This window comes from Pantoea sp. ICBG 828, from assembly GCF_002928355.1.
GTDB lineage: Bacteria > Pseudomonadota > Gammaproteobacteria > Enterobacterales > Enterobacteriaceae > Pantoea > Pantoea dispersa.
The window spans coordinates 114,544-575,916 of record NZ_POWN01000003.1 but is presented as its reverse complement, the minus strand read 5'-3'; the positions used below and the strand labels follow the sequence as shown (position 1 = coordinate 575,916).

Annotated in this window: 413 protein-coding genes, 4 tRNA genes, 5 pseudogenes and 1 riboswitch (2 of these 423 cut by a window edge); of the genes and pseudogenes, 165 read left to right on the top strand and 257 right to left on the bottom strand. The window is 57.4% G+C overall.

The features are described from left to right. Window positions 1–354, top strand: partial view of a DUF3461 family protein gene (locus C1Y43_RS10330; RefSeq protein ID WP_010616197.1) — the 3' portion only. The gene continues 39 nt to the left of window position 1, outside the view; 354 of the gene's 393 nt are visible here — the last part of the coding sequence; its start codon lies off the left edge, out of view; it ends in the stop codon at window positions 352–354. A 38-nt stretch (window positions 355–392) separates the two neighbouring features. On the opposite strand, the gene C1Y43_RS10325 is transcribed toward C1Y43_RS10330, so the two are convergent. From C1Y43_RS10325 to dgt, 3 genes are all read right to left on the bottom strand, one after another. Continuing rightward, window positions 393–1,550, bottom strand: a complete 1,158-nt coding sequence (locus C1Y43_RS10325; protein ID WP_021507495.1) for a CdaR family transcriptional regulator — start codon at window positions 1,548–1,550, stop codon at window positions 393–395. 201 nt (window positions 1,551–1,751) lie between these two features. After that, window positions 1,752–3,191, bottom strand: a complete 1,440-nt coding sequence (degP, locus tag C1Y43_RS10320) for a serine endoprotease DegP (RefSeq protein WP_058759526.1) — start codon at window positions 3,189–3,191, stop codon at window positions 1,752–1,754. Window positions 3,192–3,327: 136 nt separating this feature from the next. Beyond that, entirely contained in the window at window positions 3,328–4,821 is a 1,494-nt protein-coding gene (dgt, locus tag C1Y43_RS10315; protein ID WP_058770587.1) for a dGTPase, read from the bottom strand. Between the two features lie 98 nt (window positions 4,822–4,919). Between dgt and mtnN the strand changes: the two genes are divergently transcribed. The 3 genes from mtnN to C1Y43_RS10300 all read left to right on the top strand — a co-directional run bounded on the left by mtnN (window position 4,920) and on the right by C1Y43_RS10300 (window position 6,775). Beyond that, a complete protein-coding gene (gene mtnN, locus C1Y43_RS10310; protein WP_021507498.1) occupies window positions 4,920–5,618 on the top strand; it encodes a 5'-methylthioadenosine/S-adenosylhomocysteine nucleosidase in 699 nt (232 codons plus the stop codon). Beyond that, entirely contained in the window at window positions 5,611–6,417 is an 807-nt protein-coding gene (btuF, locus tag C1Y43_RS10305; RefSeq protein WP_104188142.1) for a vitamin B12 ABC transporter substrate-binding protein BtuF, read from the top strand. The genes mtnN and btuF overlap by 8 nt, the downstream gene beginning before the upstream one ends. Before the next feature lie 106 nt (window positions 6,418–6,523). Then, window positions 6,524–6,775, top strand: coding sequence for a hypothetical protein (locus tag C1Y43_RS10300; RefSeq protein ID WP_021507500.1), 252 nt, complete (start codon window positions 6,524–6,526; stop codon window positions 6,773–6,775). A gap of 33 nt (window positions 6,776–6,808) precedes the next feature. On the opposite strand, the gene erpA is transcribed toward C1Y43_RS10300, so the two are convergent. Next, window positions 6,809–7,156 (bottom strand): iron-sulfur cluster insertion protein ErpA, encoded by a 348-nt coding sequence (gene erpA / locus C1Y43_RS10295; RefSeq protein ID WP_021507501.1) that lies wholly within the window; start codon window positions 7,154–7,156, stop codon window positions 6,809–6,811. 221 nt (window positions 7,157–7,377) lie between these two features. Between erpA and hemL the strand changes: the two genes are divergently transcribed. Continuing rightward, on the top strand, window positions 7,378–8,658 hold the full coding sequence (gene hemL / locus C1Y43_RS10290; RefSeq protein ID WP_021507502.1) for a glutamate-1-semialdehyde 2,1-aminomutase: 1,281 nt from the start codon (window positions 7,378–7,380) through the stop codon (window positions 8,656–8,658). A 35-nt stretch (window positions 8,659–8,693) separates the two neighbouring features. On the opposite strand, the gene fhuB is transcribed toward hemL, so the two are convergent. The 6 genes from fhuB to hrpB all read right to left on the bottom strand — a co-directional run bounded on the left by fhuB (window position 8,694) and on the right by hrpB (window position 20,037). Next, on the bottom strand, window positions 8,694–10,670 hold the full coding sequence (gene fhuB, locus C1Y43_RS10285) for a Fe(3+)-hydroxamate ABC transporter permease FhuB (RefSeq protein ID WP_104188140.1): 1,977 nt from the start codon (window positions 10,668–10,670) through the stop codon (window positions 8,694–8,696). Then, window positions 10,670–11,548 (bottom strand): Fe(3+)-hydroxamate ABC transporter substrate-binding protein FhuD, encoded by an 879-nt coding sequence (fhuD, locus tag C1Y43_RS10280; RefSeq protein WP_104188139.1) that lies wholly within the window; start codon window positions 11,546–11,548, stop codon window positions 10,670–10,672. The genes fhuB and fhuD overlap by 1 nt, the downstream gene beginning before the upstream one ends. Window positions 11,549–11,557: 9 nt before the next feature. Continuing rightward, on the bottom strand, window positions 11,558–12,352 hold the full coding sequence (gene fhuC, locus C1Y43_RS10275; protein WP_088516628.1) for a Fe3+-hydroxamate ABC transporter ATP-binding protein FhuC: 795 nt from the start codon (window positions 12,350–12,352) through the stop codon (window positions 11,558–11,560). Between the two features lie 44 nt (window positions 12,353–12,396). Next, window positions 12,397–14,604: a ferrichrome porin FhuA gene (gene fhuA, locus C1Y43_RS10270; RefSeq protein WP_104188137.1), complete on the bottom strand. Its 2,208-nt coding sequence runs from the start codon at window positions 14,602–14,604 to the stop codon at window positions 12,397–12,399. A 328-nt stretch (window positions 14,605–14,932) separates the two neighbouring features. Next, window positions 14,933–17,461 carry a bifunctional glycosyl transferase/transpeptidase gene (gene mrcB, locus C1Y43_RS10265; RefSeq protein WP_104188135.1) on the bottom strand — a complete coding sequence of 843 codons (2,529 nt, stop codon included), beginning with the start codon at window positions 17,459–17,461 and terminating at the stop codon, window positions 14,933–14,935. A 98-nt stretch (window positions 17,462–17,559) separates the two neighbouring features. Further along, on the bottom strand, window positions 17,560–20,037 hold the full coding sequence (gene hrpB / locus C1Y43_RS10260; protein ID WP_104188133.1) for an ATP-dependent helicase HrpB: 2,478 nt from the start codon (window positions 20,035–20,037) through the stop codon (window positions 17,560–17,562). Window positions 20,038–20,072: 35 nt separating this feature from the next. Here hrpB and thpR point away from each other — a divergent pair, with 35 nt between their 5' ends. From thpR to panD, 9 genes are all read left to right on the top strand, one after another. Beyond that, complete coding sequence (thpR, locus tag C1Y43_RS10255; RefSeq protein ID WP_058780461.1) at window positions 20,073–20,612, top strand: RNA 2',3'-cyclic phosphodiesterase; 540 nt, start codon at window positions 20,073–20,075, stop codon at window positions 20,610–20,612. Beyond that, entirely contained in the window at window positions 20,613–21,329 is a 717-nt protein-coding gene (gene sfsA / locus C1Y43_RS10250; protein ID WP_104188131.1) for a DNA/RNA nuclease SfsA, read from the top strand. Between the two features lie 239 nt (window positions 21,330–21,568). Beyond that, window positions 21,569–22,024, top strand: a complete 456-nt coding sequence (dksA, locus tag C1Y43_RS10245; protein WP_021507512.1) for an RNA polymerase-binding protein DksA — start codon at window positions 21,569–21,571, stop codon at window positions 22,022–22,024. Window positions 22,025–22,094: 70 nt separating this feature from the next. Continuing rightward, a complete protein-coding gene (gene gluQRS / locus C1Y43_RS10240; protein WP_369974307.1) occupies window positions 22,095–23,030 on the top strand; it encodes a tRNA glutamyl-Q(34) synthetase GluQRS in 936 nt (311 codons plus the stop codon). Window positions 23,031–23,068: 38 nt separating this feature from the next. Next, window positions 23,069–24,484 (top strand): polynucleotide adenylyltransferase PcnB, encoded by a 1,416-nt coding sequence (pcnB, locus tag C1Y43_RS10235; RefSeq protein WP_206543568.1) that lies wholly within the window; start codon window positions 23,069–23,071, stop codon window positions 24,482–24,484. Next, window positions 24,481–24,966 (top strand): 2-amino-4-hydroxy-6-hydroxymethyldihydropteridine diphosphokinase, encoded by a 486-nt coding sequence (gene folK, locus C1Y43_RS10230; protein WP_104188129.1) that lies wholly within the window; start codon window positions 24,481–24,483, stop codon window positions 24,964–24,966. The genes pcnB and folK overlap by 4 nt, the downstream gene beginning before the upstream one ends. An 82-nt stretch (window positions 24,967–25,048) precedes the next feature. Next, on the top strand, window positions 25,049–25,843 hold the full coding sequence (gene panB / locus C1Y43_RS10225; protein ID WP_088516660.1) for a 3-methyl-2-oxobutanoate hydroxymethyltransferase: 795 nt from the start codon (window positions 25,049–25,051) through the stop codon (window positions 25,841–25,843). Window positions 25,844–25,858: 15 nt separating this feature from the next. Further along, window positions 25,859–26,713, top strand: coding sequence for a pantoate--beta-alanine ligase (panC, locus tag C1Y43_RS10220; RefSeq protein WP_021507517.1), 855 nt, complete (start codon window positions 25,859–25,861; stop codon window positions 26,711–26,713). Window positions 26,714–26,798: 85 nt separating this feature from the next. Next, on the top strand, window positions 26,799–27,179 hold the full coding sequence (panD, locus tag C1Y43_RS10215; RefSeq protein ID WP_021507518.1) for an aspartate 1-decarboxylase: 381 nt from the start codon (window positions 26,799–26,801) through the stop codon (window positions 27,177–27,179). A gap of 36 nt (window positions 27,180–27,215) precedes the next feature. On the opposite strand, the gene C1Y43_RS10210 is transcribed toward panD, so the two are convergent. From C1Y43_RS10210 to hpt, 4 genes are all read right to left on the bottom strand, one after another. Beyond that, window positions 27,216–28,223, bottom strand: a complete 1,008-nt coding sequence (locus C1Y43_RS10210) for an acyltransferase (protein WP_104188128.1) — start codon at window positions 28,221–28,223, stop codon at window positions 27,216–27,218. Window positions 28,224–28,374: 151 nt separating this feature from the next. Next, window positions 28,375–29,145, bottom strand: a complete 771-nt coding sequence (locus tag C1Y43_RS10205) for an ABC transporter permease (protein WP_021507520.1) — start codon at window positions 29,143–29,145, stop codon at window positions 28,375–28,377. Beyond that, a complete protein-coding gene (locus tag C1Y43_RS10200; RefSeq protein ID WP_021507521.1) occupies window positions 29,142–30,068 on the bottom strand; it encodes an ABC transporter ATP-binding protein in 927 nt (308 codons plus the stop codon). The genes C1Y43_RS10205 and C1Y43_RS10200 overlap by 4 nt, the downstream gene beginning before the upstream one ends. Window positions 30,069–30,313: 245 nt before the next feature. Next, window positions 30,314–30,850 (bottom strand): hypoxanthine phosphoribosyltransferase, encoded by a 537-nt coding sequence (hpt, locus tag C1Y43_RS10195; protein ID WP_021507522.1) that lies wholly within the window; start codon window positions 30,848–30,850, stop codon window positions 30,314–30,316. A gap of 154 nt (window positions 30,851–31,004) precedes the next feature. On the opposite strand from hpt, the gene C1Y43_RS10190 reads away from it, so the two are divergent. Further along, a complete protein-coding gene (locus C1Y43_RS10190) occupies window positions 31,005–32,300 on the top strand; it encodes a cystathionine gamma-synthase family protein (RefSeq protein WP_104188126.1) in 1,296 nt (431 codons plus the stop codon). Here the strand turns inward: C1Y43_RS10190 and cueO are convergent. Continuing rightward, on the bottom strand, window positions 32,287–33,900 hold the full coding sequence (gene cueO / locus C1Y43_RS10185; protein ID WP_104188124.1) for a multicopper oxidase CueO: 1,614 nt from the start codon (window positions 33,898–33,900) through the stop codon (window positions 32,287–32,289). The genes C1Y43_RS10190 and cueO overlap by 14 nt on opposite strands. Before the next feature lie 177 nt (window positions 33,901–34,077). Here cueO and C1Y43_RS10180 point away from each other — a divergent pair, with 177 nt between their 5' ends. The 3 genes from C1Y43_RS10180 (at window position 34,078) to speD (ending at window position 36,218) form a co-directional block, all read left to right on the top strand. After that, window positions 34,078–34,425 (top strand): YacC family pilotin-like protein, encoded by a 348-nt coding sequence (locus C1Y43_RS10180; protein WP_021507525.1) that lies wholly within the window; start codon window positions 34,078–34,080, stop codon window positions 34,423–34,425. Window positions 34,426–34,534: 109 nt separating this feature from the next. After that, the gene (gene speE, locus C1Y43_RS10175; protein ID WP_104188122.1) at window positions 34,535–35,389 is read left to right on the top strand and encodes a polyamine aminopropyltransferase; all 855 of its coding nucleotides are present in this window, start codon (window positions 34,535–34,537) and stop codon (window positions 35,387–35,389) included. Between the two features lie 19 nt (window positions 35,390–35,408). Then, complete coding sequence (gene speD / locus C1Y43_RS10170; RefSeq protein WP_058770602.1) at window positions 35,409–36,218, top strand: adenosylmethionine decarboxylase; 810 nt, start codon at window positions 35,409–35,411, stop codon at window positions 36,216–36,218. Window positions 36,219–36,296: 78 nt separating this feature from the next. On the opposite strand, the gene C1Y43_RS10165 is transcribed toward speD, so the two are convergent. Genes C1Y43_RS10165 through C1Y43_RS10155 form a run of 3 tightly spaced genes read right to left on the bottom strand, consistent with a single transcriptional unit; the run spans window position 36,297 to window position 39,309 of the window. Next, on the bottom strand, window positions 36,297–37,058 hold the full coding sequence (locus tag C1Y43_RS10165) for a DeoR/GlpR family DNA-binding transcription regulator (RefSeq protein ID WP_022547144.1): 762 nt from the start codon (window positions 37,056–37,058) through the stop codon (window positions 36,297–36,299). Window positions 37,059–37,064: 6 nt separating this feature from the next. Beyond that, window positions 37,065–38,093, bottom strand: coding sequence for a D-threonate 4-phosphate dehydrogenase (locus tag C1Y43_RS10160; RefSeq protein ID WP_168715021.1), 1,029 nt, complete (start codon window positions 38,091–38,093; stop codon window positions 37,065–37,067). Next, window positions 38,038–39,309, bottom strand: coding sequence for a four-carbon acid sugar kinase family protein (locus C1Y43_RS10155; protein WP_104188118.1), 1,272 nt, complete (start codon window positions 39,307–39,309; stop codon window positions 38,038–38,040). The genes C1Y43_RS10160 and C1Y43_RS10155 overlap by 56 nt, the downstream gene beginning before the upstream one ends. Window positions 39,310–39,497: 188 nt before the next feature. On the opposite strand from C1Y43_RS10155, the gene C1Y43_RS10150 reads away from it, so the two are divergent. The 4 genes from C1Y43_RS10150 to C1Y43_RS10135 all read left to right on the top strand — a co-directional run bounded on the left by C1Y43_RS10150 (window position 39,498) and on the right by C1Y43_RS10135 (window position 44,034). Continuing rightward, complete coding sequence (locus tag C1Y43_RS10150; protein WP_058774814.1) at window positions 39,498–40,652, top strand: iron-containing alcohol dehydrogenase; 1,155 nt, start codon at window positions 39,498–39,500, stop codon at window positions 40,650–40,652. An 11-nt stretch (window positions 40,653–40,663) separates the two neighbouring features. Beyond that, on the top strand, window positions 40,664–41,548 hold the full coding sequence (locus C1Y43_RS10145; RefSeq protein ID WP_104188117.1) for a dihydrodipicolinate synthase family protein: 885 nt from the start codon (window positions 40,664–40,666) through the stop codon (window positions 41,546–41,548). 171 nt (window positions 41,549–41,719) lie between these two features. Further along, window positions 41,720–42,673 (top strand): phosphoglycerate dehydrogenase, encoded by a 954-nt coding sequence (locus C1Y43_RS10140; RefSeq protein WP_104188115.1) that lies wholly within the window; start codon window positions 41,720–41,722, stop codon window positions 42,671–42,673. 41 nt (window positions 42,674–42,714) lie between these two features. Then, window positions 42,715–44,034, top strand: a complete 1,320-nt coding sequence (locus C1Y43_RS10135) for an MFS transporter (RefSeq protein ID WP_058780450.1) — start codon at window positions 42,715–42,717, stop codon at window positions 44,032–44,034. A gap of 39 nt (window positions 44,035–44,073) precedes the next feature. On the opposite strand, the gene yacL is transcribed toward C1Y43_RS10135, so the two are convergent. Together yacL and acnB are read right to left on the bottom strand one after the other, a co-directional pair. After that, on the bottom strand, window positions 44,074–44,436 hold the full coding sequence (gene yacL / locus C1Y43_RS10130) for a protein YacL (protein WP_031279698.1): 363 nt from the start codon (window positions 44,434–44,436) through the stop codon (window positions 44,074–44,076). 168 nt (window positions 44,437–44,604) lie between these two features. After that, window positions 44,605–47,202, bottom strand: coding sequence for a bifunctional aconitate hydratase 2/2-methylisocitrate dehydratase (gene acnB, locus C1Y43_RS10125; protein WP_088516643.1), 2,598 nt, complete (start codon window positions 47,200–47,202; stop codon window positions 44,605–44,607). A gap of 765 nt (window positions 47,203–47,967) precedes the next feature. Between acnB and C1Y43_RS24320 the strand changes: the two genes are divergently transcribed. Then, window positions 47,968–48,114 (top strand): Hok/Gef family protein, encoded by a 147-nt coding sequence (locus tag C1Y43_RS24320; protein WP_021314460.1) that lies wholly within the window; start codon window positions 47,968–47,970, stop codon window positions 48,112–48,114. 148 nt (window positions 48,115–48,262) lie between these two features. Here C1Y43_RS24320 and lpdA read toward each other — a convergent pair whose 3' ends face one another. From lpdA to pdhR, 4 genes are all read right to left on the bottom strand, one after another. Then, window positions 48,263–49,687: a dihydrolipoyl dehydrogenase gene (lpdA, locus tag C1Y43_RS10115; protein ID WP_021507536.1), complete on the bottom strand. Its 1,425-nt coding sequence runs from the start codon at window positions 49,685–49,687 to the stop codon at window positions 48,263–48,265. A gap of 174 nt (window positions 49,688–49,861) precedes the next feature. After that, complete coding sequence (aceF, locus tag C1Y43_RS10110; protein ID WP_058770609.1) at window positions 49,862–51,754, bottom strand: pyruvate dehydrogenase complex dihydrolipoyllysine-residue acetyltransferase; 1,893 nt, start codon at window positions 51,752–51,754, stop codon at window positions 49,862–49,864. A 14-nt stretch (window positions 51,755–51,768) separates the two neighbouring features. Next, window positions 51,769–54,435: a pyruvate dehydrogenase (acetyl-transferring), homodimeric type gene (aceE, locus tag C1Y43_RS10105; RefSeq protein ID WP_021507538.1), complete on the bottom strand. Its 2,667-nt coding sequence runs from the start codon at window positions 54,433–54,435 to the stop codon at window positions 51,769–51,771. A 126-nt stretch (window positions 54,436–54,561) separates the two neighbouring features. Further along, window positions 54,562–55,326, bottom strand: a complete 765-nt coding sequence (pdhR, locus tag C1Y43_RS10100) for a pyruvate dehydrogenase complex transcriptional repressor PdhR (protein WP_021507539.1) — start codon at window positions 55,324–55,326, stop codon at window positions 54,562–54,564. A 512-nt stretch (window positions 55,327–55,838) separates the two neighbouring features. Here pdhR and aroP point away from each other — a divergent pair. The 3 genes from aroP (at window position 55,839) to C1Y43_RS10085 (ending at window position 59,705) form a co-directional block, all read left to right on the top strand. Continuing rightward, window positions 55,839–57,194 (top strand): aromatic amino acid transporter AroP, encoded by a 1,356-nt coding sequence (gene aroP, locus C1Y43_RS10095; RefSeq protein ID WP_021507540.1) that lies wholly within the window; start codon window positions 55,839–55,841, stop codon window positions 57,192–57,194. Window positions 57,195–57,348: 154 nt separating this feature from the next. After that, window positions 57,349–58,755 (top strand): glycoside-pentoside-hexuronide (GPH):cation symporter, encoded by a 1,407-nt coding sequence (locus C1Y43_RS10090; RefSeq protein ID WP_031279699.1) that lies wholly within the window; start codon window positions 57,349–57,351, stop codon window positions 58,753–58,755. After that, window positions 58,752–59,705 (top strand): family 43 glycosylhydrolase, encoded by a 954-nt coding sequence (locus tag C1Y43_RS10085; RefSeq protein ID WP_059010281.1) that lies wholly within the window; start codon window positions 58,752–58,754, stop codon window positions 59,703–59,705. Before C1Y43_RS10090 ends, C1Y43_RS10085 begins: the two co-directional genes overlap by 4 nt. On the opposite strand, the gene ampE is transcribed toward C1Y43_RS10085, so the two are convergent. Both ampE and ampD read right to left on the bottom strand, forming a co-directional pair. Continuing rightward, the gene (gene ampE, locus C1Y43_RS10080; protein WP_031279700.1) at window positions 59,687–60,541 is read right to left on the bottom strand and encodes a beta-lactamase regulator AmpE; all 855 of its coding nucleotides are present in this window, start codon (window positions 60,539–60,541) and stop codon (window positions 59,687–59,689) included. The genes C1Y43_RS10085 and ampE overlap by 19 nt on opposite strands. Window positions 60,542–60,557: 16 nt before the next feature. Next, window positions 60,558–61,109: a 1,6-anhydro-N-acetylmuramyl-L-alanine amidase AmpD gene (gene ampD / locus C1Y43_RS10075; protein WP_104094010.1), complete on the bottom strand. Its 552-nt coding sequence runs from the start codon at window positions 61,107–61,109 to the stop codon at window positions 60,558–60,560. A 182-nt stretch (window positions 61,110–61,291) separates the two neighbouring features. On the opposite strand from ampD, the gene nadC reads away from it, so the two are divergent. The 4 genes from nadC (at window position 61,292) to hofC (ending at window position 65,387) form a co-directional block, all read left to right on the top strand. Then, complete coding sequence (gene nadC / locus C1Y43_RS10070; protein ID WP_104094009.1) at window positions 61,292–62,188, top strand: carboxylating nicotinate-nucleotide diphosphorylase; 897 nt, start codon at window positions 61,292–61,294, stop codon at window positions 62,186–62,188. A 176-nt stretch (window positions 62,189–62,364) separates the two neighbouring features. Further along, window positions 62,365–62,814, top strand: coding sequence for a prepilin peptidase-dependent pilin (gene ppdD, locus C1Y43_RS10065; RefSeq protein ID WP_104094008.1), 450 nt, complete (start codon window positions 62,365–62,367; stop codon window positions 62,812–62,814). Next, a complete protein-coding gene (gene gspE / locus C1Y43_RS10060) occupies window positions 62,807–64,195 on the top strand; it encodes a type II secretion system protein GspE (protein WP_104094007.1) in 1,389 nt (462 codons plus the stop codon). The genes ppdD and gspE overlap by 8 nt, the downstream gene beginning before the upstream one ends. After that, the gene (hofC, locus tag C1Y43_RS10055) at window positions 64,188–65,387 is read left to right on the top strand and encodes a protein transport protein HofC (protein ID WP_104094006.1); all 1,200 of its coding nucleotides are present in this window, start codon (window positions 64,188–64,190) and stop codon (window positions 65,385–65,387) included. Before gspE ends, hofC begins: the two co-directional genes overlap by 8 nt. A gap of 30 nt (window positions 65,388–65,417) precedes the next feature. Here hofC and C1Y43_RS10050 read toward each other — a convergent pair whose 3' ends face one another. After that, window positions 65,418–66,458 (bottom strand): GMP reductase, encoded by a 1,041-nt coding sequence (locus C1Y43_RS10050; RefSeq protein ID WP_021507548.1) that lies wholly within the window; start codon window positions 66,456–66,458, stop codon window positions 65,418–65,420. A gap of 208 nt (window positions 66,459–66,666) precedes the next feature. Between C1Y43_RS10050 and coaE the strand changes: the two genes are divergently transcribed. From coaE to yacG, 3 genes are read left to right on the top strand one after another with little or no spacing between them, the layout of a single operon-like run. Further along, window positions 66,667–67,275, top strand: coding sequence for a dephospho-CoA kinase (coaE, locus tag C1Y43_RS10045; protein WP_088516649.1), 609 nt, complete (start codon window positions 66,667–66,669; stop codon window positions 67,273–67,275). A gap of 4 nt (window positions 67,276–67,279) precedes the next feature. Then, entirely contained in the window at window positions 67,280–68,023 is a 744-nt protein-coding gene (zapD, locus tag C1Y43_RS10040; protein WP_104094040.1) for a cell division protein ZapD, read from the top strand. An 8-nt stretch (window positions 68,024–68,031) separates the two neighbouring features. Next, window positions 68,032–68,229, top strand: coding sequence for a DNA gyrase inhibitor YacG (gene yacG, locus C1Y43_RS10035; RefSeq protein ID WP_021507551.1), 198 nt, complete (start codon window positions 68,032–68,034; stop codon window positions 68,227–68,229). Window positions 68,230–68,255: 26 nt separating this feature from the next. Here yacG and mutT read toward each other — a convergent pair whose 3' ends face one another. Next, window positions 68,256–68,651, bottom strand: a complete 396-nt coding sequence (gene mutT, locus C1Y43_RS10030) for an 8-oxo-dGTP diphosphatase MutT (RefSeq protein ID WP_058774821.1) — start codon at window positions 68,649–68,651, stop codon at window positions 68,256–68,258. 185 nt (window positions 68,652–68,836) lie between these two features. On the opposite strand from mutT, the gene C1Y43_RS10025 reads away from it, so the two are divergent. Then, a complete protein-coding gene (locus C1Y43_RS10025) occupies window positions 68,837–69,223 on the top strand; it encodes a transcriptional regulator (RefSeq protein ID WP_021507552.1) in 387 nt (128 codons plus the stop codon). A 40-nt stretch (window positions 69,224–69,263) separates the two neighbouring features. On the opposite strand, the gene secA is transcribed toward C1Y43_RS10025, so the two are convergent. The 21 genes from secA to ilvI all read right to left on the bottom strand — a co-directional run bounded on the left by secA (window position 69,264) and on the right by ilvI (window position 94,537). Beyond that, the gene (secA, locus tag C1Y43_RS10020) at window positions 69,264–71,969 is read right to left on the bottom strand and encodes a preprotein translocase subunit SecA (RefSeq protein WP_058780441.1); all 2,706 of its coding nucleotides are present in this window, start codon (window positions 71,967–71,969) and stop codon (window positions 69,264–69,266) included. A gap of 77 nt (window positions 71,970–72,046) precedes the next feature. Next, the gene (gene secM / locus C1Y43_RS10015) at window positions 72,047–72,547 is read right to left on the bottom strand and encodes a secA translation cis-regulator SecM (protein WP_031279702.1); all 501 of its coding nucleotides are present in this window, start codon (window positions 72,545–72,547) and stop codon (window positions 72,047–72,049) included. Window positions 72,548–72,818: 271 nt separating this feature from the next. Further along, a complete protein-coding gene (gene lpxC, locus C1Y43_RS10010) occupies window positions 72,819–73,736 on the bottom strand; it encodes a UDP-3-O-acyl-N-acetylglucosamine deacetylase (RefSeq protein WP_031279703.1) in 918 nt (305 codons plus the stop codon). A gap of 101 nt (window positions 73,737–73,837) precedes the next feature. Further along, entirely contained in the window at window positions 73,838–74,992 is a 1,155-nt protein-coding gene (ftsZ, locus tag C1Y43_RS10005; protein ID WP_021507556.1) for a cell division protein FtsZ, read from the bottom strand. 71 nt (window positions 74,993–75,063) lie between these two features. Beyond that, window positions 75,064–76,320, bottom strand: a complete 1,257-nt coding sequence (gene ftsA, locus C1Y43_RS10000; RefSeq protein WP_013507861.1) for a cell division protein FtsA — start codon at window positions 76,318–76,320, stop codon at window positions 75,064–75,066. Beyond that, window positions 76,317–77,156 (bottom strand): cell division protein FtsQ, encoded by an 840-nt coding sequence (ftsQ, locus tag C1Y43_RS09995; protein ID WP_021507557.1) that lies wholly within the window; start codon window positions 77,154–77,156, stop codon window positions 76,317–76,319. The genes ftsA and ftsQ overlap by 4 nt, the downstream gene beginning before the upstream one ends. Window position 77,157: 1 nt before the next feature. After that, window positions 77,158–78,078, bottom strand: a complete 921-nt coding sequence (locus C1Y43_RS09990; protein ID WP_104188113.1) for a D-alanine--D-alanine ligase — start codon at window positions 78,076–78,078, stop codon at window positions 77,158–77,160. Further along, entirely contained in the window at window positions 78,071–79,546 is a 1,476-nt protein-coding gene (murC, locus tag C1Y43_RS09985) for a UDP-N-acetylmuramate--L-alanine ligase (protein WP_031279704.1), read from the bottom strand. Before murC ends, C1Y43_RS09990 begins: the two co-directional genes overlap by 8 nt. A 70-nt stretch (window positions 79,547–79,616) precedes the next feature. Further along, the gene (gene murG / locus C1Y43_RS09980; protein WP_104188112.1) at window positions 79,617–80,675 is read right to left on the bottom strand and encodes an undecaprenyldiphospho-muramoylpentapeptide beta-N-acetylglucosaminyltransferase; all 1,059 of its coding nucleotides are present in this window, start codon (window positions 80,673–80,675) and stop codon (window positions 79,617–79,619) included. Continuing rightward, window positions 80,672–81,886 carry a cell division protein FtsW gene (gene ftsW / locus C1Y43_RS09975; RefSeq protein WP_021507561.1) on the bottom strand — a complete coding sequence of 405 codons (1,215 nt, stop codon included), beginning with the start codon at window positions 81,884–81,886 and terminating at the stop codon, window positions 80,672–80,674. The genes murG and ftsW overlap by 4 nt, the downstream gene beginning before the upstream one ends. Continuing rightward, window positions 81,886–83,202 (bottom strand): UDP-N-acetylmuramoyl-L-alanine--D-glutamate ligase, encoded by a 1,317-nt coding sequence (gene murD / locus C1Y43_RS09970; protein WP_058770622.1) that lies wholly within the window; start codon window positions 83,200–83,202, stop codon window positions 81,886–81,888. Before murD ends, ftsW begins: the two co-directional genes overlap by 1 nt. Window positions 83,203–83,204: 2 nt before the next feature. Then, window positions 83,205–84,287 (bottom strand): phospho-N-acetylmuramoyl-pentapeptide-transferase, encoded by a 1,083-nt coding sequence (mraY, locus tag C1Y43_RS09965; RefSeq protein ID WP_021507563.1) that lies wholly within the window; start codon window positions 84,285–84,287, stop codon window positions 83,205–83,207. Continuing rightward, complete coding sequence (gene murF / locus C1Y43_RS09960) at window positions 84,281–85,642, bottom strand: UDP-N-acetylmuramoyl-tripeptide--D-alanyl-D-alanine ligase (RefSeq protein ID WP_104188111.1); 1,362 nt, start codon at window positions 85,640–85,642, stop codon at window positions 84,281–84,283. Before murF ends, mraY begins: the two co-directional genes overlap by 7 nt. Then, window positions 85,639–87,126 carry a UDP-N-acetylmuramoyl-L-alanyl-D-glutamate--2,6-diaminopimelate ligase gene (gene murE / locus C1Y43_RS09955; protein ID WP_104188109.1) on the bottom strand — a complete coding sequence of 496 codons (1,488 nt, stop codon included), beginning with the start codon at window positions 87,124–87,126 and terminating at the stop codon, window positions 85,639–85,641. Before murE ends, murF begins: the two co-directional genes overlap by 4 nt. After that, window positions 87,113–88,882, bottom strand: coding sequence for a peptidoglycan glycosyltransferase FtsI (locus C1Y43_RS09950; RefSeq protein WP_021507566.1), 1,770 nt, complete (start codon window positions 88,880–88,882; stop codon window positions 87,113–87,115). The genes murE and C1Y43_RS09950 overlap by 14 nt, the downstream gene beginning before the upstream one ends. Before the next feature lie 16 nt (window positions 88,883–88,898). Beyond that, window positions 88,899–89,219, bottom strand: a complete 321-nt coding sequence (gene ftsL / locus C1Y43_RS09945; protein ID WP_021507567.1) for a cell division protein FtsL — start codon at window positions 89,217–89,219, stop codon at window positions 88,899–88,901. Further along, window positions 89,216–90,157 carry a 16S rRNA (cytosine(1402)-N(4))-methyltransferase RsmH gene (rsmH, locus tag C1Y43_RS09940; protein WP_021507568.1) on the bottom strand — a complete coding sequence of 314 codons (942 nt, stop codon included), beginning with the start codon at window positions 90,155–90,157 and terminating at the stop codon, window positions 89,216–89,218. Before rsmH ends, ftsL begins: the two co-directional genes overlap by 4 nt. A 2-nt stretch (window positions 90,158–90,159) precedes the next feature. Further along, window positions 90,160–90,618 (bottom strand): division/cell wall cluster transcriptional repressor MraZ, encoded by a 459-nt coding sequence (gene mraZ / locus C1Y43_RS09935; protein WP_021507569.1) that lies wholly within the window; start codon window positions 90,616–90,618, stop codon window positions 90,160–90,162. Between the two features lie 492 nt (window positions 90,619–91,110). After that, a complete protein-coding gene (cra, locus tag C1Y43_RS09930) occupies window positions 91,111–92,121 on the bottom strand; it encodes a catabolite repressor/activator (RefSeq protein ID WP_010615604.1) in 1,011 nt (336 codons plus the stop codon). A 197-nt stretch (window positions 92,122–92,318) separates the two neighbouring features. Beyond that, entirely contained in the window at window positions 92,319–92,810 is a 492-nt protein-coding gene (gene ilvN, locus C1Y43_RS09925; protein WP_010615603.1) for an acetolactate synthase small subunit, read from the bottom strand. A 2-nt stretch (window positions 92,811–92,812) separates the two neighbouring features. Beyond that, on the bottom strand, window positions 92,813–94,537 hold the full coding sequence (ilvI, locus tag C1Y43_RS09920) for an acetolactate synthase 3 large subunit (RefSeq protein ID WP_104188108.1): 1,725 nt from the start codon (window positions 94,535–94,537) through the stop codon (window positions 92,813–92,815). 730 nt (window positions 94,538–95,267) lie between these two features. Between ilvI and leuL the strand changes: the two genes are divergently transcribed. The 5 genes from leuL to leuD all read left to right on the top strand — a co-directional run bounded on the left by leuL (window position 95,268) and on the right by leuD (window position 100,121). After that, on the top strand, window positions 95,268–95,351 hold the full coding sequence (gene leuL, locus C1Y43_RS24315; RefSeq protein ID WP_125308910.1) for a leu operon leader peptide: 84 nt from the start codon (window positions 95,268–95,270) through the stop codon (window positions 95,349–95,351). Window positions 95,352–95,444: 93 nt separating this feature from the next. Beyond that, on the top strand, window positions 95,445–97,007 hold the full coding sequence (gene leuA, locus C1Y43_RS09915) for a 2-isopropylmalate synthase (protein WP_021507571.1): 1,563 nt from the start codon (window positions 95,445–95,447) through the stop codon (window positions 97,005–97,007). Window positions 97,008–97,009: 2 nt separating this feature from the next. Beyond that, on the top strand, window positions 97,010–98,101 hold the full coding sequence (gene leuB / locus C1Y43_RS09910) for a 3-isopropylmalate dehydrogenase (protein WP_058759633.1): 1,092 nt from the start codon (window positions 97,010–97,012) through the stop codon (window positions 98,099–98,101). A gap of 4 nt (window positions 98,102–98,105) precedes the next feature. Next, the gene (leuC, locus tag C1Y43_RS09905; protein WP_058759634.1) at window positions 98,106–99,512 is read left to right on the top strand and encodes a 3-isopropylmalate dehydratase large subunit; all 1,407 of its coding nucleotides are present in this window, start codon (window positions 98,106–98,108) and stop codon (window positions 99,510–99,512) included. Window positions 99,513–99,515: 3 nt separating this feature from the next. Beyond that, entirely contained in the window at window positions 99,516–100,121 is a 606-nt protein-coding gene (gene leuD, locus C1Y43_RS09900; protein ID WP_058759635.1) for a 3-isopropylmalate dehydratase small subunit, read from the top strand. Window positions 100,122–100,325: 204 nt separating this feature from the next. On the opposite strand, the gene C1Y43_RS09895 is transcribed toward leuD, so the two are convergent. Then, window positions 100,326–101,507, bottom strand: coding sequence for an MFS transporter (locus tag C1Y43_RS09895; RefSeq protein ID WP_104188106.1), 1,182 nt, complete (start codon window positions 101,505–101,507; stop codon window positions 100,326–100,328). 253 nt (window positions 101,508–101,760) lie between these two features. Here C1Y43_RS09895 and sgrR point away from each other — a divergent pair, with 253 nt between their 5' ends. The 4 genes from sgrR to thiQ all read left to right on the top strand — a co-directional run bounded on the left by sgrR (window position 101,761) and on the right by thiQ (window position 106,890). Then, window positions 101,761–103,422, top strand: a complete 1,662-nt coding sequence (gene sgrR, locus C1Y43_RS09885) for an HTH-type transcriptional regulator SgrR (protein ID WP_058770626.1) — start codon at window positions 101,761–101,763, stop codon at window positions 103,420–103,422. A gap of 70 nt (window positions 103,423–103,492) precedes the next feature. Then, a riboswitch (TPP riboswitch) is annotated at window positions 103,493–103,586 on the top strand. A 46-nt stretch (window positions 103,587–103,632) separates the two neighbouring features. Beyond that, window positions 103,633–104,619, top strand: coding sequence for a thiamine ABC transporter substrate binding subunit (gene thiB / locus C1Y43_RS09880; RefSeq protein WP_104188104.1), 987 nt, complete (start codon window positions 103,633–103,635; stop codon window positions 104,617–104,619). After that, window positions 104,595–106,205: a thiamine/thiamine pyrophosphate ABC transporter permease ThiP gene (gene thiP / locus C1Y43_RS09875; RefSeq protein WP_104188103.1), complete on the top strand. Its 1,611-nt coding sequence runs from the start codon at window positions 104,595–104,597 to the stop codon at window positions 106,203–106,205. Before thiB ends, thiP begins: the two co-directional genes overlap by 25 nt. Continuing rightward, window positions 106,189–106,890, top strand: coding sequence for a thiamine ABC transporter ATP-binding protein ThiQ (gene thiQ, locus C1Y43_RS09870; protein ID WP_104188101.1), 702 nt, complete (start codon window positions 106,189–106,191; stop codon window positions 106,888–106,890). The genes thiP and thiQ overlap by 17 nt, the downstream gene beginning before the upstream one ends. On the opposite strand, the gene C1Y43_RS09865 is transcribed toward thiQ, so the two are convergent. Next, window positions 106,887–107,651, bottom strand: a complete 765-nt coding sequence (locus tag C1Y43_RS09865) for a DedA family protein (protein WP_104188099.1) — start codon at window positions 107,649–107,651, stop codon at window positions 106,887–106,889. The genes thiQ and C1Y43_RS09865 overlap by 4 nt on opposite strands. 168 nt (window positions 107,652–107,819) lie before the next feature. Between C1Y43_RS09865 and polB the strand changes: the two genes are divergently transcribed. The 3 genes from polB (at window position 107,820) to rluA (ending at window position 113,919) form a co-directional block, all read left to right on the top strand. After that, window positions 107,820–110,180, top strand: coding sequence for a DNA polymerase II (gene polB / locus C1Y43_RS09860; protein WP_104188097.1), 2,361 nt, complete (start codon window positions 107,820–107,822; stop codon window positions 110,178–110,180). A gap of 151 nt (window positions 110,181–110,331) precedes the next feature. Further along, the gene (rapA, locus tag C1Y43_RS09855; RefSeq protein ID WP_058770630.1) at window positions 110,332–113,238 is read left to right on the top strand and encodes an RNA polymerase-associated protein RapA; all 2,907 of its coding nucleotides are present in this window, start codon (window positions 110,332–110,334) and stop codon (window positions 113,236–113,238) included. A 21-nt stretch (window positions 113,239–113,259) separates the two neighbouring features. Next, window positions 113,260–113,919: a bifunctional tRNA pseudouridine(32) synthase/23S rRNA pseudouridine(746) synthase RluA gene (rluA, locus tag C1Y43_RS09850; protein WP_021507583.1), complete on the top strand. Its 660-nt coding sequence runs from the start codon at window positions 113,260–113,262 to the stop codon at window positions 113,917–113,919. A 14-nt stretch (window positions 113,920–113,933) separates the two neighbouring features. Here rluA and djlA read toward each other — a convergent pair whose 3' ends face one another. Next, window positions 113,934–114,746, bottom strand: coding sequence for a co-chaperone DjlA (gene djlA / locus C1Y43_RS09845; RefSeq protein ID WP_021312869.1), 813 nt, complete (start codon window positions 114,744–114,746; stop codon window positions 113,934–113,936). Between the two features lie 182 nt (window positions 114,747–114,928). Between djlA and lptD the strand changes: the two genes are divergently transcribed. The 6 genes from lptD to apaH are packed head-to-tail and all read left to right on the top strand — an operon-like array spanning window position 114,929 to window position 121,754. Then, complete coding sequence (gene lptD / locus C1Y43_RS09840; protein WP_230857095.1) at window positions 114,929–117,301, top strand: LPS assembly protein LptD; 2,373 nt, start codon at window positions 114,929–114,931, stop codon at window positions 117,299–117,301. A 54-nt stretch (window positions 117,302–117,355) separates the two neighbouring features. Then, a complete protein-coding gene (surA, locus tag C1Y43_RS09835; protein ID WP_104188095.1) occupies window positions 117,356–118,651 on the top strand; it encodes a peptidylprolyl isomerase SurA in 1,296 nt (431 codons plus the stop codon). Further along, window positions 118,641–119,633: a 4-hydroxythreonine-4-phosphate dehydrogenase PdxA gene (pdxA, locus tag C1Y43_RS09830; RefSeq protein ID WP_104188174.1), complete on the top strand. Its 993-nt coding sequence runs from the start codon at window positions 118,641–118,643 to the stop codon at window positions 119,631–119,633. Before surA ends, pdxA begins: the two co-directional genes overlap by 11 nt. Continuing rightward, window positions 119,626–120,450, top strand: coding sequence for a 16S rRNA (adenine(1518)-N(6)/adenine(1519)-N(6))-dimethyltransferase RsmA (gene rsmA / locus C1Y43_RS09825; protein WP_021507587.1), 825 nt, complete (start codon window positions 119,626–119,628; stop codon window positions 120,448–120,450). The genes pdxA and rsmA overlap by 8 nt, the downstream gene beginning before the upstream one ends. 4 nt (window positions 120,451–120,454) lie before the next feature. Beyond that, a complete protein-coding gene (gene apaG / locus C1Y43_RS09820) occupies window positions 120,455–120,832 on the top strand; it encodes a Co2+/Mg2+ efflux protein ApaG (RefSeq protein ID WP_104188093.1) in 378 nt (125 codons plus the stop codon). 52 nt (window positions 120,833–120,884) lie between these two features. Then, window positions 120,885–121,754 (top strand): bis(5'-nucleosyl)-tetraphosphatase (symmetrical) ApaH, encoded by an 870-nt coding sequence (apaH, locus tag C1Y43_RS09815; RefSeq protein ID WP_058759644.1) that lies wholly within the window; start codon window positions 120,885–120,887, stop codon window positions 121,752–121,754. Window positions 121,755–121,978: 224 nt separating this feature from the next. Here the strand turns inward: apaH and folA are convergent, their stop codons facing one another. The 10 genes from folA to ribF all read right to left on the bottom strand — a co-directional run bounded on the left by folA (window position 121,979) and on the right by ribF (window position 135,721). Beyond that, window positions 121,979–122,461 carry a type 3 dihydrofolate reductase gene (gene folA, locus C1Y43_RS09810; protein ID WP_031279709.1) on the bottom strand — a complete coding sequence of 161 codons (483 nt, stop codon included), beginning with the start codon at window positions 122,459–122,461 and terminating at the stop codon, window positions 121,979–121,981. Between the two features lie 287 nt (window positions 122,462–122,748). After that, entirely contained in the window at window positions 122,749–123,891 is a 1,143-nt protein-coding gene (locus tag C1Y43_RS09805; protein ID WP_104093994.1) for a porin, read from the bottom strand. A 234-nt stretch (window positions 123,892–124,125) separates the two neighbouring features. Next, window positions 124,126–127,350: a carbamoyl-phosphate synthase large subunit gene (gene carB, locus C1Y43_RS09800; RefSeq protein WP_104188091.1), complete on the bottom strand. Its 3,225-nt coding sequence runs from the start codon at window positions 127,348–127,350 to the stop codon at window positions 124,126–124,128. Between the two features lie 13 nt (window positions 127,351–127,363). Further along, complete coding sequence (carA, locus tag C1Y43_RS09795; RefSeq protein WP_031279710.1) at window positions 127,364–128,512, bottom strand: glutamine-hydrolyzing carbamoyl-phosphate synthase small subunit; 1,149 nt, start codon at window positions 128,510–128,512, stop codon at window positions 127,364–127,366. Between the two features lie 470 nt (window positions 128,513–128,982). After that, entirely contained in the window at window positions 128,983–129,798 is an 816-nt protein-coding gene (gene dapB / locus C1Y43_RS09785; protein WP_104188087.1) for a 4-hydroxy-tetrahydrodipicolinate reductase, read from the bottom strand. Between the two features lie 223 nt (window positions 129,799–130,021). Further along, window positions 130,022–130,975: a 4-hydroxy-3-methylbut-2-enyl diphosphate reductase gene (ispH, locus tag C1Y43_RS09780; protein ID WP_021507596.1), complete on the bottom strand. Its 954-nt coding sequence runs from the start codon at window positions 130,973–130,975 to the stop codon at window positions 130,022–130,024. Next, complete coding sequence (gene fkpB, locus C1Y43_RS09775; RefSeq protein ID WP_021507597.1) at window positions 130,956–131,426, bottom strand: FKBP-type peptidyl-prolyl cis-trans isomerase; 471 nt, start codon at window positions 131,424–131,426, stop codon at window positions 130,956–130,958. Before fkpB ends, ispH begins: the two co-directional genes overlap by 20 nt. Window positions 131,427–131,435: 9 nt before the next feature. Next, window positions 131,436–131,936 (bottom strand): signal peptidase II, encoded by a 501-nt coding sequence (gene lspA, locus C1Y43_RS09770; protein WP_021507598.1) that lies wholly within the window; start codon window positions 131,934–131,936, stop codon window positions 131,436–131,438. Continuing rightward, complete coding sequence (ileS, locus tag C1Y43_RS09765) at window positions 131,936–134,755, bottom strand: isoleucine--tRNA ligase (RefSeq protein ID WP_104188085.1); 2,820 nt, start codon at window positions 134,753–134,755, stop codon at window positions 131,936–131,938. The genes lspA and ileS overlap by 1 nt, the downstream gene beginning before the upstream one ends. A gap of 27 nt (window positions 134,756–134,782) precedes the next feature. Continuing rightward, on the bottom strand, window positions 134,783–135,721 hold the full coding sequence (ribF, locus tag C1Y43_RS09760; protein WP_058774845.1) for a bifunctional riboflavin kinase/FAD synthetase: 939 nt from the start codon (window positions 135,719–135,721) through the stop codon (window positions 134,783–134,785). 319 nt (window positions 135,722–136,040) lie between these two features. On the opposite strand from ribF, the gene rpsT reads away from it, so the two are divergent. Next, window positions 136,041–136,304 (top strand): 30S ribosomal protein S20, encoded by a 264-nt coding sequence (rpsT, locus tag C1Y43_RS09750; RefSeq protein WP_013507813.1) that lies wholly within the window; start codon window positions 136,041–136,043, stop codon window positions 136,302–136,304. Between the two features lie 51 nt (window positions 136,305–136,355). Here rpsT and nhaR read toward each other — a convergent pair whose 3' ends face one another. The 7 genes from nhaR to C1Y43_RS09720 form a co-directional block, all read right to left on the bottom strand. After that, on the bottom strand, window positions 136,356–137,258 hold the full coding sequence (gene nhaR, locus C1Y43_RS09745) for a transcriptional activator NhaR (RefSeq protein WP_104188083.1): 903 nt from the start codon (window positions 137,256–137,258) through the stop codon (window positions 136,356–136,358). A 29-nt stretch (window positions 137,259–137,287) separates the two neighbouring features. Then, window positions 137,288–138,466 (bottom strand): Na+/H+ antiporter NhaA, encoded by a 1,179-nt coding sequence (nhaA, locus tag C1Y43_RS09740; protein WP_104188081.1) that lies wholly within the window; start codon window positions 138,464–138,466, stop codon window positions 137,288–137,290. A gap of 190 nt (window positions 138,467–138,656) precedes the next feature. Next, entirely contained in the window at window positions 138,657–138,800 is a 144-nt protein-coding gene (locus C1Y43_RS23810) for a hypothetical protein (RefSeq protein ID WP_164861030.1), read from the bottom strand. Window positions 138,801–139,051: 251 nt separating this feature from the next. Continuing rightward, window positions 139,052–139,918, bottom strand: coding sequence for a helix-turn-helix domain-containing protein (locus C1Y43_RS09735; protein WP_058780419.1), 867 nt, complete (start codon window positions 139,916–139,918; stop codon window positions 139,052–139,054). A 296-nt stretch (window positions 139,919–140,214) separates the two neighbouring features. Beyond that, entirely contained in the window at window positions 140,215–140,382 is a 168-nt protein-coding gene (locus C1Y43_RS09730) for a DUF2474 domain-containing protein (protein ID WP_064511421.1), read from the bottom strand. A 1-nt stretch (window position 140,383) separates the two neighbouring features. Next, window positions 140,384–141,388, bottom strand: coding sequence for a cytochrome d ubiquinol oxidase subunit II (gene cydB / locus C1Y43_RS09725; RefSeq protein ID WP_021507607.1), 1,005 nt, complete (start codon window positions 141,386–141,388; stop codon window positions 140,384–140,386). After that, entirely contained in the window at window positions 141,389–142,813 is a 1,425-nt protein-coding gene (locus C1Y43_RS09720; protein ID WP_021507608.1) for a cytochrome ubiquinol oxidase subunit I, read from the bottom strand. A 568-nt stretch (window positions 142,814–143,381) separates the two neighbouring features. Between C1Y43_RS09720 and yghX the strand changes: the two genes are divergently transcribed. Next, on the top strand, window positions 143,382–144,272 hold the full coding sequence (gene yghX, locus C1Y43_RS09715) for a YghX family hydrolase (RefSeq protein WP_104188080.1): 891 nt from the start codon (window positions 143,382–143,384) through the stop codon (window positions 144,270–144,272). 22 nt (window positions 144,273–144,294) lie between these two features. Here the strand turns inward: yghX and C1Y43_RS09710 are convergent, their stop codons facing one another. Continuing rightward, window positions 144,295–144,666, bottom strand: coding sequence for a helix-turn-helix domain-containing protein (locus C1Y43_RS09710; RefSeq protein WP_021507610.1), 372 nt, complete (start codon window positions 144,664–144,666; stop codon window positions 144,295–144,297). A 101-nt stretch (window positions 144,667–144,767) separates the two neighbouring features. On the opposite strand from C1Y43_RS09710, the gene C1Y43_RS09705 reads away from it, so the two are divergent. Both C1Y43_RS09705 and treF read left to right on the top strand, forming a co-directional pair. Continuing rightward, a complete protein-coding gene (locus tag C1Y43_RS09705; protein WP_058770640.1) occupies window positions 144,768–145,622 on the top strand; it encodes an SDR family oxidoreductase in 855 nt (284 codons plus the stop codon). A 348-nt stretch (window positions 145,623–145,970) separates the two neighbouring features. Beyond that, entirely contained in the window at window positions 145,971–147,629 is a 1,659-nt protein-coding gene (treF, locus tag C1Y43_RS09700) for an alpha,alpha-trehalase TreF (protein ID WP_058759659.1), read from the top strand. 199 nt (window positions 147,630–147,828) lie between these two features. Here treF and C1Y43_RS09695 read toward each other — a convergent pair whose 3' ends face one another. Further along, window positions 147,829–148,650 (bottom strand): alpha/beta fold hydrolase, encoded by an 822-nt coding sequence (locus tag C1Y43_RS09695; RefSeq protein WP_104188078.1) that lies wholly within the window; start codon window positions 148,648–148,650, stop codon window positions 147,829–147,831. 215 nt (window positions 148,651–148,865) lie between these two features. Here C1Y43_RS09695 and C1Y43_RS09690 point away from each other — a divergent pair, with 215 nt between their 5' ends. Beyond that, window positions 148,866–150,455, top strand: coding sequence for an MFS transporter (locus tag C1Y43_RS09690; protein ID WP_104188077.1), 1,590 nt, complete (start codon window positions 148,866–148,868; stop codon window positions 150,453–150,455). Here C1Y43_RS09690 and C1Y43_RS09685 read toward each other — a convergent pair whose 3' ends face one another. Beyond that, window positions 150,456–151,364, bottom strand: a complete 909-nt coding sequence (locus tag C1Y43_RS09685) for a LysR family transcriptional regulator (RefSeq protein ID WP_021507614.1) — start codon at window positions 151,362–151,364, stop codon at window positions 150,456–150,458. A 162-nt stretch (window positions 151,365–151,526) separates the two neighbouring features. Between C1Y43_RS09685 and C1Y43_RS09680 the strand changes: the two genes are divergently transcribed. Further along, window positions 151,527–153,395: an amidohydrolase gene (locus C1Y43_RS09680; RefSeq protein WP_021507615.1), complete on the top strand. Its 1,869-nt coding sequence runs from the start codon at window positions 151,527–151,529 to the stop codon at window positions 153,393–153,395. A 27-nt stretch (window positions 153,396–153,422) separates the two neighbouring features. Here C1Y43_RS09680 and C1Y43_RS09675 read toward each other — a convergent pair whose 3' ends face one another. Further along, window positions 153,423–154,385 carry a sensor domain-containing diguanylate cyclase gene (locus tag C1Y43_RS09675; RefSeq protein ID WP_104188075.1) on the bottom strand — a complete coding sequence of 321 codons (963 nt, stop codon included), beginning with the start codon at window positions 154,383–154,385 and terminating at the stop codon, window positions 153,423–153,425. Window positions 154,386–154,755: 370 nt separating this feature from the next. Between C1Y43_RS09675 and C1Y43_RS09670 the strand changes: the two genes are divergently transcribed. The 3 genes from C1Y43_RS09670 (at window position 154,756) to uxuA (ending at window position 159,908) form a co-directional block, all read left to right on the top strand. Beyond that, the gene (locus C1Y43_RS09670) at window positions 154,756–158,007 is read left to right on the top strand and encodes a transporter substrate-binding domain-containing protein (RefSeq protein WP_104188074.1); all 3,252 of its coding nucleotides are present in this window, start codon (window positions 154,756–154,758) and stop codon (window positions 158,005–158,007) included. After that, window positions 158,007–158,708, top strand: a complete 702-nt coding sequence (locus C1Y43_RS09665; protein WP_104188072.1) for a response regulator transcription factor — start codon at window positions 158,007–158,009, stop codon at window positions 158,706–158,708. The genes C1Y43_RS09670 and C1Y43_RS09665 overlap by 1 nt, the downstream gene beginning before the upstream one ends. A 135-nt stretch (window positions 158,709–158,843) precedes the next feature. Continuing rightward, complete coding sequence (uxuA, locus tag C1Y43_RS09660) at window positions 158,844–159,908, top strand: mannonate dehydratase (protein ID WP_104188070.1); 1,065 nt, start codon at window positions 158,844–158,846, stop codon at window positions 159,906–159,908. A gap of 18 nt (window positions 159,909–159,926) precedes the next feature. Here uxuA and C1Y43_RS09655 read toward each other — a convergent pair whose 3' ends face one another. The 4 genes from C1Y43_RS09655 to C1Y43_RS09640 all read right to left on the bottom strand — a co-directional run bounded on the left by C1Y43_RS09655 (window position 159,927) and on the right by C1Y43_RS09640 (window position 164,089). Further along, on the bottom strand, window positions 159,927–161,483 hold the full coding sequence (locus tag C1Y43_RS09655; RefSeq protein ID WP_233209827.1) for a DHA2 family efflux MFS transporter permease subunit: 1,557 nt from the start codon (window positions 161,481–161,483) through the stop codon (window positions 159,927–159,929). After that, entirely contained in the window at window positions 161,480–162,520 is a 1,041-nt protein-coding gene (locus C1Y43_RS09650) for an HlyD family secretion protein (RefSeq protein WP_104188068.1), read from the bottom strand. Before C1Y43_RS09650 ends, C1Y43_RS09655 begins: the two co-directional genes overlap by 4 nt. Beyond that, the gene (locus C1Y43_RS09645; RefSeq protein WP_104188066.1) at window positions 162,517–163,062 is read right to left on the bottom strand and encodes a helix-turn-helix domain-containing protein; all 546 of its coding nucleotides are present in this window, start codon (window positions 163,060–163,062) and stop codon (window positions 162,517–162,519) included. Before C1Y43_RS09645 ends, C1Y43_RS09650 begins: the two co-directional genes overlap by 4 nt. A 118-nt stretch (window positions 163,063–163,180) precedes the next feature. Continuing rightward, a complete protein-coding gene (locus C1Y43_RS09640) occupies window positions 163,181–164,089 on the bottom strand; it encodes a LysR family transcriptional regulator (RefSeq protein ID WP_031279716.1) in 909 nt (302 codons plus the stop codon). A gap of 130 nt (window positions 164,090–164,219) precedes the next feature. Between C1Y43_RS09640 and C1Y43_RS09635 the strand changes: the two genes are divergently transcribed. Then, entirely contained in the window at window positions 164,220–165,530 is a 1,311-nt protein-coding gene (locus C1Y43_RS09635; protein WP_104188064.1) for an MFS transporter, read from the top strand. Window positions 165,531–165,546: 16 nt separating this feature from the next. Beyond that, window positions 165,547–166,635: a tartrate dehydrogenase gene (locus tag C1Y43_RS09630; RefSeq protein WP_058774858.1), complete on the top strand. Its 1,089-nt coding sequence runs from the start codon at window positions 165,547–165,549 to the stop codon at window positions 166,633–166,635. A gap of 16 nt (window positions 166,636–166,651) precedes the next feature. Here C1Y43_RS09630 and C1Y43_RS09625 read toward each other — a convergent pair whose 3' ends face one another. Further along, a complete protein-coding gene (locus C1Y43_RS09625) occupies window positions 166,652–167,596 on the bottom strand; it encodes a MurR/RpiR family transcriptional regulator (protein ID WP_058774859.1) in 945 nt (314 codons plus the stop codon). Window positions 167,597–167,887: 291 nt separating this feature from the next. Here C1Y43_RS09625 and C1Y43_RS09620 point away from each other — a divergent pair, with 291 nt between their 5' ends. The 6 genes from C1Y43_RS09620 (at window position 167,888) to C1Y43_RS09595 (ending at window position 174,252) form a co-directional block, all read left to right on the top strand. Beyond that, window positions 167,888–168,193 (top strand): PTS sugar transporter subunit IIB, encoded by a 306-nt coding sequence (locus C1Y43_RS09620; protein ID WP_168715018.1) that lies wholly within the window; start codon window positions 167,888–167,890, stop codon window positions 168,191–168,193. Between the two features lie 59 nt (window positions 168,194–168,252). Beyond that, window positions 168,253–168,597 carry a PTS lactose/cellobiose transporter subunit IIA gene (locus C1Y43_RS09615; RefSeq protein ID WP_223815702.1) on the top strand — a complete coding sequence of 115 codons (345 nt, stop codon included), beginning with the start codon at window positions 168,253–168,255 and terminating at the stop codon, window positions 168,595–168,597. Next, window positions 168,590–169,897, top strand: coding sequence for a 6-phospho-beta-glucosidase (locus tag C1Y43_RS09610; RefSeq protein ID WP_104188061.1), 1,308 nt, complete (start codon window positions 168,590–168,592; stop codon window positions 169,895–169,897). The genes C1Y43_RS09615 and C1Y43_RS09610 overlap by 8 nt, the downstream gene beginning before the upstream one ends. A gap of 153 nt (window positions 169,898–170,050) precedes the next feature. Beyond that, window positions 170,051–171,406 carry a PTS cellobiose transporter subunit IIC gene (gene celB / locus C1Y43_RS09605; RefSeq protein ID WP_021507630.1) on the top strand — a complete coding sequence of 452 codons (1,356 nt, stop codon included), beginning with the start codon at window positions 170,051–170,053 and terminating at the stop codon, window positions 171,404–171,406. A 162-nt stretch (window positions 171,407–171,568) separates the two neighbouring features. Next, window positions 171,569–172,180 (top strand): glutathione S-transferase family protein, encoded by a 612-nt coding sequence (locus tag C1Y43_RS09600; RefSeq protein ID WP_058780404.1) that lies wholly within the window; start codon window positions 171,569–171,571, stop codon window positions 172,178–172,180. Between the two features lie 14 nt (window positions 172,181–172,194). Next, entirely contained in the window at window positions 172,195–174,252 is a 2,058-nt protein-coding gene (locus C1Y43_RS09595) for a pyridoxamine 5'-phosphate oxidase family protein (protein WP_104188060.1), read from the top strand. Between the two features lie 87 nt (window positions 174,253–174,339). Here the strand turns inward: C1Y43_RS09595 and C1Y43_RS09590 are convergent, their stop codons facing one another. Continuing rightward, window positions 174,340–175,053: a hypothetical protein gene (locus C1Y43_RS09590; protein WP_104188058.1), complete on the bottom strand. Its 714-nt coding sequence runs from the start codon at window positions 175,051–175,053 to the stop codon at window positions 174,340–174,342. A 427-nt stretch (window positions 175,054–175,480) separates the two neighbouring features. Here C1Y43_RS09590 and C1Y43_RS09585 point away from each other — a divergent pair, with 427 nt between their 5' ends. Next, the gene (locus C1Y43_RS09585) at window positions 175,481–175,927 is read left to right on the top strand and encodes an STY4534 family ICE replication protein (protein WP_021507634.1); all 447 of its coding nucleotides are present in this window, start codon (window positions 175,481–175,483) and stop codon (window positions 175,925–175,927) included. A 72-nt stretch (window positions 175,928–175,999) separates the two neighbouring features. On the opposite strand, the gene C1Y43_RS24105 is transcribed toward C1Y43_RS09585, so the two are convergent. After that, window positions 176,000–178,111 carry a P-loop ATPase, Sll1717 family gene (locus tag C1Y43_RS24105; protein WP_031279719.1) on the bottom strand — a complete coding sequence of 704 codons (2,112 nt, stop codon included), beginning with the start codon at window positions 178,109–178,111 and terminating at the stop codon, window positions 176,000–176,002. Window positions 178,112–178,449: 338 nt separating this feature from the next. Between C1Y43_RS24105 and C1Y43_RS09575 the strand changes: the two genes are divergently transcribed. The 6 genes and pseudogenes from C1Y43_RS09575 (at window position 178,450) to C1Y43_RS09550 (ending at window position 182,214) form a co-directional block, all read left to right on the top strand. After that, complete coding sequence (locus C1Y43_RS09575) at window positions 178,450–179,031, top strand: TIGR03759 family integrating conjugative element protein (protein WP_233209828.1); 582 nt, start codon at window positions 178,450–178,452, stop codon at window positions 179,029–179,031. Next, window positions 179,010–179,620: pseudogene (locus C1Y43_RS09570) on the top strand (lytic transglycosylase domain-containing protein). The gene C1Y43_RS09575 and the pseudogene C1Y43_RS09570 overlap by 22 nt, the downstream one beginning before the upstream one ends. Window positions 179,621–179,640: 20 nt before the next feature. Next, on the top strand, window positions 179,641–179,859 hold the full coding sequence (locus tag C1Y43_RS09565; protein ID WP_233209826.1) for an integrating conjugative element protein: 219 nt from the start codon (window positions 179,641–179,643) through the stop codon (window positions 179,857–179,859). Window positions 179,860–180,268: 409 nt separating this feature from the next. After that, window positions 180,269–181,666: a hypothetical protein gene (locus C1Y43_RS09560; RefSeq protein ID WP_104188055.1), complete on the top strand. Its 1,398-nt coding sequence runs from the start codon at window positions 180,269–180,271 to the stop codon at window positions 181,664–181,666. A 102-nt stretch (window positions 181,667–181,768) separates the two neighbouring features. Beyond that, complete coding sequence (locus C1Y43_RS09555) at window positions 181,769–182,062, top strand: RAQPRD family integrative conjugative element protein (protein ID WP_104188053.1); 294 nt, start codon at window positions 181,769–181,771, stop codon at window positions 182,060–182,062. Further along, window positions 182,053–182,214 (top strand): TIGR03758 family integrating conjugative element protein, encoded by a 162-nt coding sequence (locus C1Y43_RS09550; RefSeq protein ID WP_199189150.1) that lies wholly within the window; start codon window positions 182,053–182,055, stop codon window positions 182,212–182,214. The genes C1Y43_RS09555 and C1Y43_RS09550 overlap by 10 nt, the downstream gene beginning before the upstream one ends. A 243-nt stretch (window positions 182,215–182,457) precedes the next feature. Here C1Y43_RS09550 and C1Y43_RS09545 read toward each other — a convergent pair. Then, a tRNA-Phe gene (locus tag C1Y43_RS09545) sits at window positions 182,458–182,533 on the bottom strand. Window positions 182,534–182,726: 193 nt separating this feature from the next. On the opposite strand from C1Y43_RS09545, the gene C1Y43_RS09535 reads away from it, so the two are divergent. From C1Y43_RS09535 to C1Y43_RS09515, 5 genes are all read left to right on the top strand, one after another. Continuing rightward, window positions 182,727–184,052 (top strand): PAS domain-containing methyl-accepting chemotaxis protein, encoded by a 1,326-nt coding sequence (locus C1Y43_RS09535; protein ID WP_104093973.1) that lies wholly within the window; start codon window positions 182,727–182,729, stop codon window positions 184,050–184,052. Window positions 184,053–184,145: 93 nt separating this feature from the next. After that, a complete protein-coding gene (locus C1Y43_RS09530) occupies window positions 184,146–185,369 on the top strand; it encodes a SpoIIE family protein phosphatase (protein ID WP_104188052.1) in 1,224 nt (407 codons plus the stop codon). A gap of 10 nt (window positions 185,370–185,379) precedes the next feature. Beyond that, window positions 185,380–185,931, top strand: a complete 552-nt coding sequence (locus C1Y43_RS09525; protein ID WP_088516049.1) for a SiaB family protein kinase — start codon at window positions 185,380–185,382, stop codon at window positions 185,929–185,931. Window positions 185,932–185,937: 6 nt separating this feature from the next. Next, complete coding sequence (locus C1Y43_RS09520; RefSeq protein ID WP_104188050.1) at window positions 185,938–186,324, top strand: DUF1987 domain-containing protein; 387 nt, start codon at window positions 185,938–185,940, stop codon at window positions 186,322–186,324. After that, entirely contained in the window at window positions 186,321–187,031 is a 711-nt protein-coding gene (locus C1Y43_RS09515) for a GGDEF domain-containing protein (RefSeq protein ID WP_021507652.1), read from the top strand. Before C1Y43_RS09520 ends, C1Y43_RS09515 begins: the two co-directional genes overlap by 4 nt. On the opposite strand, the gene mrdA is transcribed toward C1Y43_RS09515, so the two are convergent. From mrdA to prfC, 10 genes are all read right to left on the bottom strand, one after another. Then, the gene (mrdA, locus tag C1Y43_RS09510; RefSeq protein WP_104188049.1) at window positions 187,032–188,921 is read right to left on the bottom strand and encodes a penicillin-binding protein 2; all 1,890 of its coding nucleotides are present in this window, start codon (window positions 188,919–188,921) and stop codon (window positions 187,032–187,034) included. It lies immediately after the preceding gene. Between the two features lie 268 nt (window positions 188,922–189,189). Next, window positions 189,190–189,903 (bottom strand): purine-nucleoside phosphorylase, encoded by a 714-nt coding sequence (gene deoD / locus C1Y43_RS09505; RefSeq protein ID WP_021507654.1) that lies wholly within the window; start codon window positions 189,901–189,903, stop codon window positions 189,190–189,192. A gap of 34 nt (window positions 189,904–189,937) precedes the next feature. Beyond that, on the bottom strand, window positions 189,938–191,161 hold the full coding sequence (deoB, locus tag C1Y43_RS09500) for a phosphopentomutase (protein ID WP_021507655.1): 1,224 nt from the start codon (window positions 191,159–191,161) through the stop codon (window positions 189,938–189,940). Between the two features lie 94 nt (window positions 191,162–191,255). Continuing rightward, window positions 191,256–192,578 (bottom strand): thymidine phosphorylase, encoded by a 1,323-nt coding sequence (gene deoA, locus C1Y43_RS09495; RefSeq protein ID WP_104188047.1) that lies wholly within the window; start codon window positions 192,576–192,578, stop codon window positions 191,256–191,258. Between the two features lie 111 nt (window positions 192,579–192,689). After that, the gene (gene deoC, locus C1Y43_RS09490) at window positions 192,690–193,469 is read right to left on the bottom strand and encodes a deoxyribose-phosphate aldolase (RefSeq protein ID WP_058770662.1); all 780 of its coding nucleotides are present in this window, start codon (window positions 193,467–193,469) and stop codon (window positions 192,690–192,692) included. A 413-nt stretch (window positions 193,470–193,882) separates the two neighbouring features. Then, window positions 193,883–194,659 (bottom strand): TatD family hydrolase, encoded by a 777-nt coding sequence (locus tag C1Y43_RS09485; protein ID WP_104188046.1) that lies wholly within the window; start codon window positions 194,657–194,659, stop codon window positions 193,883–193,885. Further along, window positions 194,656–195,708 carry a patatin family protein gene (locus C1Y43_RS09480; protein ID WP_031279725.1) on the bottom strand — a complete coding sequence of 351 codons (1,053 nt, stop codon included), beginning with the start codon at window positions 195,706–195,708 and terminating at the stop codon, window positions 194,656–194,658. The genes C1Y43_RS09485 and C1Y43_RS09480 overlap by 4 nt, the downstream gene beginning before the upstream one ends. 178 nt (window positions 195,709–195,886) lie before the next feature. Beyond that, window positions 195,887–196,048 (bottom strand): DUF1328 domain-containing protein, encoded by a 162-nt coding sequence (locus tag C1Y43_RS09475; RefSeq protein WP_007893192.1) that lies wholly within the window; start codon window positions 196,046–196,048, stop codon window positions 195,887–195,889. A gap of 98 nt (window positions 196,049–196,146) precedes the next feature. Beyond that, window positions 196,147–196,737 (bottom strand): molecular chaperone OsmY, encoded by a 591-nt coding sequence (osmY, locus tag C1Y43_RS09470; RefSeq protein ID WP_021507660.1) that lies wholly within the window; start codon window positions 196,735–196,737, stop codon window positions 196,147–196,149. A gap of 259 nt (window positions 196,738–196,996) precedes the next feature. Continuing rightward, complete coding sequence (prfC, locus tag C1Y43_RS09465; protein WP_021507661.1) at window positions 196,997–198,586, bottom strand: peptide chain release factor 3; 1,590 nt, start codon at window positions 198,584–198,586, stop codon at window positions 196,997–196,999. Between the two features lie 315 nt (window positions 198,587–198,901). Here prfC and C1Y43_RS09460 point away from each other — a divergent pair, with 315 nt between their 5' ends. Continuing rightward, window positions 198,902–199,516: a hypothetical protein gene (locus C1Y43_RS09460; RefSeq protein ID WP_146068655.1), complete on the top strand. Its 615-nt coding sequence runs from the start codon at window positions 198,902–198,904 to the stop codon at window positions 199,514–199,516. Between the two features lie 6 nt (window positions 199,517–199,522). Here C1Y43_RS09460 and C1Y43_RS09455 read toward each other — a convergent pair whose 3' ends face one another. Genes C1Y43_RS09455 through C1Y43_RS09445 form a run of 3 tightly spaced genes read right to left on the bottom strand, consistent with a single transcriptional unit; the run spans window position 199,523 to window position 201,768 of the window. After that, the gene (locus tag C1Y43_RS09455; protein ID WP_104188043.1) at window positions 199,523–200,626 is read right to left on the bottom strand and encodes a M20 peptidase aminoacylase family protein; all 1,104 of its coding nucleotides are present in this window, start codon (window positions 200,624–200,626) and stop codon (window positions 199,523–199,525) included. Window positions 200,627–200,636: 10 nt separating this feature from the next. Then, window positions 200,637–201,110: a YjiG family protein gene (locus C1Y43_RS09450; protein WP_021507664.1), complete on the bottom strand. Its 474-nt coding sequence runs from the start codon at window positions 201,108–201,110 to the stop codon at window positions 200,637–200,639. Continuing rightward, window positions 201,100–201,768 carry a nucleoside recognition domain-containing protein gene (locus C1Y43_RS09445; RefSeq protein ID WP_104188041.1) on the bottom strand — a complete coding sequence of 223 codons (669 nt, stop codon included), beginning with the start codon at window positions 201,766–201,768 and terminating at the stop codon, window positions 201,100–201,102. The genes C1Y43_RS09450 and C1Y43_RS09445 overlap by 11 nt, the downstream gene beginning before the upstream one ends. Before the next feature lie 457 nt (window positions 201,769–202,225). Between C1Y43_RS09445 and ftnA the strand changes: the two genes are divergently transcribed. Further along, on the top strand, window positions 202,226–202,732 hold the full coding sequence (gene ftnA / locus C1Y43_RS09440; RefSeq protein WP_058759556.1) for a non-heme ferritin: 507 nt from the start codon (window positions 202,226–202,228) through the stop codon (window positions 202,730–202,732). A 64-nt stretch (window positions 202,733–202,796) separates the two neighbouring features. Here ftnA and C1Y43_RS09435 read toward each other — a convergent pair whose 3' ends face one another. Further along, window positions 202,797–205,640, bottom strand: coding sequence for a bifunctional diguanylate cyclase/phosphodiesterase (locus tag C1Y43_RS09435; RefSeq protein WP_104188040.1), 2,844 nt, complete (start codon window positions 205,638–205,640; stop codon window positions 202,797–202,799). A gap of 256 nt (window positions 205,641–205,896) precedes the next feature. Continuing rightward, the gene (locus tag C1Y43_RS09430) at window positions 205,897–207,600 is read right to left on the bottom strand and encodes a lysophospholipid acyltransferase family protein (protein ID WP_104188038.1); all 1,704 of its coding nucleotides are present in this window, start codon (window positions 207,598–207,600) and stop codon (window positions 205,897–205,899) included. Between the two features lie 238 nt (window positions 207,601–207,838). Here C1Y43_RS09430 and C1Y43_RS09425 point away from each other — a divergent pair, with 238 nt between their 5' ends. Next, window positions 207,839–208,495 (top strand): response regulator transcription factor, encoded by a 657-nt coding sequence (locus tag C1Y43_RS09425; RefSeq protein ID WP_233209825.1) that lies wholly within the window; start codon window positions 207,839–207,841, stop codon window positions 208,493–208,495. Between the two features lie 44 nt (window positions 208,496–208,539). Here C1Y43_RS09425 and C1Y43_RS09420 read toward each other — a convergent pair whose 3' ends face one another. The 6 genes from C1Y43_RS09420 to C1Y43_RS09395 all read right to left on the bottom strand — a co-directional run bounded on the left by C1Y43_RS09420 (window position 208,540) and on the right by C1Y43_RS09395 (window position 214,186). Next, window positions 208,540–209,244 (bottom strand): proteasome-type protease, encoded by a 705-nt coding sequence (locus C1Y43_RS09420; protein ID WP_031279727.1) that lies wholly within the window; start codon window positions 209,242–209,244, stop codon window positions 208,540–208,542. Window positions 209,245–209,261: 17 nt separating this feature from the next. Next, entirely contained in the window at window positions 209,262–210,062 is an 801-nt protein-coding gene (locus C1Y43_RS09415) for a transglutaminase family protein (protein WP_058759558.1), read from the bottom strand. Next, on the bottom strand, window positions 210,059–210,988 hold the full coding sequence (locus C1Y43_RS09410) for an alpha-E domain-containing protein (RefSeq protein WP_104188037.1): 930 nt from the start codon (window positions 210,986–210,988) through the stop codon (window positions 210,059–210,061). Before C1Y43_RS09410 ends, C1Y43_RS09415 begins: the two co-directional genes overlap by 4 nt. Continuing rightward, window positions 210,982–212,421, bottom strand: a complete 1,440-nt coding sequence (locus C1Y43_RS09405) for a circularly permuted type 2 ATP-grasp protein (protein WP_058770669.1) — start codon at window positions 212,419–212,421, stop codon at window positions 210,982–210,984. The genes C1Y43_RS09410 and C1Y43_RS09405 overlap by 7 nt, the downstream gene beginning before the upstream one ends. A 125-nt stretch (window positions 212,422–212,546) precedes the next feature. After that, window positions 212,547–213,149, bottom strand: coding sequence for a hypothetical protein (locus tag C1Y43_RS09400; protein ID WP_021507674.1), 603 nt, complete (start codon window positions 213,147–213,149; stop codon window positions 212,547–212,549). A 257-nt stretch (window positions 213,150–213,406) separates the two neighbouring features. After that, on the bottom strand, window positions 213,407–214,186 hold the full coding sequence (locus C1Y43_RS09395) for an OmpA family protein (protein WP_058770671.1): 780 nt from the start codon (window positions 214,184–214,186) through the stop codon (window positions 213,407–213,409). On the opposite strand from C1Y43_RS09395, the pseudogene C1Y43_RS09390 reads away from it, so the two are divergent. Together C1Y43_RS09390 and C1Y43_RS09385 are read left to right on the top strand one after the other, a co-directional pair. Beyond that, window positions 214,185–215,897, top strand: a pseudogene (locus C1Y43_RS09390) (flagellar biosynthesis protein FlhA); the annotation flags it as partial. The gene C1Y43_RS09395 and the pseudogene C1Y43_RS09390 sit on opposite strands and share 2 nt — an antisense overlap. A gap of 102 nt (window positions 215,898–215,999) precedes the next feature. Further along, window positions 216,000–216,482 carry a YlaC family protein gene (locus C1Y43_RS09385; RefSeq protein WP_021507677.1) on the top strand — a complete coding sequence of 161 codons (483 nt, stop codon included), beginning with the start codon at window positions 216,000–216,002 and terminating at the stop codon, window positions 216,480–216,482. A 162-nt stretch (window positions 216,483–216,644) separates the two neighbouring features. Here C1Y43_RS09385 and C1Y43_RS09380 read toward each other — a convergent pair whose 3' ends face one another. Then, window positions 216,645–217,406, bottom strand: a complete 762-nt coding sequence (locus C1Y43_RS09380) for a tRNA-(ms[2]io[6]A)-hydroxylase (protein WP_088516037.1) — start codon at window positions 217,404–217,406, stop codon at window positions 216,645–216,647. A 56-nt stretch (window positions 217,407–217,462) separates the two neighbouring features. Further along, window positions 217,463–217,882, bottom strand: coding sequence for a ribonuclease E inhibitor RraB (gene rraB, locus C1Y43_RS09375; protein WP_010615961.1), 420 nt, complete (start codon window positions 217,880–217,882; stop codon window positions 217,463–217,465). Window positions 217,883–218,044: 162 nt separating this feature from the next. Between rraB and argF the strand changes: the two genes are divergently transcribed. The 4 genes from argF to ridA all read left to right on the top strand — a co-directional run bounded on the left by argF (window position 218,045) and on the right by ridA (window position 221,170). Further along, window positions 218,045–219,052 (top strand): ornithine carbamoyltransferase, encoded by a 1,008-nt coding sequence (gene argF / locus C1Y43_RS09370; protein ID WP_104188033.1) that lies wholly within the window; start codon window positions 218,045–218,047, stop codon window positions 219,050–219,052. A 241-nt stretch (window positions 219,053–219,293) separates the two neighbouring features. Next, on the top strand, window positions 219,294–220,229 hold the full coding sequence (gene pyrB / locus C1Y43_RS09365) for an aspartate carbamoyltransferase (protein ID WP_058770675.1): 936 nt from the start codon (window positions 219,294–219,296) through the stop codon (window positions 220,227–220,229). An 11-nt stretch (window positions 220,230–220,240) separates the two neighbouring features. Continuing rightward, window positions 220,241–220,705, top strand: a complete 465-nt coding sequence (gene pyrI / locus C1Y43_RS09360) for an aspartate carbamoyltransferase regulatory subunit (RefSeq protein ID WP_104188032.1) — start codon at window positions 220,241–220,243, stop codon at window positions 220,703–220,705. Window positions 220,706–220,783: 78 nt separating this feature from the next. After that, a complete protein-coding gene (gene ridA, locus C1Y43_RS09355; RefSeq protein WP_010615965.1) occupies window positions 220,784–221,170 on the top strand; it encodes a 2-iminobutanoate/2-iminopropanoate deaminase in 387 nt (128 codons plus the stop codon). 112 nt (window positions 221,171–221,282) lie between these two features. Here the strand turns inward: ridA and C1Y43_RS09350 are convergent, their stop codons facing one another. Then, a complete protein-coding gene (locus C1Y43_RS09350; protein ID WP_104188030.1) occupies window positions 221,283–223,667 on the bottom strand; it encodes a beta-N-acetylhexosaminidase in 2,385 nt (794 codons plus the stop codon). A gap of 278 nt (window positions 223,668–223,945) precedes the next feature. Between C1Y43_RS09350 and nrdD the strand changes: the two genes are divergently transcribed. Then, window positions 223,946–226,084: an anaerobic ribonucleoside-triphosphate reductase gene (gene nrdD / locus C1Y43_RS09345; protein WP_104188029.1), complete on the top strand. Its 2,139-nt coding sequence runs from the start codon at window positions 223,946–223,948 to the stop codon at window positions 226,082–226,084. Further along, window positions 226,081–226,545: pseudogene (gene nrdG, locus C1Y43_RS09340) on the top strand (anaerobic ribonucleoside-triphosphate reductase-activating protein); the annotation flags it as partial. The gene nrdD and the pseudogene nrdG, both read left to right, overlap by 4 nt. Here the strand turns inward: nrdG and C1Y43_RS09335 are convergent. Further along, window positions 226,540–227,574: a permease gene (locus C1Y43_RS09335; protein WP_104188025.1), complete on the bottom strand. Its 1,035-nt coding sequence runs from the start codon at window positions 227,572–227,574 to the stop codon at window positions 226,540–226,542. The pseudogene nrdG and the gene C1Y43_RS09335 overlap by 6 nt on opposite strands. A gap of 237 nt (window positions 227,575–227,811) precedes the next feature. Between C1Y43_RS09335 and C1Y43_RS09330 the strand changes: the two genes are divergently transcribed. Further along, window positions 227,812–228,333 (top strand): type 1 glutamine amidotransferase domain-containing protein, encoded by a 522-nt coding sequence (locus C1Y43_RS09330; RefSeq protein ID WP_021507686.1) that lies wholly within the window; start codon window positions 227,812–227,814, stop codon window positions 228,331–228,333. Between the two features lie 34 nt (window positions 228,334–228,367). Here the strand turns inward: C1Y43_RS09330 and C1Y43_RS09325 are convergent, their stop codons facing one another. Next, window positions 228,368–228,781 (bottom strand): YhbP family protein, encoded by a 414-nt coding sequence (locus tag C1Y43_RS09325; protein WP_058759569.1) that lies wholly within the window; start codon window positions 228,779–228,781, stop codon window positions 228,368–228,370. Window positions 228,782–228,858: 77 nt separating this feature from the next. On the opposite strand from C1Y43_RS09325, the gene C1Y43_RS09320 reads away from it, so the two are divergent. After that, a complete protein-coding gene (locus C1Y43_RS09320) occupies window positions 228,859–229,146 on the top strand; it encodes a GIY-YIG nuclease family protein (RefSeq protein ID WP_021507688.1) in 288 nt (95 codons plus the stop codon). Here C1Y43_RS09320 and C1Y43_RS09315 read toward each other — a convergent pair. Beyond that, window positions 229,130–229,636 carry a GNAT family N-acetyltransferase gene (locus C1Y43_RS09315; RefSeq protein WP_021507689.1) on the bottom strand — a complete coding sequence of 169 codons (507 nt, stop codon included), beginning with the start codon at window positions 229,634–229,636 and terminating at the stop codon, window positions 229,130–229,132. The two genes, C1Y43_RS09320 and C1Y43_RS09315, sit on opposite strands and share 17 nt — an antisense overlap. Then, window positions 229,630–230,154: an SCP2 domain-containing protein gene (locus tag C1Y43_RS09310; RefSeq protein WP_058759570.1), complete on the bottom strand. Its 525-nt coding sequence runs from the start codon at window positions 230,152–230,154 to the stop codon at window positions 229,630–229,632. Before C1Y43_RS09310 ends, C1Y43_RS09315 begins: the two co-directional genes overlap by 7 nt. Before the next feature lie 205 nt (window positions 230,155–230,359). Between C1Y43_RS09310 and C1Y43_RS09305 the strand changes: the two genes are divergently transcribed. From C1Y43_RS09305 to C1Y43_RS09295, 3 genes are all read left to right on the top strand, one after another. Further along, a complete protein-coding gene (locus C1Y43_RS09305) occupies window positions 230,360–231,355 on the top strand; it encodes a peptidase U32 family protein (protein ID WP_021507691.1) in 996 nt (331 codons plus the stop codon). A gap of 9 nt (window positions 231,356–231,364) precedes the next feature. Then, window positions 231,365–232,249: a U32 family peptidase gene (locus C1Y43_RS09300; protein ID WP_058759572.1), complete on the top strand. Its 885-nt coding sequence runs from the start codon at window positions 231,365–231,367 to the stop codon at window positions 232,247–232,249. A gap of 116 nt (window positions 232,250–232,365) precedes the next feature. After that, window positions 232,366–233,376 carry an LLM class flavin-dependent oxidoreductase gene (locus C1Y43_RS09295; RefSeq protein WP_021507693.1) on the top strand — a complete coding sequence of 337 codons (1,011 nt, stop codon included), beginning with the start codon at window positions 232,366–232,368 and terminating at the stop codon, window positions 233,374–233,376. A 3-nt stretch (window positions 233,377–233,379) separates the two neighbouring features. Here the strand turns inward: C1Y43_RS09295 and C1Y43_RS09290 are convergent, their stop codons facing one another. Next, on the bottom strand, window positions 233,380–234,294 hold the full coding sequence (locus C1Y43_RS09290) for an AraC family transcriptional regulator (protein WP_059009545.1): 915 nt from the start codon (window positions 234,292–234,294) through the stop codon (window positions 233,380–233,382). 182 nt (window positions 234,295–234,476) lie between these two features. On the opposite strand from C1Y43_RS09290, the gene C1Y43_RS09285 reads away from it, so the two are divergent. Continuing rightward, the gene (locus C1Y43_RS09285; RefSeq protein WP_104188023.1) at window positions 234,477–235,223 is read left to right on the top strand and encodes an SDR family NAD(P)-dependent oxidoreductase; all 747 of its coding nucleotides are present in this window, start codon (window positions 234,477–234,479) and stop codon (window positions 235,221–235,223) included. Window positions 235,224–235,288: 65 nt separating this feature from the next. Here the strand turns inward: C1Y43_RS09285 and C1Y43_RS09280 are convergent, their stop codons facing one another. The 17 genes from C1Y43_RS09280 to rlmE form a co-directional block, all read right to left on the bottom strand. Beyond that, window positions 235,289–237,184: a DEAD/DEAH family ATP-dependent RNA helicase gene (locus tag C1Y43_RS09280; protein ID WP_104188022.1), complete on the bottom strand. Its 1,896-nt coding sequence runs from the start codon at window positions 237,182–237,184 to the stop codon at window positions 235,289–235,291. Window positions 237,185–237,200: 16 nt separating this feature from the next. Continuing rightward, window positions 237,201–237,257, bottom strand: a complete 57-nt coding sequence (gene yrbN / locus C1Y43_RS24310; RefSeq protein WP_098053093.1) for a protein YrbN — start codon at window positions 237,255–237,257, stop codon at window positions 237,201–237,203. A gap of 105 nt (window positions 237,258–237,362) precedes the next feature. After that, window positions 237,363–238,247, bottom strand: a complete 885-nt coding sequence (nlpI, locus tag C1Y43_RS09270; protein ID WP_021507697.1) for a lipoprotein NlpI — start codon at window positions 238,245–238,247, stop codon at window positions 237,363–237,365. A gap of 192 nt (window positions 238,248–238,439) precedes the next feature. Continuing rightward, window positions 238,440–240,572, bottom strand: coding sequence for a polyribonucleotide nucleotidyltransferase (gene pnp / locus C1Y43_RS09265; RefSeq protein WP_104188020.1), 2,133 nt, complete (start codon window positions 240,570–240,572; stop codon window positions 238,440–238,442). A gap of 308 nt (window positions 240,573–240,880) precedes the next feature. Beyond that, window positions 240,881–241,150, bottom strand: coding sequence for a 30S ribosomal protein S15 (gene rpsO, locus C1Y43_RS09260; RefSeq protein ID WP_010615981.1), 270 nt, complete (start codon window positions 241,148–241,150; stop codon window positions 240,881–240,883). Between the two features lie 132 nt (window positions 241,151–241,282). Further along, window positions 241,283–242,227, bottom strand: coding sequence for a tRNA pseudouridine(55) synthase TruB (truB, locus tag C1Y43_RS09255; RefSeq protein WP_104188019.1), 945 nt, complete (start codon window positions 242,225–242,227; stop codon window positions 241,283–241,285). Next, window positions 242,227–242,634 (bottom strand): 30S ribosome-binding factor RbfA, encoded by a 408-nt coding sequence (gene rbfA, locus C1Y43_RS09250; RefSeq protein ID WP_021507701.1) that lies wholly within the window; start codon window positions 242,632–242,634, stop codon window positions 242,227–242,229. The genes truB and rbfA overlap by 1 nt, the downstream gene beginning before the upstream one ends. A 64-nt stretch (window positions 242,635–242,698) precedes the next feature. Then, on the bottom strand, window positions 242,699–245,389 hold the full coding sequence (infB, locus tag C1Y43_RS09245; protein ID WP_021507702.1) for a translation initiation factor IF-2: 2,691 nt from the start codon (window positions 245,387–245,389) through the stop codon (window positions 242,699–242,701). A gap of 17 nt (window positions 245,390–245,406) precedes the next feature. Further along, window positions 245,407–246,894, bottom strand: coding sequence for a transcription termination factor NusA (gene nusA, locus C1Y43_RS09240; protein WP_021507703.1), 1,488 nt, complete (start codon window positions 246,892–246,894; stop codon window positions 245,407–245,409). Between the two features lie 24 nt (window positions 246,895–246,918). Next, window positions 246,919–247,371: a ribosome maturation factor RimP gene (rimP, locus tag C1Y43_RS09235; RefSeq protein WP_031279732.1), complete on the bottom strand. Its 453-nt coding sequence runs from the start codon at window positions 247,369–247,371 to the stop codon at window positions 246,919–246,921. Window positions 247,372–247,583: 212 nt separating this feature from the next. Further along, window positions 247,584–247,660 (bottom strand) — tRNA-Met (locus C1Y43_RS09230). 59 nt (window positions 247,661–247,719) lie between these two features. Continuing rightward, window positions 247,720–247,806: transfer RNA gene (locus C1Y43_RS09225), tRNA-Leu, on the bottom strand. A 46-nt stretch (window positions 247,807–247,852) separates the two neighbouring features. Beyond that, entirely contained in the window at window positions 247,853–248,188 is a 336-nt protein-coding gene (gene secG / locus C1Y43_RS09220) for a preprotein translocase subunit SecG (protein ID WP_010617340.1), read from the bottom strand. A gap of 217 nt (window positions 248,189–248,405) precedes the next feature. After that, the gene (gene glmM, locus C1Y43_RS09215) at window positions 248,406–249,740 is read right to left on the bottom strand and encodes a phosphoglucosamine mutase (RefSeq protein WP_021507705.1); all 1,335 of its coding nucleotides are present in this window, start codon (window positions 249,738–249,740) and stop codon (window positions 248,406–248,408) included. A 4-nt stretch (window positions 249,741–249,744) separates the two neighbouring features. Continuing rightward, complete coding sequence (gene folP / locus C1Y43_RS09210; RefSeq protein WP_104188017.1) at window positions 249,745–250,578, bottom strand: dihydropteroate synthase; 834 nt, start codon at window positions 250,576–250,578, stop codon at window positions 249,745–249,747. 85 nt (window positions 250,579–250,663) lie between these two features. Next, window positions 250,664–252,592, bottom strand: coding sequence for an ATP-dependent zinc metalloprotease FtsH (ftsH, locus tag C1Y43_RS09205; protein ID WP_021507707.1), 1,929 nt, complete (start codon window positions 252,590–252,592; stop codon window positions 250,664–250,666). Between the two features lie 174 nt (window positions 252,593–252,766). Next, window positions 252,767–253,396 carry a 23S rRNA (uridine(2552)-2'-O)-methyltransferase RlmE gene (rlmE, locus tag C1Y43_RS09200; RefSeq protein ID WP_021507708.1) on the bottom strand — a complete coding sequence of 210 codons (630 nt, stop codon included), beginning with the start codon at window positions 253,394–253,396 and terminating at the stop codon, window positions 252,767–252,769. A gap of 126 nt (window positions 253,397–253,522) precedes the next feature. Here rlmE and yhbY point away from each other — a divergent pair, with 126 nt between their 5' ends. Beyond that, on the top strand, window positions 253,523–253,816 hold the full coding sequence (yhbY, locus tag C1Y43_RS09195) for a ribosome assembly RNA-binding protein YhbY (protein WP_010617345.1): 294 nt from the start codon (window positions 253,523–253,525) through the stop codon (window positions 253,814–253,816). Between the two features lie 128 nt (window positions 253,817–253,944). Here yhbY and greA read toward each other — a convergent pair whose 3' ends face one another. Continuing rightward, window positions 253,945–254,421, bottom strand: coding sequence for a transcription elongation factor GreA (gene greA, locus C1Y43_RS09190; protein WP_021507709.1), 477 nt, complete (start codon window positions 254,419–254,421; stop codon window positions 253,945–253,947). 248 nt (window positions 254,422–254,669) lie between these two features. On the opposite strand from greA, the gene dacB reads away from it, so the two are divergent. The 3 genes from dacB to pmrB are packed head-to-tail and all read left to right on the top strand — an operon-like array spanning window position 254,670 to window position 257,823. Continuing rightward, window positions 254,670–256,103, top strand: a complete 1,434-nt coding sequence (gene dacB, locus C1Y43_RS09185; RefSeq protein ID WP_031279733.1) for a serine-type D-Ala-D-Ala carboxypeptidase — start codon at window positions 254,670–254,672, stop codon at window positions 256,101–256,103. Beyond that, entirely contained in the window at window positions 256,103–256,765 is a 663-nt protein-coding gene (pmrA, locus tag C1Y43_RS09180; RefSeq protein WP_021507711.1) for a two-component system response regulator PmrA, read from the top strand. Before dacB ends, pmrA begins: the two co-directional genes overlap by 1 nt. Beyond that, the gene (gene pmrB / locus C1Y43_RS09175; RefSeq protein ID WP_104188015.1) at window positions 256,762–257,823 is read left to right on the top strand and encodes a two-component system sensor histidine kinase PmrB; all 1,062 of its coding nucleotides are present in this window, start codon (window positions 256,762–256,764) and stop codon (window positions 257,821–257,823) included. Before pmrA ends, pmrB begins: the two co-directional genes overlap by 4 nt. A 6-nt stretch (window positions 257,824–257,829) precedes the next feature. Here pmrB and C1Y43_RS09170 read toward each other — a convergent pair whose 3' ends face one another. Further along, window positions 257,830–260,106, bottom strand: coding sequence for a TonB-dependent siderophore receptor (locus C1Y43_RS09170; protein WP_058770686.1), 2,277 nt, complete (start codon window positions 260,104–260,106; stop codon window positions 257,830–257,832). A gap of 262 nt (window positions 260,107–260,368) precedes the next feature. Between C1Y43_RS09170 and fes the strand changes: the two genes are divergently transcribed. Continuing rightward, the gene (gene fes, locus C1Y43_RS09165) at window positions 260,369–261,643 is read left to right on the top strand and encodes an enterochelin esterase (RefSeq protein ID WP_104188014.1); all 1,275 of its coding nucleotides are present in this window, start codon (window positions 260,369–260,371) and stop codon (window positions 261,641–261,643) included. Beyond that, window positions 261,636–265,520 carry an enterobactin synthase subunit F gene (locus tag C1Y43_RS09160; RefSeq protein ID WP_233209824.1) on the top strand — a complete coding sequence of 1,295 codons (3,885 nt, stop codon included), beginning with the start codon at window positions 261,636–261,638 and terminating at the stop codon, window positions 265,518–265,520. The genes fes and C1Y43_RS09160 overlap by 8 nt, the downstream gene beginning before the upstream one ends. 86 nt (window positions 265,521–265,606) lie before the next feature. On the opposite strand, the gene C1Y43_RS09155 is transcribed toward C1Y43_RS09160, so the two are convergent. Genes C1Y43_RS09155 through fepD form a run of 3 tightly spaced genes read right to left on the bottom strand, consistent with a single transcriptional unit; the run spans window position 265,607 to window position 268,370 of the window. After that, window positions 265,607–266,404 (bottom strand): ATP-binding cassette domain-containing protein, encoded by a 798-nt coding sequence (locus C1Y43_RS09155; RefSeq protein WP_058780378.1) that lies wholly within the window; start codon window positions 266,402–266,404, stop codon window positions 265,607–265,609. Further along, window positions 266,401–267,384 (bottom strand): iron-enterobactin ABC transporter permease, encoded by a 984-nt coding sequence (gene fepG, locus C1Y43_RS09150; RefSeq protein WP_104188010.1) that lies wholly within the window; start codon window positions 267,382–267,384, stop codon window positions 266,401–266,403. The genes C1Y43_RS09155 and fepG overlap by 4 nt, the downstream gene beginning before the upstream one ends. After that, window positions 267,381–268,370, bottom strand: coding sequence for a Fe(3+)-siderophore ABC transporter permease (fepD, locus tag C1Y43_RS09145; protein WP_058759585.1), 990 nt, complete (start codon window positions 268,368–268,370; stop codon window positions 267,381–267,383). Before fepD ends, fepG begins: the two co-directional genes overlap by 4 nt. Before the next feature lie 146 nt (window positions 268,371–268,516). Between fepD and entS the strand changes: the two genes are divergently transcribed. Further along, window positions 268,517–269,767: an enterobactin transporter EntS gene (entS, locus tag C1Y43_RS09140; RefSeq protein WP_104188008.1), complete on the top strand. Its 1,251-nt coding sequence runs from the start codon at window positions 268,517–268,519 to the stop codon at window positions 269,765–269,767. On the opposite strand, the gene fepB is transcribed toward entS, so the two are convergent. Then, window positions 269,762–270,727, bottom strand: a complete 966-nt coding sequence (gene fepB, locus C1Y43_RS09135) for a Fe2+-enterobactin ABC transporter substrate-binding protein (protein ID WP_058774890.1) — start codon at window positions 270,725–270,727, stop codon at window positions 269,762–269,764. The genes entS and fepB overlap by 6 nt on opposite strands. A 179-nt stretch (window positions 270,728–270,906) precedes the next feature. Between fepB and C1Y43_RS09130 the strand changes: the two genes are divergently transcribed. The 5 genes from C1Y43_RS09130 to C1Y43_RS09110 are packed head-to-tail and all read left to right on the top strand — an operon-like array spanning window position 270,907 to window position 275,757. Next, on the top strand, window positions 270,907–272,085 hold the full coding sequence (locus C1Y43_RS09130) for an isochorismate synthase (protein ID WP_369974309.1): 1,179 nt from the start codon (window positions 270,907–270,909) through the stop codon (window positions 272,083–272,085). Between the two features lie 10 nt (window positions 272,086–272,095). Beyond that, window positions 272,096–273,709, top strand: a complete 1,614-nt coding sequence (locus C1Y43_RS09125; protein ID WP_104188006.1) for a (2,3-dihydroxybenzoyl)adenylate synthase — start codon at window positions 272,096–272,098, stop codon at window positions 273,707–273,709. Between the two features lie 18 nt (window positions 273,710–273,727). Then, on the top strand, window positions 273,728–274,579 hold the full coding sequence (locus C1Y43_RS09120) for an isochorismatase family protein (protein WP_088516019.1): 852 nt from the start codon (window positions 273,728–273,730) through the stop codon (window positions 274,577–274,579). Continuing rightward, the gene (dhbA, locus tag C1Y43_RS09115) at window positions 274,579–275,337 is read left to right on the top strand and encodes a 2,3-dihydro-2,3-dihydroxybenzoate dehydrogenase (protein WP_104188004.1); all 759 of its coding nucleotides are present in this window, start codon (window positions 274,579–274,581) and stop codon (window positions 275,335–275,337) included. Before C1Y43_RS09120 ends, dhbA begins: the two co-directional genes overlap by 1 nt. Before the next feature lie 3 nt (window positions 275,338–275,340). Then, on the top strand, window positions 275,341–275,757 hold the full coding sequence (locus tag C1Y43_RS09110; RefSeq protein ID WP_058774892.1) for a hotdog fold thioesterase: 417 nt from the start codon (window positions 275,341–275,343) through the stop codon (window positions 275,755–275,757). A 171-nt stretch (window positions 275,758–275,928) separates the two neighbouring features. Here the strand turns inward: C1Y43_RS09110 and cgtA are convergent, their stop codons facing one another. The 3 genes from cgtA to rplU all read right to left on the bottom strand — a co-directional run bounded on the left by cgtA (window position 275,929) and on the right by rplU (window position 277,938). Next, window positions 275,929–277,104: an Obg family GTPase CgtA gene (gene cgtA / locus C1Y43_RS09105; RefSeq protein WP_058759590.1), complete on the bottom strand. Its 1,176-nt coding sequence runs from the start codon at window positions 277,102–277,104 to the stop codon at window positions 275,929–275,931. Window positions 277,105–277,353: 249 nt separating this feature from the next. After that, window positions 277,354–277,611 (bottom strand): 50S ribosomal protein L27, encoded by a 258-nt coding sequence (rpmA, locus tag C1Y43_RS09100; protein ID WP_006121751.1) that lies wholly within the window; start codon window positions 277,609–277,611, stop codon window positions 277,354–277,356. A 15-nt stretch (window positions 277,612–277,626) separates the two neighbouring features. Next, on the bottom strand, window positions 277,627–277,938 hold the full coding sequence (rplU, locus tag C1Y43_RS09095) for a 50S ribosomal protein L21 (protein WP_021507728.1): 312 nt from the start codon (window positions 277,936–277,938) through the stop codon (window positions 277,627–277,629). A gap of 254 nt (window positions 277,939–278,192) precedes the next feature. Between rplU and ispB the strand changes: the two genes are divergently transcribed. Together ispB and C1Y43_RS09085 are read left to right on the top strand one after the other, a co-directional pair. Then, window positions 278,193–279,164, top strand: a complete 972-nt coding sequence (gene ispB, locus C1Y43_RS09090; RefSeq protein WP_021507729.1) for an octaprenyl diphosphate synthase — start codon at window positions 278,193–278,195, stop codon at window positions 279,162–279,164. A gap of 237 nt (window positions 279,165–279,401) precedes the next feature. Then, window positions 279,402–279,695, top strand: a complete 294-nt coding sequence (locus tag C1Y43_RS09085) for a helix-turn-helix transcriptional regulator (protein WP_021507730.1) — start codon at window positions 279,402–279,404, stop codon at window positions 279,693–279,695. Window positions 279,696–279,758: 63 nt separating this feature from the next. Here the strand turns inward: C1Y43_RS09085 and murA are convergent, their stop codons facing one another. The 7 genes from murA to mlaF form a co-directional block, all read right to left on the bottom strand. After that, the gene (gene murA / locus C1Y43_RS09080) at window positions 279,759–281,018 is read right to left on the bottom strand and encodes a UDP-N-acetylglucosamine 1-carboxyvinyltransferase (protein ID WP_021507731.1); all 1,260 of its coding nucleotides are present in this window, start codon (window positions 281,016–281,018) and stop codon (window positions 279,759–279,761) included. A 46-nt stretch (window positions 281,019–281,064) separates the two neighbouring features. Further along, window positions 281,065–281,322 carry a BolA family iron metabolism protein IbaG gene (gene ibaG / locus C1Y43_RS09075; RefSeq protein ID WP_007886637.1) on the bottom strand — a complete coding sequence of 86 codons (258 nt, stop codon included), beginning with the start codon at window positions 281,320–281,322 and terminating at the stop codon, window positions 281,065–281,067. Between the two features lie 114 nt (window positions 281,323–281,436). Then, window positions 281,437–281,742: a lipid asymmetry maintenance protein MlaB gene (gene mlaB / locus C1Y43_RS09070; RefSeq protein ID WP_021507732.1), complete on the bottom strand. Its 306-nt coding sequence runs from the start codon at window positions 281,740–281,742 to the stop codon at window positions 281,437–281,439. Further along, the gene (mlaC, locus tag C1Y43_RS09065; RefSeq protein ID WP_021507733.1) at window positions 281,742–282,380 is read right to left on the bottom strand and encodes a phospholipid-binding protein MlaC; all 639 of its coding nucleotides are present in this window, start codon (window positions 282,378–282,380) and stop codon (window positions 281,742–281,744) included. Before mlaC ends, mlaB begins: the two co-directional genes overlap by 1 nt. A 19-nt stretch (window positions 282,381–282,399) precedes the next feature. After that, window positions 282,400–282,942, bottom strand: a complete 543-nt coding sequence (gene mlaD / locus C1Y43_RS09060) for an outer membrane lipid asymmetry maintenance protein MlaD (RefSeq protein ID WP_021507734.1) — start codon at window positions 282,940–282,942, stop codon at window positions 282,400–282,402. Window positions 282,943–282,946: 4 nt separating this feature from the next. Further along, window positions 282,947–283,729, bottom strand: a complete 783-nt coding sequence (gene mlaE, locus C1Y43_RS09055; RefSeq protein WP_021507735.1) for a lipid asymmetry maintenance ABC transporter permease subunit MlaE — start codon at window positions 283,727–283,729, stop codon at window positions 282,947–282,949. 4 nt (window positions 283,730–283,733) lie between these two features. Next, the gene (gene mlaF, locus C1Y43_RS09050; protein WP_021507736.1) at window positions 283,734–284,549 is read right to left on the bottom strand and encodes a phospholipid ABC transporter ATP-binding protein MlaF; all 816 of its coding nucleotides are present in this window, start codon (window positions 284,547–284,549) and stop codon (window positions 283,734–283,736) included. Window positions 284,550–284,776: 227 nt separating this feature from the next. On the opposite strand from mlaF, the gene C1Y43_RS09045 reads away from it, so the two are divergent. The 11 genes from C1Y43_RS09045 to npr all read left to right on the top strand — a co-directional run bounded on the left by C1Y43_RS09045 (window position 284,777) and on the right by npr (window position 292,778). Next, window positions 284,777–285,760: a calcium/sodium antiporter gene (locus tag C1Y43_RS09045; protein ID WP_058774893.1), complete on the top strand. Its 984-nt coding sequence runs from the start codon at window positions 284,777–284,779 to the stop codon at window positions 285,758–285,760. A 12-nt stretch (window positions 285,761–285,772) separates the two neighbouring features. Continuing rightward, window positions 285,773–286,753 carry an arabinose-5-phosphate isomerase KdsD gene (kdsD, locus tag C1Y43_RS09040; protein WP_021507738.1) on the top strand — a complete coding sequence of 327 codons (981 nt, stop codon included), beginning with the start codon at window positions 285,773–285,775 and terminating at the stop codon, window positions 286,751–286,753. Window positions 286,754–286,766: 13 nt separating this feature from the next. Next, entirely contained in the window at window positions 286,767–287,333 is a 567-nt protein-coding gene (kdsC, locus tag C1Y43_RS09035) for a 3-deoxy-manno-octulosonate-8-phosphatase KdsC (protein ID WP_021507739.1), read from the top strand. Then, window positions 287,330–287,902 (top strand): LPS export ABC transporter periplasmic protein LptC, encoded by a 573-nt coding sequence (gene lptC / locus C1Y43_RS09030; protein WP_021507740.1) that lies wholly within the window; start codon window positions 287,330–287,332, stop codon window positions 287,900–287,902. Before kdsC ends, lptC begins: the two co-directional genes overlap by 4 nt. Further along, window positions 287,877–288,431, top strand: coding sequence for a lipopolysaccharide ABC transporter substrate-binding protein LptA (gene lptA, locus C1Y43_RS09025; RefSeq protein WP_031279739.1), 555 nt, complete (start codon window positions 287,877–287,879; stop codon window positions 288,429–288,431). Before lptC ends, lptA begins: the two co-directional genes overlap by 26 nt. A gap of 5 nt (window positions 288,432–288,436) precedes the next feature. Further along, on the top strand, window positions 288,437–289,162 hold the full coding sequence (gene lptB / locus C1Y43_RS09020; protein ID WP_010618248.1) for an LPS export ABC transporter ATP-binding protein: 726 nt from the start codon (window positions 288,437–288,439) through the stop codon (window positions 289,160–289,162). Window positions 289,163–289,210: 48 nt separating this feature from the next. Next, entirely contained in the window at window positions 289,211–290,644 is a 1,434-nt protein-coding gene (rpoN, locus tag C1Y43_RS09015; RefSeq protein WP_031279740.1) for an RNA polymerase factor sigma-54, read from the top strand. A 21-nt stretch (window positions 290,645–290,665) separates the two neighbouring features. Next, on the top strand, window positions 290,666–290,953 hold the full coding sequence (gene hpf / locus C1Y43_RS09010) for a ribosome hibernation promoting factor (RefSeq protein ID WP_010618250.1): 288 nt from the start codon (window positions 290,666–290,668) through the stop codon (window positions 290,951–290,953). Between the two features lie 166 nt (window positions 290,954–291,119). Beyond that, window positions 291,120–291,602 (top strand): PTS IIA-like nitrogen regulatory protein PtsN, encoded by a 483-nt coding sequence (gene ptsN / locus C1Y43_RS09005; protein ID WP_031279741.1) that lies wholly within the window; start codon window positions 291,120–291,122, stop codon window positions 291,600–291,602. Between the two features lie 52 nt (window positions 291,603–291,654). Then, a complete protein-coding gene (gene rapZ / locus C1Y43_RS09000) occupies window positions 291,655–292,509 on the top strand; it encodes an RNase adapter RapZ (RefSeq protein ID WP_021507744.1) in 855 nt (284 codons plus the stop codon). Then, window positions 292,506–292,778, top strand: a complete 273-nt coding sequence (npr, locus tag C1Y43_RS08995) for a PTS phosphocarrier protein NPr (RefSeq protein WP_058759594.1) — start codon at window positions 292,506–292,508, stop codon at window positions 292,776–292,778. The genes rapZ and npr overlap by 4 nt, the downstream gene beginning before the upstream one ends. 5 nt (window positions 292,779–292,783) lie before the next feature. Here npr and mtgA read toward each other — a convergent pair whose 3' ends face one another. Continuing rightward, window positions 292,784–293,506 carry a monofunctional biosynthetic peptidoglycan transglycosylase gene (gene mtgA / locus C1Y43_RS08990; protein ID WP_031279742.1) on the bottom strand — a complete coding sequence of 241 codons (723 nt, stop codon included), beginning with the start codon at window positions 293,504–293,506 and terminating at the stop codon, window positions 292,784–292,786. Window positions 293,507–293,812: 306 nt separating this feature from the next. On the opposite strand from mtgA, the gene C1Y43_RS08985 reads away from it, so the two are divergent. Then, on the top strand, window positions 293,813–294,148 hold the full coding sequence (locus tag C1Y43_RS08985) for a hypothetical protein (protein ID WP_104188002.1): 336 nt from the start codon (window positions 293,813–293,815) through the stop codon (window positions 294,146–294,148). Between the two features lie 257 nt (window positions 294,149–294,405). Here the strand turns inward: C1Y43_RS08985 and arcB are convergent, their stop codons facing one another. Continuing rightward, the gene (gene arcB, locus C1Y43_RS08980) at window positions 294,406–296,739 is read right to left on the bottom strand and encodes an aerobic respiration two-component sensor histidine kinase ArcB (protein WP_104188000.1); all 2,334 of its coding nucleotides are present in this window, start codon (window positions 296,737–296,739) and stop codon (window positions 294,406–294,408) included. Window positions 296,740–297,623: 884 nt separating this feature from the next. On the opposite strand from arcB, the gene C1Y43_RS08970 reads away from it, so the two are divergent. Both C1Y43_RS08970 and C1Y43_RS08965 read left to right on the top strand, forming a co-directional pair. After that, window positions 297,624–303,155: a glutamate synthase-related protein gene (locus C1Y43_RS08970; RefSeq protein WP_104187998.1), complete on the top strand. Its 5,532-nt coding sequence runs from the start codon at window positions 297,624–297,626 to the stop codon at window positions 303,153–303,155. 53 nt (window positions 303,156–303,208) lie between these two features. Further along, complete coding sequence (locus tag C1Y43_RS08965) at window positions 303,209–304,963, top strand: sulfite reductase subunit alpha (protein WP_021507751.1); 1,755 nt, start codon at window positions 303,209–303,211, stop codon at window positions 304,961–304,963. A gap of 111 nt (window positions 304,964–305,074) precedes the next feature. Here C1Y43_RS08965 and sspB read toward each other — a convergent pair whose 3' ends face one another. The 5 genes from sspB to zapE form a co-directional block, all read right to left on the bottom strand. Further along, a complete protein-coding gene (gene sspB / locus C1Y43_RS08960; RefSeq protein WP_021507752.1) occupies window positions 305,075–305,560 on the bottom strand; it encodes a ClpXP protease specificity-enhancing factor in 486 nt (161 codons plus the stop codon). Between the two features lie 3 nt (window positions 305,561–305,563). Next, the gene (gene sspA, locus C1Y43_RS08955) at window positions 305,564–306,205 is read right to left on the bottom strand and encodes a stringent starvation protein SspA (protein ID WP_021507753.1); all 642 of its coding nucleotides are present in this window, start codon (window positions 306,203–306,205) and stop codon (window positions 305,564–305,566) included. A gap of 329 nt (window positions 306,206–306,534) precedes the next feature. Continuing rightward, window positions 306,535–306,927 (bottom strand): 30S ribosomal protein S9, encoded by a 393-nt coding sequence (rpsI, locus tag C1Y43_RS08950; protein WP_021507754.1) that lies wholly within the window; start codon window positions 306,925–306,927, stop codon window positions 306,535–306,537. A gap of 15 nt (window positions 306,928–306,942) precedes the next feature. Further along, window positions 306,943–307,371 (bottom strand): 50S ribosomal protein L13, encoded by a 429-nt coding sequence (gene rplM, locus C1Y43_RS08945; protein ID WP_021507755.1) that lies wholly within the window; start codon window positions 307,369–307,371, stop codon window positions 306,943–306,945. A gap of 238 nt (window positions 307,372–307,609) precedes the next feature. Then, complete coding sequence (gene zapE, locus C1Y43_RS08940) at window positions 307,610–308,737, bottom strand: cell division protein ZapE (protein WP_058759600.1); 1,128 nt, start codon at window positions 308,735–308,737, stop codon at window positions 307,610–307,612. 184 nt (window positions 308,738–308,921) lie between these two features. On the opposite strand from zapE, the gene zapG reads away from it, so the two are divergent. The 3 genes from zapG to degS all read left to right on the top strand — a co-directional run bounded on the left by zapG (window position 308,922) and on the right by degS (window position 311,965). Continuing rightward, window positions 308,922–309,326: a Z-ring associated protein ZapG gene (zapG, locus tag C1Y43_RS08935; protein WP_021507757.1), complete on the top strand. Its 405-nt coding sequence runs from the start codon at window positions 308,922–308,924 to the stop codon at window positions 309,324–309,326. A 108-nt stretch (window positions 309,327–309,434) separates the two neighbouring features. Next, window positions 309,435–310,805 carry a serine endoprotease DegQ gene (gene degQ / locus C1Y43_RS08930; RefSeq protein ID WP_031279744.1) on the top strand — a complete coding sequence of 457 codons (1,371 nt, stop codon included), beginning with the start codon at window positions 309,435–309,437 and terminating at the stop codon, window positions 310,803–310,805. A gap of 86 nt (window positions 310,806–310,891) precedes the next feature. Then, window positions 310,892–311,965, top strand: a complete 1,074-nt coding sequence (gene degS, locus C1Y43_RS08925) for an outer membrane-stress sensor serine endopeptidase DegS (RefSeq protein ID WP_021507759.1) — start codon at window positions 310,892–310,894, stop codon at window positions 311,963–311,965. Window positions 311,966–312,029: 64 nt separating this feature from the next. On the opposite strand, the gene epmA is transcribed toward degS, so the two are convergent. The 3 genes from epmA to efp form a co-directional block, all read right to left on the bottom strand. Then, window positions 312,030–313,007, bottom strand: coding sequence for an elongation factor P--(R)-beta-lysine ligase (epmA, locus tag C1Y43_RS08920; protein WP_021507760.1), 978 nt, complete (start codon window positions 313,005–313,007; stop codon window positions 312,030–312,032). 164 nt (window positions 313,008–313,171) lie between these two features. Next, window positions 313,172–313,306 (bottom strand): entericidin A/B family lipoprotein, encoded by a 135-nt coding sequence (locus C1Y43_RS08915; RefSeq protein WP_031279745.1) that lies wholly within the window; start codon window positions 313,304–313,306, stop codon window positions 313,172–313,174. Between the two features lie 151 nt (window positions 313,307–313,457). Next, window positions 313,458–314,024, bottom strand: coding sequence for an elongation factor P (gene efp / locus C1Y43_RS08910; protein ID WP_021507762.1), 567 nt, complete (start codon window positions 314,022–314,024; stop codon window positions 313,458–313,460). A 40-nt stretch (window positions 314,025–314,064) separates the two neighbouring features. Between efp and epmB the strand changes: the two genes are divergently transcribed. Beyond that, a complete protein-coding gene (gene epmB, locus C1Y43_RS08905; protein WP_058759602.1) occupies window positions 314,065–315,093 on the top strand; it encodes an EF-P beta-lysylation protein EpmB in 1,029 nt (342 codons plus the stop codon). A 155-nt stretch (window positions 315,094–315,248) separates the two neighbouring features. Here the strand turns inward: epmB and C1Y43_RS08900 are convergent, their stop codons facing one another. The 4 genes from C1Y43_RS08900 to C1Y43_RS08885 form a co-directional block, all read right to left on the bottom strand. After that, window positions 315,249–315,596: a DUF4156 domain-containing protein gene (locus C1Y43_RS08900; protein WP_021507764.1), complete on the bottom strand. Its 348-nt coding sequence runs from the start codon at window positions 315,594–315,596 to the stop codon at window positions 315,249–315,251. Window positions 315,597–315,791: 195 nt separating this feature from the next. Continuing rightward, complete coding sequence (groL, locus tag C1Y43_RS08895; protein ID WP_021507765.1) at window positions 315,792–317,447, bottom strand: chaperonin GroEL; 1,656 nt, start codon at window positions 317,445–317,447, stop codon at window positions 315,792–315,794. A gap of 46 nt (window positions 317,448–317,493) precedes the next feature. Beyond that, entirely contained in the window at window positions 317,494–317,787 is a 294-nt protein-coding gene (locus C1Y43_RS08890; RefSeq protein ID WP_021507766.1) for a co-chaperone GroES, read from the bottom strand. A 194-nt stretch (window positions 317,788–317,981) separates the two neighbouring features. Continuing rightward, on the bottom strand, window positions 317,982–318,434 hold the full coding sequence (locus C1Y43_RS08885; RefSeq protein WP_021507767.1) for an FxsA family protein: 453 nt from the start codon (window positions 318,432–318,434) through the stop codon (window positions 317,982–317,984). A gap of 375 nt (window positions 318,435–318,809) precedes the next feature. Between C1Y43_RS08885 and aspA the strand changes: the two genes are divergently transcribed. The 5 genes from aspA to C1Y43_RS08860 all read left to right on the top strand — a co-directional run bounded on the left by aspA (window position 318,810) and on the right by C1Y43_RS08860 (window position 324,275). Further along, entirely contained in the window at window positions 318,810–320,246 is a 1,437-nt protein-coding gene (aspA, locus tag C1Y43_RS08880) for an aspartate ammonia-lyase (protein ID WP_021507768.1), read from the top strand. 114 nt (window positions 320,247–320,360) lie between these two features. Then, complete coding sequence (locus C1Y43_RS08875; protein WP_104187997.1) at window positions 320,361–321,662, top strand: anaerobic C4-dicarboxylate transporter; 1,302 nt, start codon at window positions 320,361–320,363, stop codon at window positions 321,660–321,662. A gap of 86 nt (window positions 321,663–321,748) precedes the next feature. After that, window positions 321,749–323,446 (top strand): protein-disulfide reductase DsbD, encoded by a 1,698-nt coding sequence (locus tag C1Y43_RS08870; protein WP_104187995.1) that lies wholly within the window; start codon window positions 321,749–321,751, stop codon window positions 323,444–323,446. Between the two features lie 66 nt (window positions 323,447–323,512). Further along, a complete protein-coding gene (locus tag C1Y43_RS08865; RefSeq protein ID WP_021507771.1) occupies window positions 323,513–324,091 on the top strand; it encodes a transcriptional regulator in 579 nt (192 codons plus the stop codon). 108 nt (window positions 324,092–324,199) lie between these two features. Further along, window positions 324,200–324,275 (top strand) — tRNA-Phe (locus tag C1Y43_RS08860). A 276-nt stretch (window positions 324,276–324,551) separates the two neighbouring features. Here the strand turns inward: C1Y43_RS08860 and C1Y43_RS08855 are convergent. Then, window positions 324,552–325,511, bottom strand: a complete 960-nt coding sequence (locus C1Y43_RS08855; protein WP_058770701.1) for a site-specific integrase — start codon at window positions 325,509–325,511, stop codon at window positions 324,552–324,554. Window positions 325,512–325,545: 34 nt separating this feature from the next. After that, entirely contained in the window at window positions 325,546–327,120 is a 1,575-nt protein-coding gene (locus C1Y43_RS08850) for a TraI domain-containing protein (RefSeq protein ID WP_255412137.1), read from the bottom strand. A 206-nt stretch (window positions 327,121–327,326) separates the two neighbouring features. On the opposite strand from C1Y43_RS08850, the gene C1Y43_RS08845 reads away from it, so the two are divergent. Together C1Y43_RS08845 and C1Y43_RS08840 are read left to right on the top strand one after the other, a co-directional pair. Then, window positions 327,327–327,875 (top strand): hypothetical protein, encoded by a 549-nt coding sequence (locus C1Y43_RS08845; RefSeq protein WP_104187994.1) that lies wholly within the window; start codon window positions 327,327–327,329, stop codon window positions 327,873–327,875. A 267-nt stretch (window positions 327,876–328,142) separates the two neighbouring features. Further along, entirely contained in the window at window positions 328,143–328,526 is a 384-nt protein-coding gene (locus C1Y43_RS08840) for a hypothetical protein (protein ID WP_104187992.1), read from the top strand. Window positions 328,527–328,792: 266 nt separating this feature from the next. On the opposite strand, the gene C1Y43_RS08835 is transcribed toward C1Y43_RS08840, so the two are convergent. Then, window positions 328,793–330,475, bottom strand: coding sequence for a DUF262 domain-containing protein (locus C1Y43_RS08835; protein ID WP_104187991.1), 1,683 nt, complete (start codon window positions 330,473–330,475; stop codon window positions 328,793–328,795). Window positions 330,476–330,719: 244 nt separating this feature from the next. Here C1Y43_RS08835 and C1Y43_RS23805 point away from each other — a divergent pair, with 244 nt between their 5' ends. Next, window positions 330,720–330,917, top strand: coding sequence for a replication protein P (locus C1Y43_RS23805; RefSeq protein ID WP_158252663.1), 198 nt, complete (start codon window positions 330,720–330,722; stop codon window positions 330,915–330,917). Between the two features lie 116 nt (window positions 330,918–331,033). On the opposite strand, the gene C1Y43_RS23800 is transcribed toward C1Y43_RS23805, so the two are convergent. The 15 genes and pseudogenes from C1Y43_RS23800 to C1Y43_RS08770 form a co-directional block, all read right to left on the bottom strand. Next, entirely contained in the window at window positions 331,034–331,174 is a 141-nt protein-coding gene (locus tag C1Y43_RS23800) for a hypothetical protein (RefSeq protein ID WP_158252662.1), read from the bottom strand. Beyond that, window positions 331,171–331,497 (bottom strand): four-helix bundle copper-binding protein, encoded by a 327-nt coding sequence (locus C1Y43_RS24100; protein WP_104187989.1) that lies wholly within the window; start codon window positions 331,495–331,497, stop codon window positions 331,171–331,173. Before C1Y43_RS24100 ends, C1Y43_RS23800 begins: the two co-directional genes overlap by 4 nt. Window positions 331,498–331,597: 100 nt before the next feature. Further along, window positions 331,598–331,785: pseudogene (locus C1Y43_RS23935) on the bottom strand (general stress protein). 592 nt (window positions 331,786–332,377) lie between these two features. Beyond that, window positions 332,378–332,830, bottom strand: a complete 453-nt coding sequence (locus tag C1Y43_RS08820) for an acyltransferase (protein ID WP_104187988.1) — start codon at window positions 332,828–332,830, stop codon at window positions 332,378–332,380. 188 nt (window positions 332,831–333,018) lie between these two features. Continuing rightward, window positions 333,019–333,720 carry an N-6 DNA methylase gene (locus C1Y43_RS08815; RefSeq protein ID WP_104187986.1) on the bottom strand — a complete coding sequence of 234 codons (702 nt, stop codon included), beginning with the start codon at window positions 333,718–333,720 and terminating at the stop codon, window positions 333,019–333,021. A gap of 126 nt (window positions 333,721–333,846) precedes the next feature. Beyond that, on the bottom strand, window positions 333,847–334,797 hold the full coding sequence (locus tag C1Y43_RS08810; protein WP_104187985.1) for a DUF1281 domain-containing protein: 951 nt from the start codon (window positions 334,795–334,797) through the stop codon (window positions 333,847–333,849). Between the two features lie 96 nt (window positions 334,798–334,893). After that, window positions 334,894–335,877: an ArdC family protein gene (locus C1Y43_RS08805; protein ID WP_104187984.1), complete on the bottom strand. Its 984-nt coding sequence runs from the start codon at window positions 335,875–335,877 to the stop codon at window positions 334,894–334,896. 71 nt (window positions 335,878–335,948) lie between these two features. Beyond that, on the bottom strand, window positions 335,949–336,560 hold the full coding sequence (locus C1Y43_RS08800; RefSeq protein WP_104187982.1) for a hypothetical protein: 612 nt from the start codon (window positions 336,558–336,560) through the stop codon (window positions 335,949–335,951). 80 nt (window positions 336,561–336,640) lie between these two features. Beyond that, entirely contained in the window at window positions 336,641–336,949 is a 309-nt protein-coding gene (locus tag C1Y43_RS08795) for a hypothetical protein (protein ID WP_059009494.1), read from the bottom strand. A gap of 109 nt (window positions 336,950–337,058) precedes the next feature. Beyond that, a complete protein-coding gene (locus tag C1Y43_RS08790; RefSeq protein ID WP_104187980.1) occupies window positions 337,059–337,376 on the bottom strand; it encodes a hypothetical protein in 318 nt (105 codons plus the stop codon). Between the two features lie 78 nt (window positions 337,377–337,454). Continuing rightward, entirely contained in the window at window positions 337,455–337,820 is a 366-nt protein-coding gene (locus C1Y43_RS08785) for a hypothetical protein (RefSeq protein WP_104187978.1), read from the bottom strand. An 88-nt stretch (window positions 337,821–337,908) separates the two neighbouring features. Next, window positions 337,909–338,325: a hypothetical protein gene (locus tag C1Y43_RS08780; protein WP_104187977.1), complete on the bottom strand. Its 417-nt coding sequence runs from the start codon at window positions 338,323–338,325 to the stop codon at window positions 337,909–337,911. A 345-nt stretch (window positions 338,326–338,670) separates the two neighbouring features. After that, window positions 338,671–338,898 (bottom strand): hypothetical protein, encoded by a 228-nt coding sequence (locus tag C1Y43_RS23620; protein WP_146068654.1) that lies wholly within the window; start codon window positions 338,896–338,898, stop codon window positions 338,671–338,673. Continuing rightward, entirely contained in the window at window positions 338,891–339,781 is an 891-nt protein-coding gene (locus C1Y43_RS08775) for an integrase domain-containing protein (RefSeq protein ID WP_104187975.1), read from the bottom strand. Before C1Y43_RS08775 ends, C1Y43_RS23620 begins: the two co-directional genes overlap by 8 nt. Window positions 339,782–340,764: 983 nt before the next feature. Beyond that, on the bottom strand, window positions 340,765–341,616 hold the full coding sequence (locus C1Y43_RS08770; protein ID WP_146068653.1) for a hypothetical protein: 852 nt from the start codon (window positions 341,614–341,616) through the stop codon (window positions 340,765–340,767). Window positions 341,617–341,857: 241 nt separating this feature from the next. Here C1Y43_RS08770 and C1Y43_RS23615 point away from each other — a divergent pair, with 241 nt between their 5' ends. Further along, window positions 341,858–342,079, top strand: a complete 222-nt coding sequence (locus tag C1Y43_RS23615; protein WP_146068652.1) for a hypothetical protein — start codon at window positions 341,858–341,860, stop codon at window positions 342,077–342,079. 49 nt (window positions 342,080–342,128) lie between these two features. On the opposite strand, the gene C1Y43_RS08765 is transcribed toward C1Y43_RS23615, so the two are convergent. The 6 genes from C1Y43_RS08765 to C1Y43_RS08740 form a co-directional block, all read right to left on the bottom strand. Beyond that, the gene (locus tag C1Y43_RS08765) at window positions 342,129–343,649 is read right to left on the bottom strand and encodes a conjugal transfer protein TraG N-terminal domain-containing protein (RefSeq protein ID WP_104187972.1); all 1,521 of its coding nucleotides are present in this window, start codon (window positions 343,647–343,649) and stop codon (window positions 342,129–342,131) included. Window positions 343,650–343,659: 10 nt separating this feature from the next. After that, window positions 343,660–343,998 carry a hypothetical protein gene (locus tag C1Y43_RS08760; protein WP_104187970.1) on the bottom strand — a complete coding sequence of 113 codons (339 nt, stop codon included), beginning with the start codon at window positions 343,996–343,998 and terminating at the stop codon, window positions 343,660–343,662. A gap of 1 nt (window position 343,999) precedes the next feature. After that, complete coding sequence (locus C1Y43_RS08755) at window positions 344,000–345,424, bottom strand: integrating conjugative element protein (RefSeq protein WP_233209822.1); 1,425 nt, start codon at window positions 345,422–345,424, stop codon at window positions 344,000–344,002. Between the two features lie 11 nt (window positions 345,425–345,435). Then, the gene (locus C1Y43_RS08750) at window positions 345,436–346,401 is read right to left on the bottom strand and encodes a TIGR03756 family integrating conjugative element protein (RefSeq protein WP_168715032.1); all 966 of its coding nucleotides are present in this window, start codon (window positions 346,399–346,401) and stop codon (window positions 345,436–345,438) included. A 2-nt stretch (window positions 346,402–346,403) separates the two neighbouring features. Continuing rightward, window positions 346,404–346,811 carry a TIGR03757 family integrating conjugative element protein gene (locus C1Y43_RS08745; protein ID WP_104187967.1) on the bottom strand — a complete coding sequence of 136 codons (408 nt, stop codon included), beginning with the start codon at window positions 346,809–346,811 and terminating at the stop codon, window positions 346,404–346,406. 133 nt (window positions 346,812–346,944) lie between these two features. Next, a complete protein-coding gene (locus C1Y43_RS08740) occupies window positions 346,945–349,371 on the bottom strand; it encodes an ATP-binding protein (RefSeq protein WP_104187965.1) in 2,427 nt (808 codons plus the stop codon). 130 nt (window positions 349,372–349,501) lie between these two features. On the opposite strand from C1Y43_RS08740, the gene C1Y43_RS08735 reads away from it, so the two are divergent. Beyond that, on the top strand, window positions 349,502–349,735 hold the full coding sequence (locus tag C1Y43_RS08735) for a PerC family transcriptional regulator (RefSeq protein WP_104187964.1): 234 nt from the start codon (window positions 349,502–349,504) through the stop codon (window positions 349,733–349,735). Window positions 349,736–350,187: 452 nt separating this feature from the next. On the opposite strand, the gene C1Y43_RS08730 is transcribed toward C1Y43_RS08735, so the two are convergent. The 12 genes from C1Y43_RS08730 to C1Y43_RS08670 all read right to left on the bottom strand — a co-directional run bounded on the left by C1Y43_RS08730 (window position 350,188) and on the right by C1Y43_RS08670 (window position 360,440). Continuing rightward, entirely contained in the window at window positions 350,188–351,540 is a 1,353-nt protein-coding gene (locus tag C1Y43_RS08730) for an SIR2 family protein (protein ID WP_104187962.1), read from the bottom strand. 632 nt (window positions 351,541–352,172) lie between these two features. After that, window positions 352,173–352,577, bottom strand: a complete 405-nt coding sequence (locus tag C1Y43_RS08720; RefSeq protein ID WP_058770103.1) for a hypothetical protein — start codon at window positions 352,575–352,577, stop codon at window positions 352,173–352,175. A gap of 11 nt (window positions 352,578–352,588) precedes the next feature. Continuing rightward, the gene (locus C1Y43_RS08715; protein ID WP_104187958.1) at window positions 352,589–355,387 is read right to left on the bottom strand and encodes a conjugative transfer ATPase; all 2,799 of its coding nucleotides are present in this window, start codon (window positions 355,385–355,387) and stop codon (window positions 352,589–352,591) included. Beyond that, the gene (locus C1Y43_RS08710) at window positions 355,387–355,803 is read right to left on the bottom strand and encodes a TIGR03751 family conjugal transfer lipoprotein (protein ID WP_104187956.1); all 417 of its coding nucleotides are present in this window, start codon (window positions 355,801–355,803) and stop codon (window positions 355,387–355,389) included. Before C1Y43_RS08710 ends, C1Y43_RS08715 begins: the two co-directional genes overlap by 1 nt. After that, the gene (locus tag C1Y43_RS08705; protein WP_104187954.1) at window positions 355,790–356,050 is read right to left on the bottom strand and encodes a hypothetical protein; all 261 of its coding nucleotides are present in this window, start codon (window positions 356,048–356,050) and stop codon (window positions 355,790–355,792) included. Before C1Y43_RS08705 ends, C1Y43_RS08710 begins: the two co-directional genes overlap by 14 nt. Window positions 356,051–356,061: 11 nt before the next feature. Next, a complete protein-coding gene (locus tag C1Y43_RS08700; RefSeq protein WP_104187952.1) occupies window positions 356,062–357,582 on the bottom strand; it encodes a TIGR03752 family integrating conjugative element protein in 1,521 nt (506 codons plus the stop codon). Next, window positions 357,582–358,475 carry a TIGR03749 family integrating conjugative element protein gene (locus C1Y43_RS08695; protein WP_233209821.1) on the bottom strand — a complete coding sequence of 298 codons (894 nt, stop codon included), beginning with the start codon at window positions 358,473–358,475 and terminating at the stop codon, window positions 357,582–357,584. The genes C1Y43_RS08700 and C1Y43_RS08695 overlap by 1 nt, the downstream gene beginning before the upstream one ends. 11 nt (window positions 358,476–358,486) lie before the next feature. Then, entirely contained in the window at window positions 358,487–359,131 is a 645-nt protein-coding gene (locus C1Y43_RS08690) for a PFL_4703 family integrating conjugative element protein (RefSeq protein WP_058770099.1), read from the bottom strand. Further along, window positions 359,128–359,502, bottom strand: a complete 375-nt coding sequence (locus C1Y43_RS08685) for a TIGR03750 family conjugal transfer protein (protein WP_104187948.1) — start codon at window positions 359,500–359,502, stop codon at window positions 359,128–359,130. Before C1Y43_RS08685 ends, C1Y43_RS08690 begins: the two co-directional genes overlap by 4 nt. 9 nt (window positions 359,503–359,511) lie before the next feature. After that, window positions 359,512–359,874 (bottom strand): TIGR03745 family integrating conjugative element membrane protein, encoded by a 363-nt coding sequence (locus C1Y43_RS08680; RefSeq protein WP_104187946.1) that lies wholly within the window; start codon window positions 359,872–359,874, stop codon window positions 359,512–359,514. A 12-nt stretch (window positions 359,875–359,886) separates the two neighbouring features. Next, entirely contained in the window at window positions 359,887–360,132 is a 246-nt protein-coding gene (locus tag C1Y43_RS08675; RefSeq protein WP_058770096.1) for a TIGR03758 family integrating conjugative element protein, read from the bottom strand. Next, window positions 360,123–360,440, bottom strand: coding sequence for an RAQPRD family integrative conjugative element protein (locus tag C1Y43_RS08670; RefSeq protein ID WP_104187944.1), 318 nt, complete (start codon window positions 360,438–360,440; stop codon window positions 360,123–360,125). The genes C1Y43_RS08675 and C1Y43_RS08670 overlap by 10 nt, the downstream gene beginning before the upstream one ends. A gap of 475 nt (window positions 360,441–360,915) precedes the next feature. Here C1Y43_RS08670 and C1Y43_RS08665 point away from each other — a divergent pair, with 475 nt between their 5' ends. The 4 genes from C1Y43_RS08665 (at window position 360,916) to C1Y43_RS08655 (ending at window position 364,604) form a co-directional block, all read left to right on the top strand. Next, window positions 360,916–361,173: a DUF1883 domain-containing protein gene (locus tag C1Y43_RS08665; RefSeq protein WP_104187943.1), complete on the top strand. Its 258-nt coding sequence runs from the start codon at window positions 360,916–360,918 to the stop codon at window positions 361,171–361,173. An 8-nt stretch (window positions 361,174–361,181) separates the two neighbouring features. Continuing rightward, complete coding sequence (locus C1Y43_RS23610; protein ID WP_146068651.1) at window positions 361,182–361,553, top strand: hypothetical protein; 372 nt, start codon at window positions 361,182–361,184, stop codon at window positions 361,551–361,553. A gap of 451 nt (window positions 361,554–362,004) precedes the next feature. Continuing rightward, a complete protein-coding gene (locus C1Y43_RS08660) occupies window positions 362,005–363,759 on the top strand; it encodes an AAA family ATPase (RefSeq protein WP_104187941.1) in 1,755 nt (584 codons plus the stop codon). Continuing rightward, a complete protein-coding gene (locus C1Y43_RS08655) occupies window positions 363,753–364,604 on the top strand; it encodes a hypothetical protein (RefSeq protein WP_199189149.1) in 852 nt (283 codons plus the stop codon). The genes C1Y43_RS08660 and C1Y43_RS08655 overlap by 7 nt, the downstream gene beginning before the upstream one ends. A 372-nt stretch (window positions 364,605–364,976) precedes the next feature. Here C1Y43_RS08655 and C1Y43_RS08650 read toward each other — a convergent pair whose 3' ends face one another. The 20 genes from C1Y43_RS08650 to C1Y43_RS08560 form a co-directional block, all read right to left on the bottom strand. Continuing rightward, entirely contained in the window at window positions 364,977–365,738 is a 762-nt protein-coding gene (locus C1Y43_RS08650) for a TIGR03747 family integrating conjugative element membrane protein (RefSeq protein ID WP_104187939.1), read from the bottom strand. Next, window positions 365,725–367,836 carry a type IV conjugative transfer system coupling protein TraD gene (gene traD, locus C1Y43_RS08645; RefSeq protein ID WP_104187937.1) on the bottom strand — a complete coding sequence of 704 codons (2,112 nt, stop codon included), beginning with the start codon at window positions 367,834–367,836 and terminating at the stop codon, window positions 365,725–365,727. Before traD ends, C1Y43_RS08650 begins: the two co-directional genes overlap by 14 nt. Beyond that, on the bottom strand, window positions 367,833–367,961 hold the full coding sequence (locus C1Y43_RS24245; RefSeq protein WP_255412135.1) for a hypothetical protein: 129 nt from the start codon (window positions 367,959–367,961) through the stop codon (window positions 367,833–367,835). Before C1Y43_RS24245 ends, traD begins: the two co-directional genes overlap by 4 nt. A 13-nt stretch (window positions 367,962–367,974) precedes the next feature. Beyond that, window positions 367,975–368,619 carry a restriction endonuclease gene (locus tag C1Y43_RS08640; protein ID WP_104187935.1) on the bottom strand — a complete coding sequence of 215 codons (645 nt, stop codon included), beginning with the start codon at window positions 368,617–368,619 and terminating at the stop codon, window positions 367,975–367,977. Continuing rightward, window positions 368,619–369,146 carry an integrating conjugative element protein gene (locus tag C1Y43_RS08635; RefSeq protein WP_104187933.1) on the bottom strand — a complete coding sequence of 176 codons (528 nt, stop codon included), beginning with the start codon at window positions 369,144–369,146 and terminating at the stop codon, window positions 368,619–368,621. The genes C1Y43_RS08640 and C1Y43_RS08635 overlap by 1 nt, the downstream gene beginning before the upstream one ends. Next, window positions 369,143–369,754, bottom strand: coding sequence for a transglycosylase SLT domain-containing protein (locus C1Y43_RS08630; protein WP_104187931.1), 612 nt, complete (start codon window positions 369,752–369,754; stop codon window positions 369,143–369,145). Before C1Y43_RS08630 ends, C1Y43_RS08635 begins: the two co-directional genes overlap by 4 nt. Beyond that, entirely contained in the window at window positions 369,733–370,446 is a 714-nt protein-coding gene (locus C1Y43_RS08625; RefSeq protein WP_104188165.1) for a TIGR03759 family integrating conjugative element protein, read from the bottom strand. The genes C1Y43_RS08630 and C1Y43_RS08625 overlap by 22 nt, the downstream gene beginning before the upstream one ends. A gap of 17 nt (window positions 370,447–370,463) precedes the next feature. Next, entirely contained in the window at window positions 370,464–371,162 is a 699-nt protein-coding gene (locus C1Y43_RS08620) for a plasmid transfer protein (RefSeq protein WP_346345189.1), read from the bottom strand. Between the two features lie 308 nt (window positions 371,163–371,470). Beyond that, entirely contained in the window at window positions 371,471–372,076 is a 606-nt protein-coding gene (locus tag C1Y43_RS08615; RefSeq protein WP_104187927.1) for a serine acetyltransferase, read from the bottom strand. Between the two features lie 149 nt (window positions 372,077–372,225). Further along, complete coding sequence (gene pilV / locus C1Y43_RS08610; RefSeq protein ID WP_369974306.1) at window positions 372,226–373,539, bottom strand: shufflon system plasmid conjugative transfer pilus tip adhesin PilV; 1,314 nt, start codon at window positions 373,537–373,539, stop codon at window positions 372,226–372,228. Between the two features lie 5 nt (window positions 373,540–373,544). Beyond that, the gene (locus tag C1Y43_RS08605; RefSeq protein ID WP_104187926.1) at window positions 373,545–374,213 is read right to left on the bottom strand and encodes a prepilin peptidase; all 669 of its coding nucleotides are present in this window, start codon (window positions 374,211–374,213) and stop codon (window positions 373,545–373,547) included. After that, window positions 374,210–374,689, bottom strand: coding sequence for a lytic transglycosylase domain-containing protein (locus tag C1Y43_RS08600; protein WP_104187924.1), 480 nt, complete (start codon window positions 374,687–374,689; stop codon window positions 374,210–374,212). Before C1Y43_RS08600 ends, C1Y43_RS08605 begins: the two co-directional genes overlap by 4 nt. 4 nt (window positions 374,690–374,693) lie before the next feature. Then, on the bottom strand, window positions 374,694–375,290 hold the full coding sequence (locus tag C1Y43_RS08595; RefSeq protein ID WP_088515942.1) for a type 4 pilus major pilin: 597 nt from the start codon (window positions 375,288–375,290) through the stop codon (window positions 374,694–374,696). Window positions 375,291–375,299: 9 nt separating this feature from the next. Further along, window positions 375,300–376,415, bottom strand: coding sequence for a type II secretion system F family protein (locus C1Y43_RS08590; protein WP_104187923.1), 1,116 nt, complete (start codon window positions 376,413–376,415; stop codon window positions 375,300–375,302). Further along, the gene (locus C1Y43_RS08585; protein WP_104187921.1) at window positions 376,402–377,979 is read right to left on the bottom strand and encodes a GspE/PulE family protein; all 1,578 of its coding nucleotides are present in this window, start codon (window positions 377,977–377,979) and stop codon (window positions 376,402–376,404) included. Before C1Y43_RS08585 ends, C1Y43_RS08590 begins: the two co-directional genes overlap by 14 nt. 7 nt (window positions 377,980–377,986) lie before the next feature. After that, window positions 377,987–378,484 (bottom strand): type IV pilus biogenesis protein PilP, encoded by a 498-nt coding sequence (pilP, locus tag C1Y43_RS08580; protein ID WP_104187919.1) that lies wholly within the window; start codon window positions 378,482–378,484, stop codon window positions 377,987–377,989. Further along, window positions 378,471–379,751, bottom strand: coding sequence for a type 4b pilus protein PilO2 (gene pilO2, locus C1Y43_RS08575; protein ID WP_104187917.1), 1,281 nt, complete (start codon window positions 379,749–379,751; stop codon window positions 378,471–378,473). Before pilO2 ends, pilP begins: the two co-directional genes overlap by 14 nt. A 3-nt stretch (window positions 379,752–379,754) precedes the next feature. Further along, complete coding sequence (locus tag C1Y43_RS08570) at window positions 379,755–381,428, bottom strand: PilN family type IVB pilus formation outer membrane protein (RefSeq protein WP_104187916.1); 1,674 nt, start codon at window positions 381,426–381,428, stop codon at window positions 379,755–379,757. 19 nt (window positions 381,429–381,447) lie between these two features. Further along, window positions 381,448–381,891 (bottom strand): type IV pilus biogenesis protein PilM, encoded by a 444-nt coding sequence (gene pilM, locus C1Y43_RS08565; RefSeq protein WP_104187914.1) that lies wholly within the window; start codon window positions 381,889–381,891, stop codon window positions 381,448–381,450. A gap of 1 nt (window position 381,892) precedes the next feature. Further along, complete coding sequence (locus tag C1Y43_RS08560; protein ID WP_104187912.1) at window positions 381,893–383,191, bottom strand: TcpQ domain-containing protein; 1,299 nt, start codon at window positions 383,189–383,191, stop codon at window positions 381,893–381,895. A gap of 166 nt (window positions 383,192–383,357) precedes the next feature. On the opposite strand from C1Y43_RS08560, the gene C1Y43_RS23930 reads away from it, so the two are divergent. Then, window positions 383,358–383,699 (top strand): FxLYD domain-containing protein, encoded by a 342-nt coding sequence (locus C1Y43_RS23930; protein WP_166718424.1) that lies wholly within the window; start codon window positions 383,358–383,360, stop codon window positions 383,697–383,699. 137 nt (window positions 383,700–383,836) lie between these two features. Here C1Y43_RS23930 and C1Y43_RS08550 read toward each other — a convergent pair whose 3' ends face one another. The 14 genes from C1Y43_RS08550 to C1Y43_RS08490 form a co-directional block, all read right to left on the bottom strand. After that, the gene (locus C1Y43_RS08550; RefSeq protein ID WP_104187910.1) at window positions 383,837–384,268 is read right to left on the bottom strand and encodes a DUF29 domain-containing protein; all 432 of its coding nucleotides are present in this window, start codon (window positions 384,266–384,268) and stop codon (window positions 383,837–383,839) included. 100 nt (window positions 384,269–384,368) lie between these two features. Then, window positions 384,369–384,917, bottom strand: a complete 549-nt coding sequence (locus C1Y43_RS08545; protein ID WP_104187908.1) for a single-stranded DNA-binding protein — start codon at window positions 384,915–384,917, stop codon at window positions 384,369–384,371. A 72-nt stretch (window positions 384,918–384,989) separates the two neighbouring features. Further along, the gene (locus C1Y43_RS08540; RefSeq protein WP_058770118.1) at window positions 384,990–385,481 is read right to left on the bottom strand and encodes an STY4534 family ICE replication protein; all 492 of its coding nucleotides are present in this window, start codon (window positions 385,479–385,481) and stop codon (window positions 384,990–384,992) included. Window positions 385,482–386,117: 636 nt separating this feature from the next. Next, complete coding sequence (locus C1Y43_RS08535) at window positions 386,118–388,130, bottom strand: DNA topoisomerase III (protein WP_104187906.1); 2,013 nt, start codon at window positions 388,128–388,130, stop codon at window positions 386,118–386,120. A 17-nt stretch (window positions 388,131–388,147) separates the two neighbouring features. Then, complete coding sequence (locus tag C1Y43_RS08530; RefSeq protein WP_104187904.1) at window positions 388,148–388,870, bottom strand: PFL_4669 family integrating conjugative element protein; 723 nt, start codon at window positions 388,868–388,870, stop codon at window positions 388,148–388,150. A gap of 87 nt (window positions 388,871–388,957) precedes the next feature. Beyond that, on the bottom strand, window positions 388,958–389,206 hold the full coding sequence (locus tag C1Y43_RS23605; RefSeq protein WP_146068650.1) for a hypothetical protein: 249 nt from the start codon (window positions 389,204–389,206) through the stop codon (window positions 388,958–388,960). Between the two features lie 101 nt (window positions 389,207–389,307). Next, the gene (locus C1Y43_RS08525; RefSeq protein ID WP_104187902.1) at window positions 389,308–390,540 is read right to left on the bottom strand and encodes an STY4528 family pathogenicity island replication protein; all 1,233 of its coding nucleotides are present in this window, start codon (window positions 390,538–390,540) and stop codon (window positions 389,308–389,310) included. Between the two features lie 78 nt (window positions 390,541–390,618). Beyond that, entirely contained in the window at window positions 390,619–390,849 is a 231-nt protein-coding gene (locus tag C1Y43_RS08520) for a hypothetical protein (protein ID WP_059012802.1), read from the bottom strand. Continuing rightward, a complete protein-coding gene (locus C1Y43_RS08515) occupies window positions 390,849–391,457 on the bottom strand; it encodes a DUF2857 domain-containing protein (protein WP_104187900.1) in 609 nt (202 codons plus the stop codon). The genes C1Y43_RS08520 and C1Y43_RS08515 overlap by 1 nt, the downstream gene beginning before the upstream one ends. A gap of 84 nt (window positions 391,458–391,541) precedes the next feature. Then, window positions 391,542–392,285, bottom strand: a complete 744-nt coding sequence (locus C1Y43_RS08510) for a DUF2786 domain-containing protein (RefSeq protein ID WP_104187898.1) — start codon at window positions 392,283–392,285, stop codon at window positions 391,542–391,544. Then, window positions 392,275–392,532, bottom strand: a complete 258-nt coding sequence (locus C1Y43_RS08505; RefSeq protein ID WP_104187897.1) for a TraR/DksA C4-type zinc finger protein — start codon at window positions 392,530–392,532, stop codon at window positions 392,275–392,277. The genes C1Y43_RS08510 and C1Y43_RS08505 overlap by 11 nt, the downstream gene beginning before the upstream one ends. Beyond that, a complete protein-coding gene (locus C1Y43_RS08500) occupies window positions 392,525–394,231 on the bottom strand; it encodes a ParB family protein (RefSeq protein WP_104187895.1) in 1,707 nt (568 codons plus the stop codon). Before C1Y43_RS08500 ends, C1Y43_RS08505 begins: the two co-directional genes overlap by 8 nt. Further along, window positions 394,228–395,595 carry an SPI-7-type island replicative DNA helicase gene (dnaB-PI, locus tag C1Y43_RS08495; RefSeq protein WP_104187894.1) on the bottom strand — a complete coding sequence of 456 codons (1,368 nt, stop codon included), beginning with the start codon at window positions 395,593–395,595 and terminating at the stop codon, window positions 394,228–394,230. Before dnaB-PI ends, C1Y43_RS08500 begins: the two co-directional genes overlap by 4 nt. Further along, window positions 395,585–396,508 (bottom strand): ParA family protein, encoded by a 924-nt coding sequence (locus C1Y43_RS08490; RefSeq protein WP_104187892.1) that lies wholly within the window; start codon window positions 396,506–396,508, stop codon window positions 395,585–395,587. Before C1Y43_RS08490 ends, dnaB-PI begins: the two co-directional genes overlap by 11 nt. Window positions 396,509–396,983: 475 nt before the next feature. Here C1Y43_RS08490 and C1Y43_RS08485 point away from each other — a divergent pair. After that, window positions 396,984–397,238, top strand: a pseudogene (locus C1Y43_RS08485) (LysR family transcriptional regulator); the annotation flags it as partial. Between the two features lie 94 nt (window positions 397,239–397,332). Here C1Y43_RS08485 and C1Y43_RS08480 read toward each other — a convergent pair. Both C1Y43_RS08480 and C1Y43_RS08475 read right to left on the bottom strand, forming a co-directional pair. Continuing rightward, window positions 397,333–398,502, bottom strand: a complete 1,170-nt coding sequence (locus tag C1Y43_RS08480) for a Gfo/Idh/MocA family protein (protein WP_104187890.1) — start codon at window positions 398,500–398,502, stop codon at window positions 397,333–397,335. A gap of 10 nt (window positions 398,503–398,512) precedes the next feature. Then, complete coding sequence (locus C1Y43_RS08475) at window positions 398,513–399,436, bottom strand: TIM barrel protein (RefSeq protein WP_058759607.1); 924 nt, start codon at window positions 399,434–399,436, stop codon at window positions 398,513–398,515. Here C1Y43_RS08475 and C1Y43_RS23795 point away from each other — a divergent pair. Next, the gene (locus tag C1Y43_RS23795; RefSeq protein ID WP_158252661.1) at window positions 399,435–399,605 is read left to right on the top strand and encodes a hypothetical protein; all 171 of its coding nucleotides are present in this window, start codon (window positions 399,435–399,437) and stop codon (window positions 399,603–399,605) included. The two genes, C1Y43_RS08475 and C1Y43_RS23795, sit on opposite strands and share 2 nt — an antisense overlap. A gap of 29 nt (window positions 399,606–399,634) precedes the next feature. Here the strand turns inward: C1Y43_RS23795 and C1Y43_RS08470 are convergent, their stop codons facing one another. Next, window positions 399,635–400,654 carry a LacI family DNA-binding transcriptional regulator gene (locus C1Y43_RS08470; protein ID WP_104187888.1) on the bottom strand — a complete coding sequence of 340 codons (1,020 nt, stop codon included), beginning with the start codon at window positions 400,652–400,654 and terminating at the stop codon, window positions 399,635–399,637. Window positions 400,655–400,974: 320 nt separating this feature from the next. Here C1Y43_RS08470 and C1Y43_RS08465 point away from each other — a divergent pair, with 320 nt between their 5' ends. Further along, window positions 400,975–401,859 carry a sugar phosphate isomerase/epimerase family protein gene (locus C1Y43_RS08465; RefSeq protein WP_021507777.1) on the top strand — a complete coding sequence of 295 codons (885 nt, stop codon included), beginning with the start codon at window positions 400,975–400,977 and terminating at the stop codon, window positions 401,857–401,859. A gap of 152 nt (window positions 401,860–402,011) precedes the next feature. Here C1Y43_RS08465 and C1Y43_RS08460 read toward each other — a convergent pair whose 3' ends face one another. Beyond that, on the bottom strand, window positions 402,012–403,022 hold the full coding sequence (locus C1Y43_RS08460) for a Gfo/Idh/MocA family oxidoreductase (protein WP_104187887.1): 1,011 nt from the start codon (window positions 403,020–403,022) through the stop codon (window positions 402,012–402,014). 100 nt (window positions 403,023–403,122) lie between these two features. On the opposite strand from C1Y43_RS08460, the gene C1Y43_RS08455 reads away from it, so the two are divergent. From C1Y43_RS08455 to C1Y43_RS08445, 3 genes are all read left to right on the top strand, one after another. Then, a complete protein-coding gene (locus C1Y43_RS08455; RefSeq protein ID WP_021507779.1) occupies window positions 403,123–404,142 on the top strand; it encodes a LacI family DNA-binding transcriptional regulator in 1,020 nt (339 codons plus the stop codon). A gap of 101 nt (window positions 404,143–404,243) precedes the next feature. Further along, window positions 404,244–405,125, top strand: coding sequence for a glutathione-dependent disulfide-bond oxidoreductase (gene yghU / locus C1Y43_RS08450; RefSeq protein ID WP_021507780.1), 882 nt, complete (start codon window positions 404,244–404,246; stop codon window positions 405,123–405,125). Next, window positions 405,125–405,415, top strand: coding sequence for a DUF1330 domain-containing protein (locus tag C1Y43_RS08445; RefSeq protein WP_021507781.1), 291 nt, complete (start codon window positions 405,125–405,127; stop codon window positions 405,413–405,415). Before yghU ends, C1Y43_RS08445 begins: the two co-directional genes overlap by 1 nt. Before the next feature lie 75 nt (window positions 405,416–405,490). On the opposite strand, the gene C1Y43_RS08440 is transcribed toward C1Y43_RS08445, so the two are convergent. Further along, entirely contained in the window at window positions 405,491–406,585 is a 1,095-nt protein-coding gene (locus C1Y43_RS08440; RefSeq protein ID WP_104187885.1) for a YncE family protein, read from the bottom strand. A 205-nt stretch (window positions 406,586–406,790) separates the two neighbouring features. On the opposite strand from C1Y43_RS08440, the gene C1Y43_RS08435 reads away from it, so the two are divergent. Beyond that, the gene (locus C1Y43_RS08435) at window positions 406,791–407,720 is read left to right on the top strand and encodes a glycosyltransferase family 2 protein (RefSeq protein WP_104187884.1); all 930 of its coding nucleotides are present in this window, start codon (window positions 406,791–406,793) and stop codon (window positions 407,718–407,720) included. A gap of 29 nt (window positions 407,721–407,749) precedes the next feature. On the opposite strand, the gene C1Y43_RS08430 is transcribed toward C1Y43_RS08435, so the two are convergent. From C1Y43_RS08430 to C1Y43_RS08405, 6 genes are all read right to left on the bottom strand, one after another. Beyond that, complete coding sequence (locus C1Y43_RS08430) at window positions 407,750–408,997, bottom strand: O-antigen ligase (protein ID WP_233209818.1); 1,248 nt, start codon at window positions 408,995–408,997, stop codon at window positions 407,750–407,752. After that, entirely contained in the window at window positions 408,998–409,966 is a 969-nt protein-coding gene (locus C1Y43_RS08425; RefSeq protein WP_104187882.1) for a glycosyltransferase family 8 protein, read from the bottom strand. A gap of 210 nt (window positions 409,967–410,176) precedes the next feature. Next, the gene (locus C1Y43_RS08420; RefSeq protein WP_021507786.1) at window positions 410,177–410,854 is read right to left on the bottom strand and encodes an SDR family NAD(P)-dependent oxidoreductase; all 678 of its coding nucleotides are present in this window, start codon (window positions 410,852–410,854) and stop codon (window positions 410,177–410,179) included. After that, window positions 410,851–412,041: an exo-alpha-sialidase gene (locus tag C1Y43_RS08415; protein ID WP_104187880.1), complete on the bottom strand. Its 1,191-nt coding sequence runs from the start codon at window positions 412,039–412,041 to the stop codon at window positions 410,851–410,853. The genes C1Y43_RS08420 and C1Y43_RS08415 overlap by 4 nt, the downstream gene beginning before the upstream one ends. Window position 412,042: 1 nt before the next feature. Continuing rightward, on the bottom strand, window positions 412,043–413,464 hold the full coding sequence (locus C1Y43_RS08410; protein WP_058759283.1) for a sodium:solute symporter family protein: 1,422 nt from the start codon (window positions 413,462–413,464) through the stop codon (window positions 412,043–412,045). A gap of 310 nt (window positions 413,465–413,774) precedes the next feature. Next, entirely contained in the window at window positions 413,775–415,013 is a 1,239-nt protein-coding gene (locus tag C1Y43_RS08405; RefSeq protein ID WP_104188159.1) for an MFS transporter, read from the bottom strand. A gap of 418 nt (window positions 415,014–415,431) precedes the next feature. Here C1Y43_RS08405 and C1Y43_RS08400 point away from each other — a divergent pair, with 418 nt between their 5' ends. Both C1Y43_RS08400 and C1Y43_RS08395 read left to right on the top strand, forming a co-directional pair. Beyond that, a complete protein-coding gene (locus C1Y43_RS08400) occupies window positions 415,432–416,031 on the top strand; it encodes a hypothetical protein (protein WP_104093934.1) in 600 nt (199 codons plus the stop codon). A gap of 282 nt (window positions 416,032–416,313) precedes the next feature. Continuing rightward, window positions 416,314–418,701: a glucose/quinate/shikimate family membrane-bound PQQ-dependent dehydrogenase gene (locus tag C1Y43_RS08395; protein ID WP_104187879.1), complete on the top strand. Its 2,388-nt coding sequence runs from the start codon at window positions 416,314–416,316 to the stop codon at window positions 418,699–418,701. Window positions 418,702–418,772: 71 nt separating this feature from the next. Here the strand turns inward: C1Y43_RS08395 and C1Y43_RS08390 are convergent, their stop codons facing one another. The 3 genes from C1Y43_RS08390 to C1Y43_RS08380 form a co-directional block, all read right to left on the bottom strand. Then, window positions 418,773–419,984, bottom strand: coding sequence for an MFS transporter (locus tag C1Y43_RS08390; RefSeq protein ID WP_104187877.1), 1,212 nt, complete (start codon window positions 419,982–419,984; stop codon window positions 418,773–418,775). Window positions 419,985–420,096: 112 nt separating this feature from the next. Then, entirely contained in the window at window positions 420,097–420,987 is an 891-nt protein-coding gene (locus C1Y43_RS08385; RefSeq protein ID WP_104187875.1) for a LysR family transcriptional regulator, read from the bottom strand. Between the two features lie 108 nt (window positions 420,988–421,095). Continuing rightward, complete coding sequence (locus tag C1Y43_RS08380; RefSeq protein WP_021507794.1) at window positions 421,096–421,464, bottom strand: helix-turn-helix domain-containing protein; 369 nt, start codon at window positions 421,462–421,464, stop codon at window positions 421,096–421,098. Window positions 421,465–421,653: 189 nt separating this feature from the next. On the opposite strand from C1Y43_RS08380, the gene C1Y43_RS08375 reads away from it, so the two are divergent. The 3 genes from C1Y43_RS08375 (at window position 421,654) to C1Y43_RS08365 (ending at window position 424,865) form a co-directional block, all read left to right on the top strand. Next, window positions 421,654–422,313: a response regulator gene (locus C1Y43_RS08375; protein WP_021507795.1), complete on the top strand. Its 660-nt coding sequence runs from the start codon at window positions 421,654–421,656 to the stop codon at window positions 422,311–422,313. Next, window positions 422,310–423,668, top strand: coding sequence for a HAMP domain-containing sensor histidine kinase (locus C1Y43_RS08370; protein ID WP_058759279.1), 1,359 nt, complete (start codon window positions 422,310–422,312; stop codon window positions 423,666–423,668). Before C1Y43_RS08375 ends, C1Y43_RS08370 begins: the two co-directional genes overlap by 4 nt. 330 nt (window positions 423,669–423,998) lie before the next feature. Beyond that, entirely contained in the window at window positions 423,999–424,865 is an 867-nt protein-coding gene (locus C1Y43_RS08365) for a nucleoside-specific channel-forming protein Tsx (RefSeq protein WP_021507798.1), read from the top strand. A 45-nt stretch (window positions 424,866–424,910) separates the two neighbouring features. Here the strand turns inward: C1Y43_RS08365 and yjdN are convergent, their stop codons facing one another. Both yjdN and C1Y43_RS08355 read right to left on the bottom strand, forming a co-directional pair. Continuing rightward, entirely contained in the window at window positions 424,911–425,348 is a 438-nt protein-coding gene (yjdN, locus tag C1Y43_RS08360; protein ID WP_058770044.1) for a VOC family metalloprotein YjdN, read from the bottom strand. Window positions 425,349–425,419: 71 nt separating this feature from the next. After that, window positions 425,420–426,319 (bottom strand): LysR family transcriptional regulator, encoded by a 900-nt coding sequence (locus C1Y43_RS08355; RefSeq protein ID WP_021507800.1) that lies wholly within the window; start codon window positions 426,317–426,319, stop codon window positions 425,420–425,422. A gap of 113 nt (window positions 426,320–426,432) precedes the next feature. Between C1Y43_RS08355 and C1Y43_RS08350 the strand changes: the two genes are divergently transcribed. From C1Y43_RS08350 to C1Y43_RS08335, 4 genes are all read left to right on the top strand, one after another. Further along, window positions 426,433–427,746, top strand: coding sequence for an amidohydrolase (locus C1Y43_RS08350; RefSeq protein ID WP_104187873.1), 1,314 nt, complete (start codon window positions 426,433–426,435; stop codon window positions 427,744–427,746). Then, complete coding sequence (locus tag C1Y43_RS08345) at window positions 427,743–429,182, top strand: M20 family metallopeptidase (protein ID WP_104187872.1); 1,440 nt, start codon at window positions 427,743–427,745, stop codon at window positions 429,180–429,182. The genes C1Y43_RS08350 and C1Y43_RS08345 overlap by 4 nt, the downstream gene beginning before the upstream one ends. A gap of 184 nt (window positions 429,183–429,366) precedes the next feature. Further along, complete coding sequence (abgT, locus tag C1Y43_RS08340; protein WP_021507803.1) at window positions 429,367–430,887, top strand: p-aminobenzoyl-glutamate transporter; 1,521 nt, start codon at window positions 429,367–429,369, stop codon at window positions 430,885–430,887. Window positions 430,888–431,073: 186 nt separating this feature from the next. Next, window positions 431,074–432,483 carry an MFS transporter gene (locus C1Y43_RS08335; protein WP_104187870.1) on the top strand — a complete coding sequence of 470 codons (1,410 nt, stop codon included), beginning with the start codon at window positions 431,074–431,076 and terminating at the stop codon, window positions 432,481–432,483. Window positions 432,484–432,623: 140 nt separating this feature from the next. Here the strand turns inward: C1Y43_RS08335 and C1Y43_RS08330 are convergent, their stop codons facing one another. From C1Y43_RS08330 to C1Y43_RS08315, 4 genes are all read right to left on the bottom strand, one after another. After that, the gene (locus tag C1Y43_RS08330) at window positions 432,624–436,127 is read right to left on the bottom strand and encodes an Ig-like domain-containing protein (RefSeq protein WP_058770038.1); all 3,504 of its coding nucleotides are present in this window, start codon (window positions 436,125–436,127) and stop codon (window positions 432,624–432,626) included. Window positions 436,128–436,323: 196 nt separating this feature from the next. Further along, window positions 436,324–437,643, bottom strand: coding sequence for a cytochrome c (locus tag C1Y43_RS08325; RefSeq protein ID WP_104187868.1), 1,320 nt, complete (start codon window positions 437,641–437,643; stop codon window positions 436,324–436,326). Window positions 437,644–437,654: 11 nt separating this feature from the next. Further along, a complete protein-coding gene (locus C1Y43_RS08320; RefSeq protein WP_104187867.1) occupies window positions 437,655–439,439 on the bottom strand; it encodes a GMC family oxidoreductase in 1,785 nt (594 codons plus the stop codon). A 2-nt stretch (window positions 439,440–439,441) separates the two neighbouring features. After that, complete coding sequence (locus C1Y43_RS08315; protein WP_104187866.1) at window positions 439,442–440,179, bottom strand: gluconate 2-dehydrogenase subunit 3 family protein; 738 nt, start codon at window positions 440,177–440,179, stop codon at window positions 439,442–439,444. 294 nt (window positions 440,180–440,473) lie between these two features. Between C1Y43_RS08315 and sbmA the strand changes: the two genes are divergently transcribed. Then, on the top strand, window positions 440,474–441,709 hold the full coding sequence (sbmA, locus tag C1Y43_RS08310) for a peptide antibiotic transporter SbmA (RefSeq protein WP_104187864.1): 1,236 nt from the start codon (window positions 440,474–440,476) through the stop codon (window positions 441,707–441,709). A 119-nt stretch (window positions 441,710–441,828) separates the two neighbouring features. On the opposite strand, the gene C1Y43_RS08305 is transcribed toward sbmA, so the two are convergent. The 4 genes from C1Y43_RS08305 to C1Y43_RS08290 all read right to left on the bottom strand — a co-directional run bounded on the left by C1Y43_RS08305 (window position 441,829) and on the right by C1Y43_RS08290 (window position 446,546). Beyond that, window positions 441,829–443,469: a dihydroxyacetone kinase subunit DhaK gene (locus tag C1Y43_RS08305; protein WP_104187863.1), complete on the bottom strand. Its 1,641-nt coding sequence runs from the start codon at window positions 443,467–443,469 to the stop codon at window positions 441,829–441,831. A 121-nt stretch (window positions 443,470–443,590) separates the two neighbouring features. Then, complete coding sequence (locus tag C1Y43_RS08300; protein WP_104187861.1) at window positions 443,591–444,646, bottom strand: YncE family protein; 1,056 nt, start codon at window positions 444,644–444,646, stop codon at window positions 443,591–443,593. Window positions 444,647–444,857: 211 nt separating this feature from the next. Then, window positions 444,858–445,067: a DUF1471 domain-containing protein gene (locus tag C1Y43_RS08295; protein WP_058757538.1), complete on the bottom strand. Its 210-nt coding sequence runs from the start codon at window positions 445,065–445,067 to the stop codon at window positions 444,858–444,860. A 291-nt stretch (window positions 445,068–445,358) separates the two neighbouring features. Then, window positions 445,359–446,546, bottom strand: coding sequence for an MFS transporter (locus C1Y43_RS08290; RefSeq protein WP_058757539.1), 1,188 nt, complete (start codon window positions 446,544–446,546; stop codon window positions 445,359–445,361). 102 nt (window positions 446,547–446,648) lie between these two features. Between C1Y43_RS08290 and C1Y43_RS08285 the strand changes: the two genes are divergently transcribed. Beyond that, complete coding sequence (locus C1Y43_RS08285; RefSeq protein ID WP_021507815.1) at window positions 446,649–447,605, top strand: AraC family transcriptional regulator; 957 nt, start codon at window positions 446,649–446,651, stop codon at window positions 447,603–447,605. Window positions 447,606–447,608: 3 nt separating this feature from the next. Here C1Y43_RS08285 and C1Y43_RS08280 read toward each other — a convergent pair whose 3' ends face one another. Then, window positions 447,609–449,153 carry a PAS domain-containing methyl-accepting chemotaxis protein gene (locus C1Y43_RS08280; protein WP_058757540.1) on the bottom strand — a complete coding sequence of 515 codons (1,545 nt, stop codon included), beginning with the start codon at window positions 449,151–449,153 and terminating at the stop codon, window positions 447,609–447,611. 629 nt (window positions 449,154–449,782) lie between these two features. Next, window positions 449,783–455,842, bottom strand: coding sequence for an autotransporter outer membrane beta-barrel domain-containing protein (locus C1Y43_RS08275; RefSeq protein ID WP_104187859.1), 6,060 nt, complete (start codon window positions 455,840–455,842; stop codon window positions 449,783–449,785). A gap of 132 nt (window positions 455,843–455,974) precedes the next feature. On the opposite strand from C1Y43_RS08275, the gene C1Y43_RS23600 reads away from it, so the two are divergent. Further along, window positions 455,975–456,214, top strand: a complete 240-nt coding sequence (locus tag C1Y43_RS23600) for a hypothetical protein (RefSeq protein ID WP_146068649.1) — start codon at window positions 455,975–455,977, stop codon at window positions 456,212–456,214. A 94-nt stretch (window positions 456,215–456,308) separates the two neighbouring features. On the opposite strand, the gene murP is transcribed toward C1Y43_RS23600, so the two are convergent. The 4 genes from murP to gltP form a co-directional block, all read right to left on the bottom strand. After that, window positions 456,309–457,748 carry a PTS N-acetylmuramic acid transporter subunit IIBC gene (murP, locus tag C1Y43_RS08270; RefSeq protein ID WP_104187858.1) on the bottom strand — a complete coding sequence of 480 codons (1,440 nt, stop codon included), beginning with the start codon at window positions 457,746–457,748 and terminating at the stop codon, window positions 456,309–456,311. Beyond that, window positions 457,748–458,659 carry an N-acetylmuramic acid 6-phosphate etherase gene (gene murQ / locus C1Y43_RS08265; protein ID WP_058780882.1) on the bottom strand — a complete coding sequence of 304 codons (912 nt, stop codon included), beginning with the start codon at window positions 458,657–458,659 and terminating at the stop codon, window positions 457,748–457,750. Before murQ ends, murP begins: the two co-directional genes overlap by 1 nt. Window positions 458,660–458,805: 146 nt before the next feature. Beyond that, window positions 458,806–459,210, bottom strand: a complete 405-nt coding sequence (locus tag C1Y43_RS08260; RefSeq protein WP_166718422.1) for a type II toxin-antitoxin system HicB family antitoxin — start codon at window positions 459,208–459,210, stop codon at window positions 458,806–458,808. Window positions 459,211–459,373: 163 nt separating this feature from the next. After that, window positions 459,374–460,675: a glutamate/aspartate:proton symporter GltP gene (gltP, locus tag C1Y43_RS08255; protein WP_058757544.1), complete on the bottom strand. Its 1,302-nt coding sequence runs from the start codon at window positions 460,673–460,675 to the stop codon at window positions 459,374–459,376. 580 nt (window positions 460,676–461,255) lie between these two features. Between gltP and acs the strand changes: the two genes are divergently transcribed. Next, on the top strand, window positions 461,256–461,373 hold the beginning of the coding sequence (acs, locus tag C1Y43_RS08250) for an acetate--CoA ligase (protein WP_104187854.1). The gene runs 1,838 nt beyond the window's last position; only the first 118 of its 1,956 coding nucleotides appear in the window; its start codon is at window positions 461,256–461,258; the stop codon falls past the right edge of the window.

Genomic DNA, 461,373 nt, shown 5'->3' with positions numbered 1-461,373 from the left:
GAAGACATTGACCGCTACAGCCTGCGTCAGGAAGCCAACAACGACATCCTGAAAATCTACTTCCGTAAAGACAAGGGCGAGTTCTTCGCCAAAAGCGTGAAGTTTAAATACCCGCGTCAGCGCAAAACCGTGGTGGCCGATCACACCACCCAGGGTTATAAAGAGATTCAGGAAATCAGCCCTAACCTGCGTTACGTGATCGACGAGCTGGATCAGATCTGCCAGCGCGATCAGGTAGAAGTGGATCTGAAGCGCAAAATCCTCGCCGATCTGCGCCATCTGGAGAACGTGGTGTCGAACAAAATCGCCGAAATCGAATCCGATCTCGATCAGCTGACCCGCAACGGTCGCTAATTCCCGCAGCTTCTCAGGCCAGCTGCTGCTGGCCTTTTTTATGCCTGCTCATCAAGCTGCAGCGCCACATACAGCAGCAGCCGATCGTCAAAGTTCGCCAGATTAAGGCCGGTCAGTTCCGAGATGCGGTTCAGGCGGTACTCCAGCGTATTGCGATGAATAAACAGCGCGCGCGCTGTGGCGCTCGGCTGCACGTTATGGCTGAACCACGCAACCAGCGTGCGCCGCAGCAAACCGTTATTGTCCATGCTCTTCAGCTTTGCCAGCGGACGTGCCAGCTCGCTGGCCTGCCAGCCGCCGCGCAGGCTATCCAGCAGCACTGGCAGCACCAGATCCTGATAGAAGAAGCTCCGCTGCTGCGGCATGCGCTGTTTGCCCACCATCATGGTAGTGCGGGCGGTGCGGTAAGAGCGCGCAATGCTGCCGGGCCCGGTAAAGAAATTGCCGAGCGCGATGCGCATCCGCACCTGACCGCTCTCTTTCATGCGCTGCAGCAGTTGATCGACGCGGCGGCGATGATCGTCCTGATCGTAACGGCCATGGGCATTCAGCGCTGGCTTCAGCACCACCATTTCGGTGAGCGAAACAATGGCGATCAGGTTGTCGCGATCGGGCGTGGTCAGCAGCGTCTGTAATTGCTGCAGCTCCGACATCGCGCTATCGACTCCCAGCTGTCCGCTATCCACTTCAACCACCGCCACCACGCGCGGCTGATTGAGATCGATGCCCAGTCGCTGCGCCCATTCGTTCAGCGCTGGCGACAGCGTATCGCTGCGGATCAGGTTCAGCACCAGCTCCTCACGCAGGCGGCTGTCCTGCGCCAGCATATGCAGCAGGCGCGCCTGTTCCAGCATCATCTCTGCCGTCATGCACACCAGCTCGCCGTAATGGCGTAACGTGCTGGGCTGGCCGGTCAGGCCAATCACGCCGACGATGTCGCCGTCAATGCGCAACGGCAAATTGATGCCCGGCCGCACGCCGTGCAGGTGTTTAGCCACCGCTTCGTCAATATCAACCACCCTGCCCTGTGACAGCACCAGCAGCGCGCCCTCGTGCAATTCGCCAATACGCTCGCGATCGCCACTGCCAATAATGCGGCCGCGCGCATCCATCACATTGACATTACTGTCGATAATTTTCATGGTGCGGGCAACGATATCCTGAGCCAGTCGCGCATCAAGATGATAGGTGGCCATCAAACACTCCAGAATTCGGGACGAACCGACAGAATACGCATCCCGATTGCCCCTGGCATTGTGCAACTGCACATAGCCGCAGGGTGATTACCGGAATTGCGGCAGCGGTCACACTGGGAAGGCACAGATGACTGGGGGCGCAGCAGCATACAGGCAATAAAAAAGGCGAGCCGCAGCTCGCCTGAGAGACCAATAAAAGGATTACTGCATCAGCAGATAGAGGCTGCTGTCGCCGCGCTTGACGTTGAGCGCCAGCACCGACGGTTTGGTGTCGAGGATTTTACGCAGCTCGCCAAGGTTGCTTACCGCCTGCTGGTTCACACCGAGGATCACATCGCCTTTCTTCAGGCCGATACGTGCCGCTGCGCTGCCGGCTTTCACGCTGTCAACGCGCACGCCCTTCTGGCCGTTGCTGTCGACGTTGCTGAGATCGGCGCCTTCAATGCCGGTGTAAATCGTCGCGGACTGCACTTTATCCTGTGAGCTCTGCTGCAGCTCAACCGTCACGTTCAGCGGTTTGCCGTCGCGCAGCAGGCCCAGCTGCAGTTTGGTGCCGACCGGCAGCGAGCCGACTTCCGCACGCAGCGCAGCAAAGCTGGTCAGCGCTTTACCGTTCATAGAGACCACCACATCGCCCGCTTTCACGCCGGCTTTCGCCGCCGCGGAGTTTGGCAGCACCTGGCTGACAAAGGCGCCGCGCTGCGCATCCACTTTCATCGCTTTAGCCAGCTCGGAGTTGAGCTCGGTGCCCATAATGCCCAGCTCGCCGCGTTTCACCTGGCCATACTCCACCATCTGCGCGGTCAGGTTTTTCACCATGGAACTCGGGATGGCAAAGCCAATGCCGATGTTGCCGCCGTCCGGTGCGAGGATCGCGGTGTTAATACCGATCAGCTCACCGTTGAGGTTAACCAGCGCACCGCCGGAGTTACCGCGGTTGATCGCCGCATCGGTCTGAATAAAGTTTTCGTAGTTTTCAACGTTAAGGCCGCTGCGCCCCAGCGCCGAGACAATACCGGAGGTGACCGTTTCACCCAGGCCGTACGGGTTACCGATGGCCACGGTGTAATCACCGACGCGCAGATTGTCGGAGTCTGCGATCTTAATTGCCGTCAGGTTTTTCGCATCCTGCAGCTGGATCAGCGCGATGTCAGACTGCGGATCTTTGCCGATGACCTTAGCATCGTAGCGACGGCCATCACTCAGCTGTACCTGAATTTTGGTGGCGTTATCCACTACGTGGTTGTTGGTAACCACATAGCCTTTGTCGGCGTTGATGATTACGCCGGAACCGAGCGCGCGGAACTGCTGCTTCTGCGCGTTGGCGCCATCGTCGCTACCGTCACCGCCGCCGCCCTGGCACATGGGTGAACCCTGGAACGGCGATCCGTCCTGACAGAACGGGGAATTATCGCCAAAGAATTGCTGGAACTGCTGCGGCATGCGCGGGGTTTTTACCGTGGTGCTGCCTTCCACGCTGATACTGACCACGGAAGGCATCACTTTTTCCAGCATCGGTGCCAGGCTGGGCAGTTGCTGACTGGAGGAAGACGCTGTCTCCGCCGCGAAAACACTGACAGGGCTTAACGCCATGCCCAGACTAAGCGCCAGCGCACTTAACATTAATGTGCTTTTTTTCATTCGTCTGTGTCTCTCTGAAATTAACGTGCAGACCATTGCTGTGGTCGTGATGATGAGATTAAGTTTTTAGCGCGAAGTTCCTGATAAAGTATTGGGCAAAGGTAAAAATTTATTCTTCGTCTTTACAAAACTGCGCTTATTCCACCGCCATCAACCGACGATACTCATCCCAGGCGTAATTGTCCGTCATCCCGCTGATATAGTCCTGAATCAGCCGCGAGCGATAATAACGTTCCCATAACAATCGCTGATATTTATGCTGCACCACCAGGTTACGCATCTGTTGCTGATAAGCTTTACGATGTTTACCGGAAAGTTTATGAAACAGTCGGGTTTCGATCGGATGTTTCGCGAGAAAATCCTCATTCATTAACGTGGTAAACTGTTCATAATCGAGCTGCATCAGCGACTGATAAATTTCCAGTAATCCTTTAATGACCCGATAACCCTGTAATTCCAGCTGCTCAACTTCAGGGTGATTAAACACCTGCTGGCGCGCCACGGTTTTAAATAATTTTAACAGGCGCCCTTCATCACCATCGTCTTCCAGCAGCGCATGGTTAAAGCTGCCGGCAAAAATGGCAGGTAAATTATCAACAAAGCGGCGCACCGCATGGCTGACCAGCACGCTCTGGACGTTGACCCGCAGCGACATGAAAAATTGATCGCTAATACTGCGGCGCTTTTTCTGATTGGCCTCTTTCCACGCTTCATTAATGGTGCGGCTGAACGCGTCGCCGGGTTTCACCGGACCCCAGGCGTTGAGCAAAGAATGATAGAGCGTATCGACGGTGAAGATGTCTTTTTCTACGGCGTCATCAAGGTCGGCAATACAATAGGAGATATCGTCAGCCGCTTCCATTATCCAGGTCAGCGGATAACGATGGTGCTCAGGTATATCCGTTGCCGCGCGAAGATCGGCCACATATTCACGTTCGGATAAATAGAAACCCGGCTTTTTCATTAATACGCTGAACTCCGCCGGCTTATCGCCCTGCCACCACGCCGGCGCGGTGTATTTTAAAATACACGCTACCTGCGCATAGCTAAGATTTAGCTGCAGCAGGGTATGCACCAGCCGAATGGCCTGCGCATTCCCTTCGAAATGGCACAAATCCTGACGAATCATTGCATTTAACCGGTCGAAATCGGCACGCTGCGCGTCATCCGCCACGCCCGCCACCAGCGGATCCACCAGTTCGGCCGGCAGGTTGTCATCAAACCAGTCATTGATCGCCGCTTCACCAAAATGGCCAAACGGCGGGTTGCCGACGTCGTGCAGCAGGCAGGCCATCTCCACCAGGCTCTCGACCGCGCCCTCAAAGCCATCGAGGCCGTAAGCCGCCAGCCCGCCGCCCTGAGTTTTCAGCGTATGCAGAATCTCTTTGGTGATGTAACGTCCGGTTTGCTGCACCTCAAGCGAATGGGTCAGGCGCGAGCGCACGGCCGCATTCCGCTCCAGCGGAAACACCTGGGTTTTTTGTTGCAAACGGCGAATCGCGGCAGAATTAATAATGCGTCCACGATCGCTTTCAAAGTGGCGGGTAATAAAGTATTCGCCTTCGGGATCTTTGCGGCTGGTATAAGGGCGGGTGAAACTGATCTTCTTCCTGAAATTGATCGTCGCCATTGTTACCCCTTATTTTTTCCTGAATTGATCCCCATTGAGCCATGTTAGACTATGCCTCACTTTAGCCTTATACATCCATAACTACAGCGAGATTCTTTATGAAAGCAGGCATTATTGGCGCGATGGAGCAGGAAGTCACACTGCTGCGTGACAAAATTGAAAACCGTCAGACGCTGACGCTGGCCGGCTGCGAAATTTACACCGGTACGCTCAACGGCGTTGAGGTGGCTCTGCTGAAATCGGGCATCGGCAAAACCGCGGCGGCGCTGGGTACCACGCTGCTGCTGGAGCTGTGCAAACCAGATCTGGTGATCAACACCGGTTCCGCAGGCGGTCTGGCACCAACCCTGCAGGTGGGCGATATCGTGGTGTCCGATGAAGTGCGTTATCACGATGCCGATGTCACCGCTTTTGGCTATGAGCCTGGTCAGATGGCGGGCTGCCCGGCGGCGTTTGTCGCGGACAGCGCGCTGATTGCCGCCGCAGAGCAGGTGATCAAACAGCTGGATCTCAACGCGGTGCGCGGTCTGGTGGTCAGCGGAGACGCCTTCATTAATGGCGCCGCGCCGCTGGAGCGTATCCGCAGCACCTTCCCGCAGGCGATTGCGGTAGAGATGGAAGCCACGGCGATTGGTCACGTTTGCCATCAGTTTAAGGTGCCGTTCGTGGTGGTACGCGCTATTTCTGACGTGGCCGATAAAGCGTCGCATCTGAGTTTCGAAGAGTTCCTCAGCGTGGCGGCTAAACAGTCGTCGCTGATGGTGGAAAACCTGCTGGCTCAGCTGGCGCGTGGCTAAATATCTGCTGCTCGGGCTGTGGCTGCTGTGCCACAGCCTGCTGGCTGCACCGCGCGTCATTACCCTGTCGCCGCATCTCACTGAACTGGCGTTTGCCGCCGGCATCACGCCGGTGGCGGTGAGCGCCTGGTCAGACTATCCCGCCGCTGCTCGCCAGCTGGAGCAGGTGGCGAACTGGCAGGGCATTCGCGTTGAACGCATTGTGCAGCTCAGGCCGGATGTGGTGCTGGCCTGGCGCGGCGGCAATCCGCTACGCCAGGTGGAGCAGCTACAGCGTCTGGGCATCCATGTGGAATGGATCGATCCGCAATCACTCGATCAGATGATTGACGCGCTGGCAGCGCTGCAGCGCTGGAGCCCACAGCCCCAGCGGGCCACCGCGGCCGCACAGGCGTTACACCAGCAGCTGCAGACGCTGCGTCAGCGCTATCAGCAGCAAACGCCGGTGCCGCTGTTTCTGCAGTTTGGCCAGCAGCCGCTGTTTACCGCCGCGCGCAGCACGCTGCAGAATGAGGTTATCACCCTGTGCGGCGGTCGCAATATCTTTGCTGACAGCAGTGTGAGCTGGCCTCAGGTGAGCCGGGAGCAGGTGCTGATGCGGCATCCGCAGGCGATTGTCACTGGCGGTGATGCCAGCCGCGCCGCCAGCGTCGCGCGCTTCTGGCAGCCGCAGCTTAACGTGCCGATGATTGCGCTTAACGATGACTGGCTGAGCCGGCCGGGTCCGCGCCTGCTGCTGGCGGCAAAACAATTGTGCGAAGCTTTACATCCGACGAAAAATAAAGCATTACCAGACTAAAGATTCGACGATTCATGTCGAAAATCAAATAACAAGGCACAGCGGCCACGTATGCTCTGTGCCCTTTTAGCGCATAGCGCACTTTTGACATCACCAGGATTTCACCATGACCAGAGCGCTGCTGCTGGCCATAGGGCTGATCGTGGCTGCACCGATCGGTGCGGCAACCACCACGGGCTCTATCGCCGTCTCGCTAACGATTTTCTCCCGCTGCGATATCTCACGCCCGAGTGAGCAGACGCTGCCGTCTGTTGACTGTGGCCGGCATTTCAGCGCGCAGCCGCGCGTGACACAAAGCGTATTGAACCGCGATGCGTTGCGCCGTGAAACGGCACGCCTGGTGACGATTGAGTGGTAAATCATGGCTGCCAGAACGGCAGCCAGCACAGCATCAGATGCTGAAAGAGGAGCCGCAGCCGCAGGTGGTTTTGGCGTTGGGATTGGTCACGATAAAGCGGGAACCTTCCAGACCTTCGGTGTAGTCAACCGATCCACCCACCAGATACTGCAGGCTCATCGGGTCAACCACCAGCGCCACACCCTGCTTCTCGATGGTCATGTCGCCGTCATTCATCTGATCGTCAAAAGTAAAACCATACTGGAAGCCACTGCAGCCCCCGCCGGTGATATATACGCGCAATTTCAGCGCCGGATTCTCTTCATCCGCAATCAGGTTTTTTACTTTTTTCGCTGCTGCATCGGTGAACTGCAGAGGCAGCGCGGCTACGTCGTCACTCATCTTTTACTCCGGGTAAACGTCCAGGTCAGAAAACGACCTCAATTTCGCTATTATCTGCCAGCCGTCCAGTGCAATCAAGTAGCGCCCTTGACACTGTGTGCCGCCAGTTATGGCATAAAGTATAGCAATGTCGCAGGCGCAAGCGGCCGCGCGCCTTTCTTCACCGGCCGCTCTTCCGTAGAATGGCGCCAGATTTTTTCCAGAACAGCAGGAGCCGAACCATGAGTAAGTCAGAAAACCTGTATGCCGAAGCACAACGCCTGATCCCGGGCGGCGTGAACTCCCCGGTGCGTGCCTTTACCGGCGTGGGCGGCGTGCCGCTGTTCATCGAACGCGCCGACGGTGCCTATCTGTATGATGCCGATGGCAAAGCCTATATCGATTACGTCGGCTCCTGGGGACCGATGGTGCTGGGCCACAATAACGCCACCATTCGCAATGCGGTGATCGAAGCCGCCGCTCGCGGCCTGAGTTTTGGCGCGCCGACGGAGATGGAAGTGAAGATGGCCGAGCTGGTGTGCGAGCTGGTGCCGAGCATGGACATGGTGCGTATGGTTAACTCCGGCACCGAAGCTACCATGAGCGCCATCCGCCTGGCGCGCGGTTTCACCCAGCGTGACAAGATCATCAAATTTGAGGGCTGCTACCACGGCCACGCTGACTGCCTGCTGGTGAAAGCCGGTTCCGGTGCGCTGACCCTCGGCCAGCCCAACTCGCCGGGCGTGCCGGCGGATTTCGCCCGTCACACCCTGACCTGCACCTATAACGATCTCGACTCGGTGCGCGCGGCGTTTGAGCAGTATCCACAAGAGATCGCCTGTATTATCGTCGAACCGGTGGCAGGCAACATGAACTGCATCCCGCCGCAGCCGGAATTCCTGCCGGGCCTGCGTGCGCTGTGCGATGAGTTTGGCGCGCTGCTGATTATCGATGAAGTGATGACCGGCTTCCGCGTGGCGCTGGGCGGTGCCCAAGCTTATTACGACGTTACGCCAGATCTGACCTGCCTCGGCAAGATCATCGGCGGCGGTATGCCGGTTGGTGCCTTTGGCGGCCGCCGCGAAGTGATGGCCGCGCTGGCTCCCACCGGCCCGGTGTATCAGGCGGGCACGCTGTCCGGTAACCCGATTGCCATGGCCGCCGGTTTTGCCTGCCTGTCGCAGATTGCGCAGCCTGGCACCCATGCGACCTTAACCGCACTCACCGACCAGCTGTGTGCTGGCCTGCTGGCGGCGGCGGAGGCGGAAAATATCCCGCTGGTGGTGAACCACGTCGGTGGCATGTTCGGTATTTTCTTCACCGACGCCGACAGCGTGACCTGCTACGCCGACGTGACGAAGTGCGATGTGGAGCGCTTTAAGCGTTTCTTCCATCTGATGCTGCAGGAAGGTGTTTACCTCGCACCATCGGCTTATGAGGCCGGCTTTATGTCCCTGGCGCACAGCCAGGAAGATATTCAGCGCACCGTCGATGCCGCCCGCCGCTGCTTCGCGCAGCTGTAAACCTGCCGGGGCGCCATTCATAGCGCCCCGCTTCACTAAGCGCGCCTTAGCAGCCAGATAAAATACGGCGCGCCGAAGAAGGTCGCCATCAGACCCGCCGGGATTTGATCCGGGAAGGCCAGCATGCGGCCGCACCAGTCGGCGAACACCAGCAGGCCCCCGCCGAGCAGGCCAGCCATCAGCAATTGCGGCAGCGCGCGACGGAAGCCGAGCATGCGCACAATATGTGGCGCCATCAGGCCAATAAAACTCAGCGGACCGATAGTGAGCGTCGCGGTAGCGGTCAGCGCGGCCGCCAGCAACAGCAGGCCGAAGCGCGATCGGTTCAGCGCCATGCCGGCTGAGCGCGCCGTGGCACTGCCGAGCGGCAGCAGCGTCAGCCAGCGGCTGGCCAGCGGTGCCAGCGCCACCAGTATCATGCCCACGCCAGCACTCTGCAGCGCCTGCGTCATTGAGATGTTGTACGTCGAACCGGAAATCCAGCTCAGCAGCCCGGCCATGCGCGGATCGCCGCTCGCCAGCAACACCATCAGTAACGTGACAAACGCACTGTTCAGCGCCATTCCGGCCAGCAGCATGCGTTCCGGTGCAAAACCGCCGCGGCTGGCCACCAGCATAATCACCAGCAGCGTCAGCGCGGCACCCAGCACGCCGGCCGGCAGCAGCCAGGCGACCGCGTTGCCGGGCACAAAGAACAGCATCACCACCACCCCGCAGGCCGCTCCGGAGCTGATGCCCAGCACTTCCGGACTGGCCATCGGATTACCGGTCAGGCGCTGAATCAGCACCCCGGCCACGCCCAGCATCGTGCCGACCACCAGCGCCGCCAGCACGCGCGGCACGCGCCACGGCAGCAGCTGTTGCAGCATATCGCCGCTGACCCACGTCCAGCCGTGTGCGTCGCGCCCAAACGCGATGCCCGCCAGACTGCACAGCGCCAGAATCATCACGCCCGCCAGGCACCAGCGCAGCACGGCCTGTCGCTCCTGCGGCACTGTGTCGCCGGCATTCATCGCCGGCGGCAGCGAGCCCGTGCGCAGACGCGGCAGCAGCCACAGCAGAATCGGCACGCCAATCAGCGCGGTAGCCGTCCCGGTTGACACTTCACGCCAGTGCGCAGTCAGCCACAGCACGCACTGATCGGCCAGCCACAGCAGCAGTGCGCCAATCAGCGGCGCCAGCAGCAAGCGGCTCAGCAGACGACGCGCCCCCAGCATCTTCGCCAGCAGCGGCGCGAACAGCCCGATAAAGCCGATGATACCGGCGACGTTAACCAGCTGCGCACTGAGCAGGATCGCCAGCGCCAGCGCGGCAATGCGCGCCGCCGACAGCGCCAGACCGAGGTTTTTTGCCACGCCATCATCCAGCCCCATCAACGTCAGCGGACGCAACAGCGCCAGCGCCAGTGCGAACGCCAGCAGCAGGCGCGGCCACAGCAGCGCCACGTTGTGGCCGTCGAGCTGGTTCAGCGCGCCGGTGCTCCACAGAAACATGTTTTGCAGCTGATCGTGATTGAAGATGGCAAAGATTTGATTAACCGCGCCGGCATACAGGCTCAGTACCAGACCGGCCAGGATCAGCGTCACCGGCGACAGACGCTTGCCCCAGGCGATACCAAACACCAGCACGCCGACCAGCACCGCCCCGCCCATCGCAGCAAACTGCTGCGTCAGCTCCCCGCCCGGCAGCTGCCACAGAGTGGCGACGGTCAGGCCAAGCTGCGCGCCGGAAGAGACGCCCAGCGTGGTCGGCTCCGCCAGCGGATTGCGCAGCACCTGCTGAAACAGCAGGCCCGCGAGGCCAAGTCCGGCTCCGACCAGCAGCGCCAGCGCCAGCCGCGACAGCTGGCTGTAGTGGAACACCACCTGACGGATGTTATCGATATCCGGCGCGAACATCGCCTGCTGCCACTGCGCCAATGGCAGCGCCTGGCGCAGGTTGATAAACGTGAGCGCCAGCGCCAGTAAACTGAGCACGCTGAGCAGCGCGACGGGAAACAGACGGTTGCGCATCAGTGCGACTCCAGCGCGCGTTCCAGCACGCGAATAAATTTTATGGCTGAGTAAGTGGCGCCGTAGTACCACACCGCCGGCACCCGCCGGAAACGGCCGGAACGGACAAACGGCAGCGCCTGCCACAGTGCGCTTTGCGTCACCTGCTGCATATCGCGTTCGTTATCGTGATCGAAGCAGATCACCTCAACGTCACCGACCTCCGCCAGCCGCTCCAGCCCGACCACCGCACTGCCCCAGAAGTTGGTTTCGCCCTGCCAGGCATTGCGCAGGCCAAGCTGCTCCATCACCTCGAGGAACAGGCTGCCTTTACCGAAGGTAATGGTGTGACGCGGATCCATCAGCGACATCAGCAGCAGCGGACGCTGCGCCCACGGACGTAACCGCTCACGCGCGGCCGCCACTTCACCATCCACCCAGTGCAAATGGGCCTGTGCCTGCGCTTCAAGGCCAAGCCGGGCAGCCAGCGCATGCAGCGATGTGCGCGCGGTGGTGAACGGTTTGCCATCGCCGCTGTTGAGGTCAAAGCCCATCGTCGGCGCAATGCGCTCCAGCTTGTCGACCGCCGGGCCGTAACCGTTGGAGTGCAGGATCAGTGACGGTGCCAGTTGGGTCATCAGTTCCAGATTGGGTTCGGTGCGTAAGCCGAGATCGAGGGTGCCGGCCGGCAAGACCGGGTCACCCACCCAGATGGCGTAGTTGTGCAGATCGGCCACGCCGAGCGGGGCGACGCCGAGCGCCATCAGCAACTCCACCGGCAGCCACTCCAGCGCCAGGATGCGCTGGCTGTCCGGCGGCGCGGCGTGCAGCGGTGCAAGGTTCATCAGCGGTGAGAGCGCCAGCGCGGTCAGCAGACGGCGACGGGAAAGGTCGAACATCACGAGGCCTCAGTAGACAAAGCTGACGGGCGCGCCGCCCTGCGGATGCGGCAGAATGCCCATCGGAATGCCATAAATATCACCCAGCACCCCGGCCTGCATAATCGCTTCCGGTCCGCCTTGCGCGATCACTTCGCCCGCGCGCAGCGCCACCAGCCGGTCACAGTAGCGAGCCGCCATGTTGAGATCGTGCAGTACCGCTATCACCGTCAGGCCGCGTTCGTGGCTGAGACGCTGAATCAGCGCCAGCACATCAACCTGATGGGCGATATCCAGCGCCGACGTGGGTTCGTCCAGCAGCAGGCAGCGGCTGTTCTGTGCCACCAGCATTGCCAGCCACGCACGCTGCCGCTCGCCGCCGGACAGGCTGTCCACCAGCCGCCCGGCGAAGGGTTTCAGTCCAACCAGCGCAATCGCCTCGTCTACCCGATCGCGATCTTCCTGGCCGTAGCGCCCCAGCGCACCGTGCCACGGATAGCGCCCAATCGCCACCAGCTCGCGCACCGTCATGCCCTCCGCCGCAGGCAGCTGCTGCGGCAGATAGGCTACCTGACGTGCAAAAGCTTTACTGCTCCAGGTATCAACCGCCTCACCGTTCAACATCACGCGCCCTTCGCTGGCGGCATGGTGACGGCCGAGCATCTTCAACAGCGTGGATTTACCGGAACCGTTATGCCCGATCAGCGCGGTGACTTTGCCCGGGGCGAAAGTCAGCGACAGCGGATGCAGCAGCGTGCGGCCGGGTACACGGAAGCTGACGTTTTCCAGTGAAAAGGTGGTTTCTGCGTGGTGCGGATGCTGCATGATAATCCCTGGTTAACGGGCGCCGCAGCGCCCTGTGTTCAGTATCAGAAGCGGAAGGTGGCGGTACCGACGATCTGGCGCTCTGCGCCCCAGTAGCAGGCGTAGTCGCGGTAGCAGCTGGCAACGTATTCGCGATCGAACAGGTTGTTGATGTTGACGCCGACGGTTGAACCCGGCAAGCCGAAGCGGCCCAGATCGTACTTCAGTGCGGCATCTACAGTGGTGTACGCGGCGACGTCAAAGTTCTGGTTGGCATTTGCGCCGCTGGCGTACAGACCTTTGCTTTCACCCACGTAGCGCACCCCGGCACCCACGGTGAAGCCCGACAGTGCGGTTTCGTGGAAGGTGTAATCACCCCACAGCGAGGCCATATGCTTAGGCACCTGCACCGGCGTACGGCCTTTCAGCAAGGTGTCTTCGGTGTATTCCGCATCGGTATAAGAGTAAGCCGCCGTCAGGTTGATGTTGGCGTTAAGCGCCGCCTTGGCTTCCAGCTCGACGCCACGTGAGCGGATTTCACCGCTTTGCACGCTGGCAAATTGATGACTTGCATCAGGATCGGCCGTCAGGTTCTTCGTTTTGGTCAGCTGATAGACCGCCGCCGTCATGACAATCGGACGATCTTTGGGAACGTATTTTACGCCCGCTTCATATTGTTTAGCGCGTGACGGATCAAACGCTTCGCCGCCCCATGTTGCGCCAGCATTAGGAATAAACGCTTCGCTGTAACTGAAATAAGGTGCAATGCCATTATCGAACACATAGTTAACACCACCACGCCAGGTAAAGGCCTGATCGTTCTGGCGATCAACGCTCTGCGCTACGCGGTCGGTAACGGAGTTCATCGCGTAGTCGTAGCGGCCACCGAGCGTCAGCACCCAGCGGTTCCACTCCATTTGATCCTGCGCGTACAGACCGGTCTGGCGTTGCTGGTTCAAACGCTGATAAGGATCGTCATAAGGGGTGTAGCTGTCGTTGCCATATTGCGGATTGAATGGACTCAGGCCGGTGGCGGTGCCGAACTGACCATCAATATCGTTACGGGTGCGCTGAAAATCGACGCCCAGCAGTAACGTATGGGCTAAATCACCGGTTGCGAATTTAGCCTGCGCTTGCGTATCCACGGCAAACTGGTTGAGTTTTTCTTTTGAGAATGCGGCATTGCGGGTAATCAGTTGATTCTCAGGGTTATAACCGAAGCCATAAATACTGCGATAATCGGTCTGCATTTCGGCATAGCGCAGATTCTGGCGCACCGTCCAGGTATCGTTAAAGCTGTGCTCAAAGTTATAGCCAACCATTTTGGTGTTGCGCGAGATCTTATTGCTGTCTTCGCCTTCATCGAAATTGGTGGGCAGCTTATAGCTGCTGCCGTCCGGCCGGGTGATGCCCACCACGGTGCCTTCACGCGGCAGCCAGCCGTAATAGCCGGTTTCCGGTTCGTTCTGGAAGTAGGTCAGCAGGTCAAAGCGGGTATTGGCATCGGGACGCCAGCTGAACGAAGGCGCAATCGTATAGCGCTTCTCTTTGTTCATCTCCTGTTGCGCATCGGCGCTGCGCGCCAGGCCGGTCAGGCGATAGCTGTAAACGCCGTCATCATCCAGTGAGCCGCCAAAATCGAAGCCGGTGGAGAACAGGTTGTCGGTGCCCATCTGGAACTGGACTTCACGCAGCGTCTCCTGGGTCGGCCGCTTGCTCACCAGTGACACCACACCGCCCGGGTTGCTCTTACCGTACAGCACCGACACCGGACCGCGCAGCAGCTCCGCGCGCTCGAGGAAGTAAGGATCGATAGCGAATTCGGAGTAGTTGTCACCCTGCAGCTTCAGGCCATCCAGATACTGGTTGGTGTTGGTTTCGCTGAAGCCGCGAATCGACAGCGCGTCGATAACGTCCGAGCTGCCGCGGTTACCGGTCAGCACGCCTGGCGTGTAATTGAACGCACCTTTGACGCTGGTCACCGCATGCATTGACATCTCTTCCTGCGTCACCACCGACACCGACTGCGGATTCTTCTCGATTGGCGTATCGGTTTTGGTGCCGGTCGCGCTGTGTTTGGCGGCGATGGTCGGCGACGGTCCCCATGCGCTCTCCTGCACTACGCCGCTGCCGCCATCAGCCGTCACCACCACGGTATCTTCGGCCAGCGCCTGCATGCTGAGTGTGCCCAGAGTCAGGGAAATCAATAACGCGAGCGGTCGACGGGTGGTCACCGCGCGCAGAGAACAAGGAAAAGTGTTTCGCGCATTCATAGTGGGATCTCATGAAAATAGAACAATGCAGGCGAATGGAAACGAGAATGATTATTAGACGCACGGATTTTAGGCGAAACCCGGCAAGCACCGCAAGATGTAATGCCTGCTGGCGGTGAGTTTGCCAGCGGATCGCACATATCCATGATCGCGGCTAAAAAAATGGCGGGCAAAGAAAAAGGCGCCGCAGCGCCAGAGGGAGTTAAATTCAGCTTTTATGCAAGACTCAGGCTGGAGCGCCGCCATGTATCTGGCACCGCCACGTGGTGGTAAAACGCCGGCACTGCACAGGCTCTGAAGGTATAAAGCCGGTGCAGTGCCGGATGGCTTATTTACTGCCAAACATATCTTTAATCCAGCCCGCGACGCCGTCAGAGTCTTTCTGCTCGCCCTGCGGCTGCTGCTGTTGCTGCTGTTGCTGTTGCTGCTCTTGCTGTTGCTGCTGCTGAATCTGCTGCTGTTGCTGCTGGCACAGCGCGTTCGGATCCAGCGCCCACACCGGCAGCGAACGCCAGGTGCTGCTGCCGCTGCCGCAGACAAAGTTACCGGCCGAATCGATATTCATCTGAGTGATATCTTCCGGTGGCGTCAGGACCAGTGGCATCGGCGCCTGGTTGTCGAGGTAGCGACGATAGATCTGCATCGCACCACTGGCACCGTACAGCTTCGAGGTCTGGTTGTTGTCGCGGCCAACCCAGGTGATCGCCACTTCTTTGCCATCAATACCGGCAAACCAGCTGTCGATCAGGTCATTGGTGGTACCGGTTTTCGCCGCCAGATGCGCACCCGGGAAGCGTGCGCCCAGCGCCCGCGCCGTACCGTGATCGGCCACCTGCTGCATGGTATACAGCGTCAGATACGCCGCCTGCGCCGGCTCAACGCGCTGCGCCTGCGGGAAGCTCTGATACAGCACCGTGCCATCTTCCGCGATCACCGAGCGCACCGCCGACAGCGCAGCGCGGTTACCGCCGCTGGCAATTGACTGGAACGCCTGCGCCACTTCAATCGGCGTCAGGTTAAGCGCCCCCAGCAGCATGGCCGGTACCGGATGCAGCTGATCTTTTGGCACGCCCAGTTTGGTCCAGGTATCCACTACCGCGTCGAGTCCCAGCGTCATACCGAGGTTAACGGTTGGCACGTTCATCGAGTTAGTCAGCGCATCCACCAGCATCACTTTACCGCTGAAGCGACGATCGTCGTTCATCGGCTTCCACACCGAACCGTTTGGCTGTTTCAGCGCGATCGGCTCGTCGGCGATCCAGCTGTTCAGGCGATAGCTGTTTGGCTGGCTGAGGGCGGTCAGATAGGTCGCCGGTTTTGCCAGTGAACCAATCGAGCGACGCGCCTGCAGCGCGCGGTTATAGCCGGCAAACTGTGGATCGGCACCGCCGACCATGGCGCGCACTTCACCACTGAAGCGGTCGACCACCACCATCGCGGTTTCCAGATCTTTCAGCCCGCGCTGTTTCTTCAGCGTGGGAATGCCGTCTTCAACCGCTTTTTCCGCCGCATCCTGCGAAATCGGATCGAGCGTGGTGAAGATCTTCACGCCGGAGAGGTCTTTGACCTTATCGCCCAGCTTCGCCTGCAGCTCATTACGCACCATCTGCATAAACGCCGGCTGCGGCGTGATCACCCCACCTTTCGGCTGGACACCAAGCGGCCGCGCCGACAGCATGTCGTACAGCTCCTGGTCGATCACCTTCTGCTGTTGCAGCAGACGCAGCACCAGGTTACGACGCTCCAGCGCCAGCTGCGGATTACGCCACGGATTGTACAGCGACGCACCTTTGACCATGCCGACCAGCATCGCCTGCTGATCAAGGCTCAGTTCGTCCACCGGGCGGCCAAAGTAGTACAGGCTGGCCAGCGGGAAACCGCGGATTTGGTCGTTGCCCGCCTGGCCGAGATACACCTCGTTCAGGTAGAGCTCAAGAATGCGATCTTTGCTGTAGCGCGCATCCATGATCACCGCCATATAGGCTTCACGCGCTTTACGCCACAGCGAGCGTTCGTTGGTGAGGAACAGGTTTTTCACCAGCTGCTGCGTCAGCGTACTGCCGCCCTGCACCGCTTTACCGGCGGTGATATTGGCGAGGAAGGCGCGACCAATCGAGTACGGGCTGATGCCGTCATGCTCGTAGAAGTGGCGGTCTTCGGTGGCGATCAGCGTATCGACCAGCAGATCCGGGAACCCGGCGCGCGGCACAAACAGACGCTGCTCGCCGTTTGGCGACTGCAACATGGTGATCAGCCGCGGATCGAGGCGGAAGAAGCCAAAGTCGCGTCCGGTATCAAGGTTTTTAATCTCGCTCAGCTCGTTGTTGCTGAAGGTGAGACGCGCGTTAATCTGGCCCTCTTTGCTGTCCGGAAAATCAAACGGACGGCGCAGCAGGTCGATGGTGTTGCCTTTCACGCTGAACTCACCCGGACGGGTAATGCGCGACACTTCGCGATACTGCGTGCCTTCCAGCAGCGCAATCATCTCTTTCTTGTCGTAAGCCATGCCCGGTTCGAGGCTGACCATGCGCCCGTACACGGCCGCTGGCAGCTGCCACACTTTACCGTCAATGCGGCTGCGGATTTCCGAATCGAGATAGACGCCCCAGGCGGCCATCACCACGACAAACACCAGGAAGAGTTTAATCAACCAGCCTAACCAGCGGCGTTTGCCACGCGCGGGTCGTTTTCCTTTACCTTTGGGTGGCACCGGCGCACTCTCCTCATCATCTTCGTCAAAATCGTCCTGATCGATATCATCTTCAGGCTCCCTGCGGCGACCCCGGCGCGTAACGTTACGCGGCGGCTTTGGCGCTTTTCCTTTGCGCCCAATAGGTTCGCGATCGTTCCCAGACATGCTTTGTTTTCTCCAGGCATAGCTACGGCAGCGCCGCTACTCTAACTGCTTTCTCGTGCCGCGCATGGCAGAACCCTCTGAATTCGATCCACTGCGGGCTACGAGGAATATTTTTTGGTGCGCCTCGTCGGCAAGGCGCTGGCCGGATCGTCCGGCCACGGATGTTTGGGATAGCGCCCTTTCATCTCTTTCTGCACTTCAGGATACGCACCGCGCCAGAACGCCGCGAGGTCGCGGGTGATCTGCAGCGGACGGTGCGCCGGCGAAAGCAGCTCCAGCACCAGCGGAACGCGCCCATCGGCAACCGCCGGGTTCTGCGCCTCGCCAAACATCTCCTGCATACGCACCGCCAGCGCGGGGGGTTTTTCCGCGTCGTAGCGAATCGGCAGGCGACTTCCGGTCGGCACAGTGTAATGAGTTGGCAGCACAGTATCCAGCCGCTGCCGCTGTGACCATGTCAGCAAATGTAATAAAGCGCTGACAAGATTAACGCTCTGCAGCCCTTTTAAATCGCGTACTGCGCCCATCTCCGGCAGCAGCCAGTGCTCCAGCGAGGCCAGCAGCGTGTCATCATCCAGCGTCGGCCACGCCTCTTCCGGCAGCCACTGCGCGGCGCACTGCAGGCGCACACGCAGCTGCTCTGCCTCTGGCGTCCAGCCGAGCACCGCCAGCCCTTTTTCGCGGATCCAGCGCAGCATCGCCGGATGCAGGATCTCCGGCTCGGGCCGCGCCTGCGGCTGGGCCCGCAGGATCAGCGCGCCAATCGCTTCCCGCTTCCACGCGCGCAGCGTGCCTTTGTCGTCATCCCAGTCCACATCGGTGCGCTGCTCAACCAGCTGCGGGCACTGCTGGCGCAGCGCATCCATCTCTACCGGCAGCGCCAGCAGCATGCGTGCATCGGCGCTGCTGGCCCCCTGCAGCAGGCTCGGTGCAATCAGCCACTCATAGCGGCTCAGGCCGTCGTGCTCATCCAGCATTGCGCCGATACCATTGGCGAGCTGATAGCGCGCGCTGTGACCGCGACGCTGCGCCAGCCGGTCAGCAAATCCGGCGGCCAGCAGCGCCGGGAAGCGATCGGCGTCAACGCGCCCCTGACCTGCATTCAGGCGCTGCTGCCAGTGGCGCGCGCGCCGCAGCCACTGCGGCTGTGGCTGGTTGAGCGCATCACGCAGATCGACACTGCCGCTGCGCGGCGGATCCTCCAGAATCGCCACCAGCAGCGCCGCGCTGGCGATGGCGTGCACATCGTCGCCGGCGGCGCACAGCATCGCCGTGAGACGCGGATCGCTGCCGAGCTGCGCCATTTTACGGCCGCGCGCGCTGAGCCGCCCTTCGCTATCCAGCGCGCCGAGCCGCTGCAGCTGTTGACGTGCCGCCTGCAGGCTGCGCGCCGGTGGACTATCCAGCCATTGCAGCTGAGCCGCGTCCTGACAGCCCCACTGCAGTAAATCCAGCTGCAGCGAGGCCAGATCGCTGGTGAGTATCTCCGGCTCACTCTGCGCCGCCGCACGCAGCGCCTGCTCCTGCGGCAGCAGATGCAGACAGATCCCCGGCGCCAGGCGACCGGCGCGGCCAGCGCGCTGCGTCATTGATGCCTGGCTGATGCGCTGGGTCAGCAAACGCGTCACGCCGCTGCGCACGTCAAACTGCGCCGCGCGCTCCAGCGCGCTGTCCACCACCAGGCGAATGCCTTCAATCGTCAGGCTGGTCTCGGCGATATTGGTGGCGAGCACCACTTTACGCCGGCCCGGCGCGGCCGGCAGGATGGCTCGCCGCTGTGCCTCCAGCGACAGCGCACCATATAAAGGAGATAAATCCACCTCATCACTGACGCGCGACGCCAGTTCACACTTCACCCGTTCAATCTCCGCCACGCCGGGCAGAAACAGCAGCAGCGAACCGGGCTCATCCCGCAGCAACTGTGCCACCTCGCGCGCCACTGCCTCTTCAAACCGCTGCTGCGGATTGAGCGAGGCGTAACGTCGAATCACCGGAAAGCTGCGCCCCTGTGACGCAATAAACGGCGCGTCGGGCAGCAGCGTGCTTAGCTGCTGATTATCCAGCGTTGCCGACATCAGCAGAATTTTCAGGTCGTCGCGCAATCCCTGCTGCACATCAAGCAGCAGCGCCAGCGCCAGGTCAGCCTGCAAGCTGCGCTCATGGAATTCGTCGAGGATCACCAGCGATACGCCCTCCAGCAGCGGATCGCGCTGCAGCATACGCGTCAGAATGCCTTCGGTGACCACCAGCAGACGCGTCGCTGCGCTGCTGCAGTTTTCCCCGCGCAGCCGATAGCCTACCGTCCCGCCCGGCTGTTCACCCAGCTGTTCCGCCAGCCGCTGTGCCACGTTGCGTGCCGCCAGCCGGCGCGGCTCCAGCATGATGATTTGCCCTGACAGCTGCGCCTGTTGCAGCAGCTGTAGCGGCAGCCAGGTGGATTTCCCGGCGCCGGTCGGGGCCGCCAGCAGCACCTGTGGCGACTGCGCCAGCGCGGCCAGCAATGCAGGCAGTACCTCGCTTACCGGTAACTCACTCACACTCAACTCCCACTCTGCCTGTGCTAAGATGGCGCGCATTGTACACCACCCGGCGCCAATTACCGGAGTTCAGCATGGCCACGCAACGACTGTTTTTTGCCCTCGAATTGCCTGATGCCCTCCAGCAACAGCTGGTGCAATGGCGGGCCGATTGCTTCGCCGCAGACGCGGGTAAACCGGTGGCGGCGGCGAATCTGCACCTGACGCTGGCGTTTCTTGGTGAGGTCAGCACGGAAACGGCGGGCCAGCTGCAGCAGCTGGCGGCACGCATCCGCCAGCCGGGCTTTACGCTGGATCTCGATGACGCCGGTCACTGGCCGCGTCCCGGCGTGGTGTGGCTTGGCTGCCAGCGCGCGCCGCGCGGTTTACTGCAGCTGGCCAACCTGCTGCGCGCCCAGGCCGCGCGCCATGGTTGTGCGCAGAGTACGCAGCCGTTCCATCCCCACATTACCCTGCTGCGCCACGCTGCGCAGGCCGTGGCGCTGCCGCCGCGCGGTTTTCACTGGCGCGTTGAGGTGAGCCATTTTGCGCTGTTTGCGTCCAGCTTCACGCAGGGACGCACGCGCTATCGCCGGCTGGCGCGCTGGCCACTGTTATCTGCCGCAGGAGCATAAATGCAGTTCGATCCGCCGTTACAATCAGCCCGCTTAATCACCCGCTATAAACGTTTTTTAGCCGATGTCATGACGCCGGAAGGTGACACCTTTACTCTGCACTGCGCTAATACCGGCGCGATGACCGGCTGCGCCACGCCAGGCGACACGGTGTGGTACTCCACCCCGGCCAGCGCGACGCGCAAATATCCGCACAGCTGGGAAATAACGCAAACCGCGCAGGGCCACTGGATTTGCGTCAACACCCTGCGCGCAAACCAACTGGTGCGCGAGGCGCTGCTGCGCGATGCAATTCCGGAATTATCCGCTTATAGCCACTGCCAGGCTGAGGTGAAATACGGCACGGAAAAAAGCCGAATTGACTTCCTGTTGCAAGCGGAGGGCAAAGCCAACTGCTATATTGAAGTCAAGTCCGTCACCCTTTTACAAAATGGTAAAGGCTATTTTCCGGATGCGGTGACGGCTCGTGGACAGAAACATCTGCGCGAATTAAGCACTATCGCGGCAGAAGGCCACCGGGCCGTTTTGTTGTTTGCTGTTCTGCACACGGGGATTGAGGACGTTTCCCCGGCGCACCATATCGATGCGCAATACGCAGAACTACTGGTACAGGCGCAGCGCTGCGGTGTGGAAGTGTTGGCGTATCAGGCTCAGATTTCACCGGCAGAAATGTTACTTACCCGGCCGTTAACGGTAACGATTAACGCACAGTTGTAATATTTAACGTTATTTGCTGTGATAAGAATGTTCTGAGCGGTGCGCTAAATACGCTGTTCCTCACAGGCTTGTCAAGGTGCGTTCATGAATAATTGCCAACCTTGATTGCTTCTGCTATTTATAGCGGCCTGTTTTTTTCCCTGATGGGAATCGATATGCCCCGCATGCGTCGGGTTGCAGGCAAAGGCTTTCGCAATCTGAAACAGAACGGGTAGTGCGTGTTATCCAGGAGAAACAACATGCAAGAAGGGCAAAACCGTAAAACATCGTCCCTGAGTATCCTCGCCATCGCTGGGGTGGAGCCGTATCAGGAGAAACCGGGCGAAGAGTATATGAATGACGCCCAGCTGAGCCATTTCCGCAAGATTCTGGAAGCCTGGCGCAACCAACTCAGGGATGAAGTAGACCGTACTGTGTCGCATATGCAGGACGAAGCTGCCAACTTCCCGGATCCGGTTGACCGTGCCGCCCAGGAAGAGGAGTTCAGCCTGGAGCTGCGTAACCGCGATCGTGAGCGCAAACTCATTAAAAAGATTGAGAAAACGCTCAAGAAAGTGGAAGACGACGACTTTGGCTACTGCGAATCCTGTGGGGTCGAAATTGGTATCCGCCGTCTCGAAGCGCGTCCGACCGCCGATCTCTGCATTGACTGCAAAACGCTGGCAGAAATCCGCGAGAAGCAGATGGCAGGCTAATGGCCGTTAACAGACTGTCGCCGCACAGCCGGGAAAACCACTGTTTTCCCGCCGTGCGGTGTACCACAGCATGATGTCCGCCACGCTTCCCTGCATCGGGCGTTTCGCCCCCTCTCCTTCCGGTGATCTTCATTTCGGTTCGCTGATAGCCGCATTAGGCAGCTACCTGAGCGCGCGCGCACAGCAGGGCCGCTGGCTGGTGCGCATTGAAGATATTGATCCGCCGCGTGAAGTCGCCGGTGCCGCAACGCGCATCCTGCGTCAGCTGACGCATTATGGGCTGCACTGGGACGGCGACGTGCTGTGGCAGTCGCAGCGCCACGAGGCCTATCGCGCGGCGCTGAGCTGGCTGCGCGAACACCGTCAAAGCTACTTTTGTACCTGCCCGCGCAGCCGCATTCAGCAGCTGGGCGGCTTTTACGACGGTCACTGCCGCGATTTACATTTGCCGCCGGACGGCGCCGCGCTGCGGCTGCGTCAGCATGCGCCGGTGTACGGTTTTGACGATCGCCTGCGCGGCCATCTGCAGGCGGAGCCGCGTCTGGCGCAGGAAGACTTTATTATTCACCGTCGTGACGGCCTGTTCGCCTATAACCTTGCGGTGGTGGTCGATGACCATTTTCAGGGCGTGACGGAGATAGTGCGCGGTGCGGATTTGATTGAGCCAACGGTGCGCCAGATTGCGCTGTATCAGCAGTTTGGCTGGCCGGAGCCGGCTTATCTGCATCTGCCGCTGGCAATTAACCCGGACGGTAATAAATTGTCGAAGCAAAACCACGCGCCAGCCTTACCGGACGGCGATCCGCGACCGGTGCTGGTGCAGGCGCTGAGCTTCCTGGGGCAGTCGGTTTTGCCTGGCTGGCAGGACCATGGGCTGGGGGCGCTGCTGGACCATGCCGTTACACACTGGGATAGCGCATTGATTCCGCGGCATGATGCGCAACAACCGGATGAGGCGACAACGCCATTCCTAAATGGTTCGCAACAGGCTATGATTAGCCGCTGATTTTATTCACACCCATTTTCTCACTGTCGAGGTGTCCCATTTTTACCCGAGTCGCTAATTTTTGCCGGAGAGTCCTCAAGCGTGATGAGGAGGCCCCTGAAGAGGTGGAAACCGTAAGTCTGATGACCGTTATCCCCCGGGAAAGCCACAATATCTCACGCAAAGATATCAGCGAAAACGCTCTCAAAGTGCTGTATCGCCTGAACAAAGCCGGATACGAAGCCTATCTGGTTGGCGGCGGCGTGCGCGATTTGCTGCTGGGTAAAAAGCCGAAGGACTTTGACGTGACCACCAACGCCACGCCGGAGCAGATGCGTAAGCTATTCCGCAACTGTCGCCTGGTCGGGCGTCGCTTCCGTCTGGCGCATGTGATGTTCGGTCCGGAAGTGATCGAAGTCGCTACGTTCCGCGGCCACCATCAGGAAGAGAGCATCGACGATCGCAACGGTTCGCAGCGCGGTCAGAACGGCATGCTGCTGCGCGACAACATTTTTGGCAACATCGAAGATGATGCGCAGCGCCGCGATTTAACCATCAACAGCCTCTATTACAGCGTGGCTGATTTCACCGTGCGCGATTACGTCGGTGGCCTGCAGGATCTGCAGGAAGGCATCATCCGCATGATTGGCGATCCGGAAACGCGCTACCGCGAAGATCCGGTGCGTATGCTGCGCGTGGTGCGCTTCGCCGCCAAGCTGGACATGAGCATTGCGGCGGAAACCGCCGAGCCGATTCCCCGCCTCGCCACGCTGCTGAATGACATTCCGCCGGCGCGCCTGTTTGAAGAGTCGCTGAAGCTGCTGCAGGCCGGTTACGGTTATCGCACCTATCTGATGATGCGTGAATACCAGCTGTTCCAGCCGCTGTTCCCGACGCTGGCGCGCAACTTCACCGAACAGGGCGACAGCCCGATGGAGCGCATGCTGGCCCAGGTGCTGAAAAACACCGATACCCGCCTGCACAACGATATGCGCGTGAATCCGGCGTTCCTGTTTGCGGCGATGTTCTGGTATCCGCAGCTGGAGTCAGCCGAGCAGATTGCGCAGGAGAGCGGCCTGACCTATTTCGACGCCTTTGCGCTGTCCATGAACGAAACGCTGGATGAAGCCTGCCGTGCGCTGGCGATTCCGAAACGTATCACCACGCTGATTCGCGATATCTGGCAGCTGCAGCTGCGCATGTCGCGCCGTCACGGTAAGCGCGCATGGAAGCTGATGGAGCATCCTAAATTCCGTGCCGCCTACGACCTGCTGGCGCTGCGCGCAGAAGTCGAGAACAACGCCGAGCTGCTGCGCCTCAGCCAGTGGTGGGGCGAGTTCCAGTCGGCGGTGCCGACACAGCAGAAGACCATGCTCAACACCCTGGGTGACGATCCGGCTCCGCGCCGTAAACCACGCCGTCCGCGCCGTCGTCCAGCTGGCCCGCGCCGCGACAGCAACCACAGCGCGTCATGACGCGGGTCTATCTCGCCTTAGGCAGTAATCTCGCCGATCCGCTGCATCAGGTTGATGCAGCGCTGGCCGCGCTGGATGCCATTCCCGATACCCACCGCGTAGCCACCTCCGCGTTTTATCGCACGCCACCGTACGGCCCGCCGGATCAGCCGGATTACCTCAACGCCGTGGTGGCACTGGAGACCACACTGGCCGCGGAAACGCTGCTCGATCACACCCAGCGCGTTGAGCTGGAGCATGGCCGGGTGCGCAAAGCTGAACGCTGGGGACCGCGCACGCTGGACCTCGATATCATGCTGTTCGGCAATGCAGTGATCCACACGCCGCGCCTGACGGTGCCGCACTACGATATGCACAACCGCGCCTTCATGCTGGTGCCACTGCTGGAAATCGCGCCGACGCTGCGCCTGCCGAACGGCCAGCCGCTGGCCGGCATTCTGGCGACGCTGGACCGCAGCAGCATCCGCTTGTGGTCCGCCTGACGCGGCAGAATCGCACGCCCGTCGTATCGCCTTTGCAATCAATCCAGTACACTGCGCGCATCAGAAAATGCTGGAGATTGCGATGAAACCCACCACCCTCTCTCACTTACGCCAGCTGAAAGCCAGCGGCCGCAAGTTCGCCACGCTGACCGCCTACGATTTCAGCTTCGCGCGCCTGTTTGCCGACCAGGGCATTCCGCTGCTGCTGATTGGCGATTCGCTCGGCATGACCGTGCAGGGCCATGATTCCACGCTGCCGGTGACGGTCGACGATATTGCTTATCACACCGCCGCCGTGCGGCGCGGTGCGCCTAACGCGCTGGTGATGGCCGACCTGCCATTTATGAGTTACGCCACGCCGCAGCAAACCTTTGACAGTGCCGCGCAGCTGATGCGCGCCGGTGCCAACCTGGTAAAACTGGAAGGCGGCGCCTGGCTGGCAGAGACCGTGCGCATGCTGACCGAGCGCGCCGTGCCGGTGTGTGGTCATCTGGGATTGACGCCGCAGTCGGTTAATATCTTCGGTGGCTACAAGGTGCAGGGGCGCGATGAAGCGGCAGCCGAGCGCCTGCTGGCGGATGCGCTGGCGCTGGAAGCGGCCGGTATGCAGCTGCTGGTGCTGGAGTGCGTGCCGGTCGCGCTGGCTGAGCGCGTCACCAAAGCGTTGTCGGTACCGGTGATCGGCATCGGTGCCGGTAACGTCACCGACGGCCAGATTCTGGTGATGCACGACGCGTTTGGTATTACCGGCGGCCACATTCCAAAATTTGCCAAAAATTTCCTTGCGGAAACCGGCGACATTCGTGCGGCAATTCGCCAGTATATGGCCGACGTTGAAGCAGGCACCTACCCTGCTGCCGAACACAGTTTCCAGTAAATCAGGAGATTTGCAGTGCTGATCATTGAAACGCTGCCGCTGCTGCGCCGTGAGATTCGACGCTGGCGCCAGGCAGGTAAACGCATCGCGCTGGTGCCCACTATGGGCAACCTGCATGAGGGGCATCTGACGCTGGTGGATGAAGCACGCCAGCGCGCAGATATCGTGGTGGTATCGATCTTCGTTAACCCGATGCAGTTTGATCGCGCCGACGACCTGGCGCGCTATCCGCGCACGCTGCAGGACGATTGTGAAAAACTCAATCGCCACAGCGTCGACCTGGTCTTTGCCCCGGCGCCGGCCGATGTCTATCCGCAGGGTCTCGACAGCCAGACGTTTGTTGAAGTCCCGGGCCTCTCCTCGCTGCTGGAGGGCGCCAGCCGTCCCGGTCATTTCCGCGGCGTGGCCACCATCGTTAGCAAGCTGTTTAATCTGGTGCAGCCGGATATCGCCTGTTTTGGCGAGAAGGATTTTCAGCAGCTGGCGATCATCCGCAAGATGGTGGCGGACATGGGCTTTGACATTGACATCGTTGGCGTGCCGACGGTGCGCGCCAAAGACGGTCTCGCGCTCAGCTCACGTAACGGCTATCTTACTGCCGATGAACGCAAGCTGGCGCCGGTGCTCAGCCAGGTGATGAACAGCATGGCGCAGCGCCTCAGCAACGGCGAGCGGCACGTGGATGAGATTATTGAGCACGCCGAACAGACGCTGCGCGATCAGGGCCTGCGCCCGGACGGCCTGGCCATCTGCGATGCCGATACGCTGCAGCCGCTGACGGTCGACAGCCAGCGCGCAGTGATTCTGATGGCCGCCTGGCTCGGCAATGCGCGTTTGATTGATAATCAGCAAGTGGATCTGACGGTTTAACGCCGTCGTTTATGGGCAGCATGTACCCGCTACACACTGCACGGTAGAAACCGGCCGCGCACGGGTATAACAAAGGTATCACGCTATGATTCGTACCGTATTACAAGGCAAACTGCACCGCGTAAAAGTGACGCAGGCGGATTTGCATTATGAAGGCTCCTGCGCCATCGATCAGGATTTTCTTGATGCCTCCGGCATTCTGCAATACGAAGCCATCGACATCTATAACGTCACCAACGGCCAGCGCTTCTCTACCTATGCCATTGCCGCCGAGCGTGGCTCGAAAATCATTTCGGTCAACGGTGCGGCCGCGCGCTGCGCCTGTCAGGGCGATCTGCTGATCATCTGTTCTTATGTGCAGGTGGAAGATGAAGTGGCGCGCAGCTGGCAGCCGAAAGTGGCCTACTTCGACGGCGATAACGAGATGAAACGTATCGCTAAAGCGCTGCCGGTGCAGGTGGCCTGATCATCCCGCGCGCTGTACTGACAGCGCGCCTTTCCCTTATACGCCCGCCAGCTGCGGCTGCCCTTTGCGCTTCAGCGTAAACAACCAGTCAAACCACCCTTTTGCCCGCAGTACGCACAGCGCCGTTGGCAACGCCAGCGCGACGCTGAACGCCAGCACAAAATGCAGGTCAGCCAGCCACGCAGAGTGGCCGTCATGGCGCAGCAATTTACTGCACACCTGAATCGCCAGATAGTGCGACAGATAAAACACAATCGAATGGCGGCCAACGTAGTTAACCGCCCGCAGATTGATACGGCAGGCCAGCGCAACGAACAGCGGGATTGAGGGCAGCGCCAGCGGCAGCAGCCATGGCGAATGCTGACGCAGCCCGCCCCACAGGCTGAACGCCGCAAGCAACATAAAGGCGATCAGCGACAGCAGCAGCGGCGTACGACGCTGCGCAAACGCGGCAATATCAACATCCTGGCGCACCAGCCAGTCGGCACTGTAGAAGAAGGCAAACAGCACCAGCGACTTGTTCAGATGCAGGTTGTCGAAACTGGCAAACAGCGAGTCAGGCGGCACCGGCGGCAGCAGCACCGCACCGGCAACGCACAGTGTCAGCACCAGCGCCGCAGGCAGGCGGCGCGCCGGGATAATCAGCACAAAAAACAGAAACAGCGAGTGCAGAAACCAGGTGATATCGCCGCCGCTCAGATGGCCGAGCGCGATGGCCAGCGGCGACTGTGGGTGATTGGCCATCGCGCTGAAGGTCCACTTCAGCCCGCCGTAGATCAGCGCCCAGACGGCAAACGGATAGAGAATGCTGCTGACTTTGTTTCGCAGATAGCGCGCCTGCCCGTGGCGTAAACCGCTGGCGACGAACAGTCCGGAGACGAAGCACATCAGCCCCATACGCACCGGCGCCAGCAGCTGATTTACCAGCTCGTTAAAGGCAGTGAAGTGCCCGGCCTGCTGGTTCACTGCAATCATGCAGTGCAAAAAAATCACCGCCAGAATGCTCATGCCGCGTAAATTATCAATCCATGATACCCGATTCACTCTTCGCTTCCCCGCTGCTTTTTTGGTCAGCGGCCACTATGGGGAAAGCCACAGACTGAAAGCACAAGACGCGTCTGGAATTGCGAAGAGTGGGTAAAAAAAAGCCGCCGCCGGACGACGCCGGCAGCGGCTTCTTATTCGGAGCTGCGCCTCAGGTGCGCAAGCCGCGTCCGCGCTGAATCAGCGCATACACCAGCACGTAAAACACCACAATAAACGCCACCAGCACTGACAGCGTCAACACCAGCGGAACATCGTTGATGCCAAGGAAGCCATAGCGGAACCCGCTGATCATGTACACCACCGGATTGAGCTTCGACACCGCCTGCCAGAACGGCGGCAGCAGCGCCAGCGAGTAGAATACGCCACCGAGGTAAGTTAACGGCGTCAGCACGAAGGTCGGGATCAGGCTGATATCGTCAAAGGTGCGCGCAAACACCGCATTCAGCAGGCCCGCCAGCGAGAACAGAATCGCCGTCAGCAGCAGCGTGATTGCCACCATCGGCCACGAGAATACGTGGAACGGCACAAAAAACAGCGACACCGCCGTCACCAGCACGCCCACGCACACGCCGCGCGCTACGCCGCCGCCGACATAACCGGCGATAATAATGTGCGTCGGCACCGGCGCCACCAGCAGCTCTTCAATGTTGCGCTGGAACTTGGCGCTGAAGAATGACGAGGCGACGTTGGCGTAAGCGTTGGTGATTACCGCCATCATAATCAGGCCCGGCACGATAAACTGCATATAGCTGAAGCCGTGCATATCGCCGATGCGTGAGCCGATCAGATTGCCAAAGATAATGAAGTACAGCGTCATGGTGATCACCGGCGGCACCAGCGTCTGAATCCAGATGCGGGCAAAACGGTTGATCTCTTTGCTCCAGATACTCTTGAGCGCCACCCAGTACAGATGCGTCATGCGGTTACTCCTGTTTTTCCCTGCGTCAGGCTGACGAACAGCTCTTCCAGACGATTCGCTTTATTGCGCATGCTGAGCACCTGCACGCCCTGCGCGCTCAGCTGGCTGAATACGCTATTCAGCCCCTGTTCACGCATCACTTCCACTTCCAGCGTTGAGGTATCAACCAGACGATACTGGAAGCCCTCCAGCTGCGGCAGCGGGCTGCGCGGCGCCAGGTCGAGGATAAAGGTTTCCGACTGCAGCTTGGACAGCAGCCCTTTCATTGAGGTGTTCTCCACCAGCTCGCCGCTCTGGATGATGCCGATGTTACGGCACAGCATTTCCGCCTCTTCCAGATAGTGGGTGGTCAGGATGATGGTGGTGCCTTTGGCGTTCAGCTCTTTCAGGAACACCCACATTGAGCGGCGCAGTTCGATATCCACGCCAGCCGTCGGCTCATCAAGAATCAGCAGTTTCGGTTCATGCATCAGCGCCCGGGCTATCATCAGCCGGCGCTTCATGCCGCCGGACAACATGCGCGCCCGTTCGTTACGCTTGCCCCACAGGTCGAGCTGATTGAGGTATTTTTCCGCGCGCTTGTTCGCTTCGGCGCGTTCCACGCCGTAATAACCGGCCTGGTTAACCACAATCTGCATTACGGTTTCAAACGGGTTAAAGTTGAATTCCTGTGGCACCAGCCCAAGCTGCCGCTTGGCGTTGACCACATCTTTCTGCAGGTCGTAGCCAAACACGCGCACGCTGCCGCTGGATTTGTTCACCAGCGAGCTGATAATGCCAATGGTGGTGGACTTACCGGCACCGTTAGGGCCCAGTAAGGCATAAAAGTCGCCTGCTTCCACGTTGAGATCGAGGCCTTTCAGCGCCTGTACGCCGCCGGGATAGGTCTTGGTCAGCCCGGAAAGTTCCAGTGCATAAGTCATTGCGAGTCCGTACCCTGTTGTAGTGACATCATAGCCATATGAAATGATAGTGCGCTCGCGTCGAGCGTGCGGGGTTATTCAGCGATAACGGTTGTGAAATCAAAGGAATTGCGCAGAGTGATAACCCACCACACTCTACCACTCTGCGTGCCGCAGGAAAACGCGTGCCGAGCCCGTAAGTCATTGAGTTACGGGCTGCGCATCTTATCGCAGGCGGAGGGAATCAGCCTTGGAAGATTGTGCGGTTATTCGTCCAGCAGCGTAACTTTGCCGATATACGGCAAATGGCGGTAGCGCTGTGCGTAGTCGATACCGAAGCCGACCACGAACTCATCCGGAATGGTAAAGCCGACAAACTCGACCGGCACCTCAACTTCGCGACGCTCCGGCTTATCCAGCAGCGTGCAGATCGCCAGCGATTTTGGCTCACGCAGCTGCAGAATTTCACGCACTTTGCTCAGGGTGTTACCGGAATCGATGATGTCCTCGACGATCAGCACATCTTTGCCGCGAATGTCTTCGTCGAGATCTTTGAGGATTTTCACGTCGCGCGTGGAGGACATGCCGCTGCCGTAGCTGGAGGCGGTCATGAAGTCGACTTCGTGCGCGACATCAATGGCGCGGCACAGGTCAGCCATAAACATGAAGGAGCCGCGCAGCAGGCCGACCAGCACCATTTCGCTGCCGCTGTTGCGGTAGTGCTCGCTGATCTGCTTGCCCAGTTCGGCAATACGGGTTGCGATCTCCTGCTCAGAGATCATCACGTCGACGGTGTGTTTCATTGCATTCGCCTAAGAAGGTTTTCAGAAAGCCGCGCATTCTATCATAGTCGACGCACAGGCTAACGCCGCGCACAGAACGCAAACGTTATCGTGGCGAAATTTATTGCGCTGGCGTTAACTGTAAGCATCCTGCCCGCTCTCTCTGGAGATCCCTATGGCCGCTTCATCAGGTAAAAAAACGCAGATCGGCACGCGTGAACTGCATCCGGAAACGCAGATGCTCAACTACGGTTACGATCCGCGCCTGTCAGAAGGTGCGGTGAAGCCGCCGGTGTTTCTGACGTCAACCTTTGTGTTTAACAGCGCCGAAGAGGGCAAAGAATTTTTCGATTTCGTTGCCGGCCGCCAGCAACCACCGGCGGGCAAAAGCGGCGGGCTGGTCTATTCCCGCTTCAACCACCCTAACAGCGAGATCGTTGAAGATCGGCTGGCCATTTATGAAGTTGCCGAAAGCGCCGCGCTGTTCTCTTCCGGCATGTCGGCGATTGCCACCACGCTGCTGACCTTTGCCCGTCCCGGCGAAGTGATCCTGCACTCGCAGCCGCTGTACGGCGGCACCGAAACGCTGCTGAGCAAAACGCTGCACGATCTGGAGATCAAAGCGGTGGGATTCAGCGACGGCACCGACGAAGATAAAGTGTATGAAGCCGCGAAGCTGGCGTGGCAGCGCGGGCGCGTCGCGATGATTCTGATTGAAACGCCGGCCAACCCCACCAACAGTCTGGTAGATATCCAACTGATGCGTCAGGTGGCAGAGGTGATCACCCAGCAGCAGGGCTCCCGGCCGATTCTCGCCTGCGACAACACCCTGCTCGGCCCGCTGTTTCAGCGTCCGCTGCAGCACGGCGCGGATATCTCGCTCTACTCGCTGACCAAATATGTCGGCGGTCATTCCGATTTGATTGCCGGCGCCGCGCTGGGCAGCCGGGCGTTAATTAACAAGGTGCGTTCGCTGCGCAGCGCGATTGGCACCCAGCTCGATCCGCACTCCAGCTGGATGATTGGCCGCTCGCTGGAAACGCTGTCGCTGCGCATGGAGAAAGCCGCCAGCAATGCGGAACAGGTCGCGGCATTTTTACGCGATCACGCGCAGGTGGCGAAACTGCACTGGTTGCCCTATCTCGACGCCAGCAGTCCGGCAGGCGAAACCTGGCAGCGCCAGTGCAGCGGTGCCGGTTCCACCTTCTCCTTTGATATCGAGGGCGGCCAGGCTGCGGCATTCCGCTTTCTCAACGCGCTGGCGCTGTTCAAACTGGCGGTGAGCCTCGGCGGCACCGAGTCGCTCGCCAGCCATCCCGCCAGCACCACCCATTCCGGCGTGCCGCAGGAGGTGCGGGAGCGCATCGGCATCACCGACGCGACGGTGCGCCTGTCGATCGGCATCGAACATGCCAATGATTTGATTGAGGATATCCGCCTGGCGCTGGAAGCGGCCGTCAGCTCACCGTAAAGCCCAGCATCATGCCGGTATCTTCATGCTCCAGCAGATGGCAGTGCGCCATATAGGCATTTTCAGTATCGGCGACGTAGTTGAAGCGCACCAGCACTTCACTGCGCCAGCCGTTGACGCTGACCATGTCTTTCCAGCCGGCGCGATGCGCCGCAGGCGGCTTGCCGTTTTCGGACAGAATGCGGAACTGCGTGCCGTGAATGTGGAACGGGTGCAGCATGGCGTCGCCTTCGCCGGAGATGGTCCATTTTTCGTATTTGCCCAGCGGCACGGCAAACATGGGCTTTTCCATGTTAAAGGCCTGGCCGTTGATTTTGTTGCCGTTGTGGAAATCATATGCGGCGCTGCTGGCAGGGTTACCCTGATCCATCGCCATATCGCCGTGATCCATGTTGCCATGCTCCATCGCGCCATGGTCCATGTTCATGCTGCCGTGATCCATCGCTTTGCCCGCGCCGTGCTGGCTGCCCATCGCTTTGGCACCGTAGCGCTGCTGCAGCGCCTGCATGCCCTGCTGATCCAGCTGCGGATCCATCATCAGCTGCAGCCAGCGGCTTTGCAGCCCTTCCGTTGACGGCAGCGGCGGCACATCCACCAGCTGGTCCGGCAGCGTACCGCTGGCCATCACGCGCAGCGGAAGAATCTGCACCAGCGGCAGCGGCTGATCGAACGGCGCCAGCGTCATGCCCATCTGCGTGACCGGCAGCGTTACGATATCGAAGGGTTTGCCGTCTGAAGTATCCACCAGCACTTCAAAGCGCTCGCCCGGCAGCAGCGGCAGGCTCTCCACCTTCACCGGTTCAGCCAGCAGGCCACCGTCGCTCGCCACCACGTACAGCGGACGTCTATCGCTGGCGGCGATGTGCAGCGAGCGCGCATTGCAGCCGTTGAGCAGGCGTAGCCGCAGCCAGCCGCGCGGCACCGCGTGCTGCGGATACGGCACGCCATTGGTCAGCATCAAATCGCCAAACCAGCCCACGGCGGCGCGCATGATATCCAGCTGATAATCGATACGCGTGCCGTCCTGAGTGAGCTGCTTATCCTGGAAAATCAGCGGCACATCATCTTCGCCCCACTGCATCGGCAGCCGCAGCTTGCCGGACGCCTCATCTTCCAGCAGTACCAGCCCCGCCAGCCCCTGCGCCACCTGATAGCCGGTTTTGCCGTGCTGATGCGGATGGAACCAGCAGGTCGCCGCCGGTTGATCGGGGGTAAAACTCACCTGACGCGTGGCGCCGGGCGCAATCAGCGCCTGCGGACCGCCATCCACCGCGCCGGGAATTTCCAGCCCGTGCCAGTGCAGCGTGGTGGCTTCCGGCAGGCGATTATGAATATTGACGGTGACGCTTTTCTCACGCTGCAGGCGCAGCGCCGGGCCGAGCAGGCTACCGTTGTAACCCCAGGTTGGGACGGATTTGCCGTTCCACTGGCTGCTGCCGGTCATGGCGGTCAGCGTGTACTGGCCGTGTGCATCGGGCTCCAGCAGCGACGGGATGGGCAACAGCGGGCGCGTAGCGGCCATCAGCGAGCGGCTCCAGAAGGGCAGCGCGCCGGCTGCACTGAGGGCGGCAGTCAGCTTGAGAAAATGACGACGTTGCATATTCATATCCTTATCGTGAATAGGGGCACAGCGTAAACCTTTCCCCTGCGGGAGGGTCAAGCGATGAAAGCGCCCGCCGGGATAAAAAACGCGCCAGTGGCCCATTTAGCCAAATTTAGCGGAATCCCGGCAATAACTGTGCTAACGTCATTAAATTGTCCCTTGTTGAGAACGATTATGACGAAAAGCATCAAGATCCTGCTGCTGGCGGGACTCCTTGGCTTCTCCTCCACCAGTTTTGCCCTGAGCGAATCCGAAGCAGAAGATCTGGCTGACCTCACCGCCGTGTTTGTCTACCTGAAAAATGATTGCGGCTATCAGGATCTGCCCGACGCGCAGATTCGTAAAGCACTGGTGTTTTTTGCCCAGCAAAACCGCTGGGATCTGAGCAACTACAGCGCTTACAACATGAAATCCCTCGGTGAAGAGAGCTACAAAGATTTGAGCGGTATCGCCATCACCAACGACAAAAAGTGTAAGTCGCTGGCGCGCGATTCCCTCAGCCTGCTTGCCTACGTGAAATAATCCTCCGCCCTGCGCTGCTGTTAACGCCCTGACCGTGCAAGCACGGTCATAATTCGTTATGCTTTTTTCTGGCATTATTGCGCGTTAACAGCATAAGGAGCGCTCCGGCATGGCCGACAAAGAGACCTGGCATGAGACGCTGCATAGCGGCTTTGGCCAATATTTCAGCGTAGATAATCTGCTATACCGCGATAAAACCGCGCATCAGGATCTGGTGATCTTTGAGAACGCCGCGTTTGGCCGCGTGATGGCGCTGGACGGCGTGGTGCAAACCACCGAGCGCGATGAGTTTATCTATCACGAAATGATGACGCACGTGCCGATTCTGGCGCACGGCAACGCCCGGCGCGTATTGATTATCGGCGGCGGTGACGGCGCGATGCTGCGCGAGGTCGCCCGGCATCAGCACGTTGAGCACATCACCATGGTGGAAATTGATGCCGGCGTGGTGAATTTCTGTCAAACCTATCTGCCTAACCACAGCGCCGGCGCTTACGACGATCCGCGTCTGCAGCTGGTGATCGACGATGGCGTTAACTTCGTCAGCCAGACGCAGGAACGGTTTGATGTGATCATCTCCGACTGTACCGATCCAATCGGTCCCGGCGAGAGTCTGTTCACCTCGGCGTTTTATGCCGGCTGCAAACAGGCACTCAATCCCGGTGGCGTGTTTGTCGCGCAGAACGGCGTCTGCTTCCTGCAGCAGGATGAAGCGGTCAACAGCCACCGTAAACTCAGCCACTATTTCGCTGACGTCAGCTTTTATCAGGCGGCGATTCCGACTTACTACGGCGGCATCATGACCTTCGCCTGGGCGAGCGATAATCCGGCGCTGCGCCAGCCGGACCTTGCGACGCTGCAGTCACGTTTTGCCGCAGCCGGACTGCCCTGCCGTTACTACACGCCACAGCTGCACATCGGCAGCTTTGCCCTGCCGCAATATCTTTTAAACGCGCTCAGCTGATCTCAGGAGGTGAACCCAATTGCAAAAGCTAAAACTACATGGCTTCAATAATCTGACCAAAAGCCTGAGTTTTTGTATCTACGACATTTGCTATGCCAATAGCGAAGCCGAACGTGATGGCTATATCGCCTATATTGATGAGCAATATAACGCCAACCGCCTGACGGAAATCCTCACCGAGACCTGCTCGATTATCGGTGCTAACGTGCTGAATATCGCGCGCCAGGATTATGAGCCGCAGGGTGCCAGCGTGACGATTCTGGTCAGCGAAGAGCCGATCAATCCGCAGGATATCGATAATTCCGAGCATCCCGGCCCGCTGCCCAATTCGGTGGTCGCGCACCTCGACAAGAGTCACATCTGCGTGCACACCTATCCGGAGAGTCACCCGGAAGGCGGTTTATGTACCTTCCGCGCCGACATTGAAGTCTCGACCTGTGGCGTGATTTCGCCCCTGAAGGCGCTAAATTATCTCATCCACCAGCTGGAGTCGGATATCGTGACCGTGGATTACCGCGTGCGCGGCTTCACCCGCGACGTCAATGGCGTGAAGCATTTCATCGACCATGAGATCAATTCCATTCAGAACTTCATGTCCGAGGATATGAAAGCGATGTACGACATGGTGGACGTTAACGTTTATCAGGAAAACATCTTTCATACCAAGATGTTGCTGAAGGAATTTGATCTGAAGTATTACCTGTTCAACACCAAACCTGAAGAGCTGAGCCCGCAGGAGCACAAGCGCATTACCAATCTGCTGTGGAAGGAGATGCGTGAGATTTATTACGGGCGCAATATCCCGGCGACGGGATTGAAGTTGTTATAACTCAGTGCCAGCAGTGGGTGAAGGCTGCGCCGCGGTAGCGCAGCGCACGTCATTCACCCGCTGATGCGGGCGGCACATTTACGCGGTCAGCTGCAGGCCAATGCCGCGCTCGCGCAAATCACGGCATACCGCTTCATCAAGGCGGGAATCGGTCACCACATCGGTCAGGCTATCAATCGGTGCCGCGCAGTACAGCGACCATGAGCCATATTTACTGCTGTCGGCCAGCAGAATGCGCCGGCGCGCGTTGGCCAGCAGATCCATCTTCAGCCCGGCTTTGTCTTCCGTCGGCGTGGTAATACCGCGCTCAATACTCCATGAGTTACAGCTGACAAACGCAATGTCCGGATTGATGCTGCGCAGCAGGCGCCGGCCGTGCTCACCAATGCACGACTGGCTGGAGTCGTCGATGCGGCCGCCGATGATGGTGGTCTCAATCTGTTTAAACTCCGACAAAAACAGCGCAATGTGCAGATCGGCGGTGATCACCCGCAGCTGCAAATGGGTCAGCTGTCGTGCCAGTTCCAGCATGGTGGTGCCGGCATCCAGCACCACCGCATCGCCGGACTGCACATAGCTGGCGGCGAACTGGGCGATGGCCTGCTTCTCCGCCAGGTTACGCTGCATTTTCTCCAGCGTGGTCGGCTGCGTCGGGATAAAGCGGTTCAGCGTGACGCCGCCGTGGCTGCGGCTAATCACCCCTTCCTTGTCCAGCTTAATCAGATCGCGGCGAATGGTGGCTGGCGAAGCAGAAATGGCGCTCACCAGCTGTTCAACAGTGACCAGATTATGACTTTTGAGATAGTCCATAATCTGGTCGAGACGGCTTTGTCCCTTCATATTTCCCTATGCAAGCTGCATCGCGAGTTTAATCGAGATCGCCATGCTCGCAGAGTTCGCTTTACCTGTCCAGGCGATATCAAATGCCGTGCCGTGGTCGGCGGAAGTGCGGATAAACGGCAGTCCCGCCGTGATGTTGACGCCATCGTAAAAACCAAGCAGTTTCAACGGGATATGCCCCTGATCGTGGTACATCGCCACTACCATATCGTACTGCCCCTGCTGGCACTGTAAAAACACCGTATCCGGCGGGCACGGCCCATAGACATCAATGCCCTGCTGCTGCATCGCCTTGATCGCTGGCGTCACCGTGGTGATCTCTTCGTCGCCAAACAGGCCATTCTCGCCCGCGTGTGGATTGACCCCGGCGACCGCGATGCGCGGTTGGTCATAGCCCACGCGGCGCAGGAAGCTGTCAGCCATGCCGATCACCGTCTGAATACGTTCGCCGTTCAGCGTGTCGAGGAACTTACGCAGCGCGATGTGCGTGGTCACGTGGATCACTTTCAGATGGTCGGTATACAGCACCATGGCGTAATTTTTGGTCTGGGTCAGCTGTGCCAGCAGTTCAGTGTGACCGGGATAAAGGTGGCCCGCCGCGTGCAGCGCCTCTTTGTTCAGCGGAGCGGTGGCAATCGCCTGCACGTCGCCCGCCAGCGCCAGTTCGGTGGCGCGCTTCACGCAGCGCCAGGCCAGATCGCCGGCCTGCTTCTGCACCTTGCCCGGCTGCAGCGCGTCAGGATCGGCCAGCGGCTCATCGATGACGTTAATGATGCCCGGTGCGAAATGCGCATCCTGCACGCTGTCCAGCACGCGCAGCTCGGCGTGCGGCGTAATATTCAACGCCAGCACCCGACGCAGCGTCGCGGCACAGCCGACCACCACCGCCGGAATGCCCGCCAGCTCCCCTTCTGCCAGCGCTTTAATGATGATTTCCGGGCTGATGCCCGCCGGATCGCCCATGGTCACCGCAATAGTGTTATTCACTCGACTTCTCCTCAATAAAACGAATGGCTTCTGCCAGGGTGTTTTCATCACCAAAGCCACCCGCTTTGGTCATCACCGGCAGGTGTAATTCACTGTTAAGCAGAACCCCGTGCGGCACACAGCCCGCTACCTGGCCCTGAATCTGAAAGCCGCTGGCCCCGAGTGCCTGCGCTACCGCGATGGCCACGTCACCGCCGGAGAGAAACAGGCCGGCAGGCTGAATGTGCGCGCAGACGGCGCGCGTCAGCTGCGCCAGAAACTGGCAGATGCGCTCGCCGAGCTGCTGGCGCGTAATCTGCTGCTGCTGACACAGCTGCGCAATCGCGTAGCGCTGGTCAGCCTGTTGCGTAGTGCGCACCACACAGTGCACACCCTCGCGCAGCGCCTGGACCATCGCCTGCTGCCAGGCCGCCGCCTGCGGCCATGCCGGTGTGGCAAACAGCTGGCAAATATCAATATCAATCAAGCGGATGTCACGCTGGCTGGCGAGCCGGGCGATTTGCTGCTGCGCCATGGCGCTCATCGAACCGACTATCGCCAGCACCGGGCGAGAGGGCCGCGCAGCAAGATGCGCACCCAGCGCATCGCTTAACCCGGACGCGCCGACCAGCAGCGGACGTTCCGGCAGCGTCGCGGCAGCCGCGATAATGGCGTCGATATCCGCCTGCTGTTCCGCGTCCAGTACCAGCAGGCCCTGACTGGTCGCCAGCCGTGCGGCCAGCGTGCCGCTGCGTACCGTGGCAAGATCGATCTGCTCGCCCGGCAGCTCGCATTGCATCTGCAGGCGCATCAGCACGTTACTGCTGGTCACCGGGGTTTTAGGATCGCTGGCAAATTCGGTGTCAGTCAGGCGCTGCTGATGGATCCACACTTCCCCGCCGCGCGTGATGCGGCCCAGCTTTGGCACCGCCGGCACCACCAGCGCCAGCCGTTTCGCGCTGACCTGCAGTGCGGCGGCTACCTCAGCGCCTGGATTGCCGCGCAGCGTTGAGTCAATCTTCTTAAACAGCCAGCCGTGTTGCGCTATCTGCTGATGCGGCTGCATGGCGGCATGTGTACGGCTGGCGGCTTCCGCTGCGCTGACCGCACGGCTATCGGTGCTGATCACCAGCACATCCGCTGCGCCGGCATCCGAGGGTGTCAGGTTATTGAACAGCACGTGGACGCGCGCGCCGGCCAGCGCAAAGCCGCTGCCTGCGTCATTGGCGCCGGTAAAATCGTCGGCAATCACCAGAACGGGCGTTTTCCATGGCGATGAAGTCATTCTCTCTCCTGTCACGGCCCTTTGCCGCGCTGCATTTGATTATATTCAATCATGATTGATTATATGTGAGCAAGATCAAATTAATTGAAATCGATATCGCCTATAAATTTAGCCTCAGAAAGGGATACACCCCGCACAGCATTGAGCAAACCTAATCATAATGTGCAAAACCGTTATAAGGGCATGACATGAATATCAACAGCACCGTGATCAGTGGCTATCAGGCTCTGAACGATCTCAGCTATTTACTGCAGGATAAGCAGAAGGCGTTGCTGGTCACGGATAAAAACATTCTGGGTATTCCGGCGGTGCAGGCGCTTATCGCCCGGCTGCAGCAGCAGATCGCCAGCCTGAGCCTGATTGATACGGTGCCGCCCGAGCCGAGCCAGCATGATGTGGCGGCGATTGTTGCGGCGCTGCCGCACGGCGACGTCGATCTGGTGATCGGCATTGGCGGCGGCAGCGTGCTGGATGTGGCGAAGCTGCTGTCCGTGCTGTGCGTGGCCGATGCGCCAACCCTGACGGCCCTGCTGGCCGGTGAGAAGCCGCACACGCGTACCGCTTCTTTACTGATCCCGACCACGGCCGGCACCGGCTCGGAAGCCACGCCCAATGCCATCCTTGCCATTCCGGAGAAAGAGACCAAAGTCGGTATTATTTCGCCGGTGATGCTGCCGGACTACGTGGCGCTGATTCCGGAACTGACCACCAGCATGCCGGCGCACATCGCCTCGTCGACCGGGATTGATGCGCTGTGTCACCTGATTGAGTGCTTCACCGCCACCGTGGCCAATCCGGTGAGTGATAACTATGCGCTGATCGGCATGAAAAAGCTGTTCGCCAGCCTCGAAAAGACCCTTGCCGAACCGGACAACCTGGAAGCACGGCTGAATATGTTGTGGGCGTCCTACTACGGTGGAGCAGCGATCGCCCATGCCGGGACGCACCTGGTGCACGCCATGTCCTATCCGCTGGGCGGCAAGTATCATCTGCCGCACGGCGTGGCCAACGCCATTCTGCTGGCGCCGTGCATGCAGTTTGTGCGTCCGGCGGCGGTGAGCAAGTTCGCGCAGGCCTACGATCTGCTGCCGGATGCCGATAGCGCACTGGATGAAGAGGCCAAATCGCATGCGCTGGTGGCCTATTTCGCTGCGCTGGTGCAGCGCCTTAAACTGCCGGCCAGCCTGGAAGCGCTGGGTATCGGGCCGGATCATCTGCCGTATCTGGTCGAAGCCGCGCTGGACGTGCAGCGCCTGATGAAGAATGTACCGATGAAAGTCAGCGCCGACGATGTGCGCAACGTCTACCTGACGCTATTTCCGGCGTTAAATCACTCAGCATGAGCGGGGAAATCATGAGCAACACCATTCAGGGCGTACTGACCGCCATCGTCACCACTTTTGATCGCGACGGAGCCTACAATCCTGCCGCGCAGCGTGAACAGATTCGGCGTCAGCTGAGCGCCGGTAACGGTATTTTCTGCGGCGGCACCAACGGGGAATTTTTCGTGCTGAACGAGCAGGAGAAGCTGGCGGTGACCGAGACCTGCGTCGACGAAGTAAACGGCAGCGCACCGGTGGTGGCGCACATTGGCGAGATCTCGACGCGTGACACTATCCGGCTGGGCAGGCAGGTGGCAAAGCTGGGCGTGGATGCCGTCTCGGTGATCACTCCTTACTTTGTGCCGCTCAAACAGGAAGAGCTGATTGATCACTACCGCGCCGTGGCCGACGCCCTCGACGTCCCGCTGTTTCTCTACAACATCCCGGCGCGCACCGGTAATACGCTACAGCCGGAAACCGTGCGTACGCTGGCAGCGCATCCCAACATCATTGGCATCAAAGACAGCGCCGGCAGCTACGAAAGCCTGAGCGGCTTTCTGCAGGCAGCGGCAGGTATTGCGCATTTCAACGTGCTGAACGGGCCGGATTCACTGATTCATCAGGGCTTCGTCGATGGCTGTTCCGCCTGTATTTCCGGGCTGGCTAACGTGGCGCCGAAAGAGATTAACGCCATCTGGGCGCGCTTCCATGCCGGCGACATCGCCGGATCGCGCGCCGCTCAGGAGAACGTCACCGGCCTGCGTACCGATCTCTACAGCATTGGTTTTTCCCCGGCGGCGGTGAAAAAAGCTGTGGCGCTGCTCGGCTATGAGGTTGGCGACAGCCGCTATGCGGTGCGCTTCTCTGCGGAGGAAGAGCAGAAGATCCGCCAGATCGTGAATCAGTATTTGCAGTAAAGCCAGGGAATTCAAAGCACTTACCGCACGCAGCTGTGGTAGCGGCGCGATTCATCGCGCAATACAGGCGCCGCTCCCCCCTGCCGCCATCAGGGTTAGGGTTAATCTGACGGTGGCGGGGCGGATTCAGGCAGCGATGGCTGCTGTAATTAACACCGGGACGCATTTGCTATGAAAGTCATCTGTACTTCACCTTCGTTCGCCCGCTACGACGCCGCGCCGATCGACACACTGCGCCAGCAGGGCTTTGAGCTGATTACGCTGCCCGCCGACGCACCGCTCAGCGCGCTGGCGCCGCATCTCGCCGACACCCTCGCCCTGATCGTGGCCTTCACCGAGGTCAACGATGCGCTGCTGTCGCTGGCACCGCAGCTGAAAATTGTCTGCAAGCACGGCGTGGGCGTCGATAACATCGACCTCGACGCGACGCGTGCGCGCGGTATTTACGTGACAAACGTGCCGGACGCGAACAAACACGCGGTTGCCGATTTCGCCTTTGCGCTGATTCTTAATAGCGCGCGCCAGATCACCACCGCCGCAATAGAGACCCGCGCCGGCCACTGGCCGCGCATTTTTGCCACCGACGTCTACGGCAAAACGCTCGGCATCATCGGCCTGGGCAATATCGGTAAGCAGGTGGCACTGCGCGCTAAAGGCTTCAATATGCGCATCCTCGCCTTCGATTTTTACCCCGATGACGCCTTCGCCGCCGAACACGACGTGACGTTTGTCAGCCTCGATCAGCTGACGGAGCACAGCGACTTCATCACCTTACATATGCCGCTCACCGACCAGACACAAAACCTGTTCGACGCCGCGCGCCTGAAGCGCATGAAGAAGAGCGCGTTTCTCATCAACGCGTCACGCGGTGGCGTAGTGAATGAGCAGGATCTCTACCAGGCATTGCAGGATAACGTGATTGCCGGTGCGGCGGCGGATGTCTTTGTGCAGGAGCCGCTGGCGCAGCATCCGCTGTTCACCCTGAGCAACTTTATCCCCACGGCGCACCTTGCCGGATATACCGACGGCGCCATCAGCGCCATCGGTGAACGCTGCGTGACGCAGATTGTGCAGTGTATAAAACAGGGCGAACGCCCGATGAATGTCATGAACGGGCTGGCCTGACGCCGCCCTCCTCTGTCACCCTTTTCGCGTGGATAATGATTATGACCAACACCGCACGCTCAACACGCATCAGATGGTGGATCGCCGGCCTGATGTGGCTGGCCATTGCCATTAACTATATTGATCGTACCGTACTCTCTGCCGCCGCACCGCACCTGATCACCGAGCTCGACATCAATCCGGAGATGATGGGCTTTATCATGGCAGCATTTTTCTGGTCCTACGCGCTGTTGCAGATCCCGGCAGGCTGGTTTGCCGACCGCTTCGGCCAGAAAAAAGGCCTCGGCATCGCTGTCGGCTGGTGGTCGATCGCCACCATGGCGATGGGGCTCGCCACCGGCTTTAAATCGCTGCTGGCGCTGCGTCTGGCGCTCGGCGTGGGTGAAGCAGCGGCTTATCCCAGCAACGCCGGTATTACCGCGCGCTGGTTCCCGGATCGCGAGCGCGCCACCGTCTCAGGCCTGTTCGACAGCGCATCAAAATTTGGCGGGGCCGTCGCCATGCCGCTGATCGTCTTTATGATCGCGCTGTTCGACTGGCGTCTGACCTTTCTGGCGATTGGTGCCGTCGGGCTGATCTGGGTCATCGCCTGGTACTTCATTTATGCCGAGAACCCGGAAGACCACAAAGCGATTAGCACCGATGAAGTGCGCCTGATCCGCGATGGCCAGGCGCAGAAGCACGGCGATAAGAACGTGCGGCCGATGAAGTGGTACAAGTTGCTGCGCTACCGCAACATCTGGGCAATGTGTATTGGCTTCTTCACCATCAATTACACCTCCTACTTCTTTATCACCTGGCTGCCAACTTACCTGGTGAAAGACAAAGGGATGGATTTCCTGAAAATGGGCATGGTGGCGGCGCTGCCGCTGATCTGCGGCATGGTGATTGAGGTGCTGGCGGGCTGGGCGTCGGACCGTATGGTGCACAAAAAAGTGCTGTCGCTGACCGCCACACGCAAGCTGTTCCTGACGATTGGCCTGCTGATGGCGCTGTGCATCGGGTTCGCGCCGTTCACCGATTCCGTGTTCATGACGGTACTGCTGCTGTGTATTGCTAAGTCCGGCACCACCGTCGCGGCCTCTCAGGTGTGGGCGCTGCCGGGCGATGTTGCGCCCACCAACAGCGTGTCAATTGTTGCCGGGCTGCAGAATACCGTCTCCAATATGGGCGGCGCGGTCGGGCCAATCATTACCGGCGCTATCGTCGGTGCCACCGGCCACTTTACCTGGGCGCTGGTGTTCTCGGCGGTGCTGGTGGTGATCGGAATCCTTAACTACCTGTTCCTGCTCGGCAAGGTCGAACCGATTGTGGATGAGGAACCTTTATCCCACGCCCGTTCCGCCATTAACGGCGTGTAACCTGCGCAACGACAGTGGCGCCCCGGCTGCGGGCGCCCGTTAACGGCCGGCCATAAACCGGCGATAAGCAGCAATTACCGCGAGGAAATCCTCCACGCCGCAGAACGACAGGCTCTCCTCATCGTAATAAGTCATGCCCTCTTCCAGGCCGTCATCCTCTAACGCCAGCTGATTGGCGCGGATCATCACCTCTTCCTCATCCAGCCACAGCGTATATTCGTGCCCGACGCGCTGCCACTGCTGCTGCGTGCCTTTGACTGCACGCACCGCGGCTTCGACTTCATCCAGCAGCGCAAAGTTCTCTTTCACCTCTTCATTGAACCAGTGCCCCACCGCTTCGTGGTCCATCGACATGCGCACCCGGACCTGACCGGTCACGTCACGCAGAAATTCATATTCCATGTTGGCCTCATACCAGTGGCGCGCCAGACGGCACGCTTTCGTGCATTTTGTGCGCAGCGCGCGCAAGAAAGTGGGATCGCGCTCGCATTATGCCTGGAGACGGCGAGGGAAAAAAGCGCATAAAAAAAGGGACGATGCGCTCGTCCCTTTTTCACTGGCAGGCGTATTTTACACCGCGGTCTGGAAAATCACTCCGTCCGCTTTTTCGGTGTACTGGCCCAGCTGATCAAAGTTCAGGTAGCGGTAGGTGTCGGCAGCGGTTTTATCCACCTGCACCATAAACTGCTGATACTCGTCCGGCGTAGGCAGTTTACCCAGCAGGGAAGCGACCGCGGCCAGCTCGGCTGATGCCAGGAACACGTTGGCACCGGTACCCAGACGGTTCGGGAAGTTACGGGTCGAGGTGGAAACCACCGTCGCGCCGTCTTTCACGCGCGCCTGGTTACCCATGCACAGTGAACAGCCCGGGATCTCAATACGCGCACCGCTCTTACCGAAGACGCTGTAGTAGCCCTCTTCTGTCAGCTGCGCGGCATCCATCTTGGTTGGCGGCGCTACCCACAGGCGGGTCGGCAGCTGGCCTTTGTGCGCGTCCAGCAGTTTACCTGCCGCACGGAAGTGACCGATGTTGGTCATGCACGAACCGATGAACACTTCGTCGATCTTCTCGCCCTGCACGTCAGACAGCCAGCGCGCGTCGTCCGGATCGTTCGGCGCACACAGGATGGGCTCTTTGATTTCCGCCAGATCGATTTCGATCACCGCTGCGTATTCCGCATCGGCATCGGCTTCCAGCAGTTGCGGATCGGCCAGCCATTTTTCCATGCCCTGAATACGGCGCTCCAGCGTACGACGGTCGCCGTAACCTTCGGAGATCATCCACTTCAGCAGCACGATGTTGGAGTTCAGATACTCGATGATCGGCTCTTTATCCAGCTTGATGGTACAACCCGCAGCAGAACGCTCGGCCGAGGCATCGGTCAGCTCAAACGCCTGCTCAACTTTCAGCTTCGGCAGACCTTCGATTTCCAGCACGCGACCGGAGAAGATGTTTTTCTTGCCTTTCTTCTCAACGGTCAGCAGGCCCTGCTTGATGGCGTACAGCGGAATCGCATGCACCAGATCGCGCAGCGTGATGCCCGGCTGCATTTCGCCTTTAAAGCGAACCAGCACTGACTCCGGCATATCCAGAGGCATTACGCCCGTCGCCGCGGCAAACGCCACCAGACCAGAACCGGCCGGGAACGAGATGCCAATCGGGAAGCGGGTGTGTGAGTCACCGCCGGTGCCGACGGTATCCGGCAGCAGCATACGGTTCAGCCAGCTGTGAATCACGCCATCGCCTGGACGCAGCGAAACACCGCCACGGTTCATGATGAAGTCCGGCAGCGTGTGGTGTGTAGTGACATCGACCGGCTTCGGATAAGCGGCGGTGTGACAGAAGGACTGCATCACCAGATCGGAGGAGAAGCCCAGACACGCCAGATCTTTCAGTTCATCACGGGTCATTGGACCGGTGGTGTCCTGAGAGCCGACCGAGGTCATTTTCGGTTCACAGTAGGCGCCAGGACGAATCCCTGCCACGCCGCAGGCGCGGCCCACCATTTTCTGCGCCAGCGAGTAACCACGGTTGCTTTCGGCCACATCTTTGGCTTTGGTGAACACATCGCTGTGCGGCAGACCCAGCGACTCACGCGCTTTGGTGGTCAGGCCGCGACCGATAATCAGCGGAATACGGCCACCGGCGCGCACTTCATCCAGCAGCACGTCAGTTTTCAGCGCAAAGGTCGCCAGCAGTTCATTGGTCTCGTGATTGCGTACTTCACCCTTGTAAGGGTAAACGTCAATCACATCGCCCATGTTCAGGCGCTCAACGTCGAGTTCGATCGGCAGCGCGCCGGCATCTTCCATGGTGTTGAAGAAGATCGGCGCGATTTTACCGCCGAGGCACAGACCGCCGCCTTTTTTGTTCGGCACATACGGAATGTCGTCACCCATGAACCACAGCACTGAGTTGGTCGCGGACTTACGTGAAGAACCGGTACCAACCACGTCACCGACGTAGGTCAGCGGGAAGCCTTTCTGCTGCAGAGCTTCAATCTGTTTGATCGGGCCAACGTTGCCAACATCGTCGGGTTCGATGCCGTCACGTGGGTTTTTCAGCATAGCCAGCGCGTGCAGTGGAATATCCGGACGTGACCATGCATCCGGCGCCGGAGAGAGGTCGTCGGTGTTGGTTTCGCCGGTCACTTTGAACACGGTGGTGGTGATTTTTTCTGCCAGCTTAGGACGCTTGAGGAACCATTCTGCATCAGCCCAGGACTGGAGGATTTTCTTCGCGTGGGGATTACCCGCTTTGGCTTTCTCTTCGACGTCGTAGAAGTTATCGAACATCAGCAGCGTGTGGGACAGTGCTTCAGCGGCAATCGGTGCCAGAGCCTCATCGTCAAGCGCCTCGATCAGCGCATGGATGTTGTAGCCGCCCTGCATGGTGCCCAGCAGTTCGACTGCTTTTTCACGAGTGACCAGAGGAGAGTGGGCTTCGCCCTTTGCGATAGCTGCCAGGAATCCGGCTTTTACATACGCCGCTTCATCAACACCCGGCGGGACACGGTTGACCAGCAGGTCAGTCAGGAATTCTTCTTCACCCGCTGGCGGGTTTTTCAGCAGTTCAACCAGCGCGGCCATCTGGGAAGCATCTAACGGCTTAGGTACGATTCCCTGGGCAGCACGCTCGGCAACGTGCTTACGGTATTCTTCTAGCACGACGTTCTCCTCGCTCTCATTGTATAGCTTTCCGGTGCACCTGTTGATGCTGTCAAACAGTAGGGTGAGGTGCCCGGTTCTGCGTCGGCCAGCATAGCAGGATTTCGGCTGATTGTTAATCCGTTTACAAAAAAGCAACATCCGCGCGTTATTTAGCAGATTTGTCTGCGCTTTGCGCCAGAAGAGAAGCCAGAGCGGCTCTGGTAGTGCCTGTTCGCGCCTGTGTCGGTAGCCAGTGGAGCCAGGTTTTAGCGCGTAATTTGTTGCATCCGGCCCTCACACAGCGAATCCATAACCTGCAATCCCCTTTCAGGCCGGTTCATTCACTTTTGGTTATGTGCTAATGCGCTTGCACTAAACGGCTACCCTTCAGCTTCCCGCACACGTTTTCCTGAGGAAAAATTAATACCACATCACCTGATAAATATTGAACGTGATGCCTTGCGCGTATTTAATTAATTATCAACGCAGTGCCGGTTTAAATTAACCTTTAAACTTAGTCACTCAATTAAAATACACCCTTAAAAAATAACTGCGATTTAAAAAAGAGATAAAAAATAAAAGAGGAAATGATAAATAAATAGCGTAGACTGCCTGCGGGCGCTTGAGGCTATCTGCCTTAAGATCTGCAAAAGAAATTGAGGTGGATGGTGGAAGGTGAACCGTGCGATTAATTTTCATTAACCGCACGGGTGAGCCACTACCCTACACCCAGACAGTGTCAGGGTAATGGCTTGCTCGTGCTAATGCAAGGAGTAAGTGATTATGAAGGTGAAATTCAGCACGCTGATTATCAGCGGGCTCATCCTGTTAGGTTTATGCCTGGCAAATCGCAGTTCACTGTGTGAATTACGATTGCGGATATTCGCGGCTGAATTATCGGCTGTCATGGCTTACGAAGCACAACAGTAAACTTCAATAGCGGAGGGTCTCCTCCGCTATTCCGGCATCGTTAACGTGTTGCTCCTGCGCCCGCTTTTATCTATTCAACTTACGTTTTCGATTAATAAAAAAACGGCTCCTTACAGGAGCCGTTAATTAACCTAAGCCTCAGGCGAAATTATTTCTTTTTCGCTTTCGGATTTGGCAGGTCAGTAATGCTACCTTCAAACACTTCCGCCGCCAGGCCAACCGATTCGTGCAGGGTTGGGTGCGCGTGGATGGTCAGCGCGATATCTTCGGCATCACAACCCATCTCGATAGCCAGACCGATTTCACCCAGCAGCTCGCCGCCGTTGGTACCGACAATCGCGCCACCAATAACACGGTGCGTCTCTTTGTCGAAGATCAGTTTGGTCATACCGTCTGCACAGTCAGACGCGATAGCACGGCCCGATGCCGCCCACGGGAAGGTGGACACTTCGTAGCTGATGCCTTTCTCTTTGGCTTCTTTCTCGGTCAGACCCACCCAGGCCACTTCTGGCTCGGTATAAGCGATAGAAGGGATCACTTTCGGGTCGAAGTAGTGCTTCAGACCGGAAATCACTTCTGCCGCCACGTGACCTTCGTGCACGCCTTTGTGCGCCAGCATTGGCTGACCGACGATGTCACCGATAGCATAGATGTGTGGCACGTTGGTGCGCATCTGTTTGTCGACGCGGATAAAGCCGCGATCGTCCACTTCCACGCCTGCTTTACCAGCATCCAGACCTTTACCGTTCGGTACACGGCCAATCGCCACCAGCACTGCGTCGTAACGCTGTGGTTCAGCCGGCGCTTTTTTACCTTCCATTGATACGTAGATACCGTCGTCTTTCGCTTCTACCGCGGTGACTTTGGTTTCCAGCATCAGGTTGAATTTCTTGCTGATACGCTTGGTGAACACTTTCACCACGTCTTTATCGGCGGCCGGGATCACCTGGTCAAACATCTCGACCACGTCGATCTCTGAACCCAGCGCATGGTAGACGGTACCCATCTCCAGACCGATGATGCCACCGCCCATAACCAGCAGACGCTTCGGAACTTCTTTCAGCTCCAGCGCATCGGTAGAGTCCCACACGCGCGGATCGTTATGTGGAATGAAAGGCAGTTCGATTGGACGCGAGCCTGCAGCGATGATGGCGTTGTCGAAGTTGATGGTGGTTGCGCCACCTTCCCCTTCTACCACCAGCGTATTGGCGCCGGTGAATTTACCCAGACCGTTGACCACTTTCACTTTGCGGCCTTTCGCCATGCCAGCCAGACCACCGGTCAGCTGAGTGATGACTTTCTCTTTCCAGGTACGGATTTTGTTGATGTCAGTCTGCGGCTGGCCAAACACGATACCGTGCTCTTCCAGAGCCTTAGCTTCTTCGATGACTTTCGCCACGTGCAGCAGCGCTTTTGACGGGATACAGCCGACGTTCAGACAGACACCGCCGAGGGTGCTGTAGCGCTCTACCAGTACGGTTTCCAGACCTAAATCAGCGCAACGGAAGGCTGCAGAGTAACCTGCAGGACCTGCCCCAAGTACCACGACTTGAGTTTTAATCTCTGTACTCATCATGACCTCTTGTTAGATTGCCGGCGGTCAAAAGCGACCCTTTCCCAGGCTCTTGATGCCCTATCTCCACCGGGACATTTCACCGCGAGAGTTTACAGAATTGTTAACAAACTGCCAACCGCGGCAACTCCGAATGCTTACAACAAGGCCGGCATTTGCCGGCCTTGATTAACGTCACATCACCAGACGGCGAATATCAGACAGCATATTGTTAATGATGGTGATGAAGCGCGCACCATCCGCACCGTCGATGACGCGGTGGTCGAACGACAGCGAAATCGGCATCATCAGGCGCGGAGCGAACTCTTTGCCGTTCCACACCGGCTCCATCGCCGATTTAGACACCCCGAGGATAGCCACTTCCGGCGCGTTAACAATTGGCGCGAAGTGCGTGGTGCCGAGGCCGCCAAGGCTGGAGATGGTGAAGCAGCCGCCCTGCATATCGCTGGCGGTCAGTTTGCCATCACGCGCTTTCTTCGACGTCGCCATCAGCTCACGCGACAGCTCAGTGATGCCTTTCTTGTTCACGTCTTTGAACACCGGAACCACCAGACCGTTTGGCGTATCCACCGCCACACCGATGTTGATGTACTTTTTCAGCGTCAGCTTCTGGCCATCTTCCGACAGCGAGCTGTTGAAGCGTGGCATCTGCTCCAGTGCCGCCGCGACCGCTTTCATGATGAACACTACCGGGGTGAACTTCACATCCAGCTTGCGCTTCTCGGCTTCCGCATTCTGCTGCTTACGGAACGCTTCCAGATCGGTGATATCGGTTTTGTCGAAGTGGGTCACATGCGGAATCATTACCCAGTTACGGCTCAGGTTAGCGCCCGAGATTTTCTGGATACGACCCAGTTCCACTTCTTCGATTTCACCGAACTTGCTGAAGTCCACTTTCGGCCATGGCAGCATGCCCGGAATACCGCCGCCTGCGGCCGCAGCCGGTGCCGCTTCAGCGCGTTTCACCGCATCTTTCACGTAAGCCTGCACGTCCTCTTTGAGGATGCGACCTTTACGGCCGGTGCCTTTGACTTTCGCCAGGTTAACACCGAACTCGCGCGCCAGGCGACGAATCACCGGCGTGGCGTGCACGTAAGCATCGTTTTCAGCAAATTCGCTCTTCGCATCGGCTTTCGCCGCTGCTGGCGCAGGTGCAGCAGCCGGTTTGGCTTCTGCAGCTGGTGCGGCTTCCTGTTTCGCTGCCGGTGCCGCAGCAGCCGGCGCAGCGCCTTCTACTTCGAACACCATGATAAGCGAACCAGTGCTGACTTTATCGCCGGTAGCCACTTTCAGCGCTTTAACCGTACCGGCAAACGGCGCCGGAACTTCCATTGACGCTTTATCGCCTTCCACCACGATCAGTGACTGCTCAGCCTCAACTTTATCGCCTACTTTGACCAGCACTTCGGTGACTTCCACTTCGTCGCCGCCGATATCCGGGACGTTAACGTCTTTGGCACCCGCAGCCGCGGCTGGCGCGGAGGCCGCCGCTTCTTTCACGGCAGGTTTGGCAGCCGCTGCTGGCGCCGCGCCTTCGGCTTCAAAGATCATGATCAGTGAACCGGTGTTCACCTTGTCGCCTGTGGCGATTTTGATCTCTTTCACCACACCGGCAAACGGTGCAGGCACTTCCATGGACGCTTTGTCGCCTTCGACGGTGATCAGCGATTGCTCTGCCGCCACTTTGTCGCCCACTTTAACCAGAATTTCGGTGACTTCTACTTCGTCGCCGCCGATATCCGGTACGTTAACGTCTTTCGCTTCGCTGGCGGCGGCCGCAGCAGGTGCGGCTTCCGCTGGTTTCTCTTCGGCGGCCGGTGCCGCAGCAGCTGCACCTTCGGCGTCGAAAATCATGATCAGTGAACCGGTATTCACTTTGTCACCGGTCGCGATTTTGATCTCTTTGACCACGCCAGCCTGCGGCGAAGGTACTTCCATCGAGGCTTTATCGCCTTCCACGGTGATCAGCGACTGTTCGGCTTCAACCTTGTCGCCCACCTTGACCAGAATCTCGGTGACTTCAACTTCGTCTGACCCGATATCCGGTACGTTAATTTCGATAGCCATTACTCTCTTACCTCTTAAGCCAGACGCGGGTTAACTTTATCGGCATCGATGTTGAATTTCGCGATCGCATCCGCCACCACTTTCTTCTCGATTTCGCCGCGTTTAGCCAGTTCACCCAGGGCTGCAACCACTACGTATGACGCATCCACTTCGAAGTGGTGACGCAGGTTTTCGCGGCTGTCTGAACGGCCGAAACCATCGGTACCCAGCACGCGATAATCGCTGGCTGGCACGTAGCTGCGAACCTGCTCTGCGAACAGCTTCATGTAGTCGGTCGATGCCACCGCCGGCGCGTCGTTCATCACCTGAGCGATGTACGGTACGCGTGGCGTTTCCGTTGGGTGCAGCATGTTCCAGCGCTCACAATCCTGACCGTCGCGTGCCAGCTCGGTGAACGAGGTTACGCTGTAGACGTCAGAACCGATGCCGTAATCCTTCGCCAGGATCTGTGCCGCTTCGCGCACGTGACGCAGGATAGAACCTGAGCCCAGCAGCTGCACTTTGCCTTTGCTGCCTTCTACCGTCTCCAGCTTGTAGATACCCTTACGGATACCCTCTTCCGCACCCTGCGGCATCGCAGGCATGTGGTAGTTTTCGTTCAGCGTGGTGATGTAGTAGTAAATATTTTCCTGCGCTTCGCCGTACATACGTACCAGACCGTCATGCATGATGACTGCCACTTCGTACGCGTAAGACGGATCGTAAGAGATACAGTTCGGGATAGTCAGCGACTGAATGTGGCTGTGACCATCTTCGTGCTGCAGACCTTCACCGTTCAGCGTGGTACGACCGGACGTGCCGCCCACCAGGAAGCCGCGCGCCTGCTGGTCGCCTGCCAGCCACATCAGATCGCCGATGCGCTGGAAACCAAACATCGAATAGTAGATGTAGAACGGAATCATCGGCAGGTTGTTGGTGCTGTAAGAGGTCGCCGCCGCCAGCCAGGAAGACCCTGCGCCGAGCTCGTTGATCCCTTCCTGCAGAATCTGGCCTTTCTCGTCTTCTTTATAGTACGCAACCTGCTCACGGTCCTGCGGCGTATACTGCTGGCCGTTCGGGCTGTAAATACCAATCTGACGGAACAGACCTTCCATACCAAAGGTACGCGCTTCGTCTGCGAGGATCGGCACCAGACGATCTTTGATCGACTTGTTCTTCAGCATCACGTTGAGCGCACGCACGAAGGCGATGGTGGTAGAGATCTCTTTGCTCTGCTCTTCCAGCAGCGCACTGAACTCTTCCAGCGCCGGCATTTCCAGCTTTTCGCTGAACTCAGCCTGACGGGTTGGCAGATAGCCACCCAGCTTCTCGCGCTGGCCGTGCAGGTAGTTGTACTCTTCTGAGCCTTTTTCGAAGGTCACATACGGCAGCTGTTCGATCTTGTCGTCAGCCACTGGCACGTTGAAGCGATCGCGGATGTAGCGAACGCCATCCATGTTCATCTTCTTAACCTGGTGCGCGATGTTTTTACCTTCCGCAGTGTCACCCATACCATAGCCTTTAATGGTATGCGCCAGGATCAGCGTTGGCTGACCTTTGGTCTCCTGCGCTTTCTTCAGTGCCGCGTAGATTTTCTTCGGATCGTGACCACCACGGTTCAGGGCGAAGATCTCTTCGTCTGACCAGTCTTTCACCAGCGCTGCGGTCTCCGGGTATTTACCGAAGAAGTGCTCGCGCACGTACGCACCGTCGCGTGATTTGAAGGTCTGATAGTCGCCGTCAACGGTTTCGTTCATCAGCTGAATCAGCTTGCCGCTGGTATCTTTCTTCAGCAGCTCGTCCCAGCGTCCGCCCCAGATCACTTTGATCACGTTCCAGCCAGCACCGGCAAAGATGCCTTCCAGCTCGTTGATGATCTTACCGTTACCGGTGACCGGACCGTCGAGGCGCTGCAGGTTACAGTTGATGATGAACACCAGGTTATCCAGCTTCTCACGGGTAGCGATGGTGATCGCCCCTTTGGATTCTGGTTCGTCCATCTCGCCATCGCCAAGGAAGGCGTAAACGGTCTGCTTAGAGGTATCTTTCAGGCCGCGGTGTTCCAGATATTTCAGGAACTTCGCCTGATAGATGGCGTTCAGTGGGCCGAGACCCATCGACACGGTCGGGAACTGCCAGAAGTCCGGCATCAGTTTTGGATGCGGATAGGAAGAGAGACCGTTGCCGTGGACTTCCTGACGGAAGTTGTTCATCTGCTCTTCAGTCAGGCGTCCTTCAAGGAACGCACGCGAGTAGATGCCCGGAGAAATGTGGCCCTGGAAATAGACCAGATCGCCGCCATCCTGCTCGCTACGCGCGCGGAAGAAGTGGTTGAAGCACACTTCATAAATGGTGGCAGAAGACTGGAAAGACGACAGGTGACCACCCAGCTCCAGATCTTTCTTCGACGCACGCAGAACCGACATAATGGCGTTCCAGCGGATTGCGGAACGGATACGACGTTCAAGAGAGGTGTTCCCCGGATATTCCGGCTCATCTTCGACCGCAATGGAGTTGATGTAGTTGCTGACGGCGTTGCCGCCCGCTGCCACTTTCACACCGCCTTTGCGTGCAGCACTCAATACCTGATCAATCAGATACTGCGCGCGCTCAACACCTTCTTCACGGATGACCGATTCGATCGCCTGTAGCCAGTCACGAGTTTCGATCGGATCCACGTCATTCTGTAAACGTTCTGACATGGGGTGTATTCCTTATCTGTGTCTAATACGTTGAATTATCAGGAGCCTGCCTGCTTGTGCTTTGCTTCTGATTCACAGCACAAGAAGACAGGCCCGTCGTTTATGTCGCACGTTCATTGCCGTGCGTTATTCCTTACGTTGCTGTAAACGACGCAGGGAGCGTTCACGACGGCTCTGCTCCCGACTTCTGTCCAGCAAGATTTCCTCAATGAACGCCAGGTGACGATGGGATGCCTCGCGTGCTTGTTCTGGCTCACGAGCCACAATCGCCTCAAAGATACTGGCGCGGTGACCGCTCACTTTCGCCAGCATTTCGCGGCGAGCGTAGAGCAATTCGAAATTCTGACGGACGTTCTGTTCCAGCATAGGGCCCATCGAACGCAGCAAATGCAGCAGCACCACATTATGGGCGGCTTCTGTGACAGCGATCTGATACTTCATGACCGCATCGGCCTCAGCATCTAAATCGCCGCTGTCCTGCGCCTGCTGGATGTTGACGTGACAGTCGCGAATACGCTGCAGGTCTTCATCGGTGCCGCGCAGCGCAGCGTAGTAGGCCGCAACGCCTTCCAGCGCATGGCGGGTTTCCAGCAGGTCAAACTGGGATTCAGGATGTTCAGCAAGCAGGCCGACCAGCGGGTCGCTCAGGCTTTGCCAGAGATTCTGCTGTACGAAGGTGCCACCACCCTGACGGCGCAGCAGCAGGCCTTTAGCTTCCAGACTCTGGATTGCTTCGCGCAGCGATGGACGTGAGACATCAAACTGTTTGGCCAGTTCACGCTCGGGAAGCAGTTTTTCACCCGGCTGGAGCGTCCCTTCCATAATCAGGGATTCCAGCTGCTGCTCGATTGCATCGGAGAGCTTGGGTTGGCGAATTTTACTGTAGGCCATCATCCCTTCTTATGAGCCAAACGTCCGGAGTAAATTGGTAATACCAATTGAAAAATGGTGCCCGTAAAGTAACAAAGTATTCACCTTGTGTCTATATGGCCCCCCGCACACTTTCACCGCAGACACCGGTTACCGTGCGCTAACTTACCGGGATCTGGCAGAAAAGCGTCTCAGCGCGGCAAATGTTAACAGATTTCACTTTTACCAAACCTTACACTGCATTAGCGCGCACCAGGCTGCGTAGCCATAAGCGAATGCTATTCGTGTTTAAGCCTTATTCATGGCAGAAATAGCGCAAGGGAAGCGCAGAGGATGCTGCTGCTTTTTCAGCCATCTCTCAGCACAAAAAGCAAAAGCAGGTGCAAAGCGGCGCGCTTATCACTATTCTGGTCGCCAGGGTAGCTCAGGCTAGCACACAGCCCGCCGGATACCGTAAAGAAAAACGTACACAGATAGAACAGCCTTACAGTGCGCGCACTGCAGGTGCACAATAACAACATCATGAGGTTTGTATGGAACAACAGCATGGCGAAACGCTGCATCGCGGCCTGAAAAATCGCCATATTCAGCTGATTGCGCTGGGCGGTGCCGTCGGTACCGGTCTGTTTCTGGGCAGCGCATCAGTGATTAAATCGGCCGGTCCGGCCGTGATTCTCGGCTATGCCATCGCCGGTTTTATTGCCTTCCTGATCATGCGCCAGCTCGGCGAAATGGTGGTGGAAGAGCCGGTGGCCGGCAGCTTTAGCCACTTCGCCTATAAATACTGGGGCAACTTTGCCGGCTTTGCCTCCGGCTGGAACTACTGGGTGCTGTATGTGCTGGTGGCGATGGCTGAACTCACCGCCGTCGGCAAATATATTCAGTTCTGGTGGCCGGAATTCCCCACCTGGGCCACTGCGGCTATCTTCTTTGTGGTGATCAACGCCATCAACCTGACCAACGTCAAAGTGTTCGGAGAGATGGAGTTCTGGTTCGCGATTATCAAAGTGGTGGCGGTCATCGGCATGATCCTGTTTGGCGGCTGGCTGCTGTTTAGCGGCAACGGCGGCCCACAGGCCAGCGTCAGCAACCTGTGGAACCAGGGCGGTTTCCTGCCGCACGGCGTCAGCGGGCTGGTGATGATGATGGCGATCATCATGTTCTCCTTCGGCGGCCTTGAACTGGTGGGGATCACCGCCGCAGAAGCCGACAATCCACAAGAGAGCATCCCTAAAGCCACCAACCAGGTGCTGTGGCGTATCCTGATTTTCTACATCGGCTCACTGGCGGTGCTGCTGTCCCTGCTGCCATGGACGCGCGTCACCGAAGAGACCAGCCCGTTTGTACTGATCTTCCACGAACTGGGTGATGCGCTGGTGGCAAATGCGCTCAACGTGGTGATCCTGACCGCCGCGCTGTCGGTGTATAACAGCTGTGTTTACTGTAACAGCCGCATGCTGTTCGGCCTCGCGCAGCAGGGCAACGCGCCAAAAGCGCTGCTGAAAGTGGACCGTCGTGGTGTGCCGGTGGCGACCATTCTGGTCTCGGCGGTCGCCACTGCGCTGTGCGTGCTGATCAACTACCTGATGCCAGGTGAAGCCTTCGGCCTGCTGATGTCGCTGGTGGTCTCCGCGCTGGTCATCAACTGGGCGATGATCAGTCTCGCGCACCTGAAATTCCGTAAGAAGAAAGATCAGCAGGGCGTGACCACCCGTTTCAAAGCGGTGCTGTATCCGCTGGGTAACTGGATCTGCCTGCTGTTCCTGGCGGCCATTCTGGTGATCATGCTAATGACGCCGGGCATGGCGATTTCAGTGTGGCTGATTCCGGTGTGGCTGCTGGTGCTGGCCGTGGGTTATACCGTTAAAAATCGGGTACAGAAAGCCTGATGCTTCACCGGGCCCGGCACGCTGCTGCCGGGCCGATCCGCTTCACACTTTTCCCCGCCCGCGTATTTTGTCCATCATCCTGACCGATTGTTCCCCACCAGGTTACTGATTTAACGCTGATAATTTTTGCTCCACTTGTCGCAGGAGACGACTGATGAAAGGAGCAGCCCTCTCGTTCAGAGAAAAACTGGGATACGGCATGGGTGACGCCGGATGCAACATGATCGGCGGTGCCATCATGCTGTTCCTCAACTACTTCTACACCGACGTATTTGGCCTCGCCCCGGCGCTGGTCGGCACGCTGTTACTGTCAGTACGGGTGCTGGATGCGGTGACCGACCCGATAATGGGCGCAATTGCCGACCGCACACAGAGCCGCTGGGGACGCTTTCGCCCATGGCTGCTGTGGATATCGCTGCCCTACGTGCTGTTCAGCGTGCTGATGTTTACCACCCCGGACTGGAGCTACGACAACAAGGTGATCTGGGCATTTGTCACCTATTTCCTGATGTCGCTGACCTACACCGCCATCAATATTCCTTACTGCTCGCTGGGCGGCGTCATCACTAACGATCCCGGTGAACGCGTCTCCTGCCAGTCATACCGCTTTGTCATGGTGGGCATCGCCACGCTGATCCTCTCGCTGTCGCTGCTGCCGATGGCCGAGTGGTTTGGCGGCGACAACAAAGCGCGCGGCTATCAGCTGGCAATGAGCGTGCTGGCGCTGATTGGCCTGGTGATGTTTCTGTTCTGTTTTGCCACGGTGCGCGAGCGTATTCGCCCGGCGGTACCGAGCAACGATGATCTGAAGAAAGATTTGCGCGATGTATGGAAGAACGATCAGTGGGTGCGCATTCTGCTGCTGACGTTCTGTAATGTCTGTCCCGGTTTTATTCGCATGGCCGCCACCATGTATTACGTCACCTGGGTGATGGGCCAGTCGACGCACTTTGCGACGCTGTTTATCAGCCTGGGCGTCATCGGCATGATGCTGGGCAGCACACTGGCGAAAGTCCTCACCGATCGCTGGTGCAAGCTCAAGGTGTTTTTCTGGACCAACATTGCGCTGGCGCTGTTCTCCAGCGGCTTTTACTGGATCGATCCGCACGCCACCGTCACCGTGGTGATCGCTTATTTCCTGCTGAACATCCTGCACCAAATCCCGTCGCCGCTGCACTGGTCACTGATGGCTGATGTCGATGACTACGGCGAATGGAAAACCGGTAAACGCATCACCGGGATCAGCTTCTCCGGCAACCTGTTTTTCCTCAAGGTCGGACTGGCGGTAGCGGGTGCCATGGTCGGGTTTTTATTGTCGATGTATGGCTATGACGCAGCGGCGAAACAGCAGTCTGCCAGCGCGCTTAACGGCATTGTGCTGCTGTTTACCCTGATCCCCGGCGTCGGCTATCTGATCACCGCCGGCGTAGTGCGCCTGCTGAAAGTGGACCGCGCGCTGATGCGCACCATCCAGCAGGATCTCGCGCTGCGTCGCGCCAACTTCCATGACCTGTCCGCCCCTGTTCGCCGCGCAACCTCACAACCAGGAGAAATTAAATGAGCTGGCCTAACCCGTTTATTACGCAACGTGCCGATCCGTTTATATTGCGCCACGGCGATGGCTACTATTTTATCGCTTCGGTGCCCGAGTACGATCGGCTGGAGCTGCGCTATGCCAGCACGCTTAACGGCCTGATTACCGCCCCGGCCACAACCGTGTGGCATAAACCGGACAGTGGTCCCTGCAGCGCCCTGATCTGGGCACCGGAACTGCACCTGATTAATGGCCAGTGGGTGATTTACTTTGCCGCCGCGCCGTCCCGCGAAATCAAAGAGGGGCTGTTTCAGCACCGTATGTACGCGCTGGTATGTGACGATGCCGATCCGCTCAGCGGTCACTGGCAGCCGTGCCGCCGCGTGCAAACCCACCTCGATACCTTCGCCCTTGACGCCACCCACTTCGTGCATCAGGGTAAAAACTGGTATCTGTGGGCGCAAAAAGACCCGGCGATTCCCGGTAACTCCAACCTGTATCTGGCGGAGTTACTGAATCCGTGGACGCTGAAAACCCAGCCGCTGATGCTCAGCCGGCCGGAGTATGAGTGGGAGTGTGCCGGCTTTAGCGTTAATGAGGGACCGGCGGTAATTCGCCATGGCGAGCGGCTGTTTGTCACCTACTCAGCCAGCGCCACGGATGAAAATTACTGCCTCGGCATACTGAGTATTGACGCGCAGGCCGATCCGCTCGACATCAGCGCATGGCACAAATCGGCGCGGCCGGTATTTGCCACCAGCTGGGATAATCACCAGTACGGTCCGGGGCATAACAGTTTTACCGTGGATGAAGCAGGACGGGATGTGCTGGTGTATCACGCACGGAATTACACCGAAATTGAGGGCGATCCGCTGTGGGATCCCAACCGCCATACGCGGCTTAAATATTTTGTCTGGCGCGAAGACGGCACACCGGATTTCGGCGTGCCGCCTGCCGATCACACTAACGTGCCGTAGATAGTCAGCAGCGCCACTACCACGACCAGCACCAGCGAAACGCGTTTGGCCAGCGCCACGGCAACCCGTGGCGTTTCCACTTTATCCAGATGCGGATCGCGCGCCAGCGAGAACTGCGCCAGGCTGGTCAGCACCTGATACTGTGGACGATGCACATCGCTGAGCGCGGCAAACCATGCCGGCAGCGCACGCTCGCCATGGCCGAGCAGCGCATAAGCCACACCGGCCAGCCGCACCGGAATCCAGTCCAGCACGTGCAGAATGCGATCGATGCCGGACTGTGCGCGTTCCAGCGGGGAACGGTGTTTTGCCAGCCAGCTCTGCCAGGCGCGCAGAAACGCATACCCCACCAGCAACACCGGCCCGTAAGGGCCACCCACCACAAACCAGAACAGCGGCGCAAGATAGAAGCGGAAATTAATCCAGATCAGCGCGTTTTGCAGCGCCTGCAGAAATTCGCGCTCGCTACAGTCAACCGGCACGCCGTGAATCAGCGTCAGCTCTGCCGCCATCGCCTGATGGGCCGCTTCATCATCGTGGCTCGCCGCTTTAAGGTACTGATGGTAATGCAGCCGCACCGAGCCGGCACCAATACACAGCAAACCGACCACAATCCAGAACAGCAGTTGCGCCACGCCAAACAGAATGCCCTTCAGGCTCCACACCACCAGCCAGACCAGCAGCATGGCGATCACGGTCATCAGCAGCGTACGCAGCAACGAGAAGCGCTGGCGACCGCGAAACAGCGGCTCAAGCCGATGATCCAGCTGCCAGTGTTCACCTAATTTAAAAAGGCGTTCCCAACCCAAAACTAACAACAAACTAAACAACGTCATACCTGCTCCTGCGGTGTCAGGGGTGCTCCTGCCCGATAGCCTGTTTATAGCGTATCCAGTCAAATGCCGGACCGGGATCGGTCTTGCGTTCCGGCGCAACATCGCTGTGACCGGTGATACGCTGCGGCGTCAGCGGATAATGCTGCATCAGCAGGCGGGTAACCTGCTGCAGCGTAGCGTACTGGTCATCGGTGTAGGGCAGCGTGTCAGTGCCTTCCAGCTCAATGCCCATGGAAAAATCGTTGCAGTTTTCCCGTCCGGCAAACTGCGAAATGCCGGCATGCCAGGCGCGCTGGTCAAAGGAAACATACTGTACCAGCTCACCGTCACGGCGAATCAGACAGTGCGCCGCCACGCGTAACTGGGCGATATCCGCAAAATAGGGATGCGCATCAGCCGGTAGCGTACCGGTGAACAGCTGGTCGATCCACGGACCGCCAAATTCGCCCGGCGGCAGACTGATGTTATGAATGATCAGCAGCGACGGCGCTTCGTTATCCGGCCGCGCATTGAAGTGCGGCGACGGCACCTTGCGTGCGCTCGTGATCCAGCCGTGTTCCAGTTTCATGCCTGTTATCCTGAACAAAATCTGGCTGAGAATACCATGATTCCACCTCGCTGCTTGTGACTTAATGCGTTATGGCATGAGCAAGTTAAGGATACTAAACATTTCACCTGGCGTGTCTGGCAATAGCTGCAAAATCAGGCTAAGGTGAGCGCACGTAATCTGCAGGGTGGAGCCGCAAAATCATGGTGTCGCGTCGTTATAATCCCGAACATCGTCGTCAGGAACTGCTTAAACGTATTCAGCTGGATATCCCGGAAACCGTGGCGCGCGCGCTTCAGGAGGATTTAGGCGGTGACGTTGACGCTGACCGCGACATCACCGCCCAGCTGTTGCCGCAGGCGGCGCAGGCTGTAGCGCGCGTTATCACCCGCGAAGCCGGTGTTTTCTGTGGTAAACGCTGGGTGGAAGAGGTGTTTATCCAGCTGGGCAATAACGTTTCCATTACCTGGCACGTCGAAGACGGCCAACCGCTGGTGGCCGATCAGCTGCTGTTTGAATTACAGGGACCGGCGCGGTTGCTGCTGACCGCAGAACGCACCGCGTTAAACTTTGTGCAGACGCTCTCCGGCGTGGCGACAGCCGTGAACCGCTATGTGGCGCTCTTGTCTGGCAGCAATACCCAGCTGCTGGATACGCGCAAAACCCTGCCCGGGCTGCGCACCGCGCTCAAGTATGCGGTGCTGTGCGGCGGCGGGCAGAATCATCGCCTGGGCCTGTCCGACGCTTTCCTGATCAAAGAAAACCACATCATTGCCAGCGGTTCGGTCAGTAAAGCGGTGGAGAAAGCCCTGTGGCTGCATCCGGATGTGCCGGTCGAGGTGGAAGTGGAAAATCTCAGCGAACTGCAGCTGGCGCTGGCGGCCGGTGCCGACATCATCATGCTGGATAACTTCACGCTGGCGATGATGCAGCAGGCGGTTACGCTGACGGCGAAGCGCGCACTGCTGGAGGTGTCCGGCAACGTGACGGAGACGACGCTGCCGCAGATCGCCGCCACCGGAGTGGATTATGTCTCGGTGGGCGCGCTGACTAAGCACGTGCAGGCGCTCGATCTGTCGATGCGTTTTCGCGAAGTCTGACGTCTGCCCGTGCCGCCGGTGCTGGCGGCAAATTGCGAGCGGGCTTCCATCATCATGTGGCTTCGCCTGTAATGCGCCAGATTGTCTGCGCGCCCCTTTCCGGGATTGAAACGCGCCCCCTTCCGCTTTTCCCCGCCCTTTCTTACCGTTGCGGCTCCACAACAAGGAGCCTCATTATGGATAAACAACGCGGTTTTACCCTGATCGAGCTGATGATTGTCATCGGTATCGTCGCCATCCTCAGCGCCATTGGCCTGCCCGCTTACCAAAATTATCTGCAACGTGCCGCGCTGACCGACATGCTGCAAACCATGGTGCCCTATAAAACTGCCGTGGAGCTGTGCGCCATTGAGCGCGGCGGACCGGCGCAGTGTCAGGCCGGCGAGCGCGGTATTCCCGCCGCCAAAGGCTCACGCTATGTGGCGAGCCTGAGCGTGGTGAATGGTGCCATTACGCTGACCGGCCAGGAGAGCCTGACGGGGTTAACCGTTGCAATGTTGCCGATATGGAATGCGGCGGAAGGCGCACTCAGCTGGCAACGCAGCTGCACCAGCGACAACGCCAGCCTGCGCGACAGCTGCCTTGAGCAGTTCCGCTTTGCCGACAAGGAAGAAAACAATGGATAAGCCGGATAGCACCCTGCAGGCGCTGTGTGCCCGCTATCAGGCCGTAATACTGCACCATGACGCCACGCACTTGCGCGTGGCGGTCGCGGACGCGCCAGACCCGCTGTTGTTAGAGGCGCTGCAGTTTGCCAGCCAGTGCGCAGTCGAGGTTGAGTGCTGGCCCGCCGCACGGCTGGAGCAGCTGCTGCACCAGCCAGAAAGCAGTGCGGCACCGCGCGAACAGGCCAGCGCCGAGTCCGCCATTCACGCGGTGGATCAGATTCTGCGCCAGGCCATACAGCGACGCGCCTCCGATGTGCACTTTGAACCGCAGCGTCACGGGCTGCGCGTACGGCTGCGGATTGACGGCGTGCTGCATCCGCTGCCGCAGTTACCGGATGCCCCACCCGCCGCCGTGCTGGCACGGTTGAAAATTCTCGGCGGTCTGGATATCGCGGAGCGTCGGCTGCCGCAGGATGGCCAGTTCAGTCTGGAGATGGATGACAAACCGGCGGCGTTCCGCCTGTCGACCCTGCCGGTCAGCCAGGGGGAAAAAGCGGTGGTGCGCCTGCTGCAAAGCGAAAACAGCGCCATTGCGCTCGATAAGCTGGGCATGCCGGCGCCACAGCTGCGCCTGCTGAAAAACGCGCTGGCCAAACCGCAGGGGCTGATTCTGGTCACCGGCCCAACCGGCAGCGGCAAAACCTTTACGCTGTACAGCAGCCTTAGCGCCCTCAACGTGCCGGAGAAAAACGTCTGCAGCGTGGAGGACCCGCTGGAAATTCCGCTACAGGGGATTAACCAGACACAGGTACAGCCACGGAGCGGTCTCGATTTTAACCGCGTATTGCGCGCGCTGCTGCGGCAGGATCCGGACGTCATAATGATCGGTGAAATCCGTGATGCTGAAACCGCCAGCATCGCCGTAAAAGCGGCGCAGACTGGACATCTGGTGCTCTCGACTTTGCACACCAACTCGACGGCCGAAACCCTGACCCGCCTACGGCAGATGGACATTCCCGGCTATCTGCTTGGCCCGGCGCTACAGCTGGTGGTGGCGCAGCGGCTGGTGCGCCGTTTGTGCGTGCACTGCCGTCAGCCCGGCCAGGCGATTGCCCATCTGCCCGGCGACATGTGGCCCGGCACGCTGCAAACCTGGCGTGCCCCCGGCTGCGATCACTGCTTCTCGGGTTATTACGGCCGCCTGGCGCTGTTTGAAATCCTGCCGATGAGCAGCAGGTTGCAGAACGCTATCTCGGCTGATATGCCGCTGGAGCACCTGCTGACGCTGGCCGCGGAGCAGGGAATGAAAACGCTGCTGACCGCCGGGCTGGAGGCGGTGAGCCGCGGCGATACCTCTTTCGAGGAGATGCAGCGCGTGGTGGGCCTTGGCAATGGCTAATCGCTACCAGTTTCACTGGCAGGCACTGGACAGCATGGGCCTGCTGCAGGAGGGCGAGTCGCTGCAGCCCACGCAGGATGCCCTGCTCGGCCAGCTGGGCGATCGCGGCATGCTGGTGGTGAGCTGGCAGCGCGGGAAATGCTGGCGCGCGCGTGACTGGAAGTGGCAGCAGAAAATTGACCTGATGCGCCAGCTGGCGACGTTGCTGAAAGCCGGGCTGCCGCTGGCGGAGAGTCTGACATTACTGGCCAGCGGCCATCCCCATGCAGGCTGGCGCGTGCTGCTGAGCCTTCTGCAACAGCGGGTCATGGCCGGAGAGCCGTTTTCTCAGGCGCTGCGCGCCTGGCCGGATATCTTCCCGCCGCTGTTTCCGGCGCTGATGCAGGTGGGTGAGCTGACCGGACAACTGGACGAGTGCTGCCGCCAGCTGGCACTACAGCAGAGCAGGCAACAGTTTCTGCGCCAGAAAGTGGTGAAAGCGTTGCGCTATCCGCTGTTCATCCTGCTGGTGGCGCTGGCGGTCAGCGCCGGGATGCTGCTGTTTGTACTGCCGGAATTTGTTGCGGTGTACGCCAGCTTTGACGCACCGCTGCCGGCCTTTACCGCCGGCGTGATGGCGCTGTCAGCACTGTTGCAGCAGGCGGCGCTGCCGCTGCTGTTGTGCGGTGTGGCGTCCGGGTGGCTGGCGCGTCTGGCCTATCGGCGATCCGTTGCGTGGCAAAAGCGCAGCCAGCAGTGGCTGCTGCGGCTTCCGCTGCTGGCCCCGTTGTGGCGCGGCGGTCAGCTCAGCCAGATATACGCGATTCTGCAACTGACGCAGCAGGCCGGGCTGACGCTGCTGCAAAGCCTGCAGGCGGTGGAAGTGACGCTGGCCGCGCGACTGTGGCGCGATGCCATCGTGGCATTACAGCAGCATATTGCCGCTGGCGCACCGCTGCATCAGGCGCTACAGGGACATCCGCTGTTTACGCCGCTGTGCGCTCAGCTGATCCGCGTCGGTGAAGAGGCCGGTGCGCTGGATGTGATGCTGGCGCGGCTGGCGGAGTGGCACGAAGCGCAAACGCTGGCGCGCGCAGACAGCCTCGCCGCTTCGCTGGAGCCGCTGATGATGGTGGTGATTGGCGGCATTGTCGGCACGCTGGTGATTGCCATGTATCTGCCGGTATTTGGTCTGGGAGACGCCATACGTTAAACGGGCGCACGCGGCGCCCGTTGCGGCACATCAGCGGTTAAAGACGCGGTTTTCCTGCTCTGCCACACGAATAAATGTCGTGCGCTTAGTCAGCTCTTTCAGGCGCTCTGCACCGACGTAAGTACAGGCCGAGCGCAGCCCGCCGAGGATATCTTTCACCGTCTCCGCGACCGGTCCACGCAGCGGCAGACGAACGGTTTTACCTTCTGCGGCGCGGTAGCCCGCCACACCGCCCACATGACGTTTCATCGCGGATTCGGAGCTCATGCCGTAGAACAGCATAAACTGCTCGCCCTGCTCTTCAACAAGAGTGCCTTCGCACTCATCGTGTGCCGCCAGCATGCCGCCGAGCATCACGAAGTCAGCGCCGCCGCCGAACGCCTTGGCGATATCGCCCGGCACGGCGCAACCGCCATCGCTGACAATCTGCCCACCGAGGCCGTGCGCCGCATCAGCACACTCAATCACCGCGGAGAGTTGCGGGTAGCCAACGCCGGTTTTGACGCGCGTGGTGCAGACCGATCCCGGGCCGATTCCCACCTTCACAATGTCGGCACCGGACAGAATCAGCTCTTCGACCATTTCACCGGTCACCACATTCCCGGCACAAATGGTTTTCCCCGGGAAGCTTTCCCGCGCACGCTGCAGGAAGGCAACAAAGTGCTCGGAGTAGCCGTTTGCCACATCAATACAGATAAAATTGAGTTGGGGCGACAGCGCGAGGATCGCGCTTAACTTTGTGAAATCTGCTTCTGAGGTGCCGGTAGAGACCATTACGTGGCTGAGCACCGTGGCCGGTACGCGCTGGATAAAAGTCTGCCACGCTTCAACACTGTAGTGCTTGTGAACGGCGGTCAGCACGTTAAAGCCAGCCAGCGCTTCGGCCATGGTAAAGGTGCCGACGGTATCCATGTTGGCGGCAATCACCGGAACGCCGGACCAGGCGAGGCCTGAATGTTTGAAGGTGAACGTACGTTCCAGCTCAACCTCGGAACGGCTTTTCAGCGTGGAGCGTTTCGGGCGGATCAATACATCTTTAAAGCCCAGTTTTACATCTTCTTCGATACGCATAGCAGAGTGTCCTGGTTAGTGACGACGAACCGCAGTTCGGGTAGCGCTCACGGCTCCAGTGTCGTTATCATACGCGCCATTCGTTCCGCGACAAGACTGCGAATTTCACTTTATTTAAGCTACAATCCGTTAAATTTAGCTGAGAAAACCGATTGTGATCGGGCTCTCATCACGCTGCGGCAGATGAGAAAAATGTTGAGAGAACGCTATGCCTTTTACCGTTGCACTGACCGGCGGCATTGGTAGTGGTAAAAGCACCATTGCTAACGCTTTTGCCGCGCTGAACGTCGACATCATTGATGCCGATGTGATTGCCCGCGAGGTGGTTGAACCGGGCACACCTGCGCTCAATGCGATTGTGAAACGCCACGGAGAATCGATTCTGACCGCAGAAGGCACGCTTTATCGCGCGCGTTTGCGGGAAATTATTTTCCAGCAGCCGCAAGAGAAAAACTGGCTCAATCAACTGCTGCACCCGCTGATTAACGCCCGTACCCAGCAGCTGAAGGCGCAGGCGGCTTCGCCTTACGTCATGTGGGTAGTGCCGCTGCTGGTAGAAAATGGTCTGCAGCATCAGGCTGATCGGGTATTAGTTGTGGATGTCGATGAGGCCACGCAGCTGCAGCGCACCCGCCAGCGTGATGGTATCTCTCTCAGCCAGGCGCAACGGATTCTTGCCGCGCAGGCCAGCCGTCAGCAGCGTTTAGCCTGCGCGGATGACATCATTGATAACAGCGGCACGCCGGAACAGGCTTTGCCGCGCGTTGCTGAACTTCACCAGCGCTATTTACGCCTGGCAGCAACCGGACGGGATTAATATCATGAGCACAGTGGTTCTGTTTGAACACCCATTGAATGAGAAAATGCGCACCTGGCTGCGCGTGGAGTTTTTGATTAACCAGCTGCACGAAACGCTGCCGGTCAACAGCTCGGTTGCCGCACTCGGTGTATTTCGTATTATTGGCGACCTGCTGGATATCTTCGAACGCGGCGATATGCGCACCGAGCTGTTAAAAGAGCTGGAGCGTCAACAGCAAAAACTGCGTGCCTGGCTGGATGTGCCGGGTGTCGATGAACACACCGTCAGCCAGTTGCGCGATCAGCTGAAGCAGCAATCCAGCGAGCTGATGGCCGCGCCGCGCATGGGTCAGCAGCTGCGCGAAGACCGGCTGATTGCCTCCGTACGTCAGCGCCTGAGCATTCCCGGCGGCTGCTGCAGTTTTGATCTGCCGGGTTTACACATCTGGCTGCACCAGCCACAGGCGCTGCGCGATACCCTGGTGAATAGCTGGCTGGCCTCGCTCGATCCGCTGCGCAACAGCCTGACGATGATCCTCAACCTGATTCGTCAGTCGGGCGTGTTTCGCCATCAGACCAGCCTCAACGGCTTTTATCAGGATAACGCCGAGGGGTCCGACCTGCTGCGCCTGCAGCTGACGCTGGAAGATGCGCTCTATCCGCAGGTCTCCGGTCATAAAAGCCGCTATGCCATCCGCTTTTTACCGCTCGATAGCGAACGCGGCGAAGTGCCGGCGCGACTGAATTTTGAATTAGCCTGTTGTTAGAGGATGTTATGCAGGAAGAGATGATTACCGTACCTTGCCCTAACTGCGGTAAAGCCGTGATGTGGGATGAACTTAGCCCGTGGCGCCCGTTTTGCAGCAAACGCTGTCAGTTGATCGATCTGGGTGAGTGGGCCGCTGAGGAGAAACGCATTCCCAGCAGCGGTGACATGACGGAGAGTGACGACTGGAGTGAAGAGCAGTCGTGATCGGCAGGGGCACGCGGCCCCTGAGTTTAAATCTCGCCCGCCACTAAGCGGGCAATCAGGGCGTGGTTGGCCGGTGGAAATTCATCGGCCAGCAAATCACGCTGCTCGACCCAACGCTGCGGCTGACCTTCGCGTCCCCATGGCTCACCCTGCCAGCCCTCCACCAGGAAGAAATGCAGCGTAACACGCAGGTCATCGTAACTGTGGTCGGCCTGACCAATCGCTTTCGCCGCCGTCACTTCAATACCGGTTTCTTCCATCAGCTCACGTTTTAACGCCTGTTCTGCACTTTCGTGCTGTTCAATTTTTCCGCCCGGGAACTCCCATTTGTTGGCCATGTGGGAGCTTGCTGCGCGCTGGGCAAGAAAGATCTGACGACTGGCATTGCGAATGATGCCCACCGCCACCTGCAGGTGTTTCATAAGCTGGATTCCGCTTGTAGTGAGTGAGCGCTGATTTTAAAGCAGACGCCGAACGATGTTAACTGCTGTCGGCTTCACCGCGATCCTGTCGCACAGATTCCAGTTATTAAGACAGGTCGTAATGATCGCACGGCGCCATGTTGGGAATACTCGCAGCCACTTTACTCTAGCCAGGCCGACTACACATGGAACGCAAACTAACAACGTTTCTGGCGCAAGACGCACAGAAACAGATGAATACCTTACGCCATTTGGTTTTTCACGACATCCTGACGCTCGACAGCGCGCAAAACACTTTAACCTGGTGGCCAGAACAGAAGACCATCCCGCTTAATGAAGCGCAGAAGCGCTTCTTCTCTTGCCTGCTGCTGCGCATCACCTCGAAACGGCAGATTATCGCCACAGTATGGAATGAGAGCTATCCGGGGATCAGCGATAACAACTATCACCAGCTGCTGTTTCAGAGCCGGGCGTTGCTGAAACGCTATGGTTTGCCGGATGGGCTGCTGGTTACGCTGCCCTACCATGGCGTGCGGCTGAATGAGGAGAAGCTGATGGCGATTACCCGCTAATCAGCCAAAGAAAAAGGAGCCCGCGGGCTCCTTTTTGTTATCAGGCCAGACGACCGTGACACTGTTTGTATTTTTTACCTGAGCCGCATGGGCACGGATCGTTACGTCCCACTTTTCGCTCACCGCCCTGTGCCGCCAGTGCAGCGGCCGCTGCGGTGTCGTCATCGACGTGACTGAGCTGCTGCTGCTGTGCCAGGCGCTCTGCTTCTTCACGACGCTGCTGCTCCATCGCTTCCACTTCTTCCGGCATCCGCACCTGCACTTTGCTCAGGGTGCTGATCACTTCGTACTTCAGCGACTCCAGCATCGCGGCAAACATGGCGAAAGATTCACGTTTGTACTCCTGCTTCGGATCCTTCTGCGCATAGCCACGCAGATGGATACCCTGACGCAGATAGTCCATCGCCGCCAGATGCTCTTTCCACAGCGAGTCGAGCGTTTGCAGCATCACGCCTTTTTCGAAGTTGCGCATCATTTCTGCGCCGACCACTTCTTCTTTCGCCGCATAGTTTTCGCTGGCGCGGCTCATAATGCGCTCACGCAGCGTCTCTTCATGCAGATCCGGCTCTTTATCCAGCCACTCGGCAATGGGCAGATCCAGATCGAAATCATTGCGCAGACGCTCTTCCAGCCCCGGGACGTCCCACATCTCTTCCAGCGACTGCGGCGGAATGTAAGTGTCGATAGTGGCTTTGAACACATCTTCGCGGATGCTGTTGATGGTGTCCGAAACGTCAGAGACATCCAGCAGTTCGTTACGCTGGCTGTAAATGGCGCGGCGCTGATCGTTAGCGACGTCATCGTATTCCAGCAGCTGTTTACGGATATCGAAGTTGCGGCTTTCCACTTTGCGCTGCGCATTAGCAATTGCTTTGGTTACCCACGGATGCTCAATCGCTTCACCCGGCTTCATACCCAGCTTACGCATCATGTTGGACACACGATCGGAGGCAAAAATACGCATCAGCGCATCTTCCATCGACAGATAGAAGCGCGAAGAACCGGCGTCACCCTGACGGCCCGCACGGCCGCGCAGCTGGTTATCGATACGGCGTGATTCGTGGCGTTCGGTACCGATAATGTGCAGACCGCCTGCCGCCAGCACCGCATCATGGCGCAGTTTCCACGCCGCCTTGATGACTTCAATCTGCTCTTCCGTCGGGTTTTCCAGCGCGGCCACTTCCGCCTGCCAGCTACCGCCGAGCATGATGTCCGTACCACGACCGGCCATGTTGGTCGCGATGGTTACCGCGGCTGGCTGACCTGCCTGCGCCACGATATCCGCTTCGCTGGCGTGGAATTTGGCGTTCAGTACGCTGTGCTTAATACCCGCGCGCGTCAGCTCCTGAGATACCACTTCCGATTTTTCAATCGAGATGGTGCCCACCAGTACCGGCTGACCGTTAGCCGTACAGGTACGAATATCTTCGATAATGGCGTCAATCTTCTCTTTCTCGGTCATGTAGACCAGATCGGCCATATCTTTACGCACCATCGGACGGTTGGTCGGCACCACGATGGTATCGAGCTTGTAGATGGAGCTGAATTCAAACGCTTCAGTATCAGCGGTACCGGTCATACCGGCCAGTTTCTCGTAGATACGGAAGTAGTTCTGGAAGGTGATGGAAGCCAGCGTCTGGTTTTCATTCTGGATCTCCACACCCTCTTTGGCTTCGACCGCCTGGTGCAGGCCATCAGACCAGCGACGTCCCTGCATGGTACGACCGGTGTGTTCATCAACGATGATCACCTCGCCATCCTTCACGATGTAGTCAACGTCGCGGGTGAACAGTGCATGGGCGCGCAGTGCTGCCGTCACGTGGTGCATCAGCATGATGTTGGTCGGCGAGTATAGTGATTCGCCCTCATCCATGATGCCCTGACTGACCAGCAGCTCTTCCACTTTCACCAGACCGCGTTCGGTCATGTGCGCCTGACGGGCTTTTTCATCCACCCAGAAGTCACCTTCGCCCTGGAAGTTATCCGAGTCTTCTTTTTCCTGGCGCACCAGGTGCGGGATGATTTTGTTGACCTTGATGTAGAGATCGGAGCTGTCTTCGGCCGGACCCGAGATAATCAGCGGCGTACGCGCTTCATCGATCAGGATCGAGTCCACCTCATCCACCAGCGCATAGTGCAGTTTACGCTGTACGCGCTCTTCCGGACTGAAGGCCATGTTATCGCGCAGATAATCGAAGCCGTATTCGTTGTTGGTGCCGTAGGTGATATCGGCTGCATAGGCAGCGCGCTTAGCCACCGCCGGCATGCCCGGCAGGTTAATACCGACTGTCAGACCGAGGAACTCAAACAGCGGACGGTTGTTTTCGGCGTCACGCTGCGCCAGATAGTCGTTGACGGTCACAACGTGCACGCCCTTGCCGCTCAGCGCGTTCAGGTAGGCTGGCAGCGTCGCAGTCAGGGTTTTACCCTCACCGGTGCGCATCTCCGCGATGCAGCGTTCGTTGAGCACCATGCCGCCGATCAGCTGCACATCAAAGTGGCGCATGCCAAACACGCGCTTACTGGCTTCACGCACGGTGGCGAAGGCTTCGGGAATCAGGCTCTCCAGCGTTTCACCTTTTTTCAGGCGCTCGCGGAATTGATCGGTTTTCGCTTTCAGTTCGTCGTCAGACAGTTTGACGAACTCCGGCTCCATCTTGTTGATGACATCGACCACTTTACGCATGCGGCGCAGAGTACGATCATTGCTGCTACCAAAAACTTTCGTTAACAATTTGATTAACATAATAAATTTATCTCAATTCAGCCGTGACAATACGGGCTGCAAAAGCAAAAAACAGAAAAAGGAAAATAACGTTAGCGTTAAGCAATGAAAGGTCCGGCGCGGATGCCATGAATAGCAGCCTGCCAGTCAGCAGAAGAGTGAACGTTGGGCGAAACATGATGCGCTCGCGACGGCGGTGCCATCGCGGCTAAAGGTTGCGCGGGTGAAGTCAGCAGCGCCTGCAGCGAGTCAATCAGCGCCAGCTTTTGCGCCGCCAGCGGCAATGCATGCTCCGCTTCCGCGGTCGCGGGCGGCGTCATGCTGAATGAGAGATGGCGAATAACGGTGCGGATGGCGTGCTGATGCCAGTAGTCAACGTTGAAACTGGGACGGCGCGCGCTTTCCTGCAGGCGAATCAGGTGATCAAACCGCACCACCTTGCCGGTAAACAGGCTGCTGACCGGCGAATCGCTGCTGGTGGGTTCTGCGCTTTGTGCACAGGCAGGCAGGCCGAGACTGGCCGCCACCATTCCCAACAGGAGATGAGGCCAGAAATAGCGTCTGCCGAGTTGTCGCCAGCGTGAGAAAATCCCGATCACCTTTCGTCCATCATGCCAGTCATTAAGCGCTAAGCCAGAGTTGCGTTACGCACCCTGCTTACATGAGCGCCAGATAATAGCACTTATGTGGGGCTTCGACATCAGGGATTAAAGGGCTTACGGCGGATTTCACGTTTTTTTGCGCAGGGTTTGGTCGCTGGCAACAGGGTTTTGCGAGCGGGATTACAGCTTAGCGGCGGGCAATAAAAAACGGCGGGTTCCACTGACCGGAGAGGGTGTCAGGGAAGCCCGCCGTTTGATGGCTGACTAATTAAGCCAGCACTAAATTTGGCGCTTTGAAGGCCAGTGGCAGTTCAGCTTCGTCTTCGAAGGTCGCCCATTCCCAGGCTTCCTGCTTCGCCAGTACCGCCTGCAACAGTTTGTTGTTCAGCGCATGGCCGGACTTGAACGCAGAGAATGCGCCAATCACGTTATGACCACACATGAACAGGTCGCCGATGGCGTCCAGCATTTTGTGACGCACGAACTCATCTTCAAAGCGCAGGCCATCTTCATTCAATACGCGGAAGTCATCGAGGCCAATCGCACAATCTAAACTACCGCCCAGGCACAGGCCTTTAGACTGCAGATATTCGATTTCACGCATAAAGCCGAAGGTGCGCGCACGGCTAATCTGACGCACAAAGGATTCAGCCGAGAAATTGAGCTGGTAACGCTGCGAGCTTGAGTCGATCGCCGGATGTTTGAAGTCGATGGTGAAGTCGAGTGAAAAACCGTTGTACGGTTTAATCTCGGCCCACTTATCGCCATCTTCAACCCGTACCGTTTGCTTCACGCGCACGAATTTCTTCGCGCTGTTCAGCTCTTCGACACCGGCATCCATCAGCAAATAAACAAAAGGCGCGGCACTGCCATCCATGATCGGAATTTCTGGCGCATCGACTTCAACAATAATGTTGTCGATACCCAGACCTGCCAATGCAGCATTCAGGTGTTCAACCGTCGAAATACGCACGCCTTCATCATTCACCAGGCAGGTACTCAGCATGGTGTCGCGCACGTATTTTGCATCAGCCGGGAAATCAACCGGTGGATTCAAGTCAGTGCGACGATAGATGACCCCGGTATTAGCCGACGCAGGGCGTAAAGTCAGCGTGACTTTTTTGCCGGTATGCAAACCGACACCAGTCGCCTGAACAATACGTTTTAATGTCCTTTGTTTGATCATCGCATTATCTCGCAATATTACCCATCCGACCGCCAGTATAAATTACCGGCGGGCGAATACTTTAGCACAAAGAGCGGAGAATCCCAATTCTCAGGATATTCTTAGTCTGCCTGTTTACGCAGGAAGGCTGGAATATCAAGATAGTCAGGCTCTTTGCTGGATGACGCTGGCTGGTCATTCACCACTTTCGCGGCCGGTTTCTGCTCCTGCGGCAGCGGCGCCATGCCGTGCTGCTGGTAGCGATGATCCATGACCGGCTGAGTCGCAGGCTTGTTAGTCACCAGAGTGATTTCCGGACGCTTGTCCATGCCGATACCGGTCGCCACCACGGTGACGCGCAGCTCGTCGTTCATCTCTGGATCCAGCGAGGTACCGATAACCACGGTCGCGTTGTCCGAGGCGAAGGCGCGGATGGTGTTACCCACGGTTTCGAACTCATCCAGGCGCAGGTCGAAGCCCGCCGTGATGTTGACCAGCACGCCACGCGCACCCGACAGATCGATATCTTCCAGCAGCGGGCTGGAGATCGCCATTTCGGCCGCTTCTTCAGCACGGTCTTCACCACAGGCAACGCCTGAACCCATCATCGCGTAACCCATTTCTGACATCACGGTACGCACGTCGGCGAAGTCGACGTTCATCAGACCCGGACGGGTAATCAGTTCTGCGATACCCTGCACCGCACCTTTCAGCACGTCGTTAGCCGCACCGAAGGCATCCAGCAGAGAGATACCACGGCCCAGCACTTTCAGCAGCTTGTCGTTAGGAATGGTGATCAGTGAATCAACATGCTTGGACAGCTCAGCGATACCCTGCTCAGCAAACGCCATGCGTTTTTTCCCTTCGAAGTTGAAGGGCTTCGTCACCACCGCAACCGTCAGGATACCTAAATCTTTGGCTACTTCAGCCACCACAGGAGCTGCACCGGTACCGGTACCGCCACCCATGCCCGCGGCGATAAACACCATGTCTGCCCCTTCCAGCGCAGAACGCAGTGCTTCGCGATCCTCTTCCGCCGAGGTACGACCGACTTCCGGGTTAGCACCCGCACCGAGACCTTTGGTGATATTGGTCCCGATCTGAATCGTCTGGCCGACCGCCGTTTTACGCAACGCCTGTGCGTCGGTATTCACAGCGAAGAATTCCACACCTTCGATACGCTCGCGTACCATGTGCTCTACGGCGTTGCCACCGCCACCGCCGACGCCGATGACTTTAATCACCGCGTCATTGGTTAATTCCATAGGTTCAAACATGATTTCTCTCCGTTATGTGCCTGTCGCCTGGAGATCATAAACATTGCCTGATGATCTCCTTTTTCAAAAAATTAAAACTCTTTCTTCAGCCAGCTGTTGATGCGTTTAAACCAATTGCCCACTGAAGCACGTTTTTCCGTTTCTGCATCACCGTTCATGTGTGACTCTTTGCCGTAATGCAGCAGGCCAACCGCCGTCGAGTAGTACGGCTCCTGCGCATAATCCGTCAGGCCGGTGATGTTAAGCGGCTGACCGATGCGCACCTGGGTGTGGAACACCCGCTGTGCACAGGCCGCCAGACCTTCAATCTGCGCCGCACCGCCGGTCAGCACAATACCGGCTGCCAGATGATGCTTCACGCCCTGCTGGCGCAGTTGCTCCTGCAGTTGCAGAATCTCGTCGTTCACCAGATTCAGCAGTTCGGTGTAACGCGGCTCAATCACTTCTGCCAGCGTCTGGCGCTGCAGGCTGCGCGGCGGACGTCCACCCACGCTCGGCACCTCGACGTTTTCGTCTTTGCCGACAATCGAACCCAGCGCACAACCATGACGCACTTTAATCGCTTCGGCGTCGGTTGGCGGTGTGCCAAAGGCATAGGCGATGTCGCTGGTCACCACGTTCCCGGCATAGGGAATCACTTTGGTATGACGCAGCGCGCCGCCGGTGTACACCGCGATATCCATTGTACCGCCACCGATGTCAACAACACAGACTCCCAGCTCACGTTCATCTTCGGTCAGCACCGAAAAACTGGATGCCAGTCCGGCAAAAATCAGTTGGTCAACTTTCAGGCCACAACGTTCAACGGCTTTCACGATATTTTTTGCCATATCGTTGTGGCAGGTGATGAGATGCACCTTGGCCTGCATGCGCACGCCGGAAAGGCCAACCGGATTTTTGATGCCTTCCTGATAATCGATGGCGTATTCCTGTGGAATCACATGCAGAATACGATGTTCGTCGCGCACGCGAACGGATTTCGCCGTATGCACCACGTTTTCCACATCATCCTGAGTGACTTCCTCTTCGGAAATCGGAACCATCCCGATTTCGTTCTGACAACTAATATGTTTGCCCGATAAAGCAAGGTATACCGACGAAATCTGGCAGTCTGCCATCAATTCCGCCTGGTCGATGGCGCGCTGAACGCACTTCACCACCGACTCCAGATCGTTCACGCCGCCTTTGTCCATACCGCGGGACGGGCAGCTGCCGACGCCAATAATGTTGACCATACCATCGGGCAGAATTTCCCCAACCAGGGCGGCGACCTTCGCAGTGCCGATTTCAAGTCCTACTACCAGTTTTCTGTCCGTTGCCTTGATCATTGTGGTTTAGCCTGTGCCTGGTTTTGTTGCTGATTACTGTCCTGTGGCTCAATCGGTGCCGGTGCCCAGCCTACTGCGGCGCCGGAGTCATAGCGTAGATCAACATAGCTGATGCGCTGGTTCTGACTCTGGCCCTGCTGCTGCAACTCCGGATAGAGCTCAATAAAACGGTTCAGACGCTTCATGGTGTCGCTGCGCCCCAGTTCGATGCGCACATCGTCGCTGGTCACCAGCTGCCACGAGCGCCGCGCCGTCATCGACGCGACCTTCAGGGTAAACTTACTGGCCCGCAGCACATCACTCATGGTGTGATAGCCGGCCAATACCTCTTTCTCACTGCCTTCCGGACCATACAGCATCGGCAACGTCTCTTTGCCGATGTGGCTGGCCGGGACGCTGAAGGAGACGCCATCGGCGTCCACCATGTGCGAGTCATTCCAGCGTGCCACCGGGACATACTCCACCAGGTTTATCTTCAGCTCATCAGGCCACTGCTTGCGCACGCTAACCTGTTTAATCCACGGTAAACGCTCGATCTGCTGCTGGATAATATCCACGTTCTGCGACATGAACGTTCCCGGCGCGCCGAGCGATAAAATCGCCTGACGAATATCATCGTGCGTGGTGTAGTGGGTTTCGCCCGTCACCACCAGCTTCGACAGCGGCAGACGCGACGCATCATTCATCCACTTCAGCACCACGAGGCCGCCAGCCACCATGATGCCCATCACCAGCAGCAGGAACACGATGCCAAACAGCCGTGCTCCGTTGCTCCGTCCGGAGCGCGCACGCTCCTGAGGTTCGCGATTTCTAACGCGCAGTGCCGCCTGAGACATATCAGTCAGCCAGCTCCAGAATGCGCGCCACCAGTTGCGGGAAGCTGTATCCCGCCTGCTTCGCCGCCATCGGCACCAGGCTGTGGCTGGTCATGCCAGGCGAGGTGTTAACTTCCAGCAGCTGGAAATTGCCGTCACCGTCGACCATCACATCAACCCGTCCCCAGCCGCTGCAGCCTAACGCGCGCCATGCGGCGAGCACTAATGTCTGCAGTTCCGCCTCTTTCTCCGCACTCAGGCCGCTCGGGCAGAAGTATTGAGTATCGTCAGAAATGTATTTTGCTTCATAGTCATAGAACTCGCTGGCGGTCTGAATTCTGATTGACGGCAGAATTTCGTCGCCGACGATGCCCACGGTGTATTCGGCACCGCTGAGAAAAGCTTCCACCAGCACGTCATCATCATGGCGAAACGCCTCCTGCAGCGCGGCTGGCAGCGCCTCCGCCTGGTTCACGCGGCTGATGCCAACGCTGGAACCTTCACAGCTTGGCTTCACAAACAGCGGCAGTCCGAGCGCGGCAATCGACGCCTGCGCTGCAGCATCCAGCCCCTGCTCATACTGCTGGCGCGTCAGCCAGACAAATTTGCCCGCCGGCAATCCCCTGCCCTGCCACAGCAGTTTGCTGCGCAGTTTATCCATGGTGATGGCCGACGCCATGACGCCGCTGCCGGTGTAGGGCAGTTGCAGAAACTCCAGCAGCGCCTGCAGCGTGCCATCTTCGCCACCGCGACCGTGCAGCGCGATAAACGCTTTGGCAAAGCCCTGCTGCCGGAGGTCCAGCACTGAGACGTCACGGGTGTCGACACCGTGCGCATCAATGCCCATCTCACGCAGTCCTGCCAGCACCGCGCTGCCGGACATCAGTGACACCTCACGCTCGGCGGAGGTACCGCCCATCAATACCGCGACTTTCTCAGCCATGGCGCGCCTCCGTGTTCAGAGCCGGCTGCAGCTGAATCTCAGCCAGCTTGCGGGCAATTTTGCCGATGTTGCCGGCGCCCTGCACAATCACCAGATCGTCGCCGGACAGCAGCGGTGCCAGCGCATCCGGCAGCGCTTCGTGCTCGGAGACCAGAATCGGATCGACCTTGCCGCGATTGCGGATGGCACGGCACAGTGAACGGCTGTCCGCGCCCGGAATAGCGGCTTCGCCCGCCGGGTAGACATCCAGCATCAGTAACACATCCACCTGTGACAGCACATTGGCGAAATCATCGAACAGGTCGCGGGTGCGCGTATAGCGATGCGGCTGAAATACCATCACCAGCTTTTTCTCTGGCCAGCCGGCGCGCGCCGCTTTGATGGTGACATCCACTTCGGTCGGATGATGGCCATAATCGTCGACCAGCATCGCGCTGCCTGGCTTACCGTTAACGGCTGCAGTGTCAAACTCGCCCAGCACGTCGAAACGTCGACCGGTGCCCTGGAAACTCTCCAGCGCCGCCAGAATAGCGTTGTCGTCAATGCCCTCTTCGCTGGCAACCGCTACGGCTGCCGCGGCATTCAGCGCGTTATGGCGACCCGGCGCATTCAGCGTCACGTGCAGCACCGGCTTGTCCTGACGAATCAGGGTGAAGTGGCCCTGCGCGCCGCGCTGTTCGTAGTTTTCGACCCGCACATCCGCATCGTCGCTGAAACCATAGGTGGTGACCTGACGGCCCACGCGCGGAATCAGGTCGCGAATCACCACATCGTCCACGCACATCACCGCGCGCCCGTAGAACGGCAGGTTGTGCAGGAAGTTAATAAACGTCTGCTTCAGGTTCTCAAAATCGCCCTGATAAGTATCCATGTGATCCGCTTCGATGTTGGTGACAATCGCCACCATCGGTTGCAGATGCAGGAAAGAGGCGTCGCTTTCGTCCGCTTCTGCAATCAGATAACGGCTGCTGCCGAGGCGCGCGTGCGTACCCGCCGCTTTAACCAGACCGCCATTGACGAACGTCGGATCGAGGCCGCCTTCCGCATAAATACTGGTCACCATCGCGGTGGTGGTGGTTTTGCCGTGCGTGCCGGCAATCGCGATGCCGTGACGGAAACGCATCAGCTCAGCCAGCATCTCCGCCCGGCGGATCACCGGGATACGCTGCTCACGCGCCGCCACCAGTTCCGGGTTGTCCTGCGCCACGGCGGTGGAAACCACGACGACGCTGGCGTCGGTAACATTTTCCGGGCGATGGTTGAAGTAAATGGTCGCGCCCAGCGAGGCCAGATGCTGCGTAACCGGATTGGGCGCCAGATCGGAGCCGCTAATGTGATAGCCTTCGTTCGCCAACACCTCGGCAATACCGCCCATGCCGGCACCGCCGATGCCGACAAAGTGGATGTGCCGGACGCGACGCATCTCGGGCACAATAGAACGCAGTTTTGCCAATTGTTGTGTATTCATCTGTCTCTGTTACCTGTTTTCCCGTTTGCACCTGCATTCAGATGCGGGCCAGTCAAACTGACCGGTTAACTTACTTCGCGACGCGCGCAACCTCTTGTGCCACCCGTTCGGTCGCATCAGGAATCGCCACCTGGCGGGCTTTTTCCGCCATCGCCAGCAGCGTGGCGCGATCCCAGTGGCGCAGCGTGTCTGCGACGGCCGCAGCAGTAAACTGCGGCTGCTCGAAAATTTTGGCCGCGCCGGCTTTTTCCAGCGGCAGCGCATTCCAGTACTGCTGACGATCTTTGTGCTGGAACGGCACGAAAATCGCCGGTAAACCCGCCGCCGCCACTTCACTGACGGTCAGCGCGCCGGAGCGGCACACCACCACATCGGCCCACGCATAGGCTTGCGCCATGTCATCGATGAACTCGGTGACCTTGTGCTGCGACTGGCCAGCGGCCTGATACGCCTGCTGCACGGTCTCCCGTGCGCCTTTGCCGGTCTGATGCCACAACGTGATGGCGTCACCCAGTTCAGCGGCGACCTGCGGCACGATCTGATTGAGGATGCGCGCGCCCTGACTACCGCCAATCACCAGCACGCGAATCGGCCCGCTGCGGTGTGCCAGACGCTGCGCCGGAAGCGGCAGCGCCAGCACATCATTACGCACCGGGTTGCCCACCACCTCGGCAGTGGGGAACGCGCCCGGAAAGGCCTGCATCACTGTGGTGGCGATTTTCGCCAGCCACTTATTGGTCAGCCCGGCAATGCCGTTCTGCTCGTGCAGCACCACCGGGATGCCGCAACTCCACGCCGCAAGGCCGCCCGGACCGGAAACATAACCGCCCATGCCCAGCACCACATCCGGCTGCCAGTTTTTCATGATGCGGCGCGCCTGGCGCCACGCATTGAAGATGCGCACCGGTGCCAGCAGCAGGGCCTTTACGCCTTTACCGCGCAATCCGCTGATGCGGATGAAGTCGATGTCGATGCCATGCTTTGGCACCAGATCGGCTTCCATCCGGTCTGCCGTTCCCAGCCAGCGCACCTGCCAGCCTTGTTCGATCAGATGATGCGCCACGGCCAGTCCGGGGAACACATGTCCGCCGGTACCCCCTGCCATGACCATCAGCCGTTTACCACTCATCGGGCACCTCGGGTAAACGCCTGGGCTTTTGCCAGACGTGTTTCATAATCTATGCGCAATAAAAACACGATGGCGGTCGACATAATGATCAGACTCGATCCACCGTAACTGATCAGCGGCAGCGTCAGGCCCTTGGTCGGCAGCATACCCGCCGCCGCACCAACATTAACCAGCGCCTGGAAGCTAAACCACACGCCAATGGAACAGGCGAGGAAGCCGGAAAAACGCTGGTCGATCTCCAGCGCGCGACGGCCAATCGACATTGCGCGAAAAGCGACGAAGAATACCATCAACAGCGCCAAAACCACACCGACATAACCCAACTCTTCACCGATAATTGAGAAGATAAAGTCGGTGTGCGCTTCCGGCAGATACTCCAGTTTCTGCACCGAGTTGCCCAGGCCCTGCCCCCAGAACTCACCGCGGCCAAACGCCATCAGCGACTGAGTCAGCTGGTAGCCGCTGCCGAACGGATCTTCCCACGGGTTCCAGAAGGAGGTTACGCGGCGCATACGGTAAGGTTCCGCGATAATCAGCAGCACCACGGCGAAAATGCCGGAGCCGATAATCGCCAGGAACTGCCACAGTTTGGCGCCCGCCAGGAACAGCATCGCCAGCGTGGTAACAAACAGCACTACCACGGTGCCGAGGTCTGGCTGGGCCAGCAGCAGCACCGCCAGCACCACCATCACGCCCATCGGCTTACAGAAGCCCCAGAAGTTGTTACGCACCTCTTCCACTTTGCGCACCAGATAACTGGCGAGATAGCAGAACAGCGACAGCTTGGATAACTCCGCTGGCTGAATACGCAGCGGCCCGAGCGCGATCCAGCGCGATGCGCCGTTAACCGAGCTACCGACCACCAGTACGATCAGCAGCATCGCCACCGAGGCCATCAGCATCGCGTTGCTGTAGCGCTGCCAGAAATCCATCGGTACGCGCAGCGTCACTAACGCCATCCCCAGCGCCAGTGCGATATAAAAGGCATCTCGCTTGGCAAAGTAGAACGGATCGTCGTTAAGACGCTGTCCAACCGGCATCGACGCCGAGGTGACCATGACAAAACCGATAATCGCCAGGCCAAATGTCAGCCACAGCAGCGTGCGGTCATACAGCACCACCGGCGCGTCGTCGTTGTCGCGCGCGCCCATCACCCAATCACGCAGGCGCAGCGAAATAAAACTGGCGATACTGGCTCCGGGAATACGCATCAGCTCAGCTCCTTCGCCAGTTGCGCGAAGCGATCGCCGCGCTGTTCAAAATTACGGAACTGGTCGAGGCTGGCGCACGCCGGTGACAGCAGCACCAGGTCGCCCGCCTGCACCTGCGCGGCAATCTGCGTCATCGCCTGTTCGAGCGTGTCGGTGCGCGTCGCCACTGCCGGACGCAGCGCGGCCAGCGCATCGCCGTCGCGGCCAAAGCAGAACAGCCGCACGTTGTCGCCCTGCAGATAGCGCGCCAGCGGCGTAAAGTCCGCCCCTTTGCCATCGCCACCCAGCAGCAGCCACAGCGTACCTTTCACCTGCAGGCCGTTAAGCGCGGCTTCGGTGCTGCCCACGTTGGTGGCTTTCGAATCATTAATCCAGCGCACGCCATGCGCTTCGTGCACCAGCTGGAAGCGATGCGGCAGGCCGCTGTAGGTGGTTAACGCTTTCAGGCTGGAGGCGCGCGGGATATTCACCGCATCGGCCAGCGCCAGCGCGGCAAGCGCATTGGTGTAATTGTGCTGCCCGACCAGCTTCATCTCGTCGGTATTAAGGACTTTCTCGCCCTTCACCCGCAGCCAGGTACTGCCCTGCTGCTGGTTGAGGTGATAATCGCCAACGTCGATGCCAAAGCTGACGCAGCGGCGATCGGCACCGCGCACCGGCATGGTCATGCCATCGTCGGCATTCACCACGCAGATATCCGCGTTTTCATAGATGCGTAATTTAGCGGCGCGGTACTGCTGCATGCCGAGCGGATAGCGATCCATATGATCCTCAGTGACGTTGAGGATGGTTGCCGCCGCCGCTTTCAGGCTGTGGGTGGTTTCCAGCTGGAAGCTGGAAAGCTCCAGCACATACAGCTGCGCCGGCGATTTGAGCAGCGTCAGCGCTGGCAGCCCAATGTTGCCGCCTACGCCCACCTGCCAGCCCGCGGCGCGCGCCATTTCGCCCACCAGCGTGGTGACGGTACTTTTGCCATTGGAACCGGTGATCGCCACAATCGGCGCCTGCGCTTCACGGCAGAACAGTTCGATATCGCCGACAATTTCAATGCCGGCGTCGGCCGCTTCGCTCAGCGCCGGGTGCGCCAGCGCGATGCCCGGGCTGGCGATGATCAGATCGCATGCCAGCAGCCAGTCGCTGTTGATACCGCCAACGTGGCGCTCCACCTGCTCTGGCAGTTTGTCCAGCCCCGGCGGTGACACACGGGTATCCATCACGCGGGGCGTTACGCCCTGCGCGAGGAAGAAATCAACACAGGACAGGCCGGTGATGCCTAATCCAATGATGACGACTTTTCTGCCCCGATAGTCAGCCATGATTAACGTACCTTGAGCGTTGCCAGGCCAATCAGCACCAGCATCAGCGAAATAATCCAGAAGCGCACGATCACGCGCGGCTCCGGCCAGCCTTTCAGTTCATAGTGGTGGTGAATCGGTGCCATGCGGAAAATACGCTGACCGCGCAGCTTGAACGAACCCACCTGCAGAATCACCGACAGCGTCTCGACCACAAATACGCCGCCCATGATCACCAGCAAAAATTCCTGACGCAGCAGCACTGCCAGCGTACCCAGTGCGCCACCCAGCGCCAGCGAACCCACGTCGCCCATAAAGACCTGCGCCGGATAGGTGTTGAACCACAGGAAGCCGAGACCGGCCCCGACAATCGCGGTACAGACAATCACCAGCTCACCGGCGTGACGCAGATACGGAATGTGCAGATACTCGGCAAATTTCACGTTACCGGTCGCCCAGGCCACCAGTGCAAATCCCGCCGCGACAAACACCGTTGGCATGATGGCCAGACCATCCAGACCGTCTGTCAGGTTTACCGCATTACCGGTTCCGACAATCACAAAGTAGGCCAGCACCACGTAGAACAGGCCGAGCTGCGGCATAACATCTTTGAAGAACGGCACCACCAGCTGTGTGGCAGGCGTATCTTTACCGGCGATGAACAGCGCGAACGCCACGCCGAGCGAAATCACCGACATCCAGAAATATTTCCAGCGCGCGATCAGGCCCTTAGTGTCTTTACGCACCACTTTGCGATAGTCATCAACAAAGCCAATTACGCCAAAACCGACCAGCACCACCAGCACGCACCAGACGTAAGGATTGGACGGATAAGCCCACATCAGCACCGAAACCGTGATGGAGGTCAGAATCATTATGCCGCCCATGGTCGGCGTGCCGCGCTTGCTGAAGTGCGACTCCGGACCATCGTTACGTACCACCTGGCCAATCTGCAGTTTCTGCAGCCAGGCGATCAGGCGCGGGCCCATCCATAAAGAGATGAACAGAGCGGTCAGCAGGCTGACAATGGCGCGAAACGTCAGATAGGAAAAGACGTTAAAGCCGGAATAAAATGCGACCAGATGTTCGGCCAGCCAGACTAGCATGTTCCTTTCTCCTGTAAGCTCTGTACTACCTGCTCCATGGCGGCACTACGTGAACCTTTAACCAAAATAGTGATGTCCGCATGTTGGGACAGCAGCGTGCGTAAACGTTCAGTCAGTTCAGCTTTACTGGCGAAATGTTCGCCCCGGCCGCTGCTTTCACTAATCAAATGGCTGAAGCTGCCGGTGCTCAGCACACAATCAATACCGGCGGCTTTCGCCGCTTCGCCCACCTGACGATGACAGGCTTCGGCTTCTTCGCCCAGCTCACCCATGTCACCCACCACCATGACGCGGAAGCCCGGCATATCGCCCAGCACCTGCGCAGCGGCGGTCATCGAACCGACGTTGGCGTTGTAGCTGTCATCCAGCAGCAGCTGATTACCGGCGAGGCGAATCGGGAACAGGCGCCCAGGAACGGGCTGTAAGGTTTTAAGGCCAGACTGGATAGCGGTTAACGGCGCGTCAACCGACAGCGCCAGCGCGGCAGCAGCCAGCGCATTAGCGATATTGTGCCGGCCCGGCAGCGGCAGCTCGACGGCGATGTCGCCGCGCGGCGTGTGCAGGGTAAACAGCGTGGCGTCAGCGCGCAGTACGATATCGCTGGCGCGGAACTCCGCGTCTGCCATCGGCTGCGGCGAAAAGCGCCACAGGGTTTTGTCTGCGAACTGCGGCTGCCAGTTGGGCAGATCGTTGCTGTCAGCGTTGATGATTGCGGTGCCGTGTACCGGTAAGCCGCCAAAGATTTCGCCTTTGGCTTTTGCCACGCCCGCCAGTGAACCGAAGCCTTCCAGATGCGCCGCCGCCAGATTGTTGACCAGCGCGGTTTCCGGACGCACCAGATTGGTGGTGTAAGCGATTTCACCCTGATGGTTCGCGCCCATTTCAATCACGGCATACGCGTGTTGCGGGGTAAGACGCAATAGCGTCATCGGCACGCCGTAATCGTTGTTGAGATTGCCGGCGGTATACAGCGTTTCACCGCACTGGCGCAGAATCGCCGCAGTCATCTCTTTCACGGAGGTTTTACCGGAGGAGCCGGTCAGCCCTACCACGCGCGCTTTCGCCTGCTGACGCACCCAGGCGCCGAGCTGACCAAAAGCGATACGCGTGTCAGCGACCACCACCTGCGGCACGTCAACCGCTAAACGACGGTTCACCAGCAGCGCCTGAGCGCCACTGGCGATAGCGTCGGCGGCAAAATCGTGTGCATCGAAACGTTCGCCCACCAGCGCGACAAACAGGCTGCCTGGGGTGACTTTACGGGTATCCGTGGTGACATCCGCAATAGTGAGATCGCTGCCGTGCAGTTGCCCACCGCTAATCTCTGCCAGGGTTTTCAGCGTAACCGGAATCATGCCATTACCCCCAGCAAACGGGCGACGGTGTCGCGGTCAGAGTAGTCAAGGCGGCGATTGCCGATGATTTGATAATCTTCATGGCCTTTACCGGCCACCAGCACGATATCGTCGGCGCTGGCCTGCATCACCGCATGGGTGACCGCCTGCGCTCGTCCTGCAATGACGCGGGCCCGGCCCGGATCGAGCAGGCCGGTGAGAATGTCGTTAACAATCGCCGTCGGCTCTTCGCTCCGCGGGTTGTCATCGGTGATCACCACGATATCGGCAAACTGTTCGGCAATCGCGCCCATCAGGGGACGTTTGCCTTTGTCACGGTCGCCACCGCAGCCAAATACGCACCACAGCTGACCCTTGCAGTGCAGCCGGGCCGCTTCCAGCGCTTTTTCCAGCGCGTCTGGCGTATGTGCGTAATCCACCACCACCGTCGGCTTGTGCGCGGCGGTGAACACTTCCATACGACCGCACACCGGCTGCAGCTGGCTGGCACTGGCCACCAGCGTGTCGAGCGGATAATCCAGCGTCAGCAGTGTCGCCAGCGCCAGCAGCAGATTGCTGACGTTAAAGGCGCCCATCAGGCGGCTGTCAAACTCGCCTTTGCCCCAGCTCGAACTGAACTGCACGTGTGCGCCGCCGTCGTGATAATCGATCGCCGTCGCCTGCAGCCAGCGGCCACGACAGCCGGGCTGCAGATTGTTGCCCAGCGTAACGGCCACGGCATCCGGTAATTTTTCCAGCCAGCGGCGGCCCACTTCATCATCAGCGTTGATGATGGCCTCGCCCACCTGATGCTCAGAGAACAGCAGCCACTTGGCCGATTCGTAGCCCTGCATGTCACCGTGATAATCAAGGTGATCGCGGCTCAGATTGGTAAATACCGCGGCGGCAAACGGCAGCGCGGCCACGCGATGCTGCACCAGACCATGCGAGGAGACTTCCATGGCGGCCACGGTGGCGCCCTGCCCGACCAGGTCGTGCAGAATATGCTGTACATCCACCGCCGAACCGGTGGTGTTTTCACTCGGCACCAGCTGACCGTACAGGCCATTGCCCACCGTGCCCATCACCGCACCGGTTTCGCCCAGCAGGTTGGCCCACTGCGCAATCAGCTGCGTGGTGGTGGTTTTGCCGTTAGTGCCGGTCACACCAATCAGCTTTAATTTGTCAGCTGGCTGCTGGTAGAAACGCCCGGCCAGCGCGGAAAGGCGCTGCGGCAGCTGAGCCAGATAGATAACCGGGACGCCGTGCATCTCGCGGATATCACCATCGCTGGCTTCGCCTTCAGCCTCGGCAATGACCGCCGCCACACCCTGGGCGATGGCCTGTGGAATAAATCGACGTCCATCAGCATGATGGCCCGCCACGGCGATAAACAGATCGCCAGCAGCCGCAGCGCGGCTGTCCAGTGTCATGTCACGGAGTGGACGCGCCGGCGCGCCAGGCACCCACGGGGCCAGCAAGTCGCGCAGGTTACGATCTGTCACTTGATTCCTCACTTCTCTTATTCTTCACCAACTCGTTTTTATCCACCGTTGGCAGCGCATCCGGTTCAATGTTCATGGTGCGCAGGACACCGCCCATGATGGCGCCAAACACCGGTGCAGAAACCGCACCACCATAATATTTACCGGCCTGGGGATCGTTGATCACCACCACCAGCGCAAAACGCGGGCGACTGGCAGGCGCAACGCCCGCGGTGTAAGCAATGTATTTATTGACGTAGCGTCCGTCCGGCCCGACTTTTTTCGCGGTACCGGTTTTGATCGCGATGCGATAGCCCTTGATGGCGGCTTTAACGCCACCGCCACCCGGCAGCGCCACGCTTTCCATCATGTGCATCACGGTTTTCACCAGGTCTTCCGGGAAAACGCGCTCGCCCGCCACCGGCGGGTCAACTTTGGTAATCGACAGCGGGCGGTTGATGCCGTAGCTGCCAATGGTTGCGTAGACTCGCGCTAACTGTAACGGCGTTACCATTAGCCCATAGCCGAAAGAGAAGGTGGCCCTCTCTATGTCAGACCACCGTTGTTTTTGAGGGTATAAGCCACTACTTTCCCCGACCAGCCCCAAATTGGTCGGTTTACCCAGGCCAAAGCGCGCGTAAGTTTCTACCAGCGCTGAGGAGGGCATCGCTAACGCGAGGCGCGAAACCCCGACGTTACTCGACTTCTGCAGAACCCCGGTAAGGGTCAATTCGTTGTAGCGCGCCACGTCTTTGATCTCATGACCATTGACGCGATACGGCACGGTGTTCAGGACGCTATTCTCTTTCACCACGCCGCGCTGCAGTGCGGTCATCACCACCATTGGCTTCACGGTGGAACCTGGCTCGAAGATGTCGGTAATAGCGCGGTTACGCATCACGTCTTTCGGCGTGTTGCTGAGATTATTGGGGTTGTAAGCCGGGCTGTTGGCCATCGCCAGCACTTCGCCGGTGTTCACGTCCACCAGCACCGCAGTGCCCGATTCGGCTTTGTTAAAGGCAACAGCATTGTTCAGTTCGCGATACACCAGCGCCTGCAGGCGCTCGTCGATGCTCAGCGTCAGGTTGTGCGCGGCGCGACTGTCAACCGAGGAGATGTCCTCAATCACCCGCCCGTAGCGGTCTTTACGCACGGTACGTTCGCCCGGCTCGCCGGTCAGCCATTTATCAAAGCTCTTCTCGATGCCTTCAATGCCCTGGCCGTCAATGTTGGTGAAGCCAATCAGGTGGGCAGTTACCTGACCGGCCGGATAGTAGCGGCGCGACTCCTGACGCAGGTAAATACCGGGCAGCTTGAGCTTTTTCACGTATTCGCCAATCGCCGGGTTAACCTGACGGGCGAGGTAAATAAAGCGCCCTTTTGGATTGGCGTTGACGCGCGCCGCCAGCTGATCGAGCGGGATCGACAGCGCATCCGACAGCGCTTTCCAGCGGCTATCAACGGTGACGCCGCCGTGCTCGGTCAGCTCTTTGGGATCGGCCCAGATGGCGTTAACCGGCACGCTTACCGCCAGCGGGCGTCCGGCGCGATCGCTGATCATGCCGCGTGCGGTAGGCACTTCCTGCACGCGCAGCGAACGTAAATCGCCTTCCTTCACCAGCTTATCCGGGCTGATGACCTGCAGCCACGCCACGCGCGACAGCAATCCGCCCAGCGCCAGAAGAATACAGCCGCACAGCAACGCAAAACGCCAGCTTACAAAGCTGGCCTTATCTTCCTGTTTTCTTAACTTCAGCGTTTTGCCTGCGCCGCTCATTGAGGTCTGCGATTCCTTATTTCTGCACCACAATATTTTCCTGTGAAGGATCAACATGCTGCAACTGCAGCTTATCAGTTGCTATCCGTTCTACCCGGCTGTGATCGCCCAGCGCATTCTCTTCGAGGATCAGGTTGCGCCATTCGATATCCAGCGCATCACGCTCCAGTACCAGCTGCTCACGCTGCGCCGTCAGCAGACGGGTCTTATGCGTAGTGGTCACCACCAGCACCGAAGAAACCAGCACGGCGATCAGCAGCAGCAGCGGGATCTTGCCAAAACGCAGCAGATCGCCACCAATGACGCCGGGCAGGCTGTGACGCTCATTGCCAATCACGATGCGGTTCTCTCAGCGATACGCAGGACCGAACTGCGCGCGCGCGGGTTGTCTTTGACTTCGGCTTCGCCAGGAATCAGCTTGCCGAGGGTTTTCAGTTCACGTCCGCCCAGCGCTTTCAGCTGGCTCTCGGTCATCGGAATCCCGGCCGGCACCTGCGGTCCGCGGCTCTGGTCACGCATAAAGCGCTTCACCAGCCGATCCTCCAGCGAGTGGAAGCTGATGATGGATAAACGCCCGCCCGGTGCCAGCACCGTTAATGCCCCTTTCAGCGCGATATCGATCTCTTCCAGCTCACTGTTGATCCAGATGCGTATCGCCTGGAAGCTGCGCGTCGCCGGATGCTTAAACTTGTCTTTTACCGGCGTTGCCGCCGCAATCAGATCGGCCAGCTCTTTGGTGCGCGTCATCGGCTGTTCCCGGTTGCGCTCGACGATGGCACGGGCGATGCGTTTCGCGAAGCGCTCTTCGCCGTAGGTTTTCAGCACAAACGCAATGTCTGCCTCTTCCGCGCTCTGCAACCACTCGGCTGCCGACTGACCGCGCGTCGGATCCATACGCATATCCAGCGGCCCGTCGCGCATAAAGGAGAAACCGCGCTCGGCGTCATCCAGCTGAGGCGAAGAGACGCCCAAATCCAGCAGTACGCCGTCGATTTTTCCGGTCAGCCCGCGCTCTTCGACATACTCAGCCAGCGCTGAAAACGGCCCGTGCACAATCGAGAAACGTGGATCTTTTATCTCAGCGGCTGCGGCTATGGCTTGCGGATCGCGGTCGATCGCCAGTAACTGTCCGTGCGCGCCAAGCTGCGACAGGATCAGGCGTGAGTGACCGCCGCGACCAAAGGTGCCGTCAATATAAATGCCGTCTTCCCTGATATTAAGGCCGTTAACCGCCTCATCCAGCAGCACCGTGGTGTGTTTAAAATTTTCCTGCATAGCTATAGCGACAAGTCCTGCAACCGCTCAGATAAAGGCTCCTGAGCTGACTGTTCTGCGTCAATATCGTCCTTAACTTGTTGATACCAGGTCTGTTCATCCCACAGCTCAAACTTGTTGAACTGTCCAACCAGCATCACTTCTTTGGTCAGGCTCGCATGCTGGCGCAACGTATTCGCCAGCAGTAAACGGCCTGCGTTATCCATCTGGCACTCGCTGGCATGTCCTAACAGCAGACGCTGCACGCGACGCTCGTTCGGATTCATACTGGATAACCGGGCCAGTTTTTTTTCAATAATTTCCCATTCGGGCAGGGTATAAAGCAGCAGGCAGGGCTGATGGAGGTCAATGGTGCAAACCATTTGACCCTGAGACTCTGCGAGCAGCAATTCGCGATAACGCGTCGGCACCGCCAGGCGCCCTTTGCTGTCGAGATTGACTAACGTTGCTCCACGGAACATGCCAGCCCTACCCCTCAGTTACCCGTTTTCACCACTTTATCCCACTTTTTACCACGAAACGAGTTTACGGAGCCGATGAAATCCTTGTCAAGCCGCAACGGCAAGTGAATATCACTCTTTACACCGAATGAAATTAACCGGAGAGAAGAATAAGAGGAGAATGAATGGTCAATTTAAAATTAACCTGATGAATAACAGTATAAAAAAAATTTGCGTCAGATTTATCGGTGAAAATTAGCGCAATTTTACCGCTGCGATTATTCTGCCCCAATCTGCGACGGCGGCGGCATTTTAGGGGATTTCTGAAAGGAAGCCCAGCACCATCGCGTCAGCTCTGCTATGCGCGATTGCTGAAGATGTAAACAAATAAGAAAATCCAGCGCCGATAATTCGTTAGCCGGGGCGATGATAATTTACGCTTTTTTACGCCCGTGTGCGTCTGGTTAAATATGGATGAGAGAAATTAGCGCGGGCGACATCTCGCCCGACGCTTCATTTAGCGCGACGACTTAATTGTCCGCGGCGGAATAAATTACGGCGGATACGGGTTAAACCCGGCTTCGGTTTGCGTGGCTCATCCAGCGAAGCCAGCACCAGCTCGAGCACACGCTCAGCAACATCGCGATGGCGCTGCCCTACCGCCAGCACCGGGCACTCCAGAAAGTCTAATAATTCGTGGTCGCCGAAAGTTGCAATAGCCAGGTCTGTCGGCAAGCGGCCGTCACGCTTCAGCGTTACGTCCATCACCCCCTGCAGCAGGCCAAACGAGGTGGTAAACAGCGCTTCGGGCATCGCGTGGTCTTCAAGGTATTTTTCAAACAGCGTCGCCGCAGCGGCGCGGTCAAAGCTGTTGCAATAGATGAAATCGATCGGGCGCTCATCGCCCTGCCACGCCTCGCGGAACCCCATTTCACGCAGGAAGCTGACCGACAGCTCCGGCAGCGCGCCGAGAAACAGCACGTTTTTCACCGGCAGCTGACGCAATTCAGCCGCCAGCGCCTGCGCGTCATCCTGATCGGCACCAACCACGCTGGTGAAGTGTTCACGATCCAGCGCGCGGTCCAGCGCGATAATCGGCAGCGGGTCGTTGACCCAGCGCTGATAGAACGGATGTTCCGGCGGCAGCGACGTGGAGACGATGATCGCATCCACCTGACGCTGCAGCAGGTGCTCAATGCAGCGCATTTCGTTATCCGGCTGATCTTCGGAACAGGCAATCAGCAGCTGATAGCCGCGCTGACGCGCCTGGCGTTCGAGATAGTTGGCGATGCGGGTATAACTGGTGTTTTCCAGATCGGGGATCACCAGACCAATCGAACGGGTGCGTCCGGCGCGCAGGCCCGCAGCCACCGCGTTGGGGTGATAGTTGTACTCACGCACCACCGCCATGACTTTCTCAACGGTTTTGTCGCTGACACGATACTGCCGCGCTTTGCCATTGATGACATAGCTCGCCGTGGTGCGCGACACGCCCGCCAGGCGCGCAATTTCATCCAGTTTCACGATGACACCTTAATTCTGATAAGCCAGGGCTGGCGAAAATGTCCGCAGAGTAGCTAAGGGTAAAACATTTGTAACATCTAACCGCAGAACAGTACGCTGAGCAACCGCTTTTCATGCACAAGCGGCCGAAGCGCATAAAATAAAAAAACCCGGCATTCCGCCGGGTTAGCTTGAAAACCGATGATAACTTTGCGGTATTAACGCATTACGCGATCGCCACGTGATACCCCGACGATGCCGGAACGCGCCACTTCAACGATTTCCGCCACTTCGCGCACGGTGTTGAGGAACGCATCGAGTTTATCGCTGGTGCCGGCCAGCTGAACCGTGTACAGCGTCGGCGTCACATCGATGATCTGCCCACGGAAAATTTCCGCGCTGCGTTTTACCTCTTCGCGACCGTACCCGCTGGCCTGAATCTTCACCAGCATGATTTCACGCTCGACGTAAGCGCCCTGCCCCAGTTCGCTGACGCGTAACACGTCCACCAGCTTGTGCAGCTGCTTTTCGATCTGCTCCAGTACTTTCTGGTCGCCCACGGTCTGAATGGTCATGCGCGACAGGGTAGGATCGTCGGTCGGCGCGACGGTCAGGCTCTCAATGTTATAGCCGCGCTGGGAAAACAGCCCCACCACGCGCGACAATGCGCCGGATTCGTTCTCCAGCAGAACTGATAAAATACGACGCATAATTAAGTCCTCTCCGTTTTGCTCAACCACATCTCATCCATCGCGCCACCGCGAATCTGCATCGGGTAGACGTGCTCGCTGCCGTCCACCGTGACATCCACAAACACCAGACGCCCTTTCGCCAGCGTATCAAGCGCCAGCTGCAGCTTCTCTTCCAGCTCAGCCGGATGCTGAATCGCGATGCCCACGTGGCCATAGGCTTCCGCCAGGCGCACGAAGTCCGGCAGCGACTCCATATAAGATTGTGAATGGCGGCCGGAGTAAATCATGTCCTGCCACTGTTTCACCATGCCGAGGAAGCGGTTGTTCAGGTTCAGCACCAGCACCGGCAGGTCGTACTGCAGCGCGGTCGACAGCTCCTGAATGTTCATCTGGATACTGCCGTCGCCGGTCACGCAAATTACGGTCTCCTGCGGCAGCGCCATCTTCACGCCGAGTGCCGCCGGCAGGCCAAAGCCCATGGTGCCGAGGCCGCCGGAGTTGATCCAGCGACGCGGTTTATCGAACTGATAGTAAAGCGCGGCGAACATCTGGTGCTGGCCGACGTCCGAGGTCACATACGCCTCACCGTGCGTCAGACGACAAATGGTTTCGATCACCGCCTGCGGTTTGATTTTGTCGCTGCTGCGGTCAAATTCCAGGCACTTGCGGCTGCGCCAGCCTTCAATGCTCTGCCACCAGTCACGCAGGCTGTCGAGCTCCTGCTTCGCCTCGCTCTGCGCCAGCAGCTCCAGCATCTGCGTCAGCGTCTGTCTGGCATCGCCGACAATCGGAATATCGGCGCTGACGGTTTTGGAGATCGAGGTCGGATCGACGTCAATGTGCATCACGGTGGCATTCGGGCAATACTTCGCCAGATTGTTGGTGGTGCGGTCATCAAAGCGTACGCCGATACCAAAGATCAGATCGGCATTGTGCATGGTCATGTTGGCTTCATAGGTGCCGTGCATACCGAGCATGCCCACACACTGGCGATGCGTGCCCGGGAACGCGCCCAGCCCCATCAGCGAGGTGGTGACCGGAATATTCAGCTGCTCTGCCAGCTGCAGCAGTTCCGCCTCGCAGCCTGAAGTAATGGCCCCGCCGCCGACGTAAATTACCGGCTTGTGCGCCGCCAGCAGCGTCTGCAGCGCGCGCTTGATCTGGCCTTTGTGGCCCTGCAGCGTCGGATTGTAAGAGCGCATGCTGACGGTTTCCGGCCACACGTAAGGCAGCTTATTGGCCGGATTCAGAATATCTTTTGGCAGATCGATCACCACCGGCCCCGGACGACCGCTGGCCGCCAGCCAGAAGGCTTTTTTCAGCACCGTTGGGATCTCTTCGGTGCTTTTCACCAGGAAGCTGTGCTTCACCACCGGACGCGAAATCCCCACCATGTCGCACTCCTGGAAGGCATCATAGCCAATCAGCGAGGACGGCACCTGACCAGAGAGGATTACCAGCGGAATGGAATCCATATAAGCGGTCGCAATACCGGTGATAGCGTTTGTGGCGCCAGGACCTGAGGTGACCAGCACCACGCCGACTTCGCCGGTCGCGCGCGCCAGGCCATCCGCCATATGTACGGCGCCCTGCTCGTGGCGCACCAGCACGTGGTCAATACCACCGACCGTTTGCAGCGCATCATAAATATCGAGCACCGCACCGCCCGGATAACCGAATACCTGCTTAACGCCCTGATCGATTAACGAACGGACGACCATTTCGGCTCCTGACAACATCTCCATTTTCTGCCTCCAGGCTTGAGAGCCAGCTGCGCCAGCAAACGCTATTCTGCGTGCCGCTCGCATCTGTCCCTTTATTGCCAATTAAGATCAAAACCTTATGTTTATGCTCAGAAGACGCCATTCATTTCGTCTTCCAGGTACAGGGAATCTACCTGCGTGGATTCTTTTGAGAGTAGGTCGATTACCATAACCGCAGAAAACCCGGCCTGCAAACGTCATAAGGCGGCACGGCGCTGTCAGTGACAAAAAAGGCACTGACGCGTGATTATCGCCCGGGAGGAATAAACTAATGCGATGGCATAAGGACAGAGGAAAATGCTGGTTTGCAGATTATTTACAGCGTGTTGTAAGAAATATGATTTTCATATTGCCAGCGTGTTTAGCCCACAATTTTTTCCGCTACCGCGTTTCTGGCGTGATTAACTCTTAAATCCCTCTTCCACATCACAATCTGCTAAGCAACAAGCTTTATCTTGTTTTTCCACCTGACGAATAAGCCTTACTAAAAACATATAATTCAGCAACTTAAAATTATCCGCTTTTTTAAAAGATTTTTTAAAGTGGCATAACGCGCTAAGCCACCGTTAATTAATGGCAATGCTCTGCGATGACCGATAATCCCAGCAAATCGCCCTTTTCCGGCCAGAGAAATACCCTTTCACTTAGGGTTGACATCGCCAGGCGAATCCAGTACCAATATGTGCAGCACTCATTTTACGAGGTTTGATTCATGTCACGTTCTTTTCGTCTACTCGGTCTACTACTTAACGCATCCAGTTTGCGCGGTAGACTCGTGGGCGAAATCAACAACTGATTCGAACCTGCTGAAAGTTAAAAAACCCGCGCCACTGCGCGGGTTTTTTTATGCTCGTAGCACCGGCGAAGTCAATGCAAAAGGAAGATGACCATGAGCCAGCAAGTAATAATTTTCGATACCACTCTGCGCGACGGCGAACAGGCATTACAGGCCAGCCTGAGTGTTAAAGAAAAACTGCAGATCGCCCTGGCGCTGGAAAGGATGGGCGTGGATGTAATGGAAGTCGGTTTTCCGGTCTCTTCGCCGGGTGATTTCGAATCCGTGCAGACCATTGCCCGGACCATCAAAAACAGTCGCGTGTGTGGTCTGGCGCGCTGTGTCGAGAAAGATATCGACGCGGCTTACGAATCGCTGCGCGTGGCCGACGCCTTCCGTATTCACACCTTTATCGCCACTTCGCCGATGCACATCGCCACTAAACTGCGCAGCACGCTGCCGGAAGTGATTGAACGCGCGGTGCACATGATTAAGCGGGCGCGCAACTATACCGATGACGTTGAGTTCTCCTGCGAGGACGGTGGCCGTACGCCGATTGACGACCTGTGCCGCATGGTAGAAGCCGCAATCAACGCCGGCGCCACCACCATCAATATTCCGGACACCGTGGGCTACACCCTGCCGGGCGAGTACGCCAACATCATTGGTCAGCTGGTACAGCGCGTGCCGAACATCGACAAAGCGATTCTGTCGGTACATACCCATGACGATCTGGGTATGGCGACCGGTAACGCCATTGCGGCAGTGCTGGCCGGTGCGCGTCAGGTCGAAGGCACGCTGAACGGCCTGGGCGAGCGCGCCGGTAACTGTGCGCTGGAAGAGGTGATCATGGCGATCAAAACCCGCCAGCAGATCATGAACGTGCACACCAATATCAATCATCAGGAAATCTACCGCACCAGCCAGATTGTCAGCCAGATCTGCAACATGCCGATCCCGGCCAACAAAGCGGTGGTCGGTTCCAACGCCTTCGCCCACTCCTCCGGCATTCATCAGGATGGCGTGCTGAAGAACCGCGAAAACTACGAAATCCTGACGCCAGAATCGATTGGCCTGCACAAAATTCAGCTGAACCTGACCTCCCGCTCCGGCCGTGCCGCCGTGAAGCACCGTATGGAAGAGATGGGTTACAAAGAGTCCGATTACAACCTGGATACGCTGTACGACGCCTTCCTGAAGCTGGCGGACAAAAAAGGCCAGGTGTTCGATTACGACCTGGAAGCGCTGGCCTTCATTAATAAGCAGAATGAAGAGCCGGAGTACTTCCAGCTGAACGAATTCAACGTGCAGACCGGCTCCAGCGTCACCGCGACGGCGTCGGTGCAGCTGGGCTGCGGCGAAGAGGCCAAAGCCGACGCCGCCACCGGTAACGGTCCGGTTGATGCCGTCTACCAGGCTATTAACCGTATCACCGGCTTCGATGCTGAGCTGGTGAACTACAAGCTGACCGCGAAAGGCCACGGCGAAAACGCGCTGGGTCAGGTCGATATCGTGGTCAACTACAACGGGCGTAAATTCCACGGCGTGGGCCTGGCGACCGATATCGTCGAATCCTCGGCGAAAGCGATGGTGAATGCCCTGAACAACATCTGGCGGGCAAAGCAGGTCGAAAAAGAATTGCAGCGTAAATTTAAAGATCAGAAGGAAACGGTGTAACTATGACTCAGTCTTATCATATTGCGGTAATGCCAGGCGACGGAATCGGTCCGGAAGTGATGGCGCAGGCCATGAAAGTTCTCGATGCGATTCGCGCGCGCTTCGATATGCGCATCACCACCAGCGAATATGATGTCGGCGGTATCGCCATCGATCGTCACGGTGAACCTTTACCCGCCGCCACCGTGGCCGGTGCTGAGCAGGCTGATGCCATTCTGTTCGGCTCGGTCGGCGGTCCAAAATGGGAACACCTGCCGCCAGCCGGCCAGCCTGAGCGCGGTGCGCTGCTACCGCTGCGTAAACACTTCAAACTGTTCAGCAACCTGCGCCCGGCGGCGCTGTATAAAGGTCTGGAAGCATTTTGCCCGCTGCGCAGCGACATCGCCGCCCGCGGCTTCGATATCCTGTGCGTGCGTGAGCTGACCGGCGGCATCTATTTCGGCCAGCCGAAAGGCCGCGAAGGCAGCGGCGCGCATGAACGCGCTTTTGATACCGAGGTCTATCACCGTTTCGAAATCGAGCGTATTGCCCGCAACGCCTTTGAGGCTGCGCGCAAGCGCCGTAATAAAGTGACTTCCGTTGATAAAGCTAACGTGCTGGCGACCTCGGTGATGTGGCGTGAAATCGTCAACGAAGTGGCAAAAGATTATCCGGATGTGCAGCTGAGCCATATGTACATCGACAACGCCACCATGCAGCTGATTAAGGATCCGTCGCAGTTTGACGTTTTACTCTGCTCGAATCTGTTTGGTGACATTCTGTCGGACGAGTGCGCGATGATCACCGGCTCGATGGGTATGCTGCCTTCGGCCAGCCTGAATGAAGAGGGATTCGGCCTGTTCGAACCGGCGGGCGGTTCCGCACCGGATATCGCTGGCCAGAACATCGCCAACCCAATTGCGCAGATTCTGTCGCTGGCGATGCTGCTGCGTTTCAGCCTGAACGCTGACGCCGCTGCGGATAGCATTGAGCGCGCGGTAAGCCGTGCGCTGGAAGCGGGCCATCGCACCCGTGATTTGGCCGGTGACGGCCCTGCCGTGAGCACCGATGAAATGGGCAGCATCATTGCCGGTTACATCAGCGAGGAAAAATAACAAAATGAAAAGCTTATACCAGAAGTTATTTGATGCACATGTCGTTCACGAAGCGCCAGACGAAACGCCGTTGCTGTATATCGATCGTCACCTGATTCACGAAGTCACCTCGCCGCAGGCGTTTGACGGTCTGCGTGCGCACGGCCGCAAAGTACGCCAGCCGTCGAAGACCTTTGCCACCATGGATCACAACGTTTCCACCCAGACCAAAGACATCAACGCCTCGGGTGAAATGGCGCGTATCCAGATGCAGGAGCTGATGAAGAACTGTGCTGAGTTCGGCATTCAGCTGTATGACCTGAACCACCCGTTCCAGGGCATTGTGCACGTGATCGGTCCCGAGCAGGGCATGACGCTGCCGGGCATGACCATCGTTTGCGGCGACTCGCACACCGCAACGCACGGCGCCTTCGGTTCCCTGGCGTTCGGTATCGGCACCTCCGAAGTGGAGCACGTGTTCGCCACCCAGACCCTGAAACAGGGCCGGGCGAAAACCATGAAGATTGAAGTGCTGGGCGAAGCTGCGCCGGGCATCACCGCCAAAGACATCGTACTGGCGATCATCGGTAAAACCGGCAGCGCCGGCGGCACCGGTCACGTGGTTGAATTCTGTGGCCCGGCGATTGAAGCGCTGAGCATGGAAGGCCGCATGACGCTGTGCAACATGGCGATTGAGATGGGCGCCAAAGCGGGCCTGGTGGCACCGGATGACACCACGTTTGCCTATCTGAAAGACAAGCAGTTTGCGCCGAAGGGCGAGCAGTGGGAGCAGGCAGTGGCTTACTGGCGCACCCTGAAGTCCGACAGCGACGCGCAGTTTGACGCCGTTGTGACCCTGAATGCCGCCGATATCGCGCCGCAGGTCACCTGGGGCACCAATCCGGGCCAGGTGATGGCTGTGGATCAGGCCATCCCGAATCCGGCCTCGTTTGCCGATCCGGTTGAACGCGCTTCCGCCGAGAAAGCGCTGGCCTATATGGATCTGCAGCCGGGCATCAAACTGACTGAGGTAGCGATCGATAAAGTGTTTATCGGTTCCTGCACCAACTCACGTATCGAAGATCTGCGCGCGGCTGCCGCGATTGCCAAAGGCCGCAAAGTCGCGCCGGGCGTGGTTGCGATGGTGGTGCCAGGTTCCGGTCCTGTGAAAGCGCAGGCTGAAGCCGAAGGCCTGGACAAAATATTCCTCGAAGCCGGTTTTGAATGGCGTCTGCCGGGCTGTTCGATGTGCCTGGCGATGAACAACGACCGTCTGAATCCGGGCGAGCGCTGTGCCTCAACCAGTAACCGTAACTTTGAAGGTCGCCAGGGTCGCGGCGGTCGCACCCATCTGGTGAGCCCGGCGATGGCTGCTGCGGCGGCGGTAACCGGTCGTTTTGCCGACATTCGTGAATTGACTCAGGGAGCTTAAGCCATGGCGAACAAATTTACCCAACACACCGGGATTGTGGCCCCGCTGGATGCCGCAAACGTCGACACCGATGCCATCATCCCGAAGCAGTTTTTGCAGAAAGTGACGCGCACCGGCTTTGGCGCGCACCTGTTCCACGACTGGCGTTTTGATGATGACGCCGGCACCCAGCCGACCGCCAGCTTCGTGCTGAATAAGCCGGAGTTCAAAGGCACCAGCATCCTGCTGGCGCGCGAGAACTTTGGCTGCGGCTCCTCGCGTGAACACGCGCCGTGGGCGCTGACCGACTTCGGTTTTCACGTGGTGATTGCGCCGAGTTTCGCCGACATCTTCTACGGTAACAGCTTCAACAACCAGCTGCTGCCGGTGAAGCTGAGCGAAGAGCAGGTCGATGAGATGTTCAAACTGGTGGCCGCGCAGCCGGGCATCCGCTTCACCGTCGATCTCGAAGCGCAGACCGTCACCGCCGGCGACAAGGTTTATAGCTTTGAAATCGACAGTTTCCGTCGTCACTGCATGATCAACGGCCTCGACAGCATTGGCCTGACGCTGCAGCATGAAGCGTCCATCGCCAGTTACGAATCCAGCCAGCCAGCGTTTCTGCGTTAAGGTTTACCCGGTGCGCATCAAGGCGCACCCTACAGCAAAAGCGTCAGTAATTTGGTCGCCATTGATGGCGACCAAAGATGCTTAAATGCACAATGCCCTGTAGGGTCGCCATTTATGGCGACCAAAAATGTGCAAAACATGCCCGAAACGCGCAATGCCCTGCAGGGTCGCCATTGATGGCGACCTTCAATCTCCAAATCGCCCTCACCGCGCATCGCGTACCCGCGCCGCCAGCACCAGCGCCACCACCGCCATCACCAGCGCCAGCCAATACACCGACTCATGACCAAAGCGCTCACTCAGTATCCCCTGAATCAGGCCGGCGATAATCAACCCGGTTGAAATCGAGGTGGTGAACATGGTGGTCGCCGCACCGGCACGGCCCGGCATCAAATCCTGAAACCACAGCATACCAATGCCGGCGATGATGCCGATAAACGCGGCGTTAAACAGCTGCAGCACCATCAGCGCGGTTTGAGAACGGAACAGCACCAGCCCGAGATAAAACACAATCGCTGCTACCAGCGCCAGCAGCATCAGCTTGCGCTTGCCGTAGCGCTTCGCGTAATGGCCGGCCAGCAGCATGATCGGGATCTCTAGCCCGGCGGCGGTGCCCATCAGCAGACCCGCCAGCTTCTCCGGCAGGCCAAGGGTTGCGCTGATGTACAGCGGCATATCAATGATATACATGGTATTACACGCCCACATCACCACCGAGGCGATAAACAGCAGCCGCACCTGGCTGTCTTTCCACGGGCTGAGCTGCATCAGCACCTGCTCCGGCGTGGCGGCGATGCGCGGCACCGAGGGCAGCGTGCGCCAGATCAGCAGCATACTCAGCAGAAAAATCACCGCCGCCACGCAGAATAGCGTGACGAAGCCGTAGTTGAGCGCCAGCGCGAACGACAGCGGCGGCCCAATCACCCACGCCAGCGACAGCTGGGCGCGCATCACCGAACTGAACATCACTACTTCACGCGCCGACTGATCGGCATATTCACGCGCCAGCGCGAAGATCTGCGGAATCGCCACGCTGGCCAGCGCCGACAGCAGCACGCCGACAGTGATGAGCGTCAGATAGTGACGGTTAAAGGCAAACAGTAGCGCGTTGGCCACCGCCATCAGGCAGCAAAACAGGATCAGATGACGGCGATCGCCACGGTTATCCGAACGCTTCGCCATCAGCAGGCTGATCACGATCCCGGCGACGGCGTTGATGGTAAAGAACAGGCCGACCCAGAACGGCCGCACCTGCACCTCGCGCGTCAAAAACAGGCTGAGCGTTGGCGCCTGTAACGCCCCCGCCACGCCGACCATAAATGACACCGCCATAAAGGAGAGGTAAACCGGATTCAGGCGGCGCGGCCGCGGTAACAGCGATTTCATGCAGAAATCCCTTTGAGGAAAAAGACCGGGAAAAAACAGCGTAGAAGATTCCACAGCAAAACGAAAAAAGCCAGCAGAGAAAAACTCCGCTGGCGGTGAAATTGCACCCTACTCAGAAAAGGTTCCACGTCGGCGGAACCGCTGGCAGAGCGCCATTCATTGCTGAATGCCTCCCGCTCTTCCATTGCCCGCCAGTATGCCTCTAATATGGGGCAGGAAAAACTGAGCGAAGTCGAGAAGGAGTTCCCCTTTTATGTCCTCTGCGCGTCTGCAACAGCAATTCATTCGCCTGTGGCAACACTGTCAGGGCCAGGATCAGGAAACCACGCTGAGCGAGCTGGCTGAACTGCTGCACTGCTCACGCCGCCACATGCGTAACCTGCTGAACGCCATGCAGGCGGCGGGCTGGCTGATCTGGCAGGCTGAAGCCGGTCGCGGTAAACGCTCGCTGCTGAGCTTCTGCTACACCGGACTGGCGCTACAGCAGCAGCGCGCCGAAGACCTGCTGGAGCAGGATCGCATCGACCAGCTGGTGCAACTGGTGGGCGATAAAAACCAGGTGCGGCAGATGATTGCCGCGCACCTTGGCCGCAGCTTTCGCCAGGGTAAGCATATTCTGCGCGTGCTCTACTACCGGCCCCTGCCTAACCTGCTGCCCGGCTCGCCGCTGCGCCGTTCAGAAACCCATCTGGCGCGACAGATATTCAGCGGCCTGACGCGTATAAATGAGGAAAAGGGGGAAATCGCCGCCGACATTGCCCATCACTGGCAGCAAACCTCTCCGCTGCACTGGCGCTTCTTCCTGCGGCCGGCAATCCGCTTTCATCATGGTCGCGAGCTGGAGATGGAGGATGTCATCGCCTCGCTGGAACGGGTGCGCAGCCAGCCGCTGTTTTCGCATATCGACCAACTGCACTCGCCGGCGCCGTGGACGCTGGATATCCATCTCAGCCAGCCGGACTGCTGGCTGCCGTGGCTGCTGGCCAGCGTCAGCGCCATGATTCTGCCGCGTGAATGGCCGACGCTGCGCCACTTCGCCCGTCAGCCTATTGGCACCGGTCCGTACAGCGTGGTGCGCAATCAGCAAACCCAGCTGAAAATCGCCGCGTTTGATGACTACTTCGGCTACCGCGCGCTGATTGATGATGTCTCGATCTGGGTGCTGCCGGAGATCAGCGATGAGCTGGTCTACGCCGGTGTAAAACTGGAAGGTGAAAACGACGACGAAAAATCGGAAGAGAGTCGACTCGAAGAGGGCTGCTATTTTCTGCTGTTCGATCAGCGCTCTGAACGCGGGCGCGATGCCGGTTTCCGCCGCTGGGTGAGCGATCTGCTTAACCCTATCGCGCTGCTCAATCATGCCGGCGTCGGCTATCAGCGCTACTGGTTCCCGGCTTATGGCCTGCTGCCGCGCTGGCACCATCGGCGCGATATCACCCCAGCCCACAAGCCCGACGGCGTGACCCAGCTGACGCTCAGCTGGTACAGCCACCACGTCGAACACGAGGGCATCGCCAATGCGCTGCGGCCGCTGCTGGCGCAGCAGGGCGTCGAGCTGATTACCCGCGAAGTGAGCTACGAAAGCTGGTTCGACGGCGCGGGCGAGAGTGACATCTGGCTGGGCAGCGTCAACTTTACCCTGCCGCTCGACTACGCCCTGTTCGCTCAGCTCTACGAGCTACCGCTGATGCATCACTGTATCCCGCTGGACTGGCAGGCCGACGCCGCGCGCTGGCGTGAGAAAGCGCTGCCGCTGGCGGAGTGGAGCAAACAGCTGGTAAACAGCGACTATCTGCATCCGCTGTTTCATCACTGGCTGCTGCTGGAGGGCCAGCGCAGCATGCGTGGCGTGCGACTGAACACGCTCGGCTGGTTTGACTTCAAGTCCGCCTGGTTCGCCCCGCCGGAGCTGTAAAAAGGGCAGCATCAGACAACACGACCGGCAGGTGAACCTTTCGCGTTGTCCTGTAAATGTCTAGAATAAGTCGTTCTCAACGGGGTGCCGGTTAACTGGCTGAGAGAGACCCGTCGAACCTGATCCGGCTCGTACCGGCGTAGGGATTTGAGATGCTCCGCCCTCAGATCCTTTGCGACGCAACCTTACCTTCTCCTTAAGGAACGCAAAGTGTTAAATAAAGTTCTGCCCCTGTTGCTGCTGATCGCTGCGCCGGCTCTGGCGGCCAAACCCGTCCTCACCGTGTATACCTACGACTCGTTCGCCGCCGACTGGGGCCCCGGTCCGGCAGTGAAAAAAGCCTTTGAGGCCCGCTGCGGCTGTGAGCTGAACTATGTGGCGCTGGAGGATGGCGTATCGCTGCTTAATCGCCTGCGTATGGAAGGAAAGAACAGCAAGGCCGACGTGGTACTGGGGCTGGACAATAACCTGATTCAGGCGGCGGAAAAAACCGGCCTGTTCAGCAAAAGCACGGTGGATACCCGTGCACTGCAGCTGCCGGACGGCTGGCACAATGACACTTTTATCCCGTTTGATTACGGCTACTTCGCGTTCGTTTACGACAAAAACAAGCTAAAGAATCCGCCGCACAGCCTGAAGGAGCTGGTCGAAAGCCCGGAAAAATGGCGGGTGATTTATGAAGACCCGCGCACCAGCACGCCGGGGCTCGGTCTGCTGCTGTGGATGCAGAAAGTGTACGGCGATGACGCGCCGGCGGCCTGGCAGAAGCTGGCCAGCAAAACCGTGACCGTCACCAAAGGCTGGAGCGAAGCTTATGGTCTGTTCCTCAAAGGCGAAAGCGATCTGGTGCTGAGCTATACCACCTCGCCGGCTTATCACATTATTGAAGAGAAAAAGGATAACTACGCCGCCGCGCCGTTCAGCGAAGGCCACTATCTGCAGGTAGAAGTGGGCGCGCAGCTCGCCAGCAGCAAACAGCCGCAGCTGGCGCAGCAGTTCATGCAGTTTATGGTGTCGCCAGCGTTTCAGAGCACCATTCCCACCGGCAACTGGATGTATCCGGTGATCAAAAGCGATTTACCCGCCGGTTATCAGGCGTTGCCAGTGCCTGCGAATGCGCTGCAATACACCCCGACAGAGGTGGCCGACCATCGCGCGGCGTGGATTAGCGCGTGGCAGCGCGCCGTCAGCCGCTGATGCCCGGCTGGCTGCTGCCCGGAGCGCTTAGCGCACTGCTCTTGTGTGCGGTCGCGCTGCTGGCGCTCGGTGCCCTGCTGCTTGCCGCGCCGGCCACTGACTGGCGCGCGCTGCTCAGCGATAGCTATCTGCACCATGTGCTGGCGTTCTCCTTTGAGCAGGCGCTGCTGTCAGCGCTGCTCTCGGTGCTGCCGGCCATTCTGCTGGCCCGCGCGCTCTATCGCCGCCGCTTTACCGGTCGCACGCTGCTGTTGCGCCTGTGCGCTATGACGCTGGTGCTGCCGGTGCTGGTCGCCGTATTCGGTCTGCTGAGCGTCTATGGGCGCAGCGGCTGGCTGGCGCAGCTGTGCGCTGCCATCGGTATCGACTATCACTTCTCGCCTTACGGCCTGCGGGGCATTTTGCTGGCGCACGTGTTCTTTAATCTGCCGCTGGCGACGCGCATGCTGCTGCAGGCGCTGGAGAGCATTCCCGGCGAGCAGCGCCAGCTGGCGGCGCAGCTCGGTTTGCGCGGCTGGTCGCTGTTTCGCCTGCTGGAGTGGCCGTGGCTGCGCCGTCCGCTGCTGCCAACGGCGGCGCTTATCTTTATGCTGTGCTTCGCCAGTTTTGCCACCGTGCTGGCACTGGGTGGCGGTCCGCAGGCCACCACGCTGGAGCTGGCCATTTATCAGGCGCTTAGCTTTGATTACGATCCCGGCCGCGCCGCGCTGCTGGCATTGTTGCAGCTCGGCTGCTGTCTGCTGCTGGTGCTGCTCAGCCAGCGCTTCAGTAAAGCGATTCCGGCCGGTAGCCAGACGGTGCGCGGCTGGCGCGATCCGCAGGATTCCTGGCACGCACGCGTCGCGGATACGCTGCTGATTACGCTGGCACTACTGTTACTGCTGCCACCGCTGGCGGCGGTGCTGGTCGACGGCTTACGCGGCGGCATTGCCGGCGCGCTGCAACAGCCCGCGCTGTGGCAGGCCACGTGGACGTCGCTGCGCATCGCACTCGGTGCCGGTGTGCTGTGCGTGCTGCTGACCATGATGCTGCTGTGGAGCAGTCGCGAACTGCGCCAGCGTCAGCAGCGCTTCGCCGCGCAGGCCATGGAACTCAGCGGAATGCTGATTCTGGCAATGCCGGGCATCGTGCTGGCGAGCGGGTTCTTTCTGCTGTTCAACGCCACCGTTGGCCTGCCGCAGCGTGCCGATGCGCTGGTGATCTTTACCAACGCGCTGATCGCCATCCCCTACGCCATGAAAGTGCTGGAAAATCCGATGCGCGATCTCAGCGCGCGCTACGCTCAGCTGTGCGCCTCGCTGGGCATCAGTGGGTTTACTCGCCTGCGGCTGATTGAACTGCGGGCGCTGAAACGTCCGCTGGCACAGGCGCTGGCCTTTGCCTGCGTGCTGTCGATCGGGGATTTCGGCGTGGTGGCGCTGTTCGGCAGCGCCGATTTCCGCACCCTGCCGTTTTATCTGTTCCAGCAGATTGGCGCCTATCGCGGTGCCGATGGCGCGGTGACCGCGCTGCTACTGCTGCTGTTATGCCTGCTGCTGTTTACGCTGATGGAAAAATTACCGGGTCGCCATGCTGACACTGAATAACCTTACTTATCTCTACCAGCATCTGCCGATGCGCTTCAGCTTTAGCGCACAGGCCGGTGAACGTCTCGCCATTCTCGGCCCGAGCGGCGCGGGCAAAAGTACCCTGCTGAGCCTGCTCGGCGGCTTTCTGCCGGTGAGTCAGGGCAGCCTGCTGATCGATGGCGTCGACCACACCCGTAGCGTGCCTTCCGCGCGACCGGTATCGATGCTGTTTCAGGAGAACAATCTGTTTCCGCACCTGACGGTGCAGCAAAATCTGGGGCTGGGCCTGCATCCCGGCCTGAAGCTGACGCGCGAACAGCAGCAGCAGGTACAGCAGATTTCGGAGCAAACCGGGCTGGAATCGATGCTGACGCGTCTGCCCGGCCAGCTCTCCGGCGGCCAGCGCCAGCGCGTGGCACTGGCGCGCTGCCTGCTGCGCAATCAGCCGGTCCTGCTGCTGGATGAACCGTTTTCGGCACTCGATCCGGCGCTGCGCAGCGAGATGCTGCAGCTGGTGCGCGCAGTGTGTGAGGCGCGCACTATCACACTGCTGATGGTGTCGCACAGTCTTGAGGATGCGCAGCAGATTGCGTCACGCAGCCTGGTGATTGTTGACGGTCGGGTGTACTGGGATGGCAGCACCGCCAGCCTGCTGCGCGGTGAGAGCCCGGCGGCCGCCATCCTTGGCGTATCACCGCGTTAAGCGAAGAACACTTTCCACAGCAGCTGCAGGAAAATCGGCATCATCGGGTGGAACAATAGCGCAATAAAGGCACTCACGCCGATGAGCGCCATCAGCGGTGCCAGCCAGCGCAGCCGCGCCAGTGGCAGATAAGGCGTGGCCCAGTCGACGCTTTTGCCGCTGCGCCACCAGCGCCACAGCAGCCAGCCGCCGATCCACAGCAGCAGTGCCACCGCCAGCAGCAGCCATTTGAAGCTGTCGCCCTGCGCCGCCTGCGGCACGTCGATCGCCACGCCCGCCAGAATGCCCGGCATCAGGTAGGCCGGCGGCCACAGGATGCAGCCGATAATGTTCGGCGGCAGGAATTTACGCACCGGCAGCTCCAGCATGCCGGCCGCCAGCGGAATCAGCGGACGCGTCGGTCCGACAAAGCGCCCCACGAGGATGGTAAACATGCTGTGCTGATGCAGCGCGTGCTCGGTTTTATCCAGCAGCCCTTTGTATTTTTGCAGGTATTTCCAGCGGTGCAGCGGTCCCTGGAATTTCCAGCCAATGCCGTACGACACCCAGTCGCCAATCAGACAGCCGGCCAGCCCGGCGGCCCACGCCGGATAGAGCCCGATTTGTCCGCTGCCCACCAGCGCGCCGAGGCTGGCCATCAAGACCGTTCCCGGCAGCAGCAGGCCGACAAACGCCAGCGACTCAAGAAAGGTCACCAGCGCCACGGCAATCAGCGCGTACTCCAGCGATTGCGTAAACAGGTGTTGGATCCAGGCTTCCATAACTATCCTCTGCGGAATATAGAGGCTGGATTGTCCTGAGACAGCCCCACAGCGTCAAGCAATTCCCCGCGCTGCCGCACGCCCGCGCCGCGCAGACGACGGCACCACCGCAGTACACTGTATAAACATCCATGATATACTGAAATGAATTCATTCTCCGGAGTTAACGTGACCGAACCGCGCGCAGGATTTTTGCTGACTCGCCACTGGCGGGATACCCCGACCGGCAGCGAAGTGGTGCTGTGGCTGGCCACCGACCAGGGCCCGCAGCGCCTGGTACTGCCTGCGCAGGAGTCAGTGGCGTTTATTCCCCGGGAGTTCCAGGCGCAAACCGAAGCGCTGATTCGCGACGAGCGCCATACGCGCCTGCAACCGCTGGATCTGAAAGATTTCCGGCGCCGACCGGTGCTGGGACTCTATTGCCGCAGCCACCGACAGCTGCAAAGCATCGAAAAACGCCTGCGTGAAAACGGCATTGCGGTGTATGAAGCAGATATCCGCCCGCCGGAACGCTACCTGATGGAGCGCTTTATCACGGCACCGGTGTGGTTCAGCGGCGAGCCGCGCGGCGACAGCCTCGTCAACGCGCGCCTCAAGCCGCATCCCGATTACCGTCCGCAACTGAAATGGGTGTCGCTCGACATCGAAACCACCGAGCACGGCGAGCTGTACTGCATCGGGCTGGAGGGCTGCGGCCAGCGCCAGGTCTATATGCTCGGCCCGCCTAACGGTGATGCCAGCCTGCTGGATTTTGAACTGATTTACCTCGACAGCCGGCCACAGCTGCTGGAGCAGCTTAACACCTGGTTCGCCCGTCACGATCCCGATGTCATCATCGGCTGGAACGTGGTGCAGTTCGACCTGCGCGTGCTGCAAAAACATGCCGACCGCTACGGTATTCCGCTGCGTCTTGGCCGTCAGCAGCAGCCGCTGGAGTGGCGCGAGCACGGCTTTAAGCCCGGCGTGTTCTTCGCTCAGGCCAGCGGCCGGCTGGTGATTGACGGTATCGAGGCGCTGAAATCGGCGTTCTGGGACTTCGCCTCATTCAGCCTGGAAGCGGTATCACGCGAGCTGCTGGGCGAAGGCAAAGCCATCAACAATCCGTGGCAGCGCATGGAGGAGATCAACTGGCGCTTTGCCCACGACAAACCGGCGCTGGCCACCTACAACCTGAAGGATTGCGAGCTGGTTACGCGTATTTTCCAGCACACCGCCATCATGCCGTTTTTGCTGGAGCGCGCCACCGTCAATGGCCTGGCGGTGGATCGCCACGGCGGATCGGTGGCGGCGTTCAGCCACCTGTATATTCCACGAATGCACCGCGCCGGCTTTGTCGCGCCCAATCTCGGCGAAGTGGCACCGGAAGCCAGCCCTGGCGGCTACGTGATGGATTCGCGCCCCGGACTGTATGATTCGGTGCTGGTGCTGGATTATAAAAGCCTCTATCCGTCGATCATCCGCACCTTTCTGATCGATCCGGTCGGGCTGGTCGAAGGCCTGGCGCATCCGGACGACGCCGATTCGGTTCCCGGTTTTCGCCACGCGCGCTTTTCGCGCCGCACCCACTGTTTACCGGCGATTGTCGGGCAGATCTGGCAGGGGCGCGAGGCCGCCAAACGTGACGGCAACCAGCCGCTGTCGCAGGCGCTGAAGATCATCATGAATGCTTTTTATGGCGTACTTGGCACCAGCGCCTGTCGCTTTTTCGATCCGCGCCTCGCTTCGTCGATTACCCTGCGCGGCCACGCCATCATGCAGCAAACGCGTGAGCTTATTGAAGCCGAAGGTTTTGACGTGATTTACGGTGACACCGATTCTACTTTTGTCTGGCTGAAAAGCGCCCACAGCGAAGCCGATGCCGCCGCGATCGGCCAGCGGCTGGCCGGGCACGTGAATCGCTGGTGGCAACAGCATCTGCAGCAGACTTACGGTCTCGACAGCGCGCTGGAGCTGGAGTACGAAACCCACTTCAGCCGCTTCCTGATGCCAACCATTCGCGGCGCCGAACAGGGCAGTAAAAAGCGCTACGCCGGACTGATTCGCCGCGACGGCGACGAACGGCTGGTGTTTAAAGGGCTGGAGTCGGTGCGCACCGACTGGACGCCGCTGGCGCAGCAGTTCCAGCAGACGCTGTATGGCCGCATCTTCCGCGGTGAACCCTGGCAGGACTACATTCGCGACACGGTGGCACAGTTGCTGGCCGGCGAACTGGACGATCTGCTGGTGTATAAAAAGCGCCTGCGCCGGCCGCTGAAAGATTACGAACGCAACGTGCCGCCCCACGTGCGTGCCGCGCGCCTCGCCGATGAACATAACCGTAAACTGCAGCGTCCGCTGCAGTATCAGAACGGCGGCTCGATCCGCTACGTCATGGCCACCGCCGGGCCGGAGCCGCTGGAAGCGCGCAGCACGCCGCTGGATTACGATCACTACGTCAGCAAGCAGCTGCAGCCGATCGCCGAAGGGATTTTACCGTTTGTCGGTGATGACTTTGCTACACTGATCACCGGGCAACTGGGGCTTTTTTGACAGGTGACGAATGCCCTGCCATCCAGTACCATAGCGCCCTTCCTGATTCTCACCGCGTGCACCAGCTGACCAGATAACTGTCTGGCGGTGGGGTATTGTCTGAGAGCAGGCGAACGTCTTTCTATCTTTTAGAGAATCGAGCAAAAAATATATGGTTTTTACACTGGGTCAACGCTGGATTAGTGATACAGAAAGTGAGCTGGGACTGGGGACAGTCGTGGCGCTGGATACGCGCATGGTCACACTGATGTTTCCCGCCACCGGCGAAAACCGCCTCTATGCCCGTAATGATTCTCCGGTCACCCGCGTGATTTTTAATCCGGGTGATACCGTCACCAGCCACGAAGGCTGGCAGATGCAGGTTGATGAAGTCCGCAACGAAAACGATTTAGTGACTTACATCGGCACGCGTCTTGATACCGACGAAAGCAACGTGGTGCTGCGCGAAGTGATGCTCGACAGCAAACTGGTGTTCAGCAAGCCACAGGATCGCCTGTTTGCCGGCCAGCTGGACCGCATGGATCGCTTTGCCCTGCGCTTCCGCGCACGCAAATACCAGAGCGAACAGTATCGCCTGCCGATTAGCGGCCTGCGCGGCATGCGCACCAACCTGATTCCGCACCAGCTGCACATCGCACATGACGTCGGTCGCCGTCACGCACCGCGCGTGCTGCTGGCCGATGAAGTCGGCCTCGGTAAAACCATTGAAGCCGGGATGATTATCCAGCAGCAGCTGCTGGCCGGACGCGCCGAGCGCGTGCTGATCGTGGTGCCGGAAACCCTGCAGCACCAGTGGCTGGTGGAAATGCTGCGCCGCTTCAACCTGCGCTTTGCCCTGTTTGACGACGATCGCTACACCGAAGCGCAGCACGACAGCGACAACCCGTTTGATACCGAGCAGCTGATTATCTGCTCGCTGGATTTTGTCCGCCGCAACAAACAGCGGCTGGAGCTGCTGGCCGAAGCTGACTGGGATCTGCTGGTGGTCGACGAAGCGCACCATCTGGCGTGGAGCGAAGCCGCGCCGAGCCGCGAATATCAGGTTATCGAACAGCTGGCGGAAAAGACCGCCGGCGTGCTGCTGCTGACCGCGACGCCGGAACAGCTCGGCATGGAGAGCCACTTTGCCCGTCTGCGTCTGCTGGACCCGAATCGTTTCCACGATTTCGCGCAGTTCGTGGCCGAACAGCAGCACTACCGCCCGGTGGCTGACGCCGTCAGTACGCTGCTGGCCGATCACGCCATCAGCAAAGAGGAGATGAACCTGATCAACGACCTGGTCGGCGAGCAGGACATCGAGCCGCTGCTGCAGGTGGCGAACAGCGATCGCGACGGCAAAGACGACGCGCGTAAAGAGCTGATTTCGATGCTGATGGATCGCCACGGCACCAGCCGCGTGCTGTTCCGTAACACGCGTAACGGCGTGAAGGGTTTCCCGAAACGCGAGCTGCATCAGATTCGCCTGCCGCTGCCGGCGCAGTATCAGACGGCAATTAAAGTCTCCGGCATTATGGCGGCGCGCAAAACGGCGGAAGAGCGCGCGCGCGACATGCTGTATCCGGAGCAGATTTATCAGGAATTTGAAGGCGACAGCGGCACCTGGTGGAACTTCGACCCGCGCGTTGAGTGGCTGATGGGCTACCTCACCAGCAACCGTAAAGAGAAAGTGCTGGTGATTTGCGCCAAAGCGGCCACTGCGCTGCAGCTGGAGCAGGTGCTGCGCGAGCGTGAAGGCATCCGCGCCGCGGTGTTCCATGAAGGGCTATCAATTATCGAACGCGACCGCGCGGCCGCCTTCTTCGCTTCGCAGGAAGATGGCGCCCAGGTGCTGCTGTGTTCGGAGATCGGCTCGGAAGGGCGTAACTTCCAGTTCGCCAGCCGGCTGGTGATGTTCGATTTACCGTTTAACCCGGATCTGCTCGAGCAGCGTATCGGCCGTCTCGATCGTATCGGCCAGCTGCATGACATCCAGATTCTGGTGCCGTGGCTGGAGAAAACCGCCCAGGCAGTGCTGCTGCGCTGGTACCACGAAGGGCTGGACGCGTTTGAGCACACCTGCCCGACCGGCCGCACCATCTACGACAGCGCCTACCCGCAGCTGATTGAGTATCTGGCCGCGCCGGACAACCCGCAGGGGCTGGACGACTTTATCGCCCAGAGCCGCAAACAGCATGACACCCTGAAGGCGCAGCTGGAGCAGGGGCGCGACCGTCTGCTGGAGCTGAACTCGAACGGCGGCGAAGCCGCGCAGGCGCTGGCCGATGCCATCGGCGAGCAGGATAACGACACCGAGCTGGTGAACTTTGCGCTCAACCTGTTTGATATCGTCGGTATCAACCAGGAAGATCGCAGCGATAACCTGATCGTCCTGACGCCGTCTGACCACATGCTGGTGCCGGATTTCCCCGGCCTGCCGGAAGATGGCTGCACCGTAACCTTTAACCGTAACCAGGCGCTGTCACGCGAAGATACCCAGTTCATTACCTGGGAACATCCGCTGATTCGCAACGGCCTCGACCTGATTCTCTCCGGCGATACCGGCAGCTGTGCGCTGTCGCTGCTGAAGAACAAGGCGCTGCCGGTGGGCACGCTGCTGGTAGAGATGATCTATGTGGTCGAAGCACAGGCGCCGAAGCACCTGCAGCTTACCCGCTTCCTGCCGCCCACGCCGGTCCGCCTGCTGATGGATCGCGCCGGAAATAACCTCGCCGGCAAGGTGGAGTTCGAAAGCTTTAACCGTCAGCTCAACGCAGTCAACCGCCATACCGGCAGCAAGCTGGTGAACGCGGTGCAACAGGATGTGCATCACATTCTGACGCAGGCGGAAAAAGTCATCGTACCGGAAGCGCAGGCGCTGATTGCGGCGGCCAAAGTTGAGGCCGATGAGAAGCTGAGCGCCGAGCTGTCGCGCCTTGAAGCGCTGAAAGCGGTCAACCCCAACATCCGTGATGATGAGGTTGATGCGCTGGAGAGCAACCGCGAGCAGGTGCTGGCCAGCCTCGGTGAAGCCGGCTGGCGGCTGGATGCGCTGCGTCTGATCGTTGTTACGCACCAATAATCGCTGAGGCCGCGCCCAATCATGCTGATGGAACCCTACAATCCGCCGCTCGACCCCTGGCTGCATATTCTGTATCAGGACGAGCACATCATGGTGGTTAACAAGCCAAGCGGTTTGCTGTCGGTGCCCGGCCGCCTTGAGGAGCACAAGGATAGCGTGATGACGCGCATCCAGCGTGACTTTCCGCAGGCGGAGTCGGTGCACCGACTCGATATGGCCACCAGCGGTGTGATTGTGGTGGCGCTGACCAAGGCGGCCGAGCGCGAGCTGAAGCGGCAGTTTCGCGAGCGCGAGCCCGCGAAGCAGTACGTGGCGCGCGTCTGGGGACATCCGGCGGCGGAACAGGGCATGATCGATCTGCCGCTGATTTGCGACTGGCCTAACCGGCCGAAGCAGATGGTGAGTGTGGAGCTGGGTAAGCCGGCGCAGACGGAGTATCAGGTGCTGGCGTATGACGCCGATAACAGCGCGCGGGTGCAGTTGAAGCCGATCACCGGCCGCTCACACCAGCTGCGCGTGCATCTGCTGGCGCTGGGGCATCCGATTCTCGGCGATCGCTTCTATGCCCATCCCGAGGCGTTAGCCATGGCGCCACGCCTGCAGCTGCACGCCGAATCGCTGACCATTACCCATCCGGCGTTTGGCAACAGCATGACGTTTCGCCAGCCGGCCGATTTTTAAGGGGCCGCCGCCCCTTATTTAAAGCCCTTCTCTTTGCGAATCAGGTCATACGCGGCCTGAATTTCCTGCGCTTTCTGCTTCGCCATCTCCATCATCTCCGGCGGCAGACCTTTCGCCACCAGCTTATCCGGATGGTGCTCGGCCATCAGCTTACGGTAGGCGCGCTTGATGGTGGTGCTGTCGTCGCTGCTTTTCACCCCCAGCACGCTGCAGGCATCTTCCAGCGTCGGGCCACGTTTCGCCTGCTGATAAGCGCCGCCGCCGTACGACGAACCGCCACCAAACTGCTGACCGCCCTCCATCATGCGCAGGAACTGGTCGAACTGCGCGCGGGAAATCCCCAGCTCTTCCGCGATGACGTACAGCACCTGACGCTCGTTGGGATGCAGCGAACCATCAGCAAACGCCGCCTGGATTTGAATTTCCAGAAACATCCGAATCAGGTCGAAACGGCCAAAGCAGGCGCTGCGCAGCTCGCGTAGCTTGTTACGTAACGGATATTCGCTCTGCTTACCTTCACGAAACGCACGCTGTGCCGCGGTACGCGCCTCGCCATGCAGCTGCATGCGGTCCATAAATAAAGAGGCAATCTGGATATCCGCTTCGGTGACGCGCCCTTTCGACTTGGTCAGATGGCCCATCACCTGGAACGTGGTGCTGAAGAACAGCGTCTGACGCGCCTGATTGTTGGCGAAGTAGCCCTGTCCTTTTACGCTGCGCACTTTGTCAAACAGATGACCAATGATCAGACCCAGTACGATGCCCCAAAAGCCTGCTCCGGAAAGTAAGCCGAGAGCCAGACCAATAACTTTTCCCCAGTAGCGCATAAACTCCTCAATTCGCCATGCTTGCGGCTGAAAATTGCATTATCATACCTGTCATTTATCTCCGCGCCTAACGGCAACGCAGGCAGAGCAGGATTAACACTGGCGCAACGCCGGGCGGTACGTTAGTCTCTGTCCGGATTGTCGGCATGATGCCAGTTTTCATGGAATTATCGAAACCGCGTATGAAAAAACGTATACCTACCCTGCTGGCTACCATGATTGGTGCAGCGCTTTATAGTCAGCATGCACTGGCCGACGATCTGATGTCGCAGTGTATGCTGGGCGTGCCGAGCTACAACCGTCCGCTGGTCAGTGGCGACGCGAATTCGCTGCCGGTAACCATCAACTCTGACTCAGCAAAAGGGAACTATCCGAACGACGCGGTGTTCACCGGCAATGTTGATGTGCAGCAGGGGAACAGCCGTCTGGTTGCCGACGAGATGCAGCTGCATCAGCGTCAGCAGGACGGACAAACGACGCCGGTGCGTACCGTCGATGCGCTGGGTAATGTGCACTATGACGACAACCAGGTCATCCTGAAAGGTCCGAAAGCCTGGTCCAATCTGAACACCAAAGACACCAACGTGTGGAACGGTAATTATCAGATGGTCGGCCGTCAGGGTCGCGGTGATGCTGACCAGATGAAACTGCGCGGTAATAACCGCTATACCATTCTGGAAAACGGCAGCTTTACCTCCTGTCTGCCAGGTTCCAACAGCTGGAGCGTGGTCGGTTCGGAAGTGATTCAGGACCGTGAAGAAGAAGTGGCGGAGATCTGGAATGCGCGCTTCAAGCTCGGCAACGTGCCGGTATTCTACAGCCCGTATCTGCAGCTGCCGATTGGCGACCGCCGCCGCTCCGGCTTCCTGATCCCCAACGCGAAATACGGCAGCAACAACGGCTTCGAATTCATGCTGCCGTACTACTGGAACATCGCGCCTCAGGCCGATGCCACTATTACGCCGCACTACATGAGCAAGCGCGGTCTGCAGCTGCAGAACGAGTTCCGCTACCTGACGCAGTTTGGTGCCGGCCTGTTAGAGCTGGACTATCTGCCGTCTGACAATCAGTACAACAAAGATAAAGCCGCGCGACCGTCGGTGCAGAACGACAGCAACGACGACCGCTGGCTGTTCTACTGGCGTCACTCCGGCGTCTACGATCAGCACTGGCGCTTCAACGCCGACTACACCAAAGTCAGCGATCCTTATTACTTCAACGATCTTGATTCGAAGTACTACAGCTCGACTGACGGCTACGCCACGCAGAAATTCAGCGTAGGCTACGCTGACACCAACTGGGATGCGACGCTGTCCAGCAAAGACTTCCAGGTGTTTGGTAATACCAGCAGCCAGAACGTGTACCGGGCGATGCCGCAGCTGGATGTCAATCTGTACCAGAACGATATCGGGCCGTTTGACGGTCGCATCTATGCGCAGGCGGTGAAGTTCACTAACGTCAGTAACCGAATGCCGGAAGCGACGCGTTTGCACATCGAGCCAACGCTCAACCTGCCGCTGTCCAACGGCTGGGCCAGCCTGGATACCGAGGCAAAGCTGCTGGCGACGCATTACCAGCAGGATAACGTTAACTACTACAACGAAAATATCGATACCACCCGCACCAATCAGCTGAAAGAGTCGGTCAACCGTACCCTGCCGCAGTTCAAGGTAGATGGTCGCCTGGTATTTGACCGCAATATGGACTGGGCCGAAGGCTACACCCAGACGCTGGAACCGCGCGTGCAGTACCTGTATATCCCGTACCGCAACCAGAGCAACATCTATCCGTACGACTCCACGCTGCTGCAGACCGACTACACCGGCCTGTTCCGCGATCGCACCTACAGCGGCCTCGATCGTATCGCTTCGTCTAACGAAGTGGCGACCGGCGTGACCACGCGTATTTATGATAACGATCTGGTTGAACGTTTTAACGTTTCCGTGGGTCAAATCTACTCGTTTACCCCGTCTCGTACCGGCGTAAACCAGACGAATAAAGAAGATGATACCGGTAGCCTGGTGTGGGCGGGTGATACTTACTGGAAAGTCAGCGATCGCTGGGGCGTACGCGGTGGCCTGCAATACGATACGCGGCTGGACAACGTTTCTCAGGGCAATGCCATTGTGGAATACCGTCGTGATGCCGACCGTATGGTGCAGCTGAGCTATCGCTACAGCAGCCCGGAGTATGTGGCGCAGGCGTTGAATAACCCCAGCTATGTCACTAACCCGATCTACAAAAACGGTATCTCGCAGGTGGGCGCCACGGCCAGCTGGCCGATTGCCGATGCCTGGTCGCTGGTGGGGGGTTACTACTATGACACCCGCAACAGCCGTCCGGCCGAGCAGCTAGTCGGTCTGCAGTACAGCTCCTGCTGCTACGCCATTCGTCTGGGTTACGAACGCAAGATCAACGGTTGGGAAAACAACGACAGCAAGTATGACAACCAAATCTCATTCAACATTGAGCTGCGTGGTCTGAGTTCTAACTATGGCTTAGGCACCAATGAAATGCTGCGTCAGGGCATCATCCCTTATCAGCGCGCTTTCTGATGTTGTGATATTTGACAGGCTATCCCGCAGTGCGGAAACAACAATGGATAAAGTATGAAGAACTGGAGAATGCTGATTCTTGGTGTGGCGATTACCGCTAACACTGCGTTCGCAGCCCCACAGATGGTCGATAAAGTTGCCGCAGTCGTGAACAACGGCGTGGTGCTGGAAAGTGACGTAGACAACATGCTGCGCACGGTGAAGTCACAGGCGCAGCAGGCTGGTCAGCAGCTGCCGGATGACAAAACCCTGCGTCATCAGATCCTTGAACGCCAGGTCATGGATGCCATCATTCTGCAGATGGGCGAAAAAGCCGGTCTGCAGGTGAGCGATCAGCAACTGGATCAGGCGATCCAGAACATCGCCGCGCAGAACCGCATGAGCGTTGATCAGCTGCGCAGCCGTCTGGCCTATGACGGGATGAACTACAACGATTATCGCGCGCAGATCCGCAAAGAGATGCTGATCTCTGAAGTGCGTAACAATGAAGTGCGCCGTCGCGTCACCATTCTGCCGCAGGAAGTGGATACGCTGGCTAAGCAGATCGGCTCGCAGAATACCCAGGGCACCGAACTTAACATCAGCCAGATTCTGCTGCCGCTGCCGGAAAATCCAACCCAGCAGCAGGTTGACGACCAGGAAGCGCTGGCGCGTCAGCTGGTGGGTGAACTGAAAGGCGGTGCCGATTTCGGTAAACTGGCCGTGACCTACTCTGCCGATCCGCAGGCGCTGAAAGGCGGCAACATGGGCTGGGGCAAAATTGAAGAGCTGCCAACGCTGTTCTCGCAGGCGCTGAGCAGCGCGAAGAAAGGCGACATCGTCGGCCCAATCCGCTCCGGCGTTGGCTTCCATATCCTGAAAGTGAACGACCTGCGCGGTGAGAGCAAAAACATTTCGGTCACCGAAGTGCATGCCCGCCACATTCTGCTGAAGCCGTCACCGATCCTTACCGACGATCAGGCACGTCAGAAGATTGAACAGATCGCCGCAGACATCAAGAGTGGCAAAACCACCTTCGCCGCTGCCGCGAAACAGTTCTCCGACGATCCGGGTTCAGCGAACCAGGGCGGCGACCTCGGCTGGGCGTCACCGGAAGTCTACGATCCGGCGTTCCGTGATGCGCTGCTGAAGCTGCAGAAAGGCCAGGTCAGCGCGCCGGTGCACTCCTCCTTCGGCTGGCACCTGATTCAGCTGCTGGATACCCGTCAGGTGGATAAAACCGATGCCGCGCAGAAAGAGCGCGCTTACCGTCTGCTGTTCAACCGTAAGTTTGCCGAAGAAGCGCAAACCTGGATGCAGGAACAGCGCGCCAGTGCTTACGTGAAGATTCTGGATGGCAATGGTCAGTAATTATCGTGTGGCGATCACGCCCGGCGAACCCGCCGGGATTGGTCCCGATCTCGCCGTTGCGCTGGCTCAGCGTGACTGGCCGGTTGAGCTGGTGGTGTGCGCAGACGGCGACGTGCTGCGCCAGCGCGCGGCTCAACTGGGTTTGCCGCTGACGCTGCGTGACTATCAGCCCGGCGTGGCACCACAGCCGCAGCAGGCCGGTACGCTGACGCTGCTGCCCATCGCGACGGCGCAGCCGGTGACCGCCGGCGAACTGACGGTCGCCAACGGTCATTACGTACTGGAGACGCTGGCCCGCGCCTGCGACGGCTGCCTCAGCGGCGAGTTTGCCGCGCTGGTAACCGGTCCGGTGCACAAAGGTGTGATCAATGACGCCGGCATCCCCTTCACCGGTCACACCGAGTTCTTCGCTGAGCGCGCCGGTGGCGATCGCGTGGTGATGATGCTGGCGACCGAAGCGTTGCGCGTGGCGCTGGCCACCACGCATCTGCCGCTGAAAGATGTCGCAGACGCCATCACCCGTGACAGCCTGCATGAAGTGATCACCATTCTGCATCAGGATTTGCAGCGTAAGTTTGGCATTCCGCAGCCGCATATTTTTGTCTGCGGGCTCAACCCGCATGCTGGCGAAAGCGGTCATATGGGCCGGGAAGAGATCGATACCATCATCCCGGCGCTCGACGAACTGCGCCAGCAGGGTATCCAGCTCACCGGTCCGTTACCGGCGGATACGCTGTTTCAGCCGAAATATCTGCAGCACGCTGATGCGGTACTGGCGATGTATCACGACCAGGGCCTGCCGGTGCTAAAATTTCAGGGATTTGGTCGCGCGGTGAATATCACCCTCGGCCTGCCATTTATCCGTACCTCTGTTGACCACGGCACCGCGCTGGAACTCGCCGGTCTGGGCAGCGCAGAGCCGGGCAGCTTTATTACGGCGCTTAACCTCGCCATCACTATGATCAAGAGCAGTAATGAATAATCGCGTCCATCAGGGGCACTACGCCCGTAAACGTTTCGGGCAGAACTTCCTGAACGATCAGTACATTATCGACAGCATCGTCTCCGCTATTCATCCGCAAAAGGGTGAAGCCATGGTGGAGATTGGCCCAGGGCTGGGTGCGTTAACCGAGCCGGTGGGCGAGCGTCTTGATGCGCTGACTGTCGTCGAGCTGGACCGCGACCTTGCCGCGCGTTTGCAGACGCACCCGTTCCTCGGTCCTAAGCTGACGATTTATCAGCAGGATGCGATGACCTTCGACTTCTCTGCGTTGTCAAAGGAGCAGGGTCAGCCGCTGCGCGTGTTTGGCAACCTGCCGTACAACATCTCGACACCGCTGATGTTCCACCTTTTCAGCTATACTGGTTCGATTAAAGATATGCACTTCATGCTGCAGAAAGAGGTGGTTAACCGTCTGGTAGCCGGCCCGGGCAGCAAAGCTTACGGGCGTCTCAGCGTGATGGCGCAATATTATTGTCAGGTGATTCCGGTGCTGGAAGTGCCACCACAATCGTTCACCCCGCCACCGAAAGTGGATTCGGCGGTGGTGCGTCTGGTGCCCTTTACCCAGCCACCGTATCCGGTCAGCGATGTGCGTTTACTGAGCCGTATCACCACCGAAGCGTTTGGTCAGCGACGCAAAACCCTGCGTAACAGCCTGGGACACCTGTTCACGGCCGGTGCGCTGGATGAACTCAACATCGACGCCTCGCTGCGGGCAGAAAATGTCACCGTGGCGCAGTATTGCCAGCTGGCAAACTGGCTGGGCAATCATCAGGCTGAATCTGCGGAGAACTGAGTGCATGAGTGAACTGGCCCGCGTTTGTGTTCAGGTACTGAGTCAGTATGTGGAATCGCAATCCTCTTCCGATGAGGATCGCTACGTGTTTGCCTACACCATCACCATCCGTAACCTCGGGCGCAACAGCGTGCAGCTGCGCAGCCGCTACTGGCTAATCACCAATGGCAACGGGCGCGAGACCGAAGTGCAGGGTGAAGGCGTGGTCGGTGAGCAGCCGCATATCGCGCCCGGCAATGAGTTTCAGTACACCAGCGGTGCGGTTCTGGAAACGCCGATGGGCACCATGCAGGGACACTATGTGATGATCGACGAAGAGGGCGAGACCTTCCACGTGGAGATTCCGGTGTTCCGCCTCGCGGTGCAAACCCACATTCACTAATTCCTCCTCCGCCCGGCCAGTCCGGGCGGCGCGTTTTCATCGGACTGACTTAATGAGTACATACCTGATTGGCGATATTCACGGCTGTTATGACGAATTACGTGCGCTGCTGGCGCAGGTCAATTTCGATGCGCAGCAGGACGAGCTATGGCTGACCGGCGACCTGGTGGCGCGCGGTCCGGGTTCGCTTGAGGTACTGCGCTACGTCAGGTCGCTCGGAGACTGTGTGCGCATGGTGCTGGGCAACCATGACCTGCATTTGCTGGCAGTGTATGCCGGTATCAGCCGTAACAAGCCCAAGGATCGCCTGACGCCCCTGCTGGAAGCGGACGATGCCGACGAGCTGATTAACTGGCTGCGTCGCCAGCCGCTGCTTCAGGTGGATGAAGAGAAAAAGCTGCTGATGGCGCATGCTGGCATTACGCCGCAGTGGGATCTGGAGACGGCACAGCAGTGCGCGCGCGAAGTTGAGGCGGTCTTGTCCAGCGACAGCTATCCGCTGTTTCTCGATGCCATGTATGGCGACATGCCGAACAACTGGACACCGGAACTGAGCGGACTGGCGCGCCTGCGTTTCAGCACCAATGCGCTGACGCGCATGCGCTTCTGTTTCCCTAATGGTCAGCTCGATATGATCTGCAAAGAGGCGCCCGCCTCAGCGCCGCCGCCGCTGAAACCGTGGTTCCAGGTGCCCGGCAAAATCAGCAGCGATTATACGCAAATCTTTGGTCACTGGGCTTCGCTGGAAGGAAAAGGCACGCCAGAGCATGTGATCGGGCTCGACACCGGCTGCTGCTGGGGCGGAACGCTGACCCTGCTGCACTGGGAGAGCGGCCAGTATTACACCCAGGTCTCGAACCGTGATCAGGCCATGGCGGAAAGCGCGGTGAATGCACCCTCCCCCCTGAGCGATATGCAGTAAACAAAAAGCCCCGCGATGTTAGCGGGGCTTTTTTTCGGTCGCCATAAATGGCGACCCTACAAAGACAATCTGTACCGTGACAGCCATCAACCTGATATCGCACAGGTTTATCGCGTCATAAACAGCGATTAATCCCTGTCGTTGTAGGGTGCGCATTTATGCGCACCTGGCAGTCATATTGCACCGTTTTTACAGGCTGCGCATTCATGCGCACCTGGCCACAATCAACGGCGGCGATCCAGAATCTCAAAGCAGTAACTGTGCGAATTCTGCGCATCGGCATCGTGGAACTCACTGAACGTCGACTGCCACTCGTCCGGCTCGTAATCCGGGAACTGGGTGTCGCCTTCCACTTCCGCATCGATATGCGTCAGATAGAGACGATCGGCGCGCGCCAGCATCTGCGCATAAATCCGGCCACCGCCAATCACCATGATCTCTTCTGCCTCACCCGCTGCGGCAATCGCTTCTTCCGGCGACGTCACCCAGGTCACGCCGTCATGGTTGCCGGGCTGGCTGCTGACCACAATATTCAGACGTCCCGGTAACGGACGACCAATCGATTCAAAGGTCAGACGGCCCATAATCACCGGTTTGTTCAGCGTGTTGCGCTTGAACCACGCGAGGTCGGCAGGCAGGTGCCATGGCATGGCGTTTTCCATGCCAATAATACGATCTGCTGCCAGTGCCGCGATCAAACTAATCATGTTAAAAGACCTACAGGAAAAAAATTGGCGCAATGATACGTAAAGGTGAAACTTTCGTCGATAGGACGACCGTGCTATTTACGTAAAGCCCGCTTGGCTCGGCGTTTTGTCTGAGCGACAGAGTTTTACTCCGGCTTTGCGGCCGTTAGCGGAAAGAGCCGCCAGAATTCGCGGTGAAGGCGCTACAACTCAGGGTGATGCTCCACGCTGCCCGCGCGCTGTGTAAAGAAAAGCGCACTGTGCCCGCCCAAAAAAAACGGCTCCCGCAGGAGCCGTTGATTTACGCATCAGAAATCGTAGCGCAGGCGCACCAGATTAACGTTACCCAGTGATTTATCGGTACTGGAGGTGATCACGTACTCGTAGTCGACGCGGAAACCGTAGTCGAGCTGCGCGCTGACGCCCACGCCGTTATCGATACGCTTGTAGTTACGTCCATTGACGAACTCCAGGCGATCGCCCATGAAGTACGGCTGGATGCTCTTCACAGCATACTGGCCGATCGGGAATTTATAACCGGCGAAGTATTCAACGCCCCACGCATCATCCGCGAAGTAGTTGTTAACGGTGTTGAGTTTGGTTGGCGAGAAGTTCTGATACCAGCCTGCACCGGCGGACAGCGTCCAGTTGTCCGGCGTCCAGCTCAGCGCGGTGCCGTAGATATTCTGGTCGTAACGCTTGCTGTCACCATTGCCCGGATTGCGGATATCCGCGCGGGTGTAGTTCCACGCGGTGCCCCACGCCAGATCTTTGGTGATGTGATAGTTCACACCCAGCGAACCGCCGCCCTTACGCTTGTAGCGCAGGCCGTTGCCCGGCAGATAGTCGTCATCTTCAAACAGATAAGCGGCATAGACATCCGCATCGCCAAAGGTGTTTTTATACTTCAGCATCTTGCGCGAGCGGTAAGATCCGTCGTAGTCACCATTAATGCCGTTACCCGGTGCCTGGGCCAGCATATCGTAGTCCCAGATATCGGTTTTAGCGCCGACGACATCGTAATAAACGCTGTTCTGCTGGCCAAAATAGAGCTCGCCCAGCGATGCGCTTTTGAAACCGGTATACAGCTGGCGACGCGTGGTGTTATGGGCGCCGTCCGCATAGTGGTTATCCCAGCCCCACCAGGCCGGGAAGTTAACGCCCAGCTCGTAGTAACCCACCCAGCTGACATCGTCAAACAGGTAGTAGTTGGCGCTGAAGCGGAAACGTGAACCGCCGTCGTAGCCGTTACGCTTATACGATTTATCGTTAACCCCGTTCTGATGCAGATACTGCGGACGAATACTGCCGCCCACTTTGAAATCAAGACGGCTAAGCGGATCGCCGGCCTGCGGATCCTGCTTCAGCAGGGTGATTTCCGCCTGACTGGCGAGAGGTGCAGCAACAAGTAACGCAGCCACTACGCTGAGAGTGAAAGCACGCATTTTCATTTTTATATCCCGTAAAGGTGAGCGCTCTATGATTGAGCAGCGGAATAGTACGGTGCGCTTAGCGGGGAGGTATTTATATTTTTGTGCGGATACGCCTGAATGTAACTGGTTTCGCATCAACTGATAAAAATTATGTCAAATCAATAGATTTGTAACGTATAACCTTATGCAGCACAGGCAAAACAGCAAAAAAAAACGGCCCGCGCGGGGCCGTTTAGTCACTGAACAGGCGGTTTAGCCTTTGATCTGCGCGTGCATTTCCTGCACCGAAATCACTTTTTCGGTCGGATCCGCATTCAGCGCCATCGCGGTAGCAAAACCACCGTTCAGCGTGGTGTCGTAATGCACTTTGTACTGCAGTGCGCTGCGGCGAATCAGTTTCGAATCCTCAATCGCCTGACGTCCTGCGGTGGTGTTGACGATGTAAGTGTACTCACCGTTCTTCAGGCGATCCTGAATGTGCGGACGCCCTTCGTGCACCTTGTTCACCAGGCGCGGATTGATGCCGGCTTCACCCAGCACCACGGCGGTACCGTGCGTCGCATCCAGCTCGAAGCCAAACTTCTGCAGCTTCGCGGCCAGGTCAACAATACGTTTCTTGTCGCCTTCACGCACCGACAGCAGCGCACGCCCCTGCTTCTTCATATTACTTTGCGCGCCCAGCATAGCTTTGCTGAATGCTTCCGCGAAGGTGCGGCCTACGCCCATCACTTCACCGGTCGAACGCATTTCCGGACCAAGAATCGGGTCCACGCCCGGGAATTTGTTGAACGGCAGCACCACTTCTTTTACCGAGTAGTACGGCGGAATCACCTCTTCGGTCACGCCCTGTTCAGCCAGGGTTTTGCCAGCCATCACGCGCGCAGCCACTTTCGCCAGCGGCACGCCGGTGGCTTTGGAGACAAACGGCACGGTACGCGCGGCACGTGGGTTCACCTCAATCAGGTAAACTTCGTTGTCCTTGACCGCAAACTGCACATTCATCAGGCCACGTACGTTGAGTTCGAACGCCAGCTTTTCCACCTGCTGGCGCATCACGTTCTGAATCTCGCTGCTCAGGGTGTACGCCGGCAGCGAACAGGCCGAGTCACCGGAGTGCACGCCCGCCTGCTCGATGTGTTCCATGATGCCGCCAATCAGCACGCGTTCGCCGTCGCAAATCGCATCGACGTCCACTTCCACCGCATCATCGAGGAAGCGATCCAGCAGCACTGGCGCATCGTTGGACACGGACACCGCAGTCTGGAAGTAGCGCTTAAGATCCACTTCGTCATAGACGATTTCCATCGCCCGGCCGCCCAGCACGTATGAAGGACGCACCACCAGCGGATAGCCAATCCCTGCGGCTTTTTCTACCGCCTGTTCCAGCGTCGCCACCGTGGCGTTAGCCGGCTGTTTCAGCTTCAGGCGATCCACCGCCTGCTGGAAACGCTCACGGTCTTCCGCGCGGTCAATGGCATCCGGACTGGTACCAATTACCGGCACGCCAGCCGCTTCCAGCGCGCGCGCCAGCTTCAGCGGCGTCTGGCCACCGTACTGCACGATAACGCCTTTTGGCTGCTCGATACGCACGATCTCCAGCACGTCTTCCAGCGTTACCGGCTCGAAGTAGAGACGGTCTGAGGTGTCGTAATCGGTTGACACGGTTTCCGGGTTACAGTTGACCATAATGGTTTCGTAACCGTCTTCACGCAGCGCCAGCGCTGCATGCACGCAGCAGTAATCGAACTCAATGCCCTGACCGATACGGTTTGGCCCGCCGCCCAGAATCATGATTTTGTCGCGATCCTGATTAGGATTGGCTTCGCACTCTTCTTCATAGGTGGAGTACATGTAGGCGGTGTCCGTGGCGAACTCTGCCGCACAGGTATCCACGCGCTTGTAAACCGGATGCAGGTTGAACTGATGACGCAGCTTGCGGATTTCACTTTCCGCCACACCGGCCAGCGTTGCCAGACGCACATCGGCAAAGCCTTTACGCTTCAGCGCACGCAGGAAATCCGCGCTCAGCGAGTTGACACCTTCGCGCGCCACCTGCTCTTCCAGGCGCACCAGTTCTTCAATCTGCACCAGGAACCAGCGGTCAACATTGGTCAGGTTGAACACGCCATCGACTGACATGCCGGCACGGAACGCATCAGCGATATACCAGATGCGGTCAGAACCGGCATCTTTCAGCTCGCGGCGGATACGGGTCAGGGCTTCGCCATCATCCAGATCCACTTTCGGGTCGAAACCGCTGGCGCCCACTTCCAGACCGCGCAGCGCTTTCTGCATCGACTCCTGGAACGTGCGGCCAATCGCCATCACTTCACCGACCGATTTCATCTGCGTGGTCAGACGGTCATTAGCACCGGCAAACTTCTCGAAGTTGAAGCGGGGAATCTTGGTGACGACGTAATCGATGGACGGTTCGAACGAGGCCGGCGTACGGCCACCGGTGATGTCGTTCATCAGTTCATCGAGGGTAAAGCCCACCGCCAGCTTGGCCGCGACTTTGGCAATCGGGAAGCCGGTCGCTTTCGAGGCCAGCGCGGAGGAGCGCGACACGCGCGGGTTCATCTCAATGACGATCAGGCGGCCATCTTTCGGGTTCACCGAGAACTGCACGTTGGAACCGCCGGTTTCGACACCGATTTCACGCAGTACCGCCAGCGAGGCGTTACGCATGATTTGATACTCTTTATCCGTCAGCGTTTGGGCTGGCGCCACGGTGATGGAGTCACCGGTGTGAATCCCCATCGCGTCAAAGTTTTCGATCGAGCAGACGATGATGCAGTTGTCGTTTTTATCACGCACCACTTCCATCTCGTACTCTTTCCAGCCAATCAGCGACTCATCAATTAGCAGCTCATTGGTTGGCGACAGATCGAGGCCGCGCTCGCAAATCTCTTCAAACTCTTCGCGGTTGTAAGCGATACCACCACCGGTGCCACCCATGGTAAATGACGGACGAATGATGCACGGGAAACCGACCTCTTCCGCTACCGCCAGCGCTTCTTCCATGGTATGCGCGATACCGGAACGCGCGGTATCCAGGCCGATGCTCTTCATCGCCACGTCGAAGCGGCGACGGTCTTCGGCTTTATCAATCGCATCGGCGGTGGCACCAATCATGGTCACGCCAAACTCGGCCAACACGCCCTGGCGCTCCAGCTCCAGCGCACAGTTCAGCGCGGTCTGGCCACCCATGGTCGGCAGCACCGCATCCGGGCGCTCTTTTTCAATGATTTTACGCACCACTTCCCAGTGGATAGGCTCGATGTAGGTCGCATCCGCCATTTCCGGGTCAGTCATGATGGTGGCCGGGTTAGAGTTCACCAGAATGACGCGGTAACCCTCTTCACGCAGCGCTTTACACGCCTGCGCACCTGAATAGTCGAATTCACATGCCTGGCCAATCACAATCGGGCCAGCGCCAAGGATCAGGATAGATTTTATGTCAGTACGTTTTGGCATCGTGGGCTCCTGATTACTTCGCGTTAGAACGGTAAGCTTCGATCAGTTCGATAAAGTGATCGAACAGCGGCGCCGCATCGTGCGGGCCTGGGCTGGCTTCCGGATGTCCCTGGAAGCTGAACGCCGGTTTGTCGGTGCGGTGAATGCCCTGTACGGTCTGGTCAAACAGGGAAACATGGGTCACGCGCAGGTTAGCCGGCAGGTTGGTTTCATCGACGGCAAAACCGTGGTTCTGTGCGGTGATCATCACGGTGTTGTTATCGAGATCTTTCACCGGATGGTTGCCACCGTGATGGCCAAGCTTCATCTTCACGGTTTTTGCACCGCTGGCCAGCGCCAGCAGCTGATGGCCAAGACAGATACCAAACACCGGAATGTCGGTTTTCAGGAAAGCCTGAATCGCGCTGATGGCGTAGTCGCACGGCTCCGGGTCGCCAGGGCCATTCGACAGGAAAATCCCGTCCGGATTCAGCGCCAGCACCTCATCAGCCGGCGTTTGCGCCGGGACAACCGTCAGACGACAGCCGCGATCCACCAGCATGCGCAGGATGTTGCGCTTGGCGCCGTAGTCATAAGCCACCACGTGGAACGGCAGCGCGTCAGCGCTTTGCTGCTCGGGCAGGCCGCCTTTCAGCGCCCAGCTCCCCTGCTGCCACGCGTAGGTTTCCGCCGTAGTCACTTCTTTCGCCAGGTCCATGCCTTTCAGGCCCGGGAACGCCTGGGCTTTCTGTAGCGCCAGCGCCGCATCCGGACTGTCGCCGGCGATGATGCAGCCGTTCAGCGCCCCTTTCTCACGCAGCAGGCGCGTTAGTTTGCGCGTATCGATATCGGCGATACCGACAATATTGTTGCGCTGCAGATAGGCTGACAGGCTCTCTTCGCTGCGGAAGTTGCTGGTAATCAGCGGCAGATCGCGGATGACGAGGCCCTGAGCATGGATTTGACTGGATTCTTCATCGGCGGCATTGGCACCAACGTTGCCGATATGAGGATAAGTGAGGGTGACGATCTGGCGGGAATAGGAAGGATCAGTGAGGATTTCTTGATAACCGGTCATTGACGTATTGAAAACGACCTCCCCCACTGCCGATCCCGTTGCCCCGATGGCCCGACCGTGGAATTGGGTTCCGTCTTCCAGAACCAAGAGCGCTGACTTAATCAAAACATCCTCCAGGGAATAAACAGTCACAATATCTGCATATTAATTCAAAATGATGCGCTGAATCAATGCAAAAACCGCCTGACCGCTCGATTTTTGGCAAATTGCGCGCATTCTAATGATCGACCTGGTGATTGTCTACCCTGAGCGGTTATTTTTTTGTATATTTCGGGCTACTGAATGTTAAAAGTGAAGCAAGGCGACAAAATAGTGAGAGATCTCCGATAAATAATCGGTTGCCTGACGTAATTAATGGCAAAAACCCGGCTGACTGCGTAAATTTTTGACCAAATGGTCAAAAAAAGCCATTCGACACGAAAAAAAGCGCAGATAAATCATAAAAACAAGAATCACAAACAAAAATAACAATAAGATCGCCATTTTACAGGCAAAATAAAGGGCAATGAAAACATTGCCCTGCTCAATCAATATCTTACCGATTGAAATAACCACATCACGATGGTTCACAACACTCACAATATCGATAAATCCAGCACATCACGCATATCATAAAGGCCGGATTTCTTGTCTTTCAACCATGCGGCGGCTTTAACGGCTCCATTGGCGAAGGTCATACGGCTGGAAGCCTTGTGCGTGATCTCTACGCGCTCGCCGATATCCGCAAACATCGCGGTGTGCTCACCGACAATATCGCCCGCGCGCACGGTGGCAAAGCCGATGGTTTGCGCCTTGCGCTCGCCGGTATGGCCTTCGCGCGCGTAAACCGCGTGCTCATCCAGCTTCCAGTGCATGGCGTCGGCAATCGCCTCTCCCATCGCCAGCGCTGTGCCTGATGGCGCATCCACTTTGTGGCGGTGATGCGCTTCCACAATCTCGATATCCGCATAGTCGCCCATCACTTTTGCCGCCTGCTGTAACAGGTTAAGCACCAGATTGACGCCTACGCTGAAGTTCGCGGCAAACACGATGCCAATCTCTTCAGCTGCTTCACGGATGGCTGTCTTACCGGCTTCATCAAAACCGGTGGTGCCAATCACCATCGCTTTTTGATGCTGACGGCAGAACGCCAGATATTCCAGCGTGCCTTCCGGACGGGTGAAATCGATCAGCACATCGAAATCATTCACCACCTGCCGCAGATCGTCGGTCACCCGTACGCCGGTTTTGCCGATTCCCGCCAGTTCACCTGCATCCGCCCCCAGCAGCGAGGAACCGCTGCGCGCCAGCGCCGCGCCTAACACCACGCCTTCCGCCTGCTGTGCGGCCTGAATCAGATTGCGTCCCATGCGACCCGGCGCACCAACAATAGCAATGCGGATTTCACTCATATTTATTCATTCCTGATACAAAACTATGCATGCAAAGCGTAAACAGGTTAACGGTCAGATAACAGTCACGCCACAATAATAACGGGATAATAAGAATTTTAGGCCAGCCGCGATAGATTATCAGTAAAAGCAATCCCGCCCGCTGGAAGTCACGGCTGAGGTGACAAAGGATAAAGAAAAGGCCGAACATTGTCGGCCTGTTTCTGTCAGCAAATTGAAGTGCTTACTGCACGTTGCGTACGTCGACGCGCAGCTCTTTCGGCACTTCAAACACGATATTCTCTTCACGGCCAATCAGCTCAATCGCCGCTTCGCCGCCCAGCTCACGCAGGCGCTGAATCACCTGCTGCACCAGAATATCCGGAGCCGAAGCGCCGGCGGTAACGCCGATACACTGCACGCCTTTGACCCACTCTTCCTGAATATCATCCGCAGAATCAATCAGCTTCGCCAGCTTGCCGGCACGCTGCGCCAGCTCCGCCAGACGATTCGAGTTGGAGGAGTTTTTCGAGCCCACCACCAGAACCACCTCCGCATCCTGCGCCAGCACGCGCACGGCTTCCTGGCGGTTGGTGGTGGCGTAGCAGATATCATCCTTACGCGGTCCGATGATTGCCGGGAAGCGCTGACGCAGCGCATCAATCACGTCTGAGGTATCATCCACCGACAGCGTGGTCTGCGTCATAAAGCACAGGTTATTTTCATCTTTTACCTGCAGCTTAAACACATCCTCAGGCGACTCCACCAGATACATACCGCCGTTCGGGTTGCTGTACTGGCCCATGGTGCCTTCCACTTCCGGATGACCGGCGTGGCCGATGAGAATCGCTTCCACGCCTTTACGGCTGGCACGCGCCACTTCCATATGCACCTTGGTCACCAGCGGACAGGTGGCGTCAAACAGCATAGTGAGGCTGCGCGCTTTCGCTTCGGCGCGTACCGCCTGGGAAACGCCGTGTGCCGAGAAAATCAGGATGGCGTTGTCCGGTACTTCACTGATCTCTTCAATGAAGATCGCACCGCGCTCGCGCAGGCTGCTGACCACGTAGCGGTTATGCACCACTTCATGGCGCACGTAGATCGGCGCGCCATACATCTCCAGCGCCCGCTCGACAATGCTGATGGCGCGGTCGACGCCTGCACAGAAACCGCGTGGGTTAGCTAACAGGATTTGCATCGCTGGCCTCCAGCACCGGATCGATCTCCAGCACTTCAATCTCGAATTTAATGCGCTGACCCGCCAGCGGATGGTTGAAATCGACGGTAATCGAGTCACCGGAAATTTCACGAATCACGCCCGGCATCTCGCTGCCGCCCATGCCGCTGAACAGCATGATGGCACCGACTTCCGGCTCGCCCGCGTCGATGAAATCACGGCGCGAGAAGTACTGGATCAGGTCCGGGCTGGCAGCGCCAAAGGCGTCTTCCGGCTCCAGCGTAAAGGCGTGCTGATCGCCCACTTTACGCCCGACCAGCTCCTGCTCCAGCGCCGCCGACAGGCTGCCATCTCCCAGACGGAACAGCGCAGGCTTGCCGTTGGCGCGCGTGGATTCAGCCGTCGAGCCATCCTCCAGCTTCAGTGTAAAATGCACCAGCAGCGCGCTGTCGCGCTGAACGATGTCTGTCATCTGTTACCCTTATTTATTCGTGACCTGTTTGCCTTTCGGGCTCAGAAAGCCCTCCAGCACCACCAGCGCCGCACCGATGCAGATTCCGCAGTCGGCAATGTTAAAGGTGGCGAAGTGCCAGTCACCGACATAGAAGTCGATAAAGTCGACCACAAAGCCGTGCCAGGCACGATCAAACAGGTTACCCAGCGCCCCGCCGATAATCAGCGCGTAGGCAATGTTGGTTAATTTATTGCTGGCGCGATTGCGATACATCATTACCAGCAGCGACACCACAATGGCGATGGCGATACCAGCAAAGAACCAGCGCTGCCAGCCGCCTTTGTCTGCCAGGAAGCTGAACGCCGCGCCATAGTTGTGCGCGTAGAACAGGTTCAGGAACGGCATCAGCGGCTGGGTTTCATGCAGCATCATGTTGTTCATGACCCACTGCTTGCTGGCAAAATCGACCACGATCACCACCAGCACCAGCCATACCCAGCGCAGTCCGGTTGAGCACAGTTTACTCATCAGGCAAATTTCCGCACTTCACCGTTTCCGGCTACGTTGGTGTAGCAACGTCCACACACCGCAGCATGCTCCGGATTCTTGCCGACGTCAGTAGTGTAATGCCAGCAGCGCGGGCATTTCTCGCCTTCTGCTTTGTGCAGCGCGATTTTCAGACCTTTTAACAGCTCGCTCTGCTGCGCTTCGTCGCTGGCCGTTACGTAATCCGCCACGGTCGCGCCCGAGGTCAGCAGCACGAAACGCAGCTCATCGCCCAGCGCCTGCAGCTTCGCCGCCAGTTCCGGATCGGCGTACAGCGTGACGGTGGCTTCGAGTGCGCCGCCGATGCGTTTGTCGCTGCGCGCCTGCTCGATCACCTTGTTCACTTCACCGCGCACTTTCAGCAGTTCTGCCCAGTAAGCATCATTCAGCGCTTCATCCTGCGCCAGACCAAACAGGCCCTGATACCACTCTTCGGTGAACACGTACTGTGGACGCTCGCCAGGCAGATAGCCCCAGATCTCATCCGCGGTGAACGACATGATCGGCGCCATCCAGCGCACCAGCGCTTCAGCGATATGCCACAGCGCGGTCTGGCAGCTGCGACGCGCCAGGCTGTCGCCCTTCGCGGTGTACTGACGATCTTTGATCACGTCGAGATAGAACGAGCCCATCTCGATGGAGCAGAAGTGCATCAGACGCTGCACCACTTCGTGGAAATCGTAGTTCTCGTACGACTGCACAATGTCCTGCTGTGCCGCCAGCGCACGGCCTACGGCCCAGCGATCCACTACCACCATCTCTTCCGGGCTGACGCAGTCGGTCGCCGGGTTGAAGCCTGCAAGGTTCGCCAGCAGGAAGCGCGCAGTGTTACGGATACGGCGATAGCTGTCGGCGGCCCGCTTCAGGATTTCGTCGGATACTGCCATCTCACCGGAGTAGTCGGTTGAGGCCACCCACAGACGCAGAATATCCGCACCCAGCTTATCCATCACGTCCTGCGGTGCCACGGTGTTGCCGATGGATTTCGACATTTTGCGGCCCTGACCGTCGACGGTGAAGCCGTGAGTCAGTACCTGACGGTAAGGCGCTTTGCCTTTCATCGCCGTGGAGATCATCAGCGACGACATGAACCAGCCGCGATGCTGATCCGAGCCTTCCAGATACATATCCGGTGCGTGCCCGTCAAATTCCGGACGCGCATCCACCACCGAGAAGCTGGTCGATCCGGAGTCAAACCAGACGTCGAGGGTATCCGGCACTTTGACGTAGTGATCGGCGTCATCGCCCATCAGATCGCGCGGATCGAGATCCCACCACGCCTGAATACCGTCCTGCTCGACACGCTGCGCCACTTTCTCCATCAGCTCCAGCGTATCCGGGTGCAGCTGCTCGCTCTCTTTATGGACGAACAGCGCCATCGGCACGCCCCAGGTGCGCTGACGCGAGATGCACCAGTCCGGACGGTTAGCGACCATCGCTTCGATACGCGCCTGGCCCCAGTCCGGGATCCACTGCACACCTTTGATCTCTTTCAGCGACTGCGCACGCAGGCCTTTCTGATCCATGCTGATAAACCACTGCGGCGTAGCACGGAAGATGATTGGCGTTTTATGACGCCAGCAGTGCGGATAGCTGTGCAGCAGCTTTTCCACGTGCAGCAGCGCGCCTTTCTCCTGCAGCAGCGCAACGATCATGTCGTTGGCTTTAAATACGTTAACGCCATCCAGGGTTGGATAGGTGCCCGGCAGATACGCGCCGTCCGGTCCGACCGGGTTAGCGGTTTCGATGCCGTACTTCTGGCCGATCACATAGTCATCCGGACCGTGGCCTGGCGCGGTGTGCACCGCACCGGTACCGGCGTCCAGCGTGACGTGCTCGCCCAGCACCACTTTCGACTGGATCTGCTCAAGGAACGGATGCTGGAACAGCTCCAGCTCCAGCGCGGCGCCTTTGCACTCGCCCAGCACCTGCCACTCGCTGATGCCCGCGCGTTTCAGCACCGATTCCACCAGATCTTTCGCGAGGATCAGGCTGCGGCCGGCAATCTGCACCAGCTGGTAGTCGAATTCCGGGTGCAGCGAGATGGCGCGGTTTGCCGGCATAGTCCACGGCGTGGTGGTCCAGATAACCAGTGAAACCGGGCCTTCCGACGCCGCAACGCCAAACTTCGCGCGTACCGCATCGGCGTCCAGCGCGTTAAACATCACGTCGATAGAAGGTGAGGTTTTGTCGTAATACTCCACTTCCGCTTCCGCCAGCGCGGAACGGCAGTCCATGCACCAGTGCACCGGCTTGGCGCCTTTGTGCAGATGGCCATTACCGATGATCTTGCCCAGCGCGCGAATGATGTTGGCTTCGGTCTGGAAATTCATGGTCAGATAAGGACGATCCCAGTCGCCGAGCACGCCAAGGCGGATGAAGTCCTTCTTCTGGCCTTCAACCTGCTCCGCCGCGTAGTTGCGGCAGGCTGCGCGGAATTCAGCTGCGCTGACTTTCTCGCCCGGCTTGCCGATCATCTGCTCAACTTTGTGCTCAATCGGTAAGCCGTGGCAGTCCCAGCCAGGAACATACGGCGAGTCAAAGCCCGCCATGCCTTTCGACTTAACGATAATATCTTTCAGAATCTTGTTAACTGAGTGACCAATATGAATGCTGCCGTTCGCATACGGAGGGCCATCATGCAGGATAAAGGTTTTTTTCCCTTTTTTGGCTGCGCGGATGATGCCGTACAGGTTGTCATCATACCAACGTTGCAGCATTCCCGGTTCGCGTTTGGCCAGATCGCCACGCATCGGGAACCCCGTTTCCGGCAAATTCAGGGTAGATTTATAGTCACTCATCAGATTCTCGGTTCCGTATTTCGGTCATTAAACCGGTGTTTTTAGCCCAAAAAATTGGCGGGCCGTCACCACATCTTTCGCAATTTGTTCTTTCAGCGCGTCCAGCGAAGCGAAACGCTGTTCGTCGCGAATCTTCTGCTTCAGCACCACCTCAATGTGGCGCCCATAAAGATTCATATGTGTGTCGAGCAGGTGAACTTCAAGCTGCTGACGCAGACCTTTTACCGTCGGGCGCGTACCAATGTTTGCCACGCCGGGAATCGGCTGCTCGCCCAGCCCCAGCACTTCAACCGCAAAGACACCTTTTACCGGCGTCACGGTGCGACGAAGCGGGAGATTGGCGGTCGGGAAACCAATGGTGCGTCCCAGTGCATCACCGTGCACTACGCGGCCAGAAATACTGAACGGATGACCGAGCAGCTGCTGCGCCTGAGCAAAATCGTCCTGCGCCAGCGCCTGACGTACCGCCGTACTGCTGATACGTTTGCCGCCATCACAATAGGTCTGGGTGCTGATGACCTCAAAGCCATACTCCGCACCGGCTTTCTGTAATAACAGGAAATCCCCCTGGCGACCAGCGCCAAAGCGGAAATCATCCCCCACTGCGAGGAATTTCACATTGAGCTTGTCGACCAGCAGTTCGCTGATAAAGCTTTGTGCTGAGTGTGCCGCAAAACGGCGATCGAAGCGCACGCACACCACAGCATCAACGCCCGCCAGTGCGAGGTATTTGAGCTTTTCACGCAGACGCGTCAGGCGCGCCGGCGCTTTGTCGCCGGCAAACAGCTCCAGCGGCTGTGGCTCAAACAGCATCACCACCACCGGCAGGTTGCGTTTACGTCCTTCGGCAATTAACTCCGCCATCAGCGCCTGGTGGCCGCGATGCACGCCGTCAAAATTACCAATGGTCAGGACGCAGCCGCGATGCTGCTCTTTCAGATTGTAAATACCGCGGATAAACTTCATGGCTGACTCAAACCGGTGGAAATCGGCGGATTATACCCTTGAATAGCGTTCAGGTTAACCCGTCTGCGTGCCTTTCCTGCGCCTGATTCAGCGTCAGGCGCCCGCTGGCTGGCGGCTCCGGCCCCATCACAACAATTTTGTTGCGAAATACTGTATTCAGCGCGGTGTTGCTGGTAGAATCTTGCGCCATCAATTACGTAAGCGGGTGTCGTGGTTAAAACGACGCTTTATTGCACAAATCCATTGACAAAAGAAGGCGCAAAAGGCATAGTCCTCGGCCTTTGATTTGTCCATATAGAACACATTTGGGAGTTGGACCTTGGCTAATATCAAATCAGCTAAGAAACGCGCCGTAACATCTGAGAAACGTCGCAAGCATAACGCGAGCAATCGTTCTATGATGCGTACTTTCATCAAGAAAGTATACGCGGCTATCGCAACCGGCGACAAAGCTGCTGCGCAGAACGCATTCAACGAAATGCAACCAATCGTGGACCGTCAGGCTGCTAAAGGTCTGATCCACAAAAACAAAGCTGCACGTCATAAAGCAAACCTGACTGCTCAGATCAACAAACTGGCTTAATCGCCGTCTGTTTATCGCTTTGTTAAAAGAACCGGCGCTTCGCCGGTTTTTTTATGCCTGCGATCCGTGGCTGAACAGCGCGCTGAAGTCGCGATGGCAAATGCGCTGCACCGCCGGATGCTGAATCATGCGCCCGGCAAAAATAACGTGATACTCCTCCATCACCGTCTCCAGCCTGCCGATCTCGCGCACGCTATCGTCACGATAGACATCATCCCCGTACAGCGTCGGTGCGACAAAGATCGCATTATTCTGCGCGCCAAACGCCTTCATCAGCGCCGCATCATCAAATTCACCGAGAATCTCAACCTGTAACCCCTGGCTGTGGATCCAGTTCAGCAGCTTGCGCCCCAGCATCGAACGCCGGCCGGGCAACAGCAGGCGCCGCTGCTCCAGACAGGCCGGAAACGGCAGCTCAGGCAGTGGCGCATTACACCAGAAGCTAACCGGACATTCGCCGAGCTTGACCGAAAACAGCCCGGCCTGCTGGGTTGAATCTATCGGGCAGTCGGAGAGGATCATATCCAGCTTATGCTGGCTGAGCTGCTCCAGCAGCATTTCATGCGTTGATTCAAAGCAGCGCAGCTGAATTTTCTCGCCGGCCATCACCACCGTTTCCAGCACCTTGCTCACCAGCTGTTTTGACAGCGCATCCGCCACGCCAACATCAAACAGCAGATGTGACTCCTTGCGGTAGTTAACGATATCAAGCATTTCCTGGCTGAGCATAAACATGCGATCGGCATAGCGGAACACCAGTTGCCCCAGCTCGGTGGGCACCAGACCACGCCCCTGACGGCGAAACAGCACGCCATCCAGCTGCTCTTCCAGCGCTTTGATCTGGCCGGTTACGGTCTGCGGCGTGAGGCACAGCACTTCAGCGGCGCGCACCACCGAACCGGTTTTGCACACCTGCCAGAAGTAGTAGAGATGATTAAAATTGAGCTGATTCATACCATAAAGGAGGCTTGCGCCTCTCCTTATTAGCGCAGTTTGATGCGCAGCAGCGTATAACCTATCACCGCCGACAGCAGTGAACCGCTAAGAATGCCCAGCTTCGAGAACGTCACCAGCTGTTCATGCGCGGCGTCAAACGCCAGCGAGCTGATGAAGATCGACATGGTAAAGCCGATACCGCACAGCACGCCGATGGCCATAATGTCGCGAATGGTGGTGCTGCCAGGCAACGCCGCCAGCCGCAGCTTCACCGCCAGCCAGCAGAACAGCGTGATACCTAACGGTTTACCAATCAGCAGACCGAGGATAATGCCAAGCGGCTCCGGCGACAGCACATCGCCAAAGGTGATGCCGCTGAGCGAGATGCCGGCGTTGGCGAACGCGAACAGCGGCAGGATCAGCCAGTTCACCCACGGCATCAGTCCGTGCGCCAGGTGCTCAGCCGGTGAGTGTCCCTCTTTCTCCTCCAGCGGCACGAAGAAGCCCACCACGACGCCCGCCAGCGTGGCATGCACGCCGGACTTCAGTACCGCAGTCCACAGCACCACGCCCACCAGCATATACACCGCGATGTTGCGCACCCCGCAGCGATTGAGGATCGCCAGCAGCACGATGGCGCCGGCCGCCACGCTCAGCGACAGCACTGACAGATCGCTGGTATAGAACAGAGCAATAATCACGATGGCACCGAGGTCATCAATGATCGCCAGCGCCATCAGGAACACTTTCAGCGCCGCCGGTACCCGGCTGCCGAGCAGCGCCAGCACGCCGAGCGCAAAGGCGATGTCGGTGGCCGTTGGAATTGCCCAGCCGTTGCGGGCGACCTCGTTATCATGATTGAACAGCAGGAAAATGAGCGCCGGCGCAACCATGCCGCCCAGCGCAGCAATCACCGGGAAGATCGCACGATCGCGACTGGCCAGCTCGCCGCTAATCAGTTCGCGCTTCACTTCGAGGCCAATCAGCAGAAAGAACAGCGCCATCAGCGCATCGTTAATCCACAGCAGCAGGTTTTTGCTGATATCCAGCGCGCCGAAGCGAATCTGTACCGGCTCCGCCAGTAGATTTTGATAGCCCTGCGCGGTGGCGGCATTATTGGCCAGCACCATCGCCGCCACCGCCGCCAGAATCAGCACCATGCCGTTGCTGGCGTCACTTTCGATAAAGCTTTTCAGCAAGCTTCGAATACTACGGGGTTTGTTCACAACTCCTCCTGAGCAGAGACATTTGGTGGAGAAGTTTAGCCGCTGAAACACCTCGTTAAAAGCAGCTTATGTCTCGTTTATTGCTCGGGATTTTCGAGTTATTCGCCAGGCCGGGCGTATTGCAGCGGAGGGAGGGGCTGAAAGCGGACGAACGCAATACGGCGCTGGTCGCTAAGCAGGTAGCGCGCCGTCAGGCCTGGTGGTTAGTGCAGGTCAGCAGCGTCACGTCATCCGTACGCTGCTGTGGCAGCGCATTATCGCCGGCAATCTCATGCTGGGCGCAGTGAGGCTGATGCGGATGCAGACCGCCTGGCGGTGAGAAAGGCTCAGCCATCTGGGCACTTGCCAGCGCGGAAAACGCCATAAGCGCTGTTGAAAGTAACAACGGTAATAGTCGCATAATTTTTTGTCTTTTCACTATAACGGTCCGGAATGGACCAGGCATGCAGGTGATGATCCAGCCTGAGAAGTGGCAAACAGTGTTTTCCACGGTCAGTCAGGTTTCAGTGAAGGATTTTACGCCACTCAGGCACAGGAATTTATAAAATCGTGCGGTTTATCACAGTTTACCGCACGATTTATGCATTATCCGACTTTAACCGGAATGTAAAAGGTGCCCTGCAGCAGATCCGGCGTGCTGTAGCGCAGATCGAGCTTAATCAGGTCCTTGCCCGGCCGCCGCGCCACGCCGAGCGCAGGCAGATGGTTGTAGTACACCTCTGCGGTGAACGCATTGATCTCTTCCGGCGCGCCGTGCCAGTCAATCTCCGCATACAGTCCGCTTTCACCGGTCCAGTTCTGTACATTGCCGGTCAGCACGTCGGCATACTGGCTCTCCAGCGCCTGGAACAGGCTGATATGCTGCTGATCGCTGGAGTTAACCCCCGGGCTGAACTGGAAACCGAGCCAGCCACGCTGCACGTGCTGGCCGGCGAAGGCGATGAAATCACGCGTATGCTGCGCCACCACATGATTGTGATGATCAATGTATTCGCCGAAGCGGCACTCCCACTCGATCACTTCTCCGCACAGCTTCAGCTCCGGCTTCTCTGCCAGGCGCGCACTCACCCACTGCCGCTGGGTGGAGATGCGGCTGTGAAAGTCTTTCATCTGCATCTCAGGAATGCGGCGGTAAGCGCCTGGCGTCATAGCGAAGTGGCTTTTAAACACCCGGGTAAAGTTTTGCTGATTATCAAAGCCAAACCGCACGGCGATATCAATTAGCGGCATGCTGGTCAGGCGCAGCGCCATGGCAGAGAGCGTCAGACGACGCTTGCGCGTGTACGAGGCCAGCGTCTGGCCGGTCATCTCTTTGAACATGCGCTGCATGTGCCACTTGGAGTAACCGGATTTCAGGGTAATCAGATCGATGTTGAGCTCGTCGGTCAGATTGGCCTCGATCCAGTCCACCAGATCGTTGATGTACTGTTTTTTCAGATTCAGGCTGAGCATTTTTTTAATTGAATGGGTTGGGAAAGGCGGTGCTTTTGCGTAATCCGTCACATAAATATAACAAAATCGTATGGATAACGTAAGGAAGAGTAAAGACAGCGAGACGCGAAAAGCATTAATTGCTTAGGTAACTAACCTTTTATCGTCTTAACGGCATCGCATCATTGAGCAGTGATTTGCCTGCGCATAGAGGTGCGCATTAATGCGCACCCTGTGAAAATCGTGCATCACCTTGCAGGGTCGCCATTTATGGCGACCGATAATGCCGGGCAGGCGTGCCTGCCCTCATCGACCACTCAGTGCGAACGCATGCCTGCTGCCGTCATCATCATACGAAACAGTGATGCCACCACGCCCAGTGCCAGCACGCTTGCGCCGTAGATGATTACTAACCACAGCACGCGCTTCCACCAGGGGGCTTTCGTTTCAGTGGGGTTGCTCATATTGCTGACCTCGGTTTGCATCTCAGTGGTATCCTTCGTCGGCTTTGATTTTTCCGCGGAACACGTAGTAACTCCAGAAGGTATAACCCAGAATCACCGGAATAATCAGTAAGCTACCGACCAGCATAAAGGCCTGACTCTGCGGCGGTGACGCGGCGTCCCAGATGGTGATCGACGGTGGAATAATATGCGGCCACACGCTAATACCCAGGCCGGAGAAGCCGAGAAACACCAGCGCCAGCGTCAGCAGGAACGGCGAGTAGTGCGCCTCACGCTTGATGGCGCGCACGATGCCCCACGAACACAGCAGCACCAGTACCGGCACCGGCAGGAACCAGAACAGGTTAGGACGGCTGAACCAGCGGTGCGCAATCGCATCGTGGGTGAACGGCGTCCACAGGCTGATAATGCCGACAATCAGCAGCAGCGCGATCACCAGCGGCGTCGCCAGCGCGGACATCTTACGGTGCAGCTCATGCTCGGTTTTCATGATCAGCCAGGTACAGCCCAGCAGCGCATACGCCACCACCAGACCGACGCCGCAGAACAGCGGGAACGGCGCCAGCCAGTCCAGCGCCGAGCCGGCAAATTCGCGCCCTTTCACCGGGAAGCCGTCGATAATCGCACCGACCGCAACGCCCTGACTGAAGGTCGCCAGCAGTGAACCGGCGATAAATGATTTATCCCAGAAAGCGCGGTGTTCTTCCGTGGCCTTAAAGCGGAACTCAAACGCCACGCCACGGAAAATCAGGCCAATCAGCATCGCGGTGAGTGGAATGGCCAGCGCATCGGCAATCACCGAATAGGCCAGCGGGAACGCACCGTACAGACCGGCACCGCCCAGCACCAGCCAGGTTTCGTTGCCATCCCAGACCGGCGCAACGGTATTCACCATCATGTCGCGCTCAACTGCATCTTTATTGAACGGGAACAGGATACCGATGCCAAGATCGAAGCCATCCATCACGATATACATCAGGGTGGCGAACACGATAATGGCGAACCAGATAATGGAGAAATCGATCATTTATTTACCCTCCTGCGGTTCGTTCAGACTCTCATGGGCCGCAGAAAGCGGACGCGCAGGTGTTTTATCCTGCCCCGGACCACCGTGGCGCACATCTTTACCCTCGCCGGTCAGCGGACCTTTCTTGATCAGGCGCATCATGTAAACGTAGCCGACACCAAACACTGACGAATAGACGAGGATGAAGGCCAGCAGGCTGATGCTCATATGCAAATCACCATGCGCCGACACCGCATCAATGGTGCGCTGCACGCCGTACACCACCCATGGCTGACGACCAATTTCCGTGGTAAACCAGCCGGCAAGAATGGCGATCAGGCCGGACGGGCCCATCAGCAGGGCGAACCACAGGAACGGCCGGGAGTTATACAGCCGCTTTTTGTAACGCAGCCACAGGCTCAGCACGCCGAGGGTGATCATCAGCAGGCCCATCGCCACCATTACGCGGAACGACCAGAAGATCACCAGCGAATTCGGACGGTCCTCTTTCGGGAAGCTCTTCAGCGCCGGGACCTGTTTGTCCAGGCTGTGGGTCAAAATCAGGCTGCCGAGGTACGGCACTTCCAGCGCATATTTGGTGCGCTCTTCATCCATATCCGGAATACCGAACAGAATCAGCGGCGTCGCTTCTCCCGGCGGGTTTTCCCAGTGGCCTTCAATCGCCGCAATTTTTGCCGGCTGATGCTCAAGGGTATTCAGGCCGTGCGCATCGCCGATCATCGCCTGAATCGGCGCCACGATCAGTGCCATCCACAGTGCCATGGAGAACATTTTGCGGATTGCCGGGTTATCGTTACCGCGCAGCAGATGCCACGCGCCAGATGCGCCAACAAAGAAGGCGCTGGCGAGGAAGGCCGCCACCGACATATGGAACAGGCGGTACGGGAACGACGGGTTGAAGACAATCTTAAACCAGTCCTGCGGCACCACGATGCCATTCTCAATGATGTAGCCCTGCGGGGTATGCATCCAGCTGTTGGACGCGAGGATCCAGAAGGTCGAGATGATGGTACCGAGCGCAACCATGCAGGTGGCAAAGAAGTGCAGGCCCGGCCCAACGCGGTTCCAGCCAAACAGCATCACGCCGAGGAAGCCTGCTTCAAGGAAGAAGGCGGTGAGCACTTCATAGGTCAGCAGCGGACCGGTAATACTGCCGGCAAACTGCGAGAAGCCACTCCAGTTGGTACCAAACTGATACGCCATCACCAGTCCGGACACCACGCCCATACCGAAGTTAACGGCAAAGACTTTGGACCAGAAGTGGTAGAGATCGCGATAGGTCTCGTTACGGGTTTTCAGCCACATGCCTTCGAGCACCGCCAGGAAACTGGCGAGACCGATGGTGATGGCCGGGAAAATAATATGGAAGGAAACAGTAAAGGCGAACTGAATCCTGGCCAGGTGGAAGGCATCTAATCCAAACATTGCTTACCTCTTTGCCACAAGATTACACCGAATTTTTACTTATAATTAACAAGTTTGACGCACAAAATTATTATTTCGTGACGTCGGAAGAGATTCACGCCAATTGTAAGGCAAGCGGCGAGAACAAAAAGAAACAGTGGGAATGGCTAAAACTATAACAGTATTTTTTGATTTCGATCATTGTTTTCACCAGAAACTACTTGTTTAAAATCACTAAGTTAAGGTTAAAGCCCGTGATTTATTGTGACAATCTTGTTATTAAGCAGAGCGAGAGGAAAAGGCGTTAATCTGGTAACTGGCTAATTTAGCTGTTAATTACTGCGCAAGACAAAACGGCACAGGACCGCACCGTCACGTTACGTTGTAAAATTTCCTGCACAGTCGCCAGAAAGAAACTTTGTTAATTAAAAGATAATTTTTATAGACCAAAAAGAAATTAATTTGCTGCCTTTCGGTGACATTCTGTGAGCCATCGCGCATTAACCCGCTGGGGCATGGCATTTGCCAGCGGCGTCAGGCTGTGCTTTGTTAAAGCAGCACAGTCCGGTTAATCAGCGAAGGAGAGGTTATGACCCGTCTTACCGCCCAGGATTTTCCCCAGGAACTGCTTGAGCTTTATGACTACTATGCGCACGGTCGCATCAGCAAGCGCGAGTTTCTCTCGCTGGCCGCGAAGTTCACCATCGCCGGCATGACCGGAGCCACCCTGCTCAGCGCCATGAGCCCCAATTATGCGCTGGCAGAGCAGGTGTCATTTACCGATCCTGATATCAACGCCGAATACATTCACTACCCGTCGCCCCAGGGACATGGCGAGGTACGCGCTTATCGGGTGCGCCCGACTCACGCCAGCGGCAAGCTGGGTGCCGTGGTGGTGGTACACGAGAATCGCGGCCTGAATCCTTACATTGAAGACGTGGCGAGACGGGTCGCCAAAGCGGGCTATGTTGCGCTGGCGCCGGATGGCTTAAGCTCGCTGGGCGGCTATCCGGGCAATGATGAAGAGGGCCGTGCGATGCAGGCCAAAGTCGACCCGACCAAACTGATGAACGATTTCTTCGCGGCGGTCGATTTCCTGATGCAGCATCCCGAGGGGAACGGCAAGGTCGGCATCACCGGCTTCTGTTATGGCGGCGGCGTAGCAAATGCGGCGGCAGTGGCGTTTCCTGAGCTGGCCTGCGCCGTGCCGTTCTACGGCCGCCAGCCAAAAGCGGAAGATGTGGCGCGCATTCAGGCGCCGCTGCTGCTGCACTATGCCGCGCTGGATAAAGGCATCAACGAAGGCTGGCCAGCCTATGAAGCCGCCCTGCAAGCCAGCCACAAAACCTATGAGGCGTATATTTATCCCGGCGTGAATCACGGCTTTCATAACGACTCAACGCCACGCTATGACAAAGCTGCCGCCGACCTGGCATGGCGTCGCACACTCGGCTGGTTTGAGAAATATTTGCACGCCTGAGCCTGGCGCGCCGCGACGGCACTCACGCCGTCTGCGGCGCTTTAATGATGCGGTGGACATTGCTTTCCAGCCAGTCGGCGAGGCCGATGACCTGCCCTTCCACCTCATGGCCCAGCGCCGTCAGCCGGTACTCCACGTGCGGCGGCACCACTTCATAGGCGATACGCTCAATGAAGCCATCCTCTTCCATGTAGCGCAGCGTCTGCGCCAGCATGCGTTCACTGATGCCACCAATCCGGCGGCGCAGTTCGCTGAAGCGCAGCGTCTCAGCGCGCAGCGCCAGTAACACCAGTACACTCCAGCGGCTGGTAATCCGTTTTAACACTTCACGTGACGGGCAGTTCACATTGAGCAATTCACCACGGGAAAATTTATCACTCAGGTTTTCAGCCATTTACATCACTCCGCTCAAACTAACAAATCTGTAAGTACTTACTAAAAGTTAGTTTATCTCGTAGGCTGTTTCCATACCAGTTCAACCTGAGGAAAAACACCATGATTGCGATTACCGGAGCCACTGGCCAACTGGGCCGTTTAGTGATTAATGCCTTGCTGAAGAAAGTACCGGCCAGCGAGATCATCGCGGTGGTACGTTCACCGGAAAAGGCGCAGGACCTGCAGGCGCTCGGCGTCGCGCTGCGTACCGCGGATTACAACCAGCCACAGACGCTGCAGGGCGCCTTTGCCGGCGTGCAGAAAGTGCTGCTGATCTCCTCCAGCGAAGTGGGCCAGCGCGAAGCCCAGCACCGGGCGGTGATTGATGCCGCCAAAGCGGCAGGCGTGTCATTTATCGCGTATACCAGTCTGCTGCATGCCGATACCTCGCCGCTGGGTCTGGGCGTCGAACACCGCGCCACCGAAGCGCTGCTGCAGGCTTCAGGCATCCCTTATGCCCTGCTGCGTAACGGCTGGTACAGCGAAAACTATGCGGCCAGCATCGCACCGGCGTTAGCGCATCATGCCTTTATCGGCGCGGCGGGCAATGGGCGCATCGCGTCGGCGGCGCGCGAGGATTATGCTGCCGCGGCGGCAGAGGTGATCAGCCGTGACGATCAGGCCGGCAAAGTGTACGAACTGGCCGGCGATGACAGCTATACGCTGGCAGAATTCAGTGCGGAGATTGCCCGCCAGTCCGGCGAACAGGTGGAGTACGTTAACCTGCCGCCTGCGGAGTTCAGCGCGGCGCTGATCGGAGCCGGTTTACCTGCGCCGCTGGCCGAACTGCTGGCGGATTCCGACGCCGGTGCCGCCCAGGGCGCCCTGTTCGACGACAGCCACACGCTCAGCAAACTCATTGGCCGCCCGACCACACCGTTCGCCGCGGTAATTAAGGCCACGCTGGCAAAGTAAGGCGCTGATGGCGCCCTCACCTGCGGTGAAATCCGGGGTGAGGGCGACGAAAAACCTTCTTTTCCCCGTCTCGTTTGCCATCAAATGATCAACCTCTTCCCGCTTTTTTGCCGTCATCACTGACGATTTTCTTATTTACAGATAAATCTGTTCATTTATTTAAAGCTTCATCTGAAACACTGCTTTCAATTCCTGAAATATAGGACGTTGTATTCGCTGAAAAAAGCCTTAAATAGCCGATCAATCGACAAGATTTATTACGTTCATAGATATTTCGCATTGTTGTCTCATCGGGTCAGAGATCTATAATTTGTCCTTTGAGCAACCAGGCAATTTCAGGAGGCCGCTATTAATACTAACCACCAGCAACGTCAAGCTTTCGGAGAACACGAAGCCCATGCTGATCTGGGGTATCAATACGATCCTCACGAGTTTATCCGCGAAGGTATGCAGGATTCGGAGCCGGAACCCGAGCTGATTGAAGGCCTGCCTGCGCCTGATGCGCTGACGCCTGCCGATCGCTATCTGGAGCTGTTTGAGCACGTACAGACGTCACGTATTTTTGCCGACAGCAAAACGTTCCCGGACTGCGCGCCTAAATTCGATCCGCTGGATATTTTAATCCGCTATCGCCGCCGCAAACGCTCGGCGGAGTTCGACCTGGAAAAATTTGTCCACGAGCATTTTTATTTACCGCAGGTCAATGAGAGTTTTTATGTTTCCAATCCGGATAAAACCCTGACGGAACATATTGACGATCTGTGGCCAGTGTTAACCAAAATGCCGCAGCAGCATTTACCGCATTCGTCGCTGCTGCCGCTGCCGAAGCCTTACGTGGTGCCCGGCGGGCGTTTTGGTGAAACGTATTACTGGGACTCCTACTTCAGCATGCTGGGACTGGCCGAAGCGGGCCGCGACGATCTGCTGCGTCATATGGCGGACAACTTCGCCTGGCTGATTGATAACTACGGTCACGTGCCGAATGGTAACCGTACCTATTACCTCAGCCGCTCGCAGCCGCCTGTGTTCGCGCTGATGGTCGAGCTGTTTGAAGAGGACGGCATTCGCGGCGCGAAGCGCTATCTTGACCAGCTGATGAAAGAGTATCAGTTCTGGATGGACGGGGCTGGCGAGCTGATGCCGCATCAGGCCTATCGCCACGTGGTGCGCATGCCGGATGGTTCGCTGCTCAACCGCTACTGGGACGATCGCGACACGCCGCGCGATGAGTCGTGGATGGAAGATGTGGAAACCGCCAGCAAATCGCGTCGGCCGGCCAGCGAGGTCTATCGCGATCTGCGCGCCGGTGCCGCTTCCGGCTGGGATTACTCCTCGCGCTGGTTGCGCGATCCACAGCGTCTGGCCAGCATTCGCACCACCCAGTTTATTCCGGTGGATCTGAATGCGTTTCTCTACAAGCTGGAGCTGATGATCTCGACGCTGGCGCACGCGAAGGGCGAAGAACTCACCGGCCTGGCGTGGCAGAAGAAAGCGGATGCGCGCAAGCAGGCGATTCATCGCTATCTGTGGGACAACACCGCAGGCGTGTACCGCGACTACGACTGGCGACGTGAACGCTTTGGTGCCTTTACCGCAGCGGCGGTGGTACCGCTGTTCCTGGGGCTGGCATCACCCGAGCAGGCACATCTGCAGGCGGTGGCGCTGCGCCAGCTGCTGCTGACGCAGGGCGGGCTGGTGACCTCCATGGTGGAGAGCGGGGAGCAGTGGGATAAACCCAACGGCTGGGCACCGCTGCAGTGGATGGCGGTGGTCGGACTGAATAACTACGGTGAAGAGACGCTAGCAACCGAGATTGCGGTCAACTGGCTGACCACGGTGAAGAATTTCTATTCGCTGCACCATAAGCTGGTAGAGAAGTACGATATCAGCGGCGATCGCGCCCGCCCGGGTGGCGGCGGTGAGTATCCACTGCAGGATGGCTTCGGCTGGACCAACGGCGTCACCCGTCGCCTGCTGGCGATGTACGGGCATTTGCTGGCGGACTGACGGCTTAGTTGGGTGGAGTGGCAGGCAGGATGCGGCGGTCTGGTGCGGGATACTGCGGCCTGATGCCCTCACCCTGGCCCTCTCCCACCGGGAGAGGGAAACGCTGCCACATGTAACGAAAGAATCCACTGCTCGCTCGATCGGTCCCCTCTCCCGCGTGCGGGAGAGGGTTAGGGTGAGGGAAAAAACGCACTCCCCCTTAATTCCCCTGCAAAAACGCCAGCAGATCCGCATTCAGCTGGTCCTGATGCGTCACCGCAAAACCGTGCGGGCCGTTCTCATACACTTTCAGCTGCGAACCCGCAATCATCTCGTGCACCAGCTTGCCGGTGGCTTCAAACGGCACTACCTGGTCGTTACTGCCGTGGATCACCAGCGTCGGCACATCCACTTTGGCAATATCCGCACGGAAATCCGTCTCAGAGAACGCGGTCACACAATCCAGTGTACCTTTCAGCGACGCCAGCAGCGCAATGTTCAGTGTCTGCGTCAGCACGCCATCGGAAACCGTCTGGCCCGCGTTGGTGCCGTAAAACGGCGTGGCGAACTCTTTGATAAACTGCGCACGATCCTTCAGCAAACCCGCTTTGATCCCGTCAAACACCGCTGATTCCACCCCTTCCGGGTGATCGTCGGTTTTACCAAAAATCGGGGTAACGGCGCCCAGCAGCACCAGTCCTTTCACTTTCGCGGTACCATAACGACCGATGTAGCGTGACACATCCCCGCCGCCCATCGAGAAGCCCACCAGCGTCACCTCATCCAGCTGCAGGTGCTCGATCAGGCCGTGAATATCGTCGGCAAAAGTGTCGTAATCGTAGCCTTCCCACGGCTGATCGGAGCGACCAAAGCCGCGGCGGTCAAACGCGATGACGCGATAGCCGCGCTCGGCGAGGAAGTTGAGCTGGCTGTCCCACATATCGGCATCCAGCGGCCAGCCGTGGCTGAACAGCACCGACTGCCCCTTGCCCCAGTCTTTGAAGTACAGGTTTACGCCGTCTTTAGTCTTGAATGTGCTCATGTTTTTTCTCCGTTAGTCAGTGATGTTGTGTCTGGCAATCAAACTAGCGTGGGATGCTGGAAAAACCTAAAGCAGAGATTTTGACAACTTGTGCAAAGATTTTTGCTAAGCCCTGCCGTCAAAAATCCTTGTACAAGTTGGCCGATTTTTTCCGCTATCTCCTGACGGGCGAGCTTCGTATCGTGCTCTCATCGCACACTGACAGGAACAGCCTGATGAACCAGCCAAATCCACAAACAGCGCGCAGCGGCGCGTTTTCCCCTTTCGCCTACGGGCTTTTCGCCGTGATCTGGACCGCTTCGGTGCTCGGCAATACCGGTAGCTTTATCCGTGACGTCGCCAGCGCCTGGCTGATTACCGGACTGTCGGATAACCCAACCGCCGTCGCGCTGATGCAAACCGCCGCCACCCTGCCAGTGTTCCTGCTGGCGCTGCCGGCCGGCGTGCTATCGGATATTGTTGACCGCCGCCGCCTGCTAATTGTGGTGCAGCTGCTGATGGCCAGCGTCAGTGGCACGCTACTGCTGCTGTCGCACAACCACTGGCTCACCGTTGAATGGCTGATCGGCCTGACCTTTGTCGGCGGCGTCGGCGCGGCGCTGTTCGGTCCGGCATGGCAGGCCATCGTGCCGGAACTGGTACCCCGCCATGAGCTGAAAAATGCCGTAGCGCTCAACTCGCTGGGCATCAATATCGCCCGGGCGATTGGACCGGCTACCGGCGGCCTGCTGCTGGCAAGTTTAGGTGCTATGGCCGCTTACGGTGCCGATGTCGCCAGTTATTTTTTCGTCATCGCCGCGCTGCTGTGGTGGAAACGCCCGGCGAAAGCCGCTACCGCGCTGAATGAGCACTTCTTTGGCGCTTTCCGCGCCGGGCTGCGCTATGTGAAAGCCAGCCGCGAACTGCACCGCGTACTGTTGCGCGCCGCGCTGTATTTTGCCTTCGCCAGTGCCATCTGGGCACTGCTGCCGCTGGTGGCGCGTACCATGCTGCACGGCAGCGCGGGCTTTTATGGCTTGCTGCTTGGGGCCGTCGGTGCCGGTGCCATTGCCGGCGCGCTGCTGCTGCCGCGCCTGCGTGCCCGGCTGAGCCATGATGGACTGATGCTGCTCTCCGCCGTGCTCAGCGCGCTGGTCATGGTAGCGCTGGCGCTCAGTCCGCCGCAGTGGCTGGCGCTGTTGCTGATGCTGGTACTGGGCACCGGCTGGATCATCGCGCTGACGACCCTCAACGGCGTGGCGCAGGCGGTGCTGCCCGACTGGGTGCGCGGTCGCGGGCTGGCGGTCTATCTGATGGTGTTCAACGGCACGCTGGCGGGTGGCAGTCTGGCCTGGGGGCTGATCGCCCAGCACATGGGCCTGGCGCCAACGCTGATGCTGGCGGGCGCGGCGCTGCTCATCACGGCGCTGCTGGCAAAACGGCTGGCGCTGCCGGCGGGCGAAGCGGATCTGCAGCCGGCGCAGCACTGGGCTGAACCGGTGGTGAGCGATGCGGTGGATATCCGCCGTGGCGCCGTACTGATCCAGATTCGCTACCGTGTTCCCCAGGCCGATCGCGCCGCTTTCCAGCACGCCATGCACAAACTGGCGCAGGCGCGACGCCGTGACGGTGCCTATGCGTGGGGATTAATGGAGCAGACCGACGATGCCGGAGCGCTGCTGGAGTGGTTTATGGTGGAGTCATGGCAGGAGCATTTGCGTCAGCACCAGCGCGTCTCGCGCGCCGATGCTGAGTTACAGCAGGCGGTACTGCAGTTCCATCAGGGTGATGAACCCCCGCAGGTCAGCCATCATATTGCGCTGTGATCAGGCTGGCGCGTAGATGTCACTCAGGCCGGGCAGCGTCGGCAGGCGCTCGCGCCACCAGATAGCCGCGTTGCCGCAGGCGCTCTCATTCCACGCCAGATAGGCGATATCGCGCCGGCACTCGCTGTCCAGCTGGCGCGCCACCAGCGCACCGCTCGCCAGGTGCGGGCGCGCCAGGTAAAGCGGCAGATAACCACAGCCGAGCCCGGCGAGATGCGCCTGCAGTTTGGCCGGGAAATCATGCACGCTCAGCGTCTTCTGCTCATCCAGCACGCGTAAATCCATCCCGGCACCGTGGCGGGATGAATCATGCACCGTGACCGCGCGATACTGGCGAATCTGTTCACGCAGCAGCGGTTCGGGCTCCGCCGCCAGCGGATGGTCAGGAGCGACAGCGAACACATACTCCAGCCAGCCCAGCGGCTGGCAGACAATCTCTTTGCGCGTGGCGGGTTCCTGAACCGCGCCAAAGACAATGTCCGCTTCGCCGTAGTGCAGCGCTTCCCAGCAGCCAGCCAGTACGTCCTGACGGAACTGCAGCTGGGTGTGCGGGTGCTGCTGATAAAATTCGTCAATCAGCGGCGTGAGGATGCTGAACGGCAGCGAAGCATCCACGCTGATGGTCAGCAGACTCTCCCAGCCGCTCTCCACGTAGCGCGCCTGCTGCTCCAGCTCGTTCACCGCACGCAGCAGCGTCCGCCCTTTTTCCAGCATCAGGCGGCCGGTCGGCGTGAATGTGGCGCGATGGCCGGAGCGATCGAGCAGCGTGATTTTTAAATCGCTCTCCATCTTCTGCACGGTATAGCTCAACGCCGACGCGGTTTTGAACAGTCGCGCGGCCGCAGCGGCAAAGGTGCCATGACGATCGAGCGCATCCAGAATCAGCAGCGCCTCCAGATTTAAACGCATTCCCTACCCTCCGTAAAAAAAGTTGAACGACAACGTAAAAACAATCCGTTATCAATAACTGCTGTCATTTCGTATTTTTTTCCTCATCGGCGCAAGCATTTTTAACCGCGCATTAACACGGTGGCTGAGGGCCGCTACGCTTAATTTAACGGAGAGAACAGAATGACGACCGCATCCCTGATTTTTACCAACGGTAAGTTTCACACCGTCGACCGCGCAAACCCGCTGGCTACCGCCGTAGCCATCAAAGACGGCAAGTTCCTCGCCGTAGGTAGCGAAGCGGACGTCATGCGCTTTGCCGGCAGCGACACGCAAATCATCGACGCCAAAGGGCACACCGGCATCCCCGGCCTGAACGACTCCCACCTGCATCTGATTCGCGGTGGCCTCAACTACAACCTTGAGCTGCGCTGGGAAGGCGTGCCGTCGCTGGCCGATGCGCTGCGTATGCTGCGCGAACAGGCACTGCGTACGCCGTCACCGCAGTGGGTGCGCGTGGTCGGGGGCTGGAGCGAGTTCCAGTTTGCGGAGCGCCGCATGCCGACGCTGGACGAAATCAATGCCGCCGCGCCCGATACGCCGGTCTTCATTCTGCATCTGTATGACCGCGCGCTGCTCAATCGCGCCGCGCTGAAAGTGGTGGGCTACACCAAAGAGACCCCCAACCCGCCGGGCGGCGAAATCCAGCGCGACAGTAATGGCAATCCGACCGGCATGCTGATCGCCCGTCCTAACGCCATGCTGCTGTACGCCACGCTGGCGAAAGGGCCCAAACTGCCGCTGGAACAGCAGGTTAACTCGACGCGTCAGTTTATGCGCGAGCTGAACCGCCTCGGTCTGACCAGCGCCATTGACGCCGGCGGCGGCTTCCAGAATTACCCGGACGATTACGACGTGATCGCCGAACTGCACGCGAAAAAGCAGCTGACGGTACGCATCGCCTATAACCTGTTCACCCAGCGTCCCGGCCACGAGCTGGAAGACTTTGAGAAGTGGACCGATATGCTGAAGCCGGGCCAGGGCACCAACTTCCTGCGCCACAACGGTGCCGGTGAAATGCTGGTGTTCTCGGCGGCGGACTTCGAAGATTTCCTCGAACCGCGCCCGGATCTGGCACCCGGCATGGAAGATGAGCTGGAGCGTGTGGTGCGCCACCTGGTGGAGCATCGCTGGCCGTTCCGCCTGCACGCCACCTATAACGAATCAATCAGCCGCATGCTGGATGTGTTTGAGAAGGTGAATCGCGACATTCCGTTCAATGGCCTGCACTGGTTCTTTGACCATGCGGAAACCATCACTGAAGCCAATATTGAGCGGGTAAAAGCTCTCGGCGGCGGGCTGGCGGTGCAGCATCGCATGGCTTTCCAGGGTGAATACTTTGTCGATCGCTACGGTAAAGAGGCCGCGAAGCAGACGCCGCCGGTGGCGCGCATGCTGGAGGCCGGCGTGCCGGTGGGCCTCGGTACCGATGCCACCCGCGTCGCCAGCTATAACCCGTGGACCGCACTGTACTGGCTGGTTTCAGGCCGTACCGTCGGCGGGATGCAGCTGTACGATGACAACGCACGCATCGACCGTGAAACCGCACTGATGCTGTGGACCAAAGGCAGTGCCTGGTTCTCCAGCGAGCAGAGCGCCAAAGGTGAGATCAAAGTCGGCCAGCTGGCGGATCTGGTGCTGTTATCGAAAGATTTCTTTAGCGTGCCGGAAGAGGAGATCAAAGGCATTGAATCGGTGCTGACGCTGGTGGATGGCAATGTGGTGTATGCCGCCGGCAGCTTCACGCCACTGGCACCGCCGCCGGTACCGGTGTTGCCGGAGTGGTCGCCGGTGGTTACCGTGCCTGGTCACTACCGCAGCGCCCCGCCGCAGACCAGCGGTCGCGCCGCGCGGATGCCGCAGGTACATCAGTGCAGCGGCCCCTGCGGCGTGCACAGCCACGCCCATGATGTCGCGCGCCAGTCATCGGTGCCGGTGTCAGACAATAACGCGTTCTGGGGTGCGCTGGGCTGTTCCTGTTTTGCGTTTTAAGTGATCAAGGGGTGCGGGCGCTGGCCCTCACCCCATCGATGTATTGCCTGCCAGGCCAAAGCCCTGCTTACCGTTCTTTTTAATCTGGTACATGGCGCCATCCGCCCGGGTCAGCGCGTCGTCGAAGCTGTCGCGCCGGTGTACCGGGGCGATACCGATCGAAGCACCAATCCGCGCATGACCATTGTCGACGTCAAACGGCGTCAGCGCCGCATCCAGCACCGCCTGCGCCAGAATGCGCACCTTCGGGTAGTCAATCAAAAACGGCAGCAGCAGCACGAACTCATCGCCGCCAAGCCGCCCGACGATGGCCTCTGACGGCAGCAAATCGCGGATGCGCTGGCTGAGCTGAATCAGCACCTCGTCACCGCTGCGATGGCCGAGCGTGTCATTGACGTGCTTGAAGTTGTCGAGGTCGATAAACGCCACGCACAGCGGCCCGGCGCGTTGCAGCTGACTAAAATGCGCCTGCAGCGCGTGGCGGTTGGGTAACGCGGTTAACGGGTCGTGATGCGCCAGCAGGGAGAGCTGGGCTTCGTAATTCTTCTCTTTGGTCATATCGATATGGGTGCCGGTCACTTTGAGCGGATTACCCTGCTCGTCCCACTCGCTGACGCGTCCGCGATCTAACACCCAGGTGATTTTGCCGTTCTTGCCGATCATACGGTGCAGCGCCTCGTAATAGGGCGCGCGCCCTTCAATATGATCGTAAAAGGCGCGCAGCACCTCATCGGCATCTTCCGGATGCAGGCACTCGCGCCAGGCATCAAAGCGCGCTTTGGTCTCTTTCGCCTGAAAGCCGAGCATCGCGCCCCAGCGCCGGTTAAAAATCACCAGCTTGCCGCTGGGAATATCCAGCTGCCACAGGCACAAGCCGGTGCCGTCCAGCGCCGCGTTCAGCTTATTACGCGCGTCGTGCGCCAGGCGCTTGAGGCGCGCATTGTGCTTTTTCAGGTTCTGAATCTGCTGGCGCAGCGCTTCTTCGGACATGGTTGATCGCTGGAGAGAAAATAAGGGCTATTTTGCCTGCACGATAGATTCTGTAAATAAAACAAATGAAAAGGCGATTAGCGTCGGAAAATTGCGCCGGGTTCAGCAGGAATGGCGAAGCAACGCGGTAATTTCAGCAAACAAAACTTACACTTACTAAAAATAGCAGCGCGCTTCGCTTCGGCGCGCCGGCGAAACCTGCTTTTCACCAGGAATTTTCTCTCCTGTTTTTAAGAAATTTCTTAAGCACGATTTAAGTCCACTTGTATTAAGTCGCTGTTGAAGGATGCCTGACGCGCAACGTGCCGTCAGAGAAGAAGTGCCGTCATGGTGGCGGCGCGCGCAACCGGTCCAGCGAGTGAAATCATCCGTGAGTAAACGCATCCTCAGCCTCCTTCTGTTACTGGGCTTTTGCCTGTCTGCCTGGGGTGCAACCACGTTAAATTTCTCGCCGCGCTATGGTCTGGTAGCACCGGAAGTCACGCTGTCGCCGCAGAGCCAGCAGTGGCTGAAACAGCACTCTGTACTGCGCGTCGGCGTGTGGAACAACCCGCTGCCGCCCTATTCCGTGTCGTTTGAAGCCAATACCTACGAAGGACTCTCGGCCGATTATCTGGCCATTGTGGCGAAGGCGTTAAATCTGCCGGTGAAAATTAAGGTGTATAAAACCCGGCTGGAGCTGGTGGATGCGCTTAACGACGGTGAAGTCGATCTGATTCCTTACTACACGCTGGCCGCCAATCAGGATACGCAGCTGGCGCTGAGCCTGCCGTATTCCCTGGCGCGCAGCGTATTAATCAGCAAACGTAACGCGACCTTCGACAGTGAGCTGAAAAATAGCCGCTATCGTCTGCTCTATTACGGTGATGCAGAACTCAAAGCACTGCTGCACAAGCGCTATCCGCGCGCCACGCTGGCGCCAGCCGCGCCGCCGCTGTGGGCCTACACCGACACCGCGTTTAGCGAAAACACCCTGTTCTGGAGCAACAGCGCCACTCAGCGCTTTCTTTCGCATCGCGGCCTGCAGAATGTGATTGAAGCGCACAGCACGCCGTACACTAACGATGTCGACGCGCGCTTTGCCAGCAACCACGCCAATCTGCCGCTGATCGCAGCCATCGATGAAATCCTGAAAAACATTCCGCTGCGCAACGCGGTACAGATCGCGGAAGCCTGGAGCCTGGATTATCAGTCGGTGGTTAAAAACCATCCGCTGGATCTCAGCGACAAAGAGGCCGCGTGGCTGGCAGAGCACCGCGAGATCACCGTTAATTACGATCCTTCGCATACGCCGTTTACCTTTATTGATAACCGCCAGCGCGTGGTCGGCCTGAGCGTGGACCTGCTGAAAATGATTTCCCAGCGCACCGGCATTCGCTTTCGCTACAACCCGATTCAGGGGTTGAGCAACATGCGCGATACGCTCAACCGCCAGCGCGATGCGATTATCGCCGTCAGCGACGCCACCGCGCAGCAGGACGACAAAATCCGCTACACCCGCTCCTACATCTACTCGTCATGGGTAGTGGTGACGCGCAAAGACAGCCAGTGGAAAAGCTTTGATGAGATGGCGGGCAAGCGCGTCGGAATCTATGAGCGCGCCTACTATCGTTACGATTTACGTGAGCGCTGGCCGGGCATCAACTTCGTCGAAAACGGCGTATCGATTGATTCACTCGGTCAGCTACTCGATAAGCAGCTGGATGGCTTTATCGTGCCGTACGAGTCGTCGCTGTTTCTGCTCAACAATCACTTCAATGACAGCTTCAAAGTGGCGTTTGTCGCGCCGCTGCCGATGTTCCGCATGGCGATGGCGGTCAATGGGCAGGATCAGGTGCTGCTGTCGATCCTTAACAAAGCGCTGTCCGATATTCCGCAGCCGACCATGCAGTCGCTGATGGAGCGCTGGATCAAATACACGCCGCCCGCCACCAGCACCTCGTGGCAAAGCTATCGCAGCTATATATTGCGCATCGTCGCCGTGGCCGGGCTGGGCCTGCTGTTTTTCCTGTGGCGTAACCATCTGCTGAAAGCCTCGCTGGCCAAACAGCGCGAGCACGAGCGTGAAATCAGCGAGCAGCTGGCGCATATCGAAGCGCTGATGGCCGACCTGCGCAAAGCCAACGAAGTCGCGGTGCGCGCCAGCGAAGCGAAAAGCACTTTCCTGTCGCACATGAGTCATGAAATCCGCACGCCGCTGGCGGCGCTGATTGGCCTGCTGGAAATCGAGCATCTCGGCCAGAGTAATGAACAGCAGCGGCAGAAAAACATTGATGTCGCCTGGGAGTCGTCACGTTCGCTGCTGTCGCTGGTGGGCGATATTCTCGACCTGGCAAAAATCGAATCCGGGCATTTCAGCGTGCAGCTGCAGCCGATGTCGCTCAGTGAAGTGGTGCGGGATTGCGAAGCGCTGTTCCGCCAGGTGGCGCTGAACAAGGGGCTGGCGCTGAATATCGTGCTGGAGCTGGAGCAGGACCAGGTGCTGTTTGACCCGGTGGCGCTGAAGCAAATTCTCTCCAATCTGGTGAGCAACGCCATCAAGTTTACTTCGTACGGCGAAGTGGAAGTGGCGCTGTATCAGGCAGAGAGCACGCGGCCGGAGTATGTGCTGGAGGTGAGCGACAGCGGGGTTGGCCTGACGGCAGAGCAGCAGCAGGCGATCTTCGAGCCGTTCATTCAGGTCGATCAGGGCAGCAACCGCGCCAGCGGCACTGGGTTAGGCCTGAATATCTGCCGCCGGCTGGCGGTGATGCTCGGCACCGAGCTGCACGTCGAGAGTGAACCGGGTGACGGCAGCGTGTTTATGCTGCGCTTCCGCGCGGAAGCGGCGAGCATTGAACATGAGCAGCCCGCCCTGCCACAGCCGGTGGAGCCAGCAAAACAGGCTGCACTGCGCATTCTGATTGTCGATGACAACGCCACCAACCGCCTGCTGCTGGCCCAGCAGCTGCGCTACGCCGGGCACCATGTACTGGTGGCGGATGGCGGTGCAGCGGCACTGGCGCTGTGGCGCGAAAATCAGCCGGACCGCGTAATTACCGACTGCAACATGCCGGAGATGGACGGCTTCGAATTCACCCGCCAGCTGCGCGCCGAAGAGAAGCGCCTGGTGCGACGCGCGGTACCGGTTTACGGCCTGACGGCGATGGCGGAGGAGCGCGTGGCTCAGCTGGCGCAGGACGCCGGCATGAACGGTTGTCTGTTTAAACCGCTGGAGCGCGCGCAGCTGCTGCAGGTGATCACCGGCGCACCGATGAACCCGACGCGCGACGATACCCTGCTGACGCTGGAGAATCTGGCGGCAAACAACCCGCAGGCGTGGCGCGACCTGGTGACCACCGCGCGCCAGCAGAACAGTTACGATCTCGCCCAGCTGACGCAGGCGGTGGCTGCGAACAATTTTGCTTCGGCGCGTCACGCCGCGCATCAGCTACTCGGCAGTGCCCGAATGCTGCGCGCCGACGCGCTGCAACATCGCTGCCGCGCCGCCGAACAGGCGGCGGAGCATGAAGATGGTGCGCTATTACAGCAGCTGCTGCCGGAGGTCGCCGGGGCGGTGGCCGAGCTGGACGCACTGTTCCTGCGTGCCCTGGAAACACCTATTCCTGAAGAGGTGATGTAATGAAAGAGAGCGCAATCTGGCAGATTGCCGTGCTGGACGATCATCCGCTGATTGGTAAAGCCATGCAGTACCGTTTAGCGCAGGAGCCGCAGCTCGATCTGGCCGGGGCCTTTGCCCAGCGCCAGCAGCTGATGAATTTCCTGCAGCGCCACCCGCTCGATATCCTGGTGCTGGATTACATGCTGGGTGAAGACCAGCTCGACGGGCTGCAAATGGTGAAACAGCTGCGCCTGCACTACCCGCAGCTGAAGATTCTGGTGTCGTCCGCGGTGGAAAAACCGGCAATTGTCCAGCTGTTACTGAAAGCCGGCGTGCAGGGATTTGTCGGCAAAAGCCACGATCAGGAGGTGCTGATCGATGCCATCCATCAAATCTGTCGCGGCAAGCGCTTCCTGACGCCGGACATGATGCTGGAGCTGGATAAATTTCAGGAGAGCGATCGCGAGATGCACGACTACCTGACGCCGCGCCAGGCGGGCGACGACATCACGCTGCTGCTGCGCGAGCTGAGCCCGCGCGAAATCGAAGTGATTCGCTGTTATCTCGACGGGTTGAGCATTACGCAGATCGCCGGTAAATACGCGCGCAGCCGCAAAACCATCAGCGGTCAGAAGCAGACCGCGCTGCGCAAACTGGGGCTGCGCTCGGATCTCGAACTGTTTAAGTACAAGCAATATTTCACCGAGCTGGTGACCGCCTAGTAAGCGACTGCGCTGCGGATAAAACCGGTTCTGTGACGCGGATCAAGGCTTAATCGCCGCGCAATGCTGCCCTCATGAATTCTAGTATGGTAGTTTAGCCGTTATCATACAGACACGATGACGGTGGATGACATAATGCAGCTGACAATGCGGTGGTTTGGGCCGAAGGAAGACAAGGTTTCGCTGGAATATATTCGCCAGGTGCCGGGCGTACGCGGCGTGGTGGGCGCACTTTACGATGTGCCGGTGGGCGAAACCTGGCCGCAGGAGAAGATCCAGGCGCTGGTCGATCAGGTGCACGCAGCCGGACTGACAGTTGAAGTGATTGAGAGTGTTAATATTCACGACGACATCAAGATCGGCCTGCCGAGCCGCGATCGCTACATCGCTAATTATCAGCAAAGCATCCGCAACCTGGCGGCCGCTGGGGTAAAAGTGATCTGCTACAACTTCATGCCGGTGTTTGACTGGATGAAGACGGATATGAATTATGTGCTGCCGGATGGCTCCATCACCATGGCCTTCGAGAAGCAGGGCATTGATAAAAGCCTCGACGAAGTGGTGAAAGAGGTGCTGGGCAGTGCTAACGGCTTCGCGCTGCCGGGCTGGGAGCCGGAACGGCTGGCAAAAGTTCAGGAGCTGTTTGCCAAATATCAGGACGTAGATGACGCGAAGCTGCGCGAAAACCTCGCCTATTTCCTCAAAGCGGTGATCCCGGTGTGTGAAGAGGTGGGCGTGAAGATGGCGATCCACCCGGACGATCCGCCGTATTCGATCTTCGGTCTGCCGCGCGTGGTGAAGAACCGCGACGATCTCGACTGGATCTGTAACGTCGTCGATTCTGAAGCCAACGGCATCACGCTGTGCACCGGATCGATTGCCGAGGATCCGCAGAACGATGTCTATGCCATTCTGGCCGAATTCTCGCGCCGCAGGCGCATCCCGTTTGCCCACGTGCGCAACATCAAGATCATCCGCGATAAAGATTTCTACGAGTGCGCGCATCCGACGGAATATGGCTCGCTGGATATGTATAAAGTGCTGCAGTCGATGTATGACAACGGCTTTGACGGCTATATCCGTTCGGATCACGGCCGCTTTATCTGGGGTGAAACCGGGCGCCCAGGCTACGGTTTGTACGACCGCGCGTTGGGCACCACCTATCTGCTGGGCCTGTGGGAAGCGCTGAGTAAGCGTTAATGGGCTACGATCTGGCGCTCACCCTTGCGGCTTTTTCAGTAACGGCACCAGCAGCGCCGCGACGAAAAAGCCTGTCATGATCAGCCAGAACGCGTCGGAAAAGGCCTGGGTGCGCGCTTCACGCAGCGTCAGCGCCGCCAGCGATTGCAGCGCGGCCGTATGCGCGGCATCCGGGCTCAGGCCGCTGGTCATCAGCGCCTGAGCGCGCCCCTGCAGAAAATCACCCAGCGTCAGGCTGGCGCTGTTGAGATGATCCGCCAGCCGGCTAAAGTGCAGGTTGGTGCGGTCGTTGAGCACCGTACCGCACAGGGCAATGCCAATCGCGCCGCCAAGGTTGCGCATCAGATTAAACAGGCCAGACGCGAGCTTCAGGCGGGCCGGTGGCAAACTGCCCAGCGTCAGCGTTACCGTCGGTGCCACGGCAAACTGCTGCGCCATACCGCGAAACGCCTGCGGAAACAGCAGCTCCTTCGCCCCCCAGTCATGGGTAATCGGCACGAAGAAATGCATCGACAGCGCAAAACAGATCAGCCCCGCCGCCAGCAAAATACGCAGATCGACGCGGTTCGCCAGCCAGGCATACAGCGGGATCGACAGAATCTGAAACATCCCGGTAGAGAAGATCGCCAGTCCAGTCTCCAGTGCGCTGAAGCCGCGCACCTGGCTGAGAAACAGTGGCGTAAGGTAAATGGTGGCGAAGATCCCCACGCCCGCCATAAACGAGAAGTAGCAGCCGAGGCTAAAGTCGCGGTCCTTGAGCGCGCGTAAATCGACGATCGGTTTGGCATGCCGCAGCGTGCGGATCACAAACAACACGCCCGCCGCCAGCGCAATCCAGCCGGTGGTGGCAATGGTGTCATCATCAAACCAGCCCCAGCGCGGCCCCTCTTCCAGCGTATATTCCAGACAGCCGAGCGCCAGCGCCAGCAGCACGATGCTGAGATAGTCCGCACCGCGCAGCAGTTCGCGGTTGGGCGCGTCGATGTTCACCAGCAGCGGAACCGCAATGGTGATGTAAATACCGGGAATGATGTTGATAAAAAACAGCCAGTGCCAGCTGAAGTTATCGGTGATCCAGCCGCCAACGGTCGGGCCGAGCGTCGGTGCCAGCGACGCCAGCGCGCCGACGGTCGCGGCAGCAATCACCCGCTGCCGGCCCTGGAAAAAGGCGAAGGCGGTGGTGAAAACCAGCGGGATCATTGAGCCACCCGTCAGCCCCTGCAGCGCACGGAACGCGATCATGCTCTGAATGTTCCACGCCCAGCCGCACAGCAGGCTCATCAGCGTAAAGCCGCAGGCCGAGGCGGCGAACAGCCAGCGCGTAGACAGCACGCTGGCCAGCCAGCCGGAGAGCGGAATAATGATGATTTCGGCGATCAGGTAGCTGGTCTGCACCCACACGGTTTCATCATCGCCCGCCGACAGGCCACCGCCAATGTCGCGCAGCGAAGCTGAGACGATCTGGATATCCAGCAGCGCGATAAACATGCCGATGCACAGGGTGGCAAAGGCGAAGACTTTCCGGCTGACCGGCATCTGCGCGGGCGCGATCGGCGCGGCGACCACGCGGCTCATTGCGCGCTGCGCTCATCGACGGTAACAGTCACCGACAGTCCCGGACGCAACAGCCCGAGCGTGGCCGCCTCGCCGTCCAGCGCAATACGCACCGGAACGCGCTGGACGATTTTAGTGAAGTTACCGGTGGCGTTTTCCGCCGGCAGAATGCTGAAGCGCGAGCCGGTCGCGGGCGACAGGCTGGCGACATGCCCGCTGAAGGTGCGGCCCGGCAGCACGTCCGCGACAATCGTTGCCGTCTGGCCTGGCCGCATGTGCGCCAGCTGGCTCTCTTTAAAGTTGGCGTCAATCCACAGCCCCTGCGCCGGCACCAGCGACAGCAGCTGCGTGCCGCTGCTGACATATGAACCAGCCCAGGCGCGGCGATTGCCGATTACGCCATCAAACGGCGCGCGGATAGCGGTGTATTCCAGATTGAGCTGTGCCAGCGCCAGGCCGGCCTGTGCCTGCGCCAGCGCGGCGTGCGTCTGCTGCTCGCGCGCATCCAGCACCTGCAGCTGACGTTCGGCGACCGCGCGATCGGCACGGGTTTTGCCCTCCTGCGCCAGCGCCTGATGGTAATCGGCCTGCGCATGATCGCGAATCTGCTGCGACACCGCAGCGCTGCTTACCAGCGCGTCATAGCGGCGCTGGTCGGCGGTGGTTTTCTGCGTTACCGCCTGCGCCGCCAGCAGCGCAGCACGCGCACCGTCGATGGTGGCCAGCTGGAGCTGCCGCGTGGCGGCGATATCCTGCAGCGCCGCCTGCTGCGCGGCGACTTCGCCCGCCGCACGGTCAACCGCCGCCCGATAGTCGCGGTTATCCAGCTGTACCAGCAGGTCGCCCTTTTTAACCGCCGCATTATCCTGCACCGCAAGGGCCTGGACATAGCCGGACACTTTGGCCGAAATCGCACTGATATCCGCGCCGACGTAAGCATCATCGGTCGAAGGCATAAAGCGCGCGCTGTGCCACCAGTAATAGCCATAGCCGGCCAGCGCCACGCCGCCGCAGGCCAGCATCAGCAGCAGTGCCGCTTTTTTCCGCGTCAGGCTCATGGTTCGTTCCCGGCCACCGTCTGCGGGGCGAATTTTTGCGCCGTATCGCCTGCGCGCTTTCTCGCCAGATATTGCTGGCGGTAGTGCATCATCGGGCTGGCCGCCGGGCCAGGCACCATCTGGTATTTGTCACTGGAGAGCGGCTGGCCGGTGGCGCTGTCGACCATTTGCGGCGTCACCGGGCGCTGGGTGGCGCTTTCAACCAGCTGCATCTGCCGCCCTTCCGGTGAAAAGTGGGTGCTGCCCCACTCGGCCAGCGCCAGTATTACCGTGCGAAAATCGCGGCCCGCCGCAGTGAGGTGGTACTCGTAGCGTGCCGGAGCGTCGCTGTAACACACCTTTTCCAGCAATCCATCCTCCACCAGCTCTTTTAGCCGGCGCGACAGAATATTGGGCGCCACGCCGCTGCTTTTCTGAAACTCATCAAAGCGGGTAAAGCCGGCCAGCGCATCGCGCATGATCAGCATGCTCCAGCCATCGCCGACGCGTCCAAGGCTGCGTGCGATAGGGCACGGCATATTACACAGAGGTTGGTTTTTCATGGGCCAGTTCCCGATGTGAAGTCGATGCGGGATACTGTGGCAGGGTAACTTTCATTTTGCAAGTCACTTGCAGAATGAAAGTAACAAACAGATCGTCAGCGCGCGTTCCGGCGCAGCCTCACAGCCTGTCGATCAATTCCTGCCGGTGGTCATGCAGCAGACGCAGCATTTCACGCAACAGCGGATCTTCGTTGCCCTTCTGCCACGCAATACTCAGCGGCAAGCCTTTGATCTGCTCAGGTAACGTCAGCGCGATATAGCGCACGCTGTCGCTGTTCATGGTGCGATAAGAGGCTGGTACCACCGCCAGACCGAGGCCGGCGGACACCAGGCTGAGAATGGTTTGCTTCTCTTCGGCATATTGCGCGATATGTGGCGTCAGGCCGGCCTGCTTAAACAGGCTGATGGTGAGATCGTGGCTGTGCGGCCGGGTGCGGCGGTCCGGAATGATCATGGCTTCATGCTGAAAATCTGCCACCGTCACCTGCGCTTTATCCGCCAGCGGATGCGTCAGCGGCACTGCCAGCACGCAACTTTCGCGGGTAATAAAACGCAGCGCCAGTGACGCATCCATGCGCTGCGGCGCGCGGATAATAATCATATCCAGCCAGCCGGATTTTAATTTGGGAATCAGGTTAAGGGTTTTATCTTCGATAATATGGATATCGCTCAGCGGATGACGCGGCACAAATAAATTCAGCAGTGCCGGAACTAAACCGCGCGCGGCGCTATCGATAGCGCCAATGCGTAATGTCCGGCGTTCATCTTTTAATCCGCCTTTAAAACGCAGCGCCAGCGCATCAAACTGATCGATCAGTTTTCCCGCTTCGTCAAAAAACAGGGCTCCCTCGGCGGTTAATGAAACATTGCGCGTTGAGCGGTTTAACAGGCGCACTCCAAGATCTTCTTCCAGCAGGCGAATAAAGCGGGAAAGTGATGCAGGCATCATTTCCATACTTTGTGCCGCCCGGCCGAAATGCAGTTCTTTACCCACCGCGACAAAACAACGCAATTGATTTATATCCACATTTCCCTCACCGCACGATTATTCAAATAGTTTATATAATCCACGCCTGATGATCGCGCAATACAAACCTGCATACTGCATTCGACAACCAGAAAATAATACTACCCTACACAATCTGGAGCACTTTAATATGAACTCTCACCTCGAAAAAAGGGTGATGCGTAAAGTGACGTTGCGCATTGTGCCCTTCATCATGCTGCTCTATTTCATCGCGTTTCTCGATCGCGTCAATATTGGTTTTGCCGCGTTAACCATGAATCAGGATTTAGGTTTCTCGCCCACGGTATTTGGTTTTGGCGCCGGGATCTTTTTCCTCGGCTATTTTCTGTTTGAAGTCCCGTCGAATTTAATTTTGCACAAAGTGGGCGCACGCATCTGGATCGCCCGCGTGATGATCAGCTGGGGATTGGTCTCCGGCTGCATGGCGCTGGTGCAGGGCACCACCAGCTTCTACATCCTGCGCTTTTTGCTCGGCGTGGCGGAAGCCGGTTTCTTCCCTGGCATCATTCTCTACCTCAGCTACTGGTTCCCGGCGGCGAAGCGCGCGCAGGTTACCGCCATCTTCATGGCCGCCGCCCCGCTCTCTACCGCGCTCGGCTCGCCGGTCTCTGCGGCGTTGCTGGAGATGCACGGTCTGCTGGGCTACGCCGGCTGGCAGTGGATGTTCGTGTTAGAAGCGATTCCGGCGTTACTGCTGGGCATCGTGGTGCTGTTTTTCCTCACCGACCGTCCGGCGCAGGCTAAATGGCTGAACGCAGAGGAGCGGCGCTGGCTGCAGGAGACCATGCAGGCCGAAGAGCAGGCGCGGTCGACGCAGCACGGCCACAGCAGCGCCTGGCGCGGGCTGGCGGACAAGCGCGTACTGGCCCTGGCGCTGGTGTACTTCGGCACCTCGGCCGGGCTGTACACGCTGGGAATCTGGTCACCGCAAATCATCCGCAGCTTCGGCGCCTCCTCGCTGGAAATTGGTTTCCTCAACGCTTTCCCGGCGGTGATTGGCGTGATCGGCATGATCCTGTGGGCGCGTCACTCCGATCGCCGTGGCGAGCGCAGCTGGCACGTCATTGGCGCCTGTTTACTGGCTGCCGCCGGGCTGGTTTATGCCGGTAACGTCAGCACGCTGCTGGCGGTGATTATTGCGCTGACGCTGGTCACGGTCGGCATCAGCGCCTCCAAACCGCCGCTGTGGAGCATGCCGACGCTGTTTCTCAGCGGGCCGGCCGCGGCCGCCGGCATCGCCACCATTAATTCCATCGGCAATCTCGGCGGTTTTGTCGGCCCGATGATGATTGGCGTGATCCGCCAGCAAACCGGCAGCTACTCCTGGGGACTCTATTTCGTCGCCGCGCTGCTGGCGTTGTCCGCGCTCATCGTGCTGATTCTCGCCGCGCACACGCCAAAACCGCAAAGCGCCGATCTGCCTCATCCTCATACCCATTAATTGACTGGAGAAAACTATGCGTAACTACAAAATTGCCGCGATTCCGGCAGACGGTATTGGCCCGGAAGTGATTTCGGCTGGCGTTGAGGTGCTGCAGGCGCTGACGCGGCACGATGAACAGCTGACGTTTGACGTGCAGACCTTTGACTGGGGCTCGGATTACTACAAACAGCACGGCGTGATGATGCCGGAAGATGGCCTGCAGACGCTGAAGCAGTTTGATGCCATCTACTTTGGTGCGGTGGGCGCGCCGGACGTGCCGGATCACATCACGCTGTGGGGGCTGCGCCTGCCGATTTGTCAGGGCTTCGATCAGTACGCCAACGTGCGGCCTACCAAAATTCTGCCGGGCGTGACCTCGCCGCTGCGCAACCGTGGACCGGGCGATCTTGACTGGGTCATCGTGCGCGAGAACTCGGAAGGGGAATACTCCGGCAACGGTGGCCGTGCGCACCGCGGCCTGCCAGAAGAGGTGGGCACTGAAGTGGCGATTTTTACCCGCGTCGGCGTGACGCGCATCATGCGCTACGCCTTTAAACTGGCGCAGTCGCGGCCGCGCAAACTGCTGACGGTGGTGACCAAATCCAATGCCCAGCGGCACGGCATGGTGATGTGGGATGAAATTGCGGCGGAAGTGGCGCAGGAGTTTCCGGATGTGCAGTGGGACAAGATGCTGGTGGATGCCATGACGCACCGCATGACGCTGCACCCGCAATCGCTGGATACCATTGTCGCCACGAACCTGCATGCGGATATTCTCTCCGACCTTGCCGGCGCGCTGGCCGGCAGTCTCGGCGTCGCGCCGACCGCCAATATCGATCCGGAGCGGCGTTTTCCGTCGATGTTCGAACCGATTCACGGCTCGGCGTTTGATATCACCGGCAAAGGCATCGCTAACCCGATCGCCACCTTCTGGACCGCGGTACAGATGCTGGAGCATCTGGGCGAACGCAACGCGGCCGCGCTGATTATGCAGGGCATTGAGCACGTGTGCGCGGCGGGCATTCTGACGCCGGACGTCGGCGGCAGCGCCACCACCGCTGACGTGACGCGCGCGCTGGTGCAATTTATTGAAGCCAAATCTCAGGTGGCGGCAACCGCCTGAGTCGAAAGGCGGGGTGTTACAGCGCCGCCGCCAGCCGGTCCAGCGCCAGCAGGATGCCGTAGCGCCGCGCCGGTGCTGCATCCGGCAGCGGCAGCCAGTAGTTGGCCTGGCTGGCGAGATCCAGCGCCGCCGGGCACAGCGCCATCACAGGGGTCTGCTGGATGTGAGCGTGATGCACCGCGCTGAGCACGCTGCTGTTGATGGTATCCGGCGCGAGGATCAGCAGCAGATCGTCCGGCTGCAAACGGCTGAGCGTCAGGCGCAGCAGGTTGTCGTCCTGGATCCACGCCAGCGCCAGCCCGGCTTCACTCAACCGCTGCTGCACTTCCGTCACCAGCGGCGTGTGCTGGCCGGCGGCACCGATCAGCAACACGCTGCGTGCCTGACGCAGCGCCTGCGCCGCCTGCTGCCAGCGGCTGTCATCCAGCTGCTGCCACTGCTGGGTCAGCGCCTGATGCAGACTCACCAGCTGCGGCACCGCACCGTGGCTGGCGCTGGCTGGCTCGGCGCTGGCGCGTGCCAGCCGCATACGCAGATCGCGAATATCGTCGCAGCCGACCGAACGGGCAAAGCGGGTAATGGTCGCCGCACTGACTTCCGCCCGGCTGGCCAGTTGTTCAATGGTGGCCGAGGCCGCAAACGCGGCGTCACGCAGGATGGCGCGCGCCACCCGCTGCTCCTGCTGGCTGAGCGAAGCCTGCCGCTGACGAATCACCGTCATAAACGCACTTTCCTGCTGGCCGGCCTGGCGCACCTGGTGCAGAAAATCATCCAGATCGCGGTAGCCCGCCGAGGCAGCAAAGCGCTGGAGTACAGCCGGGCTGACACCCGCCTGCGCCGCCAGACTCTCCATGGTGGCCTGCGCGCTGGCGTGCAGGTTATCCAGAATAAATCGCGCCAGCTTTGATTCCTGCGCATCAAAACGCGCCGACTGCTGCTGCAGTTGCCAGACAATATCCATTAGCTCATCACATCCTCAGTAACGAACCCTCATGATGCATGAAAATATTTTTCATGTTGAGATTTTTTTCACTTTTTCGCAGTGAAATCTCCTGGACTGATACTGCAGCAAGCGAAAAATCATCGTCCCGATCACATCAGTGAAAATTATTTTCATGGCGGTTTAATGATTAAACTATTGATAAATAATATTTTAAATTATTTTCATCACAAAATCATCTGGCTGCAGGGTATTTACAGTGCGACTGCGACAGGTCTTAAATGCCGGAGTCAATTCACAGGAGGATAAATTATGCGCATTGTTCTTTGCTGTGCCGCCGGCATGTCTACCAGCATGCTGGTGAATAAAATGCAGCACGCCGCACAAGCGCGCGGGCTGGCGATCAACATTCAGGCCGTCCCGGTGGCCGATTTCGAACGTATCCTGTCGGATGCGGATGTCGTGCTGCTCGGCCCGCAGGTGCAGTTTGAAGCTGCCCGCCTTACCGCCATCGCGGCCCCGCAGGGCAAGGCGGTCGCCGTGATCGACATGATGGATTACGGCATGATGCGCGGCGAACAGGTGCTGGATAAAGCGCTGGCGCTGCGCGCTTCCTGATTCTTCGTTTCCCCCAATCTGACTGATAACACACGGCGTTGCGCTGTGGGAGATTCTGCATGCCTGAAGATGACGTAATGGTGGTTCCGGAAGAGGAGATCATGCTGCTGCTGGTGCAGGCCGGTGCTGCGCGCAGCGCCGCTCTCAGCGCCCTGCGGCTGGCGCGCGCCGGCCAGTTTGAGGCGGCACAGCAGCAGCTGGCGGCGGCGCGGGAAAACGTGAGCAGCGCGCATCAGCAGCAGACGGCGCTGATTAGCCTGGACGAAGGCAGCGGCCGGTTGCCGGTTACCCTGATTCTGGTTCATGCCCAGGATCACCTGATGAACGCCATGCTGATTCAGGATTTAGCGGGCGAAATCATTGAACTCTATCGCCGTACCACGGCAGGAGAAAACGATGCTTAAGATAGCAATCATTGGCGGCGGCAGCAGCTATTCGCCGGAGCTGGTGGAGGGAATCATCAACCGTTATGCGCAGCTGCCGGTAACCGAACTGGCGCTGGTGGATGTGGCGGCAGGACGCGAAAAGGTGCAGATCATCGCCGATCTCACGCGCCGCATGCTGCAAAAAAACGGGCTGGAGCAGGTTAAGGTCAGCGTGCACTTTGCGCTGGATGAGGCGATTCGCGGTGCGCGCTTTGTGCTGACACAGCTGCGCGTCGGCCAGCTGGCGGCACGCGCCGCCGATGAACGGCTGGGCCTGAAGTATGGCCGTCTCGGCCAGGAAACCACCGGTGTCGGCGGCTTCGCCAAAGCGCTGCGCACCATTCCGGTGATGCTGGAGATTGCGCGCAAAGTAGAACAGCTGGCACCCGACGCCTTCATCATCAACTTCACCAATCCGGCGGGCATCGTTACCGAAGCCGTGGCGCGCTACAGCAACGCGAAGATCATCGGCCTGTGTAACGTGCCGGTGAATATGCACCATATGATCGCCGGCATGTTACAGGCGCCGTTTGACGAGGTGGCGCTGCGCTTTGCCGGGCTGAATCATCTGGTGTGGGTGCATCAGGTGCTGTGCCGCGGCGAGGACGTGACCGCCGGGGTGATCGAACAGCTGTGCGAAGGCCAGGCGCTGACCATGAATAACATCAAAGAGATGCCGTGGTCGCCGGCGTTTCTGCGCGCGCTGCAGGCGATTCCCTGCCCGTATCACCGCTACTACTGGCAAACACCGCAGATGCTGGCCGAAGAGCAGGAGAAAGCGCAGCACGGCCAGGCCGGAACGCGCGCCGAACAGGTGATGAAAGTGGAAGCCGAGCTGTTCACGCTGTATGCCGATCCGCAGCTGACGCACAAGCCGGAGCAGCTGAGTTTTCGCGGCGGCGCATATTACTCCGAAGTGGCCGTTGAGCTCATCAGCGCCATCCATAACAATAGCGGGCAAAATCTGGTGGTGAACTGCCAGAACCGTGGGGCGATTCACGGTCTGCCGGACGACGCAGTGGTGGAAGTGAACTGTGTGGTCGATGCGCAGGGCGCGCACCCGCTGGTGTTTGGCGCGCTGCCACCGCTGATGCACGGGCTGACGCAGCAGATCAAAGCCTTCGAGCGATTGACCATCGACGCGGCGGTGCACGGCGATCGCGGTGCCGCGCTGCTGGCGCTGGTCGGCAACCCGCTGGTCGGCGACGTCGCCAGCGCCGAAGCGCTGCTGGACGAAGTGCTGACGCTGAATCAACCGTGGCTGCCGCAGTTTGCGTGATATCCCTGTCGCAAACCGCATTCTGGCCATCGCGGCGCGCTTCATCGCGCAATAAATTGCGCCGCGACGGCCGGGTGCAGGTATCCGCTGCCGCGCCGAAATGACACGCATTGACCTGTTAATTTGTTGCGCCATTGTGCCCGAGGAGGCCCTATGTCCAACCGTAATATCATCGAACGTTATGTGCTGCCCGCCGCGCTCAAGGTGGCCGGGCAGAAGCATGTGCTGTCCGTGCGGGACGGCATCATTCTCAACATGCCGTTCATGCTGATCGGCAGCTTTTTTCTAATCTTCGCCTACCTGCCGATCCCGGCGTGGGGGCATCTGATGGCCGACCTGTTCGGCGACAGCTGGCGCAATAAACTGCTCTATCCGGTGCGTGCCACCTACGACATCATGGCGCTGATCTCCAGCTTCGGCATCGCCTACCGGCTGGCAGAGAAATACCGCACGCTCGACCCGCTAACCAGCGGCGCGATGGCGCTGGTGGCGTTTGTGATGACCATTCCGCAGCAGACGCTGTTCGCCCCGGTTGAAGGCGCACCCGCGCAGTTGGTCACTGGCGTGCTGCCGATTTCGCTGATCGGCAGTCAGGGCCTGTTCGTGGCGATTGTGATTGCGCTGCTCTCCACCGAAATCTACCGCTTTGTGCACAGCCGCAACCTGGTGATCAAGATGCCGGAAGGCGTACCGCCGGCGGTGGCGAAATCATTCCTCGCGCTGGTTCCCGGCTTCTGCGTGCTGGCAGTGGTGCTGCTGCTGCGCCTGGCAGTTGAAGCCTCACCGTTCCACGACATCAACAACCTGATCGCCACGGTGATTGGTTTGCCGATGCACCACGTCGGCGGCACGCTGCCGGGGATGATTTTCTCAGTGCTGCTGATTGGCATTCTGTGGACGCTCGGCCTGCACGGCGATGCCATCGTGCTGGTGTTCATTCAGCCGGTATGGCTGTCGAACATGAGTGAAAACCTCGAAGCCTTTCAGCATAACCAGCCGATTCCGCACATCTTTACCCAGCAGTTTTACGATTTATGGATTGCGCCCGGCGGCACCGGCGCGCTGCTTGGGCTGGTGATCTTTATGCTGATCCGCGCGCGCAGCCGCCAGATGAAACAGCTGGGGAAAATCGCCGCGCCGGCGGCGCTATTCAACATCAGCGAGCCGCTGGTGTTCGGTATTCCGCTGGTGATGAACCCCTACCTGTTCCTGCCGTTTATCCTGACGCCTGTGTTACTGGTGATTGTTTCGTGGGCGGCAATGAGCAGCGGTCTGGTGGCGCCGCCAGCCGGCATCGCCCTGCCCTTTACCACGCCGATCTTCGTCAGCGGCTATCTCGCCACCGGCGGCCATATCTCCGGCACGGTGTTGCAGGTGGTCAACCTGACGATTTCGCTGGTGGTCTACTATCCGTTTTTCCGCGTGTGGGATCGCCTGAAACTGCGCGAAGAGCAGCAAAACGAACAGCAGGCGCAGGCCGCCAGCGGCAGCGCCGTCGTGCCTTCCTGAACCACTTCCTCTGCCGGGTGCGCCCTACTGCGCCCCCGGCCGCATCCTTCCACTTTTTGCAATAATGACTTCGCAGATCTGGCTATTCTGCCAGCAATACGGCTGTGCGAACCTTAGGCCACGGCTCGGGATCACCCCGGCCACAACCTGAGGAACCGCATGATGAAACTATACAACTTAGCGCTCTCCGGCCACGCTCACCGCGCACTGCTGGCACTGTCACTGCTCGGCATAGCGCATGAAACGGTCGAAGTCGACCTGCCTGGCGGCGAACATAAAACCCCGGCGTTTCTCGCCATCAACCCGTTCGGTCAGGTGCCGGTACTGGAAGACGAAGGCGTTTACATCGCGGATTCCAACGCCATTCTGGTGTACCTGGCGAAGAAATTTAACCGCAGCGACTGGCTGCCGGAAGATGCGCTGGGCGCCGCCCAGGTGCAGCGCTGGCTGTCGGTGGCGGCCGGTGAACTGGCTTACGGTCCGGCGGCGGCGCGCCTGATTACCGTGTTTGGTGCCAAATTCAACGCGGAAGAAGTGCTGGCGCGCGCGCATCTGATTCTTTCGCGGCTGGAAAGCCATCTCAGCCAGCGTGAGTGGTTGGTGGGCGAGCATCCCACCATTGCTGACATCGCTTTATATAGCTACCTGGCCGGTGCCCCGGAAGGCAATGTCGAGATGTCCGGTTACCCTGCGGTGAATCAGCTGCTGCGTCGGATTGAAGCGCTACCCGGCTTTGTGCCTTTTCCGCAGACCGCCGCCGGCCTGCGCGCCTGACAGGAGCCAGCATCATGGGCGAGAAACTGATTACGCTGCCGGTATGGCATGACGGCGAAATTGCGCTGCAGCAGCAGGCGGGCGTAGCGGAACGTATGGCCGATGTCGGGCAGCGCGTGATCCGCGATTACATGCCCGATCAGCATCGTGACTTTTACGCGCAGCTGCCGTTTATCGTTGCCGGCAGCGTTGATGCACAGAGTGATGCCTGGGCCACGCTGCTGGAAGGCCAGCCCGGTTTTATCTTCTCGCCCAACGCCACCACGCTGGATATCGCGGCCCGTCCTGACGCCAGCGATCCGGCGGCCGCCGGGATGACCGATGGCGCACCGGTGGGCCTGCTCGGCATCGAGCTGCACACGCGGCGGCGCAACCGCATGAATGGCGTGCTGACGGCAATTGGCGGCGGCCTGCGCGTGCAGGTTGACCAGAGCTTCGGCAACTGCCCGCGCTATATTCAGCTGCGCGATTTCCGCTTCGACCATGCGCCCGGCAGGGCTTATCAGGGCGAAGTTGAAACGCTCAGCGCGCTGGATGACGCCGCGCGCGCCGCCATCCGGCAAGCCGACACGTTTTATGTCACCACTTATGCCGACCAGGCGCGCCGTCAGGTGGACGTTTCGCATCGCGGCGGCAAAGCCGGTTTTGTGCGCATCGCTGCCGATGATGTGCTGACCATTCCGGACTTCAACGGCAACCTGTTCTTCTCCACCCTCGGCAATATCGTGCTCAACGGCAAGGCCGGGCTGCTGTTTATCGACTACGCCAGCGGCGATGTATTGCAGATGAGCGGCGATGCCACGGTGATAACCGATTCCGCCGAAATCGCGGCCTTTCAGGGAGCCGAGCGGCTGTGGCGCTTTAGCGCGCGCCGCATCGTGCGCCGGCGCGCTGCCCTCGCCCTGCGCTGGACCGTTCAGCCAGACGGCATATCGCCCGCCTCGCTGATGACCGGCGACTGGCCGTCCGCCAGCGAACGCCTGCAGGCGCAGCAGCTGGCGGCGCAGTGGCGACCCTTCCGCATCACGCGGATCGTCGATGAGAGCGCGCAGATTCGCTCGTTTCATCTTATGCCGGATGATGGCGCTGGCGTGCTGCCGCATCTGGCAGGCCAGCATCTGCCGATCCGCCTGACGCTGCCGGGCAGCACTAAACCACTGATTCGGCAATATACGCTGTCAGTTGCGCCGTCGGATGGTTATTACCGCATCAGCGTGAAGCGTGAAGGCGTCGTATCACAGTATCTGCACGATGCCCTGCGCGTCGGCGATCGGCTGGAGGTGCGCGCACCGGCCGGCGACTTCACTATTGATGCACACGAAACGCGGCCAGCGGTGCTGCTGGCGGCGGGCGTCGGCATCACGCCCCTGCTGGCGATGCTGCGTCACCTGATTTATGAAGGCCGACGCAAACGCCGGATGCGTCCGGTGTATTTGCTGCAGTCGGCGCGTAACCTGGCCGAACGCCCGTTTGCGCGTGAGCTTGATGCGCTGCTGGCAGCCAGCGAAGGTGCGTTGAAACTGGTGCGGGTGCTCAGCCAGCCGGGCGAAGCCGAAGCGGGCGTGGATTATGACGTTGCCGGACGCATCGATATGGCACTGCTGTCGCAGGTGCTGCCCTTCAACGATTACGATTTCTATCTATGCGGCCCGCCGTCATTTACCCAGGCGATGTATGACGGACTGCGCGGCCTGAATATTGCCGACGCGCGTATTCACGCCGAAGCGTTTGGTCCGTCGTCGCTGCAGCGTCAGCAGGAGGATGCGCCAGAGCCCGCCGTGCTGCCGCCGGTGGCGACCGAAGCGGTGCCGGTGGTGTTTACTGAATCGCTGAAAGAAGCGCGCTGGACACCGCAGTCCGGCACGCTGCTGGAGCTGGCCGAAGCGCGCGGCCTGAGCCCGGCCTACAGCTGTCGCGCCGGACATTGCGGCAGCTGTAAGACAAAACTAGTGAGAGGCGCGGTGACTTACACTACCCGGCCAGGCATCACGCTGGCGCAGGATGAGGTGCTGATCTGCTGTGCAGTGCCGGCGCAGCAGGATGAAACCACGGATATTCAGCTGGCGTTGTGAAGTGAGTGCCCGGCAAATCGTTTTGCCTTCGGTCAGATCACCATTCTGGCCGTAAGATCGTCATTTACCGCTGGCGTTTTTATTTTCTCATCCATGTACCGGTCCCTCTTTTGCCCGCGCGACCGCTTCCAGCACCCGTTCAGGCGCAGAGGCGAGAAGATCTTTCGGTTTTTGATTTCCCAGCCAGCTATTCGGTGAGCCAAACCAGAGCGCCAGTGACCAGGGGGTTTTTGTTTCACCAAACAGCTGAATAATTTTCTTCATCTGCGGCAGCGGTTGCCCGCCTACGTACAGCGCGTAAGCAGGATAAAGATCTTTGCCTTCAGAAGTAATGGCAAAAATTTTATCGGCCCGCGTCCAGCGGTTCGGTAGACCGCTGGGATTTTTGATATCCACGGCAGAGCCGCTGCGACGTGAGACTTCCTGAGCAGGCAACCATTCAGCATCATCAAGAATGGTTTGCTTCAGCTTCTCAAGTCGTGCCGTGTTAGAACTGCTTGCCGGCTTGCTTCTGCCTGTGCTTTTTATCTTTGCAGCAGGAGGGATTTCGTCCCGTTTTTTACCGGTGAGCTTTTCCAGCCCCGCTACCGCATGGAAAGCGGCCTCCAGCGCGACCTGAAATGCGACCTCGTCGATGTAAGCTGGAAGCTTCAGGACATAATAGAGCTCTTCCTGCGCGCCACTTAAATCCGGAACCGAGATGGTGATGTCGGCATGTCCGTCGCTGCTCGTTGAGTAAGAAACATTGCCAGAAGACACCGCAATCACTTCAAATTCAGTCGGTTTAACCGCACTGACCATAGCTGACTCCTGATTTCGACATATATCTCATATCTACAATATAAACAAAATATTGGCTTCAGGTTATCGATTGTTGATTGGGATTTCTGGCAGTGAGGGAGGGGTTGTGAGTGCCGTTGAAATTTATATTATTCTGTATATTACAGTAGATTTACTCTATATCTGATGTATGAGGTCGCGGTAAACGTTTGCCAAATACTCATCTAACTCCTGAGCAGGTTATGTCGTGCTGAGCCTTATAAACTGATAAAAGTACCTAAGATTTAGTGGGCGACTTGCTACCTGCTGTGTGATCACTTTGCTGGTGGGGTACTTTGCACTTACCAGTCAGCGCGGCAAAGCTATCCAGGTTTTATGACGGAATGCTTTTATCCGGCAGGGATGAATGTTTCTGTGTGACTAGTTACCCACTCCTGAAGTAAACATCATGACTGTTACCACTACCAACAACGCTGCAAACAACACCACTTCTACCAAAGCTGAATACTGCAATCTCAACATTAAGGGCCTAGGTTATTTGAGCAACATTCGCAGAATTGAAACCCTGAATGATGGCATCCTCAGCGTGGTGATTAATGCGCTGAGCGGCCCTACTGACAACCCTACCTATGTGCGCTTTGATGCCACTGTCGCCGGTAAGGAAGCAACGGACCTTATAAGCCGCTGCCAGATAGCCGTAGACGAGGATCAGAAATTGCTGCCTGGGTTTACCTTCAGCAACCTGACGTCTAAAATTTTCACGCTCAACAAAGGTGATCATGCGGGCGAGCAGCGGGTTAGACTGAAAGCTAGGCTGATGAAGGTCGATTGGATTAAAATTGGTCAGGTGATGGTTTATAAGGCTGAACGTGTGGAAGCAACGTCACCGTCTTAAGCTAAATCAAACCAAATTTATGTTAAAAACTCATTTTAAAAATGCCCTGCGTTATCTCAGGGCATTTTCTTATTAGCTTTTACGGGATGATTTGGACGCTCTTGATGACTTAATACTTAGATAGCTTGTTTCATAAAGCGTCAGCAGTTTACTCATTTGCTCATCAATCACATCATGTCTTTCTGGGCTTCTTAATTTTTGCAATAGCTTAGCGATATACTTCGCAGGGAATTTCATGATGATCACATTATGTGACTGGAACATTTCTTTAGTCCAATCAAGCTCTTTTCCTGCATGCAATTGCTCGGTCTCGTCTCTATTAATTATGAAACCTAACTTTCCATACACCCCAGTCAAATAAGATTGTAACTGCCTGTATTCTGTGGGACCGATGTCAACGTAATTTTTAGCATCAAACACAATATGTCGTGATTTGTAATCATTTAATACACGGCCCCAAAAATCAGATTTCCCTCTATTCGTCCCTATAATATCACGACGCTGAACTGATGCGCCGTTTGGATGGTGTTTTATATCCATCAAGTGCGCTGCAAAAATAATTCTTAGCGCATCCAAACACCAAAGCTCAAATTCTGAATCACCCTCTTTACCCGTGGGGATTTGGTTCAAATGAGTAACTATCTGTCCTATTTTTGCGTTGCGAACGTCTGAGTTTTCAGAAACCACCTTGATTTCATATTCATCATTTATTTCTTGAGCCTCGTCGGGAGATAAGGCATCCTTATTCAAATTCAACCCTAGCCAGTAACAAGGATGGATCAATATCTTATCAGTGTCATTAAATCCTTTGTCAGGCGTTCTCCCATCATGACAAAAGGAATATGCTCCTGAGTTCTTATCCTTAATACCAAAGAAACCCACGCTATAGAGACTTTGCAATATTCCTGAAGACTTTAACAAGCTAAACTCTGATTCTAACTTCGGGTCTTCAGACTCACTAATTGCTTCAAATGCAGCGTCTATTTTTCTTCTAGCTATAGCAACTGTCTGCTCAGGCTCAGCAGACTTAAAGGCATTGGTACAAATATGAATTGAAGGAAATATCTTTTGATATTCTTTCCAAAGATCTTCTAAGCGCGCTATTGATATTGATTTGGCGGCGTATTCAAGGTCATCTTGTACAGCGGTATGCCTTTGGTGGCGAAAAGCACAGAAAAAAGCTTCATTCAAAAGAGATAGCAAATCTCTAGGTCTATACAAAGTGAACTGCAAACAACGTTTGAAACCTTCTCGACCAACTAACTCACCAGCCACACATCGATCCCACACGCGCTGGTCCTTTTCAATATCGAGCGAGAAATGAATTTTCAGCCGCTTTGCCGCAAGACCTAACAGTTGAGCCCAATCCCAATGTAATCTAATTACTTGACCTTCAACATTCCTTGAATAATCAGGATCTAGTTTAGCGAGCGCACGAAATATATTATCCCTTAGGAATATAATGGGTCTAATATATTTGGTTTTCTTGTTCAGCTCAATTGAAGCATAAGTCAATCCAGCAATAATACCAATACCTATTGAATCTGGCTCATATCCTTCATCTAGCCTATCCATCAGTATAACAATATTTTTTTCGTTCTTATCTAATGCCTTAACCACCTTGTCCTCAATCATTGATAATTCCAGTTCATACTGAAGATCACCAATTGAGGATTCGGGGTCAGAGTTAGAAAGAAACTCAGCCGCTATTGTACGACATTTTTTAAGAACATCTCCGCGCACTGAAATCCATCTATCAATGTGCGCTCGCAACTCAGGGTCAGACTTTATATTTGTGGATAATTTATAGTGTGAATGAAAATATGAAACTATTTCCATCAATAGAGAGTACTTCCATAAAATCCTTGTAGCTGCTCTCGATAAATTAAAAGAATCAGAAAAGGGTCTTAAAAGTGATCTAAATCCTATAATTTGAGTATCTTCAGGAGAGAATGTAAAAACTTTCGTTGTTTTATCTCTTTCCCAATGCTTATTCAACTGATAGAAAAGAGCACTTTTACCAGTTCCCCTTCGGCCAACCACAACAGTTCTATCATCGGATTCAATGAGAGTTCTAAAATCAGCAGTTTCGATAAATGCCTCAGACAGCATGCGGTTGTCATTCTCAGCAGTGGTATCGCCTAACGGATTGGATTTTAATAATTTATCACTAAAATCAACCATTTGATTCTCCATATCAAATCATCAATTAGAATTATGTCTAACGACCTAAGATAAGTCCCAGTGGCATAAGAGTGCAAACAAACATTTCACAAAAATGCACTAATTTTTTACAGCTCTTTAGGCAAGTTGGGCAAAGCTGACTTATCAATGAAAATGTTCGTATGGGAAGTTAATTAACTCTTTGTTCTTCTTACATGCGATGTTCATATCACCTCAATTAACAATAAGTGCCGAACAATGAAATATCTCTCTATATCAAACACTTGTGCGTTATCGTGCTTACTATTTTCTGAGTAAAAAGCTTTAGAGATCAATCAAACAGAAACAGATTCTGTATCATAAGTACAGAAAGCTCAACAAATTCAAGCGACTCCCTCAGATACGATGAATTAATAAGAGGATTGAGAGGAAAGTTATCCCCTAACATAGATAAACTCACCGCTTTTGGCATCGAAGCTCGCAACGATGCCGAGCCCCGCCACTACGCCGAACTTTGGGTAAAACATGAATACGAGCGTACCGAAAAAGAACTCAAATTTCAGCGCGAAGTTGATGCTGCCTGGAAGCGCTTGATGCCCAACATGCTGCCGGTTAATATGGGCAACGCAGATGGTATCGCGCATGACTCCGGTGGCCGCCTGGTGCTGTTCGTGCGTGAAGGAGATTGCCAGCGCTGCAATATCCGACTCTCCGCCGTTCTCGCTGATAAACGCCCCGTAGATATCTATCTTGTCGATAGTGAAGGCAGCGATCAGAAACTCCGCAACTGGGCGCAACAGCACCGCATCCCCGCCGAACAAGTTCGCGAGCGTCGCATAACTCTGAATCACGACGCAGGCCGCTGGATGCGTTACGGCAACGGCATCATGCCGGTCCTTCTCCAACAGGGAGAAAGCGGATGGCATATCGCAGCGTTCTAACCGCCGCTTTGTTGTTGAGTGCCGCCAACTCACTGGCGTCAACCAACATGCAAAGCGTGCCGTCAGGTTATCAGAAAGTAGCGCTGCAACATGGCGTGTCTGCTGAATCACTCTACTCACTGGCGCTGGCTGAATCATCGCGCCAGCTGCCACACGGCACACGCCCGTGGCCCTGGACAATCAACGCCGCGGGTAAAGGTTATCGTTATGAAAGCCGACAAGCTGCCTGGCAGGCGCTGCAGCAGTTTATGAAAATCCATCCGCTTAAGAGAATCGATGTCGGTATCGCGCAAGTCAATCTCGGCTGGAATTGCCATCGCTTCAGCTCAACGTGGGATGCGTTTGATCCTTATATCAACCTGACGCAGCGGCGCGCATTCTTCGCGAGTGCTGGGAGCGAAGCCCCGGCAGCTGGTTGAAAGCGGCTGGTTGCTATCACCATCCGGCTGGAGGTAAACCGGCTGCGCGCTATAGGCAGATTGTTAGCCAAAAGCTGGCTTCACTAACGCCTGCTCAACCTCGTCCAATCGCAACGCAGGCTCCTGCCAATCTCGCGAGTAATCAATCTGCTTCAACCGAAATCATCTGAACAGAACCCCGGAGGCAGCAATGAAAAAATTGATGCTGGCTGGCGCGATCGTCGCGTTGCCATTTTTCTCGCATGCAGAACTCAACGTTATCGCGGATCTTGGCGGTAAATCGGTAGCGCAATTCTATGAAGGAATTAACGCTGAGCCTCAGTCGCAACAGCAGTCAATCCAACCTGATTACAGTGAAGGTTTAGTGTTGCCAGTGGCAACACCTGAACTCACTCCCGGCATCATTTAAGAAGTACCTTTAAGCTGGACGACAGCGTGCAAAGCTCGACTTTGTGCGCTGTCGTCAGCAGGCAAGCCGTAGGTGCGGCAGGATATATATTAATTTTATCATTTAGTAATATCTATTTGTATTGCCAAGATATTAATATCGCTTTATTTAAAAATTAAGAATTGTGCCACTACCAAAATTTAAAACCAGATCATCTAAACCTGTGTAGCGATTGCATCTGGATCGTTTATTAAATGTAGTATTTAAACCTACAGTTCCAATGCTAATAGATAGTAAGCTTTGAAGTTACAAATTTCCATTTTAAGTCATAGAAAACAAAATATTTAAAGCTAGATTATAAGTGAAGCCAACTACTCATCCCTTAACTTAGTTATCTAACTATCTATTTCTCTGGTAAGGATTTAATAAAATGAAAAGAAAGCTTATGCTTATAATTTTTTCATTATCAATTTCTTTGCATCAAGCTAATGCTGCTTTAGAAATTGCAGCAGGAATGACTGTTGGCCAAATTATCAATGGAGTTAAAGATGTTGTGAGGCAAGTTGAACAATCTGCTTCTTCTTTGCTTGAGCAAGGCAACAATGGATTGGCACAACAACAAATGATACTTGCTGGAATATTAAAAGGTACAGTTGAGCAAATGGAAAAAGCATATCAAGGTTCGATGGAAAAAACCTTCGATCAGTTAAATACAACTCAAGCCAATACATTCAAGGAGTTAGAAAAGCTGAGTAACGGTGTCATAAAAGACATGGGAGATAATGTCCAGAGCGCTATTTATAAAGCTCAAGGTTCCGCTAATCAGCTTCTCAATAAGCTTCCTTTTACAGATCACTATCCAGTTTTTTATGGTGCATTGAGCCAAGACTTACTATCGGAGCTAATAAGTAAACCATACGATATCGAGGTCTTGGGATTTATGTTCAGAGACCCTCATATAAAATTTAAGGACCCCATCATTAGAATCGATGGTAATGAACTACAAAGTGAAGACTTATCTATTCAGGAAGATAGATTACAAATAACATTACCAGAGGAGATAAAGAAAAAGTTATCTTTTTCATCAACGCCTTGTAGCCCTCGAAAACCTTATGTTGTGAGCATGGATGTTTTTTATGGCGAAAAATCTGGATTTTGGCCATTCAACAAATACATTGAAAGGAAAGTTACATTTAACTCGCGGTCTTTAGTTGCTGCTGAGCAATTGGAGTTCTATGTAAGTAGAGATGTTATTACCAATGTGGAAAATAATAAAAACATACATTTGGTTGTTCCAGGGAACTACTATGAAGTCGGATGTGAAGAGTCAAAATCCGGGCAGATTTTTTACAATCTTCCCGATAATGCACGAAATGTGAATTGCTCAGGCAGATGGATGAGTGTAAGTAATCTCAACTCCCAAGGGGTTGATGGCTGTAAGATTAGTGGGCAAACAGCTATGGTTGGTGGAATAATTAGAGGCAAAGACAAAGAATGGGGAAATTGCCCTGGAGGTGGGCATGCTACTCTTCAAATGGAGGTGGATTATATTTTACCCGATGACAGGCAGGAAATGCTAATGGCTGTTCCTGTCGGTAATTACGTGATGAAAAATAAAAGCCTACATACTATTATTACCAATCCAGCAAACTCTAAGACGAAAACTATCCGAGTATCTGTAAAACGGAAAGGGTGCTCTACAGAAATAGATTCATTCATAATTGATATTCCTGACGATGAGCAACAGATTATCACCCAGACATCTCAAAATGGAATGTTTCAAGCTGAATTTAGAAAAGGTCAACTTGTTGTAAAGAATAATAACTGATCCGGATTTTTATTTGTTTATTTGTTAATTCTTGCTAGCTAAATATGGTTCAAACTCATTTTTGTGAGGATGAACCATGCTTAGCTTACTGAAGCTATCACCATGTATTTTGTATTAGTATGTTTGTCTGCCTCAGCTTCAGAATTCGACGAACTCGCCACCACCCAACGCCTACTAGACCAAGTCCAGCTCTCCCTCGACCGCGCCCGCGCCGTCGCCGCGCAGTCCGATCCTAACAACCGTCGTCGTTATCTGTTCGATTACAAAAAAGCCAACGAAGACCTCAACACCATGCGTGCTGGCATCGGCCGCTACACGCAGCCTTCGCGTGCGCAGCCGCTGGATTACGGCAAGGTCAGCGGTGATTACACGCGAGACCGTCCGCTATGGCGATGATTACCGCGCAGATTAACGCGTTTAAAAAGGCATCCGGCAACATCGATATTAGCGTTCTGTATCTGGTGTCCGTTGGGCTACTACTGTGCGTGCTGTTTCTCTGGGCAGCCTGGGCTGCAGTGGATGTCTGGCATGGACGGGAAAATACCTAAGCCAGGGATGCCGCGCTAGTCCGATTTGTTATCCGTTCTATGACTTAACCGATCGTCTGCATCTGGATGTTCACCAGTTAACGCAGACATTTTCGAAGTGCTTTTACCCGTCAGATTGCTTAAGAGGAAGACTCATACTGGATAGCTGAAGCAGTACTATGACCTCAGCAGTCAAAGTGACCAGAAATCATTGGTGCTTCAAAAAGCAAAAACCCAGCCATAAAGGCTGGGTTTTCAGAATGTTGGTGCCCGGACGCGGAATCGAACCACGGACACGGGGATTTTCAATCCCCTGCTCTACCGACTGAGCTATCCGGGCAACGGGGCGCATTAAACCTTACTCGCGCCGTACCGTCAAACGCTTTTCGGTAAAAATCAGCTGACTGCTGCCTTTTGCAGCAACCGCCGGACCCGATGGTAAAAACCTGCGCAACCGGGCTATTTAGTGGTGGATTTTTAGCCACCCACGCCGATAACCGTGCTGACATCCCATAACCATAATAAGGTCCACTATGTTCAGCACTATTACATCGGGAATCCTGTCGCGCCTCGCGTGGCAGAAACGCAGTCACAGCAGCGCAACGCTCAGTTCGCTGCAGGAGGCCATCGCCATGGTCGAGTTTACGCCTGATGGTCACATCCTCACCGCCAACGCGCTGTTTCTGGAGCGCATGGGCTACACGCTGGCAGAAATTGTCGGCCAGCATCACAGCCTGTTCTGCACGCCAGATATGGTGCAGTCACCGCAGTATCGCGAGTTCTGGCAGCGTCTGAATCGCGGCGAAGGCTTCAGCGATAAGTTTTTGCGCGTGGCGAAGCACAGCCGTCCAATCTGGCTGGAAGCCAACTACGTACCGGTGCAGGATCGCCACGGCCGGGTGATCAAAATCGTCAAGCTGGCGAGTGATATCACCGCGCGCATCATGGATGCGCAGGAGCAGCGCGCCATGACCACCGCCATTGAGCGCTCGATGGCGGTGATTGCCTTCAACCTCAAAGGTGAAGTGCTGATGGCCAACGATAATTTCTTCAATACCATGGGCTATCGCGCTGATGAGATCATCGGTCGCCATCACAGCCTGTTCTGTCCGCCCGAAATGCGCACCAGCGAGGCCTATCGCCGCTTCTGGCACAAGCTCAATCAGGGTGAATATATCTCCGGCCAGTTCGAGCGCGTCAATAAGCAGGGCAATACCGTCTGGCTGCGCGCCACCTATAATCCGGTGTTTAACAGCGCCGGCGAACTGTACAAAGTGGTGAAGTTCGCCACCGACGTTACCGCGCAGGTGGAAAAAAACCAGCTGGAGCGCGAAGCAGCGCAGCAGGCATGGCAAACCGCGCTGCATACCAGTGAAAGCACGCAACAGGGAGCGGCGGTCATTGAGAACAGCGTGCAGAATATCAATGCGCTGGCCAGCGAACTGCACGGTATTTCTGGTGATATTAATGACCTAAGCGACTCTTCCGATCGCATCGGCGCCATCGTGGAGAGTATCCGCCGCATTGCCGACCAAACCAATCTGCTGGCGCTCAATGCGGCAGTGGAAGCCGCGCGCGCCGGTCAGCATGGCCGCAGCTTCGCCGTAGTCGCCAGTGAAGTGCGCACCCTCGCAGCGAACATCAATCGCGCCACCAGCGAAATCGAAAATCGGGTAAGGCATAACCACCTGCTGGCGGATAAGGCGCAGAAAGGCATCGCGTCGAACCTGAAACGTGCCGATCAGGGCGTAGTGCTCGCGCAGCAGGCGGGCGGTGTGATTGCCGAAATTCGCGGCAGCTCCAGTGAGGTGGTGCGCGCCATCAGCCACGTCGCCGATGCGCTAAAAGCCCCGCAGTAAGCGCAGCAGCGTGCGCTGGCCGGCGGTGACATAAAAGTGTCATCGCCGTGCCGTAACCTAAGATTATTCCTAATCAACGCCAGACTCTTTCTCATGCAGCAGCCTGATTTCCGCACCGGGCTTAGCGCCCTGACGGGTCGTGTCCGCGCGCGTTCGCTGTGTATTGCGGTGCCGTTCGTCACGCCAGCGATGGACAACACGGCGGTAATGGCGCTGTTTAGCGAACATAAAGATTTGATTGGCCTGCCGGTGGTGGAAAACGGCACGCCGTTCGGCATGATTAACCGCCACATCTTTCTGTCGCAAATGACGCGCCCGTTCTTCCGCGAGCTGTACGATCGTAAAAGCTGTATCGCCTTTATGGACAAACAACCGCTGGTGATCGATGCCGAAACCGAACTCGATCGGGTCGCGCAGCAGGTGGTCGCCAGCGGGGATAAATCAGTGACCGATGGTTTTATCGTGACTGAACAGGGCCGCTATATTGGCATCGGCCTCGGCATCGACCTGATTCGTACCGTCTCCGATTTGCAGGCGCAGCAGCATCAGCAAATTTTACAGAGCATCGATTACGCGCGGGTGATTCAGGACGCGATGCTGGACCGCTCGCGGCAGCAGATGGCGCAGCAGCTGAGCGACTGGTGCCTGCACTGGCAGCCGCGCGATGGCGTGGGCGGCGACTATTACGCCTTTCACCGCGACGAGCACGGCTGGCTGGCGCTGATTGCCGACTGCACCGGTCACGGCATTCCCGGCGCGTTTATGACGGTGATTTTGCATGCGGCGCTGGAGCGTGCGCTGCAGCACAACCATCGTACGCCGTCTGCCCTGCTGCAGGCGCTTAACCGCCACATCAAACAAACCCTGGGCCAGCTTAACGCCTCGCAACAGACTTCGCTGTCCAACGACGGCTGCGATGCGATTGCGCTGCGGCTGGAGACGGCCAGCCATCAACTGAGCTGGGCCAGCGCGCGCATGCACGCCGTGCTGCAGCCGGTACAGGGTGAAGCCGCCGCGCTGCAGGCCGATCGCGTCGGCGTTGGCTACACCGATACGCCGCACGACTATTGCTGGCCGCAGCAGCAGCGCACACTGCAGCCCGGCGATGTGCTGCTGGTGATGAGCGACGGCGTGACCGATCAACCCGGCGGCGCGCGGCAGATTATGTTCGGTAAAAAGCGGATTCAGACGGTCATTGCACAACATAAAACCCTGCCGATGGCCGAGCTCTCCACGGCGTTTGCGCAGGCATTTCTTCACTGGCAGGGCAACCAGCCGCGACGCGATGACGTCACCTGGTTTGGCCTGCGTTATTAACGAGCCTCTTATGCATCCAGCTTCCACCGGCACGCACCTGCCGCCCGACAGCGTTGCGCTGCACTATACCGGCTTCTTTTCGCCGCAGAACATCACCGCGATGGGTGAAGTGATCAAAGTGTTTCTGGAAAACCAGCAGGCCCCGCTGAAAGTGCGCCGCCGGCTGTTCTCCAGCTTTGTCGAGATTGTGCAGAACATCCTGCGCTATTCGCAGGACAGCCGTACCCTGAGCCATGCCGAACAGCACTATCGCTTTGGCACCGTAACGCTGCACGTAGATGGCGATAGCTATGTGCTGGAGAGCAGTAATCAGGTCGAACAGGCCGCCTGCGAGCAGCTGCGCGACTGGCTCGATCTGCTGCGTACCATGAGTAACGACGAAATTAAGCAGGCCTACCGTGTCGGTCTGCGCACCGAGAGCCCCGCCACCAGCAAAGGGGCCAATATCGGTTTGCTGACGCTTGCCCGTGATGTCAGTGAACCGCTGGAGTATGAACTGCGTCCGCTGCCCGCCAGCGGCTACGCCACGTTTTGGCTTAAAGCCACCATTCACCAGGATTGAGGTTGTATGCAAAACCTGATTATAACTGCCACTGAGAGCACGCCCGAAGTGAGTTTTGATTTTGCCACTCGCCAGTTTGCGTTGCGCGGCGAGTCGTGGCCGGAGAACGCGGCGGCGTTTTATCGCCCGCTGCTGGATGCCCTTGAGCAGTGGCAACCCACCGACAACGACGCGGTGGTCGTCACTATCGCGCTGCGCTACTTCAACAGCTCCAGCACCAAAATGCTGTTCAGCCTGTTCGATCAGTTCAACCAGCTGGCGCAGCGCGGTCAGCGCGTCACGCTGAACTGGCTGTTTGATGCGGAAGATGACATCGCGGAAGAGTTTGGTCAGGAACTGGCGCTGGATTTTACCGATCTGCAGGTTAATCTGCAGGCGGAACTGGCGTCATGATGGACCTCAATGAGCTGTTCCGTGAAGAGAGCGAGGTGCTGAATCGCTCACAGCATGTGGCGGCGCAAAACACGCTGAGCGCGCAGGATTACCGCGAGGCGCTGCTGCACCTGAATCGCCACTATCAGCGTCTGATGCGCGAAACCTGGCGACTGATCTCCCGCAGCGATCGCGCGGAGCGCGAGCTGAACCGCGTGAATGAGCAGTTAAACCAGCTGGCGCAGGAGCTGGAGTACAAAGCCAGCCACGATCCGCTGACGGCGGTGTGGAATCGCGGCGCGATTATTCAGCGCATCAGCCAGACGCTGGAGAGCGGCCCGGCGGCGTTGATCATTCTGGATATCGACCACTTCAAAAAAATCAATGACGAATACGGCCATCCGATGGGCGATAAGGTGATTTGCGGACTGGTGACGCGCATTCAGGCGCACTGCCCGGCCGGTGCCAGCATTGGCCGCATCGGCGGCGAAGAGTTTACCGTGCTGCTGCCGCACTATCGCCTGTCCGACGCGGTGATTGTCGCCGGTGCGATCCACGCCTCGCTTAACGCCTCGCCGCTGGCGGTGCTGCCGCAGCAGCTGGTGACCGCCAGCCTCGGCGTGAGCTACGGCAAGCCGGGCTCCGATTTCGACACGCTGTACAGCAATGCCGATGCCGCGCTCTACGATGCCAAACACCACGGTCGCAACCGGGTATTTTTCCGCTGATCAGTGCACCTGCGCGGTGCTGGCCGTCTGCATCGGCACGCTGCTATCCGGCGTCTGCAGGAAGATATGGTCGAGGATATTGCGCATCACCGGCGCGGCCGTAATGCCTTCGTTACCGCCGTTTTCCAGAATCAGCGCCACCGCCACCTGCGGGTTGTTAAACGGCGCAAAGGCGGTATAGAAAATGTGGTCGCGCAGGCGCACCGGAATCATCTTCGCGTTGTAAGTCTGGTTCTGCTTCAGGCTAAACACCTGCGACGTACCGGACTTGGCGGCGATGCCGTACGGCGCGGTATGGAAATATTTATAACCGGTGCCGTTAGGCGCGTTAGCCATACCAAACATGGCGTGGCGCACCAGCGACCAGTACGGTGATTTCGCATCGCCAATCTGCGGCTGCGGCGCGGTCGGCTGGTAAACCTGCTGCCAGGTGCCGCGCTGTGCTTTAGCCAGCAGGTGCGGATTAATCACCCGGCCGTTATTGATCAGCGCCACCATGGCTTTCACCATCTGAATCGGCGTGGCGATCCAGTAGCCCTGACCGATGCCCACCGATACGGTATCGCCCTGATACCACGTATGTTTATGCACTTTCAGCTTCCATTCGCGGCTCGGCAGCAGCCCGGCGTACTCTTCATTCAAATCGATACCGGTAGGTTTGCCGTAGCCGAACTGGCTGAGCATGCTGTGGATGCGGTCGATGCCCATCATGAACGCCACCTGATAGAAGAAGGTGTCGGCGGACTCTTCAATCGCTTTGGTGACGTCGAGCATGCCGTGGCCGGACTTTTTCCAGTCGCGGTATTTGCGATCGGTGCCCGGCAGCGTCCAGGTGGGCGCGCCAAAGAAGGTGGTGCCAGGCGTAATCACTTTGCTCAGCAGCGCCGACATCGCCATGTAGGGTTTTACCGTCGATGCCGGTGGATACAGCCCCTGGGTAACGCGATTGATCAGCGGCAGGTTTTTATCCTGCAGCAGCGTTTTATAGGCTTTGTAGCTGATGCCCTTCACGAACGGGTTGGGATCGTAGCTTGGGCTGGAGACCATCGCCAGCACGCCGCCATCGTGCGGATCCTCAATCAGCACCGCCGCACGCTGCCCGGCCAGCTGGCTCTCCACATACTGCTGCAGATGCAGATCCAGCGTCAGCCAGATGTTTTTGCCTGCTACCGGCGGCACCTCTTTCAGCACGCGCACGATGCGGCCGTGGTTATCCACTTCCACTTCCTGATAGCCGGTTTTGCCGTGCAGCAGAGATTCGTAGTAGCCCTCAATGCCCTGCTTACCGATGTTGTGGTCGGCGGCGTAATTCTCCCCGACGCCCTCGGCATTGAGCCGCTTGTAATCGTTATCGTTAATCTTCGACACGTAGCCGACCACGTGCGCCAGATCGGCGCCGTACGGGTATTCCCGATCCTGATAGGTATCAATGGTGACCCCGGTGAAGCGGAACTGATTGACCGAGAAGCGCGCCACCTCTTCGTCGGTGAGCTCGGCCTTCAGCTCCACCGGTTTATAACGGCTGCTCTGCTTCAGTTCATGCTCAAAGGTTTCGATATCATCCGGTGTCAGATCGACGATGCGCGTCAGCGCCTTCAGCGTCGCCTGCATGTTGTCGATTTTGTACGGCGTGACGAGGATGTCGTACCAGGTGACGTTGCGCACCAGCGGGATGCCGTTGCGATCGAAAATCAGCCCGCGCGTTGGCGCAATGGGGATCATTTTGATGTCGTTCTCGTTGGAACGCGTCTGGTAATAGCTGTGCTGATCCACCTGTAAGCGATACAGGTTGATGCCAAGAATGGTGAAGCAGATAACAACCAGGGCAAACGCCACCAGCGCGCGGCGCACAAACAGTTTCTCTTCGGCTTCGAAATTGCGGAAATTCATCAGGGGCTTAGTCTCTTCATTATCACGCTAATGATAGGGAGAGATCGCCGCAGAGCCAGCAGGAAGATGCACAAGCCTGGGTAAAAGTGTGTCAGATGTTTACGGTGGGGCTGCTGTGTCAGGAATGCGGGACAGGGCGTTGACCGGGCATTAACCGTTGCCCGATCGGTCCCCTCTCCCGCGCGCGGGCATTAACCGTTGCTCGATCGGTCCCCTCTCCCGCGCGCGGGAGAGGGTTAGGGTGAGGGCGAAGGAAAACCCAGGAAAATCAATCCCCCAGCAGCACCGACTCCAGCGCGATCTTAATCATATCGTTGAACGTCGTCTGACGCTCTGCCGCGGTGGTTTGCTCGTGCGTACGGATATGATCCGACACGGTACAGATGGTCAGCGCTTTGGCACCAAACTCTGCCGCCACACCGTAGATGCCGGCCGCTTCCATCTCCACACCGAGGATGCCGTACTTCTCCATCACGTCGAACATCTGCGGGTCCGGCGTATAGAACAAATCAGCGGAGAAGATGTTACCGACGCGCGCGTCCACGCCCAGCGCTTTAGCCGCGTCAACCGCGTTACGCACCATGTCGAAATCCGCGATGGCGGCAAAATCGTGATCCTTGAAACGCATGCGGTTAACTTTTGAGTCGGTGCAGGCACCCATACCAATCACCACATCACGCAGTTTCACGTCTGCACGCACGGCACCGCAGGAACCCACACGAATGATCTTCTTCACGCCGAAATCGGTGATCAGCTCTTTGGTGTAGATCGAGCAGGATGGAATACCCATACCGTGGCCCATCACGGAGATTTTGCGGCCTTTGTAAGTCCCGGTGAAGCCCAGCATGCCGCGTACGTTATTCACTTCGACCACATCGTCGAGGAAGGTCTCGGCAATGTGTTTTGCACGCAGCGGATCGCCTGGCATCAGCACCACGTCCGCGAAATCGCCCATTTCGGCATTAATATGAGGAGTTGCCATTGTTGTTCTTCCTTATCAAAAAGTGGTGGCTGTTTTACAGCAAGCTTTTGCCGTAGTCCATGCTGGACAGGCCAAAATAGCTGGCGATGGTCTGGCCGATATCGGCGAAGGTATCGCGGTAACCCAGCGAGCCCGGTTTTACTTCTGGACCATAGATCAGAATCGGGATGTGCTCGCGCGTGTGCTCTGTACCGTGCCAGCTCGGATCGCAGCCGTGGTCAGCGGTGAGGATCAGGATATCGCCCTCTTTCACCAGCGCCATCAGCTCCGGCAGACGACGGTCAAACAGCTCCAGCCCACCGGCATAACCGGCGATATCGCGGCGATGGCCCCAGGTCGAGTCAAAATCGACGAAGTTGGTGAACACTATCGAGTTGTCCGGCGCCTTCTTCATCTGCTCAATGGTGGCATCAAACAGCGCATCCAGACCGGTGGCTTTGACCTTTTGCGTGATGCCCTGCTCCGCGTAGATATCAGCGATTTTACCCACTGAAATCACTTCGCCGCCCTTCTCATCCACCAGCTTTTTCAGCATGGTTGGTGCCGGGGGTTCGACCGCCAGATCGTGACGGTTACCGGTGCGCTGGAAGTTACCGGCTTTATCGCCGACAAACGGACGCGCGATCACGCGTCCAATGTTATAGCCGCCGTTGGTCAGCTCTTCACGGGCAATTTCACACAGCGCGTACAGGCGATCGAGGCCAAAGGTCTCTTCATGACAGGCAATCTGGAACACTGAATCTGCCGAGGTGTAGAAAATCGGCTTGCCGCTTTTCATGTGTTCCTCGCCCAGCTGGTCAAGAATTACCGTGCCGGAGGAGTGGCAGTTGCCGAGGTAGCCCGGCAGATCGGCGCGTTTTACCAGCGTATCCAGCAGCTCCTGCGGGAAGCTGTTCTCTTTGTCGCTGAAGTAGCCCCAGTCAAACAGCACCGGCACCCCGGCGATTTCCCAGTGGCCGGACGGCGTATCTTTGCCCGAAGAGAGTTCGCTGGCGTAGGCGTACGCGCCGATAATTTCCGCCTGCGGATCCAGTCCCGGCGGGAAGCGGCCGGTAGAGAGTTCCGCCGCTTTGCCAAGGCCGAGCGCGGTCATGTTGGGCAGATGCAGCGGACCTTCGCGGCCTTCATTGGCGCGGCCTTCAAAGCACGCTTCGGCGATATGGCCGAGCGTATCCGATCCTTCATCACCGAATTTATCGGCGTCTTTGCTGGAACCAATCCCGAAGGAGTCGAGAACCATAATAAAAGCACGTTTCATGCAAGTCTCCTGCGCCATAGCGCGATGACAAGTCAAAAAAAAGCGATCAGATCAGTATACCCGAACGGCCGCTGCCTGGCACGCAGTTACGCCACTATTCGCTGATGCGGCGATACACCACCGGCGTGGCCTCCGGAGCGTGGTCGCTGAGCGTTATCGCCGCTTTCACTGCCGCAGCGGCCTGCTGCCACTGTGCTTCCGATGCGGCATGAATCACCGCCAGCGGCTGCTGCGCATTGACCTCTCTGCCCAGCGTGATCATGTCGCTGAGGCCCACGCTGTAATCAATGCTGTCGCTGGCGCGCTGACGGCCACCGCCCAGCGCCACCACCGCCATGCCCAGCGCCCGCGTGTCCATGGCGCTGACGATGCCGGGACGATCGGCGTACACCGCTTTGCTCAGCATCGGTGCCGGCAGGTAGCGGTCCATCTGCTCGATGAAATCCGTCGGGCCGTTCTGCGCCGCCACCATGCGGGCAAACACCTCAGCCGCTTTACCGTTATCCAGCACCTGCTGCAGTTTTTGCCGCGCTTCGGCTTCGTTCGCCGCCAGTTTGCCGGAGATCAGCATCTCAGCGCACAGCGCCAGCGTGACTTCCAGCAGCCGCGGATTGCGCGCCTCACCGGTGAGGAAATGCACTGCTTCGCGCACTTCCAGCGCATTACCGGCGCTCGATGCCAGCACCTGATTCATGTCGGTGAGCAGCGCGGTGGTTTTGCATCCCGCACCGTTGGCGACGCCGACAATCGCCTGCGCCAGCTGCTGCGAGGCCTCAAAGGTTGGCATAAACGCCCCGGATCCGACTTTGACATCCATCACCAGCGCGTCTAATCCTTCGGCTAATTTTTTGGCGAGGATCGAGGCGGTGATCAGCGGAATAGAATCCACAGTGGCGGTGATATCGCGCGTGGCGTAGAACCGCTTATCCGCCGGCGCCAGCGAATTGGTCTGACCGATAATGGCAACGCCGACCTGTTTGATGATCTGACGGAAGCGATCGTCGCTGGGGAAGATATCGAAGCCGGGAATGGCTTCCAGCTTATCCAGCGTGCCGCCGGTGTGACCGAGGCCGCGCCCGGAAATCATAGGCACGTAGCCGCCGCAGGCCGCCACCATCGGACCCAGCATCAGCGAAGTGACATCGCCCACGCCGCCGGTCGAGTGTTTATCAACAATCGGTCCGTTGAGATTCAGCGCCTGCCAGTTGAGTACCGTGCCGGAATCGCGCATCGCCATGGTCAGCGCCACGCGTTCTTCCAGGTTCATGTCGTGAAAATAAATCGTCATCGCCAGCGCGGCGATTTGCCCTTCAGATACGCTGTTATCACGCACGCCGTTGATGAAAAAGCGGATTTCCGCTTCGCTCAGCGGCTGGCCGTCGCGTTTTTTACGAATAATTTCTTGTGGCAGGAACAAGGTTGCCTCCCCGGAAAAGCGATCTATCGCTGAATGACAGCCGCCAGATGCGCAGCAATACGCACCTGACGGCAGTGACACCGTGGGCCGCCATTTTAGCGACCGCGTGGATCAATAACCGGCTTTGCTGGTCGCCGTAGCGTGACCCAGGGTATTCAGCAGGCTGGCTAACAGGCTGGAAGCGCCAAAGCGGAAATGACGCGCATCCGCCCAGCCGCTGCCGAGGATATCGTCGGCCAGCTGCAGGTAGATAGCGGCATCTTCCGCCGTGCGCACGCCGCCAGCCGGTTTGAAGCCCACCTGCTGCTGCACGCCTTTGTCACGGATTACCTGCATCATGATCGCCGCCACCTCTGGCGTGGCGTTGACCGGCACTTTACCGGTAGAGGTTTTGATGAAATCCGCGCCGGCATCGATCGCGATTTCGGACGCCGCACGAATCAGCGCTTCCTCTTTCAGCTCGCCGGTTTCGATGATCACTTTCAGCAGCACGTTCGCCGCCGCACAGGCCTCTTTACAGGCTTTTACCAGCGCAAAGCCGACGTCACGGTTACCGGCAATCAGCGCGCGGTACGGGAACACCACGTCAACTTCATCCGCGCCATAGGCGATTGCCGCACGGGTTTCCGCCAGCGCGATGTCGATGTCGTCGTTACCGTGCGGGAAGTTAGTGACGGTCGCGATACGAATTTCCGGAGTGCCCTGCTCGCGCAGCGTCTTACGTGCAATCGGGATAAAGCGCGGATAGATACAGATCGCCGCCGTGTTACCGGCCGGTGATTTCGCCTGATGGCACAGCGCGATCACTTTTTCATCGGTGTCGTCTTCGTTCAGGGTGGTCAGGTCCATCAGTTGCAGCGCGCGCTGCGCGGCCGCGTTCAGATCGGTCATGGTGCTCTCCAAAGTCAGGCCGGTGAAATCTGCTCACCGGAGAATGTGATAATTATAACAACCCACGCCGCGTGGAATTGCGAGGTTTGTCACAAGGAAAAGGAAACCGCGCTCTGATATACATGCATTTAGCGATTTTTATCACATTAAATCGCTATTTTGCCGAACAGCGCGGCATGATGCGATTGTGATTATTATCACAAATGTTGCCGCAAAAAGGTATCGGATATCGTTAAAGCGTAGTTAATTTGCGACAGAGCGGGAGTTGTCAGCACATCATCAGAAGTGGCAGAGGCGTTGCAGCGACGCGATTCATCGCGCAAGAAATTGCGCCGCTGGCACAATTGCAACGGCCATTAACCGTGACGGCGCTATTAGATGAAGTGAGGTGACGGCAGGCGCAGGATCAATACTCAATCCGGCAGGGCGAACAAACGCAGGCTGTTGTGCCACAGCGCATCGGCGATCTCATCGGGCGGTTCCGGGCGCAGCTGGCACAATACTTCGAACACATTACGCGCGCGCTCCGGGCGATTTGGCTGGCCCTGAAAACCGTGCAGCGGCATATCCGGCGCATCGGTTTCCAGCAGCAGCGCCTGCAATGGCAGGCTGGCGATGGTGTGGCGGGTTTTGCTGGCGCGCGTATAGGTAATGGTGCCGCCGACACCAATCGCGTAGCCAAGCGCGATGAAACGCTCCGCCTGCTGCTGGCTACCGGCAAAGCCGTGCACCACGCCACGCCGCGGCACATCGTGACGGCGCAAATACTGCGCCAGCTGATCGTGCGTACGTCGCGAATGCAGGATCACCGGCAAATCATAGCGCTTTGCCAGCTTCAGCTGGGCCTCCAGCAGCCGGGTTTGCCGCGCAAAATCCGGCGCTTCCATATACAGATCCAGCCCGATTTCCCCGATCGCCACGCGTTTTACATCCGGCGTTTGCAGGTACTGCTCAAGGCGATCGAGATCGTCATCCTGATGTTGCGCAATATTGATCGGGTGCAGCCCGAGCGCGCTATACAGCGCCGGATGCTGCTGCGCCAGCTGGCTCACCACGGCAAAACGGCTGGCATCCACGCACGGCACGATGATGCGTTCCACGCCCGCCTGCGCCGCCTGCGCGATACTGTATTCGGCAGCGGTGACGAATGGCGGAAAATCAAAGTGGCAGTGGGTGTCGATAAATCTCATGCCAGCGATCCTGCATCGTAGTCGGCGTCATTGCCCGCCAGCGGCGGCGTGCTGACCGGCCGGTTATCCGGCGCGTTGGCGACGGCGGCTGGCGGCGTCACGGCAATCGGTCGCGCCAGCGGTTCAGCATCGCTCAGCCACTGGCCCAGCGTCGCCAGGAAATAGCGCCCGCTGCGGCGGCCCAGATGATAATCCTGATTCAGTGACGCCAGACGACTGCCCAGCGCCATGCTGGCCAGCGGCTTTGGCGGAAAGATTTCAATGATGCGCAGATTATCCGGCGGCTGTTCAATAAACTGCTGAATCTGGCGGTAGCTCTCTTCGTGCTGATGCAGGATATTGATCATCGGCTGCAGGGCGCTGTCGCTCAGCCAGCGCTCCATGCGTTTAAACCACTTCGGCGTATACGCCATCTGTGACGGCACGGTACGGATCACCACAATAGTATCGGCGCCACGCCGCGCCGCTTCGCGCACCGGAATGGCATCACTGATGCCGCCGTCGAGATAGCTCACACCATCCATCAACACGCCGCTGCGGTAGAAACCGGGGATCGCGCTGGAAGCCTTAATGATGTCATGCCAGGTCAGATTGGTGGGATTGAAATACTGCGCGCTGTAATCATCGCTACGGCAGGCGCACATGTAAAATTCGCTGCCTTTGGCAAACAGGCTTTCGGCGCTGCTCAGCGCCAGCGGGAACTCCTGTTTAGTGATATCCACCAGCCAGTCGAGATCGATCAGGTGGCCACCGCGCACAAAACGCAGCGGATCGAAAAACAGTTTACTGGTGGTGTAACGGGTGATCACGCGCCGCGCATAACCGGGCTGAGCACAGACAAAGGCTGAGAGGTTTTGTGCACCGGCTGAGGTGCCGAGCATTAACTGAAAGGGGTTGAAACCTGCGCGCTGAAATTCATCCAGTACGCCCGCCGTGAAGATGCCGCGTTGCCCGCCGCCTTCGCAGACCAGCGCGATTTTTTTGGATTTGAATGGCGTGAGTGCCAGTGGCTCAAAGGTGTCCAGCGACACCGGGATGCGTATTCCCAATGGATGTCCCTCAGTGTTTGCTGCTCTGAGGGAGGCGCTCAATCAGCATCCCGGAGAACCAGTCATTGTCGTTCCCTGACCAACCGCATCCTGCAATCGTCGCGGCGCACCTTCAATGGTGGCAATGACTGGCCTCCGCTTTATGTGACTAGCGGGTTAACATGGTTAACGCAGTGGGTCAGGGTCGTTTGCGCCCGGTAAACAGGCTCACGAGGAACAGAATAATACCGACAATAAAGACAATTTTAGCTGCCCATGCTGCCGTACCCGCCAGACCGCCAAAACCTAATGCTGCAGCAATCAGAGCGATGACCAGAAAGATAATACCCCAACGAAACATAAGCCTCTCCTTTACCATAGTGAAAATCGAACTGCTTATTCTTCACATCACTGTTTTTAATACGGAACGGCACCGTTGGTGATGCCGTTCCGGTTGCGTTAAGATTTCACCTTGAGGTCATTCTTCACGCTTTTCACGCCTTCAATGGCTTTGGCGATCTTCTCAGCCCGATCGGACTGGGCCTGATTCGCCACTTCCCCGGACAGCTGTACCACGCCATCGGTGGTTTCCACCTTCACGTTGCGCGATGGCACAATGTCATCTGCTAAAAGTTTAGCTTTTATTTCACTGGTGGTTGCTGCATCACCTGCATAACCTTTCAATGAACTCTGTTTGCTGTCTCTGACGTGTAGTTTGTCGCTGACGGATTTAACCCCTTCCACCTTCTGCACCAGCGCCACAGCCTTCTCGGCCTGGTCCTGCGAGGTGACAAAACCGCTCAGCGTCACGACGCCTTGCTGCGTTTTTACCGAGATATCCGTACTTTTAATCGCTTCATCGTCCACCAGCGCGGCTTTGGCTTTGGCGGTGATGCCGCTGTCATCCATAAAGCCATCGACTTTTTTCATAGAACTATCGATTTTGGAACCCGCGCTGCTGCTGGTATCAGCCGCCATTGCCGCGCCGCTTAACAGCGCAGTACCGGCCAGTGCAGCAATCAGGGTTTTAGCAATCTTAGTCTTATTCATCGATATCATCCTTCTATCAGTTAACCCACTCGCAACCGCGAATGCGCCAGCAACACACCACGTTGCTGCGTGATGGACGTAATCAGACCCACAGGTCCGTTTTCTCGTCCGACAGAATAATCATAGTAGGGATTATAGCTTTTGCTGGCTTTTGTGGTTGATATCTCGCCAAAAAGCGATAACCGCAGCGTAATTAAGAGGAGTCTGTATCGGAGAAAACCGGGCGGCAGAAAGCAGCAGCCCGGTGAAGACGGCGAACTTAGTGTTCGCGCGTTTTACGGAAGGTCACGTCAGGATAGCGCTCCTGCGTGATGTTGAGGTTGACCATGGTCGGGGCGATATAGGTGAGGTTGTCACCGCCATCGAGCGCCAGGTTGATCTCGTTTTTGCGCTGGAAATCGTCAAACTTCTTCGCGTCGCTGCATTCAACCCAGCGGGCGGTCGACACGTTGATGGCCTCGTAAATCGCCTCAACGTTGTACTCGCTCTTGAGACGCGCCACGACCACATCAAACTGCAGCACGCCCACCGCACCCACGATCAGATCGTTGTTGTGCACCGGACGGAACACCTGCACGGCGCCCTCTTCCGACAGCTGGACCAGCCCTTTCAGCAGCTGTTTCTGCTTCAGCGGATCGCGCAGGCGAATGCGACGGAACAGTTCCGGGGCGAAGTTCGGAATACCGGTGAACTTCATGGTTTCGCCCTGGGTGAAGGTGTCGCCAATCTGGATAGTGCCGTGGTTATGCAGGCCGATGATATCGCCCGGATAAGCTTCTTCAACGTGCGAACGGTCGCCCGCCATGAAGGTCAGCGCGTCGGAGATCACCACATCTTTACCGGTACGCACCTGACGCAGCTTCATGCCCTTCTCATATTTGCCGGACACCACGCGCATAAAGGCCACGCGGTCACGGTGTTTCGGGTCCATGTTGGCCTGAATCTTAAACACGAAGCCGCTGAACTTCTCCTCTTTGGCTTCGACTTTGCGGGTATCGGTCTGGCGCGGCATTGGCGCCGGCGCCCAGGCAACCAGACCATCCAGCATGTGATCGACACCAAAGTTGCCCAGCGCGGTACCAAAGAACACCGGCGTAATTTCGCCGCTCAGGAACAGCTCTTTGTCGAACTCGTGCGATGCGCCCTGCACCAGCTCCAGCTCGTCGCGCAGCTGCTGCGCCAGCTCTTCGCCGACGGCCGCGTCCAGTTCCGGGTTCGCCAGCCCTTTTACCACGCGCACTTCCTGAATCGTGTGGCCTTTGCCGCTCTGATACAGGTAAGTTTCATCGTTGTAGAGGTGATACACGCCTTTGAACAGCTTGCCGCAGCCAATCGGCCAGGTGATCGGCGCACAGGCGATTTTCAGCTCGCTCTCGACCTCATCCAGCAGTTCCATCGGATCGCGAATGTCGCGGTCCAGTTTGTTCATAAAGGTGATGATCGGCGTGTCGCGCAGACGGGTCACTTCCATCAGCTTGCGGGTACGATCCTCAACCCCTTTCGCGGCGTCGATCACCATCAGGCAGCAGTCCACCGCCGTCAGCGTACGGTAGGTGTCTTCCGAGAAGTCTTCGTGCCCGGGGGTATCCAGCAGGTTAACCAGGCTGTCGCGATACGGGAACTGCATCACCGAGGTGGTGATGGAGATACCGCGCTGCTTCTCCATCTCCATCCAGTCTGATTTGGCATGCTGGCTGGAGCCGCGACCTTTAACGGTACCGGCGGTCTGGATCGCCTGTCCGAACAGCAGGACTTTTTCGGTGATTGTGGTTTTACCGGCGTCCGGGTGCGAGATGATCGCAAAGGTCCGGCGGCGCGCCACTTCTTCTAAAAAGGGAGCAATAGACATGAGTGAATTCTTCTTCAGGGCAACGCGCGAGCGGCGCGCTGCGAATAAATCATTCCGGAGCCAGTCCGGCGGATAACGGTGCCAATGGCGACGCATGCGCGTCGGGTCACAGCAGGGTGTGTGCGATCTACATTGGCGGCAGTCCGGTTATCCCATCAGCATTGAGGCGGCATAGCATACAATATTTCAGCAGGCGGGGGAATCTGCGGCAGGATGAGACGATGCTCGCGCAGTTCAGGACATGTCTTGTAAACACTAAGCGATGTCTGGCTGAGAATGCCTGTCCGGAACCGTCACCCCGGCAAGGACAGCAAAATGACTCTACAACTTAACCCACATACCTACAGCCCGTCGCACCGAAACGTCGCCCTGTCGTCGCCCGCGCAGATGTACCGCAAACCCGGCGAGATGATGCTGATCAACGCGCCGGATAACGCCGCCGTGCCAGCCACCGGCCGCGCTGATTTTTCCCGCAGCAGCCTGCCGGCGCACCTGCATTATCTGCTCACGCCGCGCCCCGGTTTTTCTGCCGGTCAGCATTTTGTCCCGGAGTATCCGTACATGCTGGACGCCGCGCTGTCGGTCACCGCCCGCCGGGGCGCGGTGTCGTTAGCACCGTATCACGCCGACAGTGACAAGTGCGCGCTGGTGATTGAGCGGCAGACACTGGTGAAGTTTGATTTGCCGCCACTGCACGATTTGGTGCTGAGCTACATCGGTCTCAACACCTACTTTAGCGAAGTGCGCTTCTACAACTGTGCCGGACGCATCGTGGCGTTTCGTCGCCTGAACGCCAGCAAAAAGCGCCACGAAGTGTTCTGCTTCGCTGGCATGAAGCCGGTCTCACTGGTGATTGAGACCAGCCAGCACAGCTCGATTTTGCTTGATGAGATGGTGTGGAACCAGACCGTAGGCGCGGGCGCGCGCTGAGGCGCGTTATCCCAGCATGCGCACCACCGCCGCCTTGAAGATCTTCACGCCGATCTCTAGCGAACTCAGCTCAAAGCGCATCTGCGGATGGTGCAGTCCCGGCACCAGATTGGTTCCCAGCCCCCAGAAACCGGCTTTCACCTGCGGATTTTTCACCGGATAGTAGAAGAAATCCTCGCTGCCCGGCGTGGTTTTCGCCGCCAGTAATCCCTGCTCGCCGAGCACATCGACAATCGCGGCGCTCAGCAGCGCGGTGGCATCGGCATCAATTTCCGCCGCCGGCATCTCTTTCAGCACCACCACTTCAGCGGTTGCGCCCAGCGCGGCCACGCTGTGCTGAATCGCCTGGCTGACTTTCTCTTTGAGCAGTTCCATCGGCGCGTTCTCCTGCGAACGCAGATCCCACACCACGCGCGCCTCGTCCGGCACCGAGTTGGTCACGCCGGCGTCGCACAGGAAGCGCGTCGCTTTTACGCTCCAGGTGAGGCCCGGTGCCAGATGAATGCTATTCACCGCCTGCACCGCCTGGACTGCCGCATCAAGCGCATTGACGCCGAGATGCGGTCGCGCGGCATGGGCCGGAACACCTTTAATGGTGGCCTCCAGCGTGCTGCACGCTGAATAGATCACCGCAGGCGTCGCCTGACCGACCTGACACTCCTCCAGCGGGCGCAAATGGAAGCCGAGGATCATCTCCACGTCATCCAGCGCGCCGCCCTCAATCATCGCCAGCGCGCCGGCCCCCAGCTCTTCAGCCGGCTGGAACAGCAGCTTCAGCCGTCCTTTTTTGATGGCCCCTTCCTGCAGCAGCTCCTGCGCGGCGGTCAGCACCACCGACGAGTGGCCGTCATGGCCGCAGGTATGGCGGGCGCAGGCAACGCCGTCGATCACGTGCCCGAGCGCATCCATGTCGGCGCGCAATGCCAGCACCGGGCCCGGCACGCCGCTGTCGATTTCTGCCACGATGCCAGTGGTCTGGTTGATGCCGCGCGTGATCTTAATGCCAGCCTGTTCCAGCTGGCCGGCGATGTAGGCCGAGGTTTTAACTTCCTGAAACCCCAGCTCGGGGATTTCATGCAGAAAATGGTAGTGATCGAGAACTCTGGACACCGTTTCGCTCCTAAACAAAAAAACGCATCACGAACATAGCGATAACCGCATTGATAATGCTGGTGAGCATCAGTAGCGGCCAGTATTTTTTCGGCACATCGGCGACGCCCAGCAGGCGGCCCATGTACTGCAACTGCGAACCCATAAGAAAAATCGCCGGTGCGAGGATAGTGATGTCGGTACCGCTCAGCAGGCCTTTCGCCATCAGGCTTACCGCCACCCCGACGCTGGCCGAGGATGACAGCCATGCGGTCAGCAGCACGGTGATCGCCTCGCCGGGCAAACCGAAAATCCCCATCAGCGGTGCAAACGCGTGGCCAAGAAACTGCATGATGCCGAGCAGATTCAGCACTTCCGCCAGCACATAGGCCATCACCACATTGGGCATCAGATTGTGAATAGCAATATGGAAGCCTTTACGCGCGCCGACAATAAAAATATCAAACGGATTATTATTGACCCGCGTCTGTACGTTATTTGACATCAGCAAAATCCTTCTTATAAATACTGTTTAACACAAAACGGACAAATGCCGCACCGACGAATTTCAGCACAAACATTAGCAGCAGCGGAATAATGATTGGTGCACTCATGGACGCAAATAGCGCCGAGCCAATGGCAAAATAATTATTGATCAGTCCGGCACCGGAATATTGCCAGGCGCTCATCACCACCAGCTCTTTTTTACCGATTTGCTGCTGATCCGCCATCTCTTTGGTGAGCGCCGCGCCGGCATCGGTACTTTGCAGATCGGTAATCAGCGCCAGGCCGCAGCGTCCCGGCAACCCCATCAGCGGTTTCAGCAGTGGCGTCAGCAGCGTGTGGGCGGCACGAATCGCGCCGTAGTGGGTGAAAATCTCCAGCACGCCCAGCGCCAGCATCACAGTGGGTGCCAGCGACAGCGCGAACAGGAAGCCGGCTTTGGCGCTGATGCCACCGGCACCAAGAAAGGTGGAACCTGACTCTTTGATGGTGCCAAAGCTGCCGCCCAGCGTGGTGAAATCAAACGCGCCCAGCCAGCTAAAGCCTTCGACCTTATAAAGCAAACCGGAAAAAAACAGTATTGCCAGTATCAGCGCGAGATAATTTCCGGCGCTCGCCGTGACCGATTGTGGCGCGGCCATGATTTTTTCTTCAGACATCTTTTCTCCTGCTGGCCCTATTTCTGCCAGACGTGGTTGCAATATACGGAACTATTAACCAAGCAGGATTTATGCCAATGCGCACTTTCTTTAATTTCGCTATGGCTAATTTTGTTCAGTAACAAGCAGCAGCCGGAATAAGCGTTTATATCGCCGTGCCAGGTTTATTGCTGGTCGCGCCAGTGGTTATTTTATCGGCGGGTTGACTGGCGAAGAAGTGATCGGTGCGGTTGTACGCTGCACCGCCAGCAGGCAACGCAGCTGCACTAAAACAGTGCTGCGGACTGTGAATGAAAATTAGTCAAAGTTGAGAATTCTTCGCATTCAACTAGCGGAATAATTCCATTTATAATCAATAAGATAAATTCAAATTTTTTACGAAAAAACCTTCACAAAAAAGTATAGATTGATGCATAATTCGCCGTACTTCACCTGACAAATTAAAAAGGACTCAGCCATGTTAACCGCTGAAATGACCTCACGCCTGAACGACCAGCTTAACCTCGAATTCTTCTCCGCCAACCTCTATCTGCAGATGAGCGCCTGGTGCAGCGATAAAGGCTTCGAAGGTGCCGCCTCCTTCCTGAAAATGCACTCGCGCGAAGAGATGCAGCATATGCAGAAGCTGTTTGATTACGTCAGCGATGCCGGCTCACTGCCGGTGCTGGGCAGCATCGCCGCGCCAGCGGTGAGCTGGACCTCGCTGAATGACGTACTGGAAGAAGCGCTGAAGCACGAGCAGCTGATCACCAGCAAAATCAACGAGCTGGTGCACGCCGCGCTGACTTCGCAGGATTATTCCACCTTTAACTTCCTGCAGTGGTACGTTGCCGAGCAGCACGAAGAAGAGAAGCTGTTCAAAACCGTGCTGGACAAGCTGGCGCTGGTGGGCAACAAAGGCGAAGGTCTGTTCCTGGTGGACAAAGATCTGGGCCGCATGAACGTCGAAGGCCACGGCCAGTAAAGATAATAAAGATTATGCACAGCAGCATGCACAACGCCCGACTCTGTCGGGCGTTTTTTTGTGCTTACTCCAGCGCCTTCAGTCTGAGCTCCGACGGCTGTGGCCGGCCAAACAGGTAGCCCTGAAACAGCGTACAGCCCTCTTCGCGCAGGCGGACAAACTGCTCATTACTCTCCACGCCCTCTGCGGTGATCTGAATATCCAGGCTGCGGCTCATGCCGGTAATCGCGCGGATGATCGCCAGCGCCTCGCGGCTGTCGCCCATATCATTGATAAATGACTTGTCGATTTTGATCTTATCGAACGGGAACGAACGCAGATAGCTGAGCGACGAGTAGCCGGTGCCGAAGTCGTCGAGCGCAATCTGCACGCCCAGCGTTTTCAGGCTCTGCAGCGTACGGATATTGCCGAGCGTATCATCCAGCAGCACCGATTCGGTGATCTCCACCTCCAGCCGATGCGGCGCCAGGCCGGATTCGCGCAGCGCGCCCTCCACCACCGACACCAGCGAGCTGTTCTTAAACTGCAGCGGCGACAGGTTGACCGAGACCGACTGTTCGGTTTCCCAGCTCTGCGCTTCGCGGCAGGCTTCGTACAGCGCATAGGCGCCGAGCATATGGATCAGCCCGGTCTCTTCGGCAATTGGAATGAAGTCATTCGGCATGATCAATCCTTTGATCGGATGATGCCAGCGCATCAGCGCCTCATAGCCAATGATGCCAGTTTCGTTGGTGATCGGCTGATAGTAGAGCTTGAGCTGCCGTCCGGTGATCGCCTCGCGCAGATCGTTTTCGATCACCCGGCGGCTGCGCGCCACATTATCCATCTCCAGCGTAAAGTGCTCATAGCGGTTACGGCCGTTACGCTTGGCTTCATACAGCGCCATGTCGGCGCAGCGCAGCATGTGTTCCGGCGTATTGGTGGCCTGCGAGGTCAGCGCGATGCCGACGCTCAGCCCGACCGACAGGTTGTGGCCTTCAACATTCACCGGCGGGCGGATCGCCTCGATCAGGCGCTGCGCCACAATCGCAGCCTCATCGGCATTCCGCACGTTAGGCAGCACGATGGCAAACTCATCGCCGCCGATGCGCGCCAGCGTGTCCTGATCGCGCAGTACGCTGCGCAGCCGCTTCGCCACCACCCGCAGCAGATCGTCACCGATTTGATGCCCCAGCGCATCGTTCACGTTCTTGAAGTTATCCAGATCGAGGCACAGCGTGGCGCTGGTCTGGCCCTGCTGCTGATCGACGCGCAGCGCCTCGCTCAGCTTCTGGCGAAACAGGATGCGGTTCGGCAGGCTGGTAAGATTATCGTGATGCGCCATGTGACGAATGCGCGCATCGGCTTCGCGCTGATCGGTGACATCTTCCACAATCAGCATCACGTAATTCTGCCGCATGTCTTTGCCGCTGATGGTGGTGGCGCGGGTGTGCAGCACCCGCTCACCGCCAGCGGTCAGTAACAGCTGCTCGCGCGCGTGGATGCCTTCGCTGCGCAGCGCGATATCCGCCAGGCTGTTGAAGTAATCACTCAGTTCCGCCGACATACATTCGTGTGGCCGCTTATGCATAATCAGCGACTTACTGAAGCCAAACAGCTGCTCGGCTTTGTCATTGACCATCAGGATTTCGCGGCTGATGGCGTCTTCGACGATCACGCAGGAGGGAATGTTGCTGATGATGGTGTCGAGGAAGCCGGAAAGCTCCGACATTTTGGCGCTCTGCGCCTGCGCCAGATCGCGCGCGCGCAGCAGCTGCTGCTCGTGCTCACGCCGCTCGGTGACGTCGCGGGTGATCTTGGCAAAGCCGATCATTTTGCCCTCTTCATCATGAATCGCGTCAATCACCACATGCGCCCAGAAGGCGGAGCCGTCTTTGCGGTAGCGCCAGCCCTCGTCCTCAAAGCGACCGGTTTTCAGCGCGATGCCCAGATTGGCATCCGGCGTACGCGCCTGACGTTCCGGTGAGCCGTAGAACACGGAGAAGTGCTGGCCCACGATCTCGTCAGCCATGTAGCCTTTGGCGCGCTGCGCGCCGACGTTCCAGTTCACCACCCGGCCCTGTAAATCCAGCATGTAGATGGCGTAATCCGTCACGCCTTCCACTAACAGGCGGAAGGTTTTCTCGTATTCGCGCTGCTTGCGCAGCAGCGCCTGCTGTTCGGTGCAGTCGCGGGTGATTTTGGCATAGCCGATCAGTTTGCCGGCGTCATCGCGAATCGCGTCGATGATCACGTGCGCCCAGAAGGCGCTGCCGTCTTTGCGGTAGCGCCAGCCCTCATCTTCAAAGCGACCGGTTTTAAACGCGGTGGTGAGGTTGCGTTCCGGGATATGGTTCAGGCGATCCTGGGCGCTGTAGAAGCGCGAGAAGTGCTGGCCGACAATCTCTTCGGCCACGTAGCCTTTGGCGCGCTGCGCGCCGGCGTTCCAGTTTTCGACATTGCCGTCGAGGTCGAGCATGTAGATGGCGTAGTCCGTTACGCCTTCAACTAATAAACGGAAACGCTGCTCCTGTTCCTGTTGTTTACGCTGCTGCGCCTGCTGTTCGGTGCAGTCGCGGGTGATTTTGGCAAAGCCCAGCAGTTCGCCGTACTCATCGCGGATGGCGTCGATCACCACGTGCGCCCAGAAGGCGCTGCCGTCCTTGCGATAGCGCCAGCCTTCGGTTTCATAGCGCCCGGTGGCGGTGGCGATGGCCAGACCGCGCTGCGGCGCGCCGTTGCGCCGATCCTCTTCGCTGTAAAACAGCGCAAAATTCTTCCCGACGATCTCTTCGGGGATATAGCCTTTGGCGCGTTGCGCCCCGGTGTTCCAGTTAGCCACCGTGCCATCCGGCTTAATCATGTAGATGGCGTAATCCACCACGCTCTGCACCAGTAGCCGGTACATTACGTCAGAGTTATTGTTCATTGTTGTTCGCCTATGCTGGCCTGGTCTCGATGCGCAGTTAAGATAATTCTTAATCTTCAGGCAGACTTAAACGCAAAAGCGCATCGCTTACAAGCGCAAATCATCCGCAGACAAAAGTTGGTAGTGTGGTTATCGGCAGTGGCGAGAAAATGTTCAGTGGGATAGTGGATTTATTGCGCAAAGTTGACAGCACGCCACACGGAGATTCTCCGGCGGCGTGCTGTCAGGTGGCATTAACTGACGTCATCTGGCGCGTTCAGGTTAAATGCATGCCGATATAGCGTTCATAACGCGCGGGTTTTACGCGTGACAGATCGACCAGCACCAGGCCATCAATACAGTGATTGAAATCCGGATCGCTGCCGAAATCGATAAACTGCACGCCGCCCGGCTCGCACACTTCCGAATACTGTTTGTACAGCGTCGGAATCGCGGTACCGAGATTAGCCAGCAAATGCTTGAGACGCCGCAAATCGTCGGCATAGTTATCGCCGGTGAACTGCGCCAGCACCTCCGGCAGCGACGCCGGATAAGGGCGGCGTGATTTCGCCAGCGGCAGATCGGTCGGAAAGTAGAGGCGGTAAAACGCCACCAGCAGATCGCGCGCCGCCAGCGGCATGGTGCCGGAGATTGATACCGGGCCAAACAGGTAGCGCGTCTGCGGATAGCGCGCAATGTAAGCGCCAATGCCCATCCATAAATAATCCAGCCCGCGTTTCCCCCAGTAGGCCGGCTGAATAAAGCTGCGCCCCAGCTCCAGCCCCTGATTGATAATTGGCAGCATGCGCTCGTCATAGTGGAACAGGCTGTCGCTGTAGATGCCCGACAGCCCGCGCTGCGCCAGCTGCTCGGCGCCGGGAATAAAGCGGTAGGCCCCGACAATCTCCAGCGCCTCGTCATCCCACAAAATCAGGTGATAGTAATCATCGTCATACTTGTCGAGATCGCGCCGCCGGCCGCTGCCCTCGCCCACCGCACGGAAGGCGATTTCGCGCAGCCGGCCCAGTTCACGCAGCAGCGGCACCCAGCTGGCCCCGTTGCGCCGCCACAGGTAAATCTGTTTGCCGTCCGGCAGCGTCCCGAGCCGTTCACTCTCCAGCAACGCTTTTTTCAGCTCAGCGCGATCTTCCGGGCGGGCGATGGCGGCTTCAGTAAGAAACAGACCGCGCCGTCCCTGACCGATGCGGTACAGATGCTTGCGCAGCCGCTTCGCCAGCTCTTTGCCCGGCGTATGGCCATCGTGCCAGTTGGCGAAAGGAATCTGCTCGCCGATATGCAGTTTGATGCGCGTGCCGCGCTGGCGGAACATTTCGCGTACCAGCATCAGCAGTGCCAGCGGTGCCGCCACCTTCGCCGCGGCGTAAAACGCCAGGCTGTTACGTCCTACCACGTGCACCGGAACCACCGGCGCGCGGGCGCGGGCGGCGAGGCGCAGAAAACTGTGGTGCCAGTGACGGTCACGCACGCCGCGGCTGGACAGGCGCGAGACTTCACCGGCCGGGAAGATGATCAGCGCGCCCTGGTTGTCGAGATGCTGCTGCATGCGCGTCAGCTGCTCGCGGCTGGTGCGGTTGCCCATGTTATCCACCGGCAGCATCAGGTTGTTGATGGGCTCCAGCATCATCAGCATGCGGTTGGCAACGATTTTCACGTCGCGCCGCACCTGCGATACCGCCGCCAGCAGCGCCAGGCCGTCCAGCGCGCCAAGCGGATGGTTGGCGACGATCACTACCGGCCCGTGCGTCGGGATCTGTTCAAGGTCGCGTTCGCTGAGCTCACAGCGCACATCCAGGTGTTCCAGCACCTGCTCCACCATATCCACCCCTTTCAGATGCGGATAGCGCTGGGCAAAGTCCTGAAACTCCTGTTCACGCACCGCCCACTTCAGCAGGCTTTTCTGCCAGTGCGCCGGCTGCTGGCCTGGCCAGTAAGTATTGAGAAGCTGATCAACGGAAAACATGGTGCACCTTTTTATACGCAGCGGTTTATTCCCCTGACGTTAAAACGGCTTGTTTTCAGATTTATGACCACGGCAGATGCGGACAGGAAAAAGTATCAGCGCGCTTTGTGCTGGCGCATAAAAAAGTCAAATTTACCTTAAATGAGAATTTTCCAGACAGGACTTAAATCTTATTCTTAAGACCCGTGAATTAATCTGGTCACACCTCTGCTAATGAATTTTCATCGGTGTTTATTCCTTGCGTTCTTTTTTTGTTTATTTTTGGACTACACATATGATTCATTCGGTATTTATAGTTGATGACCACCCATTAATCTGTGCGGGTATTCAGGCACTGCTGCACGCTTATGACTATTCGGTTGCAGGCATTGCCAACAAAGGCGATTTATTGATTAGCGAATTACATCATGCTCAGCCAGACGTGGTGCTGCTGGACCTGACCATGCCCGGCCGCGCGGGCATTCCGCTGATTGCCGACATTAAACGTATTTTGCCGCAGCAAAAAATCATTGTTTTTACCGCCTCAGAAAGCCTGTTTTATCAACGCTGTTGCCTGCAGTTAGGGGTAGAAGGCTATGTGTGTAAACGCGGCGATTTGGAAACTTTATTGACAGCAATAAAAGAAGTCGAGCGCGGAAAACGTTTTTATCCGGTCACGCACAGTGCGGCGGATGCCGCCGAGCTGATTGAAAGCGAGAAATTGATGAGTTTAACGCGCCGCGAATTGATTGTGCTGGTGAAACTGGCCTCCGGGATGAGTAATAAAGAGATCGCCTCACAATTACAGCTGAGCAGTAAAACCATCAGCACTTATAAAATTAAAATTCTGCGTAAGCTCGGCCTGAAAGGGATTAGCGGAATTAATACGGCGGCGCGCGCCAATGAGCTGGTGTGAGTCAAACCCGGCCCGGTCCGCCAGCGTGACGACCGGGCAGCAGGTCAGAGCTTGAGCGGCGGCAGCTGAGAGAATACGCTCAGCAACCCTTTGCTCCACAGCTGGCGGATCTGGGAAAAGTAGGGATGCTGTTCGGTGATGTGGTACTGCTCGCTGTCGCTGAAGCTGTCGCTGTGGTAAACCATCGCGTCGAGCGGCAGGCCGACGGAGATGTTACTCGCCAGCGTCGAATCCATGGAGATCAGCGCACACTGCATCGCCTGGCTGAGCGAGGTCTCATAGCGCAGCACGCGATCAATTATTGGCTTACCGTATTTGCTCTCACCAATCTGGAAGTACGGCGTGTCGACGCTGGCTTCAATAAAGTTGCCCTGCGGATAGATCTGGAACAGCCGCGGCTCTTCGCCGCGAATCTGCCCGCCCAGCAGCAGCGTGCCGCCAAACTCCTCGCCGTCGCGCGCAATCACTTCACGCAGCGTGGCGCCTACCAGCAGCGCAATGTCGTACAGTGAACGCCCGTTGAGCAGATTGGGTTGTTCGCTGTCGTTGCAGTTGCGCCGCAGCAGGCTCATCACGCTCTGCGTCGTCGCCAGATTGCCGGCGCTTTGCAGCACCAGCGTGCGCTCATCATCCACCTGAAACACATGCAGTTTGCGAAACGAGGAGATATGATCCACGCCCGCATTGGTGCGTGAATCCGAGACAAAAATCATCCCGGCCGATAAACGCATTGCCACACAATAAGTCATAGTTACGCCTGTTCCGATTACTGCTGCCCGTGCACCTGTTGCACCGCAGCCACCGCCAGCATATCTTCACCGCCGCCGCCCAGACGAATGCCGCGCACCGGACAGGCATCGAGATAGTCGACGCCCACCGCCAGCCGCAAATGCTGCCGCGTACTGCGCGTGTTATTGGTGATATCAAAGCTGTGCCAACTGCCATCCAGCCAGGCTTCAACCCAGGCGTGGGTAGCAACGTGTTCAACGTTGTCAGTATACAGATAGCCACTGACGTAGCGCGCCGGGATCCCCAGGCTGCGACAGCAGGCGAGAAACACGTGGCTGTGATCCTGGCAAACGCCGCTGCCGGCAGCAAACACTTTCGCCGCGCTGTCGCTCACCTGCGTGCTGCCGGGCTGGTACGGCATTTTCAGCAGCAGCTCGTCCATCAGTTTTTCCAGGCTGGCGAGCGGTTTCTCCGCCTGCCAGTAGCGCCGGGCGAAGTCGCGGATTGCCCCGTCCGGCTGGGTCAGCGGCGTGGCGCGCAGAAACACCAGCGGCGACAGCGTCGATTGCGGATCCGGCGCCAGCTCGCTGGCATCCAGAATCTCGACCACGCCGCGCGCGGCTATCTCCAGCAGCTGATGCGGCCTGTCCAGCGTCAGCACGTGCAGCACGTTGCCATAAGCATCCAGCGTGCGCGTCGCCTCACACGGCAGATCGAGCTGCCACGACAGCACCTGCTGGTGCACCGAATTCTGCGGCGTCAGGCGCAGATACTGGGTGCTGAGTTTTACCTGCTGCTCATAGGCGTACCAGGTTTTATGCTCAATATTCAGTCTCATTTCGCCTCCAGATAGGTGTGATTGATGCTCTCCGCCAGCGCGTTGATGCGGCTGAGAAAATGGTCCAGCCACGGCTGCAGGCCGTCGCGCGTCAGGCTTTCCCAGGTGCTGAAGCGCATCTCCGCCAGCAGGACCGTACTGAGATAGCGCGGGCGATCCTCGCCGCTGCTGCCAATCTGCTCCAGCTGGCTGGCGATCTCTTCAATGCAGGAGTGCAGCGAGCGCGGACTTTCGCTGCGCAGGATCAGCATTTCGTTGACCAGCGGCGGCATCAGCTGCTGCTTAAAGATGGCGTTGTAGGCCTCGCGCGCTGACACCGCGCGCAGCAGGCTATCGAGGCAGTAATATTCCCGTACCGTGTCGGGATGCTGCTCCAGCAGCTGCTGGTTAACGCTCAGCAGCCGCGCGGTGCCGTCGCTGCGCTCCATCAGCGTGCCAAGCCGGATAAAACGCAGCGCATCGCCGCGCAGCAGCGTGCCGGACATCGCGCCGCGAAACAGATGCGAACGCTCTTTCACCCAGTCGAAGAAGCTGTCGGCACCGGCCGGCGAGATGCCGCGGCGGCGCGTGCTGCGCATCTCGATCCACGTCGAGTTAATACTTTCCCACACTTCGGATGACAGGCTGCCGCGCACCGCGTGCGCATTGTTCCACGCCGCCTGCCAGCAGCTGAAAATACTGCAGGGATTGCGCTCATCCAGCGCGAAAAAGTTAAACAGCTGCGGCATGGTGCAGCGCCCGTTGAGGGTTTCAAACAGCTGACGCGTGCCGGTCAGGTTGAGCGGCAACAGGAGTTCGTCGCCCTGGCGATTGCGCACCGGCATCAGCGACAGGCGATGGGTCACATCCAATACCCGGGCAAGTTGTTCTGCGCGCTCCAGATAGCGCGCCATCCAGTAAAGGCCACTGGCCGTCCGGCTTAGCATGATGTGTCATCCTCCAGCACCCAGGTGTCCTTGGTGCCGCCGCCCTGCGACGAGTTCACCACCAGCGAGCCTTCGGTCAGCGCCACGCGCGTCAGGCCGCCCGGCACCAGCCGGATATCCGCGCCGTACAGCGCAAAAGGCCGCAGATCGATATGGCGCGGCGCCAGACCGTTGTCGATAAAGGTCGGGCAGGTGGAGAGCGACAGCGTATCCTGCGCGATGTAATTATCCGGCCGCGCCAGCAGCCGCTCGCGGAACTCGCTCAGCTGCTGCTGGCTGGCGACCGGACCAATCAACATGCCGTAACCGCCTGCACCGTGCACCTCTTTCACCACCATCTGCGCCAGATTGGCCAGCACGTAGCTTAGATCCTGCGGCTTGCGGCACTGCCAGGTGGGCACATTGTTGAGGATCGGATCTTCATCAAGGTAGTAGCGGATCATTTCCGGCACGTAGGGGTAGATCGACTTGTCATCGGCGACGCCGGTGCCGATCGCATTCGCCAGCACCACATTGCCGGATCGGTATACCGACAGTAATCCCGGCACGCCGAGCATGGAATCCGGCCGGAAGGCGAGCGGATCGAGAAAGGCGTCGTCCACGCGGCGATAGATCACATCCACTTTGCACGGCCCGGCGGTGGTGCGCATCAGCACCGCGCCGTCTTTGACGAACAGATCGGCGCTCTCCACCAGCTCCACGCCCATCTGCTGAGCGAGAAAGCTGTGTTCGAAGTAGGCGCTGTTGAAACGTCCCGGCGTCAGCACCACCACCACCGGATCGTTAACCGGCGAGCTTTCGCGCAGCGTCTGCAGCAGGTGCGAGGGATAGCGCTCCACCGGCGCGATATGCTGCGCGGCAAACAGCTCCGGATAGAGGCGCATCATCATTTTGCGGTTTTCCAGCATGTAGGAGACGCCGGACGGCGTGCGCAGATTATCCTCCAGCACGTAATAGTCGCCGTCGCTGTTGCGTACCATATCGACACCGGTAATGTGCGCGTAGATCTGGCGATGCAGATCGACATCCTGCATACAGGGCTGATACTGATCGTTAACCAGCACCTGCTCGGCCGGCACGATGCCGGCTTTGAGAATATATTGCTGATGGTAGATATCGTGCAGGAAGGCGTTGAGCGCCTGAACGCGCTGGCGAATGCCGCGTTCCAGCATCGCCCACTCGCTGGCAGGAATGATGCGCGGCACGCTGTCGAACGGGATCAGCCGCTCGGCACCGCCATCGTCACCGTAGACGTTGAAGGTGATGCCAACGCGATGAAACAGCAGTTCTGCCTCTTCACGTTTACGCGCCACCGCCTCTTTGTCCGCCTGTTGTAACCATTCCCAGTAATGCTGATAGTGAGCGCGGTGCTGACCGTCGCTCTGCAACATCTCATCGTAGAAGGTTGATGCTATCTGGTCGCGTGCTTTCATGATTTACCCGGCGCTTGTCAGAGGACCTGACTTCTCTCCTGCACAAAGTGTGCCAGAGGCCCGCCGCCGCAACGGCACGCGCGCCCCAAAAGCGGAGCCGCGCCGGATAATCGTTGCCTTGCACCTTACTGGTGCATCAGCTGCTGCGCCACTGGCAGCCAGATTTCGGTCATTGCTCCTTCGCCGCCGGTAAACGGGTCGCGATCCGGCAGCGGCACGCGCTGGATCTGCTCTTTCGACGCGCGCAGCCGGGAGGGTTCGTCGCGCACGGTTTCCGGTGACATCCCTTCAGGATAGGCGCCAACGGTGAAAAAGTCGTCGGAGGCAAACACCTGTTTATGGCCCACGCCGGCCGGGATCAGCACCGCATCCCCTTCACGCAGCGTCACCATGCGGCCGCTGTCGCCGCCAAACAGCACTTCCGCCCAGCCCGCGCCGACGCCCAGTACCTCATGGGTATTGGGATGATAGTGGGTGTAAGGAAAAATCGGCGCGCGCCACGCCGCAGGCCAGCCGCTGGCGCTAAAGGTTTTTTCAAACCAGGCCGCGCTGTCCTCCTCCTCTTCCGGTACCACGCATGGCCAGATGATCAGCGGCAGCGGATTATTGGGTACACCGCCGGACGGCAGCGATAACATTAAATGCTGCGGGTTACCTGACGATCCCGCGGAAAAGGTACCGGCGGCGAAAGACATCAGTAACAGCAGACTGGAAGATTGGGCAGACATACTCTTTCTCCGGATAGCCACATTGCCTAATTGTGGCAAAGCCACCGGGCATTGCAATGTGCGCACACCGGCAAAATTCACATAAAAGAATGATTTAGCTTACTAAAGCCAAATTACTTATTAACATATTTAACATTTCGTGGCATACCGTGGCGCGCCTCGTTTACCCGGCGTCTGCCGCAGCAAAAAACAGGCAAAAAAAACCGGTGGATTTCGCCACCGGTAGAATCAACAGTTGATTCAAAGGCACTGACAGGTTATCGCAGGCGGTCAGCGATGGGTTTCACCACGTTCTCCCCTTCGCGACCATAAAACTGAAACAGCGTCTCGGCTGCCGCCTCGGTGAGCACCATGATTTCAATGCGGCGGTTACGTGCGCTGAGCGGATCGGCTTTGTCCAGCGGCATACGGGATGACATGGCATTCACCTGCAGCACGCGCGTGCTTTCCAGCCCGCCGCGCTCCAGCGCGCGCCGCGCCGCCAGCGCACGGTCACCGGAGAGATTCCAGTTGTTGTACGCCGCGTTGCCGCTGTACTGCGCGGCGTCGGTGTGGCCGCTGATCATGATTTTGTTGTCGATACGGTTAAACACCGGACCGAGTTCGGTCAGCAGGCGCTGATAAAACGGCGTCAGCACCGCACTGCCGCGCGGAAACATCATGCGATCCTGGTCATCCTGAATCAGGATACGCAGCCCCTGCGGCAGGGTTTCCAGCGTCAGCAGGTTCTGGGCGTGATAGCTGTTGATGATGCTCTGGATCTGCTGACGCAGCTGCGCCAGCTCGGCGTCGGAGCGCGACAGCACGCTGTCCAGATCTTCCTTAGGCTGATTGGCGTTGTTGTCGCTGTTTTCCGCGCTGGTGTCACTGACGGTGGCGCCCTCGGTCGGCGGCGCAATCGCCAGCGTTTCACCAATGATGGCGGAGCCGCGTCCGGTTTCGACATCGAACGGATTAAAGCCGGAACCGTTAAACACCGAGGTGCCGTTAAGCTGCGCGACGATCTCTTTACGCTCGTCTTCGGTGACGGCGCCCATGATCAACTTTGTGGTGGTGACCAAAGGGGCCGAGCGTATTTCTGAAGTATCGGCGCGCTTTACCCTCGACGCGCTGCCGGGCAAACAGATGGCGATCGACGCCGATCTCAACGCCGGGCTGATCAATCAGGAACAGGCGCGGGTGCGGCGTCAGGATGTGGCCAACGAAGCGGACTTCTACGGCGCGATGGACGGTGCCTCCAAGTTTGTGCGCGGTGACGCCGTCGCCGGCATCATGATCCTGCTGATCAACGTGCTGGGCGGCATCCTGATCGGCGTGTTCAAACACGGTTTACCGGCCGGCCAGGCGTTCGAACAGTATGTGCTGCTGACCATCGGTGACGGTCTGGTGGCGCAGATCCCGTCGCTGTTGCTGTCGACGGCGGCGGCGATCATCGTGACGCGCATCAGCGACGGCGCTGACATGGGCGAGGAAGTGAAGTCGCAGCTGCTGGCGAAACCGGCCACGCTGTATACCGCCGCGGGCGTGATGTTTGTACTGGCCATCGTGCCGGGCATGCCGCACATGGTGTTCCTCGTCTTCACCGCCCTGCTGCTGTTCGCCGCGTGGCGTCAGAGCCGCGTGGTGCAGAAGCCGACGCAAAGCCATGTCGACATGGAGGCGATCAATCAGGCGCTGGCGCAGCCGGACGAACAGCCGACCATCAGCTGGGACAATATTCCGCTGGTCGAGCCCATCGGCCTTAATCTGGGCTACAAGCTGGTCACGCTGGTGGATAAAGGCAAAGGCGCACCGCTGACTCAGCGTATGCGCGGCGTGCGCCAGGTGGTGTCAGAAACCAGCGGCGTGCTGCTGCCGGAGATCGCCCTGCGTGAAGATTTCCACTTAAAGCCGTCGCAGTACGCTATCAAGATCAACGGCGTTCGCACCGCGGTGGGCGAAGTGCACGCCGACCGCCTGATGGCGCTGCCGACGCCGGATCAGTACGGCGAGATCGACGGCCTGCTGGATACCGATCCCGCATACGGTATGGCGGTGACCTGGATCCTGCCGGAGCAGAAAGCCAAAGCGCTGAATCTGGGGTATCAGGTGGTCGACTGCGCCAGCGTGGTGGCCACGCACGTCAACAAAGTGGTGCGCGAAAACCTGCCGGAGCTGTTCAACTACGATGATATTACTCAGCTGCATCAGCGGCTGGCGAGCGTGGCGCCGAAGCTGTCAGAGGATCTCAACGCCGCGGTGAACTACAGTCTGCAGCTCAAGGTGTATCGTCTGCTGCTCAACGATCAGGTATCGCTCAAGGACATCACCACCATCGCCACCACGCTGCTGGAGAGCGTGGCGATCACCAAAGATCCGATCCTGCTGACCTCCGACGTGCGTTATGCGCTGCGCCGCGCCATGGTGGCGGCGATTGCGCCGGACAACAAACCGCTGTCGGCCTATACGCTGGATAACAGCCTGGAAAACCTGCTGCTGGCAGCGCTCAATCAGGCGCAGCAGGGCGGCAAAGTGGCGCTGGACAGTTTCCCGGTCGACCCTAACATTCTCACCCAGCTGCAGAGCACGCTGCCGGTGATGATGGAGCAGCTGAAAGCGCAGAACCTGACGCAGGTGCTGCTGGTGACGCCGCAGCTGCGGCCGCTGATTGCGCGCTACGCCCGGCTGTTCGCCAGCGGGCTGAATGTGCTGTCGTATAACGAGGTGCCGGACGATGCCAATCTGCAGATTGTCGGGCAGGTGAGCTGATGCGTTGCGGAAAACTGTTATAAAAAAACACCGCTGATCTGTCTCTGCCGCCCTTCACTGTTATGTGGTTTACTGGCAGGCAGTGATATTCAGAGGTGAATAATGGACGCGATTAAACAAATTCTGATCGATGAAATCGACACGCTCAACCGCGAAGAGCGGCGCGATAATCTGCCGCGTTTTAGCTTTAACTTCCTGAAAACCCATCCGGGGCTGTGGGGCGTGATGTACCTGTGCTACGGCCTGTGCGTGGCGCTGATTTTCTCCACCGAGATGCTCGGCTGGCCAGCCTTCTGGTTCGCCACGGTGTTCGTGCTGGTGATGAGTTTTCTGATGCTGCTGGACATCAACCCGAAATACCGCTTCGAGGACATCGATACGCTGGATCTGCGCGTGTGCTACAACGGCGAGTGGTATTACGTGCAGCCGGTCTCGCAGCAGGCGCTGGACAAGATTCTGGAGAATCCGGGCACGCCCGAGCGCGTGCGCAGCGGCATCGATCGCCTGATGCAGCAGAAAGGAGAAGTGGATTTTTATGATGTCTACTACCTGACCTGGGGCCATCAGCGCGCCGCGAAGATCTGATCGGGCAAATTCATTCCTGCTTCCATGGTATTTATAAGCCCTTGATGACTCACTGCTTAATTACTACCCCCAGCGTCTTTATACAGAGGGTATGCGAAGCTAAAGAGGGTAGTAAGACAACGCCTGAAGGCTGGGTCAGGAAGTTTCGCCGCGCGCACCAAATCAAAACGCTGGCACGCCGCTGTGAAAGCGCAGCTCAGCGTCCGGTTCGCTGATCAAGCGCGCTTCTGCTGCCCCAATCGCCCGCACGCGCGGCGCGATATCCTTCGGTGAAATCTGTGCCGCCAGCGTCAGGTAATCCTGATAGTGGCGCGCTTCGGAACGCAGCAGCGAGATGTAAAACTTCTCCAGCTGCGCATCCAGGTACGGCGCCAGGCTGGCGAAGCGCTCGCAGGAACGCGCTTCGATATACGCCCCGCAAATCAGTTTATCCACCAGCGTATCCGGTTCATGGGTAGTCACTTCACGCAGCAGCCCTTTGGCGTAGCGGCTGGCGGTGATCTTGCGATAGGGCAAACCGCGCGCCTGCATGATTTCCCACACCTGATAAAAATGGTGCAGCTCCTCTTTGATCAGCAGCACCATCTTTTCCACCATCTCATCAGCCCACGGCAGTTCATTGCGCACAATGATGCTTTTGCTGAGATTCTTGTGGGCATTGATGAAATCGCTGTCGTGATTCTCGCCGAAAATAAAATCTTCGTACGGCTGCAGCCACGCCAGAATCGCGTCGCCACTGGGTTTATCCGCGACGTATTTGCGGATCAGCCACACTGCGGTCTGCGCCGCTTTCAACTCGCATACCATGTGATCGGTAAGCAGCAGCGTAAGATTTTCCGGCTTGCGCGCTTCATCAATCCACGCCTGCGGCGTGCGGCACTGTAAAAACTGGTGAATGGGGTCTAATAGCGAAGCGTAATTCATCGGAGGTTCTTAACTGGCAGGAAAATTACCGGGCGGCATGTGCCGCCCGTCAGGGCTTAGTGACGCACACCGTCATCGTCTTCGTCGTCGATCTCTTCGCCGTCGTCTTCATCTTCGGCATCCGGATCTTCAAAGTAGGTGCCCCAGCCGTCGTAATCGACGTTGTATTTCCCGACCAGATTCACCAGCTGCTCGACCTGCGCGTCAATCAGCTCCGGCTTCAGCGCCGATTCGCTCAGGATGTCGACGCACATCACGGTGCTGCCGTCTTCCAGCTCCAGCTCTTCCGGCTCGGTGACTTCATAGCCCAGCTTGAAAGCGTCAACCGCGGCCTTCTCCAGCGAGTCGAAGTTGTTGCAGGAGAGATGATGCTCGATGGTGTAAAGCGCATCCGGATCGCTGCCGTCTTCCAGCAACTCTTCAATGATCAGGCGCGTCTCTTCGCGCTGTTCTTCCAGCAATGCTTCGTATGCCATGGGCGTGTCCTCAAAATAGTGGCAGTGAATGCAATTATTTTCCCACACTGCCTCGCGCGCCACTACACAAAACAGAAAGTTTCTTAGCGCTGGGGTTGAAAATGCATATTCATACGGTTAGATTGAATTTTAATTCATTATTGATGTAATGCGGAGCGCAGTATGAGTCAGCTGTATTCGAGACATTTCCTGAGATTGCTGGATTTCACTCCAGCCGAAATCACCGGTCTGTTATCACTCGCCAGTGAATTAAAACAGGCAAAGAAAAACGCCAGCGAAACCCAGTACCTGAAAGGCAAAAACATCGCGCTCATCTTCGAAAAAGACTCGACCCGTACCCGATGCTCTTTCGAAGTTGCCGCCTACGATCAGGGCGCTAACGTCACCTATCTCGGCCCGAGCGGCAGCCAGATCGGCCATAAAGAGTCGATGAAAGACACCGCGCGCGTACTGGGACGCATGTATGACGGCATTCAGTATCGCGGCTACGGCCAGGCGCTGGTGGAAACGCTGGCCGAATATGCCGGCGTGCCGGTGTGGAACGGCCTGACCACCGAGTTCCATCCGACGCAGCTGCTGGCTGACCTGCTGACTATGCAGGAGCATCTGCCGGGCAAAGCGCTGAGCGAGATGACGCTGGTCTACGTCGGCGATGCGCGCAACAACATGGGCAACAGCATGCTGGAAGCGGCGGCGCTGGTGGGGCTGGATCTGCGGCTGGTGGCACCGAAAGGCTGCTGGCCAGAAGAGGAGCTGGTGGCGCAGTGCCGCGCGGCAGCGCAGCACACCGGCGGCAAAATCACCCTGACAGAACAGATTGCCGAAGGCGTGCAAGGTGCTGATTTCATCTATACCGACGTCTGGGTATCGATGGGCGAAGCGAAATCGGTGTGGGAAGAGCGCATCGCCCTGCTACGTCCCTATCAGGTGAACAGCGCGATGCTGGCGCTGACCGGCAATCCGCAAGTGAAATTCCTGCACTGCCTGCCCGCGTTTCATGATGACCAAACCACGCTCGGACGGCAGATGGCCGAACAGTATGGTCTGCACGACGGCATGGAAGTCAGCAACGAGGTGTTTGAATCCGACCATAGCGTGGTGTTTGACCAGGCGGAAAACCGCATGCACACCATTAAAGCGGTGATGGTGGCGACGCTGAGTCAGCGCTAAGCCTGCGCGGCGCAAACGTTTACCTCGCGCGTGATTTCTGCTTGATGCGGCTCAGTGAATGCGTATAATGCGCCACAATTTGCCGGAGGAAACATGCAACAGCGCAGCGCACAATTTGCCGCTCCCGTACGCCTGAATGCAGGCGGCGCACCTGTTTCTTTCCGTCATTCATCGATCGCCAGAAAGCCCCTGTAAAGGGGCTTTTTTTTGTCCGCAATCCGGCAGCGCAGAGGAGAGAGCTATGGCCAACCCGCTATATCGCAAGCACATTATTTCCATCAACGACCTCAACCGCGATGAGCTGGAGCTGGTGCTGCATACCGCCGCCCAGCTGAAAGCCCATCCGCAGCCGGAGCTGCTGAAACACAACGTTATCGCCAGCTGCTTCTTTGAGGCTTCAACGCGCACCCGCCTGTCGTTTGAAACCGCGATGCACCGGCTGGGCGCCTCGGTGGTGGGATTTGCCGACGGCAGCAACACTTCGCTGGGCAAGAAAGGGGAAACCCTCGCCGATACTATCTCGGTGATTGGCACCTATGTGGATGCCATCGTGATGCGCCATCCGCAGGAAGGGGCGGCGCGGCTGGCCACGGAGTTCTCGGGCGGCGTGCCGATCCTTAACGCCGGTGACGGCGCCAACCAGCACCCGACGCAGACGCTACTCGATCTGTTCACCATCCGGGAAACCCAGAGCCGCCTCGATAACCTCAACGTGGCGATGGTTGGCGACCTGAAATATGGCCGCACCGTGCATTCGCTGACCCAGGCGCTGGCGAAGTTCAGCGGCAACCGCTTCTACTTCATCGCACCGGATGCGCTGGCGATGCCGTCCTACATCACCGATATGCTGGATGAACAGAACATTGCCTGGTCGCGCCACGACAGCATCGAAGAAGTGATGCCGGAGCTGGATATTCTCTACATGACGCGCGTACAGAAAGAGCGTCTCGATCCCTCAGAGTATGCCAACGTGAAAGCGCAGTTCATCCTGCGGGCGGCCGACCTGGCCGGTGCGCGCGATAACATGAAGGTGCTGCATCCGCTGCCGCGCATTGATGAGATCACCACCGATGTCGACAGCACGCCGCACGCCTGGTATTTCCAGCAGGCCGGCAACGGCATCTATGCCCGCCAGGCCCTGCTGGCGCTGGTACTGAATAGCGAACTGGCACTGTAAGGAGCAGAACGATGACCCACGATAACAAACTGCAGGTTGAAGCCATCAAACGCGGCACGGTGATCGACCATATTCCGGCGCAGGTCGGCTTTAAGCTACTGTCACTGTTCCGCCTCACCGAAACCGATCAGCGCATCACCATCGGCCTTAATCTGCCGTCGGGCGAGATTGGGCGTAAGGACCTGATCAAAATCGAAAATACTTTTCTGACCGATGATCAGATCAATCAGCTGGCGGTGTACGCGCCGCACGCCACGGTGAATCGCATTGATGAGTATGAAGTGGTGGCGAAGATCGCACCGACGCTGCCGGAACGCATCGAGCGCGTGCTGACCTGCCCCAACGGCAACTGCATCAGCCGCAGCGAGCCGGTGTTCTCCAGCTTTGCGGTGAAACAGCGCGACGACGATGTGCACCTGAAGTGTAAATACTGCGAGAAAGAGTTCGCGCGCCACGTGGTGCTCGGTCACTGGTAATCGCCCGTTTCCTCCCTATAATGGGGCGAACATTTTCGCGGCGGGCAAGGGTTCGCCGCGCATGCCTAAGGAGAAACAATGTCTCGCGAAATCAGTACTGAAAAAGCCCCGGCAGCGATTGGCCCGTACGTCCAGGGCGTGGATCTCGGCAGCATGATCATCACCTCCGGCCAGATCCCGGTCGATCCGGCCACCGGTGCGGTTCCGGACGATATCGCCGCGCAGGCGCGCCAGTCGCTGGAGAATGTGAAGGCGATTGTGCTGGCCGCTGGCCTGCAGGTGGGCGACATTGTGAAGACCACCGTGTTCGTCAAAGACCTGAACGATTTCGCCACGGTCAACGCCACCTATGAAGCGTTTTTCACCGAGCATCAGGCCAGCTTCCCGGCGCGCTCCTGCGTGGAAGTGGCGCGTCTGCCGAAAGACGTGAAGATTGAGATCGAAGCCATCGCGGTACGTCGCTGATTTAGCTGTCATCAATCACACAGCATGCAGGGGGCGTATCCGTGCGCACCTGGCGAGATCGCCAGGTCGTCATCAATGACGACCCTGCATAGTTCGTGACTTCCGAACTTCCCTATCTCGACGATCGCAGCAGTTTCTCCAGCGGTCGCACCAGCGCCAGCACCGTTTCATCCTGCACCTGCGCCGCCGCATCCAGCTGGGCGTGCATCTGCGCCACCTCGCCTGCGCCATAGGCCTGATTGCGCTCCAGCGCATTCACCAGATCCAGCCCCATCCGGCTCAGCTCAGCGACCTGGCGCACCTGCGGCTGCAGCGCTTTCAGCTGATAGTTGCCCAGCACCAGCGGCATCACTGCATCGCTGTTGCGCTGCCAGCGCTGCAGCTGATGGCGCAGGGCGCTGGCGGCAGCATGATCGCCGCGATTGGCGATCAGCGCATCCACCTGCTTATCCAGCAGGCGCACCGGCTCGCTCTCAGCCGGCAGCACGTCCGCCAGCCGGTTCAGCGGCTCAAAATAGTCATAATGCCCGGCCTGAAACTTCAGGTGCTGGCGGGTGTAATATTGCGCCGGTTCCAGCACTTCCGCCAGCACGCGCAGCGGAGTGATATCGCTGCTGTTGGCCAGCCGCATCATCTGCACCTCGGCCTGCTGATGCTGCTGCAGGCCGACCGACACCGTCCCCCAGCGATCAATCGCGCTGAGCCGCTGGTACATATTCTCGCTATCGGTCACATCCTGCGCCGACCACAGCCGCTCCGCCACCACAAAGGCGCGCGGCCACAGCCGCGTATCAATCACCCGGCTATTCACGTTCTCCGCCCACAGCGCCGCTTCACCGCCCAGCAAATCACGCTGCAGCTGAGCGGGCGTGGGCAGTACCGGAGCAATACCGGCCGGTATCTGCGCCAGCCTGCTGCCTGTGGTCGGATAGCGCACGTTGCCCACCAGCACGTAGCCGGTCAGGCTGTCACGCGTCAGCGTCACCACCGGCTGAAACGGCCCCATCCAGCTGTCGACGCTGAAGGTCAGCTGCGTCGGTGATAGCCAGCGAATGTCGCTGACCTGGCGTCGCGCCTTGCCGCTGAAATCGATAAAACCGCGCCAGCCGTTTTTGCTCTCAATCAGAGTGAAACTGCCCTGCACCGCGCTGCCTTTCAGACGCGGCATAGTGAACTGCCAGCTTTGCGCCTGATCGTCGGCGCGCAGTTGATCGACGCCGTTCAGCCCCTGCGGCCAGAGCTCGTTGCGATAGTGATACGCGGCGCTCTGCGGCTGGTCGAGATAAAAACCGGTGGAAAGAATGCCGCGATACCCCTGCTTTACCACTTCGCTCAGCGCGTCCTGCCCCTGCCAAGACTGAATCACAATACTTTTCGGCAGGTCGGGATGGTACACCTCATCCCAGCCAAGCATGCGCCGCTGATGCGCGGCGAGAATCTTCTCCACCCGCTGGTTGAACCACGCCTGCAGCGCATGGGCGTCCTGCAGGCCGTGGTCACGCATAAACTGCTGAATCTTCGGTGAGGCGTTCCACTGACTGGGATCGACTTCATCTCCGCCGATGTGAATGTAGGGATCGGGAAAGATCGCCGCGACTTCGCCAATCAGCGTGTCGATAAAGCGAAACACCGCTTCATTGCTGGGATCGAGCAAGGGTTTAAATACCCCCCAGCCGCGCTCCATGGCATATGGCCCCGGCGCGCTCATCAGCTCCGGCATCGCTACGGCCAGGGCGGAAGCATGGCCGGGCAGATCGATTTCCGGCACCACGCGCACGCCGCGCTGGGTGGCATAGTGCACCAGCTCGCGCATTTGCTGCTGGCTGTAGAACAGGCCATCACTGGCCTGCTGCTGCAGCTGCGGATAGTGACTGGAAGCAAAGCGCCAGCCCTGATCGTCGGTCAGGTGCCAGTGAAACACGTTCATGCGCGCCGCGGCGATACCATCAATCTGCCGCTTAAGGGTTTCCAGCGGCAGGAAGTGGCGCACCGGGTCGATCAGCACGCCGCGCCACGGGAAGCGCGGCCGATCGTCAATGGTGACAAAGGGAATTTGCGTGCCGCTGGCGGTGTTGGCGATCAGCTGCAGCAGGGTTTCCATGCCGCGCATCGCGCCAAAACGGGTAGGTGCCTGCAGCAGTACGCCACTGCTGCTGACCTCCAGACGGTAGCTTTCGTCGCTGTCCGGTTGCGGTAGCGGATCGACCGCGTCGGCAATCCGGACCTGAATGGCGGGACGATCGCTGGCCGGGCTGGCGGGCAGCAGCGCCCAGCCGGTTTGCCGCGCAATGCGGGCGCGCCAGCGCGCTTCGGCCCCTTCCAGGTGATCGCCGGTGATGTGCAGCGAAAATTGCGGCGTCAGGGTAAACGCGCCACCGCCTGCGGGCTGCGTCACCTGCTGTGGCCACGGCATCAGCGGCAGATCGCCTGCCGGTGCGGCCTGCGTGGAAAACGTCAGGGAACACAAAACGGCCAGCAGCGTACGGGGCAGAAGCATGGTGGGCATCCTTGTAAGGCAAAACGATGGGCCGGAAATGGCGCAAAACGCTCATTAAACCTGTTTCGCAACGCAAAGCAAGTTGCAACCGGCTGAAGTTTGCCCGGCTTAAAACTTTTCAGTGTAGCGGTTGTTGACCACTGCACGGCTTTCAGGCGCTGGCCGCGCTTCTTTGCGACAGGTCAAAAACAGTGCGATTAATTCCCTCTGAAACACCACATGTTGCGATTACACTCCTTAAAATTATCTACATGTAGTTTCCAGCGGAGAAAGGGAAGATGGCAACGGTAGTGATTAAGCGTGACGGCTGCAGGGTGCCGTTTGATGCCCGGCGCATTGAAGCTGCAGTGCGGGCCGCCGCGCAGGCCGCCCAGGTTGACGACCTGGCCTGGTGCACGACGGTCGCTCAGCAGGTCAGCGCGCAGCTGGCAACCCAGGCTGAAGTCGATATTCGCGACATCCAGTGTGCCGTGGAAGAAGCGCTGATGAGCGGACGCTGGCCGCAGCTGGCGCGCGCCTATATTGAATACCGTCACGACCGCGATCTGGCGCGCGAGCAGCGCGGCAAGCTGCACCATGCCATTCGCGGCCTGGTGGAACAGACCAACGCGGCGCTGCTCAACGAAAACGCCAACAAAGACAGCAAAGTGATCCCGACGCAGCGCGACCTGCTGGCCGGCATCGTGGCCAAACATTATGCCCAGCAGCAGTTGCTGCCGCGCGATGTGGTGCTGGCGCACGAGCGTGGGGAAATCCACTATCACGACCTCGACTACTCTCCCTTCTTCCCGATGTTTAACTGCATGCTGATCGATCTGCACGGCATGCTGACGCACGGCTTCAAAATGGGTAACGCCGAGATTGAACCGCCAAAATCCATCGCCACCGCCACCGCGGTGACGGCGCAGATCATCGCGCAGGTCGCCAGCCATATTTACGGCGGCACTACCATTAACCGCATTGACGAAGTGCTGGCGCCGTTTGTCACCCTCAGTCTCGACAAGCATCGCCAGATTGCCCGCGAATGGCAGATCGCTGACGTGGAAGCTTACGCGCGCGCACGCACGGAAAAAGAGTGCTACGACGCGTTTCAGTCTCTGGAGTACGAGGTCAATACGCTGCACACCGCCAACGGCCAGACGCCGTTCGTCACTTTTGGCTTTGGCCTCGGCACCGACTGGGCGGCGCGCCTGATTCAGCAATCGATTCTGCGCAACCGCATTGCCGGGCTGGGCAAAAACCATAAAACCGCGGTGTTTCCTAAGCTGGTGTTTGCCATTCGCGAAGGCGTCAATCGCCGCGCCAGCGACATCAATTACGACATCAAACAGCTGGCGCTGGAGTGTGCCAGCAAGCGCATGTATCCGGATATTCTCAACTACGACAAAGTGGTGGAAGTCACCGGCTCGTTCAAAACGCCGATGGGCTGCCGCAGCTTCCTCGGCGTTTACGAGGAAAACGGCGAGCAGATTCATGAGGGCCGCAACAACATCGGCGTGATCAGCCTCAACCTGCCGCGCATTGCGTTAGAAGCCCAGGGAGACGAAGCCCGCTTCTGGACGCTGCTGGATGCGCGCCTGGCGCTGGCGAAGCGGGCGCTGATGACCCGCATTGCCCGGCTGGAAAAAACCAAAGCGCGCGTCGCACCGATTCTTTATATGGAAGGTGCCTGCGGCGTGCGGCTCAATGCGGACGATGAGGTGGGCAAGATCTTTCGCAACGGCCGCGCCTCGATCTCGCTGGGCTATATCGGTCTGCATGAAACACTCAACGCGCTAAGCGGCAACGCCGTGCATCCGTATGATGCCGCGCATCTGCGCACAACCGGTGTGGCGATTGTGACGCATCTGCGCCAGGCGGTGGATGCGTGGAAAGCGGAAACCGGCTACGGCTTTAGCCTGTACAGTACGCCCAGTGAAAACCTGTGCGATCGCTTTTGTCGCCTTGATGCCGCCGAATTTGGCGTGGTGCCGGGCGTGACCGACAAGGGCTATTACACCAACAGCTTCCATCTCGACGTAGAAAAAAAGGTCAATCCGTACGACAAAATCGATTTTGAAGCGCCCTACCCGGCCATCGCTAACGGCGGCTTCATCTGTTACGGCGAATACCCCAACATTCAGCACAACCTGCGGGCGCTGGAAGATGTGTGGGATTACAGCTATGACCGCGTGCCCTATTACGGCACTAATACGCCGATCGATGAGTGCTACGAGTGCGGCTTCAGCGGCGAGTTCAGCTGTACCAGCAAAGGCTTTACCTGTCCGAGCTGCGGCAATCACGATCCGGCGCGCGTCTCGGTCACGCGCCGCGTCTGCGGCTATCTTGGCAGCCCGGATGCGCGGCCGTTCAACGCTGGCAAGCAGGAAGAGGTGCAGCGCCGCGTTAAACACCTTGATACCGGACAGCTGGGATGATGCACATTCATCGCTACTACGATGTGGATATCGTGAATGGTCCCGGCACGCGCTGCACGCTGTTTGTCGCGGGCTGTGAACATCAGTGCCGCGGCTGCTACAACCAGAGCACCTGGCGGCCTGACTCCGGCGTGCCGTTTACGCTGGCCATGGAGGAGCAGCTGATCGCCGATCTGCAGGATCAGCGCATTCCGCGTCAGGGGCTGTCGCTGAGCGGCGGCGATCCGCTGCATCCGTACAATGTGCCGCATATTCGCCGGCTGGTGAAGCGCGTGCGCCGTGACTGTCCGGATAAAGATATCTGGCTGTGGACCGGCTACACCCTGGCGGAACTGACGGCGGCGCAGCGTGAAGTGATTGCGGAAATCGACGTGCTGATTGATGGACGTTTCATCGAAGCGGAAAAAGATGCGCGGCTGCTGTGGCGCGGCAGCCGCAATCAGACTATCTGGTATCTACGCCAGCCACAGTGCGAGGATGCCGAGCAACATGCCGCTGACGGCCACGCCGCAGAAGGCGATCCACAGCGCGCGCGGCGGGAACGCGCGATGCAGCATCAGTAACGACGGCACGCTGACCGCGGGCAGCGTCACCAGCAGCGCCAGCGCCGGTGCGATGCCCATGCCCGCCAGCATCATGGTTTGCACAATGGGGATCTCGGCGGCGGTAGGGATCACAAACAGGCAGCCGGCGATGGCCATCAGCATCACCCAGAACAGCGTATTCCCTACCGCGCCGTCCGCGTGCGGAAACAGCCAGACGCGCGCGGCGCCGAGCAGCAGCACCGCCACAATGTAGAGCGGAATGGTGTTACAGAACAGCCGCCACATCACGCGCAGCCAGCGCGTCACAAACCGTTCATGGCTTTCTTGCGGCAACAGCGGCGCGGCAACGGCGGTTTCCGGCACGCTGCGCTGCACCAGCATGGCAATGCCCAGCACCATCACCCCACCCGCCACCAGCCGAATGGCGGCAAACTGCCAGCCGAGCACAAAGCCCATAAACACCAGCGTTGCCGGATTGAGCAGCGGATTCGCCAGCCAGAACGCCATCGCCGCGCCGCTTGAAACCTGCGCCTGGCGCAGGCCGACGGTCACCGGCGCGGCACAGCAGCTGCACATCATGCCCGGCAGGCCAAAACCGGTGCCGACCAGCGTGGCCCCCAGCCGGTTGCTGCCCATCAGGCGCAGCAGCCAGCGGCGCGGAATCAGCACCTGCACCAGCGAGCCCAGCACCACGCCGAGCACCGCGGCTTTCCACACCGCGAGAAAATAGACCATGGCGTAATCCAGCGCGGCGCGCCACGGCGAATCTGCGGCATTGGCAAGAATAGAGCGGCCGATGGAATGGGTTTCTGCGGCCGTGAAGGCTTTGCCATAATAAGGCTGCCATTTTACGTACCACAGGCCGATAAGCACCACGGCGAGGAACAGCAGCGGTTTCCACCAGGCGAAGCGGGCCGCTGGTGCAGGTGAGGCGAATTGGGTCATGACCGGTTCCGTATTCAACTGAATAACGTATGCCGCGCGGAGGGCGCGACGCAGATCCCACAGTGTTATTCAGGTTATGCCCGTGTGCCAGCGTCGTCACGCTTAAACTTGATCTGTCTCCGGAATTTAACCAATCCCGCCTGCGCCGGCTGGCTTGCGTTTCCGCGCTCAGGGTCCAGACTTGTCTGTTGAAACGTGTCACGCACAGCAGGTGCGTGACCAGCAAGGAGGAGAAAGATGAGCAAGAAAATAGCGGTTCTGATTACCGATGAATTTGAAGACTCAGAGTTTACCTCACCGGCCGAGGCCTTCACCAAAGCGGGCCATGAAGTGGTCACCATTGAGATGCAGGCGGGCAAAACCGTGAAGGGAAAACAGGGCAAAGCCGAAGTCAAAATCGACAAGGATATTGACCATGTCAGCCCGGCCGAGTTTGACGCGCTGCTGCTGCCCGGTGGTCATTCGCCTGACGCGCTGCGCGGTGACGATCGCTTTGTCACCTTTACCAAAGAGTTTGTCGCCAGCGGCAAACCGATTTTCGCCATCTGTCACGGTCCGCAGCTGCTGATCAGCGCGAACGGCGTGCGCGGTCGCAAAATGACCTGCGTGAAAGCTATCGCCATCGATCTGCGTAATGCCGGCGCGGACTTTTACGATAAAGAGGTGGTGGTTGATGATGACAAGCTGGTTACCAGCCGCACGCCTGAAGACCTGCCCGCGTTTAACCGCGAATCCCTGCGCATTCTGAACGCAGCGTAAGGCGGTCGCCCGGTGCGTCTCTGCGCGTGCCGGGCTAACGCTGCCAGACAATCTTTTTGCCAAACCCCAGCGCATTATCGGTCATTTTCAACTCATCCAGCGTAATTTCCCACAGCGGCGCGGTGACTTTTTTTGCCACCGGAAAGCGCGACTGATAGGCCTTCAGCGCCTGCGCCTCATCGGTCAGTTGTATACGCCCGCGATACTGCACGCCTTTAATCAGCAGCACCGTTTTCGGCTGGCCGTTCACCGTGCCGGCAACGCGTGGATGACGCGCCATCAGCGCGCCGTGACGCGTATCGGCTTCGGTCATCAGCCAGAACGCCATGCGCGCTTCATCGAATACGTAGAAACAGTTGGCGCACCATAGCGCATCACCGTCGCTGGCACACAGCGACAGCACGTGCTGCTTTTTCAGATAGCGAATCAGATGAGAATGGTCAGACAAGAGCAACTCCGTGCGTTGATAGCGATGCGGCCGCAGGCGCGTTACACTGCCCGCCAGCACATAAACGAGGTTTGTAAATGGAACAGGGCTGGCAGCTGTATATGCTGCAAACCGCCGCCGGGATGCTTTATACCGGCATCACCACTGACGTCAACCGTCGCCTGCAGCAGCACCAGCAGGGGCGCGGCGCCCGTGCGCTGCGCGGCAAAGGTCCACTGACGCTGGTGTTTCACTGCGCGGCTGGCGATCGCGCGGCGGCTTCCCGGCTGGAGTATCAGGTAAAACAGCTGAGCCGGGCGCAGAAACTGCTGCTGGTTGCCCAGCAGCCGGCCTGCTTAACGGCGTGGTTTAGTCGATACGATTGAAAGGTGCCGAGAAGGCGATCAGCCCTTCTGCCCCATCAAACGCATCGTCCGCCAGTTTATACACCTGAAACGCCGCTTCGCTGCCGGGCCAGCGGCAGTGCAGGCCGTGACGCGCCGCCGGCTCAAAGCCGAGCGGATTGTAGAACTGCGGATCGCCCAGCACCACCACGGCGCTGTAGCTGAACTCATTGAGCGAATCGAGCCCTTCATACACCAGCTGTTTAGCAATGCCCTGACTGCGCACCGAGGCATCAACCGCCAGCGGCGCCAGCGCCACCCAGTTACGATCCTCGCCCTGCAACGTCACCGGACTGAAGGCCGCATAACCCAGCACCTGGCCTTCGTCATCGGTAGCCACCACGCCCAGCGTGAGTAAACCGTCTTCACGCAGCTGCTGTACCAGTTCCGCTTCGGCTGCGGTGGCAAAACTGCGCTTTAACAGGCTGTCGATGCCTGCCGCGTCCACACCAATTTCAGTACGAATCAACATGAGATCCCCGCGCGCGCCTCAGCGGCCTTCGCGTCCTGTGTCATTCCTGCCTCAACAAAAGCAGCCAGCTGCAGCAACCCCGTGCGCAATGGCGTGGGCATGGCGTCCAGTTCTATGGCATCCATCAGATTCTTCACCTCCAGTCCCAGCTCCGTGTCGCCCTCAATCACCAGACGGCGCTGAAAGAACAACATATCGGGGTCGGCTTTGCGTGCTGCTACCAGCAGCAGATCGTTGGCTTCGCCACGAAACCAGACATCTGCTTCGGCGTCGCGCGAAACGGTCAGGCGCCCGTCCTGCAGCGTGGTGATCCAGCGCAGATTGACGTCCGCGATCTCAATGCCGAGATAGCGCCCTTGCAGAAAGTCTAACTCACCTTCAGCCAAAGCATGACGAAATTGCCAGTTTAGGAGTTGTTGCAAAACCGTTTTTTTCACGGCGAATGGTGTTAGCGACACCGGTAAAGCGAGGAATTCCGGCCCTTTTTCAATTAACAGGCCGCGTAAGCGTGCGAACATGCGCTGCACTCCCTTGAGAAAATTTTATCTATATTGCCACATCCGTCGGCTTTCGCCTCAACCGGGATCAAGGAAATCGCCCCGCGTCTGTGCGAAAATTCTCCATTCCGCCCTGGCAATCCCGCTTTCACTGCCTTAAATCAACATTGCAGCACCTGCGCTTCCTTACACTCAACGGCGTTCAGAATCCGGGGGAGGAAATTGTATGGAACTGCTGTGTCCGGCGGGGAATTTACCTGCGCTGAAATCGGCGGTGGAGCACGGCGCTGACGCGGTGTACGTCGGCCTGAAAGATGACACCAACGCCCGCCACTTTGCTGGCCTCAATTTTACCGATAAGAAACTGGCAGAAGCCGCGCGCTTCCTGCATCAGCACCGGCGTAAACTGCACGTGGCGATCAACACCTTCGCCCATCCCGACGGCCTTAACCGCTGGCAAAGCGCCATTGACGTCGCCGCACAGAACGGTGCCGATGCGCTGATTCTCGCCGATATCGCCACGCTGGAGTATGCCGCCAGCCGCTATCCGCAGGTTGAACGTCACCTGTCAGTGCAGGCATCCGCCACCAATCTGCAGGCCATTCAGTTTTATCACCGCCACTTTGCGCTGAGCCGCGTGGTGCTGCCGCGCGTGCTGTCGATGCACCAGGTGAAGCAGCTGGCGCGCGAAACGCCGGTGCCGCTCGAAGTATTCGCCTTTGGCAGCCTGTGCATCATGGCCGAAGGCCGCTGCTATCTCTCGTCGTGGCTGACCGGCGAGTCGCCGAACAGCGCGGGTGCCTGTTCACCGGCCAAATTTGTGCGCTGGCAGCAGACGGCACAGGGCATGGAGTCGCGCCTGAACGAAGTGCTGATTGACCGTTACGCCGCCGATGAGAGTGCGGGCTATCCGACGCTGTGTAAAGGGCGCTACGAGGTGGATAACCAGCGCTATCACGTGCTGGAAGAGCCCACCAGCCTCAATACCCTGGCGCTGCTGCCGGAGCTGCTGCGCGCCAATATCGCCTCGGTGAAAATTGAGGGACGCCAGCGCAGCCCGGCCTATGTGGCACAGGTGGCGAAAGTGTGGCGTCAGGCGATCGATCGCTGTATGGCCGATCCGCAACAGTTCACGGTGCAGGATCCGTGGATGCGCGCACTCGGTGAACTTTCTGAAGGCAGCCAGACCACGCTTGGCGCCTATCACCGCGACTGGCAATAAGGAGACCGTATGAAATACGCCATCGGCCCGGTGCTGTGGTACTGGCCTGCCGCCACGCTGGAGCAGTTTTATCAGCGCGCCGCAGAGAGCAGCGCAGAGATTGTCTACCTCGGCGAAGCGGTGTGCAGCAAACGCCGCGCCACTGCGTTCAGTCAGTGGATGGAGATGGGCCGCACGCTGGCGGCCAGCGGCAAACAGGTGGTGCTGAGCACGCTGGCGCTGCTGCAGTCGCCTTCGGAAGTCAAAGAGCTGCGCCGCTATGTTGAAAACGGTGAGTTCTTACTGGAAGCCAACGATATCGGCACCGTGAACATGGCGGCAGAGCGCAAACTGCCGTTTGTCGCCGGTCCCACCCTGAATGTGTATAACGCGCAGACGCTCCAGCTGCTGCTGCAGGAGGGCATGACGCGCTGGTGCATGCCGGTGGAGATGTCACGCGACTGGCTGATTCAGCTGTTGCAGCAGTGCCATGACGCTGGCCTGCGCGACCGGTTTGAGGTTGAAGTGCTCGGCTATGGCCATCTGCCGCTGGCGCTGTCGGCGCGCTGCTTTACCGCGCGTTCCGAAAACCGTGCCAAAGATGATTGCCAGACCTGCTGTATTGATTATCCCACCGGGCGCCGCGTGCTGTCGCAGGAGGGCCAGCAGGTATTTGTCCTGAACGGCATTCAGACCATGAGCGGCTACTGTTACAACCTTGGCAACGATCTCGCCGGTATGCATGGCTGGATCGATATTGTGCGCCTGTCGCCGCAGGATGAGAGCACCCTGGCACAGGTTGATCGCTTCCGCGCTAACGAAGCGGGTGAAGCGCCGCTGATGATGGCGCGCGGCAGCGACAGCAACGGTTACTGGCGCCGCCTGGCCGGAATGGCGCTGGATAGCGGCGGTTAAAGGCACATTCCGGCTATATTCCTGCCGTTATTAGCAGTTTTAATATGGGTAATGATGCGTAATACTGACTGGTGCAGGTTTACTTATCACCTGCGCCATCCTTTGCTGGAGTACCCATGTCTGAGAAGAAAACTGTTCGCCTGTCCGTACTGGATCTGGCCCCCATTCCGCAAGGCTCGTCTGCGCGCGATGCCTTCCATAATTCGCTGGCGCTGGCGCGTCAGGCTGAAGCCCTTGGCTTTCATCGCTACTGGCTGGCCGAACACCACAACATGACCGGCATCGCCAGCGCCGCAACGTCGGTGCTGATTGGCTATCTCGCCGCTAACACCGAAACGCTGCGCCTCGGCTCCGGCGGGATCATGCTGCCCAACCACGCACCGCTGGTGATTGCCGAACAGTTTGGCACCCTGGAATCCCTCTACCCTGGCCGTATCGATCTCGGACTGGGCCGCGCGCCCGGCTCCGATCAGCGCACCATGCTGGCGCTGCGCCGTCATCTTTCGAGCGCCCAGGCCGACAGCTTCCCGGAAGATGTGGCCGATCTGATCCGCTGGTTCGATGCCGAAGAGGGCGAACATCCGCCGGTACAGCCGGTGCCTGGCCTCGGGCTGAAAATTCCGGTGTGGCTGCTGGGTTCCAGCCTGTATAGCGCGCAGCTGGCGGCGCAGCTTGGTCTGCCGTTTGCCTTTGCTTCGCACTTCGCGCCAGACCTGCTGTTGCAGGCGCTGCACCTGTATCGCGAAAAATTCCAGCCCTCTGCGCGTCTGGCAAAACCTTACGCTATGGTGTGTGTCAACGTGGTGGCGGCAGACAGCGATCGTGATGCGCGCTTCCTGTTCACCTCGATGCAGCAGCAGTTCATTAATCTGCGCCGCGGCAAGCCCGGCCCGCTGCCGGCGCCGGTGGAGAACATGGATAACCTGTGGTCGCCGTCCGAACAGTATGGCGTGCAGCAGGCGCTGAGCATGTCGGTGGTGGGCGATAAAGATAAAGTGCGCCACGGCCTTGCCGCACTGCTGCGCGAAACCCAGGCGGATGAGATCATGGTCAACGGCCAGATTTACGATCCGCAGGCGCGCCTGCGTTCGTTCGCGCTGGCGATGGAAGCCGCACGCACGCTGTAAGCCTTACTGCGGTGGGGAGAGTCCTTCCGGCCCCACCGCCATCTTGCGCACATCGCGCGCCGGTGACTGGCCATAAAAACGGCTGTACTCCCGGCTGAACTGCGACGCACTCTGATAGCCCACCCGGTAGCCCGCCGTCCCGGCATCCAGCTTCTCAATCATCATCAGTCGGCGCGCTTCGTTGAGCCGCAACTGCTTCTGATACTGCATCGGCGTCATTGCCGTAACCGCTTTAAAGTGATGGTGCAGCGATGAAATGCTCATGCCAACGCTGCTGGCCAGCTGATCCACCTTCAGCGGTTGATGAAAGTTTTCGCGCAGCCAGCGCGCCGCGCGCGCCACTTTGTTGCCCGGGCGCTCGGTCAGCGCCATATTCAGAATGCGCGGCCCTTCCGGCCCGGTCAGCAGGCGATAGAAAATCTCCTGCTCAATCAGCGGTGCCAGCGCGGCGATATCCTGCGGCTGATCCAGCAGCGCCACCAGCCGCATCACCGCATCCACCAGCGGCGGCGCGACTTTATGGACGGTAATGCTGCGTTCGGGGGCGGCGCTGCCAATCTGCTGCGGCGGAAAATGTTCCAGATAGCGCAGCAGGCGCGCTTCGTTGATGGTGATGCCGACGCCAAGACAGGGTTTCTCTGGTGTCGCCAGCACCACGCAGGACTGCACCGGCATGTCCATGGTGACCAGCAGCAGATCGCCCGGCCCGTAATGCATCACATCATCGCCCATGCGCAGTGCTTTCTGGCCCTGGGCCATCAGCGCAAAACCCGCCCAGCTGGCAATGTGCGCCAGGCTGGAGGGGTGCGAGCTGCGGCCAAAAGAGAGAAAATCAATCGCGCTGGCGGTGCGCCCATCCTGCTGCGCGTGACGGGCAATCATCGCCACCAGCTGCTGCCACTGTTCCTGATGAATCATGCGTTAAGCACTCCGCGATGAAAAATCACTGAATCCCCCATTCTTACCTGCCGATGCGGTTGCGCCTAGTCCCTGCGCCACAGATTTGCAGGATCGTGCAAAAAGCTTGCAGGATTGCGCTACCGCACAAAGCGGCAACAGCGCATGCTTTACTCACCCGAAATCTCAGGTGGAGAGACACAATGCAAGCACTTGAAGGCAAAATTGCGCTGGTGACGGGCGCGTCGAAAGGCATTGGCGCCGCCATCGCCATGACTTTCGCCGCGGCCGGCGCCCGGGTGGTGGTGAATTATCGTCAGGATGAAGCGGGCGCGACGGATGTGGTGACCGATATCTGCGCGCTGGGAAGCGACGCCATCGCCGTACAGGCCGATATATCCCGTGAAGCTGACGTGCAGCGCCTGTTCGCCAGCAGTATCGCTCAGTTTGGCGCGCCAGACATCGTGGTCAACAACGCCGGCATGTTTCACCATGGCGACTTCGCCAGCCTCAGCGTCAGCGACATGCAGCAGCAGCTCAACGTCAATCTGCTCGGTACGCTGCTGGTGTGCCAGCAGGCGGCGCAGCATTTTCCGGCGCGCGGCGGCTGCATCATTAACCTCAGCGCGCTGAACAGCCAGCGCAGCCTGCCCGGCTCGGTGCTGTGGTCAGCGACTAAAGGCGCGATCGACACCTTAACGCAGGGGCTGGCACGTGAGCTGGGCCCGCGCAACATTCGCGTCAACGCGCTGGCACCGGGAATCATTCTGACCGAAGGGCTGCTGGCAGCGAAAAAAATGAATGCAGAATTTAAAGCGCAGCTGATCGCGGCCACGCCGCTGGGACGCTTTGGCCTGCCGGAGGATGTGGCGCAGGTGGCGCTATTTCTGGCGTCGGAAGAGTCGGCTTATGTTACCGGTGAGCGGGTGCTGATTGCCGGCGGCGTGTAAAGTCCGCATTACAGACATAAAAAAAGGACGCTTGCGCGTCCTTTTTATTTTTAAGCGATTAACGCTTATGCATCACGGCGACGTGGTGCAGCTGCGCCTTCGTCGCGACGTGGGCCACGGCCACCTTCACGACTGAAACGTCCGCCTTCACGACCGCCTTCGCGACGCTCAGAGAAACGACGCGGTGCGCCACCTTCACGGTTGCCACCCTCGCGGTTACCACGACGCTCACCACCGAAGTCACGACCGCCGCTACGACGCTCGGTGCGCTCGTGTGGCTGCGCATCGCCCAGCAGCTGCATATTCATCGGCTTGTTGAGAATACGCGTACGCGTGAAGTGCTGCAGGACTTCACCCGGCATGCCTTTTGGCAGCTCGATAGTGGAGTGAGTACCAAACAGCTTGATGTTACCGATGTAACGGCTGCTGATGTCGCCTTCGTTAGCAATCGCGCCCACGATATGACGCACTTCAACACCGTCATCACGGCCCACTTCAATGCGGTACAGCTGCATTTCGCCAACGTCACGACGTTCGCGACGTGGACGATCGCCACCTTCGCGGCTGTCACGGCTGTCACGACGTGGACGGTCGCCGCCACGCTCATCGCGATCGCGGAATTCACGACGCTGTGGACGTGGTGCATCCGGTGGCAGAATCAGTGGACGTTCGCCCTGCGCCATTTTCAGCAGTGCAGCGGCCAGCGTTTCCATATCCAGCTCTTCTTCTGGCTGCATTTTTGCCAGCAGCGCACGGTACTGATCCAGATCGCTGCTTTCCAGCTGCTGCTGAACTTTCGCAGCGAACTGCGCCAGACGACGCTGACTCAGCAGCTCGGCGTTAGGCAGCTCAACTTCCGGAATAGTCAGCTTCATGGTGCGTTCGATGTTGCGCAGCAGACGACGCTCGCGGTTCTCAACGAACAGCAGCGCACGGCCAGCACGACCCGCACGACCGGTACGGCCGATACGGTGCACATACGATTCGGCATCCATCGGGATGTCGTAGTTAACCACCAGGCTAATACGCTCAACGTCCAGACCACGGGCCGCAACGTCAGTCGCGATCAGGATATCCAGACGACCGTCTTTCAGGCGCTCCAGCGTCTGCTCACGCAGCGCCTGGTTCATGTCACCGTTCAGCGCGGCGCTGTTGTAGCCGTTACGCTCCAGCGTTTCTGCAACTTCCAGCGTGGCATTTTTGGTGCGCACGAAGATGATGGCAGCATCGAAGTCTTCCGCTTCGAGGAAGCGCACCAGCGCGTCAGACTTACGGCCGTAAGCGGTCCAGTAAGACTGAGAAATGTCCGGGCGTGTAGTGATGCTGGACTGGATGCGCACTTCCTGCGGATCCTTCATGAAACGCTTAGTGATACGGCGAATCGCTTCCGGCATGGTTGCAGAGAACAGTGCGGTCTGATGACCTTCCGGGATCTGCGCCATGATGGTTTCAACGTCTTCGATGAAGCCCATACGCAGCATTTCATCGGCTTCGTCCAGTACCAGACCACGCAGGCTGGACAGGTCCAGGGTACCGCGTTTCAGGTGATCCAGCAGACGGCCCGGGGTACCAACCACGATCTGTGGCCCCTGGCGCAGTGCGCGCAGCTGCACGTCATAACGCTGGCCACCGTACAGGGCCACGACGTTAATACCGCGCATGTGTTTAGAGAATTCTGTCATCGCTTCAGCCACCTGAACCGCCAGTTCGCGGGTCGGTGCCAGCACCAGGATTTGCGGTGCGCGGACAGAAGGATCAAGGTTGTTCAGCAGCGGCAGCGAGAACGCTGCTGTTTTACCACTACCGGTCTGCGCCATACCCAGCACGTCACGGCCCGCCAGCAGGTGAGGAATACACTCAGCCTGGATTGGCGATGGCTTAACGTAGCCCATACCGTTCAGTGATTCGAGGATGTCGGCGTTCAGGCCCAGATCAGCAAAAGTGGTTTGAATATCAGTCATGTAGTACACGTGCCTCTTAGATTGCGGCGGCCAGTCTACATAACTCGTCGTGAAAACTTTCAGTCATTTTCATCAAAAAGTGTGAACCGGCTCAAATTAGAAGTTTTGACGAACAGAAAAGCCCTCACCTGTTCAGGCGATGACTTTACGGGTAAATCAGGCAATAAAAGTTCGTCAGCTATTGCTGGTCAGATTCTGATAAATCGTCTTGTGTCTGGCCGAGTTGCGCCAGTTCCAACAATGCGTATCGGTGTTCAACAAAGTTATTAACGTTGTTGGCCACCGCCAGTTTGAACAACGCTTTCGCGTCGTCCTTCTCCCCCAGACTTAGGTAGTACTTACCTAAATAGAAGTTGGTTTCACTGAGATGTTCAGCGAGCGAGGTGTTATCCGTTGCGTCCGCCTTGAGACGTTCCATCAATGTTTTTTCACTGATGTCGCCCAGGTAGAACTCGACAATATTCCATCCCCATTGGTCCTTAGCCGCCTTGTCGTAACGCTGTTGGAGCGTCACTTTTGCCTTATCGGCGTCCATCTCGCGTTCAACGAGGTAGAGCCACAGGCTGCGGAACGGATCGTTAGGATCGTCTTGATAAAACGCCAGCAGATCATCTTGCGCTAACTTGTATCGACCGCCGTAATAGAGGGCGATACCACGGTTTAAATGCGCATAGTTGTAAGTTGGATCAAGCTCAAGTACAGAATCAAACGCTTCATAGGCAGCATCAAAATTGCCTGCCTGCGTTAAGTAAATGCCGAGATAGTTAAACACTTCCGGCATATCCGGTCTGATAGACAGCGCTTGCGAGAAATCGTTCCGCGCTAGTGCCCTCAGACCCAAACTATCATACAACACTCCGCGCTCATATAACAGCTGTGCGCGTTCATCATCGGTCAGGGCCCGACTGGCAAGAATTTGTTCCATTCGCGCCAGAATAACCTCTTGCTGCAGTGTGGGCTGCAAAGGTACTGCCAGAACTTCGTTCTTACGCCAATTGGAGTTGCTGCATCCTGCCAGCGTGATAGCTGTCGCAACAAAACACCAGCGCAAAAAAGGCTTCATTTCCCACTCCCGAATACAAACATTGGGATAACCATCCTGTCATCCGCCTGCTATGCACAAGGGTTCCCGCCCTCGCGATGATACCCGTCCTGCTTCAGCTGCACTGACACGCTGACCAGCGCGCGACGCATTCCGGGTATACAAACACCGCTCCCCACCAGCAGGCAGGGAGCGGCTGATCAGGAAAAACGCTTACTCGGCGTCAGGCGTCGTCACCGCAGCGGTTTCTTCTGCTGGCTTCTGCTCTGTCGCTTCTTTGATGCTGAGACGAACGCGGCCCTGACGATCCACTTCCATCACTTTAACTGGCACTTCCTGACCCATCTGCAGGTAATCGGTCACTTTCTCTACACGCTTGTCGGCGATCTGAGAAATGTGTACCAGACCTTCTTTACCGCCGCCGATTGCCACGAAGGCACCGAAATCAACGATACGGGTCACTTTACCGGCGTAGATACGGCCCACTTCGATCTCAGCGGTGATCTCTTCGATGCGGCGAATCGCTTCTTTGGCTTTCAGGCCGTCGGTCGCTGCGATCTTCACGGTGCCATCATCTTCGATTTCGATGGTGGTGCCGGTCTCTTCGGTCAGCGCACGGATAACTGAACCGCCTTTACCGATGACGTCTTTGATCTTGTCTGAGTTGATCTTGATGGTGTAGATGCGCGGCGCGAACTCGGAGATCTCCTGACGCGGCGTGCTGATCGCCTGTTCCATCACGCTCAGAATGTGCAGACGCGCACCCTTGGCCTGGTTCAGTGCCACCTGCATGATTTCGCGGGTGATACCTTCAATTTTGATGTCCATCTGCAGCGCGGTGATACCTTCACGGCTACCGGCTACTTTGAAGTCCATATCGCCGAGGTGATCTTCGTCGCCGAGGATGTCAGACAGCACCACGAACTTCTCGTCTTCTTTCACCAGACCCATCGCGATACCGGCAACGGCCGCTTTGATCGGTACACCAGCGTCCATCAGTGCCAGTGATGCACCGCACACGGAAGCCATAGAAGAAGAACCGTTCGATTCGGTGATTTCAGACACGACGCGCACGGTGTACGGGAACGCATCCTGTTTAGGCATTACTGCCAGCACGCCACGCTTCGCCAGACGGCCGTGACCAATTTCACGACGCTTCGGTGAGCCAACCATACCGGTTTCGCCCACGGAGTACGGAGGGAAGTTGTAGTGGAACAGGAAGCTGTCAGTACGCTCGCCCATCAGCTCATCGAGATTCTGTGCGTCACGCGCGGTACCGAGGGTAGCAGCGACCAGCGCCTGCGTTTCACCACGGGTAAACAGCGCAGAACCGTGGGTACGCGGCAGTACGCCAGTGCGCACGTCCAGACCACGGATCATATCTTTTTCACGGCCATCGATACGCGGTTCGCCGTTCAGGATACGGGTACGCACCACGTTCTTTTCCAGGCTGTGTACGATGTCACCGATTTCGGCATCATCCAGCGTTTCGTCTTCAGCCAGCAGTGCGGCGATGGTTTCGTCTTTGATGACGCCAACCTGCGCATAGCGCTCCTGCTTGTCAGTGATGCGGTACGCATCGCTGATGCGCGCTTCGGCCAGGGCGGCAACGCGTGCGATCAGCGCATCGTTCGCCGACTCTGGCTGCCAGTCCCAGCGTGGTTTGCCTGCTTCGGCCACCAGCGCATTGATGTTTTCAATCACAACCTGCTGCTGGTCGTGGCCGAACACCACAGCACCCAGCATCTGGTCTTCGGTCAGGATGTCCGCTTCAGATTCCACCATCAGCACTGCATTCTGCGTACCGGCAACCACCAGATCCAGACGAGACTGTTTGATCTCATCCGCGGTTGGGTTCAGCACGTACTGATCGTTGATGTAACCGACGCGTGCCGCACCGATTGGGCCGTTGAACGGAATGCCAGACAGTGACAGCGCAGCAGAAGCACCGATCATCGCAACGATGTCCGGGTTAACCTGCGGGTTCACAGATACCACAGTCGCGATAACCTGTACTTCGTTAACAAAACCTTCCGGGAACAGCGGACGCACCGGGCGGTCAATCAGACGCGCAATCAGGGTTTCGCCTTCGCTTGGACGGCCTTCACGACGGAAGAAGCTGCCCGGAATACGGCCAGCGGCGTAAGTACGCTCCTGGTAGTTCACTGTCAGAGGGAAGAAGTCCTGACCGGCTTTGGCTTTTTTCTGGCCCACGACGGTAACGAATACCGCTGTGTCGTCCATGCTTACCATTACTGCTGCGGTGGCCTGGCGCGCCATCATGCCGGTTTCCAGCGTGACGGTATGCTGACCATATTGGAATTTGCGTACGATCGGGTTCAGCAAAATTTAAGTCCTTAAATTCGTGGCAAAGCCTGCTCGGCCCGCCGGGGATTACCGATCTTTAGTTGCATCCTCGCGACTAATGACAACCCTTAACCGCCCCTGCGGTAAAGCCTCTCATTAGCCGCGCGAACCTCTGCAAGCAAAGATCACTCTCAGCAACAATACATGAGTTTGGTCCGGATTGCTGCGGATTGCTCGAAAAAAGGGGCCATAAAGGCCCCCTTTTCGCGAAACTCGCACAAATCTGATCACCAGATGCGGTTTTTTGCATACTGCATGCGCTACATCGTTGATCAGATTCTTCAGACTTAGCGACGCAGACCCAGGCTTTCGATCAGGCTGGTGTAACGTGCAACGTCTTTACGCTTCAGGTAGTCCAGCAGCTTACGACGCTGGGATACCATGCGCAGCAGACCGCGACGGCTGTGGTGGTCTTTCTTGTGCTCAGAGAAGTGACCCTGCAGGTGGTTAATCTGAGCAGTCAGCAGAGCAACCTGAACTTCAGTTGAACCGCTGTCGTTAGCGCCACGACCGTATTTAGCAACGATCTCTGCTTTAGCTTCTACGCTTAGAGACATAATAAACTCCAGTAAAAAATGAATGTATGGGTGCCGATCTCTAATTCAGCAGCCCGCTTTTAAAGCCGCGCTATTCTACTCTTCGCCCGGTAGCAACGCAAATGCGCTGTAACGCCCAGCGGTAATACGCGGTCAGTCGGCAAACTCTACTACCAGACGACGCGGTGCCACGCGACCATCGTCAGCGATTTCCGCCATACCGATAAATTTCTGCTGCTCACCTTCGGTCACCCGCACCAGCCCGCTGGCCGGCGCGTTTTCCGCCTGGACCGGCATGCCCTGTTTGAACCAGGCCGCGACCGGCGTGGGCAGATTGACCGCTGGAAAATCTTCCGCCGGGCTGTCCATCGGCAACAGCAACGCGTCCAGCGGTGCGTAATCCGGCGTTTCCGCCGCATTAACCTGCGCCGCCAGCGCCTGCAGCTGTTCCAGCGTCATCATGCGCGCAATCGGGTAACGCGCCACCTGCAGACGGCGCAGCATGATCACATGTGCACCGCAGCCGAGCTTCTCACCTAAATCGTCAATGATGGTGCGAATGTAGGTGCCTTTGGAAACATGGATTTCCAGCTCCAGCTCGTCGCCCTGCCAGCGAATAAACTGCAGTTCAAACACGGTAATCGGTCGCGCTTCACGCGGCACGGTGACGCCTTCGCGCGCATATTCGTACAGCTTGCGGCCCTGATACTTGAGCGCCGAGAACATGGTGGGCACCTGCAGCGTCTCGCCGCGAAAGCTCTCCAGCGCGGCGTCCAGCTCAGCCTGGCTGAAGGTCACCGGCCGCGTTTCAACGATATTGCCGTCCGCATCGGAGGTATCGGTGCGCTGGCCCAGACGGGCAATCACGCGGTAACGCTTGTCCGAATCCAGCAGATAGCGGGAAAACTTGGTGGCTTCGCCGAGACAAATCGGCAGCATACCGGTGGCCAGCGGATCGAGCGCGCCGGTATGGCCCGCCTTGTTAGCATTAAACAGGCGTTTTACTTTTTGCAGCACATCGTTAGAGGATGCGCCCTGGTGTTTATCCAGCAGGAAAACACCGTGGACATCACGACCACGGCGACGAGGACGACTCATCAGTCCTCCTTGTCGTCTTCCGCCGGGCTTTCACCCCGTCGCTCAGCATCGTTTCTGATCACGTTAGACACCAGATTCGACATGCGCATCCCTTCAATCAGCGAGTTATCGTAAAAGAAGGTCAGCTCCGGCACGATGCGCAGACGCATCGCTTTACCGAGCAGAATACGGATGTAGCCAGACGCTTCTTTCAGCGCTTTGAGGCCGTTTTTCACCGCTTCTTCATCCTGGTCGTTCAGGAAGGTCACGAACACTTTGGCATACGCCAGATCGCGTGACACCTCAACGCCAGACACGGTGACCATCATACCCAGACGCGGGTCTTTGATTTCGCGCTGCAGGATGATCGCAATCTCTTTCTGCAACTCCTGCGCCACGCGCTGTGGGCGACCAAACTCTTTCGCCATACTATTTCTCCCAAATAATTCGGGAGGCCAGAGGCCTCCCAAATTGCATCACATCGACCAGCAATTACTCGATGGTGCGTTTAACTTCAATCACTTCGAACACTTCGATCATATCGCCAACGCGAACGTCGTTGTAGTTCTTCACGCCGATACCACACTCCATGCCGTTACGCACTTCGTTGACGTCATCTTTGAAGCGACGCAGAGATTCCAGCTCGCCTTCATAGATAACCACGTTGTCGCGCAGTACGCGGATCGGGTTGTGACGTTTGATGTTGCCTTCGGTGACCATACAGCCAGCAATCGCGCCAAATTTCGGTGACTTGAACACGTCACGGACTTCGGCCAGACCGATAATCTGCTGTTTGAACTCCGGTGCCAGCATGCCGCTCATGGCTGCTTTCACTTCGTCAATCAGGTTATAGATGACGGAGTAGTAGCGCAGATCAACGTTTTCAGCGTCAATCACGCGACGCGCAGAGGCATCAGCACGCACGTTGAAGCCGAGGATGATCGCGTTGGACGCAGCGGCCAGGGTGGCGTCGGTTTCGGTGATACCGCCCACGCCAGAACCGATAATCTTCACCTTCACTTCGTCGGTGGAGAGTTTCAGCAGCGAGTCGGAGATCGCTTCCACAGAACCCTGTACGTCGGACTTCAGGACGATGTTCAGCTCGGACACTTCGCCTTCGGTCATGTTGGCAAACATGTTTTCCAGCTTGGACTTCTGCTGACGCGCCAGTTTGACTTCGCGGAATTTGCCCTGACGATACAGTGCCACTTCACGCGCTTTCTTCTCGTCACGCACCACGGTCGCTTCGTCACCCGCTGCCGGCACACCGGACAGACCGAGGATTTCCACCGGAATCGATGGACCCGCTTCCAGCACTTCGCGACCCAGTTCGTCACGCATCGCACGCACACGGCCGTATTCGAAGCCGCACAGTACGATATCGCCCTTGTTCAGCGTACCTTCACGCACCAGCACGGTCGCTACCGGACCACGACCTTTGTCGAGGAACGATTCGATCACCACACCGCTCGCCATACCCTGACGAATTGCAGTCAGCTCCAGTACTTCCGCCTGCAGCAGAATCGCGTTCAGCAGGTCGTCGATACCGGTACCGGCTTTCGCCGAGACGTTAACGAACATGTTCTCGCCGCCCCACTCTTCCGGAATGATACCGTACTGGGTCAGCTCGTTCTTCACGCGATCCGGATCGGCTTCTGGCTTATCGATCTTGTTCACGGCCACGACCACTGGCACACCGGCCGCTTTCGCGTGCTGGATAGCTTCGACGGTCTGCGGCATCACGCCATCATCCGCCGCCACCACCAGGATAACGATATCCGTGGCCTGCGCACCACGTGCACGCATTGCGGTAAACGCGGCGTGGCCCGGGGTGTCGAGGAAGGTGATCATGCCGTTATCGGTTTCAACGTGATACGCACCGATGTGCTGGGTAATCCCGCCCGCTTCGCCGGAGGCGACTTTGGTGGAGCGGATGTAGTCCAGCAGCGAGGTTTTACCGTGGTCAACGTGACCCATGATGGTCACGACCGGCGCACGGCTTTCCTGCGCAGCATCGGTATCACGATCGTCCATTACCGCTTCTTCCAGCTCGTTCTCGCGGCGCAGGATCACTTTGTGACCCATCTCTTCGGCCACCAGCTGGGCGGTTTCCTGGTCGATAACCTGGTTGATGGTCGCCATGGCACCCATCTTCATCATCGCTTTAATAACCAGCGAGCCTTTCACCGCCATTTTGTTGGCCAGTTCGGCAACGGTGATGGTTTCGCCAATGATGACGTCACGGTTCACCGCCTGAGCAGGTTTGTTGAAGCCCTGCTGCAGCGTGCTTGGTTTACGATGTTTGCCACCTTTACCGCCGCGTACCTGAGCACGCGCTTCTTCACGGTCAGTTTTGGCTTCAGAGTGCTTGTTGCCTTTTTTGGCCGGACGCGCTGCCTTGGTGGTGCGGGTGCGACCACGCCCGCCTTCGACTTCGCGATCGTTTTCGTCTTCTGCCTGACGGGCATGAGTTGAAGTGGTGACGTGGTAGTCGCCCTTATCTTCTTCCTCTGGTTTTTCCCATTCAGCGGCTTTCTCTTCGGCCAGACGACGGGCTTCTTCCGCCGCGCGGCGCGCATTCTCTTCCAGCTTACGGCGCGCTTCTTCTTCCGCTTTACGCTTCAGTTCGGCGGCTTCAGCTTCACGACGGGCTTTGTCAGATTGCGCAGCCTTGGTCATTTCGTCGGTAGGTTGATTAGTCACTTTCTCATTTTCCGCTGCTTCACGCTTAGCCTTGTCAGCGGCTTCGCGCTTGGCTTTCTCTTCGGCTTCACGTTGCGCTTTTTGTTCAGCTTCGCGACGGGCTTGTTCTTCAGCCTCGCGACGCGCCTGCTCTTCCGCTTCACGCTGCGCCTCGGCTTCTGCTTCCGCCTGAGCTTGCTCAGCGTCGGCATCACCTTTCACGTATGTGCGCTTTTTGCGGACTTCGATTTGCACCGACTTACTTTTACCCCCGGTGCCTGGAATATTCAAGGTGCTGCGCGTTTTGCGCTGCAACGTCAGTTTGCCTGAACCGGTCTGACCGTGCTCACGATTCAGGTGGGACAGTAAGGTCTCTTTCTCTTGCTGGGATACGGCGTCGTTTTCAGACTTACGGATCCCTGCATCAGCAAATTGCTGTACCAGGCGATCGACCGGAGTCTGAATTTCGGCGGCCAGCGATTTTACGGTTACATCTGTCATGCTGTTCCTTCCTGTTATTACGCGTCATCGCCGAACCAGCAGATATTACGTGCAGCCATAATCAGCGCACCGGCTTTCTCATCATCCAGCCCTTCAATATCTGTCAGATCGTCAACACCTTGCTCAGCGAGATCTTCCAGCGTGCAAACGCCTTTTGACGCCAGGCGATACGCCAGCGCACGATCCAGGCCTTCAAGATTCAGCAGGTCCTCAGCAGGTTCCTGATTACCAAGGCTCTCTTCTTTCGCTAATGCCAGGGTGGTTAACGCATTTTTTGCTCGTTCACGCAGGGCTTCAATGGTCTCTTCGTCGAGGCCGTCGATTTCCAGCAGCTCGTTGATTGGCACGTAAGCCAATTCTTCCAGCGAAGAGAAGCCCTCTTCCACCAGTACGGTGGCGAACTCTTCGTCGATGTCGAGATGTTTAGTGAACATATCGATCGCTGCATGGGCTTCGGCCTGATGCTTCGCCTGCAGATCATCGACGGTCATCACGTTCAGCTCCCAGCCGCTCAGCTGGGATGCCAGACGCACGTTTTGGCCATTACGGCCAATCGCCTGAGCCAGATTGCCGGCTTCAACAGCGATATCCATGGTGTGATTGTCTTCATCCACCACAATTGACGCCACATCGGCAGGTGCCATGGCGTTAATCACGAACTGTGCCGGGTTGTCGTCCCACAGCACGATATCAATACGCTCGCCGCCCAGCTCGCTGGACACCGCCTGCACGCGCGCACCGCGCATACCGACGCAGGCACCGACCGGATCGATACGTTTGTCGTTAGTTTTTACCGCAATTTTGGCGCGTGAACCCGGATCGCGCGCTGCCGCTTTGATCTCGATAACTTCTTCGCCAATCTCCGGCACTTCAATGCGGAACAGTTCGATCAGCATCTCCGGTTTGGAGCGGGTAACGAACAGTTGCGCACCACGCGCTTCCGGACGCACGGCATACAGCACGCCGCGAATACGGTCACCCGGGCGGAAGTTTTCACGCGGCAGCATGTCTTCACGCACAATCACCGCTTCGGCGTTGTTGCCGAGATCCAGTGAAATGTTGTCGCGATTCACTTTCTTCACCACGCCGGTGATGATTTCGCCTTCCTGCTCGCGGAACTGATCGACCACCATCGCGCGCTCGGCTTCACGCACTTTCTGGACGATAACCTGTTTCGCGGTCTGCGTGGTGATACGGTCGAAGGTGACAGATTCGATCTGATCTTCAACATAATCGCCCAGATTGAAGGCTTCATCTTCAAAGCGTGCTGCTTCCAGCGTGATCTCGCGCGTTGGCTGCGTGACTTCTTCTACAACCACCCAGCGACGGAAGGTGTCGAAATCGCCGCTGCGACGGTCAATGCTGACGCGCACGTCGATTTCCTGCTCATACTTCTTCTTGGTCGCAGTGGCCAAAGCGCTCTCCAGCGCTTCGAAGATTTTCTCACGCGGCAGGGCTTTTTCGTTAGAAACGGCTTCTACTACAGCTAAGATCTCTTTGTTCATCCTGGTTAGCCTCAATCCGGACTTTTAAAAGTGGGGGACCAGGTTCGCTTTCTGAATGTTGCTCAGCGCGAACACTTCATCGTTACCCTCAACGGTTACCGTGATCATCTCGCCTTCGACAGACTTGATGATGCCCTGCCATTTACGGCGGTTCTGCACGGCCATACGCAGTACCAGGCTCACCTCTTCGCCGGCGAAACGCGCATAGTGCTCCGCGGTGAACAGAGGGCGATCGAGACCCGGTGAGGAAACTTCAAGGTTGTAAGCCACCGTAATAGGATCTTCCACATCCATTACAGCGCTGACCTGGTGGCTAACATCGGCGCAATCATCAACATTGATACCCTCTTCACTATCAATATAGATGCGCAAGGTTGATGTGCGACCACGAATGAACTCGATACCGACCAATTCGTAGCCAAGCGCTTCTACCGGAGCAGAGATCAACTCTGTCAACTTTTGCTCTAATGTGGACAAGCCCACCCCCAAGACATAAAAAAAGGGCCTAAAGCCCAGTGTTACGATTTCCTGATAACAAAAAACCCCGAAAATTCGGGGCTTTTTGTGACTGGACCCTGTATGCCGCGATGCGGCTTCGGCACACCATCCAGCAGAATTTTTTTCAAAACTGACTGCGGATGCGTCCGTCGATGCATACAGTATATTTGAAAAAGAACTCTAAGGGAAAGTGGTTGCGGGGGCCGGATTTGAACCGACGACCTTCGGGTTATGAGCCCGACGAGCTACCAGGCTGCTCCACCCCGCGTCCGAAAACGTGGCGAATATTACGCCGATCTTGCGAAAAATGCAAGTTATACTGAGATTTGGTACCGAGGACGGGACTTGAACCCGTAAGCCCAATCGGGCACTACCACCTCAAGGTAGCGTGTCTACCAATTCCACCACCTCGGCACTTCACTGACTGCGACGATACGATGTCGCTTTAGCGCTGACGATCTTACTGCGGGATATCATTGCCCGGCGTGGCCGGTTTAGCTGGCTGAGTCTGCTGTTGAGACTGAGCCGGCGCGCTGAGGTTTTCCCACTCGCTTCCTTTGGAAGTCTTGTTACTGTTCAGGTTGCCCAGAATCAGACTGATGATGAAGAACAGCGTAGCCAGTACCGCGGTCATGCGAGTCATGAAGTTACCAGACCCGGTTGAACCGAACAGCGTACCAGAAGCGCCTGCACCGAATGAGGCTCCCATATCAGCGCCTTTGCCTTGCTGCAGCATGATCAGGCCAACGAGGCCAATCGCTACAATAAGGAAAACAACCAACAGAGCTTCGTACATAATCAACCTGTTTCCTTGCGCGTTATCCGCACAGTTAAAGCTTCAACCAATATTGACGGGGAGTCTCGTCATCACCCATCAGAAGCGGGTGTGAATACTAACCAAAGGCGCATACCTCTGCAAGCGCAATTTACACGAAGTTTTGCGATTGCGGAAAAAAGCGCCATCCCGGTGATTTTACAGGCGGAAAGCAGCAAACTGACCGCCCGTAACGCGGTTAAACCGCTTTTACCGCATCGGCAATTTTGTGCGCCAGTTCGGTCACCTGCGCCTCATCCTCGCCTTCCACCATCACGCGAATCAGCGGCTCGGTGCCGGATTTACGCAACAGCACACGCCCGCGCCCGGCCAGCGTTTTTTCCACTTCTGCGGCAGCCGCTTTGACGCTGTCGCTCTCCAGCGGATCGTGGCTGCCGCTGAAACGCACATTCACCAGCACCTGTGGCAGCATCTTCATGCCGCTGCACAGATCGTGCAGACTCATGTGGTTGCGCACAATCGCAGTGAGTACTTGCAAACTTGCTACAATGCCGTCACCGGTGCTGATTTTATCCAGCAGAATCACGTGGCCGGAGTTCTCCGCGCCCATGCGCCAGCCCTTCTCCTGCATTTTTTCCAGCACATAGCGGTCGCCCACTTTGGCGCGGGTAAACGGAATCCCCAGCTGTTTCAGCGCCAGCTCCAGCCCCATGTTGCTCATCAGCGTGCCGACCACGCCGCCACGCAGCTGGCCCTGACGCAGCGCTTCACGCGCAATGATGTAGAGAATCTGGTCGCCATCCACCTTCTGTCCAAGGTGATCCACCATCATGATGCGGTCGCCGTCGCCGTCATAGGCCAGGCCGAGATCGGCTTTTTCATCCAGCACGCGCTGCTGCAGCTGACGCAAATCGGTAGCGCCGCACTCTTTGTTGATGTTCATGCCGTCCGGCTGCACGCCAATCGCAATCACCTTCGCACCCAGTTCACGCAGCACATTCGGCGCAATGTGATAGGTCGCGCCGTTGGCACAGTCCACCACGATCTTCAGCCCGTTCAGGCTCAGCTCGCTGGGAAAAGTGCCTTTGCAGAACTCAATGTAACGCCCGGCGGCATCGACGATACGGCTGGCGCGGCCCAGCTCAGCGGACTCGACGCAGGTCAGCGGCTTCTCCAGCTCCAGCTCAATGGCGGCTTCGACGTCGTCCGGCAGTTTGGTGCCTTCGGCAGAGAAGAATTTGATGCCGTTGTCGTCAAACGGGTTGTGCGACGCGGAGATCACGATGCCCGCCTCGGCGCGGAAAGTGCGCGTCAGGTAGGCAATGGCCGGCGTGGGCATCGGGCCGGTGAACGCGGCAGACAGCCCGGCAGCCGCCAGACCGGCTTCCAGCGCCGATTCCAGCATGTAGCCGGAAATACGTGTATCTTTACCAATCAATACCTTGCGCGAGCCGGAACGGGCCAGCACTTTGCCGGCAGCAAAACCCAGCTTCAACACAAAGTCCGGGGTAATGGGCGCTTCACCCACTTTGCCGCGAATCCCATCCGTACCGAAATATTTACGATCGCTCATGCCTTTATCCTTTTGCTCTCCGTGTCGCCTCGACGATGCGCATCGCTTCGACAGTTTCTTTAACGTCATGCACGCGAATAATCTGCGCGCCCTGCATGGCGGCGATCACCGCGCAGCTCAGGCTGCCGGTCAGACGCTGTGCCGGACCGACGTTTAACAGCTGGCCAATCATCGACTTACGCGACATGCCCACCAGCAGCGGCAGACCGTGATGGTGAAAATCACTGAGATGCGCCAGCAGCTCATAATTGTGGCTGAGATTCTTACCGAAACCGAAGCCCGGGTCGAGCAGCAGACGCTCTTTTTTGATGCCGGCCGCTTCACAGCGGGCAATCTGCGCAGCGAAGTAAGCGTCCACTTCGCTTACGATATGCTGATATTCCGGTGCCTGCTGCATGGTGCGCGGTTCGCCCTGCATGTGCATCAGGCATACCGGCAGACCAGTATCTGCGGCGGCCTGTAACGCACCCGGCTCGGACAGCGAGCGGATATCGTTAATGATGTGAGCGCCCACTCGCGCGGCTTCGCGGATCACTTCTGCTTTTGACGTATCAACTGAAATCCACACTTCAAAGCGCTGCGCAATGGCTTCCACCACCGGAATCACCCGCGCCAGTTCCTCTTCAACCGGGACTTCATCAGCACCGGGACGGGTTGATTCGCCGCCCACATCGATAATCGTGGCACCGGCATTCACCATCTCGTTGGTGTGCGTGAGCGCGTCGACCAGCGTGTTGTGCGTTCCGCCATCAGAAAAGGAGTCCGGCGTGACATTTAAAATTCCCATCACATGGGGAAACGACAGATCGAGATGGGTATCACGGGCGTACAACTTCATGGCGAAAATCTCCCTGAGGAATCACTGGATTGTGGAATGTAAAAAACCCCGGACCAGCCGGGGTTTTTGCTTAGGAACAGGCCTGTTACTTGTCGAACTGTTCTGACATGGTGTTGCCTGGGTTTGGCGTACGCGGTTCATCAACCGGACGTGGTGCCTTTGGCGTACCGTTGCTGTCAGAGTTGTTGCTGCCTGGATCTTCCCAGCCTGCTGGCGGACGCACTTCGCGGCGCGCCATCAGGTCGTCGATCTGCGGTGCGTCGATGGTTTCATACTTCATCAGCGCGTCTTTCATCGCGTGAAGGATGTCCATGTTCTCACCCAGAATACGGCGTGCACGCTGGTAGTTGCTGTCGATCAGGTGTTTAACTTCCTGGTCGATGATGCGTGCCGTTTCGTCCGACATGTGTTTGGCTTTCGCCACTGAACGGCCGAGGAACACTTCACCGTCCTCTTCCGCATACAGCAGCGGACCGAGTTTTTCCGAGAAGCCCCACTGCGTCACCATGTTGCGCGCCAGGTTGGTCGCCACTTTGATGTCGTTTGAAGCACCGGTAGAAACGTGTTCCGCCCCGTAGATGATCTCTTCTGCCAGACGACCGCCGTACAGCGTTGAAATCTGGCTCTCCAGCTTCTGACGGCTGGCGCTGATCGCGTCGCCTTCAGGCAGGAAGAAGGTCACACCCAGCGCACGGCCGCGCGGGATAATCGTCACTTTATGCACCGGATCGTGTTCCGGCACCAGGCGACCAATAATCGCATGGCCCGCTTCGTGATACGCGGTGGATTCTTTCTGCGCTTCCGTCATCACCATGGAGCGACGTTCCGCACCCATCATGATTTTGTCTTTCGCTTTCTCGAACTCGACCATCGACACCACGCGCTTGTTGCCACGCGCAGCGAACAGCGCCGCTTCGTTGACCAGGTTCGCCAGGTCCGCACCGGAGAAGCCCGGCGTACCACGTGCGATAATCGCGGCATCAATGTCGGTTGCCAGCGGCACGCGACGCATATGCACTTTCAGAATCTGTTCACGGCCGCGCACGTCTGGCAGACCTACCACCACCTGGCGGTCAAAACGGCCTGGACGCAGCAGCGCCGGGTCCAGTACGTCCGGACGGTTAGTCGCGGCGATGACGATGATGCCTTCATTGCCTTCGAAGCCATCCATCTCAACAAGCATCTGGTTCAGCGTCTGCTCACGTTCGTCGTGACCACCGCCTAAACCGGCGCCACGCTGACGACCCACCGCATCGATCTCATCGATAAAGATGATGCAAGGTGCCGCTTTCTTCGCCTGCTCGAACATGTCGCGCACACGAGATGCACCGACACCGACGAACATTTCTACGAAGTCAGAACCGGAAATCGTGAAGAACGGTACTTTCGCTTCGCCGGCAATCGCTTTCGCCAGCAGCGTTTTACCGGTACCCGGAGGGCCCACCATCAGCACGCCTTTCGGAATTTTACCGCCCAGCTTCTGGAAGCGGCTCGGCTCACGCAGGTATTCCACCAGCTCACCCACCTCTTCTTTTGCTTCGTCGCAACCCGCAACGTCAGCAAAGGTGGTTTTGATCTGGTCTTCGGTCAGCATACGGGCTTTGCTCTTGCCGAAGGACATCGCGCCCTTGCCGCCGCCGCCCTGCATCTGCCGCATAAAGAAGATCCACACGCCAATCAGTAGCAGCATCGGGAACCAGGAGATGAAGATGGAAGCCAGCAGGCTCGGCTCTTCCGGTGGTTCACCCACAACTTTGACGTTTTTGGTCAACAGGTTATCGAGTAACTTGGGATCGTTGACAGGAATGTAGGTCGTGTATTTATTACTGTCTTTTTTGGTTACGTTGATCTCACGCCCGTTAATACGTGCCTCGCGGACCTGATCCTGGTTCACTTCCGACAGGAAGGTTGAATAATCAACCCTACGGCCATTCGACTCGCTGGGCCCAAAGCTCTGGAATACTGACATCAGCACGACCGCGATGACTAACCAGAGAATCAGGTTTTTCGCCATGTCACTCAAGGGATTAACCTCATATTACAACGGTGTTAACAGACAGCGTAGGGTACTATATATCCTTCATACCTGGAATCGCGGCGCTGATGATTTTGCCTGTTTAGCCTGAAACTCAGAATTACGCATCAGAATAAACGCCGTTTCGCCTTGCTTTGATTCCAGTATGGAGGGCTACAGTTTGCGCCCTGTCGCCACAATGTACACTTCGCGCGAACGTGATCGCGAAGCGTCCGGCTTACGAATTTTCACTTTCGTAAACAGGGAGCGAATTTCCCGCAGGTATTCATCGAAGCCATCTCCCTGAAACACTTTCACTACAAAACTGCCGCCAGGTGCCAGTACATCCCGACACATTTCTAACGCCAGTTCAACTAAATACATGGAACGCGGGATATCGACCGCAGGCGTACCGCTCATATTCGGCGCCATGTCCGACATCACCACCTGCACTTTCTGGTCGCCCACGCGCTCCAGTAACGCTTTCAACACCGCTTCGTCGCGAAAATCGCCCTGCAGGAAGTCAACGCCAACGATGGGATCCATCGGCAGCAGATCGCAGGCAATAATACGGCCACCCGAACCAATCTGTTGTACCACATATTGCGACCAGCCGCCGGGCGCAGCGCCCAGGTCAACCACGGTCATACCGGGTTTGAACAGCTTGTCACCCTGCTGAATTTCATCCAGTTTAAACCAGGCGCGCGAGCGCAACCCTTTTTTCTGTGCCTGTTGCACATATTTATCGCTAAAGTGTTCCTGAAGCCAGCGACTGGAACTGGCCGAACGCTTTTTACCCGTCATAATATTTCCAGTTAAATCGTCATCGTAGCGATAAATCAGCACGCAATAGGTCGCGTTGATTTGGCGATATACCCGAGATGGCGGTAGAATGAACCGTTTTCAATCCCTGAGTAAGCAAAAAATACGATGAATCTGAGTACCAAACAAAAACAGCACCTGAAAGGCCTTGCCCATCCACTGAAGCCAGTGGTCATGCTGGGCGGCAATGGCCTGACTGAAGGCGTGCTCGCCGAGATCGAACAGGCGCTCGAACATCACGAATTGATCAAGGTAAAAATTGCCTCGGAAGATCGTGAAACCAAGCAGCTGATCGTGGACGCTATCGTGCGTGAAACTAAGGCAAACAACGTTCAGGTCATCGGCAACGTGCTGGTGCTGTATCGCCCTGCCAAAGAGCGCAAAATTACTCTGCCACGTTAAGCGTACCGTTACGGCTCGTCCGACGGGCAGAGAAAGTGCCATGCTCCTGCATGGGATAAAAGGCCGCAGCGCGGCCTTTTTCCTTTCTTTACAATATGCAGCTGCGCATTTCAAAGCGTAGCAATATCTTAGATGTATTCCACTTTCAGCACTTCATATTCCACATCGCCGCCTGGGGTTTTGACAATAGCCACGTCATCGGCCTCTTTGCCCACCAGACCGCGCGCCATCGGCGAATTCACGGAAATCAGGTTCTGTTTAAAGTCCGCTTCGTCGTCACCGACAATCCGGTAAGTAAACTCTTCATCGGTATCAACATTCAGCACGGTGACGGTGGCGCCAAAAATCACGCGGCCGGTTTTCGGCATGGCGGTCACGTCAATCACCTGTGCATTGGAGAGCTTGGCTTCGATCTCCTGAATACGCCCTTCGCAGAACCCCTGTTCTTCGCGCGCAGCGTGGTATTCGGCATTCTCTTTCAGATCGCCGTGCTCACGGGCTTCGGCGATAGAGGCGATGATGCGCGGACGCTTAACGGTTTTCAGTTCGTTCAGCTCTTCACGCAGCTTCTCAGCGCCTTTCAACGTCATCGGAATCTGATTCATTTTGGCTCCTCGTCATCTATCCTGGTTAACGGCGTCATCCTGACCGGTGACAGCAGAAGACCGGCTTCTGCGGCGCGTAACCTCTTTTCACAAGCAAAAGAATCCTGACCCGGAAAGCTTTCCGGGTCAGGTATCGGTTTTGCATTTTGATACGTATTTTACCCCAGAGTTCCCTGTGGGTCATTGTTTACTTTGCACCGTCCGGGGACATAGTATTGACGCCTTCACCCGTCAGTTACCGCGAGATTATGCGATTTTCACGACTTGTTACCGGATTAACCTGTGCGTTTATGCTGCAGGCACAAGCAGCACCCGTTGAAGAATACATGCAGTATTTGCCAGACGGCGCAAACCTGGCGCTGATGGTACAAAAAGTGGGCGCATCCACCCCGATAATCGACTATCACGGCAAACAGATGGCGTTGCCGGCCAGCACCATGAAAGTGATCACCGCGCTGGCGGCACTGCTGGAGCTGGGCCCGGACTTCCGTTTTCAGACCACGCTGGAGACCAAAGGCGCGGTCAGCGATGGCACCTTAAATGGCGACCTGGTGGCGCGTTTTGCCGGCGATCCGACGCTCAGCCGCCAGGATCTGCGCAATATGGTGGCGGCGCTGAAAAAGCAGGGCATCAACCATATCAAAGGCAATCTGGTGATCGACACCTCGGTGTTCGCCAGTCACGATATGGCGCCAGGCTGGCCGTGGAACGATCTGACACAGTGCTTCAGCGCCCCGCCAGGTGCGGCGATTGTTGATAAAAACTGCTTCTCGGTTTCGCTCTACAGTGCCAATACGCCCGGCGAAAACGCCTTTGTGCGCATCGCCTCTTACTATCCGGCGCACATGTTCAGCCAGGTGCGGACGATCGGACGCAACAGCGGTGATGGGCAGTATTGCGAACTCGATGTGGTGCCCGGCGAGCTCAATCGCTACACGCTGACCGGCTGTATGCGCCAGCGTGCGGAACCGCTGCCCCTGGCATTTGCCGTGCAGGATGGCGCCGCGTGGGCCGGCGAGATCCTTAAAGCGCAGCTGCGCGACGCCGATATTGATTACAGCGGCCATTTAGTGCGCCAGACGCAGGTGACGTCACCGGGCACGGTGCTGGCCTCGACGCAGTCCGCACCGCTGCACAACCTGCTGCACACCATGCTGAAAAAGTCAGACAACATGATCGCTGATACCGTGTTCCGCACCATTGGCCATCACTACTTTAACGTGCCGGGCACCTTCCGCGCCGGTTCGGATGCGGTCAGGCGTGTGCTGCGCGAAAAAGCCGGCGTCGACCTCGGCAACAGTATTCAGGTGGATGGTTCCGGCCTGTCGCGTCACGACCTGATCGCGCCGGATACCATGATGCAGGTGCTGCAGTTCATCGCCAAAAATGACGCCACGCTGAATTATATTTCGATGCTGCCGCTGGCGGGTTATGACGGCACGCTGCAGTATCGCGGCGGTCTGCACGAAGCGGGGCTGGATGGCAAAGTGTCGGCAAAAACCGGTTCGCTGCAGGGCGTCTATAATCTGGCTGGGTTCATCACCACGTCGAGCGGTGCGCGCGTGGCCTTTGTCCAGTTCCTCTCTGGCTATGCGGTACCGCCGGAAGACCAGAAAACGCGGCGGATTCCGCTGGTGCGCTTTGAGAGCCGGCTCTATACCGACATTAACAAGAACAACTAATGAAACTGTTGATCGTTGAAGATGATGCGTTATTACAATCGGGCCTGGCGCAGGCGCTGAGCAGCGAGGGCTACGCCGTGGATTGCGCTGGCAGCGCGGCGGAAAGCAACGCCCTGCTGCGCAGCAGCCAGTACAGCCTGATCGTGCTGGATCTCGGCCTGCCGGATCGCGATGGCGCCACGTTGCTGCGCCAGTGGCGGCGCGACGGCATCGCGGTGCCGGTGCTGATCCTGACCGCGCGCGATGCGCTGGAGGATCGCGTCGACGGGCTGGACGCCGGTGCCGATGATTACCTGGTCAAGCCGTTTGCGCTGGCAGAACTGCAGGCGCGGGTGCGCGCGCTGATCCGCCGCTATCAGGGGCACAGCGACAACCTGCTGCAGCAGGGCGATCTGACGCTCAATCTCAGCTCGCAGCAGGTGCTGCTGGAGAATCTGCCGCTGGAGATCACCCCCAAAGAGTTCGCCCTGCTCACCCGCCTGCTGATGCGCGTGGGGCAGAATGTGCATCGCGAAACGCTGCAGCAGGATCTCTACAGCTGGAACGACGATCCCGGCTCCAACACTTTAGAAGTCCACATTCATAATCTGCGCCGCAAGCTGGGGAAAGATCGCATCAAAACCGTGCGCGGCGTTGGCTACCGGCTGGAACTGCGCGAATGAACAGCATGCGTCAGCGGTTACTGATCATGCTGGCGCTGATTCTCCTCACCTGCCAGGTGATGAGTGCCATCTGGCTGTGGCACGAAAGCCGCGAACAGATCAGTTTCCTCGTCAACGAAACCCTGTCGGCCCAGGCGCGTAACGATCGCGTGGAGAATGAGATCCGTGAGGCCATCGCTTCGCTATTGCTGCCTTCGCTGGTGATGGTAAGCCTGACGCTACTGCTGTCGTTCTGGGCCATCAACTGGATTATCCGTCCGCTCAAATCGCTACAGGACAGCCTTGCCCACCGCTCTGCCGACAACCTGACGCCGCTGCCGATTTACTCCGAGATGGATGAGATCGTTGCGGTCACCTCCTCCATCAATCAACTGTTTTCCCGTCTCGACCACACGCTGCAGCAGGAGCGATTATTCACCGCCGACGCCGCGCACGAGCTGCGTACGCCGCTGGCCGGGCTTCGCCTGCATCTCGAGCTTCTGCATCAGCAGCAGGTGCCGCAAAGCGCCATGCTGATTGAGCGTATCGACCAGTTGATGCACACCGTCGAACAGCTGCTGATGCTGTCGCGCGCCGGTCAGGCGCTGGCGGGCGGCCACTATCAGCAGCTGCAGTGGCAGCGTGACATCATGCAGCCGCTGATGCCGGAGATGGCTGAACTGTATGCCCAGCGTCAGCAGACGCTGCACTGGCCAGACGGCGACGATGTGCCGCAGCAGGGTGAAGCGGTGCTGCTGCGCCTGATGCTGCGCAATTTGCTGGAGAACGCATCGCGCTACAGTCCGGAAGGCAGCAGCGTGCAGGTGAAGCTGCGTCAGATGCAACAGCAGGTCTGGGTTGAAGTGTGGGATCAGGGGCCGGGTATTGATGCCGATGCGGCAGAAGAGCTGACGCAGGCGTTCCGGCGGCGCGATCAACGCTATGGCGGCAGCGGCCTGGGCCTGAACATTGTGCTGCGTATTGTGCAGATGCATCGTGGCAGACTGGAACTGGTCAACCGCGAAGACAGCAGCGGACTGATTGCCCGCTGCTGTTTGCCAACGCAACTGATTGGCTGAACGCCATCAGAAGTGGGTGTTGAGGCTCATATAGTAAGTACGGCCTGATTCGTTATAGGTATTGGCACCGGCACCGTAGAGATAAGCGCCGGTGGTGGCGTTACCGGTGGTTTGCGCATTGCCCTCACGGAAGTGGCGCTTATCGAACAGGTTATCGATGCCCAGCGTCACGCTGGCGTACTTATTGATATCGTAAGTACCGCTCAGGCCGACAATTGAGTACGGGCTCACTTTGTCGGTGGCGCTGCCGGTCACCGGCTGTCCTTTGTAGTCGTACTTCTTCGGCGTCTGGGTGCCGTACCACGTCAGGGTGGTTTGCAGCGACAGATCCTGCGTTGCCTGCCAGCTCAGCGTCGAGTTCAGCGTATACTCCGGAATGATCGACAGACGATCGCCGGTCTCCTTGTTCTTGCTCTGCAGCATGTAGGTGAAGTTGTTATTCCACATCACGCTGTCAGAGAAGGGAACATTGACCGTACCTTCCAGCCCTTCCACCACCGCTTTCGGCACGTTCTCCCAGCGATAGATATCCGTGGTGCCGTTAGAGGCTTTACCTGAAGGCGCATAGCCGGCTTCAATCTTGTTGCGGTAGTCGTTACGGAACCAGGTCAGACCGGCCTGATAACCTTCATGCTTCCACTCCAGCCCAACTTCTTTATTGATGCTGTTTTCCGCTTTCAGATTCGGATTACCCTGCAAATAGCAGGCGCCGGTGCTGGCGGCGCAGCCCTGGCCGTTGCTGTACAGCAGGTAGTTCGGGTTCGTCTGGTACAGACTCGGCGCTTTGTAGGCCCGGCCAATCCCCATCTTCAGCGTGAAGTCATCGCCCAGCCCCTGTGACAGATTAAGCGATGGGCTCCAGTTGTTGCCAACGATGGAGTGATGATCGAAGCGCAGCGCCGGCGTCAGCATGGTGCTGTCGGTCAGCTCCATGTTGTCTTCGGCAAACAGGGAGAAAATCTCCGCCTGGGCATAAGGACTGCGGCCGGTGCTGGCGATGCCTGGCACAGCGCCATTGCTGGCGGCCTGGGTGGTCGACGAAGGATCTTTCATGCGCTGCTGGTTCCACTCGGTGCCCAGCGTTGCGGTCTGATTGACGCCCAGCTCAAACGGCAGGCTGATTTCACTGTGCAGCAGCACATCGTCCAGCTGGATGGTATTGAACCCGCTGTTGGAGAAGATCCCTTCCGTGCCGCCCGCCAGACCTTCATTAATGCGCGTATTGCGGGTTTTCTCGTAGCGCGCCCAGCTGCTGGTGCTGATGCCGTTGTCCCACGCGCCGGTCCATTTCAGTGAAATATTCTGGCGATAAAGACGGTTGGTTTCATCGCCGTACAGGCTTTTCACCAGCGCGTTAGTGTTAGTGTTCTGCGTATCGCCCGCGTACAGGTTGCCCTGACGACTGTAACCGGCCTGCAGCTCCAGCGTCTGCATGGGGGCAAACGCCCAGCTCAGCAACGCATTGATATCTTTGTTAACCGAACCTTCGCGGCCTGCCGGGTAGCTGCCGGCATAGCTGCCGGTGCGCGCTGCCGCGTGCCCTTCATTGATGTCGTACGCGTCGGCCTGGGTTTTGGCTAAGCCGCCATACAGCCGGAAGTTGAAGTCGTCGCCCAGCGGCCCTTCAAGGCTGAAGTTGGTGCGTTTGGTCGCCCCTTCCGATTTGTGTTCCGGCGCGTTGAAGTAGGTATTCCACGAACCGTGCCACTGCTGATCGCTGTACTTTTTGGTGATGATGTTCACTACACCGCCCGCCGCGCCGTTACCGTAGCGCACCGCGGCCGGCCCGCGAATCACGTCGATGTGATCAATCATCTCCGGCGGCACCCAGTTAGTATCGCCGCGCGTATCACGCTCACCGCGCCAGCCTAGACGCACCGAGTTACGGCTGGTAATCGGCATGCCGTCCACCATGATCAGGGTATTTTCCGGTCCCATGCCGCGAATATCGATCTGACGGTTGTTGCCGCGCTGGCCGCTGGTCGAGTTACCGGTCAGGTTAACCCCCGGCATGGTACGGATAATTTCTGAGACATCGCGCGCCGGCGGATGCTTTTTGATCTCATCGGCGGTGATGGTGGAAACCCCCGGTGCCTGCAGCGTCTGCTGCTGGGCCGTCACCATTAAGGTGCCACCGTCCATTGCGCTGGCGTCGGGAGAAGAGGCGTTGCTGGAAGTCGTCTTGCTGGAAGTCTCTGCTGCCCAGGCGCTGCCGGAAAGCAGTGAGGCGCTGAGCCCCAGTTCGATCAAAATAGCGAAGGTTAACCGCGAGTAATGCTTCATTTTTTTTCATTCCTGGAAGGCCAGTTCTGCGCCACAGCGGAGTGACTGGCGAGCCGGTGAGAAGATCCCTGTCTTTATCGCGCAGCCGTTCACACCTGGCAGGGCCATCCTTTGCTGAATCCCATGACTTACCGGGTGCCAGACGGAACGTGCGTGCTCATTTTGAGCGCAGTCACCCTATTGCAAATGCAAATAATTATCAATAGTATTATTTATCAATCCTATGTAAATCTCCCCGTACAGACGGCGACTGGCAGCCCCTATGACCTGGCGAAATGATGGAATTGGTAGCGAAGCCTGGTGGCAGGAGCAACAGACTCAGGGCATTCCGCGCATTGAGCCGCAGCAGGATGGCACCTGTCTGGTGACCTTCTTCTGGCGCGATCCGCAAGGCAGTGAAACCACCTCCCACACCCAGCGCGTGTGGATCAACATCACCGGCGTGACCGATCACCATCAGCGGCGCCCGCCGCAATCGCTGATGCGCGTCGCCAGTAGCGATGTCTGGTACTGGCAAACCGTGCTGCCGTCACACTGGCGCGGCAGCTACTGCCTGATGCCGGATCGGCAGGCCAGCGATTTCAGCGGCGAGCCTGATATGCATGCGCTGCGCCACTGGTGGCGCGAAAAATTCCCTGCCGCGCAGGCCGATGCGCTCAATCCGCTGCGCAGCTGGTCCGGCGGACGCGGCATGGGCGTGTCACCGCTGCACCTGCCTGACGCGCCCGACCAGCAGGTGTGGCGTGCGGTGGATGAGGGCCGCGCCCCGGCGCTGACGCTGCAGGAGCAGCAGTGGGACAGCGCGCTGCTCGGCAATCGTCGCCGGGTGTGGCTGTACGCCACAGGCGAGGCACAGCACGGCCCGCGTCCGCTGGCGATACTGCTCGATGGTCAGTTCTGGGCGCAGCAGATGCCGATCGCCGGCCCGCTGCAGCAGCTGACCGCCGCGGGCAAGCTGCCGCCGGCGGTCTACCTGTTTATCGACATCATCGATCGCGAACACCGCAGCCGCGAGCTGCCATGTAATCCGCAATTCTGGCAGGCAGTGCAGCAGGAGCTGTTGCCGCAGGTGGCACGCTGGATGCCGTACGATGCGCAGCCGGCGCGCACGCTGGTCGCCGGACAAAGCTTCGGCGGTCTGGCCGCGGTGTTTGCCGCACTGCACTTTCCCCACACCTTTGGTAATGCGCTCAGCCTGTCCGGCTCCTTCTGGTGGCCCGAACGCGGTAACCCGCATGGCTGGCTGTTGCAGGCGCTGGACCATGGCCTGGCACCTCGCCAGCCGCTGCGTTTCTGGCTGGAGGCTGGCCAGCGTGAAGGCCTGATTCTGCAAGCCAATCAACAATTACAACAACAACTTACCGCTGCCGGCTATCAGGTGCATTACCAGTCGGTAGAGGGCGGCCATGACGCGCTGTGCTGGCGCGGTGGTCTGCTCGACGGTCTGCAAGCTTTGTGGCGCAATCCAAATTCATTCATCACGCCAGACGTGAACCGGAGCGACAGTAAATTCTCTGATGAACGACACTATGATTGACCAACAAACTCTGCCGCTGGTGGCGGCGCAGCCTGGCATCTGGATCGCCGACCAGCTCAGCCGCCATCACAACGCTTACGCGGTCGCGCACTTTATCGAGCTGCGCGGCGACATCAACAGCGCGCTGCTGGCGCAGGCCATCGTCGACGGCATGCAGGAAGCCGATACCCTGAATATGGCGTTCGGCGAAATCGACGGCGAGCCGCTACAGTGGCCGCAGCCGCAGACCTTCAGCCTGCCAGACATCGTTGATCTGCGCGGCGAAGCGGATGCCGCTGCCGCCGCACGCGCCCTGATGCGTGCCGATATGCAGGGTGACCTGCGTGTGCTGAGTGGCGCACCGCTGTGGCACCATCGTCTGTTCCGCCTCGGCGAGCAGCACTGGTTCTGGTATCAGCGCTATCACCATCTGGTGGTGGATGGCTTCAGCTTTACCGCGCTGACGCGCCGCATCGCCAATCTGTACAGCGCCGCCGTGCAGCAGCAGCCGCCTGAGCCGACACCGTTTATTCCGTTCAGCGCCGTGGTTGACGAGTATCAGCGCTATCAGCAATCGGCGTCTTACACCCGTGACGGCGAATTCTGGCGCGAAAAAGGCCGCGCCCTGCCCGCGCCCGCCTCGCTGTCGCCGCTGCCGCTGGCCGGTCAGAGCGCCAGCACCGATCTGCTGCGCCACAGCGTTACGCTGGATCGTCACCGCTTCCAGACGCTGACCAGCCAGCATCCACAGCACAGCGCCGCCGATCTGGCCTTTGCGCTGGTAGCGCTGTGGCTGGCTCGCCTCAGCGGACAAAATGATTTTGCTGCCGGCTTCATCTTCATGCGCCGCATCGGCTCCGCCGCGCTGTGCGCCACCGGTCCGGTGATCAACGTGCTGCCAATGGCGGTGCATTATCAGCCGGGACAAACGCTCGGCGATCTCGCCGCTCAGCTGGCCGCGGAAGTGAAAAAAATGCGCCGTCATCAGCGCTACGATGCTGAACAGGTGCAGCGCGATCTCGGCCGCCTCGGCGATAGCGATCCGCTGTATGGTCCGGTGATCAACCTGAAGATGTTTGACTACCAGCTTGATTTCGCCGGCATTGAAGGCATCACGCATCAGCTGGCCTCCGGCCCGGTGCGCGATCTGGAAATCGCGATTTACCTCAGCGAGCACGGCGATCTGACGCTGGAGCTGCTGGCGAACGCGCAGCGCTATGCTGCCGAGACGCTGCAGCGCCATGCCAGCCGCTTTGCTCTGCTGCTCAGCCAGCTGGCCGCGCAGCCGCAGCGCGCGCTGGGCGAGCTGGATCTGCTGACGCCAGCGGAGCAGCAGCAGATTGCGGCCATCAATCAGACTGCCCATCCGCTGCCAGCGGAAACCCTGGCGTCGCTGCTGGCGCAGCAGGCGCAGCGCACCCCGGACGCACCGGCGCTGGCCGATGCGCAGCACCAGCTGAACTATCGCCAGATGCAGCAGCAGGTATTCGCGCTGGCAGCCGATCTCAGTGCGGCCGGCGTGCAGCGGGGTGATATCGTCGCCGTGGCGCTGCCGCGTTCGGTGCAGCTGTCGCTGGCGCTGCAGGCGATTGTGACGCTCGGGGCCGCTTATCTACCGCTGGATACCGGCTATCCGGACGAGCGGCTCCAGCTGATGCTGGAAGACGCCGCGCCCAAAACGCTGATTACCGCTGCCGCGCTCAGTGCCCGCTTCCGCGCCATCGCGCCGATCAGTCAGCTGCACTTTGACACCCTGTACAATGCCGAACATGCACCGGCACCGGCCAGCGCGCCGACGCCGCAGGATGGCGCGTACATCATCTATACCTCCGGCTCTACCGGCCGGCCGAAAGGCGTGCTGGTCGGTCATCAGGCGATCGTTAATCGCCTGCTGTGGATGCAGGATCGTTATCCGCTGCAGGCGGATGACGTAGTGCTGCAGAAAACGCCGAGCAGCTTTGATGTCTCGGTGTGGGAGTTCTTCTGGCCGCTGCTGGTCGGCGCGCAGCTGGTGATGGCGCCGCCGGATGCACACCGCGATCCGGAAGCCTTACAGCAACTGTTTGCCCGCTACAAAGTCACCACCACGCATTTCGTACCCTCGATGCTGGCGGCCTTTGTCGCGGCGCTCGACCACCCCGCCGCGATAGCGTGCTGCGCCAGCCTGCGCAACGTGTTCTGCAGCGGTGAAGCATTGCCCACCGATCTGTCGCGCAGCTGGGAAACATTGACCCGCGTGCCGCTGCACAATTTGTATGGGCCGACCGAAGCGGCCGTTGATGTCAGCTGGTATCCGGCGTATGGCGCGGCGCTGGCGGCCGTCGATGGCCCGAGCGTACCGATCGGCTTCCCGGTGTGGAACACCGGCCTGCGCATTCTTGATGCGCAAATGCAGCCGGTGCCGCCGGGCGTGGCCGGCGATCTCTATCTTACCGGCATTCAGCTGGCGCACGGCTATCTCAACCGGCCGGAGCTGACCGCCAGCCGCTTTATCGCCGACCCGTACGCCGCTGGCGAGCGCATGTACCTGACCGGCGACGTAGCGCGCTGGCTGGACAACGGTGCGGTGGAGTATCTCGGGCGCAGCGATGACCAGCTGAAGATCCGCGGTCAGCGCATTGAGCTGAACGAAATCGATCATGCGCTGTGCGCCCAGCCCGGCATTGAGCAGGCGGTGACGCATGCGGTGGTGCTGGGCAGTGCGGCGGCACAGGGCGATGCGCGTCAGCTGGTGGGCTACGTGGTTGCGCCTCAGCCGGTGGATGGCGACGCGCTGCGTCACGTGCTGGCACAGCAGCTACCGGCACACATGGTGCCGGTAGCCATCGTCCAGCTGGAGGCGCTGCCGCTCAGCAGCAACGGCAAACTGGATCGCAAAGCGCTGCCGCTGCCGCAGAGCACCACGCAGCGCCAGGGGCGCGCGCCACTGCCCGGTTTAGAGAGCACGCTGGCCGCAGCGTTCTGCCGCCTGCTGGCCTGCGACACGATCGGTGCGCAGGATGATTTCTTTGCGCTCGGTGGCCATTCGCTGCTGGCGATGCGCCTGGCTGCGCAGCTGCGCCGCGAGCTCCAGCTGCCGGTTTCGGTCGGGCAGATCATGATCGCCCCGACGGTGGAAAAACTGGCGGCGCTGCTGAGCGATGGACAATCCCATCAGCAGGCGGGCTTTGAAGCGGTGCTGCCGCTGCGTAAAGGCAGCGGACCGACGCTGTTCTGCTTCCACCCGGCGTCCGGCTTCGCCTGGCAGTTCAGCGTGCTACAGCGTTATCTTGACCCACGCTGGTCACTGGTCGGCATTCAGTCGCCTGACACGCAGGGACCGCTGAATCAGAGCGCGCACCTCGATGAGGTCTGTGAGGCGCATTTGCGCACGCTGCGCGAGGTACAACCGCACGGGCCATACTATTTCCTCGGCTACTCGCTGGGCGGTACGCTGGCGCAGGGCATTGCTGCCCGGCTGGAAGCAGCGGGTGAAGAGGTCGCCTTCCTTGGCCTGCTCGACACCTGGCCGCCGGAAACGCAGAACTGGGATGAGAAGCGCGGCGAGAATGTGCTGGATCCGGCGGTGCTGGAGGAGGTGAATCGCGAGCGCGAACAGTTTATCGCCGCGCAGCGCCATCAGGCCGGTGAAGAGATGCAGGCCATGTTCGATACCATCGAAGCCAACTACGCCAGCTCGGTGCGTCTGCTGGCCACGGCGCGCAGCGCACGCTTCGGCGGCCGCGCTACGCTGTTCCTCGCCGAACAGACGCAGCAGCCAGGCCAGGATGCGCGCCGCGCCTGGGCGCCCTATGTCGGTGAGCTGACGGTGTGGCCGATGGATTGCGCCCACGTCGAGATTATCTCGCCTCGCATGTTTGAGCAGATCGGGCCACTGTTGCAGCAGTTGCTGGCGTAGCGGTTTTGCCCTCACTCTAACCCTCTCCCGGCGGGAGAGGGAACCGTATGGCAGAAAACGTTTACACCACAGCCCTTTCTTCCGCCTTAGCGCCCGCGCCCCAGCGGCACGATCATTGGCGTATGCGCCACCGGATCTTCAACAATCACACAGCGTAATCCGTACACCTGCTCAATCAGCGCCGGCGTCACAATCTCGCCAGGCTTGCCCTCGGCAATGATCTTCCCGTGACGCATGGCGATCAGATGGGTGGCGTAGCGGCAGGCATGATTAAGGTCGTGCAGCACCACCACCAGCGTGCGGCCATGCTGCTGATTGAGCGTCTGCATCAGCTCAAGCAACTCAATCTGGTGGGTAATATCCAGCCAGGTGGTGGGCTCATCCAGCAGCAGCAGCGGCGTCTGCTGTGCCAGCACCATGGCGATCCATACGCGCTGACGCTGCCCGCCGGACAGGGTATCGACCGCCTGTTGCGCCAGGTCCGCCACGCCGGTGGCCAGCATCGCCTGCTGTACCGCCGCTTCATCCTCCGCGCGCCAGCGGCCAAACAGTGACTGATGCGGATAACGTCCGCGCGCCACCAGCTCGCTCACGCTGATACCCGCCGGGGCGTTTGAACTCTGCGGCAGCAGGCCAAGACGGCGCGCTACCTCTTTGGTGGGATAACGTGCAATCGCCTCGCCGTCCAGCAGTACGTCACCTTTTAGCGGTGCCTGCAGGCGGCTGAGGGTACGCAGCAGGGTGGATTTACCGCAGGCGTTAGGGCCGATAATCACGGTCAGCTCCCCTTGCGGAATCGCCACCGAGAGATTTTCCGCCACCACTTTTTTGTCATAACCCAGCGTCAGGCCTTCGCCATACAGCCGTGAAGGAATATCGATCATTGGCGTCGCGCCTCCCGCACCAGTAACGCAATCAGATAGAGTCCGCCCAGGCTGACGGTGATCACGCCCACCGGCAGTTGATAAGGCAGGAACAGATGCTGCGCGGCATAATCGGCGGCGCACAACAGCAGCGCGCCGCACAGCGCCGCCAGCCATAACGCGCCTTTTTCCCCGCCGCACAGCCGGCGCGCAATCTGCGGTGCCAGCAGCGCCACGAACGAGATCGGCCCCGCCAGCGCGGTGGACGCCGCGGTCAATAGCACGCCCAGCAGCATCAGCCACAGGCGGCTGCGCTCCACCGGCACGCCGAGCGCGCAGGCGGTGTCGTCGCCCATCTCCAGCAGACGCATGCGGCGCGTTAACAGCGCCACCAGCAGCAGCGACAGCAGCAGCACCGTCACCACCGGCGGCGTTTTCGCCCAGGTGATGCCGTTGAGCGAGCCGGCGCTCCACAGCCCGGCGCTGAGCGCCGACTCCAGCGAAGCGCTGATAATCAGCCAGGCATTGAGCGCCATCAGCAGCGCGCGCACGCTAATGCCCACGATGATTAACCGAAACGTTTCCACCCCGTTGCGCCAGGCAAACAGGTACACCAGCGCAGCCGTCGCGATACCGCCGATCAGCGCGGCCCCGGTCATCGCGGTAATACTTTGATTGAACAGCACCAGCGCCACCAGCACACCGCTGTAAGCGCCGGTATTGAAGCCGAGAATATCCGGGCTGCCGAGCGGGTTGCGCAGCAGCGACTGAAAAATCGCCCCGCTGACACCCAGCGCCGCACCGATCAGCAGCGCCATCAGCACGCGCGGCAGCCGCCACTCCACCACAATCAGCTGCATATTAGCGGCCCCCTGCCCGCGCAGCGCCTGCCACACCTGCTCCGCCGTAATCGGCAGCGCACCGCGCGTCAGCGCCAGCCACGTCAGCAGCGCACACGCTAATAGCAGCCAGCCGCCATGCAACCAGGCGCGCCGCGTCATAATCCACCTCGCCCGCGCTGGCGCCGCACCAGCAAAATCAGCATCGGCGCGCCAAGGATGGCGGTCACAATTGAGACACGCAGTTCGCCTGCCACCATCATCCGCCCCAGAATATCCGCCGCCAGCAGCAGCGCCGGGGTGATCAGCGCCGTCGCCGGCAGCAGCCAGCGGTGATCGTTGCCCACCAGCCAGCGGGCAAAATGCGGCGTCATCAGGCCGATAAAAGCGATCGGTCCGACGGCGGCAGTCGCCGCGCCGCTCAGTAAGGCAATCGCCAGCAGGCCCAGCAGTTGGGTGCGCACCACGCGCGTGCCCAGCGCCGCCGCCATATCGCCGCCCATGCTCAGGCTGTTCAGCGATTGCGCCAGCCCCAGCGCCAGCGCCGCACCGGCCAGCACCGCCGGGCTCAGGGTGCGCAACACGCTGAAATCGCGGATATCCAGCGAGCCGCTCTGCCAGAAGCGCAGGTGATCGTAAATGTCCGGATTGAGCAGCGACAGGCCGGAGGTTAAGCCCTCCAGTACCGCCGCCAGCGCCACGCCCGCCAGCGTCAGACGCACCGGATTGACGCGCCCGCCGCCCATCGCGCCAATCACCGTCATCAGCAGCGCCGCCAGCAGTGCGCCGCTGAAGGCCAGCGTCAGCCACTGCAGCGGGGAGTCCGCCCCCAGCAGCGCGATGCCGAGCACGATGGCAAAACCGGCACCGGCGTTCACGCCCAGAATGCCCGGCTCGGCCAGCGGATTACGCGTCAGGCTCTGCATCAGCGCGCCCGCCAGCCCCAGCGCCACACCCGCCAGCAGACCGGCCAGCGTGCGCGGCAGGCGCGCATCGCGCACGATGATGCACTCCGCGCTGGAGCAGGAGGCGGTGAGAGCGTGATACACATCGGAAAGCGGTATTGATTTGGCACCCAGCATCAGACTGAGCGCCATGAGGAGCAAAAGCAGAATCCCTGAGCCTGCTAATGCACGGATCTGGCGCATAGCGTTCTAAACCTTCACTGTTCGACCTCGTTGCGGTGCAACGTAATGTGATAATGATATTTGTTATCGTTATTACTCGCGTTTGCCTATGTTACCATGAGTCGCCTCGCGGATGATGAGGAAAATTGGTGCAAAAAGGCGAAACAATGAACAAACCCTCTCACTTTATCGATCTCTCACTGCTGAAAACCCACGCGGCGTTTCGCGCGGTGTTTATTGCGCGTTTTATCTCGATTGTGGCGCTCGGCATGCTGGCCGTTGCCGTGCCGGTGCAGATTCAGCAGATGACCCATTCACCGCTGCTGGTGGGCCTCGCCGTCACACTGTCCGCTGCCGGCATGTTTACTGGCCTGCTGACCGGCGGCGTGCTGGCCGATCGCTATGAGCGTAAGACGTTGATCCTGTTTGCCCGCACCACCTGCGGGCTGGGCTTTGTCGCGCTGGCGATAAATGCCGCGCTGCCCGCGCCTTCGCTGCTGGCGGTCTATCTGCTGGGCTTGTGGGACGGCTTTTTTGGCGCGATTGGCGTCACGGCGCTGCTGGCCGCTACGCCAGCGCTGGTGGGACGCGAAAACATCATGCAGGCCGGTGCCATTACCATGCTGACGGTGCGCTTCGGCTCGATTTTATCGCCGGCAATTGCTGGTGTGGTGATCGCGCACGGCGGCGTACTGTGGAATTACGGACTGACCGCCTTCGGCACGCTGCTGACGGTGCTGACGCTGCTGAAGCTGCCTGCGCTGCCCCCGCCTCCGCAGCCGCGCGAACATCCGCTGCGGGCGCTGGCAACCGGCGTGCAGTTCCTGTTTGCCAGCCCGCTGGTCGGCATGGTGGCGCTGACCGGTGCGCTGGTGACGCTGGCCAGCGCCATCCGCGTGCTGTACCCGGCGCTGGCACCGCACTGGTCAGTCAGCGCCGACCAGCTCGGTATGCTGTACGCTGCCGTGCCGCTCGGTGCCGCCGTGGGCGCATTTACCAGTGGCAGGCTGAAACAGGCAGCGCGCCCGGGCCGGCTGGTGCTGGGCAGCGCCGTGGCCGGTTTCGTCGCCCTGGGCCTGTTCAGCCTGATGCCGACGCTGTGGCTGGCGCTGCTGTGTCTGGCGGGCTTCGGCTATTTCAGTGCCATCAACAGCCTGGTGCAGTACGCAATGATTCAGTTGCTGACGCCGGATCATCTGCTGGGCCGCATCAACAGCCTGTGGACGGCGCAGAACGTGTGCGGCGATGCCCTCGGCGCCGCGCTGATTGGTGCCCTCGGTTCGTGGCTGCTGCCGGCGCAGGCTGCCGCGGCGTTTGGCTGTGCCGCGACACTGCTTGGCGTCATGATGTGGCTGATGATGAAAGGATTACGGCGCTATCAGGCGCCCGCGCCCGTGCTGGCGCAGCAAACATCATGATTTGACGAACAGCTGATGCAGACGCGTCAGCAGATTGCTGGCGCTGTAGTAATCCAGGCGGAAAGTGTCGATACCCAGCGCATAGACCTGCTTATCGCGCACCGCCGCGTTTTGCGCCAGGAACGGGTTGCTCAGCACTGACTGCGCGGTTTTGTCATCACCGGCAAACAGCAGGAAGCTGTGGCCGGTCAGGCTGGCGGCAAGATTCTCGCCCGAGAGCTGAATAATGTCTTTACGCTGGCCCATGCTGTGCCCCTGTTGCGTGCCGGCCGGCGGCTGCGCCAGGGTAAAACCGAGCTGCTGCAGCAGTTTGCCCTGCGCCGATGCGGCGGTCCACAGATTCACCGCCCGGCCTTCACCGTTCCATACCATCGCAGAGACCGGCTGCGGTGGCAGCGTAATGGCTTGCTTCAGCGCCGCTTCGCGATCGTCGAACTCTTTTACGCGCTGCGCCGCCTGTGCTTCATGGCCGGTGGCCTGCCCCAGCAGCGTAACCACATCCTGCCAGCTCTTATCGTCGTAGTTGACCACCAGCGTGGGGGCAATGGCGGACAGCTGACTGACCAGCTTCAGGGCGGAGTCATTACCGGTGGCGCTGACGATGATCAGATCCGGGGCTTGCGCCGCAATCGCCTCGGCGCTCGGTTCACCAATATACAGCCGCTTAACGTGGCGCTGCTTTGCCACCTCGCCCCACTGACGGAAGAAGCCCTGATCGTCGGCCAGGCGGCTTTTCGGTGCGGTCGCGCCTGAGGCGATGACCGGCGCGTCAATCGCCAGCAGCGAGCCGGTCAGCGTGACGCTGGTGGAGACAATGCGTTGTGGTGCCTGGTGAAGCGTTACCGTTCCGGTCGCGCCCTGTACGCTGCGCGGCCAGCCCTGGTCGGCCCGCGCTGTCCCTGACAGCGACTGGAAAATGAACAACAGGACAGCCATGCCCCATAAACCGCATTTATTCATAAGTTTTGATCCACCTTTTAGCTTAATGCCTGGCCCGGCGTCAGCCGCCGCTTACGTCTGACAGCACGGTAAATCCCGCGAATGGATTGACTCTTTGCCCCTTTCGACGTAGGTTACAGAGCCATAATAAAAATGATAATCATTCTTAATAATCTTATCATTTATAGGTGAAAATTATGGTGGAAAGCTCCACGTTTGAAAATGCCTGGCTGAAGGATTTTTCCGCGCTGTGCCGCGGCTTCCTCTTCACCTCGCCATGGCGCAGCCTGGCCACCCAGGGTTGCTATACCACGATCAACACGCCGGTAGGCGATGCCGCGCTGCTGCAGGGCGACTTTCAACAGCAGTTGCGCCAGCACTTTGCCGCGGCGAAAAAGCAGGGGATCGCCAATCCGCTGCTGGTGGGCGCGATTCCGTTTGACGTCAGCCAGCCAGCATCTCTGTTCATACCCGAATCCTGGCAGAGCTTTAATCGCGCCGACCTGCAACGTGCGCTGCCGGCGCAGCAGAGCGATCTGCCGGCAGTGCGGCGGCGGACGGCAGTGCCGGATCACGCGGTATTTACCCGCATGGTGGCCGACGCCGTTGCCACCATCCAGCGCGGCGATCCGGACAAAGTGGTGCTGTCGCGCCTGATGGATATCGTCACGGAGCAGCCGGTGGATACCGCCGCGCTGATGCAGCGCGTGATCGCGCAAAATCCCAATAGCTACCATTTCCATCTGCCGCTGGCGGAAGGCGGCGCGCTGGTGGGCGCCAGCCCGGAACTGATGCTGCGTAAACAGGGGCGCGATTTCTCCTCCTGCCCGCTGGCCGGCTCGGCACGCCGCCATCATGACGACGCCAGCGCCGATCGCGCGGCAGGTAACACCCTGATGGCGTCAGCCAAAGATCGCCACGAACATCAGCTGGTGACCGACGCGATGCGCAGCACGCTGCAGCCGCGTAGCCGCCTGCTGTCGGTGCCTACCGTGCCGTCGCTGATCACCACCGCCACGCTGTGGCATCTGGCGACGCAAATCGATGGCGAAGTGCAGGATGAGCGCGAAAACGCGCTGTCGCTGGCGGCGCTGCTGCACCCAACCCCGGCCCTGAGCGGCTTCCCGCACGCCCGCGCGCAGCAGCTGATTCAGCAGCTCGAACCCTTTGATCGCCAGCTGTTTGGCGGCATCGTCGGCTGGTGCGACAGCGAAGGCAACGGCGAATGGGTGGTAACCATTCGCTGCGGAACGGTAAACGGCACGCGCGTGCGGCTGTTTGCCGGCGCTGGCATCGTCGCCGACTCGCAACCGGAATCAGAATGGCGCGAAACGGGTGTGAAGCTGGACACCATGTTGCGCGCTTTTGGACTGCAATAAAGGAACAAGCATGAGCATTCCCTTCAGCCGCTGGCCGGCACATCTGGCCGCGCGCTATCGCGAAAAAGGCTACTGGATCGACGTGCCGCTGACCGACATCATCGACCGCCATCGCGAAAACGACGCTATCGCCGTGATCGACGGCCCGCTGCAGCTTAGCTACCGCCAGCTGGCGCAGCGCAGTGATAATCTGGCGGCAGCGCTGCAGCGGCGCGGTTTACAACGCGGTGACACGGCGCTGGTGCAGCTCGGCAACGTGGCGGACTTTTACGTTACGCTGTTTGCCCTGTTTAAGCTGGGCGTGGTCCCGGTGTACGCGCTGTTCAGCCATCAGCGCACTGAACTGCTGGCCTATGCGCAGCAGATTGCACCGAAACTGCTGATCGCCGATCGCCAGCACGCGCTGTTTGCCAGCGACGACTTCATCGCCACGCTGTGCGAGGCGCAGCCCACGCTGCAGCAGGTGATCCTGCGTAACGACGCGCAGGCGGAAAATACGCTGGCGTCGCTGCAGGATGAAGCGGCTGGCGATTTTGTCGCGACACCGACGGCCGCCGATGAAGTGGCGTTTTTCCAGCTCTCCGGCGGCAGCACCGGCACGCCGAAGCTGATTCCGCGCACCCACAACGACTACTACTACAGCATCCGCGCCAGCGACGAGATTTGCCATATCAACGCCGACACGCGCTATCTGATCGCCCTGCCCGCGCCGCATAACTTCGCCATGAGTTCCCCCGGTTCACTCGGGGTGTTCTATGCCGGTGGCCAGGTGATTCTCGCCGCGGATCCCAGCGCCACGCTCTGTTTCCCGCTGATTGAGCAGCACCAGGTGACCGATACCGGACTGGTGCCGCCGGCGGTCAGCCTGTGGTTGCAGGCAATTCAGGAGTGGGGCAGCAACACAGCGCTGGCCTCGCTGCAGCGCATCCAGGTGGGCGGAGCCAAACTGGGAGAAACGCTGGCCGCACGCATTCAGCGTGAAATCGGCTGCCAGCTGCAGCAGGTGTTTGGCATGGCGGAAGGGCTGGTTAACTACACGCGCTTCGGCGATGACGAGCAAACCATTCTGACTACCCAGGGGCGTCCGATTTCGGAAGATGACGAAGTGTGGGTGGCCGACGAGAACGGCAATCCGCTGCCGCCAGGCCAGGTGGGTCGCCTGATGACGCGCGGCCCTTACACCTTCCGGGGCTACTACAACAGCCCGGAGCACAATGCCGCCAGCTTCGACGCTGACGGTTTTTACTGCTCAGGCGATCTGATTGAGATCAACGCTCAGGGTTACATCACCGTACAGGGACGCGAAAAGGATCAGATCAACCGCGGCGGCGAGAAGATCGCCGCAGAAGAGATTGAAAACCTGCTGCTGCGCCATCCGGATGTGATCCACGCTGCGCTGGTGTCCATGCATGACGAGCTGATGGGTGAAAAGAGCTGTGCCTTCATTGTGGCGCGCCAGCCGGTGAAACCGGTCGCGCTGCGCCGCCATCTGCGCGAGCTGGGCATTGCCGAATTCAAACTTCCCGACCGTATTACCTGCGTCGACGCCCTGCCGCTTACCCCGGTGGGCAAAGTGGATAAAAAACGTTTACGCCAACAGCTTGCTGAGCAGACGCAAGCCTGATTTTTTCCGGAGATTGTAATGGCTATTCCAAAACTGACGTCTTATGCGCTGCCCGCCGCCACTGAGCTGCCGGCTAACAAAGTACAATGGGCGCTGGAGCCGCAGCGCGCGGCGCTGCTGATTCACGATATGCAGGCCTATTTCCTCAACTTCTGGGGCGAAGACAGCCCGCTGGTGAATCAGGTGGTGGAGAACATTGCCCGCCTGCGCGCTTACTGCAAAGCGCAGGGCATTCCGGTGTTCTATACCGCCCAGCCCAACCAGCAAAGCGATGAGGATCGCGCGCTGCTGAATGATATGTGGGGACCGGGGCTGAACAAACATCCGGATCAGCAGAAGATCGTCGACGCGCTGGCGCCGGATCAGGACGATCAGGTGCTGACTAAATGGCGTTACAGCGCGTTCGTACGCTCGCCACTGGAATCTATCCTGCAGGAGATGGGCCGCGATCAGCTGATCATTACTGGCGTGTATGCCCACATCGGCTGCCTGACCACCGCCACCGACGCCTTCATGCGTAACATCCAGCCGTTCATGGTGGCCGATGCGCTGGCCGACTTCTCGCGCGACGAGCATATGATGGCGCTGACCTACACCGCAGGCCGCAGTGGCAAGGTGGTGATGACCGCCGACCTGATGCCGCTGCCACAGAGCAAGGACGCGCTGCGCGCGCTGATTCTGCCGCTGCTGGAAGATGATGACGTACCGGAAGATGATGAAAACCTGATCGATTATGGACTGGATTCGGTGCGCGTGATGGCGCTGGCAGCGCGCTGGCGTCAGGTGCACAGCGATATCGACTTCATCAGCCTGGCGAAAAACCCCAGCATTGATGGCTGGTGGGCGCTGCTGTCACGGGTGCCAGCATAATGAGCGCCTGTTTTGATTTCAGCGGAAAAATTGTCTGGGTAACCGGTGCCGGCAAAGGCATCGGCTACCACACCGCACTGGCGTTCCATCAGGCCGGTGCGCAGGTGACCGGTTTTGATTTGCACTTTGGCCAGGATGACTATCCGTTTACCACCTGCCAGCTGGACGTCGCCGACAGCGCTGCGGTGCGCGATTGCTGTCAGTCACTGCTGGCCAGCCAGCCGCGGCTGGATATCCTGGTGAACGGCGCGGGCATTCTGCGCATCGGCAGCACCGATGCGCTGTCGTTTGATGACTGGCAGGCGTGCCTCGCCGTCAACGCCGGCGGCGCGTTTAACCTGTTCCAGCAGACGCTGCCGGTCTTCCGCCAGCAGCGCGCTGGCGCGATTGTCACCATCGCCTCTAACGCCGCGCACGCCCCGCGCCTTGGCATGTCAGCCTATGGCGCGTCCAAAGCAGCACTGCGCAGCCTGTGCCAGACGGTTGGCCTTGAGATGGCACCGTATGGCGTGCGCTGCAATATTGTCTCACCGGGATCAACCGATACCGATATGCAGCGCAGCCTGTGGCATACGCCGGAAGCCGAGCAGGAGATGATCAACGGTTTCCCGGATCAGTACAAACTGGGGATCCCGCTGCGTAAGATCGCCCAGCCGCAGGAGATCGTGAACAACATCCTGTTTTTGGCCTCGGATCTTGCCAGCCACGTGGTGCTGCAGGATATTGTGGTGGACGGTGGCGCAACGCTGGGAGCCTGAGGCATGGCAATCTGGAAACGTACGGTGGATCTCGCCACGCTGAATCAGCTGGGCGATAACTCGCTGGTGGCGCATCTGGGCATCGTGTTTACCGCGATCGGTGACGATTATCTGGAGGCCACCATGCCGGTAGACAACCGCACGCAGCAGCCGTTTGGCCTGCTGCACGGCGGCGCGTCGGTGGTGCTGGCGGAGTCGATGGGGTCCATTGCCGGTTACCTGAGCGTGGAAGAAGGTAAAAGCGTGGTGGGCATTGAGGTGAGCGCCAGCCATCATCGGGCGGTGAGCAGCGGCGAGGTGCGCGGTGTTTGTCGTCCGCTGCATCTGGGGGCGCGCAATCAGAGCTGGCAGATTGAGATACGCAATAGTCGCGATCAGCTGTGTTGCAGTTCGCGGCTGACGGTGGCGGTGCTGGGGTAGGTTTGGTTCCGCTGCGGCCTGATGCCCTCACCCTGCCCTCTCCCACGGGGAGAGGGATGATGGTGCGGCCTGGTGCTTTCTTCTGCGGGGAGAGGGATGATGGTGCGGGCTGGTGCTCGGCGCTAAACAGCAATAAAAAAAGCGGCCATCTGGCCGCTTTTTTCGCTGACATCAACGCTGATAAATGATCTCGACGCCTTCGTCGTCGTCTTCATCCCAGTCATCATCCCAGTCTTCGTCTTCTTCCACTTCCTGAGCATTTTCCAGCGCTTCACGGTGGTAATCATCCCACATGAAGGCCACTTTCTCTGGCTGCTTCGCTTCTTCTTCCGCTTCTTTTGGATTCGCGATGATAAAGCTCATCACATCCCAGCACAGCTCATTGACACCGTCACGGCTGGCGGCGGAGATCAGATAGTATTTCTCATCCCAGCCCAGCGCTTCGGCAATGGCTTTGGCGCGGCTTTCCGCCTCTTCGCGGCTCAGCAGGTCAGTTTTGTTGAACACCAGCCAGCGCGGTTTCTGGTACAGCTTGTCGCTGTATTTTTCCAGCTCGCCGAGAATGATGCGGGCGTTCTCTACCGGATCGGATTCGTCGATTGGCGCGATGTCGATAAGGTGCAGCAGCACACGGCAGCGCTCCAGATGCTTGAGGAAGCGAATTCCGAGGCCTGCGCCTTCCGCTGCGCCTTCAATCAGGCCGGGAATGTCGGCGACCACGAAGCTCTTTTCGCTGTCCATACGTACCACGCCGAGGCTTGGCACTAAGGTAGTGAACGGATAATCCGCCACTTTTGGCTTCGCCGCTGATACTGCGCGGATAAAGGTCGATTTACCGGCGTTTGGCAGACCCAGCATACCCACGTCTGCCAGCAACATCAGTTCCAGCTGCAGGTCGCGCTTCTCGCCCGGCGTGCCCATGGTTTTCTGACGCGGCGTACGGTTCACGGACGATTTGAAGCGGGTGTTGCCCAGACCGTGCCAGCCACCCTTCGCCACCATCAGCTTCTGCTCATGGCGCGTCATGTCGCCCAGCGTTTCGCCCGTGCCCTGATCGATCACGCGCGTACCCACCGGCACTTTAACAATGATGTCTTTACCGCGTTTACCGGTACAGTCACGGCTCTGGCCATTCTGGCCACGTTCGGCGCGGAAAGATTTTTCGAAACGATAATCGATCAGGGTATTGAGGTTTTCATCCGCCAGCAGGTAAACATCACCGCCGTCACCGCCGTCACCGCCGTCCGGTCCCCCTTTGGGAATGTACTTCTCGCGGCGGAAGCTGACGCAACCGTTGCCACCATCACCCGCGACCACCAGGATCGTCGCTTCATCAACAAACTTCATTTTTTATCTCCGTCACACTGTCGTTTGCGCCACGCTGCGGGCGACAAACGGGTCCGCCAGGGTCTTCTGCGCTGACCGGCGGCGGATAATACAGGATTGGCAAAGCCATGTGTACATAAAGTGTACAGCAAACTGAGGCGCAAGGTCAGCGTGATTGCCGTAACCTGCGGCAGAATGTAAAAAGCCCCGCAAAGCTGCGGGGCCTTCCATTCGTGTGTTCAGACGTTAATCGTCTGCGGCACAACAACCTTACTCAGCAACGATGCTGATGTATTTACGGTTGTTAGGACCTTTAACTTCGAATTTAACTTTGCCGTCTGCGGTAGCAAACAGAGTGTGGTCACGACCACAACCTACGTTGTTACCGGCGTGGAATTTGGTACCACGCTGACGAACGATGATGCTACCTGCCAGAACAGATTCACCACCGAAACGCTTAACACCCAGACGTTTTGCATTGGAGTCGCGACCGTTACGAGTCGAGCCACCAGCCTTTTTATGTGCCATTTGTCAGATCTCCTCTTACGCGCTGATCACAGTGATTTTCACATCAGTGAACCACTGACGGTGACCAGCTTGCTTACGGTAGTGTTTACGACGACGAAACTTAACAATTTTAATTTTCTCGCCACGACCGTGAGCAACAACTTCTGCCTTGATCACACCGCCTGAAACCAGTGGCGCGCCGATTTTCACGTCTTCGCCATTTGCAATCATCAGAACCTGGTCGAACTCGATGGTTTCACCGGTTGCGATGTCCAGCTTTTCCAGGCGAACGGTCTGACCTTCGCTTACTCGGTGTTGTTTACCACCACTTTGGAAAACCGCGTACATATAAAACTCCGCTTCTGCGCATGCCTTTCTGTTCATCAGGCGGCGCGATAAATATTCACAATAGGGCGCGAATTCTACGCAAAACTCCAGCAGAAGACAAGTGCACTTTGCACTCTCTTGCAGAAAAAAAGCGCAGGACGAATGCAAACGTTTCTCAACCCGATTTTTCAAGTACAATCAGTAACAGATTACCTGAACTCACGCTGGGTAAAAGCGCTTACCATGCAGAAAACGAGTCAAAGCTGAACAGACGAATGAACTTAGAACAGATTAACGAATTAACCGCGCAGGACATGGCGGCCGTCAACCAGACCATCCTCGACCAGCTGAATTCAGATGTCTCACTGATTAACCAGTTGGGCTATTACATCATCAGCGGGGGAGGCAAACGCATCCGTCCGATGATCGCGGTGCTGTCAGCACGCGCGCTGAATTATCAGGGATCGCTGCATGTGACCAATGCGGCGCTGATCGAATTTATCCACACGGCGACGCTGCTGCACGATGATGTGGTGGATGAATCCGATATGCGCCGTGGCAAAGCCACCGCTAACGCCGCGTTCGGCAATGCGGCGAGCGTGCTGGTCGGGGATTTTATCTATACCCGCGCCTTCCAGATGATGACCAGCATGGGATCGCTGAAGATCCTCGCACTGATGTCCGAAGCGGTGAACGTGATCGCCGAAGGGGAAGTGCTGCAGCTAATGAACTGCAACGATCCGGATATCACCGAAGAGAGCTACATGCGGGTGATCTACAGCAAAACCGCTCGCCTGTTTGAAGCCGCTTCGCAGGCTTCGGCAATCCTCGCGGAGGCCACGCCAGCGCAGGAGAAAGCGCTGCAGGATTATGGCCGCTATCTCGGTACGGCGTTTCAGCTGATCGACGATCTGCTGGATTACAGCGCCGACGGCGAGACGCTGGGCAAAAATACCGGTGACGATCTGAGCGAAGGTAAGCCGACGCTGCCATTGCTGCACGCCATGCACAACGGCACGCCCGAGCAGGCGCAGATGATCCGCAAGGCGATCGAAGAGGGTAATGGCCGTCATCTGCTGGAGCCGGTGCTGGCGGCAATGCAGCAAACCGGTTCGCTGGAATGGACGCGCAAACGCGCCGAAGAAGAGGCGGATAAAGCCATCGCCGCGCTACAGGCACTGCCAGAAACGCCGTGGCGCAGCGCGCTGGAAGCGCTGGCGCACATGTCGGTGCAGCGCGATTTCTGACCTGCTACGGGGCCGTCCGGCCCCGTTTTTATTTCTCCCCCTGCTCTGCCCGTCTGATTACATTCCCTTGCAGCATTTTTGCGAAAAACTGCGCAGTTTCGTGCACAGGCAAAACAATTACTGGAAACATATGGAAATTATTTGCTATAAAAATCCTGATTTTTCCAGTTATCTCTGCGCAGGAGAGCCACAGCGCTGCAGAGATGGAGCACTAACACGGACACGGAGAAGAGAGTTATGCATGCAAGGAGAGAAGACTGGCATCCGGCAGATATTATTGCGGCCCTGCGCAAGCGCGGTACGTCACTGGCCGCCCTGTCACGTCAATCTGGCCTCAGTTCATCGACGCTGGCCAACGCGTTGTCACGCCCCTGGCCTAAAGGTGAATGGCTGATCGCCACGGCGCTGAAGGTCCATCCTTCCGAGATCTGGCCCAGCCGCTATTTTGATCCGGTCACGCAGCGTCTGCTGGATCGTAAAAAACGCATTCGATCGCCCCAGGATCTGAAAAAGATCGTCTCACGCGGGTAAAGCAAAAAAAAACCAGCCACGCTGTCGTGACTGGTTTTCATCGCTGGCAATCAGGACAAAGGATTACTCGCCGCTGACGCGCTCGATGTTGGCGCCTAACGCTTTCAGCTTGTCTTCAATGTGCTCGTAGCCACGATCGATGTGGTAGATACGATCCACCAGCGTCGCACCTTCTGCAATGCAGCCTGCCAGTACCAGACTGGCTGACGCACGCAGATCGGTCGCCATCACCTGCGCGCCGGACAAGGTTTCAACACCGTGACAGATAGCGGTGTTGCTTTCGATTTCGGCGTGCGCACCCATACGAATCAGCTCCGGAATGTGCATGAAGCGGTTTTCGAAGATGGTCTCGGTAATGACGCCGGTGCCTTCAGCCACCAGGTTGAGCAGCGTAAACTGCGCCTGCATGTCGGTCGGGAAACCCGGGTGCGGTGCGGTACGGATGTTAACCGCTTTCGGACGCTTGCCGTGCATATCCAGGCTCACCCAGTCTTCGCCGACTTCAATCTCCGCACCCGCGTCACGCAGTTTCGCCAGCACGGCGTCCAGCGTGTCTGGCTGCGCATTGCGGCACACCACTTTGCCGCGCGAGATAGCGCCGGCCACGAGGAAGGTGCCGGTTTCGATACGGTCCGGCAGCACGCGATAGACGCCGCCGCCGAGGCGCTCAACGCCCTCGATGGTGATTTTGTCGGTGCCGGCGCCGCTGATTTTCGCGCCCAGCGTGTTAAGGAAGTTTGCCGTGTCGACAATCTCCGGTTCACGCGCCGCGTTTTCAATGATGGTGGTGCCCGTCGCCAGCGTTGCGGCGCTCATGATGGTCACGGTCGCGCCCACGCTGACCTTATCCATCACAATGTGCGCGCCCTTCAGGCGGCCATCCACAGAGGCTTTAACATAGCCCTCTTCCAGTTTGATCTCGGCACCCAGCTGCTCCAGGCCGGTAATGTGCAGATCGACCGGACGCGCACCAATCGCACAGCCGCCCGGCAGAGAAACCTGGCCCTGGCCAAAACGCGCCACCAGCGGCCCCAGCGCCCAGATGGAGGCACGCATGGTTTTCACCAGATCGTACGGCGCACTGAAGACATTAACTTCGCGCGCATCAACGTGGACCGAACCATTGCGTTCCACGCGCGCACCGAGCAGGCTCAGCAGCTTCATGGTGGTATCGATGTCACGCAGCTTCGGCACGTTCTGAATCTCTACCGGCTCTTCAGCCAGCAGCGCAGCAAACAGAATCGGCAGCGCAGCATTCTTCGCCCCGGAAATGGTCACTTCACCGCTTAAACGGGTGGGGCCTTGCACACGAAATTTGTCCATTAACACGGCTCTCAATTATCTATCAACAAAACAGCCAGAGTGGCGCTTAGAAACCGTTGAGTTTACGGTCGCGCGCCCACTCGGCTGGGGTATAAGTCTTGATGGACACCGCATGAATACGGTTATCCGCAATGTATTCCATCAGCGGCGCGTACACAGCCTGCTGTTTCTTTACGCGGCTCAGCTCGCCAAACATTTCGCCCACGGCAATGACCTGGAAATGGCTGCCATCGTTGCTGAGAACATGTACTTCTTCTAACGGCAGCGCCTGCATTAGCACGGCCTGAACTTCACTATTTTCCATCGCTCATTGCTTCACTTGATAATAATAAGGCGGATATCTTAGAGGAAAGCGCCTGACTCTTAAATACGCAAAAGCCCCTGAAAAAATCAGGGGCTTTGTCAGCAGCGCCGTTAATCAGGCGATTTGTTCCGCAGAAACAATAATCTGCTGCAGGTTGTACAGCTTGATTAACGAGTCGAGCTTATCGGTGATACCACTGAAAAGCGGTGTCGTGCCCTGCGCCCGCGCGATTTCGCGCAGATGCACCAGCAGCGCCAGCCCGGCAGAATCAACCCGATCCAGCGCCGCCACGTCAATCGTGGTGATACCGGCCATGGCGCTGTCACGCGCCTGCCACAGCGCCAGCAGCGTATCGCGGTCCAGTTTGCCGCTCAGGGCCAGCGTGCTGGCAGTGCGCTGCCAGCGTAACGGTTCGCTCATTATTGCTGCTTGTCCAGAGTGATAGGCTGCGCGGCATAGGTTTTCAACTGCGCAGTCAGGCCGTCGATGCCTTTGGTGCGCAGCAGATCGCTCCACTCATTCTGTTTGGTGGTGATCATGCTGATGCCTTCGGCAATCATGTCATAAGCCTGCCAGTTACCGGTCTGGCTGTTCTTGCGCCACTGGAAATCAAGGCGCACCGGCGGACGACCGTTGGGATCGATGATGGTGACGCGAATCGCCACGATATTGGCATCGCCAATCGGCTGCTCAGGCTGAATCTGGTAAGTCTGGCCATGGTACAACGCCAGCGCCTGACCATAAGCCTGCGCCAGGTAATCCCCGAACGCGGCAAAGTAGGCGTCGCGCTGCGCCGGCGTGGCTTCGCGGTAGTAACGGCCCAGTACCAGCGCCCCCGCGTATTTAATCTGCACGTACGGCAGCAGCTCCTGGCGCACGATTTCGCGCAGGTAATTCGGATCCTGCTTAATCTTCGGCTGTTCGTTCTTCAGGCGGGTAAAGGTCTTCTCCGCCGCTTCGTTCATCATCTTGTACGGATTGCTCTGGTTGGCGTCCGCTGCGTTTGCCGCCAGCGGCGCGATGGCCAGCAGGGCCACCATCAGGAAACGTTTTAACATCGTGTTGTACCTCTCTGGGTTATTCCGTTGTAGCAGGTGCTGCCGGGGCGCTCGCGCTGGCGGCGCCCGACGATTTCTCATTGTCCTTGTTGTCGCCGCTCTTGTAGAGGAACTGGCCGATCAGGTCTTCCAGCACCAGCGCCGATTTGGTATCCCGCAGCGTGCCGCCATCTTTCAGCATCGCCGAGCCAAGCTCCGGATCGTCAAAACCTAAGTTGAGCGCGAGGAACTGCTCACCCAGCAGACCCTGGGTGCGAATCGCCAGCGAGCTGGTGTCAGGAATTTTATTGGCATACTGCTCGCTGATGTCCATGGTGACGCGCGGCGACAGCGTTTTGTCATCCAGTGAAATGTCGGTGACGCGGCCAATCACCACGCCGCCAATTTTCACCGGCGAGCTGACTTTCAGGCCGCCGATATTATCGAAGGTGGCGTACAGCTTCCACGTTGGCTCGGTGCCCAGCGATTTAAGATCGGCGACGCGCAGGCTGAGGAACAGTAGCGCCAGCAGCGCAGCCAGCATAAACACGCCAACCCAGATTTCGTTTTTTTTGCTTTGCATTGCATTAATTCCCAAACATCAGTGCCGTCAGCACAAAATCCAGTCCAAGCACCGCCAGCGAAGCATGGACTACGGTACGCGTCGTCGCGCGACTGATCCCTTCCGAAGTCGGGATGGCGTCATACCCATTGAACAGCGCGATCCAGGTCACCGTGATGGCAAACACCGCGCTTTTGATCAGGCAGTTGATCACATCGGTACGAAAATCCACCGCGTTCTGCATCGCCGACCAGAAAAAGCCCGGGTCGATGCCTTTCCAGGCCACCCCGACCAGCGCGCCACCGGCAATGCCCACCGCGGTAAAGATCAGCGCCAGCAGCGGCATACTGATAAAGCCGGCCCAGAAGCGCGGCGAGACCACGCGGCGCAGCGGATCAACCGCCATCATCTCCATGCTGGAGAGCTGCTCAGTGGCTTTCATCAGGCCAATTTCCGCAGTGAGCGCCGAACCGGCGCGCCCGGCAAACAGCAGCGCGGTGACTACCGGCCCCAGTTCGCGCAGCAGCGACAGCGCCACCAGCATACCCAGGCTGGTTTCCGCGCTGTAAGTGGTGAGTACCAGATAGCCCTGCAGCCCCAGCACCATGCCAATGAACAGGCCGGAGACCACAATGATCAGCAATGACAGCACGCCCACGCTATACAGCTGCTTCACCAGCAGCGGCGCATGCTTACGAAACGCCGGTTTACCCACCAGCGCATGGAAGAGCATTAAGCCCGCCCGGCCAAAGGCCGCACAGGTGTTAATTCCCTGACGCCCAAATGACGCCAGTGCCTGTAACCACATCAGTTTAGCTTCTCCCTGTGCGGGTCAGATCGCTGAGGTAATCCCCGGCAGCGAAGCGGAACGGTACCGGACCATCCGCATGACCCTCAATAAACTGGCGCACGCGCGGATCGGGATTCTCCCTCAGCTGCGGCGCACTACCCTGAGCAATAATCTTTTGCCCGGCAACAATATAGGCATGGTCGGCAATGCTCAAGACCTCTGGCACGTCGTGTGAAACCACAATGCAGGTGACGCCCAGCGAATGGTTGAGCTCATCGATCAGCTTGACCAGCACGCCCATGGTAATGGGATCCTGGCCGACAAAGGGTTCGTCGAACATGATCAGCTCCGGCTCCAGCGCAATTGCTCGCGCCAGCGCCGCCCGGCGCGCCATGCCGCCGGAGAGTTCGGCCGGCATCAGCTGGGCTGCGCCGCGCAGTCCCACAGCTTCCAGCTTCATCATCACCGTGCTGTGCAGTAATTCCGCTGGCAGCCGGGTGTGTTCGCGCAGCGGCCAGGCAACGTTTTCATAAACGTTAAGGTCGGTGAACAGCGCACCGGACTGGAACAGCATGCTCATTTTTTTACGCACGTCATACAGCTTACGGCGCGACAGCGTCGGAATGTTCTGGTCACGAAACCAGATCTCACCTTTGTCCGGCTGCAGCTGCCCGCCAATCAGGCGCAGCAGGGTGGTTTTACCGATGCCGGAAGGGCCCATAATCGCCGTGACTTTGCCCGCCGGAACGGTCAGCGAAATGTCGTCGAAGATGGTGCGATTGCCGCGCGTAAAACTGACGCCACGAACCTCAACCAGATTCGTTTGCTGCTGGATCATCATTACCTCTTTAAACGGATCGGGCGTAATTAACGTGGTGGATGGTAGCCTGGTAAACCACAATGCACGATAGTTTTACAGAAACTTACCCGTCCGGTGTGGCGAAAACGGCCTTAAAATTTACTTTTGCCTCTCAGACAGTCAAAATCAGCGCCTGATTCCGCACGCGCACTGCTTTTACCTGTCGGACAAGGTTTGCCGGCACCGTTATCCATCAAGGATTTTTCATGTTCGTAGCCACTGCCCTGCTGTTTATCGGATTGATTTTACTGGCTTACGGAGCTGACCGCCTGGTGTTCAGCGCCGCGATCCTGTGTCGATCCCTTGGCATTCCCCCGTTGATCATTGGCATGACGGTGGTGAGCATTGGCACTTCACTGCCGGAACTGATCGTCTCGTTCTCTGCCGCGCAGCATGGTCAGATGGATTTAGCCGTTGGTACCGCGCTGGGCTCGAACATCACCAATATTCTGCTGATTCTGGGTGGCGCTGCGCTGCTGCACCCTTTAACCGTACACTCCAATCTGATTCGCCGCGAACTCCCTCTGCTGCTGCTGGTCTCACTGCTCAGCGGCATCATGCTGTTTGATAACCAGCTCAGCCGGCTGGATGGCGTGGCACTGCTGCTGCTGGCGCTGGGTTATCTGCTGGTGGCGATCCGCATCGCCCGGCGGGCCGAGCGCGATAATAATGACACCCTGACGCGTGAACAACTGGCGGAACTGCCGCGCGACGAAAGCGGCAACACGGTGGCGTTTCTCTGGCTGGCGGTGGCGCTGATTATTCTGCCGATGTCGACGCGCATGGTGATCGACAACGCCACGGTGTTTGCGGATTACTTCGGCGTTAGCGAACTGGTGATGGGACTGACGCTGATTGCTGTCGGTACCAGCCTGCCGGAACTGGCCACGGTGCTGGCCGGCGCGCTGAAAGGCGAGGACGATATCGCCATCGGCAACCTGATTGGCGCCAATATCTTCAATCTGGCGATTGTGCTGGGCCTGCCGGCGCTGGTGCATCCCGGCGCGATCGATGCGCACGCCTTTGCGCGGGATTACTGGATTATGCTGGGCGTCAGCGTGCTGTTCGCCCTGCTGTGCCTGCTGCGCAAGCGCCGCATCGGCCGCGTAGCGGGCACGCTGCTGTTAGGTGGATTTATCGTGTGGGTGCTGTGGCTTTGGCTCAGCCCCACGCTTATCGCAAGCTATTAAGGATGACTGACCATGTCACATCAGCAACCGGATTTCGACTTCCAGCAGGCAGGTAAAGCGGTACTGCGCATCGAACGCGAAGGGCTGGAACAGCTCGATCAGTATATTAACGCCGACTTCAGCCGCGCCTGCGAAATGATCTTTGCCTGCCGTGGCAAAGTGGTGGTGATGGGCATGGGCAAATCCGGCCATATCGGCAAGAAGATGGCCGCCACCTTCGCCAGCACCGGCACGCCAGCGTTCTTCGTCCACCCGGGTGAAGCCAGCCACGGCGATCTCGGCATGGTCAGCACCAACGATGTGGTGATCGCCATCTCGAACAGCGGCGAGTCAGGCGAAATCCTCGCGCTGATCCCGGTGCTCAAACGGCAGAAAGTGCAGCTGATTTGCCTGACCAGCCGTCCGGAGAGCGCCATGGGCCGGGCTGCCGATGTGCATTTATGCGTGAAAGTACCGCAGGAAGCCTGTCCGCTCGGGCTGGCACCGACCTCCAGCACCACCGCCACGCTGGTGATGGGCGATGCGCTGGCGGTGGCGCTGCTGGAAGCGCGCGGCTTCACCCAGGAAGATTTCGCGCTGTCGCACCCGGGCGGCGCGCTGGGGCGCAAACTGCTGCTGCACGTCAGCGACATTATGCACAGCGGCGATGAAATTCCCCACGTCACCCGTGACGCCTCGCTGCGCGACGCGCTGCTGGAAATCACGCGCAAAAACCTCGGCCTGACGGTGATTGTCGACGATCTGATGAAAATCGAAGGGATTTTCACGGACGGTGACCTGCGCCGCATCTTCGATATGGGCATCGATTTCCAGTCGGCCCGCATCCAGGATGTGATGACGCGCGGCGGGATTCGCGTGCGCCCTAACCTGCTGGCGGTGGACGCGCTTAATCTGATGCAAAACAAAAACATCACTGCGCTGCTGGTGGCCGATGACGATCGCCTGCTCGGTGTGGTACATATGCATGACATGCTGCGCGCTGGCGTGGTCTGAACGGGAAACAACAATGAGTGCTGAAACCACGATGGTCGACACCTGCTACGGCCCGGTGAGCGCCGACGTGATGGCGCGGGCGGCCAATATCCGCCTGCTGATTTGCGATGTCGACGGCGTGATGTCCGACGGCCTGATTTACATGGGCAACAGCGGTGAAGAGCTAAAGGCCTTTAACGTGCGCGACGGTTACGGCGTGCGCTGCCTGCTGACCTCGGACATCGAAGTGGCTATTATTACCGGCCGCCGCGCTAAACTGCTGGAAGATCGCTGTAAAACGCTCGGCATTACGCATCTTTACCAGGGACAGTCGGATAAGCTTTTGGCCTGGCGCGAACTCCTGGATAAACTGTCACTATCGGCAGACCAGGTCGCGTATATTGGTGACGACCTGATCGACTGGCCGGTAATGGCACAGGCGGGTCTGAGCGTGGCCGTCGCCGATGCGCATCCGGTGTTACTGCCGCGTGCGCATTACGTGACGCGCATTGCTGGCGGTCGCGGTGCAGTACGTGAGCTATGCGACCTGATTTTGCTGGCGCAGAACAAATTTGAGGATGCCAAAGGGCAATCAGTATGAGTAAAAGCAGGCGTTGGATAACGCTGATTCTGGCGCTGATCGCCCTGGTGCTGATCGGCTGGAATCTTACCAACCAGGACGACAGCGCCACGCCGGTGGCGACCAACGATCAGGCGCCGACCTACACCAGCGCCAACTCCAGCACCGTGGTGTATAACCCGACGGGTGCGCTGGCCTATAAGCTGGTCTCGGATAAAGTGACCTACTTTTCGGCCGAAGAAGTGAGCTGGTTCGATAATCCGGTGATGACCACTTACGACGAAAACAAAGTGCCCACGTGGTCGGTTCGTGCTGACAAGGCAAAGCTGACGAAAGATCGTATGCTGTATCTTTATGGCCACGTTGAAGTACACACATTGACGCAGGATTCCCAGCTTGAGCGCATCATCACGGATAATGCTCAGGTTAATCTGGTCAGCCAGGATGTGACGTCTGACGATCAGGTCACCCTATTTGGCCGCAGTTTTAACTCCACTGGCATGAAGATGCGCGGCAACCTACGGACAAAGAATGCCGAGCTGCTTGAAAAGGTCAAAACCTCCTATGAAATTCAAAATGAACAAAAATAGCCTTAAGTTGCTGCTGGTGAGTGCGCTGCTGGCAACCAGCCTGCCGGCGCTGGCGTTAACGGGCGATTCGGACAAGCCGGTTAACATCGACTCGGTGAACCAGGCGCTCGATTTGCAGGGTAACGTCGCCACCTTTACCGGCAACGTGATCGTGACCCAGGGCACCATCAAAATTACCGCCGATAAAGTGGTGGTAACGCGTCCGGGCGGCGACAGCAACAAAACCATCGTCGATGCCTACGGCAATCCGGCCACCTTTTATCAGATGCAGGACAACGGCAAACCGGTGCAGGGTCACGCCGCCAAACTGCACTATGAGCTGGCCAACGATTTCGTCGAGCTGACCGGCAACGCCTTTATTGAGCAGCAGGACAGCAACATCAAAGGCGATCGCATCACCTATCTGGTGAAAGAGCAGAAAATGCAGGCCTACAGTCAGGGCCAGAGCAAGCGCGTCACCACCGTGCTGGTGCCGTCGCAGTTGCAGGATAAAAACGGTTCGTCTGCGAGCCCCAAAAAGAGTAACTGATCGCTATGGCCACATTAGTCGCTGAAAACCTGGCGAAAGCCTACAAAGGCCGTCGCGTAGTAGAAGATGTCAGCCTGCAGGTGAAATCCGGCGAGATTGTCGGCCTGCTGGGTCCCAACGGGGCCGGTAAAACCACCACCTTCTACATGGTGGTAGGCATCGTGCCGCGTGATGCCGGCCGCATCATCATTGATGAAGAAGATATCAGTATTCTGCCGCTGCATGCGCGCGCGCGCCGCGGCATCGGTTATCTGCCGCAGGAAGCGTCGATCTTTCGCCGTCTGAGCGTCTACGACAACCTGATGGCGGTACTGCAGGTGCGTGATGACCTGACGGAAGAGCAGCGTCAGGACCGCGCCAATGAGCTGATGGACGAGTTCCACATCGGCCATCTGCGCGACAGCATGGGCCAGGCGCTGTCGGGCGGTGAACGTCGCCGCGTCGAGATTGCCCGTGCGCTGGCCGCCAATCCAAAGTTTATCCTGCTGGATGAACCTTTTGCCGGCGTTGACCCCATCTCCGTTATCGATATCAAAAAGATCATCGAACACCTGCGTGACAGCGGCCTCGGCGTGCTGATCACCGACCACAACGTGCGTGAAACGCTCGCGGTGTGTGAGCGCGCATATATCGTCAGCCAGGGCCATCTGATTGCCCACGGCACGCCAGATGAAATTCTTGCAGATGAGCAGGTTAAGCGGGTTTATTTGGGCGAAGAGTTCAGACTCTGATAAGGTGTCGGCATACCCGACATTTGCTTAGGAAATTCTAGCCGGATTATGAAGCAAGGTTTGCAACTCAGGCTCAGCCAACAGCTGGCGATGACCCCCCAGTTGCAGCAGGCAATCCGCTTGCTGCAACTCTCTACGCTTGAACTCCAGCAGGAACTGCAACTGGCGCTGGAAAGCAATCCGCTGCTTGAACAAACCGATCTGCACGATGAAGTCGACGCCCGCGAATTTCAGGAGAACGAGGCGTTAGATACCCGTGAGGCACTCGAGCAGAAAGAGATGCCGGAAGAGCTGCCGCTCGATGCCACCTGGGACGAGATCTACACGGCCGGCACGCCCTCGGGCACCGGCACCGATTACCAGGACGACGAGCTACCGGTGTATCAGGGTGAAACCACGCAGTCGCTGCAGGACTATCTGATGTGGCAGGTGGAACTGACGCCGTTCACCGACACCGACCGCGCCATCGCCACCTCCATCGTCGATGCCATTGACGATACCGGTTATCTCACCGTCAGCTTACAGGACATTTGTGACAGTATTGGTGACGAAGAGCTGACGCTGGAAGAGGTGGAAGCGGTGCTGAAGCGCGTACAGCGTTTCGATCCGGTGGGTGTCGGCGCACGCGATCTGCGTGACTGCCTGCTGGTGCAGCTGTCGCAGTATGCGGCCGATATGCCGATGCTGAACGAAGCACGGCTGATTGTCAGCGAGCACCTCGACCTGCTGGCTAACCACGATTTCCGCAGCCTGATGCGCGTGACGCGGCTGAAGGAAGAGGTGCTGAAGGAAGCGATGCTGCTGATTCAGTCGCTCGATCCGCGCCCCGGGCAGTCCATCAATACCAGCGAGCCCGAGTATGTGATTCCCGATGTGCTGGTGCGCAAGACTGGCACGCGCTGGACGGTGGAGCTGAACGCTGACAGCCTGCCGCGCCTGAAGATTAATCAGCATTACGCCGCGATGGGCGGTTCTGCGCGTAATGACAGTGACAGTCAGTTTATTCGCAGCAACTTACAGGAAGCCCGCTGGCTGATTAAGAGCCTGGAGAGCCGCAACGACACGCTGCTTAAAGTGACGCGCTGTATTGTCGAACAGCAGCAGGCGTTTTTTGAACAGGGTGAAGAGTATATGCGTCCGATGGTGCTGGCGGATATCGCCCAGGCCGTGGATATGCATGAATCCACCATTTCCCGCGTCACCACGCAAAAGTATTTGCACAGCCCGCGTGGCATTTTTGAACTGAAGTATTTTTTCTCCAGTCACGTCAGCACCGAAGGCGGTGGCGAAGCCTCGTCGACGGCGATCCGTGCACTGGTGAAAAAATTAATCTCCGCGGAAAATCCCGCAAAACCCTTGAGCGACAGCAAACTGACCTCCATGTTATCTGAACAGGGCATCATGGTGGCGCGACGTACGGTTGCTAAGTATCGCGAGTCTTTATCTATACCGCCATCAAACCAGCGCAAGCAGCTGGTTTGACCGAAACAAGAAGGAAGACCTATGCAGCTAAACCTTACCGGACTGAATGTTGAGATAACCGACCCACTGCGCGAATTTGTAAATAACAAATTTGCCAAACTGGAACACTATTTTGATCGTATCAATCAGGTTTATATTGTTCTGAAAGTGGAGAAGGTGACGCAGATTGCGGAAGCAACCCTGCACGTCAACGGCGGGGAGCTGCACGCCACATCGGAAGCGGAAGACATGTACGCGGCCATCGACGGGTTGATTGACAAGCTGGCCCGTCAGCTGACCAAACACAAAGACAAACTGAAAAAACACTAACCTTCACGCTTGCAGAGTGCTGACGGGTTCAGCACTCAGAGGAGAAATGGGGCGGGTCACCGCCCCGTTTTGTCATCTGCGCAAGCGCCTGCAGTCACCTGCCCTGCCCGTTCGCGGTGTCCCGGTACGTGCCTTACGGCTATGTGAACACGCAAGTGAAACGATGATGAACAACGATCTGACACTGGAATTGAGCGCGGTCCTTTCGCTGGACTGCACCCGCAGCGGCGTACACTGCCAGAGTAAAAAGCGCGCGCTGGAAATTATCAGCGAGCTGGCCGCTAAGCAGCTCAATCTGCCGCACCAGACGCTTTTTGAAGCCATCCTGACCCGTGAACGCATGGGCAGTACCGGCATTGGCAACGGCATCGCCATCCCGCACGGCAAGCTGGAGGAGGATACGCTGCGCGCCGTTGGCGTGTTTATCAGCCTCGACCAGCCTATCGCCTTTGACGCCGTCGACAACCAGCCGGTTGACCTGCTGTTTGCCCTGCTGGTGCCCGCAGACCAGTGCAAAACCCATCTGCACACCCTGTCGCTGGTGGCGAAACGCCTGGCGGATAAAACCGTCTGCCGCCGTTTGCGCGCGGCACAGAGCGATGAAGAGCTCTACGCCATCATTACAGAAGCTCAGGAAGATCACGCTTAAGCGACAGACACTTTTACCGGCCTGCGTGCCGGTTTAACACGGGAGAAATGTGATGGTGCTGATGATCGTTAGCGGTCGGTCAGGCTCAGGAAAATCAGTCGCGCTGCGCGCCCTTGAGGATATGGGCTTCTACTGTGTCGATAACCTGCCGGTGGTGCTGCTGCCGGAGCTGGCGAACACCTTAACCGAGCGCAATATCTCAGCGGCGGTCAGCATTGACGTGCGCAACATGCCGGAATCACCGGAGGTGTTTGAGCAGGCACTGAACAATCTGCCGGAAGCGTTCTCGCCACAGCTGCTGTTTCTGGACGCCGATCGCAACACGCTGATCCGCCGCTACAGCGACACGCGCCGCCTGCATCCGCTCTCCAGCAAAAATCTGTCGCTGGAAAGCGCCATTGATGAGGAAAACGATCTGCTGGAGCCGCTGCGCTCGCGTGCCGATCTGATCATCGATACCTCAGAGATGTCGGTGCATGAGCTGGCAGAAATGCTGCGCACGCGCCTGCTGGGCAAGCGTGAGCGTGAACTCACCATGGTGTTTGAATCCTTCGGCTTCAAGCACGGCATCCCGATCGACGCCGATTACGTGTTTGACGTGCGGTTCCTGCCTAACCCGCACTGGGATCCGAAGCTGCGTCCGATGACCGGGCTCGATCGTCCGGTGGCGGCCTTCCTCGATCGTCACACCGAAGTGCACAACTTTATCTACCAGACGCGCAGCTATCTCGAGCTGTGGCTGCCGATGCTGGAAACCAATAACCGCAGCTATCTGACGGTGGCGATTGGCTGTACCGGCGGTAAGCACCGTTCGGTCTACATTGCCGAACAGCTGGCAGACTATTTCCGTTCGCGCGGTAAAAATGTGCAGTCCCGTCATCGCACCCTGGAAAAACGCAAATCATGACCGTGAAGCAAACCGTTGAGATTCGAAATAAGCTGGGTATGCATGCGCGCCCGGCGATGAAGCTATTTGAGCTGGTGCAGAGTTTTGATGCGGAAGTGCTGCTGCGTAACGAGGCCGGTACCGAAGCCGAAGCCAGCAGCGTGATTGCGCTACTGATGCTCGACTCCGCTAAAGGCGGTCATATCGAAATCGAGGCCAGCGGCCCGCAGGAAACCCAGGCGCTGGCCGCGGTCATTGAGCTGTTTGAAGCCGGTTTTGACGAAGACTAACCGCGTCAGTGCAGCTGGTAACGGTTGAGAAAACCCTCGCCGCCCAGCTGGCGCATCTGGCGCATAATCCACTGCTGGCGCTGACGAATGTAGCCGGACGGTGCATCCGCGCGGAAGCGAATCGGATTCGGCAGCACCGCCGCCAGCAAAGCGGCTTCCGCCATGCTCAGCCGGCTGGCAGGCTTGTGGAAATAGCGCTGCGATGCCTCTTCCACACCAAACACTCCATTACCGAATTCCGCAATATTCAGGTACACCGTCAGAATGCGGCGTTTGGTCCATACCGTTTCCAGTCCCACCGTCAGCCCGGCCTCCAGCCCTTTGCGCACCCAACTGCGGCCATCCCACAAGAACAGGTTCTTCGCCGTCTGCTGAGACAGCGTTGATGCGCCGCGCATCCGTTCGCTGCCGTCATTGTCCAGCACCTGCTGAATGGCATGCACGTCAAAGCCCCAGTGCTCGGGGAATTTCTGATCTTCCGAGGCGATCACCGCCAGCGCCATCCACGGTGAAATCTCATCCATTCCCACCCAGTCTGAATGCGCGACATAATCGAAGCGTCCGCTGAACCACGCGCCAAGCTGCCGCTCCACCATTACCGCCGAAAACGGCACCGGCAAAAATGCGAACAGCACAATACCGGCCAGCCACAGACCCAGCCATGCCAGAAGCACCCTGCCAGCCAGCCGCTTCAGGCGCTGGACCATCTTCCCTTTACTCTTACTCATGCAATCGTCTCTTACCGGTTCCCTGGATTAATCAATTACTCAGGTCATGATTTCAAATAGCGGTGATGCAAGCCGGAATTTTATCTCTGCGGCATCGCGACCACCAGCCAAACTCATTGCGCGGGCAACCATCGTTCCTCTATTAGAGCCAGTCGCATCAAGCACTTCCGGCAAAAAGGAATCGGTTCCATGCAGAAAAATCGCGCAGCGCCCACGGGCATAAATACTTAACCGATTGTGATACTGCTCACGTTAAACCTTTCACGATGTTTAACTATCATCTTTAGTAGTCAGTGAAGATGTTCATTGACAACCGAGACCATTCTGAAAAACACGGCGCAAATAGCGACAATTACGCTTCAGGCCAGGGCTCAACCTGTAAAACGTTTTACCGCCCATCCGGTTTACGCTAACCGTTCAATGCCCGAACTGGAACTTTCAGCCGGGGGTTTCCAAAACGTTTTGGATAACCGCGGCAAAATCTGGTTATTCATTATTAGAATCAATAACATGAGCATAAAAACGGCCGTTGCGCTGCGCTTTTTGCCGTTTCCCTTCGCTGCGCAGCGCTTTCCGGACCGCGACTGTGGGAAAACCAGGCAAAAAACCGAACATTTGCTCAAAAATAGTGCAATACGCTAAAGAAATTGATTCCTTGCTTGACTGTGTCAGCAAATTAATGTTTTCTGTATTTAAACGCTGCTCAACATCACACAATTTAATGAATCTTGTCACAAGCTGTGGCGAATTTGCTAAGGTGATTTTGAAGCGTTAACCAATACCACGCTGTTGCTTTTGTATTCGATTTCTAATAATAGCAGCAGCGCCCATTTCCCTGGTGTTGGCGCAGTATTCGCGCACCCCGGTTTCGACTGGGGTCATTTTTTTTCTGGCCCGCGCTATTTTTCCCGCTCTGCAACCCAGTTCCGTAATACTTCAACGTCGTGCCGCCACTCGTGCTTCAGCTCGTCAACCCACTCCTGCACGTTATCCCACCAGGCCGGCAATTCCGGTGACTGAATCTGTTTCGCCAGTTTCTGCAGATGCAGCAGGCCGACGGAGCCCGCCGCGCCTTTGATCTTGTGCCCCTCTTCGGCGATGCCCTTCTGGTCACGCGCCATCATGTTGGAGTCCAGCACCTCAAGATAACCCGGCATCATCTGCTCGAACATCGTCAGGCTTTGGATGATCAGCCCCGGACCAACCAGCTCGATATACTGCTCCAGCATGTCGACATCCAGCAGCGTGCGTGACTGTTCCGCGTCGGCGTCACTCACCACCGCTTCCGCTTCGGCCTGGTAATCCCAGAATTTCTTGATCATCGCGGTCAGGGCCGGCACCGCCAGCGGTTTGCTCAGCACATCGTCCATGCCGGCATCGAGATACTCTTTTTTATCCTTCAGCACGTTGGCAGTCAGCGCCACCAGCGGCGGCAGCGTCACGCCGGCGTGCTGCTGATGAATGGCGCGCGACACATCGAGGCCGGTCATGTCCGGCAGCTGGATATCCAGTAGCACCAGGTCGAACTCCTGCGGATCGAACATCGCCAGCGCCTCACCGCCGGTCATCGCCACCTCCACGCTGCAACCCAGCTTCTCCAGTACCGAGCGCGCCACAATCACGTTGAGCTCGATATCTTCTACCAGTAGCACGTGCAGCGCCGGCAACGGCATGCTGTCGTCCTGATCCTCATCTTCCACTTCATCCGCCACGCGCGGCGCGTGGATTTCCACGGTAAAGCACGAGCCCTGACCCGGTGCGCTGCTAACAGTGATATCGCCGCCCATCGCCTGCGCCAGCCGGCGTGACACCGCCAGGCCAATCCCGGTGCCGGTGGCCGGTTTACCGCCGTGCTGATCTTTCACCTGGTAATACATGGCGAAGATTTTATCCTGCTCTTCCTGCGGAATGCCCATCCCGGAGTCCTGCACCTCAAAGTGCAGCGTTTCGTCCTGGCGATAGGCGACGCGCACCACGATTTCGCCCTGCCGGGTAAACTTCACGGCATTGCCGATCAGGTTCCACAGAATCTGGCGCAGGCGCGTGCCATCGGCGGAGATCTTGTGCGGCAGCGGCAACTCCGGTGCCATGACGAACTTCAGCCCTTTCGGCTGCGCCAGCAGGCCGGAGAGGTTTTCCAGGTCGGCCAGGAAGCCGGTGAAATCCAGCGGCTGGTTATCCAGCTGCACTTTGCGCCGTTCAATCTTGTCGACTTCAATCACATCATTAAAGATGTTGCCAAGGGTGATGGCCGAGACGTGAATGGTTTTCAGGTACTTCAGCTGCTCCTGATTGAGATCGGTATCCAGCAGGATGCGGCTTAACCCGACGATGCCATTAAGCGGCGTACGCAGCTCGTGGCTGATGGTGGAGATAAAGGTGGTCTTTTCACGGCTGGCGTTCTCCAGCGCGTCCTGATAGCGCTTACGCTCGGTAATATCGCGTCCGAAGCCCATCAGGCCGCTGCGCTTACCGACGCGGTCGTAATACGGCACTTTGCGGATTTCAAAGCAGGCTTTGCGCCCGTCCGGATACTGCAGCCACTGTTCATAGGTAAGCGACACATTGTGGCGAAACACCTTCTCATCGGTCTCCAGCACTTTGGTGGCGGCATCTTCGTCATAAATGTCGCGCGGCGTCAGGCCAATCAGCTGCTTCTCGCTCAGGCCGGTGAGCAGTTCCATGGCGCGGTTACAGCCGGAGAACTGTTTGTCGATGTTGCGATAGAACACCAGGTCGGGCGAGGCATCGAGGAACGAACGCAGGAAGGAAGATTGCTGCTCCAGCTCAATCTGCGCCTGCTCACGCCGCGTCATCTCTTCGCGCAGCTTATCCATCACCTGCTCGCGCGCCTGCTCTGCTTTAATACGGTCGCTGATTTCCTGGTTCAGCTGGCTGATGGTCTCTTTCATCTGCTGATTCAGTTCAAGGTCGCGCGTGCGCATCTCCTCCAGCTTGTCCACCAGCTTCGACAGCCGCTGGCGCGACTCCTCCAGCTGATCGACCACCACGGAGAGAAAGTAGACCGCCCACGGAGTAATCAGCAGGCCAAAAAACACCGAACGCACCACGTCGATACTTTCAACGTGGCCACGCAGCACCATGGTGACCGCCATCTGCACCACCATTGCCAGCACCACCAGCGCCGAAGCCAGCAGCAGCGAAAACCGCACCAGCCCGAGCTTGACCATTAAATCCACGTAGTACTGTGCTAAAAGACGAATCTGTTTCATTACGCGCTCCCTGAACGAATCTGGCTCATCATAGCGTAATTATCTGCGCGCTGCGCCGCCGCACGCGCCGTGCGGACTGACTTTACGCCCTGTTATGGTGCAGCAGCGCGGCGTTTCGCCGACGTTCCCGCCTTTATGCCTAAAGCGCTTGACTAATTCTGCCAACTGAATAATCTGGAGGGCCGCGCTTTTGCGGGTCCCGGTGCCGCGTGCCCGGCGCATCCGCTTTCTGCAGCCATCCCTCCTGATGGTTGCCTTCCGTTATTGCATATCCATTCAGCTTAAGTGCTGTTTTAATCACACCCCGGTTAATTAATTTTACTAATGGCAACCGCGTTTTGATTCAAATGTTCCGCCATAAGAAAAACAGATACATGCTGTGCACGAAACGGTCCAAACAGAATTTTGTACTGGCATCCCCACATTCAACAGCATGGTCTGGAAATATGAGGCCGATCACACAGTGAGACGGCTCACACTTCATAAGGGAATCAGAAAGGTCAGATTGACATATATTTACGTAATAAAAATATAATAATCATACAGTTAAATCGCAAAAAGGCTGATTAACCGTAATAAAGCTGGCTATTTGACCTGAGTTCGCTTTCCCGATAAGTTGGAATTCCGCTGGATGCTTTCCAGTCGGGACTGTGTCTCGGCATATCTATGCAGCAAGAAGACTCCCTCTGGATGCAAGTTATCTCCCTTAGAGACCGGATTTTATGGACAGCCAATCAAGGACGTGAATCAGTGCCTTGATTGTCGTTGTCCGGTGTTGCGACGTCCGCGTAAAAGCGCGCGAAAACAAATTGATACAGCACGCAGCAGCGCTCTGTGCCTGAAATAATGCAGGTAATGTCTAAAGCAGTTTAAGGAGACCCTCAATGTCCACTCAACAACCTAACCCCTGGGGTTTGTATGATCCATCAGCAGGAAGCGACAGCTGTGGTGTAGGTTTCATTACCCGCAAGGACGGCGAGCAGACCCATGAAATCCTGCAGATGGCGCACAGCGCCCTGTGCACGGTACCGCACCGTGGCGGGATGTCTGCAGAGGGTGTGGGCGATGGCGCGGGCGTTAACGTTGACCTCTCCCTGAACTTCTTCCGTAAGCTGACCGGTCAGGCGCTGGAAGCGGGCCGCTTTGGCGTGGGCAACTTCTTTGTGCCAAAAGATGCGGCGCTGCGCGCGAACGCAGAGCGTCTGGTTGAAGAGACGCTGGCCGCTTACAACTTCCCGGTGCTGCTGAAGCGTGATATGCCGCTGGACAACAGCGTCACGCGCCCGGCCGCACAGCAGTTCCAGCTGCCGATCGTGCAGTGGGTGTTTGCCGCACCGCAGGACGTTACCGAGCAGAGCGACTTCGAGCGCCACATTTACCGTGCGCTGCTGGACATCGAAGCACGCGCCTTTACCGAAAGCGAATTCGGCGGTCTTTATCCGCTGTCGCTGTCGTCGCGCACTCAGGTGTTCAAAGCCCGCCTGAACTCCAACGAAGTGATCCCTTACTTCAAAGATCTGACCGATCCCGATCATCAGGTGCGCGGACTGTTTTTCCATACCCGCTTCTCCACCAATACCGATCCGCATACCACGATGGCGCAGCCGTTCCGCCTGATGGCGCACAACGGTGAGCTGAACACGGACCGTAAAAACCGCATCGCGGAAGCGGCACTGATGCTGGCGCGCGGCAAAAAGATCGTGCGGCCAAAAGGCCAGTCTGACAGTTCGCGTCTCGATCAGAGCATCCACAGCCGTCTGATGGAAGATAACCTCGATCTGATCAACGCCGTGGTTTCAATGATGCCGCCGGCGTGGGAAAACGACACCTCGCTGTCAGCTGAAGTGCGCGCCATGCTGGAATACTTCTCGCTGTATGAAGAGAAGAACGACGGCCCCGCCGCGCTGATCTTCGGTAACGGCGAAGTGATTGGCGCACGGCTGGACCGTCTTGGTCTGCGTCCGCTGCGCTCCGTAGAAACCGCTGAATACATCGGTGCGATGTCAGAAGCCGGCCAGATCGCCTTCCCACCGGAGAGCGTGCTGCGCCGTGGCCGTATCGAAGCTGGCGGCATGCTCTATTACGATCACAAAGAGAAACGCTCTTACACCACCGTGCAGGCGCTGGAAAAGCTGGCGGCAGAAAAAGATTATCTCTCCCTGGTGCAGGCGGCACGCGTTGAACTGCAGCAGCTGCCGGAAGTGCCGGCAGAGAAACTCGGCTCACCGCTGCGCTATCGCGGCGACCTGAAAACCTATCAGCGCTTTGTGGCTTACTACTACAACCAGGAAAGCTTCAAATTCATGATGGACCCGATGCTGCAAACCGGCGCTGAGAAGATCTCCGCGATGGGTTACGGCAACGCCATCAATGGCCTGTCCGATCATGAAGGCGGCATGGCGCACTACTTCTCGCAGCGCTTTGCACAGGTCACCAACCCGCCGCTCGACTCCATCCGTGAAGCGGACGGCATGACGCTGCGCGTGGCCCTCGGCGCTAAACCGCACCTCGGCCGCAGTAAAGGCCAGCAGATCATCGTGCCAAGCCCGATCCTGACGCACCTTGACATGCTGCGTCTGCGCGAGCAGAAAGTGGCGCCGTATGCGCGCTTCGAGATGCTGTATGAGCCGGTCATCGGTAAAGACATCGTCAGCCGCGCCGCCAACGCCAAAGCGCTGGAAAACGCTATCGATAACCTGGCGCAGCAGGTGGTGGATTTTGCCCGTCAGCAGGGCGGCATCGCGGTGATTACCGATCGCCATATCTCTTCAACTCATGCTGCCATTCCGATGCTGCTGATGGTGTCGGCCATCAACCAGCGTCTGGTGCAGGAAGGCCTGCGTCTGGATGTGTCACTGGTGGTCGAGAGCGGCCAGAGCATCTCCTCGCACCATATCGCCGCCACGCTCGGCTTTGGCGCCTCTGCCGTGTATCCGCTGGGCGTACAGATGCGTGCAGAAGAGAAGTTTGGCGAAGGTGAAGAAGGCAACAAAGCGTTCAAACGCTATGCCAAAGCGGCAGAAAAAGCGCTGATGAAAACCATGGGCAAAGTGGGCCTGTGTACCGTTGAGAGCTACAGCTGCGGTGAGTTCTTCGAGCCGAACTTCCTCGATACCGAAGATCCGGTGCTTAAGAAATATTTCCCGAATATCAAAACTCCGGTGGGCGGCGCGGGCTTCCCGGCCATCGCGCAGATGGCGGTGGACTGGCACCAGAGCGCACTGAAAATTCAGGGCGAAGCCGAAGTGCCACTGCTGGGTCTGTTCAAAGAACGTTCTGAGGGTGCGGGCCACTCGTATGGCACCATCGCGGTACGTACCTTTATTGATATGACAGAGCAGCCGATTCGTTTCGCCGACAAAGCGCGCGAAGAGGACAACTTTATCCGTCTGATGACGCTGGCCAGGCTGGACAACGCGTTTAGCATCAAAGCCGAGTCGTTTAAAGACAGCAGCTTCGAGCGCATCCCGAATGCGGTGATCGACAGCTTTGCTATCACGCCGGATTACCGTCAGTTCTCCAGCCTGATGCACGCCGAGCGTAAGCGTCGGCCGGCGGCGCTGCGCGACATCCTCGCGCTGCCGTGCGATCTGACCCACGTGGACAGCGAAGCCGAATTTGGCCGCAAGCTGGGCCGCTACTCGCTGGTCAACAACGGCTTCGCCATTCGCGGCCTGCGCTGCGAAGCGGTGAACGGCAGCCTCAACCAGTTTGAGCTGCGTCTGATTGATGCCATTGCCGGCCTGAAACCGGAGAGCGAGCGTCTGGCCGCGCTGTCACGCGCGCTGAAAACCCGCTTTAACGATGAGATCGAAAGCAGCAGCATCACTGAAGGCGTGTTGTACATTACCGCTTACGGTCAGGCAGCAGACTATCTGGCAAAAATCTTTACCGCGCTGCCCTCGCTGCCGCTGGAAGAGGTCCAGCCGGCGCACGAAATCACCCGTACCTTCGCCTCAGGCGCCATGAGCCACGGCGCGCTGGTCGCGCCGGCGCACGAAGCGGTGGCGCACGGCACCAATATGGTGGGCGGAATGAGTAACTGTGGTGAAGGTGGCGAACACTATTCACGTCACGGCACCATTCGCGCATCGCGCATCAAACAGCTGGCGTCCGGTCGTTTCGGCGTGTGGGCGGCTTATCTGGCCGACCCGATGCTGGAAGAGCTGGAGATCAAAATCGGCCAGGGCGCTAAACCGGGCGAAGGCGGTCAGCTGCCAGCACCGAAAGTGACGGTGGAGATTGCGGCCGCGCGTGGCGGTACGCCGGGCGTTGAGCTGGTATCACCGCCGCCGCATCACGATACTTATTCTATCGAGGATTTGGCGCAGCTGATCCACGACTGTAAAGCGGCGCGCGTGCGCGTTATCGTCAAACTGGTGTCGTCTGAAGGCATCGGTACTATCGCAGTCGGCGTGGCAAAAGCCGGCGCAGACGTCATCAACGTCGCCGGTAACACCGGCGGCACCGGCGCGGCGTCGGTCACCAGCCTGAAATACACCGGGCGCGTGGCGGAAATCGGTATCGCCGAAGTACACCAGGCGCTGTGCGCTAACGGGCTGCGTGACAAAGTGCAGCTGCGCTGCTCCGGCGCACAGCAGACCGGCAGCGACGTGATCAAATCAGCGCTGCTCGGCGGCGACAGCTTCGAGTTCGGCACCACCGCGCTGATGATGCTGAAATGCGTGATGGCGAAAAACTGTAACGTCAAATGCCCGGCTGGCCTCACCACTAACGCTGAAGCCTTCGATGGCGATCCGCGTCAGCTGGCGCAGTACTTCATCAACGTGGCGCAGGAAGTGCGTGAGTTCCTCGCACGCCTCGGTCTGCGTTCGCTGCGTGAAGCGCGCGGCCGCTCTGACCTGCTGCACCTGATGGATCATCCGCTGGAAGTGGGCAAACTCGATCTGCGCGCCATGCTGACTGTGGTGCCGGAGCAGAAGATCGCTCAGCCGGTGTATCTGGAAAAAGATTTCGAGCTGGACGATGGCTGGGCAGACGAGCTGAAAGCGCAGCTGGTTGATGCTGCCCGCCGCGAGATTACGCTGGGTAACGGCGTAACGCTGAACAACCGTAACAAGAGCGTTGGCGGTCAGCTGGCGATCGATATTGAGCGCATGCTGAACCACGAGCTGTCGGCGCAGCAGCTGGCCGCGCTGCCGGCGGTACTGCAGGATGACCGTGGCCGGAAATATCTGGCACCGCGCACAGTGCAGATTGATACCCGCGGGTCAGCCGGTCAGTCATTTGGCGCGTTCTGCAACGACGGCATGCAGATGAAGCATTACGGCACCTGTAACGATGGCGTCGGTAAAGGTCAGTGTGGCGGCGAACTGGTGGTGATGTCACCGGGCGGCGGCGCACAGGACAGCGACGGCAACGTGCTAATTGGTAACTTTGCGCTGTTCGGCGCGACCGGCGGTCGTCTGTTTGTTCAGGGCCAGGCCGGTGACCGTTTCGCCGTGCGTAACTCAGGCGCCACCGCGGTGGTGGAAGGCGTCGGCGACTTCTGCTGTGAATACATGACCAACGGCGCGATTCTTAACCTCGGCACCTTTGGTAAAGGTTTCGGTAACGGCATGAGCGGCGGCTTCGCCTATCAGTACGATCCGTACCGTTCCCTGGCCGCGCACGCCGCCGGTGATTCGGTGCTGTTCGGCTCCATCGCTGACGAAGACGAAATGGCGCAGGTGCACAAGCAGGCAGTGCTGACCATGCTGCACTGGCACCTCGAAGCCACCCAGTCGCCGCGCGCGGCGTGGCTGCTGGAGAACTGGGAAACCGAGTGTCAGCACTTCGTTTACGTCATGCCGCGCTCGCTGCTGCTGTATCAGGACGGCGGCGAAATCCTGAAAGCGAAAACGCGTAAGGATTTGCTGGAAGAGCTGTCCACGTCGCTGGCCGCGCATCAGGTTGCCAAGTTCAAATCAGCCTGGCGTGCGGGCAAAACCATCGCCGACGGTGCGGTACCGGCCTACGGCGCGACCGATACGCAGGAGATGTTTGTTCTGCTGAATAATTACACCGTTCTGAGCTTCGCGCAGCAGCTGGCGCTGGGCAAACTGCCGAAAGGCACAGCGGTGGAAGATGCGGCAGTCGAGAAAGCGGTTCGCAACCTGCTGATGACCGAAGATTTCGCGCTGGTCAGCAAGCTGCAGCGTCATGCCCGTGCGGCCATTGAGAACTACAGCGATGATGAGCTGGCAAGCCTGATCGCCGCCAAGCGTATGTCGGATTACAAAGCCGCGCTGACGCAGCGCAACATTCGCTCCATGGACAGCCTGGCAACCTATGGCTGGATCATTTATCAGGACGCCTGCAACCGTGAGGTGCTGGGCCATCTGCCTGATTTTGAAGAGCTGTTTGCACGCGCCGCACTGCCAGAGATTGCCGCCGCGGTCGGGAAACTCTCCTGATTGCGCTGCGAAAGAAGATTGATGACGATAAAACGGTTTGAGTACTGATATCCATGAAGATTCCTTACATTCCTGAAGACGCGCCGTTTAACGGCGAACAGAAATACTGGCTGGCGGGGTTTCTCGCCGGTCTCCACTCGCGCCTGCTGGTATTAGAAGACAAGCAGACCGCACCGGCAGCGGGCGCCAGTGCCACCACCCAGCTGCATATTCTGTTTGGCTCCCAGACCGGTAACGCCGAAGCGCTGGCGCAGACCGCAGCCAAAGCGGCGCGCGCTAAAGGCCTGGTGCCGGTAGTGCAGGCGCTGGGTGAAGTGGATCTGGATGTGTTCGCCACCATGCGTCATGTACTGATCGTCACCTCCACCTACGGCGAAGGCGAAATGCCAGACAACGCACAGCTGTTCTGGCAGGCCATCTCAGCCAGCACCGCGCCGCGTCTGGAGCAGATGCACTTTGCCGTGCTGGCAATCGGCGATACCGGCTACGACGGTTTCTGCCAGGCCGGTAAGTTCATTGATATGCGCCTGGAGCAGTTGGGGGCGAAACGCGTAGTGGATCGCATCGACTGCGACATCGATTACGAAGAGCCTTCCAGCGAGTGGATTGGCAGCGCCATGCCACAGTTTGCCGCCAGCGCGGGCAGCAGCGGCACGGTGCTGGAGAGCGCGCCGGAAGCGCCGGTAATCCCAGGCAGCAACAAGCAAAACCCATACGCGGCGGCGCTGGTGACCAATAAGCGTCTGTCAGGCGAGCAGTCCGCCAAAGATATCCGTCACTTCGAATTTGACCTGAGCGACAGCGGCCTGAAATACGAAGCCGGTGATGCGCTGGGCGTGATCCCGGTGAACGATGCCGGGCTGGTGAGCCTGCTGCTGAGCGAACTGAAAGCCGACTACGAAACCCCGGTGCCGGGCTTTGACCGTAACCTCGGCGATCTGCTGACCTATCAGTTCGAGATTTCTGAGCCGTCGCGCAAGCTGATTGAGTGGGTCGGACAGCACACAACCAACCAGGAGCTGCTGCACGTGCTGCAGCACGACGATAAAGACACTCTGGCCAACTGGCTGTGGGGCAAAGATACGCTGGATCTGCTGCAGCTCGAGCTGAAGCGCAGCCTGTCGGTGCCGGAGCTGGTGGCGATGCTGCGTCCGCTGCAGCACCGTGCTTACTCCATTTCGTCCAGCTCGAAGGCGCACCCTAACCAGGTGCATCTGACCATCGCTTCCGTGCGCTATCACAGCGGTGGCCGCGAGCGTAAAGGCGTGTGCTCAACCTATCTGGCTGAACGCGTGCGTCGCGGAGAGAAGCCGGCGATCTTTATTTCGCCGAACAAAGCGTTCCGCGTGCCGGCGAACAATAACGCCCCGCTGATCATGGTCGGTCCGGGTACCGGCATCGCGCCGTTCCGCGCCTTCCTGCAGGAGCGTCAGGCGACCGGTGCTGAAGGTAAAAACTGGCTGTTCTTCGGCGACCAGCATCAGGAACATGATTACATTTACGCGGATGAGCTGGCGGGCTGGCAGCAGAGCGGTCTGCTGACGCATCTCGACCTGGCCTTCTCCCGCGATCAGGAAGAGAAGATTTACGTGCAGAACCGCATGCTGGAGAAAGGCGCTGAGCTGTACGCCTGGCTGCAGGAAGGCGCCTACTTCTATGTCTGTGGCGATGCCTCACGCATGGCGAAGGATGTCGATGCCGCGCTGTATGAAGTGGTGCGTCAGTTCGGTGGTCTTTCCAGCGAACGTGCCGCAGCCTATATCGATCAGCTGAAGAAAGATAAGCGTTATCTGCGCGACGTTTATTAAGATCGGTACAAAGGGAGCGCTACGCTCCCTTTGGTCTGCCGCGCGCTAAGCCGCGCTGCGACACAGGCATAAAAAAACGGGCTAATCAGCCCGTTTTTTATTTTCCGCGATTTACTTCACTACGCGCAGTGAAGGACGTCCACCGCGCGGCGGCGGTTCGTCATCCGGTGAAGAGTCGTCATCCGTCGCATCGTCCGGACGGTCACCATCAATCACCGACATCAGCGTCTCTTCCTGGCCGCCTTCCTGCTCGTCGCCGGACAGCTCATAAGCCGGCTCCGGTTCGAACATGGTGCCGGCGCCGTTTTCGCGCGCGTAAATCGCCAGCACCGCAGCCATCGGCACGGATACCTGGCGCGGCACGCCGCCGAAACGCGCATTGAAGCGCACCTGATCGTTGGCAAGCTCAAGGTTACCCACCGCGCGCGGTGCGATGTTCAGGACAATCTGTCCGTCACGAGCGTACTCCAGCGGCACCTGTACGCCAGGCAGATTGATATCCACCACCAGATGCGGCGTCAGCTGGTTGTCGAGCAGCCATTCATAAAAGGCCCGCAGCAGATAGGGACGGCGGGCAGTAAGTTGCGACATTTCCATAGATTAGCCCCGGGCTTGCAGGCGCATTTCACGTTCGGCTTCCGTCAAAGAAGCGAGGAAGGAGTCACGTTCAAATACGCGCGTCATGTAGCCTTTCAGCTCTTTCGAACCTGCGCCAGCCAGATCCACACCCAGCTGCGGCAGACGCCACAACAGCGGCGCCAGATAGCAGTCAACCAGGCTGAACTCTTCGCTCATAAAGAACGGCGTACGTGAGAACAGCGGCGCAATGGCCAGCAGCTCTTCGCGCAGTTGCTTGCGCGCGGCATCGGCTTCGGCACCGCTGCTGGTTTCAATGGTACGCATCAGGCTGTACCAGTCCTGCTCAATGCGGTGCATCATCAGACGGCTTTCACCGCGCGCGACCGGATAAACCGGCATCAGTGGCGGATGCGGGAAACGCTCATCGAGGTATTCCATGATGATGCGGGATTCATACAGCGTCAGTTCACGGTCGACCAGCGTTGGCACAGTGCGATACGGGTTGAGGTCAATCAGATCCTGCGGCAGATTATCCGTTTCAACCTGCTCGATCTCCACGCTGACGCCCTTCTCAGCCAGCACGATACGTACCTGATGGCTGAAAATGTCAGTCGGACCAGAAAACAGCGTCATTACCGAACGTTTGTTGGCAGCGACAGCCATGAAAACCTCCAAGTTTGTTCACAAAAAAATACTGCGAATAGCCAACCACGCGGCGACTCACCTGCTCATCAGATTCGCACACAGCCGGGCGTTACGGGCATTGTCCGGTCGTCCCGACAGGAGCAGTATGCACAACGCCGCGACTCGCGGGCGCAAAGTGTCAGTCAGTTTACCAGATTTTAAGCAGCTTGTGGGGCGGGGATAATCATTTGCGGGCAAAATGCGGGGAAAGCTCGCGTTTTTGCGCTGAAAAAGCCGCGATTCAGGCAATAAAAAACCCGCCGAAGCGGGTTTTTTGAGCCAATTGTAACTGCCGAAGCAGCCAGCAATTAACGCTTGGAGAACTGTGGACGACGGCGTGCTTTACGCAGACCGACTTTCTTACGTTCAACCTGACGCGCGTCACGGGTAACGAAGCCCGCTTTACGCAGTTCAGAACGCAGAGACTCGTCGTATTCCATCAGAGCGCGGGTGATACCGTGACGGATCGCACCAGCCTGACCAGAAATACCACCACCTTTAACGGTGATGTACAGGTCCAGTTTACCAACCATATCAACCAGCTCCAGCGGCTGACGCACGACCATGCGTGCAGTCTCACGACCGAAGTACTGCTCCAGAGAGCGCTGGTTAATTACGATGTTACCGCTACCCGGCTTGATAAAGACGCGAGCGGCAGAGCTTTTGCGGCGACCAGTGCCGTAGTTTTGAGTTTCAGCCATTGCCTATAATCCCGATTAAATGTCAAGAACTTGCGGTTGCTGCGCCGCGTGGTTGTGCTCGTTACCTGCGTAAACTTTCAGTTTACGGTACATAGCACGACCCAGTGGGCCTTTTGGCAGCATGCCTTTAACCGCGATTTCAATCACACGCTCAGGACGGCGTTCGATCATCTCTGCAAAGGTCGCTTGCTTGATACCACCGATGTGGCCAGTGTGGTGATAGTAAATCTTGTCGTTACGCTTGTTGCCGGTTACAGCAACTTTGTCAGCGTTCAGAACGATGATGTAATCACCGGTATCAACGTGCGGAGTGTATTCCGCTTTGTGCTTACCACGCAGACGGCGCGCCAGTTCAGTCGCCAGGCGACCCAGGGTTTTGCCAGTTGCGTCAACAACATACCAGTCACGCTGTACGGTTTCTGGTTTAGCTGTAAAAGTTTTCATTGAAAAGCTTACCCAAATAAAAGTTACACGTTGGTGAAATCCCAAACGCTAAGTTAACGATTGAGGCTCACACGACCAATTCGCCCAGCAAGCCCACCCCCTCAGGTAGAGTTACCGGATCACACAGTTTTCCGGGAAAAGAAAGCCTGTGCTGTAACGTGGGGTCGCAAGATTATAGAGAAGTCGAATCTAAAGATCGACTCTTTTTGCGCCCGAAGCGGTGATTTCTGTTTGCCCCTCAGGGCAGGTGCGGCAGGCGAAGATACTCCTCGCTCTGCATCTCCTGCAGGCGCGACAGACAGCGCTGATATTCGAATTTCAGCCGCGTGCCCTGATAGATTTCAAACAGCGAGGTTTCTGCCGCCACCACCAGCTTGACGTGGCGCTCATAGAACTCATCCACCAGCGCGAGGAACCGCCGCGCCTGGTCTTCCGTTTTGTAAATCATCACTGGCACATCGTACAGCAGCACGCTGTGGAAGCGGCGCGACAGCTCAATGTAATCGTGCTGGCTGCGCCCTTCACCGCACAACGCGAGGAAGTTGATGGCCAGTACGCCTTCGTGAACGCCGAGCGTCGGCAGCTGGCGATGGTTAATCTCCAGCACCGGCGCGTCGCCGCGCGGTTTACCGGACAGCGCGCTGAACATGCGCTCCATCTCCGCGTGCGTCGCGTCGTTAAGCGGGAAATTCCACAGATGGGCCGATGTCAGGGTGCGCAGGCGATAATCAATGCCGGCATCGACATTCATCACATCGCAGTGGCGCTTGATCTGCTCGATAGCCGGCAGAAAACGCGCCCGCTGCAGGCCGTTGCGGTACAGCTCATCCGGCGGAATGTTGGAGGTCGCCACCAGCGTGATGCCGCGGGCAAACAGCGCTTCCATCAGCGTACCAAGCAGCATTGCGTCGGTGATGTCGGAGACGAAAAACTCGTCGAAACAGAGAATATCGGTTTCCGCTTTGAAACGGTCAGCGACAATCAGCAGCGGGTCGCTGTGGCCCTGCAGCTGCGTTAACTCTTCGTGCACGCGCAGCATGAAGCGATGGAAATGCAGACGCAGTTTGCGATCGCCAGGAATAGACTGAAAAAACAGATCCATTACCCAGGTTTTACCGCGTCCGACGCCGCCCCACATATACAGGCCACGCACCGGCGCTTCATGGCTCTCCGGCGCTTTATTCATCAGCTTTGATAAGCGGCCAAACAGCCCTTTAGCTGCCGGCTGCGGCTGCTGCTGGCGGGCAATCAGGCCTTGCTGAATGCGATCTAAACGGGTGATGGCGTCACGTTGTACATCGTCCGGACGAAACTCGCCCTGCGACAGCGCCTGCTCATAGCGCGCAAGCGGAGATGAGGTTTGCATGGTTCTCTCAGAATCCCTGAAAAAGTCCGATTCACGTGTCGGTTGTCGAAAATTAGGCCGCTCTACACTAAGCGATACAGCCCGAGGATTCCACTTCCGATGGATTAACGGGTATAGTGGCTACTATTGAAGTTGAAACAGAAGCAATGCCCTACGAAGCAACGGAAATTACACGGGAGTCATTATGACCTGGGAATACGGGCTGATTGGTTTAGTGATTGGCATTATTGTCGGCGCGGTAGCGATGCGTTTTGGCAACAAAAAGCTGCGTGAGCAGCGCAGCATGCAGTACGAACTGGAAAAATCCAAAGCGGAGCTGGCGGATTACCGCGAAGAGCTCACCAACCACTTTGCGCGCAGCGCAGAGTTGCTGGACAACATGGCGCGCGACTATCGGCAGTTGTATCAGCACATGGCGAAAGGGTCGAATGACCTACTGCCAAATCTGCCGGGCGAGAAAAACCCGTTTGCTTACCAGCTGACGGAAGCCGAGGCCGATAACGACCAGGCGCCGGTGCAGATCCCGCGCGACTACTCTGAAGGCGCATCGGGCCTGCTGCGCAGCGGCGAACGCACCACCCGCAGTTAATCCTTTTGGGGCACAGCATGGCTGTGCCCTTTTTGTTTTCCGAACGCTTATTACCAATAACTGTCACACTTCTTTTATCCCCCTTATCGCAGCGAGAGCGTCATAGCAATGAAAAAACCAGCACGACTGTTAAGCGCATTAGCCTTGAGCATTGGGATGAGTCTGGCGGCGACGCCGGGTGCCATGGCCACGTTGCCGGCACAGATTCAGGGACAAGCACTGCCAAGCCTGGCACCGATGCTGGAAAAAGTGCTGCCGGCGGTGGTCAGCGTGCATGTCGAGGGCACCGACAGCGGTCAGCAGGGCCAGGATATTCCCGAGCCGCTGAAGCGCTTCTTTGGCCAGGCGCCCGGGCAGTCTCAGCCACAGCCGTTTGAAGGACTGGGTTCCGGCGTCATCATTGACGCAGCTAAAGGCTACATTCTGACCAACAATCACGTGGTAAACGGTGCGGATAAAATCAGCGTGCAGCTGAGTGATGGCAACGAATATGACGCAAAGCTGATTGGTCATGACGAGCAAACCGACATCGCGCTGATTCAGGTAGAAGGCGCAAAAAACCTCACGCAGGTGAAAATTGCTGATTCTGACGCGCTGAAAGTGGGTGATTTCGCCGTGGCGATCGGCAACCCATTCGGCCTCGGCCAGACGGCGACGTCCGGCATTATCTCGGCGCTGGGCCGCAGCGGGCTGAATCTGGAAGGGCTGGAGAACTTTATTCAGACCGATGCCGCCATCAACCGTGGTAACTCTGGCGGCGCGCTGGTGAACCTCAACGGCGAGCTGATCGGCATTAACACTGCCATTCTGGCGTCGAGCGGCGGCAACATTGGTATTGGCTTTGCTATCCCCAGCAACATGGCGATGAACCTGGCGCAGCAGCTGATTCAGTTCGGCGAAGTGAAGCGCGGTCAGCTCGGGATCAAAGGGACAGAAATGACCGCCGATATCGCGAAAGCGTTTAACGTCGATGCGCAGCGCGGAGCATTTGTCTCTGAAGTGCTGCCGAAGTCGGCGGCGGAACAGGCGGGCATCAAAGCGGGCGACATCATTACCGCCATTAACGATAAGCCAATTACCAGCTTTGCCGAGCTGCGGGTGAAAGTCGGCACCACGCCGCCAGGCCAGCAGGTGAAAATCGGTCTGCTGCGCGATGGCAAACCGCTGACGGTGACCGTAACGCTGGAACAGAGCGCGCAGAGCACCGCCAGCGCCCAGCTGATGTCGCCGGCGCTGCAGGGCGCCACGCTCAGTGACGGCAATACCAAAGCCGGCGATAAAGGAGTCAAAGTCGATACCATCGAAAAAGGCACGCCGGCAGAACAGGTTGGCCTGCAGAAAGACGATGTGATTGTCGGCGTTAACCGTACGCGGGTGCAGAGCCTCGCCGAGATGCGCAAAGTGCTGGAGGGCAAACCGCCGGTACTGGCGCTGAACGTGGTGCGCGGCGACGAGAGTATTTACCTGCTTCTGCGATAATCCTCGCAACGGGCGGACAAGCAGGTGTTTGTCCGCCCTTCTCGTGCTATTCTGCCCTGCGATCAACTCTTGCCTGAAATAACACCATGTTTCTTAAACTTTTACGTTCTGTGGTGATGGGCCTGATCGTGGCAGGTTTACTGCTTGTCGCGATCCCGGCGCTGCGAATGGGCAGCAACGTCACCTTTGATCACGACAGCAGCGCCGATGAAGCGCCCTTCAGTTTCAATCAGGGCGTGCGCCGTGCTGTGCCGGCGGTGGTCAACGTCTATAACCGCAGCGCGCACGGTAACAATAATCGCGGCATTACCACGCTCGGTTCCGGCGTCATCATGAACGCGAAAGGCTACATCCTCACCAACAAACATGTCATCAATAACGCTGACCAGATTATCGTCGCGCTGCAGGACGGACGCTTTTTTGAAGCGACGCTGGTGGGCTCCGACGCCATGACCGATCTGGCGGTGTTAAAAATCAGCGCCTCCAATCTGCCGGTAATTCCGATTAACGCCAAACGTGTCGCGCATATTGGTGATGTGGTGATGGCGATTGGCAACCCGTATAACCTCGGCCAGACGGTCACCCAGGGCATCATCAGCGCCACCGGCCGCATCGGTCTGAGCTCCTCAGGTCGGCAGAACTTCCTGCAAACCGATGCCTCGATCAACCAGGGGAACTCCGGCGGCGCGCTGATTAATTCGCTGGGCGAGCTGATGGGCATCAACACGCTGACCTTCGACAAAAGCAACGACGGCGAAACCCCGGAAGGCATTGGTTTTGCTATTCCGACCGCGCTGGCGACCAAAATCATGGATAAGCTGATTCGCGATGGCCGGGTGATCCGCGGTTATATCGGTATTACCGGGCGCGAGCTGCCGCCGCTGCACGGTCAGGGCAGCAACCTCGATCGCGTACAGGGCATTATTGTCAGTGAAGTGACGCCGGGCGGTCCGGCGGATCGCGCCGGCATTCAGGCCAACGATGTCCTGCTGCAGGTGAACGGTAAGCCGGCGCTGTCCGCCCAGGAGACCATGGACCAGGTGGCGGAAATTCGCCCGGGATCGGTGATTGATGTGCAGGTGCTGCGCAATGAGCAGAAGATGACGCTGCCGGTTACCATCCAGGAGTTTCCGGAAGCGGCCAATAATACCTCGCCGTAAACGCATCCGGCCGCGGATAGCGCTGTTGCTGAGCTGCGGCCGGGTGTGCAGAACTGCGGCGTAACTAGCTGCGATCCACCGGGAAAGCGATCACCTCACTGAGCGCATCGGCCTTCAGCGCCAGCATAATCAGGCGATCGACGCCCAGCGCCACGCCGGAACAGGCCGGCATGCCGTGCGCCAGCGCATCCAGCAGGTAAGTATCAATCGGATGCTGTGGCAAACCGCGCGCAGCGCGACGGCGATTATCCTGCTCAAAGCGCTGACGCTGTTCGCGGCTATCGGTCAGTTCGCGGAAACCGTTGGCCAGCTCCACGCCTTTGTAATAGACCTCAAAACGCTCTGCCACGCGGTGATCTTCGGTACTGATCTCCGCCAGCGCCGCCTGACTGGCCGGGAAGTGATAGACGAAGCACGGCTTATCGAGACCAATTTTCGGTTCCACGCCCAGCATAAACAGCAGCTGCAGCAGCGTGTCGCGATCGTCTTCGCGATTCGCCAGCTCGCCCTCACCCAGCTTTTCCGCCGCTTCGCGCAGCTGCGCCTTGTCCGCCGACAGCGGATCGATCTCCAGATGACGGATAAACGCCTGCTGATACGATAGCGATTCGGCGCTGTCGCACTCCAGCACCTGCTGCAGCAGGTCGTCGACTTCGTTCATCAGCCGATACATGTCGTAGTGCGGCCGATACCACTCCAGCATGGTGAATTCCGGATTATGGTGGCGCCCGGCCTCTTCATTACGGAAGCAGCGCCCCATCTGATAAATCGGGCCGCTGCCCGCCGCCAGCAGGCGCTTCATGTGATATTCCGGACTGGTCATCAGCCACAGATCGCGCCCGTCTGCCGCCCCAGGTCCGACGAAGCGCGTCTGGAATGGCACCAGATGGATGTCGGTGATCGTCGCCTGGCTCATGGCAGGCGTATCCACTTCCAGTACGCCGCGATCGGCAAAGAAACGCCGGATTTCCGCCAGGATGGCGGCGCGTTTCAACAAATTGGCAATGGGTGCGCTCGGCTGCCAGCTTGCCGTTTCGCTCATGGTGATGACTCCTTATACAGACAAGGGGAGGAAGTCTACCCGTATTGCTGACGGCAAACAACGGCACCGCCGTCGCGGCAGGCAGTTTCAGAAATCACAGGTGCTGGCAGGACAACAGGAGGAAGAGAAAGCCGGTACGAAAGCAGGTTTCGCACCGGTTTTAGTTACTGCGCGCTGCGCTGAATTGCCTGACCGCCCGCTTCAACATCTTCGCCTACGCCACGCGTGGTGTTACAGGCTGAAAGCAGCGAGGAAAGCACCAGTACCGAGAAAATCGCGACAATACTTTTCTTTAACATAGCCATATCCTTGTTGGTTGCAGTAAAAGTACAGCTTTTAAAGCATAGACCGGATACGCCATGATGGCGGTTAAGCTGCTGAAAAAAGACGCGGTGCGGGGAAGAGCGCGGAAATAAAAAAGGCGCATCGATGATGCGCCTGATTTGACGATTATTTTACGCGGGAAACGTATTCGCCAGAGCGGGTGTCCACTTTTACCACTTCGCCAATCTGTACGAACAGTGGCACTTTGATCACGGCGCCGGTAGACAGCGTCGCTGGCTTGCCGCCGGTACCGGCAGTATCACCTTTCAGACCTGGGTCAGTTTCGGTGATTTCAGCTTCGATGAAGTTCGGTGGCTGAACGGCGATCGGTTTATCGTTCCACAGGGTTACGATACACTCGGCGTTGTCCTGCAGCCATTTGGTCACGTCGTCCAGTACCTTGGCTTCAACCTGATACTGTTCGAAGGTTTCCGGGTGCATGAAGTAGAAGAAGTCACCGTCGTTGTAGGAGTACTGCAGCGTCATGTCACGCACGTCTGCGCCTTCGGCGGAGTCGGTAGACTTGAAGGTTTTCTCAACGCGTGAACCGGTCAGCAGACGACGCATTTTAACACGTGCAAACGCCTGGCCTTTACCCGGCTTAACGAATTCACTGGATTCGATGGCATACGGTTCGCCTTCGAACATGATTTTAAGACCGGCACGAAAATCGTTGCTAAGATAAGTCGCCATAAAGGCCCTCTGTAGATATTAACTGGTAATAGCCAAAAAAATGGCACACATTGTAACCCTAAATCCCCCCGTCAGAGAAGATTGGTTGCAGCAACTTGCTGATGTTGTCACCGATCCTGCTGAATTACTGCAACTTTTAGCCCTCGAAAACCACGCGGATCTGGCAGCTGGGAGCGAGGCGCGCCGTCTGTTCGCCCTGCGCGTACCGCGCGCCTTTATTCAGCGCATGCAGCGCGGCAATGCGCAGGACCCGCTGCTGCTGCAGGTGCTGACCAGCCGTCAGGAGTTTACCGATGCGCCGGGCTACAGCACCGATCCGCTCGATGAGCAGAGCAGCGTGGTGCCGGGCTTACTGCATAAGTATAGAAACCGCGCGCTGCTGCTGGTCAAGGGCGGCTGCGCGGTGAACTGCCGCTACTGCTTCCGCCGGCATTTCCCCTATCAGGATAATCAGGGCAACAAGCGCAACTGGCAGGCGGCGATTGATTACATTGCCGCCCATCCCGAGCTCGACGAGATCATCTTCTCCGGCGGCGATCCGCTGATGGCGAAAGATCAGGAACTGGCGTGGCTGATTGGCGCGCTGGAAAACATTCCGCACCTGAAACGCCTGCGCATTCACAGCCGGCTGCCGGTAGTGATCCCGGCGCGCATTACCGAAGGGCTATGCCAGCTGCTGGCGGATACGCGTCTGCAGGTGCTGCTGGTCAGCCACATCAACCACGCGCAGGAGATTGACGAGGCGCTGCGCGAACGCATGCAGAGGCTGAAGCGCGCCGGCGTCACCCTGCTGAACCAGAGCGTGCTGCTGCGCGGCGTTAATGACGATGCGCAGACTCTGGCACAGCTCAGCAATGCGCTGTTTGATGCCGGCATCCTGCCCTACTATTTACATGTGCTGGATAAGGTGCAGGGTGCGGCGCACTTCTTTGTGCCGGATGAGCAGGCGCGCGCGCTGGTGCGGCAACTGCTGACCATGGTGTCGGGCTATATGGTGCCGAAGCTGGCGCGGGAAATTGGTGGTGAGCCGAGCAAAACGCCGCTGGATCTGCAGCTGCGTCAGGAGTGACGTTCCCTGCCAGCTGCCCGGTGCGCATGAATGCGCACCCTACAGTATTCCTGTGGCGGCACCATCACCGCAGGAGCCATTGATGGCGACCGCGCAGGGACTGAACTCAAAAACAAAAAAGCCGCTCTCGCGGCTTTTTTATTGCTGCTCTGCCATTACGGGCACTTATACACCTGACCCGACATTTTGCTGTCGAGCGGGGCAAAGGCAGACAGCAGGTTCTGCGTCGGGCTGGTGGCACCATAAATCACGTTGCCGCCCATCTCCGCTGCGCGGTTACGCAGGTCGTTGGCCGCACCGCGCAGTGAACTGCCTTCACCGCCTGAGCCGGTCAGCCAGTTGCTCTGCGAGCCGGTAACATTGCCCAGCAGCTGACATTGGCTGCCTGGCTGTTGATCAACAAAGGTGACACGTTCGCCGGCGGCACTCAGTTGGTTGGAGGTGCTACAGCCCGCCAGCAGTAAGGTACCGACTGCCAGTCCGAGCGAGAGGTTAATCCGCATTATAATCCCCATTTATTATCATCAGTGTCGGGCGGCAGCGTAGCAGAAAAGCGCACATTTTTTCTGAACATTCATTGCCCTAAACCCGCAAAGCCGAAGTATTGCGCCCTTACTTATACCTTGTTCGCCGGCAAAAGAAAAACCCCCGACCGTTTCCGATCGGGGGTTTCTCAACAGCTCAGACGTTCAGGGCAATTACATCATGCCGCCCATACCGCCCATGCCACCCATGCCGCCAGCGCCAGCACCTAAGTCAGGTGCGTCGCCTTTCGGCAGGTCGGTGACCATCGCTTCGGTGGTGATCATCAGACCGGCCACGGAAGATGCGTACTGCAGCGCAGAACGGGTCACTTTGGTTGGATCCAGGATACCGAAGTCGATCATGTTGCCGTACTCTTCGGTCTGCGCGTTATAACCGTAGTTACCGTCGCCGGCTTTCACGTTATTAGCAACCACAGATGGCTCTTCACCGGCGTTAGAAACGATCTGACGCAGTGGCGCTTCCATCGCACGCAGAGCAACCTTGATACCGACGTTCTGGTCTTCGTTCTGACCTTTCAGGCCAGATGCTGCGATTTTCGCCGCAACACGCACCAGCGCGACACCACCACCGGCAACCACGCCTTCTTCAACCGCAGCACGGGTAGCGTGCAGGGCATCTTCAACGCGTGCTTTCTTCTCTTTCATCTCAACTTCAGTCGCTGCGCCTACTTTCAGTACGGCTACACCGCCTGCCAGTTTTGCAACGCGCTCCTGCAGTTTCTCTTTGTCGTAGTCAGACGTCGCTTCTTCGATCTGCTGACGGATCTGCGTCACGCGGCCAGAGATGGCGCCCTGATCGCCCACACCATCGATGATGGTGGTGGTGTCTTTGTTGATCACCACGCGTTTTGCCTGACCCAGGTCTTCCAGCGTCGCTTTTTCCAGCTCCATACCGATCTCTTCAGAGATCACGGTACCGCCGGTCAGGATAGCAATGTCCTGCAGCATCGCTTTACGACGGTCGCCGAAGCCCGGTGCTTTCACCGCAGCCACTTTCACGATACCGCGCATGGTGTTGACCACCAGCGTAGCCAGCGCTTCGCCTTCCACGTCTTCTGCGATGATCAGCAGTGGTTTGCCGGCTTTCGCCACAGCTTCCAGCACTGGCAGCATTTCGCGGATGTTAGAGATTTTCTTGTCAGCCAGCAGGATGAATGGGCTTTCCAGCTCCACTGCACCGGTTTCTGGCTTGTTGATGAAGTACGGAGACAGGTAGCCACGGTCGAACTGCATACCTTCAACCACGTCCAGCTCGTCCTGCAGACCGGTGCCTTCTTCAACGGTGATCACGCCTTCTTTACCCACTTTGTCCATCGCCTGAGCGATCAGGGTACCGACGCTTTCATCGGAGTTGGCAGAAATGGTACCTACCTGCGCGATAGCGCGGGAATCCTGGCATGGTACAGACAGGGTTTTCAGCTCTTCAACGGCTGCGGCAACGGCTTTATCGATACCGCGCTTCAGATCCATAGGGTTCATGCCCGCCGCGACGGCTTTCAGGCCTTCGTTGACGATAGCCTGTGCCAGAACGGTAGCGGTGGTGGTGCCGTCGCCTGCTGCGTCGTTGGCTTTAGAAGCGACTTCTTTCACCATCTGCGCACCCATGTTCTCGAACTTGTCTTCCAGCTCGATTTCACGTGCCACAGAAACACCATCTTTAGTGATGGTCGGTGCACCAAAAGATTTATCCAGAACCACGTTACGGCCTTTCGGGCCCAGGGTAACTTTTACTGCATCTGCCAGTACGTTCACGCCACGCAGCATTTTTACGCGTGCGTCATTACCGAATTTTACGTCTTTAGCTGCCATTTCAAATATCCCTTAAATTCGTTTCGTTCAGTGAATTACGCGTAAATTACGCTTCAACAATCGCCAGAATGTCGCTTTCAGAGATGATCAGAACTTCTTCGTTGTCGATTTTCTCAGTCTTGGCACCGTAGCCTTCGCTGAAAATCACCAGATCACCCACTTTCACGTCCAGCGGCTTCACGTCGCCGTTTTCCAGGATGCGGCCATTGCCAACAGCCAGTACTTCACCGCGGGTTGATTTGCCTGCTGCAGAGCCGGTCAGAACGATACCGCCAGCAGATTTGGCTTCAACTTCTTTACGCTTGACGATAACGCGATCGTGCAACGGACGAATTTTCATTTGATAGCTCTCCTTTGAGAAGTCCAATCATTCATTTTTGGGTTGAACGCCGGGCTTGAGGGTTCCGGCCTCGTGGAGAGAGAGATAGGGGCAGAAAAGGGGCTTTCAAGGGCAAAAAAATAAAAAATTTTCGTTTGCGTAACAGATGACGAAAAAGACAGCAAAAAGGGCGGCTTACGCCGCCCCGCTTACATTCAGCGATCTTTATCGTGACCGATACGATCCTGATCTTTGCGCTCAAACTCGCCGTCCATGGTGACGCCGCTATCCGGGCCCTGCCCCGGGCCACGCCATACGCGCAGGTGCGGCATCAGCTTCAGCGTCAGGTGCTTCTGCACCGGCGGCAGCAACAGCAGCAGGCCGAGGAAATCGGTGAAGAAGCCCGGCAGCAGCAGCAGAAAACCGGCGATGATCAGCGACACGCTTTTGATCATCTCCGCCGCCGGGCTCTCGTTACGCGCCAGCTTCTCCTGCATCAGCATAAAGTTCTTCATGCCCTGATTTTTCACCAGCGACACACCAATGCACGAGGTAAAAATCACCAGCAGCATGGTCAGCAGCACGCCGAGCGCGTGCGCCACCTGGATGAAAATTGAGATCTCAATCCAGGCCAGAACAAAAAAAATCACTAACGGTAACCAGCGCACCGATATCTCCTGTGAGTCGTGCCGCCACGCAGCGTGCGGAGCAGCAAAATTGAAGGGTCAGCATGACCATAACGTATGAGATGGGCACGCGGCCGGGGAAATTCAACCGCCACTGTTAAATTTATGCCACTGACTTAAAATTGCGAAGTACATCACATATCGTTATTACCGCTGGGCCAGCAAATGTCCGTAAAGTGATCTGTGCACAAGCATTTCTGCAGTGACAGAATATGATCGTGCTCGCCAGCCCGAAGATGGATAAAATGTCGGCACTGGTATTCCACGACAATATAATTGCTTCACCTGCACGTTATTCGCCGCCCATCCATTCCGGATGCCCGGCAGTAACACAGCAGCAATAATAAGAAGGTAATCATGGCGAACAACATTCGTATCGAAGAAGACCTGTTAGGCATGCGTGAAGTTCCGGCAGATGCCTATTACGGTGTTCATACTCTGCGTGCGATTGAGAACTTCTATATCAGTAACAGTAAAATCAGTGACATCCCTGAGTTTGTTCGCGGCATGGTGATGGTGAAAAAAGCCGCCGCGCTCGCCAACAAAGAGCTGCAAACCATCCCCCGCCACATCGCCAACACCATCATTCAGGCCTGTGATGAAGTGCTGAACAACGGTAAGTGCATGGACCAGTTCCCGGTTGATGTCTATCAGGGCGGCGCGGGCACCTCGGTCAATATGAACACCAACGAGGTGCTGGCTAACATCGGTCTGGAACTGATGGGTCACCAGAAAGGTGAATATCAGTACCTCAACCCAAATGATCACGTGAATAAGTGTCAGTCCACTAACGACGCTTATCCTACCGGTTTCCGCATTGCGGTTTACGCCTCGATCCTCAAACTGCTCGACGCGATTGGCCAGCTGAGCGAAGGTTTTCAGCGCAAAGCGGTGGAGTTTGAAAACATCCTGAAGATGGGCCGCACCCAGCTGCAGGACGCGGTGCCGATGTCGCTCGGTCAGGAGTTCCACGCGTTTAACGTACTGCTGAACGAAGAGACGCGCAGCATTCTGCGCACCGCCGAACTGCTGCTGGAGGTTAACCTCGGCGCCACGGCGATAGGCACCCGCCTCAACACACCGGACGGCTACCAGCAGCTGGCGGTACAGCGCCTGGCGGAAGTCAGCAACCTGCCGGTGGTGCCCGCCGAAGATCTGATTGAAGCCACCTCAGACTGCGGCGCTTATGTCATGGTGCACTCAGCGCTGAAGCGCCTGGCGGTGAAACTGTCGAAAATCTGTAACGACCTGCGCCTGCTGTCATCCGGTCCGCGCGCCGGCCTGAACGAAATCAACCTGCCGGAACTGCAGGCCGGTTCTTCGATCATGCCTGCGAAAGTTAACCCGGTGGTACCGGAAGTGGTCAATCAGGTGTGCTTTAAAGTGATTGGTAACGACACCACGGTGACCATGGCTTCCGAAGCCGGTCAGCTGCAGCTCAACGTGATGGAACCGGTGATTGGCCAGGCGCTGTTTGAGTCGATCAGCATCCTGACCAACGCCTGCTACAACCTGCTGGAAAAATGCGTTAACGGCATCACCGCCAACAAAGCGGTCTGTGAAGCCTACGTGTTCAACTCCATCGGTATCGTCACTTACCTCAACCCGTACATCGGCCATCACAACGGCGATATCGTCGGGAAAATCTGTGCTGAAACCGGTAAGAGCGTACGCGAAGTGGTGCTGGAGCGCGGCCTGCTGACCGAAGCCGAGCTGGACGATATTTTCTCCATCCAGAACCTGATGCACCCGGAATACAAAGCCAAACGCTACACCGACGAAAACGAACAGTAATCCGTTCCGGATCAAGTCGTCTGAAGCACGCCTGTATACAATACGGCGTGCTTTTTTATTTTGACGTCTATAACTAAAGTGGCTGCGTGTGGCGGCACTTCAGGGAGTGAAACTATGGTAGTGGTGGAATTGCTCATTGTCCTGCTGGCGATCTGGCTGGGTGCGCGCCTTGGCGGCATCGGCATTGGCTTTGCCGGCGGTTTAGGCGTGCTGGTGCTGACGCTGGTTTGCGGCATGAAACCCGGCGCGATCCCGTTTGATGTCATCGAGATCATTATGGCGGTGATTGCGGCCATCGCCGCGATGCAGGTGGCTGGCGGCATGGATTATCTGGTCGGGCTGGCGGAACGCCTGCTGCGCCGCCATCCGCGCTATGTCACGTTCCTTGCGCCGCTGGTGACCTATGTGATGACGCTGCTGGCGGGCACCGGTCATACCGCTTTTTCTACCCTGCCGGTGATTGCGGAAGTGGCTAAGGAGCAAGGCGTACGCCCTTCGCGCCCGCTGTCGATAGCCGTAGTGGCGTCGCAAATCGCCATCACCGCCTCGCCGCTTTCGGCCGCGGTGGTATTTTTTGCCTCGATTCTTGAACCGCGCGGCGTCAGTTATCTGGCGCTGCTCGGCGTCGCGCTGCCTGCCACCATGCTGGCCATTTTCTGTGCCGCCGTGATCACCAACTTCCTCGGCAAAGAACTCAAAGAAGATGACGTCTATCAGGCGCGCCTGGCGAAAGGTGAAGTAACGCTGCGCGGTGAGCAGGTTTATCACATCAAGCCGGGAGCCAGACGCGCGGTGCTGCTGTTCCTGATCGGTATTGCGGCGGTGGTGCTGTACGCGACGGCAATCAGCGACAGCGTGGGCCTGATCAGCAATCCGGTGCTGCCGCGTAACGAAGCCATTGTGGTGTTTATGCTGACGGTTGCTACGCTGATTTGCCTGACCTGCAAAGTGGAAACCGGTGAAATCCTCAGTGCCAGCACGTTTAAATCCGGCATGAGCGCCTGTATCTGCGTGATGGGCGTCGCCTGGCTGGGCGATACCTTTGTCAAGGCGCACCTGAGCGACATCCAGACGCTGGCCGGCGACATGCTGCAGAGCTATCCGTGGATGCTGGCGCTGGTGCTGTTCTTTGCTGCCACGCTGCTCTACTCGCAGGCGGCCACCACCAAAGCGCTGATGCCAGCGGCACTGATGCTCGGCGTATCGCCGCTGGCGGCGGTCGCCTCCTTCGCCGCGGTGTCCGCGCTGTTCGTGCTGCCCACCTACCCGACGCTGCTGGCCGCGGTGGAGATGGACGACACCGGCTCGACCCGCATTGGGAAATACGTGTTCAACCACTCGTTTATCATTCCCGGCGTGCTGGCGATTACCTTCTCGGTGGCGTTTGGCTTCCTGTTCGGCAGCCTGATTCTGTAGCGTCGTGGTTACATCCTGAAAACCTCGTGGCGAATGAGCCGTGTTATTATCGCGGCTCATTCGCCACCGGAGCTGATTAATTCGTCATGGCTGCTCGATTTTCCCGCCTGCTAAGCCTGTGCCTGGCGCTGCTGTTTTGCCTGTCGGCACAGGCCAGCCTGTTCTCGCCCACTACCAACAACCGCTTTGTGCCGGTCGATCAGGCCTTTGGCTTTGATTTCAGCCAGCAGGGCCATCAGCTGACGCTGAGCTGGAAAGTGAAGGACGGCTATTACCTCTATCGCCAGCAATTCCACATCAGCGCGCAACATGCGCAGCTGGTGCCGGTCACGCTGCCGCCGGGCCAGCCACACGAAGATGAGTTTTACGGCAAGAGCGAAATCTATCCGCAGGACGTACAGCTGCCGATCACCCTGCGCCAGGCCGATGCCGGTGCAACGCTCAGCGTGACCTATCAGGGCTGCGCCGCGGCCGGTTTCTGCTATCCGCCGGAGACCCGCTCGGTGCCGCTGACGGCGATGGCTGCCGATAGCGCCGCGCCGGCAATCGCGGCATCACCGGCCGCTGACCGCACGCCGCTGCCGTTTTCGCCGCTGTGGGCGCTGCTGATTGGCATTGGCGTGGCCTTTACGCCGTGCGTGCTGCCGATGTATCCGCTGATCTCCGGCATCATTCTTGGTGGCCAGCGCCGCTACTCGCTGGGCCGGCTGTTCGCCCTCGCACTGGTTTACGTGCAGGGCATGGCGCTGACTTACACCCTGCTCGGTATGGTGGTGGCAGCGGCGGGGCTGCGTTTCCAGGCTGCGCTGCAGCATCCTTACGTGTTGATCGGCCTCTCCGTGCTGTTTGTGCTGCTGGCGCTGTCGATGTTTGGCCTGTTCACGCTACAGCTGCCTGCCAGCCTCCAGACGCGTCTGACGCTGTGGAGCAACCGTCAGCAAGGCGGGTCGCTGGCGGGCGTGTTTATGATGGGCGCGCTGGCTGGGCTAATCTGCTCACCCTGCACCACCGCGCCGCTCAGCGCCATCCTGCTGTATATCGCGCAGAGCGGTAATCTGTGGGCCGGTGCCGGCACGCTGTGGCTGTACGCCTTCGGCATGGGACTGCCGCTGATTGCTGTAACGATGTTCGGCAACCGGCTGCTGCCGAAAAGCGGTCCGTGGATGCAGAGCGTGAAAGAGGGTTTTGGCTTTGTAATTCTGGCGCTGCCGGTGTTTCTGCTGGAGCGCGTGCTGGGTGATATCTGGGGACTGCGACTGTGGAGTCTGCTCGGCGTGGCGTTTTTTGCCTGGGCGTTCAGCCTGAGTCTCAGCGCGCGCGGCACAGCGCGCGTGCTGCCGATCATCATGCTGGCGGCCGCGCTGGTGGTGGCGCGCCCGCTGCAGGACTGGGCATTTGGCAGCAGCAGTACGCAAAGCGTCGCCCACCTGCCGTTTCAGCGCATCAGCAACAGCCAGCAGCTGGATAGCGCATTACAGCAGGCGCAGGGCCGTATCACCATGGTCGATCTCTATGCCGACTGGTGCGTGGCCTGCAAAGAGTTTGAAAAATACACCTTCAGCGATGACGGCGTGCGCAGTGCCCTGAGCAACGTGCAGCTGCTACAGGCTAACGTGACAGCCAATAACGCGCAGGATAACGCGCTGCTGCAGCATCTGCAGGTGCTCGGCCTGCCGACCATCCTGTTCTTTGATGCGCAGGGCAAAGAGATTGCCGATTCACGCGTCACCGGGTTCCTTAACGCCGCGGATTTCCGCGCCCATTTGCACAATCTGCCGCGTTAAACGAAACTGGTTGCACGACACTGCCCGGGCGTACGCGCCCGGGCCCGCATTCCGGAGGAGAGTCTTTTGCAACGCGAACAGATCCTTGAGCATGCGCTGAATGTGCTCGAACAGAGCGGCCTGGCCGCGACCACCTCGCTGCAGCAGCTGGCTGGCGAAAGCGGCCTCGCCAGCGATCAGCTGGAGCGCTACTGGCCCGATCGCGATGCCCTGCTGTATGACGCGCTGCGCTTTCACGGCCAGCAGATCGACAGCTGGCGCCGCCAGGTGCAACTGGATGAGCGACTCAGTGCAGCACAAAAGCTGCTGGCGCGTTACGATGTGCTGGCAGAGCACGTCAGTAAAGGCCGCTTTCCTGGCTGCCTGTTTATTGCCGCCTGCAGTTTCTATCCCCAGCCGGATCAGCCGGTGCATCAGCTCGCCGAACAGCAGAAGCGCAGTTCCTGGCAGTTCACCCATGAAATCCTCGTCGACCTGGCGCTGGACAACCCCAGCATGGTGGCCGATCAGATGGAGCTGATCCTCGAAGGCTGTCTGAGTAAGCTGCTGGTGAAGCGCAACGTGCAGGATGTCGCTACCGCACGGCGTCTGGCTGAAGATGTGCTGAGTATCGCACTGTGCCGGCAAAACGGCGCGCTGGCGTAGGCTTTTTGCCCACCCTGCCTGAAAAGCAGGCAATCAGTCACGATTGCTACGCTTTTTTTAAGAAACCCGTTGACGGCTGTGAGCCATTAGGGTTTAATGCGCCCCGTTGCCCGGATAGCTCAGTCGGTAGAGCAGGGGATTGAAAATCCCCGTGTCCTTGGTTCGATTCCGAGTCCGGGCACCACTCTTCAGAGCCTGTTCGTTAGGGGTTGAGATCCTTAACGGGCATGACAGTGGTCCCCTGCATGATGTTGGTAGTTTGCTTACCGCACCATTGTTGAACACGGGACTTAAAGTCCGGAGGATGTTGCTGCATCCTCTGGACTTCTCTCATCCTTAAAAAATACTTCAGCATCGTATTTACCTTTAGAAATGTTTTCTGTCAATCTTTTGTAAAGGTTTGCCTTCCTTTTTTTCCTCTTTTAGAATCATATCGTTAAGATTTGACTTAAGATTACTCTTAGGCCACCTCCAGCTGTTCGAGAACGCTCCTGACCTTATTGATGTCGCTCTCAACGTATTGCAGAGTAACTGCAGGCGTTGAATGGCCCAGAAGATCCTGAGCCATTTTCAGGTTTCGGTCAGGCATACTCATCAGATTTGTAGCTATGGTGTGCCGGAATCGATGAGGACTCACAACAAAACCACATTCATTTGAAAGCCGGCGAAAAAATGCACGCAATGGTGGATTATCCATGTTTTCGCTTGTCTCATTTCTGCGACCATCAAATCGGGATAAATTGAAAAGCTGATCCTCCATCTTTGCTCCTCTTTCCAGAGAACGGTTATAAAGCATTTCTAATCTTGGTCTCAGATGACGCGTGATCGGAACAAGATGCTCGCGATGGTTTTTTGCTCCTTCCGGTCGAAGGCTTATCCAGTTATGCATAAAATTAACGTCACATAATCGTATATGCAGAAGCTGATTCTGCCTCATCCCTGTCCTTCGTAAAGCATCCAGCACGGTAAGCCAGAACCATGCAGGCCTTAATGCCGACCTGTAGTTATAGTTTTTACCATACTGTTCATCCGCCTCCCTGGCCTCCATTAAAAGATATATTTTATTAATCTGGATATCAGTCAGGGTTTTCTTTCGTTTTACGTCTGGCCGTGCAATCTTGCCATTAAAGGGATTTTTGGTTGCCGAAATATAACCTTCTTCAATCGCAAAGTTGAATAATGCTCTCATGTGTGTGAGCTTATTGTTCCAAGTGGTTTTTGTCAGACCCTCCACATTAATCACATGTCTGCGCCAGTTTAAAACCAACCTGTCATCAACATCAGCAGGAGATATGGCTGCTCCAGCAAAGTTAAGGAAAGTCTTTAATACTTTTCTGTAACTCCATTCTGTTGCAACCCGAAGAGTTTTGCTAAAAAAATATCCTTCAATAAGTTCATCAAATGAACATGAATCTTTCATTTTGACCTCAGTTTTATAAATGCTCCCCAGCCAGTCATTTCCTGGCTGAAAGCCATGTGCTGTCCGAAGGACAGCTCCCTTTTTTAAATAAAATGTCGGCATTAATCATATAGCCTGACACTTTTGTAAAACGACCGCTCTTATCCGGCGTATCGTATTGATGGTAATGGAATAACCCCTTACCATTTCGTGAATGGTGTACGTTCAGTGCCTCAAAACTTTTTTGTAGTCTGGCCTTATCCGTATCACTGCCTCCTGCAGTCGTGGTGTAACGGTAAAAACAGGCCGGTGAGACCACAAAAACAAACTGCGCCAGAACGTGAAGCAGACTGTCCTTTTGATTTACGCTCAGCGTGCCGTCCTCAATGCTGTCCCTGATCCATTCAAGAAAGAGCACACCGGATTCTTCTCCCTTATCTTTCCTGTTTTCATCAGAATGAAACACATCAGTTGTAATTGGCGTGGCTGGACGATTATCCGCAGAAGAATTATCCATTGCCATAGCGGTTTTCCCTTCAGCCATTAAATCAAGCAATGACAGGAGATTCTTCGTAGATCCCTGCATCTGCACTTCTTCTCCCGTACTGATGGCGTTTTCTGCAGAAAGCAGCGGTTCCTCAGCTGTGAGTGCGGATTCCAGCTCCAGTAAAGGCGCAGGTGGGATAATCTTCTCAGGCGACAACTCGCTATCCTGAGCAGAACTGTAGTCTGAAACTCCAGTTTTAATTGGCACTAAAGGGGCTTCAGCATTATCGAGACTGGACAATGAGTTAGGTTTTACTTCATATAATTTCGGGGGGGTATGGTCTGTTACTGATGTGATATTAACCAGAGAAACCTGCTGAGGTTTTTGCCCGGACATTACGGTCTCATTTGAAAGGCCGCAGCTGCTCAGGGCATCGTTAACAATACTGGTTAATATCCCGGCTTCAGCACGGCGTCCCGACAGAAAGAGCAGGAGCGTATCAGAAAGAGCGGGCCAGCGCTGAAGCCACAGCAGGGCCGCCTCAGGCAATAGTCTTAGCGCCACAAATACGCAGTTCATCTCGCCTGATGGTTCGATGGTCTGCCTGACCCGCCATTGCTCTCCAGGCACACTAAGACCGGGATACCATACCCGACCGTTTTTCAGAGCCCCTTCCATTTGCATCAGCCAGGGCAGATGATGGAACAGCCCTGCCCAGTAAGCAGCACAGACCCAGCCGGGAGTTTGCTCAGCCTGTTCTTCAGGCGTGGCGCCCGGTGGAAGCATCATGCCACGGACCAGCCTGACCGCACGCGCGGCTACGTTCAGGCTGAGTTCATTAAATCCTCCGGGACCAGAGTACGGGCCGGACCAGGCTGCCGGGCAGGTCTGCACCCTTGCCGCCATCTCCTCCAGAGGCCTGAACCACCAGACTTCAGTGACTTCTTTTGAAAGCGGGCTGTTTTCTGTCAGCACCTTGATGAGGCGACGGTTTTCGTTTGTCTGCAGTAGCACTCTTCCCGTCTGAGCAGGGTGCCAGCTACCGTCAGCAACAGGCCGGGATGATGTGTCTCCCTTAGAGAGTCTCTCTCCGGGCTGGCTTTCCTGTCTGCCTCTGCCTGTTAGCCAGTTAAGTCCAATCACCGTCACCTCCGCCGGAATATGCCTGCTGAATATGACGCTAACCTAAAAGCACTCCGGACAATTTCAACAGAAAACCCGGAACCGTCTCTGACAGAAATCCTGCTTGTTAAAATATTAAAAAGTGGTTTCAGAGTTTCAGGGTGCTCTGGTAACCCCGTAATGGTTTCCTGCATGCCTCTGTTTACACCGGTATCGGGAGCCATCGCATGCAGCAATTCTTTGTTTTGTTTTTTTTTATGATCTGGCTGGCCCTGTGCGGGACGATGAGCCTGAGTTTCACCCTCCAGGGCACATCCACCGGGTTTTATCTGGTATGGGTGCTGCTGTTCTGTCTCCCCTTCCTGCTCCGCCCGCTCGCATGGGCCGAGAGGCAGTTAAGACCGGCGATGACGCTGATCCGTCATCGTCGCAGCCGGGCGTGGGTGCATCTTGCCCCTTGGCAGCCCACCACAAATCTGACGCCAGAGCGGGTTAATCAGTTCTGGCAAAGCGTAAAGGCGTCAACCAGACAGGCTCTGGAAAAGCACCATATCGTTATCATCTCCTCGCACCTTCTGACCGACATTCGTGCCCGCAGTGTGCTGGCCTGTATCGCTGAAGGTGGACTCATCGTCCACCACCGCACTTACCGCATCCCTTTTACACCGGCCATGAAGGCGCTGATGCAGCTGGAGATCCTCTTCCGACAGTGGCGCTGGCGCACAGACTTCCGCAGTGACTGGCCCGTGCTGGTTCTGCGGCGTAAATCTTCATAATCGGAAAAATAATTTCGGGTATTGGGGCGTAGCTGGGATGTTCACACTGATTAAATTCTTGTATTCGAATTGAACGATCATGTGCTGCCCTTCATTCCATAGGCTATTAGTATGAAAAAATTATCTCCATTACGACTCTTGTAATAATGCTAACCGGCTGCAGCGGCAATACTCTCGCAGACTATCTCAACCCGGATAATCTGTCTTCTCTCATTAAACCCGCCGCTAAGCAGCCTCGGATATCACATCTACTATGTTATCAGGCGGATGTCTGCCAGTGATAACGTCGCTGGCTTTATAATGGATGTCTATCTGAATTTACCCATGGCTTTATTTATTCGCCTTAATGTTGCCCCGGGTATTTCTGGGACTGGGCTTAATATGATATTTGTGCTTACAGGATTGGGTATTATCAGCACCCTGGCTTTATTATTAATGATTATGGCAAGTCAAAAACTGGATCTGATTGTTTTTGGTCTTATGAATTACATAGAACCGGTCTTACTTGTTGCTGTCGCCATGTTGGTTGGCCAGATGCCATCAAAAGAAAACACGGTAATCTACCTTTGCGTAGCGTTATCTGTATTCATTCTAATTATTGAAGGGGTGATAACCATTTTAAAGAGCAGAAAATTATCTCACGCTATTTAATCCATATTGACAGTAACATTATTCTGTCCTAAAAAGGTCCGCTTTTGGCACGAAGCGGAAGTTAGGGGAGCTTACCGAGGCTGAGATGACTTTAGTTATTGGGTGCTGGTCAATTATCAAATGCAGCATAAAAAAATAAAATATTCCTCGCTGATTTATTTCATCGCATACAGTGGAGCGATGCATGGCTTCTCACTATTTTCATGGTTGAAAGGCTGCCTAATAAACAGCCATTTGTTATTAATGTGTTTATTGCTAAGTGCTTTCTAATTTACCTTCCAAACATGCACCGCTTGTTTAGATAACCATTTTTGAAAGTCATTGACAGATTCTAAGTTCCAACTTTGATACTCTGCCACCTTAGATGCTAATTTATAATTAGATTTTAAGTATTCGTTTTTCTTTTCCTCAAAGGAGGCTCGCTTTAAATTGTCCTTATCCATTAAAATCATATTTCCAAGCCTATCCTTAACATCATTTATTCCTTCTCCAAAAGAGTCAAACCAATTCCCTTCAGGATTATAAGGGCAAATATGTTCTAAGGTGGTTTTTTCATCATCACATTGATTGCCTAAGTACCTCTCAACTTCAGCTAAGAGAAATCTAATTTTTTTTGGTGTTTGTCTACTTGGCATCCTGTGAAACTCAAAGGCATTAAAGAAAATATCGTCACCCGGATACAATCGTTTGAATTCGTCACTGTTTTTCACATGGCTAGCTCTTAGATACTCTCCACTAGAAACTTTGATTGCGATTTGATTATAAACCGACTCTTGCTCGCTAGGTGATAAGTGGCAAATGACATTATATCTAATTGATAACACATACATATATCGTGTAAGTTTAACAAATTCTTCTGGCGAGAACTTATTAAAAGCCGCGAGCAGTATAGTTAGGGGCTGTTTTATGTTGAACAGTCTTATGCCACCTAAATAATGTAATGCTTCTTTATATTTTACATCTTGCTCACCCCACCATGAATCATTAGGGTTTATCAATGAAGCATAGATAGGCGAGAAGTTAATTAGTGACTTTAAGTACTTGTAAGCTTCTTCTGGTGTTATTAATGCTTTCCTCATAGATGAAAAGAGATTATTCTTGGTAACTATTTTCCTGTGTGAGTTATGATGATATCTGATGTAATCCGAAACATTACTTTCGCCAAGTTGTGCAATAATTTCCGACCACTGCTCATCTAAATCATCAAGTTCTTCATCCTCAATTTGTTCATCTTTGGTTACAATTGAGAATAAATAGTTCTTAAGTAGATCCGGAGTTGATAATTGAACGCCTCTTGCATTCAGAGTCTCAAAAACTTTGTAGGCATTCAGGTCATCTTGGACAATTATTTTTGTAAATATCATGCTTGATGAAAAGTTAGCTATAAACTGAGCGATTTCTGCGCCTGTGTTACCGAAGTTTTTCTTAGTGAAAAATTCAAAGCACTTACGTAATAGTTTGTTAGTGGCCGTTATCCCACGACTGTTATGAGCCTCTAAATCTGAACATATTCTTTGGAAGTATCTTTTATTATTCCTGTTTAACTCGAGTTTATTAATAACTTTCAATGAAACGAAGTTTTTACTACCTACAAAATTCTTAGTTATACCATCAAGCCGTTCAGTGTTTTCTTCTACATCTTCGCCTCTATCAATTAAGGATTTTATGGCTTTCATGGCTGCCAATACTATTATAGATAAAGTGACCAATCGTTGCTGACCATCAATAACCTCATGCTGGTATTGCTCTTTTTGTTGAAGAACAATATAACCCATATAATGAAAACCTTCATCATCTAGCGCATTGATATCACTCCATAAATCCTCCCATTGACCTATATCCCATGCGTAGTCTCGCTGAAATCTTGGAACTATATATTTGTTTGGCCCACCAATTAGCTCATTAAAATTTTCATTTTTTGGTTCCATTAACATGAATTGCTTAGCCATGTAATTATAATCCTTTTATTAATTGATATTAATATCTTAATGGTTTCGGATGTTTTCTTCCATAATGTGATAATAATTTTGCTTGTTTCTGAAGTGATTAGGATAACCTATCATATTTTGCTGTGTTACTGGACTACAAAGACCATGCGTAATGTCCGCTTTTGGCACAAAGCGGACATGCACTGTAGCTAGTCAAACGTAAGTAGCCAATGTGATCGGTTCGAAACGGTGACTTCCGGCTGGAATGAAGCATGCTTGCGCCCGCAGTTCACCGTTCTGGCCTTCGCCATGTGAGTTTATTCAACGGTGCCGGAAGGGCGAATACAGCGGGGCCGGGCTGCAGGACAAAGACGAGCTGTACGACAACCGAACGGACCGGACGGCGCGGGTGCAGAACAACGCCCTGGGGAAGATGTATCGCACCGTCCGGCGATACATATAGTAGCATCATTTGAAATCATCACAAAATGTAGTATCTGGTCCGCTGCGGGTTCGGCAGAATTGGCGTTTTACCGAATCTGGACAAAAAAATCGGTAATATCGATCGCGCCGCTGGCATCAAAAAAGCCCGGTACAGAACCGGGCAACCAGCTGCGCCGGCATTATCAGAATGGTTTCACTGCCGGCGATTGAGGAAATATCGGCTATCCCGCCAAAACCTTTATCCATATCATCCAGGCTGTTCGTCCCAGGGCTCATGCGGCCATCCTTTTACATTGTTCAGCGCAATGGTGGCAGGCTCTGGAGCAATCCTGGCAATGGTCATGTTCATGCTTCCCACATTCATCACCACATTTCTGACAAACATCAGCGCAAATCCGACAGAGTTCTTTAGCCGTCTCGCTATTAAGTGCCATGAACTGGGCTGCAAGACGACAGATATTTGCACACTGCATATCCAGTTTGATGCACATGCGCATCATCTCCAGGTTCTCTTCCTGAAGGCACGAAGCCGCACAATTATCACATGCCGCTGCACACAGATAGCAGGCCTCAATGCATTTTTTGTATTCGTCTAACATGATTTCCCCTTAGCTAAGGTTACGTATTAATCATGGAAGAGATTGCTGATTATGCAACTGAATGCCCTGTGCGACGTTAACCGCTACCGAGCGGATAATGTCAGGATGACGCCACGTTTTCAGTCTTTCCTCTTCGGCTAACCTTGCCGCCCTTGCGGCCCGCTTCTACAGCGCGCGCCGGATCGTTCCTGAAATTGCCGCCGCTTATCTGACCACCTTTTCTGCCGGCCTGGCCGCCCGCTGCGGATCTTCTGCAAAATTGCCTTTTCCGCTTCTTTGTACTGACATAACGCCTCCGGTTTAAGTTAAGTTAAGCCAGATAAAGCGTAGCCCATATTTTGTACCGCACCGGATAGGTAGCACACAACGTTCATTCTAATGCAGCAACTGCGATACCGCTTTACGTCAAAAAAAATCCCGCACAGGGCGGGAGAAAATTCGTTACAGGGGTCTATCTCTGTACCATTCTGACAGCGAAAAATGAGTTGAGTTCCCGCAGCGGCGCGAGCAGTATCAGCGTATCGTCCGCTTGCAGTAACCGGCTGGAAGATTCATACGTCAGGCATAACGGAGATTTCATGAAAAGTAAAAAAGTGAAAGTCAGCGTGACGTTATTCTCGGGGAGGCCATCGTTGCGCTGCTTGCTGAACAGGTGTCCGTCACGAACGCCGTGCTGCTAGTTAAGCTGAATGAGTTACTGAAAGCTGAAGGAGTAACGTGGCGAAAGGCTGCGATACAGCGTGTCATCAGGGATATCACCAGCGCTATTGCGCCGCGTACAACGAATAACGGCAGCTGAAGAGACCTTCTGCGGGCCAGATGCCCGCATGGCTGCTTAAGCGCAGTATAAGTCTGGAATAAGAATTTGCAGAGGTCATGCTTACAGCTTCCTCAGGAGTCTGGCGGGATTGCCAGCATACACTCCCTTTACCAGCACTGGCTTTGTGACCACGCTTCCTGCTCCAATTACCGCTCCGCTGCAAATCTGCGTTGTTAAAATGGTTGCCCCGCTTCCCACTGCTACTGCGTTGCCTAATACAATATGTATCCAGCTTGCTGCAGAAGCGTCAGGACCACCACTCCTGAAAAGGTCGTTAGCAAAGGTAACACCATGTCCTATAAAGCAGTCCTCGCCTATTGTAACGTTCTCACAGATGAAGGTGTGGGACTGAACTCTGGTCCTGTCGCCTATAACACATCCTTTTTGTATCTCGACAAAGGGTCCGACAAAAACATCATCGCCCAGCTCACATTCATAAATGTTTACCGGCATGACTACTTTCACATTTTTACCTTGTTCTACGTCACGAATACCGCTTTCAATAACCTTCATATCAACTGTGTCCCAACCCGAGATAATTCGGCTCAGAGTAGATCATAAAGTTCCGGACGCCATGCTGTCTTTAACCGAGGCTGGGTCAGGTAAACCACTGCAGGTGATTATGTGCATGTAATTAAAACAGAAAATATTCCGGAGTACAAAAAGAAAGCAGACCTTTATTCAGGTCTGCCTGCTGAGTTTTAAGCTACGTGAAAAAGTTGTTTCTGCCCCTCAGCGACATTCCGCAACCTTTCCGGCCAGCGTTCCCAGTAATGAACCGGCGTTCGTAAAACCCTTCGCCGCTCATCGCTCAGAGCATTTCCGATTACGACTTCTCCGGCTACGCCACTCAGTGAGAGCTGAATGTACGCCATACCTGCGGCCAGCGGATCGATGTCCGTTGCTGAAAACCACAGATGACGGTGTGGTGGATAACCGGCCTCCATCATCACGCTGGCGTACGCCAGCACCATACAACCGGCACCGCAGGCTGGTTCCCAGAGGGTAATGAACGGCTTAACCTTCAGCTGTTCTTCAATATTCCCAAGCTGAAGCTTAGCCATCATACGGGCAATGCTCCACGGGGTAAAAAACTGTCCCCGGTATTTATCACCCATCTCGAGCTGCATAAAAACCCGCCCCAGAAAATCACCTGGCCCCTCTTCCAGCCCGTTCACCACATGGGCAAACAGTTGCGCCAAATTTTTGACGTCAGGCTTTTCATAACGGGACACGATGCGCAGGTACTTCTGTTCACGCTTTTCACAGAACTGCAGGCGATTTTCCAGTGCGATGACGCTGCAGCTGATGAAATCCTCAAACACCTGATGCCGGCGGTGATCACGGGCGGTCTGATTAAAGAGTTTAAGAAAGGCTTTTTCGTGATTAATGACTTGTTTCATGCGTGCTTCCTCAGAAAAGGGAACACGCTTCCTGAAGGGAAACGGTGTTCCCTTCGGGGTGAAAAAACGGCCACAGGTTTCGCTGTGGCCTGACGACAGAGCCGAATTACCGGTTCTGGATTGTCGCTATGCGCGGATACTGCCGTAGTGCGCTGTGGTTACAGCGGGCACTAAAGCAGGTTCTGGCGTAACCAGGTACATACGGGCACCATCACCCGATGCAGACTGGCGTAGCTCCTCAGCCGGGTACGGACCGCTGTCAACATGATCGCCCCGGTCAAAGCAGTTGTAACCTGACGTGCCGGCATCCGGTGAAATCCAGTAGTGCCGGATCTCGCAGTCAAACAACTGTGACATTTCTCCCATGATCTCACCTGACGGCGGATACCAGGGAGACGCAAAGTGCAGCGTGAGCGAACCCACATCATCACGGCTCCAGCTGGCCTGATGGCCTGCCGGGAACTCCATGCCAAAAAGCTGCATGTAAAGTTCTGACGATGTATTGAGCCCCCTGAACAGACCCGTATCGCCGTTGAGTTCGGTTGCCAGACGTGACGGCATCACCATCAGCATGTCACAGGGGCAGGTTGTCTCCGGCATACTGCTGAGCCATTCCCAGCGCTCCTGCGGATCGAACTGGCCACCGGCACCGGCTACACCAAACCAATCGGCATAATGCACGGCCATCAGCTGCGCCATTATCTGCCGGGCTGAAAACGGAATGGCTTCCCATTTCAGCGCATCGATGCCGGACTGCAGCGTGATTTTCTCCATGCGGGAGAGTGTCTTCGTGTCCAGCCACGCATCCTGCTCCAGCAGCTCGATAAAGTGCTGGAATGCCTGGTTAGGTGAAGTCTGCGCTCCCGTACCTGAAGCGGTCAGCATCGGATACGGCGCATAGTCCATGGCCCTGACAGGCTTAAGTATGCCGGCACAGCCAGCGAGAAACAGTTTTATCGCCTGCCGGACGGCATGGCGGTATAGCGGTTTTTCCGTGCCGGCAATCCAGGGCTGCATAACATCAAGGCAGACTGACTTACCGGTGATTTCCAGGCGGTTCTGGCACCATGAAAACATTGTGAAACTCCTCTTGTCGGTTGAAACGAAAAGAGGGCATCTCCCTGAGGAAGATGCCCTCAGGGGGATGATGGCGGCCGCAGCCGCCGGGTCAGATTATGCCGCCTGTTCCGTATTACGGTTCAGGGGCGCAAGTAAATATTCCGAGGCTTCACGTGCGAACCGGCAGGCACGGAAAATTGCCCGTTTGTCTTCCCGAAGTGCTCTCAGCCAGCCGGCAAGATAGCTTTCGTGCTGCACGTCGCCGGTAATACCGAGCTCCGCACAGAGAAAGGCGCTGCCGGTTTCCGCTATCAGCTCTTCGAACGCATAAACCGGGTCACCAAACTGCCGTGACGATGAGGTAATGCCTTCCCGGTTCAGGCGACTGCCGTGCCCGGTGGCATGCACCAGTTCATGCAGCAGGGTGGACCAGTAGTCCGCCTCCGTCCGGAACTGCGATACCGTCGGCATGACTATGCGGTCAGCGCCCGGCCGGTAATAAGCGCGGTCCTGCCGGCGGTGATCGCACCCGACTCCCGTGGAGCTGAATATTTGCTGTACCTGATTCAGCTGTACCGCGCTGAGTTCAGACGGGGATTCTGCCGGAACAGAAACCACACCTTCACCGCTGACGAATTCAGGCAGGCCCTCACACTGTTCAACGTTGAACAGCTGCAGTTGCTTCAGCATGGTCAGTTGCTCCATAACCGGCTCTCCGTCCCGGAACAGCAGATTATCACTGCTGTCCCTGGCCTGTTTCTCAAACGGTTTGTAGATAATGGCCAGCGCGCTGGTTTCATTCTTCCTGACGTGACCTCCCGCAGTTTTAGCCTGCAGGAAAGTCAGCCAGCGATCGGACGTATAACCGTGTTCTTCTGCGGCCATCCAGAGCAGGGGAACGTTAACCCCGCTGTAGGCACGGCCGGTTACGGCATTGACCGGCAGGCAGCTGCCGTGCACGTTCTGAGCCGAACGCCACGGGCGCCGCCAAGGCGGCACGCCATTTTCCAGCGCCACAATGATTTTATCGGTGACCTGCTGATACAGGTCGGTAGTCTGTACTGCTGACGCTTTGGATCGGGCTGTTGTCTTTTTCATGGGATGCATCCTTTGAAAACGGGGCGCATCCCGGCCGGTGGCGGACGATGCGCCACCGGTGAGTGGAAAAATCAGTAAAAACGTAAGGAGCCGTCGGCCATAACCGAACGAATACGGTCACGTACGCTCGCGACCGCACTGTCAAACATCTCCCGATCGGCGGGTTTCGCCCGCTTTGAATCAAGGCGAATGACCTGGTCGAGAACATGTAATGCCTGCGAACGCCAGCTGAGACGTTCAGCATTACCTACACAGGCATGAAAATGGCGCAGCGACTGATCGTAAAGCCAGCGGGTCCGGTCACGATATTCGCTCACCGGTACATACACCTTCAGCGGTGGATGCGTTTCCACATGAAGCGTCAGCGCATTGTTCAGGTTACTGATAACGGGTTTGATGAGCAGATCATGTTGGTCATTCAGCACAGCATCAGACATGCTCTGCGCAATAAAGGTCTGAAAGGAGAATTCCCGTTCGGGTATCAGTGAGTCAGCAAGTTCTGACCAGTCTGCATCCTCCGACGGATTACACCCTGCAGCCCAGGCTTTCAGCCACTCTCCGGGATGATTGTCATCAGGTACACGAAGATAAATCCCCAGGTTCTTTTCAAGTATCAGCGGGCGCTGCATACCCAGGTTCTGTGTGAAAAGCGGACGAAGTTCAGCAGAAGTAAAACGGATCATATTTCCTCCGGATAAAAGAAGGAGGAAACCTCCCCGGGAGGGAAGGTCCCTCCGGGAAGTGTTAATCAGTAAAAACAGATTCAGTCGAAACGGTAACGCAATCCGGCCATTTGCTGCGCCATCTGCCGGCCCGCCCGTAAAGCCTTACGTGCGGAGGCAAACTTACCTGCGCTGCCAAGTTGCTGATACTGCCAGTCACGCGAACTGTAGCCTGTTCTGCGTGAAATGATGGCGGTAAACCCCCCTTCAGACTGAACGACCTCGGCGCGGAAACTACTGTGTCCGCTGCGGTTGGTGAACCATTCAGCCTGCTGCTGACGCATTGCCTCTGCAAGGCAGCTGAGGGCGCGCGATGTGCGGGTGATAAGTAACAGCATTATACTGCTCATGGTTTTCTCCTTAAAGAATGCGGAGAAAACCATCACCGCAGATGCAGGGAGGTTGTCCCCGCATGGGTTAACGCCTTTGTCATAAATGACGCTGGCGTCTGGTTAATGACTAACCGAAGTGATGATATAAAGCGTTATCCGGATCGTCCGGATTAAAGGTTCGGCTGGCAGGAATGTTAACTGTCATGGCGCAACCGCAGGCTGGGTGATAACGATGACGGAAACGATGGATGTAGCGTTTTCCAAACCACAGAACGCGTTTTTCCACTGTCTCCATGTACTGCCAGACTTCACCGTCATTATCAGCAACAGCCGGTTCCTGAAGGGCGCGGTTGGACCTGTGCTTTGCCAGCCTGCTCCACATCCGGTGCCATTCGCTGCTGTTATGTTTAACGAGTAATAACGTATTAAATGCCAGTGTATTCACAGGTAAATCCTCTTCAGTAAAAATAAGAGGATTTATCTCCGTATGGAGAAAATCCCCATACGGGTTAAGTGCATCACCTCAGAAATTTGCTTCGCTATTTTCCATAGACAGAAAGCATTTTTCGTCTTTGACTGCGCTTTTGTAGAAATATGTCCAGGCCTCTTTATCAATACCTTCTGCCATGCGGCAAAGACCGTTAAAGAATGCCTCCCATGATTCAGGTATAAGCTTCCGGACATGCAGTTCAGCCAGGTCCCTGGCGACCGCAGCCATTTCCCAGACGTAAAACGGAAAGCCGTCGTCATCTGTCCCGGTATTCAGGCCAAGACGACGAAGCGCTGCGATACTCAGCAGCTCGCCCTCTGCTTTGGCCAGTGCGACTTTGTGAGCGGTACGCTCGCTGGCACGATGATAAAAATCTGCAGTGAGAATTAAATCGTTCATTGAGGATTCCCTGAAGCGTCGGGGAAATCTGTCCCTGACGGGGACAGAAGTCCCGTGAGGGTGAAAGACTGTTCGTTTAATAAGGCAGTCAGGCGATGTCAGAAAAACCGGCGCTCTGATAAAACATTTTGCGCGCTTCTTCTGTAGCGTCGTCCAGTTCTTTTTCCTGGCGAGACAGGGTAACGCCCTGGTGAAAAGCGGTATTCCAGTGACGACTGTGAACATTTACCCCCAGGAGCGTAAGCTCGGTCACGGCCTCTTCGACAAAGGTGTGTCTTATGAAGCAATGCTCAGTTGCAAAACCAACGGTATGTGCAACATATCTGAGAAAAGTCAGGTAGTCAGGAAGGCCGTCAGCAGGAACCTGAGGATCGGCGTCAACCATGAGTTTGTAACCAAGACGTACGTTAAGCTGAGTTTTAACGTAATCCACCATGATTCTTGCAGAAGCGGGGGAATCACAATTCAGTAACGTGAGCGGATTGATCATTTTGGTATAATGCATGGGTACGATTCCTTATGAAAAAAGGGAACCGTCCCAAAGGGAAAGTATCCCTCAGGGTGAGAATCAGGCCAAAAATGGCTGATGAGTAAATAAGATGTTCAGGAGAGTGAAGCGAAGTAGAGAAGGACCTTAACCACAGGGGTCTCTGTTTTCAAAGGTTAAACAGATTTGTAACCGCCCGAAAGCGCCATCTCTCAGGTTGTGATGGCATTGGCATGTGATTACCCGAAGGCGTTCCTCTCAAATCACCGGAACATTGGCAGTTGTCAGAGACAACGTTAGCAAAATAAGCGTACACAATTCCCGCACCTCAGGCAAGAGTGTCAACGCAAAGATCTCCCCGCATTATTTTTCTCTCAGCACAATCCTGAAAGTTTCAAACAGTGCGCCCTGAGTGAAGTACAGACAGGCATCAGTACGGGTGAACCTGTCACCATAATGGGCATAAGCCTCCTGTAAACAGGCTACCTCGCAATGTCCCCTGTCGATAATGCGTGAAATGTTTACTTTAAACCCTAAAAGCACGCGACAAATAATCGAAACATCACCAGAAATAAAACCATGCTTAATCATGAAGCTCAACCTTGTTATAAATACGCGCCACATAATGCCCCCTGCCATCGCCATGTCCCAGATCCATTGATGCAAGAGCCTGTGCCTCTTCTTTAGTAAAACCTTTTTTCATATGGAGATTCATAACATCAACAGAGTACGCATAACGTAAACTATGGGGTGCATATTTACCGGTTAATCCTGATTCACGGACGACATTGCGATAGCGTTCAATGGCCGTGTGTAATGATGGTTTATCGATTAACTTGCCATTATTTTCACTCAGATGTTTAAGAGACGCATTGATTGCAGCCAGAGTCGCATCACGATCTAATACCGTGGTATCTCTTGGGCGCCCTCCTTTTGTACCGAATACAATGCGTATTTTTTCGTCCCCATTCAGTAACGCTTTTTGCCAGGTACGCAATGATTTAGCAGACTGAACTGTTTCTTCCGTTCTTAAACCGAGTAATCGGGATAGCTTCATTGCGCAGGCAATGCCCTCATCCTTTTGCTCTACACTCGTTAATACCTGACGAAAATAAGTATCGGGAATGGCAACCTTCGTTCCGTCCCGGCTCGTTTCCGAAATCCCCAGGGCCTGGTTGCTCAGTTTTTCATGAGAAGGATTAGCCATGAGTGTCTTTCCTGCAACCCGCAGTAAAGCGCGGATCGCCGCCATTTCATTTTGAAGAGTGCGCCTGGAAATTTCTTCTGAAAGGCGACTTTTCATATACAGTTCGATATGCGACGTTTTAATGTTCTTGATATCTCTGATTTGAACATTAAGCCTTAATAAACGTTCGGCAAACCTGTCAGCAATTTTCATTCGGTCAGAAACAGTTTTAAAACTTCCCCCCGCCTGTCTGGCAAGCGTTTTAAGATTTTTATTCAGTTTTGCCATAATCCCCCCTCCACTTAAACAGGTGTCAGTGCTTTTCCGTCTGTGTGAACGGAAAAGCACTGACACCGACTGCACCACAGCTACAGACGATGAATTTCACCCCGACGGCACGGTTTATTGTTGCGCTTCCTGCGTCTCGACAGATATCTGTGCATCGGGGCGGCGAAATGTTGAGTTATTGCGAAGCTCCCCAGGTCTCTGACCTGTTCGCGGTTTGCACCGGGCTGAAATGAATCAGTCTGCTTCCACGCACCAGTGTGTTGACTGGTGTCGCCATCGATATCGTGTCGATTTTCTCCTCTTTTAATGAAGTCCCTGGCCGTTTTTACGGTTAAGACGTTTGATTGATAAGTGAACAAACAGTGAATGAAGCACGTCTTTAAGGCGCTTAAAACCTTTGAGTACGTGTTGGTCAGTTGGTAAAGAAGTTGTTTAAACGGCAGTGCGTCAGCGCTGCCAGTTATGCGCTGCGCGCGTCACTTGGTACTCGTTTCACTCGAACGCAAGTGACGCCGCGCTCCTCTGCTCTCAATGCAGTCGTGGAAGATGCCCAAATGTTCAAATGGTCATACCCACGTCGCAAAGTTTGCAACCGGAATTCAGCGTCAGCACGAAAGAGTAAACGTTGGCGAAAAACGCCGTGGAGATGAAAAAGCCCTGAACAGGCATTGAAAGAAAAGGACCTTCGTCGTTGTGCGACCTCCGTTTTCAAAGGTTAAACGGAGTTACCGCCCTAAGGCACCGTCTCTCAGGTCATGACGGTTTTGGCATGCAATCACCCGAAGGCGTCCCTCTCAGATTGCCGGGACATTGGCATGTTGCTTTACGCAACGGTACAACGAGGGAGATGTTAGATCGAAGCATGATCCTTTTACAAGTTAAATGTCATAGCCTCATGTGAATCATATAAGATAACGAGTCTGAAGCAGGTAGCGAATAAAGGTTCAATAAATTATTAGAACTCTACGCCATTTCGAAACTAGTTAGAAGGAACGGAACAGTGGTAACCTCCCCCATGTTCTAGAATACTCCATGCTGAATAATTGCTGTGCAAAATCCAAAGTTAAATCCCTATAGCTTTCCTTATAAAAGTCTCTTATTTTAGTATTTTCAATGATAATGCTAGAAGCAGGGATTTCAACTACGCCTGTTGAGGACCTGTTCATTATTACCCACTCTTCTCCTTCCATTTGATCCGAAGGGAACATTAAGTATGAGTACAGGACATCCTCTGCAGGTATGCTTAACTCAATCGATATAGATCCATAGCCACCTTTATCATTGGTGTCAGTAAAAGAGTTAAGCACGTCCATATGAACAGGTATTTTTTCTTTACCTAATAAATCAGCTGCAGATTTATACAGCATGAGTAAGTCACTATAATTAAGATGTCCAGAAAAATGAGATGATACTGTTACTTCATTAATTTTTTGTCGAGGCAATTCTTTGGGGCCGATTTCTCGCCTTAATTTTATATGAGTAACTCCCGCATCATTTAAAATCCCTTGCAGGTGAAGATAAATATGTTTCAACTCACCGGCGATTTCATTTAACTGTGGTTTACTCAGGGAAGCAATAAATGCATCAACCTCCTTGCTATACCTGGTGTATATTCTGTCATCATCAATTGGCACGTCATTTACATCAAAAGTCCTTGACATTAGCCGCAGTAAAATTGCATATCCATCTCTTTTTTTACCACTAAACCCAGTAACAAATCCGTATGGTTCAATATGGCTTCCATAACCAATGCATGCTGATAAGAGCTCACTTGTTAATTGAAACTTAGAATCACTGAAAAGCGAATTAATTCTATGCGTTTTGGATGAGACCATTTTTTCACCAGTATGTTTTAAAGATGAACTTCATTTTTCGCACCTTACTATAACATCTCTGTGAGAAGTGGGTTTTGTAATAAATTCAAAATTCATCCGATGGACAACTTGATAGAACCCTAATGTGGTACCTGATGAAACGAGCCGTCTTACTGTTCAAAAATTTGCCAGTAGTGCTGTTTTTTAGTAATGTGATTCGACATGACAATCTTTGCTTTGTGTTGTGAACGAGGAAGATCTTATGGCAAGTGACTGGAATGAAGAGTTAGAGAAATACGAGAGTGGTCGTAGTTTTGGGGACGACGTGAGAGACTCTGTAAAGACAGCTTGCACAGCAGCTTCTTTGATTGTTTCAAAACTACCTGCTTCGACTAATAAGACCAAAAAACCTAAAGACGGGTTTCGTGATGGTGCTGAAGGTTATGGGTGGTATGTAGGCAATTTCAGGATAGATCGTGATTAGAGGCTGTCAGCGATGAAACTGCCAGCCTCAGCACTAGTTATAATGAGTATTAGACGAGTTTCTTCACCCCAGCTTTAACAGCCTCTCCTGCCATCGCCCCCCCTTCTTGTCCAGCCTGTTGAGCTTGAGCGCCACCCTTAATGAATCCCTCAGCAATGCCACCAATTTTTACCCCTATCCAGCCAAGCATGCCCACCCAGAATGCCGGAAAAACTACGTACATCATTCCCAGCACAAGATTCATTATCCATCCATCACGAGGTGAACTAAGGAAATCCGCTATAGGTTGACCTGAAGCAAGCCCATTAGCCGCAAGACTTGAGTACAAAATAGTGATCAATCTGTCATCAAGCCATCCTGCCAGCTCCCACCAGAAGGTGATGAACTGCAATGCAAACAGTGCAAATGATATGGTAACCACTGTTTTGGGCTCGTAAGCACTGAACATCATCAGCACCGGTATCACAGTGATAATCATCATCTGCAGAAGCGCCTGAATCATCGGAAGCGCCTGTTTCAGCGCATCGAAGCCAGGAAGTGCTTCTACCTGCTTCATACCTAAACCTACAGTAGATGCCAGCCGTGACAGATTTCCGCCAATACCGGAGGCGGTGTCATCTGCACCGGCCATGTAAGTAACACCGCCTCCCGAAAGTCCGGCATTTCGCGGGCTTACTATCCACCGCAGCACGACCTCTTCCCATTGCTGACCGGGAAATTGCCTCTGCACTTCTTTACGTGTGTAATCACTAAAGGTGGCCAGCACGCGAGTACGAAGCCCCGAAGAGCCATCGGACCACCACGTTTTACAGGTGGGATAGCCGCCCTGACCGGTGTCCGGATATCCGCTGTCGCGGGAGCTGTTATAGGGCCACTGGCTCCTCGGGGTGGTGGCGGTGTAGTAGTCGTAATAGCCCGACGTGTTCAGGAAGTAGTCGCTGCCAATCCAGCCTACCGAGTTAATGGTGGCATCGCTGAGCTGACTGTTGCTGTTCTTGAGCCGGAAATAGGCCCTTGAATAACACTGATCTGCAAAGTCCTGGACCTCCTGCAGCAATACCGGGTCACGCAGCTTCGTGTTCTGCACGTCAAAGCGCATCTGGCGCAGTTGCGTGCCGCAGGGAATGGACGCAATCATGGCTTGGGTGGTGCCCTTAGAAATCATATGCAGCAGATACCACCAGATGGGCACCTGGGCGGTACGACCGTCAAAGTCATTGACTAAACCGCTGTAGCCCGAGTTCTGCGGCGTGGGTACGCTGATGCCACACTGCTTTGCCCGGGAACTGTCGAATTTGATGGTGCTGATATCTACTGGCAGCAGCGGGATGCAGCAAAAAAGCATCACCACAAATGAAACATAAATGGCATGCTCAATGCGCGGGAGCGCCAGTAATCCTTTATTCCCTTCGTCTGCACCTTCCTCACGCACCTTGAGCCACACGCCCATGACCTTAAAAACCAGCGGCAGCGCGAAGAGCCCTGTGCTGCTGAGAATGGTCCACATGGCATTGTTCATCACCCAGCCAAAGAGGACCAGAAAATATTCCAGGTAACTGTTTGCTGTCATGATCTTCTCCTTATGCCGTGCCGGTCCAGGCCACGCATTCCGTGGCCAGAATAAACAGAACCCCGAGCAGCTCGGTGCGCGGCAGGCGGGCACGAGCCTCCGGCCACCGCTTCAGAAGCTGCGGGCGGATCTTCAGGCCCCAGGCTGCAGCGATGCCGGCATACATCACAAGTCGCCAGGCAAACAGCCCCCACCGGCTCTCATGCAGCCAAAGGCGTGTCAGCTGGCCGTCCGGGTCATACGCCATAAAGACCGAAGCCAGCGCAAACATGGCCACGGTTACCAGCAGTAAGGGGAGAAGCATGAGTAATATGCGGCCCGCACGGCCGCGAACAGAGGAGAGTGTCATATCAGTTTGCTCCGGAAGACTGCGTCTGGTTCATCTGGCTGAAGCCCTGATCCTGATTGCCGGCTTTCTGCTGCAGCTGGTTATCCTGGTTACGCTCTCCCTGACGCGCCAGCGTGGTCAGCAGGCTGTTGTTGCTGATGGATTTGCGCAACTCCATCTCGTTACGCAGGGCGCTGAGCTCGCGGTCAAGAGCATCAATGCGGCGGTCGCCTTCAGCAAGCGCCTCGGGTTGCTCAGCGGCGTTTGGCTCGGATTCGCCGGTGGTCAGCATGCGCCGCATGGTCAGTGCTGTTTCCACTGTGTCAGCCATCGCCAGCTCGCCGGCCAGGCGCTGAACCAACGCGACCTTGTCCGGGTCATCGCGCAGTGACTGAATAACGCCGCGCGTTACAACAAGGCTGCCGGTTTTAAGCGCCGCCAGGTTATCGGCCGTTGGCTGCAGTTCACCGCCGACCAGTTTACCCAGCTGTTCCAGATTGGCTTTGGTAGCATCTTCAAGCACGGGTGAGAATCCCGTGCCGGCGACAGAACTGCCGGGCTGGTTTTCAGCCCCGCCGCTTGTGCATTCGCTGGTTTCTCTGCAGGTCCGGATCGAACGATCGCCAAGCACCTTAACCACCGCCGCTGCCGCATCATCCGAGGTTTTCCAGCGCTGGCAGACCGTGCCGTTGCAGCTGGCGGAGCCCACGCTGCTGTTGCTGGTCACCGGCAGGCTGTTCATCATGTTATAACCGGCTTTAGCCAGGTCACGGGTCGGCTGAATGGCCTGCTGGCCTTTGCCTCCGCGCTTCTGACCGCCAACCCAGGTTACGCCTTCTTCACCGGTGGCCTTCTGCAGCTGCTGGTCGCTGGAGACGGCGTCTCCGCCGCTGGACGCCACAATATCCTTATATTCTTCAGATACAGCAGCCTGCTGCCACTTGCTGCCCAGGGTATAGTCAGCAAGCTTTTTCGACATATTCTGGCAATTGAGTTGCGCTTTATCGAAGTTGAGCCCTGCCTGCAGCACCCCGTTGGTGAGCATTTCATACAGCCCGGGATTAGCACGCTGAATGGCCATTGCCGGCATGCTCATAACCGCGCCGGTCGCGCCCTGAATCACGTTGCCCATAAGGTCCTTGAATCCGCTGGTGATGCCGTTGAGCTGATTGCCTACGGTCGTTTTCAGGTCAAAGTTGCCGCACATGAGGTCACTGCTCCACCCACCGTTCAGCCCCAGTCTGGACATATTGCTGCGGCTCGGTGGCGGTGAGATCACTGAGCCGCCACCAATAGAGTAAAAAAGTCCGTCATTAATCGCGCCGCTTACTGACGCACCGCCGGACGAAAGTGACGTGTCCACAGCCAGTGCCGGCAGGGAGAGAAAGGCGGAGAAGGCTAATGCCGCCAGAGGGCGGTAGAGCCGCTGCGAATACTGCTGTTTCATCTGCTTAGTCCTCAGGAGAAATCGGTGCTGTAAAGGAAGGTCTGGCCACGTCGTTTGCAGCAGCTGTAGGGCTGCCACAACGCCCAGGCATAGTTGCCGTTTTCAGCTATCTGCCCGCCAGTGTCGGGGAACACCGCGCAGCTCTGCGAGAGCTGGGGAGAGAGACGCTGCCATTTGTGATTATTTGTGCCGGTATTTTCCTGGACGGGGTCGGGTGGCCAGTAGCCCGGCGAACGCTGCCCGGTGAGCGGGCTGTAGACATGCAGCTGTCCCTGGCGGGTGATAATGTCGGCCACGCGCTGCACCACAACGGCCGCCGACTTGTAGCTGTCGGTCTGCGTGACAAAGCCGCTGCGGGGATAGACATTCCCCCACATGTTGCCGCTGGCCGTGCTGCCAATCTCACGCTGTCCCGGGATTAACGCCTCCGGGTAGAGCGATTCCGGTACGCCGGTGCGCCAGGCAAGCGCATCGAGGCTGCTTGTGAAGTACGGCATAAAAGGCGCGGCGGCACTGTCACAGGAATACCCAGGCACCATTCCGCCGATGAGTCTGGTAGCTGGATGGCCGTACGCATCGCCGTAGTAAAAGTGCAGGTTCTGCTTGCGATTGCCGGGCGCCTTCATTTCCTGCCGTCCGCCACCGGTCGCCACACCTGCAGCGCCTCCCAGGAGCGCACTCTCGGCGCCATCAGCCAGGCTGCTGACGGCCGACATCTCCGTCCAGGGATTGGCTCCAGGGCTCAGGTAGGCTGAAACCACGGCTTCCGGAATGAAATGAGTGACCTTCACGGAGGTTTTAACGGAGCAGCCGAAAGGCGTGCAGAAAAGCCAGTAACAGATACCGCTGATGCGCCAGCTGATACAGTCAGGACTGGCGGCGCTTGAGAGCAGACTCGCGGTATTGACGCTGGCCATCGTGCCGGTGCAGGCCATTAACGTGGCGAGTGCCAGCCGGCGCGGGCGGGAGAAAGACATTTTCACTGTGCAGACTCCTTCCGGGCGTTCAGCTGCTGCGTGGCCACGCCGACGTCCGTGGTGCCGTAGACCACCCACTTGTCGTCAAACACCACCGCGGGGTATTTCTCAAGACCCAGCGACCAGGCGTGCATGAGACCAGCATAGGTTCCGGCAAGGTCCTGCTGACGCTGCTTAAACGCAGGCGAATTGATGACAGCCCGCGCCTGCTGTTCAGCCTGTGCCGGGTCTGCCGGCAGCGGGCCGAAGAGATCCGCCTGCAGCCGGTCAGGCGCATCCAGCATAATGACAGTCACGTCAGGCCCGGGGTTACCCGTTACGGGGTGGGCGCTGTCGGTATAAATGACGGTGCCGGCATGGGCGCCGGCGGTTAGTAACAGTGCTGCGAGGCAGCAAAATGAAAATTTCATGGAGAACACTCCCTGAGTGAGTAACCTGCTCAGGGTGCGTTCAATAACAGGGCCGGTCAGTAATTAACTCTGAGCCCGGCGCTGATAATTTCTCAGCGCGCAGGCTGGTTGAGAAAACCGTGATTCCGCATGATCAGGATGCCCCCCCGATGGTGCTGTCGCGGCGCCACTCCAGATAATCCATTTCACGGACAAAACCTGCTGCAGCTGCGTTACGCTCTATGCTCCATCGGGTTTCGCCCTCCACGATAAATGGAAGCCACTCTGCAGGAAGGCTTTGTTCAGGCGGGTGTTCAGCGTCCTGTTCATGGAGGTCTTCCGCCTCAATGCCGGCTGGAGTATTTCTGGCAAACCAGAGGTCGCTATTTTCCCATGCACGCATGGCCCACGCAGCACGTGCTTCCTCATCTGAATCGGTCGCAATGGCAAGGAACTCAACCACCCAGTCGTTTAAAGCCTCCTCAGTAGCGTCGGGTAAAAGGGACAGGTAATGTGTTTTACGGGAAGCCAGCCACATCTGCTCTTCAGCTTCAGCTGCCCGTTGCTCATCGATCAGAATGTCGGATGCATCATCCTCTGCAGCGTACCAGTCATCCAGAGCCTGCTGTTCCCGTAACCGTTCTGACTGATTCTTACGGGCCTGCTCAATGCCGGCAGCCACTGCACTATCCCAGTCAGACCTTACAGGCGCCGTTGCAGCGGCGCCCGTCAGTTGCTGGTTAAGAAAATCAAGCCGTGACATATCTTCAGGGGCCGGCTGTGCGCTTACAGCATCACGAATGCCGGCATCACTGATAACGCCGGGGAGTCCTTTTTTCTCCCGGCCGGTGCTGGCACGCTCAGTCAGATAACGCTCTCTCCAGGCTGTTCCGGTTGCGCGTTTACCCTCTGCCTCCAGGCTGGTCGTGTACTTCATCAGCCAGACGTGCATGTAACGCTGGCGATCGGGTGCGCACAGGGTGCTGATATCATGGAAACGCTGATAAAAAGTTTCGTCGTGGCCACAGTCCAGGCTGTCGCCCTGGTGTGCCACCTCGTGCTCCGTCAGGCTGAACAGCTGACTGGCAGTCTGCAGCGCATCGGACTTCAGCCGGCGGACGATATCAATGTTGTAGGCAATGTAGGTCTCTCCGTCCGTCCAGGCATCAGCAGACGTGGACTCACCCAGCAGAATTTGAAAGCGTTTACCCCCGTAAGAACGTGACTGATAACCCGCTTCGCCTCCCGAGCAGACAGCAGCATACTGGGTAAGGCACCAGCGCAGCGCTGTCCATGCACGTCGGGTTTCCTTATCAAGCTGTTTCTCGCTGATCATCTGCGTGCGGTCTATAAAGTTTGCGCTGAGGGTGTCGAAATCAATAAGTACCAGCTCAGACTGCCAGCCGGAGCCCCATCGCCGGTGCCGGGGTAGCTGTTCACGGTACGCCATCAGGTTTGCGCGTACGCGGCTCAGACTTTCCATAAACTCTTCCGGCTCGTAACAGCCGAAGCGGGACAGCGTGACAGGATGCACCACTGGCGCGATACCGGCCCGGGCAATGATTTCCCCGCGCGGAACATCACGAGCATACCGCGCGAGGGTGAAGCAGTTTTTGTCGGTTGCCGCCGGGTAATAGCGGCACTTACGAATGAAGTGCTCAAGCGTGACGTGACGTTTGCCGGGCAGGAGCGTGATGACCTCTTCATCGTTCATCAGCTTCTGCAGGTCGCCCTCTCCGGAAAGCAAAGCGCGGGCGGTTTTCTCCCGACGCGCTTCCGTTTTACGATATTTCCCCTGATTGTCAGAGAAGGCGGTGGCAAGCTGGCCAAACCGGGCGGCAATTGTTTTCCAGACAGGGCAGCTTTTGCGAAGAATTTCAGTACGCGAGACGTTAAGCGCGATGGGTTTTTTACTGACGATAAGGCCACCAACGCCCCAGATGTGTCCTGGATCATGACGCACCAGGACGCCCTGATTGTATACCGACACCGCACCGTCTTCCCGGAGGCGATACCAGGCCTGATCGTCCTCCGCATCCCACTTCTCCAGTGCCGGCTGGCGGGTAATGATGGTGCCGTTGAGGTGCACCGTGACGGGTGTATAGCGCACCAGATCGCGGATTTCCTGAATGCATGACATGCGCTCCTGACTGGTCAGCGGTTCATACCACTCACCAGTGATATGGCAGCCTGGCTCAGCCTCCGCAATTTTTTCCAGGTCATAGTGATAACCCATTTCACGCGTATCAACCGACATCTGCCAGCGCTGCGAACGCCAGAGTGTTCGGGCGTGCGCCATGATCTGGCCACGCCCCAGACGAAAGCGCCCGTAGGTCGCATCACCTTCCTGATGTGGCGTGCCGAAACGCCCGAAATAGCGCTTTACGTCATCATATGACGTAAAACCGCGTCCATCATCCCGACAGGAGAAGCCCTCCGGGGTAATGTCGATGATCACCGCGCCGGCACCGGCGTCGACGCTGTTCATGATGAGTTCTATGACGGCCTTGCCGACAGAGCCGGCCTGACTGTAAATAATGTGGTGAATAATCTGCGGATCGAGTTCAAAGGGATAGCGCATCAACAGGCTCCTGTTTGTAGACGGAAGTCCATTTTCTGTGAATGCGCTCTGGGTGAAATAAACAACTGTGATTACCATTATGAAAGAATAGATGGCACTGATGAGGCAAGAGTGACCCCGGTGGAGGCATATGGAACTGAAAGACACTGTAGCAGAATCACTGGAAAGAAGGGGCTTATGGCGACGCGCTGCACGCCGCTGGCTGACCGTGATGGATCAGATTACGGAAGATGCCGAACGCGAGGCCATAGCCCGCCGCAGAGAGCGATGTCTGGATATGGCGGCCAATCTCACGCCTGATGGTCGCAGAAGCGAAACACGGCGTCTGTATAAGATTCAGAGCCGTTTCAGTGATGGATATTGATGCAGGAAAAGTGGAGCTGCCGTAACGACAAAACAAAAGCCTCATCCGTTTGGATAAGGCTTTGACCCGGTGTGAGAGGAATGATTGGACGGGTATATAGATCACACCAGGCAAGTATTTAAATACAAAAACACGTTTGTTTTGTCAATTGTTTTTTTGCATTCACTTGACAACTCGTTTGCATTTTACTTGACCGCGTATTTGCATTTCACTTGGTCATCTCAAACAAAAAAGCAGTCAAAACCCGGCCAGATTAACTGGCAGCTAAGAGCGAGGATCGGACGTAAAACAACTGTAAAAAAAACTATTTAACTCAGGAAGATATGTCAAGATTCAGTGAAAATGTCTAATCACTGGCTCGTTAGATATGCCCATATGTTGAAAAGGCTGCTGCAAAAAAGTCTCTCGCAGCGGCCTCTTTAATATAACGTCATTGTGTGCATTATCTTTAATTATGGGTTTAACTCAAATTGTTCCCCGTTTATTAACTTTCGCAATAAGTCAAGTGCCTCAGGTGAGTATTTTCCGACACCACTTTTCCCAGATTTAATGAAAACATGATAATTGTTGTCTGATGCTTTAATGTTGAAGTCGGTTAGTTTTCTTAATTTTTCGAATTCTTGATTAACATAGTGCCACGATCCCATATCGAGAATCCTTGCCAGATCAGACATTGTATATGGGAAACTAGCATTTAGTGCCTGCCCATTATTGAGTTCAGCGATTCCATACATTTTAGCTAATGCATCATCATGCTCTGCAATATTGCGGAACATCTCAAAATCGTATGGAAGCTCTTGTTTAACTAGGGATTCTGATGCGAATGTGTACGTTCTGGCTAGAAATGCACGCACAAGTTTTGGATTAACGCTAATTTCCGGTGTATTAGATGATAACGCATCAAAAATCCAACCGAAATCATTTGCGTATATCACCTTGATTCGAACGCTTTTATTCTCACCAACACCGATTAGCAATTCCTTCTGATGAGAACCCGTGGCCTCGCAGTCCTTACTGAAGGAGACAAGATAAATATTTGGAATCAATGCATTATTGGGAGCGATGATTTCATCAATATCAGAGAGAATTGCCTTAATGTTTTCATCATTGATACTGTATCCAAAGAAAAACAAGGGGTGTTCAGCAAAATATGTTAGCAATTTTGCACTGATATATTTCTTGCGTTTATAGAAATCAACATAATCTTCATTTGTAATAACAATACTTTCAACTTCATGACTGCTACCATGAATTTTCATGATTTCGCCATAAGATGAATAATTCACTTTAACAACGTTATGACCAACTATGGCCTGATAATTGTCAAATATTTTTTCTAATGTGTCGTCATAATTTGTTGTGATTATGGCATGAGGTTTTACTTTCCTTAATTTCTGAACTTCCTCTGTATATTCCATGTTCGAGAAATCAACGGAGTTTGATAATTCATTCAGAATGGATGCAATTTCATGCTTAATATAAATATCTTTTGGAGTCGTTCCTTCAAAGTATGTTTCTGGATAGCGCTCCTTGCCATCATCCCAAGCCCATTCAGCATAGAAGTCACAAAAATCGCTAGCAATCAATGGTTTGTTATCACCCCTTGTTTGGCTGTAGTAACCATAAGGGCGTTTGATCAAGGGGCATATTTCCGCTAGTTGCTTTAACAGACCTTCCCAGTCAGGCGCTTTTATATATCGTTGTGAAATACCTGCACCCATGAATAAAATGGGTTGGACTTGTAAGTTTTCAAGGCAAGATTTAACATCTTCGATTATTTCTTCTTGATATTCTGTAAAGTCCATATAGTTACCTCAGGGATAGGTGATTGCTATGTGATGCACCGCGGAACGGTTCGGGGCTTTGTGACACGCAAACTTTACCCCGGTTTCCCAGCGTTTCCTTTGTATATATACCCATGATACTTCAAGTTGCAGGAGCCGGAGACCAAGGCAACAGTAGCGGTAACTTGTTTAAGTACTACCATCCTACATCTTGAGGTTCTTGGGTATAATATCATTGAAGTTAATTGCGTTTCTCAGAAATCTTCTTAGGATGTGATTGCAATAACGGCAACACAGCGCACACATCGCGGCTGAACAGTGAGTATGAAGTGGTTTATTGAATTTGGCCGCCTGAATCGAGAGACACAATGTCCGCTCTTGGCACATTGCTGCCGTTTAGTTCGGGCTTCGTCATAAGATGTGAGCCATACGCCAATTTTAGTTGGCGATGGTCAGGTAATCTGCAAACGGTCGCCAAGTAAAATGCAAATGGGTAGTCAAGTCAGGTGTAATTACGCAGTCAATAAAGTAAATTTGAAAAGGCTCAACCCGAATGAGTCAAAATAAACGCGGGCTCTATGCCGCCCGCACCCGCAGCCTCCCTGTTTGTCAGACAGCCTGAAACCGCTGCCTGACAAACAGGCAGGGCCGATTTAACTGAACACCTCGCCGTCTGTAACTCTGTCGATCTCCTTCAGCACCCATAACATATCGGTGGCATCCGGCACGCAGATATTCCAGCGCAGACTGCTTTCGAACTCAGCTTCACCAGGCCACAGCGTGTTACCGGTTACTGTGATGAGAATATCCAGTTTTTTCCCGCCGGCATCCGTCAAATGTACCGCCACGCAACTGCGGCGCCCAACGCGGTGAGGGAAGACTGAAATCAGAACCGGCTTATCAAGCCGACTTGTGATCTCGCGCTGCAGTATTTCCAGTGAGACACTGTCGGACTGACCAATTGATGCCGTCCCTTGCGGTGGCACGGTAAAAATGACAGACGCAATCAGCGCCTTATCCGCTACGACCACTGGCGGTGCCATAGTCAGTTTCTTCATGGGTTCCCCTGTCAGATACTCAGTCCGCGATTTTCATCAAGCCGGCGCGCAACGTGAAACGCAGCCTCAAGTTCACTGCAATTTAATTCGTTCATGATTTGTCGTCTCTCGGCTTTCTCTGGTTTTTCAGTCATCCCCAGCGCCAGATAGAGACTGGGGGGAACCGCACGAAAGAGCGCCTGCACCTTCTCTGAAATAATGACGCCTTCAGTATATTTCCGGGGGACCTTCGTCGCTGAAAGCAGCATTTCACGTTGTTCTGCTGTCAGCGTCTTGAAACGGGCAATCTGCTCGACCTCCTGCGGAGGCATTACCAGACAGATCCACCACTCCGCCATGTTCAGCATTTTTTTAGCGGTATCAGGGAAATCCTCGAGGTTCTGGGTGAAAATCCAGAGCCAGGTGCCCAGCTTACGCCACATTTTGGCAATTTTTGTCGCGTAAGGTCCGAGCAGCGGGTTAGTCGTTACGATATGTCCTTCATCAATGGGCACAATAATATCCCTGTCGCTGTACTGATCGCGCTCAGCGATATTGTTGATTGAGTTAAGCAGAGAAATGACCGCAACGGCCATCTGCGCCTCATAGCCCTCACGGGCCAGCGTACCCAGGTCAACGATCGTGACATCAGCCTCTGGCCAAGGGGTGCCTGGACGGTTGAAGAGTTCGCCTTCGAAGCCTTCAGTGAACATCCGGAGCGCCTCGGACATTTCTTCCGCGCGTGAACGACGTGCCGCAGTTCGCTTTTCCCGGCCGTATTCTCCCTGGCTGCTATCCCGGGCAATATTCTGCAACGCAAACATCAGGTCTTCAGGCAACATCTGCCGGCTTTCCTCAAAAGCCGTGCGGGCGGCGATCATGATGGCCTCACGGATCATGCCACGGTCTGCGCGTGTTAATCGTGATTCTTCTGCAGCTTCTCCGCCGGTGATCATCAGGCGGGCGGCAATTTCCATTTCACCGAGTACGTCACGCTCTTCATCCTTATCTTCATCGTCATCAATATCCGGAAGAGCGTCTTCACTGATGATCAGTTCATCCGGTTTTGCCTGCATCAGCAGATGTGAGTCACCGAACGGTGCGAGAGAAATAACTTTACCGGGCTTGATACTGACCCGATGTACGCTCAGTCCCAGGGAGGCGCAGTAATCACCAAACAGGCCGAAGCTGTTGCCTGCTTCTATCAGGAAAATACGTGGGCGATAGATGGCCATCATCTGGGCAAGCTTGACCAGCGCGGTTGCGGACTTGCCGGCACCGGTTGGCCCAAACAGCATCAGATGCGCGTTCTGCGTGCGGTCATTTCTGTTAAGCGGATCGACCGAGAGCGGGCCACCGCCCCGGTTAAAGAAGGTGAAGCCCGGGTTGCCGGTGCCGGTATCACGACCATAGACCGGTGCCAGGCAGGCAAAATGCTGCACGAACATCAGGCGCGTATACCAGTTATGCCGGTCCTGTGCCGGATTAAAGCACATGGGTAATGCGCGCATATAGGTGCTGAGCGGACCGATATCATGCTCCGGGTTAACCGGCTCAAGGCCGCAGTTGAGCAGCTTGCTGCTGAGATCAAGATAGCGCTTATCCAGCGATGGAAGGTCCCGGGCTTTAATCAGCAGGGTAATGGCAGCCCGATACAGTTTATGTTTATTACCCAGGTAAGTGCGGGCTGTGGCGGCATCCTCGCGCGCGCGTAGGGAGTCCACGTTTTCACCCATTGAATCGCGGCTCAGGCGGGCAAAGTTTTCCTCCAGCTTATCCTGAGGGTGAATGACCAGCGTCAGGGCAAGCACGGTGCCCTCAGGCAGCAGGTCCATAATGGCATTGATATGTTCACCGCGTTTGACCTCTCCCGTCAGGTGACCTGTTGAGGGCGCATTACGCAGACGCGCCACGGGAACAGCTTTATGCGCCACATCATCAAACCACCAGACACCTTTCTCCCCGTCGCTGCGCGGGCGGGTGAACCACAGGCTTTCACTGAAATCGTTCAGCAGAGGTAATTCACCCGGCGCATCGTCAGTGTGTTTTGCACAACGATAAAGTGTCGCTTTATCCACCCATTTCGGATCGGGATTGAACCAGCGCAGCAGCCAGCTGTGGATCTGCTCTCCGTTCTGAAGCCGGCACTGGATACCCGCACCACTCATTGCTGAGGTCAGACGATCGCAAACCTGTTTCAGCAACACCTCGGGTGCCATCGGGTCGCGATACGGTGATTCAACCCAGCGGTAAATCACCATACGTGTACGTCTGATCTGGCCGCGCCAGGGCGCACCGGTGACGGCCTCATCCAGAAACAGGCCCTTTTCGCTGGCCACGTTCTGCAGATGCCGCTCCTGCTCTGTCAGCCAGGCTTCCGTAAAAGCCGTTCCCTGAGCATTGGGCTTCACATACCCCCTGATTCCGTCCATGTAGACGGTCAGATCTGACTCGTCCTGGCAGTAAAACTGCACCACCCACTGGTGAGCATCCAGCTCCGGAAGGCTGTCCTGCAGGGCGTTTTCCACCACGTCACGAATTTCATCAAGCCGTGAGTCTGGTCGTCCCTCGGTCCCAACCGGGATCACTTCGTAAACAGCGCCGACCGATACGCCATCATCAAGCAGGATGCACTGGTGCTCAGGAAGATACTCGCCCCACGGGATGTGGTCGATAATGGAAGGCGCAGTATCATACAGCTTAGCTTCATCACGGCGGGTAAGCCGCCCCTCCCGCGTCAGCGGTTCATGCCCGTTAATGGAAAACGGACCATCTCCATACTGATGCGGCGCCTGCGCGTCGGCCCGACGGCGAAAAAGAGAAAAAGCCATTAAAGATCCTCCGTGCGCTCACCAGGCAGCGCATACTGTACCTGGCTGTAAAACGGGAAAACGGTGCTGTAGCCGGGAACCGGCGTATTGCCGTCGGCCAGGTGCGGGAACACGTACATGACCATGTCGGGATTAGGCAGGCGCGGAAACGTCTGCTGAATTTCGTTTTCCTGCGTGCGGCTGTAGCTTTCGCGCGTCTGCTGAGAAATAACGCGTTCGCTGTCCGTAACCGGACGGCGCAGTGTGGTGCGGCTTTCGCCGGTTGCATGTGTCGCAGAGGCGCCATCATTCCAGAGCTCAAGCATGCTGCTGTCTCCGGGCGGCAGCATCTCGTCTTTGGACGTGCTGCAGCCGGCCAGTAATAACGACAGCATCAGTGTCAGAGGCAACACCAGGCGGGGTTTAGCGCTGTGCATTCGCATCCTCCGTCGTTTCAGGGTCCGTAATGACTGCAGACACTCGCATCACCCGACCGTCAGGCAGGGGAAACAGCATATCCGTCTCTTCCCGGGCCAGTTTCTGGCCAACCGCAAACATGGCCCAGTCGGTCACCTCATGGGGAGAACCCCCCCACTTTCCATTATCTTTCCGGACATAACCGGCATACAGCCGTCCACTGAGTGGGGTATACCCCACTCGATACTCAAGGTTGGTGTTTTGCATTGGAATCCCCGTCAGTCCATGCCTGTGCCATTGCCGGCCAGGCTGAAGTCATATTTAACCTTGCGGCCTTTTTCTTCGTAATCGATGGCGAGCTGTCGCGTGATATGCAGCGCCACCTTCTGACCCGGCGGTACATAAATGGCGTCAAATGTCTGTCCGTAGCGGGCTTTCACCCAGTCGATCGTTTCCCGCATGCCGCCGGAAAGCGCCTTGCCCAGCACGGCCTGACCGGCATCACCCGTGAGAGTTGAAGTCACGCCACCGTAGGCGTTGGTCTGTCCGGTATTCTGATTTTCCGCCACGGCATCACCCGCCGCACCGGCGGCCGCAAGTGTGGTGATGGTTGGCAGGTAGGTTGAGGCGTTGCTTTTACGCGTGCCTGAAATGCAGGGAATGCCGTTGTCGTCTGACAGCCAGCCAATGCTGCTGTTATTACCGTTCGCGTTGCCGCTGTTCTGGCTGCCGCCACTGTTCTGGCCATCCGGAGAGGGCAGCGTCCTGACGGTGCCGTCGGTAAAGACAAACGTGATGCTGGTAATAGACCCGCGCACGCACGACAGCGTCCAGTCCCCCGTCGCGGTACCGGACACGATTGCCCCCTGAACATCGGGAAGCTCGATGCCGTTCGCCGTCAGGTTATCCCTGCCAATCATGACCTTGAAAGGATAGGGATCAGTGACTTTACCATCTACGGGAATACGCCCCAGTAAGGCGGTCATCGCCTGACTGCCTACGAGCGTGGAGTTTTCCGGAAGCGTAAATACCGGAACGGTCGCCTTCTGCGCATCCGTAAGCTGAGTCTGAACCATTGCGGTTGCTTTTCCTGCCGCCTGTTTTCCTGCTTCACCCGCTTCGGAAAACGAAGTGGCAAAGGAGAAACCGGTCGCGTTGTTTCTGTTGCTGTCGGTCACCGGCCGGCCGCTTGCATCAACGGATACCCCGTCTCTGGGCTCAATCCACTGCAGGCCATCAGAAGAAGACGATACGCCGGAAGCGCCGCTGTTCAGCCCGCTGTCGTAGCCCAGCCCGATCGGAATATCACTGCCGGGGCTGCTGGTTTTTCCGGATTCCGTGCCGGCACCGCCATTCTGCAGCTGATCCATCAGCCGTTTGACCTGTGAGCTGAGATCCGTGACCTGAGCGCTGAGCTGCTGGCGTTTCTGCGCTTCCTCATTGCGGGCATTGCTCACCGCCTGGCTGATCTGTGCGTCCACGTTGCTGTTGGTGGTTTTCAGGGCTTTATTTTCGTCAGTGAGTTTTTTGTTATCGTCCGCGAGCGAATCAAGACGGTCCTGAACTTTGCGGAAATTTCCCACCACCGTGCGAAGCGTGTCCTGCGGCGTGTCACCCTCGATCCCCGCAGCCTTGAGGTCTTCCGGCGACAGGTCTTTCAGCGCGGAACTGGTTGCGTTGCCTGTCATCGCCGGATGATTTCCGCCCCCTGAGCAGGATTTCACGCCGACGACAATGGCGCCGGCCAGCACCACCGGCACGGCAATTTTAACGATGAGATTAGAGGCAGGTGCTTTCATTATTTTTTTCTCCGCTTACGGCTGTCAGCAGGCTGTTGCGACGGCGGTTCGGCAATGAATGCCCCCTCCGGGCGCCCGGACGTAACCAGATAAAGAACCGTTGTATCCTCGGGCGTACCTGCACGGCCGAGCCAGCGGTGCTGGAAGGTGGCCGTAATAAACTGCCCCTCCAGCGCGCGCGGATCGAGAATCACTTTGCCGGCTGAACGGTTACGGACCTGCAGCGCAACCACGCTGCTGCCCTGCAGGCTCCATGCTGCCATCGGTGTAACGCTGACGGGTTCTGAAGGCATCAGTGTGGTAACAGCGGACGGCAGCTTTAGTGAAACCGGACTGATACCCGGCACCGGTTCAACCGTACGCAGCGGACCATACATGTTCTGAGCCGCATAGCGGGTCAGCACGACAGGCAGAGGAGCATTGAGTTTTGCGGGCTTACGATCCTGCTGAGGAGCATCCACATCCGGCTGCTTCGCCTGACGTCCGGTGCTGTCCCCGTCGCTGCTGACGGACTGCCTGTCACTGGCAGATACGGTGGCCACTTCACCGTCATAGACAATTTTCACGGGTTCACGCGTGGTTTTACCGGGTGCCGCAGAGACATCCAGCAGGATAATCTCCCCGTTCTCTTTGTTCTGCAGCTCAAGTCGCGTTACCGGAAACGCTTCGCTGGCATCAAGATAGACCACGCCGCTGTTGCTCTGGATACGCAGCTTGTTGTTGAGCGAGGGCGGAAAGCCAACGCGCACGTTTTTATTCACAAAAACGATACGCTCCTGGCCCACCGTCAGGGGGACCTGCAGCGGGATACGCTCCCATTTCATCAGCTCGACGGCGTTCGCCATCCAGGGAAAACACAGGCTGACGAGAAAAATGAGTGAATACTTTTTCATCCGGTTTCCCATCACTTTTTCTCCGGCTCAGGCAGGGTGACAGCTTCAAGCCGCTGAGGCGTAGCCGCATAGCAATCCAGCGCCAGCCCAAAGGGATTGCGCTCCGGATCACCTTCCCAGCGCACCACTTTCAGGGGATACCGGACCAGCGCGCGCTTGACCGACTCGGTGTGGTAATACTCGTCTGCCACTAAATCCAGCCGTGCGATCCAGTTGTCCTGATCGAGAATAGTGACGCTGCGGCTGCTGTAGCCCCGGCGGGGAATTTCATACACTACGCGTACGCGGTCCCGGAGTTCATCGCTGTTTTTACGCATCTCTGCGTCTTTATTCAGAAAGTCCTGGCAGGACGGCGTCAGATAAGGGCTCATCTGGGCAATTTTGGCCGGATAATCCACTTCACCATTTTTGGGCCATGAGTTCAGCTGCTGAAAGATATAGAACGCAAAGCTGTATACGGTGGACGGCGGAACCTCCCACCATTTTCGCGTGCTGCCCGATCGCAGGTCCGGTGGGTTATGGATGGTGAGTTCGGAAGGCGCGCGCATCCAGCCAATCCCTGTGACCAGCAGGCCGGCGAACAGCAGCACACAGGCGATGCGAAGCGAAATGATGTGATTATCACGCGCGGTCATACCGTTACGAAACCGGCTCATCGCTCACCTCTCTGCGGCATGGCCCGGGTTCGCTTCATCTCCCACGCCCGGCTGTCGAGTACCAGTGAACGTGAAAGGCGGGCCCGGCAGCGGATTTCCTCCAGCCGCTGCCAGATGTAATTTTCCGGCTTGCCACGTTTATAGCCAGCAATCCAGCCGCCACCCAGGAAGATGACAATGAGCGGCATCAGCAGCATGCAGGTGGGAAATGCCAGCCAGCCGATAAATGGCACCAGCGCCAGCGGCACCGCCAGTGGAATGCCGGCGACGACGCCAATGATGGCCGCCAGAAGAAACTCACCAGACGTGAAGCCTTTCCACACCACGGGCGGATTGTTCAGACGATCAGGAAGGAAGTCGATGACGGCCATGCTGGCTCCTTACAAAATGTCAGAGGCTTTAGTGGCCAGATAGATGACGGCGAGGATGAGAATGATGCCAACCACCCCGTAAAGCAGGAATTCCGTCCAGGAGCCTTTACCCTTACGGATGTCGTGGAAAGAGGTAATGACGGCATGGGCGACCGCGAGGAAGGCCCCAACGCTTATCAACAGCCCGAGTGCCAGCCCGCCCATTTTGGCGTACCCCATCATGGTGTTATAGGTGCCACCGCCACCGCCGGTCGTGGGCTGCTCAACCGGCGGGAGATCAGCAAGCGCCTGACCACTGATGAGAAAACCCGTCAGCAACAGCCCGGCGCGTGCGAATGCAGAGTGGTAAAGCCTGAGTAATGTGGATTTCATTGAGGTGTCCTTTTAGTGGAAAAACAGAAACAGCGTTGCCAGGTAAAGCACGATCAGCCTTACCGCAAGTTCATTGAACTGACGAAACGTCACGGATTTGGAGGCAATCCCGCGATAGGCCTGAACCAGCGCCCAGGCGCAGAACAGAAGAATGACGACGGCCAGCAACCCCAGAATGAGGGTGTTAAGTTGTCCGGGCGTTAGGCTGCTGCCGGTGCCGGCGCTCCACCCGTTCAGTTGCGCGCCGTTCATCGCCATGCGGGTTCCTCAGCACGATACTGGCCGGTAACAGCGGACTGCCGGGATGCGGGTTGTGCCCTGGAGGGTTCCAGATAGGCGGAAATACCCTGCTTCATGGTGGTGATATCGCGTGTCGCCTGCAGATAGTCGAAATAAAAGCGGGCATCCTGAGTCTGGTTTGCCGCGACACGGGCCCGGTCAAGCCCGGCCTGCACCTGATCCAGCTGACGCATGACAAGCGCAAGCTCGTCTTTCTCGGAGGCGTGACACTGCAGAATGGGAAGTGTGGCTATCAGCAGGGCAATGAGGTTTCTGGTGTGACGCATGAGGCTCTCCCGGTTATCTGTTCATCGGGAGAGTGACGCAAAGCAGCGATGCTTACAGCAGGAAAATCTTTATGTCCGGTCGAAAATTTAGGTGTAACTGCACGGGATGATAAATTTACTCAACGTGCACGACTTAACAGTAAGCTTCGTAAATAGAGAGTATCATCGCTCACTAAGAGGTGTACCAGCTCAAACTGAAGCTTAAAGTCTGCTGTGAGCGAAGTGCGAAAGGATGAAATTGTTCTGGCAGCCGAGGGCGCTTTTTAAACATCACCTTGTGTTAATCAATGGAATGCAGATTGATTTAATTAACTCAGCCAGCTAAAATATAAAGGTCGGTGTTGACATGCCACTGCAAAATGTTTGTTTTTCTATCTGGTTACGAATCCATAGCAGCACTATTTACTACTTAAATAGCGAATGGTGTAGTTTATTTTCTTGATATTTAGTAGGTTATTAAAGAGAGCCACTATAAATGAATTTTTTGCATTACAACCTTAATTTAACGAGCGATAATATTGTTGAAGTTACATTAGATAAACAAGCAAATGTACGTCTGATGGATGACCTCAATTTTACAAAATATAAAAAAGGCATGCAGCATCAGTACTATGGTGGACATACAACTAAGTCCCCCGTAAGGTTAACTGCTCCACGTTCAGGACGCTGGAATTTGGTTATCGACTTAGGGGGATATTCTGGGACAGTTAATGCATCAGTTAGGGTTCTTTAGGCATAATTATGACACAGACAACAGAGAAAGGGGATGGATTTACTGTTGCCATTCGCCGCGCAAAACTTGATACGTTAACTATATATGAGATATCTGAAGACGAATTGCTGACTATAGAACGAGGTTCACCGGATTCTATTTATCTTACTATCGCAATTGCTTTGTTATCTTTCGCATCAGCAATTTTTTGTTCATTACTCGTTACGGAAATAAAATCCACGGTTGTTATGATCGTCTATGTGCTAATAGTTATAGTTGGGTTCGTTATTGGAATTATATTACTAATTTTATGGAAAAGAACAGAAAGTTCCGTTTCAGCATGTATAACTGTTATACGAAAAAGATTACCCCCTCCAGAAGGAGAGCAAGCTAAATCATAAAAATTAAGCATGATGTTTTTATTTTTACATCCATTGTAAGCATTAAAACATGGAAGTTTTAATATTAGTGTTAAACAATCTTAATAAACTATTTAAACTCTATTGATAACATCTCAAGTTGTTTATGGTTTTGGCTTTTTGCACAAAACTGATCATAAAGAAGTTAGGTAGAGCAGCTATGATCGACAAGCGTATGTACCGGCATTTGATTACATTAATATAACGAAGGCGTTAAAATAATTTCTTGTTTAAATCCATATGGTTAGGCCACGACTGTACGCAAGAACTCATTCTATTACAACATTTGTTAATACAATCTTTTGGTTATGTACGATGTCTCTGCAAGTTCTAAACGCAGATGGTGACTAAAAATTCGACACGAACGAATTTAAGTGATAAATAAAAGGAAAAGTAGTAATCCTCAACGACTGTCGATTAGAGAGAGGCTAATATGGACGTAATTTATGTAGGAAAGGATAACGTAAAACGGGAGGCGATTCTTAAATCGCATCATACTGTCATCCTGTTACTATTCGACCGATGGGATGACTACGATTACAAGACATCCTTCCCTACATACTGTCAGGTTGATGGCAAACAGATTGAGCTTCCGACACTTAAGATTTTGATCAAAGATCAAATGACGTCTTTCAGTTATCTTGATGAACTTGTCTCAAAAGGATGGGATGGTGTATTCCCTATTAAAGATTTATCCTATATTTCAAATCCGGAAGATATTACTTTTTACGAACTAATAGATGGGCACCTTGGCTTGAATGCTGCCATTGAGGTTGCAGAAATTCTCTGTGATGCGAGTTACATGGTACATATTCTTGAAGATGCCAATAGCTTAGAATTAGTTAGTTCAAATGGCTTTAAGAAGTCACTCCAACGTGAGCGTGGGTCTATTAAAGCATTTCTTGATGGATGGCGTTTTTTAAGCAGACAGGGGATAAGTATAGGCAACATGATCTTTCGCTTTCGGACATCTGCGGGAGACATTCAACCCTTGAGTCTGAACTTTGCTACAGTCACGCCACTGCCACATGATATTAATGTCCTGATTGGTCCTAATGGTATTGGGAAATCACAAGCTTTAATTCAGATTGTCGATGACTGGCTTAAACTGGTTCCGGGTGAAAAAAATGAAGTAGGTTTCAAAGAGGAACCTAATATTAATCAGATAATCGTAGTTTCTTATAGTCCATTTGAGCTGTTCCAACTTGATAGTGAAGCAGTCGATATTAAGAGTGGTAACGAGCGAAAAGATCATGGAGTTTATCGATATTTTGGCCTGCGCACTTATGAAACATTAAAGGGTGCTAAAGGTAAAGGGAATAGAACAATCCGTTTATCTCGACAATGGCCTCATCTTAATGCTGCTTATTCCTTAATATCATGCCTTGAAGATGATCTTAAATACGGTGCAATTACTAATTGGTCTAATAAGGTTTCCACTCTTTATTCTGTGCTCAAAACCGCAATTGATTTTGACGATATCGCCATTGGTGTTTCTGGTTTTGAAGATGTAACTCAATTATTTGAAGAAGGTGTATGGGCACCGGATAGTTCATACGTCATTGTCGATGAGAAAATTGATAGCAATGAGCAACCAGATGTATATATTCCGATTCGTCCGTACCGTATGGATGAACCTGATACAAAAAGATTACGTCAGTATCTCCACGCCCGCACTGGCATTGTTTTCCTTAAGGGAAATTCACCTATTGAATTGAGTTCAGGCCAGCGGCTGTTTTCCTACATGGTTACGAATATCTTGGGAGCAATGCGCCGGAACAGTCTTATCTTAATTGATGAACCTGAACTATTCTTACATCCTACGCTCGAAATTGCCTTCATCCAAATGTTGAAGAAAATTCTCAGTAACTATGGTTCCAAGGCTTTGCTGGCCACACATTCGTTAGTAACTGTGCGTGAATTGCCCCGACATTGTGTCCATGTTTTTGAGCGCACTAATGATGGTTTATTTATTAATCACCCTCCTTTTGAAACATTTGGTGGAGATATACAGCGGATTTCGTCTTATGTTTTCGGCGATAAATCTATTTCAAAACCATTCGAGGCGTGGCTACTAGAAAAGTTGGAAGAGTATGGAAACGCAAAAAAACTTATCGAAGCCTTAGGTGACAACATTAACGAAGAGATGTTAATTCAGATCTATGCAATGGCGGAGGATAAGTGGTGATACGCCTTAACTACCCTCATTTGGATCTAAATGATCTTGAATTACTTGAGCGCATTGTTGAAGAGCGCCAGAGAGGAAAACATCAAGCTTATTTTTCCCAGATCAAAGATGCTTGGATAATGCGAGTCACCAAATATATTGAATTTGGTGGTAATTCAGAGCATATTGAAAAATGGGAAGAGATGGATGACCTATCAGTTCATGGGCGATTCAAAAATCTATATCTATATCCAGGGGATCAATCTGTTCAGAAACCCCTTCTGGAAAAATTGCGAAATCGTGAGTTGGATTATTGCCCGGCATGCGGTGAAGATGGTACACCTAATACTCTTGACCATTATTTACCAAAAGATATTTTTCCTGAGTTTTCTGTTACCTTAGTAAATCTTTTCCCAATGTGTGATATATGCCAAGGAGCAAAAAGCGTTAAGATAAATGATGAGGAAGGTAAACGACTTTTCATTCACCCTTACTTTGATAATTTCATAGAACAACAAGTGCTTATTTTGGATATTCGTGAGCCATTTAATGCACCTTCTTCAATTGAACTTTATCCTCACCCTGATATTGATAGAGAGTTGCAAGGGTTGATTTCGAGACATATAACAGAATTAGAAATACATGCACGCTACTATCGTTATTTTCAGATCAATTATTTGCGATTACTGCGTCTTGTGGGAAAAATGCGCCATAAAGGTTTGAATGTAAGGGGAAGACTTGAAAATTTTCGTGATATGGCTCTAGAAAAGTCTATTAATTCCTGGGGTTATATTTTCTATGACGGCGTGCTACGTAATGAAAATCTAATAGAGTATTTGTCCAATGAGGTATTGCCAGTGGTATGAGTTAAATTATATTTTATATACTAAAGATGAAGATATTCACTACAGTTAAGCATTCAAATTATTGGGACGTCTGTTTCTGGCACTTAACCGCCTCAGGTGGGGCTCAGGAATGGTGACTTCACCAGCTCAGCCCTGTAGATTTACTTACTGGGCCTTATTTTAAAGCACTGACCAAATTCATAATTACTTGCCGGCTTTGAAAGACGTCTCAGATGCCTTACTCAATTAGCATCAGGATCTTGAACCCGACAAAAAAATTGCGTTGCCCTGGCAAGTTTCGATCTCTCGTGCCACTTAGACATCATAAAAAAAGCCCGCACCAGCTGCGGGCCCCCGGGGAGCATCCCGAAAATTGTACAACACGCGGTATCTTCAGAGGTATTTCTTGAATGACCCCGTTACCACCGCCAGAACGCCACCAACCAGCAGTGCTGAAGGCAGTAACAACAGATTTGGCCATACCGCCGTGGGCCATGCCAGGTAGAGCATGCAGGGGCCATACAGAGCGGGTTTAATAAAGCGCTTGGCGTGGTGATAGACAAAGCTTGATTCATAGCCGGCGCCGTATCGCCGTAAGTCACGCCTGACCAGCCCGTCCACCACGCCCATGATGACTACCAGCGCAAACAGCGGCAGGCTGAGAAAAAGGATCATTACCCGAATGAAGAAAATCAGCGTGACCCAGACTGTGGCCTGAAGGTACACACCCAGCCAGCTCACCAGTGAAGCACCCAGCCCATTGAGCGCCGGAATAAGCCCGCCGCCTTTTTTGCTCAGGGATTTAAATGACTGCAGCCAGCCGCTGAATCCGCTGTCCACGAACAGCCACTGCCACGCTACATGCACCCAGCGGCTGACCGTCTCAACCGGAGCGGCCATCAGCAGGCTGCGCGTATACCCCTCCGACAGCCAGTGACTTTCAGCCACCATCACCCGGTAGCTGTGGGCGGCGCCTTCCTCCGGCCACAGCACCGCTATACAGGCATATTCAATCAGCAGGCTGACGAGCAGTGATCCTAGCAGCACGCCGATAAGTCCCACAGGAAAATCCCACAGAATCATCCCAATCGGTCCTGACTGCCGCTGGCGTGCAGGGGCGCTTCGTTGTCTGCTGTCACCATCATGCTGGGACATCCGGACCTCCTGCCAACGGCATGTCACCACCCGTCCACCATGTCTCACCGGTGTGGTAGTTTTTTTCCATATTGTCAGCCAGTTGCTTCAGACTGGCTGGCATATGTGGATCGTCATTATCTGCCGGCAGCGGCATGCGTACTTTCCACAACCGCCCCCCTTCAAGTAACGCAAAGGCCTGACCCTTTGGCAGGTTGATGATATCTGCAGGGCTTATCATCGGGACTTTTACCAGACTCACCTGGTCATTAACGTTGCTGTTAAAGTCTGTTCCTTCCCCGGGACGGGAAACATCCGTGACGCCGGAAGTCAGTGTTTTCTGGTAAACGTCCACTTCAGGGAGTTGATCGGTGAGCAGCATGGCGGTGTTCTTCTCGCGCACGCGGAGCATGACGAGCGTGTTGAAGTTCCCCACCACCTGATTTGCTTTAGCCGTGCTGCCGATCCGTGCCTCGATATCTGACAGGGTCTGGGTATAAGCGGTCACCTGAAAGCCGGCACCGCCCCCTTTGTTGATGAGCGGAATGAACTCATCCCCCATCAGCTCGTTGAACTCATCGCAGTGCAGGTTGATGGCCACCTTTGCGGATTTACCTTCCTCCTCATCGCCAAGACCGAACTTGTAGATGTGACCGCCCTCAGAGACCAGATCGGCAAACATGCTGTTGCCAACGGCCGCGGCCACCACCGGATCAGAGAGCGCATCAAGGCCGACATACACCACGCCGCGTGACTTGATAATATTGTGCCAGTCCAGAATCGGGCGCGGATCGTCAAGGTCGGTGTAATCGGGCGCGAGAAGCGCAGCCGTTTTACCGGTGGTAAGTTTCTCCAGCAGCGGCAATAGGGAGGCCACAATTTTATCGAAGTAGGTGCGATCGTACTGGACTGCGCTGCGCAGACCATCAAGCACCGGGTCCCAGAGCTTTTTCCCCTCCGGGCTGCCCAGTACCTGCTCCGATACCCAGATTTTCGCGCCGTTAGGCCTGCCCTGAAGATGACGCGGCAGGTCCTTATCGCTGATCCCGCTCTGCATCATAGCTTCTGCGGTATTCAACAGCTGCGGCGCCTTTTCACTCAGCAGGTTATCCACGTAGGTTTCATACAGCTCACCGATATTGGTGACATAGCGGAGAATGAGGCCGTAATCCGGTCGCTGACCAAGGGCGACCAGCGCGCGCGTGATGATATTGACGAAGCGCCAGGCAAACTCCCGGAATGCGGCGGAATTACCTTCACCGGAGAGCTGTCCAGCCACGCGTGACGCCACCTCCGAAATACGGCTGAAGCGTCCGACGGCGTTGTACCGTGCGCTGATATCGGGCCAGCCAAGATGAAAGACCCAGAAATTATCCTGACGACCCGCGCGGTGCGACTCCGCATACATCCGGCGCAGCAAGTCAGCGTCCCCTTTGGGGTCAAACACGATGACCACTTCATGGTCGCCGGCGGCGTTTTTACGTCGGATATCCTGGGTGATGAGCAGCTCCGCCAGACGGGTCTTGCCCACGCGGGTGGTGCCAATAACGAGCATATGTCCGACGCGTTCGCCGAGATCGTAGGTCACCGTCGTCTCATCAGGCTCGACGCCGTGATAAATCGGGCTGCCGCCGACCGGCGGCAATGGTCGAAAAGGGTTTAGCGCCGTATCTGCACGGGTCAGCCGGCACAGCCAGGGGAGGCTGTATTCCATCCTTTTTTCCATTTCGCGTGCCATGCGGTAGAGCACGGAGGGCTGCACGTAGATTTCGCATTCAGGACGACGCGCCTCCATCAGTCGCTGGGTATGACGTGCCGACCACTGGAACCCTTTGCCCAGAAAAAGATGGCGCCGGCTGACCGGGATCTGATCGCTGGTCAGCACGTAACGGGGGAGACGACGGATATTCTGCCGGTAGCGCAAAATTTTCATGCCCTGACGGGTCCGCTTCAGGGCAATGACGCCGAAGCCGGCAGCCGTAACCCAGCTTACGGAAGGCGCTAGTGCCACCGCCCAGGGGGCGGTCAGGCATATGCAGGTCGCACTGGCCGCAACCGTAGCGGAATAGAGCTCTACCGCCGGGCGCAGCAGGGACTCCATGACATAACGATCGCTCATGAAAACTCCCTGCTGGTCTGCCAGCCAGAAGAGCCGGTAAGCTTTGCTGCAGCATTCATTTTGCGGTCAACCTCTGCCGCGCTTTGCAGCAGGTTGTCATTCTTACTCGCCATAAAACCAGACATTGTTATCTCCCTCTTAATCATGAACAGTTGTGGAAGAAGCGTGTTTTTCTGGGGGGGGTTGTCGCGGGGCCTGACAGTGTGACTGGGTGTACAGGTAGTCCATCCAGCGCCGATCGCCAGCCAGCAGCCACAGTAGCCGCTGGCCACTGATGAGGGTGATGCCGCTGTAATGTCGTAAGGCATCCCGGCTCACCTCACCTGTCCGGCCGGTATGAATAAACAGACCAGAGCAGCGTTCGCGCTCTGTCAGCAACCCGAATGCAGAAACGTGTGCCGCACTGATGGTTGCACTGTACCGCTTGGCCTGAATCAGAAAGCGGCGACCATTGATCCAGACGGTCCCATCGGCCCCCCCATCACCACTGTAACGGGCATTGCGCTGTATACGCAGCCCCTGCCGTGACAGCGCTGTCAGTAACATCTCTTCAAACACATACGGATTCATCTTGCGAAGCCAGCTTATCCGCGCCGGCTCGTCGCGCAGCCGGGACAGGCGAAGCAGCGCCCGGGCAGCCTGTTTCTGATAGCGACGATGACGGCGCTGGGTGACAGAACGGCGCGCTGATAACAGAAGGCTCAGTGCAGTCGCAAAAGCGATTAACAGGACAACCAGCCCGCGATGCTGGCTGAACAGCTCCGGGAAAAGGGTTGCCGGCATCACTGTGAAATTCCTGTTGCGGTGATCAGCGCCGGATAATGTGTCAGCGCCAGCCGGCGGGCCAGATCTCCGCCGCTGACAGGCACCATTTCAACCGTCGGGGCTATCTGACGCAGCGATTTCAGGCCGCTTTCATCCTGCACGTTGATAATCATGCCGGTTGCCTGCATACGCATTAGCTCAGCGGCATTATGCTTTAGCCAGCTGCGGGATGAGGGATCGTCACCCAGCACAAATACCGGTGGCATCCCCGGCAGGTTTACTGGTCTGGCAGTCACGGTGCCTGGGGACATTTCTGGTGTGCTGACGGGCAGCATATCGGAAATGGATAGCGACACAGGAGGCGGAGGAAGCGCTGTTGCTGCCGGATCGCCCGCAGGAGCCGCGTTAATTGCGTCGAAGAAAGGTGCGGTACTTTCACCGCCAAGATCCCCGACAACGGTGAGCGCTGCAAACGCACTGAAGGTTGCCATCAGCATGACAGGGACGAGCGTCACATGCAGGATATTACGGATTTGAATTTTCATTGAGGTTCAATCCAGGTAAGTGTTGAACGGGCAAGGGTGACAGGCTGCTCACTTCGGGAGGGCATATCGGCTGGCGCAATCTGGCTGAGCTTTCGGCGCACTATCGCCATATAGGTTGCGGCGTGCCGCCCGCCCGCAGGATGATGGTAGCAACCTGCAGCCTGCAGCCAGCTTCCGGGACGGGCGTCATAACAGGCCCGCAGAATACGGGCAGCAGCGCGAAGATTGGTGTAAGGGTCAAAAGCATCACGATAGGTGGCAAAGAAATGGCCATTCCATCCCAGATTCACCTGCGCCAGCCCGACATCGATATTTTTCAGTGGCCAGCGCTGCATGAATCCGAGCAACGCCGTGAAAGCTTCATCCCGGGTATCATAGTGATATCCCCTGCCTGCCACGTTGATGGTCCAGGGCCACGGCTTTGCTCCCCATGCGGTACTGCGCGTACTTTCAGCCATAGCGAGCGAGTACAGCGATTCAGCAGGTACCCGCTCGGCTGCAGCAATTTCACGGTAAGCATCCGGAATGACCTGGAGTGCCGGCGCACTGTGAGCTGCCGATGCCAGCAGCAGACCAGATGCAACCATCAGAACGCGGCGAGCTGCCATCCGTTTTCCCCCTGCTGCAGAATCACAGGCATCTGCCCCTGTCCGTAACGCAGCCACAGGCCGCCGTCGTGGTTAAGTGTTATCTGGCGACTGCGAACCTTTTCCACCGGAATGTTATGCCGGATAGCCCAGGCGCGGATGGCCTCATCGCTGTTTCCGCCGACCAGATAAATATCAACCGGGCGATCGTCTGCAAGAACAGCCGCAAGACGCGCATCGCAGCGGGAGCAGTTCTCTTTAACAAACAGTGCAAGCCGTCCCTGCGTATCGTGTGCTATCCCTGCAGCATTGCTGCCCATACTTACGGCCAGCGTCTCGGGATACAGGCGGAGCCAGGCGGCATTGATTTCGCGCTGGAAGGCCAGTTCTTTTTCAGTTCGCTGATATTCATGCCTGACCCAGAGCTCGGCCAGACGACGACGCTCAGCGCTGTTGCTGGTTTCCACACCCAGAGCAGTAAGAGGATCGAGACCGGGAGACATAATGCCGCGCTCGCCTCGCATGAGCGTCTGATAACGGCTCCAGTCGCTGTCAGAAAGTCCCCACTGCTGCGCCTGCTGCTGAGAACTCAGCGTGCCCGATGAGGACTCCTGCAGCGGGGATACGCTGCTCTGCGCTGACGGCGTCTGAACCGTTGCCGCATCTGAGAGAAATGACATCAGAATCAGCACGGCAGGTAAGCTTTTTTTAATCACTGATCTATCTCCGTTCATTCAATATTCAGCCGTTGCTGGCTGCCGTTAACCGTAAAGAGCGCGGTGCGACTTCCCTCTGTTGACCGGAGTGTCCATCCAAGCAGGGAATCACCTGGTGAAAGCAGGCGCATGGCGGATATCTGTGAAGCACCGCGCGGAATGACAACGGCGAAGGTCTGCCCGCCACGGCGTTCAATGCCGGTCAGCACAAACGGTGCAGCCAGCGTCACCGTGCGCCTGGCTGACCGGTTAATCTTTTTTGCAGGTGTCGCCGCGCGGGTTTTCGCTGCTTCAGTGGCAGTCCGGCTCTTCTCAGGATCAGCCGCTTTCTGCGCCAGCTGCCGGTTGAGCTCACTCAGTGCGGAGGATGACTGCTGAACATCGTGCTCCAGAGAACTTAAGCGCGTCTGCAGCTGAGCAACCACCTGGCCGTTGCTGCTGCCGGCATCCTGCAGCTGACTGACGGCGTTTTTCAGGCTGGCCTGTTCATCACCGGCCGACTGCAGTTCCGCAGGGAGTGAGGCTAAGGCGGCTGTCTGATGCTCAAGTGTTTTCAGGCGCGCTTCCATTGATGAGACATTGGAGGCAAGCTGACCAATCTGGCCGCTGCGAAACGCCGCATCGAGTGTGTTAACGCGTATAGTCAGGTCTGATACCTGACGCCCCATGACAACCAGCGCGATCAGGGAACCCGTCAGACTGACAGTAAGCAAAACGATGCTGCCACCTTTGATGATTTTTCGGTGGTTAAACGGAAGCCGGATTCGGGGCTTATCCGCAGCGACGGGCTGCGCCTCTGACTCTCCGGCCTGATGTTCAGGAGCGTCAGGGAGCAGTTCCTCGGGCGAGGCATGACTGAGTGACATACAGGGATTCCTTATGGCTGCACAGCAGAACGGCCATAAGGTGCAAAAATGCGCGTGGAAAGACGATGGTTAAATCTTCAACCGGTTACGAAAATTTAAATCTGACGATACCAGCTGAAGATTAACTTGAAAAAATACCGGACGATTAAGTCGGTCTAGTTATTAGAATGAATCAGTACTTGTGTGCTTTTTGGATTAAAAACTGTCGCATTATCTGGAATGTGTCTGTTCACAAATGTTCCAGCGCCAATAACAACATTGTTACCTATGTTTACATCACCAATAATCAATGCATGTGCGCCAAGATCGACATTATCCCCAATGATGGTTCTTCCTGATACGTCTCCATTGGTCTTCCTGCCAATGGTGACTCCGTGGCGTATATTAAGCCTGCTCCCGATTTTACATTCAGGTCGGATAACAATTCCGAAGCCATGATTTATTTTCATGCCGGGACCGATCTCTGCATTCAGAGCTATGTCGATTGAATACTTTCTGCATAACTTTCGGTTGATCTTCCTGGCACGCTTTCTCAACAGTTTATTGTCAGTCTGGTGGAAATATGAAGCCAGCCTCCACCAAAAATAAAAACGTTTATCCGGGCTGGTTAACAACCTGTGCATCACTCTAAGCCAGCTGAATTTTTTCTTACCTGCTCTGTTAATGACTTCAATTCGCAAGCATTCTTTGAGAAAGGCAAGTTGAGGCTTACCGGATTTTGAATCAATAAGTGTGTCTACTTTTGAGAGGGAAGGTCTCATTTCCATATTCGACTAAATGACCATATCAAACATTGTGGGCATGCCATTAATTTACTGCATTTGCGCATCGCCCACCACCACTTATCATCAACGAAATTACATACAAAAAATTTCACTTAAGTACCTATATAATGTGAGCCAATATTCCTTTAATAGTTCAGCATCACTTTTATACAGCTACAGTATCCTTGTGGTGACTGACCTGGTGAGATAACGGGGCAATTATCATCAGTTCTTGGCGTGTAACCAACATAATCGTCTGAACGTCCCTTATCAAATGATGTCCTGCGGCAATAATATCCCGGCACGCCAGAGGCATTTTTCTTCCACGTCCAATCCTGGCAGGAGAGTGTAGCGCCGCTCGAATCATGACTGATCGCGCCAATAATGCTGCAACCTGCACCTATCGAGTTGACCTGGTCCTGGTACAGTAGTCCGCCTGCAGACATGTCCCCCTCCGCCCGCACGCTTCCGCCACGAACCTGACCGCCGGTATAAATGTTTTTATTATTAACCGAGCGGACCCAGTCATTGTCAGACATATAAAACCCGCCGCCATATGTCTCGTTAAGCCAGCCTTTAGTGCCCCGCGTAATCATCCAGCCATTATTAGACCTGATATCGTTATTCGCGGTAATCGCATTGCCTGCAGTGACGTTAGCGCCTGCTGAGACGCCGGACCCTGCTGTGACGTTCTGGCCTGTCACGGTTCCGTTAGCAGTGACGTTGCCGCGTACAGTAACGTTATTGGTGAATGCACCGTTTACAGCGTTAACCGTAGCAGCATTGTTCAGGTTGTTTCCCCCCAGATCAATGCTGGTATGCATCGTGTTCAGGTCTGGCTTACCGGTAACGGAAAAACGATACAGACGATCGCTCTCACCCTGCGCGGCACCCAGTTCATCCGTGGTCAGCAGAACGGCGATATGGCCCTGCGTGGTGCTGACGCCAAATTGTGCGAGCGGCATGCTCCAGCTGCTCATCGCGCCGGTCGCGATCCCTGACGTCCAGATATAGCCCCCCATGCCAGAGGTGATATCCATTGATATCTGTCGCAGTGCCAGAAAGGGCAGTGCGGAACCGTTCTGTGTAAAAATCAGCCCCTGCAGCTGGTTCGTGTTAGTTGCATTCCGGACAAGCGCAGCACGATATACCTGGCCATCGATAGTGTTCTCACTGAAACCCTGCTCCAGAAAACCGGTGTTTTTCAACATGACCGGCGTCACGATAACAGGGGACGTTGTCGTGGCGCTGGAAAGCAGCGTATCGTAATAACGTCCCGTATAGCTTTTGACGGCCTGCGTAAAACGGGAAACCTGCGCAGCAGTGTTCATCCAGGTCCGCTTTTCCATCCAGTCAGTGATAAGTGAATATCCCCAGACGCTGACGAGTAAGAGAATAATCAGTGCGGCACCGGTGCTTATGATCGCCCAGCCCCTGTCGTTTTTTTCAGTCGATTTCACAGGCATCACCATGTAATGAGTGGATGATAAAGTTTGATAAGCGCGACCAGCATCGCGCCGGCGCACAGCCAGGGCCCCATAGGTCCTCCCTGCTGGACGCGGCGCACCAGAAGCTGCCAGAGCACAAATAAAAAGACGCCTGTGAGCAGTGCATAAAGACCCTCACAACCACCGAGCCAGGCCGCAACAGCGCCGGCCAGCCAGACGTCCCCAAGCCCCAGGCATTCACGCGCAGAGACTTTTCCAGTGACATAGCGCCATAGCCCGAATAACCCCAGCGCCGTCGCGGCAGAAAATGCATGCCCCCAGAATCCGGGGGCTGACAGAGCAGCAGCCAGACCTGCAATCAGGCAGCTCACCGTCATATAACGGGGCAGAAATCCGGTGAGCGCATCGATGAGCGTCATCCTGAAGAGAAAAAGGCTGAGCAACAGCGCCATCAGCCTTTCCAGAGCCGGCGCCGGCGACATTACGATGCAGGTTGCCGATGCCGCAAAAAGCCAGGTAATGCCGGCGGGGGCGGGATTTAAAAAAATGGCCAGCCATTCTTTTTCATCATTGGTGGTCAGATAGCTGAGGCGTACCAGGTTTGCCATAAAACAGAACAGGCACAAGCCAAGCGGAAAAATGATGATAAGCATTGGCCACGGCATGCTCAGCGTCAGCAGCGTCACAGTTTAATTCCCCGTTCTTTTATTAAAAGCTGGCGGTAAATGGCATATATGCGGTTGGCATAGGACTCGCGCGTTTCATGGCGGTCTTTTCTGAACCCGGCGTTATACGAGCCGAGACAGTTCCAGCTGTAGCCACAGACCTGAAAATGTCTGGCAAGTATCCAGGTGCCGATTTGTACATTAAGGCAGGGGCGCGTCAGCAAATCCTGTGGACCGCTGATGACCCCCTGCGCGATCAGCCCCGGAATATGTGAGGAATTGATCTGCATCAGCCCATAGTCCGTGCTAAGCGCCCGCCCGGTTTTTTTATCCCGGTTAATATTCGTTATTGCCGGCCGGAGGCTGCTCTCGCCCGTAGCGATGGCTTTAAGCAGGAGCGGATCGAGATGGTACTTCGCACCCGCTGCGTCAAAGCAAAACGCCCCCGCACGGGGGCAAAGCAATATCAGGAACAGAACCGTGGACAGGCGCAGCATGTCATCAGCCGTTATGCGTAAAGACGAGCGTGTTATTCCCGGTCATGCCGCTGTCAGCCGTGCAGGACTTTCCTGCCGCTTCCGCGCTGACAATGCCGTCGCTGAAATCCGTGCTGTTAATGCTGATTGCGCTGAATGCACCGCCGGAACCAAGCTGGGTGGCAATAGAGATGCAGTCTGCCTGCGGTACTTTCTGGGTCGTAACAGAAAATCCGTTGTTGAACCCGTTGGTCGCCACCGGTGCTATCACGACCTGGCCACCATAGCTGTTCCACATCGTCGCCGTGCCGGAGCTCGCCGTTCCCTGAATGGTCCAGCCGGCTTTCGGCGCGCCACCCTGCTGGATCAGGGTGCCGGTCATCGTGGTGCTGCTGGTAAAGTTGTACCCTCCCTGAGTCTGCTTAAGCTGCTGAGCATTGGTCACGATAAACTGGAGATTGGATACCTCCACGCCTACGGACTTTTTACCCCACAGGCTCCAGATCCATGCACCCACGATACAGATAACAACGATGGTGAGCAGTGCAATGGCGCCATGTTCCATAATGCCCCAGCCGCGATCGGGCTGGCGATGATGTTGCGGGAATGCCTTTGATGACATGATGTTTCCTTAATGTGTGCTGAAGGTGTTCATATCCTGAATCTGCATCACCATCAGCAGTATGAGTAAGAAGAAACTCATAATCAGGACGAGAGAAAAGAGCTTGGTGACGTTCGCGCGGCGGGCAACGCGCGCCAGCGCCTGCTCCAGCCAGCGATCGGCATAGTTGGTGATCAGCGATGCTGCGCTGTTGCCTTTATCGAGAAGAGAGAGGTAGTTCACCGCCTCACGGCTGGGGAAGTCATAACCGCTGTTGCGCATTGCGCGACCCAGAGAATCGCCCTCGCTCATGCAGTCCATTGCGCCCTCGATGCGCTCCTGCAGCCAGGGCGGAGCGAATCCGTTAAGGATCTGCAGCGACTTAAGCTCCTGCACGCCAGCACCCAGCAGCGCCCCGATATTCATCAGAAACACCGCCCCCTGCAGGTCTTTGTAAACCGACCAGGGCAAAAGGTAATCAGCGAAGCGACGCAGTCGCCCCCGCCATCGGGGCAGGGACCAGAACGCCAGCGTCACAAGTGCCGCGACCGCGCCGGCAGCAGTCAGTCCCCAGCGGCTGCTCCACTGCGCAACCCCATTCATAAATCCGAGTGCCCCAGTCCAGCCTGCCGGATCGGACATTTTGCTCAGGGTGGGGACCAGCGCCAGGTTGTTGGCCAGCAGCAACCCCGTCCCCAGCAATACCAGCACGATCGGGAATACTGAGGCGAATACCACCTGGCCGAGAATGCGACGACGGGCCACAATGAGTTTATCCGCCTGCATCAGGGCACCGGGAATATTGCCGGTTTCCATGCCGGCGCTGATAAGTGCGGCCTCTTCGTAAGGTGCCCAGGCGGCCAGCACGTCCTGCAGCGCGCGACCGGGGCGGTTATCGTTCACCCCTTCAAGACAGTCCTGAACCAGCTCGTGGTAAGGATGCCAGCGGCTGCCAAAGTCGGTGTGCACCTCGCCAATCATGGTCAGGGCCTCTTTGAGTTGTCTACGGTTTTCCAGCAGAAAGCGCAGGGTCTCGTAAAACGGCTGGCGGTACTGGCCGGTGAATGTTGCCCTGACCAGGCGGTAGCGCAGGTTTTCTGCTATCGACATATGCCTGTCAGGCGTGAAGCGATCAGCGGATGCCATCGGGTACCTCGCACTCCATTACCGAATCTTCATCCAGCGGACAGATAAGATCGCCTTCCAGCGGGTCAACACGCCCCTCAGCCAGGTATCTCATCAGGTGCATGCGGCGGGTAATACCGCCCTGATTCACCCAGTACTGACGGGCAACGGCCGGGCCGTGTAACAGCCAGAGCTGCATCAGGCGGGCATCGGTCCGTATTACTTCGGCAATGGCCGTGCGCCCGGTCACCCCCCGGCTGATGATGCGTCCGGTCAGCGGCACCGTTTTCTGACAGTGGGGACAGCCTTCGTGATTGCGGAAAAAGAGTTTGCTGGTATCGCAGAAGCCCTCAACAGTGCAGTACCGTTCAAGACGTTCCCGCGTATCAGCGTCCAGCTCAGGGGCTTTTTTCTCCCACGGCATCCGGCAGTGTTCGCACAGCAGCGGCACGAGACGCTGGCCTATTAAGCCGGTGATGAGTGCGGCATCTGCCAGAAGATGGCGATCAATACCGAAGTGCTCCATACGACGCAGGGAGCCAATGGGGCTCTGCGTGTGCAGGGTGGAGAACAGCGCGTGGCCGGTTTCACTGGCGTAAATGCCGGCGATAAGGGAGTGCAGGTCACGCATCTCGCCGTTCAGAATGGCATCCGGATCGAGACGCAGCGCGGAGGCATTGGCGTTAGTCCAGGCGCGACTGATGGCCTCCGGCGAGTTATCGGCAGGCATGACGGCCGTCTGTATGGCACCCGGAATCCGACCCTCAGGCGGATTTTCCAGCGTCAGCAGGCGCTTTTTACCGCCCGTCAGATCAAGCCAGATGTCACTGAACACGCGCAGCGTGGCGCTTTTGCCCGAGCCGGTTGGGCCGGTGAGCAGAACCATGCCTTCCGGAAGGCGAAGGATCTGCATAATGAGCTTTATCTGCTCCGGCAGAAAACCCAGCTGCGGCAGAGTCGGTATGTTGTCACCGTCGTCCGGAATAAGACGCATGACAACTATCAACCCGTCGGGCGTTGGACGATGCTCGTATCGCGCGCCATAAAGACCGGCGCGGCGGGCAAACTTTGCATCTATGCGCCCTGACTGCTCGCGACCGGCAAAAAATGACTGTTCGCGCACGTCGCACATGGAAAGATATGAGGTAGAGGCCAGCGTCATCCCCTCCACATCTTTCACTTCATCCACCACCTCCAGCTCGCCGTGAATACGCAGCTGGACGATGGAAATCCTGCGATCACTGCTGATTTCAATATGAATATCAGAGGCATTGAACTCGTGACCGAGCCTCATATAGTTAATGACCTTATCCTGCGATACGCTGATGTCGAGCTTGTCCAGATCGCCTTCGCTGACGCTCTGTGACAGGCTCAGGCCGCGCTGCTCTGCCACTTCACGCCGGCGGTTCAGCTCGCTCAGCGTCACAAACTCGGTTTTTGCCGTGGGATGCGTCCGGGTGACGTCCATCACCCAGCGTTGTATGGCCGCTTCTTTACGGCGGTTGCCGTCGATTAACAGTGTTACGCCACCGGTGGCATGCAGCTCGGCGAACACAAAATCCATTATCTCTTTATCAGGTGTCATCGTGGCCTCAGAAGGAGAGTTCAGAATTGTCGCTGAGGCGCACAAGCGTTGACGTTACCTCAGTGACGCGTTTAGCCGTGCCCGGGATTTGATCGCCTTTTACCACCTCCGTGACCCCGCCGTCAGGCAGGACAATGCGCGCGCGTAACTGATTACCCCGCCCGTAAATTTCCTGCAGGCGAACGCTGCCGGCGCGCTTCTCCGTGCCGGCAGACGCAGTCTGCTGAGAGCGGGCAGGCTGCGCCATAACCGGCATGGCCGGCTGGCTGGCGGTGGCCAGATAATTCCGGTCGGCACCCTGTCCGGACTGACTTTCCCGCAGCTGCTGCTCCAGCCGCGCCGTCTGCACTTTCTGCTCCAGAATCAGATTGCGGGCCTGCGCAGCTTCCAGCTCCCCGAGGGTGACATTCGGCGGCAGCAAATCGCCGGTAGCGGCCGCGGGCGCGGGTCCGCAGAGCAGAGCGGACAGAAGCAGCCCAGGCAGGGCGGGATTAATTCTGCGCATAGATGCTCCCCTTCATGGTGTAGTCGAACTGCCCCTGCGGGCTCATGGTGATCGAAAGGCTGCTGAGGCGAAGCCCCGTAGCATCAAAATCCTGCAGCAGTCGCTCGGGCTGCAGACGTGAGCTGACAGAAAAGTTAAATTCCCGCCAGTCCTGTACAGGAGTAATTTTTTCCTCACCCGGCGCGACCGGCGGCGGCTTCACCTCGGTAAATTTGACGTCGAGATTGCGGCGCTGCAGATGGGATATAAAGCGCATAAGCTGAGCATCAGCACCGGGCAGTGCTTCGTCAGTGAACCCGGTCGGGGGGGTATGGTTAAAGGGAATGAAAACATCACCGTTTTTACCGCCTTCCTGAAGATTAAAGACGGCTGAGTGACCGAACAGCTCGCGGGCGCGGCGGGAGAAATCCTCAACCGTTGCACCCGGAGTGGCAACAAAGCGCAGGCGCAGGCCCTCCGGGACGCATTCCCCGTCGGTAAAGCGCCAGCCGGCAACGGATGCGAATACGGGCTCACGCGTGAGCCAGCAGTTGCTTAGCAGCACTGAAACTGGAGGCAGTGAGGCCCACGGGTGCGGTGCGCGTGCGGGTTCAGCAGGCTGTTCTTTCGTCAATGCCATGCGGGCGCGAAACGCAGCCATTGCAGCGGCCTGTTCAGCCTTCTCTGATGCGGCATCGAACCAGTAAACGCCACAGGCCACCGCGAGGGTGACTGCGGCTGCCGGGATAATGACTGACAGGGCGGTCACGCGCTTATTAAGCCGGCAGCGTTTTATCTGCGCCCGGCTGAGCCTGTCAGTCAGTGTGCCGGCGTGCAGGTTGTCGTCTGCCATTGCTGCACAGCGTAAACGCGGCGAATCAGCATCATTAAAACGCAGGAAGTTTGCCGCCGACTGTTCAATGATGGCGCGGGAGCCGGTCACATCGCCCATGACGGATAACTGCCCGCCGATAGCCGCGAAAAAGACCCACGAATCCTCAGTGTGACTCAGGCGGTAAATACCCCAGGCATTTCCGCCCTCGGCCAGCAGGAATGCCACGGCCAGCGCGTGCTGGCTGCGGCGCACGCGCCCCGGAGAAACCAGACCGCGCATGGAAGCATTTCCTCTTCCGGCAGCGGCATAATGCGTATCAGGCGACGCTTTACTGCGAAACCGGGTACTTAACGCATTACGCTGCGGCTCCCAGTGCAGACCTGCCATCCAGTCCCGCCGCTGATGCGTCAAACGTATACCGGCCCGGAGGCTCATTTTTTTCAGTACTGACATGGTTTACCTCAGCAAAACAGGGGTGATCATGATGACGAGCGTCGTGCGGCCGCGGGAGCCTGTCTGGCCGCCGCCCAGAATGAAGTTGCCAGGCGTAAGGGTGCCCTGTTTGTCTGCAGAAAGGTTCTGCTGTTCCGAACCGGTCAATACCAGCGTCTGACCAGAGCGCAGATTTACCTTGCGGGCCAGCCCTTCGGTTGACGTTGTCGGCAGATCGTTACGGGTATTGCCGTCAGCGCTGACGAATTTCTCAATCTGCGGCGGGCTGGTATAGCTAAAAGCGAACTGGAGCTGCACGTCACCGTTTTCCTGAATGAACGGCAGCATGGTCATGAACAGGCCGGTGGTAATGGTCGTCGTTGTCATCGATGAGGTGACGCCCACGTTCGCCGTTGCGGTTGTGCTGGAACTGGACAGGATGCCTTTCTGGCTTGAAAGCTGATACGCCACCGGCGTCAGGTTGGCGGTAGGGTCAGTCTGGTTCAGTGCCATGCTGACATTACCCTGCTCGGAAAGGGCTTTGATAAGCAGGCTTGATCCGGAGAATTTAGCCGCATTACCTGTGGCCGTATCGAGGATTGAGATACCGGCGCTGGCAGCTGACGTAGAGGCATTGGCCATTGACCCTGTCAGGCTGGCGCCAAAGTTATGCAGAGATTTATAAACCAGCCCCCAGTCAAGGCCCAGCTGCTCGTTGCGTGTCTGGCTGACGCTGACAATCTGGATATTGAGCTGTACCTGACGGCTCAGAACCTTGTTCTGATACTCGATATAGCGACCGATGCGGTTAAGCACGTCAGGCGTATCCGTCACGCTCAGCGTGCCGGTGGCGGCCGAAAGCCAGAATCGCCCGGATTTCGGGGTCAGCATCTGCTCAACCGTTTTACGAATATCATCGTAAAGGTCGCTGTTCATGCCGTAATCAGTTTTCTGATTAGAGCTGATATCGCCCGTCGTCCCGCCGGTCGTCCCGCCGCCGCTGCCCAGCTGATTGCCTGAGCCGGAATTAATCGAGGCGCTGCTGTTCACCTTTGTATTCAGGATAACCAGCTGGAAAGTGCGGGTATCCTGAAGATAGAAGTACACGCCGCTGCTGTCACCTCGCCAGGACAGGCCGTATCCGCTGGCTTCAATATCAAGAAGATCGCGGACATCCCCCTGGAACTTAAGGCCACGCGCAATCATGGTGCTTTGCTGAACAGGCGCGGCCTGCCCTGCAGAAGCGCCGATCTGTGACAGCGGCACACGACCGTTATCATCGGGTGCCGGTAACGGACCGCTCATCGGGGAGGTGACCACACCTCCGGTTGTGACACTGCTGAGCGCTGCATAAGCATCGGGGGTGATCGACACCCGGATGCCACACAGCGCGGTGATGCGCTGACCCAGCTCCGGTAGTGAAATCCCTTCCGGCCGGTTAATCGTTATCTGACAGGGAGGTAGTTTTTTTTCATCCGGCGTGGACACGACCGGCGCAACCGGCTGCAGGTTCACCCAGGGTTTATCAGACCAGACAACGGTAGGCTGAGATAAGGCCTGGCGGCTCTGCAGCACCCGCTGTGCCGTTTCAGCCTGACCTGTGGCCTCCTTATCCATTTTGCTGATTTCACTCAGCGAACATGATGACAGCACAAACGCGGCGGCCAGCGCTGTCAGGCAGAAAGGTAAACGCGGCATCCGCAGCCCCCTGGTGTTGTTAGTTAAGGTAAACAATGCTGCCCTCCGATACGCCGGACGGCAGAGAGAGATTCATATCGGTGCCATCCGCCATGCGCAGACGGCCACCGCTGACGGTCAGGGCCAGCGCCGAGGTCATGGACCTCGCACGCAGCGCGGCAAAAACACCGTCAGTTTCAGGCACCCATATCCAGAGGCGACCCCCCTGGATAACGGTCTTAATGCGATTGTCCGGGAGCGGCACCATACCTGTCTGAGCAAGTGATACCGGACCATCAGCCACCGCTTTTCCGTAGCGCCAGTAATTTACCGCGTCCGCGGTGCGCAGCATGTCGCCGGCAAGCCGATCCGGCAGGGTCTGCTGCATTGAAAGCCGGATGTGTTCAGCAGAATGGCGCTGCGCATCACCCGCCATCAGCGAAATGACCAGGCAGAACACGAGTATGGGCAGCGCAAACCCCATCTCAGTGACCTCCTCCCGCTGGCGTATCGCTCACGGAAATCAGGCACTGAATACGATTGGCTTCAGCGAAAAGGGGTTTTTCGGCTTTGCGGTAGAGGTCAAAAACCTGAACCATGACCGACTCAAAGTTGCCGTGGAAAACCAGCGGCGCATCGATGCGGTAATCAAGCGTCACGGGCCAGATAACGACCCAGTTGCCGCCATTACTGCACTGTGCTTTCGAAGCCCAGCTGGTCAGCGTCTCTTTCAGGGTCGAACCCGGTTCCGCCCGCCAGGTCTGCCCGACGGGAAGCGCAGCAACTGGCGTACCCGGCGCATAAGAAGATGAGGCCTGGCTGCTGACGGGAGGCGCCGGCGGCAGCACTGTAACGGGGCGGACCGGTGCCGACGGTGAGGTGCCGTTCACTGTAGTCTGCAGCGCGGCCGCCGGGCGCGCTGCGGCAACAGGTGGTTTCTGCGACAGCGCTGTTCTTTGATCAGGTACATCAGTCGCAGCAGGGGATGACACCGGTTTGCTTTTTACCAGGGCCACCGAAGGGATTTTCTGTGGTGCCGACACGTTCGCCGCCGTCAGCACCGGAGACGGAACTGCGAGATTCTGCGGTTTAATCGACGTTTCCGGGGCGGTGGCCAGGGCATTGACGCTGATGGTGTCACCGGTAAAAGGGTTGCGTGAGACGGTATTGCCTTTTCCCGTCACCACCGGGGGCTGAACAGGCTGCGTCACAACCGGACGATTCACATTTGCAGCCTGTGACGCACGCGAGATCGGCACCGTCTGGGGGGTAGCAAAACTACGAAACTGGTCACGCAGCTCAAAGCAGATTTCACGGTTCACTTCATCCACCTTCAGGCGCCAGGCCGGACCGGCCAGCACCTGCAGGGCTTCGCTCAGTTTCACAGGACCGATATCGCGCTGCACGGCAGGAAGGGGGCGGCTAAGCAGTTCTGAAAATGCTGAAGAAGTGGCTGAGCATAGTGAATAGCCGGATTCCAGCAGTAGATAACGAAATCCTTCTCCCACTGAGTTAACCAGCTGAGCAGGCATAGTGATATCGATTATCTGATTAAGCGGATCGCGCTGCGCATCATCTGGGCGTGTGCTGAGGAGCGTGTAACGGTCGTAGCGCACCACTTCAGGGGAACGATTTCGGTAAATGTCATCGAAGCGGGCAGGCTGCTGATAACGGCCATTGATTAATGGCGCTGCGTCAGAGGCCGGGTTGCTGCAGCTGGCCAGCATGACAGAGCAGGCAAGCAGTCCGGCTCCCGTTGCCGCGCGTCTTGAAGGTACTGCCATCAGGATTCACCCCAGGAATAGTCTTAGTCAGGAGTGCTATTCTCGCGGTGGAGGAAAAACGGACAATGCGAAACTATGTCTGCGGATTAAAGAATTAAGTTTTGCAAACCGATAGAAGAAAAGTGGCAGTCAGTCACTTTATCAAAACAGTCAAAATGAGGATGACATGAAAAAAAGCATTAACGGTGTTTGCCTTTACTTAGCACTGGTCGCCGGAGCAACGGCTGCAGGCAACGATAACGTACAGTTAAGTGATCTGCATTTTCAGAGCACACAAAACGGATTACAAATAATTCAGGGGCTGGGCCAAAATACCAGTTCAAAGACCCTCGCAAATGTAATCATCAAAATCAACCTGCTTAAAGATGATGTGGTCATCGGTCAGGCGGGAGACTTTGTCAGTAACATCGAGCCTGGTCAGAAATTTGTTATTAATGCCAGCTTCAACAGCATTGAACTGCACCCTGACTCGTTCAAGGTTACAGAGGTAACGGCTTTACAGAAATAATCCCCTCCGGGGCAACCCCTTCGGTCCATAAAAGCAAGTTTTACGGACCGAAGGGGTTCTCGATTTTCCCGCTGTTTCAGGTTGCATTGGATAAAAAAAGCGCCCGAAGGCGCTTTCTTGTCTGGCATAGCGGTAACTCATTCAGGATAAAATTCCTGAGACAGAATTTGTCCCACATCCCAGATACAGTCCTCGGGAAAGACGTCAAGTTGCGTTTCCTGAGTTGCAGAAGATACAGCATCGGCCCATACAGCAGCTATCCAGTCACGATCAGAGAGCGCAGTTTTCAGGCTGGGTGTGCCTTTGATGTGTAATGCCAGTGCTTTTCTTTGTTCTTTGATGGTTCGCTGCCAGCTGGAACCTCGGCGGCCCGGCTGAAACTTCCATTTGAGAAGATGCGCCAGCAGAACGGCCATACGACTGGCAAGTTCCCGCTTCTCGCTTTTGCCCACGTCCTCGATCTCCTCGGCGATATTAGCAATATCAATCTCAGAGAACCGACCGGCACGCAGTAAAGCTGCCTGCTCCTGTGCCCAGGCAACAACATCAGCTTCGTATCGTGTGTTCATGGTAGATCTCCAGTGACATTCCTGATTAATGAACATCATTATAGAAGAAAAAAGCGCCAGACTGAACCGGCGCACTTTAGGTCATAATTATATGAATCCATTACGAAATGGCGTAAATGGCTTTCCGGCATATGCCATAACCGTGTCCGAGGAACGGTATGTCATCGTCAAAATCCATTGGTGGCTCATTCGCCGGATTCTGTGGCGCTGACTGAGGCTGCTGAGGTTGCTGAGGCTGGCCCCATGCACTCTGCTGACCTGACTGCGCATTGTTTCCACTGGTGTTGGTGCCATTGTTACGGCCTCCGCCCAGCATCTGCATCGTTCCGTTTATTCCCACAACGACTTCAGTAGTCCAGCGATCGGTGCCGCTGTTATCCGTCCATTTACGGGTGCGTAGCTGACCTTCGATATACACCTGTGACCCCTTACGAAGGTATTCACCGGCAACTTCAGCCAGCTTGCCAAACAGTACGACGCGATGCCATTCGGTAATTTCCCGGTTTTCACCGGTCTGTTTATCACGCCAGGTTTCAGAAGTGGCCAGGCTTAAGCCTGTCACCGCTTTGCCATCTGGCATGTAACGAACTTCAGGGTCCTGACCGAGATGACCGACCAGAATAACTTTGTTGACGCCGCGTGCGGACATAATGTTTTCCTCTCAGAAATGTGGGGTGAGAAACACGCCCACCGGAATGTTCCGGTGGTGTGTCCGTAACGCTTAGAACGAATTCGGATCGTACTCTTTCTGAGCCGATGAGCCGGATTCTGGCGTCTGGGAAGCATTGGGTGCCTGATAGACTACGTCCTGACCTTTCTTGATGAACTCCACCTTGATCAGGCGGGCCTTCAGGGAAGGACGGCTTTCACCGGCATGATCACCCGACTGAAGGGTAAACACATCGGCTTTGAGTCCGCTTAGCACGAAGCCAATCAGCACTTTTTCTTCTTCATCAACGGCTTTTTGACAGCGATTAATGAGTTTGGTGGTGTCCGCGCCAGCGACCGTAACATCGAAGCGGGTATAGGACGCATTATCAGTAGGGCCGGTCAGAGCATTAATAACGGCGCAGGTGAATTCGCCGTTGGGTCCCTGAACACGACGTATCGAATTGAGATATCCGATGCCGCTGACGTTGAGGTTGAAAAACTCTTTTTTCTGATTAGCAGAAGCAGAGCTGTTTGAAGCAGGGGTATTGGTAGTTGCAGTCATGATGTTTTCTCCGGAGTAAAAACTAAACAGATTGCGGAGAAACATCTGTCCCTTACGGGAAGTGTTTCCCGCAGGGATGTCAGCAAAATTTGCCGACTGGCTGAATTGGTGAAATGGACCTTAACCTGTATATCAGGTTCCTGTTTTCAAAGGTTAAACAGGTTTGAACCGCTCGAAAGCGCCATCTCTCAGGTTGTGATGGCATTGGCATGTGATTACCCGAAGGCGTTCCTCTCAAATCACCGGAACATTGGCAGTTGTCGGAACGACAACGATTAGCCACTTAATCATTCATTCAGACGCCGCGGATGTCAACGTTGCAGCGTGCAAAAAATCATCAGCACATAAAAATAAAAAAAGCGGCACCCTGCGGCACCGCCCTCTGAGGTCTGCACCATCGACCTGATGTTAATCTGCTTAAAGCAGTTGCTCCGCTGGCGTGTTCAGTTCCCGGCACGGGTTTCACGGAGTTTTCGTGCCTTACCGGCTCCCGTTCAGGTGTGGACGGGGCCGGTCAGACTGTATTCCGTCAGCATATGCATTAGATGCTGACGAAACCCGCAGTCACGGGGTGCGGCTTCAGAGCCGGTGCCACAATAGCAAAGCCCCTGACGGCCCGCAATCGGAGACGACGGATTAATTCTTCTTTGATTCAGCAGACTTAGGTTTCAGGGAACGCTTCTTTTTGCTGCCGCTGATGTTTATAACGCCTTTGCACCCAGGATAGCGCTGGCAGCTCCAGAACTCCCCCCTGTCCCCTTTGCGCAGGCGGGTTTTCCCTCCGCATATTGGGCAGGCAGGCGTGGGTGGAACCCGGATACGGACCTGCTGCTGAGCCCCCTGGCTGACCAGGTTACGCGTCCAGCCAGCCTGGCGCCGCAGAAAGTCGTCCAGCGACATACGGCCGGCGGCAACTTCATCCAGCGCCTGCTCCCAGAGCGCGGTCATGCCCGGCTCGGTCAGCTGGGGCGGCAGGGCATCGATCACGTCGGTTCCCAGTTCGGTCGCCATTATTTTGCTGCCTTTACGCACAATAAAACGCCGGTTCAGCAGCTGCTCAACGATGCCTGCCCGGGTAGCTTCGGTGCCCAGCCCCGCATTGTCTTTAAGCACCTTACGCAGCGCAACGTCCGTAACAAAAGCGGCCGCATTCATCATGGCGCCAATCAGGGTGGCAAACGTATAGTGTGCCGGCGGACGGGTCATCAGCTGCGCCACCTCAGCACCGGTCACCGCGCAGCGGTCACTACGGCTGAGCGGCGGCAGGGCAGCGTCTGCTTCATCGTCCACATCAACATCATTATCCCGGTCTTGTTCAAACAGGACCTTCCAGCCCTTTATCACCTCTGTTCGTCCGGTGCTGCGGAACAGCTGCCCGCCAATATCGAACTGCAGCCGGGTGATATCGGACTCATGTAGGTGCAGGAACTGCGCCAGGTAGTTACGGCGGATGAGCAGATAGACGTTACGTTCCGCCTCCGACAGCGCGGACAACTGAAACGCATTGCGCGTGGGGATAATGCCGTGGTGTGCCGTTATTTTTTTGTCGTTCCAGATGCGCGAGACAAATTCCCTGTCGAGGCCTGCCAGCACCGGTGCACATTCCGGATCGGTACGGCCAATGGCATCGAGCACACCGGAAATCTCTTCCCGCATGGATTCAGGCAGGTAACCGCAGTCGGTGCGGGGGTAAGTGGTTGCCTTGTGCTTTTCATACAGGCTCTGCGCGGTATCAAGCACCTGCTGGGGTGACATATCCCACATTCTGCCACAGGCCTGCTGCAGGGTGCCCAGCGAAAAAGCCAGCGGTGCGGCGGATTTTTCGCGCTTAGTGTCACATTCTGTCACCACTGCGTGCCCCGTCTGACGGCAGAGCTGAGCCACCTGCTGCGCGATGTTCTGGTGAACACAGCGCTTTTCTTCGTCGGTATACACCTTCGCCGGCACCCACTGCGCCGGAAAAGTGATGCCGCCGGCCGAAATAATCGCTTTAACCTGCCAGTAAGGCCTGGGCACGAAAGAGGCGATTTCCCGGTCCCGGCGAACAACCAGCGCCAGCGTCGGTGTCTGCACACGACCTACAGAGACAACGCCATCGAAGCCTGCCTCGGCTGCACGCAGGGTATAAAGACGGGAGAGGTTCATGCCTATCAGCCAGTCGGCCCGGGCTCGCCCGAGACCGGCGTGATACATCCCGAGCGTGGCGTGCCCGGGGCGAAGGTCCTTAAGTGCTGCGCGGATGCTGATTTCATCCAGAGCGGAGAGCCAGAGCCGCTGCACCGGGCCTTCCCAGCGGCAGTAATCCAGCAGCTCGCGCGCGATGACTTCACCCTCACGATCAGCATCAGTGGCAATCACCACGTCGTCAACCTGACGCAGCAGCCGCTCAATGACTTTAAACTGATCCTGCGTCTCCTTCTTAACAACGACCTGCCAGGGGGCCGGCAGGATGGGAAGCGCAGAGAGCGACCAGGGCTTACCATACTGCTGACCATAGGCCTCCGGCGGGGCGGTTTCCAGCAGGTGGCCTACAGCCCAGGTGACGGTGACGCCACTGCCTGACAGAAACCCATCGCCGCGACGGGTGGCGCCGACTACTTCTGCCAGGTCGCGCCCCTGAGAGGGCTTTTCACAGATATAAAGGCGCATAGCCACCCCCCTGTGAGTCAGACTGCCTGATAACGCATGCGCAGCAAATTTACGCTCGCTTCATTCACCGGCGGTGAAAAGGCTGAGCGCTTTTCGCCGAGCAGAACGGCACGATCGGGCTCACCTGCATCCTGGCAGGCCTTCTGCCAGACAGCATTGTTTTCTGCTGCATCCAGGCGTGTTGCATCCACCCTACGGTAAGATAAAACCGTCCCGTAAATCTGACGCAGCAGCCGTCCTCCTTCACTGAGATAACTGTCCCGGTCTTTTCGCGTGATCAGTCCATAATGCGATGCCTGAAGCACCTTTTTGGCAAATTGGTCAAATCCTACCAGCAGAAACACGCACCGGTATCCCAGCGGAGTACGCGTATAAACATGAATATCTAGTGGCTCTGCTGAAGAAACTTCCGTCAATGTTACGCCCTGTGGGAGCGCACTCATATCTTCATCCAGCTTACTGATAAGCCCGGACATCGTTTCAGATGCAGATTTCAGCTTTTCTTCCAGACGGTACATAGCTTCATCAGCCCAGGGATTGTTACTCAGCGAATCCTGGTTAATTTGTGTTGCGCGCGCGAAGAACTGAGGCATTCCGATAATGCCGTGTTTCGCAGGCGCGTCTCCCTCCGGCTTCTCCCGTTTGCGCCCCAGCCACAAACCAATTGCATAATTGGTATGGAGCGCAATTGTCATTTCAGACTGAAGAGAACCTGTCTTTGTTACCTGTTTATCTGCCATCGTTATCGTCACCTGTATTCAGTTAAGAAGAGCTGGCATAGTCCTGAATCAGATGTATTCCCAACAATGTGAAACTCATAATTACGGTTAAGAAATTAACGGCGGGTTAGATTTTGATTTGGTTGCGCCCCGCAACGCTGCTTGTTTTTTAGCCGCTGTTGCGCCCCGCAACGCTGCTTGTTTTTTAACCGCTGTTGCGCCCCGCAACACTGCTTGTTTTTTAGCCGCTGTTGCGCCCCGCAACACTGCTTGCTTTTTAGCCGCTGTTGCGCCCCGCAACACTGCTTGTTTTTTAACCGCTGTTGCGCCCCGCAACACTGCTTGCTTTTTAGCCACCGTTGCATCCCGAAATACTGCTCGTTTATTACCGCAGGGTAGATTGTGTCAGTTGCAAGTGTCTTACCGGATGGAGGTAAGCTGAAGCTTCAACCGTCTAATTATTTGCTAACACTCTGGCGTATGTTTTCAATCATCGCCCTGACATCCTCCTTAGAAGGCCGGCTCGCAGGCTTTATAGGCAGACTGGCTGCTGGTACAGCACGCGGGACGGTTGTACTGGAATTATTGCTGCCGGAACTGCCATGTACTGCGGGTTCCTGCAAATTCAGCTCACCGCAACGGGCACGTCGCAGCATCGTGAACAACCAGCCAACCGGGTTATTAAGCCTGCCAAGTCGCAGTTGTTCGCGCAGCATGTCAGCCAACGCCTTCGCTAGCGCTTCCGGCAGTGAGGCCATCTGGGTGGTGAGCATCTGCCGATCCTCACTGTTCAGCCCGTTAACAAAGTCTTCAGGCAAAAAATGCTCTCCACCCGGTACGTACGTTTTTTTATTCACACTCTGTGTGAAAGAACGTACGTTACAGTCCGAATTTCGGACTCCGGTGTAAGTCATTGATTTAAGGCTGAGTCCGGATTCCGGACTCGGCGTTTTATCCATTAATGAATTACTGAGTCCGTTTTCCGGACTCAGTGGATCTGGTTCATTTTTTGCGCTTTTCTGACTGAGTCCGGAATCCGGACTGCGGGTCACAGCCTGGCGATTGCAGACCATCTGCTGAGGCGTGGACGGCTCGCTCAGGCGACTTTCGATAAGGGCCAGGCGACTGTGACGATGACGCATCCCGGGGTCCTGCAGGATATCATTCACCACGGCCAGCGCGGTCATCCGGACCGCTTTATTACGATTCTGGCAGCTCTCTTCAAGAAGCGTCAGCCAGCCCGGGTCAAAGGTTTCGGCGTCACGGTAACCCAGCGGCTCATCATGCTGCGCGTAGATATTGCCCCTCACGCGGCCACGGTCATCACGCACCCGCTTACACAGACTGAGCCAGCCGGTCAGGCGCAGCATCAGCAGAACGCGGCTCACCGTATCGCGTGAGGATTTTTCGGAATGCGCGGAGGCCAGCTGAACCTGTAGCTCGTCATAGGTCGGAAAGATGGCTCCCTCATTCTGCTGCGCATAAAGCCTGATCATCACCCAGGCGGTTTTATCCAGCGGTGACAGGCGCGTATCAAGAAACAGCCTGCGCGGGAACGCATCGTGCACGTTTCCCATAAACAGCAGCCCGCTGCGTTCCTGGCTTACATCGCCGTTATCAGCGCGCCGCTCAAGATTCTGCTGCATTCTGCCAAGCGTATGCGCCACGATACTGTCGGCGGGAATGGTCATTTTATGCTCTCCTCTTCTGCCTGAGACAGCACTGTGCCGGGATAAACCCGGCACAGTGTGGTCATCAGCGGCAATCCGTTACCGGCGTATTTCACGGTTGTATGTCTCATGATCCATCAGCCACCACTGCCGGCCACCGTCCTTGCTCAGGATGCGCCAGAACGGTCCTACATCTATCTTGAGATATCCGTTCATGGTCAGCCGGCGGAACACTTTCTGGCCGCAGCAAAGTGCATGGAATAACTTTTGCGCCCGGCGGCGTACCGCCGGGGAAACCTGCTGACGAGGAGAAAAATCTTCCAGTTCCATCACGCCTCCTTACGTATTTGTGCTGGCGCAGTGCGGGCAGTGGTACCCGCCTCCCGGCACCACTGACATACGCGGCTCCAGACTGCTGTCAGGGAAAGACCCAACTGCTCCGCCGCGAGCATCATCGCCTCAAGCGCCTGATGGGAATCAGGAGATGTCAGACCTGAGGCTTTCCATTCGATCCAGAGCGCTGCGTCCTGAGGCTCTGTCAGGGCCTGAGTTCGCCCCTGCCGGGACTCGATGCCCATCAGACGGCGGCGTGCACTCACTTCTGAGGGGGACAGGCCAAAGTACCGGTCGATAAGCTCCATTGAGCCGCCGAGTTCAAGTGCACGGTCAATCATCATGAACCGCTTCTGCTCGTTCCGGGCCTGATTCAGCATTAGCCAGAAATTTTCATGATTGAGGGAGACATCTAGCACGGAAACGTGTGACTGGCTGAGGTAGTGCAGTTCGTCAAGACTAAGGTGACTTAGCGCACGGATCTCTTCAACGGACATACCCAGCGACTCGCAGCGGCGGATATTGCCGTTTTTGATGTCCATCAGCAGTGCAGAAAGAATGGCCGTGGTAGCCTGAGAGAGATTAGAAAAGTTATGCTGGCTCACAGGCCACCTCCTGAAATCGCCTGGTCGGCGACGAGCAGAACATCAAAAAGCCAGCCCGACAGGCAGGCACACCATAAAAAAACATCAGTCATGAGAACCTCCCCCTGCTGAAATCTGCCGGGGAGCCTGTTCACCACTGAGGCCATGATGAAGGTCGGCATCCCGGCCGGCGAGAAAACCGGCCATCCGGGCAGCGCTGTCACCGCGGCAGCTTCCCGCCTCACGAACAGTCACGTCGGCCAGTGCGTCTCCGGCATGGCGCTTAGTCAGCCAGCGCTGAAGTACGGTATTTTCCTCCTCAGAGGGCGCAAATGAACGCAGCACCTGCCAGACGCCGGATACCCAGCCCTCCCTGAACTGATCTGCACGACGACGGCGCGTACGCAGCAGCATTCGACGGGTACGATACTGTTCCATGTGCGTTTCAGACGCGGCGCGCAGCTGGCGCTGCAGAACGGTAAAGATGTAGAGCGCCACCTCGGGTCGTTCGCTAAAACCATAAAAGTGAAGTGAACGGCGAACGCTGCTGGTTCCCTGTGAACTGACATGAACATGCCAGCCAAACCAGCAGCGACATCCTGTGGCCATGCAGACCACTGTTGCCAGAGAGCTCAGCCAGGCTGGCACTTTATCTGCATTACTGGTCAGGCTCAGGCAAACTGATTCGGAGATGCCACTGAGAGAAAGCATGTCTGGCGTCATACCATGACGCTGCATAAGCCGCTGGGCCAGTGCAACCGCACGGGCAGCTTCATGAGGGTTACTGTTGCGCGTGCCCAGCGCCATCAGGCGGCGGATACGGGCTGTGACTTTTGCGTTATCCGACATAGCGCATCCCCCTGCTCCCGGTAGCACGGTGACGGTCCTGTTTCTCTTTGACATCCTGACAGCCAGCACAGAATTCCACGCCCGGCACAGCCAGCTGGCGAGCGACCGGTATGTCTGCTCCGCAGCATTCACAGAACGCTTTTGACGGTTTTACAGAATGCACCTGCGCCCGGATTGCATCTATGCCGCGCTGGGTGAACAGAGCCGTACTGGCTTGCGCCATTTCATCGTTCAGATCATCAGACATTTTCCCCTCCCTTTGCAGCAAGTCGCTGCAGCTCACGCAGACGGCGGATAATGCGGATAAGACGCATTGTTTTCACAACCGTAATATCGTCGAATACGGCCACGTCAGCCGGAGACTGAGTACCGAAGAAATTCAGGCAGAACATAAACATATTGAACTGTTTGTTTGGGAGTGAGCCGGATAGACCCGCCAGGAAGAGGACAAATTCGCTGCCGGTTTCGGAGACGGCAAAGCCTGATGACTGAGGGTGTTTATCCTCCCGCACATTGTCCGCACAGCCCATCGCCTCAGCAATCTCGAAGACAAGCCGGTAGGCCATATCCTGCAGATGCTCGATATCATCCTGGAGTGCCGGGATGTGCCAGATATCGCTGACGGGCTCAAGGCCGGTAGCAGCGAAGGAGACTGAGCTGACTGACGCCGGCAGAGGGTCATTTTCCTCACCAATTGCTGATAACAGTGTGCCCTGACTGAAATCAGTAAGAGAAATGCTGTCCGTACCAGCCGTTTCACCGGTAATGACCGGCCGGCCGCCAAAAAGGTCATCCTGGACTTCGCGACGCGGTTCACTGCCGGCGGTTACCAGTGCGTTTACAGGCAGTTCAGCGCCTGCGGGCAGTTCCGGAGCTGGCTCGGGACGACCGCGTGTGATCAGGGTGCCGCTGCGCAGCCCCGTGACCGGGGTTTCGGAGTCTGTATCCGGAGGCAGAACAGTGACAATTGACGTCGGGGATTCCCGGCCTGCCGCTCTTTCCTGTGGTGGCGACATTGCCGGCAGCGGTGGCGGCTCACCAAACTGCTCACGGCGCTTCTGTTCACGGGGGTCAAGCTCAATCAGCCAACGATCATAATTGAGGCTCGGATGGGGCAGAGCTTTAACCAGAAGACCTATTAATTCATCGCGCAGGTGATCAAAGGAGAAGCTGTCAGGATCATTAAAATTCTTGCACGCTTCACCAAATACCCGCTCAAATTCATCTGTCGAATCATCGGATACGTCATATTTAGTCCATACTTTCTCAGCCAGAATTCTGAGGTTTAGGATGGGGAGGGCCTGCCCACGACTGAGTCCTCTTTCCAGAAGGTCAGGCATGTGCGGATGAAGATATTTGAGTGTATCCTCCATCCGGCTGATACTGGATGCGTGAACAGGATAGCCTTCCTCATTCAGGAGTTCAGACAACTCACGAAGTGAAACAGGCCTTCCCAGCTGCTCTTCCTGAATAATTCTCGCATTGTGAATACCAAATGCTTTGTCAATGAAGCTCAGGTCTCCCCTGACGTCGTTTTCAGCCAAATGTCCGACAAGACATTTCAGCCGCCCGGGCCACGGTTTAAAAATGGTGTGTATGCGATAGAAACGTTCATCGCCGGTTTCCTGCCATAACTCACAGAGAATCTGATATCGGGTGTTGCCGCCGTCGCTGAAGATGTAAACGTCTTCCCCCTGAGGATCGCGGGTCACTTTTGGAATGGAATCCAGTCCGCGAGCACGCACGGAGGCTTTGATTTCTTCATAACGCGGATTGCGGCCTTTACGGGGGTTGTCTGGATTCGGGCGCAGCTGGTCAAGTGACAGTACCATTGCCATTTCGCTGACCGGCAACGAAGCGGCATCCATTGGGTCAGTGATCTGCGAAGGCGATTTACCCCGTTGCAGCATGGCAGCACCGATGTTCAGGTTACGAACGTTACTCATGCTGCTGTCCTCCCTGCGCTGGCCGTCAGGTCAGAAAATCGGGTGAAACGACCTTCATATTGCAGGCGAATTGTGCCTGTAGGCCCCTGGCGTTGTTTGCTGATGATGATTTCAGCGACGCCTTTATCATCCGAGTTTTCGTGATAGACCTCATCGCGGTAGATAAAAACGATGACGTCAGCGTCCTGTTCAAGAGCCCCGGAATCGCGAAGATCACCATTATTCGGACGTTTATCTGCGCGGCTCTCAAGCTGTCGGTTCAGTTGTGACAGCGCGACAACAGGGCAGTCCATTTCTTTGGCCAGCGCTTTCAGAGAACGCGATATTTCTGCAATTTCCTGCGTGCGGTTTTCCTGATCCGGGCAGCGCATCAGCTGCAGGTAATCAAGTCCGATAATCGATGGATGACCATAGCGCCGTGCGTTGCGTCTGGCGCGAATACGAAGCATCGCGGGCGTCAGTGAACCGGTGTCATCAATGATGAGGCGATCTTTGAGGTCCCCTGTTAACAGCCCATAAGCGTTTGACACGCGCGCCCAGTCTTCATCATCCATCAACCCACTCTTGAGGTGGGTCAGGTCTATGCTGCCCAGTGAAGCAACCATGCGCATCAGGATCTGTTCTGTTGGCTGTTCAAGACTGTAAAACTGCCCGTTTGACTCCTTTTTTTTCATTAAGGAATTAATCAGCAAACTTATCAGCAACGCCGTTTTACCCATTGATGGACGTGCCGCTATAAGCACTAAGTCGCCAGCCTGAAGACCGCTGGTCATGGCATCGAAGTCTTCAAAACCTGTAGGCGTACCGGTAATACCGTCAGGGACATTGCATCGGCGCTCCAGCTCAACCAGCAGTTTTTCCATACCATCAATGAGAGTGACTGCCTGTTCAGGTTCAGTTCGCTCGGCAAGTCGGGTGATTTTCTGCTCGGCAATTTCCATTACCCTTTCAATATCAGCACCCGGTTGTTTTACCGATTCAGTGATTTCTGTACCAATTGCGGCTAACTGACGACCCTGACTGTATTTTGCCACTATGTCACAGTACGCAACGATGTTTGCCGCGCTGGGAGTATTCTTAGCAAGCTCTGCCAGGTAGGCAAAGCCACCGAGCTGGTCAAGGGCATCTTTACCACGGCTTTCAATACTTTCAGCCAGCGTCACGAGGTCTATGGGCTTACTGGCCGCCACCAGACGCGTCATTTCCTGAAAGATGGCTTTATGAACCTTATGGAAGAAATCATTGGCGCTGAGGCGGATTGCCACTTCATCCCAGCGATCGTTATCCAGCATCAGGCCACCGATGACAGACTGTTCAGCATCAAGAGAAAATAGACTGGGGATATTTCTGCGATTAGAGGTCATCTTTACGTTCCCCTTCTGCAGCAAGCTCGTCAAACTTCTCTTTCCATTCGGGGAAAAGTTCGCATGCAAGGTTGTGCATGGAATCAAAGGCCGAATCACTTTTACGGCTGGTTTTCTTCTCGAGCCTGTGAACTGGCTGCCCTGCTGCATGACCATGTTTATAGATATCCAGGTCATAGATTCTGGTCTGAAGCATCTCGATAACTATTTTGTCCGAATGCTGACTGTAATCCCCGCCTGAAATGATGGCTTCAGCATGCTCAACGGTGGTTTTCGCCAGCACCGTATAATCCATACAGTTAACCAGCATGCGTATCTGCGGGAGTTTGATACCAAAGGCCAGATAAGGAAGGAGTTCTTCCATAAGAGCAACTGTGCCGCGCATGAATTCGCGGACATCGGGCAGAACGGGCTTCACCATGCCGATCATTTCACCGGTAGCGGCAAGAATAATCAGTTCCGACATTACCGAACGTGAACCCTGTGAATCTATCAGGATGACGTCATACTGGCTGAAAACTGGATTCGCCAGCGCATTCCGCAGGCGCACGCGTCCGTCGGCAACATTAAGCATGTAAGTAGGTAAAAGGTTGCGGGGATCATTGGAGACAATGACGTCCAGATTATCGATCTCGGTGCGGGAAATTATGTTTTCTGGCCGTGAGAGGTCTGCAGTCTGCATGAGCAGCTCATAGAGACCGCAAGGCGCTTCATATGCTAAGGGATAGATACTGCTGGCAGTTGGCTGAGCGTGATCTCCGTCGATAATGAGGGTTTTGATACCCGCATCCGCGAGAAAACCGCCGAGATTTGCGGCCTGGGTTGATTTACCCTCGCCACCTTTAGTTGAAACAACTGGAATCACTTTCGGTCTGGCACCAAGTGATTTGTAATCATCTGATTTTAAATGCATTTATAACACCTGAAGTTTATTCAGGTGAGATAAGCAATTTCACAACAATCAAAGCGGAAAAAATTAACACTTACACACGGGGATTGAAAATCCCCGTGTCCGTGGTTCGATTCCGCGTCCGGGCACCACTATTCAGAAAACCCAGCCTTATGGCTGGGTTTTTGCTTTTCTGCGTCGGCATATTGATTCGCTACATTGCCGGTCTTAGCGCTAAAAATTCGCAGCTGTATCGCTGCTATTTCTCTCTTTCCAGTCCCTCATTTGCGCGACGCGTCGCACACTTTTGCGATTGCGCCCAAACCTTTCCAGCGAATTGCGCCACCGGTCACGCCGCGTTGCGCGTGTCGATGTTAAAAAACTGTTAATCGCAGTGCCTGCCTGCTGTCGTGGCGTTTGTCCTTAACTCAGCGTCTGCTGCATCTCATCGTGCCGGACGTTTTTGATACACCGAATCGTGTCGCCAGAGGGAGTAATCGTGAACCTTCGTCGCCTTAAATATTTCATCAAAATCGTCGACGCGGGCAGCCTGACGCAGGCCGCTGAAAGTTTGCATATTGCGCAACCGGCGCTAAGCCAGCAGCTTGCCACGCTGGAAGGAGAAGTGAATCAGCAGTTACTGATCCGCACCAAACGCGGCGTAACGCCTACCGAAGCGGGGAAAATGCTTTACCATCATGCCTTCACTATTTTGCATCAGTGCGAACAGGCACAGCGCGCCATCGATCAGATCGCCGCAGCGACTGCAGAAGGCATGCGCAGCGGCTCCCAATAAAGCACGGATGCCGCCCCGCTGCCTCGCACTCCGGTTAAATTTCGTCAGCTAATTAGCACTCAACCCACACCGCACCGGCATCCGCCGATTTGACACACTGTTCCACCCAGCGTACCCCCATCAGCCCGGCGTGCACGTCCGGATACCAGAAGTCCTGCAGGAAGGCGTGATCGCCGCGGTCGGTGGCGTCCATCGCCAGCGCAAAACGGCGATAGAGATTCGACCAGGCTTCAAATAATCCTTCGGGATGGCCGCCACCAATACGGTCATCGGCCAGCGCGCTGGCATGCAGATAGCCCATGCCGCGCTCAAGAATCTGCACCGGCTCGCCCTGCACTTCATAGCGCAGCTGGTTTGGCTGTTCGTCCCACCACTCCAGACTGGCTCGGGCACCCACCACGCGAATTTTCTGGCCGTGCATCGATCCGCTGTTCACCGCTGACGCCCACAGCGTACCGACCGCGCCGTTGTCATATTCCATCATCACAAAGGCGTTATCTTCCAGCGGCGCACGCGAGGCTACAAAGCTCTGGCGGCTGCACAGCAGACGTTTTATTTGCAACTGCGGCAACAGGGTTTCAGCGATAAACAGCGGATGGGTGGCCAGATCGCCCAGCACATAGCTCGGGCCAACAAAACGCGGATCGACGCGCCATTTGGTGCTGGCATTCTGTAATTCGACCGCTTCGTGATGAAAGCCGTGAGCAAACTGCATGTTCACAATGCGGATCTCACCCAGCAGCCCGTCAGCAATCATGGTGCGCGCCTGCTGAATCAGCTGATGCCCGGCATAACCGTAGGTCACGCCGATGATTTTCTGCTGCGCTTTACACAGTTGCTGCAGTTCCTCAGCTTCAGCGGAGGTGAAACACAGCGGTTTTTCACACACCACGTGCAGCCCGGCGCTGAGCGCAGCGCGGCAGATAGCAAAGTGCGTATTGTTCGGCGTGGCGATGGAGACGGCTTCAATGCCATCAGCACGCGCGGCTTCCGCTTTAAACAGGGTTTCGTAATCGCTATAGCAGCGCTCCGCCGCCACGCCCAGCGCGCGACCAAACGCCCGCCCGCGCTCCGCATCAATATCAAACGCTCCCGCTACTAAGGTGAAATTGCCGTCGCGTAAAGCAGCGGAACGGTGGATGTAACCGATCTGGCTGGTCCCGCCGCCGCCCACCATGCCCCAGCGCAGCGCGCGATCCAGTACTTTGCTCCCGTTAATCATGCTGTTCTCCTCAGAATCCGATGGAATGCAGGTAGTGCAGGCTGGCCGTGACGTCCTGCAGACTGGTGGCGGCGTTGCGCGGATCGCGCTCCTGCTCAATGGTGATCCAGCCCTGGTAGTGACGTTCAGCGAGAAACGCCCGCAGCGCCGGGTAATCAATCGCGCCCTGGCCAAGCGGGCACATCACGCCCTCGGCACAGGCAGTGAAAAAGTCGACGCCGCGCGTAATCACATCGCGCCAGACGGCCGCATTGATGTCTTTGAAATGCAGATAGTCGATGCGCGACCAGTAGCGTTGCAGCCAGGTCTGCGGATCCATGCCGGAATAAAAAAGATGGCCGGTATCGAGACACAGTCCGGCGACCTCATGCGGGATGTCCTGCACCAGCTGTTCCAGTTCATCAGCAAACTCAATGCAGCCACCGGCATGAGGATGAATCACTGGTCGCACGCCGTAGTCGTGCCAGGCGATGTGACTGAGCTGAGTGATGTGCTGCATCATGCGCTGCCAGTCCGCAGGTGCCAGGCGTGGCGCTTTCTCTGTCTGACCAGCAAATTGCGCCCGCTGCGGGTTGCCGAAATCGATAATCACCAGATAGGGCGCGGGTCGGTTATCACCGTGCGTGCGTGCCGCGCACGGCACCTGCGACAGGTTGCGGCAGATGTTGTGCGTCAGCTCAACCATCGCCGGGAAATTCGCCTCGCTGACCAAATCATCAAAAATGGTGCCGGCCACCAGCGACAGCTGATGCGCTTCCAGCTGCTGGCGCAGTTCGGCGGCATCGGTCGGCAGATAGCGCCACGGCCCGAGTTCAATGCTGCGGTAACCGGCCTGGGCCGCCTCGCGCAGCACCGTTTGCCATGGTGGCAGGAAAGGATTGTCAGGATCGTCTACGCCCCAGCTGCAGGGCGCATTGGCAATGTGTAGGGTCATGATGGTTCCTTATGATGAGGGCTGGCATCAGTATCAAATAGATATTTCACCAACCTCAATCATGGAACTTTCATTCTTTGATAGCGATCATAAATTTAATTATCAAATTTTTGATAATATTTTATCAAATGCTGTCGTCATGCGCGCTGGCGCGGCTGTCGCCCGGTGAGCGATAACAAAGGGTGACGGCGCAACGCCTCAGACATTTTCCCGCATGACGATCTCAAACGGCAGGGTGACCTGAGAAAAATGGTCGCTGCGCTCAGCGTGACGTTGCAGTACGGTTTGTGCCAGCTGTCGTGCCATGTCAGCGATCTGATGGCGTAGCATCACCGTGATGGTGCCATCTATCAGCGCCAGGTCGCCGTCATTGACCGGGCCGTGACAAATCAGCGCCACCTTACGCTGCGGCTGCTCACGCAGCGCCTGAACGACCCCTTCTATACCGCCACACGGCGCGTAGATCAGCGCCAGATCGGCATGTTGCTCCAGCAGCTGGCGAGTCGCCTGATAACCACCGGCAATCGATTCGTGGGTTTTGAGCGGTTCCAGCACGCGGCGCGCACTATCCTGCTCGCGCAGATACGAGCGAAAACCACTCTCGCAGCTCTCCTGACAGATAAAGCGGTGATCCCCCAGCAGCACGCCCGCCGGACCCGGCTGATGCAGCAGATGGCTGGCGATCCAGCCCGCGCTGCGCCCGGCTTTCTGATTATCCAGGCCGAAATAGCCAGCATGCCCACAGGGCGAAAAGTCAGAAAACAGCGCGTAGACGCGCACGCCCTGACGCGAAACGTGCGCTATCGCGTGGCGGATCAGCGGATGATCCAGCGCCACCACGCCGATAGCCTCCACCTGCTCAGCCAGCCGGTAGAGCGAATCCACCACCGCTGCCACCTCATCAATCTCGTGCCAGACAAACAGCGGCTCGCTGCCGGCCGGATGAAATGGCTGCGTCTGCTGGCGCAGCGCATCGGTTAGCGTTTGATAAAAAGAGTACGAAGTCGACAGCAGGATAAACCCCATGCGCAGCGTCACGCCGTCGCTCTGTGCACTGAACGGGGCGTGGCTGCTGCGGTAACCCAGCCGTTGCGCCGCTGCCCGTACTTTCTGTTCGGTCTGCGCCCGCACCGGCGCACGGCGATTGAGCACCCGATCCACGGTGGCGATCCCCACCCCGGCAGCGGCGGCAATCGCGCTCATGGTAACTTTGCTCATCGTTAAGCCCTTTAATGATAATAAACTATCAAAAATAATGCCTGAGGTTATGCTTTCACGCCATATAAGCCGCTCGTCATCTCTCAATAAATGAGTAAATCCTCTCATTATTTTGATCGCTGTCGCACAAACACCATCATTCGTTTCATTTTTCACATAAATAGAATAATTATTTGGCAAACGATCGCCGCAGCGTGTCGCCGGCACTGATGGAAATGCATCAGCAAAGCATTAGAGCCGGTGCCGGGCTGTTTTTATAGTTGACGCGACACCAGCCGCCGATTGCGGTGGTGGGTAACGTAACGCGCAGGAGAACAACAATGAAAATCGCTTTTGATGTGGATGTTATCCGCGATCTCGGCATCACGCGTATGGTGCATCAGGTCGCGGAGTGGGGTTATAAATACATTGAACAGTCGCCGCATCCGCAGATCAATCCGTTCTATAAACACCCAAAAGCCAGCCGGGAGATCATGCGCGAGTACAAAAATGCGCTCAACGCTACCGGACTGGAAATCTCCTCGTTTATCACCGTCTATCGCTGGTCGGGACCGGATGAGCTGCGGCGCCAGGCGGCGGTGAAAAACTGGAAGCGAATGATTGAGATTGCCGTGGAGATGGGCGTGCAGGTGATCAATACCGAGCTCTCCGGTAACCCGAACGAGCCCGAAATCTGCGAAGAGATGTTCTATCGCTCAATGGACGAGCTGCTGCCGATTTTCGAGCGTGAAGGGATTCGCGTGGAAATTCAGGCGCATCCGTGGGATTTCTGTGAAGAGAGCAATGAAACGGCCGATATCGTCAAGTCGTTCCGCAGCGACAACGTCAAATACATCTACAGCGCACCGCATACGTTCTACTATGACAAGGGCAAAGGCGACGTGAAGAGTATGCTGCATTACGCTGGCGACGATCTGTCGCACATGCTGATTGCCGATACCATGAACCACACCAAACACTGTCGCTACATCGTTAACCCGCCGGGCGTCGATGCCACTATCCACCAGCACGTGGCTGTTGGCGAAGGTGAGGTGAATTTCGACGCGCTGTTCGAAGCGCTGCGCGAGATGGATTTCGCTAACCGCCACTATAAAGTGGGCGGCGAGTCGATTATCTCCGCCGCCCTGTTTGGCTATCCGGAGAAGATGAAGTATCAGGCGGTGGAAACCCGCGAGCTGATTGAGCGCGAGCTGCTGAATCTGTAAATCGCCCGCCCTCAGCCCCTTTTTCCGCCAATGACAGATAGGCGCACAATCAGCTCCCTCTCCCGCCAATGACAGATGGGCGCACTATCAGCCCCCTCTCCCGCCTGCGGGAGAGGGTTGGGGTGAGGGCAAACGCCATCGCCCATTCCCCATCACACCGTCACCCACTCCACCTCAACAAACTCGCCGCGCGTCAGCGACAGCTGCGCCGCTTCCGCGATGGCCTGCGCGCGCAGCCCGTCAATCAGCCCCGGCAGACCAGCCACTTTCTCGCCGCCAAGATGGCGCACAAACGCATCGAGATGGCTGTAATAGGTCTCCTGTACCCGGCTGAACCAGTCCGCATACAGCCCCGGCTGGCGGATGTGCTGCCCCTGATACAGCGTTGCACCGCGCACCGCCTGGCTTTCCGACGCCAGCATGCCCAGGCTGCCCATCACGCTGATGCGCTCGTCATAACCGTAAGCGGTACGACGGGCATTATCGAGCTGCGCCAGCGCGCCCTGCTGCAGGCGCATAATCAGCACTGAGGTATCGACGTCAATGTCGCGGATCGCCGGCATCGCCAGCGCGGCACCGAGCGCGCCCACGGTGACCACTTCATCCTCAGTTAGCCAGCGCAGCAGATCGAAAAAGTGGATGGCCTGGTCGCGCATCTGTCCGCCGGACGCCTGCAGATAGCTCAGCGGCGGCAGTTCAGAGGCGCGGCACACCATCTGGATAAGCTCGCTGCGCCCAATCACGCCCTGCTGCAGCTGGGCTTTCAGTAGTGCATGGCTGCGATCAAAACGCCGATTGAACCCTACCGTCACCGGCACCTGCAGCGGGGAAATGCTGGCTACCACTTCCCGGGCGCGCGACAGCGACAAATCGATCGGTTTTTCACAGTACACCGCTTTGCCCGCCAGCACCGCCTGCTCCAGTAGCGGAGCGTGGGTCGGCGTCGCACTGGCAATCAGCACCGCATCAATGGCCTTACTGCTCAGCGCCTGCGGCACGCTGGCGGCCCGCGCCCCAAACTGCTCTGCCAGCGCGGCGGCGCGCGCGGCGTCGATATCGCACACCAGCGCCAGCTCAACGCCGGGATGGCGCGCCAGGTTTGCGGCATGCACCTGGCCAATAAATCCACAGCCAATCAAGGCAAAACGTTGCGCACTGCGCATGATAACGCTCCTGTTGCTCACACTTCGGCATCGTCGGTCTTGTCAAAATATCGCTTTCTGGCAGGCTGTCTGAACGCGGTTTTTGATGGAATTCACTCAGATGAAAACAATGACGCTGGCCGAACTGGCTAAGCGGGTGGGCGTGGGCGTCGCCACGGTGGATCGGGTGCTGAACGACCGGGGCGGCGTGTCGCCCGCGATGACGAAAAAAATTTTACTGGCGGCGCGCGAAGCGGGTTTGAAACGCATCCTGCCGGAGGAACACCGCCACGCGTGGCAGATAGAAGTACTGCTGAGCGGTAACGGTTCCTTCTTCTTTCAACAGCTGGCGCAGGATTTTGCCCGGCTGGCGGATGAGCTCGGCTATCGTCGCCTGCGGCTGCACCGCACGCTGATTCCGGAGCATGCGCCCGAAAAGCTGGCGGCGCATATCGAAGCCAGCAGCAAAAAGATGGACGGGCTGATTGTTTTCGCCCATGAAAATCCGCTGATTTACGCGGCGCTTGAGGCCTGTAAAGCGCGTGGCGTACCGGTCATTACGCTGGTGGCCGATCTGCCTGATGCGCCGCGCCTGTGCCATGTCGGTATTGATCAGCTGAAGGCCGGACGCACCGCCGCGCTGATGCTCGGCAGCATGCTGCCTGTGGCGGGAGATGTGGTGCTGGTCAGCGGTCGCGCCGATTACGCCGCGCACCGTCTGCGCATCGAAGGATTTCAGGCGGTGCTGGCGGAGCGCTTCCCGCATCTGCGGCTGCGGGAGATCATCGCAGGCCAGGACGAGCGCGAGCGCATCAGCCGGCTGCTGGAGAAAACGCTGGCCGCATCGCAGCAGATTGTCGGCTTGTACAATACCGGCATGGGCAATACCCAGATTCACGAAGCGCTGGCGCGCCACCGGCTGTGCGGCAAAGTGGTGTATGTTACGCACGAACTTTACCAAACCACCCGTGAGCTTCTGGCCAAACGCGTGCTGACGCTAACGCTCGATCAAAACACCCTGCGTCACGCACAGCTGGCGCTGACGCTGCTGCTGCGACATCTGGAAGAGGGTGAGCAACCAGAGACCTATCAGCCCGGCAAAGTCGACTTTATGCTGTTTACGCAAGAGAATTTTGCCTGATTCGACTTTGTCTTTTATCGCCAGCGCGGTTAAATCGGCGTGATAGCGTGCTGCTACACTCAGTAGCAGCAAAAATCTTCTCACAACAAGGCGAACGCATTATGTCGGAAAATCAGTATCAGCCCGCGAAAGTCTGGACCTGGGACCCGGAAGCCAAAGGTAACGGGGCAAAGACTAACCGTCCAACCGCCGGGCCGACGCATGAGCAAACGCTGCCGGTCGGTAAGCATCCGCTGCAGCTCTATTCGCTGGGGACGCCAAACGGCCAGAAAGTGACCATTCTGCTGGAAGAGCTGCTGGCGCTCGGCGTGCAGGAAGCGGAGTATGACGCCTGGCTGATCCGCATCGGCGATGGCGATCAGTTCTCCAGCGGCTTCGTTGAGGTTAACCCCAACTCAAAAATTCCGGCGCTGCGCGACCACTCGATCACGCCGCCACTGCGCGTGTTTGAATCCGGCAATATCCTGCTCTATCTGGCAGATAAATTCGGCCACTTTATTCCCTCTGACGTGGCGGGCCGCACTGAAACCCTGAACTGGCTGTTCTGGCTGCAGGGATCCGCGCCGTACCTTGGCGGCGGTTTCGGCCACTTCTATCACTACGCACCAGAGAAAATTGAATACGCCATTAACCGCTTCACGCTGGAAGCCAAACGTCAGCTTGATGTGCTGGATCGCCAGCTGGCGGACCACCGTTTCCTCGCCGGCGACGAATATACCATTGCCGATATCGCAACCTGGCCGTGGTACGGCAATCTGGTGCTGAACAACCAGTACGGTGGCGGCGAATTCCTCGATGTGCAGTCGTACAAAAATGTGGTGCGCTGGGCAAAAGAGATTGCCGACCGTCCGGCGGTGATCCGCGGGCGTAAAGTGAACCGGGCATTTGGCGCCGAGCCGCAGGATCAGCTGCTGGAACGGCACGATGCGAGCGATTTTGATACCAATACTGAAGACAAGCGTCAGGCGCGAGGCGAACAATAATGGCCGCATATGTCGTTATGATTAAAGACGAAACGCTGGATAAAGATGAGCTGGCCACCTATTCGCAGAAAGCCGGCGCGGCGCGTGGCGATCACCACATCACGCCACTGGCTTTTTACGGCGATCTGGAGGTACTGGAAGGGCGCGATGCTGAAGGCGTGGTGGTGCTGCAGTTTGAAGATGCCGAGGCCGCCAAAGCCTGGTACTTCAGCCCGGCCTACCAGGAAGCCAAAGCGCATCGCCTGAAAGGCGCCAACTACCGCGTACTGCTGGTGAACGGCGTGGCGTAATGAATGACGTAACCCGTTGCTAAGCACGGGTTATCTGCGGCGCGATCCCTCGCGCCGCGATTAAACCCAGCGCGGTTAATCCAGCGTAATCCGCACCACGCTATCCGGCCCTTGCGGCGAGCGATCTTTATTGAGCCCCTGCTTCACCGTCACGTAAAGCGTCTGACCATCTGGCGACACCAGCAGGCTGTTAGGGTGGGTCGGCAGCGCCCAGCTATTTTTCACTGCGTAGGTCGTCGCGTCCAGCTGCAGCACTTTGCCGCCGAGTCGCTGGCTGATGTAAATCTCGTTGCGCTTCGCATTGAATTTGATGCCAAGCGAATCGCCGACATCCAGGCGTTTGATCACCTTACCGCTGCGCTCATCGAACACCAGCGTGGTTTTGCCCTTTGAATTGTCAGTGACGTACAGGCGGCCATTGGCGGCATCTTCCGCCAGATTTAGCAGCAGATACTCTTTGCCATCGCCTGGCGTCCAGCGCTGCTCAATTTTGTGACTGCGCGGATTGATCACCAGCACTTCGCCACTGCCGTTCGCCGCGTAAATACGGTCGGTTGACGCCGAATAGAGCAACCCGGTCACCCACTTGCCGGCGTTTTTGATGGTGGTTTTCAGCCGCAGCGTATTCGCATCGACCACCCAAATCATCGCCGGATTCTCAATCGCACCGATGTATAGCAGGCCGTCATGCAGCAGGATTTCACGCGCGCCAACCGGATTGCCTTTGTCGTTTTTCAGGCCAAACAGCAGACGCTGCAGCACTTTACCGCTTCTGGCGTCCACTTTCGTCACGCCACCGTCCAGCGTGTTGGTAATGTACAGCACGCTGCCGTCCGGTGAAGCCGTCATGCCAAAGTTTTTCAGATCGGTATGGGTTTCGCCCAGCGTCGCCAGCGTGCGGGCATCCAGGCGATACAGCACGCCACCGTTGACGGTTTTAAACGCCTGCGCGCTGGCCACATACAGCGCAGCCGGATCGCCCGGCACATAAGCCATTTCATACAGGCCGTCGCCCAGTTCACGCTGCTGTACCTTCTCCGCTGCCGCTGGCTTAGCCGCGGCGGCAGGCGCTACTGATTTTTTAGCCGGCGCCTGACAGGCGCTCAGGCTCATGGCTGCCAGCAGCGCCAGAGCCAGCGCGGTGGCGCGCGGGCGTAATGATGAAATCATTGCTGTCTCCGGTAAGGACCGATGGGTTACCTGCGCGAGCAGGAAGCATAAAAAGGAATGAGAATCATACGCATTATTGTATCAGTCGTAAATGTGCCTGATCGGCGACAGGAGGCGCAGGACTGCGCTGCGTCAATGCCCTCCCCTTAAATTGCCACTTGTAGTATGCTTGACGGCATTCCTGCCTCAGATGTTGACTTAAAAAATGATGGTTCCTGACTATTTAATCAGTGTGTTGCTAACGGCCCATAACAGTGAAAAATTTCTGCCTGACACGCTGGCGAGTTTAGAAAAGGCCTGTCATGGTGTTGAGCAGTATATTGAATTTATTGTTATCAATGACGCATCCGTCGACAACACAGCAGCGTTACTCGATGATTTTTCCCGGCGACATCCGCAGGCGAAAGTATTTAATATTGATTACCGCAACATTGGCCGGGTGCGTAATTTTGGCGTTCAGCAGTGCAGCGGTGAATATATTACGATGCTGGATGGCGACGATCAGTTGCTGGCCGACGCCCTCACCGATATTGTCCGCTACCTGAAAAGCCATCGTCCCGACGCACTGTTCACGGCGCTTAATGAGGTATACGAATCCCGGCCTCAGCACATCACGTGGCAGGGCCTGCAGGCGGAAACACTGTCACGGCATCAGGCCATTGAAAAATTCCTGATCCATCGCGATTTGCAGGCGCACTTTATCGGTCAGTTTATTAAGCGCACCATGCTGCTGGCACATCCCTTCCCGGATTATACCTGCTACGAGGACGCCTGGCTTTTCCCGGAAATCCTGGTCAGCAGTGATGCAATCGCTTATAGCCGCCAGAGCCCTTATCTCTATTTTAAACGCGGCAACAGCTTATCCAGCCAGCTGGATAAACACAAAATTTCACTCTTAGTGAGCGCAACGCAGCATATGGATGAGGTGTTGCAGGAGCGCTATCGCAATCTGCTATCCTGCCACTGGATTAATATTGCACATAAACATCGGCAAGCCCTGGATAATCCTGACGACAGAAGGCAGGTTATTGAGGCGATCACTAAAATCAGGCCGCTGTCTTTTCTTTTCGATAGTAAAATCAGAACCAGCTTTAAAAAGAAATATCTGGCTCTGAAGTTAAACAAACCGCTGTAACTACCGGGCGCTATGCCAGCGCCGGTTTATCAGGACGATGCTTTCTCAGGCGGATGAATCATGGCATAGCTGATGATAATCGCCATCACCAGGATCAGCACCGAACCACTCTGAATTAACACCGTGTCGGTCAGCCCAAAGATGATAATTGACAGCGGCAGCAGCGTTAATCCGGCGACGCCGCGGCGTGCGGCTACTATCAGCAGCACCAGGTAAAAAATCAGCAGGGAAAGTGCGCCAGCGATCCCCTGCAGCGAAAGCGTTTCAAGGAAATCATCGTGCAGGTGATACATGACGTTTTTATACGCTTCGGGATTGTGGCGCTCATGCTGCGTGATGTATTCCCGCGCTTTTGCCGTGCGCTGATCCGGACTTTGCCCCAGCAGCGACCACGAAACGCTGTGCCAGCCGCCTTTCCAGATAGAGAAACGGGCGCCAATCGAGGTGTTATTGTTGGTCTGATAAGTATCAACTTCATTGTGGATGCTGTCTAAGCGCTGCCAGACGCTGCCCGGCATAAATAAAGCGCCCACGATAATAAACAGCGCTAACATCACCAGCGAAATTTTACCCGCCCAGCGATGGGTAAAATAAAACCAGGCCAGATAAATCAGTGGCAGGGTTAATACGCCGGCGCGTGACTCGGTCAGAATCATCAGCATCATATTCACGACAAAAACCGCGCTGAATAAGATCATTTGTCCGCCGCGATGGGAGATTACCCGGTGGCCGGTGTACAAAGTACAGAGCGCCAGCGCGGTAATCAGATAAGAGACGGTACCGGCGGAATCGGTCAGCAATCTGATGCGGGTCAGCGTTTTTGCGTGTTCACTGATAGCGAAACCTAACGTCACCAGCAGCCCGACAAATAAGATGGCGCTGCAGGTTATCAGGAGTGGACGACTAAGATAGTGGCGCCACGCGACGATAAAATAGCTGAGAAAAGCCGCGATAATAAACAGCTTACCGCCCTGGAAGTAGTTATTCACCACATCACTGAATTCAGCGTGGGAAAACATCTTTGCCCAGATGAGCCTGACCAGCCCAATGAACAGCAGCGGAAGCGCTACCGTTATGGCCGTTTTATCTGTTAGCCACTGTTTTTTCACCGCCAGAATTACTAAATACAGAGCCACCAGATAACTGGAAAAATAGAATATTTTGCGCGGTAAGGCTTCAACCACCAGTGACGACGCCAGCGCGATACTCAGCAGCACAAAACAGAGCTGGTAAATATTTTTTCCCGTCATCAGCTGGCGAAAAGCGTGAGCTTGCACTTAACAATACCTCATCTTGATATGTTTCAGGCGCCACAGCATGGCCTGCCACCATCTTTTTTGACGAAAAAGCGACTTATACATTCTTTTTGCCTGCTGCGCATTGGCTGGCTGGTCAAACGCCATGGTGGACAGCGGTGAATCCTGATAAATATCGCGATAATGGTGAACCACAAACTGTTGATTCCATACCTGCCAGGGCTTATCCGCACCGGCATAATGAATCAGGCAGGTTTCCGCCGGCACGTCGAGCGTATAGCCACGATCGTCATGGGCCAGCATGGTCAGGGTATTGAAGCGAGGAGAAACAAAGGTCACTTTATCTTCCAGTAAAATATTCAACGCATCCTGGTCGAGATACTGGAAGTTTCGCCCGTGTTCGGACAGTAAAGTAAACGCGCGTTCGCTGATATTGTCAGCGCGCCATTGCGCCACATCAATCAGCATCATACCGGCGTTAAAATAGCGCTCGCCGCGCAAGCCGGCATTCTTCGCCAGTACCGGCTGCAGCGAGGCAATTTCACCGACCACCAGCGCAACCGCCTCAGGGCCGGTCGGGATCTGCCACAGTTCATTGAGCGGATTAATGCACACCATATCGGCATCAAGATAAAGCAGTTTTTCCGCCTGCGGCAAAATCAGCGGTGCCAGAAAGCGATAGTAGGTCGCACGGGTAAAAAGTTCGGTGACCGGCAGCGTGGCAAACAGCTGGTCCGGCAGATGATGCAGCGTCACGCCGTGGCGCGATCCCTGAAACAGCCTGGCGAGCCGGGGGTTATCGGCCGGTGTCAGTTCTGAAGAGATCAGATGGAAATGATACACGCGGTCTCCGGCGTGTTTCATGATGGACAGAATCGTGATTAGCGCATGCGCTTTAAACTTTCCGTCAACGCCAAAAACAATATGTTGATCGCTCTGTACCGGAAAAAGTGGTTCGGCGTTTATTTCCTGAAGAACATCATGATTCATTGCGCGCTTCTCTGCTGCGGAGCGCTACACTCCGTAACCACTTAATATGTAGACAATAAAATTGGATTTAGCATAAAACGGTAAAAGATTACCACTTTGGTAAACCCAAAGAAAGCGTAGCACGGTAAGCCAGGAGTTTTCGCAGACGAGACAAAAGCAGCCTCTCCCATCCTGTTATTTACGATGGGAGAAGCACGCTGGAGAATAAAACTACAGCGACGCGCCGCCGCAAATTACCAGCTCCTGTCCGGTAATGGCAGCGGCAGCCGGCGATAGCACAAAGCCAGCCAGCGCGGCCACCTCTTCGGGATGGATATAGCGTCCGATAGGCGGCAGTTTCGGCGGCGAGCTGGCGCGGTCCGGCTGCAGCAGCATCGGCGTGGCGGTGGCACCGGGAGCGATCACATTGACCGTAATGCCCTGCGGAGCCAGTTCGGCGGCCCAGCTGCGCGCCATGCCCACCATCGCCGCCTTGGTGCTGACATACTGGCTGCGATTCGCCGCGCCGCGTGACGTGCGGCTGCCGAGCAGCAGAATACGATCGCCGTGGCCCATCTGCGGCAGCAAGGTGTTGGCCATGATTTGCGCCACCTGCACGTGCAGATACCACAGCCGCGCCCCCTGCTCTTCCTCCAGCTCACCCAGCGGCGCGGCCAGCATCATGCCTGCCGCGTGCACCAGCGCATCCACCTTCGCCAGCCCGGCCAAAGCCCGTTTCAGCTGACCGGCGTCAAACAGGTCGACGCTGACGGAGGTAAACGCCGGATGATCTTTCTCCACCGGCGTACGGCTAAAACCGGTGACCTGCCAGCCCTGTGTCAGCAGCTCATCGGCAATCGCCGCACCAATGCCGGAACTGACACCGGTCACCAGCGCATGGCGGCTCATGCTTTGTCCCTCACCCAGTTCTCCTCCACGCGCACGTACTTGATGGCCTGGCGAAAATAGGTGTAGGCAATGTGCAGTGCGCCGTCCGCGCTCTGCTTAATGCTGGGATAGGAGAACTCACGGTTCAGTTTCTGCTGTGAATTGTTGGTCATGCAGTAGCCGTCCCCTTCATCCAGATTACGCTGCCACGGCCAGCTCACCCCGCCATCGGCAGAAATAGCCAACGTCATCGGTGCGCGCGGAGCCCCCCAGAAGGCGGTGCGTGCGCCCTGAACCACCGGCTGCGCCGCCACGGCCACCGCCGCGTCATCTTCGTCTTCGATTTCGTCGTACAGTGACAGGCGACGCTCGCTGGCATCACGTGCGCTCATGGCGTTAAACACCAGCGCCAGATGGCCGTTGTGCAGCGTGGTCACCTGAATCGATGAGTTATTATTTGGCAGATCGGTCGCCTGTGGCGCGCTCCAGCTTTCACCGCCGTCGTCCGAACGACTCTGGTAGATATAATCAGCCCAGCGGCTGCGATACAGCGCCAGCAGGCTGCCATCCTGCAGTAGCGTAATGTTCATGTGCACGCAGCCGAGGCTGTCCGGCACCGTCACATCGCGCCAGCTCTGTCCTTTGTCACTGGAGATTTTCACCGCGCTGATGTCATCATTGCCCACCCATTTCACTCCCGGCTGGGTGCGACAATAGAACACCGGCAGCAGCCAGTTGCCGTTCGGCAGCACCACCAGCGGCTGGCGGATAAACGTGCCCGGCTGATCGAGCAGCGTATCGATGGCACTCCAGCTGTGACCCAAATCGTGTGACTGGCGATAGCGCACAATCGCCGTGTCCTGATTACCGGACTTCTGCGCGGTCCACAGCAGCCACAGCACGCCCTCGGGATCGAGGAACAGTACCGGATTCTGTTCCGATCGCGCCGGATCGTCTGATAACTGCAAGGGATCGCTCCACTGGGCGCTGCCCTGCGCCAGCCGCGAGCACCACACCGAAATATCCGCGATGCCTTCCTGCGTGCCGCCAAACCACACGCACAGCAGGTCGCCGTTTGGTAACGGCAGCAGATTAGCGGCGTGGTTCTGCGGACAGACCGAAGGCAGCATCGCCGTGAGCTGCTGCGCGTCCTGCGCGTGCGGATGAAGCTTACCGTTACGTTCGACGGTAATGGTTGAGTCGGTCATGTCAGGCTCCACTGTTTTGCATTGAGGAATCAGGTGCATTTTTGCGCTGCGGCTGGCGTGACGGGATCAGACGGTCAATCAGCATGATCACCGCCGGTGTGACCAGCGCGACGTACATATTGTTGATGCCGAACGGATCGCCCAGCAGATACCACAGCGAGGTCATGACGCAGGCACCAATCAGGCCGGCGTTCGCGCCGCGTGTACTTTTATAAAACGGCAGGTAGAAAGCGATGATCGCCACCACCGAAATCGACAGACGGATGGCGCGGGTAAAGAACGATAGCTTCAGCACTTCCGGTACGAACAGCACGAAGATCAGCGGCAGGAAACCGATCAGCAGTGACAGCCAGCGCGTCATGCGAAATTCACGTTCCGGCGTCGGATTACGGTACGGCACATAAAAATCCTTCACCACCAGCGAAGCGATGGCCAGCGCCACGGTGCTGACGCTGACAAAAATCGATGCCACCAGCGAGGTGGTGACAATCCCTGCCAGCCACGGGCTCATGTCCTGCAGGAACACCGGCAGCGCGTACAGGCTGTTAATCTCCGGATGCAGATACTTTGCCGCCACGCCAATCAGCGCAATGGCGATGGCAATCGGCATACAGAAGAAGAAGGCGACCCAGGTGGCGCGCTTCGCAGACGCCGCACTTTTGGTCGAGGCGATAGCCTGAATCACAAACTGGGTGCAGAAGATCGACCCGATGGTGCCAATCATCCAGGCAAAAATGGTGCTGGCGCCCACGTTACCGTCCCAGGTCCAGTAAAAGTGCGGCATCTCTTTGATCATCGGGCTGACGCCGCCGGTCATGTGCAGCGCCACGCCGAGAATGACCAGAATACCGATATATTTCAGGCCGCTGTGCAGCAGCGTCACCCAGGCGATGCCTTTCATGCCGCCGAACATAAAATAGAAGGTGCTGACCAGCGCGGTGATCACCGCCGCCGTGGTGAGATCAAGGTTCAGTACCGTAGAGATCGCCGCCGCACCGCTGACATAGTTACCGACGTTCACCAGCAGCAGCGCGTAGATCATGATGATAGAAATAATATTTTTGGTGGAGTTGCCATAGCGCTCGGCAATCGCGCCGGAAATGGTAATTTTGCCGGTATTGTAGATGCGTTTGACCAGCAAAATACCAAACAGCGGAAAGCCGATAGCGGCACCGATCACCGACCAGGACGCGGCAAAGCCATCCTCAAAAGCCGCCTGCGCCGTACCGATGGTTGACTTGGCGCCAATGTATTCAGACATCAGCATCACGCCGACCACAAACGCTGGCATCACGTTTGAACCTGCCATAAAGTCGCCGCTGTTTTTACTGCGCAACCGCCAGGTCAGCCAGGTAGTGAACAGGATGTAGGCAATGACAATCCCGACAATAATCACCATCCCTTCTGCAGAGAACTGTTTCATGTTCGCCTCATTGATAACGTAGGGTCGTGGTGCGTGCCGGGCTTCACACGCACCGTTAATGAGGCGGCCATGATTATTGTTGTTGCGTCGCTGCGCTGGCTACCCCGCACCGTGCAAAATGATTTACTTCACTCAATAATGAATAAATTTACGCACAGGCAGGGCAATTTATAGATTAACTGGCGCTTAATTAGTTTGATCATGCTCACAAACAGTCAAATGTGATTAATAATAATCAAACCTGGCTGTGTGAGATAGCGAGGCAGACTGCGTGCCTGGCCACGGCCACCGCGCCGGGCAGCCGCGAACGTCAGGCGAGACTGTCGTTTTCCAGTTTCTGCCGTTTGCGCAGATGAGGGAACAGCGCCATCCACAGCGCCACGACCACCAGGGTGCCGACACCGCCAATCGCGGCTGCAGGCACCGCACCGAACCATGCGGCCAACAGGCCGGATTCGAACTCCCCCAGCTGGTTAGAGGTATTAATGAAGATGGCGTTGACCGCATTGACGCGCCCGCGCATCTCATCCGGCGTGTCCAGCTGCACCAGCGCGCCGCGAATCACCATGCTCACCATATCGAAGCCGCCGAGTGCCGCCAGCGCCAGCAGTGAGAGCCACAGCTGCGTCGATAGCGCAAATACCAGCGTAGCCAGACCAAAACCGGCTACCGAGCCAAACATGATCATGCCCACGTGCTTTTCCAGCTTGTGACGGCTGAGCCACACCCCAACCAGCAGCGCTCCAACCGACGGGGCACCGCGCAGCATGCCCAGCCCCCACGGACCGGTATGCAGAATATCCTGGGCGAAGATCGGCAGCAGCGCCGTGGCGCCGCCCAGCAGCACGGCAAACAGATCGAGCGAGATCACCCCAAGCACATCTTTGCGCGCGCGGATGAAGCGGACACCGGCAAACATGGTGCTGAGGCTGGCCGGAATACGTGCCTGCGGCGGTCGTTCGTAGCGCAAACGGCTGACCAGCACAATCGACAGCAGATAGAACAGCGCCGAAACACCGTACACCACCTCCGGCCCGGCCACGTACAGTAAGCCACCCAGCGTCGGACCGACAATCACCGCCGCCTGACCGCCCACCGAGCTGGCCGCCATGGCGCGCGCGAGGATGGGCGGCGGTACCAACGCTGGCAGCATTGAGGTGATTGCCGGCCACTCCAGCGCTTTGGCCAGCGAAATCAGGAATACCAGTCCCCAGATTTCAATCCGGCCCGCCCAGTGCAGCAGCGTCAGCGCCACCAGCCCGAGCAGCGCCAGCCACTCAATCAGCTGCCCCAGCAGCACGATGCGGCGACGGTCATACTGATCCGCAAGGTGACCCGCCGGCAGCGCCAGCAATACCGAAGGTAAAAATTGCATCAGACCGATCATGCCCAGCGCCATAGCACTGTGGGTAAGCGCATAGATTTGCCAGCTGACGGCCACGGAGAACATCTGAAAACCAAACGATGAACAGGTACGCGCCAGCCAGAAGGCGACGAACGACCTGTGTCGCAGCAGCGAATCTTCCGCTGCGGTGACCGGTGAACCCATAGTTTTATCCCATCCTGAAGCAGAACCGGCCGGCGTCATGGCACCGGCCTGGTGAAAAGCCACCATCGGCTTTCCTTATGTTTTTCACGTCATAGAGTGCGATAACTGACCGGGGCAGGCAATGGCTGGATGTGCGCTGTAAAAACAGGTGCTTATCCGGATTGACAGTTAAACATGGCGTTCTGAATATTAGCAGACTGATTGTTTTACTTTGAAAATAGCCGAATCATTCCAGATAATTCAGTAAAGCGTTAATTAATGCCTGGCCAATCCTTTTTATCTCTTTATCAGAAACAGCTAAAAAAGGTGATCTTTGCCGGCGAATCGATCTATATTGCCCCCTGTGATAATCACAGCAGTCTTCCCGTCCTTATAATAATTAAGACGCTATCGTTCATTAATTTATTCATAGAGATAAATGGAAAACAATTCATACCATCCTTATGTCACTGAGCGTGTCTGTCGCTTCGACGGCACACCTATCGGCGCGTGTTATTCAGCGTCCTTAATGCATTGCGTGCCGGAACGTGATGCATTACTTCATGAAGGCGAGATAATTACTCAACATTATCAGTCAGCGGATGCTGCGGGATTAATAATTATTCCACTGGCGGGAAATAGTGTGATGTCCTTTTTGCATGACGTGGATAATTATTCCAGCCTGCAACATGAGAATGTAAGGCTGGCGATCAACTATGCCACTTTACGTCAGGCAGGATCCGCCTTACGCGCTGTGGCGTCTCGTTTTTCCTTCTGGCTTTACGATCTCGCGCCGCCGGGAACCGAGTGGAAAAATATTACCGATTTTCCCTTCAGCGGTATTGTTCTGAGCGATGACTTCTTCCGTGAAAATTATCTCAAGTTCAGCTTTCCTTTTCTGCTCGCTTCGCTGCGGGAAACACAAGCAGAGGTAATATTACGTACGCCCCAGCTCCAATTACCGGCCGAAGATTACCTGCATTTACAGCTAAGCGGCTGGCAAACGCAGCGGAACTGTCATCCGCTCTTCCCGGGGTAAACGTTTACACAAAATTCTGCGCGTCGGCGTTATCACCCGATTACGCCGGACAGGATGGCGCAATATCCTCATAAAATGTCGTGTCACTGCCTGATAAAAAGAGCAAAGCGCTAAAAAAATCAAACCTGTTAACGTTTTTAAGATAAAATTTAACGCAAAGGGATCATCCTGCTTAACGGAAAAGCACTGACAGAACACCTTAAGTCACTTCGTACTCTATGTCGGGATACAGCCTAATCGGTTGTTTCCTTTGATTTTATGGCAAAGAAAGAGGTCAATATTATGGGGAAAGCTTCCTCATCTTTTGGCGTAATTCGCTTCCTGACGGTGCTGTTTGCACTGCTGACGGGCGCATTTATGCTGATTGGCGGCGTTTGGTTAGCCGCCATTGGAGGTTCCTGGTACTACGTTATTGGCGGTGTGATTATGCTGATCACCGCTGTTCTGCTGTGGCGCCGTAGCGGTTCCGCACTGCTGCTGTATGCCCTGTTGTTGCTGGCAACGCTGGTGTGGGGCGTATGGGAAGTCGGCTTCGACTTCTGGGCGCTGGCACCACGTACCGACGTGCTGGTGATCTTCGGTATCTGGCTGATTCTGCCGTTTGTGTATCGCGGCCTGAATCATGCGGGTAAAGGTGCGCTGGGTGCGATGGCCGTTGCGCTGGTAGCCAGCGTACTGGTGCTGGCGTGGGCAGTATTCCACGATCCGCAGGAGCTGAATGGCAATCTGCCGGAAGCCGCTAACGTTCCGCAGGCCCAGCCGCTGAGTAACATCAACGATGCTGACTGGCCAGCCTACGCGCGTGACCAGCAGGGCACTCGCTTCTCGCCGCTGAAGCAGATCAACACCAGCAACGTGAAAGAGTTGCAGGTTGCCTGGCAGTTCCAGACCGGCGATCTCAAAACCGCCAACGATCCGGGTGAAATCACTGACGAAGTGACGCCGATTAAAATCCGCGACACGCTGTATCTTTGCTCGCCACACCAGATTCTGTTTGCGCTGGATGCGACGACCGGTAAGCAGAAGTGGAAATTCGATCCGGGCCTGAAGCCGAATCCTACCTTCCAGCACGTGACCTGCCGCGGTGTTTCATACCATGAAGTGCCTGCCGCTGCCGATACCGCCAACAGCCAGCCTGCGCTGTGCTCACGCCGCATCTATCTGCCAGTGAACGACGGTCGTCTGTTCGCGCTGGATGCCGATACCGGTGCCCGTTGCCCATCCTTTGGCAACAACGGTGAGCTGGATCTGCAGCACAAGCAGCCGGTACAGACGCCAGGCCAGTATGAGCCTACGTCACCGCCGGTTATCACTGACACCACCATCGTCATTGCTGGTGCGGTCACCGATAACTACTCCACCCGTGAGCCGTCTGGTGCCATCCGTGGCTTCGACGTCAACACCGGTAAACTGCTGTGGGTGTTCGACCCGGGCGCGAAAGATCCTAACGCGATTCCGGCTGATGAACACACCTTCACCATGAACTCGCCGAACTCGTGGGCGCCGGCGGTATATGATCCAAAACTGGATACCGTTTACCTGCCAATGGGCGTTTCCACCCCGGATATCTGGGGCGGTAACCGCACACCAGAGCAGGAGCGCTACGCGAGCAGCGTTCTGGCGCTGAACGCCACCACCGGTAAGCTGGTGTGGTCGTATCAGACCGTGCACCACGATCTGTGGGATATGGACCTGCCGTCACAGCCGACGCTGGCCGATATCACGGACAAAGATGGCAACACCGTACCGGTGATTTATGCCCCGGCGAAAACCGGTAACATCTTTGTGCTGGATCGTCGTACCGGTAAGCCGGTCGTGCCTGCACCGGAGACGCCGGTACCGCAGGGCGCGGCGAAAGGTGACCACGTGGCACCGACCCAGCCGTACTCCGAACTGACCTTCCGTCCGAAGCAGAACCTGACGGACAAGGACATGTGGGGCGCGACGATGTATGACCAGCTGGTGTGCCGCGTGATCTTCAAGCGTCTGCGCTACGAAGGTCCGTTCACGCCGCCGTCTGAGCAGGGTACGCTGGTGTTCCCGGGCAACCTCGGTATGTTCGAGTGGGGCGGCATCGCGGTTGATCCCCATCGTCAGATCGCGATTGCTAACCCAATGGCGCTGCCGTTTGTGTCTAAGCTGATTCCGCGCGGTCCGGGCAACCCGATTGAACCACCGCAGGGCGCAGAAGGCGGTTCCGGTACCGAAACCGGCATTCAGCCGCAGTACGGTGTGCCGTTTGGCGTCGAGCTGAACCCGTTCCTGTCGCCGTTTGGTCTGCCGTGTAAACAGCCGGCCTGGGGTTACGTTTCAGCGATCGACCTGAAGACCAACGAAACCGTGTGGAAGAAACGTATTGGTACCGTTCGCGATAGCGCACCGGTTCCGCTGCCGTTCAAAATGGGTATGCCAATGCTGGGTGGCCCAATCACCACCGCCGGTAACGTGTTCTTCATCGGCGCGACCGCAGATAACTACCTGCGCGCGTTCGATACCAACACCGGTGAGATGCTGTGGCAGGCGCGTCTGCCAGCGGGTGGCCAGGCTACGCCGATGACCTATGAAGTGAATGGCAAGCAGTACGTTGTCATCGCGGCCGGTGGTCACGGTTCGTTTGGTACCAAGCTGGGCGATTACGTAATTGCCTATGCGCTGCCAGATGCGAAGTAATTTTTCGCACTGAAGTAAAAAAGCGGGCAATGCCCGCTTTTTTTTCACGCCGGTCAGGCATGATCCTGCGGTTAAGCTTTACGCAGCACCCGCGCATTCAATAGCGCGCACAGCGCCATAATCACGCAGGTGGCGAGAAACACCGGGCGCATACCAAACGCGCCGCCGATAAAGCCACCGAACAGCGGGCCGCTCACCTGGCCGACATACTGAGCCGAGGTCGCATAGCCCAGCATTTTCCCGACCTGCCGCTGCGGCACATTATGACGAATCAACGCCGTCACGCAGGGCATCAGGCCGCCCAGCGCCATCCCCATCAGGAAACGCAGCAGCACCAGCTGCCACGCCGCGCTAATAAACGCCTGCGGAATCAGCAGCAGCGCGCAGACCAGCAGGCCATAAATCAGCACGCGCGCATGTCCGATGCGGTCGGCCAGCCGGCCAAGGCGCGGCGCGGAGAGAATGCTGCCCAGCGCGGCGGCCGCCATCACCAGCCCGGCCGTCACCGTCACCGCGTGATCGCCGTGCACAAACTGCGCGATATACAGCGTGATAATCGGCTCAATCGACATATTGGCAAAAATCAGCAGCATGCCCGACAGCCACATCAGCCGTACCACTGGCCGGTTGATCGACGCCTCCGGCTCATCCCCCTCCCCGGCTGCGGCTTTCTTCGCCGCACGTGGCGCTTCTTTCAGCAGAAAAGTGGTGGCGAGAAACGCGAGAAAAATCACCGCACCGGTGAGCCAGAAAGTGTGGCGGATACCGATCAGCGGCGGCAGCACGCCGCCCAGCAGCGGGCCGACCACATTACCGGCCATGATGCCGGAGGACAGTACGCCCAGCGCCCAGCCGGTCTGCGCTTTCGGCGTTTGTGCCGCCACCAGTATGGTGGAACCCGACGCATAGCCACCGAGGAGGCCGGCCAGCAGGCGCAGCGCCACCAGCTGCCACGGCGCGGTGGCCATACCAATCAGCGACATGGCGACGGCCATTCCGAGGCTGGCGCGGATCAGCATCAGCTTACGGCCATAGCGATCCGCCAGTTTGCCCCACAGCGGTGCCGTCAGCGCCGCGCTGAGAAAAGTGGCACCGTAGGCGGCGCCTGACCAGCGCGCAATCGCAGCCGGTTCCTGCACGCCCAGCTGCTGCACGTAGAGGGGCAGAAAGGGCAGCAGCAGGGTCATGGCGACGATAGTGCTGAACGAGCCCAGCACGCAAACCCACAAATTGCGCCGCCAGTGTTGCTGCTCAGGCGCTAACGCGATAGAAGAGTGCGACATAGTGATATCCCTGTTTTTGGCTTTTTTAGCAGGCTATCAGCGGTAGCACACAGAAAACAGGGAGAAGCGGATATTTGCCAGCCAGCGCGCTATTGTTGCCAGAAAACAACAATCATGGCGCACCCAGCGCAGTGATCAGCGCGTCGCAGAGCAAGGTGATCGGTGACGAGGGCTGCGGCTGCTCTTTCAGCAGCAGGTAACTGTGCAGGCGATCCATCTGCCATTCCGGCAGCACCTGCTGAATCTCGCCGCGCGCCAGCGCCTCCTGCGTCATATAGGCGGGCAGATACGCCACGCCGGTTCCGGCCAGGGCCGCATTGAGCAGCGCCATGCTGTTATTCGCGCGAAAGCGGCTGTGCACATCCAGCGCCAGGCGCTGCTTATCACGGCGAAACGGCAATGCCGCCGTGTGTGCCGGGCCGTGAAACAGCAGCAGATCGTGGCGCATCAGACGTTCGGGATGATCGATGGCCGGATGCGCAGCCAGATACGCTGGCGACGCATACAGTCCCCAGTCAATACTGCTCAGTTCGCGGTAGTTTGCGACTTCCGGCGCACGCGCGCGGATCACAATCGCCACGTCCGCACTGGGCTGCGGATCGTCGCTGGTGGTCAGTTCGAGATCGACATTGATGTGAATATGACGGCGGATAAAGGTATTCAGCGTCGGCACCACGCACTGGCAGCCGAAGGTGATCGGCGCCTGCAGCCGCACATTGCCGGCAGGCTGCTGATGCACCTGCTGCACAAACGCGTCGGCGCGATGCATCTCTTCCAGCATGCGGGTGCAGAACGGATAGTAAGCCTGGCCCAGCTCGGTCAGCTCCACTTTACGCGTGGTGCGCTGCAGCAGTTTGATACCCAGCCGCACCTCCAGCCGGGCAATTTCGCGGCTGACGTGCGATTTTGATACCCCCAGCGTACGGGCCGCTTCGCTGAAGCTTTGCCGCTCAACGACGCGTGCAAACAGCATCATGGCGGTGAGATTATCGCTGTTGTCCATGTTCTCTGGCTGATTCGAAAGAGTGAGAACCGCAGCTTAAAAGCAAAAACGCGAATGCGCACCCGATTTCCCGTTACGCAGCGGCCACGGGAAATCGGGCGAGGGATGTCACACCGCCACCGCTAACGGAAACAGCAGGCGGTCCGGCTCGACGCGACGCTGACGCCGCAGCTGGCCTGGCGTGACGCGGAAATAATTTTTAAAGGTGCGGGTGTAAGCCTGCTGGGTATCAAAGCCGTAGCTCATCGCCACCTGCAGAATCGCCTCATCACTGTTGATCAGCGTGAGCGCTGACTCAGTCAGCCGGCGCTGGCGAATGTATTCTGCCAGTGAAAAACCGGTGTGCTGACGGAACAGACGTTGCAGATGCCAGCGGGAATACCCCGAGCGGCGTGCTACTTCATCCAGATGCAGATCGTGCCCTAAGTTTTTTTCAATCCACTCCAGCAAACTACGGATAAATTCGCGCTGATTCATGACTTCCTCCGGCGTCGGTAAAATGTCCAGTGACGTCACTGTAGCGCGTTAAATTTATCCCTTAATTAGCAGAAAATTAGCGCAGAATTAGCAAGCAAAAAAACGGCTTTCCCGACGAAACAGCGCGCCAGGTTAATTCTGCGCTAATTATCGGGCGCTACACTGCGACAAGTTATTCAGGAGGGCATCATGCGTGTGCTGCTGGTAGAAGATGATGAAATGATCGGCGCCAACCTGCAGCAGGCGCTGGAGGCCGCCGGCTGGTCGGTGGACTGGGTGCGTGACGGCGTATTTGCCAGCAACGCCTGGCAGGAAGGCGGTTACACCTGCGTCCTGCTCGATCTCGGTTTACCGCGTGAAGATGGCATCAATGTGCTGCGCCGTGCGCGCACGCGCGGTGACATGACGCCGGTGCTGGTGCTGACCGCGCGTGATACCGTGCAGCAGCGCATCCAGGGGCTGGACAGTGGCGCCGATGACTACTTACTCAAACCCTTTGATCTGCAAGAGGTTCTGGCGCGTATGCGAGCCATCACCCGACGCCGCCACGGTGCGGCGGACTCCCTGCTGGGCAACGGCGACGTGCAGCTCGATATGATGACGCGTGAAGTGCTGTACAAAGGCCAGCGCGAGCAGCTAACCGCGCGTGAATACGCCCTGCTCTATGCGCTGCTGGAACGCCCGGGCGCGATCCTGTCGCGTGAGCAGTTAGAAAACCGCATCTACGGCTGGGGCGAAGAGGTCACCAGCAACGCCGTGGACGTGCTGATTCACGGCATGCGGCGCAAACTCGATAACGAAGTGATTCGCAACGTGCGCGGTCTGGGCTGGCGGGTGCCGGCAATATGAGATCCTTTACGTTTATGCGGTCGCTGCGCAACAAACTGCTGGCCACGCTGGTGCTGCTGCATCTGGCGATGATCGGCGGTGTCACCTGGTATTTCTACCACTGCTATGGCGACATGATGGGCACCATGAAGGACGACCAGCTCGCCAAAATTGCCGATGCCTGGTCAAGCAGCCAGCGCATGCCGGCACTGATGCCGATGGTGATGCAGCAGGAGAAGCTGAAAAGTACCTATATCGTTCAGCTCTGGGACACCAATAATCACCTGCGCGCCAGTTCCTGGCCAGCGCTGCACGCGCCCCTGCAGAGCAAAAAAGGCTGGTCAGATTTAAAAGTTGGCGACTGCGGCGATGACTGCCAATGGCGCGTTTACACCCGTCCCGGCGAGCTGGGCAGCGAGATCGGCAATATTCAGGTGCTGCACAACGTCGGCTACATGAAGAGCCTGATGGTGAAACGCGTACTCTCCGCCATCATTCCGCTGATCCTGATGATGCCGCTGTCGCTGCTGGTGATCTGGCTGGTGGTGCGGGCCATTACGCGCGATCTGCGCGTGGCGTCGCGCCAGATTGCGGCGCAGGAAACCCTGCATCCGCACAGCGTGTCGCCGGACGGTCTGCCGGACGAAGTGCTGCCGCTGGTCGATGCCTATAACTCGCTACTGGATAAGCTGCGCGCGGCCTGGTCGTCACAGCGCCAGTTCCTTGAGGATGCCGCGCATGAACTGCGCACGCCGGTCACCGCCGTCACGTTACAGCTGGAGAACCTGCGTCAGCACATCCTGCCGGGCGAAGCCAGCCGCCAGTTTGATCAGCTGGAAGCGGGCGTCACGCGCACGCGCCATCTGGTGACGCAGTTGCTGAATATCTCACGCCAGGAGGATCAGTCCGTGGTCGCCAGCGTCGAGACCATTGAGCTTGATGACCTGCTGAAGGAGAGCATTGAGCAACTGATGGTGGTGGCGGACAAGCGCGGCATTGATATCGGCTTCAACGGCACCGCGCATTATCGTCTGCACGCCAGCCGCTCCGATCTGCGCAGCCTGTTCGATAACCTGATCGGCAACGCCATGCTGCACACGCCGGAAGGCAGCCTGGTGGATGTCCTACTGCATCGCGTCGGTCATCATACGGTAGTGGATATTGTCGATAACGGCCCCGGCATGCCGGAGTCGTTTATCGAGCGCGCCTTCGATCGCTTTACCCGCTCGCCGGATGTCCAGGCGCAGGGCAGCGGCTTAGGATTATCGATCGTGCGCAGCGTGGCGCAGAAGCATCAGATGCAGGTGGCGCTGTCAAATTGCCTTAACCCGCAGGGTGAAGTGTGTGGCCTGCAGGTACGCGTAACCCTTCCCTGACGTCTTTCCTCTCCGGCGCGATAATCCGCGCCGGCTATTTTCTTCTCCTGCCAGTTCTCTGCGTATCCCGACAACGTAAACGGTTGCGGGGTTCCGTTCGTCACACGGCCTTTATGTGATCAAGTTCACATATTTACTGAATCGAAATGCAACACTTTTTGACAAACGTGATCAAAATCTATTTTCTATCGCTCTGTTACAGGCACATTACGCGGGCCTGAAAATCCGGCGCGTCAGACCGGCGAAAACAGCACACTGCCCATCCCCTGGGATCGATTTCACCCGATCGCAGCATTTGCGCGGCGATCACGAGCAAGTGGTTAAAAAATAATGAAATTTAAAACGTTGATAGCAGGGGCCTTACTGGCCAGTAGCTGGACCGGCGCCGCACAGGCGGCGGAAAGCGATCCGCAGTACCTTTCTGACTGGTGGCATCAGAGCGTGAACGTGGTAGGCAGTTATCACACCCGCTTCGGACCCCAGTTCAACAATGATGTGTATCTCGAATACGAAGCCTTTACTAAAAAGGACTGGTTTGATTTCTACGGCTACCTTGACCTGACCAACTTCTTTGGCGTGGGTAACAGCAATGCCAACGGTATTTTTGACCACGGTTCGCCGATGTTCATGGAAATTGAGCCACGCTTCTCTATCGATAAGCTGACCGGCACCAGCCTGGCGTTCGGACCGTTCAAAGAGTGGTACTTCGCTAACAACTACATCTACGACATGGGTCGCAACAGCGACAGCCGTCAGAACACCTGGTACATGGGTCTGGGTACTGACATCGATACCCATAGCGATATCGGCCTGTCACTGAACGTGTACGCGAAATACCAGTGGGAAAACTACGGCGCGGCGAACGAAAACAGCTGGGATGGTTATCGTTTCAAGGTGAAATACTTTGTGCCGATCACTGACCTGTGGGGCGGCAAGCTGAGCTATATCGGCTTCACCAACTTTGACTGGGGCTCCGATCTGCGTGACAAGTCTGACCGCTCGCGCACCAGCAACTCGATTGCTTCCAGCCACATTCTGTCGCTGAACTACGATCACTGGCATGTCTCTACCGTGGCGCGTTACTTCCACAACGGCGGCCAGTGGGCTGATGGCCAGGAGCTGAACTTCGGCAACGGTCCGTTTGAAGTGAAATCAACCGGCTGGGGTTACTACCTGGTGGTGGGTTACAACTTCTAAACCGCTTCCGGCGTGGCCGCTCACCATCGCGGCCACGCCAGTCGGTTACGCCTGTGGCTTCACCACGTTGATGCGCCATGGAATGCCAAACTTATCGATAAACATCCCGAAGCCGTTCGACCAGAAGGTTTTCTGCCATTCAGTGGTCACTTTGCCGCCCGCAGAGAGCTTATCAAACCAGGCTTTACCCTCCGCTTCATCTGGCGTGGCCAGGCTCACCGCATAACCGGCATGTTCGGACGCCGGTGGCTGGGCGGTATTGCCATCACTCAGCATCAGCTCGCCCTGACCAATGCGCAGATGCGCATGCATAATCTTTTCCGGCGGCAGCGGCGGCGCCGACTGATCGCCCACCTGTTCGCCCTGCTCCGGCATATCGCCAAACGTCATTTTTTGCAGAATTTCACCGCCGGTGGCTTCCAGATAGAAGGCAATGGCTTCTTCACAGCGGCCGTAGAGAAATAAATAAGGACTCACCTGCATCGTAACCTCCGTTGAGAGTGCGTTAACGCGTGTCGTACACCTAAAGTGTAGACGATGCAGTTTTTCGCCCGTCACGGCTGGCAGTAGCGGCGGAACAGCTGCGCCATGTAAGCGCTCATCGGCGTAAGCGCGGTGTCTTTACGCTGAATCAGATAGAAGGTGGCTTTCGGCAGCGGATCGTCGAGATCCAGCGCGATCAGCTGCCCGCCGTGCGTAGGATCTTCAATCACGTCGCGCGCAATGATGCTGACAAAATCACTCTTCGCCACCAGGCTGGTACAGGCCATAAAGGTCTCGCAGGTCACCGCGATTTTGGGTGCCATGCCGCGCTCACCGAACAGGTCATGCAGCAGTCGGTAATAACTGCCCTGCGGTGTCGGCATGGTCCAGTCGCAGTGTTGCAACTCGGCCAGCGAGCGCGCATGCGCCATCGGATGCCCTTTACGCATCACCACCTGATACTCGCGCTGCATCAGCCGCTCGAAAATCAGCTCCTGATCGAAGTGATGCCGGTCGTAGGTATTGATGGTGAAATCCAGCGCGCCCTGACGCAGTTCATGCACCATCGACACCAGCTGACCCTCAACGATACGCACTTTCACCAGTGGATACTCACGATGAAACTGGGTTATCACCTGCGGCATCACGGTACGCGCAATGCTGCCGCCCACCCCAATATTGACCTTGCCACCGGCCAGACCGAGCCGCTGCTGGATATCCTCCTGCGCCACGCGCAGTTCCTCCAGCACCAGACAGGCATGACGAAAAAAGGTTTCACCGACATCGGTCAGCATCACGCCCTGCTGACGACGCTCGAACAGGCGCGCGCCGAGCGCCAGCTCCAGTTCCTGAATCGCTTTGGTTAACGCCGGCTGTGACAGGCCCGACAGCCGGCTGGCGGCGCGAATACTGCCCTGGCGCGCCACGTCAACAAAGGCGCGCAGCTGATGAAGTTTGAGATTGGCCGCCATGATCAGGTGATAACCATTGTCTATCGGTCACAAGATATTCGCATCTTATGCGCCCTAATACCATTGTGTAGATTCGGTTGAATGCATAAAAAACCAACACTAAGGAACAGCCGATGAACACCCTTTCCGACCTCGTCAACGCGCGGATACCGCAGATGCAGACATGGCGCCGCGACCTGCACCAGTATGCTGAATCCGGCTGGCTGGAGTTCCGCACCGCCACGCTGGTGGCGGAAGAGCTGCATCGTCTTGGTTATCAGCTGCAGCTGGGCCGTGAGGTGATTGATGCCGATGCGCGCATGGGCCTGCCGTCTGCTGAAGTGCTGGCGCAGCAGGAAGCGCGGGCGCTGCAGCAGGGCGCGCTGCCACAATGGCTGCCCCACTTCTCCGGCGGTTTCTGCGGCGTGGTGGCAACGCTGGACACCGGACGTCCCGGTCCGGTGATGGGCTTTCGTGTTGATATGGACGCGCTCGACCAGACGGAAAGCGCCGCCGCCGATCACCTGCCGACGCGCGAAGGCTTCGCCTCGTGCAATCCCGGCATGATGCACGCCTGCGGCCACGACGGTCACACCACCATAGGTCTGGCGCTGGCGGGCGTGCTGATGGCGATGAAGCACCAGCTGAGCGGTCGCATAAAACTCATTTTTCAGCCGGCCGAAGAAGGCGTACGCGGTGCCAAAGCCATGGTGGCCGCGGGCGTGCTTGATGATGTCGATCTGTTCACCGCCATTCACCTTGGCACCGGCGTGCCGCCGGGCGAGATCGTCTGCGGCAGCGACAGCTTTCTCGCCACGACCAAACTGGACGTGCGTTTTACCGGGGTCGGCGCGCATGCCGGTGGCAAACCGGAAGAGGGACGCAACGCACTGCTGGCGGCGGCGCAGGCCACGCTGGCACTGCACGCTCTGCCGCAGCACAGCGGCGGCGTGGCGCGCGTTAACGTTGGTGTCTTACAGGCCGGCAGCGGACGCAACGTCGTGCCGGATGTTGCGCTGATGAAGGTGGAAACGCGCGGCGCGAGTAATCAGGTCAACGACGATATTTATCAGCAGGCGCTGCGCGTGATTGCCGGTGCTGCGGCGATGTACAACGTTGAGCACGAGGTTACGCTGATGGGCGGTGCACGCAGCTGCACGCCGAGTCCGGCGTGGGTCAGTTTTATCCATCAGCAGGCCGAAGCGCTGGGTCTGTTCAGCTCGGTGATAGACAGCAAACAGCAGGCGGCCGGTTCCGAAGATGCCACCTACATGATGGAGCGCGTGCAGCAGCGCGGCGGCCAGGCGTCTTACGTCATCTTCGGCTGCGAGCTGGCGGCGGGCCATCACAATGCGCGGTTTGACTTTGATGAAGCGGTGATGGCCACCGCCGTGCTGATGCTGGCTACGCTGGCGCTTAACCAGACGCAGTTCGGCGGTGCCCGATGAGCGCACACGACTTTATCGATCGCTACATTGACCAGCATCAGGCGCGCTTCAGTGCCCTCAGCGATGCCATCTGGGACGTACCGGAAACCCGTTTCGAAGAGACGCAATCGTCTGCGCTGCTGGCCGATGCGCTGGCGCAGGAGGGGTTTGAGGTCGAGCGCGGCGTCGGCGGTCTCGACACCGCGTTTATCGCCTCAATCGGCCACGGCCAGCCGGTGATCGCCATCCTCGGCGAGTTTGATGCGTTGGCCGGTCTGAGCCAGCAGGCGGGCTGCGCCACGCCTGACCCGCTGGTGGAAAACGGCAACGGTCACGGCTGCGGCCACAACCTGCTCGGTACCGCCGGCCTGGCCGCCGCTTTCGCCATCAAAGCCTGGTGGGCAGAACAGGGCGGACGCGGCACGCTGCGCTTTTACGGCTGCCCTGGCGAGGAGGGCGGCTCGGGTAAAACCTTTATGGTACGCGCCGGGCTGTTTGATGATGTCGATGCTGCCGTGACCTGGCACCCGGAAGGCTTCAGCGGCATGTTCAACCTCAGCACCCTCGCCAATATTCAGGCGGCATTTCACTTCAAAGGCGTGGCGGCACACGCCGCCAACTCGCCGCATCTCGGGCGCAGCGCGCTGGACGCGGTGACGCTGATGAACACCGGCGCTAACTTCCTGCGCGAGCACATCGTGCAGGAGGCGCGCCTGCACTATGCGGTCACCCAGACCGGCGGCGTATCGCCCAACGTGGTGCAGGCCGATGCCGAAGTGCTGTACCTGATTCGCGCGCCGCAGCTCGACCAGGCGCAGGATATCTATCAGCGCGTGATTAACATCGCCAAAGGCGCGGCGCTGATGACTGACACGCAAATGACGGTGCGTTTTGATAAGGCCTGCTCCAACTATGTGCCGAACCGCGCGCTTGAGGCGGTAATGGAACGCAATTTGCAGCATTTTGGTCTGCCGGACTACAGCACGCAGGAACAGGCGTTTGCGGCACAGATCCGCGCCACGCTGAGTAAAGACGATCTGCGTAACGCGCGACTGAATGCGGCGCGCACCGGCGGCGAAGCGGGTATCGCCTGGGCTGAAGCGCTGGGCGATAAAGTGCTGATGGACGAGGTAGCGCCCTATGCGGTCACGCGCGAGTTTCTGTACGGCTCAACCGACGTCGGCGATGTCAGCTGGGTGACGCCGACAGCGCAGTGTTTTGCGCCCTGCTTTGCCTTTGGCACGCCGCTGCACACCTGGCAGCTGGTGGCGCAGGGACGCACATCGATTGCCCACAAAGGGATGTGCCTCGCCGCCAAAGTGCTGGCCGCCACCGCGCTGACGCTGCTGCAGGATGATGCCGCGCTGGCGCGCTGTCGTGAAGAGTTCGACCGCGTGCGCCGCGAGCAGCCGTACGTGTGCCCGATTCCGGCCGGCATGCAGCCATCGACATTATAAAGCGAAGCGCACTGGCCCGTAGCGGCGCGATTTATCGCGCGGGTTTAACAAGACGCGCAATAAATTGCGCCGCTACAGGCTGGTGTGAAAGGTCACTCCGCAACACATGCGGAAGCAGTAAATAAAAAAATAAAAAATAACAGCCCTTCCGGGCATGCAAATACAATATGACGAGGATCTACCGATGGAAGTGATGACCGAAAATCGCAGTCCCGGCAAGCTGTTCAGCTGGATTGAGCGGGTCGGCAACAAAGTGCCGAACCCGTTCTTACTGTTTGTCTACCTGATCGTGGTGCTGATGATCGCCACCGCGCTTCTCAGCAGCCTCGATGTGACTGTTAAAAATCCGGCCAATGGCGAACTGGTGCGGGTCAATAACCTGCTCAGCGTGGCGGGCATTCAGTGGATCCTGCCCAACATCATCAAAAACTTCAGCGGTTTCACCCCACTGGGCTCCATTCTGGCGCTGGTGATCGGGGCCGGGCTGGCGGAAAAAGTCGGGCTACTGCAGTCGCTGATGGTGAAAATGGCGTCGCGCGTCAGCCGTCGCTACGCCAGCTATATGGTGCTGTTTATCGCGTTCTTCAGCCATATCTCTTCCGATGCGGCACTGGTGGTGATGCCGCCGCTCGGCGCGCTGATCTTCCTTGCCGTCGGGCGTCATCCGGTGGCGGGTCTGCTGGCGGCGATTGCCGGCGTCGCGTCGGGTTTTACCGCGAATCTGCTGATCGTCACCACCGACGTACTGCTCTCCGGCATCAGTACAGAGGCCGCCAAAGCGGTCAGCGACACGGTCCACGTCAGCGTGATCGATAACTGGTTCTTTATGGCCAGCTCGGTCATCGTGCTGACCGTGGCCGGCGCGCTGCTGACCGATAAATTTGTCGAGCCGCGCCTGCCCGTCTGGAACAGCGGCCACCACGATCGCCTGCCACCGCTGACGGCGCAGGAGAATCGCGGCCTGAAGGCGGCCGGTCTCGCCGCACTGGTGTTCATCGGCGTGATGGCACTGCTGGTGGTGCCGGAGCATGCGCCGCTGCGCAACCCGAAAACCGGCGGCATTATCCCTTCGCCGTTTATTCAGGGCATCGTGCCGATCATCATCCTGTTCTTCTTTGTGGTGGCGATTGCCTATGGCGCGGTGACGCAGCAGATTCGCCGCGCTGACGACATCCCCCGACTGCTGGTGGATCCGATGAAGAGCATGGCCGGTTTTATCGTCATGGTGTTTCCGCTGTCGCAGTTCGTGGCGTTCTTCAACTGGAGCAACATGGGCAAGTTTATGGCCATCGGCCTGACCGATATGCTGGAGAGCGCCGGCATCAGCGGTGCGCCGGCCTTTCTCGGCCTGATGTTCCTCTCGGCGTTTCTGTGCATGTTTATCGCCAGCGGCTCGGCGATCTGGTCGATCCTCGCGCCGGTGTTTGTGCCGATGTTTATGCTGCTCGGCTTTCACCCGGCGTTTGCCCAGATGATTTTCCGCATCGCCGATTCCGCCGTGCTGCCGCTGGCGCCGATGTCGCCGTTTCTGCCGCTGTTCCTCGGTTTCCTGCAGCGCTACCAAAAAGACGCGCAGCTCGGCACCTACTACGTGCTGATCTTCCCGTATCCGCTGGTGTTCTTTGTGACGTGGATCGCGCTGCTGCTGGTGTGGTATCTGCTGGGCCTGCCCATCGGTCCGGGCGTTTATCCGCATCTGCCCTGACCTGGCGCCATGGACGGCGTACCGCTTTCTGTGAACTGCAACGCACGTTGCCAAAATGTCACCGCTGCGCCTCTCGGCAACCCCGGACGAATTGATTATTCTGCTATTTCTTCGCTTGCTAACGGTTAATGATTTCTGACAAACCACCACCGGGCGGATCCTGCAAACACCGAGGTAACAATCATAATGACAACCACCTATTCGACAGGGGTGGCGACCGATCGCATCGCTACCGAACGCCAGACGCTGGCCGGGCGCATCGACGCCCTGCCCTCTTCCGCCGGGCTGTGGCGCTTTATTACGCTGCTGGCGCTCGGCGGCTTCTTCGAGCTGTACGATCTGTTTGAAACCGGCTACATCAGCGCCGGGCTGGTCGCCGCTGGCGTGTTCCACACCGGCACCGCGGGCGTGTTTGGTATCGCCGATCAGGCGGCGTTCGCCTCGGCGACCTTTCTCGGCCTGTTTGTCGGTGCCAGCCTGCTGACGCCCTATGCTGACCGCTTCGGCCGTCGCCTGACCTTTATGTGCGCGCTGGCGTGGTACGGTGCGTTCTCACTGCTGATGGCGTTCCAGCACAGCGCGGAGATGATTATTCTGTGCCGCTTCCTGGTCGGTATCGGTCTGGGCGTCGAGCTGGTGACCATCGATACCTATCTGTCGGAGTGGGTGCCAGCCCATCTGCGCAGCCGCGCGTTTGCCTTCTCTTTTTTCATTCAGTTCCTGTCGGTGCCGACGGTAGCGCTGATGTCATGGTGGCTGGTACCGCAAACCCTGCTCGGCCTCGAAGGCTGGCGCTGGGTCGTGATCGCCGGTGCGCTGTGCTCGCTGGTGATCTGGTTTATCCGGAAAAACCTGCCGGAGTCGGCGCGCTGGCTGGCGCAGCAGGGGCGGCATCAGGACGCGCACCGGGTGCTGAGCGAGATGGAAAAACGCTGCGGCATCGCGCCGGGAGACGATTTCTCTCAGCGTGATGCGGCGACACAGCTGCCGAAAAAAGGGCGCTTTAGCGAAATCTGGGCACCGGCTTATCGCCAGCGTACGCTGATGCTGGTGGTGATGAACTTCTTCCAGGCGATTGGTTTCTTCGGCTTCGGTAACTGGCTGCCGGCGCTGCTGTCCGGCAAGGGCGCCACCGTTACCCACAGCCTGCTGTACGCCTTTTTCATCACGCTGGCCTATCCGCTCGGCTCGCTGATCTGCAGCCGCTACGCCGACCGGCTGGAAAACAAATGGCAGATCGTTTTTTCATCGCTGATGACGGTGGTGTTCGGCACGCTGTTCGCGCTGACCAGCAACCCGCTGCTGATGGTGGTGTGCGGTTTCCTGATCACTTACAGCAACGCCTGGCTGACCTTCAGCTATCACGCCTATCAGACCGAGATCTTCCCGACGCACATTCGTGCGCGCGCCGTTGGCTTCTGCTATTCGTTCAGCCGGCTGTCGACCGCTTTCAGCAGTATTCTGATTGGCCTGATTCTGCAGTATGCCGGCAGTCAGGGCGTGATCGTGTTTATCGTGCTGAGTATGCTGATGGTGATGCTGTCGGTCGGGATTTACGGGCCGAAGACGCGGGGGCTGGATCTGGAGAACATTTAAACCGGATGGGCGCAAGGTGGGCGGCGGCCGGTTCAGCCCGGCAATGCGCACCCTTTGGAGCGGCACGATTCATCGCGCGATAAATCGCGCCGCTACGTCCTGGTGCAAACCTCTGAGGGCGTTTCCGCCCCCCGCCAGATTTACACCAGTTCGGTTTTCACCCCTTCCTGGATCAGCACGTCGGCATCGACGCCGCTGTGGCTGTAAACCTGATACTTCACGCCAGCCACCGTGGTGCTGCCCTGCTGTTTCACCCAATCGCCCACGTCACCGCCGTCGCCGAGGATGTCATCCAGTTTCACTACGTCCTGCGCATCGCCTTTGATCAGCAACTGGGTTTTGCCGTCTTTCACGAACAGATCCTGACTTCCAACCTGCAGGATATCGTCAACCGCTACGCTCAGGACGTTTTTGCCGTGACCCGTCATATCGATGGTGCTGCCCTGCTTGCCCTGCGCCAGCACATCGCTCAGGGAAACGGCGAATTCATCGCCCAGGGTGATGACGGCAGGAACATCAAAGGCGGTGATACCGACATGATCATCATGCATGCCCCATTCAACGTCACTGATGCGCACGCCGCCCGGATTGTTTACCGAATCCACTTCTGCCGGATTGACGCGCACCACGGCTGATCCGATCAGCTTACCGGCCGGGGCGTGGTACTCGACAATGTCGCTGCGCAGGGTGCCAGGATGCGCCTTCAGCTCATAGCTGTGCAGCAATTTACCTTGCGTGTCATAGAAATCGATGTAATTGCCTTTGCTGTGCACATAATCCGATTTCAGCACCACTTTCTCCGCCACGCCGTCGAAATCCAGCTTCATCTGGCCGCCACGGCCAACAATGATTTCGCCATGCTTCAGCGTTTTTTGCTCGCCGCCGATATTCGGTCCTTTAATCAGCGTCATCTTCAGACTGTCGTCGATGGTATAACTGACCCCGGTTTTGAAGTCGATATAGCGCGGATGGCCGTTAGCGTCTTTCACCAGATCAGGTTGTCCACGAACCCGGCTGATTTCTTTAACCCCGATGTTATCGATAGCGAAATCGTTGCCGTTACCGTTATTAACCTCATTGGTTACCGCCACGCGAACCACCTCTGTTTTGCTGGCGGTATACAGTCCGCTGAAATGATTCCAGGCAGCATCCAGCCCCATATTAGGAATTACTTTCTGTCCATTAACGTCCAGACCGATTTTTGGTTTCAGGCTACCGCCAGGAATACGGTAGCCATCAAAATCGAACTGGTAGGTTTTACCCGCTTCGACCTGAATATAGCGATAAACCACTTCTCCTTTGAACCCGTTGGTGTTTGAACCGTTGGTCATGGAACCCAACTCATAAGAGGAATTGCCTCCGCTCCAGCGCTTAATCCCGATGTTGTCATTTTTGTGATACAGACCGCTGGCGATCCAGCCCTGCTGGGTACCGTCGTTGAAATTCCACAATAACCCCTTGTGATCGACCTTCGGCGGATCGACATTGATCTCCAGCAGAAAGGTTGGCGCATTCACATCACGAATGGCGCTATCACTGACCTGAAATTGCGTCAGTCCTTTCCATGGCGAGCGATCGTAAGACTGGTAGCTCCAGTTACCCGTAGCATCCGCTGTGACCGAGTCCATTAATACCCAGTGGCCCTCAATATGGCAGCCGAAGATGTACACCACCTTATTGGGTGCAGACGTGCCTTTCAGGGTTGGCGTCATATCATCGGTGATATCACCGCTTTTCAGCTGGCCCTGCTTTGGTCCGCTGTCATCCCACGCAGAAATAATCTCTGTCTTGCCGGAGATTATCGTCAGGTCGAAAACATCGGCGGCGGCGTCACGCACCGGGCTGTCTGAGACCTGGAACTCATATTTGCCAAAGCCGCCGCGTAACGCGCGCACTTCGCTTTGCCAGTGACCATGAGCATCCGCAACGGCGCTGCCGAGCGTCACCCATACCCCGTTCACGTGGCGGGCATAGATATAAACCACGCTGTTTGCTGCAGCATGGCCTTTCAGCGTTGGCGTCAGGTCATCAGTGACATCGCCCTGATGCAGCACGCCGGTCTGCGCGCCAAAATTATCCCAGGCAGAAACGATGCCGGGTTTTTCCGGCACCATGTTGAGACTGAACACCTCGGCGCTGGTGTCGCGATCGAGGGTTTTGGCAGCCTGAAACTCATAAGTGCCGTATCCCCCGCGCAGCGCGCGCACTTCCGTTATCCAGTTGCCCCAGGCATCGGCCTTAACACTGCCTAACACCACCCAGTGGCCATCAATATGCCGCGCATGGATATACACCATGCTGTTGGCTTCGGCTTTGCCCTGCAGCGTCGGTGCCATGTCATCGGTGGTGGCGCCGTTGATTAATTTGCCCTGCTCGGGCCCGACATTATCGTGTGCCGCGTCAATGGTGGGCTTCAGGCGGGTGCCGTTATCTGACACATACAGGTCGAACAGCGGCGCAGCGGGATCGCGCGTCGGGCTGTTACTGGCCTGGAAGTGATACGGGCCGGCACCGCCATCCAGTCGGGCGATTTCCACCTGCCAGTGGCCAAAGGCATCCGCCTGGGTGCTGCCTTTCAGCCACCAGCTGCCGTTTTCGCGTGTGGCATACACGTAGACGATACTGTTGGCTTCCGCCGTGCCTTTGAGCGTGGGGGTAAAGTCATCGGTCAGCGCGCCGTTTTCCAGTTTGCCCTGTGCCGGGCCAAAATTATCCAGCGCATACTCAATCTTCACCGGCGCGGTGGGCACCACCGTATAGGTAAACGGCTCGCTCGCATCGCTCAACTCACCACGGTTATTTTGCGCGCGGGTAGTAATGGTGTTTTCACCGTAGCCCAGCAGATCAACGTTGCTCTCCCAGCGCCACTGCCCGTCAATCACCGGTGCCACGCCGACGCGTACCCCGTTGACGTAGATGATGACGTTTTCTGCGTCCAGCGGCGCGTTGCCGCTCAGGCGCGGGCTGCGATCGTCGCTTTCGCTACCGGCTTTGATCACACCGGTGTTCACCCCTTCATTATCAAACACTTCCAGCAGCTGCGGCTTGTCGATGCGCGGCGAATTGACGTAAAGCGTATAGACCGGGGAATCAAAACTTACCTGACCGAATTTATCGGTGGCGGTGACATACAGGCGCTGTTCACCATTACTCAGTTCCGGCGTGATGGTCCACTGACCATTTTTCGCCGCCTGCACGCTACCAATCAGCACGCCGTTGCTGTACAGGCGGACAATGCTGTCCGGCTCGGCATAACCGGAAATGGCTGGCGTTTTATCATCGGTGAAGCCTTTGTTGCCAACCGGGCCCTGCACCGGTCCGAAATCATCCAGTACGCGCATAATTGCCGGCATATCGGGCGGGCTGAGATCGACTTCCAGCCGCGTCTGGAACGGAATCCCGGCGTTGCCGGCCCGGTCGAAAAAGCGGATGGTGAGATTGTGGCTCCCCTCTTCCAGCCGCAGCGGCAACTGATACTCCCAGCTGCCGTCCGCGTTTACCTGCGTAGTAAACAGCTGGCCGTTAATGGCAAATTCGATATAGCTGACGCTCTTATCTTCAACCACCCCTTTCCAGTACTGATAAGGTGAATTGACGTAGTTCTCCTGCCCCGGTTTGGTCGGGTCGTAATAGCCTACAGACATATGGTCATCCTTTTCGCCAGAGTTAATATCGTTAAAGTAACGCTTAATAAGCGGCAGGGATTTTTAAACGTGGGGGAGAAATCTCTTACAAGAAACGTCTGAAAGGAAAGTCTAAGATAATGAATTTTAGTGGGATTTTTCGCACCCTTCAGGCCATGAACCGCGCCATGACCTGAAGGAAATGCTTAAGACAGGCTTACTGCTTTTCCAGCACCCGGATATCCGCGCTGCCCTGTTTTAGCTGCACGCTGTCATCCTGGCGCAGTTTCGCCACCTGTTTCGCCGTGACTTTGGTCTGCACGCCGTTGCCCCAGCTGCTGCGGATAAAGTTCACCACATCAGCCACCTGGCTGTCGTTCAGACGCCAGCCAAACGCCGGCATAGTGATCGCGGTCGGTGCGCCTTGCACGCCCGGCAGCGTGCCGCCAACCAGTACGATGTGAATCAGCGACGTCGGATCCTCTGCCATCACCACCGGATTCCCGCGCAGTGCCGGATAGAAGCGTTGATAGCCGCTGCCGTCGGTTTTATGACACGCCGCACAGCTGTCGACATACACGCCGGCACCCGGCTGGCTGTCGTCACCTTTCCACAGCGCCCGGGCCACTGCGTCATCCTCACGGAACACCGCCTGAGACGGATCTTTCGCGCCGAGCGATTTCAGGTAACGGGCAATCGCGCTGATATCCGCATCGCTGAGATACTGCAGGCTGTGCTGCACTACCTCGGTCATGCCACCAAACGCCGCGGTGTGATCGTTACGGCCATAGCGCAGGAACTGCTGCAGATCCGCTTCGCTCCAGCGCCCCAGGCCATCGCGGTTGTCACCGCGCAGGTTGCTGGCGGTCCAGCCGTCAATCGGCGCGCTGCTGCCGGCAAGGTAATCGTTGCCCTGACCGTTATTCAGCGCTTTCTCCTGCATAGTGATGCTGCGCGGCGTGTGGCAGGCACCGCAGTGGCCCAATCCTTCCACCAGATAGCGACCGCGTGCCAGCGCCGGATCTTCCTGCGCGGCCGGCTGGAACGCCTTCACATCTGGCGCAAACAGGCCGCGCCAGATCGCCAGCGGCCAGCGCATCGACAGCGGCCACGGAATGTCGCTCTCTTTGTTAGCTTGCGCCACCGGTGCCACGCCGTGCATGAAGTAGGCATACAGCGCCTTCATGTCGTCATCGCTGACCACCGCATAAGACGGATACGGCATCGCCGGATAGAGCGTGTCGCCATTCTTCGCCACGCCATGACGCACCGCTTTCTGGAAGTCGTCATAGCTGTAGTCACCAATGCCGGTTGCCTTATCCGGCGTGATATTGGTGGAGTAGATGGTGCCAATCGGCGTCGCCATCGCCAGTCCGCCGGCAAACGGTTTACCGCCTGCGGTGCTGTGGCAGGCGACGCAGTCACCGGCGCGCGCCAGATACTCACCGCGCTGCACCAGCGCATCGGCGGCGGTGTCCTCCGCCAGCGCGGCGAACGAGAGGGTGCCCAGCAACAGGGCTGTTAAACTTTTGATCATCGCCATGTTCCTTATGCCTGTACCAGCGGGCCGGGGTTCTTCAGATACTGTTCACGAATCGCTTTAGCGGACCAGTAGCTCAGCGCCGCCACCATGCCGGTCGGGTTGTAGCCCAGCCCCTGCGGGAAGGCAGAAGCGCCGGCGACAAACACGTTCGGCACATCCCAGCTCTGCAGATAGCGGTTCACCGCGCTGGTTTTAGGATCTTCGCCCATGATGGCGCCGCCGCTCATGTGCGTGGTCTGGTACACGGTGGTATCGAAATGGGCACCCGGCCCTTTCGCGCCGCCAATGATCATCTTCGGATTCATCGCTTCGGTGATTTTGCGCATCTTGCCGATCATGAACTGCGCCATTTTGATGTCGTTGTCCTGCCAGTCAAAGGTCATACGCAGCAGCGGCTGGCCGTAAGCATCTTTGTAGTTGGGATCGAGATCGAGGTAGTTAGCGCGATACGACTGGTGCGCGCCGTGCGCATCCATCGACACGTGATGGTTATAGGTATCCGCCACCGCCGCTTTCCACTGGCTGCCCCAGTTCGGCGTGCCTGTTGGCGTCGGCAGGCCGGAAATCGGCTTAGTGCCCGCCTGGTTGACCCAGAACGGTGAACCGCCGACAAAGCCGTACGGGCCATGGTCAAAGTTATCGGCGTTGTAATCATCCACCGCCACACCGGCGCCACCGGCACCGATGAACGGATTGGTGGTGGTGTTTTTATCAAACAGCGCCTTCAGCGTGGAGATGTTCTGGTAGGCAAAGTTACGGCCGACCACACCTTCGTTGCTGATAGGGTTGTACGGCTTGCCGATGCCGGACAGCAGCATCAGGTGCACGTTGTGGAACTGGAAGGCGGAGAGGATCACCAGATCCGCCGGCTGCTCCACTTCACGTCCCTGACCGTCCAGATAGGTGACGCCGGTCGCGCGTTTTTTATCGTCGGTCAGATTGACGCGCAGCACATACGCGTTGTTGCGCAGCTCAAACTTCGGCTCCTGGCGCAGCGCGGGCAGAATGTTAACGTTCGGCGACGCTTTAGAGTACATGTAGCAGGCGTAGCCGCTGCAGTAGCCGCAGAAGTTGCACGGCCCCATCTGCGCGCCGTAGGTATTGGTGTAAGGACCGGAAGTGTTGGCCGACGGCATATCGTAAGGGTGATAGCCCACCGATTCCGCCGCCTGGGCAAACAGCTGTGCCGACCAGGTGCGCTTCTGCGCGGGCAGCGGGAAGTCGCTGGAGCGATCCGGCGCATACGGGTTGCCGCCTTTCTCTTGGCCCACCACTTTGCCCTTTATTGACCAGGCGCTGCCGGAGGTACCGAACACTTTTTCCGCCTGATCGAAGAACGGTTCCAGCTCGTCATAGCTGACGCCGAAATCCTGAATGGTCATGCCTTCCGGGATAAAGTTTTTGCCGTAACGCTGCTCGTAGTGACTGCGCAGGTTCAGCTCGACCGGGTCGACGCGGAAGTGCACGCCCGACCAGTGCAGGCCGGCGCCGCCGGTGCCGGTGCCCGGCAGGAATGCCGCCAGCTGACGATACGGTACGGCGGTTTGTGAGGCATCGTGACGGATAGTCACGGTGCTTTTTGACAGATCCTGGAACAGCTTTTTGCGGATGTTATAAGTCAGTTCATCAATCGACTGTGGATAGGATCCATCCGGATAGGTATCGCGATGCGGCCCGCGCTCCAGCGCCACCACATGCAGACCGGCCTCGGTCAGCTCTTTCGCCATGATCGCCCCGGCCCAGCCGAAACCGACGATCGCCACATCCACTTTTTTTAACGCATTTGCCACGGTTACGCCCTCTCGCCGCGAATATCAACTGACGGGAACGGATAATGTTCGCCGCGCTCTACCCAATCCATAAAGTCGGCGCGTGCGCCAGGGAAGCCGATCAGCTTCCAGCCCACCATGCCCTGATTGCCGCCGTGGATCGGATCGCTGAAGTAGCCCTCGCGGGTGTTTTGCAACAGAAAGGCGAAGAAGGTTTTGGCCGGCACCTGCGGGAATTGCGCGCTGCCGTTTTCGAAGGCGCTCAGTAGCGCGTCCTGCTGCGTGGGCGTCAGCTCAGCAAATACCTTGCCGTGCTGCTGTTTGCTCCAGCCATCGGCATCGGCCAGGCCGAGACGGTAGATCTGCTGCGGCACCAGCGGCAGCTGATAGCCGAGCTCTTTCGGCAGATCCGGATTGAACGGTCCCTGCATATACCAGTTGCTGCCGGTGGCATACGGCGTATTCATCTGGCGATCGATAAACTCCGGTACGCCGGCTTCCAGCGCGCCAGGACCACGTTCATCGTTGGGGATCAGGCGCGCCACGGCGGCTTTGATGAAGGCAAACTCTTCGGCGGTAAACCACACCGGTTGATACTCGCGCGCCTGCTGCGGCGCAGCGGCCGACGACGCTGCCGCACCGGCGGCCATTGGCGCGACCAGTGCGCCCATCGCCGTACTGCCTACCGCCATTGCCGGCGCCAGGATGATGGTTCTCAGCAGGAAATCCCGGCGAGTGTGACCCTTTTTTTCTTCTGACATGACATTGCCTCATTACCGCATATAATGCGGCATGAAAGTTAAGTAGTTGCGTTGTAATGATTTTTATTGGCGTTTTAAGGGATACAGCAAGACTGTTACCGGTAACAGTTGACGTAGTGTAACACCATCGCCGTTAATAATTTAGTTTCCCGAAACAAATGAGCACAAAAAACTTAACAACTAACTCTGCCGCTTTACATAAATGCGGCGATGCTGTCATCGTCGGATACAACCGACAACAGACAGATAAATGCCGGAAGCGGTATAAAGAGTACACACAACAGCGGAGTGCCTATGTTTAAGTCCTATTTTCCGCGGCCGGCGCTGTTTTTCAGCTCGGCCGCGATTTGGAGCCTGATTGCCATTTTTGCCTGGTTTGGCTTTTTCAATGATTTTCCGGCGCGCTTTCCCGCTTTGCAGGCGGCGATGCAGCAGCCGCTGCCGACCAACGCCAGCCGCTTTATCCACGCCAGCCAGCTGTGGTTTTATGCCTACTACTGGATCATGGGTGGCGCCTTTGCGCTGGTGTGGCGCATCATCGACAACCATCCGTGGCAGCGCTGGTCAGTATGGGGATCGTTACTGATTATCTTTGTCACCTGGTTTGGCGTGCAGGTCGGCGTCGGCGTTAACGCCTGGTATGGTCCGTTCTACGACATGATTCAGCAGGCGCTGACCAAAGCCGGCTCGGTGGCCATCCATCAGTTCTATGTGCAGGTGCTGGCATTTCTCGGCATTGCGCTGATCGCGGTGGTGATCGGCGTGATGAACTCGTTTTTCGTCAGCCACTGGGTGTTCCGCTGGCGTACCGCGATGAACAACTACTACATGCATAACTGGCAGCGCCTGCGCCTGGTGGAAGGGGCCGCACAGCGTGTGCAGGAAGACACCATGCGCTTCGCCAGCACGCTGCAGGACTGGGGCATCAGCTTTATTCAGGCCATCATGACGCTGGTGGCGTTTCTGCCGGTGCTGGTGACGCTGTCGCACCACGTGAAGGAAGTGCCGATTCTCGGCAATATCCCTTATGCGCTGGTGATCGCCGCGCTGCTGTGGTCGCTGTTTGGTACCGCGCTGCTGGCGCTGGTGGGAATTAAACTGCCGGGGCTGGAGTTCCGCAATCAGCGGGTGGAAGCCGCGTACCGTAAAGAGCTGGTGTACGGCGAGGACGATCCGCAGCGCGCCGCACCGCCCACGGTGCAGGAGCTGTTCAGCCGCGTGCGTCACAACTATTTCCGCCTCTATTTCCACTACCTCTATTTCAACATCACGCGCATTCTCTACCTGCAGGTGGACAATGTGTTCGGGCTGTTCGTGCTGTTCCCTTCCATTGTCGCGGGCACCATTACGCTGGGGCTGCTTAACCAGATCACCAACGTGTTCGATCAGGTGCGCTCGTCGTTCCAGTATCTGATTACGTCGTGGTCCACGCTGATTACGCTGATGTCGATCTACAAACGTCTGCGCAGCTTTGAGCAGATTCTGCAGGATATTCCGCACGAAGAGATGCTGCGCGAAGCCTCGGAGTAAGCGGAAAAGGCTCGGAGGCAGAACCGCACTGTACTCCGACATCACTCAGAACAGTCCCCTCTCCCGCCCGCGGGAGAGGGTTAGGGTGAGGGCGAACCCCGCACCCATCCGCCCCATTTTCAGCCCGCCAGCACCGCAAACACCTTCTCAATCGCGTACGCGCCCGGATCCTTCACGCCATCCAGACTCTGCTGATTCAGATAAGCCGAACGGCCCGCCTTCGCGCTCTGCATCTGCGCCGTCGCATCGGCACCCTGTTGCGCAGCGGCCGCCGCATCCGCCAGCGATTCACCCGCCGCTAACGCTTCCAGTGCCGGCTGCAGCGCATCCACCAGGGTGCGATGTCCCGGCTGCGCGCCGCCGTAGTGCTTCATCCGTTCCAGCCCGTGCATCAGCGCCTGCGGCAGCGTGCTGCCCTCCTCCAGCTGCTGTCCGGCCGAAGTAAACAGAATCGACATCAGCACGCCGCTCGATCCGCCCATCACCGTCGCCAGCTGTTCGCCTACCAGCGCCAGCAGCGTAGGCAGCTCATCCAGCGGTAGCTGCTGTTCACGCAGGCCGCGCTGGATTTTCTTCGCGCCGGCGGCAAAGGTCGAGCCGGTATCGCCATCGCCGACTTTGGCGTCCAGCGCATTCAGCTCGCTCTCCAGATCGATCAGCGTCTGCGTCACGCGCTCAACCACCTGCGCCACTTCAGCGTTATCGGAAGGATCAAAATCCAGCACGCTGCCGATGCGTTCAGCGCGCTGCAGGCTGATGGGCGCAAAGTCGTACATCGGCGTCCAGCCCAGCACCTGCACCGGCGCATGCAGCGCCTCTAAAAACGCCTCTTCCAGCGCCAGCAGCGTCAGCGAAAACCCTTTCATATCCAGCGCGCTGACCAGGGTTGCCGGGCCAATTAAATGGGTGACGCGTGCCGCCAGCGGCGACTGCAGTACCTCGCGCGTGAGCAGCGCCAGCTCCAGCTGGGAAAAGCCGCCGAGATTGTTGATCATCAACAGCGCCTGTTTGCCGTCGGGCAGCGCCTGCGCCAGCTGATCGGTCATGATGCTGGTAATTTTGCGGCTGTTTTGCGTGTCCAGCGTGATTACGCCCGGCTCACCGTGAATGCCCATCCCCAGCTCGCTATGACCGGCTGCCACGCGATCGTCGCGCTTTTCACCCGGAATGTGACAGGTGGCAAACGCCAGGCCGATGGAGGACGTGGCGTCGATGGTGCGCTGCGCCAGCGCTTTAACCTCGTCGAGCGATTGGCCGTGCTCCGCAGCGTAGCCGGCGATTTTGTGCACCAGCACGGTGCCGGCAATGCCGCGCGGCTGCGGATTTTCCGGCAGCGCGATATCGTCCTGCACCATCACCAGCTCCACCTTGTAACCAAGATTTTTCGCCTTTTCCGCTGCGAGGCCAAAGTTGAGGCGGTCACCGGTGTAGTTCTTCACAATCAGCAGACAGCCCGCCTCACCGGTGACGTTAACGATGGCGTTCAGCACCGCATCAACGCTCGGCGAGGCGAAGATATCGCCGCACACCGCAGCGGTCAGCATCCCTTTGCCGACAAAGCCTGCGTGCGCCGGTTCATGGCCGGAGCCACCGCCGGAAATCAGTGCGACTTTGCTTTTATCCCAGTCCGAACGCACCACCACGCGAATCTCATCGCCCAGATCGAGACGGGTCAGGTTGTGCCACGGTGTGCTGAGTAACACGCCTTCGATCGCTTCGTTCACCAGATCGTTTTTTTCATGCATAAAAAACTGGCTCATTGCACTCTCCCCTTAGGTGTTGTCGTCCTAAAGGTAGCGTAAGCCGGGCGGGAAAGGGGGGATCAAGGCCGGAAATGCAAAGGGCGACACACGTCGCCCCTGAGTTTCGGATAATTACGCCCTACAGCGCGATGCGTAACACGCTGTCCGGGTTTTTTGGCGGTTCCTTGCGTGAGCCCGGCTGCTTGATGCTGACGAACAGCGTGTTGCCATCGGCGGAGAGCGCCAGGCTGTTCGGCAGGCCCGGCGCTTTCACCGTGCGTTTCACTTTATAGCTGCTGGCATCGATGATGCTGATCTCACCGGCTTTACGGTGCGTGACATACAGCTCGTCACGGTCAGCATTGAACAGCACCGCCAGCGATTCCGGTACCTCAATGCGCTGAATCACCTGCTTTGTGCGGGTATCCAGCACCAGTACCTGCGGCTGCTTCGCATCGCTGAGGAAAGCGCGGTGGCCTTTGCTATCCAGCGCAATGTTCAGGAAAAAGTGCTCTTTATCACCATCAATTTTCTGGCGCTTTTCAATCGCGTTCAGGCGGGTATTGATGGTGACCAGCTCGCCATCGGCATTGGTGACATACAGTTTCTGCGCGGCGGCATCCAGTGCCAGCCCGGTGCCCATTTTGCCGGTATTCGGGATAGTGCTGATGAGCTGCAGCGTTTTGCCGTCCACCACCCACACCACGCTTTGCGCACCGAGACCGGTGATGTATACGCGATTGGTTAGCGCATCCGCGACCAGTTCACGCGGCTGCAGCGGACGAACCGTGTCACTGCGCTTGCGGCCATCCAGCACCAGCGTGTTGATCACCTTACCGCTGCTGGCATCCACTGCCGTCAGCGCGCCGTTGACCGTGTTGCCAAAGTACAGCACGTTGGTGTGCTGATTGATGGCGGCACCAAAGGTCTTCAGCTCAGTGCTGATGGTTTGTTTCACCGCCAGATTCTGCGGATCGAGACGGTACACGGTACCACCCTGCGGATTGCCGGCGTTTTGCGCCGTGGCGAGGAACAGTGCGTTGTCGCTGTTACTGAAGGCCAGTTCGTAGGCACCTTTGGCGATCGGCTGATTGAGCGGCTGCGTTTCCGCCGCCTGCAGCGCGCTGCAGGACAGCAGCGCCGTGGCCACCAGTAGCGGACGCAGCGCCCACTGCATTGTTTTATTCGCTTTCATAACTTCTCCATAGCAAAACCACCGCCGTGCGGCAGTGAAATGAAAGCCCGACATTGCAACCAATAGGAAATTCAGCCCGAGGCGAGCCGATAAGGATGTTAGTTTTTGCGAATAATAATCATTTATGCGGAAAAGGGACAGGATTTTATGACGTTAGCAACGCCGCCAGGGCGCCCGAAGGCACCCTGTCAGCACAGAGGGTAGGGCAAACTTATTGGGTCAGTTCTGCCGTCATGTGAACGCCGTTGTTGAAGTTGGCTTCAGTCACTTTGTAGGAAGCACCAAGTTCCTGCGCTTTAGCAGCGATTTGCGCTTCAGCACCGTCAAGCGTAGAGGCGGTAGCGGTCACGCTTTGCGCGAAGCTGGCAAATGGCAGAACAGAGAGAGCAATAACAGCAGCAAAAGTTTTGATGGTTTTCATGGTCATTTCCTTAATAATGTTTGATTGAATAAGGCGACATCGCCTTGATGAGAGATATAGTAGGCCGGCAACCGATCAAAAAAAAGCGCAGAGATTTGCCTAAGTCATTCGAATATTTTGACTATAAAAAGCACGTTTAGCGCAACCTGTGCGCAAAGGGTTAAAAAACCACGATTTGATTAAAAGGCAGGATTTATTGCTGTGATTGGTGAGACCAGGCATACGCGGCAAAAGCGGCGCCGCGACACACCCTGAAGCGTGTCGCGGCGCGCCTGATGGCGGTAAACGGTTTTAACCGTGATGCCGCACGCGGGTAAAGATGGTGATGGCGGCCAGCAGCATCAGCACGCCGCTGGCAAGAAATACGCCGCCCGCGCCCTGCAGATCGAACATCCAGCCACCGGCTGCCGCACCGGCGGTGATCGCCAGCTGAATAGTTGCCACCAGCAGCCCGCCGCCCGATTCGGCGTCGTCCGGCACCGCGCGCGACAGCCAGGTTGACCAGCCAGTCGGCATTGAACCAAACGCCAGCCCCCACAGCGCGACGCCGCTCGCCACCAGCCAGGAGACGTGGCCAAAGCTCACCAGCAGCACCGCCGTCACGCTCATCACCAGCGCCATGCCGGTCAGCGTCAGCGACACGCTGCGCGTCACCAGCCACGCGGCCAGCGAGGTGCCGAAGAAGTTCGCCACGCCGAACGCCAGCAGCACCAGCGACAGCTGATTCACATTCAGCTGCGCGCTGGTTTCCAGGAACGGGCGCAGATAGGTAAAGAAGGCAAAATGGCCGGTAAACATCATGATCACCGCCAGCATGCCCCAGCGCATCACGCTCTGACGCAGTAGGTCCAGCACGCCGCCACTGCGCGCTTTGTTCTCCGGCGGCATCGACGGCAGGGTGAAGAACTGCCAGAACAGCGCCAGCACGCCCAAAACACCGGTCAGCAGGAAGATGTTACGCCAGCCAATCAGCCCGCCAAGATAGCTGCCCAGCGGCGCGGCAATGATGGTGGCCAGCGAAATACCGCTGAACACAATCGACAGCGCGCGCGGCACCTGATCGGCGGGCACCAGCCGCATGGTAATAGCGGTCGACAGCGTCCAGAAGCCGCCAATCGCCATGCCGAGCAGCACGCGCGCCAGTAAAATCATCGGCAGATTTTCGGCAAACGCCACCAGCAGCGCCGAGGCGATGAGCAGCAACGTGAACGCCAGCATCACCAGGCGGCGGTCGAGGCGGCGCGTGACGTTACCAATCACCAGGCTGGTCAGCAGCGCCACCAGCGCGGTAACTGTGACCGTCTGGCCCGCCTGCCCTTCGCTGACGCGCAGCGAGTCGGCAATCGGTGTCAGCAAGCTCACCGGCAGAAATTCTGCGGTGATCAGGCCGAAGACGCCAAACGCCATGGCGAACACCGCGCCCCATGCGGGTTTCTCTACCGCAATGCTTGTTTCCACTACTTCAGTATCCAGACTCATCTGCGATCCCCATCACAAAATATCAGGCTGTAAGCATAGAGAGACGACGCAAGACGATCTATGATACAGAAACTTTGTTTTTTGATAATTCGTCTGGATTGTATGAGCCGCTATGAAGATTTGACCAGCGAACTGCTGATGGGCATGCGCCTGTACGGCGTCAAATATCAGCGCATCGCGCTGCATGCGCCGTTTGGCCTGCAATATGATGACGCGCCGGGCAAGGCACAGCTGCATTTTGTTGGCCGCGGCTCGCTGCTGATTCGCTCCGCTTCCGGCACCGTCTATCCGCTGCAGGCGGGCGATGCACTGCTGATTCCGCACGGTAAGCCGCACGCGCTGATCTCCGGCGAAGATGCGGTGTGCGTGCCGATCGCTACCTTTAACAGCAAACCCATCTGCGACAGCGTGTGCGCCATCAACGATGCGCCGGACGCGGATGCCTGCCCGGACGACAGCGATGTGATTTTATTCAGCGCCTGCATGGCGTTTGAGCTGGGCGGCATGCAGCCGCTGGTGCACACCATGCCGGACGTGATGCTGGTCAGCACGCTGCTGGCGCAATACCCGGAAATCCAGCCGATTCTGGATGCCATGGAGCGTGAAACACGTCAGCGCAAAGCGGGCTTTGCCGGCATTTTGTCGCGGCTGGCCGATGTGGTGGCGGCGCAAATTGTGCGGGGCTGGGTGGAGAATGGCTGTGGTCAGGGCAGCGGGCTGGTGCAGGCCCTGCGCGATCCGCGCCTCAGCCTGGCGATGGCGGCCATGCACCGCGCGCCCGGCGAAAACTGGACGGTGGAGCGGCTGGCGCGCGAATCCGGCAGCTCACGCTCGGTGTTTGCCGCGCGCTTTCAAAACGCCACCGGCATGACGCCGCTGCGCTACCTCACCGAACTGCGCATGCGTCTGGCGGTTGAGCGTATTGTTAACGATGGCGAAGCGGTGGAGAGCGTGGCGTTCCACCTCGGTTACGGTTCACTGGCCGCCTTCAGTCGCGCCTTCAAACGCATTGTCGGCACACCGCCCGGCGCGCTGCGCGCCGGACGTGAAGCGTCGTGAAACTTAGCGAAACACGCTGATCGCTTCAACCAGCCGGTTGGCCTGATGCGCCATTCGGCCGGAGGCTTCTGCACCTTCCGCCACGCGCGCCGCGTTCTGATGGGTGATGTCGTCGAGATCCTCCACCGCGCTACTGACTTCGCTCAGCGCGATGGATTGTTCGGCCGTCGCCGCGCTGATTTGCGCGATCAGGGCGGTGACATTCTGCACCTGATCGACAATCGCCTGCATCGTATGGCCGGCCGCATCGGCGTGATCGCTGCCCGACTGCACGCGGCCGGCGCTGGTTTCCACCAGGTTTTTGATCTCGCTGGCGGCTTTGGCGCTGCGCTGTGCCAGATTGCGCACCTCGCCCGCTACCACCGCAAAGCCTTTACCCTGCTCACCGGCACGTGCCGCTTCCACCGCCGCGTTCAGCGCCAGAATATTGGTCTGGAAAGCGATGCCGTCAATCACGCTGGTGATGTTGGCGATACGCTTCGAGCTGTCGGCAATTTCCGCCATCATGCCGACCATCTCCTGCATCACTTCACCGCCTTTGATCGCCGCTGCGCTGGTGCTGGCCGACAGCGTATTTACTTCACTGGCAGTTTCCGTGTTGCTTTTGACCGTGGCGGTCATTTCGTTCATGGTCGCCGCCGTTTGCTGCACGTTCGCCGCCGCCTGCTCGGTGCGACGGCTCAGTTCATCATTGCTGCGCGCGATGGCGTCGCTGGCACTCAGGACATTGATCGCCTGGCCGCTGACGTCATCCACCAGCCAGCGGAACATCAGGCCCAGCTGGCCGATAGCGCGCTGCGTCATGCCGATCTCATCCACCCGATCGATGTGCTCGACTTTGTGGCTGGCGCCGGTGGCCACGCTCAGCGCCTGACGGCACATGCGCTCCATCGGGCGCGAGATCTGCTGCTCCAGCCACAGGCTGGCCAGCAGCAGCAGCCCGGCCATGCCGCCGCTGAAGCAGCCGATCGCCAGCGGTGCCATGCCCAGCAGCCAGACGCTCAGCACCGACAACGGCAGCAGCGCGATCAGCGTACTGCGGATGCGCCAGCGCAGCGGCAGCGTTTTCAGCACTGAGGTCAGTCGCCGCCAGCCGCTGCCGACAATCAGCCCTTTATGGAAGCGACGCCCTTTGGCACGCCCTTCACGAAAATCACGGTACAGCGCCTCGCACTGACGGACCTCCTCCGCCGACGGTTTGGTGCGTACCGACATATAGCCCTGCAGCTTGCCCTCGCGCACTACCGGAATAGCATTGGCGCGCACCCAGTAGTGATCGCCATTCTTGCGCCGGTTCTTGACCAGCGCGGTCCAGGGTTCGCCCTGCTTCAGCGTGCTCCACATATCGGCGAACGCTTCCGGCGGCATATCCGGATGACGCACCATGTTGTGTGGCTGGCCGTTGACCTCCTCCGGGCTGAATCCGCTGACCTCAATAAAGGCGTCGTTGGCGTAGGTGATGTGGCTGTTGAGATCGGTGGTCGACATCAGCGTGGCGCGATCGTCAAAGACGAATTCACGCTGGGTGATGGGCTGGTTATTACGCATGTGTGAGTCCTTGCAAAACGCAGGCTGAAGAGAAATCGATAATACTTTTTTACCTTTTCGGCAGCACAATGGCCTGGCTTTAGCGCGGCTATTTAATTTTTGTTCTTAATAAAGCCGGAGTGCGCGGCGCTTCACAGTTCTGGCCGCGGGCGGGATCGATAAAAAATCATTTAGGGTAAATGAGATCGAGCTTTGGCTGAAAGGCGTGTCGGCAGCGGTGCGCATGAATGCGCACCCTACAGAAAAACGTGCCATCACCGCATCCCTGCACATCCCGCCACATGCCCCATTCTTGTAGGGTCGCCGTTCACTGCGACCGCATCCCTGCGCATCCCGCAGCATGCCCCATTTTGTAGGGTCACCGTTCACGGCGACCGCATCCCTGCACATCCCGCAACATGCCCATTCTCGTAGGGTCGCCGTTCACGGCGAACGCATCCCTGCGCATCCCGCAGCATGCCCCATTTTGTAGGGTCGCCGTTCACGGCGACCGCATCCCTGCGCATCCCGCAACATGCCCCATTCTTGTAGGGTCGCCGTTCACGGCGACCGCATCCCTGCACATCCCGCAGCATGCCGCATTCTTGTAGGGTCGCCGTTCACGGCGACCGCATCATGCGCACATACTTTCAGAACTGCCAGCGCACGCCGAGGTTGTAACGCCAGCCTCTGGCGCCGTTGCCGTCGATCTCCTTGCGGTAATCCGCTTCGGCGTACAGCGACACATCCTGCTGCAGCGTCACCGTGCCGCCAGCCCCCACTTCCCACATCTGGCCAAAATTACCGCTGCTGAAGCTGGCGCCGAGCGCCGGGTTATCGGCAGCCGACACCGACGCCTGCGCCGTACCGCCCCAGCCTTTGTAATAATTCGCGCGCAGATAAGGCGTGTACTGGCGGTTGCTGTCATCGGTCCAGCTGCGGTCGAGACGCGCGCCGAGACGGCCAATCGTCTGGTGATAATCGCCATAGCGCACCTGGTTATTGTCCTCATCCGTGAAATCGTTCATGTTCAGTTTCAGGTACATCAGCTGCGCCTGCGGCTCCAGCTTGTAGCCCTCGCCGAGTTCAAACGGATAACCGCTCTCCAGCGAGGCGGTCCAGCCGTGGCCCTTCAGCCTGGCCTCGCGCTGCTGGCGCGCAATGTCGGTTTCACCACGATGCCAGTCAAACGACAGCACGCCGTCAAGGTAAAAGCCGCTCTGGCGCTGCCAGGTGCCGTACAGCGCCAGGCTGTCGCTATCGAAGCTGGTGCTGCTGTAACCGTCTGCCGCCTGCGGACGAATGCGCGTATTGCCGCGGGTGTAGGCCACGCCGCCGCGCAGGCTGTCCTGCTCACCGTCGAGACGCAGCAGATTGCCGCCAAGCTGCACCGCGCTGTAATCGAGATCAAACCCGTAGCCGTAATCGCTAAAGCTGCGGTCGCTTTTGTATTTCAGGTTCGAGCCGATATAGCGCAGGAACATCTCACCGCCGTTACCCGCCGGGCGCGTCTGCTCGTGACGCAGTTCGCCGAGACGCTTGTGCAGGTCATCAATAATCGCGGCGGTGTAATAGGCGAGGCCAACCGGTGCCGAAATGTACGAGGGCACCTGCGGTACCACCGCCGGACGCGCATCGTAGCGCTGTGGCGTACCAAATCCGCTGGTCACCAGCGCTGGCTGGCAGCTGTCGCTGTCCTCGCACACGTAGTAGTTTGCCAGCCGGTAATCCCAGTAATTGTTGCCGCTGCCACTCAGCAGGCGCTGCGCCGGATCGCTGCTGCCCGGCGCGAAGCTGTACAGCCGGTACTGCCACGGTCCGGCACCGAGATAGCCATCCCTGAGCGCAAAGCTGTTCTGGCCGGCGTTGCCGCCCACCTGCGCCAGCGAAATGCCTTCATTGCCCTCAATGCCGCCGTTGCGGTTGCGATCGGTGAGCGCCGCACTGCTTGCCGCATCCAGCCTGACGTTGAGCAGCGTGGTGCCGCTGGCGTTACCGCTGACGTTGATGTGGTCGGTGAACTGGTTGCTCAGCGCGCCGCCGTCATTGAGGCGCGTCACCAGATTCGCCTGACCGCCCATCGACGCCAGCGAGCCGTTGATGTCCAGCGTATTACCTGGCGAACCGCCGCCATTGGTGAGGTCCAGCGTACCGCTGTTATTCACCTGCAGCGAATCCGCTGTGCCGCCCGCCAGTGTGGGATGCACGTTGTCACCGGCGTACAGCGTTGAGCGCCCATCAATGTTGATGGTGCTGTGCGCCAGCTGCAGGTTGTCGGTCAGCGTCCAGCGGCTATCCGCGAAGTTAATGATGCTCCAGCCGCTGCCGAGATTAACGCCTTTGCTCAGGTCATCCGCGCTGAAGCTGCCGCCGCGCGCCGTAATCTGGTTAAAGGTCAGGCTGTTACCGGTGCCGTTGCCGCTGGTGAGATGGTAAGTAGTGCTGAGATCGACGCCGCTGACCTCGGCGATATTGTTGTTGTCTGCGCCCATGGTCAGGCTGCCGTTGAGCGTGCCGCCGGTCCAGCGGAACGTATCGCTGCCGCCGCCAGGATTGATGTCGCCCAGCACGTCACCCTGGGTCAGCAAAATCACATCGTCGGCGTTACTGCCCGCCACCGCCACGCTTTGCGCCGTGGCCGTCACGATAGTACCGAGGTTCTCGAATACCGTTTTGCCGCCGCGCAGATCGACCACTGGCGCCGTCAGGCTGCTGGAGCGCAGCGTGCCGCTGTTGACGATGGTGCCGGCGGTGCTGGAGACCAGCGCCGAACCGCCTGCCGCATTAGTGATATTGACGCTGGCAGCGGTGACGATATTTCCCGTGGTGTTGGCGCGAATCCCGGTGCCGCCGGCGCCGGTGACATTGAAAACGTAACCCGAACCCAGCGTCAGATCGCCGCCGGTGGTCGATCCATCAGCGTTGGCGATAGTCAGGCCGTTACCGCTGCCGGATACATGGGTGGTCACGGTGGAGGCGGGATCGAACGCGACGGCAGTGCGGATGCCGTTGCCATCGCCAACGTTGAGCGTCAGGTTGCTCAGGCTCACGTTGTCCAGCTCCGCGCGGTTTTCGATGCCGTTGCCGCTGCCCAGTACGTTGATGGTGGCGTCGCGCGCGCTGAGCGCCGCCGCGCCGCTGTCGAGCAAAATGCCGTGCGCCGTGCCGCGCGTGGTGATCAGCGTATCGCTGCCAGTCAGCGCCAGCTGTGCGCCGTCGCTGATGCGCACGCCGGCCACGCCGTTATCAACATTGATGCTACCGCCCTGCGCCAGCGTGGTGCCGCTGCCGCCGACATCTAACCCGGTGCCGCTGCTGACGTTAACCACGCCATTATTGGTCAGCGTGCTGCCGGCGCGCGAGCGCATGCCGATGCTGTTGCTGCCGGTCAGCGTCAGTGCGCCATTGTTCTCCAGCGCCGCGCCGTTGGTCAGGTCAAAGCCAACGGCACCGTTGCCAGCGCCGCTGATGCGGGCGTTGCTGGTGACGCGGGTGGCGGCAGCGCTGCCGTCCAGCGCATTACTGAGATCGCTGCGCAGCGTATTCACCAGCACGCCCACCGCGTTGTTGCCGCTGAGCGTGATGTTGCTGCTGCCGTCGAGCGTTGCCGCTGCGCCGCCCTCGACGCGCACGGCGGTGCTCTCCTCGCCGCTGGCGGTCAGATTGAGGTTGGCGCTGTTGAGGCTGCTGCCGCTGCCGGAGACAATTACGCCGGTGCTGCTGGCGGCGCTGGCGCTCAGGCTGTTCGGCGTGCTGAAGCTCAGCGCCGCGCCGTCGTCAAGGCGGTAGCCGGTGGAACCACGTGTGCTGACATCCAGCGCGCTGGTGGCGGCGCGAATGCGCGAACCGTTACCTGCAGCGTGATAGGCGATCTGGTCGCTATTGTTAAAGATCGGCGTCGATCCGGCGGCGATATTCACCAGCGCACCGTCCAGCGCTTCGGCGCCGATGGCACCACTGCCGTTGAGCGTGAGCGTGCCGCCGTTGAGGTTCGCCACCGCCTGGCTACCGCTGGCGCTGACGCCGCGCGTACGGCGGGTGCTGCTGCCGCCATTCACGTCGATGTTGCCGCTGTTGCTGGCGGTGGTGGCGAAGGTGCTGCCCGCGCTGTTCACCGCGATACCGGTGCCGCCGTCGCTGATGCTGATATTGCCGCTGTTGCTGCCGGTCGCCCCGCTCTCCACGCGCAGGCCGGTGGTATTGGCCCCGCTGAAGTTGATGTTGCCGCTATTGCTGAGCTGCGCGCGGTTGCGCGCCAGATAGCCGGTGATGCCGTTCTGCGCCGAATTGAGTTCTGCGGCGGAGGTCAGCCGCGTGCTGGCGACCGGCGCACGGCTGTTGGCACCGGTCAGCGTATGTTTCTGCCCGTCGGCAATCGCGCCCGTGGCGTTGCTGCCACTGAGGGTAATGGTGGTCGCCGCGTCAATATTGCCCTGCGCACCGCCCTCGATATTGACGCCGGTGGCACCGGTGCCGCTAACGTTAATCGTGGCGTTGTTGGTCTTCACCAATGTTCCGCCACCGCCGGTGCCGTTCACCGCCACCGCACCCGCGCCGGAGGCGGTCAGCGTGGTATTAGTCCCGTCAAACGTCGCGCCCTGTTCGATGCGGAAAAGCGTCGAGTTAGTGGTGGTGACGTCAAACGCGTTGTTGTCGTCCACGTTGATCAGAGCATTCGGGCCATAGGCAAAAAAACCAATTTGATTGCTGCCGGTGCTGAAACGGGGAATGGCATTCTGCGTGACGTTAACCGTGGCGTTGCCGCGCGCGTGCACGCCAATTGCGCCGTTGCCGGTGAGGTTAATCGGCCCGTCCACGTTCGCTGCGGCAGTGCCGCTGCCCTGGCCTTCCACCCACACGCCAAAGTTGCGCGTGCCGCTGGCCGGATCGGCTCCGCCCGCCACGTTGATGGTCCCGGTGGAGCTGGCGGCGGCGCTGTTACCACTGGTGGCCAGCACTTTCAGGCCGGTGCCGTTAACGCCGTTGAGGTTGATGGTGCCGCGATTCTCCAGCGTACCGTTGCTGTTAGTGACCAGCATGCCGACGTTCTCGCGCGGCACGCGCGCAGCGCTGCCGTTGACGTCGATGGTGCCGCTGTTGATCAGCGTGGCATTGCTGGCACCGCTGACCGACATGCCGGCGGCGTTCTGTACGCGCGAGCCAATCACAATCGCCCCGTCGTTGGTGGCGCTACCGTTGGCCAGCAGCGCAATGCCGCTGGTCAGCCCGCTCTGGTTCAGGGCGGTCTCCGCCACGTTGTCGCTCAGGCTGTTCTGCGCGCCTCGCCCGAGGTAAATCGTGCCGCCGCTGTTGTTGGTGAAGCGGCTGCTGTCGCTGGTGAGCAGCACGCCGGAAGTGGTGCCGCGCGCGCTGGAGCCGTTGACGCCCACGTTGATATTGCCGCTGTTAGCGGCCTGCGCATTGGCATCAAGGCGGATGCCCGCCACGCCGTTGGTCAGATTGCTGCCGGTGGTGCCGAGGTTAAGTACGCCGTTGTTAGTAAAATCGCCGCCGTTCTGCACCGTTACCGCCGTGGCGTTGTTGCTGGCCGCGCCGACGCCGGTGCCATCAATACGGTTGAGGAAGCCGCCGTTGATGACGCCGCTGCTGCTGTTGGTAGCCGTCGCGCCATCCAGCGCCAGTGCGGTGCCGCGGCTCGCCAGTTTCCCATCGATGGTGGCATTGGCCCCATTGGCCACGCGTACCGCGCCATCGCTGGCCCCTACCACTTCCAGCGTTTTACCGGCGGCGATAGTGACCTGCGAACCGGCGCCTTCGGCGTTGATCACCACGCGGCTACCTATCGGCTGCGTCACTTCATCCGGCGCAGTGGCGCTGACGTTATAGACAATATCGCCGTTGGTGATAGTGACCGCCTGATTGAACGCGCTGAGGTAGCTGGCCGGCGCGAGATTGCCGGCCTGCAGCTGGCTCACCAGCCAGTTATTGTAGCTTTGCAGCTGGCTGGCATTGGTGACGTTGAAGGCGGTGGTTTTGCCGTCCAGCGTCTGCACGCTAAAGCTGCCGTTATAGGTCGCGAGATTTTGTACCGCCAGGCTATCGGTCACCTGGCCGCCGGAGACGTTGGCTGCAGAACCGTTAAAGGTGATGCGGTTGTTGTTGTTCCAGTTGAGGGTGCCGCCGTTACTGACCTGAAACAGCGAGGTGTTTTTGGCCGCCATGGTCCAGGCGTTGGTGCTGGCGCTGCTATTGGCGTTAGCCTGACCAATGCTGACATCCAGCGAACTGCCGCTGCCGCTGACATCGGCGATGCGCGCGTCGATATACTGATTGTCATTCACGTTTTGCAGATCCGGCACCACCGTGCTGGCGGTAACCGGTGCCTGCGCCACCAGGCTGGCGGAATCAAACACCTGAAAGGTGGTGTTGCCGCCGGTAGTGGGATCCGGCACGGTGATGGCGAGGTTTTGCGGACCGGGATCGAGACGTGCCTGATTGAGATATTGTGCGCCCGCCGCGATGGTCACCTGGCCGAGCGTGGTGTTGACCGCCCCGTCAATCCCCGGCTCAAACGCCTGATTACCGGTTAAGGTTGCGCTGCCGCCGTTAACAATCAGCGCGCCGCTCTGCTGGTCGTTATCGCGCGGATTATACGCGCCCAGTGTTGCCGCTTCCCCTACGCCGGGGAAATAAAACACCGCCTGCGCAGCGACGATCCCTAGCGCAATGGGATTCCGGGTGAATCTCATACAACCTCCAGTAACAAGCAATCAGCGACGCTGTGAAAGCACAGCGAAAAAAAGAACAAAGGGGCAGATGGGCGAACTCTATTTTCACAAAACGAATCAAGTGGTTAATTATGGGCACAGAGGGTGCCGCTGATGCGTGAAAATCAGGAGAAAGCTGTTGCTTATATAGACTTTATGGCTGCACAGATCAAAAGCGAGCCCGGAGATATTTATCGAAATGAAATAAGAATTTCGCAGGAAATGAAAGGCTATAACCCTGGTTTAAATAAGGCTTATAGTGATAACGCATTAATATTACGTCATTTATTCTCAGCCACTCCAGTAAAGTCTGGACAGGTGATAATTCACACGCTCAATAATAAGCAGCGCTAACGAAATGCTGCAATTGTGAGCCTGCCCACAATTGCAGCAAAATCATCCATTTAATGACATCGGACCTCTTGACGGTCTGCTGGTGCGGGCTTTTCTAGCTTAAATCGACGTTTTTGGTGCCGCCCCACCAGGTAAAGACGAAGCCGCCGATCCACGCCACGATCAGCCCCACCAGATAGACCGCCATACCGGCAAAGATGCCCTGCGAAGAGGTCATCAGCGGCAGCGTCACCAGTCCTGACGGGCCAAACACCGTGTTCATGCCCACCGGCAGGCCGAGCCACGCCACCAGCCCGATAAAGAAGCCGCCCAGCGCACCGCCGAAGCAGGCGGTGATAAACGGTTTAAGACGCGGCAGCGTTACGCCATAGATGAGCGGCTCACCGACGCCCAGCAGACCTGGCACGATAGCGCCTTTAATCTGGCTGCGCAGCAGCGAGTGCTTGTCGGCTTTGCACCACAGCGCCAGCGAAGCGCCGACCTGACCGGCTCCGGCCATGGCGAGTATCGGGAACAGCGAATTGAAGCCCTGGGTTTCCATCAGCGCAAAATAGACCGGAATAAAGCCCTGATGAATGCCGAACATCACCGCAATCAGGAATAAGCCAGCCAGAATGGCACAGCCGAACGGGTTATTGTTCAGGTGGATAAACAGCCACGACATGCCTTTAAACAGCTCGCCGCCAATCGGCATGATCACCAGGAACGTCACCGCGCCGGTAATTAACAGCGTCAGCAGCGAGGTGAGGATCATATCGAGATTATCCGGGATAATTTTGCGCAGCTGTTTCTCCAGCCAGGCACCAAATATCGCCGCCAGCAGCACGCCAATAATATTGCCGCGCGGATCGATGGTCAGGCCGAAGAAATCCTGCATGCCGCTGTAATAGCCGACGGTCGCGTTTGGCACATACCCCAGCACAAACAGTGAGGCGATGATCGCGCCGTTCACGCCAGTGCCGCCGAACGCTTTCTGCGCGTTATAGCCGATTAAGATGCTGAGGAAAGTGAACAACCCTTTACCGAACACCTTCATATAAGCCACGGTGTCCAGCAGCCAGCGGGCGTGTTCCCCGGGCTGATTAAGATGGCACACCTGCTCAATCAGCGTGGCAAACCCCAGCAGCAATCCGGCACCGATAAAGCCCGGGATCAGCGGGGTAAAAATGGTGGCAAAGCAGGAGAGAAAACGGTGCAGCGCGCTGTTTTGCTTCGCTTTCATCTGCTGCTTCTGCGCGCTGGCAATGCTGTGCAGATCGCCCGGCGCCTCTGGCGTGGCGCTGTTCAGCATCGCCTGCATTTTTTCCGCTGCGGTTTGCGCTTTGCCAGGGCCGAGCACAATCTGCAGCTGGGCATCGCTGTCAATCACGCCCAGCACGCCGGGCAGCGTTTTCAGCCGGGCGCTGTCGACCCGCGCGGCATCGGCCAGCGTCAGACGCAGACGCGTCATGCAGTTACCGCAGTGCACGACATTGCCTGCGCCGCCGACCGCCTGCAGGATATCGCGCAATAAGCTTTCAGTGATCGCCGCCATCATTGCGCTCCTGCGTGGTGTAATGCCTGGCGGATAAAGCCGTGGTTCTGCGCCAGCAGCGCCTGCGCGTCATCGGCGTTCAGGTCCGCCAGTATCATCACAATGGCGGTTTTACAGTGGCCGCCGCACGCTGCCAGCGCCTGCTGTGCGCGGGCATCGTCACATTCGGTGGCCTGCTTAACGATGTTGATTTGCCGCTGCACCAGTTTCTGATTGGTGGCTTCTACATCGACCATCAGGTTGCCGTACACTTTGCCGCTGCGGATCATGGCGCCGGTGGTCAGCATATTGAGCACCAGCTTCTGCGCGGTGCCGGCTTTCATGCGTGACGAGCCGGTGACCACTTCCGGGCCTACCACCGGCGTCAGGGCGACGTCCGCCGCCTGCGACATGGCGCTGTTGGGATTACAGGTCAGCGCGGCGGTGAAGGCGCCCTGCTGCTTCGCCCAGGCCAGCGCACCGAGCACATAAGGTGTGCGGCCGCTGGCAGCAATGCCGACCAGCACATCGCGCGCCGAAAAGTCGATATCTTTTAAATCCTGCGCGCCCTGCTCGCGGTTGTCCTCGGCGTTTTCCACCGCCTGCAGAATGGCGGTGTGGCCGCCGGCGATCAGCCCGACCACCTGACTGCGCGGCGTGCCGAACGTGGGCGGGCATTCGCTGGCATCGAGAATACCGAGACGGCCGGAGGTCCCGGCACCGCAGTAAATCAGACGTCCGCCCTGGCTGAATGCCGCCGTGATGGCATCCACCACCTCAGCAATCTGCGGCACGATAGCTTCCACTGCCAGCGCCACTTTTTTGTCTTCATCGTTAATGACGCGCAGCATCGCTTCCGTGTTCAGCTCGTCAATGTTCTGGCTCGCCGGGTTGCGGCCCTCGGTGATCATCTGGCTCAGATCGATGTTCATGTTCGCTCCCTTAAGGAATAATTTATTCTTGAAACTATATATCATATAGAATTGTTAATTCCTCCTGCTCAGGTCAATTTTTTTGCCTTTTGCGGCAGCGGGCATAAAAAAACCCGCCAGAAGGCGGGTTGGATTAAGAAGAAGCACTAGATGTTTGCCAGTTCTCTGCGTGCCAGCGCGGCGAGAAAGCCGCTACGGGAGCCGTATTCGCGGTGTGCTTCTACGTGGCTATCGATTTTGGTCAGTAAGTTTTGCGGCAGGGTGATGTTCAGCTTCACCGCTTTACCTTCGTAACGACTGAGATCAATCTCAACGAAAGCCCAGTAACCTCCCTGGCACTCTTCATCATTAATATGGGTTTCAACGCTGGCTGCTTTTGGAATGGCCTTGCCTGCGTCCGCTAACGATTCCACATGCGCATCGATTGCATCAAATGCATCGCTCAACGCCTCGTCAACGGTGTTGCCCGCAAAAAAACATCCCTGCACGTCGGGTACGAAACCTGACCAGCTGCCGTTTTCTGTTTTGTGCAAATAAACGGGGAATCTCATGGTGAGTCCTTATGTAAATTGCCTTCTTGATTATCTACGGCGGATGCGAGTGGTTATGGTGGGTATAAATTTAAACTTTCTTCAGTAGCTCACCACGACAGGACTTGTCTGCAAAATATAAAAAAACCCGCCAGAAGGCGGGTTCAGTCAGAGAGCGTGTCGCTTAGCTGGCGCTTTGCGTGCGCAGCTGCAGCTCGTAGGCGGCGGCCTGTTTGGTATCAAACTGGTTTTCCCAGCGGGCGATAACCAGCACCGCCAGCGCGTTACCGATGACGTTGAGCGCGGTGCGCGCCATGTCCATGATACGGTCGACACCGGCGATAAACGCCAGACCTTCCAGCGGAATACCGACGCTGCCCAGCGTGGCCAGCAGCACCACAAACGAGACGCCCGGCACACCCGCGATACCTTTCGACGTCACCATCAGGGTCAGCACCAGAATGATTTCATCGGTCAGCGACAGGTCAATGCCGTACAGCTGGGCGATAAAGATCGCCGCAATGCTCTGATACAGCGTTGAACCATCCAGATTGAACGAATAGCCGGTTGGCACCACGAAGCTGGTGATCGCCTTCGGCGCGCCGTAGGCTTCCATCTTCTGCATGATGCGCGGCAGCACGGTCTCTGAGCTGGAGGTGGAATACGCCAGAATCAGCTCATCTTTCAGAATGCGCATCAGGGTGGTAATACGCAGCTTGCAGAAGCGCGCCACCGCACCCAGCACCACGAACGCAAAGAACAGGATCGCCACGTACACCAGCAGCACCAGCTTGGCCAGCGGGTAGAGCGAGGCAAAACCGAAGTTAGCAATGGTGACGGCAATCAGTGCAAACACCCCGACCGGCGCATAGCGCATGATCATGTGCGTCACTTTAAACATGGTTTCGGAAATGGAACGGAATACGGTCACCAGCGGATCGCGATGCTCCGACGGCAGCGCCGACAGTCCCATGCCAAACAGTACCGAGAAGAAGATAATCGGCAGCATGTCGCCTTTGACCAGCGAGGCAAAAATATTCTGCGGGATCAGCGACAGAATGGTGGTCACCAGGCCATGTGGCGCACCCTGCACCGCTTCCGTTGTGGCTTCGTATTTAGAGATGTCCACCGTTGCCAGCGTTGACATATCAATGCCGCTGCCGGGTTGGAATACGTTGGCCAGCGTGATGCCGACCACAATGGCAATGGTGGTAATCACTTCAAAATAGATGATGGTTTTCACACCAATCCGCCCGAGCTTTTTCGCATCACCCACGCCGGCGATGCCGACAATCAGTGAGGAAATAACAATCGGCACCACAATCATCTTGATCAGATGAATAAAGATGTCGCCGGCAGGAGTAAGAATGTTAGTGATTAACCATTCACGATCGTCTGGCTGATTATGCAGCACGGTTCCGACGATAACGCCGAGAATCAGGGCAATCAGAATCTGCCACGCGAGGGTGAGTTTAAAACCTTTCATAACGCGTTATTTCCTCAGTTAAAACCCCTTTGCTCTGCTGCGAAGGTGCAGAAGACATTACACACAGGGAAGTGAGCAAAAGCCCGATAAAATAGAGGGTTATAATGGACTGCATCGGTTACCGCTGCGCCGGCATTATGCGCCCGCGCGATGATGCAGCCTGAGTTGATACCTGCTGAACAGGGCCGAGATAAGTACCATTTTCACTACGGTAAATGCAACCCCTGGGGCGATAGCTTAAATCCTGCGCAGCCAGGCAGCATAAAATGCTGCTGACATGCGCCTGTCATAACTCGCTGTTATGAAAAGTGTTAATTCGATAATTTTCCGCATAGCTATTCAGGATTGCTGAAAAAACGTGCCGGTCTGTTTGCTGCTTATTTAACCGGCTGGTTCATAATTTTATTGATCCAGCCAGTGGTTTTGCCTCATTTCCTGCGCCGGTAAACAGATTGAATTGGGTGACTTTTCAGCCTTACACAAGGTCGTGATCCAGACTGCAAAACAGAAACAAAGCCCGGCCTCACTCTTCAATTAACCTTTGATTGACATATGATTAACATCTTCAAGGAGGTCAGCCATGAGCCAAATACACAAGCATCCCGTACCCGCTGCCATTGCAGCGAATGCCCTGATAAATGCCGATCAGTACGCGGCGCTGTATCAACAGTCGGTTGACGATCCTGAGGCCTTTTGGG

What these genes read in the sequence shown, in the direction of transcription:
- C1Y43_RS10325 (WP_021507495.1), bottom strand. Translation starts at nt 1,550, where the DNA reads ATGGCCACCTATCATCTTGATGCGCGACTGGCTCAGGATATCGTTGCC.
- degP (WP_058759526.1), bottom strand. Translation starts at nt 3,191, where the DNA reads ATGAAAAAAAGCACATTAATGTTAAGTGCGCTGGCGCTTAGTCTGGGC.
- dgt (WP_058770587.1), bottom strand. Translation starts at nt 4,821, where the DNA reads ATGGCGACGATCAATTTCAGGAAGAAGATCAGTTTCACCCGCCCTTAT.
- mtnN (WP_021507498.1), top strand. Translation starts at nt 4,920, where the DNA reads ATGAAAGCAGGCATTATTGGCGCGATGGAGCAGGAAGTCACACTGCTG.
- C1Y43_RS10300 (WP_021507500.1), top strand. Translation starts at nt 6,524, where the DNA reads ATGACCAGAGCGCTGCTGCTGGCCATAGGGCTGATCGTGGCTGCACCG.
- erpA (WP_021507501.1), bottom strand. Translation starts at nt 7,156, where the DNA reads ATGAGTGACGACGTAGCCGCGCTGCCTCTGCAGTTCACCGATGCAGCA.
- hemL (WP_021507502.1), top strand. Translation starts at nt 7,378, where the DNA reads ATGAGTAAGTCAGAAAACCTGTATGCCGAAGCACAACGCCTGATCCCG.
- fhuB (WP_104188140.1), bottom strand. Translation starts at nt 10,670, where the DNA reads ATGCGCAACCGTCTGTTTCCCGTCGCGCTGCTCAGCGTGCTCAGTTTA.
- fhuD (WP_104188139.1), bottom strand. Translation starts at nt 11,548, where the DNA reads ATGTTCGACCTTTCCCGTCGCCGTCTGCTGACCGCGCTGGCGCTCTCA.
- fhuC (WP_088516628.1), bottom strand. Translation starts at nt 12,352, where the DNA reads ATGCAGCATCCGCACCACGCAGAAACCACCTTTTCACTGGAAAACGTC.
- fhuA (WP_104188137.1), bottom strand. Translation starts at nt 14,604, where the DNA reads ATGAATGCGCGAAACACTTTTCCTTGTTCTCTGCGCGCGGTGACCACC.
- mrcB (WP_104188135.1), bottom strand. Translation starts at nt 17,461, where the DNA reads ATGTCTGGGAACGATCGCGAACCTATTGGGCGCAAAGGAAAAGCGCCA.
- hrpB (WP_104188133.1), bottom strand. Translation starts at nt 20,037, where the DNA reads ATGCGCGCCATCTTAGCACAGGCAGAGTGGGAGTTGAGTGTGAGTGAG.
- thpR (WP_058780461.1), top strand. Translation starts at nt 20,073, where the DNA reads ATGGCCACGCAACGACTGTTTTTTGCCCTCGAATTGCCTGATGCCCTC.
- sfsA (WP_104188131.1), top strand. Translation starts at nt 20,613, where the DNA reads ATGCAGTTCGATCCGCCGTTACAATCAGCCCGCTTAATCACCCGCTAT.
- dksA (WP_021507512.1), top strand. Translation starts at nt 21,569, where the DNA reads ATGCAAGAAGGGCAAAACCGTAAAACATCGTCCCTGAGTATCCTCGCC.
- gluQRS (WP_369974307.1), top strand. Translation starts at nt 22,095, where the DNA reads ATGATGTCCGCCACGCTTCCCTGCATCGGGCGTTTCGCCCCCTCTCCT.
- folK (WP_104188129.1), top strand. Translation starts at nt 24,481, where the DNA reads ATGACGCGGGTCTATCTCGCCTTAGGCAGTAATCTCGCCGATCCGCTG.
- panB (WP_088516660.1), top strand. Translation starts at nt 25,049, where the DNA reads ATGAAACCCACCACCCTCTCTCACTTACGCCAGCTGAAAGCCAGCGGC.
- panD (WP_021507518.1), top strand. Translation starts at nt 26,799, where the DNA reads ATGATTCGTACCGTATTACAAGGCAAACTGCACCGCGTAAAAGTGACG.
- C1Y43_RS10205 (WP_021507520.1), bottom strand. Translation starts at nt 29,145, where the DNA reads ATGACGCATCTGTACTGGGTGGCGCTCAAGAGTATCTGGAGCAAAGAG.
- C1Y43_RS10200 (WP_021507521.1), bottom strand. Translation starts at nt 30,068, where the DNA reads ATGACTTATGCACTGGAACTTTCCGGGCTGACCAAGACCTATCCCGGC.
- hpt (WP_021507522.1), bottom strand. Translation starts at nt 30,850, where the DNA reads ATGAAACACACCGTCGACGTGATGATCTCTGAGCAGGAGATCGCAACC.
- C1Y43_RS10190 (WP_104188126.1), top strand. Translation starts at nt 31,005, where the DNA reads ATGGCCGCTTCATCAGGTAAAAAAACGCAGATCGGCACGCGTGAACTG.
- cueO (WP_104188124.1), bottom strand. Translation starts at nt 33,900, where the DNA reads ATGCAACGTCGTCATTTTCTCAAGCTGACTGCCGCCCTCAGTGCAGCC.
- C1Y43_RS10180 (WP_021507525.1), top strand. Translation starts at nt 34,078, where the DNA reads ATGACGAAAAGCATCAAGATCCTGCTGCTGGCGGGACTCCTTGGCTTC.
- speE (WP_104188122.1), top strand. Translation starts at nt 34,535, where the DNA reads ATGGCCGACAAAGAGACCTGGCATGAGACGCTGCATAGCGGCTTTGGC.
- C1Y43_RS10165 (WP_022547144.1), bottom strand. Translation starts at nt 37,058, where the DNA reads ATGAAGGGACAAAGCCGTCTCGACCAGATTATGGACTATCTCAAAAGT.
- C1Y43_RS10160 (WP_168715021.1), bottom strand. Translation starts at nt 38,093, where the DNA reads ATGAAAACACCCTGGCAGAAGCCATTCGTTTTATTGAGGAGAAGTCGA.
- C1Y43_RS10155 (WP_104188118.1), bottom strand. Translation starts at nt 39,309, where the DNA reads ATGACTTCATCGCCATGGAAAACGCCCGTTCTGGTGATTGCCGACGAT.
- C1Y43_RS10150 (WP_058774814.1), top strand. Translation starts at nt 39,498, where the DNA reads ATGAATATCAACAGCACCGTGATCAGTGGCTATCAGGCTCTGAACGAT.
- C1Y43_RS10145 (WP_104188117.1), top strand. Translation starts at nt 40,664, where the DNA reads ATGAGCAACACCATTCAGGGCGTACTGACCGCCATCGTCACCACTTTT.
- C1Y43_RS10140 (WP_104188115.1), top strand. Translation starts at nt 41,720, where the DNA reads ATGAAAGTCATCTGTACTTCACCTTCGTTCGCCCGCTACGACGCCGCG.
- C1Y43_RS10135 (WP_058780450.1), top strand. Translation starts at nt 42,715, where the DNA reads ATGACCAACACCGCACGCTCAACACGCATCAGATGGTGGATCGCCGGC.
- yacL (WP_031279698.1), bottom strand. Translation starts at nt 44,436, where the DNA reads ATGGAATATGAATTTCTGCGTGACGTGACCGGTCAGGTCCGGGTGCGC.
- C1Y43_RS24320 (WP_021314460.1), top strand. Translation starts at nt 47,968, where the DNA reads ATGAAGGTGAAATTCAGCACGCTGATTATCAGCGGGCTCATCCTGTTA.
- lpdA (WP_021507536.1), bottom strand. Translation starts at nt 49,687, where the DNA reads ATGAGTACAGAGATTAAAACTCAAGTCGTGGTACTTGGGGCAGGTCCT.
- aceF (WP_058770609.1), bottom strand. Translation starts at nt 51,754, where the DNA reads ATGGCTATCGAAATTAACGTACCGGATATCGGGTCAGACGAAGTTGAA.
- aceE (WP_021507538.1), bottom strand. Translation starts at nt 54,435, where the DNA reads ATGTCAGAACGTTTACAGAATGACGTGGATCCGATCGAAACTCGTGAC.
- pdhR (WP_021507539.1), bottom strand. Translation starts at nt 55,326, where the DNA reads ATGGCCTACAGTAAAATTCGCCAACCCAAGCTCTCCGATGCAATCGAG.
- aroP (WP_021507540.1), top strand. Translation starts at nt 55,839, where the DNA reads ATGGAACAACAGCATGGCGAAACGCTGCATCGCGGCCTGAAAAATCGC.
- C1Y43_RS10090 (WP_031279699.1), top strand. Translation starts at nt 57,349, where the DNA reads ATGAAAGGAGCAGCCCTCTCGTTCAGAGAAAAACTGGGATACGGCATG.
- C1Y43_RS10085 (WP_059010281.1), top strand. Translation starts at nt 58,752, where the DNA reads ATGAGCTGGCCTAACCCGTTTATTACGCAACGTGCCGATCCGTTTATA.
- ampE (WP_031279700.1), bottom strand. Translation starts at nt 60,541, where the DNA reads ATGACGTTGTTTAGTTTGTTGTTAGTTTTGGGTTGGGAACGCCTTTTT.
- ampD (WP_104094010.1), bottom strand. Translation starts at nt 61,109, where the DNA reads ATGAAACTGGAACACGGCTGGATCACGAGCGCACGCAAGGTGCCGTCG.
- nadC (WP_104094009.1), top strand. Translation starts at nt 61,292, where the DNA reads ATGGTGTCGCGTCGTTATAATCCCGAACATCGTCGTCAGGAACTGCTT.
- ppdD (WP_104094008.1), top strand. Translation starts at nt 62,365, where the DNA reads ATGGATAAACAACGCGGTTTTACCCTGATCGAGCTGATGATTGTCATC.
- gspE (WP_104094007.1), top strand. Translation starts at nt 62,807, where the DNA reads ATGGATAAGCCGGATAGCACCCTGCAGGCGCTGTGTGCCCGCTATCAG.
- hofC (WP_104094006.1), top strand. Translation starts at nt 64,188, where the DNA reads ATGGCTAATCGCTACCAGTTTCACTGGCAGGCACTGGACAGCATGGGC.
- C1Y43_RS10050 (WP_021507548.1), bottom strand. Translation starts at nt 66,458, where the DNA reads ATGCGTATCGAAGAAGATGTAAAACTGGGCTTTAAAGATGTATTGATC.
- coaE (WP_088516649.1), top strand. Translation starts at nt 66,667, where the DNA reads ATGCCTTTTACCGTTGCACTGACCGGCGGCATTGGTAGTGGTAAAAGC.
- zapD (WP_104094040.1), top strand. Translation starts at nt 67,280, where the DNA reads ATGAGCACAGTGGTTCTGTTTGAACACCCATTGAATGAGAAAATGCGC.
- yacG (WP_021507551.1), top strand. Translation starts at nt 68,032, where the DNA reads ATGCAGGAAGAGATGATTACCGTACCTTGCCCTAACTGCGGTAAAGCC.
- mutT (WP_058774821.1), bottom strand. Translation starts at nt 68,651, where the DNA reads ATGAAACACCTGCAGGTGGCGGTGGGCATCATTCGCAATGCCAGTCGT.
- C1Y43_RS10025 (WP_021507552.1), top strand. Translation starts at nt 68,837, where the DNA reads ATGGAACGCAAACTAACAACGTTTCTGGCGCAAGACGCACAGAAACAG.
- secA (WP_058780441.1), bottom strand. Translation starts at nt 71,969, where the DNA reads ATGTTAATCAAATTGTTAACGAAAGTTTTTGGTAGCAGCAATGATCGT.
- lpxC (WP_031279703.1), bottom strand. Translation starts at nt 73,736, where the DNA reads ATGATCAAACAAAGGACATTAAAACGTATTGTTCAGGCGACTGGTGTC.
- ftsZ (WP_021507556.1), bottom strand. Translation starts at nt 74,992, where the DNA reads ATGTTTGAACCTATGGAATTAACCAATGACGCGGTGATTAAAGTCATC.
- ftsA (WP_013507861.1), bottom strand. Translation starts at nt 76,320, where the DNA reads ATGATCAAGGCAACGGACAGAAAACTGGTAGTAGGACTTGAAATCGGC.
- ftsQ (WP_021507557.1), bottom strand. Translation starts at nt 77,156, where the DNA reads ATGTCTCAGGCGGCACTGCGCGTTAGAAATCGCGAACCTCAGGAGCGT.
- C1Y43_RS09990 (WP_104188113.1), bottom strand. Translation starts at nt 78,078, where the DNA reads ATGGCTGAGAAAGTCGCGGTATTGATGGGCGGTACCTCCGCCGAGCGT.
- murC (WP_031279704.1), bottom strand. Translation starts at nt 79,546, where the DNA reads ATGAATACACAACAATTGGCAAAACTGCGTTCTATTGTGCCCGAGATG.
- murG (WP_104188112.1), bottom strand. Translation starts at nt 80,675, where the DNA reads ATGAGTGGTAAACGGCTGATGGTCATGGCAGGGGGTACCGGCGGACAT.
- ftsW (WP_021507561.1), bottom strand. Translation starts at nt 81,886, where the DNA reads ATGCGTATTCCCGGAGCCAGTATCGCCAGTTTTATTTCGCTGCGCCTG.
- murD (WP_058770622.1), bottom strand. Translation starts at nt 83,202, where the DNA reads ATGGCTGACTATCGGGGCAGAAAAGTCGTCATCATTGGATTAGGCATC.
- mraY (WP_021507563.1), bottom strand. Translation starts at nt 84,287, where the DNA reads ATGCTAGTCTGGCTGGCCGAACATCTGGTCGCATTTTATTCCGGCTTT.
- murF (WP_104188111.1), bottom strand. Translation starts at nt 85,642, where the DNA reads ATGATTCCGGTTACGCTGAAAACCCTGGCAGAGATTAGCGGTGGGCAA.
- C1Y43_RS09950 (WP_021507566.1), bottom strand. Translation starts at nt 88,882, where the DNA reads ATGAGCGGCGCAGGCAAAACGCTGAAGTTAAGAAAACAGGAAGATAAG.
- rsmH (WP_021507568.1), bottom strand. Translation starts at nt 90,157, where the DNA reads ATGCAGGAAAATTTTAAACACACCACGGTGCTGCTGGATGAGGCGGTT.
- mraZ (WP_021507569.1), bottom strand. Translation starts at nt 90,618, where the DNA reads ATGTTCCGTGGAGCAACGTTAGTCAATCTCGACAGCAAAGGGCGCCTG.
- ilvN (WP_010615603.1), bottom strand. Translation starts at nt 92,810, where the DNA reads ATGCGTCGTATTTTATCAGTTCTGCTGGAGAACGAATCCGGCGCATTG.
- ilvI (WP_104188108.1), bottom strand. Translation starts at nt 94,537, where the DNA reads ATGGAGATGTTGTCAGGAGCCGAAATGGTCGTCCGTTCGTTAATCGAT.
- leuL (WP_125308910.1), top strand. Translation starts at nt 95,268, where the DNA reads ATGTCACGTTCTTTTCGTCTACTCGGTCTACTACTTAACGCATCCAGT.
- leuA (WP_021507571.1), top strand. Translation starts at nt 95,445, where the DNA reads ATGAGCCAGCAAGTAATAATTTTCGATACCACTCTGCGCGACGGCGAA.
- leuB (WP_058759633.1), top strand. Translation starts at nt 97,010, where the DNA reads ATGACTCAGTCTTATCATATTGCGGTAATGCCAGGCGACGGAATCGGT.
- leuC (WP_058759634.1), top strand. Translation starts at nt 98,106, where the DNA reads ATGAAAAGCTTATACCAGAAGTTATTTGATGCACATGTCGTTCACGAA.
- leuD (WP_058759635.1), top strand. Translation starts at nt 99,516, where the DNA reads ATGGCGAACAAATTTACCCAACACACCGGGATTGTGGCCCCGCTGGAT.
- C1Y43_RS09895 (WP_104188106.1), bottom strand. Translation starts at nt 101,507, where the DNA reads ATGAAATCGCTGTTACCGCGGCCGCGCCGCCTGAATCCGGTTTACCTC.
- sgrR (WP_058770626.1), top strand. Translation starts at nt 101,761, where the DNA reads ATGTCCTCTGCGCGTCTGCAACAGCAATTCATTCGCCTGTGGCAACAC.
- thiQ (WP_104188101.1), top strand. Translation starts at nt 106,189, where the DNA reads ATGCTGACACTGAATAACCTTACTTATCTCTACCAGCATCTGCCGATG.
- C1Y43_RS09865 (WP_104188099.1), bottom strand. Translation starts at nt 107,651, where the DNA reads ATGGAAGCCTGGATCCAACACCTGTTTACGCAATCGCTGGAGTACGCG.
- rapA (WP_058770630.1), top strand. Translation starts at nt 110,332, where the DNA reads ATGGTTTTTACACTGGGTCAACGCTGGATTAGTGATACAGAAAGTGAG.
- rluA (WP_021507583.1), top strand. Translation starts at nt 113,260, where the DNA reads ATGCTGATGGAACCCTACAATCCGCCGCTCGACCCCTGGCTGCATATT.
- djlA (WP_021312869.1), bottom strand. Translation starts at nt 114,746, where the DNA reads ATGCGCTACTGGGGAAAAGTTATTGGTCTGGCTCTCGGCTTACTTTCC.
- lptD (WP_230857095.1), top strand. Translation starts at nt 114,929, where the DNA reads ATGAAAAAACGTATACCTACCCTGCTGGCTACCATGATTGGTGCAGCG.
- surA (WP_104188095.1), top strand. Translation starts at nt 117,356, where the DNA reads ATGAAGAACTGGAGAATGCTGATTCTTGGTGTGGCGATTACCGCTAAC.
- pdxA (WP_104188174.1), top strand. Translation starts at nt 118,641, where the DNA reads ATGGTCAGTAATTATCGTGTGGCGATCACGCCCGGCGAACCCGCCGGG.
- rsmA (WP_021507587.1), top strand. Translation starts at nt 119,626, where the DNA reads ATGAATAATCGCGTCCATCAGGGGCACTACGCCCGTAAACGTTTCGGG.
- apaG (WP_104188093.1), top strand. Translation starts at nt 120,455, where the DNA reads ATGAGTGAACTGGCCCGCGTTTGTGTTCAGGTACTGAGTCAGTATGTG.
- apaH (WP_058759644.1), top strand. Translation starts at nt 120,885, where the DNA reads ATGAGTACATACCTGATTGGCGATATTCACGGCTGTTATGACGAATTA.
- folA (WP_031279709.1), bottom strand. Translation starts at nt 122,461, where the DNA reads ATGATTAGTTTGATCGCGGCACTGGCAGCAGATCGTATTATTGGCATG.
- C1Y43_RS09805 (WP_104093994.1), bottom strand. Translation starts at nt 123,891, where the DNA reads ATGAAAATGCGTGCTTTCACTCTCAGCGTAGTGGCTGCGTTACTTGTT.
- carB (WP_104188091.1), bottom strand. Translation starts at nt 127,350, where the DNA reads ATGCCAAAACGTACTGACATAAAATCTATCCTGATCCTTGGCGCTGGC.
- dapB (WP_104188087.1), bottom strand. Translation starts at nt 129,798, where the DNA reads ATGAGTGAAATCCGCATTGCTATTGTTGGTGCGCCGGGTCGCATGGGA.
- ispH (WP_021507596.1), bottom strand. Translation starts at nt 130,975, where the DNA reads ATGCAAATCCTGTTAGCTAACCCACGCGGTTTCTGTGCAGGCGTCGAC.
- fkpB (WP_021507597.1), bottom strand. Translation starts at nt 131,426, where the DNA reads ATGACAGACATCGTTCAGCGCGACAGCGCGCTGCTGGTGCATTTTACA.
- lspA (WP_021507598.1), bottom strand. Translation starts at nt 131,936, where the DNA reads ATGAGTAAACTGTGCTCAACCGGACTGCGCTGGGTATGGCTGGTGCTG.
- ileS (WP_104188085.1), bottom strand. Translation starts at nt 134,755, where the DNA reads ATGAGTGACTATAAATCTACCCTGAATTTGCCGGAAACGGGGTTCCCG.
- ribF (WP_058774845.1), bottom strand. Translation starts at nt 135,721, where the DNA reads ATGAAGTTTATCCGCGGTATTTACAATCTGAAAGAGCAGCATCGCGGC.
- nhaR (WP_104188083.1), bottom strand. Translation starts at nt 137,258, where the DNA reads ATGAATCAGCTCAATTTTAATCATCTCTACTACTTCTGGCAGGTGTGC.
- C1Y43_RS23810 (WP_164861030.1), bottom strand. Translation starts at nt 138,800, where the DNA reads ATGGCTGAGCCTTTCTCACCGCCAGGCGGTCTGCATCCGCATCAGCCT.
- C1Y43_RS09735 (WP_058780419.1), bottom strand. Translation starts at nt 139,918, where the DNA reads ATGCTCAGCCTGAATCTGAAAAAACAGTACATCAACGATCTGGTGGAC.
- C1Y43_RS09730 (WP_064511421.1), bottom strand. Translation starts at nt 140,382, where the DNA reads ATGCAAACCGAGGTCAGCAATATGAGCAACCCCACTGAAACGAAAGCC.
- cydB (WP_021507607.1), bottom strand. Translation starts at nt 141,388, where the DNA reads ATGATCGATTTCTCCATTATCTGGTTCGCCATTATCGTGTTCGCCACC.
- C1Y43_RS09720 (WP_021507608.1), bottom strand. Translation starts at nt 142,813, where the DNA reads ATGTTTGGATTAGATGCCTTCCACCTGGCCAGGATTCAGTTCGCCTTT.
- yghX (WP_104188080.1), top strand. Translation starts at nt 143,382, where the DNA reads ATGACCCGTCTTACCGCCCAGGATTTTCCCCAGGAACTGCTTGAGCTT.
- C1Y43_RS09710 (WP_021507610.1), bottom strand. Translation starts at nt 144,666, where the DNA reads ATGGCTGAAAACCTGAGTGATAAATTTTCCCGTGGTGAATTGCTCAAT.
- C1Y43_RS09705 (WP_058770640.1), top strand. Translation starts at nt 144,768, where the DNA reads ATGATTGCGATTACCGGAGCCACTGGCCAACTGGGCCGTTTAGTGATT.
- C1Y43_RS09695 (WP_104188078.1), bottom strand. Translation starts at nt 148,650, where the DNA reads ATGAGCACATTCAAGACTAAAGACGGCGTAAACCTGTACTTCAAAGAC.
- C1Y43_RS09690 (WP_104188077.1), top strand. Translation starts at nt 148,866, where the DNA reads ATGAACCAGCCAAATCCACAAACAGCGCGCAGCGGCGCGTTTTCCCCT.
- C1Y43_RS09685 (WP_021507614.1), bottom strand. Translation starts at nt 151,364, where the DNA reads ATGCGTTTAAATCTGGAGGCGCTGCTGATTCTGGATGCGCTCGATCGT.
- C1Y43_RS09680 (WP_021507615.1), top strand. Translation starts at nt 151,527, where the DNA reads ATGACGACCGCATCCCTGATTTTTACCAACGGTAAGTTTCACACCGTC.
- C1Y43_RS09675 (WP_104188075.1), bottom strand. Translation starts at nt 154,385, where the DNA reads ATGTCCGAAGAAGCGCTGCGCCAGCAGATTCAGAACCTGAAAAAGCAC.
- C1Y43_RS09665 (WP_104188072.1), top strand. Translation starts at nt 158,007, where the DNA reads ATGAAAGAGAGCGCAATCTGGCAGATTGCCGTGCTGGACGATCATCCG.
- uxuA (WP_104188070.1), top strand. Translation starts at nt 158,844, where the DNA reads ATGCAGCTGACAATGCGGTGGTTTGGGCCGAAGGAAGACAAGGTTTCG.
- C1Y43_RS09655 (WP_233209827.1), bottom strand. Translation starts at nt 161,483, where the DNA reads ATGAGCCGCGTGGTCGCCGCGCCGATCGCGCCCGCGCAGATGCCGGTC.
- C1Y43_RS09650 (WP_104188068.1), bottom strand. Translation starts at nt 162,520, where the DNA reads ATGAGCCTGACGCGGAAAAAAGCGGCACTGCTGCTGATGCTGGCCTGC.
- C1Y43_RS09645 (WP_104188066.1), bottom strand. Translation starts at nt 163,062, where the DNA reads ATGAAAAACCAACCTCTGTGTAATATGCCGTGCCCTATCGCACGCAGC.
- C1Y43_RS09635 (WP_104188064.1), top strand. Translation starts at nt 164,220, where the DNA reads ATGAACTCTCACCTCGAAAAAAGGGTGATGCGTAAAGTGACGTTGCGC.
- C1Y43_RS09630 (WP_058774858.1), top strand. Translation starts at nt 165,547, where the DNA reads ATGCGTAACTACAAAATTGCCGCGATTCCGGCAGACGGTATTGGCCCG.
- C1Y43_RS09625 (WP_058774859.1), bottom strand. Translation starts at nt 167,596, where the DNA reads ATGGATATTGTCTGGCAACTGCAGCAGCAGTCGGCGCGTTTTGATGCG.
- C1Y43_RS09620 (WP_168715018.1), top strand. Translation starts at nt 167,888, where the DNA reads ATGCGCATTGTTCTTTGCTGTGCCGCCGGCATGTCTACCAGCATGCTG.
- C1Y43_RS09615 (WP_223815702.1), top strand. Translation starts at nt 168,253, where the DNA reads ATGCCTGAAGATGACGTAATGGTGGTTCCGGAAGAGGAGATCATGCTG.
- C1Y43_RS09610 (WP_104188061.1), top strand. Translation starts at nt 168,590, where the DNA reads ATGCTTAAGATAGCAATCATTGGCGGCGGCAGCAGCTATTCGCCGGAG.
- celB (WP_021507630.1), top strand. Translation starts at nt 170,051, where the DNA reads ATGTCCAACCGTAATATCATCGAACGTTATGTGCTGCCCGCCGCGCTC.
- C1Y43_RS09600 (WP_058780404.1), top strand. Translation starts at nt 171,569, where the DNA reads ATGAAACTATACAACTTAGCGCTCTCCGGCCACGCTCACCGCGCACTG.
- C1Y43_RS09595 (WP_104188060.1), top strand. Translation starts at nt 172,195, where the DNA reads ATGGGCGAGAAACTGATTACGCTGCCGGTATGGCATGACGGCGAAATT.
- C1Y43_RS09590 (WP_104188058.1), bottom strand. Translation starts at nt 175,053, where the DNA reads ATGGTCAGTGCGGTTAAACCGACTGAATTTGAAGTGATTGCGGTGTCT.
- C1Y43_RS09585 (WP_021507634.1), top strand. Translation starts at nt 175,481, where the DNA reads ATGACTGTTACCACTACCAACAACGCTGCAAACAACACCACTTCTACC.
- C1Y43_RS24105 (WP_031279719.1), bottom strand. Translation starts at nt 178,111, where the DNA reads ATGGTTGATTTTAGTGATAAATTATTAAAATCCAATCCGTTAGGCGAT.
- C1Y43_RS09565 (WP_233209826.1), top strand. Translation starts at nt 179,641, where the DNA reads ATGAAAAAATTGATGCTGGCTGGCGCGATCGTCGCGTTGCCATTTTTC.
- C1Y43_RS09560 (WP_104188055.1), top strand. Translation starts at nt 180,269, where the DNA reads ATGAAAAGAAAGCTTATGCTTATAATTTTTTCATTATCAATTTCTTTG.
- C1Y43_RS09555 (WP_104188053.1), top strand. Translation starts at nt 181,769, where the DNA reads ATGTATTTTGTATTAGTATGTTTGTCTGCCTCAGCTTCAGAATTCGAC.
- C1Y43_RS09550 (WP_199189150.1), top strand. Translation starts at nt 182,053, where the DNA reads ATGGCGATGATTACCGCGCAGATTAACGCGTTTAAAAAGGCATCCGGC.
- C1Y43_RS09535 (WP_104093973.1), top strand. Translation starts at nt 182,727, where the DNA reads ATGTTCAGCACTATTACATCGGGAATCCTGTCGCGCCTCGCGTGGCAG.
- C1Y43_RS09530 (WP_104188052.1), top strand. Translation starts at nt 184,146, where the DNA reads ATGCAGCAGCCTGATTTCCGCACCGGGCTTAGCGCCCTGACGGGTCGT.
- C1Y43_RS09525 (WP_088516049.1), top strand. Translation starts at nt 185,380, where the DNA reads ATGCATCCAGCTTCCACCGGCACGCACCTGCCGCCCGACAGCGTTGCG.
- C1Y43_RS09520 (WP_104188050.1), top strand. Translation starts at nt 185,938, where the DNA reads ATGCAAAACCTGATTATAACTGCCACTGAGAGCACGCCCGAAGTGAGT.
- C1Y43_RS09515 (WP_021507652.1), top strand. Translation starts at nt 186,321, where the DNA reads ATGATGGACCTCAATGAGCTGTTCCGTGAAGAGAGCGAGGTGCTGAAT.
- mrdA (WP_104188049.1), bottom strand. Translation starts at nt 188,921, where the DNA reads ATGAATTTCCGCAATTTCGAAGCCGAAGAGAAACTGTTTGTGCGCCGC.
- deoD (WP_021507654.1), bottom strand. Translation starts at nt 189,903, where the DNA reads ATGGCAACTCCTCATATTAATGCCGAAATGGGCGATTTCGCGGACGTG.
- deoB (WP_021507655.1), bottom strand. Translation starts at nt 191,161, where the DNA reads ATGAAACGTGCTTTTATTATGGTTCTCGACTCCTTCGGGATTGGTTCC.
- deoC (WP_058770662.1), bottom strand. Translation starts at nt 193,469, where the DNA reads ATGACCGATCTGAACGCGGCCGCGCAGCGCGCGCTGCAACTGATGGAC.
- C1Y43_RS09485 (WP_104188046.1), bottom strand. Translation starts at nt 194,659, where the DNA reads ATGAGATTTATCGACACCCACTGCCACTTTGATTTTCCGCCATTCGTC.
- C1Y43_RS09475 (WP_007893192.1), bottom strand. Translation starts at nt 196,048, where the DNA reads ATGTTTCGTTGGGGTATTATCTTTCTGGTCATCGCTCTGATTGCTGCA.
- osmY (WP_021507660.1), bottom strand. Translation starts at nt 196,737, where the DNA reads ATGAATAAGACTAAGATTGCTAAAACCCTGATTGCTGCACTGGCCGGT.
- prfC (WP_021507661.1), bottom strand. Translation starts at nt 198,586, where the DNA reads ATGTCTATTGCTCCCTTTTTAGAAGAAGTGGCGCGCCGCCGGACCTTT.
- C1Y43_RS09460 (WP_146068655.1), top strand. Translation starts at nt 198,902, where the DNA reads ATGACTCTACAACTTAACCCACATACCTACAGCCCGTCGCACCGAAAC.
- C1Y43_RS09450 (WP_021507664.1), bottom strand. Translation starts at nt 201,110, where the DNA reads ATGTCAAATAACGTACAGACGCGGGTCAATAATAATCCGTTTGATATT.
- C1Y43_RS09445 (WP_104188041.1), bottom strand. Translation starts at nt 201,768, where the DNA reads ATGTCTGAAGAAAAAATCATGGCCGCGCCACAATCGGTCACGGCGAGC.
- ftnA (WP_058759556.1), top strand. Translation starts at nt 202,226, where the DNA reads ATGTTAACCGCTGAAATGACCTCACGCCTGAACGACCAGCTTAACCTC.
- C1Y43_RS09435 (WP_104188040.1), bottom strand. Translation starts at nt 205,640, where the DNA reads ATGAACAATAACTCTGACGTAATGTACCGGCTACTGGTGCAGAGCGTG.
- C1Y43_RS09430 (WP_104188038.1), bottom strand. Translation starts at nt 207,600, where the DNA reads ATGTTTTCCGTTGATCAGCTTCTCAATACTTACTGGCCAGGCCAGCAG.
- C1Y43_RS09420 (WP_031279727.1), bottom strand. Translation starts at nt 209,244, where the DNA reads ATGACTTATTGTGTGGCAATGCGTTTATCGGCCGGGATGATTTTTGTC.
- C1Y43_RS09415 (WP_058759558.1), bottom strand. Translation starts at nt 210,062, where the DNA reads ATGAGACTGAATATTGAGCATAAAACCTGGTACGCCTATGAGCAGCAG.
- C1Y43_RS09410 (WP_104188037.1), bottom strand. Translation starts at nt 210,988, where the DNA reads ATGCTAAGCCGGACGGCCAGTGGCCTTTACTGGATGGCGCGCTATCTG.
- C1Y43_RS09405 (WP_058770669.1), bottom strand. Translation starts at nt 212,421, where the DNA reads ATGAAAGCACGCGACCAGATAGCATCAACCTTCTACGATGAGATGTTG.
- C1Y43_RS09400 (WP_021507674.1), bottom strand. Translation starts at nt 213,149, where the DNA reads ATGTCTGCCCAATCTTCCAGTCTGCTGTTACTGATGTCTTTCGCCGCC.
- C1Y43_RS09395 (WP_058770671.1), bottom strand. Translation starts at nt 214,186, where the DNA reads ATGGGCGCCGTCACCGAAGACGAGCGTAAAGAGATCGTCGCGCAGCTT.
- C1Y43_RS09385 (WP_021507677.1), top strand. Translation starts at nt 216,000, where the DNA reads ATGGACGCGATTAAACAAATTCTGATCGATGAAATCGACACGCTCAAC.
- C1Y43_RS09380 (WP_088516037.1), bottom strand. Translation starts at nt 217,406, where the DNA reads ATGAATTACGCTTCGCTATTAGACCCCATTCACCAGTTTTTACAGTGC.
- rraB (WP_010615961.1), bottom strand. Translation starts at nt 217,882, where the DNA reads ATGGCATACGAAGCATTGCTGGAAGAACAGCGCGAAGAGACGCGCCTG.
- argF (WP_104188033.1), top strand. Translation starts at nt 218,045, where the DNA reads ATGAGTCAGCTGTATTCGAGACATTTCCTGAGATTGCTGGATTTCACT.
- pyrB (WP_058770675.1), top strand. Translation starts at nt 219,294, where the DNA reads ATGGCCAACCCGCTATATCGCAAGCACATTATTTCCATCAACGACCTC.
- pyrI (WP_104188032.1), top strand. Translation starts at nt 220,241, where the DNA reads ATGACCCACGATAACAAACTGCAGGTTGAAGCCATCAAACGCGGCACG.
- ridA (WP_010615965.1), top strand. Translation starts at nt 220,784, where the DNA reads ATGTCTCGCGAAATCAGTACTGAAAAAGCCCCGGCAGCGATTGGCCCG.
- C1Y43_RS09350 (WP_104188030.1), bottom strand. Translation starts at nt 223,667, where the DNA reads ATGCTTCTGCCCCGTACGCTGCTGGCCGTTTTGTGTTCCCTGACGTTT.
- nrdD (WP_104188029.1), top strand. Translation starts at nt 223,946, where the DNA reads ATGGCAACGGTAGTGATTAAGCGTGACGGCTGCAGGGTGCCGTTTGAT.
- C1Y43_RS09335 (WP_104188025.1), bottom strand. Translation starts at nt 227,574, where the DNA reads ATGACCCAATTCGCCTCACCTGCACCAGCGGCCCGCTTCGCCTGGTGG.
- C1Y43_RS09330 (WP_021507686.1), top strand. Translation starts at nt 227,812, where the DNA reads ATGAGCAAGAAAATAGCGGTTCTGATTACCGATGAATTTGAAGACTCA.
- C1Y43_RS09320 (WP_021507688.1), top strand. Translation starts at nt 228,859, where the DNA reads ATGGAACAGGGCTGGCAGCTGTATATGCTGCAAACCGCCGCCGGGATG.
- C1Y43_RS09315 (WP_021507689.1), bottom strand. Translation starts at nt 229,636, where the DNA reads ATGTTGATTCGTACTGAAATTGGTGTGGACGCGGCAGGCATCGACAGC.
- C1Y43_RS09310 (WP_058759570.1), bottom strand. Translation starts at nt 230,154, where the DNA reads ATGTTCGCACGCTTACGCGGCCTGTTAATTGAAAAAGGGCCGGAATTC.
- C1Y43_RS09305 (WP_021507691.1), top strand. Translation starts at nt 230,360, where the DNA reads ATGGAACTGCTGTGTCCGGCGGGGAATTTACCTGCGCTGAAATCGGCG.
- C1Y43_RS09300 (WP_058759572.1), top strand. Translation starts at nt 231,365, where the DNA reads ATGAAATACGCCATCGGCCCGGTGCTGTGGTACTGGCCTGCCGCCACG.
- C1Y43_RS09295 (WP_021507693.1), top strand. Translation starts at nt 232,366, where the DNA reads ATGTCTGAGAAGAAAACTGTTCGCCTGTCCGTACTGGATCTGGCCCCC.
- C1Y43_RS09290 (WP_059009545.1), bottom strand. Translation starts at nt 234,294, where the DNA reads ATGATTCATCAGGAACAGTGGCAGCAGCTGGTGGCGATGATTGCCCGT.
- C1Y43_RS09285 (WP_104188023.1), top strand. Translation starts at nt 234,477, where the DNA reads ATGCAAGCACTTGAAGGCAAAATTGCGCTGGTGACGGGCGCGTCGAAA.
- C1Y43_RS09280 (WP_104188022.1), bottom strand. Translation starts at nt 237,184, where the DNA reads ATGACTGATATTCAAACCACTTTTGCTGATCTGGGCCTGAACGCCGAC.
- nlpI (WP_021507697.1), bottom strand. Translation starts at nt 238,247, where the DNA reads ATGAAGCCTTTTTTGCGCTGGTGTTTTGTTGCGACAGCTATCACGCTG.
- rpsO (WP_010615981.1), bottom strand. Translation starts at nt 241,150, where the DNA reads ATGTCTCTAAGCGTAGAAGCTAAAGCAGAGATCGTTGCTAAATACGGT.
- truB (WP_104188019.1), bottom strand. Translation starts at nt 242,227, where the DNA reads ATGAGTCGTCCTCGTCGCCGTGGTCGTGATGTCCACGGTGTTTTCCTG.
- rbfA (WP_021507701.1), bottom strand. Translation starts at nt 242,634, where the DNA reads ATGGCGAAAGAGTTTGGTCGCCCACAGCGCGTGGCGCAGGAGTTGCAG.
- infB (WP_021507702.1), bottom strand. Translation starts at nt 245,389, where the DNA reads ATGACAGATGTAACCGTAAAATCGCTGGCCGCCGAAATTCAGACTCCG.
- nusA (WP_021507703.1), bottom strand. Translation starts at nt 246,894, where the DNA reads ATGAACAAAGAGATCTTAGCTGTAGTAGAAGCCGTTTCTAACGAAAAA.
- secG (WP_010617340.1), bottom strand. Translation starts at nt 248,188, where the DNA reads ATGTACGAAGCTCTGTTGGTTGTTTTCCTTATTGTAGCGATTGGCCTC.
- glmM (WP_021507705.1), bottom strand. Translation starts at nt 249,740, where the DNA reads ATGAGCGATCGTAAATATTTCGGTACGGATGGGATTCGCGGCAAAGTG.
- folP (WP_104188017.1), bottom strand. Translation starts at nt 250,578, where the DNA reads ATGAAGTTGTACGCCCGTGATACCCATCTCGATCTGTCGTTTCCCCAT.
- ftsH (WP_021507707.1), bottom strand. Translation starts at nt 252,592, where the DNA reads ATGGCGAAAAACCTGATTCTCTGGTTAGTCATCGCGGTCGTGCTGATG.
- rlmE (WP_021507708.1), bottom strand. Translation starts at nt 253,396, where the DNA reads ATGACGGGTAAAAAGCGTTCGGCCAGTTCCAGTCGCTGGCTTCAGGAA.
- yhbY (WP_010617345.1), top strand. Translation starts at nt 253,523, where the DNA reads ATGAATCTGAGTACCAAACAAAAACAGCACCTGAAAGGCCTTGCCCAT.
- greA (WP_021507709.1), bottom strand. Translation starts at nt 254,421, where the DNA reads ATGAATCAGATTCCGATGACGTTGAAAGGCGCTGAGAAGCTGCGTGAA.
- dacB (WP_031279733.1), top strand. Translation starts at nt 254,670, where the DNA reads ATGCGATTTTCACGACTTGTTACCGGATTAACCTGTGCGTTTATGCTG.
- pmrA (WP_021507711.1), top strand. Translation starts at nt 256,103, where the DNA reads ATGAAACTGTTGATCGTTGAAGATGATGCGTTATTACAATCGGGCCTG.
- pmrB (WP_104188015.1), top strand. Translation starts at nt 256,762, where the DNA reads ATGAACAGCATGCGTCAGCGGTTACTGATCATGCTGGCGCTGATTCTC.
- C1Y43_RS09170 (WP_058770686.1), bottom strand. Translation starts at nt 260,106, where the DNA reads ATGAAGCATTACTCGCGGTTAACCTTCGCTATTTTGATCGAACTGGGG.
- fes (WP_104188014.1), top strand. Translation starts at nt 260,369, where the DNA reads ATGACCTGGCGAAATGATGGAATTGGTAGCGAAGCCTGGTGGCAGGAG.
- C1Y43_RS09160 (WP_233209824.1), top strand. Translation starts at nt 261,636, where the DNA reads ATGATTGACCAACAAACTCTGCCGCTGGTGGCGGCGCAGCCTGGCATC.
- C1Y43_RS09155 (WP_058780378.1), bottom strand. Translation starts at nt 266,404, where the DNA reads ATGATCGATATTCCTTCACGGCTGTATGGCGAAGGCCTGACGCTGGGT.
- fepG (WP_104188010.1), bottom strand. Translation starts at nt 267,384, where the DNA reads ATGACGCGGCGCGCCTGGTTGCATGGCGGCTGGCTGCTATTAGCGTGT.
- fepD (WP_058759585.1), bottom strand. Translation starts at nt 268,370, where the DNA reads ATGCGCCAGATCCGTGCATTAGCAGGCTCAGGGATTCTGCTTTTGCTC.
- entS (WP_104188008.1), top strand. Translation starts at nt 268,517, where the DNA reads ATGAACAAACCCTCTCACTTTATCGATCTCTCACTGCTGAAAACCCAC.
- fepB (WP_058774890.1), bottom strand. Translation starts at nt 270,727, where the DNA reads ATGAATAAATGCGGTTTATGGGGCATGGCTGTCCTGTTGTTCATTTTC.
- C1Y43_RS09125 (WP_104188006.1), top strand. Translation starts at nt 272,096, where the DNA reads ATGAGCATTCCCTTCAGCCGCTGGCCGGCACATCTGGCCGCGCGCTAT.
- C1Y43_RS09120 (WP_088516019.1), top strand. Translation starts at nt 273,728, where the DNA reads ATGGCTATTCCAAAACTGACGTCTTATGCGCTGCCCGCCGCCACTGAG.
- dhbA (WP_104188004.1), top strand. Translation starts at nt 274,579, where the DNA reads ATGAGCGCCTGTTTTGATTTCAGCGGAAAAATTGTCTGGGTAACCGGT.
- C1Y43_RS09110 (WP_058774892.1), top strand. Translation starts at nt 275,341, where the DNA reads ATGGCAATCTGGAAACGTACGGTGGATCTCGCCACGCTGAATCAGCTG.
- cgtA (WP_058759590.1), bottom strand. Translation starts at nt 277,104, where the DNA reads ATGAAGTTTGTTGATGAAGCGACGATCCTGGTGGTCGCGGGTGATGGT.
- rpmA (WP_006121751.1), bottom strand. Translation starts at nt 277,611, where the DNA reads ATGGCACATAAAAAGGCTGGTGGCTCGACTCGTAACGGTCGCGACTCC.
- rplU (WP_021507728.1), bottom strand. Translation starts at nt 277,938, where the DNA reads ATGTACGCGGTTTTCCAAAGTGGTGGTAAACAACACCGAGTAAGCGAA.
- ispB (WP_021507729.1), top strand. Translation starts at nt 278,193, where the DNA reads ATGAACTTAGAACAGATTAACGAATTAACCGCGCAGGACATGGCGGCC.
- C1Y43_RS09085 (WP_021507730.1), top strand. Translation starts at nt 279,402, where the DNA reads ATGCATGCAAGGAGAGAAGACTGGCATCCGGCAGATATTATTGCGGCC.
- murA (WP_021507731.1), bottom strand. Translation starts at nt 281,018, where the DNA reads ATGGACAAATTTCGTGTGCAAGGCCCCACCCGTTTAAGCGGTGAAGTG.
- ibaG (WP_007886637.1), bottom strand. Translation starts at nt 281,322, where the DNA reads ATGGAAAATAGTGAAGTTCAGGCCGTGCTAATGCAGGCGCTGCCGTTA.
- mlaB (WP_021507732.1), bottom strand. Translation starts at nt 281,742, where the DNA reads ATGAGCGAACCGTTACGCTGGCAGCGCACTGCCAGCACGCTGGCCCTG.
- mlaC (WP_021507733.1), bottom strand. Translation starts at nt 282,380, where the DNA reads ATGTTAAAACGTTTCCTGATGGTGGCCCTGCTGGCCATCGCGCCGCTG.
- mlaD (WP_021507734.1), bottom strand. Translation starts at nt 282,942, where the DNA reads ATGCAAAGCAAAAAAAACGAAATCTGGGTTGGCGTGTTTATGCTGGCT.
- mlaE (WP_021507735.1), bottom strand. Translation starts at nt 283,729, where the DNA reads ATGTGGTTACAGGCACTGGCGTCATTTGGGCGTCAGGGAATTAACACC.
- mlaF (WP_021507736.1), bottom strand. Translation starts at nt 284,549, where the DNA reads ATGATCCAGCAGCAAACGAATCTGGTTGAGGTTCGTGGCGTCAGTTTT.
- C1Y43_RS09045 (WP_058774893.1), top strand. Translation starts at nt 284,777, where the DNA reads ATGTTCGTAGCCACTGCCCTGCTGTTTATCGGATTGATTTTACTGGCT.
- kdsD (WP_021507738.1), top strand. Translation starts at nt 285,773, where the DNA reads ATGTCACATCAGCAACCGGATTTCGACTTCCAGCAGGCAGGTAAAGCG.
- kdsC (WP_021507739.1), top strand. Translation starts at nt 286,767, where the DNA reads ATGAGTGCTGAAACCACGATGGTCGACACCTGCTACGGCCCGGTGAGC.
- lptC (WP_021507740.1), top strand. Translation starts at nt 287,330, where the DNA reads ATGAGTAAAAGCAGGCGTTGGATAACGCTGATTCTGGCGCTGATCGCC.
- lptA (WP_031279739.1), top strand. Translation starts at nt 287,877, where the DNA reads ATGAAATTCAAAATGAACAAAAATAGCCTTAAGTTGCTGCTGGTGAGT.
- lptB (WP_010618248.1), top strand. Translation starts at nt 288,437, where the DNA reads ATGGCCACATTAGTCGCTGAAAACCTGGCGAAAGCCTACAAAGGCCGT.
- rpoN (WP_031279740.1), top strand. Translation starts at nt 289,211, where the DNA reads ATGAAGCAAGGTTTGCAACTCAGGCTCAGCCAACAGCTGGCGATGACC.
- hpf (WP_010618250.1), top strand. Translation starts at nt 290,666, where the DNA reads ATGCAGCTAAACCTTACCGGACTGAATGTTGAGATAACCGACCCACTG.
- ptsN (WP_031279741.1), top strand. Translation starts at nt 291,120, where the DNA reads ATGAACAACGATCTGACACTGGAATTGAGCGCGGTCCTTTCGCTGGAC.
- rapZ (WP_021507744.1), top strand. Translation starts at nt 291,655, where the DNA reads ATGGTGCTGATGATCGTTAGCGGTCGGTCAGGCTCAGGAAAATCAGTC.
- npr (WP_058759594.1), top strand. Translation starts at nt 292,506, where the DNA reads ATGACCGTGAAGCAAACCGTTGAGATTCGAAATAAGCTGGGTATGCAT.
- mtgA (WP_031279742.1), bottom strand. Translation starts at nt 293,506, where the DNA reads ATGAGTAAGAGTAAAGGGAAGATGGTCCAGCGCCTGAAGCGGCTGGCT.
- arcB (WP_104188000.1), bottom strand. Translation starts at nt 296,739, where the DNA reads ATGAAACAGATTCGTCTTTTAGCACAGTACTACGTGGATTTAATGGTC.
- C1Y43_RS08970 (WP_104187998.1), top strand. Translation starts at nt 297,624, where the DNA reads ATGTCCACTCAACAACCTAACCCCTGGGGTTTGTATGATCCATCAGCA.
- C1Y43_RS08965 (WP_021507751.1), top strand. Translation starts at nt 303,209, where the DNA reads ATGAAGATTCCTTACATTCCTGAAGACGCGCCGTTTAACGGCGAACAG.
- sspB (WP_021507752.1), bottom strand. Translation starts at nt 305,560, where the DNA reads ATGGAAATGTCGCAACTTACTGCCCGCCGTCCCTATCTGCTGCGGGCC.
- sspA (WP_021507753.1), bottom strand. Translation starts at nt 306,205, where the DNA reads ATGGCTGTCGCTGCCAACAAACGTTCGGTAATGACGCTGTTTTCTGGT.
- rpsI (WP_021507754.1), bottom strand. Translation starts at nt 306,927, where the DNA reads ATGGCTGAAACTCAAAACTACGGCACTGGTCGCCGCAAAAGCTCTGCC.
- rplM (WP_021507755.1), bottom strand. Translation starts at nt 307,371, where the DNA reads ATGAAAACTTTTACAGCTAAACCAGAAACCGTACAGCGTGACTGGTAT.
- zapE (WP_058759600.1), bottom strand. Translation starts at nt 308,737, where the DNA reads ATGCAAACCTCATCTCCGCTTGCGCGCTATGAGCAGGCGCTGTCGCAG.
- zapG (WP_021507757.1), top strand. Translation starts at nt 308,922, where the DNA reads ATGACCTGGGAATACGGGCTGATTGGTTTAGTGATTGGCATTATTGTC.
- degQ (WP_031279744.1), top strand. Translation starts at nt 309,435, where the DNA reads ATGAAAAAACCAGCACGACTGTTAAGCGCATTAGCCTTGAGCATTGGG.
- degS (WP_021507759.1), top strand. Translation starts at nt 310,892, where the DNA reads ATGTTTCTTAAACTTTTACGTTCTGTGGTGATGGGCCTGATCGTGGCA.
- epmA (WP_021507760.1), bottom strand. Translation starts at nt 313,007, where the DNA reads ATGAGCGAAACGGCAAGCTGGCAGCCGAGCGCACCCATTGCCAATTTG.
- C1Y43_RS08915 (WP_031279745.1), bottom strand. Translation starts at nt 313,306, where the DNA reads ATGTTAAAGAAAAGTATTGTCGCGATTTTCTCGGTACTGGTGCTTTCC.
- efp (WP_021507762.1), bottom strand. Translation starts at nt 314,024, where the DNA reads ATGGCGACTTATCTTAGCAACGATTTTCGTGCCGGTCTTAAAATCATG.
- epmB (WP_058759602.1), top strand. Translation starts at nt 314,065, where the DNA reads ATGGCACACATTGTAACCCTAAATCCCCCCGTCAGAGAAGATTGGTTG.
- C1Y43_RS08900 (WP_021507764.1), bottom strand. Translation starts at nt 315,596, where the DNA reads ATGCGGATTAACCTCTCGCTCGGACTGGCAGTCGGTACCTTACTGCTG.
- groL (WP_021507765.1), bottom strand. Translation starts at nt 317,447, where the DNA reads ATGGCAGCTAAAGACGTAAAATTCGGTAATGACGCACGCGTAAAAATG.
- C1Y43_RS08890 (WP_021507766.1), bottom strand. Translation starts at nt 317,787, where the DNA reads ATGAAAATTCGTCCGTTGCACGATCGCGTTATCGTCAAGCGTAAAGAA.
- aspA (WP_021507768.1), top strand. Translation starts at nt 318,810, where the DNA reads ATGGCGAACAACATTCGTATCGAAGAAGACCTGTTAGGCATGCGTGAA.
- C1Y43_RS08875 (WP_104187997.1), top strand. Translation starts at nt 320,361, where the DNA reads ATGGTAGTGGTGGAATTGCTCATTGTCCTGCTGGCGATCTGGCTGGGT.
- C1Y43_RS08870 (WP_104187995.1), top strand. Translation starts at nt 321,749, where the DNA reads ATGGCTGCTCGATTTTCCCGCCTGCTAAGCCTGTGCCTGGCGCTGCTG.
- C1Y43_RS08855 (WP_058770701.1), bottom strand. Translation starts at nt 325,511, where the DNA reads ATGAAAGATTCATGTTCATTTGATGAACTTATTGAAGGATATTTTTTT.
- C1Y43_RS08845 (WP_104187994.1), top strand. Translation starts at nt 327,327, where the DNA reads ATGCAGCAATTCTTTGTTTTGTTTTTTTTTATGATCTGGCTGGCCCTG.
- C1Y43_RS08840 (WP_104187992.1), top strand. Translation starts at nt 328,143, where the DNA reads ATGTCTGCCAGTGATAACGTCGCTGGCTTTATAATGGATGTCTATCTG.
- C1Y43_RS08835 (WP_104187991.1), bottom strand. Translation starts at nt 330,475, where the DNA reads ATGGCTAAGCAATTCATGTTAATGGAACCAAAAAATGAAAATTTTAAT.
- C1Y43_RS23805 (WP_158252663.1), top strand. Translation starts at nt 330,720, where the DNA reads ATGAAGCATGCTTGCGCCCGCAGTTCACCGTTCTGGCCTTCGCCATGT.
- C1Y43_RS23800 (WP_158252662.1), bottom strand. Translation starts at nt 331,174, where the DNA reads ATGAGCCCTGGGACGAACAGCCTGGATGATATGGATAAAGGTTTTGGC.
- C1Y43_RS24100 (WP_104187989.1), bottom strand. Translation starts at nt 331,497, where the DNA reads ATGTTAGACGAATACAAAAAATGCATTGAGGCCTGCTATCTGTGTGCA.
- C1Y43_RS08820 (WP_104187988.1), bottom strand. Translation starts at nt 332,830, where the DNA reads ATGAAGGTTATTGAAAGCGGTATTCGTGACGTAGAACAAGGTAAAAAT.
- C1Y43_RS08815 (WP_104187986.1), bottom strand. Translation starts at nt 333,720, where the DNA reads ATGAAACAAGTCATTAATCACGAAAAAGCCTTTCTTAAACTCTTTAAT.
- C1Y43_RS08810 (WP_104187985.1), bottom strand. Translation starts at nt 334,797, where the DNA reads ATGTTTTCATGGTGCCAGAACCGCCTGGAAATCACCGGTAAGTCAGTC.
- C1Y43_RS08805 (WP_104187984.1), bottom strand. Translation starts at nt 335,877, where the DNA reads ATGAAAAAGACAACAGCCCGATCCAAAGCGTCAGCAGTACAGACTACC.
- C1Y43_RS08800 (WP_104187982.1), bottom strand. Translation starts at nt 336,560, where the DNA reads ATGATCCGTTTTACTTCTGCTGAACTTCGTCCGCTTTTCACACAGAAC.
- C1Y43_RS08795 (WP_059009494.1), bottom strand. Translation starts at nt 336,949, where the DNA reads ATGAGCAGTATAATGCTGTTACTTATCACCCGCACATCGCGCGCCCTC.
- C1Y43_RS08785 (WP_104187978.1), bottom strand. Translation starts at nt 337,820, where the DNA reads ATGAACGATTTAATTCTCACTGCAGATTTTTATCATCGTGCCAGCGAG.
- C1Y43_RS08780 (WP_104187977.1), bottom strand. Translation starts at nt 338,325, where the DNA reads ATGCATTATACCAAAATGATCAATCCGCTCACGTTACTGAATTGTGAT.
- C1Y43_RS23620 (WP_146068654.1), bottom strand. Translation starts at nt 338,898, where the DNA reads ATGATTAAGCATGGTTTTATTTCTGGTGATGTTTCGATTATTTGTCGC.
- C1Y43_RS08775 (WP_104187975.1), bottom strand. Translation starts at nt 339,781, where the DNA reads ATGGCAAAACTGAATAAAAATCTTAAAACGCTTGCCAGACAGGCGGGG.
- C1Y43_RS08770 (WP_146068653.1), bottom strand. Translation starts at nt 341,616, where the DNA reads ATGGTCTCATCCAAAACGCATAGAATTAATTCGCTTTTCAGTGATTCT.
- C1Y43_RS23615 (WP_146068652.1), top strand. Translation starts at nt 341,858, where the DNA reads ATGGCAAGTGACTGGAATGAAGAGTTAGAGAAATACGAGAGTGGTCGT.
- C1Y43_RS08765 (WP_104187972.1), bottom strand. Translation starts at nt 343,649, where the DNA reads ATGACAGCAAACAGTTACCTGGAATATTTTCTGGTCCTCTTTGGCTGG.
- C1Y43_RS08760 (WP_104187970.1), bottom strand. Translation starts at nt 343,998, where the DNA reads ATGACACTCTCCTCTGTTCGCGGCCGTGCGGGCCGCATATTACTCATG.
- C1Y43_RS08755 (WP_233209822.1), bottom strand. Translation starts at nt 345,424, where the DNA reads ATGAAACAGCAGTATTCGCAGCGGCTCTACCGCCCTCTGGCGGCATTA.
- C1Y43_RS08750 (WP_168715032.1), bottom strand. Translation starts at nt 346,401, where the DNA reads ATGTCTTTCTCCCGCCCGCGCCGGCTGGCACTCGCCACGTTAATGGCC.
- C1Y43_RS08745 (WP_104187967.1), bottom strand. Translation starts at nt 346,811, where the DNA reads ATGAAATTTTCATTTTGCTGCCTCGCAGCACTGTTACTAACCGCCGGC.
- C1Y43_RS08740 (WP_104187965.1), bottom strand. Translation starts at nt 349,371, where the DNA reads ATGCGCTATCCCTTTGAACTCGATCCGCAGATTATTCACCACATTATT.
- C1Y43_RS08735 (WP_104187964.1), top strand. Translation starts at nt 349,502, where the DNA reads ATGGAACTGAAAGACACTGTAGCAGAATCACTGGAAAGAAGGGGCTTA.
- C1Y43_RS08730 (WP_104187962.1), bottom strand. Translation starts at nt 351,540, where the DNA reads ATGGACTTTACAGAATATCAAGAAGAAATAATCGAAGATGTTAAATCT.
- C1Y43_RS08720 (WP_058770103.1), bottom strand. Translation starts at nt 352,577, where the DNA reads ATGAAGAAACTGACTATGGCACCGCCAGTGGTCGTAGCGGATAAGGCG.
- C1Y43_RS08715 (WP_104187958.1), bottom strand. Translation starts at nt 355,387, where the DNA reads ATGGCTTTTTCTCTTTTTCGCCGTCGGGCCGACGCGCAGGCGCCGCAT.
- C1Y43_RS08710 (WP_104187956.1), bottom strand. Translation starts at nt 355,803, where the DNA reads ATGCACAGCGCTAAACCCCGCCTGGTGTTGCCTCTGACACTGATGCTG.
- C1Y43_RS08705 (WP_104187954.1), bottom strand. Translation starts at nt 356,050, where the DNA reads ATGCAAAACACCAACCTTGAGTATCGAGTGGGGTATACCCCACTCAGT.
- C1Y43_RS08700 (WP_104187952.1), bottom strand. Translation starts at nt 357,582, where the DNA reads ATGAAAGCACCTGCCTCTAATCTCATCGTTAAAATTGCCGTGCCGGTG.
- C1Y43_RS08695 (WP_233209821.1), bottom strand. Translation starts at nt 358,475, where the DNA reads ATGAAAAAGTATTCACTCATTTTTCTCGTCAGCCTGTGTTTTCCCTGG.
- C1Y43_RS08690 (WP_058770099.1), bottom strand. Translation starts at nt 359,131, where the DNA reads ATGAGCCGGTTTCGTAACGGTATGACCGCGCGTGATAATCACATCATT.
- C1Y43_RS08685 (WP_104187948.1), bottom strand. Translation starts at nt 359,502, where the DNA reads ATGGCCGTCATCGACTTCCTTCCTGATCGTCTGAACAATCCGCCCGTG.
- C1Y43_RS08680 (WP_104187946.1), bottom strand. Translation starts at nt 359,874, where the DNA reads ATGAAATCCACATTACTCAGGCTTTACCACTCTGCATTCGCACGCGCC.
- C1Y43_RS08675 (WP_058770096.1), bottom strand. Translation starts at nt 360,132, where the DNA reads ATGGCGATGAACGGCGCGCAACTGAACGGGTGGAGCGCCGGCACCGGC.
- C1Y43_RS08670 (WP_104187944.1), bottom strand. Translation starts at nt 360,440, where the DNA reads ATGCGTCACACCAGAAACCTCATTGCCCTGCTGATAGCCACACTTCCC.
- C1Y43_RS08665 (WP_104187943.1), top strand. Translation starts at nt 360,916, where the DNA reads ATGAATTTTTTGCATTACAACCTTAATTTAACGAGCGATAATATTGTT.
- C1Y43_RS23610 (WP_146068651.1), top strand. Translation starts at nt 361,182, where the DNA reads ATGACACAGACAACAGAGAAAGGGGATGGATTTACTGTTGCCATTCGC.
- C1Y43_RS08660 (WP_104187941.1), top strand. Translation starts at nt 362,005, where the DNA reads ATGGACGTAATTTATGTAGGAAAGGATAACGTAAAACGGGAGGCGATT.
- C1Y43_RS08650 (WP_104187939.1), bottom strand. Translation starts at nt 365,738, where the DNA reads ATGTCCCAGCATGATGGTGACAGCAGACAACGAAGCGCCCCTGCACGC.
- traD (WP_104187937.1), bottom strand. Translation starts at nt 367,836, where the DNA reads ATGAGCGATCGTTATGTCATGGAGTCCCTGCTGCGCCCGGCGGTAGAG.
- C1Y43_RS24245 (WP_255412135.1), bottom strand. Translation starts at nt 367,961, where the DNA reads ATGTCTGGTTTTATGGCGAGTAAGAATGACAACCTGCTGCAAAGCGCG.
- C1Y43_RS08640 (WP_104187935.1), bottom strand. Translation starts at nt 368,619, where the DNA reads ATGCCGGCAACCCTTTTCCCGGAGCTGTTCAGCCAGCATCGCGGGCTG.
- C1Y43_RS08635 (WP_104187933.1), bottom strand. Translation starts at nt 369,146, where the DNA reads ATGAAAATTCAAATCCGTAATATCCTGCATGTGACGCTCGTCCCTGTC.
- C1Y43_RS08630 (WP_104187931.1), bottom strand. Translation starts at nt 369,754, where the DNA reads ATGGCAGCTCGCCGCGTTCTGATGGTTGCATCTGGTCTGCTGCTGGCA.
- C1Y43_RS08615 (WP_104187927.1), bottom strand. Translation starts at nt 372,076, where the DNA reads ATGAGACCTTCCCTCTCAAAAGTAGACACACTTATTGATTCAAAATCC.
- C1Y43_RS08600 (WP_104187924.1), bottom strand. Translation starts at nt 374,689, where the DNA reads ATGCTGCGCCTGTCCACGGTTCTGTTCCTGATATTGCTTTGCCCCCGT.
- C1Y43_RS08595 (WP_088515942.1), bottom strand. Translation starts at nt 375,290, where the DNA reads ATGTCATCAAAGGCATTCCCGCAACATCATCGCCAGCCCGATCGCGGC.
- C1Y43_RS08590 (WP_104187923.1), bottom strand. Translation starts at nt 376,415, where the DNA reads ATGGCATCCGCTGATCGCTTCACGCCTGACAGGCATATGTCGATAGCA.
- C1Y43_RS08585 (WP_104187921.1), bottom strand. Translation starts at nt 377,979, where the DNA reads ATGACACCTGATAAAGAGATAATGGATTTTGTGTTCGCCGAGCTGCAT.
- pilP (WP_104187919.1), bottom strand. Translation starts at nt 378,484, where the DNA reads ATGCGCAGAATTAATCCCGCCCTGCCTGGGCTGCTTCTGTCCGCTCTG.
- pilO2 (WP_104187917.1), bottom strand. Translation starts at nt 379,751, where the DNA reads ATGTCAGTACTGAAAAAAATGAGCCTCCGGGCCGGTATACGTTTGACG.
- C1Y43_RS08570 (WP_104187916.1), bottom strand. Translation starts at nt 381,428, where the DNA reads ATGCCGCGTTTACCTTTCTGCCTGACAGCGCTGGCCGCCGCGTTTGTG.
- pilM (WP_104187914.1), bottom strand. Translation starts at nt 381,891, where the DNA reads ATGGGGTTTGCGCTGCCCATACTCGTGTTCTGCCTGGTCATTTCGCTG.
- C1Y43_RS08560 (WP_104187912.1), bottom strand. Translation starts at nt 383,191, where the DNA reads ATGGCAGTACCTTCAAGACGCGCGGCAACGGGAGCCGGACTGCTTGCC.
- C1Y43_RS23930 (WP_166718424.1), top strand. Translation starts at nt 383,358, where the DNA reads ATGAAAAAAAGCATTAACGGTGTTTGCCTTTACTTAGCACTGGTCGCC.
- C1Y43_RS08550 (WP_104187910.1), bottom strand. Translation starts at nt 384,268, where the DNA reads ATGAACACACGATACGAAGCTGATGTTGTTGCCTGGGCACAGGAGCAG.
- C1Y43_RS08545 (WP_104187908.1), bottom strand. Translation starts at nt 384,917, where the DNA reads ATGTCCGCACGCGGCGTCAACAAAGTTATTCTGGTCGGTCATCTCGGT.
- C1Y43_RS08540 (WP_058770118.1), bottom strand. Translation starts at nt 385,481, where the DNA reads ATGACTGCAACTACCAATACCCCTGCTTCAAACAGCTCTGCTTCTGCT.
- C1Y43_RS08535 (WP_104187906.1), bottom strand. Translation starts at nt 388,130, where the DNA reads ATGCGCCTTTATATCTGTGAAAAGCCCTCTCAGGGGCGCGACCTGGCA.
- C1Y43_RS08530 (WP_104187904.1), bottom strand. Translation starts at nt 388,870, where the DNA reads ATGGCAGATAAACAGGTAACAAAGACAGGTTCTCTTCAGTCTGAAATG.
- C1Y43_RS08525 (WP_104187902.1), bottom strand. Translation starts at nt 390,540, where the DNA reads ATGACCATTCCCGCCGACAGTATCGTGGCGCATACGCTTGGCAGAATG.
- C1Y43_RS08520 (WP_059012802.1), bottom strand. Translation starts at nt 390,849, where the DNA reads ATGGAACTGGAAGATTTTTCTCCTCGTCAGCAGGTTTCCCCGGCGGTA.
- C1Y43_RS08510 (WP_104187898.1), bottom strand. Translation starts at nt 392,285, where the DNA reads ATGTCGGATAACGCAAAAGTCACAGCCCGTATCCGCCGCCTGATGGCG.
- C1Y43_RS08505 (WP_104187897.1), bottom strand. Translation starts at nt 392,532, where the DNA reads ATGTCTGATGATCTGAACGATGAAATGGCGCAAGCCAGTACGGCTCTG.
- C1Y43_RS08500 (WP_104187895.1), bottom strand. Translation starts at nt 394,231, where the DNA reads ATGAGTAACGTTCGTAACCTGAACATCGGTGCTGCCATGCTGCAACGG.
- dnaB-PI (WP_104187894.1), bottom strand. Translation starts at nt 395,595, where the DNA reads ATGACCTCTAATCGCAGAAATATCCCCAGTCTATTTTCTCTTGATGCT.
- C1Y43_RS08490 (WP_104187892.1), bottom strand. Translation starts at nt 396,508, where the DNA reads ATGCATTTAAAATCAGATGATTACAAATCACTTGGTGCCAGACCGAAA.
- C1Y43_RS08480 (WP_104187890.1), bottom strand. Translation starts at nt 398,502, where the DNA reads ATGATTAACGGGAGCAAAGTACTGGATCGCGCGCTGCGCTGGGGCATG.
- C1Y43_RS23795 (WP_158252661.1), top strand. Translation starts at nt 399,435, where the DNA reads ATGATGGTTCCTTATGATGAGGGCTGGCATCAGTATCAAATAGATATT.
- C1Y43_RS08475 (WP_058759607.1), bottom strand. Translation starts at nt 399,436, where the DNA reads ATGACCCTACACATTGCCAATGCGCCCTGCAGCTGGGGCGTAGACGAT.
- C1Y43_RS08470 (WP_104187888.1), bottom strand. Translation starts at nt 400,654, where the DNA reads ATGAGCAAAGTTACCATGAGCGCGATTGCCGCCGCTGCCGGGGTGGGG.
- C1Y43_RS08465 (WP_021507777.1), top strand. Translation starts at nt 400,975, where the DNA reads ATGAAAATCGCTTTTGATGTGGATGTTATCCGCGATCTCGGCATCACG.
- C1Y43_RS08460 (WP_104187887.1), bottom strand. Translation starts at nt 403,022, where the DNA reads ATGCGCAGTGCGCAACGTTTTGCCTTGATTGGCTGTGGATTTATTGGC.
- C1Y43_RS08455 (WP_021507779.1), top strand. Translation starts at nt 403,123, where the DNA reads ATGAAAACAATGACGCTGGCCGAACTGGCTAAGCGGGTGGGCGTGGGC.
- yghU (WP_021507780.1), top strand. Translation starts at nt 404,244, where the DNA reads ATGTCGGAAAATCAGTATCAGCCCGCGAAAGTCTGGACCTGGGACCCG.
- C1Y43_RS08445 (WP_021507781.1), top strand. Translation starts at nt 405,125, where the DNA reads ATGGCCGCATATGTCGTTATGATTAAAGACGAAACGCTGGATAAAGAT.
- C1Y43_RS08440 (WP_104187885.1), bottom strand. Translation starts at nt 406,585, where the DNA reads ATGATTTCATCATTACGCCCGCGCGCCACCGCGCTGGCTCTGGCGCTG.
- C1Y43_RS08435 (WP_104187884.1), top strand. Translation starts at nt 406,791, where the DNA reads ATGATGGTTCCTGACTATTTAATCAGTGTGTTGCTAACGGCCCATAAC.
- C1Y43_RS08425 (WP_104187882.1), bottom strand. Translation starts at nt 409,966, where the DNA reads ATGAATCATGATGTTCTTCAGGAAATAAACGCCGAACCACTTTTTCCG.
- C1Y43_RS08420 (WP_021507786.1), bottom strand. Translation starts at nt 410,854, where the DNA reads ATGAGCCGCCATGCGCTGGTGACCGGTGTCAGTTCCGGCATTGGTGCG.
- C1Y43_RS08415 (WP_104187880.1), bottom strand. Translation starts at nt 412,041, where the DNA reads ATGACCGACTCAACCATTACCGTCGAACGTAACGGTAAGCTTCATCCG.
- C1Y43_RS08410 (WP_058759283.1), bottom strand. Translation starts at nt 413,464, where the DNA reads ATGAAACAGTTCTCTGCAGAAGGGATGGTGATTATTGTCGGGATTGTC.
- C1Y43_RS08405 (WP_104188159.1), bottom strand. Translation starts at nt 415,013, where the DNA reads ATGGGTTCACCGGTCACCGCAGCGGAAGATTCGCTGCTGCGACACAGG.
- C1Y43_RS08400 (WP_104093934.1), top strand. Translation starts at nt 415,432, where the DNA reads ATGGAAAACAATTCATACCATCCTTATGTCACTGAGCGTGTCTGTCGC.
- C1Y43_RS08395 (WP_104187879.1), top strand. Translation starts at nt 416,314, where the DNA reads ATGGGGAAAGCTTCCTCATCTTTTGGCGTAATTCGCTTCCTGACGGTG.
- C1Y43_RS08390 (WP_104187877.1), bottom strand. Translation starts at nt 419,984, where the DNA reads ATGTCGCACTCTTCTATCGCGTTAGCGCCTGAGCAGCAACACTGGCGG.
- C1Y43_RS08385 (WP_104187875.1), bottom strand. Translation starts at nt 420,987, where the DNA reads ATGGACAACAGCGATAATCTCACCGCCATGATGCTGTTTGCACGCGTC.
- C1Y43_RS08380 (WP_021507794.1), bottom strand. Translation starts at nt 421,464, where the DNA reads ATGAATCAGCGCGAATTTATCCGTAGTTTGCTGGAGTGGATTGAAAAA.
- C1Y43_RS08375 (WP_021507795.1), top strand. Translation starts at nt 421,654, where the DNA reads ATGCGTGTGCTGCTGGTAGAAGATGATGAAATGATCGGCGCCAACCTG.
- C1Y43_RS08370 (WP_058759279.1), top strand. Translation starts at nt 422,310, where the DNA reads ATGAGATCCTTTACGTTTATGCGGTCGCTGCGCAACAAACTGCTGGCC.
- C1Y43_RS08365 (WP_021507798.1), top strand. Translation starts at nt 423,999, where the DNA reads ATGAAATTTAAAACGTTGATAGCAGGGGCCTTACTGGCCAGTAGCTGG.
- yjdN (WP_058770044.1), bottom strand. Translation starts at nt 425,348, where the DNA reads ATGCAGGTGAGTCCTTATTTATTTCTCTACGGCCGCTGTGAAGAAGCC.
- C1Y43_RS08355 (WP_021507800.1), bottom strand. Translation starts at nt 426,319, where the DNA reads ATGGCGGCCAATCTCAAACTTCATCAGCTGCGCGCCTTTGTTGACGTG.
- C1Y43_RS08350 (WP_104187873.1), top strand. Translation starts at nt 426,433, where the DNA reads ATGAACACCCTTTCCGACCTCGTCAACGCGCGGATACCGCAGATGCAG.
- C1Y43_RS08345 (WP_104187872.1), top strand. Translation starts at nt 427,743, where the DNA reads ATGAGCGCACACGACTTTATCGATCGCTACATTGACCAGCATCAGGCG.
- abgT (WP_021507803.1), top strand. Translation starts at nt 429,367, where the DNA reads ATGGAAGTGATGACCGAAAATCGCAGTCCCGGCAAGCTGTTCAGCTGG.
- C1Y43_RS08335 (WP_104187870.1), top strand. Translation starts at nt 431,074, where the DNA reads ATGACAACCACCTATTCGACAGGGGTGGCGACCGATCGCATCGCTACC.
- C1Y43_RS08330 (WP_058770038.1), bottom strand. Translation starts at nt 436,127, where the DNA reads ATGTCTGTAGGCTATTACGACCCGACCAAACCGGGGCAGGAGAACTAC.
- C1Y43_RS08325 (WP_104187868.1), bottom strand. Translation starts at nt 437,643, where the DNA reads ATGATCAAAAGTTTAACAGCCCTGTTGCTGGGCACCCTCTCGTTCGCC.
- C1Y43_RS08315 (WP_104187866.1), bottom strand. Translation starts at nt 440,179, where the DNA reads ATGTCAGAAGAAAAAAAGGGTCACACTCGCCGGGATTTCCTGCTGAGA.
- sbmA (WP_104187864.1), top strand. Translation starts at nt 440,474, where the DNA reads ATGTTTAAGTCCTATTTTCCGCGGCCGGCGCTGTTTTTCAGCTCGGCC.
- C1Y43_RS08305 (WP_104187863.1), bottom strand. Translation starts at nt 443,469, where the DNA reads ATGAGCCAGTTTTTTATGCATGAAAAAAACGATCTGGTGAACGAAGCG.
- C1Y43_RS08300 (WP_104187861.1), bottom strand. Translation starts at nt 444,646, where the DNA reads ATGAAAGCGAATAAAACAATGCAGTGGGCGCTGCGTCCGCTACTGGTG.
- C1Y43_RS08295 (WP_058757538.1), bottom strand. Translation starts at nt 445,067, where the DNA reads ATGAAAACCATCAAAACTTTTGCTGCTGTTATTGCTCTCTCTGTTCTG.
- C1Y43_RS08290 (WP_058757539.1), bottom strand. Translation starts at nt 446,546, where the DNA reads ATGAGTCTGGATACTGAAGTAGTGGAAACAAGCATTGCGGTAGAGAAA.
- C1Y43_RS08285 (WP_021507815.1), top strand. Translation starts at nt 446,649, where the DNA reads ATGAGCCGCTATGAAGATTTGACCAGCGAACTGCTGATGGGCATGCGC.
- C1Y43_RS08280 (WP_058757540.1), bottom strand. Translation starts at nt 449,153, where the DNA reads ATGCGTAATAACCAGCCCATCACCCAGCGTGAATTCGTCTTTGACGAT.
- C1Y43_RS08275 (WP_104187859.1), bottom strand. Translation starts at nt 455,842, where the DNA reads ATGAGATTCACCCGGAATCCCATTGCGCTAGGGATCGTCGCTGCGCAG.
- C1Y43_RS23600 (WP_146068649.1), top strand. Translation starts at nt 455,975, where the DNA reads ATGCGTGAAAATCAGGAGAAAGCTGTTGCTTATATAGACTTTATGGCT.
- murP (WP_104187858.1), bottom strand. Translation starts at nt 457,748, where the DNA reads ATGGCGGCGATCACTGAAAGCTTATTGCGCGATATCCTGCAGGCGGTC.
- murQ (WP_058780882.1), bottom strand. Translation starts at nt 458,659, where the DNA reads ATGAACATCGATCTGAGCCAGATGATCACCGAGGGCCGCAACCCGGCG.
- C1Y43_RS08260 (WP_166718422.1), bottom strand. Translation starts at nt 459,210, where the DNA reads ATGAGATTCCCCGTTTATTTGCACAAAACAGAAAACGGCAGCTGGTCA.
- gltP (WP_058757544.1), bottom strand. Translation starts at nt 460,675, where the DNA reads ATGAAAGGTTTTAAACTCACCCTCGCGTGGCAGATTCTGATTGCCCTG.